Annotated in this window: 387 protein-coding genes, 2 pseudogenes and 1 riboswitch (2 of these 390 cut by a window edge); of the genes and pseudogenes, 140 read left to right on the top strand and 249 right to left on the bottom strand. The window is 71.1% G+C overall.

Going from position 1 to position 461,373, the window contains the following annotated elements; all coding sequences use genetic code 11:
* On the bottom strand, positions 1-843 hold the 5' portion of the coding sequence (locus tag LGI35_RS33485; protein ID WP_227298021.1) for an amidohydrolase. The gene continues 342 nt to the left of window position 1, outside the view; 843 of the gene's 1,185 nt are visible here — the first part of the coding sequence; the start codon lies at positions 841-843; the stop codon falls past the left edge of the window.
* Positions 840-2,291 carry an MFS transporter gene (locus tag LGI35_RS33480; RefSeq protein ID WP_227298020.1) on the bottom strand — a complete coding sequence of 484 codons (1,452 nt, stop codon included), beginning with the start codon at positions 2,289-2,291 and terminating at the stop codon, positions 840-842. Before LGI35_RS33480 ends, LGI35_RS33485 begins: the two co-directional genes overlap by 4 nt.
* Positions 2,292-2,403: 112 nt before the next feature.
* On the opposite strand from LGI35_RS33480, the gene LGI35_RS33475 reads away from it, so the two are divergent.
* A complete protein-coding gene (locus tag LGI35_RS33475; protein WP_227298019.1) occupies positions 2,404-3,420 on the top strand; it encodes an Lrp/AsnC family transcriptional regulator in 1,017 nt (338 codons plus the stop codon).
* A gap of 14 nt (positions 3,421-3,434) precedes the next feature.
* On the opposite strand, the gene LGI35_RS33470 is transcribed toward LGI35_RS33475, so the two are convergent.
* Entirely contained in the window at positions 3,435-4,127 is a 693-nt protein-coding gene (locus LGI35_RS33470) for a DUF6597 domain-containing transcriptional factor (protein WP_227300632.1), read from the bottom strand.
* A 51-nt stretch (positions 4,128-4,178) separates the two neighbouring features.
* A complete protein-coding gene (locus LGI35_RS33465) occupies positions 4,179-5,354 on the bottom strand; it encodes a YihY/virulence factor BrkB family protein (RefSeq protein ID WP_227298018.1) in 1,176 nt (391 codons plus the stop codon).
* A gap of 18 nt (positions 5,355-5,372) precedes the next feature.
* Here LGI35_RS33465 and LGI35_RS33460 point away from each other — a divergent pair, with 18 nt between their 5' ends.
* Both LGI35_RS33460 and LGI35_RS33455 read left to right on the top strand, forming a co-directional pair.
* Complete coding sequence (locus LGI35_RS33460) at positions 5,373-7,019, top strand: acyl-CoA dehydrogenase family protein (RefSeq protein WP_227298017.1); 1,647 nt, start codon at positions 5,373-5,375, stop codon at positions 7,017-7,019.
* 334 nt (positions 7,020-7,353) lie between these two features.
* Positions 7,354-8,628 (top strand): GAF domain-containing protein, encoded by a 1,275-nt coding sequence (locus tag LGI35_RS33455; protein ID WP_227300631.1) that lies wholly within the window; start codon positions 7,354-7,356, stop codon positions 8,626-8,628.
* Between the two features lie 42 nt (positions 8,629-8,670).
* Here the strand turns inward: LGI35_RS33455 and LGI35_RS33450 are convergent, their stop codons facing one another.
* Positions 8,671-9,555, bottom strand: coding sequence for an SIS domain-containing protein (locus tag LGI35_RS33450; protein WP_227298016.1), 885 nt, complete (start codon positions 9,553-9,555; stop codon positions 8,671-8,673).
* A gap of 224 nt (positions 9,556-9,779) precedes the next feature.
* On the opposite strand from LGI35_RS33450, the gene LGI35_RS33445 reads away from it, so the two are divergent.
* Complete coding sequence (locus LGI35_RS33445; RefSeq protein ID WP_227298015.1) at positions 9,780-10,907, top strand: ricin-type beta-trefoil lectin domain protein; 1,128 nt, start codon at positions 9,780-9,782, stop codon at positions 10,905-10,907.
* Positions 10,908-10,961: 54 nt separating this feature from the next.
* Here LGI35_RS33445 and LGI35_RS33440 read toward each other — a convergent pair whose 3' ends face one another.
* The 5 genes from LGI35_RS33440 to LGI35_RS33420 form a co-directional block, all read right to left on the bottom strand.
* Entirely contained in the window at positions 10,962-11,747 is a 786-nt protein-coding gene (locus LGI35_RS33440; RefSeq protein WP_227298014.1) for a DeoR/GlpR family DNA-binding transcription regulator, read from the bottom strand.
* 155 nt (positions 11,748-11,902) lie between these two features.
* A complete protein-coding gene (locus LGI35_RS33435; protein ID WP_227298013.1) occupies positions 11,903-13,090 on the bottom strand; it encodes a Gfo/Idh/MocA family protein in 1,188 nt (395 codons plus the stop codon).
* Between the two features lie 68 nt (positions 13,091-13,158).
* Positions 13,159-14,808 (bottom strand): type 2 periplasmic-binding domain-containing protein, encoded by a 1,650-nt coding sequence (locus LGI35_RS33430; protein WP_227298012.1) that lies wholly within the window; start codon positions 14,806-14,808, stop codon positions 13,159-13,161.
* A 39-nt stretch (positions 14,809-14,847) separates the two neighbouring features.
* On the bottom strand, positions 14,848-15,711 hold the full coding sequence (locus LGI35_RS33425) for a carbohydrate ABC transporter permease (protein WP_227300630.1): 864 nt from the start codon (positions 15,709-15,711) through the stop codon (positions 14,848-14,850).
* A 113-nt stretch (positions 15,712-15,824) separates the two neighbouring features.
* Positions 15,825-16,874 (bottom strand): ABC transporter permease, encoded by a 1,050-nt coding sequence (locus LGI35_RS33420; protein ID WP_227298011.1) that lies wholly within the window; start codon positions 16,872-16,874, stop codon positions 15,825-15,827.
* 306 nt (positions 16,875-17,180) lie between these two features.
* Here LGI35_RS33420 and LGI35_RS33415 point away from each other — a divergent pair, with 306 nt between their 5' ends.
* Together LGI35_RS33415 and LGI35_RS33410 are read left to right on the top strand one after the other, a co-directional pair.
* Complete coding sequence (locus tag LGI35_RS33415; RefSeq protein ID WP_227298010.1) at positions 17,181-17,762, top strand: hypothetical protein; 582 nt, start codon at positions 17,181-17,183, stop codon at positions 17,760-17,762.
* A 111-nt stretch (positions 17,763-17,873) separates the two neighbouring features.
* Entirely contained in the window at positions 17,874-19,070 is a 1,197-nt protein-coding gene (locus LGI35_RS33410) for a DUF3472 domain-containing protein (protein WP_227298009.1), read from the top strand.
* A gap of 36 nt (positions 19,071-19,106) precedes the next feature.
* On the opposite strand, the gene LGI35_RS33405 is transcribed toward LGI35_RS33410, so the two are convergent.
* Both LGI35_RS33405 and LGI35_RS33400 read right to left on the bottom strand, forming a co-directional pair.
* On the bottom strand, positions 19,107-20,663 hold the full coding sequence (locus LGI35_RS33405; protein ID WP_227298008.1) for a right-handed parallel beta-helix repeat-containing protein: 1,557 nt from the start codon (positions 20,661-20,663) through the stop codon (positions 19,107-19,109).
* A gap of 196 nt (positions 20,664-20,859) precedes the next feature.
* Positions 20,860-21,918: a M36 family metallopeptidase gene (locus tag LGI35_RS33400; RefSeq protein ID WP_227298007.1), complete on the bottom strand. Its 1,059-nt coding sequence runs from the start codon at positions 21,916-21,918 to the stop codon at positions 20,860-20,862.
* 107 nt (positions 21,919-22,025) lie between these two features.
* Between LGI35_RS33400 and LGI35_RS33395 the strand changes: the two genes are divergently transcribed.
* The 12 genes from LGI35_RS33395 (at position 22,026) to LGI35_RS33345 (ending at position 32,540) form a co-directional block, all read left to right on the top strand.
* Positions 22,026-22,592 (top strand): GNAT family N-acetyltransferase, encoded by a 567-nt coding sequence (locus LGI35_RS33395; protein WP_227298006.1) that lies wholly within the window; start codon positions 22,026-22,028, stop codon positions 22,590-22,592.
* A 199-nt stretch (positions 22,593-22,791) separates the two neighbouring features.
* Positions 22,792-22,875, top strand: a complete 84-nt coding sequence (locus LGI35_RS46405) for a putative leader peptide (protein ID WP_323136396.1) — start codon at positions 22,792-22,794, stop codon at positions 22,873-22,875.
* Between the two features lie 118 nt (positions 22,876-22,993).
* Positions 22,994-24,691: a nitrite/sulfite reductase gene (locus LGI35_RS33390; protein ID WP_227298005.1), complete on the top strand. Its 1,698-nt coding sequence runs from the start codon at positions 22,994-22,996 to the stop codon at positions 24,689-24,691.
* 145 nt (positions 24,692-24,836) lie between these two features.
* Entirely contained in the window at positions 24,837-25,016 is a 180-nt protein-coding gene (locus tag LGI35_RS33385; RefSeq protein ID WP_100591340.1) for a hypothetical protein, read from the top strand.
* Positions 25,013-25,735: a phosphoadenylyl-sulfate reductase gene (locus tag LGI35_RS33380; RefSeq protein ID WP_227298004.1), complete on the top strand. Its 723-nt coding sequence runs from the start codon at positions 25,013-25,015 to the stop codon at positions 25,733-25,735. The genes LGI35_RS33385 and LGI35_RS33380 overlap by 4 nt, the downstream gene beginning before the upstream one ends.
* Complete coding sequence (cysC, locus tag LGI35_RS33375) at positions 25,735-26,301, top strand: adenylyl-sulfate kinase (RefSeq protein WP_227298003.1); 567 nt, start codon at positions 25,735-25,737, stop codon at positions 26,299-26,301. The genes LGI35_RS33380 and cysC overlap by 1 nt, the downstream gene beginning before the upstream one ends.
* A gap of 91 nt (positions 26,302-26,392) precedes the next feature.
* Entirely contained in the window at positions 26,393-27,331 is a 939-nt protein-coding gene (gene cysD / locus LGI35_RS33370; RefSeq protein WP_227298002.1) for a sulfate adenylyltransferase subunit CysD, read from the top strand.
* Positions 27,332-28,690 (top strand): sulfate adenylyltransferase subunit 1, encoded by a 1,359-nt coding sequence (locus LGI35_RS33365; RefSeq protein ID WP_227298001.1) that lies wholly within the window; start codon positions 27,332-27,334, stop codon positions 28,688-28,690.
* A gap of 230 nt (positions 28,691-28,920) precedes the next feature.
* Entirely contained in the window at positions 28,921-30,036 is a 1,116-nt protein-coding gene (locus LGI35_RS33360; protein WP_227298000.1) for an aliphatic sulfonate ABC transporter substrate-binding protein, read from the top strand.
* A 49-nt stretch (positions 30,037-30,085) separates the two neighbouring features.
* Positions 30,086-30,874 carry an ABC transporter ATP-binding protein gene (locus LGI35_RS33355; RefSeq protein WP_227297999.1) on the top strand — a complete coding sequence of 263 codons (789 nt, stop codon included), beginning with the start codon at positions 30,086-30,088 and terminating at the stop codon, positions 30,872-30,874.
* Positions 30,861-31,784 carry an ABC transporter permease gene (locus LGI35_RS33350; RefSeq protein WP_227297998.1) on the top strand — a complete coding sequence of 308 codons (924 nt, stop codon included), beginning with the start codon at positions 30,861-30,863 and terminating at the stop codon, positions 31,782-31,784. The genes LGI35_RS33355 and LGI35_RS33350 overlap by 14 nt, the downstream gene beginning before the upstream one ends.
* A gap of 6 nt (positions 31,785-31,790) precedes the next feature.
* Positions 31,791-32,540, top strand: coding sequence for a sirohydrochlorin chelatase (locus LGI35_RS33345; RefSeq protein ID WP_227297997.1), 750 nt, complete (start codon positions 31,791-31,793; stop codon positions 32,538-32,540).
* A 104-nt stretch (positions 32,541-32,644) separates the two neighbouring features.
* Here LGI35_RS33345 and LGI35_RS33340 read toward each other — a convergent pair whose 3' ends face one another.
* Entirely contained in the window at positions 32,645-33,232 is a 588-nt protein-coding gene (locus LGI35_RS33340) for a TIGR03086 family metal-binding protein (protein ID WP_227297996.1), read from the bottom strand.
* 51 nt (positions 33,233-33,283) lie between these two features.
* Positions 33,284-34,291, bottom strand: a complete 1,008-nt coding sequence (locus LGI35_RS33335) for a ketopantoate reductase family protein (protein WP_227297995.1) — start codon at positions 34,289-34,291, stop codon at positions 33,284-33,286.
* Positions 34,292-34,383: 92 nt separating this feature from the next.
* On the opposite strand from LGI35_RS33335, the gene LGI35_RS33330 reads away from it, so the two are divergent.
* Positions 34,384-34,833 carry a hypothetical protein gene (locus LGI35_RS33330; RefSeq protein WP_227297994.1) on the top strand — a complete coding sequence of 150 codons (450 nt, stop codon included), beginning with the start codon at positions 34,384-34,386 and terminating at the stop codon, positions 34,831-34,833.
* A 16-nt stretch (positions 34,834-34,849) separates the two neighbouring features.
* Here the strand turns inward: LGI35_RS33330 and LGI35_RS33325 are convergent, their stop codons facing one another.
* The 3 genes from LGI35_RS33325 to LGI35_RS33315 form a co-directional block, all read right to left on the bottom strand.
* Positions 34,850-35,221 (bottom strand): nuclear transport factor 2 family protein, encoded by a 372-nt coding sequence (locus LGI35_RS33325; protein ID WP_227297993.1) that lies wholly within the window; start codon positions 35,219-35,221, stop codon positions 34,850-34,852.
* On the bottom strand, positions 35,214-35,765 hold the full coding sequence (locus tag LGI35_RS33320) for a DUF1697 domain-containing protein (RefSeq protein ID WP_227297992.1): 552 nt from the start codon (positions 35,763-35,765) through the stop codon (positions 35,214-35,216). Before LGI35_RS33320 ends, LGI35_RS33325 begins: the two co-directional genes overlap by 8 nt.
* A 73-nt stretch (positions 35,766-35,838) precedes the next feature.
* The gene (locus LGI35_RS33315) at positions 35,839-37,050 is read right to left on the bottom strand and encodes a S8 family peptidase (RefSeq protein ID WP_227297991.1); all 1,212 of its coding nucleotides are present in this window, start codon (positions 37,048-37,050) and stop codon (positions 35,839-35,841) included.
* Positions 37,051-37,448: 398 nt separating this feature from the next.
* On the opposite strand from LGI35_RS33315, the gene LGI35_RS33310 reads away from it, so the two are divergent.
* A complete protein-coding gene (locus LGI35_RS33310; protein ID WP_227297990.1) occupies positions 37,449-39,704 on the top strand; it encodes an MMPL family transporter in 2,256 nt (751 codons plus the stop codon).
* A 73-nt stretch (positions 39,705-39,777) separates the two neighbouring features.
* Here the strand turns inward: LGI35_RS33310 and LGI35_RS33305 are convergent, their stop codons facing one another.
* The 4 genes from LGI35_RS33305 to LGI35_RS33290 all read right to left on the bottom strand — a co-directional run bounded on the left by LGI35_RS33305 (position 39,778) and on the right by LGI35_RS33290 (position 45,344).
* Complete coding sequence (locus tag LGI35_RS33305; RefSeq protein WP_227297989.1) at positions 39,778-40,737, bottom strand: CDP-alcohol phosphatidyltransferase family protein; 960 nt, start codon at positions 40,735-40,737, stop codon at positions 39,778-39,780.
* A gap of 198 nt (positions 40,738-40,935) precedes the next feature.
* Positions 40,936-42,153: a macrolide-inactivating glycosyltransferase gene (gene mgt / locus LGI35_RS33300; RefSeq protein ID WP_227297988.1), complete on the bottom strand. Its 1,218-nt coding sequence runs from the start codon at positions 42,151-42,153 to the stop codon at positions 40,936-40,938.
* Between the two features lie 369 nt (positions 42,154-42,522).
* Positions 42,523-44,301: a cation:proton antiporter gene (locus LGI35_RS33295; protein ID WP_227297987.1), complete on the bottom strand. Its 1,779-nt coding sequence runs from the start codon at positions 44,299-44,301 to the stop codon at positions 42,523-42,525.
* A 122-nt stretch (positions 44,302-44,423) separates the two neighbouring features.
* The gene (locus LGI35_RS33290) at positions 44,424-45,344 is read right to left on the bottom strand and encodes an aldose 1-epimerase family protein (protein WP_227297986.1); all 921 of its coding nucleotides are present in this window, start codon (positions 45,342-45,344) and stop codon (positions 44,424-44,426) included.
* 393 nt (positions 45,345-45,737) lie between these two features.
* Between LGI35_RS33290 and LGI35_RS33285 the strand changes: the two genes are divergently transcribed.
* From LGI35_RS33285 to LGI35_RS33275, 3 genes are all read left to right on the top strand, one after another.
* Positions 45,738-47,558, top strand: a complete 1,821-nt coding sequence (locus LGI35_RS33285; protein ID WP_227297985.1) for a glycoside hydrolase family 15 protein — start codon at positions 45,738-45,740, stop codon at positions 47,556-47,558.
* A 3-nt stretch (positions 47,559-47,561) separates the two neighbouring features.
* On the top strand, positions 47,562-48,506 hold the full coding sequence (locus LGI35_RS33280; protein ID WP_227297984.1) for a cyclase family protein: 945 nt from the start codon (positions 47,562-47,564) through the stop codon (positions 48,504-48,506).
* 68 nt (positions 48,507-48,574) lie between these two features.
* Positions 48,575-50,155 carry a GMC oxidoreductase gene (locus LGI35_RS33275; RefSeq protein ID WP_227300629.1) on the top strand — a complete coding sequence of 527 codons (1,581 nt, stop codon included), beginning with the start codon at positions 48,575-48,577 and terminating at the stop codon, positions 50,153-50,155.
* A gap of 37 nt (positions 50,156-50,192) precedes the next feature.
* Here LGI35_RS33275 and LGI35_RS33270 read toward each other — a convergent pair whose 3' ends face one another.
* From LGI35_RS33270 to LGI35_RS33240, 7 genes are all read right to left on the bottom strand, one after another.
* Positions 50,193-51,233: a cytochrome d ubiquinol oxidase subunit II gene (locus LGI35_RS33270; protein WP_227297983.1), complete on the bottom strand. Its 1,041-nt coding sequence runs from the start codon at positions 51,231-51,233 to the stop codon at positions 50,193-50,195.
* Positions 51,233-52,717: a cytochrome ubiquinol oxidase subunit I gene (locus LGI35_RS33265; RefSeq protein WP_227297982.1), complete on the bottom strand. Its 1,485-nt coding sequence runs from the start codon at positions 52,715-52,717 to the stop codon at positions 51,233-51,235. The genes LGI35_RS33270 and LGI35_RS33265 overlap by 1 nt, the downstream gene beginning before the upstream one ends.
* 92 nt (positions 52,718-52,809) lie before the next feature.
* Positions 52,810-54,147 carry an NAD(P)/FAD-dependent oxidoreductase gene (locus tag LGI35_RS33260; RefSeq protein WP_227297981.1) on the bottom strand — a complete coding sequence of 446 codons (1,338 nt, stop codon included), beginning with the start codon at positions 54,145-54,147 and terminating at the stop codon, positions 52,810-52,812.
* A 6-nt stretch (positions 54,148-54,153) separates the two neighbouring features.
* The gene (locus LGI35_RS33255; RefSeq protein WP_227300628.1) at positions 54,154-54,993 is read right to left on the bottom strand and encodes an SDR family oxidoreductase; all 840 of its coding nucleotides are present in this window, start codon (positions 54,991-54,993) and stop codon (positions 54,154-54,156) included.
* 500 nt (positions 54,994-55,493) lie between these two features.
* A complete protein-coding gene (locus tag LGI35_RS33250) occupies positions 55,494-56,780 on the bottom strand; it encodes an ABC transporter substrate-binding protein (protein WP_227297980.1) in 1,287 nt (428 codons plus the stop codon).
* Entirely contained in the window at positions 56,777-57,610 is an 834-nt protein-coding gene (locus tag LGI35_RS33245) for a carbohydrate ABC transporter permease (protein ID WP_227300627.1), read from the bottom strand. The genes LGI35_RS33250 and LGI35_RS33245 overlap by 4 nt, the downstream gene beginning before the upstream one ends.
* Positions 57,611-57,627: 17 nt before the next feature.
* Positions 57,628-58,563 carry a carbohydrate ABC transporter permease gene (locus tag LGI35_RS33240; RefSeq protein WP_376224062.1) on the bottom strand — a complete coding sequence of 312 codons (936 nt, stop codon included), beginning with the start codon at positions 58,561-58,563 and terminating at the stop codon, positions 57,628-57,630.
* Positions 58,564-58,853: 290 nt separating this feature from the next.
* On the opposite strand from LGI35_RS33240, the gene LGI35_RS33235 reads away from it, so the two are divergent.
* Both LGI35_RS33235 and LGI35_RS33230 read left to right on the top strand, forming a co-directional pair.
* On the top strand, positions 58,854-59,726 hold the full coding sequence (locus LGI35_RS33235; RefSeq protein ID WP_227297979.1) for a phosphotransferase enzyme family protein: 873 nt from the start codon (positions 58,854-58,856) through the stop codon (positions 59,724-59,726).
* 192 nt (positions 59,727-59,918) lie between these two features.
* A complete protein-coding gene (locus LGI35_RS33230; RefSeq protein WP_341483466.1) occupies positions 59,919-62,756 on the top strand; it encodes a glycosyl hydrolase family 95 catalytic domain-containing protein in 2,838 nt (945 codons plus the stop codon).
* Positions 62,757-62,833: 77 nt separating this feature from the next.
* On the opposite strand, the gene LGI35_RS33220 is transcribed toward LGI35_RS33230, so the two are convergent.
* The 4 genes from LGI35_RS33220 to LGI35_RS33205 all read right to left on the bottom strand — a co-directional run bounded on the left by LGI35_RS33220 (position 62,834) and on the right by LGI35_RS33205 (position 67,161).
* On the bottom strand, positions 62,834-63,556 hold the full coding sequence (locus tag LGI35_RS33220) for a 3'-5' exonuclease (protein WP_227297978.1): 723 nt from the start codon (positions 63,554-63,556) through the stop codon (positions 62,834-62,836).
* 110 nt (positions 63,557-63,666) lie between these two features.
* A complete protein-coding gene (locus LGI35_RS33215) occupies positions 63,667-64,920 on the bottom strand; it encodes an SAV2148 family HEPN domain-containing protein (RefSeq protein WP_227297977.1) in 1,254 nt (417 codons plus the stop codon).
* Positions 64,921-65,020: 100 nt separating this feature from the next.
* The gene (locus tag LGI35_RS33210; protein ID WP_227297976.1) at positions 65,021-66,328 is read right to left on the bottom strand and encodes a copper amine oxidase; all 1,308 of its coding nucleotides are present in this window, start codon (positions 66,326-66,328) and stop codon (positions 65,021-65,023) included.
* A 44-nt stretch (positions 66,329-66,372) separates the two neighbouring features.
* On the bottom strand, positions 66,373-67,161 hold the full coding sequence (locus LGI35_RS33205; RefSeq protein ID WP_227297975.1) for a Tat pathway signal sequence domain protein: 789 nt from the start codon (positions 67,159-67,161) through the stop codon (positions 66,373-66,375).
* A gap of 160 nt (positions 67,162-67,321) precedes the next feature.
* Here LGI35_RS33205 and glgX point away from each other — a divergent pair, with 160 nt between their 5' ends.
* Entirely contained in the window at positions 67,322-69,436 is a 2,115-nt protein-coding gene (glgX, locus tag LGI35_RS33200; protein ID WP_227297974.1) for a glycogen debranching protein GlgX, read from the top strand.
* Here glgX and LGI35_RS33195 read toward each other — a convergent pair.
* Entirely contained in the window at positions 69,390-70,682 is a 1,293-nt protein-coding gene (locus LGI35_RS33195; RefSeq protein ID WP_227297973.1) for an MFS transporter, read from the bottom strand. The genes glgX and LGI35_RS33195 overlap by 47 nt on opposite strands.
* A 90-nt stretch (positions 70,683-70,772) precedes the next feature.
* On the opposite strand from LGI35_RS33195, the gene treY reads away from it, so the two are divergent.
* Positions 70,773-73,196 (top strand): malto-oligosyltrehalose synthase, encoded by a 2,424-nt coding sequence (treY, locus tag LGI35_RS33190; RefSeq protein WP_227300624.1) that lies wholly within the window; start codon positions 70,773-70,775, stop codon positions 73,194-73,196.
* Positions 73,197-73,609: 413 nt separating this feature from the next.
* On the opposite strand, the gene LGI35_RS33185 is transcribed toward treY, so the two are convergent.
* On the bottom strand, positions 73,610-74,863 hold the full coding sequence (locus LGI35_RS33185) for a cytochrome P450 (protein WP_227297972.1): 1,254 nt from the start codon (positions 74,861-74,863) through the stop codon (positions 73,610-73,612).
* 346 nt (positions 74,864-75,209) lie between these two features.
* On the opposite strand from LGI35_RS33185, the gene LGI35_RS33180 reads away from it, so the two are divergent.
* Positions 75,210-76,460 carry a M14 family zinc carboxypeptidase gene (locus LGI35_RS33180; RefSeq protein ID WP_227297971.1) on the top strand — a complete coding sequence of 417 codons (1,251 nt, stop codon included), beginning with the start codon at positions 75,210-75,212 and terminating at the stop codon, positions 76,458-76,460.
* A 43-nt stretch (positions 76,461-76,503) separates the two neighbouring features.
* Here the strand turns inward: LGI35_RS33180 and LGI35_RS33175 are convergent, their stop codons facing one another.
* A complete protein-coding gene (locus LGI35_RS33175) occupies positions 76,504-77,061 on the bottom strand; it encodes a DUF1707 and FHA domain-containing protein (RefSeq protein ID WP_227297970.1) in 558 nt (185 codons plus the stop codon).
* Between the two features lie 195 nt (positions 77,062-77,256).
* Here LGI35_RS33175 and LGI35_RS33170 point away from each other — a divergent pair, with 195 nt between their 5' ends.
* Both LGI35_RS33170 and treZ read left to right on the top strand, forming a co-directional pair.
* Positions 77,257-78,207, top strand: coding sequence for a GNAT family N-acetyltransferase (locus LGI35_RS33170; protein WP_227297969.1), 951 nt, complete (start codon positions 77,257-77,259; stop codon positions 78,205-78,207).
* A 136-nt stretch (positions 78,208-78,343) separates the two neighbouring features.
* On the top strand, positions 78,344-80,092 hold the full coding sequence (gene treZ / locus LGI35_RS33165; protein WP_227297968.1) for a malto-oligosyltrehalose trehalohydrolase: 1,749 nt from the start codon (positions 78,344-78,346) through the stop codon (positions 80,090-80,092).
* 6 nt (positions 80,093-80,098) lie between these two features.
* Here the strand turns inward: treZ and LGI35_RS33160 are convergent, their stop codons facing one another.
* Together LGI35_RS33160 and LGI35_RS33155 are read right to left on the bottom strand one after the other, a co-directional pair.
* On the bottom strand, positions 80,099-81,025 hold the full coding sequence (locus LGI35_RS33160; protein WP_227297967.1) for an aminoglycoside phosphotransferase family protein: 927 nt from the start codon (positions 81,023-81,025) through the stop codon (positions 80,099-80,101).
* Between the two features lie 5 nt (positions 81,026-81,030).
* Positions 81,031-82,155: an aminopeptidase P family protein gene (locus tag LGI35_RS33155; protein WP_227300623.1), complete on the bottom strand. Its 1,125-nt coding sequence runs from the start codon at positions 82,153-82,155 to the stop codon at positions 81,031-81,033.
* A gap of 215 nt (positions 82,156-82,370) precedes the next feature.
* On the opposite strand from LGI35_RS33155, the gene LGI35_RS33150 reads away from it, so the two are divergent.
* Positions 82,371-83,153: a metallophosphoesterase gene (locus LGI35_RS33150; RefSeq protein WP_227297966.1), complete on the top strand. Its 783-nt coding sequence runs from the start codon at positions 82,371-82,373 to the stop codon at positions 83,151-83,153.
* A 65-nt stretch (positions 83,154-83,218) separates the two neighbouring features.
* Here LGI35_RS33150 and LGI35_RS33145 read toward each other — a convergent pair whose 3' ends face one another.
* The 3 genes from LGI35_RS33145 to cyc2 all read right to left on the bottom strand — a co-directional run bounded on the left by LGI35_RS33145 (position 83,219) and on the right by cyc2 (position 88,065).
* The gene (locus tag LGI35_RS33145; RefSeq protein WP_227297965.1) at positions 83,219-83,815 is read right to left on the bottom strand and encodes a PDZ domain-containing protein; all 597 of its coding nucleotides are present in this window, start codon (positions 83,813-83,815) and stop codon (positions 83,219-83,221) included.
* Positions 83,816-83,905: 90 nt separating this feature from the next.
* Positions 83,906-85,801, bottom strand: a complete 1,896-nt coding sequence (gene phsA, locus LGI35_RS33140) for an O-aminophenol oxidase PhsA (protein ID WP_227297964.1) — start codon at positions 85,799-85,801, stop codon at positions 83,906-83,908.
* Positions 85,802-85,863: 62 nt separating this feature from the next.
* Positions 85,864-88,065 carry a germacradienol/geosmin synthase Cyc2 gene (gene cyc2 / locus LGI35_RS33135; protein WP_227297963.1) on the bottom strand — a complete coding sequence of 734 codons (2,202 nt, stop codon included), beginning with the start codon at positions 88,063-88,065 and terminating at the stop codon, positions 85,864-85,866.
* 144 nt (positions 88,066-88,209) lie between these two features.
* Here cyc2 and LGI35_RS33130 point away from each other — a divergent pair, with 144 nt between their 5' ends.
* Both LGI35_RS33130 and LGI35_RS33125 read left to right on the top strand, forming a co-directional pair.
* On the top strand, positions 88,210-88,683 hold the full coding sequence (locus tag LGI35_RS33130) for a universal stress protein (protein WP_227297962.1): 474 nt from the start codon (positions 88,210-88,212) through the stop codon (positions 88,681-88,683).
* Positions 88,684-88,749: 66 nt separating this feature from the next.
* Positions 88,750-90,816, top strand: a complete 2,067-nt coding sequence (locus tag LGI35_RS33125; RefSeq protein WP_227297961.1) for a prolyl oligopeptidase family serine peptidase — start codon at positions 88,750-88,752, stop codon at positions 90,814-90,816.
* 14 nt (positions 90,817-90,830) lie between these two features.
* Here the strand turns inward: LGI35_RS33125 and LGI35_RS33120 are convergent, their stop codons facing one another.
* Positions 90,831-91,616 (bottom strand): pentapeptide repeat-containing protein, encoded by a 786-nt coding sequence (locus tag LGI35_RS33120; protein WP_227300622.1) that lies wholly within the window; start codon positions 91,614-91,616, stop codon positions 90,831-90,833.
* 349 nt (positions 91,617-91,965) lie between these two features.
* Here LGI35_RS33120 and LGI35_RS33115 point away from each other — a divergent pair, with 349 nt between their 5' ends.
* From LGI35_RS33115 to LGI35_RS33105, 3 genes are all read left to right on the top strand, one after another.
* Positions 91,966-92,757, top strand: coding sequence for an alpha/beta fold hydrolase (locus tag LGI35_RS33115; protein WP_227297960.1), 792 nt, complete (start codon positions 91,966-91,968; stop codon positions 92,755-92,757).
* Positions 92,754-94,043 (top strand): cytochrome P450, encoded by a 1,290-nt coding sequence (locus LGI35_RS33110; protein WP_227297959.1) that lies wholly within the window; start codon positions 92,754-92,756, stop codon positions 94,041-94,043. The genes LGI35_RS33115 and LGI35_RS33110 overlap by 4 nt, the downstream gene beginning before the upstream one ends.
* 109 nt (positions 94,044-94,152) lie before the next feature.
* Entirely contained in the window at positions 94,153-94,614 is a 462-nt protein-coding gene (locus LGI35_RS33105; protein WP_227297958.1) for a hypothetical protein, read from the top strand.
* Between the two features lie 25 nt (positions 94,615-94,639).
* Here the strand turns inward: LGI35_RS33105 and msrB are convergent, their stop codons facing one another.
* The 4 genes from msrB to LGI35_RS33085 all read right to left on the bottom strand — a co-directional run bounded on the left by msrB (position 94,640) and on the right by LGI35_RS33085 (position 97,952).
* Positions 94,640-95,047, bottom strand: a complete 408-nt coding sequence (gene msrB / locus LGI35_RS33100; RefSeq protein WP_227297957.1) for a peptide-methionine (R)-S-oxide reductase MsrB — start codon at positions 95,045-95,047, stop codon at positions 94,640-94,642.
* Between the two features lie 13 nt (positions 95,048-95,060).
* Positions 95,061-96,455 carry a UDP-N-acetylmuramate--L-alanine ligase gene (gene murC / locus LGI35_RS33095; protein ID WP_227297956.1) on the bottom strand — a complete coding sequence of 465 codons (1,395 nt, stop codon included), beginning with the start codon at positions 96,453-96,455 and terminating at the stop codon, positions 95,061-95,063.
* Positions 96,456-96,560: 105 nt separating this feature from the next.
* The gene (locus LGI35_RS33090; RefSeq protein ID WP_227297955.1) at positions 96,561-97,034 is read right to left on the bottom strand and encodes an indole-3-glycerol phosphate synthase; all 474 of its coding nucleotides are present in this window, start codon (positions 97,032-97,034) and stop codon (positions 96,561-96,563) included.
* 144 nt (positions 97,035-97,178) lie between these two features.
* On the bottom strand, positions 97,179-97,952 hold the full coding sequence (locus tag LGI35_RS33085) for a pyrimidine reductase family protein (RefSeq protein ID WP_227297954.1): 774 nt from the start codon (positions 97,950-97,952) through the stop codon (positions 97,179-97,181).
* A gap of 37 nt (positions 97,953-97,989) precedes the next feature.
* Between LGI35_RS33085 and zapE the strand changes: the two genes are divergently transcribed.
* From zapE to LGI35_RS33045, 8 genes are all read left to right on the top strand, one after another.
* Positions 97,990-99,081, top strand: a complete 1,092-nt coding sequence (gene zapE / locus LGI35_RS33080; RefSeq protein WP_227297953.1) for a cell division protein ZapE — start codon at positions 97,990-97,992, stop codon at positions 99,079-99,081.
* Positions 99,082-99,228: 147 nt separating this feature from the next.
* Positions 99,229-100,629: an alkaline phosphatase PhoX gene (locus LGI35_RS33075; protein WP_227297952.1), complete on the top strand. Its 1,401-nt coding sequence runs from the start codon at positions 99,229-99,231 to the stop codon at positions 100,627-100,629.
* A 198-nt stretch (positions 100,630-100,827) separates the two neighbouring features.
* Positions 100,828-101,652, top strand: a complete 825-nt coding sequence (locus LGI35_RS33070) for a polyphosphate kinase 2 family protein (RefSeq protein ID WP_227300621.1) — start codon at positions 100,828-100,830, stop codon at positions 101,650-101,652.
* A gap of 149 nt (positions 101,653-101,801) precedes the next feature.
* The gene (locus LGI35_RS33065; RefSeq protein ID WP_227297951.1) at positions 101,802-102,665 is read left to right on the top strand and encodes an ABC transporter substrate-binding protein; all 864 of its coding nucleotides are present in this window, start codon (positions 101,802-101,804) and stop codon (positions 102,663-102,665) included.
* A 97-nt stretch (positions 102,666-102,762) separates the two neighbouring features.
* Positions 102,763-103,620 carry a polysaccharide deacetylase family protein gene (locus LGI35_RS33060; RefSeq protein ID WP_227297950.1) on the top strand — a complete coding sequence of 286 codons (858 nt, stop codon included), beginning with the start codon at positions 102,763-102,765 and terminating at the stop codon, positions 103,618-103,620.
* Positions 103,621-103,668: 48 nt separating this feature from the next.
* Positions 103,669-104,073 (top strand): ankyrin repeat domain-containing protein, encoded by a 405-nt coding sequence (locus LGI35_RS33055; protein WP_227297949.1) that lies wholly within the window; start codon positions 103,669-103,671, stop codon positions 104,071-104,073.
* A gap of 35 nt (positions 104,074-104,108) precedes the next feature.
* On the top strand, positions 104,109-104,303 hold the full coding sequence (locus LGI35_RS33050; protein WP_227297948.1) for a hypothetical protein: 195 nt from the start codon (positions 104,109-104,111) through the stop codon (positions 104,301-104,303).
* Positions 104,304-104,423: 120 nt separating this feature from the next.
* Complete coding sequence (locus LGI35_RS33045; RefSeq protein ID WP_227300620.1) at positions 104,424-105,146, top strand: peptidyl-tRNA hydrolase; 723 nt, start codon at positions 104,424-104,426, stop codon at positions 105,144-105,146.
* A gap of 43 nt (positions 105,147-105,189) precedes the next feature.
* On the opposite strand, the gene LGI35_RS33040 is transcribed toward LGI35_RS33045, so the two are convergent.
* The 20 genes from LGI35_RS33040 to LGI35_RS32945 form a co-directional block, all read right to left on the bottom strand.
* Positions 105,190-106,080, bottom strand: a complete 891-nt coding sequence (locus LGI35_RS33040) for a peptidoglycan-binding protein (protein ID WP_227297947.1) — start codon at positions 106,078-106,080, stop codon at positions 105,190-105,192.
* The gene (locus LGI35_RS33035) at positions 106,080-107,630 is read right to left on the bottom strand and encodes a DUF6519 domain-containing protein (RefSeq protein ID WP_227297946.1); all 1,551 of its coding nucleotides are present in this window, start codon (positions 107,628-107,630) and stop codon (positions 106,080-106,082) included. The genes LGI35_RS33040 and LGI35_RS33035 overlap by 1 nt, the downstream gene beginning before the upstream one ends.
* A gap of 54 nt (positions 107,631-107,684) precedes the next feature.
* Entirely contained in the window at positions 107,685-109,853 is a 2,169-nt protein-coding gene (locus LGI35_RS33030; RefSeq protein ID WP_227297945.1) for a hypothetical protein, read from the bottom strand.
* Complete coding sequence (locus LGI35_RS33025; protein ID WP_227297944.1) at positions 109,853-113,701, bottom strand: putative baseplate assembly protein; 3,849 nt, start codon at positions 113,699-113,701, stop codon at positions 109,853-109,855. The genes LGI35_RS33030 and LGI35_RS33025 overlap by 1 nt, the downstream gene beginning before the upstream one ends.
* Positions 113,688-116,813 carry a putative baseplate assembly protein gene (locus LGI35_RS33020; RefSeq protein WP_227297943.1) on the bottom strand — a complete coding sequence of 1,042 codons (3,126 nt, stop codon included), beginning with the start codon at positions 116,811-116,813 and terminating at the stop codon, positions 113,688-113,690. Before LGI35_RS33020 ends, LGI35_RS33025 begins: the two co-directional genes overlap by 14 nt.
* The gene (locus tag LGI35_RS33015; protein ID WP_116508651.1) at positions 116,810-117,202 is read right to left on the bottom strand and encodes a GPW/gp25 family protein; all 393 of its coding nucleotides are present in this window, start codon (positions 117,200-117,202) and stop codon (positions 116,810-116,812) included. Before LGI35_RS33015 ends, LGI35_RS33020 begins: the two co-directional genes overlap by 4 nt.
* Positions 117,199-117,534, bottom strand: coding sequence for a hypothetical protein (locus LGI35_RS33010; protein WP_227297942.1), 336 nt, complete (start codon positions 117,532-117,534; stop codon positions 117,199-117,201). Before LGI35_RS33010 ends, LGI35_RS33015 begins: the two co-directional genes overlap by 4 nt.
* A 19-nt stretch (positions 117,535-117,553) precedes the next feature.
* A complete protein-coding gene (locus LGI35_RS33005) occupies positions 117,554-118,090 on the bottom strand; it encodes a phage baseplate assembly protein V (protein WP_227297941.1) in 537 nt (178 codons plus the stop codon).
* Between the two features lie 155 nt (positions 118,091-118,245).
* Positions 118,246-119,385 (bottom strand): hypothetical protein, encoded by a 1,140-nt coding sequence (locus LGI35_RS33000; protein ID WP_227297940.1) that lies wholly within the window; start codon positions 119,383-119,385, stop codon positions 118,246-118,248.
* Complete coding sequence (locus tag LGI35_RS32995) at positions 119,378-119,743, bottom strand: LysM peptidoglycan-binding domain-containing protein (protein WP_227297939.1); 366 nt, start codon at positions 119,741-119,743, stop codon at positions 119,378-119,380. The genes LGI35_RS33000 and LGI35_RS32995 overlap by 8 nt, the downstream gene beginning before the upstream one ends.
* Before the next feature lie 11 nt (positions 119,744-119,754).
* The gene (locus LGI35_RS32990) at positions 119,755-120,441 is read right to left on the bottom strand and encodes a hypothetical protein (RefSeq protein ID WP_227297938.1); all 687 of its coding nucleotides are present in this window, start codon (positions 120,439-120,441) and stop codon (positions 119,755-119,757) included.
* Entirely contained in the window at positions 120,438-121,220 is a 783-nt protein-coding gene (locus LGI35_RS32985; RefSeq protein ID WP_227297937.1) for a hypothetical protein, read from the bottom strand. Before LGI35_RS32985 ends, LGI35_RS32990 begins: the two co-directional genes overlap by 4 nt.
* Positions 121,221-121,246: 26 nt before the next feature.
* On the bottom strand, positions 121,247-127,663 hold the full coding sequence (locus tag LGI35_RS32980) for an eCIS core domain-containing protein (RefSeq protein WP_227297936.1): 6,417 nt from the start codon (positions 127,661-127,663) through the stop codon (positions 121,247-121,249).
* Positions 127,660-127,980: a hypothetical protein gene (locus LGI35_RS32975; protein ID WP_227297935.1), complete on the bottom strand. Its 321-nt coding sequence runs from the start codon at positions 127,978-127,980 to the stop codon at positions 127,660-127,662. Before LGI35_RS32975 ends, LGI35_RS32980 begins: the two co-directional genes overlap by 4 nt.
* Positions 127,971-129,932 carry an ATP-binding protein gene (locus LGI35_RS32970; RefSeq protein WP_227300619.1) on the bottom strand — a complete coding sequence of 654 codons (1,962 nt, stop codon included), beginning with the start codon at positions 129,930-129,932 and terminating at the stop codon, positions 127,971-127,973. Before LGI35_RS32970 ends, LGI35_RS32975 begins: the two co-directional genes overlap by 10 nt.
* Positions 129,933-129,965: 33 nt before the next feature.
* The gene (locus tag LGI35_RS32965) at positions 129,966-130,796 is read right to left on the bottom strand and encodes a Pvc16 family protein (protein ID WP_227297934.1); all 831 of its coding nucleotides are present in this window, start codon (positions 130,794-130,796) and stop codon (positions 129,966-129,968) included.
* 60 nt (positions 130,797-130,856) lie between these two features.
* Positions 130,857-131,588, bottom strand: coding sequence for a hypothetical protein (locus LGI35_RS32960; protein ID WP_227297933.1), 732 nt, complete (start codon positions 131,586-131,588; stop codon positions 130,857-130,859).
* Positions 131,581-132,309, bottom strand: a complete 729-nt coding sequence (locus tag LGI35_RS32955) for a T4 family baseplate hub assembly chaperone (RefSeq protein WP_227297932.1) — start codon at positions 132,307-132,309, stop codon at positions 131,581-131,583. Before LGI35_RS32955 ends, LGI35_RS32960 begins: the two co-directional genes overlap by 8 nt.
* A gap of 134 nt (positions 132,310-132,443) precedes the next feature.
* The gene (locus LGI35_RS32950) at positions 132,444-132,968 is read right to left on the bottom strand and encodes a phage tail protein (protein WP_227297931.1); all 525 of its coding nucleotides are present in this window, start codon (positions 132,966-132,968) and stop codon (positions 132,444-132,446) included.
* A 34-nt stretch (positions 132,969-133,002) separates the two neighbouring features.
* On the bottom strand, positions 133,003-134,868 hold the full coding sequence (locus LGI35_RS32945; RefSeq protein WP_227297930.1) for a phage tail sheath subtilisin-like domain-containing protein: 1,866 nt from the start codon (positions 134,866-134,868) through the stop codon (positions 133,003-133,005).
* A 656-nt stretch (positions 134,869-135,524) separates the two neighbouring features.
* Between LGI35_RS32945 and LGI35_RS32940 the strand changes: the two genes are divergently transcribed.
* From LGI35_RS32940 to LGI35_RS32925, 4 genes are all read left to right on the top strand, one after another.
* Complete coding sequence (locus LGI35_RS32940; protein WP_227297929.1) at positions 135,525-136,868, top strand: MbnB/TglH/ChrH family RiPP precursor modification enzyme; 1,344 nt, start codon at positions 135,525-135,527, stop codon at positions 136,866-136,868.
* Positions 136,869-136,971: 103 nt separating this feature from the next.
* Entirely contained in the window at positions 136,972-137,715 is a 744-nt protein-coding gene (locus LGI35_RS32935; RefSeq protein WP_227297928.1) for a DUF4142 domain-containing protein, read from the top strand.
* A 107-nt stretch (positions 137,716-137,822) separates the two neighbouring features.
* Positions 137,823-138,593, top strand: a complete 771-nt coding sequence (locus tag LGI35_RS32930) for a TIGR04222 domain-containing membrane protein (protein ID WP_227297927.1) — start codon at positions 137,823-137,825, stop codon at positions 138,591-138,593.
* A gap of 150 nt (positions 138,594-138,743) precedes the next feature.
* Positions 138,744-140,336: an alpha/beta hydrolase gene (locus LGI35_RS32925; protein ID WP_227297926.1), complete on the top strand. Its 1,593-nt coding sequence runs from the start codon at positions 138,744-138,746 to the stop codon at positions 140,334-140,336.
* An 80-nt stretch (positions 140,337-140,416) separates the two neighbouring features.
* Here LGI35_RS32925 and hemQ read toward each other — a convergent pair whose 3' ends face one another.
* Positions 140,417-141,136 carry a hydrogen peroxide-dependent heme synthase gene (gene hemQ / locus LGI35_RS32920; protein ID WP_227297925.1) on the bottom strand — a complete coding sequence of 240 codons (720 nt, stop codon included), beginning with the start codon at positions 141,134-141,136 and terminating at the stop codon, positions 140,417-140,419.
* Positions 141,137-141,140: 4 nt separating this feature from the next.
* Positions 141,141-142,607 carry a protoporphyrinogen oxidase gene (gene hemG / locus LGI35_RS32915; protein WP_227297924.1) on the bottom strand — a complete coding sequence of 489 codons (1,467 nt, stop codon included), beginning with the start codon at positions 142,605-142,607 and terminating at the stop codon, positions 141,141-141,143.
* A 149-nt stretch (positions 142,608-142,756) separates the two neighbouring features.
* Between hemG and LGI35_RS32910 the strand changes: the two genes are divergently transcribed.
* Positions 142,757-143,746, top strand: coding sequence for a DUF4349 domain-containing protein (locus LGI35_RS32910; RefSeq protein ID WP_227297923.1), 990 nt, complete (start codon positions 142,757-142,759; stop codon positions 143,744-143,746).
* Positions 143,747-143,773: 27 nt separating this feature from the next.
* On the top strand, positions 143,774-145,153 hold the full coding sequence (locus tag LGI35_RS32905) for an FAD-dependent oxidoreductase (protein ID WP_227297922.1): 1,380 nt from the start codon (positions 143,774-143,776) through the stop codon (positions 145,151-145,153).
* Positions 145,154-145,171: 18 nt separating this feature from the next.
* Here the strand turns inward: LGI35_RS32905 and LGI35_RS32900 are convergent, their stop codons facing one another.
* On the bottom strand, positions 145,172-145,525 hold the full coding sequence (locus tag LGI35_RS32900) for a hypothetical protein (RefSeq protein ID WP_227297921.1): 354 nt from the start codon (positions 145,523-145,525) through the stop codon (positions 145,172-145,174).
* 130 nt (positions 145,526-145,655) lie between these two features.
* The gene (hemE, locus tag LGI35_RS32895; RefSeq protein ID WP_227297920.1) at positions 145,656-146,723 is read right to left on the bottom strand and encodes a uroporphyrinogen decarboxylase; all 1,068 of its coding nucleotides are present in this window, start codon (positions 146,721-146,723) and stop codon (positions 145,656-145,658) included.
* Between the two features lie 152 nt (positions 146,724-146,875).
* Here hemE and LGI35_RS32890 point away from each other — a divergent pair, with 152 nt between their 5' ends.
* From LGI35_RS32890 to LGI35_RS32860, 7 genes are all read left to right on the top strand, one after another.
* Positions 146,876-147,511: a DUF3000 domain-containing protein gene (locus tag LGI35_RS32890; protein WP_376223815.1), complete on the top strand. Its 636-nt coding sequence runs from the start codon at positions 146,876-146,878 to the stop codon at positions 147,509-147,511.
* Between the two features lie 357 nt (positions 147,512-147,868).
* Positions 147,869-148,531, top strand: a complete 663-nt coding sequence (locus tag LGI35_RS32885) for a response regulator transcription factor (RefSeq protein WP_100591261.1) — start codon at positions 147,869-147,871, stop codon at positions 148,529-148,531.
* Positions 148,532-148,615: 84 nt separating this feature from the next.
* Positions 148,616-149,899, top strand: a complete 1,284-nt coding sequence (locus LGI35_RS32880; RefSeq protein WP_227297918.1) for a ribonuclease D — start codon at positions 148,616-148,618, stop codon at positions 149,897-149,899.
* A gap of 99 nt (positions 149,900-149,998) precedes the next feature.
* Positions 149,999-150,709: a ferritin-like domain-containing protein gene (locus LGI35_RS32875; protein WP_227297917.1), complete on the top strand. Its 711-nt coding sequence runs from the start codon at positions 149,999-150,001 to the stop codon at positions 150,707-150,709.
* A 134-nt stretch (positions 150,710-150,843) separates the two neighbouring features.
* Positions 150,844-152,070, top strand: coding sequence for a thiolase family protein (locus tag LGI35_RS32870; RefSeq protein ID WP_116508707.1), 1,227 nt, complete (start codon positions 150,844-150,846; stop codon positions 152,068-152,070).
* Positions 152,067-154,199 carry a 3-hydroxyacyl-CoA dehydrogenase NAD-binding domain-containing protein gene (locus LGI35_RS32865; protein WP_227297916.1) on the top strand — a complete coding sequence of 711 codons (2,133 nt, stop codon included), beginning with the start codon at positions 152,067-152,069 and terminating at the stop codon, positions 154,197-154,199. The genes LGI35_RS32870 and LGI35_RS32865 overlap by 4 nt, the downstream gene beginning before the upstream one ends.
* 99 nt (positions 154,200-154,298) lie before the next feature.
* Positions 154,299-154,649: a PIN domain-containing protein gene (locus LGI35_RS32860; RefSeq protein ID WP_227297915.1), complete on the top strand. Its 351-nt coding sequence runs from the start codon at positions 154,299-154,301 to the stop codon at positions 154,647-154,649.
* A gap of 22 nt (positions 154,650-154,671) precedes the next feature.
* Here the strand turns inward: LGI35_RS32860 and LGI35_RS32855 are convergent, their stop codons facing one another.
* The 5 genes from LGI35_RS32855 to LGI35_RS32835 form a co-directional block, all read right to left on the bottom strand.
* Complete coding sequence (locus LGI35_RS32855; protein ID WP_227297914.1) at positions 154,672-157,419, bottom strand: bifunctional glycosyltransferase/CDP-glycerol:glycerophosphate glycerophosphotransferase; 2,748 nt, start codon at positions 157,417-157,419, stop codon at positions 154,672-154,674.
* 50 nt (positions 157,420-157,469) lie between these two features.
* On the bottom strand, positions 157,470-158,945 hold the full coding sequence (locus tag LGI35_RS32850; RefSeq protein WP_227297913.1) for a glycosyltransferase family 2 protein: 1,476 nt from the start codon (positions 158,943-158,945) through the stop codon (positions 157,470-157,472).
* 21 nt (positions 158,946-158,966) lie between these two features.
* On the bottom strand, positions 158,967-161,705 hold the full coding sequence (locus LGI35_RS32845) for a bifunctional glycosyltransferase/CDP-glycerol:glycerophosphate glycerophosphotransferase (protein WP_227297912.1): 2,739 nt from the start codon (positions 161,703-161,705) through the stop codon (positions 158,967-158,969).
* A gap of 46 nt (positions 161,706-161,751) precedes the next feature.
* On the bottom strand, positions 161,752-163,560 hold the full coding sequence (locus tag LGI35_RS32840; RefSeq protein ID WP_227297911.1) for a stealth family protein: 1,809 nt from the start codon (positions 163,558-163,560) through the stop codon (positions 161,752-161,754).
* Positions 163,561-163,782: 222 nt separating this feature from the next.
* A complete protein-coding gene (locus tag LGI35_RS32835) occupies positions 163,783-164,913 on the bottom strand; it encodes a PLL family lectin (RefSeq protein ID WP_227297910.1) in 1,131 nt (376 codons plus the stop codon).
* A gap of 331 nt (positions 164,914-165,244) precedes the next feature.
* Here LGI35_RS32835 and LGI35_RS32830 point away from each other — a divergent pair, with 331 nt between their 5' ends.
* A complete protein-coding gene (locus tag LGI35_RS32830; protein ID WP_227297909.1) occupies positions 165,245-166,333 on the top strand; it encodes an LCP family protein in 1,089 nt (362 codons plus the stop codon).
* 34 nt (positions 166,334-166,367) lie between these two features.
* Here LGI35_RS32830 and LGI35_RS32825 read toward each other — a convergent pair whose 3' ends face one another.
* The 9 genes from LGI35_RS32825 to ngcE all read right to left on the bottom strand — a co-directional run bounded on the left by LGI35_RS32825 (position 166,368) and on the right by ngcE (position 178,569).
* Positions 166,368-167,858: an amino acid permease gene (locus LGI35_RS32825; protein WP_227297908.1), complete on the bottom strand. Its 1,491-nt coding sequence runs from the start codon at positions 167,856-167,858 to the stop codon at positions 166,368-166,370.
* 147 nt (positions 167,859-168,005) lie between these two features.
* Complete coding sequence (gene dxs / locus LGI35_RS32820; protein ID WP_227297907.1) at positions 168,006-169,931, bottom strand: 1-deoxy-D-xylulose-5-phosphate synthase; 1,926 nt, start codon at positions 169,929-169,931, stop codon at positions 168,006-168,008.
* Between the two features lie 225 nt (positions 169,932-170,156).
* The gene (locus LGI35_RS32815) at positions 170,157-171,443 is read right to left on the bottom strand and encodes a sugar ABC transporter permease (protein WP_227297906.1); all 1,287 of its coding nucleotides are present in this window, start codon (positions 171,441-171,443) and stop codon (positions 170,157-170,159) included.
* Positions 171,440-172,231, bottom strand: coding sequence for an ATP-binding cassette domain-containing protein (locus LGI35_RS32810; RefSeq protein WP_227297905.1), 792 nt, complete (start codon positions 172,229-172,231; stop codon positions 171,440-171,442). Before LGI35_RS32810 ends, LGI35_RS32815 begins: the two co-directional genes overlap by 4 nt.
* Positions 172,232-172,462: 231 nt before the next feature.
* Positions 172,463-173,584 carry a sugar ABC transporter substrate-binding protein gene (locus tag LGI35_RS32805; RefSeq protein WP_227297904.1) on the bottom strand — a complete coding sequence of 374 codons (1,122 nt, stop codon included), beginning with the start codon at positions 173,582-173,584 and terminating at the stop codon, positions 172,463-172,465.
* Positions 173,585-173,705: 121 nt separating this feature from the next.
* Positions 173,706-174,905 (bottom strand): ROK family transcriptional regulator, encoded by a 1,200-nt coding sequence (locus tag LGI35_RS32800; protein ID WP_227297903.1) that lies wholly within the window; start codon positions 174,903-174,905, stop codon positions 173,706-173,708.
* A 277-nt stretch (positions 174,906-175,182) separates the two neighbouring features.
* Positions 175,183-176,091, bottom strand: a complete 909-nt coding sequence (locus LGI35_RS32795; protein ID WP_227297902.1) for a carbohydrate ABC transporter permease — start codon at positions 176,089-176,091, stop codon at positions 175,183-175,185.
* A complete protein-coding gene (locus LGI35_RS32790; protein WP_227297901.1) occupies positions 176,088-177,149 on the bottom strand; it encodes a carbohydrate ABC transporter permease in 1,062 nt (353 codons plus the stop codon). Before LGI35_RS32790 ends, LGI35_RS32795 begins: the two co-directional genes overlap by 4 nt.
* 7 nt (positions 177,150-177,156) lie before the next feature.
* Positions 177,157-178,569, bottom strand: coding sequence for an N-acetylglucosamine/diacetylchitobiose ABC transporter substrate-binding protein (gene ngcE / locus LGI35_RS32785; protein WP_227297900.1), 1,413 nt, complete (start codon positions 178,567-178,569; stop codon positions 177,157-177,159).
* An 823-nt stretch (positions 178,570-179,392) separates the two neighbouring features.
* Here ngcE and LGI35_RS32780 point away from each other — a divergent pair.
* The 3 genes from LGI35_RS32780 to infA all read left to right on the top strand — a co-directional run bounded on the left by LGI35_RS32780 (position 179,393) and on the right by infA (position 184,438).
* The gene (locus LGI35_RS32780) at positions 179,393-183,205 is read left to right on the top strand and encodes a GH92 family glycosyl hydrolase (RefSeq protein ID WP_227297899.1); all 3,813 of its coding nucleotides are present in this window, start codon (positions 179,393-179,395) and stop codon (positions 183,203-183,205) included.
* 238 nt (positions 183,206-183,443) lie between these two features.
* Positions 183,444-184,217 (top strand): GNAT family N-acetyltransferase, encoded by a 774-nt coding sequence (locus LGI35_RS32775; RefSeq protein ID WP_376221950.1) that lies wholly within the window; start codon positions 183,444-183,446, stop codon positions 184,215-184,217.
* Positions 184,214-184,438: a translation initiation factor IF-1 gene (gene infA / locus LGI35_RS32770; protein ID WP_227297897.1), complete on the top strand. Its 225-nt coding sequence runs from the start codon at positions 184,214-184,216 to the stop codon at positions 184,436-184,438. Before LGI35_RS32775 ends, infA begins: the two co-directional genes overlap by 4 nt.
* A gap of 76 nt (positions 184,439-184,514) precedes the next feature.
* Here infA and LGI35_RS32765 read toward each other — a convergent pair whose 3' ends face one another.
* Complete coding sequence (locus LGI35_RS32765; RefSeq protein ID WP_227297896.1) at positions 184,515-185,192, bottom strand: dihydrofolate reductase family protein; 678 nt, start codon at positions 185,190-185,192, stop codon at positions 184,515-184,517.
* 28 nt (positions 185,193-185,220) lie between these two features.
* On the opposite strand from LGI35_RS32765, the gene LGI35_RS32760 reads away from it, so the two are divergent.
* Positions 185,221-185,448, top strand: coding sequence for a DUF397 domain-containing protein (locus LGI35_RS32760; RefSeq protein WP_227297895.1), 228 nt, complete (start codon positions 185,221-185,223; stop codon positions 185,446-185,448).
* Positions 185,449-185,450: 2 nt separating this feature from the next.
* Here the strand turns inward: LGI35_RS32760 and LGI35_RS32755 are convergent, their stop codons facing one another.
* Positions 185,451-186,245, bottom strand: coding sequence for a hypothetical protein (locus LGI35_RS32755; protein ID WP_227297894.1), 795 nt, complete (start codon positions 186,243-186,245; stop codon positions 185,451-185,453).
* Positions 186,246-186,386: 141 nt separating this feature from the next.
* Positions 186,387-189,101 (bottom strand): aconitate hydratase AcnA, encoded by a 2,715-nt coding sequence (gene acnA / locus LGI35_RS32750; protein ID WP_279348656.1) that lies wholly within the window; start codon positions 189,099-189,101, stop codon positions 186,387-186,389.
* Between the two features lie 333 nt (positions 189,102-189,434).
* Here acnA and LGI35_RS32745 point away from each other — a divergent pair, with 333 nt between their 5' ends.
* Complete coding sequence (locus tag LGI35_RS32745) at positions 189,435-190,964, top strand: helix-turn-helix domain-containing protein (RefSeq protein ID WP_227297892.1); 1,530 nt, start codon at positions 189,435-189,437, stop codon at positions 190,962-190,964.
* 15 nt (positions 190,965-190,979) lie between these two features.
* Here the strand turns inward: LGI35_RS32745 and LGI35_RS32740 are convergent, their stop codons facing one another.
* Entirely contained in the window at positions 190,980-191,912 is a 933-nt protein-coding gene (locus LGI35_RS32740; RefSeq protein WP_227297891.1) for a 2-hydroxyacid dehydrogenase, read from the bottom strand.
* Between the two features lie 130 nt (positions 191,913-192,042).
* Between LGI35_RS32740 and LGI35_RS32735 the strand changes: the two genes are divergently transcribed.
* The 3 genes from LGI35_RS32735 (at position 192,043) to LGI35_RS32725 (ending at position 195,334) form a co-directional block, all read left to right on the top strand.
* Positions 192,043-193,371: an MFS transporter gene (locus LGI35_RS32735; RefSeq protein ID WP_227297890.1), complete on the top strand. Its 1,329-nt coding sequence runs from the start codon at positions 192,043-192,045 to the stop codon at positions 193,369-193,371.
* Between the two features lie 54 nt (positions 193,372-193,425).
* On the top strand, positions 193,426-194,187 hold the full coding sequence (locus LGI35_RS32730) for an IclR family transcriptional regulator (protein WP_227297889.1): 762 nt from the start codon (positions 193,426-193,428) through the stop codon (positions 194,185-194,187).
* A 106-nt stretch (positions 194,188-194,293) separates the two neighbouring features.
* A complete protein-coding gene (locus LGI35_RS32725) occupies positions 194,294-195,334 on the top strand; it encodes an NAD(P)-dependent alcohol dehydrogenase (protein WP_227300618.1) in 1,041 nt (346 codons plus the stop codon).
* A gap of 85 nt (positions 195,335-195,419) precedes the next feature.
* On the opposite strand, the gene LGI35_RS32720 is transcribed toward LGI35_RS32725, so the two are convergent.
* Positions 195,420-195,824 (bottom strand): RidA family protein, encoded by a 405-nt coding sequence (locus LGI35_RS32720; RefSeq protein ID WP_227297888.1) that lies wholly within the window; start codon positions 195,822-195,824, stop codon positions 195,420-195,422.
* Positions 195,821-196,951 (bottom strand): acyl-CoA dehydrogenase family protein, encoded by a 1,131-nt coding sequence (locus LGI35_RS32715; protein WP_227297887.1) that lies wholly within the window; start codon positions 196,949-196,951, stop codon positions 195,821-195,823. Before LGI35_RS32715 ends, LGI35_RS32720 begins: the two co-directional genes overlap by 4 nt.
* A 144-nt stretch (positions 196,952-197,095) precedes the next feature.
* Between LGI35_RS32715 and LGI35_RS32710 the strand changes: the two genes are divergently transcribed.
* A complete protein-coding gene (locus LGI35_RS32710) occupies positions 197,096-198,721 on the top strand; it encodes an AMP-binding protein (protein ID WP_227297886.1) in 1,626 nt (541 codons plus the stop codon).
* A gap of 4 nt (positions 198,722-198,725) precedes the next feature.
* Positions 198,726-199,547, top strand: coding sequence for a PaaX family transcriptional regulator (locus tag LGI35_RS32705; protein ID WP_227297885.1), 822 nt, complete (start codon positions 198,726-198,728; stop codon positions 199,545-199,547).
* Here the strand turns inward: LGI35_RS32705 and LGI35_RS32700 are convergent.
* On the bottom strand, positions 199,531-201,861 hold the full coding sequence (locus tag LGI35_RS32700) for a bifunctional salicylyl-CoA 5-hydroxylase/oxidoreductase (protein ID WP_227297884.1): 2,331 nt from the start codon (positions 201,859-201,861) through the stop codon (positions 199,531-199,533). The two genes, LGI35_RS32705 and LGI35_RS32700, sit on opposite strands and share 17 nt — an antisense overlap.
* 2 nt (positions 201,862-201,863) lie before the next feature.
* A complete protein-coding gene (locus LGI35_RS32695) occupies positions 201,864-202,691 on the bottom strand; it encodes an enoyl-CoA hydratase family protein (protein ID WP_227297883.1) in 828 nt (275 codons plus the stop codon).
* A gap of 226 nt (positions 202,692-202,917) precedes the next feature.
* On the opposite strand from LGI35_RS32695, the gene LGI35_RS32690 reads away from it, so the two are divergent.
* Complete coding sequence (locus tag LGI35_RS32690) at positions 202,918-203,442, top strand: ATP-binding protein (protein WP_227297882.1); 525 nt, start codon at positions 202,918-202,920, stop codon at positions 203,440-203,442.
* A gap of 27 nt (positions 203,443-203,469) precedes the next feature.
* Here the strand turns inward: LGI35_RS32690 and argF are convergent, their stop codons facing one another.
* The 4 genes from argF to LGI35_RS32670 form a co-directional block, all read right to left on the bottom strand.
* Complete coding sequence (gene argF, locus LGI35_RS32685) at positions 203,470-204,477, bottom strand: ornithine carbamoyltransferase (protein WP_227297881.1); 1,008 nt, start codon at positions 204,475-204,477, stop codon at positions 203,470-203,472.
* 145 nt (positions 204,478-204,622) lie between these two features.
* Positions 204,623-205,846, bottom strand: a complete 1,224-nt coding sequence (locus LGI35_RS32680) for an arginine deiminase (protein ID WP_227297880.1) — start codon at positions 205,844-205,846, stop codon at positions 204,623-204,625.
* Positions 205,847-205,921: 75 nt separating this feature from the next.
* Entirely contained in the window at positions 205,922-208,492 is a 2,571-nt protein-coding gene (locus tag LGI35_RS32675; protein ID WP_227297879.1) for a polynucleotide kinase-phosphatase, read from the bottom strand.
* Positions 208,489-209,973, bottom strand: a complete 1,485-nt coding sequence (locus LGI35_RS32670; protein ID WP_227297878.1) for a 3' terminal RNA ribose 2'-O-methyltransferase Hen1 — start codon at positions 209,971-209,973, stop codon at positions 208,489-208,491. Before LGI35_RS32670 ends, LGI35_RS32675 begins: the two co-directional genes overlap by 4 nt.
* A 103-nt stretch (positions 209,974-210,076) precedes the next feature.
* On the opposite strand from LGI35_RS32670, the gene LGI35_RS32665 reads away from it, so the two are divergent.
* Together LGI35_RS32665 and LGI35_RS32660 are read left to right on the top strand one after the other, a co-directional pair.
* Positions 210,077-211,000 carry an LLM class F420-dependent oxidoreductase gene (locus LGI35_RS32665; protein WP_227297877.1) on the top strand — a complete coding sequence of 308 codons (924 nt, stop codon included), beginning with the start codon at positions 210,077-210,079 and terminating at the stop codon, positions 210,998-211,000.
* Between the two features lie 329 nt (positions 211,001-211,329).
* The gene (locus tag LGI35_RS32660; RefSeq protein WP_227297876.1) at positions 211,330-211,527 is read left to right on the top strand and encodes a hypothetical protein; all 198 of its coding nucleotides are present in this window, start codon (positions 211,330-211,332) and stop codon (positions 211,525-211,527) included.
* A 68-nt stretch (positions 211,528-211,595) separates the two neighbouring features.
* On the opposite strand, the gene LGI35_RS32655 is transcribed toward LGI35_RS32660, so the two are convergent.
* The 8 genes from LGI35_RS32655 to LGI35_RS32620 all read right to left on the bottom strand — a co-directional run bounded on the left by LGI35_RS32655 (position 211,596) and on the right by LGI35_RS32620 (position 218,648).
* Complete coding sequence (locus LGI35_RS32655) at positions 211,596-212,075, bottom strand: DUF6099 family protein (protein WP_227297875.1); 480 nt, start codon at positions 212,073-212,075, stop codon at positions 211,596-211,598.
* A gap of 162 nt (positions 212,076-212,237) precedes the next feature.
* On the bottom strand, positions 212,238-212,570 hold the full coding sequence (locus LGI35_RS32650) for a nucleotide pyrophosphohydrolase (protein WP_227297874.1): 333 nt from the start codon (positions 212,568-212,570) through the stop codon (positions 212,238-212,240).
* Positions 212,567-213,721 carry an AAA family ATPase gene (locus LGI35_RS32645; RefSeq protein ID WP_227297873.1) on the bottom strand — a complete coding sequence of 385 codons (1,155 nt, stop codon included), beginning with the start codon at positions 213,719-213,721 and terminating at the stop codon, positions 212,567-212,569. Before LGI35_RS32645 ends, LGI35_RS32650 begins: the two co-directional genes overlap by 4 nt.
* A 174-nt stretch (positions 213,722-213,895) precedes the next feature.
* Entirely contained in the window at positions 213,896-214,282 is a 387-nt protein-coding gene (locus LGI35_RS32640) for a cell division protein SepF (RefSeq protein WP_116508805.1), read from the bottom strand.
* 139 nt (positions 214,283-214,421) lie between these two features.
* Positions 214,422-215,759 (bottom strand): ABC transporter permease, encoded by a 1,338-nt coding sequence (locus LGI35_RS32635; protein ID WP_227297872.1) that lies wholly within the window; start codon positions 215,757-215,759, stop codon positions 214,422-214,424.
* 3 nt (positions 215,760-215,762) lie between these two features.
* Positions 215,763-216,563, bottom strand: a complete 801-nt coding sequence (locus LGI35_RS32630) for an ABC transporter ATP-binding protein (RefSeq protein WP_227297871.1) — start codon at positions 216,561-216,563, stop codon at positions 215,763-215,765.
* A gap of 150 nt (positions 216,564-216,713) precedes the next feature.
* On the bottom strand, positions 216,714-217,109 hold the full coding sequence (locus LGI35_RS32625; RefSeq protein ID WP_227297870.1) for a TOBE domain-containing protein: 396 nt from the start codon (positions 217,107-217,109) through the stop codon (positions 216,714-216,716).
* Positions 217,110-217,436: 327 nt separating this feature from the next.
* Positions 217,437-218,648 carry an FAD-dependent monooxygenase gene (locus LGI35_RS32620; RefSeq protein ID WP_227297869.1) on the bottom strand — a complete coding sequence of 404 codons (1,212 nt, stop codon included), beginning with the start codon at positions 218,646-218,648 and terminating at the stop codon, positions 217,437-217,439.
* A gap of 288 nt (positions 218,649-218,936) precedes the next feature.
* On the opposite strand from LGI35_RS32620, the gene LGI35_RS32615 reads away from it, so the two are divergent.
* From LGI35_RS32615 to LGI35_RS32605, 3 genes are all read left to right on the top strand, one after another.
* Complete coding sequence (locus tag LGI35_RS32615) at positions 218,937-219,923, top strand: ABC transporter ATP-binding protein (protein ID WP_227297868.1); 987 nt, start codon at positions 218,937-218,939, stop codon at positions 219,921-219,923.
* Entirely contained in the window at positions 219,920-220,732 is an 813-nt protein-coding gene (locus tag LGI35_RS32610) for an ABC transporter permease (RefSeq protein ID WP_227297867.1), read from the top strand. The genes LGI35_RS32615 and LGI35_RS32610 overlap by 4 nt, the downstream gene beginning before the upstream one ends.
* Before the next feature lie 95 nt (positions 220,733-220,827).
* A complete protein-coding gene (locus tag LGI35_RS32605) occupies positions 220,828-221,355 on the top strand; it encodes a YceI family protein (RefSeq protein WP_227297866.1) in 528 nt (175 codons plus the stop codon).
* Positions 221,356-221,426: 71 nt separating this feature from the next.
* Here the strand turns inward: LGI35_RS32605 and LGI35_RS32600 are convergent, their stop codons facing one another.
* The 6 genes from LGI35_RS32600 to LGI35_RS32575 are packed head-to-tail and all read right to left on the bottom strand — an operon-like array spanning position 221,427 to position 231,134.
* Complete coding sequence (locus LGI35_RS32600) at positions 221,427-222,317, bottom strand: thiopeptide-type bacteriocin biosynthesis protein (RefSeq protein ID WP_227297865.1); 891 nt, start codon at positions 222,315-222,317, stop codon at positions 221,427-221,429.
* Between the two features lie 32 nt (positions 222,318-222,349).
* Positions 222,350-223,852 (bottom strand): nitroreductase family protein, encoded by a 1,503-nt coding sequence (locus tag LGI35_RS32595; RefSeq protein ID WP_227297864.1) that lies wholly within the window; start codon positions 223,850-223,852, stop codon positions 222,350-222,352.
* Entirely contained in the window at positions 223,849-225,777 is a 1,929-nt protein-coding gene (locus LGI35_RS32590; RefSeq protein ID WP_227297863.1) for a TOMM precursor leader peptide-binding protein, read from the bottom strand. Before LGI35_RS32590 ends, LGI35_RS32595 begins: the two co-directional genes overlap by 4 nt.
* A complete protein-coding gene (locus LGI35_RS32585) occupies positions 225,767-227,416 on the bottom strand; it encodes a hypothetical protein (RefSeq protein ID WP_227297862.1) in 1,650 nt (549 codons plus the stop codon). The genes LGI35_RS32590 and LGI35_RS32585 overlap by 11 nt, the downstream gene beginning before the upstream one ends.
* Positions 227,413-229,974 (bottom strand): lantibiotic dehydratase family protein, encoded by a 2,562-nt coding sequence (locus LGI35_RS32580; RefSeq protein ID WP_227297861.1) that lies wholly within the window; start codon positions 229,972-229,974, stop codon positions 227,413-227,415. Before LGI35_RS32580 ends, LGI35_RS32585 begins: the two co-directional genes overlap by 4 nt.
* Positions 229,971-231,134, bottom strand: coding sequence for a hypothetical protein (locus LGI35_RS32575; RefSeq protein WP_227297860.1), 1,164 nt, complete (start codon positions 231,132-231,134; stop codon positions 229,971-229,973). Before LGI35_RS32575 ends, LGI35_RS32580 begins: the two co-directional genes overlap by 4 nt.
* Before the next feature lie 205 nt (positions 231,135-231,339).
* Between LGI35_RS32575 and LGI35_RS32570 the strand changes: the two genes are divergently transcribed.
* Positions 231,340-231,894 (top strand): hypothetical protein, encoded by a 555-nt coding sequence (locus tag LGI35_RS32570; protein ID WP_227297859.1) that lies wholly within the window; start codon positions 231,340-231,342, stop codon positions 231,892-231,894.
* Between the two features lie 104 nt (positions 231,895-231,998).
* On the opposite strand, the gene LGI35_RS32565 is transcribed toward LGI35_RS32570, so the two are convergent.
* The 3 genes from LGI35_RS32565 to LGI35_RS32555 all read right to left on the bottom strand — a co-directional run bounded on the left by LGI35_RS32565 (position 231,999) and on the right by LGI35_RS32555 (position 234,094).
* Entirely contained in the window at positions 231,999-232,175 is a 177-nt protein-coding gene (locus LGI35_RS32565; RefSeq protein ID WP_100591202.1) for a thiazolylpeptide-type bacteriocin, read from the bottom strand.
* A 68-nt stretch (positions 232,176-232,243) separates the two neighbouring features.
* Complete coding sequence (locus LGI35_RS32560) at positions 232,244-232,420, bottom strand: thiazolylpeptide-type bacteriocin (protein WP_100591202.1); 177 nt, start codon at positions 232,418-232,420, stop codon at positions 232,244-232,246.
* Positions 232,421-232,537: 117 nt separating this feature from the next.
* Complete coding sequence (locus LGI35_RS32555; RefSeq protein ID WP_227297858.1) at positions 232,538-234,094, bottom strand: SagB/ThcOx family dehydrogenase; 1,557 nt, start codon at positions 234,092-234,094, stop codon at positions 232,538-232,540.
* Positions 234,095-234,357: 263 nt separating this feature from the next.
* Here LGI35_RS32555 and LGI35_RS32550 point away from each other — a divergent pair, with 263 nt between their 5' ends.
* Genes LGI35_RS32550 through LGI35_RS32535 form a run of 4 tightly spaced genes read left to right on the top strand, consistent with a single transcriptional unit; the run spans position 234,358 to position 239,542 of the window.
* Positions 234,358-235,815 (top strand): multicopper oxidase family protein, encoded by a 1,458-nt coding sequence (locus LGI35_RS32550; protein ID WP_227297857.1) that lies wholly within the window; start codon positions 234,358-234,360, stop codon positions 235,813-235,815.
* 43 nt (positions 235,816-235,858) lie between these two features.
* Entirely contained in the window at positions 235,859-237,523 is a 1,665-nt protein-coding gene (locus tag LGI35_RS32545; protein ID WP_227297856.1) for a class I adenylate-forming enzyme family protein, read from the top strand.
* Positions 237,520-238,455, top strand: coding sequence for a 2-amino-3,7-dideoxy-D-threo-hept-6-ulosonate synthase (locus LGI35_RS32540; RefSeq protein ID WP_227297855.1), 936 nt, complete (start codon positions 237,520-237,522; stop codon positions 238,453-238,455). The genes LGI35_RS32545 and LGI35_RS32540 overlap by 4 nt, the downstream gene beginning before the upstream one ends.
* Positions 238,427-239,542, top strand: a complete 1,116-nt coding sequence (locus LGI35_RS32535; protein WP_227297854.1) for a 3-dehydroquinate synthase II — start codon at positions 238,427-238,429, stop codon at positions 239,540-239,542. Before LGI35_RS32540 ends, LGI35_RS32535 begins: the two co-directional genes overlap by 29 nt.
* 110 nt (positions 239,543-239,652) lie before the next feature.
* Here the strand turns inward: LGI35_RS32535 and LGI35_RS32530 are convergent, their stop codons facing one another.
* Positions 239,653-240,258, bottom strand: a complete 606-nt coding sequence (locus tag LGI35_RS32530) for a response regulator transcription factor (RefSeq protein ID WP_227297853.1) — start codon at positions 240,256-240,258, stop codon at positions 239,653-239,655.
* 4 nt (positions 240,259-240,262) lie between these two features.
* A complete protein-coding gene (locus LGI35_RS32525) occupies positions 240,263-240,802 on the bottom strand; it encodes a hypothetical protein (protein ID WP_227297852.1) in 540 nt (179 codons plus the stop codon).
* Between the two features lie 169 nt (positions 240,803-240,971).
* On the opposite strand from LGI35_RS32525, the gene LGI35_RS32520 reads away from it, so the two are divergent.
* On the top strand, positions 240,972-241,955 hold the full coding sequence (locus LGI35_RS32520) for a helix-turn-helix transcriptional regulator (RefSeq protein WP_116508841.1): 984 nt from the start codon (positions 240,972-240,974) through the stop codon (positions 241,953-241,955).
* Positions 241,956-241,980: 25 nt separating this feature from the next.
* Here the strand turns inward: LGI35_RS32520 and LGI35_RS32515 are convergent, their stop codons facing one another.
* The 12 genes and pseudogenes from LGI35_RS32515 to LGI35_RS32460 all read right to left on the bottom strand — a co-directional run bounded on the left by LGI35_RS32515 (position 241,981) and on the right by LGI35_RS32460 (position 251,485).
* Positions 241,981-242,259 carry a hypothetical protein gene (locus LGI35_RS32515; protein ID WP_227297851.1) on the bottom strand — a complete coding sequence of 93 codons (279 nt, stop codon included), beginning with the start codon at positions 242,257-242,259 and terminating at the stop codon, positions 241,981-241,983.
* Between the two features lie 191 nt (positions 242,260-242,450).
* Complete coding sequence (locus tag LGI35_RS32510; protein ID WP_227297850.1) at positions 242,451-242,792, bottom strand: MerR family transcriptional regulator; 342 nt, start codon at positions 242,790-242,792, stop codon at positions 242,451-242,453.
* A 187-nt stretch (positions 242,793-242,979) separates the two neighbouring features.
* Positions 242,980-243,291, bottom strand: a complete 312-nt coding sequence (locus LGI35_RS32505) for an SCO5918 family protein (protein ID WP_227297849.1) — start codon at positions 243,289-243,291, stop codon at positions 242,980-242,982.
* A gap of 8 nt (positions 243,292-243,299) precedes the next feature.
* A complete protein-coding gene (locus tag LGI35_RS32500; protein WP_227297848.1) occupies positions 243,300-243,494 on the bottom strand; it encodes a CBS domain-containing protein in 195 nt (64 codons plus the stop codon).
* 143 nt (positions 243,495-243,637) lie between these two features.
* Positions 243,638-245,101, bottom strand: coding sequence for a DEAD/DEAH box helicase (locus LGI35_RS32495; protein WP_227297847.1), 1,464 nt, complete (start codon positions 245,099-245,101; stop codon positions 243,638-243,640).
* A gap of 201 nt (positions 245,102-245,302) precedes the next feature.
* Complete coding sequence (locus LGI35_RS32490; protein WP_116508854.1) at positions 245,303-245,506, bottom strand: cold-shock protein; 204 nt, start codon at positions 245,504-245,506, stop codon at positions 245,303-245,305.
* 490 nt (positions 245,507-245,996) lie between these two features.
* Entirely contained in the window at positions 245,997-246,335 is a 339-nt protein-coding gene (locus LGI35_RS32485; protein ID WP_227300617.1) for a glutamine amidotransferase-related protein, read from the bottom strand.
* A gap of 5 nt (positions 246,336-246,340) precedes the next feature.
* Positions 246,341-246,559: pseudogene (locus tag LGI35_RS32480) on the bottom strand (hypothetical protein); the annotation flags it as partial.
* A 160-nt stretch (positions 246,560-246,719) separates the two neighbouring features.
* Positions 246,720-247,574: an ABC transporter ATP-binding protein gene (locus tag LGI35_RS32475; RefSeq protein WP_227297846.1), complete on the bottom strand. Its 855-nt coding sequence runs from the start codon at positions 247,572-247,574 to the stop codon at positions 246,720-246,722.
* Positions 247,571-249,334, bottom strand: coding sequence for a dipeptide/oligopeptide/nickel ABC transporter permease/ATP-binding protein (locus LGI35_RS32470; protein WP_227300616.1), 1,764 nt, complete (start codon positions 249,332-249,334; stop codon positions 247,571-247,573). The genes LGI35_RS32475 and LGI35_RS32470 overlap by 4 nt, the downstream gene beginning before the upstream one ends.
* A 29-nt stretch (positions 249,335-249,363) precedes the next feature.
* A complete protein-coding gene (locus LGI35_RS32465; protein ID WP_227297845.1) occupies positions 249,364-250,308 on the bottom strand; it encodes an ABC transporter permease in 945 nt (314 codons plus the stop codon).
* Between the two features lie 316 nt (positions 250,309-250,624).
* Positions 250,625-251,485: an SGNH/GDSL hydrolase family protein gene (locus LGI35_RS32460; RefSeq protein WP_227297844.1), complete on the bottom strand. Its 861-nt coding sequence runs from the start codon at positions 251,483-251,485 to the stop codon at positions 250,625-250,627.
* A 343-nt stretch (positions 251,486-251,828) separates the two neighbouring features.
* Here LGI35_RS32460 and LGI35_RS32455 point away from each other — a divergent pair, with 343 nt between their 5' ends.
* Both LGI35_RS32455 and LGI35_RS32450 read left to right on the top strand, forming a co-directional pair.
* A complete protein-coding gene (locus LGI35_RS32455) occupies positions 251,829-254,156 on the top strand; it encodes a glycoside hydrolase family 3 C-terminal domain-containing protein (protein ID WP_227297843.1) in 2,328 nt (775 codons plus the stop codon).
* Between the two features lie 20 nt (positions 254,157-254,176).
* Positions 254,177-255,403 carry a serine hydrolase domain-containing protein gene (locus LGI35_RS32450; RefSeq protein ID WP_227297842.1) on the top strand — a complete coding sequence of 409 codons (1,227 nt, stop codon included), beginning with the start codon at positions 254,177-254,179 and terminating at the stop codon, positions 255,401-255,403.
* A 186-nt stretch (positions 255,404-255,589) separates the two neighbouring features.
* On the opposite strand, the gene LGI35_RS32445 is transcribed toward LGI35_RS32450, so the two are convergent.
* Positions 255,590-256,171: a TetR/AcrR family transcriptional regulator gene (locus LGI35_RS32445; protein WP_227297841.1), complete on the bottom strand. Its 582-nt coding sequence runs from the start codon at positions 256,169-256,171 to the stop codon at positions 255,590-255,592.
* Between the two features lie 10 nt (positions 256,172-256,181).
* On the bottom strand, positions 256,182-257,462 hold the full coding sequence (locus LGI35_RS32440; RefSeq protein WP_227297840.1) for a glycoside hydrolase family 1 protein: 1,281 nt from the start codon (positions 257,460-257,462) through the stop codon (positions 256,182-256,184).
* 191 nt (positions 257,463-257,653) lie between these two features.
* On the opposite strand from LGI35_RS32440, the gene LGI35_RS32435 reads away from it, so the two are divergent.
* On the top strand, positions 257,654-259,336 hold the full coding sequence (locus LGI35_RS32435) for a family 20 glycosylhydrolase (RefSeq protein WP_227297839.1): 1,683 nt from the start codon (positions 257,654-257,656) through the stop codon (positions 259,334-259,336).
* Positions 259,337-259,404: 68 nt separating this feature from the next.
* Here the strand turns inward: LGI35_RS32435 and LGI35_RS32430 are convergent, their stop codons facing one another.
* The gene (locus LGI35_RS32430; protein ID WP_227297838.1) at positions 259,405-260,943 is read right to left on the bottom strand and encodes an ABC transporter substrate-binding protein; all 1,539 of its coding nucleotides are present in this window, start codon (positions 260,941-260,943) and stop codon (positions 259,405-259,407) included.
* A gap of 282 nt (positions 260,944-261,225) precedes the next feature.
* Here LGI35_RS32430 and LGI35_RS46640 point away from each other — a divergent pair, with 282 nt between their 5' ends.
* Positions 261,226-261,612: a sulfatase-like hydrolase/transferase gene (locus LGI35_RS46640; RefSeq protein WP_361038474.1), complete on the top strand. Its 387-nt coding sequence runs from the start codon at positions 261,226-261,228 to the stop codon at positions 261,610-261,612.
* Positions 261,613-261,954: 342 nt separating this feature from the next.
* Here LGI35_RS46640 and LGI35_RS32420 read toward each other — a convergent pair whose 3' ends face one another.
* The 6 genes from LGI35_RS32420 to LGI35_RS32390 form a co-directional block, all read right to left on the bottom strand.
* A complete protein-coding gene (locus LGI35_RS32420; RefSeq protein WP_227297837.1) occupies positions 261,955-262,377 on the bottom strand; it encodes a DUF7144 family membrane protein in 423 nt (140 codons plus the stop codon).
* Positions 262,378-262,412: 35 nt separating this feature from the next.
* Positions 262,413-262,901, bottom strand: a complete 489-nt coding sequence (locus tag LGI35_RS32415; protein WP_227297836.1) for an SHOCT domain-containing protein — start codon at positions 262,899-262,901, stop codon at positions 262,413-262,415.
* Between the two features lie 112 nt (positions 262,902-263,013).
* Positions 263,014-263,676: an HdeD family acid-resistance protein gene (locus LGI35_RS32410; protein ID WP_227297835.1), complete on the bottom strand. Its 663-nt coding sequence runs from the start codon at positions 263,674-263,676 to the stop codon at positions 263,014-263,016.
* 343 nt (positions 263,677-264,019) lie between these two features.
* Entirely contained in the window at positions 264,020-264,229 is a 210-nt protein-coding gene (locus tag LGI35_RS32405; protein ID WP_227297834.1) for a hypothetical protein, read from the bottom strand.
* A 152-nt stretch (positions 264,230-264,381) separates the two neighbouring features.
* The gene (locus tag LGI35_RS32400; protein ID WP_376221358.1) at positions 264,382-264,942 is read right to left on the bottom strand and encodes a hypothetical protein; all 561 of its coding nucleotides are present in this window, start codon (positions 264,940-264,942) and stop codon (positions 264,382-264,384) included.
* A gap of 336 nt (positions 264,943-265,278) precedes the next feature.
* Positions 265,279-267,978 (bottom strand): winged helix-turn-helix domain-containing protein, encoded by a 2,700-nt coding sequence (locus LGI35_RS32390; RefSeq protein WP_423835778.1) that lies wholly within the window; start codon positions 267,976-267,978, stop codon positions 265,279-265,281.
* A 508-nt stretch (positions 267,979-268,486) separates the two neighbouring features.
* Here LGI35_RS32390 and LGI35_RS32385 point away from each other — a divergent pair.
* A complete protein-coding gene (locus LGI35_RS32385) occupies positions 268,487-270,214 on the top strand; it encodes a SulP family inorganic anion transporter (RefSeq protein WP_227300613.1) in 1,728 nt (575 codons plus the stop codon).
* A gap of 96 nt (positions 270,215-270,310) precedes the next feature.
* Here LGI35_RS32385 and LGI35_RS32380 read toward each other — a convergent pair whose 3' ends face one another.
* The 5 genes from LGI35_RS32380 to LGI35_RS32360 form a co-directional block, all read right to left on the bottom strand.
* Positions 270,311-270,457, bottom strand: coding sequence for a hypothetical protein (locus LGI35_RS32380; protein ID WP_341483465.1), 147 nt, complete (start codon positions 270,455-270,457; stop codon positions 270,311-270,313).
* Positions 270,458-270,559: 102 nt separating this feature from the next.
* The gene (locus LGI35_RS32375; protein WP_227297832.1) at positions 270,560-271,891 is read right to left on the bottom strand and encodes a class I SAM-dependent RNA methyltransferase; all 1,332 of its coding nucleotides are present in this window, start codon (positions 271,889-271,891) and stop codon (positions 270,560-270,562) included.
* A 112-nt stretch (positions 271,892-272,003) separates the two neighbouring features.
* Positions 272,004-274,052, bottom strand: coding sequence for an APC family permease (locus LGI35_RS32370; protein WP_227297831.1), 2,049 nt, complete (start codon positions 274,050-274,052; stop codon positions 272,004-272,006).
* Between the two features lie 111 nt (positions 274,053-274,163).
* A complete protein-coding gene (locus LGI35_RS32365) occupies positions 274,164-274,901 on the bottom strand; it encodes a transglycosylase SLT domain-containing protein (protein WP_227297830.1) in 738 nt (245 codons plus the stop codon).
* Positions 274,902-274,930: 29 nt separating this feature from the next.
* On the bottom strand, positions 274,931-275,302 hold the full coding sequence (locus tag LGI35_RS32360; RefSeq protein ID WP_227300612.1) for an ArsR/SmtB family transcription factor: 372 nt from the start codon (positions 275,300-275,302) through the stop codon (positions 274,931-274,933).
* 139 nt (positions 275,303-275,441) lie between these two features.
* Between LGI35_RS32360 and LGI35_RS32355 the strand changes: the two genes are divergently transcribed.
* The 3 genes from LGI35_RS32355 to LGI35_RS32345 all read left to right on the top strand — a co-directional run bounded on the left by LGI35_RS32355 (position 275,442) and on the right by LGI35_RS32345 (position 278,330).
* A complete protein-coding gene (locus tag LGI35_RS32355; protein WP_227297829.1) occupies positions 275,442-276,812 on the top strand; it encodes an acyltransferase family protein in 1,371 nt (456 codons plus the stop codon).
* Between the two features lie 169 nt (positions 276,813-276,981).
* Positions 276,982-277,653, top strand: coding sequence for a potassium channel family protein (locus LGI35_RS32350; RefSeq protein WP_116508874.1), 672 nt, complete (start codon positions 276,982-276,984; stop codon positions 277,651-277,653).
* The gene (locus LGI35_RS32345; protein ID WP_116508876.1) at positions 277,653-278,330 is read left to right on the top strand and encodes a potassium channel family protein; all 678 of its coding nucleotides are present in this window, start codon (positions 277,653-277,655) and stop codon (positions 278,328-278,330) included. Before LGI35_RS32350 ends, LGI35_RS32345 begins: the two co-directional genes overlap by 1 nt.
* 100 nt (positions 278,331-278,430) lie before the next feature.
* On the opposite strand, the gene LGI35_RS32340 is transcribed toward LGI35_RS32345, so the two are convergent.
* The 11 genes from LGI35_RS32340 to LGI35_RS32290 all read right to left on the bottom strand — a co-directional run bounded on the left by LGI35_RS32340 (position 278,431) and on the right by LGI35_RS32290 (position 288,666).
* Complete coding sequence (locus LGI35_RS32340; protein WP_227297828.1) at positions 278,431-279,174, bottom strand: DUF3159 domain-containing protein; 744 nt, start codon at positions 279,172-279,174, stop codon at positions 278,431-278,433.
* Between the two features lie 3 nt (positions 279,175-279,177).
* Entirely contained in the window at positions 279,178-279,588 is a 411-nt protein-coding gene (locus LGI35_RS32335) for an OB-fold nucleic acid binding domain-containing protein (RefSeq protein WP_227297827.1), read from the bottom strand.
* A gap of 41 nt (positions 279,589-279,629) precedes the next feature.
* Positions 279,630-280,313 carry a response regulator gene (locus LGI35_RS32330; RefSeq protein WP_227297826.1) on the bottom strand — a complete coding sequence of 228 codons (684 nt, stop codon included), beginning with the start codon at positions 280,311-280,313 and terminating at the stop codon, positions 279,630-279,632.
* Entirely contained in the window at positions 280,310-282,874 is a 2,565-nt protein-coding gene (locus LGI35_RS32325) for a sensor histidine kinase (protein ID WP_227297825.1), read from the bottom strand. Before LGI35_RS32325 ends, LGI35_RS32330 begins: the two co-directional genes overlap by 4 nt.
* A 143-nt stretch (positions 282,875-283,017) precedes the next feature.
* The gene (locus tag LGI35_RS32320) at positions 283,018-283,773 is read right to left on the bottom strand and encodes an ABC transporter ATP-binding protein (RefSeq protein ID WP_227297824.1); all 756 of its coding nucleotides are present in this window, start codon (positions 283,771-283,773) and stop codon (positions 283,018-283,020) included.
* Positions 283,774-283,846: 73 nt separating this feature from the next.
* A complete protein-coding gene (locus LGI35_RS32315) occupies positions 283,847-285,073 on the bottom strand; it encodes an alginate lyase family protein (protein WP_227297823.1) in 1,227 nt (408 codons plus the stop codon).
* 117 nt (positions 285,074-285,190) lie between these two features.
* On the bottom strand, positions 285,191-285,424 hold the full coding sequence (locus LGI35_RS32310) for a hypothetical protein (RefSeq protein WP_227297822.1): 234 nt from the start codon (positions 285,422-285,424) through the stop codon (positions 285,191-285,193).
* Between the two features lie 751 nt (positions 285,425-286,175).
* Positions 286,176-286,535, bottom strand: a complete 360-nt coding sequence (locus LGI35_RS32305) for a hypothetical protein (RefSeq protein ID WP_227297821.1) — start codon at positions 286,533-286,535, stop codon at positions 286,176-286,178.
* 253 nt (positions 286,536-286,788) lie between these two features.
* Positions 286,789-287,556, bottom strand: coding sequence for a DUF3710 domain-containing protein (locus tag LGI35_RS32300; protein WP_100591169.1), 768 nt, complete (start codon positions 287,554-287,556; stop codon positions 286,789-286,791).
* A 1-nt stretch (position 287,557) separates the two neighbouring features.
* Positions 287,558-288,085, bottom strand: a complete 528-nt coding sequence (dut, locus tag LGI35_RS32295) for a dUTP diphosphatase (protein ID WP_227297820.1) — start codon at positions 288,083-288,085, stop codon at positions 287,558-287,560.
* Positions 288,082-288,666 (bottom strand): PaaI family thioesterase, encoded by a 585-nt coding sequence (locus LGI35_RS32290; RefSeq protein ID WP_116508891.1) that lies wholly within the window; start codon positions 288,664-288,666, stop codon positions 288,082-288,084. Before LGI35_RS32290 ends, dut begins: the two co-directional genes overlap by 4 nt.
* A 58-nt stretch (positions 288,667-288,724) precedes the next feature.
* Between LGI35_RS32290 and LGI35_RS32285 the strand changes: the two genes are divergently transcribed.
* On the top strand, positions 288,725-289,171 hold the full coding sequence (locus LGI35_RS32285; protein WP_227297819.1) for a DUF3093 domain-containing protein: 447 nt from the start codon (positions 288,725-288,727) through the stop codon (positions 289,169-289,171).
* 6 nt (positions 289,172-289,177) lie between these two features.
* On the opposite strand, the gene LGI35_RS32280 is transcribed toward LGI35_RS32285, so the two are convergent.
* The 4 genes from LGI35_RS32280 to LGI35_RS32265 all read right to left on the bottom strand — a co-directional run bounded on the left by LGI35_RS32280 (position 289,178) and on the right by LGI35_RS32265 (position 292,819).
* Complete coding sequence (locus LGI35_RS32280; RefSeq protein ID WP_227297818.1) at positions 289,178-290,143, bottom strand: EcsC family protein; 966 nt, start codon at positions 290,141-290,143, stop codon at positions 289,178-289,180.
* A gap of 13 nt (positions 290,144-290,156) precedes the next feature.
* Positions 290,157-290,453, bottom strand: coding sequence for a DUF4193 domain-containing protein (locus LGI35_RS32275; RefSeq protein ID WP_030357326.1), 297 nt, complete (start codon positions 290,451-290,453; stop codon positions 290,157-290,159).
* Positions 290,454-290,914: 461 nt separating this feature from the next.
* Positions 290,915-292,159, bottom strand: a complete 1,245-nt coding sequence (locus LGI35_RS32270; RefSeq protein WP_227297817.1) for a sensor histidine kinase — start codon at positions 292,157-292,159, stop codon at positions 290,915-290,917.
* A 6-nt stretch (positions 292,160-292,165) separates the two neighbouring features.
* Positions 292,166-292,819, bottom strand: coding sequence for a response regulator transcription factor (locus LGI35_RS32265; protein ID WP_055544891.1), 654 nt, complete (start codon positions 292,817-292,819; stop codon positions 292,166-292,168).
* Positions 292,820-293,143: 324 nt separating this feature from the next.
* Here LGI35_RS32265 and LGI35_RS32260 point away from each other — a divergent pair, with 324 nt between their 5' ends.
* Positions 293,144-293,317 carry a hypothetical protein gene (locus tag LGI35_RS32260; protein ID WP_227297816.1) on the top strand — a complete coding sequence of 58 codons (174 nt, stop codon included), beginning with the start codon at positions 293,144-293,146 and terminating at the stop codon, positions 293,315-293,317.
* A 104-nt stretch (positions 293,318-293,421) separates the two neighbouring features.
* Here the strand turns inward: LGI35_RS32260 and LGI35_RS32255 are convergent, their stop codons facing one another.
* Positions 293,422-294,228 carry an inositol monophosphatase family protein gene (locus LGI35_RS32255; protein WP_227297815.1) on the bottom strand — a complete coding sequence of 269 codons (807 nt, stop codon included), beginning with the start codon at positions 294,226-294,228 and terminating at the stop codon, positions 293,422-293,424.
* 2 nt (positions 294,229-294,230) lie between these two features.
* Positions 294,231-295,367, bottom strand: coding sequence for a ferrochelatase (locus LGI35_RS32250; protein ID WP_227297814.1), 1,137 nt, complete (start codon positions 295,365-295,367; stop codon positions 294,231-294,233).
* A 106-nt stretch (positions 295,368-295,473) separates the two neighbouring features.
* Between LGI35_RS32250 and LGI35_RS32245 the strand changes: the two genes are divergently transcribed.
* Positions 295,474-296,745 carry an MFS transporter gene (locus LGI35_RS32245; protein ID WP_227297813.1) on the top strand — a complete coding sequence of 424 codons (1,272 nt, stop codon included), beginning with the start codon at positions 295,474-295,476 and terminating at the stop codon, positions 296,743-296,745.
* Positions 296,672-298,033 (top strand): D-arabinono-1,4-lactone oxidase, encoded by a 1,362-nt coding sequence (locus tag LGI35_RS32240; RefSeq protein WP_227297812.1) that lies wholly within the window; start codon positions 296,672-296,674, stop codon positions 298,031-298,033. The genes LGI35_RS32245 and LGI35_RS32240 overlap by 74 nt, the downstream gene beginning before the upstream one ends.
* 6 nt (positions 298,034-298,039) lie before the next feature.
* Here LGI35_RS32240 and LGI35_RS32235 read toward each other — a convergent pair whose 3' ends face one another.
* Positions 298,040-299,332, bottom strand: coding sequence for a hypothetical protein (locus LGI35_RS32235; RefSeq protein ID WP_227297811.1), 1,293 nt, complete (start codon positions 299,330-299,332; stop codon positions 298,040-298,042).
* A gap of 462 nt (positions 299,333-299,794) precedes the next feature.
* Between LGI35_RS32235 and sepH the strand changes: the two genes are divergently transcribed.
* Positions 299,795-300,865: a septation protein SepH gene (gene sepH, locus LGI35_RS32230; RefSeq protein WP_227297810.1), complete on the top strand. Its 1,071-nt coding sequence runs from the start codon at positions 299,795-299,797 to the stop codon at positions 300,863-300,865.
* Between the two features lie 111 nt (positions 300,866-300,976).
* On the opposite strand, the gene LGI35_RS32225 is transcribed toward sepH, so the two are convergent.
* Positions 300,977-301,831, bottom strand: a complete 855-nt coding sequence (locus LGI35_RS32225) for a sulfurtransferase (protein WP_227297809.1) — start codon at positions 301,829-301,831, stop codon at positions 300,977-300,979.
* Positions 301,832-302,082: 251 nt separating this feature from the next.
* Between LGI35_RS32225 and LGI35_RS32220 the strand changes: the two genes are divergently transcribed.
* Complete coding sequence (locus tag LGI35_RS32220) at positions 302,083-302,877, top strand: VOC family protein (protein ID WP_227297808.1); 795 nt, start codon at positions 302,083-302,085, stop codon at positions 302,875-302,877.
* Between the two features lie 24 nt (positions 302,878-302,901).
* Here the strand turns inward: LGI35_RS32220 and LGI35_RS32215 are convergent, their stop codons facing one another.
* The 4 genes from LGI35_RS32215 to LGI35_RS32200 form a co-directional block, all read right to left on the bottom strand.
* A complete protein-coding gene (locus LGI35_RS32215) occupies positions 302,902-303,552 on the bottom strand; it encodes a thymidine kinase (RefSeq protein WP_227297807.1) in 651 nt (216 codons plus the stop codon).
* Positions 303,553-303,588: 36 nt separating this feature from the next.
* Positions 303,589-304,776, bottom strand: a complete 1,188-nt coding sequence (locus tag LGI35_RS32210) for an alkaline phosphatase family protein (protein WP_227297806.1) — start codon at positions 304,774-304,776, stop codon at positions 303,589-303,591.
* On the bottom strand, positions 304,776-305,363 hold the full coding sequence (locus LGI35_RS32205; RefSeq protein WP_116513360.1) for a DUF5998 family protein: 588 nt from the start codon (positions 305,361-305,363) through the stop codon (positions 304,776-304,778). The genes LGI35_RS32210 and LGI35_RS32205 overlap by 1 nt, the downstream gene beginning before the upstream one ends.
* Before the next feature lie 268 nt (positions 305,364-305,631).
* On the bottom strand, positions 305,632-308,454 hold the full coding sequence (locus LGI35_RS32200; RefSeq protein WP_227297805.1) for a bifunctional acetate--CoA ligase family protein/GNAT family N-acetyltransferase: 2,823 nt from the start codon (positions 308,452-308,454) through the stop codon (positions 305,632-305,634).
* Between the two features lie 177 nt (positions 308,455-308,631).
* Between LGI35_RS32200 and LGI35_RS32195 the strand changes: the two genes are divergently transcribed.
* Positions 308,632-308,913: an HPr family phosphocarrier protein gene (locus LGI35_RS32195; RefSeq protein WP_227297804.1), complete on the top strand. Its 282-nt coding sequence runs from the start codon at positions 308,632-308,634 to the stop codon at positions 308,911-308,913.
* 216 nt (positions 308,914-309,129) lie between these two features.
* Here the strand turns inward: LGI35_RS32195 and LGI35_RS32190 are convergent, their stop codons facing one another.
* From LGI35_RS32190 to LGI35_RS32175, 4 genes are all read right to left on the bottom strand, one after another.
* Entirely contained in the window at positions 309,130-309,816 is a 687-nt protein-coding gene (locus tag LGI35_RS32190; protein ID WP_227297803.1) for a GntR family transcriptional regulator, read from the bottom strand.
* Between the two features lie 264 nt (positions 309,817-310,080).
* On the bottom strand, positions 310,081-310,869 hold the full coding sequence (locus tag LGI35_RS32185) for a M23 family metallopeptidase (RefSeq protein ID WP_227297802.1): 789 nt from the start codon (positions 310,867-310,869) through the stop codon (positions 310,081-310,083).
* A 13-nt stretch (positions 310,870-310,882) separates the two neighbouring features.
* A riboswitch (cyclic di-AMP (ydaO/yuaA leader) is annotated at positions 310,883-311,038 on the bottom strand.
* 196 nt (positions 311,039-311,234) lie between these two features.
* Positions 311,235-312,620: a M16 family metallopeptidase gene (locus LGI35_RS32180; protein WP_227297801.1), complete on the bottom strand. Its 1,386-nt coding sequence runs from the start codon at positions 312,618-312,620 to the stop codon at positions 311,235-311,237.
* Complete coding sequence (locus LGI35_RS32175; protein WP_227300611.1) at positions 312,617-313,981, bottom strand: M16 family metallopeptidase; 1,365 nt, start codon at positions 313,979-313,981, stop codon at positions 312,617-312,619. Before LGI35_RS32175 ends, LGI35_RS32180 begins: the two co-directional genes overlap by 4 nt.
* 241 nt (positions 313,982-314,222) lie before the next feature.
* Here LGI35_RS32175 and LGI35_RS32170 point away from each other — a divergent pair, with 241 nt between their 5' ends.
* A complete protein-coding gene (locus LGI35_RS32170; RefSeq protein WP_227297800.1) occupies positions 314,223-316,679 on the top strand; it encodes a DNA gyrase/topoisomerase IV subunit A in 2,457 nt (818 codons plus the stop codon).
* Here LGI35_RS32170 and LGI35_RS32165 read toward each other — a convergent pair.
* Positions 316,676-317,782, bottom strand: coding sequence for a CobW family GTP-binding protein (locus tag LGI35_RS32165; protein WP_227297799.1), 1,107 nt, complete (start codon positions 317,780-317,782; stop codon positions 316,676-316,678). The genes LGI35_RS32170 and LGI35_RS32165 overlap by 4 nt on opposite strands.
* Before the next feature lie 323 nt (positions 317,783-318,105).
* Here LGI35_RS32165 and LGI35_RS32160 point away from each other — a divergent pair, with 323 nt between their 5' ends.
* Positions 318,106-318,660: a DUF6082 family protein gene (locus LGI35_RS32160; protein ID WP_227297798.1), complete on the top strand. Its 555-nt coding sequence runs from the start codon at positions 318,106-318,108 to the stop codon at positions 318,658-318,660.
* Between the two features lie 145 nt (positions 318,661-318,805).
* A complete protein-coding gene (locus LGI35_RS32155; RefSeq protein WP_227297797.1) occupies positions 318,806-319,042 on the top strand; it encodes a hypothetical protein in 237 nt (78 codons plus the stop codon).
* 51 nt (positions 319,043-319,093) lie between these two features.
* Here the strand turns inward: LGI35_RS32155 and LGI35_RS32150 are convergent, their stop codons facing one another.
* On the bottom strand, positions 319,094-320,260 hold the full coding sequence (locus tag LGI35_RS32150) for a citrate synthase/methylcitrate synthase (protein WP_227297796.1): 1,167 nt from the start codon (positions 320,258-320,260) through the stop codon (positions 319,094-319,096).
* A gap of 98 nt (positions 320,261-320,358) precedes the next feature.
* Here LGI35_RS32150 and LGI35_RS32145 point away from each other — a divergent pair, with 98 nt between their 5' ends.
* From LGI35_RS32145 to LGI35_RS32130, 4 genes are all read left to right on the top strand, one after another.
* Entirely contained in the window at positions 320,359-321,639 is a 1,281-nt protein-coding gene (locus tag LGI35_RS32145; protein ID WP_227297795.1) for a citrate synthase, read from the top strand.
* 16 nt (positions 321,640-321,655) lie between these two features.
* Positions 321,656-322,606, top strand: a complete 951-nt coding sequence (locus LGI35_RS32140; RefSeq protein ID WP_227297794.1) for a sucrase ferredoxin — start codon at positions 321,656-321,658, stop codon at positions 322,604-322,606.
* A 131-nt stretch (positions 322,607-322,737) separates the two neighbouring features.
* Entirely contained in the window at positions 322,738-324,447 is a 1,710-nt protein-coding gene (locus tag LGI35_RS32135; protein ID WP_227297793.1) for a sensor histidine kinase, read from the top strand.
* A complete protein-coding gene (locus LGI35_RS32130) occupies positions 324,444-325,124 on the top strand; it encodes a response regulator (RefSeq protein WP_227297792.1) in 681 nt (226 codons plus the stop codon). Before LGI35_RS32135 ends, LGI35_RS32130 begins: the two co-directional genes overlap by 4 nt.
* Positions 325,125-325,148: 24 nt before the next feature.
* On the opposite strand, the gene LGI35_RS32125 is transcribed toward LGI35_RS32130, so the two are convergent.
* The 3 genes from LGI35_RS32125 to LGI35_RS32115 all read right to left on the bottom strand — a co-directional run bounded on the left by LGI35_RS32125 (position 325,149) and on the right by LGI35_RS32115 (position 327,971).
* Positions 325,149-326,207 carry an ABC transporter substrate-binding protein gene (locus LGI35_RS32125; protein ID WP_227297791.1) on the bottom strand — a complete coding sequence of 353 codons (1,059 nt, stop codon included), beginning with the start codon at positions 326,205-326,207 and terminating at the stop codon, positions 325,149-325,151.
* A gap of 95 nt (positions 326,208-326,302) precedes the next feature.
* Positions 326,303-327,166 (bottom strand): ABC transporter permease, encoded by an 864-nt coding sequence (locus LGI35_RS32120; RefSeq protein WP_227297790.1) that lies wholly within the window; start codon positions 327,164-327,166, stop codon positions 326,303-326,305.
* The gene (locus LGI35_RS32115) at positions 327,156-327,971 is read right to left on the bottom strand and encodes an ABC transporter ATP-binding protein (RefSeq protein ID WP_227297789.1); all 816 of its coding nucleotides are present in this window, start codon (positions 327,969-327,971) and stop codon (positions 327,156-327,158) included. Before LGI35_RS32115 ends, LGI35_RS32120 begins: the two co-directional genes overlap by 11 nt.
* Before the next feature lie 160 nt (positions 327,972-328,131).
* Here LGI35_RS32115 and LGI35_RS32110 point away from each other — a divergent pair, with 160 nt between their 5' ends.
* Positions 328,132-328,824 (top strand): response regulator, encoded by a 693-nt coding sequence (locus LGI35_RS32110; RefSeq protein WP_227297788.1) that lies wholly within the window; start codon positions 328,132-328,134, stop codon positions 328,822-328,824.
* 72 nt (positions 328,825-328,896) lie between these two features.
* Here the strand turns inward: LGI35_RS32110 and LGI35_RS32105 are convergent, their stop codons facing one another.
* The 6 genes from LGI35_RS32105 to LGI35_RS32080 all read right to left on the bottom strand — a co-directional run bounded on the left by LGI35_RS32105 (position 328,897) and on the right by LGI35_RS32080 (position 335,933).
* Positions 328,897-330,489: a solute symporter family protein gene (locus tag LGI35_RS32105; RefSeq protein WP_227297787.1), complete on the bottom strand. Its 1,593-nt coding sequence runs from the start codon at positions 330,487-330,489 to the stop codon at positions 328,897-328,899.
* Positions 330,486-330,983, bottom strand: coding sequence for a DUF485 domain-containing protein (locus LGI35_RS32100; RefSeq protein WP_227297786.1), 498 nt, complete (start codon positions 330,981-330,983; stop codon positions 330,486-330,488). The genes LGI35_RS32105 and LGI35_RS32100 overlap by 4 nt, the downstream gene beginning before the upstream one ends.
* 95 nt (positions 330,984-331,078) lie before the next feature.
* Positions 331,079-331,768, bottom strand: coding sequence for a response regulator transcription factor (locus LGI35_RS32095; protein WP_376597311.1), 690 nt, complete (start codon positions 331,766-331,768; stop codon positions 331,079-331,081).
* Between the two features lie 152 nt (positions 331,769-331,920).
* A complete protein-coding gene (locus LGI35_RS32090) occupies positions 331,921-333,075 on the bottom strand; it encodes a sensor histidine kinase (protein ID WP_227297784.1) in 1,155 nt (384 codons plus the stop codon).
* Complete coding sequence (locus tag LGI35_RS32085; RefSeq protein WP_227297783.1) at positions 333,072-333,596, bottom strand: DUF1453 domain-containing protein; 525 nt, start codon at positions 333,594-333,596, stop codon at positions 333,072-333,074. Before LGI35_RS32085 ends, LGI35_RS32090 begins: the two co-directional genes overlap by 4 nt.
* A 201-nt stretch (positions 333,597-333,797) precedes the next feature.
* Entirely contained in the window at positions 333,798-335,933 is a 2,136-nt protein-coding gene (locus LGI35_RS32080) for a DNA gyrase/topoisomerase IV subunit B (protein WP_227297782.1), read from the bottom strand.
* Between the two features lie 441 nt (positions 335,934-336,374).
* Between LGI35_RS32080 and LGI35_RS32075 the strand changes: the two genes are divergently transcribed.
* Entirely contained in the window at positions 336,375-336,605 is a 231-nt protein-coding gene (locus LGI35_RS32075) for a DUF7455 domain-containing protein (RefSeq protein ID WP_018535956.1), read from the top strand.
* A gap of 123 nt (positions 336,606-336,728) precedes the next feature.
* Here the strand turns inward: LGI35_RS32075 and LGI35_RS32070 are convergent, their stop codons facing one another.
* The 9 genes from LGI35_RS32070 to LGI35_RS32030 all read right to left on the bottom strand — a co-directional run bounded on the left by LGI35_RS32070 (position 336,729) and on the right by LGI35_RS32030 (position 350,455).
* Entirely contained in the window at positions 336,729-337,559 is an 831-nt protein-coding gene (locus LGI35_RS32070) for a serine protease (RefSeq protein WP_227297781.1), read from the bottom strand.
* 154 nt (positions 337,560-337,713) lie between these two features.
* Positions 337,714-339,252 carry an RNA polymerase sigma factor gene (locus tag LGI35_RS32065; protein WP_264484691.1) on the bottom strand — a complete coding sequence of 513 codons (1,539 nt, stop codon included), beginning with the start codon at positions 339,250-339,252 and terminating at the stop codon, positions 337,714-337,716.
* A gap of 453 nt (positions 339,253-339,705) precedes the next feature.
* On the bottom strand, positions 339,706-340,593 hold the full coding sequence (locus LGI35_RS32060; RefSeq protein WP_227297780.1) for a FadR/GntR family transcriptional regulator: 888 nt from the start codon (positions 340,591-340,593) through the stop codon (positions 339,706-339,708).
* Positions 340,594-340,755: 162 nt separating this feature from the next.
* Entirely contained in the window at positions 340,756-342,786 is a 2,031-nt protein-coding gene (locus LGI35_RS32055; protein ID WP_227297779.1) for an ABC transporter ATP-binding protein, read from the bottom strand.
* Between the two features lie 190 nt (positions 342,787-342,976).
* Positions 342,977-343,738, bottom strand: a complete 762-nt coding sequence (locus tag LGI35_RS32050) for an NUDIX hydrolase (protein ID WP_227297778.1) — start codon at positions 343,736-343,738, stop codon at positions 342,977-342,979.
* Between the two features lie 119 nt (positions 343,739-343,857).
* Entirely contained in the window at positions 343,858-345,768 is a 1,911-nt protein-coding gene (locus LGI35_RS32045) for a glycogen debranching N-terminal domain-containing protein (protein ID WP_227297777.1), read from the bottom strand.
* 470 nt (positions 345,769-346,238) lie between these two features.
* Complete coding sequence (locus tag LGI35_RS32040; RefSeq protein WP_227297776.1) at positions 346,239-346,388, bottom strand: hypothetical protein; 150 nt, start codon at positions 346,386-346,388, stop codon at positions 346,239-346,241.
* A gap of 252 nt (positions 346,389-346,640) precedes the next feature.
* Positions 346,641-348,095 (bottom strand): DUF4192 domain-containing protein, encoded by a 1,455-nt coding sequence (locus LGI35_RS32035; protein WP_227297775.1) that lies wholly within the window; start codon positions 348,093-348,095, stop codon positions 346,641-346,643.
* A gap of 200 nt (positions 348,096-348,295) precedes the next feature.
* Positions 348,296-350,455, bottom strand: coding sequence for a RecQ family ATP-dependent DNA helicase (locus tag LGI35_RS32030; RefSeq protein WP_227297774.1), 2,160 nt, complete (start codon positions 350,453-350,455; stop codon positions 348,296-348,298).
* 407 nt (positions 350,456-350,862) lie between these two features.
* On the opposite strand from LGI35_RS32030, the gene LGI35_RS32025 reads away from it, so the two are divergent.
* Positions 350,863-351,504, top strand: a complete 642-nt coding sequence (locus LGI35_RS32025; protein WP_227297773.1) for a hypothetical protein — start codon at positions 350,863-350,865, stop codon at positions 351,502-351,504.
* 149 nt (positions 351,505-351,653) lie between these two features.
* On the opposite strand, the gene LGI35_RS32020 is transcribed toward LGI35_RS32025, so the two are convergent.
* The 3 genes from LGI35_RS32020 to LGI35_RS32010 all read right to left on the bottom strand — a co-directional run bounded on the left by LGI35_RS32020 (position 351,654) and on the right by LGI35_RS32010 (position 353,889).
* Positions 351,654-352,319 (bottom strand): hypothetical protein, encoded by a 666-nt coding sequence (locus tag LGI35_RS32020; protein WP_227297772.1) that lies wholly within the window; start codon positions 352,317-352,319, stop codon positions 351,654-351,656.
* A 67-nt stretch (positions 352,320-352,386) separates the two neighbouring features.
* The gene (locus LGI35_RS32015; protein WP_227297771.1) at positions 352,387-353,088 is read right to left on the bottom strand and encodes a ribonuclease HII; all 702 of its coding nucleotides are present in this window, start codon (positions 353,086-353,088) and stop codon (positions 352,387-352,389) included.
* A 177-nt stretch (positions 353,089-353,265) separates the two neighbouring features.
* The gene (locus LGI35_RS32010) at positions 353,266-353,889 is read right to left on the bottom strand and encodes a TetR/AcrR family transcriptional regulator (protein ID WP_227297770.1); all 624 of its coding nucleotides are present in this window, start codon (positions 353,887-353,889) and stop codon (positions 353,266-353,268) included.
* Positions 353,890-354,026: 137 nt separating this feature from the next.
* Here LGI35_RS32010 and LGI35_RS32005 point away from each other — a divergent pair, with 137 nt between their 5' ends.
* Positions 354,027-355,601, top strand: a complete 1,575-nt coding sequence (locus LGI35_RS32005) for an MFS transporter (protein WP_227297769.1) — start codon at positions 354,027-354,029, stop codon at positions 355,599-355,601.
* A 103-nt stretch (positions 355,602-355,704) separates the two neighbouring features.
* On the opposite strand, the gene LGI35_RS32000 is transcribed toward LGI35_RS32005, so the two are convergent.
* The 4 genes from LGI35_RS32000 to LGI35_RS31985 all read right to left on the bottom strand — a co-directional run bounded on the left by LGI35_RS32000 (position 355,705) and on the right by LGI35_RS31985 (position 358,847).
* Positions 355,705-356,613, bottom strand: a complete 909-nt coding sequence (locus LGI35_RS32000) for an ADP-ribosylglycohydrolase family protein (RefSeq protein WP_227297768.1) — start codon at positions 356,611-356,613, stop codon at positions 355,705-355,707.
* Between the two features lie 12 nt (positions 356,614-356,625).
* Positions 356,626-357,285: a histidine phosphatase family protein gene (locus LGI35_RS31995; RefSeq protein ID WP_227297767.1), complete on the bottom strand. Its 660-nt coding sequence runs from the start codon at positions 357,283-357,285 to the stop codon at positions 356,626-356,628.
* A gap of 98 nt (positions 357,286-357,383) precedes the next feature.
* The gene (locus LGI35_RS31990) at positions 357,384-357,989 is read right to left on the bottom strand and encodes a YdbC family protein (RefSeq protein WP_116509007.1); all 606 of its coding nucleotides are present in this window, start codon (positions 357,987-357,989) and stop codon (positions 357,384-357,386) included.
* 33 nt (positions 357,990-358,022) lie between these two features.
* Positions 358,023-358,847 (bottom strand): arylamine N-acetyltransferase family protein, encoded by an 825-nt coding sequence (locus tag LGI35_RS31985; protein WP_227297766.1) that lies wholly within the window; start codon positions 358,845-358,847, stop codon positions 358,023-358,025.
* Positions 358,848-358,947: 100 nt separating this feature from the next.
* Between LGI35_RS31985 and LGI35_RS31980 the strand changes: the two genes are divergently transcribed.
* Complete coding sequence (locus LGI35_RS31980) at positions 358,948-359,475, top strand: TerD family protein (RefSeq protein WP_227297765.1); 528 nt, start codon at positions 358,948-358,950, stop codon at positions 359,473-359,475.
* 77 nt (positions 359,476-359,552) lie between these two features.
* Here LGI35_RS31980 and LGI35_RS31975 read toward each other — a convergent pair whose 3' ends face one another.
* Together LGI35_RS31975 and nrdR are read right to left on the bottom strand one after the other, a co-directional pair.
* Positions 359,553-362,453, bottom strand: coding sequence for a vitamin B12-dependent ribonucleotide reductase (locus LGI35_RS31975; RefSeq protein ID WP_227297764.1), 2,901 nt, complete (start codon positions 362,451-362,453; stop codon positions 359,553-359,555).
* A gap of 136 nt (positions 362,454-362,589) precedes the next feature.
* A complete protein-coding gene (gene nrdR, locus LGI35_RS31970; protein WP_227297763.1) occupies positions 362,590-363,135 on the bottom strand; it encodes a transcriptional regulator NrdR in 546 nt (181 codons plus the stop codon).
* A 516-nt stretch (positions 363,136-363,651) separates the two neighbouring features.
* Here nrdR and lexA point away from each other — a divergent pair.
* Entirely contained in the window at positions 363,652-364,437 is a 786-nt protein-coding gene (gene lexA, locus LGI35_RS31965; RefSeq protein WP_100591111.1) for a transcriptional repressor LexA, read from the top strand.
* A 182-nt stretch (positions 364,438-364,619) separates the two neighbouring features.
* Here lexA and LGI35_RS31960 read toward each other — a convergent pair whose 3' ends face one another.
* The 5 genes from LGI35_RS31960 to LGI35_RS31940 form a co-directional block, all read right to left on the bottom strand.
* A complete protein-coding gene (locus LGI35_RS31960) occupies positions 364,620-366,602 on the bottom strand; it encodes an ATP-dependent DNA helicase (protein ID WP_227297762.1) in 1,983 nt (660 codons plus the stop codon).
* 40 nt (positions 366,603-366,642) lie between these two features.
* Complete coding sequence (locus LGI35_RS31955) at positions 366,643-368,643, bottom strand: IucA/IucC family protein (protein WP_423835741.1); 2,001 nt, start codon at positions 368,641-368,643, stop codon at positions 366,643-366,645.
* 57 nt (positions 368,644-368,700) lie between these two features.
* Complete coding sequence (locus LGI35_RS31950) at positions 368,701-369,600, bottom strand: GNAT family N-acetyltransferase (RefSeq protein WP_227297761.1); 900 nt, start codon at positions 369,598-369,600, stop codon at positions 368,701-368,703.
* Between the two features lie 39 nt (positions 369,601-369,639).
* A complete protein-coding gene (locus LGI35_RS31945; protein WP_481007113.1) occupies positions 369,640-371,412 on the bottom strand; it encodes an IucA/IucC family protein in 1,773 nt (590 codons plus the stop codon).
* 746 nt (positions 371,413-372,158) lie between these two features.
* Positions 372,159-373,565 carry a diaminobutyrate--2-oxoglutarate transaminase family protein gene (locus LGI35_RS31940; RefSeq protein ID WP_376694178.1) on the bottom strand — a complete coding sequence of 469 codons (1,407 nt, stop codon included), beginning with the start codon at positions 373,563-373,565 and terminating at the stop codon, positions 372,159-372,161.
* A 384-nt stretch (positions 373,566-373,949) separates the two neighbouring features.
* Here LGI35_RS31940 and LGI35_RS31935 point away from each other — a divergent pair, with 384 nt between their 5' ends.
* Both LGI35_RS31935 and LGI35_RS31930 read left to right on the top strand, forming a co-directional pair.
* Complete coding sequence (locus LGI35_RS31935; protein WP_227297760.1) at positions 373,950-375,176, top strand: trypsin-like serine peptidase; 1,227 nt, start codon at positions 373,950-373,952, stop codon at positions 375,174-375,176.
* 218 nt (positions 375,177-375,394) lie between these two features.
* Positions 375,395-376,597: a trypsin-like serine peptidase gene (locus LGI35_RS31930; RefSeq protein ID WP_227297759.1), complete on the top strand. Its 1,203-nt coding sequence runs from the start codon at positions 375,395-375,397 to the stop codon at positions 376,595-376,597.
* Positions 376,598-376,689: 92 nt separating this feature from the next.
* Here LGI35_RS31930 and hflX read toward each other — a convergent pair whose 3' ends face one another.
* From hflX to miaA, 6 genes are all read right to left on the bottom strand, one after another.
* Positions 376,690-378,186, bottom strand: coding sequence for a GTPase HflX (hflX, locus tag LGI35_RS31925; protein ID WP_227297758.1), 1,497 nt, complete (start codon positions 378,184-378,186; stop codon positions 376,690-376,692).
* Positions 378,187-378,410: 224 nt separating this feature from the next.
* Positions 378,411-379,889, bottom strand: coding sequence for a M1 family metallopeptidase (locus LGI35_RS31920; RefSeq protein WP_227297757.1), 1,479 nt, complete (start codon positions 379,887-379,889; stop codon positions 378,411-378,413).
* A gap of 67 nt (positions 379,890-379,956) precedes the next feature.
* Positions 379,957-382,086, bottom strand: a complete 2,130-nt coding sequence (locus LGI35_RS31915) for a RelA/SpoT family protein (RefSeq protein ID WP_227297756.1) — start codon at positions 382,084-382,086, stop codon at positions 379,957-379,959.
* 137 nt (positions 382,087-382,223) lie between these two features.
* The gene (dapF, locus tag LGI35_RS31910) at positions 382,224-383,102 is read right to left on the bottom strand and encodes a diaminopimelate epimerase (protein WP_227297755.1); all 879 of its coding nucleotides are present in this window, start codon (positions 383,100-383,102) and stop codon (positions 382,224-382,226) included.
* Positions 383,103-383,219: 117 nt separating this feature from the next.
* The gene (locus tag LGI35_RS31905; RefSeq protein ID WP_227300606.1) at positions 383,220-383,687 is read right to left on the bottom strand and encodes a hypothetical protein; all 468 of its coding nucleotides are present in this window, start codon (positions 383,685-383,687) and stop codon (positions 383,220-383,222) included.
* A gap of 107 nt (positions 383,688-383,794) precedes the next feature.
* Positions 383,795-384,733, bottom strand: a complete 939-nt coding sequence (gene miaA / locus LGI35_RS31900) for a tRNA (adenosine(37)-N6)-dimethylallyltransferase MiaA (RefSeq protein ID WP_227297754.1) — start codon at positions 384,731-384,733, stop codon at positions 383,795-383,797.
* Positions 384,734-384,915: 182 nt separating this feature from the next.
* Here miaA and LGI35_RS31895 point away from each other — a divergent pair, with 182 nt between their 5' ends.
* Together LGI35_RS31895 and LGI35_RS31890 are read left to right on the top strand one after the other, a co-directional pair.
* Positions 384,916-385,215 (top strand): hypothetical protein, encoded by a 300-nt coding sequence (locus tag LGI35_RS31895; protein ID WP_227297753.1) that lies wholly within the window; start codon positions 384,916-384,918, stop codon positions 385,213-385,215.
* Between the two features lie 24 nt (positions 385,216-385,239).
* Positions 385,240-385,488, top strand: a complete 249-nt coding sequence (locus tag LGI35_RS31890; RefSeq protein ID WP_227297752.1) for an antitoxin — start codon at positions 385,240-385,242, stop codon at positions 385,486-385,488.
* 143 nt (positions 385,489-385,631) lie between these two features.
* Here the strand turns inward: LGI35_RS31890 and LGI35_RS31885 are convergent, their stop codons facing one another.
* The 10 genes from LGI35_RS31885 to LGI35_RS31840 form a co-directional block, all read right to left on the bottom strand.
* Complete coding sequence (locus LGI35_RS31885) at positions 385,632-386,351, bottom strand: class III extradiol dioxygenase subunit B-like domain-containing protein (RefSeq protein ID WP_227297751.1); 720 nt, start codon at positions 386,349-386,351, stop codon at positions 385,632-385,634.
* An 82-nt stretch (positions 386,352-386,433) separates the two neighbouring features.
* On the bottom strand, positions 386,434-387,954 hold the full coding sequence (miaB, locus tag LGI35_RS31880; RefSeq protein ID WP_227297750.1) for a tRNA (N6-isopentenyl adenosine(37)-C2)-methylthiotransferase MiaB: 1,521 nt from the start codon (positions 387,952-387,954) through the stop codon (positions 386,434-386,436).
* Positions 387,955-388,012: 58 nt separating this feature from the next.
* Positions 388,013-389,062: a 2-oxoacid:ferredoxin oxidoreductase subunit beta gene (locus LGI35_RS31875; RefSeq protein WP_227297749.1), complete on the bottom strand. Its 1,050-nt coding sequence runs from the start codon at positions 389,060-389,062 to the stop codon at positions 388,013-388,015.
* Positions 389,055-391,085, bottom strand: a complete 2,031-nt coding sequence (locus LGI35_RS31870; protein ID WP_227297748.1) for a 2-oxoacid:acceptor oxidoreductase subunit alpha — start codon at positions 391,083-391,085, stop codon at positions 389,055-389,057. The genes LGI35_RS31875 and LGI35_RS31870 overlap by 8 nt, the downstream gene beginning before the upstream one ends.
* A gap of 52 nt (positions 391,086-391,137) precedes the next feature.
* A complete protein-coding gene (locus tag LGI35_RS31865; RefSeq protein ID WP_227297747.1) occupies positions 391,138-392,925 on the bottom strand; it encodes an acyltransferase domain-containing protein in 1,788 nt (595 codons plus the stop codon).
* A gap of 113 nt (positions 392,926-393,038) precedes the next feature.
* Entirely contained in the window at positions 393,039-393,308 is a 270-nt protein-coding gene (locus tag LGI35_RS31860) for an acyl carrier protein (protein WP_116509045.1), read from the bottom strand.
* Positions 393,309-393,371: 63 nt separating this feature from the next.
* Entirely contained in the window at positions 393,372-394,583 is a 1,212-nt protein-coding gene (locus LGI35_RS31855; RefSeq protein WP_227297746.1) for a ketosynthase chain-length factor, read from the bottom strand.
* Positions 394,580-395,845 (bottom strand): beta-ketoacyl-[acyl-carrier-protein] synthase family protein, encoded by a 1,266-nt coding sequence (locus LGI35_RS31850; protein WP_227297745.1) that lies wholly within the window; start codon positions 395,843-395,845, stop codon positions 394,580-394,582. Before LGI35_RS31850 ends, LGI35_RS31855 begins: the two co-directional genes overlap by 4 nt.
* Positions 395,846-396,106: 261 nt before the next feature.
* Entirely contained in the window at positions 396,107-397,696 is a 1,590-nt protein-coding gene (locus tag LGI35_RS31845) for an acyl-CoA carboxylase subunit beta (RefSeq protein ID WP_227297744.1), read from the bottom strand.
* An 80-nt stretch (positions 397,697-397,776) separates the two neighbouring features.
* Positions 397,777-398,571, bottom strand: a complete 795-nt coding sequence (locus LGI35_RS31840) for an AfsR/SARP family transcriptional regulator (protein WP_227297743.1) — start codon at positions 398,569-398,571, stop codon at positions 397,777-397,779.
* A gap of 251 nt (positions 398,572-398,822) precedes the next feature.
* On the opposite strand from LGI35_RS31840, the gene LGI35_RS31835 reads away from it, so the two are divergent.
* From LGI35_RS31835 to LGI35_RS31820, 4 genes are all read left to right on the top strand, one after another.
* The gene (locus LGI35_RS31835) at positions 398,823-399,140 is read left to right on the top strand and encodes a hypothetical protein (RefSeq protein WP_227297742.1); all 318 of its coding nucleotides are present in this window, start codon (positions 398,823-398,825) and stop codon (positions 399,138-399,140) included.
* Positions 399,137-401,410, top strand: coding sequence for a TOMM precursor leader peptide-binding protein (locus tag LGI35_RS31830; protein WP_227297741.1), 2,274 nt, complete (start codon positions 399,137-399,139; stop codon positions 401,408-401,410). Before LGI35_RS31835 ends, LGI35_RS31830 begins: the two co-directional genes overlap by 4 nt.
* A 90-nt stretch (positions 401,411-401,500) precedes the next feature.
* Positions 401,501-402,712 (top strand): sensor histidine kinase, encoded by a 1,212-nt coding sequence (locus LGI35_RS31825; protein WP_227297740.1) that lies wholly within the window; start codon positions 401,501-401,503, stop codon positions 402,710-402,712.
* Positions 402,713-402,733: 21 nt separating this feature from the next.
* The gene (locus tag LGI35_RS31820; protein ID WP_227297739.1) at positions 402,734-403,348 is read left to right on the top strand and encodes a response regulator transcription factor; all 615 of its coding nucleotides are present in this window, start codon (positions 402,734-402,736) and stop codon (positions 403,346-403,348) included.
* 129 nt (positions 403,349-403,477) lie between these two features.
* Here LGI35_RS31820 and LGI35_RS31815 read toward each other — a convergent pair.
* From LGI35_RS31815 to LGI35_RS31770, 10 genes and pseudogenes are all read right to left on the bottom strand, one after another.
* Positions 403,478-403,813, bottom strand: a pseudogene (locus tag LGI35_RS31815) (4'-phosphopantetheinyl transferase family protein); the annotation flags it as partial.
* Between the two features lie 370 nt (positions 403,814-404,183).
* Positions 404,184-405,434, bottom strand: a complete 1,251-nt coding sequence (locus tag LGI35_RS31810) for an acyltransferase domain-containing protein (protein WP_227297738.1) — start codon at positions 405,432-405,434, stop codon at positions 404,184-404,186.
* A gap of 39 nt (positions 405,435-405,473) precedes the next feature.
* Positions 405,474-407,207: an acyl-CoA dehydrogenase family protein gene (locus LGI35_RS31805; protein WP_227297737.1), complete on the bottom strand. Its 1,734-nt coding sequence runs from the start codon at positions 407,205-407,207 to the stop codon at positions 405,474-405,476.
* The gene (locus LGI35_RS31800; protein ID WP_227297736.1) at positions 407,204-408,943 is read right to left on the bottom strand and encodes a fatty acyl-AMP ligase; all 1,740 of its coding nucleotides are present in this window, start codon (positions 408,941-408,943) and stop codon (positions 407,204-407,206) included. Before LGI35_RS31800 ends, LGI35_RS31805 begins: the two co-directional genes overlap by 4 nt.
* A gap of 128 nt (positions 408,944-409,071) precedes the next feature.
* The gene (locus LGI35_RS31795) at positions 409,072-409,251 is read right to left on the bottom strand and encodes an acyl-CoA carboxylase subunit epsilon (RefSeq protein WP_227297735.1); all 180 of its coding nucleotides are present in this window, start codon (positions 409,249-409,251) and stop codon (positions 409,072-409,074) included.
* A 118-nt stretch (positions 409,252-409,369) separates the two neighbouring features.
* On the bottom strand, positions 409,370-410,002 hold the full coding sequence (locus LGI35_RS31790) for an antibiotic biosynthesis monooxygenase family protein (protein WP_227297734.1): 633 nt from the start codon (positions 410,000-410,002) through the stop codon (positions 409,370-409,372).
* Positions 409,989-410,981 carry an aromatase/cyclase gene (locus tag LGI35_RS31785; RefSeq protein ID WP_227297733.1) on the bottom strand — a complete coding sequence of 331 codons (993 nt, stop codon included), beginning with the start codon at positions 410,979-410,981 and terminating at the stop codon, positions 409,989-409,991. Before LGI35_RS31785 ends, LGI35_RS31790 begins: the two co-directional genes overlap by 14 nt.
* A 139-nt stretch (positions 410,982-411,120) precedes the next feature.
* Positions 411,121-412,149 (bottom strand): ketoacyl-ACP synthase III family protein, encoded by a 1,029-nt coding sequence (locus LGI35_RS31780; RefSeq protein WP_227297732.1) that lies wholly within the window; start codon positions 412,147-412,149, stop codon positions 411,121-411,123.
* Between the two features lie 59 nt (positions 412,150-412,208).
* Positions 412,209-413,855 (bottom strand): citramalate synthase, encoded by a 1,647-nt coding sequence (gene cimA / locus LGI35_RS31775; protein ID WP_227297731.1) that lies wholly within the window; start codon positions 413,853-413,855, stop codon positions 412,209-412,211.
* 119 nt (positions 413,856-413,974) lie between these two features.
* Positions 413,975-415,021: a CaiB/BaiF CoA transferase family protein gene (locus LGI35_RS31770; RefSeq protein WP_227297730.1), complete on the bottom strand. Its 1,047-nt coding sequence runs from the start codon at positions 415,019-415,021 to the stop codon at positions 413,975-413,977.
* A 162-nt stretch (positions 415,022-415,183) separates the two neighbouring features.
* Here LGI35_RS31770 and LGI35_RS31765 point away from each other — a divergent pair, with 162 nt between their 5' ends.
* The 3 genes from LGI35_RS31765 (at position 415,184) to LGI35_RS31755 (ending at position 418,779) form a co-directional block, all read left to right on the top strand.
* Positions 415,184-416,410 carry a cytochrome P450 gene (locus LGI35_RS31765; RefSeq protein WP_227297729.1) on the top strand — a complete coding sequence of 409 codons (1,227 nt, stop codon included), beginning with the start codon at positions 415,184-415,186 and terminating at the stop codon, positions 416,408-416,410.
* Positions 416,411-416,492: 82 nt separating this feature from the next.
* Positions 416,493-417,614: an epoxide hydrolase family protein gene (locus tag LGI35_RS31760; protein ID WP_227297728.1), complete on the top strand. Its 1,122-nt coding sequence runs from the start codon at positions 416,493-416,495 to the stop codon at positions 417,612-417,614.
* A gap of 49 nt (positions 417,615-417,663) precedes the next feature.
* The gene (locus tag LGI35_RS31755) at positions 417,664-418,779 is read left to right on the top strand and encodes a winged helix DNA-binding domain-containing protein (RefSeq protein ID WP_227297727.1); all 1,116 of its coding nucleotides are present in this window, start codon (positions 417,664-417,666) and stop codon (positions 418,777-418,779) included.
* Here LGI35_RS31755 and LGI35_RS31750 read toward each other — a convergent pair.
* Positions 418,776-419,306, bottom strand: coding sequence for a mycothiol transferase (locus LGI35_RS31750; protein WP_227297726.1), 531 nt, complete (start codon positions 419,304-419,306; stop codon positions 418,776-418,778). The genes LGI35_RS31755 and LGI35_RS31750 overlap by 4 nt on opposite strands.
* Before the next feature lie 219 nt (positions 419,307-419,525).
* Here LGI35_RS31750 and LGI35_RS31745 point away from each other — a divergent pair, with 219 nt between their 5' ends.
* Positions 419,526-420,056 carry a nuclear transport factor 2 family protein gene (locus LGI35_RS31745; protein ID WP_227297725.1) on the top strand — a complete coding sequence of 177 codons (531 nt, stop codon included), beginning with the start codon at positions 419,526-419,528 and terminating at the stop codon, positions 420,054-420,056.
* Between the two features lie 87 nt (positions 420,057-420,143).
* Here LGI35_RS31745 and LGI35_RS31740 read toward each other — a convergent pair whose 3' ends face one another.
* The gene (locus tag LGI35_RS31740) at positions 420,144-420,599 is read right to left on the bottom strand and encodes a hypothetical protein (protein ID WP_227297724.1); all 456 of its coding nucleotides are present in this window, start codon (positions 420,597-420,599) and stop codon (positions 420,144-420,146) included.
* A gap of 228 nt (positions 420,600-420,827) precedes the next feature.
* Here LGI35_RS31740 and LGI35_RS31735 point away from each other — a divergent pair, with 228 nt between their 5' ends.
* Positions 420,828-421,592, top strand: a complete 765-nt coding sequence (locus LGI35_RS31735; RefSeq protein ID WP_227297723.1) for an SDR family NAD(P)-dependent oxidoreductase — start codon at positions 420,828-420,830, stop codon at positions 421,590-421,592.
* A 74-nt stretch (positions 421,593-421,666) separates the two neighbouring features.
* Here LGI35_RS31735 and LGI35_RS31730 read toward each other — a convergent pair whose 3' ends face one another.
* From LGI35_RS31730 to LGI35_RS31720, 3 genes are all read right to left on the bottom strand, one after another.
* Complete coding sequence (locus LGI35_RS31730; protein WP_227297722.1) at positions 421,667-423,094, bottom strand: alpha/beta fold hydrolase; 1,428 nt, start codon at positions 423,092-423,094, stop codon at positions 421,667-421,669.
* 101 nt (positions 423,095-423,195) lie between these two features.
* Positions 423,196-424,284: a winged helix DNA-binding domain-containing protein gene (locus LGI35_RS31725; RefSeq protein ID WP_227297721.1), complete on the bottom strand. Its 1,089-nt coding sequence runs from the start codon at positions 424,282-424,284 to the stop codon at positions 423,196-423,198.
* Positions 424,285-424,337: 53 nt separating this feature from the next.
* Positions 424,338-424,805 carry a nuclear transport factor 2 family protein gene (locus LGI35_RS31720; protein WP_227297720.1) on the bottom strand — a complete coding sequence of 156 codons (468 nt, stop codon included), beginning with the start codon at positions 424,803-424,805 and terminating at the stop codon, positions 424,338-424,340.
* A 174-nt stretch (positions 424,806-424,979) separates the two neighbouring features.
* On the opposite strand from LGI35_RS31720, the gene LGI35_RS31715 reads away from it, so the two are divergent.
* On the top strand, positions 424,980-426,149 hold the full coding sequence (locus tag LGI35_RS31715; protein ID WP_227297719.1) for a winged helix DNA-binding domain-containing protein: 1,170 nt from the start codon (positions 424,980-424,982) through the stop codon (positions 426,147-426,149).
* A gap of 22 nt (positions 426,150-426,171) precedes the next feature.
* Here the strand turns inward: LGI35_RS31715 and LGI35_RS31710 are convergent, their stop codons facing one another.
* Entirely contained in the window at positions 426,172-427,191 is a 1,020-nt protein-coding gene (locus LGI35_RS31710) for an MDR family NADP-dependent oxidoreductase (protein WP_227297718.1), read from the bottom strand.
* 212 nt (positions 427,192-427,403) lie between these two features.
* Here LGI35_RS31710 and LGI35_RS31705 point away from each other — a divergent pair, with 212 nt between their 5' ends.
* Positions 427,404-428,675, top strand: coding sequence for a nucleotide disphospho-sugar-binding domain-containing protein (locus tag LGI35_RS31705; protein WP_227297717.1), 1,272 nt, complete (start codon positions 427,404-427,406; stop codon positions 428,673-428,675).
* A gap of 220 nt (positions 428,676-428,895) precedes the next feature.
* Here the strand turns inward: LGI35_RS31705 and rfbH are convergent, their stop codons facing one another.
* From rfbH to LGI35_RS31680, 5 genes are read right to left on the bottom strand one after another with little or no spacing between them, the layout of a single operon-like run.
* Positions 428,896-430,200 carry a lipopolysaccharide biosynthesis protein RfbH gene (gene rfbH, locus LGI35_RS31700; RefSeq protein WP_227297716.1) on the bottom strand — a complete coding sequence of 435 codons (1,305 nt, stop codon included), beginning with the start codon at positions 430,198-430,200 and terminating at the stop codon, positions 428,896-428,898.
* On the bottom strand, positions 430,197-431,153 hold the full coding sequence (locus LGI35_RS31695; RefSeq protein WP_227297715.1) for an NAD-dependent epimerase/dehydratase family protein: 957 nt from the start codon (positions 431,151-431,153) through the stop codon (positions 430,197-430,199). The genes rfbH and LGI35_RS31695 overlap by 4 nt, the downstream gene beginning before the upstream one ends.
* Positions 431,150-432,130 carry a dTDP-glucose 4,6-dehydratase gene (gene rfbB, locus LGI35_RS31690; RefSeq protein WP_227297714.1) on the bottom strand — a complete coding sequence of 327 codons (981 nt, stop codon included), beginning with the start codon at positions 432,128-432,130 and terminating at the stop codon, positions 431,150-431,152. The genes LGI35_RS31695 and rfbB overlap by 4 nt, the downstream gene beginning before the upstream one ends.
* Positions 432,127-432,726, bottom strand: a complete 600-nt coding sequence (locus LGI35_RS31685; RefSeq protein ID WP_227300605.1) for a dTDP-4-dehydrorhamnose 3,5-epimerase family protein — start codon at positions 432,724-432,726, stop codon at positions 432,127-432,129. Before LGI35_RS31685 ends, rfbB begins: the two co-directional genes overlap by 4 nt.
* An 8-nt stretch (positions 432,727-432,734) precedes the next feature.
* Positions 432,735-433,208 (bottom strand): hypothetical protein, encoded by a 474-nt coding sequence (locus LGI35_RS31680; RefSeq protein ID WP_227297713.1) that lies wholly within the window; start codon positions 433,206-433,208, stop codon positions 432,735-432,737.
* A gap of 173 nt (positions 433,209-433,381) precedes the next feature.
* Here LGI35_RS31680 and LGI35_RS31675 point away from each other — a divergent pair, with 173 nt between their 5' ends.
* The gene (locus LGI35_RS31675; RefSeq protein ID WP_227297712.1) at positions 433,382-433,858 is read left to right on the top strand and encodes a hypothetical protein; all 477 of its coding nucleotides are present in this window, start codon (positions 433,382-433,384) and stop codon (positions 433,856-433,858) included.
* A gap of 142 nt (positions 433,859-434,000) precedes the next feature.
* On the opposite strand, the gene LGI35_RS31670 is transcribed toward LGI35_RS31675, so the two are convergent.
* A complete protein-coding gene (locus LGI35_RS31670; RefSeq protein WP_227297711.1) occupies positions 434,001-435,203 on the bottom strand; it encodes an acyltransferase family protein in 1,203 nt (400 codons plus the stop codon).
* Positions 435,204-435,404: 201 nt separating this feature from the next.
* Positions 435,405-436,898: an MFS transporter gene (locus tag LGI35_RS31665; RefSeq protein ID WP_227297710.1), complete on the bottom strand. Its 1,494-nt coding sequence runs from the start codon at positions 436,896-436,898 to the stop codon at positions 435,405-435,407.
* A 290-nt stretch (positions 436,899-437,188) separates the two neighbouring features.
* Between LGI35_RS31665 and LGI35_RS31660 the strand changes: the two genes are divergently transcribed.
* The gene (locus LGI35_RS31660; RefSeq protein WP_227297709.1) at positions 437,189-438,256 is read left to right on the top strand and encodes a glucose-1-phosphate thymidylyltransferase; all 1,068 of its coding nucleotides are present in this window, start codon (positions 437,189-437,191) and stop codon (positions 438,254-438,256) included.
* 77 nt (positions 438,257-438,333) lie between these two features.
* On the opposite strand, the gene LGI35_RS31655 is transcribed toward LGI35_RS31660, so the two are convergent.
* Positions 438,334-439,782: an MFS transporter gene (locus LGI35_RS31655; RefSeq protein ID WP_227297708.1), complete on the bottom strand. Its 1,449-nt coding sequence runs from the start codon at positions 439,780-439,782 to the stop codon at positions 438,334-438,336.
* Between the two features lie 164 nt (positions 439,783-439,946).
* On the opposite strand from LGI35_RS31655, the gene LGI35_RS31650 reads away from it, so the two are divergent.
* Complete coding sequence (locus tag LGI35_RS31650) at positions 439,947-440,270, top strand: 2Fe-2S iron-sulfur cluster-binding protein (protein WP_227297707.1); 324 nt, start codon at positions 439,947-439,949, stop codon at positions 440,268-440,270.
* A complete protein-coding gene (locus LGI35_RS31645; RefSeq protein WP_227297706.1) occupies positions 440,270-441,532 on the top strand; it encodes an NAD(P)/FAD-dependent oxidoreductase in 1,263 nt (420 codons plus the stop codon). Before LGI35_RS31650 ends, LGI35_RS31645 begins: the two co-directional genes overlap by 1 nt.
* Positions 441,533-441,705: 173 nt before the next feature.
* Here the strand turns inward: LGI35_RS31645 and LGI35_RS31640 are convergent, their stop codons facing one another.
* From LGI35_RS31640 to LGI35_RS31630, 3 genes are all read right to left on the bottom strand, one after another.
* Positions 441,706-442,971: a cytochrome P450 gene (locus LGI35_RS31640; RefSeq protein ID WP_227297705.1), complete on the bottom strand. Its 1,266-nt coding sequence runs from the start codon at positions 442,969-442,971 to the stop codon at positions 441,706-441,708.
* 159 nt (positions 442,972-443,130) lie between these two features.
* Positions 443,131-444,279, bottom strand: coding sequence for an acyl-CoA dehydrogenase family protein (locus tag LGI35_RS31635; protein WP_227297704.1), 1,149 nt, complete (start codon positions 444,277-444,279; stop codon positions 443,131-443,133).
* Positions 444,276-444,767: an SRPBCC family protein gene (locus tag LGI35_RS31630; protein ID WP_227297703.1), complete on the bottom strand. Its 492-nt coding sequence runs from the start codon at positions 444,765-444,767 to the stop codon at positions 444,276-444,278. Before LGI35_RS31630 ends, LGI35_RS31635 begins: the two co-directional genes overlap by 4 nt.
* Positions 444,768-444,973: 206 nt before the next feature.
* On the opposite strand from LGI35_RS31630, the gene LGI35_RS31625 reads away from it, so the two are divergent.
* The 4 genes from LGI35_RS31625 (at position 444,974) to LGI35_RS31610 (ending at position 447,540) form a co-directional block, all read left to right on the top strand.
* Entirely contained in the window at positions 444,974-445,759 is a 786-nt protein-coding gene (locus tag LGI35_RS31625; protein ID WP_227297702.1) for an SDR family NAD(P)-dependent oxidoreductase, read from the top strand.
* A gap of 71 nt (positions 445,760-445,830) precedes the next feature.
* Positions 445,831-446,385, top strand: coding sequence for a flavin reductase family protein (locus LGI35_RS31620; RefSeq protein ID WP_227297701.1), 555 nt, complete (start codon positions 445,831-445,833; stop codon positions 446,383-446,385).
* Positions 446,382-447,314, top strand: coding sequence for an MBL fold metallo-hydrolase (locus LGI35_RS31615; protein ID WP_227297700.1), 933 nt, complete (start codon positions 446,382-446,384; stop codon positions 447,312-447,314). Before LGI35_RS31620 ends, LGI35_RS31615 begins: the two co-directional genes overlap by 4 nt.
* Positions 447,315-447,390: 76 nt before the next feature.
* The gene (locus tag LGI35_RS31610; protein WP_227297699.1) at positions 447,391-447,540 is read left to right on the top strand and encodes a hypothetical protein; all 150 of its coding nucleotides are present in this window, start codon (positions 447,391-447,393) and stop codon (positions 447,538-447,540) included.
* 113 nt (positions 447,541-447,653) lie between these two features.
* Here the strand turns inward: LGI35_RS31610 and LGI35_RS31605 are convergent, their stop codons facing one another.
* Positions 447,654-448,112 carry a nuclear transport factor 2 family protein gene (locus LGI35_RS31605; protein ID WP_227297698.1) on the bottom strand — a complete coding sequence of 153 codons (459 nt, stop codon included), beginning with the start codon at positions 448,110-448,112 and terminating at the stop codon, positions 447,654-447,656.
* A 147-nt stretch (positions 448,113-448,259) separates the two neighbouring features.
* On the opposite strand from LGI35_RS31605, the gene LGI35_RS31600 reads away from it, so the two are divergent.
* The gene (locus LGI35_RS31600; protein ID WP_227297697.1) at positions 448,260-449,255 is read left to right on the top strand and encodes a TAXI family TRAP transporter solute-binding subunit; all 996 of its coding nucleotides are present in this window, start codon (positions 448,260-448,262) and stop codon (positions 449,253-449,255) included.
* 17 nt (positions 449,256-449,272) lie between these two features.
* Here the strand turns inward: LGI35_RS31600 and LGI35_RS31595 are convergent, their stop codons facing one another.
* Together LGI35_RS31595 and LGI35_RS31590 are read right to left on the bottom strand one after the other, a co-directional pair.
* Positions 449,273-450,679, bottom strand: coding sequence for a sensor histidine kinase (locus LGI35_RS31595; RefSeq protein ID WP_227297696.1), 1,407 nt, complete (start codon positions 450,677-450,679; stop codon positions 449,273-449,275).
* A gap of 9 nt (positions 450,680-450,688) precedes the next feature.
* Positions 450,689-451,375, bottom strand: coding sequence for a response regulator transcription factor (locus LGI35_RS31590; RefSeq protein WP_227297695.1), 687 nt, complete (start codon positions 451,373-451,375; stop codon positions 450,689-450,691).
* Between the two features lie 294 nt (positions 451,376-451,669).
* On the opposite strand from LGI35_RS31590, the gene LGI35_RS31585 reads away from it, so the two are divergent.
* The 8 genes from LGI35_RS31585 to LGI35_RS31555 all read left to right on the top strand — a co-directional run bounded on the left by LGI35_RS31585 (position 451,670) and on the right by LGI35_RS31555 (position 458,080).
* On the top strand, positions 451,670-452,446 hold the full coding sequence (locus LGI35_RS31585) for an amino acid ABC transporter ATP-binding protein (RefSeq protein ID WP_116509104.1): 777 nt from the start codon (positions 451,670-451,672) through the stop codon (positions 452,444-452,446).
* A gap of 62 nt (positions 452,447-452,508) precedes the next feature.
* A complete protein-coding gene (locus LGI35_RS31580) occupies positions 452,509-453,429 on the top strand; it encodes a glutamate ABC transporter substrate-binding protein (RefSeq protein WP_227297694.1) in 921 nt (306 codons plus the stop codon).
* 135 nt (positions 453,430-453,564) lie between these two features.
* Positions 453,565-454,212: an amino acid ABC transporter permease gene (locus tag LGI35_RS31575; protein ID WP_227297693.1), complete on the top strand. Its 648-nt coding sequence runs from the start codon at positions 453,565-453,567 to the stop codon at positions 454,210-454,212.
* Positions 454,209-455,096 (top strand): amino acid ABC transporter permease, encoded by an 888-nt coding sequence (locus LGI35_RS31570; RefSeq protein WP_227297692.1) that lies wholly within the window; start codon positions 454,209-454,211, stop codon positions 455,094-455,096. The genes LGI35_RS31575 and LGI35_RS31570 overlap by 4 nt, the downstream gene beginning before the upstream one ends.
* A gap of 185 nt (positions 455,097-455,281) precedes the next feature.
* On the top strand, positions 455,282-456,889 hold the full coding sequence (locus LGI35_RS31565; protein WP_227297691.1) for an FAD-dependent monooxygenase: 1,608 nt from the start codon (positions 455,282-455,284) through the stop codon (positions 456,887-456,889).
* Positions 456,890-456,921: 32 nt separating this feature from the next.
* Positions 456,922-457,008 (top strand): putative leader peptide, encoded by an 87-nt coding sequence (locus LGI35_RS46635; RefSeq protein WP_311605579.1) that lies wholly within the window; start codon positions 456,922-456,924, stop codon positions 457,006-457,008.
* Positions 457,009-457,097: 89 nt separating this feature from the next.
* Positions 457,098-457,631 carry a cupin domain-containing protein gene (locus LGI35_RS31560; protein ID WP_227297690.1) on the top strand — a complete coding sequence of 178 codons (534 nt, stop codon included), beginning with the start codon at positions 457,098-457,100 and terminating at the stop codon, positions 457,629-457,631.
* 23 nt (positions 457,632-457,654) lie between these two features.
* Positions 457,655-458,080: a rhodanese-like domain-containing protein gene (locus LGI35_RS31555; RefSeq protein WP_227297689.1), complete on the top strand. Its 426-nt coding sequence runs from the start codon at positions 457,655-457,657 to the stop codon at positions 458,078-458,080.
* Between the two features lie 76 nt (positions 458,081-458,156).
* On the opposite strand, the gene LGI35_RS31550 is transcribed toward LGI35_RS31555, so the two are convergent.
* Positions 458,157-460,697, bottom strand: a complete 2,541-nt coding sequence (locus LGI35_RS31550) for an FtsX-like permease family protein (protein ID WP_227297688.1) — start codon at positions 460,695-460,697, stop codon at positions 458,157-458,159.
* On the bottom strand, positions 460,694-461,373 hold the 3' portion of the coding sequence (locus LGI35_RS31545) for a helix-turn-helix domain-containing protein (protein ID WP_227297687.1). The gene runs 451 nt beyond the window's last position; 680 of the gene's 1,131 nt are visible here — the last part of the coding sequence; its start codon lies beyond the right edge, outside the window; the stop codon is at positions 460,694-460,696. The genes LGI35_RS31550 and LGI35_RS31545 overlap by 4 nt, the downstream gene beginning before the upstream one ends.

Here is a 461,373-nt window from a genome sequence, read left to right as displayed (position 1 = left end):
GGCGAAGTCCCTTCCGTGCGCGCTCACTTCGAGCTCGGCGCCGGTGGCGAGCGCGCCCGCCTCGAAGCACGCCCTGACCCGCTGCCAGGCCTCGGCGAGCTGCTCCACGGTGCGTGCCCTGACCTCGTAGCGGGCGGCGGTGCGGGCCGGGATGACGTTCACGGCCTGGCCGCCGTCGGTGACGATGCCGTGCACGACGACGCCGGGCGGCAGCTGCTGGCGCAGGAGGCCGACGGCGGTCTGGGCGACGGTCATGGCGTCGAGCGCGTTGACGCCCTCCCAGGGGGCGAGCGCGGCGTGCGAGGGCCTGCCGCGGTAGGCGAGGTCCCAGGCGCCGATGGCCAGTGAGGAGGCGCCGACGGTGTCGTCGGAGGCGGCGTGCACCATCATCGCGGCGGCGACGTCGTCGAAGATCCCGGCGTCCATGAGAAGCACCTTGCCGCCGATGTCCTCCTCGGCGGGCGTGCCGATCAGCTTCACCGTGACGCCGAGTTCGTCGGCGACGGCGGCGAGGCCGAGGGCGGCGCCGACGGACGCGGCGCCGTTGACGTTGTGCCCGCAGGCGTGGCCGATGCCGGGCAGGGCGTCGTACTCGGCGCAGAACGCGATGACGAGGTCGCCGATGCCGTAGGTGGCGAGCACCGCCGTGGGGAGGTCGCCGGCGCCGCGGGTGACGGTGAATCCGGCGCTCTCCATGAGGTCGGCGATCCGGGCCGCGGCGCGGTGTTCCTGCAGGGCGGTCTCGGGGTCGTCGTGCAGGGCGTGGCTGAGGGCGACGACCGGCTCGCGCCAGTTCCGTACGGCGCCGGTCACGGTCTTGTGCGCGGTCGGGGTGTCGGTCATGCGAGGTCTCCGGTCGGGGCGAGGTGCGGTACGGGGGTGGCGGCGTCGGCGCGGGGGGCGCGGTAGCGCAGGGCGAGGGCCGTGCCGACGACGGCGGCGCACGCGCACGCGCCCCAGCCCCACAGGTAGCCGGACTCCGCGATGCGCGTGGTGCCGCGCACGGCGTGGGCGGTGAAGAAGCCGCCGATCACGGCGGCGCCGATGGCCGCGCCCAGGGAGAGGGCGAGTTCGTTGAGGCCGACGGCGAGCGCGGTCTCGTGCTCCTCGACGACCTCCGCCGACAGGGTCCGCGTGATCGACTCGAAGAGCCCGGTGGCCAGGCCCACGACAAGGGCGGAGGTCACGTACTGGGCGAGGCTGTCGTGGAAGAGGGCCATGCCCAGGAAGCCGAGCGCGACGAGGACACCGCCCGTGGCGAGCACGGCGCGGTCGCCGATGCTCCGGGCGAGACGCGGCGTCAGCGTGGATCCGGCGAATCCGGCGACGACCATGGCGAGCGAGATCGTGGCGATGGCCTGCGGGCCCATGTCCATGCCGTAGCCGTTCTCGGAGCGTGAGGAGCCGAGGAAGAGGGCGTTGGCGCCGAGGAAGCCGATCGTGCCGAACGAGGCGCAGAACGTGTAGCCGCTGACCACCGCGAGCCGCGGGTTGGCCAGCATGCGGACGCTGACCAGCGGGTTCTCGGACCGGCGCTCGACAGCCACCCAGGCCGCCAGGACGGCGACGGCCACGGCGGCGAGCCCGATCGTGCGCGCCGATCCCCAGCCCCACGAGCTGCCCTGAGCGAGGACGAGGACGAGCGCGACGAGGCCCGCGGTGAGCAGCGTCGCCGCGCCGTAGTGGAAGCGGCCGCCACGCGGGATGTCGCTGTCCGGCAGGACGAGACCGGCGACGACGGCGAGCAGGGCGACGGGGACCGCGGTCCACAGGCCCGCCTCCGCGTGGCCCTCGCTGAGCGCGCCGGCCACGAGCCCGCCGACGCCGATCGCGATGAGCAGGACGCCCACGAGCAGCGAGATGCCGGTGCGGTTCTGCTCGGGGGCGCGGGAGCGGAGGATGCCCACGAGGAGCGGGAAGAAGCCGACGAGGGCGCCCTGGAGGGTGACGCCGACGGCGAGGGTCACGGCGGACGGCCACGCGGCGATCAGGAGGGAGCCGCCCGCCACCATCGCGAGCGCCACCCGCAGCAGCCTGCGGTGTCCGTGCAGGTCACCGAGCCGGGACAGCAGCGGCGTCAGTACGGCGCAGGCGAGCTGGAAGAGCAGGTAGATGTTGTTCTGCCCGACGGTGCCGATGTGCAGGCTCCGGCCGACCTCGGGGAGGAGCGGGGTCAGATAGCCCTGGACGATGCCGCTGAACAGGACGACGACGGCCATCGTCGCGACCATGGCCGGGCCGGAGCCCACCGCTCTGGGGTCGCGCCCCGTTCCCGTTGTGTGCGTGGACACAGCTTCACCTCTGCATCTTCTGGTGGCCGGAACCGAATGTGGTCGCTACTGTGCGGGCCGAGGCACGGACGGCCCCGAATATTCATGGATTCGTACGTACGGAGTGCTTGTGATGCGAGAAACGGTCACGGCCAGCGAGCTGGACCTGGCTCTGGTGAACGCCCTCCAGCTGCGGCCCAGGGCGTCCTGGTCGGAGCTCTCGCCACTGCTCGGCGTGACGGCGGGCACGCTGGCGCGGCGCTGGGACCGGCTGACGCGGGCGGGGCTCGCCTGGGTGTACGCGGCACCGGGCCGCGAGTTCAGCCGCAACCGCTGCACGGCGTTCGTGCTGCTGCGCTGCCTGCCTCAGGAGCGGTCGAGGCTGCTCGCCCGGCTGAGCGCGCTCCCGGAGGCGGTGACGATCGAGGTGACCGCCCCCGGCAGCTCCGACCTGCTCCTCGACGTGCTCTCCCCCGACCTGCCCTCGCTCAGCCGCTTCCTCACGCAGGAGCTGGACCAGCTGCCGGGGATCGTGTCGGTCAGCGCCCTGTTCGCCACGTCGCTCTACGTCGAGGGCAGTCGCTGGCGGCTGCGCTCCCTCGACCCCTCGCAGATGACGGCGCTCGGCAGCGTCACGGCGGCGCAGGAGCCGGCGCGCGGGCTCGAACTCGACCCCGTGGACCGGGCCCTGCTCGGAGAACTCGTCCGCGACGGGCGGCTCGGCCTCGCCGAACTCGCCGAGCGCACCGACACCAGCCCGCCCACCGTCCGCCGCAGGCTGCGCCGCCTCACGGACTCGGCGGTCCTGACGTTCCGCTGCGACATCGCGTCCGCGCTCGCCGGGCACCCGGTCCCGGTGTCACTGCTCGGCCGGGTCCCCGCGCGGGACATCGGCACCGTCCACCGCACGCTCGCCGCGCTCCCGGAGTGCCGGCTCGTCGCGGCCGTCACGGGGCCCGCGAACATCTTCGCCACGCTGTGGGTGCACGACCTGGGTGACATCCAGCGCCGCGAGACCGCGTTGTGCGCCCGCCTGCCCACGCTCACGGTGACGGACCGCATCGTCGGCCTGCACACCGTCAAGCGCATGGGGCATCTGCTCGACGAGGAGGGGCGCCGGGTCGGGATCGAGCCGATCTCGCCCTGGTAGGCGCGGCGGCCCCGTCAGACGAGGCGGGTCAGCGGAACGCCCGCCAACCCCCTGACGTCGCGTGCCAGATGGGCCTGGTCGGCGTACCCCGCCCGCGCGGCCGTCTCGGCGAGCGGCACTCCTGCGCGGGCCAGCGCGAGGGCGCGTTGCAGACGCAGGACGCGGGCCAGGGTCTTGGGTCCGTAGCCGAACGCGGCGAGGGAGCGCCGGTGCAGGCTGCGGGCGCCGAGCCCCGCGCTGTCGGCGGTCTCGGCGACGGTGCGGCCCGCGTCCAGCGACGCCACGATGTGCGCCAGGACGGCGTCGGGCGGCGCGGCTCCCCGTTCGAGGGCCACGGCTTCGAGGGCGGCCGCCGGGTCGGGTGCCGCGTCGACGCGTTCGGTCAGGCGCCGCACCTGGTCCGACGGCCACAGGTCGGCGAGGTCGACGCGCCGGTCGCGCAGTTCCTGGGCCGGGACGCCGAGGACGGCGGGCGCGGTGCCGGGGAAGAAGCGGATGCCGGCGAACCGGGTGGCACCGCTGATGCCGGGCCGGTACGCGCGCGTGTCGGGTCCGGCGACGAAGAGGCGCCCCTCGGTCCACAGCAGGTCCATGCAGCCGTCGGGCAGAACGTCCGGTTCGGTGCTTGGGCCGTCGACGTCCGGGGTGACGGTACGGGTCCACAGGACCGCGCCCGCCACGCTCGGCGCCGCCCGCTCCCGGTACACGTCAGCCACGTCTTCGAGGCTACGCCGCGTGCGCGGGGTGGCGTCGGCCGGTCAGTTGTGGTCGTGGTCGTCGTGGTCACGCGGGTTGGGGCCCTGCGCATGGTCGCCGTTCTTGCGCACGTGCGCGCGCAGGCGGGACGACACGTCGTCCGGGGGCAGGAACTTCGACCAGCGCTCGGGGAACTCGGACGGCATGTCGGGGTCGTCCGCGTCGTCGATGCCGCCGTGCGCCTCGCGGGCGGCGGAGCGGGCGACGTACTCCGCGGCCTGCTTGGTCCGCCACCGCTCGTTGGCGGCGCGGGCGACCGAAGTCGCGACGGACGGCCAGACCCGGTCGATCGCCGCGTTCACCGCGGCGCCGACGAGCACCGCGAACGCCGATACGCCGATCCACAGGAGCACCGCGACGGGCGCGGCCAGGGACCCGTAGATGGTGGGGCCCTCGATGGTGCTGGTGATGTAGAGGCGGAGCAGGAAGCTGCCCGGCACCCACATCGCGAGGGCCACGAGCGCACCGGGGACGTCCTCGATCCACGGCGAGCGCACCGGCACGGACACGTGGTAGAGCGTCGTCAGGAAGACCACGGACAGCAGGAGGACGACGGGCCAGTACAGGACCTGGACCACGGTCTCCGACCACGGGACCAGGGCGATCACCGCGTCCGGGCCCGCGATCATCAGCGGCAGCGCGACCGAGCCGACGATCAGCGCGACGAGGAACAGCAGGAAGGCGAGCAGCCGGGTCTTGACGATGCCGCGCACACCGTCGAGCCCGTACATGACCGTCACCGTGTCGACGAACGTGGACACCGCGCGCGAGCCCGACCACAGCGAGAACAGGAAGCCGATGGAGATGACGTCCGGACGGCCCTTCATCGCGTCGTCGAGGATGGGCCGGGCGATCTCCTTCACGCCCTCGTCGGTCAGGACGGTGCGCGACGCCTCCAGGATGTTGTCGCGCACGCCCGCGATCGTGTGGGCGCCGGTCCACGTGTCGACGTAGGCGAGCAGCCCGATCAGGGAGAGGAGCAGCGGGGGCACGGACAGGAGCGTGAAGAACGCCGCCTCGGCCGCGAGCCCCAGGATGCGGTACTCCATGCACGAGTTGACGGTGTCCTTGAGCAGCAGCCAGGCGGTCCTGCGCTTCGAGACGTTGCGATAAAGGGCGCGGGCCCGGTGGAGTCGGCCTCTGCGTGGCCGATCGGGTGTTTCTTTTGCCTGGTGCACGTCCTTACCGTATCTGTCATGGCAGCCACCACCCACGCAGTGACCAACCAGGCTCCGCCCCTGGTGGGATATGACGTTTTTGCCGCGGACAGGGTCCTCACCGAGGGGGTCGAACGGCATCTGGAGCCCTCGCTCACGGCCGAGGTCCGCGAGGAACTCGGCGGCCTCGGCCGCGCCGCCGGTTCCGCCCAGGCGCAGGAGTGGGGCGTGCTCGCGAACGAGAATCCGCCGACGCTGCACACCCACGACCGCTACGGCCACCGCGTCGACGAGGTCGCCTTCCATCCGGCCTGGCACCGGCTCATGGCCAAGGGCGTCTCGGCCGGACTCACGTCGGCCTGGTCGCGGCCCGGCGGCCATCTGCGGCGCGCGGCCGCGTTCCTGGTGTGGAGCCAGGTCGAGGCGGGCCACACCTGCCCCCTGTCGATGACGCACGCGGCGGTGCCCGCGCTGCGGGCCGACCCCGCGCTGGCCGCCGAGTGGGAGCCCCGGCTGACGTCGACGGTGTACGACGCGGGGCTGCGGCCCGCCGCCGCGAAGGCGGGCGTCGTGTTCGGGATGGGCATGACGGAGAAGCAGGGCGGCTCCGACGTCCGCGCGAACACGACGCGGGCGACGCCGCTCGCCGAGGACGGCACGTACGAACTGACCGGGCACAAGTGGTTCTGTTCGGCGCCCATGTCGGACGGGTTCCTCGTCCTGGCGCAGGCGCCCGAGGGACTCACGTGTTTCCTGCTGCCGCGCGTCCTGGAGGACGGCACGCGCAACCCGTTCGCGATCCAGCGGCTCAAGGACAAGCTGGGCAACCGCTCGAACGCGTCGGCCGAGGTCGAGTTCGACGGGACGTGGGCGCGCCGGGTCGGCGACGAGGGGCGCGGGGTGCGCACCATCATCGAGATGGTCGCCGCCACGCGCCTGGACTGTGTGCTCGGTTCGGCCGCCATCATGCGCCAGGCCGTCGCGCAGGCGATCCACCACTGCACCTACCGCGAGGCGTTCGGCGGCCGGCTCGTCGACAAGCCGCTGATGCGCAACGTGCTGGCCGACCTGGCGCTGGAGTCGGAGGCCGCGACGACGCTGGCGCTGCGGCTCGCGGCGGCCCAGGACGCCGTGCAGGACACCGGGTCGGAGCAGGAGCGGGCGTTCCTGCGGATCGCGGTGCCGGCCGCCAAGTACTGGGTGACGAAGCGGTGTACGCCCGTGGCGGCGGAGGCCCTGGAGTGCCTGGGCGGGAACGGTTACGTGGAGGAGTCCGGCATGCCGCGGCTGCTGCGCGAGTCGCCGCTCAACTCGATCTGGGAAGGGTCCGGCAATGTGCAGGCGCTCGACGTGCTGCGGGCGTTGCAGCGCGAGCCGCAGGCGCTCGACGCGTTCCTCCAGGAGGTCGGCAGGGCACGCGGCGCCGATCACCGCCTCGACGGGGCGATCAAGGACCTGCTGACCGAACTCGCCGACCTGGAAGGCATCGAGGCACGGGCGCGCCGGGTCGTGGAACGGATCGCTCTCGTGCTCCAGGGTTCGCTGCTGGTGCGTCACGCGCCGCCGGAGGTCGCGGACGCGTTCTGCGCCTCGCGGCTCGGCGGGGACTGGGGTGCGGCGTTCGGCACGCTGCCGCACAGCCTGGACCTGCGGTCGGTCGTCGAGCGGGCGCGCCCTGTGAGCTGAGCGCCCGGCCGGGCAAAGGTCAGGGGGTGACGACTGGGGTCACGGGCCTTGACCCTTGAGGTCACGGGGGTGATGCTGCGCCGACACGGCATCACCCCCGCCCTTCAGGCCCCTTGAGGAGCTCCCGCGCCGCCGGAGCGGCACCGTTTCAGCTTCGACCGACGTACGGCTGTTCGCCAGAGTTGCAGAGGGTTGCAACTGTCGCGCCCGCCTTTCCGCCCCCACAAGGGCCGGTGAAGCGGCACGATATGCACACGTCCCCACGCACTGGTCTGTTCCAGGAGGACCCGTGACGCAGAAGAACTCGACCGTCGATCTCGGCCGGCTGTCCACCATGGACTGCTCCCTGGCCGCGCGGCTCCTGAAGGGTGTCCGCGCCGCGACCCTGTCGGGGCAGCGGCCGCAGATCCTGCCGCGCCCGGTGATCGGCGAGTCCTGGAACCGCATGCTCCGCAGTGGGGTCGACCCGGACCGTGACGTGCGCTCGGGTCTGCTGAGCGTGGAGGAGGTGGAGGAGCGCCGCCAGTCCTCCGGGCTCCTGGAGGTCCTGCCGGTGCTGCGCGAGGCGCTGGTCACCGTCGCGGACGCGGCGCAGCACATCATGGTCGTGTCCGACGCCGAGGGGCGCGTCCTGTGGCGCGAGGGCAACGCGGCGGTGCTGCACAAGGCCGACCGGCTCGGCTTCGAACTGGGCGCGGACTGGGCCGAGGAGACCGTCGGGACGAACGGGGTGGGCACACCGCTCGTGACGCGGCGCCCGGTGCAGGTCTTCTCCGCCGAGCACTTCGTGGGGTCGCTGCACACCTGGACGTGCACGGGGGCACCGATCACGGACCCGCGCGACGGGCAGGTGATCGGCGTCGTCGATGTGAGCGGCCCCCTGGAGACGATGCACCCGGCGACGCTCTCGCTCGTCGGGACGGTCGCGCAGCTCGCGGAGGCGCGGCTGCGGGAGCGGCACGCGACGGCGCTCGACCGGTTGCGGGCCGTCGCGGCGCCGGTCCTCGCGCGGATCGGCGGCCGGGCGGTCGCGGTGGACGTCCAGGGCTGGACGGCGGCGGTGACCGGCATGCAGCCGGTGGACCGCATCGTGCTGCCCAAGTCGCTGTCCGAGCTTTCGGAGCTCTCGGACGGGCGGGCGTGGGTACCGACGCTGGGCATGTGCGCGGTGGCGCCGCTGCCGGGCGGCTGGCTGCTGCGGCCCGACGGCCCGGAGGGGGCGGCCGAACCGCTCGGCGGCACCCGCGTCGTCCTGGACGTGAGCAGGCCCCGGCGCTGGTCGGTGACGGTGACGGACGGCACGCGGTCCTGGACGCACGAGCTGAGCCCGCGCCACGCCGAACTCCTCTATCTGCTGGCCCTGCACCGCGGCGGGCGCAGCGCGTCGGGTCTCGCGGAGGACATGTTCGGCGACCCGACGCGCACGGTGACCGTGCGCGCCGAGATGTCGCGCGTGCGCCGCTATCTCGGCAGCCTGCTCGGGCACCGCCCGTACCGCTTCCACGAGGAGGCGGAGCTGGAGGTGGTGCTCCCGCAGAGCCCGGCGGACCTGCTGCCGCACTCGGTGGCGCCCGGCGTGCTGGGATCACGGTCGGCGCCGCCGCGCTGACCCCGCCCCACAACAGCGGTTCACCCAGGCGGAGTCGACCCCTCAGACCCGGGCGAGGATCACCGAGCGCGTGAGGTGGCGGGGCCGGTCCGGGTTGCGGCCGCCGGCCACCGCGAACGCCACCGCGAGGCGCTGTGTCCGTACCAGTTCGGCCAGCGGGTCGAGGCCGCCGGCCACCCACATGCCGCCGGTGGCGTGCACCTCGTCGGCGAGACCGGCGGGCGCCTCGCCGAGCATCCACGTGACCGTGCCGCGCGTCGAGACACTGATCGGGCCGTGCCGGTACTCCAGGGCCGGATGGGCGCTGGTCCAGGGGAGTTGGCTCTCGCGCATCTTGTGGGCCGCCTCGCCGGCGAGCCCCACGGTCCAGCCCCGGCCCAGGAACGTGAACTGTGTGCAGCCGACGAGCCACGGGGGCAGCGGCTCGGCGAGCGCGTCGTGCGCGTCGTCCACGACATCCTGCGAGTGCAGCCCGAAGTGGGTGCGCAGCAGGGTGAGGGCCGAGGTCGGGAAGCGGGTCTGCACGACGGACTTCTCGTCGGCGAAGCCGAGTGCGAGCACGTCGTCGGCGGCCGCGGCCACCGGGGTCGCGGCGTCCGTGGTGATCACGGTGGTCCTGACGTGTCCGCGCAGCCCGGCGAGGAGGCGGAGCACCTCGGTGGTGGCGCCCGAGCGGGTCAGGGCGACGACCCGGTCGTAGTGGCGTCCGGCCGGGAACTCCGAGGCCGCGTGGGCGTGGGTCTCGCCGTGGCCGGCGTCCTCGCGCAGCGCGGCGGCGGCCTGCGCCATGAAGAGCGAGGTGCCGCAGCCCACGACGGCGACCCGCTCGCCCGGCTCGGGGAGCAACGCTCCCTGACTCAGGGCCAGTTCGGCCGCCCGGTCCCAGCACTCGGGCTGGCTGTACAGCTCGTTCTCGATATGGCTCATGGCGCACCCTCACATCCCAGCGCATGCTTGGTTGTGCAAGTTATAGCGCGTTTTCGAGCATTTGAGATCAGCCAATCCCATCGAACCTCGCCGAGAGTCCATGTGCGCGCTCCAGAAGTCCATGCCCTTGCCCACCCGCCGCGGCCACTCTCTTGTCGAGCACGAGCACGAGGACAAGCGCATATCCGCAAGCACCTCCCTCCCCCACCGTTCAGGAGGAACCTGTGCGTCGCTTCAGATCGATCAGATCCGTCTGTGTGACCGCCGTCGTCGCGGTCGCCGCCACTCTGGGACTGTCCGCGCCGGCCCAGGCCGCGGGGCAGACGCCCGGCACCTACACCGACTACGGCTTCCCGTCCGGCACGACGGCCCTCACCGAGGCCACGTGGGGCACGACGGTCGAGGCGGACCCGGGCCGCGGAAACGTCTACTGGGCCCACCAGTTCGACTTCACCAACGGCGTCGGCGGCTACGTCGGCCAGCAGCGCTGGCGCACCGGCACCGGCATGTTCCTGTTCTCCCTGTGGGGCTCGACGGCGGCGAAGGCGGGCTCGGCCGGTACGTACTGCCAGACCTTCGACGAGTCGGGCACCGGGTACACCTGTCGCTACAACCAGGCGTTCACGGCGGGACACCACTACACGTACCGCGTCTCCCCCGACACGACCGACGGCTGGTACAAGGCGACGATCTCCGACGTCACGGCCGGCACGTCCTTCGTCCTGGGCAGCCTCCAGGTCGGCTCGGGCGCCCGGATCGGCGCGGGCGGCATGGTCGACTGGGTCGAGTACTTCGACTGGAACAGCAACTCGGCGACCTGCGAGGACGAGCCCTATTCACGGGCCCGCTTCGACCTCCCCAAGGGCACGTCGACGGGCGGCTCCGCCGTCACCGCCTCCGTCAGCGCGACGTCCACGAGCAGCACCTGCACCCAGTACGCCCAGGTCACCCAGGTCTCCGGCGGCAGCGTGCACGACGACGCGACCGGCAACTCCGCCTCGGGCGACATCACGGGCAACGGCGGCAAGTGCGTCGACATCACGGGTGGCAGCAGTACCGACGGCACCCCACTCGAACTGTGGACGTGCGGCGGCGGCAACCACCAGAACTGGGTCCTGTCGCACGACGGCACCGTGCGCGCGCTCTACAAGTGCATGACGGTGAGCGGGAGTTCGGTGCAGCTGTCCACGTGCAACGGCTCGGCCGCGCAGCAGTGGCAGCACTCCGGGGACACCCTCGTCAACCAGGGCAAGTGCCTGGACGCCCAGGGCGGCGCGAGCGCGGACGGTACGAAGCTGATCACCTACGCATGCTCGGGCGGTGCCAACCAGCGCTGGACGACGCCTGGTTGATGCGGACGTGAGACGTGACCGGGCGCCGCCACGACACGCGCCACAGGCGCCCGGTCACACGCAGATGACGTCGATGCCCTGTGCCGTGATGTCCTCGACGAGGGCCTCGGGGGCGTCCTTGTCCGTCACCAGGATCGACACCGCGTTCAGCGCGCACACCTGGGCGAACGCCCGGCGGCCCAGCTTCGAGGAGTCGGCCACCACGATGACCGTGCCCGCGCGTTCGGCGAGCGAGCGGTTCGCGCTGGCCTCCGACTCGTCGTGGGTGGCCGCGCCGAAGTGCGGGTGGACCGCGTCCACGCCGAGGATCGTGTAGTCGAGGGCGAGGCTCTGCAGCACGGACGTGACGAGCGGGCCGACGAGTTCGTACGAGCTCGGCCGGGCCACGCCGCCCGTGACGACGATCTTCACATGGGGGCGGATCGCCAGCTCGTTGGCGATGTTGATGGCGTTGGTGACGACGGTGAGCGCGACACCGCCGGACGTGCCGCCCGGGTCGGTGCGGACGGCCAGTTCCCTGGCCACCTCGGAGGTCGTGGTGCCGCCGTTGATGCCGACGACGGAGCCCGACGGGACGAGTTCGGCGACCGCCTTCGCGATGCGCTGCTTCTCGTCCGCCTTGCGGGCCGTCTTGTAGCGCAGCGGCAGGTCGTAGGCGACGGAGCTCACCACGGCCCCGCCGCGCGTGCGGGTCAGCAGGGACTGCCGGGCCAGTTCGTCCATGTCGCGCCGAATGGTGGCGGAGGAACAGCCCAGTCGCTCGGCCGCCTCCGTTACATCGAGATGACCCTCATTGCCGAGTATTTCCAGCAGTTGGGTCCATCGGGCATGTGCGCCCACTTGTTCCTCCTCGCAACGCGCGTAGCGTAACCCGCGCCGTTCTTCGCATCCAGACGTGATCGTCCGCGCACCTACACGTGACCGTCTGTGTGCGCACGCAGGCGTGGGCGGGTCCGCCCCCTCCGACGGGCCCGCCCACGCCTGCGCCGTGGCTGCTACTCCCCCGCTTCGCGCGGCAGTTGCCCGCCGTCGAAGTACGCGAGAAGCTCCGGCTCGAGCTCCGGGACGTCGTACGGCACGCCCCCCTCGCGCAGCGAGCGGGTGGCGAGCGCACCGGCGGCGACGCTCATCCGGGCCGCGACGGGCGACGTGTCGGTGACGCCGCCCTCGCGCACGAAGCGGCAGAACTCGCCGATGATGCGTTCGTCGGCACCGCCGTGCGAGCCCGTCGCCTCGGGCACGCGGTACACGATGTCGGCGTCCTTGCGGTAGCCGGTCGGCCCCGTGTTCCAGACCCGGACCTCGTCGCCGGGGCTGTCCCCGAAGTTCTCGAGGCGGCCCTCGGTGCCGATGACCGTGTAGTTGCGGAAGTAGTCGGGGCTGAAGTGGCACTGCTGGTAGGCGGCGATGACGCCGTTGTCCAGCTGCATGTTCATCACCGACACGTCCTCGACGTCCACGACGTGGTGCAGGTCGTGACGCGCCGTCGGCGGCCAGTCGAACTCCTTCAGCCAGCCGTCGGGGCGCGGAGTGTCCGGCTCGCGGCGCGGCAGGTCCCCGTAGACCATGAGGTCGCCCAGGGCGTTGACGCGCTTGGTGTAGCCGCCGGCCAGCCAGTGCACCACGTCGAGGTCGTGCGCGGCCTTCTGGAGAAGGAGGCCCGTGGTGCGGGTGCGGTCGGCGTGCCAGTCCTTGAAGTAGTAGTCGCCGCCGTACGAGACGAAGTGCCGTACCCACACGGTCTTCGGCTCGCCGATCTCGCCGCGCGCGATGATGTCGCGCATGAGGCGCACGACGCCCATGTGGCGCATGTTGTGGCCGACGTAGAGGCGGGTGCCGGTCTTGTACGCGGTGCGCAGGATGGTGTCGCACTGCTCGACCGAGATGCCGAGCGGCTTCTCGACGTAGGCCGGCTTGCCCGCTTCGAGCGCCTCGCAGGCGATGGCCTCATGGGTGTCGTCGGGGGTGGCGACGATGACGGCGTCGATCGAGGGGTCCTCGAGGAGCTTTCGGTAGTCGTCGACGGCGACCGCGCCCTCGTACAACTCCGGTACCTTCGCCCGGATCTGCGGGTCGAGGTCGGCCACCGCCGCCACGACCGATCCCCTGCCGGGGCGGTGCGCGGCGGTGGCCAGATTCCGTCGCAGTCCGAGCCCGATGACGGCGATGCGCAGGTCTTCCACGTGCGGGTGTCCTGTTCTGCGTGCGGGACGCATAGGGGTGCTGTGCGGTGCTTGCCGTGCCGGGCGCGCTACTTGCTGTCGGCGATGGCCTTCTCGAACTCGTCGCGTATCGCGTTGCCCGCCTCGCGCTGCCAGGTCGGCAGGATGTCCTTCTTGAAGGAGGACAGCGGGGTGCGGCCGGCGACGATGTCCTTGACGGCCTGGTACACGGTGTCCGTCGAGGAGGCGCCCTTGTTGGCGTTGGTGTCCGAGAAGAAGCCCGTGGTCGGGTTGATCTTCGCGAGCTTCATCAGCTCGACCTGGGCCCCGTGGATGCCGCGCGTGATGTCGGGCTTGCCCGGGAGGTACAGCGTCTCGGGCGCGTTGCCGAAGAAGTTGATGGCCTGGCGGGTGGTGATGACCTCGGCGTTGCCCTTCTTGTTGAGGAGCACGTCACCGTCCTTGGAGCGGGTGTGGTGCGTGCCCTCGATGCCGTTGTCGAGGAAGAGCCGCTCCTCGGTGCCGAAGGGGGCGCTGAGGTAGTTCATGACCTGGAGCAGCGTGTCGATACGGTCCTTGCTCACGGCCTTGTTGATGGCCGTGAAGCCGACCGAGCCGTAGCCGTAGCCCCAGCTGGGGGTCATCCCCTTCTCCGCGGCGAACGGGATGACGACCTTCTCCGGCCAGTCGTACTGGTTGCTGTCGCTGAGGAAACCGGGGAAGGACTGGACGTGCAGTCCGAGGAACCCGCCCTCCATCTTCTCCAGGGTCGTCGGCAGGTTCGGGTCCGGCCAGAACAGCTGCGCCTTCTGGCACTTGAGGGCGAACTCCAGGCCGGCGTGGAACTCGTCGGTCTCGAAGTAGTGGGTGAGCTTCCCGCCGTCCATGCGCCAGCCGTTGGGCGCGCCGTGCCAGTAGGCGAACTGCAGGATGTGGTTCACGTACGCCGGCTCCAGGACGTACTTCTTGCGCTTGACGTCGAGGAGTTCCTTCGCCTTGTCGAAGAAGTCCTGGGCGCTGTCGAACTGGACGCCGCCGACCGGCTTCCAGAAGTCCTCGTTCGCGACGTAGACCTGGCCCATGCGGCCGTACGGGACCGCCATGCCCCAGATCTTGCCGTTGAAGACGGCCGTCTTCCAGGCGAAACCGGGGATGTTGGCGAGGTTGGGGTACTTCTTGACCGCGTCGCCCGACAGGTACTCGGTGAGGTCGTGGAACTTCGCCTCGAGGAGGGCGGGGACGTTCTTGAGGCCCTGGTTCGGCGGGAACCACATGAGGTCGGGCATGTCGCCGCCGGCGATGGTGGCGTTGAACTTCGCGCGGTAGACGTCGTCGGCGCCGAGGCCGTTGACGATCGTCATCTTCAGGTCGGAACCCAGGCGCTTGTTGAGCTCCTGCCAGTACTGGTTGCGGTTCATCGCGGGGGCCGCGGTCGTGAAGGTCTCGGTCAGGGCCGTGACCGGCTTGCCGTCGCCCGGCTTCTTGGTGACGCTGCGGGTCAGGTTCTTGGGGTAGCGCAGGTACGCCGGGTCGAGGCCCGCCGCGTTGCCCGGCAGGTCGGGCGCGGGGACGTTCGCGGGGACGTACGTCGGCAGCTTCAGCTTGGCCGACGCCTTGGCGCCGCCACCACCCGAGGCCGCGCCGGAACCACAGGCCGTGAGGGAACCGGCACCGGCGACGGTGAGGCCGGCGACGGTCGCGGCACCGAGGAACCCGCGGCGGTTGAAGTCTCTGGACATGACTCTCCTAAGGGGCGAGGAGCGGTTGAGGGTGGTGGCTCAGGCCTTGATGGCGCCGGTGAGAACGCCCTTGACGAAGTACTTCTGGAGGAACGGGTAGACCGCGATGATCGGCAGGACCGCGAGGATGAGCACGGCCATCGACAGGGCCGTGCTGGCGGGCAGCACGCTCACGCCGAGCGCCTTCGCGTTGAAGGTGTCGCCCTGGAGGACATAGCTGCGCAGCACCACCTGGAGCGGCAGCTTGTCCGGGTCGTTGATGTAGAGCATCGCGTTGAAGAAGCTGTTCCAGTACGTCACCGCGTAGAACATGCCGACCACGGCGATGACGGCCTTCGACAGGGGAAGCACGATCCGGCACAGGATGGTGAGTTCACCGGCGCCGTCGAGGCGGGCCGCCTCGTGCAGCTCGTCGGGAATGCCCTGGAAGAACGCCCGGACCACGATGATGTTGAACGCGTTGAGCAGGATCGGCGCGATCATCGCCCCGTAGGTGTCGAGCAGTCCCAGCTCCTGCACCACCAGGTAGTTGGGGATGATGCCGGGCGTGAACAGGAACGTGCCGACGACGATCAGGAGCAGCGGCTTGCCCGCGAAGGTCCGCGGCCGGGACAGGCCGTAGGCGAGCGCGATCGTGCAGAGCAGGCTGAGCGCCGTGCCGATGACGGTGACTCCGACGCTCACTATGGCGGCGCGGGTGATGACGCCGCCGGACAGGACCACCCGGTACGCCTCGAGCGTGGGGTGCGTCGGGAACAGCACGTAGCCGCCGTTCGCGGCGAGTTCGGCCTTGGAGGAGAGGCTGGTGCCGATGGCGAGCAGGAACGGGTAGCCGACCGCCACGATCATCGCGACGATGACGATGAACTTCAGCGTCTGGGCCGCCGGGTTGGGCTGTTCCATCCAGGCGGGCCGCTCGGCGGAGCCGCGGCGCTTCCTGCTGCCGGTGCGGCCCTTTCGGAGCTCCTGGCTCTCCTGGCTCTCGGGCCGCAGGGTGGTGGATATGGGCGCGGTGCTCACTGGTAGACCCCCTGCTCGCCGAGGCGGTGCGCGAACTTGTTGGCGAGGACGATCATGACGAAGCCGATGACGCCCTTCATCAGGCCGGCGGCGGTGGACATGCCCCAGTCGCCGTCGACGACGCCGTGGAAGTAGACGTAGGTGTCGAGGACTTCGGAGGCGTCCCGGCCGACGTTGTCGCGCTGGAGGAGGATCTGCTCGAAGCCGACCGACAGGATGTCGCCGAGGCGCAGGATGAGCAGCATGATCATCACGGGCCTGATGCCGGGCAGCGTGATGTGCCACATGCGGCGCAGCCAGCCCGCTCCGTCCATCGCCGCCGACTCGTAGAGCGAGGTGTCGATGGAGGCCATCGCGGCGAGGAAGATGATCGCTCCCCAGCCGGCGTCCTTCCAGACGCTCTGGGAGGTGATCAGGTAGATGAACGTGTCGGGGTTGTTCATGATGTTGCCGACGTGCACGCCGTGGTCGTTCAGGTAGCTGGTGACCGTGCCCGCGCCGCCGAAGACCTGCTGGAACATGCCGACGACGACGACCCACGACAGGAAATGCGGCAGGTAGACGACCGTCTGCATGAGGCGGCGGGTCTTGTTGCTGATCAGCGAGTTGAGGAAGAGCGCGAGGGCGATCGGCGCGGGGAAGTAGAGGATCAGCTGGACGGCGCTGATCTTCAGCGTGTTCCAGACGGCCGTCCAGAACTCCGGCTGTTCCAGCAGGGCCTTGAAGTTGTCCCAGCCGACCAGCGGGCTGCCCTTGAAGCCGAGGTAGGGCTGGTAGTCCTGGAAGGCGATGCTGTTGCCCGCGAGCGGGAGGTAGAAGAACACCGCGAAGTAGAGGATGCCCGGCACACACAGCAGGAGCAGGGTGCGGTCCTGCCTCAGACGCTCGCGCAGGCTCCGCCGGTCGGCGGGCTTGCGCCCCTTCCTGCCCGGCGTCCCCTTCGTGCCGGACGCCTTCTTCCTGCCCGACGTTCCGGGTGCCTCGTGCGGTAGGTCGGGGGGGTTTTGCGATGTGGGCGTGGGCGATGCGGACGCAGCGGCCGACACATTCACCTCCTGCGTCGAGTGGCGAGCGAGGGTTGGTTTCACAGGGCCCTCGCGGGGGCTGCGGCCCGGCTCGCGAGGTACCGGAATCTTGCGTCAGCCTGCCGACGGATGACAAGACTTGATTGGTAACTATTTAGATCTTGCAGCTTCACGCATGAAACGCGCAGGCAACGAACACGGTCATCGCAGTCGCGCGCACCGCCCCCGACCTGGGCGAAGCTGCCCTTCTGTGTTCGGACCCACGACCGCTGGTGTTTGGACTTTGGTGGAAATTGCTCCCTAGAGCCCTGGACAGCCCACTGGACAGTGCGTGTTCGCACCGTCGCAGCAGGGAGAGACACGTCCAGATCCCCCGCCAGACGCCGCCTCTCGGGCGCCGTCGGTGTCACCCTCCCGCCGACCCTGGCGGGTGGTGCCGTCCCGGCCCTCGCCGACTCCGCGCGCACCTTCGCGGACGCGTCCTCCGCGGACACCTCTTCCACCGGAGCCGACGCGGCCGGGGACGACGTGGCGATCACGTCCGGCGCCCTTTCCGTGAGCGTCGCCGAGGACTTCCGGCGCGCCGTGCGCGGTCCAGGGCGTCGGCGCCATGTTCCGGATCGTGTTCTCGGCGGACGGCGCTCCGACCCGCCACCACCGCGATCTTTCGCCGCCGATCCGGACCGCTACGAGCGCTTCCACCACGAGCTGCTGGTGCGCGGCATCCACGTCAACGTGTGCGGCCTCGCCTGCCGGTTCGTCCCCGCCGCACTCGAGGAGGACGACATCCGGCGCACCTGCGAGGCCGTGAACGAGGCGTTCGCGGTGCTGTGGCGGACCTGCGCGCCCCCTCTTGCCCCACGCCGCCCGATGGCGCAAGATGTGCCGGCGCGCGCGATCATGCTCTAAGTCGCACGCTTTCAATCACCTTCGCGCACGATGTCGCGCAGTGCGGCCCGCCGCACTCCCTTCACGCATCCGCCTCTCACGCATCCACCTCCATCACAGGCAGGGTTTTCGATGACTGGACGCTTCACCCGTTCCCTCAAGCGGCGGTCCGTGCCGCTCCTCGCAGCGCTCGGCCTCGCCGCCGGAGCCGGCCTGGCCTCCGCCCCCGCGGCGAACGCGGACGACACCATCGGCACCACCCCGGGGACGTACACCTATTACTCGTTCCCGTCGGCGGCCGACGGGCTCAGCGAGGTCACCTGGTCCACGACGGTCGAGAAGGACCCCGGCTACAACGCGAACACCTTCTGGAGCCACCAGTTCGGCTTCAACGTCGGCAACGGCGCCTACATCGGGATGCAGCGCAACGGCGGCGACAAGCCGACGTTCCTGTTCTCGGTGTGGGACAGCTTCGAGCGCAAGCCCGGCTCGGAGGGCAGCTACTGCCTGCAGTTCGGTGGCGAGGGCGAGGGCTCCAGCTGTCGCATGAACCACGACTGGGAGGAGGGGCACACCTACACCTCCACGGTCGCCTACGAGGGCGACGGCTGGTTCGGCGCCACCATCCACGACAAGACCACGGGCGAGTCGTTCAAGCTCGGCAGCGTGCAGACGCCGGCCACCGCCATCAAGTCCACGGGCCTGATCGACTGGGTCGAGTACTTCGAGTGGAACGACCCGCGGGCCACCTGTTACGACCAGCCGTACTCGGACGCCCACTTCGGCCTGCCCACCGGCACCGCCGTCGGCGCCGGCGCGGCCGTCAGCTCGGTGACCAAGACGAAGAGCAACCCGCCGTGCGCCGCCGCCGTGGACGCGCGTCCCGACGGAAGCACCGACCAGCGTCTGGCGCTGGGCAATTCGAAGCGCGCCGAGATCTCCGCACCCGGCGACAAGTGCCTCGCCCCGAGCGGCGCCGCCGAGGACGGCGCCAAGCTCACGCTCGCCGCGTGCAAGGACAACGGCCCCGGCGCCTTCGAGCAGTCCTGGGTCCTCGCGGCCGACGGCACCGTCCGGCTGCCGTCGAACTACTGCCTGACCGCGAGCGACAAGAAGAGCGTGCGCATCACCGACTGCGCGGGCGACATCGCGATCGGCGGCAAGGTCACCGACCCGGCCAAGCTGTGGACGTACAACCTGGGCAAGAAGACCCTCGTGAACCAGGCGACCGGGCGCTACCTCGCCCGCGCCGGCTCCGGCGTGAAGCTCGCGCCGGCCGGACCGGACACGCAGGGCTGGCACGCGCCGGTGCCGGTCAGCGCCCCGTAGGGCGCCCCGACCAGGATCAGGGCGCCCCGCCGACCGTCACCGGCCGGACGAACTCCCGTTCCACGCGCCGATGTTGGGCGCCGCTCCCGGCACCACCGGGTTGCCCGCGAAGTCGCGGGTGCCCGCGTCGGCGAGCGGCGCCCCCGCGCCGAGTGCGGGCGATCCGGCACGCAGGGCGTAGGCGGCCCCGGCATCCCCGTAGCCCGTGGCGGTGCCGGGACGGGTGAGCAGCGGGTCGGCGGTGGTGCCGCCGGGGTCGGAGGGCGTCGCCCCGATCCCGTACAGGACGTTGTGGGACGCGGTGACGCCGCCGGAACGCAGAGCGAAGGTCGCCGTACCGGCGCCCTCCTTCACCACGATGTTGTCGTCGAAGGCGATCTCGTGCCGGCTGGTGGTGTTCTCGTTGACGACGGTCTGGCTGACGCCGTCACCGACGTAGACGGTGTTGTGCAGGAAGCGGACCCCGGAGAACGATCCGCGACAGGTCTCGATGCCTCTGAAATGGTCGTTCTGGCTGATGTTGAAGCGGATCACGGCGTCGCCGAGGGTTCCGTCGGCGCTGCAGACGAGGAAGAAGCCGCCCGCGTTGTCGTGGCTGTAGTTGTACTGGAAGACGGTCCCGAAGGAGCCCTCGTCGACGTCGTACGCCATGCCGTCGCGGGTCGTCTCGCCGCCGGACGTCTCGTTGTACTGGAAGACGGTGCCGTCCGCGTTCCACGGCCACATGCCCGCGTTGTATCCGGCCGAGCGCCGCTGGAAGCCGTGCAGGGTGTTGCGCTCGACCAGGGCGTTCTTGGTGGCGGTCATGACGATGCCGTCACCTCCGAGGTCGTCGAGGGTGTTGCCGCGCACGACGACGCCGGTGGACGGGACCCAGTGCGGGCCGTTCGGGTCGTAGCCGCTGATCGCGGGCCGCTGGTTCCAGCTGGAGGCGAAGAAGATGCCCTCGCGGTCGACCGTCCTGAGGGTGTTGTTCTCGACGCGTACGTCGTCGTAGCGCGTCTCCTTCGCCGACCCGGTGACGGAGAAGAGGATGCCCGCGGAGCCGTCGTTGTCCTTGGTGTCGTCGCCGCGGATGTCATGGATGTCGAGGCCGGTGAGGCGGTAGTGCCTGCCGGTGCCGTAGTCGCTGAGGACGACGCGCACGCCGCGTCGCTTGGTGCCCGGGTTCGCCGCGTTGGTGATCTCCAGGTCGGAGACCTCGATCCACTGCGTGTTGCGCAGGAGGACGGTGTCGGGGGCGCCCGCGCCGTCGATCACCGGCTTCGCCCCGCTGCCGTACGGAGCGATGCGGACGGGCCTGCCGGGGGCGCCCGCGCCGTTCGGGGCGAGGGTGCCCGTGCAGCGGGTGCCGCGCTTGAGAAGTACCTGGTCGCCGGGGCCGAGACGCTGGGCGTTGACGGCGGCGAGCGTGCGCCACGGCGCAGTCCGGGTGCCGCGTTCCGGGCCGGTGCCGGACCGGCAGTCGACGTAGTGGGCGCGGGCTCTGTGCGGGGCGGCGGCCGTGGCGGCGGGTGCGGTGGCCAGGGCCGTGACGCCGGCTGTCGCGGCGGCGCAGAAGGCGACGAGCGCGGTACCGACGCTGCGTCTCATGAGGACCTCCGTGAGTGGTGGCGGGTGCCGGAGGGACAAAGCCCTCGCGGGTGGCTCAGAGCGTGCCGCCCGGCCGCGCCCGACTCCATGGACTTACGGAGGGGGTTCCTGGACATCCGCCGCCGGCCGGTGCCCCTGGTCTCTTCTTTCGCGTGCGCGCGGGGCGGCGGATGCCCGGCCGCCGCCCCGCGCCGGCTCACACCCCGGGGATGCCGCGGGCCTGGAACGCCTCACGCACGGCGTCCGCCGCGCTCTTGCCGTACATCTTCTGCGCCGTCGCGACCGTCGTCAGCGCCGCGTCCTTGAAGCTGGTGTCGGGCGCGAAGCCGAACTGCGCGTTGACGATGACACGGTCCGCCGTCCGCGCGCCGAGCGCACCCCTGATGTCGAAGAGCGCCTGGGACCAGATCTCACCGTCCGCGTGCACCTCTCCCACCTTGTCGGCGTACGTCTTGCCGGTGTCGAGGCGGCGCAGGCAGTGCGGCGCGGTGGCCGTGTACGAGACGGAGTCCCAGTCCGCGATACAGGCGAGGTCGGTCTTGTGCGGCCAGCCGTACTTGGCGTCCGCGTAGGCGCCGACGGAGGCCGCGAGGTAGTCGCCCCACGCCTCGCCGATGGACCCGGCCTCCTCGGAGGTGCCGAACCCGGGGACCTGCGCGTTGTGCACGGCGTGCCCGTACTCGTGGACGACGACCTCGGCGTCCTCGGCGTCGTCGACGCCGCCCTTGCCGAAGCGGATCTCGGCCTTCTTGTCGGTGAAGAAGGAGTTATCGGCGCCCCACTGGTCGATGCGGACCGGCTGCGCGCGGTCGTTGGCGCCGGGCAGCTCGCTGCCGAAGCCGAGGCTCTGCAGGTACTCCTGTGCCTCGTTGACCCAGAAGTAGGCCATGACCTGCTCGAACTGGTCGTCCTGACGGTCGTACGTGCCGGCGTCGGCGACCGAGGCGGCGCCGCCGGTGTTCGATCTCACGGTGACCCACTTGCCCGAGAGGCCGCCGCTCGCGTCGAGGTTCCTCAGCGCGGCGAGGGTGTAGGCGGAGGCGGGCACCGCGGTCGGCGAGTCCTTGGTGTCGGTGAGGGTCTGGTCGCCGGACGACTGGACGGGGTTGACCATGAAGATCCGGCCCTGTGGGCCGACGGCGGCCTGCGGAGCGGTCGTGGCGGAGGCCGGGGCGGCGAGGGTCGCGAGGGCCACGGTGGTGATGGCCGTGGCGAGGAGACCGCGGGGTGTGCGGCGCGTTGTCCTGCGGGGCATGAACATCCTCCAGGTGCGTCGTGCGGGGGGTGGCATGGCGCGGGCGGATCTTCCCGTATCGCGGACGGCTTTGGCCAGGGTGCGGAGCCCGTGATTGCCTGACGCGTATGAGCAACATCGCTGTGACCACCTGGTCCCTGGAGCAGACCGCTCCCTCCGACCTCCGGCCGGCCGCCGCACCCGAGGGCGGCGACCTCCGCGTCGTCCGCGCCGAGGTGCCCTCGCCGGAGTTCAGCCGCTTCCTGTACGCCTCCGTCGGGGGCGACATCCTCTGGACCGACCGGCTGAGCTGGACATACGCGCGCTGGCAGGAAGTCCTGGGACGTCCGGGCACCGAGACATGGGTGGCGTACGAGAAGGGGACTCCGGCCGGTTACGTCGAGCTGGAGGCGCAGGACGACGGCGTCGTCGAGATCGTCTACTTCGGCCTGATCCCCGCCTTCCGGGGCCGCCGCATCGGCGGCCACCTCCTCTCTTACGGAGTGGCCCGCGCCTGGGACCTGGCCGAGCGGTGGCCGGACCGCACGCCGACGAAGCGGGTCTGGCTGCACACGTGCAGCAAGGACGGTGAGCATGCGATGGCCAACTACGAGCGGCGCGGGTTCCGCCTCTTCGACACGAAGGTCGAGGAGGAGCCCGAGGTGGCCACGCCGGGGCCGTGGCCCGGGGCGTAGCCGGGGCATAAAAGCAGGGACAAGAACCTGAGGGGCGCCGCGGGACACCGCGGCGCCCCTTCCCATACCCTCCCTTCTCTCCGGTCCATTCCCGTCCGCTCCAGTGACCCGCGACACACCTGTCCACGATGCGAGACAGTCTTGTCCATCTTGTGGACAGTGGTGGACTGGGCCGAAAGTCCCATGACACGCTTCCGTCATGGATCGAGCTGGAATTGCCTTGGTGAGTCGGCGGCACGTCGATCTCTGCCGCATGTCCAGCGCCATGTGTCCGGTGAGCTGACTCCACCAGCACCGCCGCACTTTCTCCCCGCACAGCACCCTGCGCACCGCCGCGCCCTCGCGCGAAGTGTGCCGGTCAAAGCTGTCAGAGCCTCCGCCCGCCCGAAGGACGTACACCCATGGCTGCCACCCCTGAAAAGCCCACGACCGCCGCGCCGCGCCGCAAGGTGAGCCGTCACCGCGGCGAGGGCCAGTGGGCCGTGGGTCACTTCACTCCGCTCAACGGCAACGAGCAGTTCAAGAAGGACGACGACGGTCTCAATGTGCGGACACGCATTGAGACGATCTACTCGAAGCGCGGCTTCGACTCCATCGACCCCAACGACCTCCGGGGCCGCATGCGCTGGTGGGGGCTCTACACCCAGCGCAAGCCCGGGATCGACGGCGGCAAGACCGCGATCCTGGAGCCGGAGGAGCTGGACGACGAGTACTTCATGCTCCGCGTCCGCATCGACGGCGGCCGGCTGACCACCGAGCAGCTGCGCGTCATCGGCGAGATCTCGCAGGAGTTCGCCCGCGGGACCGCCGACATCACCGACCGGCAGAACATCCAGTACCACTGGATCCGCATCGAGGACGTGCCGGAGATCTGGCGGCGCCTCGAAGCGGTCGGGCTCTCCACCACCGAGGCCTGCGGTGACACGCCCCGCGTCATCCTCGGCTCGCCCGTCGCCGGGGTCGCCGCAGACGAGATCATCGACGGCACGCCCGCCATCGACGAGATCCAGCGGCGCTTCATCGGCAACCCCGAGTTCTCGAACCTGCCGCGCAAGTTCAAGACCGCGATCTCCGGCTCCCCGCAGCTCGACGTCGCGCACGAGATCAACGACATCGCGTTCGTCGGCGTGAACCACCCCGAGCACGGCCCCGGCTTCGACCTCTGGGTCGGCGGCGGTCTGTCCACCAACCCCAAGCTGGGCCAGCGCCTCGGCGCCTGGGTGCCGCTCGACGAAGTGCCGGACGTGTACGGCGGCGTCATCGGCATCTTCCGCGACTACGGCTACCGCCGCCTGCGCACCCGCGCCCGTCTGAAGTTCCTGCTCGCCGACTGGGGCACCGAGAAGTTCCGCCAGGTCCTGGAGGACGAGTACCTGCAGCGCAAGCTGGTCGACGGCCCCGCGCCCGAGCAGCCCGCCGGCACCTGGCGCGACCACCTCGGCGTGCACCCCCAGAAGGACGGCCTCTTCTACGTCGGCTTCGCGCCCCGCGTCGGCCGTGTGGACGGCACGACCCTCACCAAGATCGCCGAGATCGCGGGCGCCCACGGCTCCGGCCGGCTGCGCACCACCGCCGAGCAGAAGATGATCGTGCTCGACGTGGCCGAGGACCAGGTCGAGTCGCTGGTGACCGCGCTGGAGGCGCTGGACCTGAAGGTCAACGCGTCCCCCTTCCGGCGCGGCACGATGGCCTGCACCGGCATCGAGTTCTGCAAGCTCGCGATCGTCGAGACGAAGGCGCGCGGCGCCTCGCTGATCGACGAACTGGAGCGCCGCGTCCCCGAGTTCGACGAGCCCCTCACGATCAACATCAACGGCTGCCCGAACGCCTGCGCCCGCATCCAGGTCGCGGACATCGGCCTCAAGGGCCAGCTGATGCTCGACCAGGACGGCAACCAGGTCGAGGGCTACCAGGTGCACCTGGGCGGCGCGCTCGGCCTGGAGGCCGGGTTCGGCCGCAAGGTCCGCGGCCTGAAGGTCACCGCGGCCGAGCTCCCCGACTACGTCGAGCGGGTCCTCAAGCGCTTCCAGGCGGAGCGCGAGGACGGCGAGCGCTTCGCGACGTGGACTTCCCGCGCTTCCGAGGAGGCCCTGTCGTGAGCTCGGCGAGTGAGCCGAAGGGGCGCGCCGGAGTCGAGATGCCGAGCGCGCGGAGGCCCGAAGGGTTGAGCACGGTCGGTATCTCGACACCGGCCACAGGCGCCCCGGAGGCGGACCGAGCCTCCGACCAGAGGGAGGCTCTGTCATGAGCGAGCGGGCCGCCCCCTTCTACTGCCCCTACTGCGGTGACGAGGATCTGCGTCCGAACGAGACCGGGCACGGTGCGTGGGAATGCGCGGCGTGCAATCGGGCCTTCCAGTTGAAGTTCCTCGGTCTGCTGACCCGGGGAGTTCAGCGCAACGACGGTGGAGGGGAAGACATATGACGACCACTCAGGCCACTGGGGCGGCCGACCGGACCGAGCCCGACCTGCGGGAGCTCGCGGAGCGGGCCGGACGCGACCTGGAGGACGCGTCCGCCCTGGAGATCCTTGACTGGGCGGTCGACACGTTCGGCAAGCGCTTCTGCGTGACCTCCTCCATGGAGGACGCGGTCGTCGCCCATCTCGCCTCGCGCGCCAGGCCCGGCGTGGACGTCGTCTTCCTCGACACCGGCTACCACTTCGAGGAGACCATCGGCACCCGGGACGCCGTCGAGGCCGTGATGGACGTGAACGTCATCACGCTCACGCCCCGGCAGACCGTCGCCGAGCAGGACGCCGAGTTCGGGCCGAAGCTGCACGACGTCGACCCCGACCTGTGCTGCGCCATGCGGAAGGTCAAGCCCCTTGAGGACGGCCTGAGTTCGTACACGGCGTGGGCCACGGGACTGCGCCGCGACGAGTCCCCGACGCGGGCGAACACCCCGGTCGTCGGCTGGGACGAGAAGCGCCGCAAGGTGAAGGTCTCGCCGATCGCCCGCTGGACGCAGGACGACGTCGAGGCGTACGTCGCCGAGCACGGCGTGCTGACCAACCCCCTGCTCATGGACGGCTACGGGTCTGTGGGCTGCGCCCCCTGCACCCGGCGCCTGCTCGAGGGCGAGGACGCGCGGGCCGGCCGCTGGGCGGGACGCAACAAGACCGAGTGCGGGATCCACGGCTGATGCCCGGAACCACAGAGACTTTGGAGAAGCAAGTGACCGGAGCCACCGTCTGGCTCACGGGTCTGCCGAGCGCGGGCAAGACCACCATCGCCAACGAGCTCGCCGAGCGGCTGCGCACCGACGGCCGCCGCGTCGAGGTGCTCGACGGCGACGAGATCCGCGAGTTCCTCTCGGCGGGCCTCGGCTTCAGCCGCGCGGACCGCGACACGAACGTGCAGCGCATCGGCTTCCTCGCCGAACTCCTCGCCCGTAACGGCGTGTTGACGCTCGTACCGGTGATCGCGCCGTTCGCGGACAGCCGCGAGGCGGTGCGCAAGCGCCACCAGGCCGGCGGCACCGGCTACCTGGAGGTGCACGTGGCCACGCCCGTCGAGGTGTGCTCCGTGCGCGATGTGAAGGGCCTGTACGCGAAGCAGGCGGCGGGCGAGATCTCCGGGCTGACCGGGGTCGACGACCCGTACGAGGCGCCCGAATCGCCCGACCTGCGCATCGAGTCGCACACCCAGACCGTGCAGGAGTCCGCGGCCGCGCTCCACGCGCTGCTCACCGAGCGGGGTGTCCTGTGAGCGACGCCTGCGCGGCCACTCCGCGACAGACGACGCCGATGCCCGCACCTCTGCGCCGCGCAGGCGGAGAAGCGAACGAAAGGGAGTCAGCATGACGACCGTCGCACCCACCACCGGCGAAGCGACCGACAGCCCGTACGCGCTCTCGCACCTGGACGCTCTCGAGTCCGAGGCCGTGCACATCTTCCGTGAGGTCGCGGGCGAGTTCGAGCGGCCGGTGATCCTCTTCTCCGGTGGCAAGGACTCCATCGTGATGCTGCACCTGGCGCTCAAGGCGTTCGCGCCGGCGCCGGTGCCGTTCACGCTGCTGCACGTCGACACCGGGCACAACTTCCCCGAGGTCCTGGAGTACCGCGACCGGGTCGTGGCCGAGCACGGCCTTCGGCTGCACGTCGCGTCCGTGCAGGAGTACATCGACCGCGGCGCACTCAAGGAGCGCCCGGACGGTACGCGCAACCCCCTGCAGACGGTGCCGCTGACGGAGAAGATCCAGGCGGAGCGGTTCGACGCCGTCTTCGGCGGCGGGCGCCGCGACGAGGAGAAGGCCCGCGCCAAGGAGCGCGTGTTCTCCCTGCGCGACGAGTTCTCCCAGTGGGACCCTCGCCGCCAGCGCCCCGAGCTGTGGCAGCTCTACAACGGCCGCCACGCCCCGGGCGAGCACGTGCGCGTCTTCCCGCTGTCCAACTGGACCGAGCTCGACGTGTGGCAGTACATAGCCCGCGAGGGCATCGAGCTGCCGCAGATCTACTTCGCGCACGAGCGGGACGTCTTCAAGCGCTCCGGCATGTGGCTGACCGCCGGTGAGTGGGGCGGCCCCAAGGAGGGCGAGACCGTCGAGAAGCGCCTCGTCCGCTACCGCACGGTCGGCGACATGTCGTGCACCGGCGCCGTCGACTCCGACGCGACGACGCTGGACGCCGTGATCACCGAGATCGCCGCCTCCCGGCTCACCGAGCGGGGCGCGACCCGTGCCGACGACAAGATGTCCGAGGCCGCGATGGAAGACCGCAAGCGCGAGGGGTATTTCTAAATGAGCACCACCACAGAGCAGTTGGCCGACCTGTCGGCCACCACCCTGCTGCGGTTCGCCACCGCCGGTTCCGTCGACGACGGCAAGTCCACCCTCGTGGGCCGCCTGCTGCACGACTCCAAGTCGGTCCTCACGGACCAGCTGGAGGCCGTCGAGCACGCGTCCCGCAACCGCGGTCAGGAGGCGCCCGACCTGGCACTGCTCACCGACGGCCTGCGCGCCGAGCGCGAGCAGGGCATCACCATCGACGTCGCCTACCGCTACTTCGCCACGCCCCGGCGCCGGTTCATCCTGGCCGACACCCCGGGCCATGTGCAGTACACCCGGAACATGGTGACCGGCGCGTCCACCGCCGACCTCGCCGTCGTCCTCGTCGACGCCCGCAACGGCGTCATCGAGCAGACCCGCCGGCACGCCGCCGTCGCCGCGCTCCTGCGCGTCCCGCACGTGGTGCTCGCGGTGAACAAGATGGACCTCGTCGACTACGCGGAGCCCGTCTTCGCGAAGATCGCCGAGGAGTTCACGGCGTACGCGTCCGACCTGGGCGTTCCCGAGATCACCGCGATCCCGATCTCCGCGCTCGCCGGTGACAACGTCGTGGAGCCGTCCGCGAACATGGACTGGTACGGCGGCCCGACCGTCCTCGAGCACCTGGAGACGGTCCCGGTCAGCCACGACCTGACGAGCTGCCACGCGCGGCTGCCCGTCCAGGTCGTCATCCGCCCGCAGACCGCCGAGCACCCCGACTACCGCGGTTACGCGGGCCAGATCGCGGCCGGCACGTTCCGCGTCGGCGAGTCCGTCACGGTGCTGCCGTCGGGCCGCACGTCGAAGGTCTCCGGGATCGACCTGCTGGGCACGTCGGTCGACGTGGCGTGGACGCCGCAGTCGGTGACCCTCCTCCTGGAGGACGACATCGACATCTCGCGCGGCGACCTGATCGTGCCGAGCGGCGACGCGCCCGCCACGTCGCAGGACGTCGAGGCGACCGTCTGCCACGTGGCCGACCAGCCTCTCGTCGTCGGCCAGCGCGTGCTGCTCAAGCACACGACGCGTACGGTCAAGGCGATCGTCAAGGAGATCCCCTCGCGGCTCACCCTGGACGACCTGTCCCAGCACCCCGAGCCGGGCCGGCTGGTCGCCAACGACATCGGCCGCGTGAAGGTCCGCACCGCCGAACCGATCGCGCTCGACGACTACGCCGACTCGCGCCGCACCGGTTCGTTCCTCCTCATCGACCCGTCCGACGGGACGACGCTCGCCGCCGGCATGGCGGGCGAGGCGTTCGGCGGCAAGCCGCAGGCGGTCCACGCGGAAGAGTCCGCGCAGGCCACCGACGACGACGGCTGGGACTTCTAGCCATGACGTCCATCGACATCTATGCGACGTTCGCGAAAGAGGGCGGCCGTGTCGGCAGCGGCGCCCTCGGCGCGGGCCAGGGCGGGGTCGGGCGATGTGCGTGATGACGTACGCGCACTGCCTGCGCGCCCACACCCCCCGCGACCTGTTCGTACGAAGACGAAACCCTGCCGACCTCCCGGCCACGCCCTGAGAGCGTGACCGCCGGGCCAACGAGAGGACCACCTCCCGTGCCTGCCAACTCCGTCTCCTGGCGCCGCGGCCTCGCCGCCGTCGCCGCTCTGCCGCTCCTCGCGCTCGCCGCGACGGCCTGCGGCTACGGCTCCTCGGCCAAGGACGACACGTCCGACAAGACGAACGTCGCCGCCAAGGGCAAGAAGCTCTCCGCCGACACCGTGAAGATCGGCTACTTCGGCAACCTCACGCACGGCACCGCCCTCGTGGGCAACCAGAAGGGCTTCTTCCAGAAGGAGCTCAAGGGCACTCAGGCCAAGTACCAGATCTTCAACGCGGGCCCGTCCGAGATCGAGGCGCTCAACGGCGGCTCCATCGACATCGGCTGGATCGGCCCCTCCCCGTCGATCAACGGCTTCACCAAGTCCCAGGGCAAGAGCCTGCGCATCATCGGCGGTTCGGCGTCCGGCGGTGTGAAGCTGGTGGTGAACCCGAAGAAGATCAAGTCCCTGGACGACGTCAAGGGCAAGAAGATCGCCACCCCGCAGCTCGGCAACACGCAGGACGTCGCGTTCCTCAACTGGATCGCCGAGAAGGGCTGGAAGGTCGACGCCAACAGCGGCAAGGGCGACGTCTCCGTGGTCCGCACGGACAACAAGATCACCCCGGACGCCTACAAGTCCGGCTCCATCGACGGCGCCTGGGTGCCGGAGCCGACCGCTTCCAAGCTCGTGGCCGAGGGCGGCAAGGTCCTCCTCGACGAGTCCGACCTGTGGCCCGACAAGAAGTTCGTGATCACGAACATCATCGTGTCGCAGAAGTTCCTCAAGGAGCACCCGGACGTCGTCGAGGCCGTGCTGCGCGGCTCGGTGAAGACGAACACGTGGATCAACGCCAACCCGGACGAGGCGAAGGCCGCGGCCAACAAGCAGCTGGCGGCCGACTCCGGCAAGGCGCTGCCCACGGACGTGCTCGACCCGGCGTGGAAGTCGATCCAGTTCACCGATGACCCGCTGGCCTCGACCCTCGACACCGAGGCGGCACACGCGGTGAAGGCGGGCCTGCTGGAGAAGCCCGACCTCAAGGGCATCTACGACCTCGCACCGCTGAACAAGGTCCTCAAGGCCGAGGGCAAGAGCGCGGTGGCCGACGCCGGCCTCGGCGTCAAGTAACCGCGTCAGGCAATCCCGTAATCGCTTGAGTTCCCAGGAGGTGACGACCATGGCAACGACCCTCGCCAAGGCCGTGGACGGCACGGAGACCACCGGCCACGCCGCGCGGATCGAGCACGTCTCGAAGTCCTTCGCCACGCCCACCGGGCAGCAGCTCGTCCTGGACGACATCACGCTCGATGTCGCTCCGGGCGAGTTCGTCACCCTCCTGGGAGCCTCGGGCTGCGGGAAGTCGACGCTGCTCAACCTGGTCGCGGGCCTCGACCGGCCCTCGTCCGGCGAGATCAGCACGCAGGGCCGGCCGGCCCTGATGTTCCAGGAGCACGCCCTCTTCCCGTGGCTGACCGCGGGCAAGAACATCGAACTGGCCCTGAAGCTGCGCGGCGTCGCGAAGGCCGACCGCCGCACGCGGGCGGAGGAGCTCCTGGAGCTCGTCCGGCTGAACGGCGCGTACAGCAAACGGGTGCACGAGCTGTCCGGCGGTATGCGCCAGCGCGTGGCGATGGCCCGGGCGCTCGCGCAGGACAGCCAACTGCTGCTGATGGACGAGCCGTTCGCCGCGCTCGACGCCATCACGCGCGACGTGCTGCACGACGAGCTGACCCGTATCTGGCGCGAGACGAACGTCTCCGTCCTGTTCGTCACGCACAACGTCCGCGAGGCGGTGCGGCTCGCCGAGCGGGTCGTGCTGCTCTCGTCGCGTCCGGGCCGGGTGGCGCACGAGTGGCGGGTCGGCATTCCGCAGCCGCGCCGCATCGAGGACACCGCCGTGGCGGAACTGTCCGTCGAGATCACCGAACAACTGCGTGGGGAGATCCGCCGCCATGGCCAGCACTGAGACGACGACCGCGCGCAAGGACACGGGCGCCGTCAAGGACACGGGCGCCGCACAGGACCTGGCCGGTCTCGAAGCGGGGCTCGACGCCCTGGAGACCGTGCAGACCGCCCGTACCCCGCTGCGCCAGACACTGGTCCAGAAGGTGCTGCCGCCGCTGACGGCGGTGCTCCTGGTCCTGGTGGTGTGGCAGGGACTGGTGTCGTTCAAGATCGTCGACGACCCGAGCAAGCTGCCCTCGCCGTCCGCGGTGTGGGGCGAGGTGTCCGACGCGTGGCTGCAGGGGACGCTTCTCGACTACATCTGGACGAGTGTGTCGCGCGGCCTGCTCGGCTTCCTGCTGGCGCTGGTGATCGGCACCCCGCTCGGCCTGGTCGTCGCCCGGGTCCGGTTCATCCGGTCCGCGATCGGCCCGATCCTGTCCGGCCTCCAGTCGCTGCCCTCGGTCGCCTGGGTCCCGCCGGCCGTGATCTGGCTGGGCCTCGACAACAAGATGATGTACGCCGTGATCCTGCTCGGCGCGGTCCCCTCGATCGCCAACGGCCTGGTGTCGGGCGTCGACCAGGTGCCGCCGCTGTTCCTGCGGGCCGGCCGCACCCTCGGCGCGACGGGCCTGCGGCACACCTGGCACATCGTGCTCCCGGCCGCGCTGCCCGGCTATCTCGCGGGCCTGAAGCAGGGCTGGGCGTTCTCGTGGCGCTCGCTGATGGCCGCGGAGATCATCGCCTCGTCGCCGGACCTGGGCATCGGCCTCGGACAGCTCCTGGAGAACGGCCGCAACGCCAGCTCCATGTCGATGGTCTTCCTCGCCATCTTCCTGATCCTGATCGTCGGTATCGCCATCGACCTGCTGATCTTCAGCCCTCTGGAGCGGCGCGTCCTGCGCAGCCGCGGCCTCCTGGTGAGGAGCTGACCCGCCATGCACCAGCTCCCCGCCCGCCCGGTCCTGCTCGTGATCGCTCACGGCAGCCGCGATCCGCGGCATGCCGCGACGGTCCACGCGCTCGTACGCGAAGTACGGGCGCTGCGGCCAGGGCTGCGTGTGGAGACGGGGTTCCTGGACTTCAACGTCCCCTCGGTGAACGGCGTCCTGGAGTCCCTGGCGGCGGAGGGCGTGCGCGACGTGGTCGCGCTCCCGCTGCTCCTGACGCGCGCGTTCCATGCGAAGGCGGACATCCCGGCGGTCCTGCGGCAGGCCCCGGCCCGTCTGCGGATCCGCCAGGCGGAGGTGCTCGGCCCCTCGCCGCTCCTGACGACGGCGCTCGAACGCCGTCTGTACGAGGCCGGGCTCACCCCGGCCGACAAGCCCACGACCGGGGTCGTCCTGGCCTCGGCGGGCTCCACCGACCCGGAGGCGATCGCAGTGATCGCTGAAATCGCGCGGGAGTGGCGGCACACCGGTTGGTGCGCCGTGCGACCTGCGTTCGCCTCCGCATCTCTGCCCCGCACGGAGGACGCCGTGGCGCAACTGCGCGCCGAGGGCGTCCGCCGGGTGGCGGTCGCTCCCTACGTCCTGGCCCCCGGCTTCCTCCCGGACCGCATCGCCCGTGGCGCCGCCGAAGCGGACGTCCTCGCGGACGTACTGGGCCCGGCCCCGGAGGTGGCACGACTGCTCGTGCGCCGCTATGAGGCGGCGACGGTAAGGGAGTTGGTGGCGGTGGGCGCCTGACGCGACGCGTCAGGAGACCGCCGTCCCCTCATCCCGTCCTCTCCGGGACCTTCAGTCCTCTGAGACATCCGGTTCCTCCGAGGCATTCGGTTTCTCTCAGCCGTTCAGCGCGGATCCCGCCCGCTCAGCGCGACCGCCCGGTGGAACAAGGGCGCGTCGGCCGGCACCGGGACCGCGTCGGCGAAGCCCTCGTAGCGGCGGTACTCCTCCGCGTTCGCCTCGACCACGTCGAGCAGGAGTCGGGCCGCGGCGTCCGGGAGCTGGAAGTTCTGGCCGGTGGCGTGGGCCACGTCCCAGCCATGGAGGGCCAGTTCGGCGACGAGCAGGCGGGCGATCTCGGGCGCCGGCGACTTCGCGAAGCCCAGGTCGATCTCGCCCTCCCAGACCCGCGGGTCGGACCAGGCGGCGACGGCCCGTTCGAGCTGTGCCGCGTAGGCCTCGGCCCAGTCGGTGTCGGCGGTGAAGTCGCGGGCCGTGAGCTCGTCGGGGAGCTGCTTGCGCAGGGCCCGGTGCTCCAGGCCGTGCGCGGAGTAGAGGACCCAGTGGTTGACGAGGGTGCGGACGTCCCAGTCGCCGCACCCGCTCGGCTCGGGCAGGCGCGCCGCGTCGACCCCGCGCGCGACCCTGGCGGCCTCCGCGGCGCATTCCTTCATCGACGTGTACTCGATCATGGACGTGTACTCGGTTTCCATGCGGAAAGCGTCTCGCGCGGGGGCCGCCGGCGGCTTGAAGAAATGCGACAGCTACCGCGTCGCCGCGTCGATCTCCGCCACGAGGTCCGTGATCGTCATGGACCCGGCCCGCCTGCGTTCGCGGGCGAAGCGGTCGGCGACCGACTGCAGGGCGTCGTTGACCGGGGTCGGCACGCCGTGCAGCCGTCCGAGCAGGCCCATCTCGCCGTTGAGGTAGTCGGACTCGATGGTGCCCGTGCCCCGGCTGAGCGACTGCCACGACGAGCCGCCGCTGCGCTCCGAGCCGTCGAAGGGCTCGAACCTGATCTTGTCGCCGCGGGACTCCTTCTCCTCCTCCTTGGAGGCGAACGCGATGCCGGCCGCGGCGAGGACGGCCTCGCCCTCCGCGCGGGCACGCCCGTGGAGGGCGAGCCCCACGTCGCTGGTGATCACCCCGGAGACTGCCTCGATCGCGTTGGCCAGGTTGCCGAGGAGCTTGGCGTACTTCCAGCGCATCGCGTCGGGCGCGACGGGTGCCTCGAAGCAGGACTTCTCCAGGTCGGCGGAGATGCGGTGGGCGGTCTCGTCGGTGCCTCCCGGGTACCGGCCGATGTGCAGGATGCCGGTGAGCGGGGTGCCCGCGGCGGACACGACGCCGGGCTCGACGAACGTGGCGGGCAGCCACACGCACATGCCGTAGACGCGCCGGAAGTGCCGCAGCGCGAGGCGCTCGCTCTCCACTCCGTTCTGTGCGCAGACCAGCGGCAGCCGCTCGGCGGCGGTGCCGCCTCCGGCGACCGGCCGCCCGGCCCACGCTTCGAGCGCCGCGACGCTGTCCTGGGTCTTCACGGCGAGCACGAGGACGTCGTCCGGGCTCAGCTCGCCGAGCTCCTCGGGCCCGGCGACGACCGGGAGGCGGTGGGTGTGCGGGCCGTCGGGGGTGACGAGGCGCAGCCCGTGGTCCCGCAGTGCCTCGTACTGCTTGCCGCGGGCGACGAGGACGACGTCGTGCCCGGCCTGTGCGAGCCGGCCGCCGATGGCGCCGCCGACCGCTCCTGCTCCGATGATGAGGTAGCGCATGTCAACGAGCCTGTCACAGAAGGCTGTAGAGGCCACTCACGATCGGGCAAACTCTCGCGCTCCGCGCACTGAGGTGTGCGAGCCTGCTCCCCGTGCGTACACGCTTGGGCCTCTGGGGGGCCGGACTCCTCTGCCTTCTCGTGGCGGTTCTCGGCGGCTGCTCGGCCTCCCGGCAGTGGTGGCAGGCGGAGCGGATCGACGCGGCTCCGGTCCGCGTCACCGGCGTCGTCACCGCCGTCGAGCACGTGCCGAAGGGCGGCTACGAGCAGGTGATCGCGTACGAGGTACGGGGTCACCGGCACACCGTCAGGAAATCGCTGGGCACGGGCCCGGGCAGTCCCGGGGCCGGTCACCGGGTGTGTCTGGAGGCCGACCGCGACCGCCCCGGCGTGGTGCGGCTCTGCGGTGAGCGGTACCCGTCGGGCGACGACATGTATCCCACGTACGTCCTGGTCGCGGTCGCCGGAGCCATCGGGGTGTGCGTCGTCGCGGGCGTCGCCGTCGGGGTCCGCCGCAGCTCCCGCCCGGAACCGGCGCGCTGACGTCACCGCGCCGCACTCAGTCCCGGGTGAACGGCGTCCCCTGGTGGAAGTACAGCAGCCAGGCGCCTTCGACGCCCTGCCGCCAGAGTGAACTGCGGTGTGCGCAGACGCCGTTGCGGTCGGTGTCGAAGGTCAGATGGACGAGGCCGGAGCCGAGTCGCACGCCTTTCATCCGCGAGACGGTGAGGGGCCGCACACCCTGCTCGCCCGTGGCGCAGAGCTCGGCGATGATCGAGGCGCGGTCCCAGCGGCGGCCCGACGCGCCGAACTCGAAGTAGTCGGGGTGCAGCAGCGCGCCGAGCAGCTCCGGGGAGCGGCGCACGGCCGGGTCGAGCAGCCGCAGTTCACCCTCGATGGCGGCCTCGACAGCGGAGTCGAGCTCAGGCACCGGTCATCTCCACGAGCTTGACGACGGTGTTCCAGTTACGGGTGGTGGCGATGAGGCCCTTGTTCAGAGCCGGCCGGGCGAGCGCGACGGCGAGCTTCGAGCTGCCGAGGCCCTCGGGGGCGCAGAGGTACAGCTCGCGCGGGCCGAGCCGGAAGTCCTCGGGGGCGAACGCGGCCGGGTCGACGGGGGCGAACCGCTCGGGGTCGACGGGCCCGGAGAAGTAGGTGACGTGCAGTTGCTTGCCTTCGAGGGAGTCGGCGTCGAAGGGGCACGCGTCCGCGACCTTCGCGAGGTAGGCGTGGTCGCGCACGATCACGTCGACGGTGAAGCCGAACTCCTTCTCGACGGCCGCGCTCAGCTCGGCCGCGAGGGCCTCCTCGTCGCCGCGGTCGCTGCTGAACGTGGCGTTGCCGCTCTGGAGATACGTCCGTACGTCGCCGTGCCCGAGCCCTTCGATCAGGGGGCGAAGCCGCACCATCGGGACCTTCTTGCTGCCGCCCACATTGATGCCGCGGAGCAGCGCCGCGTACGCCTTTGTCGCCATGGGGACACGATAGGCGGCCGCCGCGCCCCGTGGGGGAGGGCACGGCGACCGCCGGTCAGGGGTGCTGCCGGTGCTACTCGACGATCTTGAGGAGCTTGTTCGGCGTACCCTCGCTCGCGTTGGAGATCTTGTCGGGGGTGGCGCCGTCGGTCAGTGCCTTGGAGACGTCCGCGGGGGTCGCGTCCGGGTGACCGCTCAGGTAGACGGCGGCGGCGCCCACGACGTGGGGGGTCGCCATCGACGTACCGGAGATGGTGTTGGTGGCGTCGTCGCCGGTGTTCCAGTCGGAGGTGATGTCCGAGCCGGGGGCGTAGATGTCCACGGCGGAGCCGTAGTTGGAGAAGTCGGACTGCTCGTCGTCCTTGGTGGAGGAGGCGACGGTGATGGCCTCCTTGACGCGGGCCGGGGAGCCGCCGGACGCGTCGGTCGACTCGTTGCCCGCGGCGACCGCGAAGGTGACGCCGGAGGCGATGGCCTTCTGGACGGCCGCGTCGAGCGCCTCGTCGGCGCCGCCGCCCAGCGACATGTTGGCGACGGACGGGCCCTGGTGGTTCTTGGTGACCCAGTCGATGCCCGCGACGACCTGCTCGGTGGTGCCCGAGCCCTCGTTGTCGAGGACGCGGACGGCGACGATCTTCGCCTTCTTGGCGACGCCGTGCGCCTCACCGGCGATGGTCCCGGCGACGTGCGTGCCGTGGCCGTTGCCGTCGTCGGCGTTGTCGTCGTTGTCGATGGCGTCGAAGCCGGAGGTGGCGCGGCCGCCGAAGTCCTTGTGGCTGACGCGGACCCCGGTGTCGATGACGTACGCGGTCACACCCTCACCGGCGCTGTCCGGGTAGGTGTACTTCTTGTCGCCCGCGGTGTCCGCCTGGTCGATGCGGTCGAGGCCCCACGACGGCGGGTTGTCCTGGGTCGCGTCGATGTGGAATTTCTTGTTCTGGACGACCTTGGCGACCGACGAGTCGGCGGCGAGGCGCTTGGCCTCGGTCTCCGAGAGGCCGTTCGCGGAGAATCCGTTGACGGCGGAGGAGTAGGCGCGCTTCAGCTTGCCGCCGTACTCCTTGGCGAGGTCCTGCTTGGCGTCCGTGTTCGCCTTCTGGTCCAGCAGCACGATGTAGCTGCCGGAGACGGCGCCCTTCGCGTCGAGCCCGTAGACCTTGCCCTCGGCCGGGGTCGAGGCGCCGGCCAGGGAGCCCGCGAAGACGGTCACTCCGACCGCGGTGGCAGCGGTGGCTATCGCCGCGGTGAGCTTCATCGTGTTGCGGGCACGCTTGTGAGTTGCCATGAAGAGGGGTCTCCTCGTGGTTTCTGTGGGGGGTTTTGTGGGGGGTTAACTGATGGATCTCACGCATCCCCCGGCAATCTCCGGAAGATCTCCGGGGGTTGGCACGAAACCCTGTCCGATTGACGCGACCAGATCAAGACCTACATACAGCTGTGACTTGTTCAACAAGCCTTCGTAATAACAATTCGGGCTTCGGCCGACACTTCGGACTGCGGGAATTCCCTATAGATGTAGGGGCCTTGAGTCCTCCTGAGTGGGGAGCGCACCCCGCCCGCAAGGAGGAGCCGGGCCTCCGCCGGCTCACCGGGCAGCACGACGAGACGCACTTATCGGGCCCATACCTTCGATACGGAGGTGACGGCACGGTGCTGTCACCGCACACAAGGGGGCAGCCGGTCATGGGGAACCGAGACACGCGGGTACGGGGCCTGGCGGCCCGCGCCGGCGGCTGGAGCGTGCGGCACCGATGGGCCGCCGTGGGGATCTGGGTGCTGTTCGTGGTCCTGGCCATGGGGATCGGCTCGGCCGCCGGCCGCGTCGACGTGTCGGACAGCGATCAGCTCCAGGGCGAGACCACACAGGCGGCGCGCATCATCGACGACGCCGGTATCGAGGAGCCCGCGGGCGAGACCGTGCTCGTCCAGGGCAGGGACGGTGCAGCGCGGGCGACGGACGCCGACTTCCGGCGGGCCGTCGACGAGGTCGTGAAGGCGGTGCAGGGCACCGGCGCCGTCACGAACGTGAAGTCGCCCTACGACCCGCGGGCGAAGACGATCTCCAAGGACGGCCGCAGCGCGCTCGTCCAGTTCGACATGCGCGGCGACCCCGGCACGGCGAGCGACCGCGTCGAACCGGTGCTCAAGGCCGTCGAGAAGGTCCAGCGGACCCATGGCTCGCTGCGGATCGAGGAGATCGGCGGCGCGAGCATGGGCAAGACGTTCGAGGACGCCTTCGGCAACGACTTCCAGCGGGCCGAGTACTCGGCGGTCCCGGTCGCGCTCGGCATCCTCCTCATCGCGTTCGGCGCGCTGGTCGCCGCCCTCCTCCCGGTCGCCCTGGCCGTCACCGCGATCATGGCGACGATGGGCCTGATGGGCATCGTCAGCCACCTCCAGCCGATGAGCGACACCGCCAACTCCGTGATGCTGCTGGTGGGTCTCGCGGTCGGCGTCGACTACTGCCTCTTCTATCTGCGGCGCGAGCGCGAGGAGCGGATGAAGGGCCACGACCCGCAGACCGCGCTACGGGTGGCGGCGGCGACGAGCGGCCGGGCCATCATCGTCTCGGGCGTCACGGTCTGCGTGGCGATGGCGGGCATGCTGTTCACGGGGCTCGCCGAGTTCCAGGCGATGGGCCTCGCCTCGCTGATGGTCGTGGCGGTCGCCATGGTGGGCTCGGTGACGGTGCTGCCGGCGCTGCTCTCGCTGCTCGGCGAGCGCGTCGAGAAGGGGCGGCTGCCGTTCCTGAACCGCGGCAGGCGACGTAACGGGAACGGGGCGCCGGAGGGCAGCCGGTTCTGGCAGGCGGTGCTGCGCGTCGTCCTCGCCCGGCCCGCCGTGTCCGTGGTCGTCGCGATCGGCGCCCTGCTGGCGGTGACCGCCCCGGCGCTCGGCATGAAGACCCAGAACCTCACCCTGGACCAGGAGTTCGGCGACTCGCTGCCGATCGTGGCCACGTACGACCGGCTCAACGACGCGTTCCCCGGCGGCTCCGAGCCGGCCGAGGTGGTCGTCAGGGCCGCCGACATCAACGCGCCCGAGGTGCGGAGCGCGATCGCCGACTTCCGTGCGGCAGCTGTCAGTTCGGGCGCCTCGCGCGGCCCGGTCGACCTCACCGTGCACGGCCGCGAGAACGTGGCGTTCATCAGCGTCCCGCTGGTGGGCGGCTCCGACCAGGACAGGGCGGAGAAGAGCCTCGCGCTGATCAGGGACCGGGTGCGCCCGGACACGCTCGGCAAGGTCGACGGGGTCGAGGCACCCGTCACCGGTCAGGTCGCGGGATCGAAGGACTTCAACGACCAGATCGTCGGCTCGGTGGTCCCGGTGTTCGCGTTCGTCGTGATCTTCGCGTTCCTGCTGATGCTGCTGTCGTTCCGCTCACTGACGGTGGCGATCACCTCGATCGCCCTCAACCTGCTGTCGGTGGGCGCCGCCTACGGCATCCTGGTCGCCGTCTTCCAGAACGGCTGGGGCGCGTCCCTGGTCGGCGCGGAGGGCGTGGGCGCGATCATCTCCTGGCTGCCGCTGTTCCTCTTCGTGATCCTCTTCGGGCTCTCGATGGACTACCACGTGTTCGTGGTGTCGCGGATCCGGGAGGCTCGGCTTCAGGGACGTACGAACAAGGACGCCATCACCCACGGCGTGGTGACGACCGCGGGCGTGGTCACCAGCGCGGCGGTCATCATGGTGGCCGTCTTCGCGATCTTCGGGACGCTGTCCATGCAGTCGTTCAAGCAGATGGGCGTGGGCCTGGCGGCCGCGGTGCTCATCGACGCGACGGTCATCCGCGGCATCCTGCTCCCGGCCGTGATGGCGCTGCTCGGCGAGCGGAACTGGTATCTGCCGAAGTGGCTGCACCGGCTGCCCGACCTGACGCACGACGAGGTGGCAGCTCCCCCGCCGCCGGCCGTGACGGACGAGAGGGTGGGCGTGTGACGACGGCGTACGGCTGAGGTACGCGTCGGGGGTGCCCCGCGGGACCGTCGGGTCCGGCGGGGCACCCTCACGTTCAGGCCGCCGCGGTCTGACGACTGCGTTCCGCGAACGCGTCGATCGTGCGCGTGAAGTCGCGGGTCGACAGCAACAGCTTGTAGACGATGGCGAGTTCGAAGAGGAGCAGGAGCGCTCCGGAGACGACCGTCGCCCACAGGACCTGGTCGATCAGCGGGCCGATCATGAAGACGCCCATCTGGAACTCGATCCCGCTGATCAGATGGGTGCGGATGCGGTGACGGAGCAGGAACGAGCGCATCCGCAGGTACACGGGGAAGCGGCTCCTGAACTCCTGGTGCAGGTCGACCACTCGGGGCGCGGGCTGCGGGGCGGCCTGCGCGATCCCCTGGGCCGAGTGGGCCTTCTGGAGGTCCTGCTCGATGTCCGCCTCGGGGTTGTCGCGCAGAAGGTCCTCCATGAAGGCGAGCTCGGCCTCGTTCTCGGCGCGCCGCGCCTCCTTGACCCGCTCCTTGATCTGCTTGCGCATGGAGTGGCGGATCTTGAAGATCTCCAGGGAGTTGATGTACCGCAGGGTGTCGAGGCCGACGACGGCCAGGGCGAGCCAGATGTAGAGCTCGTCACCGGTGCGTTCGTACTGGCCCGCCATGAGCGCGACCCCGCAGACCATGACGCGGATGCGGTCGAAGACGAAGTCCAGCCAGGCGCCGAAGACCGACCCCTGGCCGGTGAGCCGGGCGACCTTGCCGTCCATGCAGTCGAGGATGAACGACAGGTGGTAGACGACGGCGCCGGCGACGAGCCAGCGCCAGTCGCCCAGCCAGAAGAAGAAGGCGGAGCCGAGGCCCAGGACGAAGGCGCCCCACGTGATCTGGTTCGGGGTGATCCTCGTACGCATCGCCGTCAGCCGCACCAGCGGCGTGGCGACCGGGTCGACGAGGAGCACGGTCCACCACGCGTCCCGTTTCTTCTGGGTGATGCGGCGCACCTCGTCGAGGGGCGGTATGTCTCGGCGCATGGCTGGTCAACTTCCTGGCGTTCGACGTGAGTTCATCTCACGCTAGAAAGCCCTTCACACGAGGTTCAAGTAGCGCAGCGTGCAACCTTTGGCCGGGGGTAACGGTCGAACCCCATGACCAAGTCGATGACTTCGCCAGGAGCCACCTGCGTTACCCGAGCGTTATGGAATGACCTGACCGTTACCCAAAACACGCGATCACTTCACGCCGCCCGTGGAACCAGGACGCAAGGCCCGCTCGACGAGGTCGGCCGCGCGCCGGGTACCGCCCTCGCCCGCCATCTCCGCCCCGATCTCCTGGAGGCGGCGCGCCACCTCGGGGTCGGACACCAGGGCGAGCACGGTCTCCCTCAGCTTGTCGGGCGTGGCCTCCTCCATCGGTACGTGGCGTGCGACGCCGAGCCCCTGGAGCATGTCGGCGTTGCCGAACTGGTCGACGGCCTGCGGGACCGCGACCATCGGCGTCGCGGTGGCGAGGCCCTCCTGGCTGCCGCCCGCGCCCGCGTGCGTGATGAAGGCGTCGGCCTCCCTGAGAATCGCCAGCTGCGGCACCCAGTGGTGCACCTCGACGTTCGCGGGGATCGCGCCGAGTTCCTCCTCGTCGACGAACTTGCCGATCTGGAGCACCACGTGCCAGCCGGGCAGGTCACCGAAGGCCTCGATGCAGGCACGGTAGAAGGCGGGCTGCTTGGTGAAGCTCGATCCGAGCGAGACGAGGAGGACGTTCTCCGCGCCGGCCGGGCGCTGCCACTCGCCCTGCGCCGCCCGCTCGCCCTGGCAGGCGCCGACGAAGGTGTAGCGGCTCTCGTCGACCCGGTCGGCGTTCGGCTGGAGCGCCTTGGGGATGAGGACGAGGCAGCGGTCGGGGCGGCCCATGAAGTCCTCGACGGAACGGTCGATCCCGTTCGACCGGATCCAGTCTTCGAAGTTCTCGTAGAACGCCTTGCCGCGCGGCGTCTGCTTGAGCGGTTCGAACATCGGCTTGCCGACCTCTTCGTCGTAGCCCTCCCAGGCCACGAGGTTCGGCGAGAACTGCACGATCGGGACGTTCCAGCGGTGGGCCAGGACGCGGGCGGGGTAGGCGGTGATGTCGTAGAGGACGAGATCCGGCTCGTCGCCCTCATAGAGGTCGATGAGCTGCGGCAGCGCCTGGATCGCGTCGGTGAGGAAGGGTTCGAGGTTGTCGATCAGCTCCGTGCCCCACGCGTCCGGGTCGTCGTCCGTGGGCAGCGTCGAGTGCCAGATCTTCGGCTCGGCCCCGGCCTCGGCAACCTTCTCGGCGAACTGCGGCGGGATCGCGTACGTCACGCGGTGCCCGCGGGCGACGAGCTCCCTGATCACCTCGATGCTCGGGTTCACGTGCCCGTGGGCGGCGATGGAGAACATGGCGATATGGGCGTTCCTGGGGACGGTCATGACGTCACCGTAAGTGAGACGAGACGTCTCGTGCAATCTGTTTGCGCCGCCCTGCGCCGAGACCTGTGAGCCGGGCCCACGCGCGAAGGCCTACGCGGGAGAAGGCGGCCGAGGAGACCCGATCCGCTCCGTCCGACCGGCCGACGAGAAGGGCCGTACGACCAGTCACTGTTGTCGTCCATAGTTGCCGGAAGCCTTCGAGCCCTTCATTCTGGAGCGGATCTCACGCACCCCCGTGCCCGCAGGGACGAGCACCCCGGAGCCCGACATCGCTGACGAAGAGGCGCCCTGGATGCGCGCGCCGCACGCCGACCCGGTACGGCCCCCTGGGAACGACCGGGTTCGTGCGGCCGGGAGCAGGCGGCCGGTCTACTGCGCCGGACTCTCGGAACCCCGTCGGCCCGGGGCCAGCAGGACGGCCGTGTCCCCCGGCCGGGGCAGTGGCGTGCTGCCTCCCGTGACCGGATCGAGGCGGCCGTCCCGCCGTACGAGGAACAGCAGAGCGCTGCCGGGCAGGAGGGCGTCCCCGGCGGGCTGCCCGAGAACCGATGCCCCCTCCTCGTACCTGCGCGCGAACGTCTGCCGGGTCAGATCCGGGTCGAACAGAACCTCGCCTCCGATGAACGGCGCCACCACTCCGTGGCTGTCGGCCGGTGCGTTGAGGCGGTGGACCGTACCCTCCACGCTGCCGCGCAGAAGCACCGCGGCCAGCGCGTTGAAGTCGTCCTCCGCGGTCAGGAAGTACACCGCCGTAATGCCTTCCAGCTCGGCGGCGCCCCCCGTGGCGGCGCCCAGCAGCTCACCCGGCGCAAGGTCGACCCCGGCCCGCCGGATCCGTTCGCGCTGTTCCTCTTCCCCCGCCCACATCAGCACCTCGAGCCCCGCTGCCTTCAGAGCCACCCCCAGGTCGACCACCCAGGGGTCACCGCCGACCAGCAGGGGCCGCGAGCGGGACGGGCGCACGACGCCCAGGCGCCGGGCGACGGGCGAGGCGGTCAGGCCGTAGAGCGTCACGGTCGCGACGATGACCACGAAGGTGGCCGGAAGGATCTTCGCCGCTCCGCCGATCCCCTTGGCCACCAGGCCCGCCGAGAACGTCGACGCCGTGGCGGCAGCCACGATTCCGCGCGGCGCCATCCAGCCGATGAAGGCCCGCTCGCCGCGCGTCAGGTCAGTGCCGAGGGTGGACACGACGGCGACCAGCGGCCTGACGACCAGCACCAGAAAGGCGGAGAGCCCGAGTGCCGGGAGCCACACATGGCGCAGCGAGTGCGGGGTGACGGTGGCCGAGATCGAGATGAAGAGCACGCCGAGGATCAGGCTGACCAGGGCCTCGAAGAACGGCCGACGCGCGGGTACGTCGATGCCGGGGAGGTTGGCGACGGCCAGGCCCATCACCACTGCGGCGATGAGTCCGGTGTCCTCGCGCAGGACATCGCAGAGCGCCGCCACACCGATCACCGCGGCGAGTTGTGCCGTCGTACCGAGGACCTCGCCGAGCCGCAGCACCCGGAACAGCACCCACAGCAGAGCCGCCCCGACCACTCCTCCGGCCGCTCCGATGCCCACGCTGGCCAGGAATCGCGCCGTCCCACCGACGAGGTGGTGACCCGAGCTCGCCACGACCCCGTGGTAGACCAGTGCGCCCACCACACCGCCGACCGGGTCGATGAGCGAGCCTTCCCAGATCAGGATGCGCTGGAGCCGGTCCTTCGGTCGCACGAAGCCGAGCAGAGGTCCGACGACCGTCGGCCCCGAGACCACGAGGATCGCGCCGATCATGACGGCCGCCTGTCGGGACATGCCCAACAGCGGCGCGGCGAGGAGCGTGCCGAACAGCCCGGTGACCAGGACACCGATCCAGATCAGCCGGACGACGACCCTGCGGGTGTGGCCCTTGAGCCTCGCCAGGTCCAGCCCCAGGCCCGCGTCGTAGAGGATGACGGCGACGGCCAGCGACACCAGCGGTGAGAACGCCGCCCCCAGCAGTTGCTCGGGGTCGACGTCGTCGATCAGCACGCCGGCGGCGAAGCCGACCGGGAGCAGCACGATGAGGGCGGGAATGCGCAGGCGACCGGCCAAGACCTGCGATCCGACGGCCAGGACAAGGATCAAGCCCACGCCGGCGAGCACCTGATTCGTCGTCACAAGTGGCCCTTTCGACGCGTGGTGGGACGGGTCGGTGCTCTGGCCGGCCGGCGGCGCGGCCGGCCGGGTCCGACCTGCGCCGTGGCCCGGTGAGGATCAGGTCGGGGGCCGCGACGGCGCCGTCACCGTTCCCACGGCGTGATCCCCCAGCGGACGGTGTGCTGCTCGCCGGGGCCGAGGCCGACGAGCCCGGTGCCGCTGCGGAAGGCGTCCGGGGGGCAGGTCATCGGCTCGACGGCGACCGCTCGACGGCGCTCCTGCGGCGGCAGTGTGTCGCCGGTGTAGAGCTGCACGTAATCGGCGCCCTCACCCAGCCACACGTCCGTACCGAACGCACCCGACGGATGGGCCAGGCGCACCACGGCCCGGCCGTCCGCGTCCCGGTCGAGGTCACCGAACGGGGTGTCCAGCCGGAGCGCCCCGACAGCTCGTGGCGTTCGCAGGTCGTACTCGGTCCCGGCGACCGGCTCGGCGGCCACCGGAAGTCCGCGCTCATCGGTGCGCAGCCATGTCCGTGCGGGGACGGTCAGCACCGCCTGGTCGACGAGCGCGGTGCCCGGGGTGAGGTAGGGATGCTGGCCGAAGCCGTAGGGTGCGGCGCTCGTGTCGAGGTTGCGCGCGGTGACGGCGACTTCGAGCCCGCTCTCGCCCAGGGTGTACTCGGCGCGGACGTGGAGGTGGAACGGATAGCCCGGCTGCGGCCACAGCGGAACCTCCAGGACTGCTCGGCTGCCGCTCGCCTCCACGACCTGCCACGCGACCCACCGGAGCAGCCCGTGGATGGCGTTGCCGCCGGCCGGCTCGGTGAGCGGCAGCTGCAGCTCCTGCCCGTCCCAGGGGTACCGGCCGTCGCGGATCCGGTTGGGCCACGGCACCAGGATCTGGCCGCGCCCGCCGGTGATCCCGTCCTGTTCGGCGAATCCGTCGATGACTGTGCGTCCACCGACCGCGTAGGACCGAAGGGCCGCTCCCAGCTCCACGACGACGGCCTTGTGCGTGCCGCGGCAGAGGGTCAGTTGCCGTCCAGTGCGGCTTTGCTGCACGCGTGGCCTCCTCGGTCCGCCCTGTCGGTGCCGTCGGGCGCCGACGTGGTGGTGGCCTGCGGCTCCGACCCTCCCCTCGGGAGCGTGCGGCCCCGCATCGACCCGGTCAAGCGCAACACGTTCCTGCCGGTGAAATCGCCGGGCCCGTTCGCCTGGTGGGGCCACAGGCACTACACCAGGCGGCTCACCAGCCGGACGGGGATCATTTCCATCCACCGTCTCCGTCGCCCGTCCGACGGACCCACCGAGGTGTCACGGGGCTCCAGCACCGGACCTTCTCCCCCGTGATCGACCGGCTCCGGCCCGCGACTCCCGACGGGGCTCCGACGGGCAAGCGCCACCCGAGTGGCCGATAGTGGGAGCAGGGGGCTCTGTCGAGACTTCGGAGCAGCCATGGACCGCTACCCTCCCATCGCCGAACACGGCCTGGTGGGTGACCTGCAGACTGCGGCGCTCGTCTCGTCGCAGGGCGTCGTGGACTGGTTCGCCGCTCCCCGGTTCGACTCGCCCAGCATCTTCGCCGCCCTGCTCGACCACGACGGCGGTGGGTACATGCGGCTGGCCCCCGAGCATCCCGACGCGACCTGCAAGCAGCTCTACTACCCCGACACGGCCATTCTGGTGACCCGGTTCATGTCACCGGACGGGGTGGGCGAGGTGGTCGACTTCATGCCTCCGGACCGGACCGGCACCGCCACCGACCGTCACACCCTGATACGCATCGTGCGGGCCGTGCGGGGGACCGTCGACTTCACGCTGGAGTGCCGGCCGCGCTTCGACTACGGCCGGGCCGAGCACCAGCTGGAGCTCGGCGAGAAGACCAGCCTGTTCCGGTCCCCGGGGATGGACGCGCATCTGCAGGCCTCCTTCCCGCTGGAGCGGGACGGCCAGGACGTGCGCGGCAGGGTGACGCTGAGCGCCGGCGAGTCGGGCGGCGTCGTGTTCACCGTCTGCGCGTCCGGCGGCGAGGCACCCGCGCCCCTCACGGTCGACGGGCTCGCCGCACAGGACTACGAGACCGCCCGTTTCTGGCAGGGCTGGTTGCGCCAGTCCCGCTACCGGGGCCGCTGGCCCGAACTGGTGCACCGTTCGGTCATCACCCTCAAACTCCTCACCTACGCCCCCACCGGCGCCCTCGTCGCGGCGGCCACCATGGGCCTTCCCGAGCAGGTCGGCGGAGAACGCAACTGGGACTACCGGTTCACCTGGGTACGCGACAGCTCGCTGTCCGTGCGCGCCATGCTGGACCTCGGTTTCGCCGAGGAGGCCACCGCCTTCCTCCACTGGCTGGTCGACAGACTGCAGGAGCGCGAGGGCAAGGAGGAAGAGCCGCTCCAGACGATGTACCGGGTCGACGGCAACCCCGACCTGCCCGAGGAGACACTCGAGCACTTCGAGGGCTACCGCGGCTCCTCCCCCGTCCGCATCGGCAACGGAGCCGCCGACCAGCTCCAGCTGGACATCTACGGTGAGGCCCTCTACGCGTTGTCCCAGGGCCGTGAGGTCGCGCAACAGGCCACCTACCGGGGCTGGAAGACCCTGGCCAGGACGCTGGACTGGTTCGCCGAGGCATGGGACCGGCCGGACGAGGGCATCTGGGAGACCCGCGGCGGCCGCCAGGACTTCACCTACAGCCGGGTGATGTCCTGGGCCGCCTTCGACCAAGGGCTGCGCCTGGCCGAGCACTTCCGCAGGCCCGCCGACGTGCAGAAGTGGCGCAGCGCGAGGGACACCATCCTGGAGCAGGTCATGGAACGCGGCTGGAGCGAGCAGGAGGGCGCCTTCGTCCAGCACTACGGCGGCGACGTCCTGGACGCCTCCCTGCTGCTCATGCCGAGGGTCCAGTTCATCGCCCCCCGGGACCCGACCTGGCTGGCCACCCTCGACGCGATGGACCGCAAACTCGTCTCCGACAGCCTCGTCTACCGCTACGACCCGGCGGCATCGCCGGACGGGCTGCGCGGCTCGGAGGGCACCTTCAGTCTGTGCACCTTCCTCTACGTCGACGCGCTGGCCCGGGCGGGACGGCTGCCCCAGGCCCGCTACACGTTCGAGAAGATGCAGACCCACGCCAACCACGTCGGGCTCTTCGCCGAGGAGATCGGCCCGAGCGGGGAGCAACTGGGCAACTTCCCGCAGGCGTTCACGCATCTGTCGCTCATCATGGCGGCCACCACCCTCGACGAGGCGCTCGACGCGGAGAGCGGGCGCTGACCCATGGTCACGCACGCCCGTCCGGCAGGACCGCCACGGCTGACCGACGACGAGTTCGGCGCGCTGTACCGCCAGCTGCGCTCGCGCACCGCCTGGGCCGCCGGTGACCGGGGTGCTCTGGTCGCGCTGACTCCTGCCCGGGTGCTCGCCGCGGCCCGCGAGGTGCGGACAGGCCGGACGGTCACGCTCGCCGCGCCGGTGGACACGGTGCCCGGCCCGGACAATCCGGAGCCCGCCGAGCACCGGATGATCGGGCAGCCGGAGGAAGACACCTCCCGCGGGCTCCACTTCGCGATGGACAGCTTCGCGATGAACGTGCACGGCGACGCCGACAGCCACATCGACGCCCTCTGCCACGTGATCTACGACGGCACACTGCACGGCGGCGTGCCCGCGAGCAGCATCACAGCGGGCGGGGCGACGGCGCTCTCCATCGATGCGGCGCGCGACGGGATCGTCGGACGCGGCGTGCTGTTGGACATCCCGCGGCTGCGCGGCGTGCCCTGGCTCGAACCGGGTGATCACGTGACCGCCGACGACCTCGCCGCGGCCGAGACCGCCCAGCACCTCCGCGTCACAGAAGGCGACCTGCTCTTCGTCCGCGTCGGCCACCGCCGGCGCCGCGCCGAACTCGGACCGTGGGACGCGGCACACGCGCGCGCCGGGCTCCACCCGTCCGCGCTGGAGTTCCTCGCAGACCGGAGGGTCGCCGTGCTCGGCGGCGACGGGAACAACGACACCGCCCCGAGCTCCACCGAGGGCGTCGACTTCCCCGTGCATGTGCTGGCGGTCCACGCCATGGGCCTCCAGTTGCTGGACTACCTGCAGTTCGAGGACCTGGTACCGATCTGCGAGGCCGAGGGGCGCTGGTCGTTCCTCTGCGTGATCGCCCCGCTGAGACTGCCGGACGCCACCGGCTCGCCGGTCAACCCGGTCGCCGTCCTGTGACCCCGGTGCCGGCGGCCGTGGCGGCCGACCCGCACACCATCGACGACTCCTGGAACGGGGACCCTCTCATGGCCGACGATCAGCACTACGACGTCATCGTCATCGGTACGGGAGCGGGCGGCGGTACGCTCGCCCACCGGCTGGCCCCTACCGGCAAACGGATCCTGATCCTGGAACGCGGCGGCTACCTGCCACGGGAGCGGGACAACTGGGACTCCACCGCCGTCTTCGTCCAGGGCAAGTACCGTGCCCCGGAGTTCTGGTACGACAAGCACGGCAACCGGTTCCCCCCGGAGGTCAACTACTACGTCGGCGGCAACACCAAGTTCTACGGCGCCGCGCTCTTCCGGCTCCGGCCCGAGGACTTCGGCGAACTCCGCCACCACGACGGCGTCTCTCCTGCGTGGCCGATCCGCTACGAGGACCTGGAGCCCTACTACACCCAGGCCGAACATCTCTACCTGGTGCACGGGCGGCACGGCGAGGACCCCACCGAAGGGCCGACCGGCGCGCAGTACGCCTACCCGCCGGTCGAGCACGAGGCGCGCATCCAGCAGCTCAGCGACGATCTGGGGAAGGCTGGCCTGCACCCGTTCCACCTGCCGATCGGCGTGAACCTCACCCAGGACGAGAACGGCCGGGCCACCCATGACAGCGTCTGCATCCGCTGCGACCGGGTCGACGGCTTCCCCTGCCTGATGGGCGCGAAGTCCGACGCGCAGGTGATCTGCGTCGACCCGGCACTGACGTACGACAACGTCACGATGGTGACCGGGGCCGATGTGAGGCGCCTGGAGACCGACCCGACCGGACGCACCGTCACCAGGGTCGTCGCCGAGCTCGAGAGCGGAGCGACCGAGGAATTCAGCGCCGACATCGTGGTGGTCGCCGCCGGCGCGGTCAACTCCGCCGTCCTGTTGCTGCGTTCGGCCGACGACAGGCACCCCGGCGGGCTCGCCAACAGCTCGGACGTGGTGGGACGCCACTACATGCGTCACAACAACCTGGCGCTGATGGCGGTGTCGAAGGAACCGAACCCGACCAGATTCCAGAAGACCCTGGCGCTGAACGACTGGTACCTGGGCGCGGACGACTGGGAGTATCCGCTCGGCGGCATCCAGATGCTCGGCAAGTCGGACGCCGACCAGATCCATGGTGAGGCACCACGCTGGGCCGGTGCCGTCATGCCCGACATGCCCTTCGAGGTGCTGGCGCACCATGCCGTCGACTTCTGGCTGTGCGGAGAGGACCTTCCGCTGCCCGAGAGCAGGGTCACCCTCGACCAGGACGACGCCATCCACCTGGCTCTCGACGAGAAGAACAACATCGCCGGGCTGAAGCGACTCCAGCACAAGCTGCAGGGGATGCTCGGGCACCTGGGCATGCACGAGCACCACCTGTTGGATCACAGCATCTACCTGCACAAGGGCATGCCGATCGGCGCCACCGCGCACCAGGCCGGCACCGTACGGTTCGGCGACGACCCGCAGAGTTCGGCCCTCGACGTCAACTGCAAGGCCCACGACCTCGACAACCTCTACGTCGTGGACACCAGCTTCTTCCCGAGCATCGGCGCCGTGAACCCGTCGCTGACCGCCATCGCCAACGCCCTGCGAGTCGGCGATCACATCGCCGCCCGCCTCCGCTGACGGGGGCTCCGTCGCGCCGTGAACGGGCTGAGCACCGCTACAGGTTGTCGCCGGGCGCTCTGGCGGCCCGTGTGTCGGCGTCGGTGAGCTCCTCCAGCTCACCCATCGTGTCCAGCCGGTACAGCACCACCAGCGCCGGACCGACCAGCAGGATCGCGATGACGGTGACGATCACCAGCCAGCGCAGGGTGTGATCGGCACCGGCCGCTTCGGCCACCGTCAGCGAGGTGGGCAGCACGTACGGCCGCTGCGCGAAGCCCCAGGCGCCGACGACCAGGGCGACACTCGCCACCGAGGTGTGACGGGACCAGCCGAAGGAGCGGCGCCAGACGAGCAGGACCGTGGCCAGACCACAGACCGCGGCCAGGACGATCAGGAGCAGGCCGGGCCCGCGGGTGAGGCCGTCCCAGACGTACGGAGCGTCGTCGTGGGTGACGGGCAGGCCGATGAGTGCGAGGACGACGACCGCCGCGAAGGCGATCAGCGCCCGCAGGCGGAAGTGGTCGACGAGGTCGTCGGCGCCGAACCGCAGGGCGTCGGAGCAGAGGAAGACCGCGCCGAGGAACGCGGTGGCGGCGATGGCCAGCAGTCCCACGAGGACGGAGGTTCCATTGGCCCAGGCGTCCGCGGAGGCGGGCGTGCCGACCTCGACGCGACCGGAGGCGATGCCGCCGAGCACCGCGCCGAGGAAGAACGGCGTGAGCAACGACGAGATGGCGAACGCGGCGCCGTAGATCCGCTGTCGGGACAGGCGACGGGTCGGCTTGCGCAGGGCGAACCCGGCGCCGCGGAGCACCAGACCGACAGCGGCGAGGGCGAGCGGCAGCCACATCGCGGAGAAGACGGCCTGGAACATCGTCGGGAAGCCGGTCCACATGATGACCAGAATGAAGATCAACCAGACGTTGTTGACCTCCCAGACCGGTGCCATGGCGTGGTCGATCAGCCATCGGGGCCGCTTGCCGCGCTCCGCGCCGCCGGCCAGGAGGTCCCAGAAGCCCGCGCCGTAGTCGGTACCTCCGGCGCAGGCGTAGGCGGCGATCGCGAGCACCATCACCCATGCGATGAGGTCGGCCATCACGACGCACCGCCGGAGGTGCGGTCGGAGCCGCCGGACTCGGCCCCGGTGGTGGTGGGTTCGGGCTCGCTTCTGGGCCCGTAGGGGGTGTCGGTCTCCGGCGGCTGTTCGGCGCGGGCGGTGGCGAGGCCCTCGTCGGCGATGCGCCAGCGGGTGCGCATCTTCAGGACGACCGCGAGGAACGAGCCGAAGACAGCCACGTACACGACCATGACGATGCCGAGCATCGCCCACAGCGATCCGGCACGGGTACCGGTCACCGCCTCCGAGACCCTCATGTGCTGGTAGACGATCCAGGGCTGGCGGCCGACCTCCGTGGTGATCCACCCGCACTCGACGGTGACCAGGCACGCGACTCCCGCGATCGCGGCGCAGCGGAAGAACCAGCGGCTGCGCGGGAGGTCCCGGCGCCGCAGCCAGCACCAGCCGTACCAGAGCGCGAGCAGGATCAGCACGCTGCCGATGGTGACCATGATGTCGAAGGCCCAGTGGGCGATGGTGGCCTGAGTGGCCGTCGGGCGGTCGCTCGCCGCGACCGACGACAGGCCCGTCACCTTGGTGTCCGGGCTGAATCCGGCGAGGATCGAGTCCAGCTGGGGAATCCTGATGCCGCCGGAGATCGTCCCGTCGGGATGCAGGCGCCCGAACATGTACTCCGGTACGTGGGTGTCGGTCTTCCAGACGATCTCCGTGGCGGCGAACTTGATCGGCTGCTTGTGGAAGACGGCGCGAGCGGCGGAGTCACCGAGCATGAACTGGACCGGAGTGAGGATCGCGGCAACAGTGAACGGCACGGTGAAGCCGAGCCGGTGGTAGCGGTCCCGGCGCCCGCGCAGCCAGCCGACCGCGTACACACCGGCGACCACGTAGCCGGCGGTCAGGAGCATCGCGACCACGAAGTGCCAGTACTCCGGGCCGAACATCGGCGTGAAGATCGCCTGCCGCACGTCGACGGCGACGGGACTGCCCTGGGCGTCCAGGCGGAACCCCCGCGGGGTGTTCATCCAGGAGTTGGCCGCGATGATGCCGAACGCCCCCATCAGGGCGGCCAGCGGCAGCGGTACGGCGAGCCAGAAGTGGGTCCAGGGCTTGAGCCGGCGCCAGCCGTAGAGGTAGATCGCGATCAGGACGGCCTCCAGGAAGAACGCCCACGCCTCGATGCCGAAGCCGAGGCCGAAGACGTCGCCCCAGCGACCCATCATGCCGGGCCACAGCAGACCGAACTCGAAGGACAGCACGGTGCCGGTGACCACGCCGACGGCGAACTGGACGGCCATCACCGCCGACCAGCGCCGGGCGAGCGTGAGGGCGACGGGGTCGTTGCGGCGAAGCGCCCGGTGGTGCATGAGCAACGTGATGAACGGCAGTGCCACGCCGAACGGCACCAGCAGGATGTGCGAGGCCAGGGTGAAGGCCATCAACTCTCGCGCCGGCAGGAGTTGGGCCGGTGTGCTGTTCGCCAGCAGGGCAGCGGTGCTGAGCATGTGAGCCTCGATGGTCTGCCCTGCTGCGGTGGCGGGGCTGCGGAGGGACAGGACGCGGAGGGGTGCCCGTGGAGGGTCGGCCGGGGCAGCCCTCAGGGAGGCTCAGGCGCCCTCGGCCCGGCCGCACGGGCCGCCGGCACGTCGGTGTCGGGCAGGGTGAAGGCGCGTTCGCGACGCGAGCCGGTGGCAAAGACGACGGACCAGCTGAGCACCGCTCCCAGTCTGCTGCGGAAGCCGGTGAGAAAGGCCAGGTGGATGAAGAGCCAGGCCAGCCAGCCGGTGAAGCCCGACAGGTGCAGCGGGCCGGCCTTGACGACAGCCCGGCCGCGGGCGATGTAGGCGGCGGTGCCGAGATCCACGTACGTGAAGGGCTTCGGCTCCTTCGTCCTGCCTTCGACGGCGTGGCGCACGCTCCGGCCCGCGTACGCACCCGACTGCATGGCGACCTCGGCCAGTCCCGGCAGCCGGTTCAGACCCATCACGTCGCCCGTGACGCGGATCTCCGGATGGCCGGGGACGGTGAGGTCGGGTTCGACGAGGATGCGTCCGGCCCGGTCCTGTTCGGCACCGGTCGCGCGGGCCAGCGCGGCCGCGATCGGCGGCGCCTCGACGCCCGCCGTCCACAGCACGGTGCGTGCGTCGAAACGGGTCGTCCTGCCGTCATGGTCCTGTACCGTCAGGCCGTCAGCGCCGACGTCGGTGACCCTGGTGTCCAGGTGGAGCTCCACTCCGAGACCCCGCAAAGTCCGGGCCGCACGGTGGGCCAGCTTCGGACCGAACGCACCCAGCACCGCGTCGGACCCCTCGAAAAGCAGCACCCGGGCCTTGGCGGAATCGATCTTCTGAAACTCCCGGTCGAGCGTGTGACCGGCGATCTCCCGAATCTGTCCCGCGAGTTCGACACCGGTCGGCCCGCCGCCCACCAGGGCGAAGGTGAGCCATTGCTGCCGTTCGCGGTCGTCCGCCGCCGTTTCGGCCATCTCGAACGCCCGGTAGATCCGTCGGCGGATCTCGAGCGCGTCGTTCAGGGTCTTCATGCCGGGAGCGTGCGCGGCGAACTCGTCGTGCCCGAAGTAGGACTGACGCATGCCCACCGCGACGATCAGGTCGTCGTACGGAAGCTCGACGTCTCCGCCCTCGGGCCGCCGGGCGTGGACCAGCCGGGCACCGGCATCCACGTCGGTGGCTTCGGCGAGCACACAGCGCACGTTGGGGTGGCGCCGCAGGACCCCGCGGAGCGGTTGTGCGATCTGCCCCTCGGACAGGATCCCCGAGGCGCACTGGTACAGCAGCGGCTGGAAGAGGTGGTGGGCCCGGCGGTCGACCACGGTCACCGCGACCGGTGACTTCCGCAGGGCACGGGCGGCGAACAGCCCCGCGAACCCTCCGCCGAGGATCACCACCCGGCGGGGCGTGACGTGATCCCGCATCGGAGATCAGCCTCCGGTGGCGAAGCCGGGAAAGAGCGTCATTCCGCCGTCGACGTAGAGGGTGGTGCCGACGACGTAGTCGAGCAGGTCGGACGCCACGGCGACGACGGCGTTGGCGATGTCGTCCGGGTCGCCCACGCGGCGGTACGGGATCAGGCGCAGGAGGTCGGCCTCGGCCTCGGGGGTGGACCAGGCGTCGCGGTTGATCGGCGTGCGGATGGCTCCGGGTGCGACCGCGTTGACCCTGATCCGCTTGGGCGCGAGCTCCTGGGCGAGGGTCTGCATCAGCATGCCCACACCGCCCTTGGAGGAGGCGTAGTTCACGTGCCCCGCCCACGGGACGATCTGGTGGACCGAACTCATGCAGATGATCTTTCCCGCCGAACGGGAGACCTCCTCCACCACGCCGCGCCGGATGAACTCCTTGGCGGCCTCCCGCGCGCACAGGAACTGGCCGGTCAGGTTGACGTCGATGACCTTCTCCCACTGGGCGAGTGTCATCTCCGTCACGGCCGCGTCCCGCTGGAGGCCCGCGTTGGCCACCATGATGTCGATGGTGCCGAACTCCTCGACCATCCGCGCGACCATGGCGGTCACCTGGTCCTCGTCGGACACGTCGGCCTCGTGGGCGTAGGCGCGGACACCGAAGCCCTCGATCTCCTTCACGACCTTGTCCGCCGCGTCCGCACCGACGACGTAGTTCACCACCACGTCCGCTCCGGCCCGGCCCAGGGCGATGGCGGTCGCCAGACCGATGCCCGAGTTGGCACCGGTCACGAGCGCCTTCTGGCCCTTGAGAAGCTGCGCGGACACCACCCCGCGGCTCTCGTCGGAGGTTCCTGCCACCACGTTGTCTCCTTCTGCCTTTTCGACGGACGCCCTCGATGACCGGACGACGCGAGAAGGGAAACGGAACGTCGGCCGGCCCGTCAGGCAGACACAGGAGCCGTCGCACACCCGGCCCCCAGACGAAAGCACCCAGCGCCGCGGTGGGGCAGACCGGCGCGCAAGACAGCCGTACTTCGGCCGAACGCGTCACACAGTCGGGCTACCGGCCACACCCGAACCCCGCGCAGGCCGGCGTCACCCGGGCCACCGAGGGGCCGAGGGATACGCCGAGCACCCCTCAGAACGGTCGCTCGAGCAGCATTTCGATGTGGTTCCTGGAGCCGAGCACTGCTCTGACCAGGCCCTGTACCCAGGCTCTTCCGCGAGGCGGAAGCAGCATTGCCTCTCCTTGACGCTCTCCCGGAGCGGGCGGCGGGCGAGACGCCGATGATCTGCGTCTCGCGCTGCCTGGGCCCGCGCCTCGTCCTCGACATGTGACCCCTTTGTGGCGTCCCGCCCTACCTCTGATACCTCGCGAGCACCAGATTTCCGTCCTTCACCAGGCGTTTGCGCAGTTCACCGAGGCCGATCGAGCCGCTGTAGTACTCCTGGAGGGCGGGCGTCGCGACCTTGTCCTTCCACTCCGCGTAGCCGCGCACCGACTGTGCCGGGGCCGAGCGGAGGTCACCGGCGAGGGCCGTGCCGGTCGCCCAGTCGTTCTTCTCCGTGTGCAGGGTCGGGTCCTTCAGCGCCTCGGTGCCGGTGGGCAGCATCCAGTCGCCGAGTGCCAGGCGCACCATGTTCCGGGGCCGCAGCAGGAAGTCGATGAACTGCGCCGCCTCCTTCTTGTGCGGGCTGTCCTCGGCGACGGACAGGGTCTGCGGGGAGACGCCCTGGGCGAGCCCGTCACGGCCCGCGGGCGCCGGGAGCACCTGCCAGTCGAAACCCTTGGGCGCCTGCTGGACGATCTGCTGGCGGTACGAGAAGCCGAGCGGGACCATCGCGTACTTGCCCGCGAAGAAGCCGGGAAGCGTGTCCGAGCCGCCCATGCCGAGCGTCGCGCCCGAGGCGCTGCCGTCGGTGTTGACCTGGTCGTGGACCGTGCGGGGCGCGACCTGGTCGGCGGCGTCGAAGCGGACCGTCACCTTGCCGTCGGCGCCGCGGTGGAACATGCGTCCGCCGGCCGAGAGGGAGAGGTTGAGGGTCGCCGAGACGGGCTCCTTCAGCGGCCACGCGACGCCGAACTTCTTGTCGCCGCTCAGCTTCTTCGTGACGGCCCTGAACTCCTCCCAGGACCAGGGCCTCTCGGGCGTCGGGATGCGCACACCCGCCGCTTCGAGGATCTTCGCGTTGGCGATGAGGACGCGCGGCTCCTGGAGGAAGGGGACGCCGTAGACGCCGTCGCCGAAGGTCGCGGTCTCCCAACTGTGCTGCGGGATGTCGGACTTGAGGCGGGCGGGCAGCAGGTCCCGCAGATCGGCGAGGTAGCCGCCGTAGGCGAAGTCCGCGAGGTCGTCGGAGGCGTCGTGGATGACGTCGGGCGCCTCCCCTCCCTCGAAGGAGGTGAGCAGCTGGTCGTGGACGCTGTCCCAGCTGCCCTGGACGTACTTGACCTGGATGTCGGGGTGCGCCGCGTTCCACTCCTCGACGAGCTGCTTGTTGGCGTCGACGGACTCCTTCTGCCAGGCGAGGGACTGGAACTCGAGAGTGATCCTGCCGTCGTCGGCCGTCCCGCCGGACGAACAGCCGGTGAGCAGCAGGGCCACGGCCGCGGCGACGGCGGCCAGGCGGGACACGCGCCTCATGACTTCACCGCCCCGGTCAGCATCCCGCCGGTGAGTCTGCGCTGGATGAGCGCGAAGATCACCAGTGAGGGCAGGGTCGCGAGGAACGCGGCGGCGGCCAGCGGCCCGAGGTCGGCGACGCCCTCCGCGCCGAGGAAGTGCGTCAGGATCACCGGCAGGGTCTGCCTCTCCGGGGTCTTCATCAGGACCAGCGCGAAGAAGAACTCGTTCCACGCGGTGATGAACGCGAACAGGGCCGTCGCCACCAGGCCCGGCGCGAGCAGCGGCGCCGTGACGGAGACGAGCGTGCGCAGCTTTCCGGCTCCGTCGACGGCGGCCGCCTCCTCCAGCTCGGGCGGCACTGCCCGGACGTAGCCGACCAGCATCCACAGGGCGAAGGGCAGCGACCACACGACGTAGACCATGGTCAGGCCGGGCAGCGAGTTGATCAGGTGCAGGTTCTTCAGGATCAGGAAGAGCGGGATGATCAGCAGGACGAACGGGAACGCCTGGCTGACCACCACCCAGCCCGTCGCCGCGCGGGACAGCGCGGAGCGGTGGCGGGCCATCACGTACGCCATCGGGGTCGCGATGACGACGGCGATCAGGGCCGCGCAGACCGCCACGAGCACGGAGTTGGCGGCGGCCCTCAGGAGCGGCTGCTCGTCGAAGGCCTGGCGGAAGTTGGCGAGTGTGGGGTCCTTGGGTATCCATGTGGGATGCAGGCTCGCGAGTTCGCGGGGCGGTTTGAATGCCGTGGAGATCAGCCAGAGGAACGGGAACGCGAGGAAGACGAGATAGGCGAGCAGCGCGAGGTACTGGCCCGCGCGCGCCGGCCTGCTGGGCCGGATGCCTGTCCGCGTACGGCTCACTGCTCGTCGCCTCCCTTGAGCCGGCCCACGAGGTAGAAGGCGAGGATGACCGAGATGACCGCGACCATCACGCAGCCCATCGCCGCCGCGTAGCCGAACTGGCCGTAGCGGAAGGCCTCTTCGTAGGCGAAGAGCATGGGCAGGCGGGTGCGGCCGCCCGGGCCGCCGTTGGTCAGGACGTAGACCAGGGCGAACGAGTTGAAGTTCCAGATGAAGTTGAGCGCGGTGATGGCGAGGGCGACCGGCCTGAGCGCGGGCCACGTCACCGCGCGGAAGCGGCCCCAGGCGCCGGCGCCGTCGAGCGCGGCGGCCTCGTGGAGTTCGGGCGAGGTGTTCTGGAGTCCGGCGAGCAGGGCGACGGTGGTCTGCGGCATGCCCGCCCAGATGCCGACGACGATCACGGCGGGCAGCGCGGTCGCCAGACCGGTGAGCCAGTCGCGCCCGTCACCGAGGCCGAGGTCGCGGAGGGTCTCGTTGAGGATGCCCGCGTCCGGGTTGTAGACGAGGCGCCACATGATGCCGACGACCACCTCGGGCATCGCCCAGGGAATGATCGCGAGCGCCCGCGCCAGCCAGCGGAAGCGGAGGTTCTGGTTGAGCAGGAGCGCGAGGCCGAGCGCGAGCAGGAACTGCGGGACGGTCACCCCGACCGCCCACAGCAGGCCGATCCGGAACGAGTCCCAGAACAGCGTGTCGTGCAGCAGGTCCTGGAAGTTGAGCGCCCCGACCCACTGGGTCGGCGCCGTGCGGCCGGCCTGCGAGTCGGTGAACGCCAGCGCGATGCCGTAGAGGAGGGGCCCGACGCTGAGCACGAGGATCGGGATGAGGGCGGGCAGGACCAGGAACCAGGCGCCGCGGTCCGCCGGGCGCCGCGGTCCGGGCGGCCCGGACGCACGCTTCAGCGGCCGCGTCGTCGCGGTCGTCAAGGTCACGGATTCGGCTCCTTCGGGCGGCGGGTGGGGGTCCGGCCGCCCCAGGGCCTGTCCGGCGGGTCGCGCCGGGGCCTCGGGTCCGGCACGCCGGCACTGCACGAGCGCGGCCACTCAGCTTCGGCATGTCCCGAACAAAAGGCCCTGACGGCCCCCGTCATCGTGCTGAGGGACCCGTGCCTCGTCAACCCGCTGCGCACGACGTTGTCCGTTACGGCGCCGACCGGGGCGTATGCGCACGTGAGACGGGTGCGAGACTGGGCCCGGAACAAGGGATCGGCGGGAGGCAAGTGATGGACGAGGCGCTGGCACGGAAGGTGCTCGCGGCGGCGGGGCTCCCCGGCGGGCAGCGGGGCGGCGGGCAGGAGGCCGAGCTGCTGGCGCTCGGCGAGAACGCCGTGTTCGCGCACGGTGACCTCGTGGTCAAGGTGGGCCGCGACCCCGAACTCCTGGAGCGGGCGCGGCACGAGCTCGCCGTCGCGGGCTGGCTCGCCGGCCAGGGCGTACCGGCCGTGCGCGCCGCCGAGCCGGAGCCGCTCCTCGTGGACGGCCACCCGGTGACGCTGTGGCACCGCGTTCCGGCCGCGCTGCGCCCCGCCGAGCCGCGCGACCTGGCCGAGCTGCTCCGCCTCGTGCACGCGCTGCCCACGCCGCCCTTCGCGCTGCCGCGCCGCGAGCTGCTCGGCGGCGTCGAGCGGTGGCTGCGGCTCGCGGGCGACGCGATCGACCCCGCCGACGCCGCGTATCTGCGTGAACGGCGCGACGGCTTCGCGGACGCGGCGGCAGCGCTCGTCCCGCGTCTGACGCCGGGCCCGATCCACGGGGACGCGCTGCCGCGCAACGTGCACATCGGTCCCGACGGCCCCATCCTCGTCGACCTGGAGACGTTCTCCGCCGACCTGCGCGAGCACGACCTGGTCGTCATGGCGCTCTCCCGCGACCGGTACGGCCTCGACCCCGAGGCGTACGACGCGTTCACGCGGACGTACGGCTGGGACGTGCGGGAGTGGGACGGGTGCGCCGTGCTGCGTGGCGCGCGCGAGACGGCGAGCTGCGCGTGGGTCGCCCAGCACGCGCCGGCCAACCCCAAGGCGCTCGCGGAGTTCGAGCGCAGGGTGGCGTCGTTGCGGGACGGGGATCCGGCGGTGCGCTGGTACCCGTTCTGACGGGGCCGTTCCCGGCGGGTGGCTGAACCTCCGCTCGGGCGTGGGCGGCTGAACTTCCGCTCGCGGGAGGGTGGTTGGACTCCCGCGCAGGAGTTGTTGGACTTTCGCGCTGAATTCATCCGATCTCTTTCCCGCGGTGGGGTCCTGGAGCAAGGTACGGCGGAGTTGGCCGACCCTTGCTTGGAGGACCTCATGTCCGCGCGCCCTGAACCCGGCTCCGCCGTCTCCCGCCGCTCCGTTCTCAAATACGGCTCAGCCATCGGATCTCTCCTGGCCCTGAGTCAAGTCCCCGCCTTCACGGCACAGGCGGCGCCGAGACCCGGCGGGCGCCCGGCCGCGCCACGCCTCGTCCCCGAGGCGGACGCGCTCGCCCTGCGGTACGGGTCCCCGGCCGCCGAGGACCAGCTCATGCGGGAGGGGTTGCCCATCGGCAACGGCCGCCTCGGGGCCGTCGTCTCCGGGCACCCGTCCCGCGAGGTCCTGTCCGTCTCGGACGTCACCCTGTGGACGGGCGGGGCGAACGACGCACTGGAGTCGGACGGCCAGTTCCCTTACGACACCGCCCACTTCGGCTCGTACGGCGTCCTCGTCAAGGCGTATCTGGAGGTGCCGGGGCACGACCCGTCCGCCGTGAGCGGCTACCGGCGCCGCCTCGACCTCAGCAACGGCCTGACGACGGTGGAGTACGAACTCGGTGGCACCCGCTACCGGCGGGAGACCTACTGCAGCCACCCTGACGACGTGATCGTCGTCCGGCTCACCCGCGTAGGGGGTGGCACCTGGAGCGGACGCCTCACGCTGACCGGGACACGCGGCGAGCCGATCGCCGTGGCCCCCGCCACCGCCTCGGCCGGCTTCGCCGCGAAGCTCGACAACGGCCTCGCTTACGCCGCCGTCGCGCGGGCCGCGACGCACCGCGGCGGCACGGTCGGCGCGAGCGGCTCCTCGATCACCTTCGAGGGCTGCGACGAGGTGCTCCTCGTCCTGAGCGGCGGCACCTCCTACTCCCCCGACGCCGACGGGTTCATCGACCGCGACGCCGACCCGCACGCCACCGCCGTCGCGCGGACCGCCGCCGCGGCGAAGGCCGGCGCGACCCGTCTCCTCGCCGCCCATGTCGCCGACCACCGCACCCTGTTCGACACCATGAGCGTCGACCTGGGCGCGTCCACCGACGCGCAGCGGGCCCTGGACACCGACGAGCGACTCCTGGCCCGGCAGGCTTCCGGTGGCCGCCCCGACCCCGAACTCGAGGCGTCGTACGTGCAGTTCGGCCGCTACCTCACCGTGTGCGGCTCGCGCTCCTCCCTGCCGCTCAACCTCCAGGGCCTGTGGATCGACCGGAACGACCCGGCGTGGATGGCGGACTACCACACCGACATCAACCTCCAGATGAACTACTGGCCCACCGACAGGACCGGCCTGCCCGACTGCTTCGACGCGCTCGCCGACTACTGCCTCGCCCAGGTCCCGCACTGGGAGAAGCGCACCCGCGCGCTGTTCAACGACCCGCGCAACGGCTTCCGCAACACGAGCGGCGAGATCGCCGGCTGGACCACGGCGATCTCCACCAACACCATGGGCGGCCCTGGCTGGTGGTGGCATCCGGCGGGCAACGCCTGGCTGTGCAACTCCCTCTTCGAGCACTACGAGTTCACCCTCGACCGGGGCTACCTGGCGAAGATCCTGCCGCTCCTGGAGGGGGCCTGCGCGTTCTGGGAGAAGCGGCTCGTCACGACGACGGTGAAGGACCCGGGGACCGGGGCGGACGTCGAGGTGCTCGTCGACGACCACGACTGGTCGCCGGAGCACGGCCCGACCGACGCGCGCGGCATCACGTACGCCCAGGAGCTGGTCTGGCAGCTCTTCGAGAACTTCCGCACCGCCACGGCGGCCCTCGGCAGCTCCAAGGCGTACGCCCGCCGCGTCGCCGCCCTCCAGGACAGGCTGTACCTGCCGCGCGTCAGCCCCACCACGGGCTGGCTGGAGGAGTGGATGGGCGGCGCGAACCTCGGAGAGACGCAGCACCGGCACCTCTCCCACCTCGTCGGCCTGTTCCCCGGCGACCGCGTCAGCCGCGACCGCAGCCCGCACGACGTCCTCGTCGCCGTCGACAAGGGCCTGACGGCCCGCGGCATGGACACCTACGGCTGGGGCTGCGCGTGGCGCGCCCTGTGCTGGGCGCGGATGAAGGACGCGGAGAAGGCGTACCAGCTCGTCGGCACGGTGCTGCGGCCCTCCGTGAACCACGGCAACGGCACCGCGCCGAACTTCTTCGACATGTACCAACTGGGCAGCACCAGCTCGGTGTTCCAGATCGACGCCAATTTCGGCACGACGGCCGCCGTGATCGAGATGCTCCTCTACTCCCGCCCCGGCCTCGTCGAACTCCTGCCCGCCCTGCCGGTCGCATGGGGCGCGTCGGGCAGGGTCACCGGCATCGGAGTGCGCGGCGGATTCACGGCCGATCTGGAGTGGAAGGACGGCGTGGCGACGAAGCTCCGGCTCACCTCGACCGGCGGCCGCACCACCCGCGTACGGGCCGGCTCCTGGACGAAGGACGTCAGCCTGAAGCCGGGCGCGAGCATCACCCTGGCCCCCTCGTACACGTCGCGGCGCTACATCCTCGTCAACCGGGCCGACAGCGGCATGGCGATCGAGGTGTCGGGGACCGCCGAGTCCGCGCCGCTGGTCCTGGGCGCGCGCACGGGCGGCGCGTCGCAGCAGTGGAAGTTCGCGGAGTCCCTGGACGGCGGCCACCGCCTGACCAACGTGCACTCCGGCCTGACGGCGGACGTCAGCGGCGGCCAGGCCACGGAGAACGCCCCGATCGTCCAGTACCGGGCCACCGGCGCGGACAACCAGCACTGGCGCACGGAGTCCACGGACGGCGGCCACGTCCGCCTGGTGTGCGTCCGCACGGGCAAGTCCCTCGGCACGGCCGGAGGTTCCACGGCGACGGGCACGGCGGTCGTCCAGCAGACGTACACGGGTGCGGCGTCGCAGCAGTGGAGGCGGGTGGCCGTGTAGGGCGGCCCCGTGGCGGGGGGATCTTCACGGCTTCACCGGCCCCGGCCGGTGGCTCCGTGAAGCCCCCGCCTCACCGCTCAGACCCCGGGCCCCGTCAGCTCCCGCATCGGCCACGTCCCCTCGACCACCGCCTGCGCGTCGCCCTTGCGGCGCAGGAAGGACTGGAAGTCCGCCGCCCACTGCGCGTACCACTCGATCTGGGATTCGTGGAGACGGGCCGGTCCGAGGGAGGCGACCTTCGGGTGACGGTCGGCTATCGCGGAGGCCAGGCGCGCGGCGGCGAGGGCGTCGGCGGAGGCGTCGTGCGCGGATTCGAGCGTCACGCCGTACTCCGCGCACACCGCCTCGAGGTTCCGCTTGCCCTTGCGGTAGCGGTCCACCGAGCGGTCGATCGTGTACGGGTCGATGACGGGCGCCGGGTCCACACCGCCCAGCCGCTCCCGCAGCGACGGCAGGCCGTGGCGGTGCAGCTCGGCGGAGAGCAGGGTCAGGTCGAACGCGGCGTTGTACGCGACGACGGGCACGCCCGTGCGCCAGTACCCGACGAGCGTCTCCGCTATGGAGTCCGCGACCCGGTCGGCCGGCTCACCGTCGGACGCCGCTCTCTCGTTGCTGATCCCGTGCACGGCGACCGCGTCGGCCGGGATCTCGACCCCCGGGTCCGCGAGCCACTGCCGGTGACCCAGCGGCCTCGCGTCCTTGACCTCTATCACCGCGCCCGTGACGATGCGCGCCTCGCGCGGATCCGTCCCCGTGGTCTCCAGGTCGAAGCCGACCAGCAGCTCCTGGTGCCATCCCATCGCGGCCCCCTTCTTCATGGTGCGTCCCCGTGTCTCCCCAGTGGCCACCACGATGACATGGGGCACTGACAACGGGCCGGGGGCATTCCGCTTCCCCCGACGCGGCGGGGTCAGGACACCGGCCGGGCGTCCGCCCACGCCAGCTCGAATTCTTCGCGATACGTCGGGAAAAGTCCGGCTTCCTCCCCGTCCCGGGCGTGGGCCTTCACCACGCGCCCGGGCCCGCGCAGCACGAGGACCGGCGCCTCCATACCCCTGGCCCGGCGCAGATACGACTGGACGACCCCGACCCCGTCCGACCCGTCGCCGTCGACGAGATACGCGGTGAACCGCGGCGTCTCGTCGTAGACCTGGATCTCGAAGGCGCCCGGGTCGCGCAGCCGGGCCCGCACCCGGCGCATGTGCAGGATGTTCATCTCGACGGCGCGGCTCAGCTCGCCCCGCTTGAGGCCCAGCTCGCGCTCCCTGCGCTTGACGGCGCTGGAGGCGGGGTTGAGGAAGAGCAGCCGCACCCGGCAGCCGGACTCGGCGAGCCGGACGAGGCGGCGGCCCGAGAAGTTCTGCACCAGCATGTTCAGGCCTATGCCGATGGCGTCGAGGCGGCGCGCGCCGCCGAAGATGTCCTCGGCCGGGAACTGGCGCAGGAGCCGCACCCGGTCCGGGTGCACGCCCACGACGTCGGCGTACCGGTCGCCGACGAGTTCCTCGACGGCGTCCACCGGGAGCCTGCGGGCGGACGGTACGTCCGAGCCCGCGCCGAGCATCTCCAGGAGCCGCCCGGAGGCGCGCTCGGCCTGGGCGAGGACGGCCTCGGACAGGGCGCGGTTGCGCGAGACGACGTTCCGCGTCACCTCGAGCTCGTCGAGGGCGAGCTCGACGTCACGGCGGTCGTCGAAGTACGGCTCGAAGCAGGGCCAGTGCTGCACCATCAGCTCGCGCAGCTGCGGCAGGGTGAGGAAGCTGAGGACGTTGTCGTCGGCCGGGTCGAGCAGATAGCCCTTGCGGCGGCTCACCTCGCGCACGGCGACGGCCCGCTGGACCCACTCCTGCCCGGCGGGCCCGGCCGCCGCCACGACCCAGTCGTCCCCGTGGACGGGTTCGTAGATGGGGCGCAGCACGGCGGCCACCACGGCCCGCAGCCGCTGTTCGACCAGGTTCAGCCAGATGTAGGCGCGGCCGGCCCGCTGCGCGCGCGTACGGACCTCGCTCCAGGCGTCGGCACCCCAGGCGAACTCCGACTCCGGCCCGATCTGGGATCCCATGTCCATGGGCCGCGCCAAGGACACCGCTCCGGGCGGGACGTCAGCGGAGCTCCCCTCGTGACCTGCGTCACCAGGGGGCAGCTCCAGCCCACCCGAGCTCACCCACGCACCGCCTTCCGCTCCCCCGAGCAACCCCAGCAACGATCAAGGAAGGGTACTCCGGGAGCGGTCGGCGGTGCAGCCGGATGGGCAGGGTAGTTTCTCAACTACCGTTTCTGGGCACGCCGTTCTGGTCCGCGAGGTCCGCCGGAGTGAGCGGATTCATAGCGGTCACGTCCCTGGGGGCCAGTGAGAAGCCCTGCCAGTGGACCGGCATCGGCTGCTGGTCCTCGTCCCGGGCGATGTGGTGGAACCCGATGTTGACCCAGGTGATCGGGTGCGTGAGTGTCTGCCCGCCGACCCACTTGTCGACGCTGGCGCCGCCGCAGTGCCCGGCCGGGTTGTCGCTCGCGTACTGCTCGCACTTCTTGTACTCGGTGAAGTACACGTCGTGCTTGGTGAACGAACGGCCGGGGAACTTGCTGGTGCGGCCGGGCACGAACTCGTAGGACCTGGGGTGGCCGTCCTTGTTCTTGCCCGCGGTGCTGACGACCCGCCACCAGCGCATGTCCTTCGCGTCACCGGCGAGTTCCTTGGTGACGGGGGTGCGGGTGGTCTTCGTGGTGGGGCTGCCGCCGCCGCTCGGCGCGGTGACCTTGGAGTCGTACTGCTCGACCTTGCTCTTGGGCGAGCCGTCGAGGCCGAAGTTGAGCCGCCAGAAGACGTTGTGGGCGTGGCTCTCGGCGTAGGCGCGGGCGCCCTTGCCGATGGGCCAGCCCTTGCCGTCCGTGCCGTTGTAGTCGTACGGGGAGAGGCTGCCGGTCGCTCCGACGTTCGACGTGATCGTCCCGTCGGAGGAGAACCGCCACTCGGTGATGTACTCGTACCAGGACGCCTTGTTGACCGTGTAGACGAGGAGGTCCTTGCCCTGTGCGGTGTAGACCTTGCCGCTGCCGCCGGTGCTCGCGTCGTCGTTGAGCCGGTACGCGTGCCCACGCGCGCGCGTGGTGGTGCACAGTCCCTGCACATCGCCCCGGTCGGGCACCTTGACGGTCTTGATGGTGCCGCCGGGGCACTCGCCGGGCTTCAGGTTCTGCAGGGCGTACCCGAAGTCCGTGCCGGTGATGTCGTCGTACTCGTTCTCGCCGTCGTCGTAGGGGACGTGCACCTGCGCGAGGCGGGCGCTGGTGAGGACGGCGATCGGCTCGGGCTCGTCCTTGGGCTGGTAGCTGACGTTGTCGAGGACGAGCCCGGACAGCGTGTTGTAGTGCCAGCACATGCGCCAGGTCGTGCCCCCGTCGAGGACCTGCTCGATCTTGTACGCGGTGCTGCAGGCCGGGGCCGCGGCGGCGGGCGCCTGCGGGGCGGCGGTGGCGGGGCCCGCGGCGCTGACGGCGGTGCCGAGCAGCGCGAGGGACGTGAGGGCGACGGCGGCCCGGGCGCGGGCGCGCCGAAGTCTGTTGACGTGCATACGGAATGACTCCTTCGAACAGGAGGAGAAGAGGGCGTGAGGGCTCAGCCGAGGCGGCCGACGGTGCGCGCGCTGAGGTCGACGACCAGGGCGCGGGTGTCGATCCACGGCCCGTTCCTGACCTTGGTGACGACGCGCAGGCACCGGTGCTCGCCGCAGGCGGTGAGGCCCGACGGGACGTGGGCGACGGTCTCCTTGCGGAAGACCATGCCGCTCAGTTCGAGCTGGTCCGTGCTCGTGAGTGGCTTGCCGGTGGCGTCCTTGTAGTCCTTCTTCAGGCCGGCGCCGAGCGGGTCCGCGATGAGGAGCTGGGTGGCTTCCCGCAGCTCGCCGGGGCTCGGCGGCGGCTGCACGCCGTGCGCCGTGTCGGTGTTCTCGACCTTGCCGCTGTCGAGGTTCACGGTCCTGGTCACGACCGTGTCGGCCTTGTAGTCGTAGTAGACGACCTCGGCGCGCCGTTCTGCCGCCTGCGCGCCGCTCTGCGTGGGGTCCACCTCGCTGAGGTTCGTGGACAGGTGCTGCGGCCCCCGGTCGCCCTCGACGTCCCGCGCGCTCATGCGCAGTCCGTTGCTCGCGACCGCGATCTGTTCGGCGCGCTTGATCTCGTCGTCGGTCAGCGGGTCCCTGCCGACGCCCTTGTCGCCCTCCTTCGGCGCGGCCTCCACCACGCCGTCCTTCGGGATCGCGTCCTGCTGGGCGGAACCGACCTCGGCCTGGTCACCCGCGCCCGCCTCCCCCGGCAGGGTCACGCCCAGCAGCACGGCGGTCGCCGCGGCCGCGACGGCCGCTCCCGCCATCATTTTCCCCAGATGGCGTCTTGCGAGCTCTCGCACATCTTCCCCCTGTTGTCCCCGCGGCCCCACCTGTGGGCGAACGGGTATGCGTGGTCTTCCTGTAAGAGGGGCCCAATTCCTAGGTGGTTCCGTCACTTTCGGGAAGACTCTGGCGGAAGTCGCCCGGGGCATCCGGGCCGGGAGTGGAAGAGTCGTACCCATGCAGGTCTGGCCTGGACAGGCGTATCCACTCGGTGCCACTTACGACGGCGCCGGCACCAACTTCGCGGTCTTCTCGGAGGCCGCCCGGCGCATAGAGCTGTGTCTGCTGCACGACGACGGGTCGGAGACCGCGGTGGAGCTGCGGGAGACCGACGCCTTTGTGCGGCACGCGTATCTGCCCGGCATCATGCCGGGCCAGCGGTACGGCTTCCGCGCGCACGGCCCGTACACCCCGGAGCGGGGGCAGCGGTGCAACTCGTCGAAGCTGCTCCTCGACCCGTACGCGCGTGCGATCAGCGGCCGGATCGACTGGGGCGAGGCGGTGTACGGGTATCCCTTCGGGGCGCCCGACAAGCGCAACGACCTGGACTCGGCGCCGCACACGATGACGTCGGTCGTGGTCAACCCGTACTTCGACTGGGGCGACGACCGTTCGCCGCGCACCGAGTACCACCACACGGTGATCTACGAGGCCCATGTGAAGGGCCTCACGATGACGCACCCGGCGCTCCCGGAGGAACTGCGCGGCACCTACGCGGCGCTCGCGCACCCGGCGATCCTGGAGCACCTCACGGAGCTGGGCGTGACGGCGCTCGAACTGATGCCGGTCCATCAGTTCGTCAACGACCACCGGCTGGTGGAGATGGGCCTGAACAACTACTGGGGCTACAACACCATCGGCTTCTTCGCGCCCCACAACGCCTACGCGTCCTGGGGCGACCGCGGGCAGCAGGTCCTGGAGTTCAAGTCGGCCGTACGGGCGCTGCACGAGGCCGGGATCGAGGTCATCCTCGACGTCGTCTACAACCACACGGCCGAGGGCAACCACCTGGGCCCGACGCTGTCCTTCAGGGGCCTCGACAACGCCTCGTACTACCGCCTCGCGGACGACCGCCGCTACTACATGGACACCACGGGCACCGGGAACTCGCTGCTCATGCGCTCGCCGCACGTCCTCCAGATGATCATGGACTCGCTGCGCTACTGGGTCACCGAGATGCACGTCGACGGGTTCCGCTTCGACCTGGCGGCCACACTGGCACGGCAGTTCCACGAGGTGGACCGGCTGTCGTCGTTCTTCGACCTCGTGCAGCAGGACCCGGTGGTCTCCCAGGTGAAGCTGATCGCCGAGCCGTGGGACGTCGGTGAGGGCGGCTACCAGGTGGGCAACTTCCCGCCGCTGTGGACGGAGTGGAACGGCAAGTACCGGGACACCGTCCGGGATCTGTGGCGGGGCGAGCCGCGCACCCTCGCCGAATTCGCCGGACGGCTGACCGGCTCGTCCGACCTCTACCAGGACGACGGCCGCCGCCCGCTCGCCTCCATCAACTTCGTCACGTGCCACGACGGTTTCACCCTGCGCGACCTGGTCTCGTACAACGAGAAGCACAACGAGGCGAACGGCGAGGGCAACCGCGACGGGGAGAGCCACAACCGGTCGTGGAACTGCGGCGCGGAGGGCGACAGCGACGACCCCGGGGTGCTCGAACTGCGGGACCGTCAGGTCCGCAACTTCATCGCGACGCTGATGCTCTCCCAGGGCGTGCCGATGCTCAGCCACGGGGACGAGCTGGGGCGCACGCAGAACGGCAACAACAACGCCTACTGCCTGGACAGCGAGCTGGCCTGGGTGCGCTGGCCCGAGGACGGCGAGCAGGACGCCCTGCTGGGCTTCACGCGCGCGATGGCGCGGCTCCGGCGCGACCACCCGGTGTTCCGCAGGCGCCGCTTCTTCCACGGGCGGCCGGTCGAGGGCACCCACGACGAGCTGAGCGACATCGCCTGGTTCACTCCGGAGGGCGAGGAGATGACGCGGGACGACTGGGGCGCGGCGCAGGCGCGCGCCCTGTCGGTGTTCCTCAACGGGCACGCGATCTCGGAGCCGGGCCCCCGGGGCGAGCGCATCTCGGACGACTCGTTCCTGCTGCTGTTCAACGCGTCGCCCGACGCGCTGGAGTTCCTCGTGCCGGTCAACCACGGCCGGCAGTGGGAGGTCGTCGTGGACACGGCGCTGCCCGAAGGCGTGCCCCTCGGGACCGGCGCGAAGGTGCAGGCCGGTGACCGCCTCACGCTCCTCGACCGGAGCCTGACGGTGTTGCAGCGACCGGCGTGACCCCTGGTCCCGCCGGGGCCTTGACGAGGAGTGCGACACCGAACGCGAGGGCCGCGGCCACGCTGCCGACGGTGAACGCCGCGGCGGGGCCGTGGGACTCGGCGAGGCGGCCCGCCACGGCGAGCGTGACCGCCTGCCCGCCGACGAAGGCGCTCGCGGCGAACGTCATGCCTTCGGCGAGACGTTCGCGCGGCACGGCGCGTTCGGTGAGTCCGAAGCCGGTGATCAGGTTCGGCGCGAAGACGGCGCCGAACACGGTCACCGCCCCGTAGAGGCCCGGCATGCTCTGCGTGCCGATCAGCAGGAGGGACAGGAGCGCGGCGGCGGCCGTGGCGACCCGCCAGCGCAGCGCGAGCCCGAAGCGCTCGGGCACGGCGGCCATGGACAGGCCGACGACCGCGCTCATGACGCCCATGGCGGCGTAGACGAGGCCCGCCTGGTCCTCCTGGCCGAGCTTCTGGGTCAGCGCCGTGATCCCGGCCCCGCAGCCGCCCAGGAGGACGCCGAGGAGGACGAGGCCGAGGCGCACGAGTCGGACCTCGCGCGGCATGCGGGGGCGCCGGGCCCGCGGCCCCTTGAGGGCGGGCGGCCCCTCGAGGACGGGCGCCGTCGCGGGCCGGACCGCCGTCGCCGTCGCCGTCGGGTGCAGCGCGAACGCCGTGCCGCAGCCGGCGACCAGGAGAGCGGCGGCTCCGAACGCGTACGCGGGGTGGCCGACGAAGGCCGCGACGCCGATCAGCGCGGGCCCGAGGACGAACGACAGCTCGTCCATCGTGCTCTCCAGTGACAGCACCGTGTTCACGACGCGCTCGTCCGCACCCCCGCGGCGGACGAGCGCGACGCCCCGCGCCCTGGCCAGCGGGCCGATGCCCGGCACCGTGGCCCCGGCGAGCACGCCGAGCGCCACCAGGAGCGGCGTGGGGAGTCCCGCGAGGGCGCCGAGCGTGTACCAGGCGATCGCGAGGGCGTTCAGGAGCGAGCAGCACAGGACGACGCTCCGCTGCCCGCGCCGGTCGGCGAGCCGGCCGACGACGGGCCCCATGGCCACCTGTCCGAGCGCGAGCGCGCAGGCCACGGTCCCTCCGGTCGCGAGGGAACCGCTCGTCCTGGTGATCAGCAGAACGCTGCCGAACTGGATCACCGCCACCGGCAGCCGCCCGAAGAACGAGATCACCGGGAGCAGCGCCCCGGTCGCCCCGAGCACCTCGCGGTATGTCGCCGACGTTCCCCCCGCTGCCTGTGCCATCGTTCGAAGCTATCGACGGCGCCGGTGACACATGCATGCGGCGATGACACGAAAGACTCCGGGGCGGGTACGTAGATTCGCATGACGCGCATGACACCGGACCATCAAGAGGGCGGGGTCCCCGCCCCGCCCACGGCCACGTACCGGATGCAGCTCCAGCCGGCGTTCCCGTTCGCCGCGGCCGCCGGAGCCGTCCCGTATCTGGCCTCGCTGGGTGTCTCGCACCTGCATCTGTCGCCGGTCCTGGAGGCCGTACCGGGTTCCACGCACGGGTACGACGTCGTGGACCACGCGCGCGTGCGGGACGAGCTGGGCGGTGAGGCCGGGCTGCGGGCGCTCGCGCGGACGGCGCGGAAGCACGGGCTCGGTCTGATCGCCGACATCGTGCCCAACCACATGGCGTCGGCGGCCGGGCTCAACCAGCCCCTCCAGGAGGTCCTGCGGGACGGGCCGCACTCCCCTTACGCGCACTGGTTCGACATCGACTGGGAGGCGCAGGGCGGGCGGGTCCTGCTGCCCGTGCTCGGCCACCGGCTGAGCCACGAGCTGGACCACCTGGAGGTGGACGGGCGTGTGCTGCGCTACTACGAGCACGCGTTCCCGCTGCGCGAGGGCACGGAGACGCTGCCGCTTCCCGAGCTGCTCGACGCGCAGTGGTACCGGCTCGGCTGGTGGCGCCTGGCCCGCACCGAGCTCAACTACCGGCGTTTCTTCACCATTTCGGACCTCATCGGGGTCCGCGTGGAGAACCGGGAGGTGTTCGACGCCACCCACGAGAAGATCGTCCAGCTGTTGCGCGAGGGCGTACTCGACGGGCTGCGCGTCGACCACCCCGACGGCCTCGCGGACCCCGGTGCCTATCTGAAGGACCTCGCCGACGCGGCCGCCGGGCGCTGGACCGTCGTCGAGAAGATTCTCGGCGAGGACGAACAGCTGCCCGCCGCCTGGCCGGTGGCCGGCACCACGGGATACGACGCGCTGCGCCGGATCGACGGCCTGTTCACCGATCCGTCGGGCGCGGACGAACTGCTCGGCCTGTTCCGCCGTTTCACGGCGGCCGCCGCCGACCGGGGCGGCGACTGGAACGCCACGGCGCGCCGCGCCGCGTACAAGGTCGTCACGCACGAGCTGGCGGCCGAGGTGGACCGCCTCACGCGCGACGCGGGGCGGCTGTGCGCCGCCGACGCCGCCCTGCGCGACCACGCCCCGTGGGCCCTGCGCGCCGCCGTACGGGAACTCCTGGTGCGCCTCGACGTGTACCGGCCGTACGTGACCGGGGGCGCGGACCCCGAGACCGTCCTCACGCCCGGTGACGCCGAGGACGCCAAGCGGGTGTTCACCGTCGCCGAGGAGGCCGAGGCGGTGGACACCGTGCGGGCCCTGGCGCTCGGGAAGCGCGGGTCGGGGCCCGAACACGAGGCGTTCCGGGCACGGTTCGCGCAGACGGCGTCCGCACTGCGGGCCAAGGCGGTCGAGGACACGGCGTTCTACCGGCACGCGCCCCTCCTGTCGGCGACGGAGGTCGGCGGGACGCCCCAGAGCCCGGCCGTGGACCCGGAGTCGTTCCACGCGTACTGCGCGCGCGTGCAGCGCGACTGGCCGTATACGGGAACCGTCCTTTCGACCCACGACACCAAGCGCAGCGCCGACGTGCGGGCCGGGATCTCCGTGCTCACGCAGTGTCCCGGGCGCTGGGCCGATCTGCTCGCGGACGTCACCGAGCGGACCGCGCGCGAGGGCCGCGCGAGCGCGCCCGATCCCCAACTGGCCTGGGCGGCCTGGCAGACGGCGGTCGGCTTCGGCGACCAGGACGGCGAGCGGCTCCAGGGCGCGATGCTCAAGCACGTGCGCGAGGCGGGGCTGCACACGAGCTGGACCGAACCGGACGCGGACTACGAGAAGGCGGTGCGCGACTTCGTGACGGCGGGCCCGTGCGGGCCGCCCAGGGAGGCCGTCGCCGCGTTCGCGGACTCGTTGCGGCCCCATGTCCGGGCGAACGTCCTGGGGGCCGCTCTCGCCCATCTGACAATGCCGGGGGTGCCGGACGTCTACCAGGGCACGGAGCGCGCGTACCGGGCGCTGGTGGACCCGGACAACCGTGCGCCGGCCACCTTCGACCTGGATCTGCTGGATCGGCTCGACTCCGATGAGGGGTCCGTCCCCGGCGATCTGTCCGACGAGAAGCTGGCGCTCACGGTCGCCGCGCTGCGGCTGCGCCGGGCGCATCCGGAGTGGTTCGGCGGCGGGTCGACGTACGAACCGGTCGCCGCGCGGGGGGCGGGGGCCGCGCACTGTGTGGCGTTCGCACGCTCCGGGGAGGTCGTCGCCGCCGCGACCCGCCTCTCGCTGCGCCTCGCGGAGGCGGGCGGCTGGCGCGACACCGAGCTGTCACTCCCGGAGGGCCAGTGGGTCGACCTGCTCGCCCCGGGAAACGAGTTCACCGGCCACGCGCGCGTGGAGAAACTGTTCGACCGGCATCCGGTGGCGCTCCTCGTACGCGCACCAATCAACTGACCTGCACCAGGGACGTCTTGGAGCGGCGCCACTGGATCGAACTGCACCCCCAGCACGGGAACTCACCCGCCACGCGCACGCGGAGCCTGATCGACCGGCATCCGGTTGCACTCGCCATTCGCGCGCCCGTCAACTGACCTGGACCGGGGGCTTCGAGCGGTGTCGCCGGATTGACGTCGCCGGTTCGACCTGCCCCCGACCCGCCAGTCACCGGCCACGCGCGCGGAGGACCTGATCGGCCGGCATCCGGTGGCACTCCTCGTACGACGCCGGTCAACCGGCTTCCACCGGAGGCGTCTGGAGCGGCGCCACTGGATCGAACTGCACCTCCCAGCACGGGAACTCACACGCCACGCGCGCGTGGAAGGACCTGTTCGACCAGCGTTCGGTGGCACTCCTCGTACGCGCGCCCGTCAGCCGAGGAGCACCGGAAGCGTCTTCGGGCCGCGCGTGACGAGGCCGGTGGAGGCGGGGCGGCCGCCGGGGGCCCAGCGCAGGTGCGGGAGTGCCTCCAGGAGGGCTCGCAGCGCGCACTCGGCGGTGAGGCGTGCCAGCTGCACGCCGAGGCAGCGGTGGTGGCCCGCGCCGAAGGCCAGCTGTCCGGGCGCCGGGCGGAGGATGTCGTAGCGGTCCGGGACGGCGAAGCGCGTCGGGTCGCGTCCCGCGGCTCCCACGAGACAGGCGACGTCGGCGCCCGCGGGTATCGTCCCGGCGCCGGTGACGACGGGCACGAGGGCACGGCGCAGCACGATGTGCACGGCGGGGTCGCGGCGCAGGGACTCCGCCCAGGCCGCCGGTATCAGCACGGGACGTTCCCGTACGAGCCTCAACTGGGCAGGGTGGTCGAGCAGGTTGGCGAGGAACGAGGCGAGCGCGAGATGCGTGGCCTCGCCTCCGGCGCCGAGCAGCGTCCCGGCGAGGCCGACGACGGTCTCGTCAGGGAGATGACTGCCGTCCGCCCGTGCGGCGCTGAGGACGGACAGCAGGTCGCCGCCGGGACGCGCGCGGCGGCGTGCGACATGGGGGCGCAGAAAGGCGTCCAGGTCCCGGTGGCCGTCGCCGAGGTGCGTGAGGCCCTCGCGGCACCACTGGCGCACGCGCGCGGTGTCCTCGTGCGGCAGCCCGAGCACGGTCACCGCCGCCACGGCCGGCAGCCACTGGCAGAACTCCGCCACAAGAGCGGCTTCCTGACGTTCTGACAGACGACGTGCGAGCACGTACGCGGCACGTTCCACACCGGCCCGCAGAACGGACAGGGCTCGGCCGCGCAGCGCCGGCTGGAGCAGGGCGCGGTGCGCGGCGTGGGTGCGGTCTTCCAGGTGCGCCAGGGTCCGTCCCGGCGGCGGGGCGACGAGCCGCGGATCGGCGAGCGCGGCGCGCACGTCCCCGTAGCGGCTGACGAGCCACGCCCCGAAGGCCTCGTCGTGGACGAGCGGGTACGACGTCCTGAGCGTCCGGTACAGGGGGTAGGGGTCGCGGTCGACCCCTGGTGCGCGGAGGCTGGGCGGGGGCGGGCCGTCGGGGCCGCGGTGTCCGGGTGCGGGGCGGAGCCCACCGGCGCCGGGCGCCTCCGCGACCTCGGACGGCACGAAAGGGCGCGTGGCGGGGCCTTCCGCCGATGGGCCGGTGATCCCGGCCGGGTCCTGGGCTCCCGGAACCGCGCGCATCGCCGAGCCCCCAGCCTTGTGCCGGTGCGCGCCGGGAGACGCGCGAGTCTTCTCAGCGGACCACCGAGGGCTCCTCGCCGCAGCCCTCGTACGCCCGTACGGGTGAGGCGGGCGTCCGAGCGTCTCGGGGCGCATCTCGCCGGGCCGAACGTCTCCGGGATGATCGCGGAGAGCCGGCCGGGAGCCTCCACGCCCACCCCACGCGCCCCGAGGCCGCTGGCGAGACGTTCCTCGGACTGGCACGCCGAGGGCTGCGCCAGCGGCGCGGCACCGGCATACGGCCTTCTTGACAGGTGTCGCGGAGCGTGGGGTACTGCGGGATGCGACGCGTGGAGCACCAACGGGGGTGAGTCACCTGACGGAGCACCGCTACCCGAATGTGGCCGAACTGGTCCAGTCAGCACGGGAGCTGGCGACTCACCGACCCGACCTGTGCGTTCTACGCCAGGTCGGGACCTCACGCGCGGGCCGGCCGCTGCACCTGTTGTCGGTGGGGCACGACCACCGCGCGGTGCTCGTGGTCGCGGGAGCCCACGCGAACGAGCCGGCCGGTGGCTCGACTCTCCTGCGCCTCGCCGAACGCGCCCTGCTGGAAAGGGAGTTGCGCACCGACTGCTCCTGGCACTTCTTGTTGTGCGCCGACCCGGACGGCGCGGATCTGCACCGCACCCCCGCGCCGCGCACCCTGCTCGACTACCACCGGCACTTCTTCCGCCCCGCCGGCCCCGAGCAGCCCGAGTGGTCGCCCTCCGTGCTGCCGCCGGACCGGCTGCCGCCCGAGACGCGCACGCTGACCGGGGTCATCGACGAGCTGCGCCCCTTTCTCCAGGTGTCGCTGCACGGCACCGATCTGGGCGGCAGCTGGGTGCAGTTGACGCGGGACATCCCGGGGCTCGCGGAGCCGTTCGCCAAGTCGGCGGCGGAGCTGCACATCCCGGTGGAGACGGGGGCCTCGGACGCGGCGGGCTGGCCCGCGACGGGCCCAGGCGTCCATGTGATGCCGGAGCCCGGCGCGGAGGCCGCGTTCCCGAGCCTGCCGGACGACGCCCGGCACAGCACCTGGCACCACGCCCACCGCTACGGGGGCCGCACGGCGATCGTCGAGGTCCCGATGTGGGCGAGCGACCTCGTGGACGACCCGGCGCCGCACCCCGCTCCCGACCGGGCGCTGCGGCGCCTGGCGCAGCGGCTGAGCCGGGACACGCTCCTGGTGGAGGAGATCCTCCAGTCGGCGCTGCCGCGGCTTCCCGAGGTGGACGGGCCCCTGATGCGGGCGACGCGCTGGGCCGTCGCGCTGGTGCCGGGCCTCGCGGGCGACTGGCTGCAACCTCCGCCGCAGGACGCCACGATGGCGTACGTGGGGAGCATCGACGCGTTCTCCAGACGGCTGCCGTTGCGGGCCGCCGCGATGCTCCTGCGGGTCCTGAAGGAGGCGGACGACCCGGACGCGGAGCGTCTTGAGCAGTTGGTGGCGCACTGGTGCGACGCGTTCGCCGAGCGGTTCAGGGCGCGCTGGGTGCCACTGGAGCACCAGGTCGAGCACCAGTCACGGACGACCGTCGCGGCCGTGCGGCACACGCTCGCGGCGGGCGACTGACCGCGAACGCCCCCTGGAACGAACGGTGTTACAACGCCTCGCGTCAGGCGGAGTCGGCGGAGAGCCGGAACGACATCCGTCCGAAGCCGACCTGGTCGCCGTCCTGGACGACCGCCGCGCCGACCACCCGCCGCCCGTTGACGGACGTGCCGTTGGTGGAGCCGAGGTCACGCAGCACCCACATGCCGCCCTGCCTGCTCAGTTCGGCGTGCACCCGGGAGACGGTCTCGTGGCTGAGCCGCAGTCCGTTCGCCGGGTCGCGCCCGATGCGCAGCGGGTACGGGTTGTTCGGCGACGGCAGCTGCAGCTTCGGGAGCCGCTCGCGCTGCCAGGCCCCGCGCAGCCGCACGGTGAAGCCCGAGACCGCCGCAACGGTGCCGAAGACCGCGCGGGCCAAGCGGCCCTCGGTGTGCAGATCGGCGGTGAGCGCGGCGAGTTCGTCGGACCGGCGGGCGGCGAGTGCGAGCTCCATGCGCCGTACGAACGTGTCGTGCGACAGCCTGCCGAGTGCGGCGCCCTCGCGGAGCTCCCGCAACGCCCTGTCGCGCTCGGCGTCGGACAGCCGCGCGGGGTACGTATGGTGCTCGAACGAGGAGGTCACGTACGTGATTGTCCGGCAGCGCGGCCGGGGTGTCCAGAAAACGACGAACTTCAGGCCGCCCTCGTACGCCCTTGACCAGCAAGGACAGTGGTTTGACGGAGTGTGCGGAAAACCGGGCGCGCCCGGCACGGGCCCGCTGCTACGTTCGGCAGCCCGGACCGCCATCGGGCGCGTCCGCCTGGACCAGGAGATTTCTTGACTGCTGCACCGCACGGAAGCCCGCACCCGACGCACGACGACGCCCGTCCGGTCGTCCGCGCACTGACCGAGGAAGACGTTCCGCTTTTCCGTACGTTCGATGATCCGGGCCTCGTGGGCCGCGTCATCACCGGCGTCGGATATCGCACCGTCGCCGAGGGCGGCGACTACCGCCCCGAGTGGACCTGGGTCGCCCTGCGCGAGGGACGCGTGGTCGCGCGGGCCGCCTGGTGGGGCGGCAAGGACGACACGGAACCGGTGAACCTGAACTGGTTCGACGTCCTGGAGGACGACATCGAGGCGGGCGCCGAACTGCTGCGGCAGGCCCCGTTCGACGTCGAGTACGAGCTGATCCTGCCCGCGGGCTGGAGTGAGGATCCGCGGACGCGGGCGGCCGCCGAGGCGCGGATGGAGGCGGTCACGCGGGCCGGCAAGAAGTTCCTCGTGGAGCGGCTGCGCTACCGGTGGACGCCGGACAACGGCCTGCCGGAGCGCCCCGGCCGCCTGGAGTTCCGGGCCGAACCCGACGACGAGGTGATCCTCGACGTGCTGCGCCGGGTCCACTCGGCGACGCTCGACGCGCACGCGCGGCACGCCATCGAGGAGTCGGGCCTCGACACGGCCGCGCAGGAGGAGCTGGACTTCTTCCACTGGTGTCCGTCGCCGCGCGAGTGGTGGCAGCTGGCGTACACGCCGCAGGGCGAGCTGGTCGGCCTGCACATCCCCGCCCACAACCCCGGCGGGCCGTGCATCGGGTTCATCGGCGTGGTGCCGGAGCAGCGCGGCCACGGATACGCGTACGACCTGCTGGTCGAGTCGACGCACTTCCTGGTGGAGCAGGGCGCCGAGTTCATCGCCGGGGCGACGGACGACGGGAACTTCCCGATGGCGGCGAATTTCACGAAGGCCGGGTACCCGGTCACGGAGAAGCGCATCAACTTCGTCTGAGGTTCACCGGCCGGTTCGGCCGACGGGTCCGTTCCGGCGAGGAATGCGCGGAACCCGTCGCGAATCCCAGCGGATCGATCTCCGCTGACGCAGGATGGACGGGTCGTCACTGTCGGCAGACAAGGGGGAACCGTCCGTGCAGTTCGAGGTGTGGGCACCACAGGCAGAGCGGGTCACGTTCCACTGCGAGGGCACCACGCGCGCGTTGGAGCGCGACCCGGACCGCGAGGGGTGGTGGACGGGCGAGGCGGACGCGCAGGACGGCACGCGCTACGGGTTCGCGCTCGACGACGGGCCGGTGCTGCCCGACCCCCGCTCACGCCGCCAACCGGACGGGCCCGACGGCCTGAGCGCGGTCGTCGACCACGCGCAGTACACGTGGCGCTCACCCTCGGGGCCGGAGCGCGGCCTGCCGGGCGCGGTCCTGTACGAACTGCACGTGGGGACCTTCACGCGCGAGGGCACGCTCGACGCCGCGGCCGAACAGCTGGGGCATCTCGTCGAGTTGGGCATCACCCATGTCGAGCTGATGCCGCTGTGCCCGTTTCCCGGGCGGCACGGCTGGGGCTACGAGGGCGTCAGCCCCTGGGCGGTCCACGAGCCGTACGGGGGGCCTGAGGCGCTGAAGCGTTTTGTCGACATGGCGCACGGGCTCGGGCTCGGCGTCGTCCTCGACGTGGTCCAGAACCACCTGGGCCCTTCGGGCAACCATCTGCCCGCGTTCGGGCCGTACTTCACCGACACCCACCACACGCCCTGGGGCGCCGCGGTCAACCTCGACGCCCCCGGTTCCGACGAGGTGCGCGCGTACCTCGTCGGCAGCGCGCTGGCCTGGCTGCGCGACTACCGGATCGACGGGCTGCGCCTCGACGCGGTGCACGCGCTGTGCGACACGCGCGCGATCCACTTCCTGGAGGAGCTGTCCACGGCCGTCGACGCCCTGGCCGAGGAGCAGGACAGGCCTCTGTTCCTGGTCGGCGAGTCCGACCTCGGCGACCCGCGCGTGATCACCCCGCGCCACCACGGCGGCCTCGGCCTGCAGGCGCAGTGGAGCGACGACTTCCACCACGCTCTGCACACGGCGGTGACGGGCGAGTCCCAGGGCTACTACGCGGACTTCGCGAAGGCGCCGATGGCCGCGCTCGCCAAGACCCTGACCCGGGGCTACTTCCACGACGGCACGTACTCGACGTTCCGGGGCCGGCATCACGGGCGCCCCGTCGACCGCACCCGCACCCCCGCGCACCGGCTGCTCGGCTACGCCCAGACCCACGACCAGATCGGCAACCGCGCGCAGGGCGACCGCCTCTCCGCGGGCCTGTCCCCCGGGCTCCTCGCGTGCGCGGCCACCCTCGTGCTGACCGGGCCCTTCACGCCGATGCTGTTCATGGGCGAGGAGTGGGCCGCGGGCACGCCGTGGCAGTTCTTCACCGACCACACCGACCCGGCGCTCGCGGACGCCGTACGCAAGGGCAGGCGGCGGGAGTTCGCGTCGCACGGGTGGGCCGAGGAGGACATCCCCGATCCGCAGGACCCGGCGACCCGTGAGCGTTCCTGCCTGGACTGGTCGGAGCCGGCCGGCGATCCGCACGCGCGCGTGCTGGCCTGGTACCGCGAGCTGATCGCGCTGCGCCACGCCCGGGCCGACCTGACGGACTCCGACCTCGCGGCCGTGCGGGTGGCGTACGACGAGGAGTCCCGCTGGATCGCCTACCGGCGCGGCGATCTGCGGGTGGCGGTGAACCTGTCGGACGAGCCGGTGGCGGTGCCGGTCGGGCGGAACGGTTACCGGGTGCTCGCCGCGTGGGAGCCGGTGGGCCTGCCGGGCGAGGACGGTCTGCTCACCGTCCCGCCGCAGTCGAGCGCGGTGCTCGTCAGCCCGTAGAGGGCTTCAGCCGGTCTCCGGGTCCTTGTCGGCGAGCTCCGTCACGAGTTCGAGGAGGATCGCCTCCCACGCGCGCTCCAGCTGGACGCGCAGCAGCGGCACGGGACTGTCGTCCGTGCCGTGGAGGCGCTCGCCGAGGCGTACGAGCGTGTCGCAGCGGGCCAGCCACAGGCCGCGCAGACTGGCGCGGGCGCCGTAACCGGCGAGGGTCGCCGCTCGGACGGCCGCGCGGGCGCCGACCGCGATGCACAGGCCCGCGATGTCCTCGGCCGGGTCGCCGATGTCGGCCTCGGACCAGTCGAGGACGCCGCGCACCCGGCCGTCGGGGGTCACGGTGAGGTGCTCGCCCTTGAGGTCGTGGTGGATGACGACGGCGCCGGGCTGCGGGGCGAGCTGAGCGGCGGCCTGCGCGGTCAGCTGCCCGAGCCGCGCGGGTTCGAACTCGCCGTCACCGCCGAGGAGTTCGGCGGCCCGTGCCGCCTCCCTGCGCAGCACGTCCAGGGAGCGCGGCGCCGTCCTCGCGAGTCCGAGCGCCTCGGCCCGCGCCGCCGGCACCTCCCGCAGTCCGCCGAGCAGCCCCGCGAGATCCTCCTCGCCGGCCGCGGTCACGTCGACGGCCTCGCCCGACGCGCCCTGCAGCCGCGTGTCGAGGGAGTACGTGCGCCCCGCCGCCCACTCGCCGGACGCGAGCGAGGCGGGCACGGCGATGCCGACGTGCTGGCGCACGAGGTCGCGGAGCCTGATCTCGCGGCGCTGGCGCACGGACGCCGGCGCGTCGAGGGCGAGGCGCAGCACATAGCGGGTGCCGACCCACCAGGTGGAGTGCTCATCGCCCTCGGGCACGGCACTGACGTCGAGCTGCCCGGCGTCCGGGAGGAGGGCGCCCAGCAGTCTTCGTACGGTGTCCTGGGTGGGACGCGCGGCGTCGGACATGGCGTCTAGCTCACGATCGCCATGTCCCGCGACGTGCTGTTCAGCCGTCGTACACCGTCCTCGGTGACCGTCACGATGTCCTCGATCCGCACCCCGAAGCGGCCCGGCAGGTAGATGCCCGGCTCCACGGAGAAGCACATTCCGGGGACGAGGCGCTGTTCCTCACCCTCGATCATGTAGGGCGGCTCGTGGGTGGTGACGCCGATGCCGTGGCCGGTGCGGTGGATGAAGTACTGGCCGTAGCCGAACTCGGTGATCACGGCGCGGGCGGCGCGGTCGACGTCCTGGCAGGCGGCGCCCGGCTCGACCGCCGCGCAGCCCGCCGCCTGCGCCTCACGCACGACGTCGTGGACGCGCTGCTCCTCGGCGGTCGGCTCGCCGACGTGCACGGTGCGGGAGGTGTCGGAGCCGTAGCCGTGCTTGAGGCCGCCGAAGTCGAGGACGACCATGTCGCCGTTCTCGATGACGCGCTCGCCCGCCTCGTGGTGCGGGTTGGCGCCGTTCGGACCCGATCCGACGACGGTGAAGTCCACCTGGGAGTGCCCGAACTGCCGCAGCAGATCGGCGAGATCGCCCGCGACGTCGGTCTCCCTGCGGCCCGCGAAGGGCACCTTCTTGATCTCCTCGTACGTGGCGTCGGCCGCCTCGCCGGCCGCCGTGAGCCGTTCGAGTTCGGCCGCGTCCTTGACGGCGCGCAGCATCGGCAGGGCCTCCGTGAGGGAGGCGTACGAGGTGTCGGGCAGCGCCTTCTGCAGCCCGATGAGGTGCATCGCCCAGGCGTTGTCGCTGATGCCGAAGCGCCCGGCGACGTCGAGGAGGGGCGCGGTCACCGCGTACGGGTCCTTGCCGTCGGTCCAGTCCCGCAGGGTGAGGGCGTCCGCCCCCACCGCCTTCGCGGCGTCCGGTGCCTCCAGGGTCGGCACGACGAGGACGGGATCCTGGCCCGGGGCGAGGACGAGCATCGTGAGGCGCTCGGTGTCGGCCGTGGGCGAGTAGCCGGTGAGCCAGACCATGTCGGGGCCGGGGGCGACGAGGACGCCGGCGAGCCCCGCGTCGGCCGCGGACCGGGCGGCGCGCTCCATGCGGGCCTTGTAGTCGTCGGCCGTGAACGGCGCGGGCGTGGCGGTCATCCGGTCCTCCGGGTACTCCGAGCTGAACATCGCTTCTACAAAAAGGACGTACGGGCAGCATCCTGCCCGTCCGCCGGGCCTGACGCGAGTCCGTTCCCGCATGCGCGCGCCGCCCGGCCGGACCGCCATCTAACGCCAACCCATTGTTCAACCATTAAGACTAATGGTTAGATCGAGCTCATCCGTTAAGCCCCTTCTCCGGAGGACATACGACGATGCTTGTGCTGGCCCAGATCAGTGACCTGCACCTCGACGGCACCCCGCGCGCCACGGAGCGCGCCCGGCGCGTGATCGACCACCTCCGGGCACTGCCCGGCCCGGTGGACGCCCTCCTCGTCACCGGCGACATCGCGGACCACGGCGCGGAGTCCGAGTACGAGGAGGCGGCGGAGCTTCTCGGGCTGCACAAGGACGGCCCGAACGACGCCCGCCCGCCGTCCCCCGACCTGCCCTTCCCCGTCCTGCCCTGTCCCGGCAACCACGACAGCCGGGCGCCCTACCGCAAGGCGCTGCTCCGCGAACCCGCCGCCGAGGGGCCGGTGAACCGCGCCCACCGCGTGGGCGGCGCCATGGTCCTCATGTGCGACTCCAGCATTCCCGGCGCCGACGAGGGCCGGCTCGACGAGGAGACGTACGGCTGGCTGGAGGACACCCTCGACGGGCTCGACGGCGAGACTCCCGTCCTGCTCGCGTTCCACCACCCGCCGGTGGCGCTGCACCACCCGCTGCCCGACGCGTACCAGCTGACCCAACCGCGGACGCTGGCGGCCCTGTTGGAGCGGCGGCCGGAGATCGCCGGGATCATCGCGGGGCACGCGCACACCCCGGCCGCCACGGTGTTCGCGGGCCGCCCCCTGGTGATCGGCCCGGGTGTGACGTGGACGCTGCGGCTGCCCTGGGAGGGCGAGGGCGTGGCGGACCGGGACGCTCCGGTGGGCCTGGCCTTCCACATCCTCGACGACGAGCGGCGGCTGACGACGCACTTCCGGGTCGTGTGACCTCCTTCGGAGCGAGAGCGATCCCCTGCCCCCCAGCGACCCCCTGGCGACCCGCCGCCGATCCCCTAGGTCACCACCCCAGGAGTCACCGCCAGCACCTGGCGCGCGCCCGACTCGTGCCGGACCGTCAGCGTGACCTGCTGCCCCGGGCGCGCGGCCGCCACCGCCTGCGCGAGTACGCCCGCCGAGCCGATCCGGGTCCCGCCGAAGGCGATCAGGACATCACCCCGGACGAGACCGGCCGTGTAGCCGGGACCGGGCATGTGCACACCCACGAGCAGCGCACCCGCCCCCTTGGGGGCGTCCACCGCCTCGACGCCGAGCGCCGCCCGCACGGGGCGGACGGAAGGCGACGGGGAGGTGGACGCGGTCGGCGGTCGGGACGGCGCGAGCACGGGAGGCCGCGGCGCCGCCCCCGCCTGCTGCTGCATCTCGGCCAGCTTGCTCATGCCGATGACGGCCGCGCCGACCGTCCCGAGGCCGACGCCCGACAGCACGAGCACGGCCCCGAACAGCAGGCCGAACAGCAGGGTGACGAGGCGCTTGCCGCGGCGCCGCGCCGCGTGCGGGCGGCGGCCTCCCGCACCGTTCCCCCGGGCGGCCACCCCCTCACGACGCGGAGCTCCGGGCATCGACTTGGGGCGCAACGCGGTCTGTTCCATGGCCCACCTCCGGCCAAAGCTCTACCCGTCCGCGTCCGGCGCGACGATTCCCGAACGAGTGAGACTGAACCGGGCATTTCTGGCGTCCGGTCAGCCGCCGTGCCCTCCGTGTCCCCCATGTCCGCCGTGGCCCGCGCCGTGGTCGAACTTCATCGCCTCGGCGGGCATCACCACGAACGGCCGCATCATGCCCATGTCCTCGTGCTCCAGCAGATGGCAGTGGTACATGAAGCGCCCGTAGGCGCCGTCGAACCGTCCCATGACGCGCAGCATCTGGCCTGGCAGCGCCCTGAAGACGTCCTTGTAGCCGCGCTCGTTCGGCGGGAGCGGGACCGGCGTGGCCGGGTCGGGCGCGAGCGGCGCGCGCGTGCCGCCGGCCGTCACGTCGAACCCCGACACGTCGTACGTGTCACGGCCGAGGATCTGGAAGTCGGCGAGATGGATGTGCATGGGGTGCACGACGGGCGGGTTCACGGCGAGGTTCAAGAAGCCCCACTGCTCGTAACTGCCCTCCGCGACGGTGAAGCCGAGGCCGTCGTTGAAGGTGCGTGAGGTGCGGCGGTACGTCTTCAACGCGCCGTCGGAGCTCATGAGTTGGATGACCCCGTCCGCGGGCAGCTCGACCTGTTCGGCGTCCTCGACCTCGGTCATCTCCCAGATCTCGGGGTGGCCGCCGCCGCCCTTCGTGGCCGGCGGGGTCAGCACGATGAGGCGGTGCCCGTGCTCGATGTCGTGCGTCAGCCGGCGGAAGGAGCCCGAGAGGACCTCGGGCAGCTCGAACGGGTCGTCCGTGCCGCACTCACCGATGCGGAACTCCATGACGTGCGGATAGCGCACGTTGTTCGCCGGGTCGGGCACGCCGGGCGCCTGGCCCGCGCCCTTGTTGACGAGGCGTAGGCGGCGTCCGGCGAGCGCGCGGAAGTCGATGAGCAGGTCCATGCGCTCGGCCGGGGCGACGGTCAGTGTGGGCAGCGCCTCGTCGAAGTCGACCGGCACCGGGCGCGGGAGAAGGCCGCCGTCGCTGCCGATCTGATGCAGGACGCCCGGCACCGGGTTGTCGTCCTCGTCGATCAGGACGAGGTCGTAGATCCTGGCGTTCGACGCGTTGACCAGGCGGAAGCGGTGCCAGGCCGCGTCCACCTCGGCGTAGGGCCAGATACGGCCGTTGACCGTGGTGTACGGGCCCGCGAAGGGCACGGAGACCGGCTTGCCCGTCTCCGGGTTCTTCTCCTGGACGATCACGGTCTTGTGCAGCAGCCGGCCGTTGAGCGCGCCGTCCTCGTCCGTGTCGAGGTTGCGGTCGGCGATGAGGAGCGGGATCTCCCTTTTCCCGGAGGGGAGTTGGAGCGCGTCCTCCTCGTCGTCGCGGACGAGATAGGTGCCGTAGAGGCCCGTGTGGACGTTCCACCGCGTCACGTTCATGGCATGGTCGTGGTACCACCACTGGACCGCCTGGTGGTCGTTCGGGTACTCGGAGAGCTGGGCGTCGCCGTAGCCCACCGCGTTGTCCGCCCAGCCGTCGTTGCCGCCGCCCGTCTGCGCGCCGTGCAGGTGGGTGACGGTCCAGGCGGGCAGGGCGGCGACGTCCGCGATGGGCGGGACGCCGCCGCGGCCCGGTTCGGTGCTCGGGTTGGGGTTCGCCGCCGGCACCTCGACGGCGGTGACCGGGTACTCGCTGCCCTTCGGGATGCGGTTGGTCCAGGCGATGCGGACGCGCTGCCCGCGCCGGACCTCGACGGTCGGCCCCGGCACCGATCCGCCGTACCCCCACATGAGTGTCGGCGGGAGCTGCGGGTGCAGCCGCACCCACGTCGGCCGCAGTGCGATCTCGGTCTCCCGCAGGACGTCCGTGGAGTCGGGACGCAGGACGGGAGGAACGGTCAACGGCGCCGCGTACGGCGTCAGTTCACCGTCCGCCGCGGCGGGCGCGGCATCCCGCGCCGCGCCCGCCAGGCCGTCCGTGATCCTCTCGATGATGTCGGTCATGGTGAGAACACCCCCGTGTTCCGTGTTGCGTCCCCCGTGGTGCGGCCGGTCAGTGGCCGCCTTCACCCCACAGGACTCACCACGCCCCACGCGGGTTCCACGAATCCCCTATTCCGGCTGAAAAGGTTCGGCAACTGCCCCGGCACGAAGCCATGCGCGCGCCGGGCCAGATCGGCGGCTCCGTAACGTCGGCAGTCCCGGTGCCAGTTGAGGATTCCGGCCGTCCAGTTCTGGAGCTCCACCACATAGCCGTCCATGGTCGCCCGGGCTTCCCGTGACAGCTTGAAGTCGTCGTAGAGGAAGGGGAATTCATGGGTGGCGACGTGCTCGAACTGCTGCATGCGCTGCGTCATCAGGTCGTGCACGACGCCGAGGGCGGTCGGGTAGTCGCAGCCGAAGAAGTTCTGCACGACGAGGATGCCGTTGTGGATCTCGCCCTCGTACTCGATCTCCTTCTGATACGAGAACACGTCGTTGAGGAGCATCGCGTAGTCGACGGCCGCGTTCTCCAGGGAGCGGACGGGACCGCTGCGGTAGACCTCGGGGGGCACGGCGGGGCCGTGGCCGAGGCGGCACAGGCTCATGGTGAGGTCGGCGCCGAACGTGGCGCGGCGCATCTCCAGGTAGTCGACGGGGTCCGGGATGCGGTTCTGGAGCTGGTTGGACAGCTCCCACACCCAGCTCTCCGTCATGACGTCGACGGACGCCTTCAGAGTGCGCCGCTGCGCGGCCGTCATCCCTGCGGCGGTGCGCGCCCACAGGTCGGCGAGGCCGCGCTCCATCGCGTTCACCGGCGGCGGGATCTCGCCGCCGTCGACGGGCATGCACGCGGAGAGCCGCTCGGTGCACAGCTTCGCCGCGGCGAGGTCACGCCGGCGCCCGAAGACGAGCGGGTAGTAGTCGTCCCCGTACGTCCCCCAGGCCAGCCAGTGCGCGCTCAGGTCGAGGGCGTCCTGGTCCCCGTCCGGGTCGATGCCGGCCGAGCACAGGGGCAGGTCGTAGGCGGCGAGCTTGTCCTCGTCCCAGACGCCCTCCTCCAGGATGCCCATGGCGTGCGCCCACGGCGTGATGCGCCGGCGGGCCTCCTCCAGGCCGGGATTCAGCCGGAGCCGGAACGGCATGTGGAAGTCGGGGAGCAGTGACGGGCCCACCTTCTGGTACGGCACATGCGTGTAGGCGCGCAGCCGTTCGGCGCCGGCCGCCGCGAGCAGCGCCCCGACGTCCGCACCGGACGTGCCGATCCCGGTGGGACCCGCCAGGGGGTTGCTCCCGGTCGCCCCCTCGTTCATGTACCGGCTGGAGCGCAGATGCCATTCGTGGCCGCCGGACTGCCAGTCCTGGAGGCCCCGCGTGTAGGCGGCGACCGCGGCGACCTCGGGCGGCGTGAGCCCCTTCTCGACGGCGAGGGCGGGCACTTCGGTGAGAGCGGTGTGCTCGAACTGGTGGAGGCGTGAGGTGAGGATGTCGTTGACGGTCCGCGCCGCCTCCTGCGTCGTACAGCCGAAGAAGGTCTCCAGGACGAGCACGCCGTTGCTCAGCTCACCCTCGTCCTCGACCTCCCGCTGGTACGAGAAGAGGTCGTTGCGCAGGTGCACGGCGTCGGAGAACGTCTCCATCAGCACGCGCAGCGGCCTCGACCCGGCGACGGACGCGGGCACCTCGGAGGTCGCGTACTCGACGAGCCCCGCCGACCAGGGCGCGCCGCCGACCTTGCGGCGCATCTCGATGTACTCGACGGGGTTGGAGATCCGCCCCTCGTTGATGTTGGACAGCTCCCACATCGACTCGTTGAGGAGGTGTTCGGTCGACTCGGCGAACCTTCTGCGCCAGTCCACGGACATGGCGGGCACGGTGCGCGCCCAGAGGTCGGCGAGGCCCGCCTCGACGGGGTTCCGCGGCTCGGGCACGGGGGTCGACAGGTCCATCGGCATGAACAAGGGCAGGCGGTCCAGATAGGCCTTGCCGCCCTCGCGGTCCATGGTCCGCTTGAACGTCTCCAGGAAGTGGTCGTCGAAGAAGAAGACCCACACGTACCAGTCGGTGACGAGCGACAGGGCGGGCCCGTCGCAGTCGGGGTGGGTGTACGCGCACAGCAGTCCGTAGTCGTGCGCGTCGAGGTCGCTCTGCTCCCAGATGCCGGACCCCTCCAGCATGCCCATCTCGCGGGCCCACTGTGTGGAGTGCGCCCGCGCCTCGTCGAGGTGTGGATTGAGCCGCGCCTGGTACGGCATGTAGAAGTGCGGCAGTTCGAACGGCTGCGTCATGGCCCGGCCCTACCCGTGGTCCTCGGAGGGCATCCGGACGGCGGCACATGATCGCACCATCGCGTGAACCCGCGACTGAGGGGCGCCCCGACGGGGAAAAGGGCGGTACCCAAGTCCACGCGATCCCCATTTGAGGAGTCTTCGGTGAGCCAGGCCACGGAGCCGTTGATCGTCGTAGGTGTCGACGGTTCGAAGCACTCGAAGGAAGCCCTCCGCTGGGCCGTGCGGCAGGCCACGCTCGTCGGCGGCCGGGTGCACGCCATCATGAGCTGGGAGTGGTCCACGAACCCCTTCAACCTCGGCGGGCCCGCCGACGGGACCACGGTGGTGGGCGGCCGCGAGCTGCTCTCCCCCGGGGAGACCTCGCGCGTGCAGCTCGTCGACGTCGTCACGGAGACGGTCGGCGAGAACCCGCCCGTCCCGGTGCACAGCCGCATCGTGCAGGGGCCCGCGGCGAAGGTCCTCGTCGAGGCGTCCGGAGCCGCCGACCTCCTGGTCGTGGGCACCCGCGGCTACGGCGGCTTCAAGGGGGCGCTGCTCGGCTCGGTGAGCCACCAGGTGGCGCAGCACGCACACTGTTCGGTCGTGGTGGTGCGGGAGAAGAAGTCCGACAGCTGACGCGAACAACGGCCCGCTCCGTCGCCCACCCGACGGGGCGTCAGCGGGGCATGCCAGAGTGCCCTCATGGACGATGCCCGAGAGTTCCCGCGCCAGTACGCCCGCACCCGCCGCTTCGCCCTGGGCGCCCCGAGCCGGTTCACGGTCTCGGCGGACGGCGGGCGCGTCCTGTTCCTGCGCACGGGCGGCGGCGCCGATCCCGTGAGCGCCCTGTGGCTCCACGAGGACGGCGCGGAGCGCGTCCTCGTGGACGTCTCGCGCACCCCGCGCGCGGGAGACGTGCCGGCCGCCGAGCGGGTCCGCAGGGAGCGGGCGCGCGAGAGCGCGGTGGGGCTCGTCTCGTACTCGGCCGACGCCGAGTGCCGCACCGTCGTGTACGCCCTGTCGGGAGCGCTCTGGGCCGTCCGTGTCGCGGACGGCGTCCCGTTCCCCGTGTCGGCGGCGGGCCCGGTCGTGGACCCGCGTCTGTCCCCCGACGGCCGGTTCGTCGCGTACGTCACCGGCGGCGCGTTGCACGTCGTCACACTCGACGGGGAGGACCGGCTCCTCGCGGCGCCCGAAGGCCCCGACATCACCTACGGGTTGACCGACCACGCGTCCTCGGAGTCGATGGGCCGGTCGCGCGGTCACTGGTGGGCGCCCGACGGCAGTGCGCTGCTCGCCGCGCGCGTGGACACGTCGCGCGTGCAGCGCTGGTACCTCTCCGACCCGGCCGACCCTTCGGCGCCGCCGCGTGCCGTGCGCTACCCGGCGGCGGGTACCGCCAACGCCGACGTGTCGCTCCATGTGCTGCACCTGGACGGCGCGCGGACCGAAGTGGACTGGGACCGTGGGGCGTTCGAGTACGTGCCCGTGGCCGGGTGGGACGCGCACGGCCCGTTCGCCGCGGTGCAGAGCCGCGACCAGCGGACACTGCGCACTCTGGCCGTGGACCCGGCGTCGGGCGCCACCCGCCTCCTGGACGAGCAGCGCGACGCGGCCTGGGTCGAGCTGGTCCCCGGCGCCCCGTGCCGCACGGCGCCCGGCGCGCTGGTGACGACCCGCGACGAGCAGGACACCCGCCGCCTCGTCGTGGCCGGGGAGCCGGTGACCCCGGTGGGCCTCCAGGTCCGTCAAGTACTCGGCGTCCAGGATGAGTCGGTGCTTTTCGAGGGCGGTGACGAACCCGCTGAGACCCATGTGTGGACCTGGGCGCCCGACGCGGGCTGCGTCAGGCTCACGGACGCGCCGGGCGTGCACACGGCGGTCTCCGCGGGCGGCACCACGGTGCTGGTGAGCCGCCGGGAGGACGCCGTGACCGTGGAGGTGACGAAGAAGGGCAGCCCCGACGGGGAGATCGCCTCGCTCGCCGAGCGCCCCGTCGTACCCACGCGCCCCGTCCATCTGCGGCTCGGCGAGCGGGAGTTGCGCAGCCAGCTGTTCCTGCCGTCGTGGCACACACCGGGCAGCGCCAAGCTCCCCGTCCTGGTGAACCCGTACGGGGGCCAGCACCTGCTGGTGGCCACGCGCGGCCTCGGCTGGCCCGCGCATCTGTCGCAGTGGTTCGCCGAGCAGGGCTTCGCGGTCCTGGTCACGGACGGACGCGGCTCCCCGGGGCGCGGTCCCGCGTGGGAGAAGGAGATCCGCGGCGACATCCTGACCCACGCGCTGGACGACCAGGTCGCCGCCGTGCACGCGGCCGGGGCGGAGTTCCCCGACCTCGACCTGACGCGGGTCGCGATCCGTGGCTGGTCGTTCGGCGGGTTCCTGGCCGCGGGCGCCGTGCTGCGCAGGCCCGACGTCTTCCACGCGGCGGTGGCTGGCGCGCCGCCCACCGACCAGCGGCTGTACGACACGCACTGGAAGGAGCGCTATCTCGGCCATCCCGACGAGGAGCCCGAGAACTACGAGCGCTGCTCCCTGATCGCCGACGCGCCGCTGCTGCGCCGCCCGCTCCTGCTGGTGCACGGGCTCGCCGACGACAATGTGACGGTCGCCCACACGCTGCGCCTGTCGGCGGCGCTGCTCGCGGCGGGCCGCAGCCACCAGGTGCTTCCCCTGCCGGGCGCGACGCACATGGTCACGCAGGAGGACGTCGCGGAGAACCTGCTGCTGTTCCAGCTCGACTTCCTGAAGAAGTCCCTGGGGATCTGACGGCTCGCAGGTATCTACCAGTGCGCGGGACGGCTCAAGGAGGCCGGGATCTTCGTCGAGTCGTCCCCGCGGGCCGCGTTGACCTGCGCCTGCGTGAGGAAGATGCTGCCGGTCAGATCGGCGCCCTGAAGGCGCGCGTCGCGGAGGTCGGCCCCTATGAGGTCGGCCTCACGCAGGTCGGCGCCGGTGAGGTCGGCCGCTATCAGGTAGGCGCCGCGCAGGTTGGCGCCCCGCAGGTCGGCGCCCTTGAGGCGGGCGCCCATCAGGTCGGCGCCCCGGTGGTTCTTCCTGCGGCCGGGCACGGCCGCCCGGACGAGTTCGCTGACCTTCAGGAGCGTCTCGCTGACCTCGCCGCGGAGGGTGGGGACGTCGGCCGCGGCGAGGGTGGCGGCGTCGGCGCGGGTGAGCTCCTCGATCCCGTCGAGGGCGCGCCGCACCTCCTGGTGCGCCGGGCGGGCCCGCTCCAGCTCCAGCGCCTCGGTCAAGTACCAGAGGAGTTCGTGCAGTTGGCGCATGACGGGGAAGACGTCGAACATCGCGCGCGCGGTCCCGCGCGACGTACGCCAGTCCTCACCGCCGAACGTGCCCTGTGACACCTGCTGGCCGGCGCCGAAGCAGTCGAAGACCGTGCAGCCCGAGTAGCCCTCGTCCCGGAGCGTGGCGTGGATGCCGCAGCGGAAGTCGTCCTGGAGGTTGCGGCACGGTTGGCCGGCGGGCTTGTTCGCGGCGAAGTCGGAGGACTTGGCGAAGGGCAGGGCGACACAGCACAGCCCGAAGCAGTTCCCGCAGTCGGCGCGCAGGTCGAGCCGGCGGCGGCGCCCGGCCTCCGGAACGGCGCCGGTGCCGGTGCCGGTGCCCGAGACGGTGGCGGTGCCCCGGACGGTTGCGGCGCCCGGAACGGCCCCGTCGGACGCCACGGCCTCAGGACGGTTTTCGCGCTTCTGGGACAACGGGCCCGGTCTCCTACATGGTGTCTGCTCGATACGTGATGTCTGCTCGACGGGTACGGCGTCGCCGCCCGCGCCCGGTCGAAGCCTTCATTCTCCCCGATGCCGCCGCGCGCCCTTGTGCGCCCCTGGGGTCGCGGGCCACGGTGGTGCGGCGCAGGCAGGGACCGCTCGTCCCCCTCACCGACCGTCAGGAGTCACCGTGGCCTCCTTCGTCCTCCCGCACGAGCTGCACGGCACAGGACCGCACAAAGTGGTCGCCGTGCACGGCTGGTTCGCCGACCGCGGCGCCTACGCCCCGCTGCTCGCCGACCTCGACCGCTCCGCCTTCGAGTACGCCTTTGTGGACCTGCGGGGCTACGGCGAGGCCAGGGACGCGGGCGGCTCCTACACCACGGCGGAGGCCGCCGCCGACGTGATCGAACTGGCGGACCGGCTCGGCTGGCAGCGGTTCTCGGTGATCGGCCACTCGATGGGCGGGAGCGTCGCCCAGCGGATCCTGGCCGCCGCGCCCCACCGGCTGCGCAGGATGGTCGGCGTCTCTCCCGTCCCGGCGTGCGGGCTGCCGCTGCCGCCCGAGCAGTGGGAGCTCTTCTCCGGCGCGGCCCACACCCCGCAGAACCGCCGCGCCATCCTCGACATCACGACCGGCGGCACCCGCCCCGCCGCCTGGCTCGACCGGATGGTGGAGCGGTCGCTGGAGGTCAGCGACGCAAAGGCGTTCCGGGCCTGGCTGGACTCCTGGGCCGGCGAGGACTTCCACACCCGGGTGGAGGGCACCACGGTCCCCGCGCTCGCCGTCACCGGGGCACTCGACCCGGCGCTCTCGGCCGACCTGATGCGGGCCACGTGGATGAGCTGGTACGCCCGCGCCGAACTGACCGAACTCCCCGCGTGCGGCCACTACGCGATGGACGAGACACCGCTCGCCCTGATCCGGACGGTGGAGGACTTCCTGAGGGCGGACGGCCCGGGCGACGAGGCGCACGTATGACAGATCCGAACAGCGCACCGCCCACTACGGACGCCCCGGACACCCCGGATGTCCCGGATGTCTTCGACCCGCGCCGGTACGCGCGGGGCGTCCCCCACGACAGCTACCGCACGCTCCGCGACCACCACCCCGTCGCCTGGCAGGAGGAGCCGGAGGTGCTGGGCTGGCCCGCGGGCCCCGGGTTCTGGGCGGTCACGCGCCATGCCGACGTGGTCCGCGTCCTCAAGGACGGGTCGACGTACTCGTCGTGTCTGGGTGCCACGCAGATCCGCGACCCGGACCCGGCCGACCTGCCGTTCATCCGCTCCATGATGCTCAACCAGGACCCGCCGGACCACGGCCGGCTGCGCCGCCTCGTGAGCCGCGCGTTCACCCCGCGGCGCGTGGACCGCTTCGCCGCGCTCGCCCGCGACCGGGCCCGCGCCCTGCTCACGGCGGCCGTCGCGGCCCCCGGCCCCACCACCGACCTGGTCTCGGCCGTCACGGACGACTACGCCCTCCTGAACCTCGCCGACCTCCTGGGCGTCCCGGACTCCGACCGCGGCCTTCTCCTGCACTGGACGCAGCGCGTCATCGGCTATCAGGACCCGGACGAGGCGCACGAGCCCGTCCTCGACGCCGACGGCAGACCGGTCGACCCGCGCTCCCCCGCGATGCTGCGCGACATGTTCGCCTACGCGCGCTCGCTCGCCGCGCACAAGCGGACCCACCCGGCGGACGACGTCATGACGGTCCTGGCCACCGACCCCGACCTGACCGCGGCCGAGCTCGAGATGTTCTTCTTCCTGCTCACGGTCGCCGGCAACGACACGGTGCGCAGCGCGGCTCCCGGCGGCCTGCTGGAGCTGGCCCGGGCTCCGGAGGCCTACGGTCTGCTGCGCGACGGGAAGGCCGACCCGGGGACGGCGGTCGACGAGCTCCTGCGCCGCCATCCGCCGGTCCTCACGTTCCGCCGCACCGCCGCCCGCGACACGATCCTGGCGGGCCGCCGTGTCCGCGCGGGCGACAAGGTCGTCGTCTTCCACGCCTCGGCCAACCACGACGAACGCGTCTTCACCGACCCGCACCGCCTCGACCTGTCCCGCAGCCCCAACCCGCACGTCTCGTTCGGGGACGGCCCGCACGTCTGCCTGGGCGCGCACTTCGCGCGCCTGCAGCTGCGGGTGCTGTACGAGGAGACCTGCCGGGCTCTGCCGGTGCTCCAGCCGGCGGGCCCGCCACGGCGTCTGCTGTCGAACTTCATCAACGGTGTGAAGGAGCTCCCGGTCGCCACGGCCCCCGGCTGACGCCTCCCCCGGTCTCTCGTGGCCCGGCGCACCCGCCGGGCCCGGTACCGTGGGGGAGGAACGATCTCGTGGGCCTCCTGGCGGGCTGCGTGAACCCAGGAGGAACCAGATGACGACGAACCGCGGACGCAAGCACGTGATCCGGAACCGGATGACGTCGACCGGAGAGTCGTACGTCGTCGCCGCCAAGAACCTCAAGGCGATGAAGGACATGGGCGCCACCGCGGAGGCCGTGCGCACCCAGCGCTGGCGGCCCGCGGACACCCTCGACGTCCCGTGCCCCTGCGGCGGCACGTGCGAGCCCGGCGAGAAGTGCGACCGCTGCCACGCCCGCCACCGCCACGTGGGCCGCGCCCCCGGCAGCCTCACGGACGTCGAGACGTGGAGGGACAAGTACGACTGCATGGGCTGCGCGTCGACGTACACGCTGACCGTCGTCCTGCCCGGCCGCCCGTGGGGCATCGCCGAGACGGTCGTGCGGGGCGGCTCCGCGGAGCCGGTGGTCCGGGCCCGCGTCTTCCCGGGTGTCGTCCACCCGATGATGCGCCCGGAGACGCCGGCGGAGGACTGAGCCTCCGCCGGAGCCCCGGCCCGGCTCAGCCCGCTTCCGGCGCCAGCCGCAGCGAGATCGAGTTGATGCAGTACCGCTGATCCGTCGGGGTGGGGTAGCCCTCGCCCTCGAAGACGTGGCCGAGGTGCGAGCCGCAGCGGGCACAGCGCACCTCGGTGCGGACCATGCCGTGCGAGCGGTCCGCGATCAGCTCGACGGCGTCCGTGTCCTTCGGGTCGAAGAAGGACGGCCAGCCGCAGTGCGACTCGAACTTCTCTCCCGAGGTGAAGAGCTCCGCGCCGCACGCGCGACAGGAGTAGACACCCTCGGTCTTGGTGTCCGTGTACTCACCGACGAAGGCGGGCTCGGTGCCGGCCTGGCGCAGTACCGCGTACTCCGCCGGGGTCAGCTCCGCGCGCCACTCCTCGTCCGGCTTTTCGACGTCGTACGACATTCAGCTCAGTCCTTCACTTGGCAAGGCGATCGAGGATCTGCGGGCCGAGCTCCGTGACGTCACCCGCGCCCATGGTGAGAACAAGGTCGCCGGGCTTGGCCATTCCCGCGATCACGTCGGGCACGGTCGCTTTGTCGTGGACGGCGTCCACGTCGGCGCCCGCGGCGCGGGCCGCGTCGATGATGAGGCCGCTGGTGATGCCGGGGATCGGGTCCTCGCGGGCCGGATAGATGTCCAGGACCACGGACGCGTCGGCGAGGGCGAGGGCGTCGCCCATCTCCTTGCCGAGCTCCTGGGTGCGGGAGAAGAGGTGGGGCTGGAAGACGACGAGGATCCGGGAGTCGCCCGCGGCCGAGCGCATCGCCTCGAGGTCGGCGGACATCTCGGTGGGGTGGTGCGCGTACGAGTCGATGACCTGTACGCCGTTCTCCTCGCCCTTGAGCTGGAGGCGGCGCTTGACGCCGGTGTACGACTTCAGCGCCGCGGCCAGGTTGCGGGAGGGGATGCCGAGCGCGACGCCGGCGGCGAGCGCCGCGACCGCGTTGTGCGCGTAGTGGCGGCCGGGGACCGAGACCGTGAACGTGAGCAGCTTGCCGTCGAGGAGGACGGTGACCTCGCTGGTCAGGCCGCGTGGGGTGACCTTGTGGATGCGGACGTCGGCCGCCTCCGACTCGCCGTACGTGACGACCTTCAGGGACGTCGTGTCCCGCAGCCGGCGGGTCAGCTCGACCGCGCCGGACTGGTCCGCGGCGATGACGAGCGTGCCACCGGGGACGATCCTGGAGGCGAAGGTCTCGAAGGACTCGTAGATCTCGTCCATCGACGCGTAGTTGGCGTGGTGGTCGAGCTCGACGTTGAGGACGATGGCGACCTCGGGCGCGTACTTGTGGAAGCTGCGGTCCGACTCGTCGGCCTCGGCGACGAAGATCTCGCCCGCGCCGTGCAGCGCGTTCGAGCCGGGGGCGTCGAGGTCGCCGCCGATGGCGTACGAGGGGTCGAGGCCCAGGGAGGACAGGGAGACCGCCAGCATCGACGTGGTCGTCGTCTTGCCGTGCGTGCCGGCGACCGCGATGGGGCGCAGGCCGTCCATGAGCGAGGCGAGGGCGTCGGAGCGGTGGACGACCGGGATGCCGAGCTCGGCGGCGCGGGCCAGCTCGGGGTTGTCGGCGCGGATCGCGGAGGAGACGACGACGCAGGTGGCGTCCGGCGCGAGGTGCGCGGCGTCATGGCCGATGTGGACCGTGGCGCCGAGCGAGCGCAGCGCCCCGGCCGTGGCGGACTCCCTGGAGTCGCTGCCGGCGACCTGGGCGCCGCGCTGCGCGAGGATCTTCGCGATGCCCGACATTCCGGCGCCGCCGATGCCGATGAAGTGCGGTCGGTCCATGGCGGTGGGCAGGCCGGGTGCCATTGGTTTCTCCCTGGGACGGTGTGCTGCTGCGTGCCCACTGTGCGGGCAGGCTCAGCCTACTTTCTCCGTGCACCCCGCCTGCGCAACCCCGTACCGCCCCGGCGGCTACGCCTTGCTGTACGAGAAGAGCTTCAGGACCGGAACGCCCACCTTGTGCCGCGCGCGCGAGGCCCAGTCGCGATGGAAGAACTCCTCCACGTAGTGCGGGTCGGTCAGGACGATGACCTCGTCGGCACCGATCTCGTCGACCAGGGACTTCAGTGCGTCCAGGGGGTGGTCCTCGACGAGGCGGCCCTCCGCCTCGCAGCCGGCCTGGTGGAGTGCGGTGAGGGAGACCTGGAGCGCTTGTTCGCCGGGTTCCGTGGCGTCCTGGCCCTCGGGGACGTCCTTCTCCCTCGCCGCGTCGTCGAGCTCCCCCATGGCGACGTCGTCGATGGCCCGCAGCAGGCGGTCGGCCTGGTCACCGCGGGGCTGGAGCAGCACATGGAACGCGACTTCCTCGTCACCGTGCAAGGTGGTGACGAACTCCACGTCGGCGGACGTCAGGGCCTTCTCGATCATCAATACGCTCGTGAACACGACAGGCGCCCTTCTTCTCTCCTCCGTGGGCCGTCGACTCTCGACCGGTCCCTGCGGAAACCATCCTGCCCCGTGGCCGTACGGGGTCTGCGAGATTTAGTGTGCCCAGCGGAACGTAAACGGAACGGCACATTCCGCTGATTGTCAGCTCCGACGGTATCGGGTGAACAGGAACCCGGCCTCTTCCAGCACCGAAGCCATCTCGAAACGCTCGGGGACGGTCAGGGACGGTCCCCCGGCGATGCGCTGGGCGTCTCCGGCGGTGAGCATCGGCGACAGCGTCAGACAGAGTTCGTCGAGCACCTGCGCTGCCACGAACTGACCGAGCAGGCGGGGTCCGCCCTCCGTGAGCAGCCGGGTGAGCCCGCGCTCCGCGAGCGCCCGGACCGCGCGCTCCGGCTCGACCGTGGAGCCCTCGCCGGCGATCAGCACCTCGGCGCCGGCCTTGCGGGCGGCCTCCACACGGTCGGACGGGGCCCCGGCGCCGGTGACCACGAAGGTGGGAACGAGGGGCGAGGTGAAGAGGGGCAGGGAGAAGTCGAGGTTCAGGCTCGCGGTGATCACCGCGATGGCCGGGGCGGGGCCCTGTCCGGCCGCCTGCCTGCGCGCGGCGAAGGCCTCACGCGCGCGTGCCGGGCGGTAGCCCTCAAGACGGACCGTTTCCGCGCCGACCAGGACGGCGTCCGCGAGACCGCGCAGGGTGCCGAAGATCCGCATGTCGGCGGCGCACGAGATGCCCTGCGAGCGGCCGTCGTGGTGAGCGGCACCGTCGAGCGTGGAGACCATGTTGGCCCGCAGCCATACGTCCTGCCCGGAGGGGTAGGCATAGGCGTCCGCGAGCTCGTCGAGACTCCATTCACGAGGTTCGTGGGCCGCGTGATCTGCTGTTTCGTACGTCACAGGGAACAGGCGTCGCATGTCACGCAGTCTCCCACGGCGTCTAGAGTTGGGTGCTGTGTCGTCCTCCACCACCGCCCCGGCTCAGAGTCCGATAGCCGACGCGTCCCCGCTGTCCCTGTGCGCCCGTGAGCCGCTCGTCCCCGCGGACCGCCTGGTCGCCGAGATGGTGCCCCCGCCGCGCTTCGACTCGGTCCGCTTCGAGACGTACATCCCGGACCCCGGCCAGCCCAGCCAGACCGAGGCGGTGCGGGTCCTGAGCGGCTTCGCGGCCGGGCTCGGCGGCGCCCACGCGAGCGGCGCGGGCAAGCGGCGGTGGTTCGCCAAGAAGCCCGCGGCGCCCACCGGACCCCGCGGCGTCTACCTGGACGGCGGCTACGGCGTCGGCAAGACCCACCTGCTCGCCTCGCTCTGGCACGCCACCCCGGCGGCCCCCGAGCAGAAGGCGTTCGGCACGTTCGTCGAGCTCACGAACCTGGTGGGCGCGCTCGGCTTCCAGCAGACGGTGCGCACGCTCGGCGAGCACCGGCTGCTGTGCATCGACGAGTTCGAGCTGGACGACCCGGGCGACACGGTCCTGGTGTCGACCCTGCTGGGCAAGCTCGTCGACGCGGGCGTCGCGCTCGCCGCGACCTCGAACACGCTGCCGGGCAAGCTCGGCGAGGGCCGGTTCGCCTCCGCCGACTTCCTGCGCGAGATCCAGGGCCTGTCCGCCCACTTCCACCCCCTGCGCATCGACGGCGAGGACTACCGCCACCGCGGCCTGCCCGAAGCGCCCGCCCCGTTCTCCGACGAACAGGTGACGAAGGCGGCGTACGCGATGCAGGGCGCCTCCCTCGACGACTTCCCGCATCTGCTCGACCACCTCGCGCGCGTGCACCCCAGCCGCTACGGCGCCCTCACGGACGACCTGAAGGCCGTCTGCCTCACGGACGTGCAACCCGTCCCCGACCAGTCGACGGCGCTGCGCCTCGTCGTGCTCGCCGACCGGCTCTACGACCGCGAGATCCCCGTGCTCGCCTCGGGACTCCCCTTCGACCAGCTGTTCAGCGAGGAGATGCTGAACGGCGGCTACCGCAAGAAGTACTTCCGCGCGATCTCCCGCCTGACCGCACTCGCGCGGGACGCGAAGGGGCTGGTGAGGGCGTAAGGAGCGGGGGCTCACGCGCGCGTGAAGGGTGGCGCGTGACGGCCGGGACATGAGCGACAGGCCGTCACACGCGTGGTTCCCGTGAACCATGCCGCGTGATACACACGACCGGGTCACAGTTCCTGTCCGCCAGCAGGAGGTTGCCCCATGTCTGAAGCACGTACCGCACGTACCGCTCAGTCCTCCGCAACACGACGTCAGGTCCTCGCGCGCAGCGGCGCTTCCGTCGCCGCCATCGCCTTCGCCGGAAGCCTCTCCGAGCTCTTCGCGGGCACGGCCGCCGCGCAGAGCCTCGGACAGAAGGGCTACGGCCCGCTGGTGCCCGACCCCGCCGGGCTGCTCGACCTGCCCGCGGGGTTCCGCTACAAGGTCCTCTCGCGCGAGGGCGACCCGCTGCGCTCCGGCGAGGGCAAGGTGCCCAGCAACCACGACGGCATGACGGCCCTGAAGGGCAGACACGGCCAGGTCCACCTGGTCCGCAACCACGAGAACCGCGTCACCGCGAAGATCGCCGTGCCGACCGTCGAGGGCCTCACCTACGACCCGATGGGCAAGGGCGGCTGTACGGCGCTCACGCTCGACCATCGGGGCAATGTCCTGTCGGAGCGTGTGGCCATCGCCGGCACGGCCGTCAACTGCGCGGGCGGGCACACGCCTTGGGGCACCTGGCTGACCTGCGAGGAGACCGAGGACAAGGCCGGCACGAACGGCTACACCAAGGACCACGGCTTCATCTTCGAGGTCGACCCGGGCGACCCGCACCGCTCGGGCGCCGTGCCGCTGACCGCGATGGGCCGCTTCCAGCACGAGGCGATCGCGATCGACCCGAAGCGGGGCGTCGTCTACGAGACGGAGGACGCCTTCCAGAAGCCGTTCGGCCTCTTCTACCGCTTCCTGCCCAAGAAGCCCGAGGGCGGCCTCGGTTCCCTGCGGGCGGGCGGAACGCTCCAGGCGATGCGGGTGCCCGGGGTGCCCGACCTGTCCTCGATCCAGGAGACGGGCGCGACCTTCGACGGCATCGAGTGGGTCGACGTACCCGACCCGCTGGCCGCGCAGACCCCCATCCGCCTCCAGGACTTCGGCCCGAAGGGCATCACGCACGCCCAGAAGCTGGAGGGCTGCTACTGGGGCGGCTCGTCCGTCTACTTCGTCTCCTCCTTCGCCCACAGCGCGGAGGGCTCGGCGGCCGACCACTTCGGGCAGATCTGGCGCTACGACCCGAACAAGCGCCGGCTCACGCTGGTGATCGTGTTCGGCCCGAGCACCGACGTCCAGCTGCCGGGCGAGGAGCCCGACAACATCTGCCTCGCGCCCAGCGGCGGCCTGATGGTGTGCGAGGACGGCGAGGGCGCGCAGCACGTCTTCGGTGTGACCCGCCGCGGCGACGTGTACGCGATGGCGCGCGGGCGCCAGAACATCGGCACGGCGCAGGAACCGGCGTGGGGCGAGTTCGCGGGCGTCACGTTCTCCCCGGACGGCGACACGATGTACGTCAACTGCTACACGCCCGGGACGACCTTCGCCGTGACGGGGCCCTGGCAGCGGTAGCGCAGCTGCCCGGTCCGTCGCACGATCGAGGGACCTGACGGGAAGGGGTGCGCGGTGGCCAAGGCCGACAAGGACACGAAGCGGAAGGGCAAGGGCAAGCCGGCCAAGGGCGCCGGGAAGTCCCGGGCCAGGGCCGGACAGGCCCCCGGGACGTCCGGGAAGTCTTCCGGCGCGAAAGCGCCCGCCGCGCTTCGTGAGCTGCTGCGCATCCCCGCGGGCAAGCCCGTGGATCTCGCCTCCTACGACGCGCGGGCGACGCCCGCGGGCCCCACCGGCAAGGCCGCCGGCGTGGAGGCGACCGCCCGTATGGGTGAACGCCTGGCGGACCTCCAGGAGCGCCTGTGGGCCTCCGGCACGGCAGGCGACCGGCGCCGGATCCTGCTGATCCTCCAGGGCATGGACACCAGCGGCAAGGGCGGCACGGTCAAGCACGTCATCGGCCTCTTCAACCCCTCCGGCTGCCGCATCAAGGCCTTCAAGGCGCCGACCGCCGAGGAGCGCGGCCATCCGTTCCTGTGGCGCATCATGCGAGCGCTCCCCGAGCCCGGCGAGATCGGCATCTTCGACCGCTCGCAGTACGAGGACGTCCTCGCCGCCCGGGTCCGCGGCCTCGTCCCGCACCGCCAACTGGGCGGCCGCTACGGCCAGATCAACCGCTTCGAGCAGTCGCTGGCGGAGGACGGCGTGACGGTCGTCAAGTGCTTCCTCCACATCTCGTACGAGGAACAGCGCGAGCGGCTCCTCCAACGGCTCGACAACCCGGACAAGTACTGGAAGTTCAGCATGGGCGACATCGAGGACCGCGCCCTGTGGCCCGCGTACCAGAAGGCGTACGAGATCGCGCTGGAGCGCTGTTCGACGGATGACGCGCCCTGGTACGTGGTGCCGGCCGACCGCAAGTGGTACCGGAACTGGGCCGTCAGCAAGCTGCTCCTGGAACATCTGGAGGCGCTGGACCCGAAGTTCCCGAAGGCGGACTTCGACGTGGCCGGGGCGAGGGAGCAGTTGCTCGCACAGGGGTGAGGCGGGGTGCCGGGCCCCACCGGCGCCGTCCACAAGTGCGGCTGATTCACCGAGCGTGCCGATCCCGCCCCCTGGGCAGGGTCTTAGGGGTCCTGCCGGGCCCGTAGGCCCTTCAGGACGTCGCCCCCTAGGGACAAGGACACGGACACATGGAACGACACGCAGTCTGGGAGTTCACCGACGACCGCGGGCATGTGGCGGCCGCGGGGGACGTGCCGTTACGGGTGGTGGCCTACATACAGGCCGGCGCCACCCTGTGGGACCACGGGATACGGCCGGTGGGGATCTTCGGTTCGTTCCACGACGGGGACACCGCCGACCCGGCCAAGGCGGGGACGCTGCCGCTCGGCGAGGTCCGCTACCTCGGCGCGGGCGCGGGGCTCGGCCTGGAGGCCGTGCTCGCGGCCGAGCCCGACCTCGTCGTCGCCGTCACCTACGGCGGCGGCCAGGTGTACGGCGTCGAGCCCGACGTGGCGAAGCACCTGGAGGAGCACGTCCCGGTCGTCGTGGTCGACGTCGGGCAGGGCCGCTCGCTCACCGCGGTCAGGGAGCGCTTCGCCGGGCTGGCGCGTTCGCTCGGGGCGCGGGACCGGTCCGGGACCGAACTGGAGCGCGCCATGCGGGAGTTGGAGCAGGCGGCGCAGGACAGTCGAGGGCGGGTGCTGGCTCTTTCGCCGGGCGGCCCGGACAGTGTCCATCTGGCCCGTCCCGCCAAGTGGCCCGACCTGAGCGCGCTGACGGCCCTCGGTGTACACACCGTCGAGCCCCCGCAGGGGCCGGGCGCCAACTGGAACACGGCCGGGTGGGCTCAGGCCGCCGCGCTCACGCCCGACATCGTGCTCGTCGACTCCCGCGCGAACGCGGCCGCACGCGAGCAGTACGCGGCGGACCCGCACTGGCGGCAGGTCGCGGCCGGGGCGCGTCTGCTCCCCTGGAACCCCGAGCTCCCGGCGAGCGAGTCCGCCCACGCACGGTTCTTCGACCAGGTGACCGGGGCGCTGCGGGACACCTGAGCCCCACGGCCCCACCCTTCGCCCACCTGGCCCGACGCCGCACCGCACACGCGACATGATGCGCAATTAATCCTATTAGTGCGTTTATGGTCGCCGCGTGATGACCTACGTACGGAGATTCGCGCTGGTCTGCGCCCTGGGCGCACTGGGGGTCGGAGCTGCCGCGTGCAGCGGGGGCGGCGGGTCCGCCGGGCACCCGGGGCGAGGGACGGTGAGCGCGTCCGTGTCCGCCGCGCCCTCGCGCCCGCCCACACTCGCACCGGGCCCCGCCGGTCTCACCCCCGTGTTCAAGAGCGCCCCCCACCCGCGGGACCGGACCGTCGCCCTCACCTTCGACGCCGACATGACCGCCGACCAGGGCCCCCGCGCCGCCGCCGGTGAGCACTTCGACAACCCGGCCCTGATCGCGACCCTGCGCCGGCTGAAGGTCCCCGCGACGGTGTTCATGACCGGGCGGTGGGCCGAGGAGTACCCGGCCGAGGCGAGGTCGATCGGGAGCGATCCGCTCTTCGAGGTCGCCAACCACTCGTACAGCCACCACGCCTTCACCGGCGCGTGCTACGGCCTGCCCACCATGCCGCCCGCGCAGATGCGGTCGGACGTGGAGCGCGCCTTCGCCGCGTTCCGCAAGGCCGGGGTGAAGCGCACGGTGCCGTACTTCCGCTTCCCGGGCGGGTGTTACGACAAGGAGGTGCTGCGGAAGCTGACCCCGGCGGGCGTCACGGCCGTGCAGTGGGACGTGGTGAGCGGTGACGCGTTCGCGACGGACTCGGACGCGGTGGCGCAGCAGGTGCTCGACGGGGTGCGGCCCGGTTCGGTCGTCGTCATGCACTGCACCCGCAGCGCGGCGCCCGCCACGGAAGCCGCGGTGCGCGCCGTCGTGCCGAAGCTGCGGGAGCGCGGGTACCGGTTCGTGCGGGTGTCGGAGCTGATCAGGTCGGCGGCCGGGAACTAGGAGCTGTCCGGCCGATCATGGTGGTGAGGTGTCAGGCATGATGCCGTGGTGACCAGCTTTGAGATCGAGAACCCGTGGACGCCGGCCCACCAGGCGGTGGAGTCCAGCGAGCATGCCACGCTCACACGTCTTCTCGACGAAGGAGCGAATGTCAACGAGGTCTGCTGCGGGATGACCCTGCTGATGCACGCCATCGAACTGGAAGGGGATTCGGCGCTTCAGTCGGGGCAACCGATCGACAGCGCACTGACCGCGATCGTCCTCGCCTACGGCGCCGATCCTGCCGCAGAGATCGACGGCACAACCGCCCGCGGTCTGGCCCACTTCTACGACCACAGCATGGCGATCCGGCTGCTGGGTCGGTTCACCGCCCGCCAGGATCGGACCGCGAAGCCCGATACGGAAGGTCTCTCGGCACCAGCCTCCCTGGATGATCGACCGGACAGGTCCTAGGGCCTGTCCCGGTGGCCCGGACTACGGTGGGAGTCATGGCTGACTACTGCGACGGGCCGGGGCCGCGTACGGACCCGGACGTGTCCGAACCGGCCGGTGCGACCACGGAGCCGTTCGCCGAGTGCGTGCTGTGCCGCAAGCCCACCGAGTACCCGGAGTCCCGCAAGGGCGTGACGCTGTGCCCCGTGTGCGAGTGGCAGGAGGCACAGCGCACGTCCTGCTCGGGGTGACCGCGGCCGTCGCACGACGCCGCGAAGAACCGATCTTCGGCCTGGCAGACTGGTCCGGTGAGCAGTGACGACCAGACCCTCCAGAACGACGCCACCGACGCCACCGACGCCTTTGCCGGTGTGCCGCAGGACAGCCCCTTCCGGTCCGAGCGGACCGTACGCGACGAGGCTCAGCAGTTCGTGCTGCCTCTCGTGGTGCGTATCGAGCGGGCCGCTCCCCCGGCCCGCACCGACGCCCTGGAGACGGCGGCCCGCGCGGTCCTCGTGATCCTCTCGGATCCGCGCGCGACCGGCGACGGCGAGTGGGCGCAGGTCATGCGCGACTGGCAGGACGCCCGGATCCGCAAGGTGGTGCGGCGGGCGCGCGGCGCCGAGTGGCGCAGGGCTGAGGCGCTCGACGGCATCACGGTGACGGGGAAGTCGGCCGAGGTACGGGTGTTCCCGCCGGTCCCGCTCGACGGCTGGCCCAAGGACCTGGCCCGGCTCCAGGTGTCGGGAACGGAGCTGGACGACCCGGAGCCCCCGGCGGCCCCGGACCTCACGGCACCCGTCCTGTGGCTGAGCCCCGACCTCGACATGACGGCGGGCAAGTCGATGGCCCAGGCGGGCCACGGCGCGCAGCTGGCCTGGTGGGAACTGACGGACGAGCAGCGCGCACAGTGGCGCGACGCCGGTTTCCCGCTCTCCGTACGCACCGCGGACGCGGACCGCTGGGCCGAGCTGACCACGAGCGGCCTGCCGGTGGTCCGGGACGCGGGATTCACGGAGATCGCCCCCGGGAACACGGTCGTGACCGAGGGGGGAAGCCACTTCTGCCCTCTCCCGCGCGCACGACGGCCGTAGGCGGGCTGCTCGGCGTCCGAGGCAGCCCGCCCGCTCACGGCTGTCAGGAAGCCGGGACCTTCAGCTTGTCCCAGCTGGTCTTGCCCGGAATGCCGTCCGCGTCCTTGCCCTTGAAGCCGAGCTTCTGCTGCCAGGCCTTGTAGGACTTGCGGTCGGCGTCGGTCCACTCGGGGCTGGGCCCCTCCTCGTAGTGGTCGCAGCCCTCGGCGACCAGGCGGCGCCCCATGGCCGTGATGAGTGCGGACTTCTGGCCGTTGTGGAAGAAGCCGCTGCCCGGAAACGGCGCATGAGACGGCTTGGACGGCGTGGGCGGATCGGGCTTGGGGTCGGAACCCTGGGACTTCCCGGCGAGCCGGTCGGCGATCCGCTTGCGCATGCCGTCCATCGTGAAGCCGCGCGGGTCCTGCTTGCCCGGCTGCCACTCCTTGTGGCCGATGACCGACCGCTCGCTCCAGCCGTAGTGGCGGCAGATCGCGGCGGACACCTTCTCGATGGCCTCCTTCTGCGCCTCGGGCCAGGGGTCCTTGCCGTCGCCGAGGTTGATGCACTCGAAGCCGTAGAAGTGACGGTTGCCGTCGGTGTCGGCCTCGTTGTCGTGCGGCAGCCTCGACTCGTCGACCACGGCGCGCAGGACGTCGCTGTCGCCCAGCCCCGCGTGATTGGCGCGGCCGTTGCCGACGAGGTGGATCTCGCCCTTCTTGTCGATGACGCCGTGGCACAGCGGCCCCGGCAGGCCCGAGTAGCCGTTGTAACAGATGTTCACGGAGGCGTCCGTGCCCGAGGTGACGGTGTGGTGGATCATCACGCCGTTCACCGGGCCCCAGGGACCCTTCGTATTGCGGTTGTGCGTACGCCAGTTGCGCACCTCGTGGACCGTCAGGCCCTCCTTACGCAGGATCTCCACCAGCTTGGACGCGCTCAGAGGTGTGGCCATCACTCGTCTCCTTCCACGGCGGACTCCGCTTCTGCGGTGGTCTGCGACCTCCCGTGCGAGGGACCCTCGGCCGCGAGTTCCTCACGGTGTGCCTGTTCCTCCGCCGCAAGGGTCGCCTCGTCCGCGGCCGGGATGCTGATCGCGAGCGGCCCGAAGGCGAGGCGCAGGTCGACGGCGCTCTCCTCGCCCTTGACCAGGGCCAGGGGGGCGAAGTGGCGGGCGACACCGGCGGGCCCCTGGAGCAGCGGGCGCCGCGCCGGGTCCGTCGGCCATTCGACGCTGCCGGTTGCGGTGCGGGCGGGGACGAGCCAGTGGTCGCCGGTCCGGTAGGTGCCGTCCTTGGCGAAGTACACCTCGACACCGTCCTCCAAGGGCAGCCACTCCCCCTCCGCGACGGGGACGGCGCCGCCCTTCAGGGCTGCGGTACGGCCCTTGCGCTTCGGGCCCTCGTGGTGGTCCCAGCGGCGCACGAACGGGTGCAGGTGGGGCAGCCGGCCGACGCCCGGCTCGGGCTCGGCGGACAGGCGGACTCGGCGGCCCGGCAGGTCGAGCTCCTCGACGCGCAGCAGGGGCAGGGCTTCCAGGCGGGAGGCGTAGGCGGTGTCCGTGACCTCGACGAAGTCGCCGACGTCCAGGTCGAGCTTGTCGTCGTGGCCGAGGGACGCCAGCTGCGCCCAGGTGCCGTCGAGCGCGTCGACCGGGAAGACGACCGAGCCGTTCTCGCGGGACCACTTGAAGGTGGCGTCCTTCGCCTCGCCGCCGGCATGGACCTCGACCCGGTACAGCTGGTTCTCCGGACCGCGGTAGCGGGCGTCGGGCCTGACCAGGCACGGGTCCTCGTCGGCGTGGTCGGGCCGCTCGCTGCGGGCGGCCAGCCGGGCGGTGGCCGCCCCCTGGCGCTGCGCCCACTTGTCGAAGGCCGCGCGGACGACCTCCTTCGACGGGTCGGCATCCTCGATCGCCAGGGCCGCGAGGGACAGCGGCAGGACCTGCCAGACCACCTTGACGCGGGCCGCGGTGTCCGGCATCGCCGCGCCGAGGGCGACCTCGCGCAGCGCCGGGTCCTCGGCGGCGTTCACCGACCGCTCCCACACGTTCAGGTAGACCACGAACGGCGACTGCGCGGGCGAGGGCAGCCGGTCGCCGGGCTTCTCCGGGTCGCGGAAGGCGTCGGGCTGGTCCCAGTAGGTCCAGTAGGAGGGCGGGGTGGCGCTGTCCGCCGCGTCCTCGGCGTCCTCGTCCGGCACGGGCGTGCCGGGCGCCGGGCGGTCCGCGTCGAGCAGGATGCCGTCGACGTAGTAACGGCCGCCGTGGATGTAGAGGGTGTCGATGTCGTGCGTGCCGCCCACGTACTCGATGCGGAAGCCCGCCGCGTCGCGCGGCCCGCCGTAGCGGCCGATCAGGTCCGCGGCGAGGGTGCGGGCCCGGTGGAGCTGGATCGCGGTCTGCTCGTTGGCGTCGGCGTCGAGCTGGACGCGGCCCTGCTGGGCGACGACCGCGGAGTAGTGCCGCTCCGGGTGGAAGGTGAGACGGGAGAGATCAGCGTGCATGAAGGGGGTCCCCCTGGTTCAGGAAAGTGCGGGTGGGTCGTACGGCGGCACTGCTCATGTCACGAAGAAGATTCCGGCGTCCGTGCCCGCGGGCGTGTACTCCGCGAGCCGTGCGCGCAGACCGTCCTCGCGCTGCGGCCGGTACAGGTCGTGGAAGGCGCCCGTCTCGGCGCCGTCGTCCGCGCCGCGCCGGAGCTCCTCGGGGCAGCCGTCGGCCAACTGCCCGTACCAGGGCGTCCCGTAGCGCACGGCGGCGAACAACGGCCGTACGCCGGGCGTGAGATCGGGCTGGCAGCGGTGCCGTCGTGGCGTGCGCGAGCCGGTGGGGACGTACGAGTACCGCAGGCAGCCGGTGCCGCGCCGGGCCACCTGCAGCTTGCCCGTGAAGACCGAGTTCTCGGCGATCTCCACCGCGTGCGTGTGGACTTCGCCGATGACGGTCGTGCGATGCGCGTGCAGTACGGCGTGGGCGAGGCGGCAGTCCGGGGCGGACAGTGCCTCGCGGTCGTGGCCGGTGGCGTCCAGGATGCTGTCGCGGAGGTGGATGTCGAGGGGGTCCTCGCCGACCTCGTCGCCGATGACCTCGATGGTGCCGAGGACGCTGTGCTCGACCTGGAGGCAGGCGGTGGTGCGCTCCAGGACGATGCTCGGCTCGTCGGGCGAGTGCGGCTCGCACTCGGGCTCCAGTGACCAGCCGGGTACGAGGGTGGTGTGCCGTACGACGACGGCTCCCATCGGTCCGGTCACGTTGATGCCGCGCCCGGCGACCAGCAGCCCGTCGAGGACGATGCGCGGCCGCTCGTGCGGGGCGCAGTCGTCCGCCACGGCACGGATGTTGAGGGCGTCGGGCCGGTTGCTGTACCAGTCGAGCAGGCGCATCACCGGCCGCGTGCCCTCGGCCGCCCGGAGCTCCAGACGGTCGCCGGGGTCGAGGTCGAAGTCCAGTTGCTCCTGGTAGGCGCCGCTGTGCGTGATCTCGATGATGCCGTCGGGGCCGGTGCGCTCCGCGCGGCGGTCGTGCCGCCAGGCCCGGTACGCGTCCATGATCTGCCGGTACGGCTGTCCGGGGCCGACCCGGTAGAAGGCGGCGTCGGGCCGGTCCACGCGGTCGGGTCGCTCGTACTCGCCGCCGCCCATGTCGGCGCCGGACGCGTAGTGGTAGTCCACCCACACGCCCTGCCGGGGCGCCGAGCGCGCACCGAACGCGATGCGCCCGAGTTCCGGGTCGACGGCGATCTGACCGCGCTTCGGCCGGTAGCGCCAGTCGGACAGGTCGGCGACCACGATGTCGGACGGCGGTACGGGCTTGTCCTCGCCGTCGCGCCGGATGACGAAGCTCTTGCCGGGGCCGTAGTAGTCGAGGAGACGGTCGTGGAGCAGTCGGCGGGTGATGAACGCGGGGACGTTGTCGACCGTGGCGATGTGGGTCGGCGACGGCTCCGGGACCGGCTCGGTGACCAGCGGGCTGTCGTTGCCGAGGATCGAGAACGTGTAGAGGTTGCGGGCGCGGTCGATGCAGTACGCCGGTGAGGACGTCAGCGCGTACGCCTTGAGCCGCCAGACGAAGAGGGCGACTCCCGCCGGGGTCCAACCGCCCTGCTTCCTGGACGAGTTGGCGCGGCGGATGTCGACGGTGCGGGCAGTGGTGTCGAAGGGGCCGCCGGCCAGCGCGAGCGCCGAGCCGTCCCGGAGGTCGAGGAGGCGCCCCCTCTCCGCGGCCGCGTCCCGGTACAGCTTCACCGACTGGCTGTGAGCGACCAGCCGCGACAGTTCGACAGCCCGCGCGGGCAGGCCCGCGACCTGCTCGGAGATCTCCTCCAGCAGGTGCAGCGTCCCCTTGCGGCGGCGGGCCGCGACCGTGGCCGCCACGTCCGCGCGCGGCGCGACGGCCTCGGCCAGCGCGGCACGCCCGCCCTCGTGCAGGCCCGCGGTGAGGACGCGTTCGTAGCCCGGCAGGGTGCGGTATCCGACCAGGTCACCGAGGTACGGCAGCACCCAGGGGGCCGCCGTCTCGACGAACAGGTCGTCGTAGCCCTGCTCGACGCCGTCGCGGACCCGGTCGAGCTGCTCGGCGACGACCGCGAGCAGCGCGCGCAGCGGCTCGCCCTCCTCGGCGTCGCGCAGGAGGTGCCAGCGGGGCAGCAGGGCGGCGAGGCCGTCGGGGTCCCGGTTCGTGGTGAGGGCCGTCGAGTCGTACTGGACGTCCGTCGAGTTCGCAGACATCACTTGACCTCCGTCAGAATCAGGGTGTCCGCGGCTCGTGGGGACAGCAGGGCGAGCTGCGCGGGGCGGATGCCGCGGAAGACGAACACCGACCGGCCCTTCGCCAGGCGCCGGGTGTCGGTGATGTCGGGGTTGAGGCGCAGGAGTTCGGCGAGCGGAATGCCGTGGCGCGCGCAGACCGCCGACAGGGTCTCGCCGTCGGCGTCGCGGACGGTGTGGATCTTCTCGTCGTACGTCGCCTCGTGCGCGGGAACACTCGACCTCGGTGCGCCGGGGTCGGTGAGCAGCTCGGCGAGCTCTTCCGGGGTGGCGGACGCCGGGACGCCGTTGAAGACGTCGACGTCGACGTAGTCGACCCCCGGCACGGTGTGGGCCGCCGCGAGAAGGTCGGAGAGCCGGGCCGGCTGCCCCAACTCACTTCCCTCGTAGCCGAGTCGGCGGAGCAACACCTGTCGCAGCCGCGGTTCGACGAATTCCCAGGCGTGGTCCGGTGCGACCTTCACCCTGGCGGCGACGAGCAGCAGGACCGGCTCGCGCACGTCCACGCGGACGGGCAGATCGGCGTCGCCGTACTCGGTGAGCGCCCCGCGCAGGGCGCGCAGGGTGTCCGAGTCGCCGTCCAGGGGCACGTCGTCGGTGCCCGCGACCGTCACGTGCAGCACACGCCGTCGCCCGTCGAAGAGTTCGCGTGCGGCGGCCCGGCCGATGCCTGCCCGGGAGCGGGCGAAGTCCTCGTAGTCGGCCGCCGAGACGAGCCGGTCGAGGGCGGAGACGGCCAGCGGGACCGTCCGGCGGGTCAGGCCCGGACCGTCCGCGTCGGCGCCGCCCGTCGCCGGGCGGGGGTTGGTGACGGCGGTGACGCCGAGCGGGCGGGTGAGGGGCTGGGTGAGGCGGTCGGCGGGGACGTTGGCGGCCTTGCCGGTGCCGAAGCGGTAGCGGGCGTGGACGTTCTCGTGGCCGCTGGGCAGCCGGGCCCCGTGCACCCCGTCACCGAAGGTGACCGTCGTCCGGCCGTCGGAGGCGGTGCCGGTGATGTAGATCCGCTCGCGCGGGCCGCGTCCGGCGAGACTGTCGACCTCGTGCCACAGGACGCCGTCGACCCGGATGTCGAGCACCGGTGTGGCGCCGAGGGGGTTGTCGTCGGCGAGCCAGGTGAGCGGCGACTGCCAGAGTGCAAACGTCTGGTTGACGCGGTCCGAGTCGCCGCTGCCGATGGCCTCCTCCCGGCTCTCGCCGTGGGTGGCCTCGACGACGTTTCCGAGGATGCGGACCGTCTCTCGGTGGTAGCGGTGGGCGAGGTCGGTGGTCAGGGTGAGGTGGGTGTGGACGCGGTCCCCCGGCAGTCGCGGGTCCACGGTCGCGTCGGCGGCGGCGATCGTGACGACCTCGGTGGCGGTGACGCCGGTCGTCCCGGGGATGTCGCTGCGCTCGCCGGTCACGACGAGGGCGCGTCCGGCGCCCAACCCGTCGTACAGCTCGGCGAGTTCGATCCCGTTGCCGTGGACCTCCTCGCCGAGCGGCTCGTCGGCCAGGCGCAGGGGCGCGCCCGCCGCGTGCACGGTGGTGTCGCGGATGTGCGACAGCAGGACGTCGAACTCGTCCAGCCAGGGGTCGGCCAGGGTGAGCTCGGTGCCGCGACCGGTGATCCCGTAGTTGGTGTACGCCGCCGTACGCACGGCCACGACCTGGGTGGTGACGAACGCGAGGTCGGCGTCGCCGGGTATGCCGTCCTCGGCGCCCTTGGCGGGGCGCTGGATCGCGACCCAGCTGCCGACCGTGATGCCGGTGTGCACGGTGTCGAGCTGCAGCACGCGCCGGTTGACGGGCGCGGGCTTGCCGGCGATGACGATCTCGACCTTGGGCTCGCTGCTGCCCACCCCGTAGCGCACGCTCACCTCGTACGCGCCATGGGTGAACTGCTCGGTGGCGCCCGGGCGCAGGGAGATCTCCTGCGTGGTCCCGTTGTTGATGCCGACGTGGATCAGGCCGTCCTCGTCGGGACGGGACACGAACAGGGTGCATTCGGGCAGACCGTCGCGAAGGCGCGCGGTGACGCCGGGCTCCTGGGAGTCGGTGGGTACGGGGGTCCCCCCGCTCGAACGAGTCCGGGAGTGGGGGAGGGTGAGCCAGCTCAGGTCGCGGTCCTGGGCGGAGCGCGTCGACAGGTCGACCTGGCCGGGGCCCAGCGCGAAGGTGATCTGCCCGGTGACGGGCAGCGGCACCGCCCGCTGGTCGGAGCCGTTGCCCTCGACATACTGGAACTCCGCCCGGATCGGCGCCTTGCCCGCGGTGTCGTGGACGACCCGCAGGCTGGTCAGCACGGCCCCGGTGAGCGGCCAGTCCGCACTGCGGATGACCCGGCCCTTGTCGTCCTGGACGGGCTTGAGCGGGGCCGTGGCGCCGAAGGGGGCCGCGGTGACTCGCATCGCGAGCAGGGCGCGCAGGAGCTGGGTGGTGCCTGGGGCGGCGGCCGCCGCCCTGCGCCAGGCCGGGTAGAGGCCGGGGTTGAGGGCCGCCAGGACCGCGGCGGGGTCGGTACTGGGACGTGGAGCACCTGTTTGCGGGGCCGGCCCGGCAGCACGCAGGGCCGGGAGCACGGCGGACAGCGCCTGGTAAGCGGCGGTGCGCGGGTCGCCCTTCAGAGGCGCGGGCCGTGTCGACATGCGGCTCCGCCGCACGGGCGCGGCCGGTCCAGATGGCGCCGCGGACAGGAGGCCGCCCTTCGCGGCACTCTCGTCAGTCCGAGCAGGAGCCAACTCCATTGCGCGCTCACCGAGTTCGTGCAGCACCGCCTGCAGCTGCTCGAACCAGCCCGCGACGTCCTCCCACGGAGTGGCCAGCACCTGCGCCTCACCGAGGCGGGCGACGGGCTCCGCGAGGCAGGCCGCGAAGCTCTCGGGTGTCTTCACGTCGTCCAGAGCCGCACGGAGCGGGGCCAGCACCTGGTCCTCGAAGTCCTCGATCAACCGGCTCACCGGCCGCGGGTTCGGGACCTGCGGCGTAGGCGGTTCCTCCCCCGGCTCACCGGGCGCCGCGGGCTCGGCGGTCCACCGCCGCACCTCGTCGACCAGCTCCTTCAGCGTGGGCGGTGCGGACTGCTGCAGGGAGATCGCCGTGACGTCGTCGTCCCGGTCGACGCGTACGCCCGCGACGGGCAGCAACTTGCGCTCCCCGCCCGCCGGTTCGCCGAAGACGAAGAGCAACTGGTCTCCGGTCTGGAGGGAGTTCGCGGTGCCCTCCACGAAGAGTTCGGAGCGCCGCTCCAGATCCTCCGGGGTGACCAGGGACGGCCGCCGCCTGCGCACCTTCAGCTCGTTCCAGTCCCAGCGAGCCGTGAGGTCCCGGCTGGTCTCGAAGGTCACGGACTCCTCGTCGGCGGAGGCGGGCACGCCGTGGGTGCGCGCGCCGCGCGGGATCAGTACGGGCAGCGCCTCGGCCCGCGGGTCGCGTTCGAGGGTGTACGCGAGGTGGGTGGTGGCGGCGACGCCCGGCCGCGGGCGGTGGCCGACGAGCCGGCCCAGCAGGACCAGCGACCGATGCTCCCCCGCCGTACGCAGGTAGGCCTCGTCGGCGATCCGCTCGGAGTGGAACGTGAGCAGGTCGCCGAGGACGGCGGTGGCGTCGAGGAGGCCGATCGCCGGGTCGTCGGGGGTACGGACGGTCAGGCCACCGAGTGCCGGGTACGCCGGTGAGGCGAGCCGGTCGAGCAGGGCGGCCAGGAACGAGCCGTACTCGCCGACGCGGTAGTCGAGCGCGGTGCGGCCGGGCGGGTTGTGCAGCGGCGCGGGCGCGAGACGCTCGTCGTGGCCGCCGCGGCAGCCGCAGGCGCACTCTTCAGAGGCGGTCATCGGGGGCACCTCCCAGGGATATCGCCAGGCGGCCGTTCTCCGGCCGGTCCGGGTCGTTGTCGCACGTGGCGATCTCCAGCGGGCCGAGCCGCAGCACGCCGTCCTCCTTCTCTCCTCGGTCCTGCTCGAACAGCCGCCGCAGACGGTCGACCTGGACGTTCAGCACGCCCGGTACGGCCGCGGCGACGGCGACCAGACGGCTCAGGCGGACGGGTTCGCCGAAGGTGAGCGCGTCCGGGTGGAAGAAGCCGAGCCGTCCGCCGGAGAGGCGGCCGCTGCCGAGGACTCGGTACAGCTCGGCCAGCACCTGCCCCTGCTGATGACCGGGCGCGGCGCACACGCTCAGGGCGATCTCCAGCGGCACCAGGCGGGCGGGGCCGACCACGAGGTCGTGGCCGATGCGCCGGTACGCCTCCAGGGACTGCTCGACCCGGGCGAGCAGCTCGGCCTGCGGCTGCGCGCCGCCGTACGCGTCGATCGCGACGTGGGCCTCCTGGACACTGCCGGTCCAGCGGATCTCCGCCGCGGCCCGCTGCACGCCCGGCAGGGCGCGGGCGAGGTCCGCGTAGTCCTCGGCGGTGATCGCGCGCAGGCGGGTGCGACGCAGGTCGAGCGGGGCCAACTGGCGGGCCTGATCGACGGGTTCGGGCTCAATTCCGCCGGTGGCGGGCAGCGGGTTGCGGACCACGGTGACCCGCGGCTGTTCGCAGTCGCTCTGGACGACGAGGTGGTTGATGGCTTCCGCGCCGACGTTGCCGGCGACACCGCCGCCGAGCCGGTGGTGCAGGGCGAGCCGACTGCCCGGCGTCGGCCTGGCGCCGTGCCGGCCGTCGCCGAAGCGCAGGGCGACGCGGCCGTCGTCCTCCAGCTCCCCGACGAAGTGCCGGTCGCGGGGCCCGCTGTGGAGCAGGTCACGACGGGGCACCCAGGTCAGATCGCCGTCCTGCACGCGTACGGCGGGCAGCGCCCTGCGCGGGTCCTGGCCGAGCGCGGCGGCCGCGGACCCCCGCAGCACGGGCTCGTCGGGGTGCAGTCCTGCCGCGTAGGCCGGGCCCCAGCTGTGCGCGATCTCCCAGGCGATGTGCCCGTCGAGGACCGCGCCCGCACGGGCCCGGGACGCGAGGATCTCCGTGCGGCGCAACTTCGTGGCGAGCAACTCGTCGCTTCTGTAAAGGAGTTCGCGCAGGGCGCGGACGGGATGCGTACGGAGTTCGAGCCGCTCCAGGACCTTCAGGCCGTAGATCACGGCGAGTTCTGCGATCTCCTCGTCCCCGAGCCCGTCGCGGTCACGGGCGCTGCGCCACAGCTCGACGAGCCGCTGTCGCACCCGCCCCCCGATCGCGGCGATCCGCTCGGCCTGCCCGGCGGCCACGACCTGCGTGTCCGGGAACGGCACCGCCTGTACGACCGGGAATCGGCCGAGAACGGGGCGGAAGCGTGGCACGATGCCCGGGTAGACGGATTGCGCGAGCAGGGTGCGCAGGGCAGCCGTCTGGGCGTACGCCGTGCCGGGCACCACACGCTCGTGCCGCTGCCCGGCGCGCTCCAGACCGAGTCCGGCGCGGACGGTCGCCGCCTCACCCACCACCTCGAACAGCTCACGGACGTCGTCGGGTACGAGTGCCTGCCCGTTCTCCGCCCGGTCCGTGAGGGAGTTGATGAGCCGGGCCGGTGCGTTGCCCTCGTTCCGGTCGCCGCAGCCGAAGGCGGGCGGGTCGCAGGGGGCGACGACGGCCGGACCGGGCGGCACGGTGGCCGTCTGCGGGAGTCCGGTGAGGGTTCGGCCGTGGTCGACGAGGACGACGTTGCCGCGGGCGAGGCTCACGTCCTCGACGGGCAGGCAGTCGCGGCCGCCGCGCGTGGTGAGGCAGAGCGGGAAGCGCAGGGCGTCCTCGGCGGCCCAGGTGACCTCAAGGACCGGCTGGTCCTCGATGCGGTCGACGCCCGGGGTGACGGACGTGAGGCGTACGGCCTGGCGGTGGCGGGGATCGGCGTCGCCGGGGGTGCCGGTGCGCGGGCCCTTCACCTCCTCCAGGACGAGCACGTCTCCGGGACTGAGGGCGAGCCGGCGCTCCCGGCAGGTCTCCGGGTCGTCCCATTCGTCGCGCAGGGTGGCGGAGGTGGCGCCCGTCGGCAGGGTGCACACCTCGCCGCCCCACGTCCACAGGCGGATCCTGTTGTGCGCGACCTTCAGTTCCAGCGGGTCGGCGGCGACGACCGGTTCGAAGACCTCCACCGAGCCGCGCTCGCCCAGGTCGCCGACGTCGCTCTCGTCGATCACCGGGCCCGGTTCGGGCCGGTCGTGCGGGTCGAGGGTGCGCACGTCGACGGAGGCGAAGCGGAAAGTGCCCGGAGCGAGGACGGTGTCACCGGCGCTCTGCACGGTGACGTACGCCCGTGCGGTGCAGCCGTCGTTCATGGCGTAGTCGATGAGCCGGACGTGCCGTCGCACGGAGACCCGGCGGCGCGCGGTGTCCAGGTAGGCCTCGGTGGCCACCGCGTCCTGCTGGTAGCTGATCCGGTCGCCGGTGTACGCGAGCAGCTCCACGAGCGTGACGCCCAGGTCGGCGGGGTTGCGCTCGGTCCGATCGGGGGTGGTGAGCGCGAGCCGGTCCAGGAGCAGTTTACGGATGGTGTCGTAGTCGCGGACCGTGTAGTCGACGACGGGCGCGTCCGGGAAGTCCGCCTCCTGGGGCTCGACCTCCCTGCAGTCGAAGGGGGTCGGGCAGTTCGGCCGGAAGGAGAAGGACGCGCGGTGGTAGCGCTGGTCGAAACCGCGGAAGGGCTCGGTGCCGGGCCGCCCGTACGGGTCGGTCTCGACGAGCGAGAACACGTACTCCGAGGTGTCTCCGGTCTGGTCGAGGGTGACGTGGAGCCGGTCGTCGAGCTCCGGGTCCTCCTCGCGCTCGACGCTGACGTCGACGGCGGTGACGCCGGTGATCCGGCGGCCGCCGTCGATCCGGACGTTCTCCGGTCCGAGTCCGTGCGGCGCCTTGCCGAGGAACATGACGGTGAGCAGCAGCCCGTCGTCACTGACCTCGACGGAGTCAACTCCGTTGAGCTGAGCGGCTCTTACCTTGACGCGGCGGGAGGTGGTGGTACCGGTGGTCACGCCGCCCTCCCTTCGAAGACGTCGTCCGCGCGGGTTCCGGTGGCGCGCAGGACGTACGACAGGTGGACCCGTACGGCGTCGTCGGCGCTCTCCACGTCGAGGGCCACCACGTCGATGAGGTCGCCGAGCCAGCGCTGGAGCGAGGCCTGCACGGACAGTTCGAGCGTGCTGACGAGTTCGGGGCTGTTCGGGGCGAAGACCAGGTCGAGGAGCCCGCAGCCGAAGTCGGGGCGCATCACCCGCTCGCCGGGGCTGGTGAACAGCAGTTGCTCGATCAGGTCGTGGACGTGCTCGCCGTGGGCGGCGTGCGCGGTGCGTCCCCGGCGGTCGGCGCGGAAGGGGAACGCGATGTCGCTGCGCGGGCGGGTTCCCCGGCTCGTCGGACTCATCGGACGGTCACCTTTCGCTGTGCGGCCTGGACGACGGGCGGCCCCTGCGGCACGAACGCCGCGGTGAAGCACTGGGCCGCGGAGGTGTCGAGCAGCACGGGCGCGCCGTCGACCGTGATGCCGGCGCCGTCGGCGGTCCAGCGGACCGAGACGCAGGGCTTGTGCACACCGTCCTGGGTGTGCGGGCAGCCGGTGACGACGTACGCGTGAGCGGCCGTCGCGACGGCCGCGCCCCCGATGCGTACGCCGCCGGAGGGTGTGGTGGCGGCGGTGACCCGGCCGCCGTGCGGGCAGCCGATCACGGCGCCGGCGTCGAGCAGACTCCCGGACACTTGGTGCTTCCCCCGTCTTCTATCGCTTCGAGAGCACGGTCAACTGGCCCTCGTTGATGGTTACTTCGTTGCCGCGGAGCACGACTTCGGCGCCTGCGCCGGTCGCGATGACCACGGCCTCCTTGGTGATGCGGATGTACGCGCCGCCCTGGGCCTGGAGCAGAATCCCCTGCTCGGCACCGGCGGTGTCGTTCATGACGAGCTTGTGCGCGGCCGGTGTCTGTACGACGACCGGCTTGCTGGGCGAGTTCGCCGCCAGCTCACGCCGCGCGTCGGGCGGCAGTTCCTCGGCCGCGCCGTACCAACAGCCGGTCCACACGGGGAAGCTGGGGTCCCCCTGCTCGAACTCGACCCACACGCCCGCGCCCGGCGGCGGCACCACGAACTGCCCGGCCTCGGGCCCGGTGAACGGCAGGCACGGAAGCGCCCAGGTGGACGCCTCGCCACCGAGGACGTCCGGGACCTCGACGGTGATACGGCCGATGCGCAGCGGATCGTCGTTGTCCACGACCCGGCCGCGGAACTTGCCGAGGTAGCGATTGCCGTCTGCCGCCATGCTGAACTGCTCCTGGTCTGTGCGGAGTTACGAGGTCCTGCGAGCTCTGCGAGGTGCTGTGGGCCTTGCGAGGTGCTGTGAGCTGTACGCGGTGCTGTGGGCTCTACGAGGTGCTGTGGCTGTTACGAGGCCCTGTGGCCTTTACGAGGTGGGGGTCAGGGCCGGACGTAGTCGCTGCGCGCCTCCAGTCCCTCCCTGGAGAGGGTGAAGTTCTGCTGGAAGGACCCCGGCCGCAGGTTGTGCGTGACGGACTTGACGTAGTAGTCGCCGTCGTACGCCCGCCCCGAGCCGCGCACACCGACCAGCTGGCGCGGCTGCAGGATGTACCCGTGCCGGTTCACGTCGAGCGAGCCGGACCCGGAGACGACGTCGGCGGAGACGGCGGCACGGGCGAGGAGTTCGGCCTCGGCCTGCTCGCGTTGCTGCTTGGCCGTCCCGGAGAGGGTCCTGCGCCTGAGCGCCGGGGTCGGGCGGCGGCCGAGGGGCGGGCGCAGGGGGCTGATCGGCGGCTGCGGAAGAAGAGTGGACTGCCGGGTCCCCGGATCCTGCCACCGCGCCTGCGGCTCTTCCCGCGCCGTCCCGTCGTAGGCGAACGTCAGCTGATCCACGGTCGTATTGGCGTCCATGTTGACGTTGAGTGCGTGCTGACGGATGCCGAGCCGGACCTCGGGCCCCCAACGTGCGGAGGATTGCCCGGGGTTGGGCCCGGGTTCGAGATAGAAGGTGTAGCCGTTGGCGCGCGCGAGATCGGTGACGTACTGCAGGTCCGTCCCGGTCTGGTAGTGGACGCGGAGATCCTGGTGCGGGGGCTGGGCGATCTTCTCGGCGTAGACGTCGGGCCGGATGCCGTAGTCCGAGTACCGGCGCAGGATGGCCAGCACCCGCTCGGAGGGCGGGAGATTGGGATACCGGGCCGTGCGCTCCTCCAGGTCCATCAGCAGCGTCAGGTCCTCGCCGGTGACGGTGAGCGTGGAGTGCCCGGGCTGATTGCTGGCGCCGACCTCCTGCCGCACGACGAGTCCGTCGAAGAGCACGTCGGGGGTACCCCGGACGCTGACGGTGACGATGATCCGCGTCTTGGGATCGAAGAACCCCTCGGGCAGGAGCCGCTGGTTGATGATCCCGGTCTTGGTGAGGTCGAAGGCGATCTGAAAGCCGCTGCGCTCCCCCGCGGTGGCCGTGATCTGAGCCGACAGCAACGCCTCGGTCACCTCGGCCGGCACCGGCCGGGCGAGCTTCGGCCCCATGAGGAGCGTGATGTGGACGGGGCCCTGCCCCACGGGCTGCTCAGACACGCCGGTCCCCCCGAGGCATCCCACCAGCCGACGGGATGTCGACGACGCGCCCTGCCTCGTCCGTCAACTCCTCTGGATCGAGCACGGGATTGGCGTCGGCTATGCGCCACCACTGGCCGGGGTCGCCGAAGAAGCGCTGGGCGAGCAGATCGGGGCGCTCGCCGGCGCCGACGACGTGTTCCTGCGTCTCCTGTGCGTCGAGCGGGGGCAGTAACCGGCGCTTGGTGTAGCGGACCTCGGTGCCGTCCTCCTGACGGTGAATACCGATCTCGGCGTCGTGGTACCGGCTCGTCCGCGGATACGGATGGGAGCCCGGTATCGCCCCCAGCGCACTCTCATAGGACTCGATGTCAGCCATGGCGGTGCTCCTCAGCCCCTTCCGCTCAGTACGTCTGCTCCCGGCAGCCCGAGGGCCCCGAGACTCCCGCCCCGCGCGGCCGCGGCCAGTCGCTCCTTCTGGGCGAGGTGGGCCATGTAGAGGTCGGCGCCGCGGTGCCCTGCGGGCAGGTCGCTGACGGTGAGGATCTTCATGCCGATGCCGAGGGAGGCCCGGATCGGGTTGAGGTTGACGTCGAAGGCCGACTCGTTGACGGACAGTTCGGTGAGCCGCACGGGCATGACCCGCTTGCTCCCCCAGGTGAACAGCGTCAACGGCATCTCGATCGGGCTGATCTCGATGGTGCCCCTCTGCGACAGGCGGCTTGCGGCGCGGAGCTGCGCGGTGGTGGGCTGCACCAGCATTTCCAGCGTGGCGAGCTGCGGATGAATCCCGTCGGGCGCCGCGATCTCCAGCTGATCGGTGGCATCGATCTCGGCGGTGAACTTCCAGGTCTCCTGGGCGGGCCCTTTGAGACGCAGCGCCTCGTTCCTGTCTCCCCCACCGCTGCCTCCGCCGCCACCGTCACCGCTGTCGCCGGCGGACTGAGGGGCGATGCTGCGTTCCAGGGTGTCGGGGTTGAACTGGAGCACGATGACGCGCTGGGGGGTGCCGCGGTCGGGGTCGACGACGACTATGCCGGAGCGGATGGGCTTGGGGATGTCTGCGTAGCGGGTCACTCGTTCTCCACGGAATCGTCGCTTTCAGCCAGGGCGTCTCTCACGTCGGAAGCTGGATAAGGCGCGTCCGCCGGCCACGTCGCGACCTTTTCCTCAATGAGGCTCCGGTGGGCCGCCAGGTCATGCTTGGCGATTGCACGTGCCGCAGTTGCCTGAAGTTCGAGATCGTCCAGCTCCATGGCTCTTTTGAAATCCGTGAGAGTGCGCGGCGCCGAACTCTTGGCGAGCGCCTGAAGTGCTTCAAGGCGGTCATCGATGTCCCTGCCCTCGTCGAAAACCACTCGGGCCAACGCCGTCACCAGTCTTTCGTTTGCACCGGAAGACAGTTGGAGGATTCTACCCGCCGACCTGAACGCCGCTGATTCGGAATCGTAGTTCGGCGGTGCGTCAAGTACACGGGCGATCAACTCGACGTCTTCCTCCTCCGCCCTGTTGATCATTACGAGGAGTGCGCTCGCATAATCCGCACCGTACATCCCCGCACCCGATTCCGAAGCGGGAGAAGGAGCCTCGCGAAGGATCTGCCGCGCACGCTGCATTACCTCGTGACCGTATCCCTTCAGTACGCTGCCGAATCCGTACCGCTCTGCGGAGATCGCATGGTGATAGTGGTCGAGAGCGATCCCCATTGCTGCCGTGTCTCCGCTTCGCAGGAGGTGGACGAAAGCACGCAGGGCCGCATCCTCGTCGGACGGGCTTGCGAGCTCGGACCGTGCGGCTTCGAGAGCGGGGTCGCCAAGAGTCACCCCCTGCCAGTGGTACGTCCCGAACCGACTCATCCCGGCCAGTCCTCCTTTCAGTCCTGCTAGAGCATCTTGATGGCACCTTGCGGAATGATCCCCCTGATCAGTACTTCCTGCGTTCGTATGACATCCCGCAAGGCCTGCTGCATGACGGCGGTGCCCGGTGAGTCCAGCTTCCATTCGCGCTGCCCGACAGTAGTCGTGAGGTCGAAGATGTTCTTCGGGTTGATATGGGAGAGGTCTATACGAGCCATACCGTGGAATTTCTGCCCCTTGGCCGTGCTCCAGGGCAGGCCCTGCGGATCCTGGATGGATTGGCTCTCCAGCTTGGTGGTCGAGATGAACTGGGACGCCTCCGTACCCGTCACATGTTCCCAGGCCTCGTTGTCCGCCCGCTGTTTGTCCGCCTTCATCTTCAGCTTTTCGTCCCTGTAGCCCCTCGGGACAATCCCCTGGCCACGCTTGTGGGTCACCTTGTCCTCTGCCGCTATGTTCCTGGTGACATAGCGAGGGACGTACTGATTCTTCGCGTCGCGGACGAGTTGCTTGTCGTTGACGTCCTTGTAGATCGGCTGCGCCTTCCCCATCTCGACCATTTGATACATATTGGGTTCACGGAACATACCCACGGGCTTTATTGCGGCGCCTGGGTGGTGCAGTGAAAGCAGCCAGTACGACGGCATCTGCTTCCAGTCCAGCTGCCCGCGGTTGATCCCCTTCGTCTGGTCCGCGACCCCACCACAGAGTTCCATTACGTCGGATATGGAAGCGTTGTCTTCCAGACCACGGAGGCGAGACCGCACGGCTGCGCGAAACGCCGCGACGTTCGGATCGTCCTCCTTCTTCTCCTTGTCCTTCTTGTTGGATTTCCGATGCCGGTCCTCCACGTCGAAGGCATCGAAGTAGGCGGTCTCCTCCTCCCACTCTCCCGGCAGGACCGGTTCGCTCGGATTCAGCGTGGCGAGGATTCGGAAATTGGGCCGGCCCGCCGAGCGGAGCTCGGTAAGCCGGTACCAGGTCTTCAGCCCCTGCAGCAGGGCGTAGTACACGGGGCCCTGGATCCCTCGCTTGAGCAGCGGAGTGAGTGCACGCCGGATGCGGGGCACGATCTGCCTCAGGCGAGCGTCCTTGGACTCTCTCGAGTTCTTCTTTCTCTTGTGGTCCTGGCGGTTCTTCCTCCTGTGCTCCGTCTGCCTCTTCCTGTTCTCCCACAGGCGGTCGCGCTTGTTCTTGTACGCGTTCCGCAACTTCGACGCACTGCTCTTGATGGCCTTGCCGACCCTGGACTTCTTCAGCTTCCTGCCGAGGGTCTTCGCCGCGTTGCCGACCTTCTTCAGGGCGGACTTGACCGCCCCCTTGGCCCTCGCCAACGCCTTGGCAGCAGGGGACTTGGCCTTCCTGGGCTTGGTCGGTTTGGGGCCATCGACCTCTTTCTTCCTGGTCGGCTTCTCCGGGGCGGCATCTTTCCTGGCGCTCGGAGTCCGGTCGCCGGCCCCGTCCCTGTGCGGCCTCTCCGTCTCCGGTTTCTGGCCCTTCGGCTTCTCCGGGCCGGCGTCCGCCTTGGCCGGCCCCTTGGGCGTAGCCGCATCCTTCGGTTTCACAGGTGACTTGGGATCGGGCGAAGCCTCCCCCTTCGGCCTGCGGGACACAGCCGGCTCGGCGATCCGTTGCCTGGCCCTCCGCATCGCCCCCCGAGCCGAATTGACCGCCGCCCCCGCCGCCTTCTTCGCCCCGCCCCCCACCTTCTTCAGGCCGTCCATGATCTTCTGGGCCATGCCCTTGAGCCGCTTGCCCACGCCCTTTGTCGCCGAAGACAGCTTCTGCAGAAGGAAGTTGGTGATGAAGTCGAGCAGAGCGACGACACCTGCCGCGACCGCCTCCGCGAACAGGCACGCCGCCGGGCCCGCCTTCACCGCCTTCAGGTAGGCCCAGAACTTCGAGAACGCCGACAGGATCGAGCTGACGGTCGACCACGCCGCCATCAGGCCCTGGACGATCGTCAGGATCGCCCCCGCCGCCGGCACGATCATCGAGACGACCTTCTCGATGACCAGGGTCGCGATCATCATCGGCAGGGAGGCGATGATCGCGTCCCAGGCCATCTTGCCGATCTGTTTGATCGAGACACAGCCCTTGACCAGGACGTCGATGACGGCCTTGCCCAGGCCGAGGATGCCTTCGACCTTGGTGTCGAACCATCCCTTGACCGCCACCTTGATGGCGCCCCAGAGGTGGTCGGTGATGCCGGTCTTCGCGGAGCTGCCGGCCTTCGAGATCCAGCCGCCCGGGTCCGGCGCGATGTCGGCGACCAGCGCCGCGAACTTCCCGAGCGCCTCGATCGCCGCCTGCGCGAACTTGATCGCGCCCATGATGACGGCCTGGTAGGCCTTGATGACCGCCTTGACGCCTGCTTCCAGGACGTCCAGCAACTTGTTCAAGCCGGCCGCGAGTGCGTCCAGCAGGCTGTTGACCGCCTTCTTCAGGCTGTCCGCCAGCTGGTTGACCTTCGCGATCGCCGCGTCCCGCAGGCCCTCGATCGCCTTGCGGAAGCGGTCCCGCAGCTCCGGGAAGGCCGCGAGGAGCACATCCCCGATCGCGATCAGGACGTCGGCGAGCGCGTTGATCGCGTTGATCGCCAGATCGCGTACGAAGTCGATGGCCTGGTTGGCCCACTCCTTGAACTTGTCGATGATCCCGTTGACGGCCTTGCGGGCCGCGTCGAAGACCGCGGTGACCGCCGCGAGCAGGCCCTTGAAGAAGTCGGCGACCTTGTCGGCGATCCAGCCGAACAGGCCTCCGGAGGGCTTCTTCTCCTCCTTCTTCTTCTTGGCCTCCTTCTCGGCGTTCTCGCGCTCGGTGTCGATCTGCGAGTTGTCCTTGTCCTTGCGCGCGCCGACCTCCTTGTCCTTGTCGTCGCGCGCCTTGACGATCTCCTTGTTCTTCTTGCCGTGTTCGTCGTCGGACTTCTTGTCCGCGTCCTCGACCTTCTTGTCCTGCTCGCCGCGCCAGTCCTCGCGCTGCTTCTGCGTCTCGCGCGCGACACCCCCGCGTTCGGCGGTCTGCTGCTGGGTGTTGCGGTCGACCTCTCGGTCGATCTCGGTCTGCTTGTCCTGCTTGGCCTGCTGCTCGCTCTGCTGGTGTTCCTTCTCCCTGGTGCCGAGGTCACCCTGCGCCTTGCCGGCGGCACCGGTGATCTCGGAGCCCTTCTCCTGTTTGGCCACCGCCCCTACGCCGGCCTTGGGCGCGGGTGTGGCCTCCAGGGCGCTGCCCTTGCCGCCGCCGGAGCCTCCGGACGCCTTGCCGGTCAGCTGCTCCCGCGGCGCGTTCGGGAAGATCTGGTCCTCGCCGAGCGGCTTGGCCGCGTCCTCGCGGCCGGTCGTCTGCAGGTCGGACTGCTTGTCCTTGAGCGCCTTGGCCTGGTCGTCGGTGCGCTGGGGGTCGCTGGCGCCCTCCAGACGGATCTTGGGAGCCGGTCCGACGGTCTTGTTCTCGAGTTCCGGGTCGGTGGTCGGGACGGCGTCGGCCGCGGCCTCGACGTTCTTCGCCTCGGCCTCGCTGAGCCCCTTGTCGGGCGCGGCGGGGGCCGGCGGCGGAGGCACGTTGTCCGTGGGCTGCTTGCCCTCGGCCTTCACACCGCCCTTGGCCTTCTGCTTGTCTCCCTGGTCCTCCGGGCCGACCCGATCCACCTTGCCGGTGACCTGGGCCGCCGCGGGAGCCGCCTCGGGCGGTGCCGAACGCGTCTGCGGCGCGCCCGAGGGACGTTCCCGCGTCGGCGGGGCAGCGTCGAGCCGCCTCTGCTCCTCGCCGATCTTCTTGTCCGCGGCCCTGTCGACCCCGGGCATGGCGGCGGCCGCCTGGTCGGGCGCCAGCTTGCTCACTGTCTGAACGGCGACCTTGGGGTCCTGCCCCGAGACGTCCGGCGGTTCCTCCTGCTTCTGCTCGGGCGCGGCCTCGCCACCGCCCCCTCCGCAACTGCCCTGCCCGCCGTCGTCCTTCTCGGGCGCGGGCGCGGGCGGCGCGCAGCCACCGCCGTCCTTCTCCAGGGACGCCTCGGGCCGGGGCGCGGCCGTGTCGGAAGCGGACTGGCCGGGCGCGTCGGTCTGCTCCGCCGCCGGGCTGACCGCCGCCTGAGCGACGGAGGGCGCGGCACCCGGTCCGGCGGCGACGTTCGGCCCCGTCTTCTCGGCAGCACCCACCGGTCCGCGCGGCGCGGCGCCGGGCCCGGTCTCCTTGGGCACCCGGCTCCTGGCCGCCGGCGCCTCGCGCTCGGACCGGGGCGGTTCGGCACCGCGCCGGGCGGCGGGCGAGGGGTCACGGTCCTCGACCGGGGTCTTGGGCGTCTGCGCGCCGGCGGGCCGGGACACCGCCGCCGCCACGGGACTCACCACGGTGGGGGCGGGGCCCGCGGACGACCGGGACTCCACGGTCGTACGGTCCTGCTGGTCCCTCTTCTCCTCCTGAGTGTCCTTGGCGTCCGGCTGGTCGTCGTCGCCGTCCGCCTCGGTGCCCTCGTCCTCAGGTCCCTCGGTCTGCTCCTTCTCCTGCTGCCGCTCCGGGTCGGGCTTCTCGGCCTCGGGCTCGGGCCGGTCCTTGTCCTGGGTCGCGAGATCCGGGCCGACCTCCTGGTCGAGCGGCTTGTCGGTCTCCTGAAGGTCCTTGGTGTTGCGGTCCTGGACCTGCGCGGCGGGCCCGTTCTCGGGCTGCGGGGCCTCGCCCTCGACGGGGCCCTCGTCCTGGCCGGGGGCTTTCGCCTCGGGCCCGGCGTCGTCCTCGTCCTGCTCCTGTTCGTTCTTCTCCCGCTCCTGCTCGATCTTCTCGGCCTTGGTCGGCGGCGGGGTGGGGAAGGAGGGCAGCGACGGTTCGGCGGCTCCCGGCCCGAGCTTGTCCGCGGTGGGTACGGCGGACAGGTCGAGGTCGGTCTCGGGCAGGTGGTCCTCGGGCTTGATCGCGGGCTCGCCCCGCTCGCCCTGCGCCCGGCCGCCCTCGTCCTCGCCGCCCGCGATCTCCTGGTCGGCGCCCGCTTCGAGGCCGAGCGGCCGCTCCTCCTCCCGCGGCTCGGCCTCGGCGCCGCCGTCCTCGTCCTTCTCGTTCAGGCCGTGTTCGGACAGCGCGGAGTCGGACCGCTCGGCCCGCTCGTCGACCTTCTCCGGGCGTACGGGGCCGGGCTGGGCCTTCTGCTTCGGATCCGGCTCCTCGTTCTTCGACCCGGCGCCCGGCTGGGTCTGGTCGTCGCGCTGCTTGCGCTTGTCGGCGCCCGGCGCGCTCGCCTGCTGCGGGTCGGCCTCCTCGCGTTCGCGCTGTTCCTTGCGCTGCTCCTTGGCCTGTTCGGTGCCCTCCTGCTGCCCTTGGGCGCGCTCGTCGGAGGCCTGGTCGGTGCGCTCGCGGTCGGTGGCGGCCTGCTCGCCGTCCTGCTGCTCCTCCTCGCGCGCCTGCTGCCGGGAGGCGTTGCGCTCGTCCTCCCGTTCCGTGCGCCGGGCGGCGTCCTGCTCCTCGGTGGCGGCGTCCGAGCGGGCCCGGCTGCGGTCGCTGCCGCTCTTCTGGTCACGGGCCTCGGCGTCCCGCGATTCCTCGCGGGCGTCGGCGGCGCGCTTCTCGTTCGCGCCCCGGTCGGACTCCTGCTTCTTCTGCCACTGGGTGCGTTCGACGCCGAGCTCTTCGAAGAGGTCGATCTCGGGCAACGGCGTCTCGGCGGGCTGGAGTTCGACCGGGCCGGGGCGGGCCTGGTCGGCGATCTCCAGGAGACGGTCGTACTCGGGTGTCAGCAGACGGTTCTCGAGGCGGTCGACGACCGCGTCCTCCAGCTCCTCCGACATTCGCGCCAGTTGGAGCCGTACGCGGCCGGAGGCGTCGGTCGGGTCGCCACGCAGGGAGCGCAGCACGTTGCCCGCGAGCCGGTCCACGAGGGTCGCCGGGTCGACGGCCTCGGCGCGCATCCGGTCGGCGTCGACCGTGGCGTAGCGCAGCCAGCCGGGTGTGGCCTGCCCCTCCTCGACCTGCGGAACTTCCGAAGAGACATCAGGCTGCACGAGGGCCTGGGCGGCCGCCTCCGCTTCCCGCTCGATGGCCTGCTGCGGCAGGCTCACCGCACCGAGTTCGCGGCCGGCCCGCAGCGCGCCGAGGCCGTGCGGGTTCTGCACCGTGTGCTGCAGCTCGTGGGTGAGCAGCCGGCGGCCCTCGTCGGTGCCGGGCCGGTAGGCGCCCTCGCGGAAGAAGACGTCCTGGCCGACCGCGACCGCGTCAGCCCCGAGCAGCTCGGTCAGCTGCCCGGCGTCCCGGCCGGTGTGCAGCCGTACCCGGCCCAGATCGTGACCGAGCTGCTCCTCCAACTCCCGCCGCAGCCCCGGGTCGAGGGGCTGTCCGGCGCCGCTGACGATGTTCTTCGGCTCGGGCGCACGGGACTTGGCGGCCCGCTCCTTGCGCTTGCGGCGCCGCTGCTCGGCGGACTGCTCCGCACGGGAGTCCTGGGTCTGCGAGCTCACCGGCTCACCTCCCCGTGACCGCTCAGCCCTTCGTGCACGGCACGTGCCAGCTCCTGCCCGAGGCGTCGCGCGGACAGTCCGGCGTGCAGGGGCGGCAGTCCGGACAGCGCGTCGACCGCGAGCGGACCGTCCGCGGCCAGGGGCACGCCGTGCAGCCGTACCAACCGGATCAGTTCGCTCTCGAAGGCGGCCGAGACGCGCTCCGGATCCGCCCGGAAGCCGTCGAGCACCAGCTCCCCGATCTCCACACGGATCGCCGAGGGCTCCTGGTCCCGCGACTGCTTCCGCGAGTGGTCCCGCGGGAGACTCACACCCATCCGCGCACCTCCGAGGGCGTCAGCGAGCGCTCCAGCTTCAGGTACTCGGTGCGGGCGGCGGCGAGCATGTGCCGCATCTGCAGCCGGTCGCCCTCCTCGGCGGCCAGGAAGGCCCCGGACAGGGCGATGTTGCGGATCGAGCCGCCGGCGACGGTGAGCTGGGCGAGAAGCGCCGCGTCGATGTCCTTCACCGGGGCCTGCGGCGGCAGCACGCGGCGCCAGATCTCGGCGCGCTCGTGCTCGGCCGGGAAGGGGAAGTCGACGACGAAGCGGATGCGCCGCAGGAAGGCCGTGTCGAGGGCGTTCTTCATGTTGGTGGTGAGGATCGCCAGGCCCCGGTAGGCCTCCATCCGCATCAGCAGATAGCTGACCTCGAGGTTGGCGTACCGGTCGTGGCTGTCCTTGACCTCGCTGCGCTTGCCGAACAGCGCGTCGGCCTCGTCGAACAGGAGGAGCGCGCCGCCGCGTTCGGCGGCGTCGAAGACCCGGCGGAGGTTCTTCTCGGTCTCGCCGATGTACTTGCTGACCACCTGCGACAGATCGATGACGAACAGGTCGAGGCCGAGTTCCTTCGCCATGACCTCGGCGGCCAGCGTCTTGCCGGTGCCGGAGCCGCCCGCGAACATCGCGGTCACGCCGAGGCCGCGGCGCAGGGTGGCCGCGAACCCCCACTCCTGGTGCACGGTTGCCCGCTGCCGCACGTGCGCGACGATCTCGCGCAGCACGCTCGTCTGCCGCTCGTGCAGCACCAGGTCGCCCCAGCCGGCCTGCGGCGTGATCCGCCGCCCCAGCTCGTCCATGCCGGTCCGCGCCTCGTCGAGCCCGGCGCGCCAGGCGAGTTCGGCGGCGTCCAGTTCGTCCTCGTGCGGCAGCCGGCGGTGTACGGCGGCTGCCGCGGAGCGTACGACATGCGGCGGCAGCTGGAACTGGGCCACCAGGGAGCGGAGTTCGCCCTCGTCCAGGTCCACCCCCTCGAACGCGCCGGTCCACAGTCCGAGCTGCTCCTCGTCGTCCAGCCGCGGTACGACCACCCGGGCCGCGTACGACCGTTCCGAGCGCAGCGGATCCTCGCTGGACACCAACACCGGTACAGCGGCCCCGGCCAGGAACGACTCGGTCGCCGCCCGTTGGTCGCGGTCCAGTTCGCCCACCTCGACGAGCAGCGCCGAGGGCAGCAGAACCGCCTCACGCTGCCACAGCCGGGCGAGCCGGTCGCGCTCGGCCGGGTCGGACGGCACGTCCTCGGCGCTCATCGAGTAGAGCCCGAGTCCCGAGCGTGCGGCCGCCGCGGCGGCGAGGTCGGCCCGGCTGCGCAGGTCCCCGCCGGTCACCTCGACGAGCGGCGCGTCGGAGTCCGCCGCCGTCGCCCAGCCCTCGGCGAGCCGGCTCGCGGCCAGGTCGTACGACGGCGTCAGCTCCTGAGGCGCCGGCGTGCGGCGCAACTGGCCGTGCAGCCGTGCGTCCAGGTAGGGCGAGCCCAGCAGGAAGTGCAGGATGCGCTCGTCGAGGCGCAGCCGGGAGGTCGTCAGCCGCGACTCGTCGTCCAGCTCGACGATCCGCCAGCGCCTGAGCGGAGCCACGGGCGTCAGGGCGCTCCAGTGCGGCTCGGCCAGCGCGGCCAGCGCGAGCGAGAAGGTGGGGTACGTCCGCTCGGGGTCACCGCAGGCGGCGGCGCATCGGGCGGCGGTCGTGGGCTCCAACTCGTGGGCGGCGGCGAGGAGTACGAGGTCACGCTCGAAGGGCGTGATGCTGAAGCAGGAGACGAGGGCGTCGAGCGGGGCGGTGCCGGGTCCGCCGGGCGCGGTGGCGAGGTCGGCACCGGGGGCACCGCCGCTCTCCTCCGTGACGCGTGCCGCGTGCGCGTCGACGCGGGCCAGGACGCGCCGGATCTCCGCCGTCAGCGTCGCACCGCCCGGGCCGGCGTCCGCCGTGCTCTGTTCGTACGTCCCCATGTCCTCACCTGCCCCCGTCGTCTCCATGCCGTGTCACTCCTGCGCGGGCTTGGCGGCCCGGGGCGCTGTCTTGCGCGTGCGCGCCGGGGCCTTGGCCGGGGATTTCGCGACGGCCTTCGCAGGGGCCTTGGCCGCCTTCTTGGCGCTCGGACGGGCCGGGGGCTCGGGCTCCTGCTTCACGACGTCGCCTGGAGAAGGCTCGTTCGATGTCACGTCAGGAGCGGTCTCCGCTCCAGGAGGGACCGGCGCGCCCGGCGCCCCGAACGGCAGCACTCGTACTTCCGGCCGCTTCACCGGCTTGCCCACCACCGGAGTCTCCCGGCCGTCGATGAGGACGAGGGCCGCCTGGTAGACCACCGACAGGGTGTAGGGCGTCTGGTAGAGCATCCCCCACAGCTTCGACGTCTCGTCGACGTCCATGACCGTCGGCGTGAACCGCACGCGCTGCGCCGACTCGGCGAGATCGCTGCCCGCCAAGTACGGCCGTTCTCCGGCGAGTTCGATGATGTCCTTCGGCAGGACCGGTATCTCGTGCAGCGCGCGCACCACGGAACCGATCAGCCGCTGCCCGACCAGCTCCGTCTCGTCGCCGTACGCGGTGATCAGGAAGTGCAGGTCGAGTGCCGCGACGGGCCGCTTGACCAGCGTGCCGTCGGCCGCACGCGTCGGCAGGTCGTTGTTGCGCTGCGAGGTGTCGGGCGTGACCTGGTAGAGGAACACGGAGATGGTGGGCTCGGTCGGCGGGTCGGCCGGCGGCTTGCGCGGCTCGACCTTGACGGCCATGTCGATCTCGGGACCCAGGTTGGACTCGAGCAGCAGGGCGAGGGCCTGGGTGACATGCGCGAGGGCAAGTGCGTTGCTCATGGCGTCAGTTCCTCGGTTCCTCTCGGCCTGCTGGTCGTCGTACTGATCCGTGTTCGCGGTTCACTCGCGCCCCCGCGCCAGGTATTCGGCGAGGCTCAAGGTGGCCCCGGCTCTCCCCGCGGCGGGCGTCCGGGGCCGTCCGGCGCCGGGCGCCTCGCCCGCCGTCACTTCGAGCCGTCCGATCTGCACCTGCACCACCTGCTCGGTGGCGCGTGCGGGTCGCCGGGCCGCGGCCTGCCGTACGGCGTCGCGCGTCGCCGCCGGGCCGGCGGCGCTGGGGGGCAGCGCCGCCGGCACGGCGTGGGGAGCGGCGTCCCTGCCCGGGGGGACGGGCACGGAAGCCGCGGTCTGTGCCGGTTGCCGGTCCCCGCGCACCGCCGCACGCCGCCCGGTGTCGGGCAGCGGTCGCGGCGCCGGCGCAACGGAGGTGGCGGGACGCAGCAACGGCGCCTCGGTGCGGGCCGGAGCAGCCGGACGCGGCCCTTGCGCCTCAGCCGCCCGCTCCGTGCGTTCGACGGTCCGCTCCCGTTCCGTGTGTGTCCGTGCCGCCACGACCGTCGGCGACGGCACGTCCGGCAGCGGGACGGCCGGCGGCGTGGCCGCGGGCCACAGCAGCGCGTCCCCGTCCGGTGCCGGCGCGGCGGCCCGTACCGCCTCGACCCGCTCGAACGGGCCGGGCAGCCGGGGCCGTACCCGCGCCGCGGCCGGCCGCGGGGCGGTGTGCCGCGCGAGCAGCCGATCGAAGAAGTCGGCGCAGTCCGGCGAGCCCCCAGGGGCCTCGGAGTCAGACATCCGCACACAGCTCCAGGTAGTAGCGGCGCCGCGTCGGGCTGAGCGCCAGGATCTCCGGCTCGCTCCAGCCGTAGGCGGTGGCGAGCAGATGGACGTCGAGCAGCACGTCCCGCGCCCAGGCGTCGAGTTCGGTCCACAGGTAGGAGGCGATGTCGAGCTCGGCCCGGGTGGCCCGCCCGCACTCGGGGCAGGCCACGTTGAGCGCCAGGTCGGCGCCGGGGTCGGCCGCCTCGACGGCGTCGACGATCCGGCGCTGCACCTGCGCGGGCAACTCCCCCGCCGTCACCGCCGTCCCGTCGTGCACCGCCGAGACCAGGCATCGCGCGAGCAGTGCCGTACGCGGGTCCGCCGCCCGGGCCGCCGCCGTCAGGTCGGCGACGCCGGGCAGCCTGAACTCGACGTCCCAGCCGTCCTGTTGCACCCGCACGGCCGACTCGCCGCGCCCGCCCAGTGACCCGGCGAGCTCCCCGGCGTCCAGGTCGAACTCCATGTCCTCCCCGCACGCCCCGCACGCCAGGCGCACCTGCATCCGCTCGCCGAACAGCGCCCGGCGCAACGCGAACAGGTCCGCCTCGCGCTGGCCCACCGGCAGTGCCGGCAGCCGTTCCGCCCCGACGTCCGGTCGTGCCGAGCGGTGCAGCAGCAGCGCACGCCCGACCGGAGCCTCGCCGAGGCCTGCCTCCCAGGCAGCCAGCAGTTCGGCCGCCCCGGTGTTCACCATGTCCACCCCGATTCCCTCGGCCAAGCGGGTCGCGGCGGTTCAGCGGCGCCCTCGGGGGCGCGGAGAACCGTGACGACCGGCCACGACGAAGCCGCACACGAACGACGACCCGTCGCGGCACTTCCGGCGAGCGCTCAGGCCGGGTTGAGGAACGAGGGTTCCTCCGGCTCGGGCACCTCGTAGTCCCGCTCCCAGCCCTCGCACTCGAGCTTCAGCGACTGGATGGCCACCGCGTTGGCGTTGGCGTCCAGTTCGCCGAGGACCTGGTACTCGCTGGGCCAGGTCCGGTACAGCTTGTGCGAGACGGCGACCTGGCCCGCCTCGTTGAGGACCTGGATGACGAGGTCCTTGCGGAAGTCCGCGAGGGACACCTCCGAGCCGAGGCCCGCGCCGACCTGCCAGACCTTGTTGGCCCAGCGGTCGAACTCGGGGTCGTGGGTCACCCCGCGTTCGAGGGTGATGCCCTCGAACTCCGAGCGCCCCGGCGACTTGCGCGGGGAGGAGGGGTCACCGCCGTTGCGGTGCTTGACGACCTCCGTGGTCCGCTTCAGCGGACTGATCTTGCTGATGCCGGCGACCGTACGTCCGTCCCACAGGACCAGGAACTTGAAGTTCTTGTACGGGTCGAAGCGATGGGCGTTGACCGTGAACTCAGCCATCGATTTCCTTCAGCTCTCCCTGGATCCCGGGCCGCTAGAGAGCGAACTGCCCGGACGTCTGCTGGATCTTGACGACCACGAACTCGGCCGGACGGACCGGCGCGATACCGACGAGCACGTTGACGATCCCGTTCGCCACGTCCTCGTCCGTCGTGGTCTCGCTGTCGCACTTGACGAAGTACGCCTCCCGCGGGGTGCTGCCCTTGAAGGCGCCCTGGCGGAAGAGCGTGTGCAGGTACGAGGAGGCGGACAGCCGGATCTGCTGCCACAGGCTCTCGTCGTTGGGCTCGAACACGACCCACTGCAACCCGCGTTGGAGGCTCTCCTCCACGTGCAGTGCGAGCCTGCGCACGGGCACGTACTTCCACGCGCTGTCGAGGGCGTCGGAGCCCTCCAGCGTGCGCGCGCCCCACACCAGCGGACCGGCCAGCGGGAACGTGCGCAGGCAGTTCACCCCGAGCGGGTTGAGCAGTCCTGTCTCGCGGTCCGTCAGATCGACGGTCAGGGAGCGCACTCCGACGAGCTGGGCCTCCGTACCGGCCGGAGCCTTCCAGACACCGCGCTCGGCGTCGGTGCGCGCGATGACGCCGGCGACCGCGCCGGACGGCGGGAAGGCGCGCAGCCGCCCGGTGAGCGGGTCGGTGAGCTGCAGGTGCGGGAAGTACAGGCCCGCATGGTTGCCACGCACGGCGTCGAAGGCGGACAGGCCCGCCCGCGCCGAGTCCACGCTCACCCACGTGGCGGGCGCGTCGACCAGCAGGAAGATCCGCCGCTCCTCGCACAGCCGCTGAGCGGCGGACAGGACGGTGAGCGCGTCCTCGGTCTTCTCGTACGACGCCAGCTCGGGCAGGGAGAGCAGGTTGACGTCGGCCACCCCGCGCAGCGCCTGGATGCCGGTCTTGTCGGCCTCCGAGCCGATGAGGTCGCGCGGGCCGGGGGCCTCGCCGTCCTCGCCGCCCTCCAGCGGGAACACCGGCGGGTTGACCGAGGCCTCCAGGCCCAGGTCGTTGGCGCACTCGCCCAGGAAGCGGACGACGTCCTCGGGGTCGGTGGAGCCCGCGACGACCTGGAGGCGCCGGCCGAACGCGGTGACCTCGACACCCGCGAAGGCGTGCCGGCCCGGCGCGTCGGGCAGCGCCCGCAGCTTGCGCTCCAGAAGCAGGGCCAACTCGGCCACGGAGGAAGGGGCCTCGCCGTCGCAGTCGGCGTCGTAGAGCGTGAACTCGCGCTCCACGTCACCGATCTTCACCGTCACGTCGACGGCCGGATCGGGCAGTTCGTGGCCGAACGGCTTGGAGACGGTGCCGGACGGGTCGGGGCGCCCCTCGCCCACGGCGTCGACGCGGATGAGGCGCGACCCGGCGTTGATCACGGTGGGCGCGTAGGTTCCGCTGCCGGCATCCATGGACAGGCCGGTGAAGCTCTCGCGGGCGTCGCCCCTGGCGTCGTGGACCCGCAGGTTGAAGGTCTCGTCGGGGCACGCCGTGTCGTAGTCGACGGCAACCCGCAGGCTGTTGCCCCACACGCCGGGTTCCTTGGCGTGGACCTCGAGCACCTGGCTCTCGCTGCGGCCGTCGGTGGACTCCAGGACGACGCAGGCGGTCTTGCCGCTGCCCGCCTTGGCGACCCGGACGATCACGGCGACGGAGCCGCCGTTGCCGAAGAACTGGTGCACCGCGTAGGCGAGCGGGCTCTGCGCGCTCAGCCCTCCGAAGCGCCGCTCGAACTCGGCGAATCCGCTGACGCGCACCGGCTCGTTCAGCGGGCCGCGCCGGGTGTGCCCCACGAACGCGGTCACCGAAGTGGTCACGGCGGAGATGGCGCGGGTGGTGCTGGGAAGCTCTTCGACGTAGACGCCCGGGTAAGTCGGCCTCGCGGCACTCACGGCATTCGTCGGCATTCCCCCTCCTATCCCTTCTCGGGCACCGGGTGAAAGGCACCAAGAGGCGACAGAGGGGGAGGTGTGGCAAAAGGGGGCGCGCGGCGGTCTCCGGACGCGTCATGCCGCGCCGGTCCGCACACCCCGTATCAGTTTCCCCCGTCGATGCCCCGGACGGACGGCCGCCCGGGTCAAGCACGCGTGCTTGTGACTCCTGATGCTCAAGTGCCCACCCACCTTGGGGAGTTGGGGGTGACGGGAGCAAGGCATGTTTACGCCAGCCCGAAAGTCGGTTCGATGAAGAGGGACGTGTTCTACCTGCACACGATGCGCACGTGTCGGAACAGGTAGTTCACGAATTCCACACAGTGGATGGTGCAGCGGGAGGGAACCCATGCCCTGACGTACCTCGCAATTCCGGCAGCGGCGTGGCTCCGCTCGGGCCCGCGAGGCCCTCCCGCCCTCGTGGCCTCACGGAGACACGCGAAGAGCGCCGTGGCCGATTCCACCGGGGTGAGGCGGCAAGGCCGCGGCGCCGGGCGCCCGGCCCTGCGCGCAGGCGTCGCACGGAACCTCAAATGAACCTCTGAACGTCCCCCCTCCTGGGTTCGGCGGTGTCCACCGGGGTCATGACACCGGCATCGCACGGCACACGGCCGGGGTGGAGGAGGGGAACCATGCAGCGGATCGAGCGTCTGGGTACGGGCATCGGCTGGCGTCCGGAGATCGCGGAGGCCGTGGAGGCGATGCCCGGCATCGACTGGGTCGAGGCCGTCGCGGAGAACGTGTGCCCCGGGCACGTCCCCGACTCCCTGCTGCGGCTGCGCGAGCGCGGCGTCACCGTCGTGCCGCACGGCGTCTCGCTCGGCCTCGGCGGCGCCGACCGGCCCGACGAGGGCAGGCTCGCCGACCTCGCGGCCCGCGCCGAGACCCTCGGTTCCCCGCTCGTCACCGAGCACATCGCGTTCGTACGGGCGGGCGGCGCGCTCACGGCGTCGCAGCCGCTGGAGGCCGGCCATCTGCTGCCGGTCCCGCGCACCAGGGACGCCCTCGACGTGCTCTGCGAGAACATCCGCATCGCCCAGGACGCGCTCCCCGTCCCCCTCGCCGTGGAGAACATCGCGGCCCTTTTCTCCTGGCCCGGCGAGGAGATGACGGAGGGTCAGTTCCTCTACGAGCTGGTGGAGCGCACCGGCGTGCACCTCCTGATCGACGTGGCGAACCTGCACACGAACCACGTCAACCGCGGCGAGGACCCGGCGAAGGCGCTCGGTGAACTGCCGGTCGAGGCCATCGCGTACGTGCATGTGGCGGGGGGCTTCGAGCGCGACGGCGTGTGGCACGACAGCCACGCGCACCCCGTGCCGCGCCCCGTCCTCGACATCCTCGCGGACCTGGCGTCCCGGGTCTCGCCGCCCGGAGTCCTCCTGGAGCGCGACGAGAACTTCCCGGCGCCGCAGGAGCTGGAGCGTGAACTCGACGAGATCAGGGGGACGTTGACGACCGCGCCCGCCGAGGGGCGCACCGTGCGGCCCTCCTCGGACACGGCCTCGCGGGACGCCGGCGCTCCGCAGGGCACCGACCCCGCCCGTCAGCGGCTCGCGCTCGCGCAGGCCGCGCTCCTGTCCGCCCTCGTCGCGGGGACGCCCGCACCGGAAGGGTTCGACCGGGTGCGGCTCAAGGTCCAGAGCCGGGCGCTGTGCGCCAAGCGGGCGGACGTCGTGGCGAAGGTGGCACCCGAACTGCCGGAGATCCTCGGCCCGGCCGCGTACCGCCCGGCGTTCCTGTCGTACGCGCAGTGCCGGCCCATGACGGGTGGCTACCGCCGGGACGCCCTCGACTTCGCCGAGCATCTGCTCGACTCCGGCGGGCCCGGGGACGCGGGGGCGCGGCGGGAGCTGGAGCGGTGGTGGCGGGAGCGGTCGGGGCCCACCCCGCCGGCCGCGCGCCCGGGGGCACGTCTGGCGCGCGCGGCGCGGTCCGCCCTGCACCGGGGCCGTCCGGCTCTCCGGTCGGCCTGAGCGCCACCACCTCGCGCCCGTACCGCAGTTGACGTATTCCCAGGGTTACCCGAGCCCACGTCCGTGGAGCGGACTAGCGTGCGGTGCCGCACCAGGAGGCACCATGCGCACCCGATTCGTCAACGGCACCGGACTCATCGTCGCCGGGCTCGTCACCACGCTCGCGGCTCTCGTGTTCCCGGTCTGGTCGTACGCCGACCGCTCCGGCACGGGCGTGGACCTGCTCGACGAGGGGACCGTGTCGACCAGATTCGGCCCCCTGTCGGCCCTGGACCGCGAGTTCGTCACGAAGGTGCGACTCGCGGGCCTGTGGGAGCTGCCCGCGGGCCAGCAGGCCGAGGCGAGAGGGACCGGCACGGCGGTGCGGACCGCGGGTGAGCACCTCGTCGAGGGGCACACCTTCCTGGACGCGCGCGTGCGCGAGGTCGCCGCGCGGCTCGGCCTCGAACTCCCCAACCAGCCCAACAGCCAGCAGCAGCACTGGCTGTCCGAGCTGAGCGCGGCGCACGGCGACGACTACGAGCGGAAGTTCGCCAACATCCTGCGCCGGGCCCACGGGAAGGTCTTCTCACTGGTCGCCCAGGTCCGCGCGACGACACGCAACTCGCTCGTACGGGACCTGGCGGACGACGCGAACAAGACCGTCCTCGACCACATCAAGGTCCTGGAGTCCACGGGCCTGGTCGACTTCGACGCCCTCGCGCGGGACGCCGCCGGCGCGAGTACGCCACCGGAGACCCGCTCCCCCGCCCCGCCGGGCCCGGTGGCGTCCCCGGCTCCCCCGACGCCCCTCACCCCGTCCCCCTCCTTCCCGCTGCCCCCTGCGGCCTCCCGGCCCAAGCCCTGACACGACAGGGGGAGGCGAGGGAAACGGAACGTCACATGCAGACAACGCTCTGTCCATATGGTGAACAACCCGTGGCGCCGCCCGAACAGGTGACATAGAAAAACGCCATGTTCTGGCTTCTGTTCCTGCTCATGGCCTGCGCCGCGGCCTTTCTGTCCTGCGCGCGCCTCTGCCTCGCCGCGGCACACGCCGCACACAGCGAGCCGGCCGGGGGCGGGGCGCACGAGCTGACGCTGTACGAGGCCGCGTTCCTGTCGGGCGGCCCGTTCCGGGTCGCCGATCTGACCCTCGTGTCGATGGCGCGCAGCCGGCGGCTGCTGCTCGCGCACACCGGCTGGGCCACCGTGGTCGACCCGGTCGGCGGCGACGACATCGAGCGCTCGGTGATCGGCGCCATCGGGCCGGACGGACAGTCCCGGATAGGGGCGGTGCGCCGGGCGACGGCGGCCGCGGACGCGGTACGGACGCTGGCCGACCGGCTCGTCGCGGCGGGCCTCGCCGTCCCTGACGGGGCGCGCGGCGGGGTCGCGGGCGCGGTCCGCCAGGTGCGGGCCGCCGCGCTCGCGGTCGTGGTCCTGGCCGGCGTGTCGCTCACGATGCCGGGCGGGGAACCGGGCGACGGCGTGCTGGTCGCCGCGTGGTTCGCGCTGCCCCTCATCCTCACGCTGTCCTGTCTGGCGATCGCCCGCTTCGAGGTCCACCCCTACACGCGCTGGGCCTCCCCCACGGGGCAGCGGCTGATCGGCGCCCTGCCGAGGGGCGTACGCGACGGAGTCGGTGAGGCCGCCCTGCTGACCGCCGTCGCCGTGCACGGCGTCCGCGCGGTGTCCGACCCGGCTCTGCGTGAGGCCTTCGGGACGGCGCAACGGGGTCATTGAGCCGACACCGGCGGGCCGGTGCTTTACTTCGTCAACTGCCGCACGAAGTATCCCCTTTGTTCGCGTCTGCTCCCGGCAGACGGGTGACAGCCCCGAGAGGCCGCGCGAAACGGCCGTACGAGGGCCGGACGAAAGGGACCCACAAGAGCGATGAGAGCAGCCCCCGCCGTCTACGCGGCCGCCGGATCCCTGGTCCTGACCGCCCTCGTCGCCGCCCCTGGCCGCGCCGACACCCAGGCCCCGCCCGACACGACCGAACTGCGCGGCACGGCCGTGGCCGCCGCCCGCGCCGCGGCCACCGGCATCACCTTCGGCACCTGCGCCGCCGCGGAGCACCTCCCGGCCCACATCAAGTGCGGCACCGTCTCCGTCCCCCTCGACTACGCCCACCCCGACGGCAAGCAGATCAAACTCACCGTCAGCCGGATGAAGGCCACCGGCACCACGGCGCCGAAGGGCGGCAGGGCGGTCCGCAGGCAGGGCTCCCTCGTCTTCAACCCCGGCGGACCCGGCGCGTCCGGCATGTACTTCCCGCTCGTCGCCCTGATGCCGGAGTGGAAGCGCATCGCCTCCGCGTACGACCTCGTCGGCTACGCCCCGCGCGGGGTGGGCCGCTCGGCCCCGCTGTCCTGCGAGGACCCCAAGCGGTTCACGAAGGCCCCCACCCAGGCGCCGACCCAGCCCTCCGCCTCGTACAAGCTGGAGCGGATCGCTCAGGCCAAGGCCTACGCGCGGGGCTGCGCGAAGAACGCCGGGGACGCGCTGCGGCACTACACGACGCTCAACAACGCCCGCGACCTGGACGTGCTGCGCGCCGGGCTCGGCGAGCAGAAGCTGAACTTCATGGGGTCGTCCTACGGCACCTACTTCGGGGCCGTGTACGCGACGCTCTTCCCCTCGCATGTGCGCCGCATGGTCTTCGACTCGGCGGTGAACCCCGACCCGAAGCAGATCTGGTACACCAACAACCTCGTGCAGTCGGTGGCCTTCGAGCGGCGCTGGGCGGACTTCCGCAAATGGGTGGCCAAGCACGACAAGACGTACCACCTGGGCGCGACCGCCGCCGATGTGCAGCAGAGCTACGAGAAGGTCCGGGCGCGGCTCGCGAACGAACCCGCGGGCGGCACCGTCGGCCCCGGCCAGCTCCAGGCCGCGTACCTTCAGGCCGGGTACTACGACGACTACTGGGCGATGCGGGCGAGCGCGCTGTCGGAGTATCTGAAGGGCAATCCGAAGCCGCTCGCCGAGCAGGCCGCGCCGCGGACCGCGGCGGCCGCCGAGAACGAGAACAGCACGGCCGTCTACACGGCCGTCGAGTGCAACGACGCCGCGTGGCCCACCGACTTCCGCGTCTGGGACCGCGACAACACCCAGCTGGCGCGCCGCGCCCCGTTCGAGACGTGGGACAACGCCTGGACGAACCTGCCCTGCGCGTACTGGCCCGCCCCGCGCCGGCGTCCCGTCGACGTACGGACCGCGCCCGGCGCGCTGCCCGCGACGCTGATCCTGGCCGCGGAGCGCGACGCTGCCACCCCCTACGAGGGCGCCCGTGAGCTGTGGCGCAGGCTTCCGGGGTCGGTCCTGGTCACGGAGCGCGGCGCGGGCACCCATGGCATCGCCGCCGGCCCCAACAAGTGCGTGAACAGCCACCTCGACGCGTATCTGATGGAGGGTCGGATCCCGGTGACCCGCACCGCTGCCTGCGCCCCGCGCCCCGAACCGGCGCCGCTCGCCGTGGACTGACGGCGCGCACACGCGCGAAGGGGCCGACCGGTTCGACGACCGGTCGGCCCCTTCGCGTACGGACTCGGGAACTACCTGAACTACGCGAGACCCGCGACGAGTTCGGCGACGCTCTTGCGGCGGCCCGTGTAGAACGGGACCTCCTCGCGGACGTGCATACGGGCCTCGGAGGCGCGCAGGTGACGCATCAGGTCGACGATGCGGTACAGCTCGTCGGCCTCGAAGGCGAGGAGCCACTCGTAGTCGCCCAGCGAGAACGAGGCGACCGTGTTGGCGCGGACGTCCGGGTAGCCACGGGCCATCTTGCCGTGGTCCGCGAGCATGCGGCGGCGGTCCTCGTCGGGCAGCAGGTACCAGTCGTAGGAACGCACGAACGGGTACACGCTCACGTAGTTGCGCGGCGTCTCGTCGGCGAGGAACGCCGGGATGTGCGAGCGGTTGAACTCGGCGGGCCGGTGCAGCGCCATGTTCGACCAGACCGGCTCGAGGGCGCGCCCCAGCTTCGTACGGCGGAAGAGGTTGTACGCCTCCTGGAGCTGGTCCGCGGTCTCCGCGTGCCACCAGATCATGACGTCGGCGTCGGCGCGCAGACCGGACACGTCGTACGTGCCGCGGACCGTCACGTCCTTCGCGGCGAGCTGGTCGAAGAGCTCCTGGACCTCGTCGGCGTAGCCGGCCCGGTCCTCGGGGAGGACGTCTCGGAGCTTGAAGACGGACCACAGGGTGTAGCGAATGACCTCATTGAGGTCTTTGGCCTTCTTGCCTGCGTTCGGGATCCTGGCGGGGGCGTCGTCACTCATGGGGCTATTCTCCCGCGCCGCCGTGCAGACTCTGCACCGGGTGCGCGGTGAGCTCCTCCACGCCGGTCAGGTCACCGTCCAGCTGGTCGACGGCGGCGTAGGCGCTCGCGATGCAGGCCGGGATGCCCACGCCGTCGTACGCCGCCCCGCACACGGCGAGTCCGGGGATCTTGGCGACGTGGCCGCGGATGCGGGCCACGCGCGCGTGGTGGCCGACGGGGTACTGGGGCAGGCCCTCGTGCCAGCGCGTGACGCGTGTGGCGACGGGCGTGGCGCTCAGGCCGGTGGCCTCCCGCAGGTCGTGGCGCGACACCTCGACGAGCCCGTCGTCGTCACGCGCGAGGTCCTTCTCGTCTTGGTAGCGGCCCACGGACGTGCGGACGACGACCAGGCCGGGGTCCTCGGCCGCGATCCAGCCCCACTTGTTCGAGGCGAACGTGGACGCCTTGATCGTGTGGCCGTCGACCGGCGGCACGAGGAAGCCGGAGCCCTCGGGCAGGTTCGCCTCGTCGCGCCGGAACGCGAGGGTGATCAGGGCCATCGAGGCGTACTCGACGGCGCGCAGCTCCGCGGCGGCGGCCGGCGACTCGGTGTCGAGGAGCCAGGCCGCCTTCTGCGCGGGCACGGCGAGGACGACGGCGTCGGCCTCGATGACGTGGTCGTCGACCCTGACCTCCCAGCCCTCGGGAGTGCGGCGCAGTCCGTGGGCGGGGCTGTCGAGGAGGATCTCGCCGCCCCGCGCGCGCACCGACTCGGCGACGGCGAGCGGGAGCTGTCCGATGCCGCCCTCGATGCCCATGAAGACGGGGCCCGTCTGCTGGTTCCGCGCCGCGCGCTCCTGGATGGCGCGGACGGCCTCGGTCAGGGAGCGGTGGGCGCGGGCCGCCTCGAAGAGCTGGGGGACGGCGCTGCGCATCGAGATGCGGTACGCGTCGCCCGCGTACACGCCGCCGAGCAGCGGCTCCACGAGCCGGTCGACGACCTCGCGGCCGAGGCGCTCGGCGACGTACGCGCCGACGGCGACGTCGTCGCCGAACTCGGTGGCGGGCAGGTCGCGGTCCTGCTCGATGCGGGCCAGGCCCTCGTCGGACAGGACCCCGGCGAGTGCGGCGGCCGTGCCGGGGACGCCCATCACATGGCCCTTGGGCATCGGGCGCAGCTCGCCCCTGTTCCAGAGCGAGGCCGTGGCCGTGCCGGGCGGCTGGAGCCGGTCCCCGAGCCCCACCTCACGGGCGAGGTCGACCGCCTCGGGGCGCCGGGCGAGCATCGACTCGGCGCCGAGGTCGACCCGTACACCCGCGATCTCCCCGGCGCGCAGCTTGCCTCCGAGGCGGCCCGACGCCTCCAGAACGGTGACCTGCGCGCCGACCGCGAGCAGCCGGTGGGCCGCGGCGAGCCCCGCGATGCCACCGCCGATGACGACCGCCCTGGGGGCCTGTCCCGTTCCCGTGCCTGTGTCCGCTTCGCGCATGCCCCCACTGTCTCAGACCGGCGAGTCCCGACCGTGACCGCATCGGGACCGCCCGGCAACCACCGAAAGGGGTCGCCGGACCGTCAAAGGAGGCGGCCGGGGTCGGTCCGTGGGACCGGCCGTCGCACTCAGCCTCCGGGGGTACGTCGATGCGGACATCAGGCACCACAGGAAAGCGGCCGGGGCACCGCGGCATACGGGCGGCCGGCGCCGTCCTGCTCGGGGCGGCGCTGGCGCTGACGGGGTGCAGCGCCGGTGCCTCGGACAGTGGGGACGCCTCCAAGGCCGCGGGCGGCGAGGCGGCCGCCGCGGACCGGGGCGCCGCGAAGGGGGCGGACGGGGGAGAGTCGGACGCGAAGTCGTCCCGGCGTGAGCCGCCGAAGCTGACCGGCGTCCACATCATTCGTACGGCGACGCTCACCGTGCAGGTCAAGGACGTCCCGCAGGCGCTCGACATGGCGCGCACCGCGGCCGAGGACGCGGGCGGCATCGTGGGCAACGAGTCGACCGACCGCGACGGCAGGGGGCACGAGCGTTCCCGTGTCGTCCTGCGCGTGCCGCAGGAGCGCTACGAGCAGGTCCTCGCGGACCTCGCGGGCGCGGGCCGGCTCATCGAGCGGAACGTGAAGGCGCAGGACGTCACCGATCAGGTCGTCGACGTGGAGAGCCGCGTCAAGTCGCAGCGGGCGAGCGTGGCCCGGGTCCGCGAGCTGATGGACAAGGCGACGAAGCTGAGTGATGTCGTGGCCCTGGAAGGGGAGTTGAGCACCCGCGAGTCCGATCTGGAGGCCCTGCTCGCGCAGCAGGCGTCCCTCAAGGACCGGACGAGCCTGGCGACGATCACACTGTCGCTGACCGAGACGCCGGTGAAGCCGGCCGGGCACAAGGACGAGGACCCGGGGTTCACCGACGCGGTCGCGGGCGGCTGGGGCGCGTTCGTGACGATGCTCCGCTGGATCGCGGTGGCCGTCGGCGCGGTGCTGCCGTTCGCCGTGGTGGGCGGCCTGCTGGTCTTCGTGTGGCTGCGTCTCGTGCGGCCGCGGCTGCCGCGCAGGGCCACCGCCGCACGGCCGTTGACGACGGCGCTCGGCCCGCTGCCCGCGCATCCGCCGGCCGGGGAGCGGGGCGAAGGGGAGTGACGGGGGCACGGACGTAGTTTGGTGGGCATGAGCCCTACACGTGAGCGACTGGTGGTCATCGGCGGCGACGCGGCGGGCATGTCCGCCGCGTCGCAGGCCCGCAGGATGCGCGGCCCCGACGAGCTGGAGATCGTGGCCTTCGAGCGGGGGCACTTCTCCTCCTACTCGGCGTGCGGCATCCCCTACTGGGTCGGCGGCGAGGTGACCGGGCGCGACGAACTGATCGCGCGCACGCCCGAGGAGCACCGGGAGCGGTCCATCGACCTGCGCATGCGCACGGAGGTGACCGAACTCGACGTCGAGGGCGGGCGGGTGCGCTCGCGTGAGCTGGACACGGGGACGGAGGCCTGGACCTCGTACGACAAACTCGTGATCGCCACGGGTGCCCGGCCGGTGCGGCCGCGGATTCCCGGGATCGACGCGCCGGGGGTGCACGGCGTGCAGACCCTCGACGACGGCCAGGCGCTGCTCGACTCGCTCGCCGCGACACCGGGGCGGCGGGCCGTCGTCGTCGGCGCGGGCTACATCGGCGTCGAGATGGCGGAGGCGCTGATCCGCCGCGGATACGAGGTCACGGTCGTCAACCGCGGGCCGGAGCCGATGTCGACGCTCGACCCCGACATGGGCCGCCTGGTGCACGAGGCGATGACCGGCATGGGCATCACCATGGTCGACGACGCCGAGGTCACCAAGATCCTCACGGGCGACGACGGGCGGGCGCGGGCGGTCGCGACGACGTCCGACGAGTATCCGGCGGACGTCGTCGTCCTCGGTATCGGCGTCCGCCCGGAGACCTCGCTGGCGCGCGCCGCGGGGCTCCCCCTGGGCGAGCACGGCGGACTCCTCACCGATCTCGCGATGCGGGTGCGCGGCCACGAGAACATCTGGGCGGGCGGCGACTGCGTGGAGGTCCTCGACCTGGTCTCGGGACGCGAGCGCCACATCGCGCTCGGCACGCACGCCAACAAGCACGGGCAGGTCATCGGCACGAACGCGGGCGGCGGTTACGCGACGTTCCCGGGCGTCGTCGGGACGGCCGTGAGCAAGGTGTGCGACCTGGAGATCGCGCGCACGGGCCTGCGCGAGAAGGACGCGCGGCGGGCCGGTCTGCAGTACGTGTCCGCCACGATCGAGTCGACGAGCCGTGCGGGCTACTACCCGGGCGCGGCCCCGATGACGGTGAAGATGATCGCCGAGCGCCGTACGGGCCGCCTGCTCGGCGTGCAGATCGTCGGCCGCGAGGGCGCGGCGAAGCGGGTCGACGTCGCGGCGGTCGCGCTGACCGCGGGCATGACGGTGGACCAGATGACGGCCCTCGACCTCGGCTACGCACCGCCGTTCTCACCGGTGTGGGACCCGGTCCTGGTCGCGGCCCGCAAGTCGAGCGCGGCGGTGCGCAGGGGCTAGGGGATCCGCCGGACACCCCTAGGGCGTGTCCGGGCCCGAGCGGGGTGGCATCGGGGTGGACGTGCCTTTGATCTGCTCTATGGCCTGGCGCGCCTGGTCGCCGGGCGTGCGGGACGCGGCCGCGCTCAGGGCGGAAGCGGCCGTGGGCTGCGGGGGCTTGGCGTGGGAGGCGGGCAGGCGGGTGCGCAGGCGGTGGCTGACGGCCTCGTCGAGCGTGACCGGGCGGTGCGTGCGGGCGGCGATACGGCCCGCCTCCTGACCGAGCGCGGCCAGGTCCTCCCAGGTGAGGCGCAGCACGACGGCGAGCTGGGCCTCACCGTCCGGCAGGGCGGTGAGGGGCGGGACGGGGGCACCCGGCTGATGGTCGGTCATGGGCTGGTCTCCTCGCTTGGGGCGGCGGGACACTGCTCGGCATGACGTACGCGCGGCGGGCGGCTTTCGTTCAGGCGGGCGCTGTTCGGTCAGCGGGACGGGGGCGGGCACGAGCCCGCCCCCACCACCCCTAGCGGGCGGTCTGCGTGTGGACGTACTCGACGAGACGCGTCAGGGAGTCCGGGTCGGTGGTGGGCGGCACACCGTGCCCGAGGTTGAAGACGTGGCCCTCCAGGTCGGCCGCCGCGTCGAGCACCTCGCGGGCCTTGGTCTCCACCGCCTCCGGCGTGGAGAAGAGGACCGCCGGGTCGAGGTTGCCCTGGAGCGCCTTGCCGGGGCCGACGCGGCGCGCGGCCTCGTCGAGCGGGACGCGCCAGTCGACGCCGACCACGTCGGCGCCGGCCTCGCCCATGAGACCGAGGAGCTCACCGGTGCCGACGCCGAAGTGGATGCGCGGCACGCCGTACTCCTCGACGGCCTTGAACACCTTGGACGACGCGGGCATCACGGAGCGCCGGTAGTCGGCGGGGGCGAGCGCGCCGACCCACGAGTCGAAGAGCTGGACGGCGGAGGCGCCGGCCTCGATCTGCACCTTGAGGAACGCGGAGGTGATCTCGGCGAGGCGGTCGAGGAGGTCGGCCCACAGCTGCGGGTCGCCGTACATGAGCGCCTTGGTGTGCTCGTGGCTCTTGGACGGACCGCCCTCCACGAGGTAGCTCGCGAGGGTGAAAGGCGCGCCGGCGAAACCGATGAGCGGGGTGGAGCCGAGCTCGGCCGTCAGGAGGCCGATCGCCTCGGTGACGTACCAGACGTCCTCGGGCGTGAGGTCGCGCAGCCGCGCGAGGTCGGCGCGCGAGCGGATCGGCTGCTCGACGACGGGACCGACGCCCGGCTTGATGTCCAGGTCGATGCCGATGGCCTTGAGCGGTACGACGATGTCGCTGAAGTAGATGGCCGCGTCGACGTGGTGGCGGCGCACGGGCTGCATCGTGATCTCGGCGACGAGCTCGGGCATCATGCAGGAGTCGAGCATCGGAATGCCCTCGCGCACCTTGAGGTACTCGGGCAGTGAGCGACCGGCCTGCCGCATGAACCACACCGGGGTGTGCGGCACCGGCTCACGCCGGCACGCCTTGAGGAAGGCGGATTCGTACGTCGCTGTCGGCTGCTGGCCCGTGGGGCGGAGGTTGGCACTCACGTCGGAAAGTCTCGCACGGGCGCGAACCCCGCCGGGCGCGGGGACATCGAGGTGGGGGTGCCGGGTGTCTCTCCCTGCGCGAAGGCCGCGTTCCCCTTAATCTTCCCCGCATGGCTGCGGCTGAGGGACGACTGTCGGACGGCGCTGAGGGAATGAGTGAATCGGAGCGGGAGGGGAGCAAGACGAAGGATCCGGTGGACTCGGCTCCACCGCCGTTCCGGGCGGCGGTCGAGGCCTTGCGGGGAACGCGGCTGCGCCCGGAGATCGAGGTGGACCCGACCAAGCCGCCGCAGCGCCTCGCGCCCTACGCGTACGCGCTGGAGGCCGCGGTGGTGGACGGCGACGACGACCTCGCGGACGGCCGCCTCGTCCTGCTGCACGACCCGGCGGGGCACGACGCGTGGCGCGGGACGTTCCGCCTGGTGACGCTGGTGCGGGCGGAGCTGGAGCCGGAGATGGCGGCGGACCCGCTGCTCCCCGAGGTCTGCTGGTCGTGGCTGACGGGCGCGCTCCAGGGGCGGGGCCTGTCGTTCGGGGAGGCGAGCGGCACGGTGACGCGGGCGAGTTCGCACTACTTCGGCGGGCTCGGTGAGCGTGCCCCGGCGTCGCAGATCGAGATCCGTGCCTCGTGGACACCGCGTGAGGGGCTCGGCGGGGTGCCGGACACGGCCTCCCACCTGGCGGCCTGGTGCGATCTGCTCAGCCAGATCGCGGGCCTGCCGCCGGCCGGTCCCGGGGACGCCTCCGTGGTGACGCTGCCTCAGCGCCGGGGCCCGCAGACGTCCTGACGGCGGTGCAGAAGTCCCGAACAGCGACGCGAGAGCCATGAACGGCGACGTGGAAGTCCTGACGGACGACGAGGAACAGCCATCGACAGGCGATTTTCGGCCTTCCGCCGCCGGTGACGAGGGGCAGCGACCGTACGGATCGGGACCGGACCTCGAAGAGTTCCGGTCCCGTTGTGATTCGGTTCGATCTTCGGATGATCGATCGCGTGTCCGAATTGCACGAATTGTTACTCACTAAATCGTGATCTTTCTCTAAAGGCGAGCGGGTTTACTGCCGAAGAGGTCTGTGACCTTGAAAGCACGGTTCGCCCCGGCTTCATCCCCGAGCCGGTCCCGTCCCGCACCCCAGGAGGCCTGGTGTCCGTTCTCCTCGAGCAGCCCGCAAGCCTGGTCGCCTACCGCCCGAACAAGCCGACCGCCATGGTGGTCGTGGCCGACCCCCGCGTCCGTTCCACCGTCACCCGCCACCTGTGGGCGCTCGGTGTACGTGACGTCATCGAGGCCTCGTCCGTCGCGGAGGCTCGTCCCCGCATCGGCAACCCCCGCGACATCTGCGTCGCCGACGTCCACCTTCCCGACGGCTCCGGCCTGACCCTTCTGTCCGAAACCCGTGCCGCGGGCTGGCCCAACGGGCTCGCGCTTTCCGCAGCCGACGACATCGGCGCCGTACGCAACGCCCTCGCGGGCGGTGTCAAGGGCTACGTCGTCACCGGCACCCGTACCAACGTCGGGCTCCCCTCCCGCCCCGGCGCCGCCCCCATCGGGTCCGCCGCGGCCCGTATGCACCGCCGCCCCCCGGGTGCTCCGAGCCACCCGGGCGGCTACCGCGAACTGTCAGGCCGCGAGGTCGAGGTGCTCCGGCTCGTCGCCGAGGGCCAGTCGAACAAGGCCATCGGAGTCTCGATGGGCCTGTCCGCTCTGACCGTCAAGAGCCACCTCGCCCGCATCGCGCGCAAGCTCGGCACGGGAGACCGCGCCGGAATGGTGGCCGTGGCCCTGCGCACCGGAATCATCCACTGACCCTGACTGGTTTACGTACCTTCATCGCCCGTCGACGGAACGTTCCGTCGACGGGCGCTGTACATACACAGATACCCTTGACAGGTGACCGACGCCCAAGAGACCGCAGCAGACAGTTCACTGCGAACCACCGGGGGCGCACCCCCGGACGACGGCGGCTCTGTTGCGGAGGTGCCGATCCCCCTGCTCGAGCCGCGCGAGGGCATCCCGCCGGTGATCGCCGACGAGGCCTCCCTGGCCGAGGTGGTCGCGGCCTTCGCCGCGGGCACCGGGCCCGTGGCCGTCGACGCCGAGCGCGCCTCCGGCTACCGCTACGGGCAGCGCGCCTACCTGGTGCAGCTGCGCCGCGAGGGCGCGGGCTCCGCGCTCGTCGACCCCGTCGCGTGCCCCGACCTGTCCGCCCTCGGCGACGCGATCGCCGACGCCGAGTGGGTACTGCACGCCGCGACGCAGGACCTGCCGTGCCTGCGCGAAATAGGTATGGTCCCCAGCCGCCTCTTCGACACCGAGCTCGCCGGGCGCCTGGCCGGTTTCCCGCGTGTGGGGCTCGGCGCGATGGTGGAGAACGTCCTCGGCTACGTCCTGGAGAAGGGCCACTCCGCCGTCGACTGGTCGACGCGGCCCCTGCCCGACCCGTGGCTGCGCTACGCGGCGCTGGACGTGGAGCTCCTCGTGGACCTGCGGGACGCGCTGGAGAAGGAGCTCGACCGGCAGGGCAAGCTGGACTGGGCGCACCAGGAGTTCGACGCCATCGCCTCGGCGCCGCCCGCGCCGCCCCGCAAGGACCCGTGGCGGCGCACGTCCGGAATGCACAAGGTGCGGCGGCGCCGGCAGATGGCCGTCGTACGGGAGCTGTGGACCGCGCGGGACCGGATCGCGCAGCGGCGCGACGTGTCGCCGGGCAAGGTGCTCGGGGACGGCGCGATCGTCGAGGCGGCGCTCTCGCTTCCCGCGAATGTGCACGCGCTGGCCGCGCTGCCCGGCTTCGGGCACCGTACGGGCCGGCGTCAGCTGGAGCAGTGGCAGGCGGCCGTGGACCGGGCGAAGGAGCTGCCCGACGCGGAGCTGCCGCAGCCCGGAGCCCCGCTCGCCGGGCCTCCTCCCCCGCGTGCCTGGGCCGACAAGGACCCGGTCGCCGCGGCTCGGCTCTCCGCCGCGCGGGCCGCGGTGTCGGCGCTGGCCGAGACGCTGAACATGCCACAGGAGAACCTGATCACGCCGGACACGGTCCGCCGGGTGTGCTGGGAGCCCCCGGGCGACCGCTCCGAGGCGGCGGTGGCCGAGGCGCTGCGCGGGTACGGGGCGCGGCCCTGGCAGGTCGAGCAGGTCACTCCGCTGCTCGCCGAGGCCCTGAAGCAGACCGCCTGACCCGCGGGGCGCCGCGCGGCGCCCCGCGTTCGTAGCGGTTTCGTACCGGTGGCCCCTCCTCGCTCGCCGCGGCGGGGAGGGCTGTCTACGGTCACTCCCATGATCACCAGGGGGTACGGGGCATGGGTGCGGGACTTCGAGGACGAACGGGAGCGCCGGGCCGCGTCACCCGAGCCCGCCTGGGAGCGGGGCGCGCGGGTGCATCCCGCGATCTGGCGGAGCGTGCGGCGCTTCCAGGTCGGCGAGAGCGGTGACGGGGCGAACCTGATCGCCAAGGCCGACCGGGCGGGCGACGCCGCGTACGCGCGTGCCGTGCGGCTCTTCGTGGCCGAGGAGCAGAACCACGCCCGGCTGCTCGGGCTGCTGCTCGGCGCCGGCGGGGTGCCGCCGCTCCCCTCGCACTGGAGCGACACCGTCTTCGTCCGGCTGCGCCGGCTTCTCGGGCTGCGGCTCGAACTCCTGGTCCTGATGGTCGCCGAGGTCGTGGCGCTGCGTTACTACCGCGCGCTGCGCGACGGCACCGACGACGCGCTCACGACACGGGTGGCCGGGGCGATCCTCGCCGACGAGGAGCGGCATGTGCCGTTCCACTGCGAGCGGCTGCGCGAGGCCTTCGCGCGGATGCCGCGCCCGGTGGGGCTCCTGGTACTCCTGGGGTGGCGGGCGCTGCTCCTCGCCGCGGCGCTCGTCGTCGCCTGCGACCACGGCCCGGCGCTGCGCGGACTCGGGCTGGGACGGGCGCGGTTCGTCCGTGACGTGATGGCTTCGGCGGGGCCCGTGGTGCGCTCGATCCTCGATCGCGCGGTGTGACCTTCGCCGCTCCGGCCGGGGGGACTACACGTCTTGGTTACCCGCAAGTAGCATGACGGTATTCGCAGCGCGCTTCCCGCATCCCGGGTGCGTGCCGCGCGGCAGTGCCATCCCGCATCTGGAGGAGAGCCATCGTGCCTCGTACCGTCAGGGACGTCGTCTTCGTCGACGGCGTCCGCACCCCGTTCGGCAAGGCGGGCCCGAAGGGCATCTACCACGAGACCCGCGCCGACGATCTCGTCGTGAAGGCCATCAGGGAGCTGCTGCGCCGCAACCCGGCCCTGGACCCCGCGAAGATCGACGAGGTCGCGATCGCCGCGACCACGCAGATCGGCGACCAGGGCCTGACCCTCGGCCGCACCGCCGGCATCCTCGCGGGCCTCCCGCAGTCCGTGCCCGGCTACTCCATCGACCGCATGTGCGCCGGCGCGCTGACCGCCGTCACCGCCACCGCGGGCTCCATCGCCTTCGGCGCGTACGACGCCGTCATCGCCGGCGGTGTCGAGCACATGGGCCGCCACCCGATGGGCGAGGGCGTCGACCCGAACCCGCGTTTCGTGTCGGAGAAGCTCGTCGACGAGTCCGCCCTGTTCATGGGCATGACCGCCGAGAACCTGCACGACCGCTACCCGCAGATCACCAAGCAGCGCGCCGACGAGTACGCCGTGCGCTCGCAGGAGAAGGCGGCGAAGGCGTACGCGAACGGGAAGATCCAGCAGGACCTGGTCCCGATCTCCGTGCGCAACACCAACCCGGACGTCGGCGAGACCGGCTGGGGCCTGGTCACCGCCGACGAGCCGATGCGCCCGGGCACCACGCTGGAGAACCTCTCCGGCCTCAAGACGCCGTTCCGCGTGCACGGCCGCGTCACCGCGGGCAACGCCGCCGGTCTGAACGACGGTGCGACCGCGTCGATCATCGCGTCCGAGGACTTCGCCCGCGAGCACAACCTGCCGGTCAAGATGCGCCTGGTCTCCTACGCCTTCACCGGCGTCGAGCCCGAGGTCATGGGCTACGGCCCGATCCCGGCGACGGAGAAGGCACTCGCCAAGGCCGGTCTGTCGATCGAGGACATCAACCTCTTCGAGATCAACGAGGCCTTCGCCGTCCAGGTCCTCGCCTTCCTGGACCACTACGGCATCGCCGACGACGACGCGCGCGTCAACCAGTACGGCGGCGCCATCGCGTTCGGTCACCCGCTGGCCTCCTCCGGCGTGCGCCTGATGACGCAGCTTGCCCGCCAGTTCGAGGAGCAGCCCGAGGTCCGCTACGGCCTGACGACGATGTGCGTCGGCTTCGGCATGGGCGCCACGGTCATCTGGGAGAACCCGCACCACAAGGACGCCGGAGGCGACAAGTGAGCACCACCACCGCTGAGCTCCTGAAGGGCGCCGCCGAGCTGTTCCCGGACGAGGTCGTCACGTCGGCGAACGTACGCCACCTCGACCTGCCGTTCGGCGCGGGCCGGTTCGCGCTGATCACGCTCGACAACGGCTTCGACCACACCAAGCCGACCACCTTCGGCCCGGCCTCGCTCGCGAACCTGAACGCCGCGATCGACCAGGTCGAGAAGGAGGCGGCCGAGGGCACGATCGTCGGCGCCGGCATCACCGGCAAGCCGTTCATCTTCGCCGTCGGCGCCGACCTCAAGGGCGTCGAGCTCCTCAAGAAGCACGACGACGCGCTGGCCATCGGCAAGGGCGGCCACGAGGTCTTCAAGCGCCTCTCGGGCCTCGCCGTGCCGACGTTCGCGTACTACAACGGCGCGGCCATGGGCGGCGGTGTCGAGGTCGGTCTGCACTGCACCTACCGCACCGTCTCCAAGGCGCTGCCCGCGTTCTCGCTCCCCGAGGTCTTCCTCGGTCTGGTCCCGGGCTGGGGCGGCTGCGCGCTGCTGCCGAACCTGATCGGCGCCGACAAGGCCGTCTCGGTCATCATCGAGAACTCGCTCAACCAGAACCGCCAGCTCAAGGGCAAGCAGGTCTTCGAACTCGGCATCGCCGACGCGATCTTCGAGGGCGCCGACTTCCTGGAGCAGTCGCTGATCTGGACGGCGAACGTCCTCAAGGGCGACGTGGCCGTCGAGCGTGCCGAGGTCGACCGCGGCGACGCGTGGGACGAGGCCGTCGCGCGCGGCAAGTTCATCGCCGACAGCAAGGTGCACGGGGCGGCCCCGGCCGCGTACCGCGCCCTCGACATCATCGCCGCCGCCAAGGACGGGAACCTGCAGGCCGGGTTCGACGCCGAGGACAAGGCGCTCGCCGACCTGATCATGGGTGGCGAACTGCGCGCGGGTATCTACTCGTTCAGCCTCGTCCAGAAGCGCGGCAAGCGCCCGGCGGGTGCGCCGGACAAGTCGCTCGCGCGTCCGGTCACCAAGGTCGGCGTCGTGGGTGCGGGCCTGATGGCCTCGCAGCTCGCGCTGCTCTTCCTGCGCCGCCTCGAGGTGCCGGTCGTCCTGACCGACATCGACCAGGAGCGCGTCGACAAGGGTGTGGGCTACGTCCACGCCGAGATCGAGAAGCTGCTCGGCAAGGGCCGTGTCAACCAGGACAAGGCCAACCGCCTCAAGGCGCTGGTGAGCGGCGTCCTGGACAAGGCCGAGGGCTTCTCCGACGCGGACTTCATCATCGAGGCCGTCTTCGAGGAGATCGGCGTCAAGCAGCAGGTGTTCGCGGAGGTCGAGGCGGTCGCCCCGGCGCACGCGATCCTCGCCACCAACACCTCGTCCCTCTCGGTCACCGAGATGGCGTCGAAGCTGAAGCACCCCGAGCGGGTCGTCGGCTTCCACTTCTTCAACCCGGTCGCGATCCTCCCGCTCCTGGAGATCGTCCGCGGCGAGCGGACCGACGACGCCTCGCTGGCCACCGCCTTCGGTGTCGCCAAGAAGCTGAAGAAGACCGCGGTGCTGGTGAAGGACGCCCCGGCGTTCGTCGTGAACCGCATCCTCACCCGCTTCATGGGCGAGATCCAGAACGTCATCGACGAGGGCACCCCGGTCGAGGTCGCCGAGAAGGCCGTCGAGCCGCTCGGCCTGCCGATGTCCCCGCTGGTGCTCCTGGAGCTGGTCGGTCCCGCGATCGGTCTGCACGTCTCGGAGACCCTGAACCGCGCCTTCCCGGAGCGCTTCACGGTGTCCCCGAACCTCGCGGCGGTCGTCAAGGCCGGCAAGCGCGGCTTCTACGTCTACGACTCCGGGAAGCCGGAGCTGGACCCCGAGGTCGCCGCCCTCCTCAAGCAGGGCGACGTCGTCCTGACGGAGGAGCAGGTCCGCGACCGCGTGCTCGACGCGGTGGCGCAGGAGATCGGCCTCATGCTCGACGAGGGTGTCGTCGCCGAGGCCCAGGACATCGACCTGTGCCTGATCACCGGCGCCGGCTGGCCCTTCCACCTGGGCGGCATCACGCCGTACCTGGACCGTGAGGGCGTCAGCGAGCGGGTGACCGGCAAGCGGTTCCTGGCGCAGGGCGTGGCGAGCGTTCCGGCGTAACTCCCCCGCACGAACCGGTGCCCGGCATGCCAACTGGCGTGCCGGGCACCGGTGTTTGCGCGGTCTGGGTACGCTCGTGCGGGAGAAGGGCGGGACCTCATGACCATGCTGCTGATCGTCGACGGCGCCAATGTCGTCGGTTCGGTCCCCGACGGGTGGTGGCGCGACCGGCGGGGCGCGGCCGAACGCCTGCGGGACAGCCTGGTGGCCCACGCCGAGCGCGAGGACGTCGACATCGTGCTCGTCGTCGAGGGCGCCGCACGCGGTGTGGAGTCGGTGCCGGGCGTACGGGTCGAATCGGCGACGGGAAGCGGCGACGACCACATCGTGGACCTGGTCGCCGCCGCCGAAAGGCCGTGCACCGTGGTGACCGCCGACCGTGAACTGCGCCGCCGCGTGGGCGAGTTGGGCGCCGCCTGCGTGGGACCGCGGACGGTGCGGCCCGCGTGAGGCACGCGCGCCGCGACGCGCCCTATCTGTCCGACGCCGCGAGCTCCGCGATCGCGGCCGTCGCGCGGGCGCAGTTGTCGCGGTCCTCGAAGGCGAAGAACGCCCGCGCCCTGCGGTCGTACTCCGGCTCGCGCGCGCACCCGTTGCCGAGGTAGCGGATCACTTCGGTCACGACCTCGTCGACGTTGCCGCACACCGGCCCGAACCCGTCGTGCTCCGCCTCGAAGTAGCCCTTCCTGGCGTGCTTCGCCCAGTACTCGTCGGGGTCGAACCGGGCGTAGACGAGCGGCGTGCCGAGGTAGGCCATGTCGAAGTGGACCGAGGACCAGTCGGTGATGAACAGGTCGCACTGGCGCAGGGCCGTCTGGACGCTGACCTTCGTCTGGTCCAGGCGCTGCACCCGAGGGTGGTCCGGAACGACTCCGTCGATCATGTTCCGCATCTCGTAGTGCGGCAGGAAGTCGAGCGTGTAGTCGTAGTACTCCAGCGCTTCCATGAGCTTCGGGTCGCGCAGCAGCCGTACCACGAAGTCCCGGTAGGCCGACTCACGGAAGATCTCGTTGACGGCGTCCTGGTCGGCGCCCTCCTGCTGGAGGTAGGAGGGGATCGTCAGGTACTTGCGCCAGGTGGGCATGAGGAGGACGCGGCGGCCGCCGCGGTCCGGCTGGAGCGCGTCGAAGCGCGGGAAGCCGAGCGCCTTGGCCTGCTCGCCGTAGTGCATGTGCTCGGAGAAGTACTGGGCTTCCCGGTCGCTGGTGGCGAACACCAGATCCACGCCGGTCCTGTTGCGGTGCAGGGCCTTGCTGCCGTCCTCGTCGGTGACACCGTGCTGGAGGAAGACCCGCTTGGCGCCCACACGCCAGTTGAGGTGCTTGAGGTACTGCCCGCGGTCCCAGCCGTCGGGGAGCATGTACGAGTCGATGTCATAGGCGTTGATCAGCAGGGACGCGTGCAGCATCAGCAGCTTGTGCTTCCACGAGCTGTGGGCCACCACGTTCCCCAGGCGCTTCAGCTTGGCCCGGTCCGCGCTTCCCTTGTCGATGACGTAGTACGCCTTGCGGCGGCGCTCGTGCGTACGCAGGTACCTGAACAGGTGCAGGCTGTTGTCCTGGGCGGTGTCCTTGCGCTCGGCGATCAGCCAGATCTCCTTGCGGCGGAAGAACCTGAGCGTGGCGCGCCGGATGGCGCGGGCCCGCCAGAAGGGCGCCTTGCGCTTCTTCTGGTCCTCGTCCATGCCCTGGAGGAACTCCTCCCAGTCCTTGTCAGCTCCCCTTCCCCTGCCCTGCGCCTCCCGGACGAGCAGCACGGCGTTGTCCTTGCCCTTCGACATCGGCAGGACCCAGCGGCCCCCGACGTTCATGCCGCGGGCGCTGCGCAGCATCGCGGTGGTGGTCATGCACGGGCGTGAGACGTCGCGGCCGGAGGTGCAGAACACCAGCTTCAGCGGGAACTCGCCGTCCTTGATGGCCCCTACGGGGACCACGGCCTCGAATCCGCCCCATTCGAGATCGTCACGGGTGGCCTTCAGGTCGCTGCGCCACACCTGCCGCGCGGTCACCATCTGGCCGCTCGTCTCCGGCCACAGCTGCATGGGGTTGCGCATGGGCCGGTTCATCGGCAGGCCGTTGAGCACGAAGCGGCCGGCCACGACGATCCCGTCGGACTCGGGGTCCTCCTGGATGCGTTCCACGTGCACGCTGGTGGAGGAGACCTTGGTCAGCGGGAGCAGCGCGCTCGGCACCGAGATGTCGAGGTAGAGGTCGCCGGCCCGCCCGTACACACCGGTGAGCGCCTGCTCCGGGCGCGCGAACAGCTCGAACCAGTTCATGTACATCGCGAGGAACGGAACGCGGTGGCGGGTGTCGTGGGTGGACGTCATGACCGCGTCGGGCGTCAGCTGGGTGTAGACGGCGCGGGCCCGCGTGAAGAGCTGGAACAGCTCCTGCTCCTCCATGACCTGCGGCGCACGCAGGGCGAATCCCTGGTAGCTGCGCACCAGGAACCGGTTGAGGACTTCCTGCCGGTGGCCGGAGAGGCGGGGGCGGAGCGTCATCAGGTACTCCTCCAGCAGGAGGTGGTCCCAGTAGTTCGCCTTGCGCTCCCACAGCTTGTCCATCGTGGAGTCCTCGGCGGCGCGCTTGCGGTACTGGTAGACCGTGCTGGGCACCATCGCGATGCGGTCCGCGAGCAGCATGGCGGGAACCGAGAAGAACGCGTCCTCGAAGTGCACGCCTTCGCGGAACCGGATGTTGTTCGCGCGGATGAACTCGACGTCGAAGAGTTTGTGGCAGGCGCTTCCGCCGTGAATCATCTCCGGAATGTTCTCGATCCCGGGATGCACCTGGACACCCGTCCCGAAGTAGCGGAGCCACGGCCAGTTGGTCGCCTCCGGGAACGTCTCCATGCGCCCGATGGTGAGCGGCACGCGCTCCTTCACCGCGGTCCGCCACATGACCTCGAGGGCGTCCTCGGGCAGTACGTCGTCGGAGTCGCAGAACGTGATGTACCGGGAACTGACCAGGTCCATTCCCGCGTTACGGGCGCCGCCGGCCTTCCCCGTGGGGTGGACGAAAGCCCATACGTTCTGGTGCTGGGCGGCGAATCCCGCGGCGATGGCAGGCGAGCTGTCGCTGCTGCCGTTGTCGACGAGAATCACCTGGCAGCGGTCGAATATCGTCTGGCGCGCCAGCGAGTCCAGGCACTCCTGGAGATATCTCTCCACATTGAAGATGGGGACGACGACGGCGACGTCGTAGACGGGATCGAACACTTATGACTCCTGTTTTCTGCCGAATACCCCATCTCTGGAGCGGATGTTGATCAGGCTTGCGTGGACTCGACGACGAGCCGGGCGTCCGAGCCCTCGGCGGCGATGCGCGTGAGGCCGTGGAAACCGGTCACCGGGGGCTGCTGGACGACGCCGGGGGACACACCGCACGGCCGCGAGACGTTCCTGCCCCGGGTGCACAGCACGAGCCGTACGGGGAAGGCGCCGGCCGGGAACTCCCGGGGGTCGAGGGTGACGCTGAAGGCGGCTCCGCCCTGACCCGCCTGGTCGTGGACCTGTCCGTGGTTCACCGCCGGAAGGGTCTTGCCGCTCCGCTCGAACCAGACCTGCAGTTCGATCTTCTCCAGCAGTTCGTCGGGAATACCGTTCACCGAGAACCGCCCGTGGACGACCGCGTTTCCGCCGTCAGCGGCGGAGATCCCCTCGATGCGGGCCGGAACCGACGTGACCTTCGTGAGCGGCAGCGCCCAGGACGTGCCCGGGTAGTCGACGTAAAGGTCCGCCTCACGGCCGAAGACTGCGCCGAGGACGGCGGCCGGGCGGTGGAAGAGGTCGAAGTCCCCGAAGTGCAGCGCGAGATAGGGCAGCCGGTGCCGGGTGTCGTTCGTGCTGCGGACGAAGGACTCCGAGGTGATGCCCCAGTAGAGGGCGCGGCACCGCTCGAAGAGCTGCCGGCACTCGGATTCGCTGAGCACCCGCGGGGCCCTCAGCAGGAATCCCTGCATGCTGCGGATGAGGAACCGCTCCAGCGTCTCCTGCTGGTACGGCGTCAGCTGCTCACGCATCGCCGCGAGGTACTCCAGCATCACCAGCTGGTCGGCGTAGTTCTGCGGGAGATCCCAGAGGGTGTCCATGACGGACGTGCCGTCGCCGCGCCTGCGGTACTCGTAGACGGGGGCGTCGACCAGCGAGATGCGCTCGGCCAGGAGCAGCGCGGGGATCGAGACGTAGGCGTCCTCGAAGGCCGTGGCGGTGCCGAACCGGATGCCCTGGGAGCGCAGCAGGTCGAGGTCGAAGATCTTGTTCCAGCAGGACGCCGAGTGGATCAGGTCGGGGATGTCGACGACGCTGTCCACCGTCTTGACGTTCTTGCCGAAGTACTTGTGCCACGGCGCCTTGACCGGCTTCGGGAACTGCTTCTCGCGGCCCACGACGACGGTGGCCCTGGTCTTGATGATGGTGTTCCGCAGAACTTCCAGGGACCGCTCGGGCACGATGTCGTCGGCGTCCCAGAAGACGATGTACGGTGTCGCGGCCATGTCCATACCCGTGTTCCGCGCGTCGCCGGCTCTTCCGTGCGGCTGCGAGACCAGGTCGACGTTGGGATACAGACCGGCGAACTCACTCGCGATACCCACCGAGTGATCGGTGCTGCCGTTGTCGACGAGTATCACGTGCGCACGCGAGAAAGCCGTCTGTGCCGCCACCGAGGCCAGGAATTCGGAGAAGAAATTCTGGACATCGCGGAACGGCACGACGACGGTCACGTCACGGCTGGATTGGGACATACTTCCTCCTGACACGCCACATCAATGGTTCGACCCCCGAATGAGACGTTCGATCGCTTCCGACGCCCTCACGTTGTTCTGCTGGTCATGGTGCTCGAAGAACTTCTCGACCCTGCGCAGGTATTCAGGTTCTCTTTCGCAGCCGCGCTGCACGTAGCGGATCACTTCGCCCACCACGTCCTCGACGGTTTCCCCGACCGGGCCGAAGCCGTCACGGTGGGCGTCGAAATAGCCTTTTCGGTAATGCCCGTCCCAGTACTCCTCGGCGTCGAACTGCGCGTAGACGAGGGGAGTTCCGAGGTAGGCGACGTCGAAGGCGGTGGAGGACCAGTCGGTGATGAAGAGGTCGCAGCCGCGCATCGCGTCCTGCACGCTGATCTCGTTCTGGTCGATGATGCGGACCCGCTCGTGGTCCGGCGCCATCTCGCCCACCACCGCGCGCATTTCGTAGTGCGGCAGGAAGTCCAGGGTGTAGTCGTACCGTTCCAGGGCGGCCAGGAGGCTCGGGTCGTTGAGGAATCGGGCCATGAAGTCCCGGTAGGTGGAGGCGAGGAACCGGTCCCGCATGGCTTGCTTCGCCTCGCCACCGCCGTCACGGCTGTACGAGGGGACGGTCAGGTAGGCGCGCCACGTCGGCATGAACAGGATGCGGCGCCCGCCGCGGTCGGGTACCAGCGCGTCGAAGCGCGGGAAGCCGGTGACCGCCACCTGTCCCTCGTAGCCGAGTTCGGCCGACAGGAACTCCCCCTCGTGGCGGCTCACCGCGAGGATGAGGTCGACGCCCGTGCGGTTGCGGTGCAGGCCCTTGCTCACGTCCTTGTCCGTCACACCGTGCTGGAGGAACACCCGGCGGGCGCCCACCCGCCAGTTCAGGTGCTTGAGATAGCGGGTCCGGTCCCAGCCGTCGGGGAGCATGTAGGTGTCGATGTCGTACGCGTTGATCAGCGCGGACGCGTGGAGCATCAGCAGCTTGTGCTTCCAGGAGCTGTGCGCGACGACATGCCCGAGGCCCGCCAGGTGCGTACGGTCGGGGCTGCCGGCCCGGATGACGTAGTACGCCCCGCGGCGCTTCCCGGCGGTGCGCTCATGACGGAAGAGGTGCCAGCCGTTGTCCTGCGCGGTGTCTCCGCGCTCGCCGAACAGCCGGATGTCCCTGCCGAGGAACAGGGGTTTCGTGAGCAGGCGCGCAAGGCGCTGCTTCCAGAACGGCCGTCTGCGCAGCACGTGCTTGGCGTCCTTGGCGAGCAGGCCGCCGCGGATGCGCCGGGTGAGCCCGCGCGAGGTGCCGACGACCATGAGGATCGCCCGGTTGCTCCCCCGCCAGTGCGGCACCACCCGCGTCCCCCGGTGCCGCACGACGCGTGCCCCGCGCAGGAAGCCCGCGGCGACCAGGCACGGGGTGACCGTCTGGCCGCCCTCGACGTCCAGGACGAATTCGAGATCGTGCGCGCCCGGCCGCAGGGCGTCGAGGGGCAGGTCGGCGGTGAAGCCGCCCCACTCCGTGTCGGGCCGGAGGTTCTTCATGTCGCGCCGGCGGACCTGCGTGGCGGGCGCGCTGAGGCGGCTCCCCCGCACGCGCAGGCCGAGCCGTCCGGGCAGCGGCCGGACCAACGGCATCCCGCAGACCTCGAAACGGCCGGAGATGCGCAGCATCCTGGTGCCGGGCAGACGGCGGACGTGCTCCACATGGGCGGTGAAGGGCGTTGCTTCGACCAGTGACGACAGCCCGTCCGGCGCCGCGTCGACGAAGTAGGGCCGGCCGTCGCGCACGGACAGCCGGTGCAGCCTGGCCGCCCGGTCGGCGAAGAGGCCGAAGTCCCCGGTGAGGAACGCGTGGTAGGCCACCCGGTGGCGACCGTCGGCCGTGGCCGCGACGATCACGTCGGGAGAGACGTTCCAGTAGACGGCGCGGCACCGAGCGTAGATCTCCTCCAGCTCCGCCCCCTGGAAGAGGTCGGGCGCCCGCAGCGCGAAGCCCTGATAGCTCCGTACGAGGAAGAGGTCGAGCACGGCCCGGGACGGCGCGGGGACGGACGCTCCCAGCCCGTGCAGGTACTCCACCAGCTGGAGGTGGTCCCAGTAGTTCTGCCGCCGGGTCCAGATGGCGTCCATGGTCGAGTTCCCCGCGGCGCGCTTGCGGTACTTGTAGACGCACGCGTCGACCAGGGCGAGACGGGTGGCGAGAACGAGGGCGGTGACGCCGACGTAGGCATCCTCGAAGTGGACGCCCTCCGCGAAGCGGATGCGGTGAGCACGCAGATAGGACAGGTCGAAGAGCTTGTTGCAAGCGCTCGCGCTGTGCACCAGTTCGGGCGCCTCGGCGATGCTCGCGAACGTCCGGTCGCCCTTTCCGAAGTGGTCCTTCCAGGCCCAGCGGGTCGGCTTGGGGAACGTCTCCATCGCGCCCACGACGACCTGTGCGCCGGTGGTGAGCGAGGCGTCCAGCATGCGTTCGAGGGCAGTGGGCGGCAGCACGTCGTCGGAGTCGCAGAAGGTGATGCGCGCACCGGTCGCACGGTCCATCCCGAGGTTGCGCGCCGCTCCGGCGCCGCCCCCGTGGCGCACGAGCACCGTCGCGTTGGCATGCCGCAGGGCGAAGTCCGCGCAGAGCCGGTACGAACCGTCGCTGCTGCCGTTGTCGACGAGGATGACCTCGCAGCGCTCGAAGACGGTCTGCGCCGCGATGGAGTCCAGGCACTCCTGGAGGTACTGCTCCACGTTGTAGACCGGCACGACCAGCGTGACGTCATAGGAATTCATGCGCGGCGGGACCCACTCGCGGACGGTGCGACGGGGGACGGTGATCTCATCGGTCGGCGGCCTTCACGAGTTCGTCGAGATCCGCGCTCTGTTCGAGAATGTTCACGTGTTCCGGCACTTCGTAAGGGCTGGGCACCGGGAAGTACGCGTCGAGGAAACTCGCCAGCATTTCCTTCTGCCGCTCCGGATCGGCGGATTCGACCGTGTCGTTGAGGCAGAAGGTGTCCATGTTCCGGTTGGCGAGGAGTGTGTTCAGGCGCCGCTCGGCGAGGTCGGCCGAGAGGTCGATGTACCGGTACTGGATGTCGCCCACGGTCGCCCGCGCGGAGTGGTAGGCGAAGTAGTGGTGCAGCGACGAGGCGATCGGGACGTCACCGGGAGAGCGGAAGCGCGAGTGCTGCGTCGCGGCGTGCTCCTCCGTGAAGGTCTCCTCGATCTCCTGGAGCACGCTCCCGCGCAGCGCGTGCGGTGTGTGCTTCATCTTCTGGGAAATGGCGGTGCCGAATTTCTGCGCGATGAGCCAGCGGCTGTTCTTCCCGGCGGCGTTGACGGGAAGATCGGTCGAGGCGATTCCGCCGCCGGGTATCAGTGCGGGCGACGTGAAGAACTTGGTGATGCCGTTCGGGTGGAAGAAATGTGCGGGCGTCACCGGCCGCCCGAAGAACACGTCGTCGTTCAGATAGAGGAAGCACTCCGAGAGCCCGGGGATGTGGTGCAGCTGGCTCTCGATGGCATGGGAGTTGAACGTGGGCAGGGCGGCGGGGTCGGAGAAGATCTCCCGGTGGTCCACCACCCGGAGGTTCGGGTGCCGCACGTTGAGCCAGGACGGGACCTGCCCCGCCGTCACGAGGTAGACGTTGCGCACCCAGGGCGCGTTCTGATGGAGCGACCGCAGCGAATAGCGCAGCTCGTCACGGCTGGTGTAGCGCGCGTCGTTCGCCGCCTGCTCGTGCAGCTCGTCCCCGGAGAACCCCTGGCGCATCCGGTCGCGCTGCGCCCGCCAGACGGGGTCCGAGTCGTCGACCCAGGTGTAGACGACGTCGATGGGGAACTGGTGGTCCTCGGGGAGCTGCACGGAGAACTCGGGCAGCGTGCGGGCATCGCCCGTGTGGTACGCGGGAGGTATGGGGCTGAAGAGTCGCTGGGGCGCCGACTTGCGGGGGGCGTCCACCGGGACGGCGTCGATGACCCGGTTGGCGCGGGGAGCCTTCAGCTCCCCGTCACGCTCGGCCCACACTTCGAGGTCGCAGCCGGCGGCCGCGCCGAAGACGAGCTGCTGGGTCGGGTCGCACACGTACCACGCGACCCGCAGCACCTTGTTCTTGCGCAGCGCCCGCCACGACCGCTCCTCGTCGCCGGGCTCCATCCGTGCCTCGTCGCCGCCGGCCGGACCGACATAGCCGGGTGCCTGCGCGAAGGCCAGCTGGAGCACTTCCTCGGCGGCCGGGCGGGACGTGGCGGGGATGGCCACGGCCGGCAGCCCGTTGGCCGTACCCCGCACGCAGAAGTAGTCGATGCCCGCGGCGTCCAGGACCGAGACGACGATGTTCAGGTTGCGGGCCCTGGCCGCCCAGTCCGTGGCGCCGGCGACCGTCAGCGCGCGCATGTGGCGGCGCCCGACACGGACGACGCGCTGGCTGTAGGCGGCGCTGTGGCGGGGCGCCCTGCGCTTGCCCCCCATGGCCCAGACGACTGTCGCGGAACGGACGGTGTCGGCCACGTTGAGCGAGGACTTCACGGCCTTGCGGACCGGGGTCGGTACACCGCGGACGATGCGCTGCCTGGCGCCGACCGGGACCGCGGACCGGTACGCCGAAACCAGCGCACCGGACTCAGGGTTGTCCGACCCACCCACGAGGCAACCACCGTCCCCACCTTGCAGCCCCGGGCTCGTGGCACTTGCGCCACCGCGACGACCCGCTTACCGGGCATTCACCGGACTCTCACACGACCTTTACCCAAATTACAGGTCAAGGCTTCAACTAAGCGTCACGAGGAGGGGTGAGGATCATCACTTTCGGCCAGTACAACCTTTTTTAGGTCTAGCCATGCCGTGGAGTTTGGTGTAGAGGAAGGCTCAATTGCCGGGCAGGCGGTCCCAGTCGGACAGAGTGAGCCCGGGCTCCGGACGCTGCCGGCTCACCAGAACGCTGCCGTCCGTGGCGACCGTCGCCATGACGACCCGCCCCCGCCCGTCCAATGCCAGAGCGGGAGTGCCGGCACAGGCCACCCCCGTGTCGGTCCACCACAGTCCGGCGGATTCACCACCGGTGCCGCAGACGCCCAGCACGGCCGTTCCCGTGTGCCCCTGGTGGGCCAGGACCGTGCAGTCATAACCGTCGACGAGGGCGCGCAGCGTGGAATGGGGTCCCTCCCCCGGGGCTCCGCCCACGGGGAAAGCCCATTCGCCGGGCCGCTGCGCGTAGACGCCGGTCCCGCTCTGCTCACTCCAGTACGCGGTGAAGATCCCGGGGCCGGTCTCCAGGAGCGCCGCCGAACCGGGCACCGGGGCAGGCACGAGGTCCTGCGCACGGCGCAGGTCCCCGCCCTGCTCCATCTGCACCCAGCGCATCACCGACCTGCGCCCCGGCGCGAGGAGTTCGACCGGTCCGGCAGAGGTCGCCGCGGCGGCGAGCCCGCCCACGACCTCACCACCGCGCAGGTCCTGCCACGCCTCCCACGCCCCGCTCTTGGACTCCCGGCGCACCATGACGCCGCCGGCGCCGCCCGAGACGAAGACATGGACCGTGCCCTGTCCGTCGACGGCCGCGGCCGGGTCGCCGAGCGTCGCCGCGTCCCTCGCGTCGCGGTACGGGTTGCCCAGGGAACGCCATTCCCCCAGCGTCCGTCCCGACTGGTACTGCACGGCGTAGACCAGGTCGACCTTCGCGGCGCCGCCACTCGGCCGCTTCTCCCTGCGTCCGAGGAAGTGCGCATAGCGGTTCGCGCCCTGGACGACGGTGAGGGAGGTCAGTCCTGCGACGGGGAAGAAGTCCGGCCGGGTCCAGCGCCCGCTGCCGACGGCGGTCTCCGTCCAGCGGTTGACGCCACCGTCGACGAGCGCGTACACCGTGAGGCGGTCGTCGTTCCCCCGCAGCAGCCACGACCCCGTGGCCGCCGCCGCCGCGGATGCCGCCCGGGGCCGCTCCTCGACGTCGACGCCGGATCGGGTCCGCCGGTCCACCGTCTGCGCACCTCTACCGCGCATGTGTGCCGTCCCCTCCCGCGCCGAGCCCGGCGTTCACAGATCATTCCAGAATTCGACACATCATATGCCTGTACGAACGCCCGTACCCCTGTTCCATCGGCACAGGAAAAGTCACAGGTGGCAGCCATTCCGGCGGGCTCGGGAGGGTGCCGGGACGGCCCCGCGCGGCCCCAGCTCCCCTGACCAACCGGGCACTTCACTCATAAGAGTTTTCGAGTACATGTCTATAGTTCAGTCCCAACCAAGCGTCAGCCGCGCGGCACAGACCCGGTTCTCCGCGGTCTGTCTGCTGCCCCTGCCCACCGGGCACTAGTTGCGAGGACACCCCGCGATGAGCCATGACCTGAGCACCGCTGTGCCGCCGTCCCGCCGGAGCTCGCCCGGCAAGCGCAGCCGCAAGGCTCCGAAGAAGCGCCGCACCGGCAGGATCGTGCTCCTGTCCCTGCTCGTCCTCGCGCTCGTCGTCGGCGGCACGGGTTACTGGCTCTACAGCGATCTCAACGGCAACATCAGCGGGGTCGACCTCGACAAGGCGATCGGCGACGACCGTCCCGAGAAGCTTCCGACCAGCGGTCAGAACATCCTGGTCCTCGGCTCGGACTCGCGCGCCGGGGACAACGCGGACCTGGGCACCGGCAAGGTCGCGGGCGCCCGCTCCGACACCGCGCTGGTGATGCACATACCCGAGGGCCGCACGCGGGCCACCGCCGTCAGCATCCCCCGGGACACCCTGGTGACCCGCCCCGAGTGCACCAAGTCGGACGGCTCCGAGATCCCCTCGGCGAAGCGCGTGATGTTCAACTCCGTGTACTCGCTCGCCGGTCCGGCCTGTGTGGTCAAGACCGTCGAGGCCATGTCCGGGGTGCGCATGGACCACTTCATGGAGATCGACTTCTCCGGGTTCAAGGGACTCGTCGACGCGATAGGCGGCGTCACCGTGACCGTCGACAAGCCGATCCACGACAAGTCCAGCGGCCTCGAACTGAGCGCGGGCACCCACAAGTTGAACGGCACCCAGTCGCTGGCCTTCGTGCGGACCCGGCACGGCATCGGCGACGGCAGCGACCTCGGACGCATCGGCCTCCAGCAGCAGTTCATGATCGCGCTGCTCGGCGAGGTCAAGAAGCAGGATCTGCTGGGCAGCCCGACGAAGACGTTCAAGATCGCGGACAGCCTCACCTCGTCGCTGACCACCGACTCCGACCTCGCGTCACTGAAGTCCCTGGCCGAGTTCAGCCGCAGCATGCACGGCGTCGACCCGGCCACCATGGAGACGATCATGCTGCCGGTGCGGTACGACACCGCGGACCCCAACCGCGTCGTGGCCGCCGAGCCCCAGGCCACGCAGCTGTGGAAGGCGATCCGCACGGGCGGCGAGATCCCCGAGTCCGCCAAGAAGTCCCCGGCGCAGGGCGGCTGACCCGGCGTCAGACACGACCCGGACCCGGCGGCCCCTACTGCAGGCCCGCCTCCTCCTGCCGCCCCAGCCGGCTGTGCGAGTGCCCGTACGCGAGGTACACGATGCAGCCGATCAGCATCCAGACGGCGAAGCGGATCCAGGTCTCCGCGGGCAGGTTCAGCATCAGCCACAGGGACGCGATCACCGACAGGATCGGGAGGAACGGCACCAGGGGGGTGCGGAAGGCGCGGGGCAGGTCGGGGCGGGTGCGGCGCAGGATGATGACGCCCAGCGCCACGACGACGAACGCGAAGAGCGTGCCGATGTTCACCAGTTCCGCGAGCTCGCTGAGGCTGGTGAACCCGGCCAGGATCGCGATGATCACGCCGAGCAGGATGGTCGGCCGGTACGGGGTCTTGAACTTCGGGTGGACGACCGAGAAGAAGCGCGGCAGCAGCCCGTCACGGCTCATCGCGAAGAACACCCGGGTCTGGCCGAGGAGGAGGATCAGGCAGACCGTCGTCAGGCCGACCGCGGCGCCGAAGCTGATGACACCCGCGTACCAGGGGTGCCCGGTCGCCTTGAAGGCGTCCGCGAGCGGGGCGTCGATGGACAGCTCGCTGTACCTCTGCATGCCGGTGACGACGATCGACACCGCCACGTAGAGCGTGGTGCAGATGATCAGGGAGCCGATGATGCCGCGCGGCATGTCCCGCTGCGGGTTCTTCGTCTCCTCGGCGGCGGTGGCCACGACGTCGAAGCCGATGAAGGCGAAGAAGACGACGGAGGCGGCGGTGAAGATGCCCATGACGCCGAAGTTGGTCGGCTCGTAGCCGAACATCAGCTGCACGAGCGGGGACTGGATGCTGGCACCCTCCACCTGCTTCTGCGCCTCCGGGATGAAGGGCTTGTAGTTGTCGGCCGTGACGAAGAAGGCCCCCGCGATGATCACGATGAGGACGACGGCCACCTTGATGGCGACGACGACCGAGGTGACGCGGGCGGAGAGCTTCATCCCCAGGACGAGGATGACGGTGAGCACCAGGACCAGGGCGGCGGCGAGGATGTCGAAGCCGAACCCCGTGGCCCCGTCCCGCCCGCTCAGCGACATGGGCAGATGCCAGCCGGCGTTGTCCAGCAGCGAGCGCACGTAGCCCGACCAGCCGACGGCCACCACCGCCGTGCCGAGCGCGAACTCGAGGACCAGGTCCCAGCCGATGATCCAGGCGGGGAGTTCGCCCAGTGACGCGTACGAGAAGGTGTACGCGGATCCGGCGACCGGGACAGTGGACGCGAACTCCGCGTAGCACAGCGCGGCCAGGCCGCAGACGACGCCGGCCACGATGAAGGCCAGGGCCACCGAGGGCCCCGCGTTCTCCTTGGCGACCTTGCCGGTGAGGACGAAGATGCCGGTGCCGATGATGACACCGACACCGAACACGGTGAGATCCAGAGCGGACAGCGACTTCTTGAGTGCGTGCTCCGGCTCCTCAGTGTCCAAGATCGACTGTTCGACCTTCTTCGTCCTGAAGAGGGTGCTGCTCACGGTCGTACCTCCCACGCATCGTCGTCCTCGACATGATCGAGGGGGCTATGTCTCCGTATGCCACGGCGCGGGCGCATTCACGCGAATGGGCCGGTCCCACCACCCTTGCGGGGTGGTGGGACCGGCCCATGGAGCAGTCTGTGCGGGTCAGTCGCGCGCGGGCTCCACCGCGTCGGTGGCCGTCGCGCGCTCGAAGCGGCCGTCCAGCTTGGCGACGAGACCGGTGACCTGACGCGCGATGTCGGGGGCCGTGAGGCCGATCTCGGCCATGACCTCCTTGCGCGAGGCGTGGTCGAGGAAGCGCGGCGGGATGCCGAAGTCACGCAGCGGTACGTCGACGCCCGCGTCGCGCAGGGCCTGCGCGACGGCCGAACCGACGCCTCCCACGCGGGAGTTGTCCTCGACGGTGACGACGACGCGGTGCTGCTCGGCGAGCGGCGCGAGCGCCTCGTCGACCGGCTTGACCCAGCGCGGGTCGACGACGGTCGTGGTGATGCCCTGCTTGTCGAGGAGTCCGGCGATCTCCAGGCACATCGGGGCGAGCGCCCCGACGGAGACCAGCAGCACGTCCGGCTTGGCCGCGGACGGCCTGCGCAGCACGTCCATGGCGCCGACCTTGCCGACGGCCGGGACCGCGGGTCCGACGACGCCCTTCGAGTAGCGGACGACGGTCGGCGCGTCGTCGACCTCGACGGCCTCGCGCAGCTGGGCGCGCAGCTGCTCGGCGTCGCGCGGGGCGGCCAGGCGCAGGCCGGGGACGACCTGGAGCATGGACATGTCCCACATGCCGTTGTGCGAGGCGCCGTCGTCGCCCGTGACGCCGGCCCGGTCCAGGACGAAGGTGACACCGCACTTGTGCAGCGCGACGTCCATGAGGACCTGGTCGAAGGCGCGGTTGAGGAACGTCGCGTAGACCGCGAAGACCGGGTGCACCCCGCCGGTCGCCAGACCCGCGGCCGAGGTGGCGGCGTGCTGCTCCGCGATGCCGACGTCGTAGATGCGGTCCGGGAACGCGTCGGCGAACTTCTTCAGGCCGACGGGCTGGAGCATCGCGGCGGTGATCGCGACGATGTCCTCGCGGTCGTGGCCGAGCTTGACCATCTCGTCGCCGAAGACGGACGTCCAGCTGGCGGCCGAGGCCTTGATGGGCAGGCCGGTGTCCGGGTGGATCGGGCCGATGCCGTGGAAGCGGTCGGCCTCGTCCTGCTCGGCGGGCTTGTAGCCGCGGCCCTTCTCGGTGAGGCAGTGCACGATGACCGGTCCGCCGAACCGCTTGGCGCGGGCCAGGGCCGACTCCAGGGCCTCGATGTCGTGGCCGTCGATGGGGCCGACGTACTTCAGGCCGAGGTCCTCGAACATGCCCTGCGGGGCGATGAAGTCCTTGAGGCCCTTCTTGGCGCCGTGCAGGGTCTCGTAGAGCGGCCTGCCGACGACCGGCGTGCGCTCCAGGAGGTCCTTGCCGCGGGCCAGGAAGCGCTCGTAGCCGTCCGTGGTGCGCAGGGTGGCCAGGTGGTTGGCGAGGCCGCCGATGGTGGGGGCGTACGAGCGCTCGTTGTCGTTGACGACGATCACGAGGGGGCGGTCCTTGGCGGCCGCGATGTTGTTCAGGGCCTCCCAGGCCATGCCGCCCGTGAGCGCTCCGTCGCCGATCACGGCGACGACGTGGTCGTCCTTGCCGCGCACCTCGTTCGCCTTGGCGAGGCCGTCGGCCCAGCCCAGGACCGTGGAGGCGTGCGAGTTCTCGATCACGTCGTGGTCGGACTCGGCGCGCGAGGGGTAGCCGGACAGGCCGCCCTTGGTGCGCAGCTTGCCGAAGTCCTGGCGGCCGGTGAGCAGCTTGTGCACGTAGGACTGGTGACCGGTGTCGAAGAGCACTCGGTCCTTCGGCGAGTCGAACACGCGGTGCAGCGCGATGGTGAGCTCGACGACGCCGAGGTTGGGGCCGAGGTGGCCGCCGGTCTTGGATACCGCGTCGACCAGGAAGGTCCGGATCTCGCCGGCCAGCTGGTCCAGCTGTTCCTGGCTGAGCCGGTCCAGATCGCGCGGTCCCGTGATGCGGGTCAGCAGCGGCACCCGTGCCTCCTTGCGATAGAGCTGTTCGAGCTTTTGCCGGGCCTGTCGAGTCTAATGTTCCGCCTTGGCGCGCCGCGCCCGGGCTGTGCGTTGTACATCACGCGATCGGCCGCATCCAAGGGGTACGCACGTTCGGTAACGCCCTCATGACATGACTGTGCCCGGCGTCGTCATTGGCGCCGGGCACAGGATCAGGGAGGTACGGGGCCGCAGGGGCGAAAACCCCTAGGCGCGGCCCGCCGACTTCTGCGTCTTGCGGGTGACCGAGTCGATGACGACCGTGGCGAGGAGCACGCCGCCGGTGATCATGTACTGGATCGGGGTGGCGATGCCCTGGAGGGCCAGGCCGTACTGGATCGACGTGATCACGAGGACACCGAGCAGGGCGTTCCAGGTGCGGCCCCGGCCGCCGAAGAGGCTGGTGCCGCCGATGACGGCCGCCGCGATGACGTTCATCAGGAGGTCGCCGGAACCGGCGCTCTGGTTGGCCGCCGCGATCTTGGAGGCCCAGAAGAGGCCGCCGACCGCCGCGAACAGACCCGCGACGGCGAAGACCGAGACGCGGATCGCCGTGACGTTGATACCGGCGCGGCGCGACGCCTCGACGCTGCCGCCGAGCGCGAAGATCTTGCGGCCGTACGAGGTGCGGCGCAGCACGAAGTCGCTGGCGACCAGGACGATCGCGAACAGCAGCACGGCGAGCGGCAGGCCCTTGTACTGGTTGAACATGATCGCCACGGCGAAGGCCGCGATCGCGAGGAGCACCGTGCGCAGCACGAGCTCGCTCAGCGGGCGGGACGGGATCCCGGCGGCCTCACGGCGCCGGTTGCCGAGGAAGGCCGACAGGAAGTAGCCGGCGACCGCGACGACCGCGAGCCCGTAGGCGGCGGCGACATCGGAGAAGTAGTACGTGGTGAGCTTGCCGACCACGCCGTCGCCGTCGATGTTGATCGTGCCGTTGGAGCCCAGGATCTGGAGCATGAAGCCGTTCCAGAACAGCAGGCCCGCCAGGGTCACGGCGAACGCGGGAGCGCCGATCCGGGCGAAGAAGAAGCCGTGCAGGGCGCCGATGACGGCACCGGCCGCGAGGGCGGTGAGGACCGCGACCCACTCGTTGACGCCGTGGGTGACGCTCATCACGGCCGTGATCGCCGCGGAGACACCGGAGACGGAGCCGACCGAGAGGTCGATCTCACCGAGCAGCAGCACGAAGATGATGCCGACCGACATCATGCCCGTCGCGACCATGGCGACGAAGATGTTGTTCAGGTTCTCCGCGCCCAGGAACGCCGAGTTGAGGCTCTGGAAGATCGCGCAGATGACGATCAGGCCGATGACGACCGGGGTGGCGCCGAGGTCACCGGCGCGCATCTTGCGCTTGAACTCGCTTATGTAGCCCGCGAATCCCTGCTCGCGCACGAGGAGGCGGGGGTCGATGGCGACACTCGCGTCGCCGGCGACAGCCGGGGCGTCCACGGGAGCCTGCGGCTTGTCGGTCTTTTCGATGCTCACTTCTGAGCCTCCGCGTTGGTGCGCGCCGCACGACGGGTCACGGCGTTGTCCGTGGCGCCGGTGATGGCGGAGATGATCTCTTCCTGCGAGGTGGTCTTGACCTCGAAAACGCCGTTGTTGCGGCCGAGCCGCAGGACGGCGACCTTGTCGGCGACGGCCTTCACATCGGCCATGTTGTGGCTGATGAGGATGACCGCGTGGCCGCGCTCGCGCAGCCGCTCGACGAGGTCGAGGACCTGCGCCGTCTGCTCGACACCGAGGGCGGCCGTCGGCTCGTCGAGGATGACCAGCTTGGGCTCGCCGAGCATGGAGCGGGCGATGGCCACGACCTGGCGCTGACCGCCGGAGAGCGAGGCGATCGGGATGCGCACGCTCGGGATGCGGATCGACAGCGTGTCGAGCAGCTCCCTGGAGCGGCGCTCCATCTCGACCTCGTCGAGGACACCGCGGCGCTTGAGCTCACGGCCCAGGAAGAGGTTGCCGACGACGTCGATGTTGTCGCACAGCGCGAGGTCCTGGTAGACGGTCGCGATGCCCAGGTTCTGGGCGTCGTGCGGCTTGTTGACCGCGACCGCCTTGCCGTCCCACTCGATGACACCTTCATCGATGGGGTGCACACCGGCGATCGTCTTGACAAGGGTGGACTTTCCGGCACCGTTGTCGCCGACCAGGGCGACCACCTCACCGGCGTGGACCTCAAGCTCTACATCGGTGAGCGCCTGGACGGCACCGAATCGCTTGGAGACTCCGCGCAACGCCAGCACGGGCGTAGCGGACACGTGAACCATCTCCTTCGCCGCCAAAGGCCTGACCCGGCGGGAGGTTGAACAGAAAGACTGAGAGGGGGGTGCGTACGTGCGGGGATGGTGCTGTCGTACGTCACTGCGTCCGGCGCCCCGCCGTTGAGCTTGCGGGGCTGTCGGCGGCGGGGCGCCGGACGTGCACACACGGGGCGCTCCTTCAAGGTGCGCTCGAGTCCCGTGCAGGACAAGGGAGTTGCCGAGGCGACTCCGGCCTGGTTACTTCAGGCCGATCTTGTCGCAGGCGGCCTTGTACTTGGCCGTGCAGATGTCGTCGAGGGTGTAGTAACCCTCCTTGACGACGGTGTCCTTGATGTTGTCCTGGGTCAGGGAGACCACCGGGACGATCACGGACGGGACACCCTTCTCGGTGCCGCTGTCGACCGTGCCGGTCTTGATGGAGTCGAGGCTCTCGCCCTTGGCGACGGCGACGGCCATCTTGGCGACGGTCTCGGCCTCCTGCGGGTACGACTTGAAGACGCTCATGTTCTGGTCGCCCGTGACGATCCGCTGCACACCCGCGAGCTCGGCGTCCTGGCCGGTGACCGGCGGGAGCTTGCTCAGACCCGCGCCCTTGAGCGCGGTGATGATGCCGCCCGCCATGCCGTCGTTGGCGGAGTAGACACCGGCGATCTTGTCCTTGCCGATCGCGGAGATGGCGCCTTCCATGTTCTGGTTGGCGTTCTCCGGCTTCCACTCCTTGGTGTCGTAGGACTTGGCGATGTTCACCTTGCCCTTGAGCACCGAGAGCGCGCCGTCCTTGAACTGCTTCGCGTTCGGGTCGGTGATCGCGCCGTTCATCATGACGATCTTGGAGCTGGGCTTGGCCTTGTCGCCCATGGCCTTCAGCAGCGCCTCGCCCTGCGTCTTGCCGACCTCGGTGTTGTCGAACGAGGTGTACGCCTCGATCGGGCCCTCGGCCAGGCGGTCGTACGCGACGACGGGGATGCCCGCGTCCTTGGCCTTCTTCACCCCGCCGGCGACGGCCTTGTAGTCGACCGCGTCCAGGATCAGCACGTCGACCTTCTTGGTGATCATCGTGTCGATCTGCTGCGACTGGACGGTCGCGTCCTGCTTGGCGTTCAGGTACTCGACCTTGCCCTTGCCATTGGTCAGCGTCGATATCTGCTTCTCAATGATCGGCTTGTCGAACTTCTCGTAGCGCGCGGTCTGGTTCTCCGGCAGCAGCAGGCCGACGGTGATGGCGTCGCCCTTCTTGGAGCTCGCCTTGTCGCCGCTGTCCTTGTCGCCGGACTCCTTGGCGCTGCCGCAAGCGGCGAGAGAGACGGCCATACCAGTGGCACAGAACGCAACGGCGGCACGACGCATACGCGTGTTCACTTCAGAAACCTCCCTGACGAGGCCGCGACGTTGCGGCCGAGGTAGCGGGAAGTCAACTCGGCCGCAACCCCGGCGTCAAGGAGTAAATCCTTAACGAGATGGCAACGGTGTCATGCGTTCTCTAAGTGAAGGCAGGTGCGGCCACGGACAGAGATCCGTCCAAAAGGGTCGAATCGCCCATCTCGCTGAGCGCCAGGGCCAGCGCCCCGAGCACCTCCGCGCGTCCGCCCAACGCCCCTGGGAGAACGGACAGTTGGCGGGCCGCGCTGGGGATCGCGTAGCGCCCCACGGACTCCCTGATGGGCCCCAGGACCAGCTCTCCGGCCTCCGCCAGATCACCACCGAGGACGACCCGGCTCGGGTTGAGCAGGTTGCAGAGATTCGCGACCCCACTGCCGATGTGACGGCCCACATCGGCGATCACCCGCCGGCACCCCGGGTCGCCGTCCCGCGCGAGCCGCACGACGGACTCCATGGTCAGTCCGGTGCCGTGGCTGGACTCCAGGAGCGGCAGCACGTAGCGGGCGGCGGTGAAGGTCTCCAGGCAGCCGCGGTTGCCGCAGCGGCAGACAGGGCCGGACTCGTCGAGCGTGATGTGCCCGATCTCGCCCGCGGTCCCGCCGGGCCCCCGGTAGATCTTCCCGTCGATCACGAGCCCGGCGCCGACACCGCTGGCGACCTTGATGTACGCGAGGTCCTTCACGCCGCGCCCGCTGCCCCAGACCAGCTCGCCGAGGGCGCCCAGATTGGCGTCGTTGTCGACGTGCACGGGCACGCCCAGGCGCCTGCTCATCTCCTCGGCGGGCTTGGTGCCGGTCCAGCCCGGCAGGATCGACGTGGAGCCCAGCGTGCCGCTCTCCACGTCGATGGGGCCCGGCACGCCGAGCCCGACGCCCGCGACCTTCGTGCGGTCCACGCCGGTGGCCGCCACGAGCCGCTCGACGAGCTCCTCGGCCCGGTCGAAGCCCTGCGCCGCGGAGGCGTCCACGTCGAGGGGCTCGGCCTCCTCGGCGAGCACCTGGTGGGCGAGGTTGCCGATCGCCACGCGCAGGTGGGTGTGGCCGAAGTCGACGCCGATGACGATGCCCGCGTCCCCGCTCAGCGAGACGCTGCGGGCACGCCGGCCGCCCGCCGAGGTGGGGGTGACCTCGACCGTGCCGCCGTCCTTCAGCTCACGGACGATGTTGGAGACCGTGGCCGCGGACAGGCCGGTCGTCCTCGCGATCTCCGCCTGCGTGAGCGATCCGGCGAGCCGCACGGCGCGTACGACCCGCTCGAGATTGGCCCGATGCAGCGACGACTGCGACCCCGGAGTCTCCATTGACTCATCCCACCCTTAGCCCGTTGACGGGCGGCCCCCCTGAGTGAGCCGTCCGTGGCCCGCGTCACACAGAGAGTGCCCGGGCCTTGTACAAGTTATGAACTCCAAGCTCCGCTGAAGGGGCCCATGTCGTCAAGCCCTTGACAGAAATCGGTTCCATCGGCCGCGCACAAGGGTCCGGCCCCGGAGAGACAGCTCTCCGGGGCCGGACCCCTGTGCGCAACGGGTGAAGCAGCGGTCACGTGATGGCGTCGGCCTTGCGGCGCGACGGTGGGCGTCAGCGGAAGGTGCCCTGCGACACCGAACCGGCGATCCGGCGCTGGAAGATGATGTACACGATCAGTACGGGCACCACCGTGACCACGATCGCCGCGAACAGCGCACCGTAGTCGATGCCGTAGGCCTGCGAGGACGCGTAGGCGGCCATCCCCTGGGTCAGCACCCACTTGTTCTGGTCGGTGTTGAGCGCCACCGGCAGCAGGAACTGGTTCCAAAGGCCCAGGAAGTTGAAGATCGCCACCGCCGCCATGCCCGGCCGCGCCATGGGCAGCATCACCTGGAAGAACGCCCGCCAGTCACCGGCACCGTCGATCAGCGCGGCCTCGTACACGTCATGCGGCAGAGACCGGAAGAACGCGTAGAGGAAGAACATCGTGAACGGCAGCGCGAACGCGACGTAGGTGAGGATCAGTCCAGGGCGCGTGTTGAGCAGCCCGAAGTTCTGCAGCTGGAAGAAGAGCGGCACGATCGCCAGGAAGACGGGGAAAGTCAGCCCGGCGAGCATCACGTAGTAGATCAGCCGACGTCCCGGGAACTGGAACCGGGCCAGGATGTAGGCGCACATCGCGCCCAGCAGCATCACCAGGACCAATGCGCAGACCACGACGATCACCGAGTTCAGGAAGTACTTCCCGATGCTCGCGTCGCTCCAGGCGCGTGTGTAGTTGTCGAACTGCCAGTGATCCGGCAGCGCGAACGGCGACGACAGGATCTCCTTGGTCGTCTTGAACGACGACACCAGTACCCACAGCATGGGCAGGATCACGATCACGGACCACAGGATCAGCAGGCCGTGCGCGATCACCGCGAACCTGCGGTCGCTGCCCGCGACGGCTCTCGTCAGCTTCTGGTCGCTCGCCCGCTTCTGCTCACTGGCCTGCTTCCGGTCGGCGGCTATGACGCTCACTGGGCACCTCCCATGGCTCCCGCACGCCGAGCCTTGGACCCACGCGCTTTCTTACCGCCCTCGCTCTCGCCACCGCCGGTCAGGCGGTTGATGGCGAACACCAGAGCCGCGAACACCAGAGTGACGACGGCGAGGACGACCCCCATCGCGGTGGCGAGTCCGAACTGCTGCTTCGCGAAAGCGATGTTGAACAGCCGCTGGCTGATCGTCAGGGTCGAGTTGTTCGGCCCACCGTTCGGCAGCATGGCTTGTACGTAGACGAACGCGTCGAGGGCGGCGATACCCAGATAGACGTACGCCGTCTGCACGCTGTCCCGAATCGCCGGCAGAGTGACCGAGATCGTCATCCGGAACCGGCCGGCTCCGTCGATCCTGGCCGCCTCGTACAGTTCGGCGGGAACTCCCTTGATGGCGGCGATGAAGAGCACCGCGTAGAACCCGACGAGCCCCCAGACGATGACGAACATCAGGGCCGGCATCGCGGTGGCCTGCTCGCCCAGCCAGGCGAACTCCTTGAAGTGGTCCAGGCCGAGCGACGTGAGGATGCCATTGACCAGGCCGGCGTTCGGGTCGTACATCTGCGCCCAGATCAGACCGACGATGATCGCCGGAACGACGTAGGGGAAGAACGAGACAATCCGGTAGAACGACGCGCCCTTGATCCCCCGGACGGGCCCTTTGCTCGGCCCGCCCAACGTGATGGCCACCGCGACCCCGAGGGCGAGCGTCAACGTCACCAAGGGCACGAAGGCCGCCAGCAGGGCGACGTTGCGCAGCGCCTTCAGGAAGACGTCGTCCTGGAACATCTTGGTGAAGTTGTCGAGGCCGACAAAATCGTAGTTCGGGCTGAAACCGCGCCAGTTGGTCATCGCCCAGAAGATCGCCTGACCGAAGGGGTACAGGACGAAGACCACGAAGATGGCCAGCGGGAGACCGAGGAACGCGAGGAAGAACGTCACCCGGTCGAAGGTGAGCTTGCGGCGTCGGGGCCGCCCGCCGCGAGCGGCCGGCGTGGGCCGGCTGCTCGCGGTGTCGGAGGTGGTGGTCTTGTCTTTCATCGCGCTGCTAGCTGACCTTGATCTTGTCGATGGAGTCGTCTTCCCTGACCTTGTCGGAGATCTTCTGCAGCGCCGAGGTCAGGCCCTTGGCGTCGAGGTCACCGGAGAGGAACGAGTTCCACGGCACCAGCTGGTCGGTGTTCATGCCGTAGGCCTCGACGAAGTTGTAGGTGAAGATGTTGGTGCCCGCGGCCTCCAGCATCTTCGTCTGCGAGACGAGGGCGGACGATCCGTAACCGTCGGCGGGCACGGTGCCCTTGACGATCGTCGGGGCCAGCTTCGTCTTGGAGAAGTTGGCGGCCGCGTCCTTGGACAGCATCGCCCGCAGCACTTCCTTGCCGCCGGCCGGGTTCTTGCCCTGCTTGGGCACGATGAACGGCTCGCCCGCGGCCGCGCGCAGCGACTCGTAGGGCATCTTCGGCTTGTCGGTGAGCGTCATCGACGGGAAGCCGGTCATCTGGAAGTCGGCCTTGGTGGCCTTCTTCATCTCGTTCTCGATCCAGCCACCGGACGGGTAGAGCAGCGCCTTCTGGTCGTTGCTCCAGATCGCCTGCGCCTTCTGGAACTGGGTGCCGGAGCCGCCGGGGACGAACATCTTCTCCTTGACCATGGTCTCCATGGCCTTGATCACTCCCTGGATGGCCGGGTGCGACCAGCAGCCCTTCTCCAGGTTCTCCAGCGCGAGCCGGACCTCGTCGCCGCCCTCCTTGATCGCCGAGTCGATGAGGAGCGTGCGGTAGTAGGTCGCCGCCTCCTTGCCGTGGACGAAGAGGTACTTGCCCTTCTTCTTCGCCTTCGCGCCGAGGTCGAGCGCCTCGTTCCAGGTCTTCGGCGGGGTCCAGCCGTTCGCCTCGAACAGCGTCTTGGAGTACCAGACGCCGTACACGGTCATCACGTAGTTCAGAGCGACGAACTTGTCCTTGAACGTGCCGGGGTCCTTGACGCCGGGGTAGACGGTGTCGGCGATCTTCTTGCCCTCGTAGTTGTTGGCCTCGAGGACGTCGTCGAGCTCCTCGAGCTGGTCGAGGATGCCGAGGAAGCCGATCTGGTCCTCGCCGGAGTTGTCGATGAGGTCCGGCGGGTTGCCGCCGACGAAGCGGGGCTGGAGTTCGGGGGCGATGTCGACGACCGGCTTGACGACGACTTTGGCGCCCTTGATCTGCTTGCCCAAGACCTGGTTGACGTAGTCGACATAGTCGGTGCCGTAGCCACCGTTGAAGATGGCCGCATCGACCTTGGAGTTCGCGGCGACACCGAACGGGTTCTTGGCCCCCTTCGTGCCCTTCGGGCCGCCACCGCCATCACCGTTGTCCTTGCTGGAGGGAGAGCCACACGCAACCGCGAACGAACCCATGGCTGCAGTTGCGATCGCCCCGCGCAGGAGCGTCCGCCTGTCAAGAGAGCCGGCACGAATGGTCATCTCTGCATCCTCACTGATCGATTGGATCTATACGGGTTTGCTGCGAGTTCGGCTGCCGGGCCAGGTTGGCCATGCGCTTGCCGCACTTCTCTCTCTTTAGCGCGTCCTGGTGTGGGTCTCCGCCTGAGTTGTTGGCGGAGATGCACATCGGGGCGTTTCGCCGTCGTCTCGGAGCCGCTCGGCGGCACCGATGGTGATCAGCTGAGTGATGTCGGAAAAGCAGTCGCCGGGGCCGCGGCCGGAGCGGCAGTCTCGCTCCGCTTGATCAGATCGCGATGGCCTACGCCAGGGGTGGATCCCATGCTCAAGTCCTCGCCTTCTCCAGGACTCAGGCGGTGAACCGGATCCTCCCCGGCACCGCGGTGATGTGCTGTGTTGTGCCCCTGCTGAGGGGGAACGCAGATGGAGCTGGGTGGTGCGTGAGGACCGGGGTGCGCGGGGGGAGACACGGATACGGGGACGCTTGAGCCACCCCCTGCCGTTTCCCCCCGTCCCCCCGGGCCCGGCCTCGGTCTGTGTACGGTCCGGGCCAGACGCCGACAGGTATAGTCCACTTCACGTTAACTGGGCAAGATCAAATGCAGGTTTGGAGGGCGTTCTTTCCCGAGTTGAGACCTCTCGGATATATGAGGCACCCATGAGTGGCCCATGCGCGCTCCGAACGATGGATGACCTCGCTTAATGGATGGTCGAGCCAGTCTTCTCGTCCCACCCGCCCAGCCCGTCGATCCCAACACCCTTGACACCGCAGGCGACTTACCTCCCTACTGGACCTTGCGCTGCGAATTGACAACGTTGTCTCGCTCCGGGAGGGTGCTCGCGCATGCATGGCAGATCCAGACACAGACTCACCACCACGGCCGCCCTGGGGGCGGCCTCACTCGCGCTCGTCGCCGCCGGCCAGGGAGCGTCCGCCGCGTCGCCCGGCCAACAGCCGCACGCCGACCGCGAGTTCAGCTCCTCGTTCGAAACGGGCGATCCCGCGCCGACCTGGCTGAACACCGTGGATACCACCGCAGACGGGACGAAGCGGTCGTCCGGTGTCGACGGCGGTGACAGCGGCGGGCTGCCGGGCAATGTCAACAGCCACGTCACGGACGTCCGCGCCAGCGACGAGAACGCGGGCGGCGGTGAGACCAAGGAGAACCTCCTCGACGGGGAGTCGAGCACCAAGTGGCTCTCCTTCGAGCCCACGGCCTGGGTCGAGTACGACCTGGACGCGCCGGCCAAGATCACGACGTACGCCCTGACGTCGGCCAACGACCACGCCGAGCGCGACCCGAAGGACTGGACCCTCAAGGGCTCCACCGACGGCAAGGAGTGGACGACGCTCGACACCCGCACCGGGGAGAGCTTCGCCGACCGCTTCCAGACCAAGAAGTACGACCTCCAGAATCCGGCCGAGTACCAGCACTTCCGGATCGAGTTCACCAAGAACAACGGCGCGAACGACGCCACGCAGCTCGCCGACCTGCAGCTGGCCACCGCCGACACCGGCTCGCCCACGACGCCCGACGACATGCTGTCCCTGGTCGACAAGGGTCCCAGCGGCTCCCCCACCGCCAAGGCCGGCGCGGGCTTCACCGGCAAGAAGGCCCTGCGCTACGCGGGCACGCACAAGGCCGACGCGCGCGCCTACTCGTACAACAAGGTCTTCGACGTCGACGTGGCCGTCGCCCGTGACACGGAGCTCTCGTACAAGATCTTCCCGTCGATGGCGGACGGCGACCGCGACTACGACGCCACGAACGTCTCCGTGGACCTCGCCTTCACCGACGGCACCTATCTGAGCGACCTGAAGGCCACCGACAGCAACGGCGGGCTGCTGACGCCGCAGGGCCAGGGCGCGGCCAAGCGGCTCTACGTCAACCAGTGGAACGCCGTCGCGTCCTCCATCGGCTCGGTCGCGGCCGGCAAGACCGTCGACCGGATCCTGGTGGCGTACGACTCGCCGAAGGGCCCGGCGAAGTTCCGCGGCTGGGTCGACGACATCGCGTTGAAGGCCGCGAAGCCCGAGCCGCCGAAGGCGCATCTGTCGGACTACGCGGTCACGACGCGCGGCACGAACTCCAGCGGCGGCTTCTCGCGTGGCAACACGTTCCCGGCCACCGCGGTGCCCCATGGCTTCAACTTCTGGACGCCGGTGACCAACGCCGGCTCGCTCAGCTGGCTCTACGACTACAGTCGAGACAACAACGCGGACAACCTCCCGACGATGGAGGCGTTCAGCGCCAGCCATGAGCCGAGCCCCTGGATGGGCGACCGGCAGACGTTCCAGATGATGCCGTCGGCGGCGTCCGGCACCCCGGACACCTCCCGCACCGGCCGCGCGCTGCCGTTCAAGCACGAGAACGAGACGGCCCGCCCCTATTACTACGGGGTGCGCTTCGAGAACGGCCTCAAGGCCGAGATGACGCCGACCGACCACGCGGCGATGCTGCGGTTCACCTACCCCGGTGACGACGCGAGCGTGATCTTCGACAACGTCTCCGACCAGGCGGGCCTCACGCTCGACAAGGACAAGGGCATCGTCACCGGCTACTCGGACGTGAAGTCCGGGCTCTCCGCGGGCGCGACCCGGCTCTTCGTCTACGGCGTCTTCGACACCCCGGTCACCGGCGGCGACTCCACCGGCCCCAAGGGCTACCTCCGCTTCAAGCCGGGCGCCGACAAGGCGGTCACCCTGCGCCTCGCGACGTCCCTGATCGGCATCGACCAGGCCAAGGCGAACCTCGCGCAGGAGCTGCCGTCCGGGTCGTCGTTCTCCTCCGTGCGGGACAGCGCCCGCGCGCAGTGGGACAAGCTCCTCGACAAGGTCGAGGTGGAGGGCGCCACGGCCGACCAGCGCACCACCCTCTACTCGTCCCTGTACCGGCTGTACCTGTACCCCAACTCCGGCTTCGAGAAGGTCGGTTCGAAGTACCAGTACGCCTCGCCGTTCTCGCCGATGCCGGGTCCGGACACCCCGACCCACACCGGCGCGAAGATCGTCGACGGCAAGCCGTACGTCAACAACGGCTTCTGGGACACCTACCGCACGACCTGGCCCGCGTACTCGCTCCTGACGCCGAAGAAGGCGGGCGAGCTCGTCGACGGGTTCGTGCAGCAGTACAAGGACGGCGGCTGGATCTCGCGCTGGTCCTCGCCGGGTTACGCGGACCTGATGACCGGCACGTCGTCGGACGTCGCGTTCGCCGACGCGTACGTCAAGGGCGTCAAGTTCGACGCGGAGGCCGCGTACAAGGCGGCTCTGAAGAACGCGAGCGTAGTGCCGCCCGCGGCCGGCGTGGGCCGCAAGGGAATGCAGACCTCGCCGTTCCTCGGCTACACGAGCACGGACACCCACGAGGGTCTGTCCTGGGCGCTCGAGGGCTACCTCAACGACTACGGCATCGCGCAGATGGGCCAGGCCCTCTACAAGAAGACCGGCGAGAAGCACTACAAGGAGGAGTCGGAGTACTTCCTCAACCGGGCCCGCGACTACGTGAACATGTTCGACCCGAAGGCGGGCTTCTTCCAGGGCAAGAGCGAGAAGGGCGACTGGCGCGTCGAGTCGTCGAAGTTCGACCCGCGCATCTGGGGCTACGACTACACGGAGACCAACGCCTGGGGCTACGCCTTCACCGCCCCGCAGGACTCGCGCGGGCTCGCCAACCTCTACGGCGGCCGCGACGGTCTCGCCAAGAAGCTCGACACGTTCTTCGCCACCCCGGAGACGGCGACGAACGAGGTCGCGGGCTCGTACGGCGGAGTCATCCACGAGATGACGGAGGCGCGTGACGTCCGGATGGGCATGTACGGCCACTCCAACCAGGTGGGGCACCACATCACGTACATGTACGACGCGGCGGGCCAGCCGTACAAGACGCAGGAGAAGGTCCGCGAGGTCATGTCGCGGCTCTACACGGGCAGCGAGATCGGCCAGGGCTACCACGGCGACGAGGACAACGGCGAGCAGTCGGCCTGGTACCTCTTCTCCTCGCTCGGCTTCTACCCGCTGGTCATGGGCAGCGGTGAATACGCCATCGGCTCCCCGCAGTTCACGAAGATGACGCTGCACCTGGAGAACGGCAAGGACCTCGTCGTCAAGGCTCCCAAGAACAGCGCGAAGAACATCTACGTGCAGGGGCTGAAGGTCAACGGCAAGAACTGGACGTCGACGTCGCTGCCGCACTCGGTCGTCGCGAAGGGCGGGGTCCTGGAGTTCGCGATGGGCCCGAAGCCGTCGAAGTGGGGCACCGGCAAGAACGCGGCGCCGGTCTCCATCACGCAGGACGACAAGGTGCCGTCGCCGCGCAAGGACGCCATCACGGGTTCTGGTCCGCTGTTCGACAACTCCTCGGCGACGAGCGCGAGTTCGGAGTCGGTGGAGCTGCCCGTCGGCACGGACGGCGCGAAGGCCGTGCAGTACACGCTGACGTCGGACGACAAGGCGAAGGCCCCGGCTGGCTGGAAGCTGGAGGCCTCGGCCGACGGCTCGTCGTGGAAGACGCTGGACCAGCGGTCCGGCGAGTCCTTCTCCTGGGACAAGCAGACGCGGGCGTTCTCGGTGAGCAAGCCGGGCACGTACAAGCACTACCGGCTGGTGTTCACCGGTGGGGCGGCGACGGTGGCGGAGGTGGAGCTGCTGGGCTAGCCCCGTACGCCGGGCAGCGCCGCTGAGCCTTACAGCTCAGCGGCGCTGCCGTTTTAATTCCGTGGACACCCCAACGTGAGCTCGCCTAATGTCTGGCCCGAACCGTGACGCAGCCCGAGGAGGTGAGACCCATGAACGCAGTACGTATGTGGGTGCTCCTCTCGTCCCCCACGGTCGGTCGGCTGACATAGGTCGCCCGGGAGCGCCTGGACAAGGCACTCCCGAAAGGCAGAGACCTATGGATACAACAGTGATCACACGCGTCGCCGACACGCAGTGGCACGCACTCGAGGACGACCAGGTGGTCGGTCGCGGTGAGGCCTGGCCGCGGCTCGACGGACGACTCTTCCTCAGCATCGACTCCTGGCACGACTCGGCGTTCGGCCTGCTCGCCGATGCCATGCTCGCGGACCTGCCGAGGCCCCTGTACACGATGGTCGACGAGGCCGACGTGGACCTCAGGTCCCGGTGGGAGCGCGCCGGTTTCACGATCCGGCGCCGCGAGTGGGTGTATTTCCTGCCCACCGACCCACAGGTCACCGGACTCGGCTCGGCGCAGCCGCCGTCGGGCGTGACGATCCTCCCCCTCGGCGAGGCGGAGAAGGACCCCCTGCGCGCACTCGACCGCGCGATCCGGGACGAGGTCGAGGCCTCCGTCGGATGGCAGGAGATGCCGGCGGAGGTGCTGCCACGCCTGGACGACGCGGCCGTGGTGGACCCGACGAAGTACGCGGTGGCCATGGAGGTGGAGTCCGGCGAGTACGTGGGACTGCTCCGGGTGGCGCCAGTGCCGCGTCAGCCACGGATCGGCCTCATCGCGGTCCGGGCCGACCGGCAGCGGCGCGGCATCGCGCGGGCGCTCCTCGCCGAAGTGCTCGGCTCCCTGCACCGGTCCGGGGTCCGGACGGCTTCGGCGGAAGTCGGCGAACGCAACAGGGCCGCCACGACCCTCTTCGACACGATCGGCGCCGAGCACGCCGGCAGCAATGTGGAGGTCGTACTTCACCGATGACGAAGACGAATCGCGGTATCGAGATCGAGGGCACGGTCGTCGAGTGCCTGCGCAACGCCACCTTCCAGGTGGAACTGAAGAGCGGGCACAAGGTGCTCGCGCACATCAGCGGCAAGATCCGGAAGAACTACATCAAGATCCTGCCGTTCGACCGGGTGCTCGTGGAGGTCAGCCCGTACGACCTGACGCGCGGCCGGATCATCTTCCGGTACCGGAGCTGACGCCGGGCGGCTGAACGGGTGAAATGGAAGGCGGGCGTGAGGAGTTCACGCCCGCCTGGTCCCGTATTGCTTCCCCTCATTTCCGCCAGAAAAGGTGGTGCGTCACGCTGCCGCCCGGGCTGGGCACGACGTCCACGTGGAACCGGTCACGCAGCTCGTCGGGCGATTCCCACAGCCGCGAGCCCGACCCGAGTTTCACTGGCGAGACCGCCACGTGCAGGGTGTCGACGAGGCCGGCGCCGAGGAACTGGCGGATTGCGTTCGCCCCGCCGCCGAGCCGGACGTCCTTGCCCTGGGCCACTTCCTTCGCCTGGGCGAGGACGGTGACGGGGTCGCCGTCCACGAAGTGGAACGTGGTGTCGGAGAGGCAGATCGAGGGCCGGAGGTGGTGGGTCATGACGAACACCGGCGTGTGGAACGGCGGTTCGTCGCCCCACCAGCCCTGCCACTCCAGGTTCTCCCAAGGCCCCTTCTGCGGCCCGAACTTGCCTCGGCCCATGATCTCGGCGCCGATGTTGTGATGGAAATCGCGGGTGAGGTAGTCGTCCAGGCCCCGGCTGCCGCCGGGGTCGGTGCGGTTGGGCCAACTCGCCGTGGCACCGCACCACGCGAACATCTCCCCCGGATCGGCGTGCCCGAAGGGCCGCTCCAGGCTCTGCCCCTCGCCCGCGCCGAACCCGTCACTGGAGACGTTGAAGTTCTGGACCCTCAGCAACTGCTGCGTCACGTGTTCCTCCTGCGGTTGCGGTGACATGGGTGGGACTCTCGCCGTCGCGAGAGCAATGAGCACCGCACTGAACTGGTTCAAGTCGAGCTACAGCGGCGACGAAGGCGGCCAGTGCCTCGAAGTCGCCTACGACTGGCGCAAGGCGACTTACAGCGGCAGCGAGGGCGGCGAGGTAGCCACCCACCCCGCCGCCATCCACATCCGCGACTCCAAGAACCCCGAAGACCCCCACTTCACCGTCACCCCGGACGCCTGGACCGCGTTCCTGGCCGGCGGCGCCTGAGCTCAGTCCCGGTCGAGCAGCTTGAGGCCTCCGACAGGGTAGAGCCACGGGCTACTGGCACCGGCCTCAAGCGCGTCGAGACCGATCAGCGCGTCGGACGCGTTCTTGCAGCGGGGGTGCCGCGCGGCGAACGCCTCGATGCGGGGGCGCAGGCTGGGGAGCCAGCGGGCGATGTGCTGCGGATCGCCGTCGTACCACCAGATGAAGTCCATCTCGCCCCAGAGGAGTTCGAGGGCCCAGCCCCTCGCGAGGCGCACCACTCCGGCGTCGGCTTCGGGGCCGGCGAGGCCGTGTATGTGGTCCAGCCAGGGGTCCAGGCCCCCCGTCGCATGGGCGATCCCCTCGATCAGTTCGGTGCACCAGTCATGGGGGCGGCCGCTGGTCACCGCGACGGTCAGCAGCGCCCGGAAGGCACCCTCGACCGCGGCGCGCTCGGCCACGGGCCAGTCCGCGAGGCGGGCGCCTCCGCTTCCGAGGCGTCCTATCTCGTACGACGGGTCGGCGCCGTCCCCGTCCGGGCCCCACAGGCGCAGCGCTCGGGGGATGAAGCGGCGCCACAGGACGGGGTACTGGTCCTCCGCCCAGTGGCTCGCCACCTCGCGTATGAAGTGGCCGAGGAGGTCGTCCGACACCAGGGCCGGGTCGCCTCCGAGCAGGCGCAGCTCGGACTCGGGGGTGCAGTGCGTACAGCCCCAGACGGGACGGTCGAGCGCGGGTGGCGTGGTGAAGGCGCCGTCCACTTCGGCGAGGGCGTCGCGCCACATCGCGTACGGGTCGAGCACGAGAGCTTCGGGCATGCCGTGGCCTACCAGGGAACTCCGCGCGGCCGACACCGGCGAAGAGCGTGACCTTACCGGCAGCCGCGATCAACATCAAACGCGCAAAGGGCCGCATCCCCGTCGCCGGGGATGCGGCCCTCAACTGCCCTGCCGTACCGCTTACTTGCGGATCAGGCTGCGCAGCACGTACTGCATGATGCCGCCGTTGCGGTAGTAGTCCGCCTCACCGGGGGTGTCGATGCGGACGACCGCGTCGAACTCCACACCGGTGTCGGTGGTGACCTTGACCGTGCGCGGCGTGGTGCCGTTGTTGAGCTCCTCGACGCCGGTGAAGGAGAAGGTCTCCTCGCCGGTCAGGCCGAGGGACTCGGCCGAGGCGCCCTCCGGGAACTGGAGCGGCAGGACGCCCATGCCGATGAGGTTCGAGCGGTGGATGCGCTCGTACGACTCGGCGATGACGGCCTTGACGCCGAGGAGCGCGGTGCCCTTGGCGGCCCAGTCACGGGACGAACCCGAGCCGTACTCCTTGCCGGCCAGGATGGCCAGCGGGGTGCCCTGCTCGATGTAGTTGCGCGAGGCGTCGTAGATGAACGACACGGGGCCGTCCGCCTGCGTGAAGTCGCGGGTGTAGCCGCCCTCGGTGCCCGGCGCGATCTGGTTGCGCAGGCGGATGTTGGCGAACGTGCCGCGGATCATGACCTCGTGGTTACCACGGCGCGAGCCGTAGGAGTTGAAGTCACGGCGCTGGACGCCGTGCTCCGTGAGGTACTGGCCGGCCGGGGTGTCGGCCTTGATCGCACCGGCCGGGGAGATGTGGTCGGTGGTGACCGAGTCGCCCAGCTTGGCGAGGACGCGCGCGCCCGTGATGTCGGAGACCGGGGTGGTCTCCATCGTCATGCCCTCGAAGTAAGGGGGCTTGCGGACGTAGGTGGACTCGGAGTCCCACTCGAAGGTGTTGCCGGTCGGGATCGACAGCGCCTGCCACTGGGCGTCACCCGCGAAGACGTCCTGGTAGGACTTGTTGAACATGTCCTCGCCGATGGAGTTGGCGACGACGTCGTTGACCTCGGCCTCCGTCGGCCAGATGTCCGCGAGGTAGACCGGCTTGCCGTCCTGGTCGGTGCCCAGGGCGTCCTTGGTGATGTCGACCTTCATCGAACCGGCGATGGCGTACGCGACGACCAGCGGCGGGGACGCCAGGTAGTTCATCTTGACGTCGGGGTTGATGCGGCCCTCGAAGTTGCGGTTGCCGGAGAGGACCGACGTGACCGCCAGGTCGTGCTCGTTGACCGCCTTCGAGACCTCCTCGGGCAGCGGGCCCGAGTTGCCGATGCAGGTGGTGCAGCCGTAGCCGACGAGGTTGAAGCCGACCTTGTCCAGGTACGGCGTCAGACCGGCCTTGTCGAAGTAGTCGGTGACGACCTTCGAGCCCGGGGCGAGCGTGGTCTTGACCCACGGCTTGCGGGTCAGGCCCTTCTCGACGGCCTTCTTCGCGACGAGCGCGGCGGCGACCATCACGTACGGGTTCGACGTGTTGGTGCAGGACGTGATCGCGGCGACGGTGACGGCGCCGTGGTCGATCTCGTACGTCGAGCCGTCGGGGGCCGTGACCAGGGTCGGGCGCGACGGGACACCGTTGGCGGTGGCCGGGGAGTCGGAGGCCGGGAAGGACTCCTTGCCCGCCTCGTCGTCGTCCTCGACGTAGTTGCGCACGTCGAGCGCGAACTGCTGCGCGGCGTTCGCGAGGACGATGCGGTCCTGCGGGCGCTTCGGGCCGGCGATGGAGGGGACGACCGTGGAGAGGTCGAGCTCCAGCTTCTCGGAGAAGTCGGGCTCGGCGGCCGGGTCGAGCCAGAGGCCCTGCTCCTTGGCGTACGCCTCGACGAGCGCGACCTGCTGCTCGTCACGGCCCGTCAGCTTCAGGTACTTCAGCGTCTCGTCGTCGATCGGGAAGATCGCGGCGGTGGAGCCGAACTCCGGCGACATGTTGCCGATGGTGGCGCGGTTCGCCAGGGAGGTGGCGGCGACGCCCTCACCGTAGAACTCGACGAACTTGCCGACGACGCCGTGCTTGCGCAGCATCTCGGTGATCGTGAGCACGAGGTCCGTGGCGGTGGTGCCGGGCTTGAGCTCACCGGTGAGCTTGAAGCCGACGACGCGCGGGATGAGCATGGAGACCGGCTGACCGAGCATCGCGGCCTCGGCCTCGATGCCGCCGACGCCCCAGCCCAGGACGCCCAGGCCGTTGACCATCGTGGTGTGCGAGTCGGTGCCGACGAGGGTGTCGGGGTAGGCCTGGCCGCCCCGGACCATGACCGTACGAGCGAGGTGCTCGATGTTCACCTGGTGCACGATGCCGGTGCCCGGGGGGACGACCTTGAACTCGTCGAAGGCGGTCTGGCCCCAGCGCAGGAACTGGTAGCGCTCCTTGTTGCGGCCGTACTCCAGCTCGACGTTCTGGCCGAAGGCGTCGGCGGTGCCGAACTTGTCGGCGATGACGGAGTGGTCGATGACCAGCTCGGCCGGGGCCAGCGGGTTGATCTTGGCCGGGTCGCCGCCGAGCTCCTTCACGGCCTCACGCATGGTGGCGAGGTCCACGACACAGGGCACACCGGTGAAGTCCTGCATGATCACGCGGGCGGGCGTGAACTGGATCTCCTGGGACGGCTGGGCCTGGGAGTCCCAGCTGCCGAGCGCACGGATGTGGTCGGCGGTGATGTTCGCGCCGTCCTCGGTGCGGAGCAGGTTCTCAAGGAGAACCTTCAGGCTGTAAGGGAGGCGCGCGGAGCCCTCGACCTTGTCCAGCTTGAAGATCTCGTACGACTCGTCGCCCACGCGCAGCGTGCTGCGGGCGTCGAAGCTGTTCGCCGACACGACAGTCTCCTTCATATATGTGCGCGTTCCACCGCATCCTGCCGCCACGACGGGTTCGCCGATCCGCTAAGGTAAGGCTAAGTTAGGTAACCCTTACCGAGCATGGCGGCTGCGGTGTGCCTCTGTAGATATCTCGATGTCGAGATAACTCTAGTACATGAGGCCGGACTGGTCATGCCCGGGCTTCGCCGAGCCACCCCGCCGTGCCACCGGCGGACCGTCCTCCTCATCGTCCCGCACACCCGCCGGCGCGCCACCAGGGCCGGTTGACGGCCCGTCACTCCAATGGACCCGCCGGAATGCGGCATCTCATATCTGAGATAGCCTGCGGCCATGGCAGACGACTACCTCGTACGTATCGGCAAGCTCATCCGTGACGCCCGTCAGCACCGGGGCTGGACACAGTCGCAGCTCGCCGAGGCGCTCGGTACCAGCCAGAGCGCCGTCAACCGCATCGAGCGCGGCAACCAGAACATCAGCCTTGAGATGATCGCCCGAATAGGCGAGGCGCTCGACAGTGAAATCGTCTCGCTGGGCTACTCGGGTCCGATGCACCTGCGCGTGGTCGGCGGCCGCCGCCTGTCCGGGTCGATCGACGTGAAGACGAGCAAGAACGCCTGCGTGGCGCTGCTGTGCGCCTCGCTCCTCAACAGGGGTCGCACGGTCCTGCGCCGCGTCGCCCGCATCGAGGAGGTCTACCGCCTCCTCGAGGTCCTGAACTCCATCGGTGTCCGCACCCGGTGGATCAACGACGGCGTGGACCTGGAGATCGTGCCGCCGGCCGCCCTCGACATGGACGCCATCGACGCGGTCGCCGCCCGCCGCACGCGCTCGATCATCATGTTCCTCGGCCCGCTCCTGCACCGCCTCGACCACTTCAAGCTGCCGTACGCGGGCGGCTGCGACCTCGGCACCCGCACCATCGAGCCGCACATGATCGCGCTGCGCCGGTTCGGCCTGGACATCACGGCGACCGAGGGGCTCTACCACGCGCAGGTCGAGGCGGGCGTCTCCCCCAGCCGCCCGATCGTGCTGACCGAGCGCGGCGACACCGTGACCGAGAACGCGCTGCTCGCGGCCGCCCGCCACGACGGCGTCACCGTCATCCGCAACGCGTCCTCGAACTACATGGTCCAGGACCTCTGCTTCTTCCTCGAGGCCCTGGGCATACGCGTCGAGGGCATCGGCACGACCACCCTCACCGTGCACGGCGTGCCGCAGATCGACGTCGACGTCGACTACTCGCCGTCCGAGGACCCGGTCGAGGCGATGAGCCTGCTGGCCGCCGCGGTGGTCACCGAGTCCGAACTGACGGTGAAGCGGGTGCCGATCGAGTTCCTGGAGATCGAGCTCGCGGTCCTGGAGGAGATGGGCCTCGACCACGACCGCTCGGCCGAGTACTTCGCGGACAACGGCCGTACGCGCCTGTTGGACCTCACCGTCCGGCCCTCCAAACTGGAGGCGCCGATCGACAAGATCCACCCGATGCCCTTCCCCGGCCTCAACATCGACAACGTGCCCTTCTTCGCGGCCATCGCGGCGGCGGCCCAGGGCAAGACCCTCATCCACGACTGGGTCTACGACAACCGCGCGATCTACCTCACGGACCTGAACCGGCTCGGCGGGCGCCTCCAGCTGCTCGACCCGCACCGCGTCCTCGTCGAGGGCCCGACGCGCTGGCGCGCCGCCGAGATGATGTGCCCGCCCGCACTGCGCCCCGCCGTCGTCGTGCTCCTCGCGATGATGGCCGCCGAGGGCACGTCCGTACTGCGCAACGTCTACGTGATCAACCGCGGCTACGAGGACCTGGCCGAGCGGCTCAACTCCGTTGGCGCACAGATCGAGACGTTCCGGGACATCTGACGCGATCGGCGTCGTTCAGGGCCGCGGGAAGGGGTTGAGCAGTTCCTCTTCCGCGGCCCATCGGCGTATCTGCTCCACGATCAGGCGCTCGGCGCGCGGGCGGAAGGCCGCCGAGCCGCCGGCCACGTGCGGGGTGATGAGGACGCCGGGGGCGTGACGCAGCGCGTGGTCCGCCGGGAGGGGCTCAGGGTCGGTGACGTCGAGGGCGGCGCGCAGCCGGCCCGTGACGGTCTCGGCGAGCAGAGCTTCGGTGTCGAGGGTGCGGCCGCGGCCGACGTTGACGACGAGGGCGCCGTCCGGCAGTGCGGCCATTTCCTTCGGGCCGAACAGGCCGACCGTGGCCGGGTTCTCGGGCAGGACGAGGACCACGATGTCGAGGCCGGGGAGCAGTGCGGGCAGGTCGGCGATCGCGTGGACCCGCTCGTCGGGGCGGGCGCGCCGGGCGACGCGGACGACCTCGGCCTCGCAGGCGAGGAGCCGGGTCTCCAGGGCCGAGCCGATCGAGCCGTGGCCGACGATCGCGACGCGGCTGTCGGCGAGCGAGCGCGTGAAGTGCGGGTCCCAGCGGCCGGCCACCTGGTCGGCGGCCCAGCGGGGCAGTTCGCGCTGGGCCGCGAGGATGAGGCCGAGGGCGTGCTCCGCGGTGGAGGCGTCGTGCAGGCCGCGGCCGTTGTGCAGGGTGACGTCCTCGGGCAGCCGCGGCTGGAGCTTCTCGACTCCGGCGCTGAGGCACTGGACGGCGCGCAGGCGCGGGAGCCGGGGCAGCAGCCGGTCCGCGTCGGGGACCGCGTAGGGCATGACCCAGAACTCCACGGCGTCCAGGACGTCTTGCGGGAGTTCGGACGCGGGCGTCACGCCGTCCCACACGTGGACGCGGACGCCGTCGGGCCAGGGGCCGTGGCGCTGGTCGAGCTGCGACCAGGGGACGAGCACGTCGGTATCGGTCATCGCGGATCTCTCCTTCGGCTTGCTTGCCGTCGTGGCATGCGGCGACCCATTGACCCGGCCACCGCTCCCTCGTAACGTCTTCCCGCCCAGTGAAACACTTTCCACCTCACGGAAAACAGGGGGTCAAGGGATGACAGCGCCGTCGCCCTCCCGGCCGTCCACCGGCGGCTTCTGGAGCTCGACCCGCGCCCGGCACCTGATACCGGTCGCGTTCATCACGTACTCGCTCGCCTATCTCGACAAGTCGAACTACGCGATCGCCTCCGCCGGCGGCATGGCCGACGAGCTGCATCTGTCCGCGGGCCTCGACTCGCTGATCGCCGCGTCGTTCTTCCTCGGCTACTTCTTCTTCCAGATCCCCGGCACGATCTACGCCGAGCAGCGCAGCGCGCGCCGGCTCGTCGCCTGGTCGACGGTGCTGTGGGGGCTGCTCGCCGTGGTACAGGGCCTGTTGAGCAGCCCCGGGCAGCTGATCGCCGTGCGGTTCGCGCTCGGTGTCGTCGAGGGCGCGGTGCTGCCGTCGATGGTGATGCTGCTCAGCCGCTGGTTCACGCACGGCGAGCGCGGCCGCGCCAACACCCTGCTCATCCTGGGCAATCCGGTCACCGTGATGTGGCTGTCCGCCCTGTCGGGCTGGCTGGTGTCGGTGACGGACTGGCGCGTGATGTTCATCGTCGAGGGTGTGCCCTCGGTCGTCTGGGGCCTGTTCTGTCTGCGGCTCATCAAGGACCGCCCCGAGGACGCCGGGTGGGTCGCCCCGGCCGAGCTGGAAGTCCTGCGCGAGGACCGCGCCTCCGTGCCCGCCGCCTCCGGGAACCTGCGCGAGGAGTACGGCAGGGTCCTGCGCTCGCGCCCCGTGCTGCTGATGGCCGTGCAGTACTTCTTCTGGTCGTTCGGCATGTACGGCTTCATCTTCTGGCTGCCGTCGATCGTGAAGAAGGGCTCGGGCGAGGGCATCGGCGCCACCGGTCTGCTGACCGCCGTGCCGTACGCCTTCGCGGTCGTCGCGATGCTGCTCAACTCGCGCCTGTCCGACCGCAGCGGGCGGCGCAAGGCGGCCGTGTGGCCCTGGCTCGGCGTCGGCGGCCTCGCCCTGTTCGGCTCGTACGCGGCCGGGTCCCACTTCCCCGTGGCGCTCGCGCTGCTCGTGGTGGCGGGCCTGTGTCTGTACGCGCCCTACGGCCCGTACTTCGCGCTCGTCTCCACGCTCGCCCCGGCGGGCGTCTCGGGCGCGGCGGTGGCGCTCGTCAACTCGTTCGGCGCGCTCGGCTCGTTCGCCGGGACGTATCTCGTGGGCTGGGTACGCGGCACCTCGCTCGGGGACGCGGGGGCCTTCGCGTTCATGGCGGCGGGCGCGCTGGTCTCGGCCGCGCTGATGCTGGCGGTGCGCGAGCCCCGTCCGTCCGGTCCCCGCCCGGGTACGGTGAACCGGCAGCCCACCGCTGCCACCACCGCCTGAGTGCGCCGGGGACCGGTCCCGGCGTACGGGCGCAGCACACGGGAGACGAGCAGCGTGACCACGACGTCCGGCGACGACATGCTCGGCCGGGGCCTGCGACTCCTCACCGTGCTGGCCGACCATCCCGCGGGCCTGGGGGTGAGTGCCGCGGCCCGCGCCGCGGCGCTCCCGGTCAGCAGCGCCCACCGGCTCCTCGGCCGGCTCGCCGCCGAACGGTTCGTGGCGTACGACGAGGACACCCGGCGCTACGCGCTGGGGGCCAGGGTGCTCGAACTGTCGCGGGGCTTCCAGCGCTCACCGGCCGGCTACTCCGCGGCGGCGGCGCCGATGCGCAGGCTCGCCGACCGCACGGGCCTGCCCGCCATCGCGGGCATCCTCCACGACACGGACGTGCTGCTCGTCCTCACTGCGCAGGGCACGCAGCACCTTCAGCTGCGCAGCGCGGAGGGCACCCGTAACGCCTGGCACGCGACCTCGCTCGGCAAGGTCCTCGTCGCGGGCCTGCCCGAGCGGGAGCGCGACGAGTTGCTCGCGGCCGACCTGAGCGCGGTCACCGCCCGCACGGTGACCGATCCGGCGGCGGTCCGCGAGGAGCTCGACGCCGTGCGCGAGCGCGGCTGGGCCGAGGTCGACGAGGAGAACGAGGTCGGTGTCCGGTCGATCGCCGTCGCCGTGCCCCCGCCGCACGGACAGGCGCCGCGTCTGGCCGTCTCGCTCGGCGCGGCCGTCGCCCTGACCGGCGCCGACGAGCTGCGCGCGCACGTCCCGGCCCTGCGCGCGTGCGCGGAGGACATCGCGGCGCACATGGACCACTGAGCCGGTCTGCGGGTGTGACGGCCGCCGCCCGGTGACATGGATCCCGGGGAGGGCGGCCGCCGGGCCCCCGCACCGCTCCCGGGAGGAACGCACGATGACCGAGCTGATGAAGGCCGTCCAGTACCGCACGGTGGGTGCCGCTCCCGAAGTCGTGCAGATCCCCGTACCCGCCGCCGGTCCCGGCCAGGTGCTGCTGCGGATGACTGCGGCCGGTGTCTGCCACTCCGACATCGCCGTGATGAGCTGGCCCGCCGAGCAGCTGGGCTTCCCCCTGCCGCTCACGCTGGGCCACGAGGGCGTCGGCACGGTCGCGGCGGTGGGTGACGGGGTGACGGCCGTCGAGGCCGGCGACGAGGTCGCCGTCTACGGGCCGTGGGGCTGCGGCACCTGCGCCAAGTGCGCGGAGGGCAAAGAGAATTACTGTCTGCGCGCCAAGGAACTCGGCATCTACCCGCCCGGCCTCGGCGCGCCCGGCGCCATGGCCGAGTACATGGTCGTGGACAGCCCCCGCCATCTCGTCCCGCTCGGCGGCCTCGACCCGGTGCAGGCGGTGCCGCTGACCGACGCCGGTCTGACGCCGTACCACGCGATCAAGCGGTCGCTGCCGAAGCTGGTGCCGGGGTCGGCGGCCGTCGTGATCGGCACGGGCGGGCTCGGGCACGTCGCGATCCAGCTCCTGCGCGCGCTGTCCCCGGCCTGGGTGATCGCGCTCGACGTGAACGAGGAGAAGCTGGCGCTCGCCCGTGAGGTGGGCGCCCATGAGGCGATCCTGTCGGACGCCGAGTCCGTGTCCGTCGTCAGGGAGTTGACCGGCGGCAGGGGCGCCGAGGCGGTCTTCGACTTCGTCGGGGCCGCGCCCACGGTGGCCACGGCGGGCGGCTGCGTGGCGGTCGAGGGCGATGTCACCATCGTCGGCCTCGGCGGCGGCAGCCTCGCGGTCGGCTTCGGCACCACACCGTACGAGGCGTCGGTGACCGCGCCGTACTGGGGCAGCCGCAGCGAGCTGATGGAGGTGCTCGACCTGGCGCGGGCCGGGGTCGTCTCCGTGCACGTGGAGACGTACGGCATCGACAGCGCGCCCACCGCCTACCGGCGGCTGCACGACGGGACCGTGCGTGGACGCGCGGTGATCCTGCCGCAGGAGTAGCCGGCCGGCCCCTCACATCGGGTGCGGGCGTGCTGTGTGGGCCCGACGCCGGGGTCGGTCGGCCCCCGGGCCGATGGACTCCGGCCTAGTCCGGCAGGACCGCCAGGCCGTCCAGTTCCACCAGAGCCTGCTCGTCCCACAGCCGGGTCGTGCCGATCACCGCCATCGCCGGGTAGTCGCGGCCCGCCGACTCACGCCAGATTCGGCCGAGTTCGCGGGCGTGGGTGCGGTAGTCGGCGATGTCGGTGGCGTAGACGGTGACGCGGGCGAGCGTGTCGGGGGTGCCTCCCGCGTGGCGCAGGGCGGTGAGGAGGTTGGTCAGGGCGCGCGCGAACTGCTCCGGGAGCGTGTCACCGGTGATCTTGCCGTCCGCGTCGAGGGCGGTCTGGCCGGCGAGGAAGACGAGGCGGCCGCCGGTGGCGGTGACGGCGTGCGAGAAACCGGTGGGCGGGGAGAGTTCGGGTGGGTTGATCCGCTCGATGCCGCTCACGCGTACAACTCCTTTGCGATGATGGCGCGTTGGACCTCGCTCGCCCCTTCGTAGATGCGGGGGGCCCGCACCTCGCGGTAGAGGTGTTCGAGGAGGTGGCCGCGTTGCAGGGCGCGGGCGCCGTGCAGCTGGACGGCGGTGTCGACGACGTGCTGGGCGGTCTCGGTGGCGAGGAGCTTCGCCATCGCGGCGCGCTGCGGCACGTCGGGGGCGCCCGCGTCGTACGCCGCCGCGGCCGCGTAGACCATGAGGCGGGCCGCCTCGGTGCGCAGGGCGAGATCGGCCACCTGGTGCGCGACGGTCTGGAGGTCCTTCAGCTTGCCGCCGAACGCGTCGCGCCGGGCGGTGTGGGCGAGCGTCGCGTCGAGCGCGGCCTGCGCCATGCCGACGGCGAAGGCGCCGACGCTCGGGCGGAAGAGGTTCAGGGTGGTCATGGCGACGCGGAAGCCGCGGTCCGGTTCGCCGAGCACGTCGTCGGCGGTGACCGGGACCGCGTCGAAGTCGAGGGAGCCGATGGGGTGCGGGGACAGCATGTCGAGGGGGGTGCCGGTGAGTCCGGGGCGGTCGGCGGGGACCAGGAACGCGGTGACTCCGCGCGCTCCGGCGTCCGGGGCCGTACGGGCGAAGACGGTGTAGAAGTCGGCCTCGGGGGCGTTCGAGATCCAGGTCTTCTCGCCGATGAGGCACCAGCCTCCGGTGCCGTCGGGCTCCGCGCGCAGGGCGAGGGCCGCGGCGTCGGAGCCCGCGCCCGGCTCGCTCAGCGCGAAGGCCGCGACGGCGGTGCCGTCACTGACGCGCGGCAGCCAGTGTGCGCGCTGGGCGTCGGTGCCGTAGGCGTGCACGGGGTGCGCGCCCAGCCCCTGGAGGGCGAGCGCGGTCTCGGCCTCCGTGCAGGCGCGGGCGAGGGACTCACGCATCAGGCACAGGTCGAGGGCGCCGGAGCGGAACAGCCGCTCCAGGAGGCCGAGGCGGCCGAGCTCGGCGACGAGCGGCCGGTTCACCTTCCCCGGCTCGCCCTTCTCGGCGAGGGGCGCGAGCCGTTCGGCGGCGAGCGCGCGCAGTTCGGCACACCAGGCGGTCTGCGCCGGGTCGAGCGAGAATGACGGAGCTGCGGACTTTGCGGTCATCTGTCGGCGCCTCCCGGTTCGCCGGCGGCTCGGGCCGGCTCCGTCACGGTATCGCGGACCGTTGACTGTCGTCACCATCACGATACGCTCGTTCCGCGAGCCCACCACCAAGCAGGGTCTTTCGTTCCTAGGGGGCGCACGGCCATGACAGACGCTCCGCCACAGCACACGTCGGCCCACGTCGACACCTTCGCGCGCGACCATCTCCCGCCGCCCGAACTCTGGCCCGACCTCGTCTTCGACCTCCCGGAACTGCGCTATCCGCGGCAACTGAACTGCGGGGCCGAGCTGCTCGACCGCACCGTCGAACGGTTCGGCCCCGACCGGCCCGCGTTCCGCACGGGCGACGGGGCGGTGTGGACCTACGGGGAGCTGCTGCTCCGCGTCGACCGGATCGCGCATCTGCTCAGCGGCGAGCTGGGCGTGCGGCCGGGGAACCGGGTGCTCCTGCGCGGCCCCACCACGCCCTGGCTCGCCGCCTGTTGGCTGGCCGTGATGAAGGCGGGCGCGGTCGCCGTCACCGTGCTCGCGCAGGCGCGCACGCAGGAGCTGGCGACGGTCTGCTCCATCGCCCGGGTCACGCACGCGCTGTGCGACGCCAGGGTCCTGGACGACCTGGTGAAGGCCGAGGTGCCCGGGCTGCGCGTCACGCCGTTCGGCGGCGAAGGCCCCGACGACCTCCTCGGGCGCGGCTCCGGGCTGCCCGAGACGTACGAGGCCGTGGCGACCGCCGCCGACGACGTCGCCCTGATCGCGTTCACGTCGGGCACGACCGGGCGCCCCAAGGGCTGCATGCACTTCCACCGGGACGTCCTCGCCATCGCGGACACGTTCGCGCGCCATGTCCTGCGGCCGACGCCGGACGACGTGTTCGCGGGGAGCCCGCCGCTCGGCTTCACGTTCGGGCTCGGCGGGCTCGTCGTCTTCCCGCTGCGGGCCGGCGCCTCGTCGCTGCTGCTCGAACAGGCGGGGCCGAGGCAGCTGCTGCCCGCGATCGCCGAGCACGGGGTGTCCGTCCTGTTCACCGCGCCGACCGCGTACCGAGCGCTCCTCGACGGCGCCGAGGGGCACACCCTCTCGTCGCTGCGGCGATGCGTCTCCGCGGGCGAGAACCTGCCGGCCGCGACCTGGCGGGCCTGGCACGAGGCGACGGGGATCCGCATCATCAACGGCATCGGCGCCACGGAACTCCTGCACATCTTCATCTCCGCCGCCGACGACGCGATCCGCCCCGGGACGACGGGCGTGCCCGTGCCCGGCTGGCAGGCGCGCGTGATCGACGACGCGGGGTCCGAAGTGCCGGACGGGGAACCGGGGTTGCTCGCCGTGCGCGGCCCGGTCGGCTGCCGCTATCTCGCCGACGAGCGGCAGACGACGTACGTCCGCGGCGGCTGGAACGTCACCGGGGACACGTACGTCCGCGAGCCCGACGGCTACTTCCGGTACGTCGCCCGCGCCGACGACATGATCATTTCGGCGGGGTACAACATCGCGGGCCCCGAGGTCGAGGACGCGCTGCTGCGCCACCCGGACGTCGCGGAGACCGCGGTGGTGGGCCGCCCCGACGACGAGCGCGGGCAGATAGCGGTCGCCTACGTCGTACTGCGCGAGGGCGCCCGCCGGGACCCGGACGCGCTGCGGGCGTTCGTGAAGGCCGAGCTGGTGCCGTACAAGTGCCCGCGCGAGATCGTTTTCCTGGACGCCCTGCCCCGCACGGCGACCGGGAAGCTCCAGCGGTTCCGGCTGCGCTCCGCCGGCGATCTAGAGTGACCACGTGTCCGAGCTGCACACTCCCCGGTCCCTGATCGTCACCCTCTACGGCGCCTACGGGCGCGGCTTTCCCGGCCCCGTGCCCGTCGCCGAGCTGATCCGTCTCCTCGGCACGGTCGGCGTCGACGCGCCCGCCGTGCGGTCCTGTGTGTCCCGCCTCAAGCGGCGCGGGCTGCTCCTGCCGGAGCGCACGGGGTCGGGCGCCGCCGGGTACGCGCTGTCGCCGGCCGCGCGCCAGCTCCTGGACGACGGCGACCGGCGCATCTACGGGGCACCGGCCGGCGAGACGGACGGCTGGGTGCTCGCGGTGTTCTCCGTGCCGGAGGCCGAGCGAGCCAAGCGGCACGTCCTGCGCTCACGGCTGGCCGGGCTCGGCTTCGGCTCGGCGGCGCCCGGCGTGTGGATCGCCCCGGCGGGCCTGCACGAGGAGACCCGGCACACCCTGGAACGCCTCGGGCTCTCCCCGTACGTCGATCTGTTCCGCGGCGAGCACCTGGGGTACGCGGCAACGGCCGACGCGGTGGCGCGCTGGTGGGACCTGGACCGTCTCGCCGCGCTGCACGAGGCGTTCCTCGACGAGCACGCGCCGGTGCTCGCCGCCTGGCAGGCCCGCTCCCCCGGCGACGCCGCGCCGGAGGAGGCGTACCGGGACTACCTCCTCGCCCTCGACTCCTGGCGGCATCTGCCCTACGCGGACCCGGGGCTGCCCGCCGGACTGCTGCCGGCACGGTGGCCGGGCACGCGGTCGGCGAGCGTGTTCCGGGCGCTGCACGAGCGACTGCGGGACGCGGGGGCGGCGTTCACCACCCTCAACCACCCAGCGTGAGGCGGGGCTTGGGAGCGTCGAGCCGCCCGGTCTGGGGCGGCCGGCTGCCCGCCTCGTACGGCTTCGGCCAGGCGACACCGGGACCCGCGTAGCCCTGTTCGGCCGCCGCGTGCAGGGTCCAGTGCGGGTCGTAGAGGTGGGGGCGGGCCAGGGCGCACAGGTCGGTGCGCCCGGCCAGGATCAGCGAGTTGACGTCGTCCCACGAGGAGATCGCGCCGACCGAGATCACCGGGATGCCGGTCTCGTTGCGGATCCGGTCCGCGAACGGCACTTGGTAGGAGCGTCCGTACGCGGGTTTCTCGTCGGCGACGACCTGTCCGGTCGACACGTCGATCGCGTCGGCGCCGTGCGCGGCGAACGCGCGGGCGATCTCCACGGCGTCGTGCGCGTCCGTGCCGCCGTCCGCCCAGTCGGTGGCGGAGATCCGGACGGTCATGGGGCGGTCGCCGGGCCACACGTCGCGTACGGCGTCGAAGACTTCGAGGGGGAAGCGCAGCCGGTTCGGGAGCGAGCCGCCGTACGCGTCCGTCCGGTGATTGCTCAGCGGCGAGAGGAAGCCGGACAGCAGATAGCCGTGGGCGCAGTGCAGTTCGAGGAGGTCGAAGCCGGCGTCGGCGGCGCGCAGGGCGGCGGACGTGAACTGCTCTCGGACATCGGCGAGTTCGCCGGTCGTCAGCTCGTGCGGAGTCTGACTGCCCGGCTTGTACGGGAGCGGGGAAGCGGCGACCAGCGGCCAGTTCCCCTCCGGGAGCGGGTCGTCGATGCCTTCCCACATCAGCTTCGTGGAGCCCTTGCGTCCGGAGTGCCCGAGCTGGACGCCGACCGCCGTGCCGGGGGCCTGGGTGTGCGCGAACTCGGTGATGCGGCGCCAGGCCGCGGCCTGCTCAGGCGTGTAGAGACCGGTGCAGCCCGGGGTGATGCGGCCCTCGGGGCTGACGCACACCATCTCCGTCATGACGAGTCCGGCGCCGCCGAGGGCCCGCGCGCCGAGGTGGACGAGGTGGAAGTCGCCGGGGACGCCGGACTGGGCCGAGTACATGTCCATGGGTGAGACGACGACGCGGTTGCGCAGGGTCAGATCGCGCAGGCGCAGCGGCGTGAACATGGGGGGTGTGCCGGGCGGGCAGCCGAAGTCGCGTTCGACGGCCTCGGTGAAGTGCGGGTCACGCAGGCGCAGGTTGTCGTGCGTGACGCGGCGGCTGCGGGTGAGAAGGTTGAACGCGAACTGGTGTGCCGGCTGGTCGAGATAGAGGCCGAGGTTCTCGAACCACTCCAGGCTGGCGCGGGCCGCGCGCTGGGTGGAGGCGACGACGGGCCGCCGCTCCGCCTCGTACGCCGCGAGCGCCTCGGCCGTGGTGGGCTGTTCCTGGAGGCAGGCGGCGAGCGCGAGGGCGTCCTCGACGGCGAGCTTGGTGCCGGAGCCGATGGAGAAGTGTGCGGTGTGCGCGCTGTCGCCGACGAGGACGACGTTCCCGTGCGACCACTTCTCGTTCACGACCGTGCGGAAGGCGGTCCAGGCGGAGTTGTTCGACCTGAGACCACGGCCGCCCAGGGCGTCGGCGAAGATCTTGGCGCACCTTTCGACGGACTCGCCCACGTCGAGCTCGTCGAATCCGGCCGCCCGCCACACCTCCTCGCGCATCTCGACGATGACGGTGCTGGCGCCGACGGGCAGGTGCGGCCCGGAGGGTCCCGTCGAGGGGTGGTGGTCGGGAGACGGGCGGGCGTACGGGTATCCGTGCAGCTGCATGACGCCGTGCTCGGTCTCGGCGGTCTCGAAGCGGAACGCGTCGAAGGCGAAGTCGGCGGCGAGCCAGATGTAGCGGCAGCGGTGCTGCTCGACGCGCGGCCGGAACGCGTCGGCGTGAGCCTCGCGGGTCGCGCTGTGCACTCCGTCGGCGGCGACGACCAGGTCGTGGTCGCGGGTGAGGTCCGCCGCCGATGGCGCCTCCGAACGGAAGCGGAGGTTCACGCCGAGCTGCCGGCAGCGCTCGTGGAGGATTTCGAGGAGCCTGCGGCGGCCGAGCGCGGCGAAGCCGTGGCCGCCCGAGGTGTGGCGGGTGCCGCGGTGCACGACGTCGATGTCGTCCCAGCGCACGAACTCCGCCTGGAGCGCGGCGTGGACGACGGGGTCGGCGTGCTCGATGCCGCCGAGCGTCTCGTCGGAGAGGACGACGCCGAAGCCGAAGGTGTCGTCGGGGGCGTTGCGCTCCCAGAGCGTGATGTCGCGGCGCGGGTCGAGCCGCTTGAGGAGGGCGGCGGCGTACAGGCCGCCGGGTCCGCCGCCGATGACCGCCACTCGCAGGGGTTCCATGGTCACCGCCCCTGCCACTTGGGCGCGCGCTTCTCCGTGAAGGCCGCGTGGAACTCGGCGTAGTCCTCGCCGTTCATGAGGAGGGCCTGGGTCGCGGCGTCCATTTCCACGGCGGCGGCCAGCGGCATGTCGAGTTCGGCGGTGAGCAGGGCCTTGGTCTGGGCGTACGCGAGGGCGGGCCCCTCGGCGAGGCGGCGGGCCAGGGTCTGCGCGGCCTCGTCGACCTGGCCCTCGTCGGTCAGCTCGCTGATCAGGCCGATGCGCTCGGCCTCGGGGGCGCGCACCGGATCGCCCAGCATGAGCAGGCGTGTCGCGTGGCCGAGGCCGACGACGCGGGGCAGCAGATACGCGGCGCCCATGTCGCCGCCGGACAGGCCGACGCGGGTGAACAGGAACGCGAAGCGGGCGCTCGGGTCGGCGACGCGGAAGTCGGCGGCGAGTGCGAGGACGGCGCCCGCGCCCGCGGCGACCCCGTGCACGGCGGCGATCACCGGGAAGGGGCACTCGCGCACGGCCCGTACGACCTGGCCGGTCATCCGGTTGAAGTCGAGGAGCTGGGCGGTGTCCATGGCGAGGGTGGCGCCGATGATCTCGTCCACGTCACCGCCGGAGCAGAATCCGCGGCCCTCGCCGGCCAGCACAAGGGCGCGTACGGAGCGCTCGCGGGACAGCTCGGCGAGCAGGTCGCGCAGGTCGGCGTAGGCGCCGAAGGTGAGCGCGTTGAGCTTGTCGGGGCGGGCCAGGGTGACGGTCGCGACCCCGTCGTCGACGGCGTACCTCAGATGCCGCCAGTCGTCGGTGCGGGGCGCGGAGCCGGTGAAGGGACTCATGGCGGTGCGGCCTCCTCGGGCGGGGGCGGCGGACGGTTCGGCGCACCTGCGTCAGGCACGTCGCTCCCTGAAGTTATCACCGCTTCGTGACTTCCGTCACGAGTACGCGATACGCAATCCTGGTGACAGGCGTTCAGCCCGGGTAGGGAGCGCCTATGAGACAAGTGACGAACGTCCCGCGGAAAGAGCGTCGGGCGGCTCTGTCCAGCGACGCCTTACCATTCGTATGGTTGAAAGCAGGACAGCTCCCCCGCTGTCAGCCCCTGTCACCCGCTGTCAGGACACCTGCACCCTGAACGGACCCACCGTGACCACACCGCCCGCCCCCACCTCCTGGCGTATCGCGCTGCCGCACACCGCCGCCGCGGTGCCGGTCGCGCGCGCCCTGGTGCGCACGGCCCTGGCGGAGATCGAGTCGCCCGTCGCCGACAGCGACACGGCGGAGCTGCTCACGGCCGAGCTGGTGGCGAACGCCGTCGAGCACACGGCGGGAGCCGGCCCCATCGAGCTGGTGGTGGAGCTGCTGGCGTCGGGCTGTCAGGTCGAGGTGCACGACGGCGACCCGGCGCCGCCCGGCGATCTGACCCTCCCGGGTCCGGCCGAGGAGCCGGACCCGTGGCAGGAGCACGGGCGCGGGCTGCTGCTCATCCGCACCCTGAGCTCGTCCTGCGGACATCGCCCCACCGCGTCCGGCAAGGCGGTCTGGTTCACCCTTCCCGCGGTGCCGGCGCAGCGGAGAAGCCCGGAGTAGGACGCGCCTCCCCTGCCGGGGCGGGGGTCAGGCCAGCGTGGCGACCATGATCGCCTTGATGGTGTGCAGCCGGTTCTCGGCCTCGTCAAAGACGACCGAGTGCGCCGACTCGAAGACCTCGTCCGTGACCTCCAGGGAGTCCAGGCCGTACGCCTCGTGGATCTCGCGCCCGACCTTGGTGCCCAGGTCGTGGAAGGCCGGCAGGCAGTGCAGGAACTTGACGTCCGCGTTCCCCGTGGCGCGCAGGACGTCCATGGTCACGGCGTACGGCGCCAGAGCGGCTATGCGCTCGGCCCACACCTCCTTGGGCTCCCCCATGGAGACCCAGACGTCGGTGACCACGAAGTCGGCACCCGCGACGCCCTCGGGGATGTCCTCGGTGAGCGTGATCCGGGCGCCGCTCGTCTCGGCGAGCTTGCGGGCCTGCACCACGATCTCGTCGGCCGGCCAGTACTCACGCGGCGCCACGATGCGGACGTCCATGCCGAGCAGCGCGCCGGTCACCAGGTACGAGTTGCCCATGTTGAAGCGGGCGTCACCGAGGTAGGAGAAGGCGATCCGCTCCAGCGGCCTGTCGCAGTGCTCGACCATCGTGAGCACGTCGGCGAGCATCTGCGTGGGGTGCCAGTCGTCGGTCAGGCCGTTGTAGACCGGCACGCCCGCGTACGCGGCGAGCTCCTCGACGCCGGACTGGCTGTCCCCGCGGTACTCGATGGCGTCGAACATCCGACCGAGGACGCGGGCGGTGTCCCGTACGGACTCCTTGTGGCCGATCTGCGAGCCGGACGGGTCCAGGTAGGTCGTGGAAGCACCCTGGTCGGCCGCGGCGACCTCGAAGGCGCAGCGCGTACGGGTGGAGGTCTTCTCGAAGATCAGCGCGATGTTCCGGCCCGCGAGATGGCGCGTCTCCGTCCCGGCCTTCTTGGCCGCCTTCAGCTCGGCGGCGAGGTCGATCAGGCCGCGGAACTCCTCGGCGGTGAAGTCCACCTCCTTGAGGAAGTGGCGGCCGGTGAGGTCGGGACGGACTGTCGCCATGGGGCGCTCCTGGGGTACGCGTAAAGGGCTAGGGCATCAGAGATGCTGGAAGTCTATACGATGCTCCACATTTCTATACAGTGCCAGGTTCCGGAGACCACCGCTCCAGATGTTCCGGGTACCACATGTTCCGGGGATCACCGCTCTACACAGGGTCCCTCTCGACCGGGCAGCTCATGCAGCGCGGGCCGCCCCTCCCCCGCCCCAGCTCACTGCCCAGGATCTCTATGACCTCGATGCCCTGCTTGCGCAGATAGGTGTTCGTCGTCGCGTTGCGCTCGTAGGCGACGACGACGCCCGGCTCCACCGCCAGCACGTTGCACCCGTCGTCCCACTGCTCCCGCTCGGCCGCGTGCACGTCCTGCGTGGCGGTCAGGACCCGGATCTCGCTGAGGCCGAGCGCGGCCGCGATGGCCCGGTGCATGTGCTCCGGCGGATGGTCGGTGACCTTCAAGTCCCGCTCGCCCACGCCCGGTTCGATGGTGTACGAGCGCAGCATGCCGAGCCCCGCGTACTGCGTGAACGTGTCGCCGTCGACCATCGTCATCACGGTGTCGAGGTGCATGAACGCCCGCCGCTTCGGCATGTCGAGGGCCACGATCGTCTGCGCGGAGCCCTCCGCGAACAGCTTGTGCGCCAGCATCTCGACGGCCTGCGGGGTGGTGCGCTCGCTCATGCCGATGAGTACGGCGCCCTGCCCGATCACCAGGACGTCGCCGCCCTCGATCGTGGACGGGTAGTCGGCCTGCCCCTCCGACCACAGGTGGAAGCCCGCGTCGCGGAACAGCGGATGGTGCCGGTAGATCGCCTCGAAGTGGACGGTCTCGCGCTGCCGGGCGGGCCAGCGCATCGCGTTGATGGAGACGCCGTCGTAGATCCAGGCCGAGGTGTCGCGGGTGAACAGGTGGTTGGGCAGCGGGCCGAGCAGGAAGTCGTCGAGGTCCATCGCGTGGAAGCGGACCGACGTCGGCTCGGGGTGCCGGTCGAGGAACTCCCGCTTGGTCATGCCGCCGACCAGCGCCTCGGCCAGGTCCGTGGCCGGCATCGTCTCGAAGGCGGCCCTGAGGTGGTCGGTGGCGAGCGGACCGTACTCCTTCTCGTCGAAGACCCGGTCGAGGACGAGGGATCTGGCGTCCCCGATGGCGAGCGCCTCGGTGAGCAGGTCGCCGAAGAGGTGCACGGTCACGCCGCGGTCGCGCAGCACGTCGGCGAACCCGTCGTGCTCCTGCCGCGCGCGGCGCACCCACAGCACGTCGTCGAAGAGCAACGCGTCCTTGTTGCTCGGCGTGAGCCGCTTGAGCTCCAGATCGGGGCGGTGCAGGATGACGCGGCGCAGGCGCCCGGCCTCGGAGTCGACGTGGAATCCCATGGATCCATCTTTCCCCGGCCGGACAGCCCGTGCCCGTGCAATCAAGGAGCTGGGTGGCGGCTCACATCAGCACCCTCACAGCCTCGGGTCGACCGGCTCCGACTCGAGCGCGAGGACCGCGAACACCGCCTCGTGGACCCGCCACAGCGGCTCCCCGGCCGCCAGCCGGTCCAGCGCCTCGAGACCGAGCGCGTACTCGCGGATCGCGAGCGAGCGCTTGTGCCCGAGGAAGCGGCCGCGCAGGCGCTCCAGGTGGTCGGGGCGGGTGTACTCGGGACCGTAGATGATCCGCAGGTACTCGCGGCCACGGCACTTGATGCCGGGCTGTACGAGCCGGCCCTTGCCGTCGCGCGTGAGCGCCTCGACCGGCTTGACGACCATGCCCTCGCCGCCGCGCCCGGTCATCTCCAGCCACCAGTCGACACCGGCGCTCACGGACGCCTCGTCACCGGTGTCCACGAAGAGCCGCCGGGTGGTCTGCAGGAGGCCGGACCCGTCGTGCTCGACCATGCGGTCGATGAGGGCGAGCTGCTCGTCGTGCGGCAGCGCGGCCAGCGACCTGCCCTGCACGGCCAGGATCTGGAACGGCGCGAGCCGCACCCCGTCGAGCCCGTCCGTCGTCCAGCAGTAGCGCCGGTAGGCGTCCGTGAACGCGGCCGCGTCGGCGGCCCGTTCACGCTGTCTGCCGAGCAGTTCGCCCACGTCGACGCCGCGTGCCGCCGCCGCTTCCAGACCGGCGATGACGTCCGGGAACACGGCACCCGACGCGGCGCCCACGGCGGCGTACTGCGAGCGCAGCAGGCCCGACGCCTTGAGCGACCAGGGCATCAGCTCGGTGTCGAGCAGCAGCCAGTCCGTGTCGAGCTCGTCCCACAGGCCCGCGTCGGTGGCGGCGGCGCGCACCCGGCCGAGGATCTCCTCGGTGACCTGCTCGTCGGCGAAGAAGGACCGTCCCGTACGGGTGTAGAGCGCGCCGGTGGGACCTTCCGGGACGCCGAAGCGCTCACGCGCCACCTGCGCGTCCCGGCACACCAGGGCCACGGCCCGCGAGCCCATGTGCTTCTCCTCGCACACGACGCGCCCGACTCCGTCGGCGGCGTACTGGGCGAAGGCCTCGGCGGGGTGCTCCAGGAAGTGTTCATCAGCGGCTCCGCCGCGGGCTCCCGCGCCGGCGCTCGCCGTGGGCGCCATGGTCGGCGGCAGGTACGGGACCAGGCGCGGGTCGACGGCGAAGCGGCTCATGACCTCCAGGGCCGCCGCCGCGTTCTCCTCGCGCACGGCGACGCGTCCGGCGTGGCGCGTCTCGACGGACCGCCGCCCGTGCACGTCGGCGAGGTCGAGCGGCCGCCCGTCCTGCCCGCCGGGCGCCTCGGTCCGCAGCGGCCTCGACGGCTCGTACCAGACCTTCTCGGCGGGTACGTCGACCAGTTCGCGCTCCGGCCAGCGCAGCGCGGTCAGCTTGCCGCCGAACACGGCGCCGGTGTCGAGGCAGACGGTGTTGTTGAGCCAGGTGGCCTGCGGGACCGGCGTGTGGCCGTAGACGACGGCCGCGCTGCCGCGGTACTCCTCGGCCCACGGGTAGCGCACCGGCAGGCCGAACTCGTCGGTCTCGCCGGTCGTGTCCCCGTACAGCGCGTGCGAGCGCACCCGCCCGGACGTGCGCCCGTGGTACTTCTCGGGCAGGCCCGCGTGGCACACGACGAGCTTGCCCCCGTCGAGGACGTAGTGGCTGACGAGGCCGTCGACGAACTCGGCGACCTCCTGCGTGAACTCCTCGCTCTCGCCCGCGAACTGCTCGACGGTCTCGGCGAGGCCGTGCGTGTGCTGGACCTTTCTGCCCTTGAGGTAACGGCCGAACTTGTTCTCATGGTTCCCGGGCACGCACAGCGCGTGGCCCGACTTGACCATCGCCATGACGCGGCGCAGGACGCCCGGGGAGTCGGGCCCCCGGTCGACGAGGTCACCGACGAACACCGCCGTACGGCCCTCGGGGTGCACACCGTCCACGTAGCCGAGCCGGGTGAGCAGCGTCTCCAGCTCGGAGGCGCAGCCGTGGATGTCGCCGATGATGTCGAAGGGACCCGTGAGGTGCGTGAGGTCGTTGTAGCGCTTCTCGCGTACGACCTCGGCGCTGTCGGCCTCCTCGACGCCGCGCAGGATGTGCACCTTGCGGAAGCCCTCGCGCTCCAAGTGACGCAGGGAGCGCCGCAGTTCGCGGGTGTGCCGGGTGATGACGCGGCGCGCCATGCCGGCCCGGTCGGCGCGCTCCGCGTTGCGCGCGGCGCAGACCTCCTCGGGGATGTCGAGGACGATGGCGATGGGCAGCACGTCGTACTGCCGCGCCAGGTCGACCAGCTGCTTGCGGCTCTCCTGCTGGACGTTGGTCGCGTCGACGACGGTGAGCCGTCCGGCCGCGAGGCGCTTGCCCGCGATGTAGTGGAGCACGTCGAAGGCGTCGCGGCTGGCGCTCTGGTCGTTCTCGTCGTCGGCGACGAGCCCTCGGCAGAAGTCGCTGGAGATGATCTCGGTGGGCTTGAAGTGCCGCCGCGCGAAGGTCGACTTGCCGGACCCCGAGGCGCCGACAAGGACGACGAGGGACAGGTCGGTGACGGGGAGCGTACGAGCGTGGGAACCGGTGGTGGTCATGCGGCCTTCGCCTCCTTCGGGCCCGGGTCGGTCAGGGTCTGGTCGGTGAGGGTGAAGACGGCCATCTGCGTGGGCGGGCCGACCTCCGGGTCGTCGGGTCCGACGGGCTCGAACTCCACGCCGTAGCCGTGCCGTTCGGCCACCGCGCCCGCCCAGGTACGGAACTCCTCGCGGGTCCACTCGAAGCGGTGGTCGCCGTGCCGGACGTGTCCGGCGGGCAGGGTCTCCCAGCGGACGTTGTACTCGGCGTTCGGTGTCGTCACGAGGACCGTCCTCGGCCGCGCGGAACCGAACACCGCGTACTCCAGCGCGGGCAGCCGCGGCAGGTCGAGATGCTCGATGACCTCACTGAGTACCGCCGCGTCGTATCCCTTGAGCCGCTTGTCGGTGTACGCGAGCGAGCCCTGGAGGAGCGTGACGCGGGAGGCCTGGCGCTCTCCCATCCGGTCGATCCTGAGGCGCCGGGCGGCGATCGTCAGGGCCCGCATCGACACGTCGACACCCACGACCTCGGTGAACCGGGCGTCCTTGAGCAGCTCGTGCACCAACTGGCCCTGTCCGCAGCCCAGGTCGAGCACGCGCCCGGCCCCGGCGGCCCTGAGCGCGGCGGCGATGGCTTCGCGCCGCTGAACGGCCAGCGGTACGGGCTGCTCCTCGGTGTCCGTCGCCTCGTCGACCGCGTTGTCGATGTCCTCCACGTCGGTGTCGTCCGCGTCGGCGAGCCGCACCAGCTCCAGGCGCTCCATGGCGCTGCGGGTGAGCGCCCAGCGCCGCGAGAGGTAGCGGCTGGTGATCAGCTTCTGCTCGGGGTGCGTGGGCAGCCAGCCCTCACCCGCCCGGAGCAGCTTGTCGACCTCGTCGGCCGAGACCCAGTAGTGCTTGGCGTCGTCGAGCACGGGCAGCAGCACATACAGATGCCGCAGCGCCTCGGCGAGCCGCAGCTCGCCCTCCAGGACGAGACGCACATAACGCGAGTCGCCCCACTCGGGGAACTGCTCGTCGAGCGCGACCGGGTCGGCCGTCACCGTGGCCCAGCCGAGCGGCTCGAAGAGCCGGCGCACCAGCGCCGCCCCGCCGCGCGCGGGCACCGCCGGCACCTCGATACGCAGCGGCATCGGCTGCTCGGCCCGCTCGGGCATGGCCTTGCACTGTCCGCGCAGGGCGCTGGAGAACACCGCGCCGATCGCCACGGCGAGCAGGGACGACGCGGCGTACGGCCGGTCGTTCACATACTGCGCGAGCGCCGCGTCGGGGGCGCCTCCGCGGCCTTTGCCCTTGCCGCGGCGCACGAGCGCGACCGGATCCACCTCCAGGAGCAGCGCCGCGGTGCAGCGCTCCGCGGACGCCTCCGGGTAGAGGACGTGCGCGGTTCCGTGCGAGGTGGAGAACGCCTGCGCATTGCCGGGATGCTTGTGCAGCAGAAACCCGAGGTCGGTCGCGGGGCGTTCAGGGGTGCCGGTCGTGCTGATCGTCAGGAACACGTGTCCGAGTATGGTCCGCCGGTAGCGCCCCCGACCACGCATTTCTCCCGGGGACGCTGCGGTTCTAAGAGGTCACCAGAAGTGACCGGTGCATGATGGCTGAATGGATCTTCGAGTATTCACAGAACCGCAGCAAGGCGCGACCTACGAGACGCTTCTCCGCGTGGCGAAGGCCGCCGAAGACCTCGATTACGGAGCGTTTTTCCGGTCCGACCACTACTTGCACATGGGCTCCACCGACGGGCTCCCCGGCCCCACCGATGCCTGGATCACGCTGGCCGGCCTCGCCCGCGAGACCAGGCGGATCCGCCTGGGCACACTGATGACCGCCGGCACCTTCCGCCTCCCGGGCGTCCTCGCGATCCAGGTGGCGCAGGTCGACCAGATGTCGGGCGGACGTGTGGAGTTGGGTCTCGGCTCCGGCTGGTACGGAGCCGAGCACGAGGCTTACGGCATTCCCTTCCCGAAGGAGAAGTTCGGCCGTCTTGAGGAGCAACTCGCCATCGTCACGGGCCTGTGGAGCACGCTCGTCGGCGAGCGCTTCGACTTCAACGGCACGTACTACCAGCTGAAGGACTCCCCCGCGCTTCCCAAGCCGGCACAGAACAAGGTGCCGGTCCTGATCGGCGGGCACGGCGCCAAGCGGACCCCGGCGCTCGCCGCGCAGTACGCCGACGAGTTCAACATCCCGTTCGCGTCGCTCGCCGACACGGAGCAGCAGTTCAAGCGGGTCCGTGCGGCGGCGGAGCAGCGCGGCCGCAGCGCCGACAGCCTCGTCTACTCCAACGCCCTGGTGGCGTGCGTGGGCAAGACCGACGCCGACGTCAGGCGCCGCGCCGCCACGATCGGCCGTGATGTGGACGAGCTGAAGGCGAACGGGCTCGCCGGTTCGCCGGCCGAGGTCGTGGAGCGCATCGCCGCGTACCAGTCCGTCGGCTCGCAGCGGATGTATCTCCAGATGCTCGACCTGGACGACCTGGACCACTTGGAGCTGATCGCCACCGAGGTGATGCCCCAGCTCTCCTAGACCACGGACCTCCTGGCTCCCTGGGCCGCTTCACGGCTCACCGCTGACGGCTCACCGCTGCCGGCTGACGGCTGACGGCTGACGGCTGACGGCTGACGGCTGAGCGTCAACTCCGCTGGTCACGCCGCTCCGGCCCCGCCCCCGTCGGGTGAACATCCGTCAACCGGGCACGTGGCCGGGGCGCGCGCCAGTGACCCGTCCGGCGAGTGATCGTTGGCTCGGGCGGAGCCGGACCGCCCGGCACCCGCACCGGTGGCTGCTGCCGCTGCCGGGCGACGCTTGCGTCACCTGCTCTCCCCCGCGGGAGGGCGAGGGCCGAGGAGGCCGTCATGTCCCAGGAAGCCATGTCCGAGCAGGTCGTGCACGAACCGGCCGCGCCGGATCAGAAGGGCGCGCCCAAGGGGCTGCTCCAGCAGATGGAAGAGCTGATGGCCGCGCTCAACGCGGATCTGTCGCAACTCGACGCCGACCTTCAGCAGTCCACCGGACCCGGCGCCCCGTCCGCCGACGAGGGCCACCGCCTCTGACCCCGCCGGGGGCGCGTCGCACCGATGCCGGTGCGCCCCCGAAGCCCGCTGCCACAGCCACAGGCGTCCTACGCTGCCGAGTCCGGCTCGGATTCCGACATGGTGTCGCGGCGCAGCCCGAGCCGGCGGATTATCTCGAGGACCCTGTCCCGTGATTCGTCGGCGGCGTCGATGGCGTCCATGCAGTGCCAGTAGGCCCCTTCCTCCTCTGCCTCGCTGGCTATGCCCACCAGGGCGATCCCCACTTCTCCGAGCAGCGCGGCCAGACCGATCAGCGCCTTGTGCGCCTCCGCCAGCTCCGTGAGCTGAGCCGCCCGTATGCCGCCCGACCCGATGACCGGGATCGCCGAGCCCGAGCAGCCTCTGCCTCCTGCCTCGCTCAGTCCGAGCGCCTCGCCCCTCAGCTCCGGCGGACCCTCTCTCGCCAGTCTGTTCCCCATGGCCTGTGCGAGGGCCTGGGCCTGCCATGCCTCCCGCGTGATGGCCGGCGCGTCCTGGCTCTCCGCCAGGGCCCGTCGGCTCGCCCTGATGAGTCGCACCGCGTCCATGCGCCGCCCCCGTCCCGAACTCCCTTGTCCACTACCCAGAGTGAGGGTCCGAATGGCGAAAAGCCAGAGGACGACCGAAATCTGTGGACACGGAATCGAATGTTGATAATTCCGTGACTCCATAGAGTGACAAGACCGGTCATGCGGGCCCTCCAGCCGGTCTCAGCCCTCCCCAGGAACCGGAAAACGGTCCTCGTTGCGGTCGATCTTCGCCGACAGGGCCGCCAGCGCGTCGATCCCCAGCACCTCGCACAGTTGCAGCAGATACGCGAGGACGTCCGCGACCTCGTCGCGCACGCGGTGCGCCGTGTCCGGGTCCGTCATCACGCCGGCCGACTCCTCCGGGGTCAACCACTGGAAGATCTCGACCAGTTCGGACGCCTCCACACTCAGCGCGGCCACCAGGTTCTTCGGCGTGTGGTACTGCTCCCAGTTCCTGGCCGCCGCGAATCGGGCCAGCCGGCGCTGCAGCCCCGCCACATCAAGTTCTGTCACGGCCCCAGGTCTACCACTGCGGCGCCGTGCTCCCGCGCCGCCCACGTCCCGTCGCCGACCGCCCCCGCGAGCCGGATGTGCCCGCGCCCGCACATCCGCACCGCGAGCGCCGTCAGCTCCCGCAGTTGCCGCGGGTCGAGGCTGCGGTCGAGGCCGTCGGCGAGGACGGTGAGCGTCTGGTACGCCTCGGGGACCTCCGCCGCCGGGTCGACCGCGAGCACCCTGGGGCCGGTGAGCAGGACCAGGGCGAGCGCCAAGTACCTCAACTCGCCGTCCCCGAGCCGGTCGACGGGGGTACGCAGCCCGTCGCCGCGGTCGAGCACGGCCCGTACCGTGCCGTTGCCGAGGTCCTCCGACAGGACGTCGGCGACGGGTCCCGCACAGCCGGCGCGGGCCGCGGCGACGAGCAGCGCGTGCCGGGTGCCGCACTCGGAGCGTGTGCGCCACAGGACGGCGGCGAGGTTGTCGCAGCCGCTCAGGAGACGGTCGGCGGTGGCCGGGGCGGGGCGGCGCATGCGGTCGGGCCGGGGGTCGCAGGAGAAGACGGAGCGCAGGGCGACCACGACCTGTTCCGCGGCGGCGATGACGAGCCGCTGGCCTTCCGTCTTGCCCGCGACACGCAGCGGCAGGAGCGCCGTGCCGAGCAGGTCGTCCGGCAGGGGGGCGCGGGTCACGGGAGTGGCCCCGGCCGTGTGCCAGGCGGCCTGGACGACGCGGCGTCCGGGGTCGCGCAGGGCGGTCTCCAGGAGAGTGCGTCCGTCGCGGGTCAACCGCGCGCCGACGATGCGCAGTTCGGGCTCGGCCTGGACCGCGAGGTCGAGGCGGACCGGGCCGACGGGCCCGGTGACGGTGCAGCCGATGCGGAAGCCGCGGCGTCGCTGTGCGTCGGGGCGGGCCCGGTCGGGGACATAGGCGGACGGGTCGGGGAACACCTCGTCGAGGGCCGCGCCGCCGCCGAGCCGGGCCAGGCCCTCGTAGGCCTTCAGAGCGCTGGACTTGCCGCTGCCGCTCGGTCCCGCGAAGAGGGTCAGCGGGCCGAGCGGGAAGCCGACGCCTCGGTGGGCGGCGAACGCGGAGAGCCGCAGTTCGGTGAGGCTCGGCCGGTCCTGGGGGGCCGGGGGTGCGCCGCCGTCCCGCGCGAGCAAGGTCATGTCCCGGACGGTAGGCGGCACTCCGCCCGGAGAACCGTTCTTCCGGGCGGACCTTCCTTCGATCGGGGGACCGGAGGGCCTGGGCCGGCTGACCAGGCCCTCTCGTCCGGATCATGCCGGGCTCGGCCGGGCCCGGCACCGCTCCCTGATCCGGCCTGACCCGAACGAAAAGCCCTAGACCCGGGGAACGGCCCCCGCCACGAAGTCCTGCACCTCGGTGCCGGGAGGGGCGAGGAGGAAGACATTGCGGTCGACACGGTGCATTCCGCAGCCGAGGCCGAGGACCACGCCGCTGCTGAAGTCCAGGACGCGCTTGGCGACATCGGACTCGGCGCCGCTCAGGTCGAGCAGCACGGGAATGCCCGTCATCACGGTCTCGGCGACCTCGCGGGCGTCCGCGAACACGTTGACCCGCAGCACGACGAACCGTCGCCGCGCCTCGGTCTCCGCTTCGGGAACGGCCCTGTGGTCGACCGCCGACGGCCATGCGTTACGGCCGCGCAGAGGTACGACCTGGGCGAGCCCTTCCCACTGTTCGTCAGTGACGTCGTGGCTGTTCACTGCCCCCACCCCGTCCGGGCTCGTACTTTTGTCTGCACCCGCCATTCTTACGCCAAGTCACCCGTTCAGCCCAACAGCGACACGGTCCGCATCCGCCGTGGTGGCGGGCGCGGACCGTGCCGGGCGGGCGGATCCGGGGTCAGGAGGCGATCGCGACGGCGTCCACGGCCCTGACGCGCAGGGTCCTGCGGGCCGTGCCCAGACTGGTCACGAACGTCGCCGTGGCCGCCGACGCCACGACCGCGAGCCAGATCCCGAGGCCCTGGCCGGGCAGGAGCGAGTCGCTGCGGACGGCGGTGAAGGGCACGATTCCCGCGAGGCCCGCGACCGTGCCGAAGAACACCCCCGTCACCGTGAGCACGAGGCTCTCGACCGCGACCGTCCCGAGGACCTGCCCCGGCGTGGCCCCGGCCAGACGCTGCTGCCCGAACTCGCGGACCCGGTAGGAGGTCGCCGCGTACAGGGTGTTGACGAGCATCACGCAGGCGAAGACGACGATGATGCCGACGACCACGAAGTTGAGGGTCTCCAGGTTCTTGTCCTCGACGGACTTGGCGAGACCGGACACCTTGATCGCGTCGTTCTCGACGGCCTGCATGTAGAGGGTGGCCGTGGCCATGCCGGTGAAGAGGATCAGCGGCATCAGGACGCCGGAGAGCTGCTCGGCTCGCTGTCGCATGTTCCGTACCGTCAGATGTCCGCTCGCGCCGGTGAGTGCGGTGAGCAGGGGTTCGGCGTGGCCTACGAGTGCGCGCAGCAGGGCCGGGGACAGGAGCGCGAAGCCTACGGAGAGCAGGATCGCGCCGTAGGCGGGCGCCGCCATGAGGGCCGCGTCGGTGGCCTTCATCGCGAAGGTGCTCAGGACACCGGCGGCGCCGACGGCGAGCGCGCCCCAGGCCGCGAACCTCCGTGCCCTGCCCCGCCCTTGGCGCACTCCGGCGGCGGCCCTCGTGGCGCGGCGCACCGCGAGGAAGGCGGCGCCCGCCGAGGCGAGCAGGGTGACGGCGAGGCCGGACATGAGGGCGACGGGGCCGAAGACGTGGTCGACGCCGTCGGCGACCTGGCCGCTGTCCTTGAACACGTCGAGCAGGGCGTGGCCGCCGAGCATCGCGGGCCCGACGGCGAGCACCCAGCCGGCGAGGGCGACGATCACGGACTCGCCGACGATCAGGCGCTTGATCTGGGCGGGGGTGGCTCCGGTGTGGCGCAGAAGGCCGATCTCGTCCGTGCGTTGGCGGACGTTGACGGTCAGGGTGGAGGCGACGGCGAAGAACACGAGGAGGGTTCCGTAGCCGCCGACGACACTCGCCGCGGTGGTCAGGGTCTCCGCGCTGACGTGGTCGACGCCGGGGACGCCCGCCGTGTCGTGCAGCGAGTTGAACGTCATGATGATCGCCGCGCCGAGGAAGGCGGACAGGAGCGTCGCCAGGAGGCGGCCGGGGCGCAGCCGGACGGAGCGCAGGGCGAGTGCGAACACGGCTCACACCCCCGCCGGCGTGGTGTCGCCGAGGTGCGCCAGGCGTTCGGCCACGGCGTCGGCGGTGGGTGCGGTCATCTCGCCGGCGAGGCGGCCGTCCGCGAGGAAGAGCACGGAGTCCGCGTACGCGGCGGCGACCGGGTCGTGCGTCACCATGACGACGGTCCTGCCGTGCAGGCGCACGGCTTCCTGGAGGAGGCGCAGGACGTCGCGCGCGCTGCGGGTGTCGAGGGCGCCGGTCGGTTCGTCCGCGAAGATCACGCTCGGTTCGGTGACGAGGGCGCGGGCGATGGCGACACGCTGGCGCTGGCCTCCGGAGAGCTGGTCGGGGCGATGGCCGAGGCGGTCGCCGAGCCCGACCTGGGTGAGGATCTCCTGCGCGCGGGCCCGGTTGACGCGCCGCCCGGCGAGCCGGAGCGGCAGGGTGGTGTTCTGGGCGACGGTCAGCGTCGGCAGCAGGTTGTACTGCTGGAAGACGAAGCCGATCCGGCGGCGGCGGAACCTGGTGAGGGCCGCCTCGGTGCCGCCCGTCATCTCCTCGCCGTCGACCATCACGATGCCGCTGTCGGGCCGGTCCAGTCCGGCCGCGCACTGCAGGAGCGTGGACTTGCCGGAGCCGGAGGGCCCCATCACGGCGGTGAACGTCCCGCTCCGCAGACTCAGGGTCACGTCGTCGAGTGCGGTCACGGCGTTGTCGGCGCCCTCACCGGCCCCGTACGTCTTGCTGACCTTGACGAGGCGCAGGGCCTCGCCGCCGTGCCCTGCCGGTCCGCTGCCGCCCGCCCGGCCCGTACGTCGGAACATGGTCTCTCCCCGTCCACCGTCGTCGTCACGGCGCTGTCTGCGCCATGACCACGACGTTAGGGACGGCGGCTTTCCGGCACATGGGGCGTACAGCCCGGACCTCGGGTGTTGCTACGTACACCCCGCGCATGCGGGTGCCCGGGGGCCGGGTCAGGTGAGGTCGATGTGCACGTTGGTCGACTTCACGCGGGCGATGGCCTGCATGCCCACTTCGAGGCCGAGCTCCTCGACGGCCTCGCGGGTCAGGAGCGAGACGAGCCGGTGCGGGCCCGCCTGGATCTCGACCTGGGCCGCCACGTCGCCGAGCTTCACGCCGGTGACGATGCCGGGGAAGGCGTTGCGCGCGGAGGTGTACGAGGCGTCTTCTCCGTCGGGTCCCGACTGGCCGACCTCGATGGAGAAGGCGGCCAGGTCCTGGCCGCGGATCAGGCGGCGGCCGCCCTCGTCGCGGTGGGTGGCGACGCGGCCCGCGTCGGCCCAGCGACGTGCCGTGTCGGGGCTGACGCCGAGCAGACGCGCCGCCTGACCGATGGTGTAGGACTGCATGCGCGGAACACTAGACGGCGGCCGATGCCCCGTCACATCCCTGGTCGCACCGCCGAGAGCACAGCGCGAAGTGACACCTGGGAAGCCCTCCCCGCAGACGCACCACGAAGTCCCCCCGGAAGCCCCCCTCAGACACACCACGAAGCCCTCCCGAAAGCCCCCCGCAGACGCACCACGAAGCCCTCCCGAAAGCCCCCCGCAGACACACCACGAAGCCCTCCCGAAAGCCCCCCGCAGACACACCACGAAGCCCTCCCGAAAGCCCCCCGCAGACACACCACGGACTCACCCCCGCGACGTCACGACCCCGTTGGCACGCCCCGGAGGTCACACCCCCGAAGGCACCACGCTGCGTCCCGTCTCATGGGCGTACAGCGTCGTCCGGTCGCGCAGGGCGGCGTGCACCGCCATCTGCGCGTCGCGGCGGCGCTGGGCCGGGCCGTCGGGCAGGTGCAGCACGCCGGCGTTGCCGCGGGAGCCGCGCTGGATCTCGGCCGTGCGCGGGATGCGCAGGGACTCGTAGCGGGCGAGTCGCGTGCCGGTGGGCTCGTCGGTCGGGGCGGCGAGGCAGGCCGCCAGGTCCATCGCGTCCTCGATGGCCTGATTGGCGCCCTGTGCCATGAACGGCAGCATCGGGTGCGCCGCGTCGCCGAGAAGCGTGATGTGGCGGCTCGACCACTGCCGCAGCGGCGGCCGGTCGTGGAGCGCCCACTGATGGGTCACGTCGACGGCCTCGACGATGTCGGAGACCAGGCCGGTCCAGGAGCCGAACGCGCGGCGCAGTTCCTCCGGGTCGCCGGGCGCCGACCACGACTCGGGCGGCGCGTCCGTCATGGGGACGGTCGCGGCGAAGCTGAGGTGGCGGCCGCCGGAGACCGGATAGCAGACGAAGTGCCCGCCGGGGCCGAGCCAGAGCCGCACGAGCGCGGCGCGGGCCTCGTCGGGGAGCCGGTCCACGGGGACCAGGCCCCGGTAGATGCCGAGCCCCGCGAAGACCGGCTCGTCGCGCAGGAACGTCTCACGCACGGTCGAGTGGATGCCGTCGGCGCCGACGACGACCTCCGCGTCGCGGACGGTGCCGTCCTCGAAGGTGAGCCGGGCGCCGTCGTCGCCCAACTCTGCGGCATCGCGCAGGCGTTGGCCGAGCCGGAGGCTGTCCCGGTCGACCAGAGAGAGCAGCACCTCGTGCAGATGGGCGCGGTGGATCGCGTAGTACGGCGCCCCGAACATCCGCTCGCAGTCCTCGCCGAGCGGTGTACGGGCGATGGGGCGGCCGGTCCAGCCGCGCACCTCCATCGCCTCGATGCGCACGGCGTGCTCGCGCAGCGCCGGGCCGAGGCCGAGGCGCAGCAGCGGCCTGATCGCGTTCGGCGAGAGTTGGACGCCCGCCCCCACCTCCGCGAGACGCCTGGTCTGCTCGAAGACCACGTACGGCAGGTCGTGCGCGGCCAGCGCGCCGGCCAGTGCCAGGCCTCCGATGCCCGCGCCGACCACAGTGATCCGCGGCCGTTCCCCTTCGCCCACTTCCCCGAACCGCACGTCTGGGACCGCCTTCCGCGTCGCTGTCTACCGGCCATGTGCGCGGCGGTGCGAGGAGCCCGGTGGCCCGGGGTCCCGCCCTTCGCCGCTCCCAGAGCATCGGCGGCACCCGGCCCGCGCGGCAACGGCCGTCACCCCCTGACCTGACAACTGTCGCCGCTTGCGTGACGTCCGTCATCGGAACCGGGCCACGGCGGCTCAAGGGCCCCTGGCCGGGCCTAACTTCCAGGTGACAGCGAGATCTGACGACGCCGGGAGGCACACAGTGACGGAAGCGGAGGGACCGCGGTGACCGCGGTGGCCGTGGAGGGCCTGCGCAAGCGCTACGGGGACCACGAGGCCGTACGCGGCGTCGACTTCACCGTCTCGGACGGGGAGATCTTCGCCCTGCTCGGACCGAACGGCGCGGGCAAGACCACCACACTGGAGATCCTCGAGGGCTTCCGCGGCCGGGACGGCGGGAGTGTCGAGGTGCTCGGGCGCGACCCGGGCAAGAAGGCGGACGGCAAGTGGCTGCGCGGGCAGATCGGGCTCGTGCTCCAGGACATCGCCGTCGAGCCGTATCTGTCGGTGCGCGAGACGATCGCGCGCAACGCCGGCTACTACCCCGCGCCCCGCGGCATCGACGAGGTCATCGACCTGGTCGGGCTCGACGAGAAGCGCGGCGCGAAGGTGAAGGACCTGTCCGGCGGGCAGAAGCGGCGGCTCGACCTGGCGCTCGGCGTCGTCGGCAACCCGCAGCTCCTCTTCCTCGACGAGCCGACGACGGGCTTCGACCCGAACGCGCGGCGCGGCGCCTGGGAGGTCGTCAAGAACCTGCGGGACGCGGGCACCACCATCGTCCTGACCACGCACTACATGGACGAGGCGCAGGCGCTCGCCGACTCGGTCGCCGTGATCGCGGGCGGCGAGATCGTCGCCGCGGGCACGCCCGACACGCTGGGCGGCCGGGACAGCGCGCTGGCCCGGATCCGCTTCCTGCTGCCGCACGGCGCGACCCTCACCGATGTGCCGCTGCAGGTGAGTGATGTGCAGGAGGGCCTGGTCACGGCGGAGTCGGACGAGCCGACGGCCGCGCTGCACCGGCTCACCGAGTGGGCGCTGCGGCGCGGCACCCCGCTGGAGCGCCTGACCGTGGAGCAGCCCACGCTCGAGGACATCTATCTGGGTCTGACCAGCAAGTACGCGGAACAGGAAGCATCCTCACCGTCCTCCGAACGCGGGCGCGAGCCGTCCTCGCGGCGAGGGCGCCGACCCGGACGGAGCCGCTCATGACCACCCTGACCCCGACCACGGCCGCCGCGGCCGGGCGCACCGCCCGCACCGAGCGGAGCCCGCTGGCGCTGCTCGGCCACCAGATCCGTTACGAGCAGCTGTCGTTCTGGCGCAACCCGCAGTCGATGGTGTTCACGTTCGTGCTGCCGATCGTGATCATCGCGATCTTCGGCGCGGTGTTCAGCGGCAGCGCCGACGACAAGTTCTTCTTCGGCCTGTCCGGCATGCAGTACTACACGCCGACGATCGCCGCGGTGTCCGTACTGGGCGCCTGTTACGGGCAGTTGGCGATCGTCCTCGCGATGCGCCGGCAGACCGGGGTGCTCAAGCGGCTGCACGCGACGCCGCTGCCGGCCTGGGTCTACTTCACGGGCCTGCTCGTGCACTGCATCGTCGTGAGCGTCGTCGACGTCGCGCTCGTCATCGGGATCGGCTCGCTGTACGACGTGCCGTTGCCGACGCACTGGGGCGCGATCATGCTCACCCTCGTGCTGGGCGCGGCGAGCTTCTGCGCCCTGGGCGTGGGTGTCGCCTCGCTCATCAAGAACTCGGAAGCGGCGCCCGCCGTGGTGCAGTTCATCCAGTTCCCGCTGGTGTTCATCTCGGGCAGCTACTTCCCGATCCACTCCGAGGTCCTCAACAACATCGCCGGGCTGCTCCCGGTGAAGCCGTTCAACGACGCGATGCTGGCGCCCTTCGCGCAGAACTCCGGCTACCAGTGGCGCGACCTCGCCGTCCTCGCGGCCTGGGGTGTCGTCGGCGCCCTGATCGCGGTGCGCAGCTTCCGCTGGGACCCGCGGCCGGAGTAGGCCACGCCCCTACCCCGCGTACTTCTTGGGGGCCTCCTCGGAGGCCCCCTCGGCACTCCGCCCCACCCCCCACTTCCCGAAGGGAACCCCCTCGCATGTCCCTCACCGAACCGCACACACGCCCCGGGCCCGCCGATCTCGCCGGCGCCTGGACCCTCGAACCCTCCGCCAGTTCCGTCGAGTTCACCGGCCGGCACTTTCTCCTCCTCCCGGTGACCGGGTCGATGCCGGTGCGCTCCGGCGCCGCGGAACTCGACGGGGACGGCCGGCTCGGCCACCTCGACGTCGCGCTCGACGCGGCCGGCTTCACGACCGGGAACCCGCGCCGGGACGACGCCGTCCGTGGCCCCGCCTTCCTCGACACGGAGCGCCACCCGCTCCTGCGTTTCGACGGTGAGACCCTCGCCGTGGACGAGCCCTGGACCGTCTCCGGCCTGCTGTCCGTCAAGGGCCGCGCGGTGCCGCTGGTCCTCACGGTCGACGAGGTCGTCCCGGAGGGCGCCCGCACGGTCGTCCGCGCGTCGGCGACCGTCGACCGGCACGCGTGCGGCGTGAGCGCGATGCGGGCGATGGTGGGTCCCCGGCTGCGGGTGCGGGTGACGGCGGTGTTCGTGCGCGCCTGATCCATGTGCGGCACCGCACGAAGGCCCGGCCGGTGATGCACCGGCCGGGCCTCGTCGTGCGTGCTCCCGGGTCAGGCGAGGGCACCCTCGGTGACCGGGAAGACATGCGCCAGCCAGGCGTAGTTGCGCAGCTCCTCCAGGAGGCTGAGGCCCAGGCGGTTGTGGAGCATGTGCGCGTGCGAGAAGAGGATCATGCCGGGGTGGGTCGGGGACTTCTCCCGGATGTCGCCGGTGAGGGTGGCGAGCCTGTCGTGCCAGTGGGCGAACGGGCCGTGGGCGAGCGGGTCCACGGGCTTGGCCCCGGCGTCCCGAGTGATCGTCGTCAGCGAGTCGAGGAGCTCGTCCGGGTAGCCGGCCTCCCCGGCCCAGGCCCGCCAGGCGCCCAGGCCGTGTGCGTAGAAGTAGCCGCGTTCGGCGGTGTCTCCGAGGGCCGCGGCGGCGGCCATGGTGCCGCGCAGGGCGAGCAGGGAGCGCTGTGCCTGCGCAGGAGCCTTCGGCGCGAGGCGCAGGACGAGCTCGCTGGAGAGGCGGAACAGGTCCTCGGTGGCGGGCATCAGGGCGGGTCCGCCGTAGCGGTCGAACTCGGGGTCGTAGTCGGCGCGGTGGACGCCGGGCGCCAGCATGGCCCGTACGTGCCGGTCGTCGCCCTGCTCGCCCGCGGAGGCGAGCGCTCCCGCGCCTTCGAGGTAGGCGTCGGGGTCGAGCGGCTCCTCGCCGGGCCCGAGCGTGCCGGCGTCGGCGAGCCGGACGCGCAGCGCCTCCTCGACACGGTCGTACGCGGCCGTGTCCAAGCCCTTGATCCGCAGCCGCAGATGGGGCCCGGCCTGCCAGTAGCGGATGAAGAACCAGGGGGTGCCGGGGGCGAGTTCGCCGATCGTGGGGCCGATCACGTCGGTGAGGACGCGGTCGTGCGCGGACCGGGCGGTGGTGGCGAGGTGGAGGTGCCACGAGCTCCATGTCATGAGGTCTCCCTGAGTGGTCGGGGCGTGGGCGGTCACAGCCGCAGGTCCAGGAGGGCGCCGCCCGAGTCCTGCGGGGCGCCGACGACGACGGAGAGGACGATCGTCTCGTCCGGTTCGAGGCCGAGGACGCGCTGGGTCGGGATCTCCTTGAACGCGCGGACGGGCCGGGCGAAGAGGCCGGAGGCCGCCGCCGAGAGGCACAGGCCGTGGGCGGCCCAGCCGACGGCGTGCTGTGCGGCGCCCCACCCGGCCGGGCCCGAGCGGGCGAACAGGTCGCGGGGGCGCACGGAGAAGAACACGGTCATGGGCGCGTGCCGGATGCGGCAGCCGTTGACGGGCGAGACGCCGTACCCGTAGTGCTCCTCCAGACGGGCGGGCGCTTCCGCGTCGGCGCGCAGCAGACGGGCGCCGCCCGGGACCGCGCGGTGGACCCCGTCCTCGTGGCCGTCGACGCCCTGGACGACGGCGGTGACGTTCACCGCGTCGAAGGCCGCCGCGAGGTCGGGCCCCGGGGGCGGGACGGCGAGCCACCGCAGGGCGCTGTCGAACGCCTCGGCGGGGAGCCGGGCGCGACGGCCGCTCATGCCGTGCAGGGCGCGGGGCATGCGCCCCGAGTGCCGCTGCCACAGAAGCTCCGCCCAGTTCGGGACGGTGCGCGAGAGGGGCAGGTCCCCCGGGATCGCGCGCCCGACCGGGACGGGTGAACTGTCGTACGTCTGCTGCCGGTTGACGCGCACGAGGTCGGCGAGGGACGGGTCGCGCAGGTCAGGGACGGCGGCCCGACGCCGTACGGGCAGGACCGGGGCCGGGTCGCCGACATCGAGGGTGAGAGGCAGCGACCACTGCCAGGCCGGGTCGAGCCCGAGGTCCCCGAGGAGTTCATGCCCGTCGGGCCCGGGCAGCGAAAGCCGCGCGGGTACGTCGAACAGGTCGAAGCCCACGCCCAACGCCCGCAGCACCATGCCGAGTTCGAGTGCGACCAGCGAGCCCCTGAACCACTTGTAGGCGGCGGGGATCGACGTGTAGCGGCCGGTGAGGGCGATCCGGCTCGGCGCGCCCCCGGCCGGCTCACCGGTCAGCGCGTGCCGGCCGGGATCGAGGACACGCCAGGGCGCCCCGCCACCGCCCCCGGTCACGAAGGCGTGCACGGGGAAGAGGCAGCGCGGGGAGGCGTAGGGGCGGTGGTCGTTGTACGGGTTCTCGGGCTCGCGGCGCTGCGGGCCGAACGCGGTGACCAGCGCGCGGGCCAGGCGGTCCGGCACATCGCGCGGCGGCGGGAGCGCGGGGTAGGGCATGGCCTCCAGCAGGTCGACGGTGCCGAGCGGGAGGGTCTCGCGCGGGGCGCCCGCGCGCGGAGGCTCGGGCGGGACGTGTGTGTCCGGGGGCGGTTCGGGCGTCCAGGTCCACGGGGGCGGCTCGGGCCGGTCGGCGCCGGCGCCGTACGCGTACCAGAGAGGTTCGCGCGCGATGCTGTTGTCGCCTTCGGGGCCCGGCAGTTCCACGGGGGAACGCCGGGCCGGCGCGGGCGCGGTCACGGGAACGGGTGGGGGTCGTAGGGGGACGTCCGGTGCTCCTGGGCGGTGCCGCGGAGGGCCGCCTCCAGCCGGGGCAGGCCCGCCAGGCGCTGCTGTGCGTGGCCGAAGCACATCGGCAGGATGCCGGGGACGACCGCGCGCGCGACGTGGATGCCCGCGTCGGCGTGCTCGCGGCTCGTCTGGTCGACGAGGACGATCCGGTCGAGGCCCGCGTCGGCGAACAGGGAGCGCACGAAGTCCAGGGCGCCCCGCACATCACCGCCCGACGCGTCGGCGAGGCGGCGCGGCCAGTCGGGGAACGCCTCGTCCAGGGTGACGCCCGGACCGCCGAGCGCGGCCGTGGCCCGCTCGCGCGTCTCGGGGATCGAGGAGAACCGCACGTGGTCCTCCAACTCCTGTACCAGCCAGGGGTCTTCGGCCATGGCCTCGACCTGTTCCCTGGTCCAGTCGACCGGGTTGGTGACGAGCTGGGCGACCTCGCGCAGGGCGCCTCGGATCGCGGACTGCGGGTCCGCACCGGACCCGGCCGAGGAGAACGTCGCGGGGAACGGGTTGAGCCGGTTGACGGCGAGGACCCAGACCACGGGCAGCGCGATGTCCCGGGTGGCGACCAGGAGATGGATGTCGAAGCCGCGCGCCTGGATCAGCTCGATCATGGCGCGGCTCGTCGGGTCGGTGATCGAGCTCTCCGGGATGTGCGGCAGCGGCGCGGCCCGGTACCAGGAGGTCAGGAACGCGTCGCGCTCGGCCAGCTCGAACAGCGAGTGCAGCGCCGCCTCTTCGAGGTTCGCTCCGACGGCGCAGCCGCTGGACGACTCGTAGAAGTAGTGCTTGCGCTCGTGCGGCCCGACGGCCCTCGCGGCGCGCCGGTCCCTGCGGAACGCGTACTCGTACTGGTAGAAGGCGTGGTCGGCGGGGACGAGCAGGGCCCGCCCGTCGTCGAGGTCGTGGCCCCACACCCAGTCCATCGGGGTGTCGGCCGTGTGCGGGGTCACCCGGCTCGTCGGGTGGGCCAGCTGCTCGTCCGTGTACCGGCCGAGGGTCGCCGGGTCCACGGCGTGCTCGGCGACGTCCGCGTACGCGCGGTCCGTGAGGACCGGGATGTCGTACGGGAATCCGCCGAGCCGCTCGTACGCCTCCAGGACGGCGACCGGCTCGGTCTCGGCGAACGTCCTGGCGCGGCCGTGACCCATCGCCGGCGCGTCTGGCACGACGGCCATGCTCATCGCGAACGGGGTGCGGGACTCGCGCAGGATGGCGCGGACCGGGCCGAAGCGGTCGTCGACCAGGCGCTCGCGCAGCAGGCCGCGCTCGACGAGACGGCTGTCGCCGGATCGCGTCGGGTCGCCCGGTGAGGCCGGCCGATTCCGCAGCGCGAGTGGCAACGGCTGCTCCGCGGCCGCGAGTTCACCCTTCTCAGGGCCGCACAGCGGGCAGTGGAAACTGCGAGCGACGCGGTGGCGGCGCAGGCCGCGCACCGAGACCGCGTAGAGCTCGCCGGGGCCGAGGGGCCGCCGCGCCAGATGCTCCAGGGACGCCCGGAGCAGTTCGGGCAGCAGCGCCTCGGACGGTGCGGGGCCGGCGGCGGCGTGGGTGAGGTCGCCGACCAGGGGGTGGTCGACGACGGTGCGCTCGCGCACCTCGGCGCAGCCCGCGCACCCGGCATCGGTGCCCGGCGCCCACAGCGGTCCGACCAGGACCTCGTCGCCGTGGACGCGCACGGACAGATGCGGTCGGCCCGACTCCCTGGCGGCGTCGAGGTGTTGACGTTCCCAGCCGAGGTCCCAGCCGCGCCGGACGGAGACGCTCGCGCCGCCCCCGACGAGCGGGGCGTCGAGCCCGGCACAGACGTCCCGCCAGATCCCGTCGTCGTACGCGTCGGGAGCGCGCCGCGCGGTGATGGTGTCCGCCGTGTCACTGTGCATCGTGGGTCTCCCGCGTGCGCTCTGCGGCCTCGACCGGCCCGTACCAGAAGGGGATCTCGCCGAGCACCGGGTCCGCGGTGACGGCGTGGCCGACGAAGGCGATGCCGAGGGTGTCGGCGTGGGCGATGAGCTGGGCGCGCAGGGCGCCGATGGCGGCCGGGTCGGCGAACAGCAGTGCGTCCGCGGAGAGTTGGCCGGGCCGTTCCGTCTGCGCGTGGGCGACGGCCTCGCACAGGGCGGTGCGCAGCGCCTCCTGCGGAGTGGATCCCCAGCCCGCGCCGAGGAGTTCACCGGCCGCCGTGGTGACCTCGGCGAGACGCCAGTCGACGCCGGGGACGTGACGCAGCGCGAGCAGGGGTTCGCCCTCCATGAGCTGCCGGAGGGCGGACAGGATGCGCCGTCCTTCGGCGTCGGGCGTCGCGTCGGCCCCGGCACACTCCACCGCGCGTGGGGCCAGCATCCTCAACGTGCCGTCGAGCAGCCAGTGTTCCTCGGTCAGTCCGGCGGCCGCTCCCGGGACGCGGTCCCGCAGGGCGAGCAGCGCGGCGGCGACGGTCGCGGCCTCCTGGTGCGGTCCCCAGGCGACGACCGTGCCCTCGCGCTCCCCGCGCTGCTCCACGGCGCGCAGGGCGAGCGGCATCTGCGGCAGGTCCTCGTCGGCGGTGTAGGCGAACAGGCCGGTCCAGCGTCCGGCGAGGGCCACGGCCGACTCGCGCGCGTCCTCGGGTTCGGGCATCGGCGTCGAGGGCACGTCGGCGAGGAGGGAGCCCGGCCGGCCGGTCGCGGCCGCCATGCGGGCTCCCCCGACGGTCACCCGGTCGGAGACCAGGTCCGCCCCGTGCACGACGTGGGCCTCGCCCGCGTCCGCCGTCCCGGTCAGCGTGTCGATGAGCAGCTGCCCCGCGAGGGCCCCGGCGACGGCGTCGGCCATCGGGCGCGGCACGGGTCCGTCGCCCTCGTCCGTCCAGGACAGGACCCGCTCACGGAAGGTCTCGGCGCCCTCGGGACCGCCCGCGAGAACGGGGCCCACGACATGAACCGTGTCACCGAGGAGGACGGTCAAGTGGTGCTCGACAGAGGGGAGTTCGTACCCCGCACCCTCGGCTGCGGTACGGATCTCCAGTACGGCGTCCGCGCCTTCGTCCACGTGGCCGGACGAACCGGGCGCCTCGACGACCGTCACCTCCCCCACCCCGGCCCGGCGCAGCCCGCGCGCCGCCGGCCCTGTCGCCTGGGGCGGGCCCGTGACGAGGACCCGGGCGGCACGCAGCCGGGCGAACGCGGCGTAGGGGTCGTCGAGTCGGGCTTCGAGGCGGGCGACGGACTCGGCGTGCGGCGCGCGCTCCTCGGCGGACGGCTCGGAGGCGGTGAACGCGTCGGGGTCGAGCAGGAGCCCCGCCTCGCGCAGCTTGCCGACGAGGTGGCGCACGGCGGGCCGGGAGCGCTCGGTGCCGAGTTCGGCGACGAGTTCGTCCTCGGTCGCGCCGTTCTCCAGGAGGGGGACGCAGCCCTCGGCCACGGCGTGCAGGACGTCGGAGCCGCGCAGGACGACCTGGCCGCGCGTGCCGCTGAGGTAGACGCCGCCGGGCACGGGCGCGAAGTGCAGGTCCGGGCGGGCCTTGAGCTTGGCGTTCGTCATGCCGGTCCCCCTCGGTAGGTGAAGCGGCCGCCGGCGTCGCGGCCGACCTCGACGACCCACTCGGTGGCGTGCGTGCCGTCGACGACGGACGGCAGCGCCTCTTCCAGGTAGCAGCCGTCGGCGCCGCGCCGGTCGAGCATGCGCGGCAGGACGCGGGCGCTCAGGGCGCTGGTCAGGTCGACGTACTGCGGCTTCTGCTGGAGCCGCTTGGACTGCACGTCGGGGGCGCCCACCGAGAGGGGTCCCTCGTCCTCGGGCGCGTTCTTGATGACGACCTCTTCGGCGACGCCGTGCCGGGCGCGCCACGCGTTGAGCGCGAGGAGCCGGTCGTGCTCGTCGGGTCCCGCGGAGACCGCGGTGGTGAGTTCGTCGCCGCCGTACCAGCGGCGGCGCCCGATGAGGACGTCGCCGACGGCCATGCGGGGCGCGGTCCTGGTGGTGGCGCGGTCCCACGGCGTCGCCGCGTGCCAGCTGTTGGGCAGGCTGTTGAAGAGGCGGCCGCTGATGGCGAGGCCCGAGGCGACGGACAGGGGCGGCGGGAACAGGCCGGGGTGGCCCGTGCCGAGCGGCAGGACGCGCAGGGGCGCGCCGTCGGCGTCCTCGACGCGCAGCGTGTCGGTGTCCGGGTCGTGCGCGAGGCGCAGCGTGAACCAGTCCTCGGGGGTGAGGCCGCCGGGCAGGATCGGAGCGTGGGCGTTGACGTTGAGGCGGTGCAGGCCGAGGTCCTCGGTGACGCGGGCGCCGTCGAAGCCGTACTCCCGCTGGAGGTGTCCGGCGAGGCGGGGCAGGGCGCGGCCTCCCATGCGGCGGTCGGCGTCGAGGAAGCGGGCGTAGAGCATGCCGTGGCCCGGCAGTCCGTCGTTGAGGACGAGCCTGCCGTCGCCCTCCTGGAGGAGGACGCCGTAGATGAGGGGGTCCTGGCGGAACCGGTCGGGCAGGGACGCGGTCAGGCCCGCCACGTCGTCGGGGGTGAGGACGAGGGTGTCGTCGCCGGCGTCGACGGTCTTGGACAGGCGCGCGTGGACGGCCTCGGTGAGCTCGCGGCGCAGCAGGTACATGCGCTCGAGGGAGCCGTCGGCGGGGCCGATGCCGGCGAGGGCGGACGGGTCGCCGGTGCCGTGCGGCCCGTACACGGCGTCCATGGCGGCGGCGCGCCGGGACACCTCGCCGACGACGAACGCGGCGTTCGCGGCGAGCGGGATGTTGGCCCCGGCTCCGAACCGCTCGACGAACGCGGCCGTCATCAGGACGCGTACGTCGTGCAGCCAGTCGAAGACGGACAGGAGCTCGACGGCCGGGCCGAGGTCGGCGAGCGGCTTGTGCCACTGCCGGGTCGCCACCTTCAGCGGCGGCATGACGTAGTCCTCCTCGACGGTGATCTGGGCGGGCCGCCCGGCGAGGTGGCTCAGCTTGCCCAGGTCGCCGCGCAACTCGGCCAGCACACCGCCCCGTTCGGGCGCCGGGGCGTCGGCGAGGCGAGGCAGTCCGGCGCGGATCCCGGCGGCGAGGGTGGTGGCGCGCGGGTCGTCGGGGGTGAGGAGGTCGTCGTAGTCGGCGGAGCCGTCCTCGGCCTCGTGGAAGGTGCACAGCAGGCCCTGGCCCACGGCCTGCCGTACGCGCTTGTCGGCGGCCTCGGCCGGGATGCCGGCGCGTTCGGCGACGTGGGCGACGACGGCGGGGAAGAGGCGCGGCCCCATGGACACCGCGTCGAGCAGGTCACCGACGGGCCCGTCCAGGGGTACGGCGAGGCGGCGCATCCCCGCGTCGGTGAGCCGCAGGAAGAACAGCTTGCCGGACTCGGGGTCGGGCGCCGAGGTGGGCGGGATGCCCACCCACAGGTTGGTGAGGTCGGCGGTGTCGGCGGCGGGAAGCCCTCCGAGCACGTAGCCGAGCATGACGCGGTCGAGCCCGGGGAAGGCGGTGGCGCCCTCGAACGGGACGTCGCCGGGGTCGACCCCGGCCGGGTCGGGCTCCGCGATGCCGACGGCGGTGAACCGGGACAGCGGGCTCGTGCGGACCATGGCCCGGGTGACGTACTGGATGAGGCCGCGCTCGGACTTGCGGGTGCGGGCGGAGACCTTGCCGGGGCCGAGGACGGCGGCACGGTAGCGCTCGGCCTCCTGGTGGACCTCGGGTGCCACCAGGGCGAGCGAGCGCAGCAGGTCGTCGTCACCCAACAGGGCCGCCAGGCCTGCCCGTTCGCGGTCGGCGGCCTCGGTGTAGCCCTCGACGACGGCCTCGCGCAGCCGCTCCCTGGCGTCCCGCGCGGCCAGCCACTCGGTGACGGCGGGCGTGGGGGCCGGCGGCTTCTTGGGTGCGCGGCCGTTGTGGATGGAGCGGCGCAGCGCGATGAGGTCGCGGCGCTCGGCGTCGTCGGCGGCGGCGCCGATGCGGTGGTACAGCTCGTCGGAGCACGCGTCGGCGGCGCGCCTCAACACCTCCTCCGCGGCGGCGAGTTCGGCGAGAGTGCGGCGCTGGGCCGGGTCAGCGAGGCGGGTGCGGCGCAGCGGGTTGACCCGCAGGAACCAGAGGGACTCGGGTGTGGTCGAGCCGGTCATCGCGTGACTCCCGTCGGGTCGGCCGCCGCACCGGCCATGCGGTCCCGGCGGTCGTTGAGGCGGTCCTGCCAGGACACGCCGAGGACGTCGTCGACGGTCTCGGCGATGGCGAAGCACATGTAGTAGCGCTGCATCGGCGAGACGGTCAGGAGCGGCAGCTGCTCGTAGAAGAGGTTCGTCAGGAGGCGGAAGGCGGCGAACCAGCGGGAGGGGTCGGCGACCACTCCGGACTCGCCGACGGCACGGTGGAAGTCGCTGTCGGGCTGGTCGCCCTGCGGGACGACGCGGGTCGCTCCGGGCGGGCCCATCTCGCTGCGGTCCACGCCGTCGGTGACGGAGTCGAGCAGGTCGAGGGTGAGCGTCCCGGCGGCGACGGCGCTCTCCAGGGCGCCGGAGCTGTACGCGAACGCGGTCCGCCACTCGGCGGCACCGGCCGACACCTCGCCGGACAGGCGCTGTTCGACGACGGTACGCAGCCGGGGCGCGTCCTTGGCGAGCCGTTCCTGGAAGAGGGGCCTGACGTCCTTGGTGGGCGCGGCCCAGGCCAGGAACGCCTCGACGTGGGAGCGGGGCGAGAACACCCCGTAGGCGGGGCCGAGGAAGTGGGTGTCGACGAGGGCGGCGAACGCCTCGGCGAGCCGCACGGTGGCGGTGGCGGGTTCGGCCGCGATGCCGTCGATCATGCGCAGCAGGGGCTTGTTGAGAGCGCCGAGCACGACGGCGCGGAACTGGTCGAGGCGCGGCTCGCGGGACGCCGTGTCGGCGGGGCTCACCCGTGAGACGGCGCCGTGCTCGTGCAGCGGGAGGTAGGGCGGCTGCACCGCTTCGAGCCGGCCGAACTCGCGGGCCTGCTCCAGGTAGGCCTCCTCGGTCAGGGCGCGCGGCGGGTCGAGCGGACCGGCGTCGAGGAGGTCCGCGATCTCGGTCCAGTCGGGGCCGCCCGGCACCGCGAGGGCGAGGACGTCGACGTGCGGGCCGTGCAGCCAGCCGCGCCTCAACTGGACGGCGGGAGTGCCCCGTTCGGTCAGGGCGCGGGCGACCGGCACGACGTGCCGGGCGAGCCACGCCGGTGTCACCGGCATCCGTGTGTGGAGCCGCACTCCCGTCAGGCCGGCGGAGTCCGGCTTCACGGCAGTGCGCTCCGGCGCTTCAACCCCCATGTTTTTCGCACCTTCCAGGAAATCTTCAACAGATCTTGCGGAATGTTTTGACTGGAATTCTGTGGCGGCGACTTGCGCCCGGAAAGGGAATGCGGGGCGGCCGCTTACATACGTCACCGCTTTCGTGACACGGGTGCCCGTCGAGTCACGGACGGGTTGGCCGAAAACTGCCGGGCAGGCGCCAAGATCGCTGTACCCTCCGGCCATGACTACGGACACGGAGTGCCTCGCACTCACGCAGAATCTGCGCCGCCGCGGGGCCATCGTCCTCGCGGTTTTTGCCCTGGTGTGGGCTTTTGCGGGCGGCTCCGGCATAAGTGCCGTGGGTGTTTCGGTGACGGTCGGCGTGCTCGCCGCCGCGGTGACCGTCGTGGCGGTCATCCTGGCCTTCCGCGGCGGGGCCGGTCCGGCCTCGCGCATGGTGCGGCTCCCGGAGAAGTGGAACCGCGGGGTCGGCATGGTGAACATGGCCGAGCTGGTGGCGATCTTCGTGGTGATCGCGGCGTCGAACGCGAGCGGCCACCCGGAGCTGATCCCGCCCGGCATCTGCCTGGTCGTGGGCCTGCACTTCTTCCCGCTCGCCCGCCTCTTCGACCAGTGGCAGTACAAGTGGACGGCCGTGTTCCTGACCGCGGTCGCAGTGGCCGGCCTGGTGGTTGCCGCGACCGGCACGACGATGGAGACCGTGCGTGTCGTGGTCGGCCTGGGCGCCGCGCTGGTGCTGTGGGCCTCGTCGTTCCACGTCGCCGTACGGGGCTGACGCAGGGACGCCGACGGCCCGACAAGGGGCCCGCGAAAGGGCCCCACAAAAGGATGTACCCATCCAGCTCCCGGCTGGATGGGCGCATCCTTTGGAACGGTGGATCAGCAGGCGGAGCAGGTGCTGGACGAGGACGACGAGGTGCCGATCGAACCGCTGGAGGCGCCCATCTCCGGGAGGGCCACGCCCTGGGCGACCTCAAGGGTCTCCAGCTCGTCGACGTCGAAGCTGTCGAACGCCTTCTCCGCGTCGTCACCGTTCTTGATGTCGTTGATGCTCATGTGATGAATTCCTTCCGGTGTTCCGCGAAGTGGCTTCGCGGGGTGGATGAGCGGTGGGTGAGGGGAAGTCAGCAGGCGGAGCAGGTGCTGGACGAGGACGACGAGGTGCCGATCGAACCGCTGGAGGCACCCATCTCCGGGAGGGCCACGCCCTGGGCGACCTCAAGGGTCTCCAGCTCGTCGACGTCGAAGCTGTCGAACGCCTTCTCCGCGTCGTCACCGTTCTTGATGTCGTTGATGCTCATGTGATGAATTCCTTTCAGGAGTTCCCGGGAATTTCCCGGCGTGACCTTCCCGGAGATTTCCGGGGGGTCTTTTTCTTTCCGCAACCGGTAGCTGCGCAATTAATAATGCTCGGCCGGTCATTCGGTGGCCAGCCTTTGCGCCCCCTCGCTGACATTTATCACGGGGGAATCAACCGGCAGCGACCATTCCGGGCTGTTGAGCATGGCCCAGCCCGCCTCGGGATCGCCGGCCACGGAGTCGTCGGGGCTACGGCTGCCCAGCAGGAAGTCGCCCACGGACGACTCCTTCAGATAGTCGAGGCCGAGGACACGGGCCGACATGTCGGCGTCGCCGTTGCCCAGGCCGCACGGGGCCAGGCCGAGGGCCGTCGCCACCAGGTACATGGTCTGGTAGAGCACACCGGTGTGCCGCAGCGTCGTGGCGTAGGCGATGGCGCGGTACTTCCACGCCATGCGCTGGAAGCGCGCCGTGACGGTGATGAGCACGTCCGGGCGCGTCTCCATCCCGGTGGCGCGTGACGCCACATGGAAGAGGGACTCACGGTCCGTCTCCGCGTCGTTGACGAGGACGAGGCGGTGCGCGACGGGGTCGTAGTAGTAGATGCCGGCATCGAGCCCCGCGCAGCGCCGCACGGTCACGTACAGCTCGAGTTCATAGCCCTGGCCGCCGCTGGGATAGGGCCGGGAGACGACCTCGTCGCGGTCGCTGCCGTCCTCGGGGGTGTAGTGGGCGCGGACGCGGGCCACCCGGTAGAGGAACTCGCCCAGCTGCTCGGCCGTCAACTCCCCTGCTCCGTAGGAGCGGATGGAGCGGCGCGTCTCCAGGGCGGTGGTGAGGGACGGGTCGCGCCCGGCGATCTCCTCCCGTGTGGGCCGGTACAGGTCCACGGCCGGTCCGTCCGGGGCGGGCTTCACCGCGGGCTGGGGGTCGATCTCCCCGCGGTACGGGTAGACGGCGCCGAACACGTCGTCGTAGCGCCCGGAGCGGATGCGGGAGTGGAACAGCAGGTCGTGGAAGTCCCACTGGCGCAGCGTCGGCTCCGTGTCGGAGGCGAACGTGCCGTCCTCGTCGGCGGGTTCGACGAAGCCGGCGCCCACGAGATGGGCGAGCGCGTCGAGGGCGTCGTCCTCGCGCAGGCCGGTGCCGAGCACGCCGGCCGCGACGGGTTCGCCCAGGGCGGCGACCAGTTCTCGGGCCGCGCGGTCCACGAGCACCGCGCGGAACTTCACGAGCGGCGACTCCAGAACCAGGACGCCCTCGCGGGTACGGCAGAACGCGAACCGGGACAGGCGCAGGGTCGTGCCCGGCGCCACCACGGCGATCCGGTGCTCGGCGTCACGCGCGGTGGGCTCGACGCGCAGGAGCTCCCTGCGGTCGGCGGGTCCGCCCCGGGTGAGGACGCTGCGCGCGACGAGATGGCCCGCGCGGTCGAGGAGCCGTTCCACCTGGACGGCCTCGGCGTCCCGCAGCCCTTCCAGCAACTCGCCCATGGGGCGCGGCCCTTCGGCGAGCCGGCCCAGCGCGGTGCGGATGCCGCCGCGCACCGGTCGCAGGGTGAGCGAGGTGGCGGGGCCCGCGAGGGTCGCCGACTCCCCGTCGAAGAGCACCCGGACGTCGGCGCGGAACGCGGGCGCGGTGCGCGGCGGTGATTTCGCCGTCTTCTCGGTCTGCATGCTGATCTCCGGTTCCTTTGAGGCGACTTGCCCAGTCCGCGTGCGGGCGAGGGCGTACTCCGGAAATCACTCTCACGCCGAACGGGAACCCCTCCCCCTGTCCCGCGTGAAATCGGTGACGTACACCATCGGCGGCCATGACACCCGTCACCGCGACGGGTCGATCGCTCGGAATTCCGCGCCCTTGTCCGCATGCTCGGAAGACGAATTCACCATCCGGCCGGGCAAGTCGGCCGAGCGACCTCAGTTAAGGAATCCCCGCCGTGCTTACACGTCGTCATGCAATACGCCTCGGTCTCACCACCGGTGCCGTCGGCGCAGTGGGCGCCGCGGGAGGGCTCTTCCAGACACTGACGTCGGGCGGATCCGCGAACGCGGCAACGGCGGCCGGCGCCCCGGCCGTCACGCCGTTCGCGGTCCCGCTGCCCATACCCAAGGTCCTCGCCCCGTACCGGAGAACGAGCACCGCCGACTACTACGCGGTCACCATGAGCCGCACCAGCCGCCAGATCCTGCCCGGCACCCGCACGGACGTGCTGACCTACAACGGCACGTTCCCCGGCCCCACCATCCGGGCCCGCAAGGGCCGCACCGCGGTGGTCCGGCAGATCAACGCCCTGGACATGCCGACCTCCGTCCACCTGCACGGCGGCAACAATCCCGTGGAGCACGACGGCGGCATGATGGACACGATCGCGCCGGGCCGCTCCAGGACGTACGTCTACGCCAACGACCAGGTCGGGGCCACGCTGTGGACCCACGACCACGCCCACCACATGGAGTCCGAGCACGTCTACCGGGGCCTTTCCGGTCTCTATCTGCTCGGCGACAAGGCGGAGGACGCGCTCGGCCTGCCGTCCGGCCGCTACGAGGTACCGCTCATCCTGCGCGACGCGCAGTTCGACGCGGCGGGCCAGATGGTCTACACGATGGACGACGCGGAGAACCGGACGACGATCCTGGTCAACGGCGCCCCGTGGCCGTACATGAAGGTCGAGGCGCGCAAGTACCGCTTCCGGATGCTCAATTCATGCAACCTGCGCATCTTCATCCTCTGCCTGAACGACGGCAGCCAGATCACCCAGGTCGGTTCGGACGGCGGCCTGCTCCCGGCACCCGCCCCCACCCCGGTCCTCGTCCTGTCCCCCGGTGAACGGGCGGATTTCGTCGTCGACTTCTCGAAGTACGCGCCCGGCACCCAGCTCACGCTCCAGAACATGCTGGGCCCGGGGCCGACCGAACTGGTCGGCCAGATCATGCGGTTCGACGTCGGCGAGAAGACGCCCGACACCAGCCGCGTGCCCGACGTCCTCACCACCCTGCCCGCCCTGCCGAAGCCGACCGTCGAGCGCAGCTTCGAGCTGCGGATGGACGAGCCCGGCACCGGCGACAAGGCCTACATCAACGGAAAGACCTTCGACGCCGGCCGCATCGACACGAACATCAAATGGGGCGACACCGAGGTCTGGACGGTCACGAACACCAGCACCACGATTCCGCACAACTTCCATACGCATCTCGTGCAGTTCCGCATTCTCGAACGCGACGGGCAGCCGGTCTATCCGGCGGAGGCCGGCCTCAAGGACACCGTGCTGCTCTTTCCGGGGCAGACGGCCAGACTCCAGCTCACCTTCGACACGCACAAGGGCGTGTATCCCTACCACTGCCACATGATCGACCACAGCGCCATGGGAATGATGGCGCAGATGAAGATCTCTTGAACTGCCCATTCCACACATCGAATTGCTGGAGAAAGGGGGGAACATGACCGCACGATCAAGCCCGTACGTCCGCCGTATTCTCGACGCGCTCGAACGGGATCCGTCCCGCGCGGTCCTGCACCGGCCGGACGGCACCGTCACCGCCGGTGAGCTGAGCGACTCCGTCCACGGCACCGCGGCCCTGCTGTACGACCACGGGGTCGGCCGGGGCGACACCGTGGCCGTCCTGACCGGGCCGAACCATCCGCTGATGCTCAGCGCCCGGTACGCCGTGCATCTCCTGGGGGCCACCTCCGTCTACGTACGGTCGATGAACCCGAGGACCGACACGGAGACGTTCTCGCTCGGCACACAGACCCGACTCCTGCGCGATCTGGGCGCGTTGCTCCTGCTGGTGGACGAGGAGAGTGCCGAGCGGGGGCGCTGGCTGTCCCACCGTCTGCCGGGGCTCACCGTGCTGCCGATCCCGCGCGGGGCTCCCGCCCGGGCCCTCGATCCGGGCCGGCTGCCGCCGCCGCGGGCCGACGCGCTCGCCGTCGTCGACTTCACCAGCGGCAGCACGGGCCGGCCCAAGATGGTCGCCCAGCAGTTCGGCACCCGTGAGGAGCTCGTCGATCGCCTCGCCCATGGCCTCGATCCCCGGGGACCCGCGACGCTCCTGTCCGTCACACCGATCAGCCACACGACGGCGCCGATGGCCGACGCCGTCCTGTCCAGCGGCGGAACGGTGGTCCTCCACGACGGCTTCGACCCCGACGACGTACTACGTGCCTTCGCCCAACAGCGCGTCACCGACGTGTACTTGGCGGTCCCTCACCTCTACCGGCTGCTCGACCATCCGGGCATCGACACGACCGACCTGTCCTCGCTGCGGCGCATCACCTACAGCGGCACACCTGCGGCCCCGGGCCGCGTGGAGCGGGCCGTCCGCCTCTTCGGGGACGTCCTCATCCAGGTGTACGGCACCACGGAGGCCGGCGGCATCAGCAGCCTCAACCCGCTCGACCACCGGGAGCCGGAACTGCTCGGCTCGGTCGGCCGGCCCTTCCCGTGGGTGCGGCTGGAGATCAGGGCGCCCGGCGGCGGACCGCAGGTCGAGCGGGGCGTCACGGGAGAGCTGTGGGTCAACTCCCCGACGGTGACAGCCGGTTACCTGGACGACGACGAGCTGACCGGCGCCACCCTAAGAGACGGCTGGCTGCGCACCGGTGACCTCGGGCACTGGGACCGCTACGGCTATCTGCGGCTCGACGGACGCGTCGGCGACGTGATCAAGCACGGCGGTCTGAAGCTGGACCCCACGGCGATCGAGGACGCGCTCCTCCAGCATCCGCAGGTACGTCAGGCCACGGTCTTCGGCGTGCGGGACGACGACTACGTGGAGCAGGTGCACGCTGCCGTCGAACTGCACTCGGGCGCCGCCCGCACCTCGTGCGACCTGCGTGGATACGTGGCCGCGACGCTGACTCCGGAGCACACCCCGGTCAGGATCTCCGTCTGGCCGCAGCTGCCGCTGACCCCGTCGGGCAAGCCGGACCGCGCGTATCTGCGCCGGGTGTCGTCCACACCCGAGCGCTCAGGGACGGCGCCGGCGCCCGCCACCAGCTCCCCGCGCGGAGCCACCGCGCGGGACGGCCCCGTCCGCGTACGCGGCACGGGCGCCCCGCCCGATCACGCCATCCCGCGAACCAGAAAGGGCGTCTCATGACCGCATACGGCCACTTCGCCCGGTCGCTGCGGCTGCGGCGGCTCTACCGCCACAGCACGGCCGGCCTGATGATCACCCCTCTCGACCATTCGATCAGTGACGGTCCCGTGGTGTCCAAGGGCATGTCACTCGACCATCTCGCGGGCCGCCTCGCGGCCGGCGGTTCGGACGCCGTCGTCGTGCACAAGGGCAGTGTGCGGCACATCAGTCCGGAGCGGTTCGCCGCGATGTCCCTGATCATCCACCTCAACGCGAGCACCAGCCAGGCGCTCGACCCCAACGCCAAGTACGTCGTCGCCGGCGTCGAGGAGGCCCTGCGCCTCGGCGCGGACGCCGTCAGCGTCCACGTCAACCTCGGCTCCGACGACGAGCGGCAGCAGATCGGCGACCTCGGCCGGATCGCCGACGCCTGCGACCGCTGGAACCTGCCGCTGCTCGCCATGGTGTACCCGCGCGGCCCGCGGATCACCGACCCCCGGGACCCGGAGCTCGTCGCGCACGCCGTGACGATCGCCGCCGACCTGGGCGCCGACCTGGTCAAGACCGTCTTCCTCGGCTCCACCGCGGAGATGCTCGACCTGACGGCGGCGTGCCCGGTGCCGGTGCTCGTCGCGGGCGGCCCCGCCCTCGCCGAGGAGGAGGACGTCCTCGCGTACGTGCGCGACGCCCTGGCCGGCGGCGCGGGCGGCGTGGCGATGGGCCGCAACATCTTCCAGGCCGCCGACCCCAGACGGCTCGCCGCCAAGGTCGCCCGGCTCGTCCACCACTTCCCCGAACAGCACTTCGGGCCGGGCCCCTTCACCGCGTCCGCCGACACGGACAGCGACGCCCGGCTCACCCCGGACCACCTCGACGCACCGACCACCGCCCCGCTCTCCCACGATCTGACAGGAGGTCCGCATCATGACGGACGCAAAACTGTGCTGGCTTGACATCCGCGACGCCGGCACCGCCACCGCCGCCATCCTCGAAGAGGCCGTCCACCAGCGGATCGACGGCGTCGTCGCCGCCGACCCGGCCGCCTTCACCGGCCTGCCCCCGACCATCCGCAAGATCCTCCTGTTCGAGGACGGGGCGGCCTCGGTCCCCGCCGACCTCGGCGAGGCCGACCTGGTGATCGTGCCCGGCGGCAAGGACGAGCGGGCCCCGCTCGTCGCGGCGCACCCCGACGTCGAGTTCGGCCGCTACGTCGAGATCGTCGACGCCGACACCCTGGAGGACGCCTGCCTGGCGGCGCGTCTGGAGGCGTGGAGCGTCCTCGACTTCCGCGACCCGACCAAGATCCCGCTGGAGATCGTCATCGCGGCGGCCACCGGCGCCCCGGGCTCCATCGTCACGACCGCGGCCGACAACGAGGAGGCCGAGATCGTCTACGGCGTGCTCGAACTGGGCTCGGACGGCGTCCTGATGCGCGGCCGCACCGTGGGCGACGCCACCGCCCTGCGCACGGCGGCGACCTCGCGCGGCGGGGAGATCCCGCTGGTGGAGCTGACGGTCACGGGTGCCACGCACATCGGGATGGGCGAGCGTGCCTGCGTCGACACGACGACCCACTTCCGCAAGGACGAGGGCATCCTCGTCGGCTCGCACTCCAAGGGCATGGTGCTGTGCGTCAGCGAGACCCACCCGCTGCCGTACATGCCGACGCGTCCCTTCCGGGTCAACGCCGGCGCGCTCCACTCGTACACCGTGGCGCAGCACGGACGCACCCACTACCTGAGCGAACTGCACGCCGGCAGCTCGGTGCTGGCCGTCGACGTGAAGGGCCGCACGCGTCCCGTCAGCGTCGGCCGGGTGAAGATCGAGACGCGTCCGCTGATCTCCATCGACGCGGTCGCGCCCAACGGCCAGACGGTCAACCTGATCCTCCAGGACGACTGGCACGTCCGCGTCCTCGGCCCCGGCGCCTCGGTCCTCAACAGCACCGAACTCAAGCCAGGCGACACGATCCTGGGCCACCTGCCCACGGCCGACCGCCATGTCGGCTACCCGATCAACGAGTTCTGCCTGGAGAAGTAGCAGCGCCCGTACGCGCGTGAGCAGCGCCCGTACGCCTCGCACCAGGACGCCCCGCCCCGGCACACCCCGTGCCGGGGCCGGCGCGCGTCCGGCCCCGGGCCGCCCCGGTCTCACAGCCATCCGTGCTCGCTCGCGATGCGCGCCGCGTCGAACCGGTTGCGGCCGCCGAGCTTCTTGATGGCCGCCGAGGTGAGGTTCCGTACGGTCCCCGCGGCGAGATACAGCTCGCCCGCTATCTCCTTCACCGTGGCGCCGCCGGCGGTGAGGCGCAGCACGTCCATCTCCCTTACGCTGAGCGCCGATTCACCGGCTGTGGGCGGCCGCAACAGCGCCGGGTCGACGGTGAGACAGCCGCCCGCGACGCCCATGAGGGTGGTGATCAGCTGCGGCAGGCGCGCGTTCTTGGGGACGATGCCGAGCGCGCCCGCGGCGACGGCCCGGTCGACCACCGCGGGGGTGGCCGCTCCGACCATGAGGGCGACGCCGCACTTGGGGTGCCGGGCGCGCACATCGGTCGCGGCCCGCAGCGCCTTGCCGCCCATGGTGGGCTCCCCGAGGAGCAGCACGGTCGGCCGGTGCCGTTCGACGGCGGGCAGCACGGCCTCGTAGGTCGTGGCGAGCCCCACGACGTCCAGCCCGTTGGTGCCGTTGAGCGTCTCGGCGAACGCTTCGAGGACCAGCTGGTGATCACCTGCTACGACCACGCGTACGGACATCTCTCTACCCCCGTATCGATGTACTGGACTCAGGTGCGGAATCGCGATCGGAACCGGAACCGGACGTGCCGAGCAGCCGGTCGACCACCGACCTGGCCAGTTCCTCGGCGCGGGCCTCCTGGTCGATCTCGATGTGCACGGCGTGGACGGGCAGGCCCGCCTCGACGGCGGCCGACACCGCGCGGAACGTGTCCGCGAGGCCGTACGGAGCGTCCTCGGCCGGGACGATCACGACGGCGGCCGTGGGCGGACCGATGTCGGCGGCTATCTGCGCCGGCAACGCGAGAACCGCCTCGGTGTCCTCGGCGTCCACCTGGTACGGCAGCGCCACGAGACCGATGTCGGCCAGCTCCTTGCACAGGAAGGCGGCGTTGGTGGCCGCGTCGTCCCCGCGCCCCCGATGGCCCGCGCCGACGACGGCGACGGCGGCCCCGGCGGCACAGAGCCGCGCGGTGACGACCCGTCCGGTACCGGTGGTGGCGTCGACGACGAGGACGACGCAGCCGTCGAGCGGCGGGGGTGCGTAGGACGCTGCGTGGGACACGAGGACTCCCTGTTCGCGGAATACGATGAGCAGGTAACGTGCGGAATCTGTGGACAGCTTGAAACGTGCGCGTCGCCGGGAATGCGGCGCGCCCTGATGAAGTGGAGTTCAGGCGCCTTCGCCTGGCGCTGAATAAACGTTCAACCGTGGTTCAAGGGGGAAACACCACGTGGACGAAGTCTCGTCACTGGATCAGCAGACGCTCGGCGTCTACCGCGCGATTCTGTTCCACAAGGAACACGATCCGAAGCGCCTCGCCGCTTTACTCGACTGCACACCGGAGGCGGTGGAGGCGGCCCTGGAGAGGCTGTCCGAACTCTCCCTCCTCGCACCTTCGACGGACTCACCCGGCCGGCTGCGGGCGGTGAACCCGTCGCTCGGCCTGAAGGTCCTCCTCCAGCGGGAGCAGAACGAACTGGCCTGGCGCCAGCAGCGCATCGAGCAGAACCGCGCCGCGCTGGCCGCGCTCGCCGCCGAGTACACGGCGTCCGGCTGGTCGAACACCCTGGACGGTACGGAACACCTCGACAACGTCGACGACATCCGTATCCGTCTGGAGGCGCTCGCCGAGTCCTGCGTGCGCGAGTCCCTCGCGTTCCACCCGGTCAACGCGCTGACCCAGGAGTCGATCGAGGCCGGCCGGCCCCTCAACGAGCGGGCGCTCGCGCGGGGGGTGCGCTTCCGGTCGATCTACCTCGACAGCGTCGCCAACGACCGTGTCACCAAGGCGCACGCGCAGTGGATGGCGGAGCGGCACAGCGAGATCCGGACCTCGCCCACGCTGCCGATGCGGCTGCTCATCGTCGACAACACCGCGGCGATCGTGGCCGGTCTGCCGGGTCAGGCCCAGCCGTCCGCGCTGCTGTTCAGCAGCCAGCCGGTGGTCCTCGCGATGCGGGCCCTGTTCGAGGCGTACTGGGAGCACGCCTGCCCTCTCGACCGGCCGGGCGACGCCCTGCCCGGCGGGCTGACCCCGCAGGAGCGCAAGCTCCTCCAGCTCCTCGCGACGGGTCTCACCGACGAGGCCGTGGCCCGTGCGCTCGGTATCGGGGTCCGCACCGAGCGCCGCATCATGGCCGAGCTGATGGAGCGCCTCGGTGCGTCGAGCCGCTTCGAGGCCGGCGTGCAGGCCACGCGCAGGGAGTGGATCTGACGGGGCGTCGTCGTCCGCATCGCACTCACCGCTGAGGGGTGACGGGCCAGACGAAGTCGTCGGGCGAAGAGGGTATGCCGGGCAGGCCGGGCAGGTTCTGCGGAAGGCTCGGCCACACGAAGTCGAGGGGCCGGGCCGGCGGGGTCGGCCACACGAAGTCGTCGGCGGAGGCGGGGGCCGCCTTCGGGACGCCGGCTCCGTGCCCGGTGGCCCCGGAGGGGAGGGCCTGCGCGGGCACGGCCCACAGGATCCCGCCGAGTACGGCGGCGGCGAGGACGGTACAGCGGGTGGTGGCACGGGACATGAGAGGTCTCCATTCGCGAGTACGGTGCGGCGTACGTTCGATGCGTTGACCTGCGCCGGTCCGGTCCGTCTCGGCCGTTCCGACTGCGTGCCTAGAGATAATCACCGCGCCACCCCCACTGTCCGCATCCGGCCACGCCAGGAAGCTGCATGGCAGGGAGTTGCCTGAGGGGCGGGGACTTCGGGTGGGGCCTATCGGCCCTCGGCCCCGGCGTCCGGTCCGGCCGCCGCGCGGCGGAACTCCGCGTTGATGCGCAGGGCCTCCTCGAGCTGGTCCTCGAGGATGATGATGCGGCAGGCGGCCTCGACGGGGGTGCCCCGGTCGACGAGCTCGCGGGCCCGTGCCGCGATACGCAGCTGGTAGCGGGAGTAGCGGCGGTGTCCGCCGGCCGACCGCAGCGGAGTGATCAGGCGTGCTTCTCCGATGGCCCGCAGGAACGCGGGCGTGGTGCCGATCATCTCGGCGGCCCGGCCCATCGTGAAGGCGGGGTAGTCGTCGTCGTCGAGACGGCCGAGCGGTCCTTCTGCTGTCATTTCACCTCGTCGAGGGGCGCATGGAGGGGCCCCGGCGCCGTCGCGGCGACCGCGCCCCGGGCAAATTGAACACCATGCGTCCGCGAGGCCACGCCGCCGCCGGGCCGCGCGCACGCAGAAGGGCCCCGACCGGTTCCCAGGTCGGGGCCCCTCTGTCGCCGGGCCTCGGTGGCCGGCGGCGGCGTGTCTACGCGGAGGCGGGCGAACCCATCAGAGCCGACGCGACCTGCAGCGGCGTGAGTTCAGCCCTGCCGGAGCCGCCCGCGGAGACCTCGGTGCAGGCGAAGCCGAGCGCGGTGAGCGCCCTGACCACCTCACCGGAGGTGAAGTCGCGCCGGTCCTGCCGGGTGATGACGGCCCCGACCTGCTTGACGGGGTAGCGGCGCCGCCCGATGAGCACGGAATCGCCGGTGACGGGTTCGGGTTTGACGCCCTTCATCGCCTCCAGCACGTCACTGCTGAAGAGTTCGAAGGGGAATCTGGCGATGACACAGCGCATGGAGGGCCTCACAGGGAGAGGGACGGACCGGAGCTGTGGACGATGTCCCGCAGCTGGATGCGATCGGTGTAGCGGGCGCTGTCGCGCACGGCGTCCAGCTCGGCGCGGCTGACCGTACCGGTGCAGCGGCCGTCCTCGTCGCAGAGGAGAAGCCGGCCGGCACGGGAGCTGTCGAGGACGGACAGAGCGACCTCGACGGTCATGTCGGCCCAGACGCGAGCTCCCGACGGCCTCGGGGACGCACCCTCCGCAGAGGGGCGGGCCGTCTCGCGCGGATGTGTCTCTACCAGTGTCAAAGTGCCTCCTGTGGGATGACGAATGGGGCTTCGGGTCTTGAGGGAGCAGGTCAGGACGCCGCGGCGACCGGGGACACGGACTGCCGGAAAGTTCCCGCGCCCTGCCCCGTGCGCGGCTGGTCGACGGCGCGCCTCGGATCGGCGGCGCGCCGGGCCTCGGCGGAACGGCTGCGGCGGCCACGGGTGCTCGCCCCGCTGCGCCGAGGGCGTTCCGCCACCGGCGCGGTGATGACGACCGGCACACCGGACGGCGTCCGTGCCCCGGTGATGCGGCTCAACTCGGCTTCGCCCGAACGGACTTGGGCGACCTGCGGGGTGATCCCGGCGTCGCGCATCAGCCGGCTCATGTCGCGGCGCTGGTGGGGCAGGACCAGGGTGACGACGCTGCCGGACTCCCCGGCACGGGCCGTACGGCCGCCGCGGTGCAGGTAGTCCTTGTGGTCGCTCGGCGGGTCGACGTTGACCACGAGGTCGAGGCTGTCGACGTGGATGCCGCGGGCGGCGACGTTGGTCGCGACCAGGACGGTGACGTGGCCGCTCTTGAACTGGGCGAGGGTGCGGGTGCGCTGCGGCTGGGACTTGCCACCGTGCAGGGCGGCGGCCCGCACACCGACGCCGAGCAGGTCCCGGGTCAGCCGGTCCACCGCGTGCTTGGTGTCGAGGAACATGATGACCCGGCCGTCGCGGGCGGCGATCTCGGTGGTGGCCGCGTGCTTGTCGACGGCGTGCACGTGCAGGACGTGGTGCTCCATCGTGGTCACCGCGCCGGCCGAAGGGTCGACGGAGTGGACCACGGGGTCGTGCAGGTAGCGGCGCACGAGGAGGTCGACGTTGCGGTCGAGCGTGGCGGAGAACAGCATCCGCTGCCCCTCCGGCCGCACCTGGTCGAGCAGGGCCGTGACCTGGGGCATGAAGCCCATGTCGGCCATCTGGTCGGCCTCGTCGAGCACGGTGACTGCCACCTCGTCGAGCCGGCAGTCGCCTCGGTCGATGAGGTCCTTGAGCCGCCCCGGGGTGGCGACGACGATCTCGACGCCGCCGCGCAGCGCTCCGGCCTGGCGTCCGATGGACATGCCGCCGACGACGGTGGCCAGGCGCAGCTTCAGCGACCGCGCGTACGGGGTGAGCGCCTCGGTGACCTGCTGGGCGAGCTCGCGGGTGGGGACGAGGACCAGGGCGAGCGGACTGCGGGGCTCGGCGCGCCGCCCGGCGGTACGGGCGAGGAGGGCGAGCCCGAACGCGAGGGTCTTGCCGGACCCGGTACGGCCGCGGCCGAGCACGTCACGCCCGGCGAGGGAGTTGGGCAGCGTCGCGGCCTGGATGGGGAACGGCTCGTTCATGCCGAGGCTGGTGAGCATCCGCAGGAGCTCGTCCGGCAGCGCGAGTTCCCCGAAGGAAGCGACGGCGGGGAGGCCCGGCCGAACGGTCTTCGGCAACGCGAACTCCCCGGAAACCACACTCCGGCTCGATCGCCCGGCTCGACTCTCTCGACCTGTCCCATACGTACGTTTCATGATGGGCAAAACCTTCCTGGACGCGGCGAAAATTCACGGCACGCGTCAGGGAATTCCCGCGACATTTGAACAGCAGGGAATCGCAGGACCGAGCCGAATAATGGGATGCCAAAAGGATGAACGGCACCCGGAAAAGCAACGAGCTGGGGCCCGCACCCCAAGGTGCGGGCCCCAGCTACGGTCTACGCGTCAGCGACGACGTCAGGCGGTGACGATGTTCTCCGCCGTCGGGCCCTTCTGGCCCTGACCGATGTCGAAGCTCACCTTCTGGCCTTCCTGCAGCTCACGGAAGCCCTGGGCGGCGATGTTCGAGTAGTGGGCGAAGACGTCGGGGCCGCCACCGTCCTGCTCGATGAAGCCGAAACCCTTTTCCGCGTTGAACCACTTCACGGTGCCAGTAGCCATGTCATATCTCCTTCGGGGCAGTGCCCGGAGCCCGCACTGTGCGAACTCCTGTCGCTGCGATCATCGCCCCGCCCGGAAAAGACACCGGAAACAGAGAAGCGCTCCCGCCGGAACGAATATTCCGGCGGAGGCACTCGAAGTTTTTGGGAACCACAACTGCAACTAAATCCAACAGTAGCACGCCGCCCCGAAATCACGCAGAACTCCAATTTCCCAGCCGTGCCGCCGGGAAAAACTTCAGCCTCCCGCCCGCAATTTCTGCACTCGCCGGAACAGATATCGCTCACTGTCCGGAAGCCGACCCCCAGGTCACGAGCCGTTGTTCATGACTCCCCTCCGATCGGGTGTTCCGCTCAGTTGTGCGCCTCGTCGGCGACGCGGACGGCACGGGCCAGGAAGTACTCGGACGTGTCCTCGTAGCAGACGAGCCGCCAGCCGTTGCCGTCCAGCATGGGCCGCAGATTCGGCTCGCCCAGCGGGTCGTCGGGGCTCAGGGGGCGGCCGTGGCGCCCACCTGAGAGCCGGAACCCGTACGGGCCACGCCGCCCGCCGCGACGGCGAGAAGCCGGGCCCCCAGCCCCACCCCGAGCACCGGCACCTCGGCGGCCAACGCCTCGCGCAGCAGAGCGAGTTCGGCACCACGTGTGGGAAAGCCGTCATCGCTGTACGCGGCCATGGGGCCGCCCATCACGACCAGCGCCTCGACGCCGGCCAGGCTCTCCGGCAGCGGATCCCCCGCCCACACCCGGCAGACCCGCAGCCGCAGCCCGGCCGCCACCAATGCCTCGCCGAGCGCGTAGGGCCCCTCGGCCCCCACATGCTGCACCACCAGTACAGCCGTCCGGGGGCGGCCAGCAGGTCGGCCGTGGTCGCGCCCTTGGTGCACAGCCGCCCGAAGTTGGCGGGATGGGCCTTGTCACCCGACGCCTTGAGAATCTTCCGGCGCCCGTCGGCCCCGGTGGCGACGTCGAGCACCATCCCGCAGCCCACCCCGCAGTACGAGCACACGGTCCGCACCTGCTCGGCACGGCCCCGCGGGTCCTGAGTGGCCACCGTGCGCCCTCTTTCGTACGGCCGGACGAGACCACCCGACCGTACGAAATGCCCGTTACCCCGACGTCAACCCGAGTGATCACGACCGGTTACGCCCGCCACACACCCACCGACCCGCGGCTGTGACAAGCGGGGCGCCCGCCACGCTGCCGTCCCCTGTTCAGGAAGCCTGCCTCGGCCGTTCCGGCTGCAGACGCAGCTGCCTGCGGCTGCGCTGTTCGGCGACGTCCGCCACGGGGGCCGACAGGAGCAGGGTTCGGGTGTAGGGGTGGTCGGGGGTGCGTGTGATGTGGTCGGCTTCGCCCGTTTCCACGATCTCGCCGTGATGGATCACGGCGACCCGGTGGCTCATGCAGCGGACCACCGACAGGTCGTGGGAGACGAAGAGGTACGACACCCCGGTCTCCTGCTGGATCTCCAGGAGGAGGTCGAGCACGGTCCGTTGCGTGGTGAGGTCGAGCGCGGACACCGGTTCGTCGCAGACGACGAGGCGCGGGCGGAGCGCGAGGGCGCGGGCGATGGCGACGCGCTGGCGCTGGCCGCCGGAGAACTCGCGCGGCAGGCGTCGCGCCGCGTCGGGCGGCAGGTGGACCCGGTCGAGGAGGCCGCCGACCCGGCCGCGCGCCTCGCGGGCGTCGACGCCCTGCGCGAGGAGCGGTTCGGCGAGGGTGTCGCCGATGGTGAGGGACGGGTTCAGCGATGTGTACGGGTCCTGGAAGATGACCTGGAGGTCACGGCTGAGGGCCCGGCGGCGTGCCGTGGTCGCCGTGTCGATGCGTTCGCCGTCGAGGGTGATGGCGCCCGAGGCGACCGGCACCAGACCGAGGATCGCGCGGCCGATGGTCGTCTTGCCCGAGCCCGACTCGCCGACCAGGCCGAGGGTTTCGCCGGGCCGGATGTAGAGGTCCACCCCCTTGAGCACCTCGGAGCGGGGCGCGCGCCACCCCTTGCCGGGGAACGACACCCGCACGTCCTCGACGGTCAGCAGGGCTTCGGACGCCGATGGGCTGGTCATACGGTGGTGCTCCTTGCCTCGCGGGGCTGCCAGGGCTCCCGTGCGGGGGCGGTGTCGAGAACGGCGTCGAGCAGGGTGCGGGTGTAGCCGTCCTGCGGGTCGTGGAGCACCTGCTCGGTGGTGCCGGTCTCCACGATGCGCCCCTTGTTCATGACGGCGACCCGGTCGCAGAGGTCCGCGACGACGCCGAGGTTGTGGGTGACGAGCAGGACGCCCAGGTTCCGCTCCTGCTGGAGGCGACGCAGCAGGTCGAGTACCTCGGCCTGGACGCGGACGTCGAGGGCGGTGGTGGGTTCGTCGGCGATGAGGAGTGCGGGGTCGCAGGACATGGCGCCGGCGATGAGCACGCGTTGGGCCATGCCGCCGGATATCTCGTGCGGGTAGCGGCGCATGACCTGCTCGGGGTTCGGGATCTCCACCGTGCGGAGCAGGTCGACGGCGCGCTCGGCGGCCTCCTTGCGGGACAGGCCGAGGACGTGGCGCATCGGTTCGATGAGCTGGCTGCCGATGGTGAAGGCCGGGTCGAGGTTGCTCATCGGTTCCTGCGGGATGTACGCGACGGTCGCGCCGCGCAGGGCGCGGTGGTCCCGCTCGGGCATCCCCACGACTTCCCGGCCCGCGACGAGGACGCTGCCGCGGGAGATCCGGCCGCCCTCGGGGAAGATGCCGAGCACGGAGAACGCGGTCTGCGTCTTGCCGGAGCCCGACTCGCCGACCAGGCCGACGATCTCGCCGGGCCGCACATCGAGGTCGACCTCGTGCACGACCTCCTGGTCACCGCCCTGGGCTCCGGGGTAGGCGACGGCGAGCGAGCGGATCGACAGAAGCTCGGCCCGCTCCTCGCCGGAGTCCGCGGAGGCCACGGCATCGGCCGTACGGGCGGGAGTTCGCGTACGACGGGACGCTTGTCCCGCGCGGTTCTCGAGGGAGTCCCGCAGGGCCGTGGCGATCAGGACGAGCGCGGCGTTGGTCAGGCCGAGGGCGAGCCCGGGCCACAGCAGCAGGATCGGCCGGCGCTGGATGTTCTGGAACGCCTCGTTGAGCATGGCGCCCCAGGTGGCGGAGTCGCCGCTGCCGACACCGAGGAATTCGAGGCCGGCCTGGAGGGCGATGGCGAGGCCGGACACGAGGGCGATCTGGATGATGATGGGGCCGCGGACCACGGCCAGGACGTGCCGGGCCACGATGCGGGTGTCGGAGAGCCCGGAGACGCGCGCGGCGTCGACGTACAGCTCGCCCCGGACGTTCGCGACGATGCCCCTCACCAGGCGGAAGAAGCTGGGGGACGACAGGAATCCGAGGACGACCATCAGGACCCAGACGTTGGGGCCGAGGATGGCGCGGGAGGCGAGGAGCACGACCATGGCGGGCAGCGCCATGACGAGGTTCACGAGCCAGTTGGCGACGGAGTCGAAGCGGCTTCCGTAGTAGCCGGCGTACAGGCCGGCGGGGACACCGAGCAGGAGCGCGATACCGAGGGCGATGACGGCGCCGCCGAGGGTGTTGCGCCCGCCGTACAGGATCCGCGAGAGGATGTCGCGGCCCGCCGAGTCCATGCCCAGGGGGTGGCCGGAGCTCGGACCGGCGAACGCGTCGGCGAGCGAGGCGGCCCCGGGGGCCTGGGGTGCGAGGAGCGGGGCGAGCAGCATCGCCGTGACCAGGAGCAGAAGCACCGCCAGGGCGACGGCGCCCAGCGGATTGCGGACGAGCTGCCGGAGGGTGCCGCGAGAGCGGTCGGCGTCCGCCGGTGTCTTCGCGATCGGTGCCGGATCGGCAGGGAGGTTCTCGCTCACGCGATCCTCGCCTTCGGGTTGAGCCAGCCGATCATGATGTCGACCAGGAGGTTGATCAGGACGACGCCGATGACGGTGAGCATGACGAGCGCCATGATCACGGGGATGTCGCCGCGGGTGGTGTAGGTGACGGTCATGCTGCCGAGGCCGGGCAGGCCGAAGATCTGCTCGACGAGGACGGCGCCGCCGAGCAGGCCGACGAACTGCATGCCGAGGACGGACAGGGCGGGCGCGGAGGCGTTGCGCAGGACGTGCTTGAGCACGATGCGGGACGGGGGCAGTCCGCGGGCCCGCAGCGTGCGGACGTAGTCCTGGCGCAGGACGTCGATGACGGCGCCGCGCACCTGCTGGGAGACGCCCGCCACGGAGGCGACCGACAGCGAGATCACCGGCAGCGTGACGGTGGAGAGCCAGCCGCCCGGCGACTCGGTGAACGGGGTGTATCCGATGGCGGGGAACCAGTTCAGCCGGACCGCGAAGACCAGTACGAGGATCAGCGTCACCAGGAATCCGGGGAGCGCGTAGCCGAGGACGCCGAGGATCTGGACGCCTCGGTCGACGGCGCCGCCGCGGCGCATCCCGGCCCACGCGCCGAGCAGGAACGAGACGAGGGCGGTCACGAGCGTGACACCGAGCATGAGACTCACGGTGACGGGCAGCCGGTTGGCGATGGCCTGGGAGACGTCCTCACTGGAGAACCAGGACGTGCCGAAGTCCCCGCGCACGGCGTGGGAGAGCCAGTCCGCGTACTGCGCGAGGACCGGCCGGTCGAGTCCCAGCTGGGCGTTCTTGGCGTCGACGACGTTCTGCGACGCTCCCTCGCCGAGGAGTTGGCGCCCCACGTCCATGTCCGGGATCGACAGAAGCACGTAGGAGAGGAACGAGATGACGAGCAGGAGCACCGCTCCCGCGGCGATCCTGCGGGTGATGAAGGTCAGCATGTGTCTCGGTATCCGTGACCGGCGGCCGAATCGGCCGGGCGTGAACCGCGGACGCGGTGGCCCCGCTCCGGGGCGGGGCCACGCGCGGCGCGTGGGACGTCTCGCACCGCATCGGCGGACGAGATCGTGAGGCGACCCTACCTGCGGTTTTTACCGCCGAGCAGGTGTGCCGGGAGGAGTTTGACCACCTGGTGAGTGAGGGACGGCCTGCGGAGACAGTGGCTGTTCGGGCCCGACGCGGTGCCGGTGGAAGCGCCGGTACGCGACTCCCTCGGCCGGTACGGCCCTCACGTGAGCGACTCCGCCGGGGATCCGGTCACGGGCTGACCCTCGCGAGCACCTCGGCGGCCATGCTGCGGTGGCCCGCGGCGTTGGGGTGGAAGCCGGCGGCCTCCGGTGTCTCCTTCGGCTCGATCCAGCGCACCCCCTCGGCCTTGCAGGCGTCGTGCCCCACCGACGGCGTGTAGGTGTTGACGTAGGTCGCGCCGTAGGCGGAGGCCTGCTGGGCGAGCATGGAATCGAGTTCCTTCTCCTTGTCGCGGAACCAGGCGAAGTCGCCCGCCGCGAAGGGGATGGCGTCCCGGCACGCGGAACCGTCGTCGGGCATGATCACCGGATAGCCGACCAGGAGCACCCGCGCCTGCGGTGAGCGGGCGTGGATCTCCTGGAGGATCGCGTCGATCTTGGGCGCGGTGGCATCGATGCGCGAGCGGATCTCGTCGGTGCCGAGCAGGGTGTAACTCGTCTTGCAGGGAGACCCGCTCGGGGCGAGATACGCGACCAGGACACAGCGGGTGCCGACTTCCTGGAGGCCCAGGTCGTTGCCGCCGATCCCCAGGGTGACCAGGGTCGTGTCCGGGCTCAGCGCGTCCAGTTGGGGAGGCGCCGAGTCCTGCGGCTGGGTCATGTGGCTCGTGTCGGCGCCGGCGCAGGTCACGTCGGTCACGCTGGTGGCGTGCAGGGCCCCGGCGACCAGCGAGGGGTAGTTGCTGTCGGAGCGGCCGCAGGTCGAGTCGGCCTCGTCGGGGATGCCGAGCCCGGAGCTGTACGAGTCCCCCAGCGCCACGTAACGCACCGGGGCGGCTTGCTGCCTGGCGTGCGCGGGAGGCTGCTGGTCGCTCGGGCGGGCCGCCGCGGGCTGGACGAGGGACAGACCCACCAGCCCGGCGGTGCCCACGAAGACGGCGGCGCGGAGCAGAGGGCGCCGGGCGCCTTCTGCGGATGATGGCTCAGCGGAGGAACGGTGCGAACGGTGCAGCTGCACTGCTGTACCTCTTCTCATCTGCGGCATGGGCGCACGAGGGACCTCACTCGGACGAGGACGACCGAGCTCGAAAACCGTACGGTGATCGGTTTCTGGTCGTCAAGACGTCTGCGCGCGACAACTTGGACACCCCCGCCCGGCGCGCCGCACCACTTGCCGGGACACCCCGGGAGACCTTGACAGCAAAAACCGATCACCTTACGTTTTTTGATCGGCTGAGTCTCCAGCCGTCGACATATCTCACCGGGCAGGCCGAATGACCCACCAGCACCACTCCCCCGCACCCGGCGCACCCACAGCGGGCGGCGAACTGTCACTCGCCCAGAAGGCATCGCTGACCAGCGGCGCGGGCGACTTCGTCACCCAGGCGGCAGGGGACGTCCCGGCCGTGTCGATGTCCGACGGGCCGCACGGGCTGCGGCTGCCCAAGGAGCAGGGCGACGGCGGCCAGGTCGACCTGCACAGCGCGGCGCCCGCCACCTGCTTCCCCCCGGCCGTCGCGCTCGGCAGCAGCTGGGATCCGCAGCTCGCGGGCCGGGTCGCCGCCGCCATCGCCGCCGAGGCACGGGCGCACGGCGTCCACGTCGTGCTCGGTCCCGGCATCAACATCAAGCGGTCACCGCTGTGCGGACGCAACTTCGAGTACTTCTCCGAAGACCCGCTCGTCACCGCCGAGGTGGGCGGCGCGATGGTGCGCGGGCTGCAGGAGGCGGGTGTGGGCGCCGCGCTGAAGCACTACGCGGCGAACAATCAGGAGACCGACCGCATGCGCGTCAGCGCCGACATCGACGAGCGGCCGCTCCGTGAGATCTACCTCCGCGCCTTCGAGCGCATCGTCCGCCGGGACCGCCCCTGGTCGGTGATGTCGGCCTACAACGCGGTCAACGGCGTACCCCTGAGCGAGAACCACCGCCTCCTGACCGACATCCTGCGCGCCGAGTGGGGCTTCGACGGTGTCGTGATGTCCGACTGGGGAGCGGTACGCGACCGTGTACCCGCGCTGCGCGCCGGGCTCGACCTGCAGATGCCGGGGACGGGCGGACGGACCGACGCCGAGGTCGTCGCGGCCGTCGAGAGCGGCGCGCTGGACGCCGGGGCGCTCGACCGGTCGGTCGCCCGGCTCGCGCTCTTCGCCCGTCGCGCCACCGCGGCCGACGGTGCCGGGGCCGGAGAGGTGTCGTACGAGGCACACCACGAGCTGGCCCGGACGGCCGCCGAGCGGTGCGTCGTCCTGCTCAAGAACGACGGCGAACTGCTGCCCCTGGCCCCGGACTCCGGGACCGTCGCCGTGATCGGCGAGCTGGCCCGCACCCCGCGCTTCCAGGGCGCCGGCAGTTCACAGGTCACCCCGACCCGGCTGGACGTACCGCTGGACTGCCTGAACGCGGCAGCGGACGGCGCGAGCGTCACGTTCGCGGCCGGCTACGCCCTGCCGGGCTCCGACGCGGACACGGACACGGCGGAGGATCTCGTCGAAGAGGCCGAACGGCTCGCCGCGGGCAGCGACACCGTGCTGCTTTTCCTCGGGCTGCCCGCGCAGGACGAGTCGGAGGGCTTCGACCGCGATCACATCGACCTGCCCGAAGCGCAGGTACGGCTCCTGGAACGCGTCGTCGCCGTCAACCCGCGGGTCGTCGTGGTCCTGTCCAACGGCGGTGTGGTCCGCACCGCTCCCTGGCACGACCGGGTGCCGGCGCTCGTCGAGGGCTGGCTCCTCGGCCAGGGCGGCGGCGCGGCGCTCGCCGGCGTCCTGTTCGGCTCGGTCAACCCGTCGGGCCGGCTCGCCGAGACGATCCCGCTGCGTCTGGAGGACTCCCCGTCACACCTGTCCTTCCCGGGCGAGGAGGGCCATGTCCGTTACGGGGAGGGCGTGTTCGTCGGCTACCGCGGTTACGACAGACGCCGCACCGAGGTCGCCTTCCCGTTCGGGCACGGACTGTCGTACACGACGTTCACGTACTCCGCCCTGACAGTGCTGCCGGCGGCCGACGGCGCACGTCTGGATGTGCGCGTACGGGTGGCCAACACCGGGCAGTGGGCCGGGCGCGAGGTCGTACAGATCTACAGTCGCGGACCGGCGGGCAGCCGAGTGGCCCGCCCGGAGCGCGAGTTGCGCGGGTTCGCGTCCCTGGAACTGGCGCCGGGCGAGGAGGGAGAGGTGTGCGTGAGCGTGGACCGGGCCGACCTCGCCCACTACAGCGAGCGCGAGGCGAAGTGGCGTGTGGCGGGCGGTGTCCACCACTTCGAGGCGGCGGCCTCGTCCCGGGACATCAGGCTCACCGTTCCGGTGACGCTCGACGGAGACCCGTCCGGAATTCTGCTGACAGGGCGCCACACCCTGGCGGAGTGGCTCGAACACCCCGTCGGCGGGCCGCTCCTCGCGGAGGCGTTCGCCCGCGGCCGCACGGACGAGAGCGTGGGCGCCATGGCCGATCCGGTGATGCGGCGCTTCCTCGCGGGGATTCCGCTCGACGTCATCGCCGACTTCCCGCAGAGCAGTGTCGGCCCCGAGGACGTGATCACGCTGTCGGCCAAGGTGGCGGCGGAGGCGGCCGGAGGGGAACCCCCGACCGACGACGAGTGAGGGTGCGGCGGTGACCGACGATGACGAGTGAGGGTGCCGCGGTGATCGAGGGCGAGGCCGCGGCCGGCTGGGAGCCGGTGCTCGACGCGTTCGCCGACGCCCAGGCGCGGGACCCCGGTTCGGCGCAGCTCGCGGTCTACCGGCACGGCCGTCTCGTCGTGGACGCCTGGACGGCCGCCGGACCTGCGGGCACCCGCCCTTACGGACCCGAGTCGGTGGGCGTGCTGATGTCGGTCACCAAGGGGTTGGCGGCCGTCTGCGTCCAGATGCTCACCCAGAACGGCGAGCTCGACGTGTCGGACCCGGTCGCCCGCTATTGGCCGGAGTACGCCCGCAACGGCAAGGCCGCGACGACGGTCGCCGACCTCCTCACCCACAGCGCGGGGCTGCCCGCTTTCACCCGCGACCCGGCCGATGCCGCCGCCCTCGACCTGCTCGACTGGGACGGGTGCGTGGCCCGGCTCGCGGACGCGCGGCCGATGTGGCGGCCCGGCAGCGCCGTCCACTACCACCCGCTCACCTACGGCCACTTGGTCGGTGAGGTGGTGCGCAGGGTCACCGGCACCAGCGTCGGGTCGTTCTTCGCGGCCGAGGTCGCCGGCCCTCTGGGGCTCGACCTGTGGATCGGACTGCCCCCGCACGAAGAGCACAGGTTCGTGCACCAGCACCGGCCCGGCGCGGCGCCCACGTCCGAGGAGATCACCGCGGCGCTGCACTCCGTCGGCCTCACACCGGACGACCGGCTCGCCCGCACGATCCTGGCGTCCATGGCCGAACTCGCCGCCGTCACCGACGCGTTCCGCTCCCGGCAGGGCCGCGCCGCCGAGATTCCCGCGGCGGGCGGCATCGGCAACGCCCGCGGCCTGGCACGGCTCTACGCGGCTCTCATCAGACACGTCGACGGTGTGCGGCTGCTGTCGCCGCTGACCGTGGAGCGGGCACGGGCACCCCGCACCGACCATCTGCCCGCGCCGACGCCGCTGCGCCGCCCCGCGCACACGCACCCGGCACGCTTCGGCCTCGGCTTCGAACTCCCGCGCCCCGGCCTGCCGATGCTCGGCGAGGGCTCCTTCGGCCACGCCGGGGCGGGCGGCCGCCTGGGCATGGCACATCCGGAGAGCGGGCTCGCCGTGGGCTACGCCTGCACGGAGATGACGTGGGACGCGTCCCAGGGCCCCGACCCGCGCTGGATTCCGTGGACCCGGGCCATCCACCGGGCCGCGGGGCCGGCCACCGGTTTGTGGTGAGCGACCGAGGCCACGCGGCACCGCGCAGGGGGCCGGGCACACCCATACACAGAGGGCAGGCCACTCGCCGGCACACAGAGGGCGGAGAACGCACCACCACGCAGAGCCCCGGCCACGCGTCGACGCACCGAGGGCTGGAGGCGGACACCGCCTCCAGCCCTCTTCACCTCTCTCGCGGCAGAAGCGTCACTCCTCATCCGGTTTCGCCGCCAGCAGGCTCATCACGTCCTCGATGGGCTGCTCCATGTCGGTGGACCGGTCGATCAGCCACTGCAGCTGGATTCCGTCGGCCAGCGCGATGAACAGGACCGCGAGCCGCTCCGGCGGGATGTCCGAACGCAGCGTGCCCTCGTCCATCCGCCTGCGCAAATAGTCCGCCGTGCGCTCGCGCACCGTCGGATAGCGCTCGGCGAAGTGCGCGTGCGCCGGGTGACTCGGATCGCTCGCGGCCGCCGCCATGGACACGAACAGTTCGACGAGTCCGGGCGTGCTCGTACTCTCCCGGATGAGTTCGCGATAGCTCTCCGGGTCGGTCCGCTCCGCGTGCCGGATCCTGGCCGTCTCGTCACGCATCCGCAGGACCTGCGTCAGCAGATCCTCCTTCGAGTCGAAGTAGTGCATGAGACCCGGAAGGCTCAGATTGCACTTGGCCGCCACCTTGCGCAGCGAGGTACCGCGGTACCCCTCACTCGCGAAGATCTCCAACGCCGCGCGGAGGATCTCGGCGCGCTTCGCCTCGCCCTTCTCGTACGGGCCCCGTTTCGCCATGTCAGCCAGCCTAGCGTGCGCTGAGAGCGCCGGCCGGGGCGTGCGGGATCCGGCCCGAGCGGGCGAGCGCGCCGAGTCGGCGGGCCGACTCCTTGGGGGTGCGGGCGAAGGTGTCCGGGTCGACGGCGATCAGCCCGAACGTCGGCTGGTAGGTGCCCCATTCGTAGTTGTCCAGGGCGCTCCAGTGGAGGTAGCCGCGTACGTCGATGCCGTCGGCCATGGCCGACGCGAGGCTCTCCAGGGCGCGGGTGGTGTAGTCGATGCGGCGTTCGTCGTCGCCCGTCGCGATGCCGTTCTCCGTGACCATGACGGGTACACCGGGGCCGACCACGTCGACGGTGTGCCGTACCGCCTCGCCCAGCGCCTCGGGGTAGTACTCCCAGCCGGTCAGCGTGGTCTCGGCGCCCTCGGGAACGGGCAGCGGCCCGTCCGCGCCGATGAGGTGGCGTGTGTAGGCCTGTACGCCGATCCAGTCGTCGTCACGCGCGGCCTCGAGGAACACGTCCTCACGCGGAAACGCGTACGCCGCCGCCACGTCCTCGGCGCCAAGTTCGGCCTGGTACACCTGGTTGGCGACGGTCCAGCCGACCTGGAGCCCCAGTCCGGCGTCCCGCAGGACCTCGGTCGCGGCGTGATGGGCGCGGATGAGGGCCTCGGTGACGTCCGCGGCCGGCTCGACGGAAGCGAAGCCCGCGGCGGCGCCCGTGTGGCCCGCGCCCTTCTCGTTGGCGCGGCTCTCGGTGGTACGGCTCTCGGTTGCACGGCGGTACAGGGCGGACATCAGGGCCACCATGTTGGGCTCGTTGATCGTGGCCACGTACGTCACTCCGGCCCGCAGGACCTCGAGCACCGTCCGGGTGTACCGCGCGAACACCTCGGCGGAGTCCGGCGCCGCCCAGCCTCCCCGCGCGTGGAACCACTGGGGGCAGGTGAAGTGATGCAGGGTCACGACGGGCGTGAGACCGCGCTCGATCGCCCCGCGGACCATGTCCCGGTAGTGCGCGAGGGCGGCGCGCGAGACACGTCCCTGCACCGGCTCGACACGCGCCCACTCGATACTGAACCGGTAGGAGTTGAATCCGAGTTCACGCAGGAGATCCATGTCCTCGGGCCAGCGGTGAAAACTGTCGGCGGCGTCCCCGCTCGGCTCGCTCACGAAGGTGTCGGGCCGGTTCTCGAAGGCCCACCAGTCGCTTCCCGTGTTGTTGCCCTCGACCTGGTGGGCGGAGGTGGCCGCACCCATCAGGAAGCCATCCGGGAGGACGAGTTCGGACTGCGCTGACGACGTCATACGGCCACCCCTGAAAAGCGTTCGTTGATCGGTTTTCGTGTTAGCGTACAGGTGGGGCCGGTCGGAGAGGAAGTGGCGCCGGGACGAACGCGCGGCCCGGCCGGTCCGCCAGCCCGGGGGCGCCGCAACGCCGTACCTGACGAACCGGCGGCCGGACCCCCGGGCCTTCGGACCTGCCGGTGGAGGACTTCATGAACGCCGTCATCCCCAGCCCGACCGGACAAGCCGCCCAGGGCGGCGCCGGATCCCTCGCGGCCGCAGGCCCCTGGCGCGTCCGGGCCGACCGCTCCTTGGGCGAGGTCGCCGACACCGTACGGTCCCTGCTGGCACCGCACCTCGGCGCGCGGCTGCTGCCCGACGGCGACCCGCGGGAACACAGCAGCGAGATCGTCCTGACCCTCGACACGACCGGCGTCCCGCTCGCCAGGACCGTCGGAGTCGCACCGTCCGGCACGGCGGAACCTGCCGACGAGGCCTACGCCCTCACCATCGGGGCCGACGGGATCACCTGCCGGGCGCGCACGCCCGAAGGCGTCTTCCGCGCGGCGACGAGCGCCGCCCAACTGCTCCTGACGACACCGCCCGACGGCGCGATCGAGGCCCTGCAACTGCGGGACGCGCCCCACTACGCGTGGCGCGGCCTCATGATCGACCCGGCGCGCAGCTTCGTCACGCCCGACGAGGTGCGCCGGGTCATCGACCTCGCCGCCCTCTACAAGCTGAACGTGCTACATCTGCACCTCACCGACAACGAGGGCTGGCGCCTCGCGGTGCCGTCGCTCCCCGCGCTGACGGCCGGTGCGGACGCGTCCGGTCCGGACGTGTCCGATCCAGATGCGTCCGATTCGGATGTGTCCGCACCGGGTGTGTCCGATCCGGATGCCTCCACGGCACCGGCCTTCTACTCGGCCGACGAGTACCGTGCCCTCCAGGCGTACGCGGCGCGGCGCTTCGTCACGATCGTTCCGGAGATCGACCTCCCGGGTCACTGCGCGACACTGCGGGCAGCACTGCCGGACCTCCCGCCCGCTCCCGCCCCCGAAGGGCTGGCGGACCGCTTCCCCTTCGTCCCCCCACTCGACCTCGCCGACGCGGCCACGCACTCCGCGGTCTCCGCCGTTCTCGCCGAGGTGTGCGCCCTCACGGACGGCCCGTTCGTGCACATCGGGTGCGACGAAGCCGTAGGCATCACGGCCGACGCCTTCAAGGTCGCTGTGCGCGAACTACGCGGCATCACAAGGAAGTTCGGGAAGCGTCCGGTGGCGTGGCAGGAGTCGTCGCGGGCCGGCTCCGGGCCCGAGGACATCGCGCAGTTCTGGGTCGACGTGCCGATGATGGATCTCCCGGCCTCCGCCGAGGAATTCGCCGCCCGGCCCGAACTGGCCGCGTCCGGTATGACGATGGAGATCGCCTCGGCGCTCAGGACCTTCTTCGCCCCGTCCGACCACGACGTCGAGCGCGTCCTCGCGGGCGGCGGCCGGCTGCTGCTCTCCCCGCAGTCCCACCTGTACCTCGACCGGCGCTACTCGGCCGAGGTGACGCCTCCCGGCCAGACGGAGGCGGCGGCCCGCCTCGGCTTCCCCCACTACCTCCCGCGCGATGTCCGGCACACGGCCTCCTGGGACCCGGCCTCGCACGGCATCCCCGACGAGTCCGTCGCGGGCGTCGAGGCGACCCTGTTCGGCGAGACCCTGCGGGGCATCGACGACCTCACGACGCTGCTCCTGCCGCGGCTCGGCTCGGTCGCCGAGACGGCCTGGTCGGGCCGGCCTCCCCTGTGGGCCGAGTACCGCGGGCGCATCGCGCGCCACGCGCCGTTCTGGCGCGAGCGCGGGCTCGTCCACTTCGCCGCCGAGGACGTTCCCTGGGCGTGATCGCACAGAAGAAGGGGGCGCCTCCACCGCGGTCCACGGTGGAGGCGCCCCCTTCTAGGTCGCTCGGTTCAGGACGTGGCGGGCGTGTAGTCGTAGATCGACGGCACGGCCATCCCGGACTGCGGCACGACCTTCACGTCCTTGCTCGACACGATCAGGAAGCTCGTCCGGTAGAAGGGGGCGAACCAGCCCTCCTCGACCAGGTGCTTGTTGAGCGCGCGCGAGGCGTCGTCACCGGCCTTGGTGCCACTGCCCGCCTGGACCTGCGGAAGCAGCTTCTTCACGGTCGGGTCGCTGGTGGCGAAGGGGTTGAACGCCCCCGGCACCACGAGGTCGTTCATCGTCACCCAGTCGATGGGGGACTGACCGATGTTCATGACCATGCCGGAGTAGGCCCGCTCCCGGAAGATCTTCTGCAGGGCGGTGGCGGCGTCGAGCTGGTCCCACTCGACCTTGACGCCCACGGCCTTGAAGTCGGCCTCTATCGACGACGCCAGCGCGTCGTTGACGATGGCGGAGATCCGCGGCAGCTTCAGCGTGAAGCCCTTCGCGTAACCGGCCTGCGCGAGCAGCTTCCTGGCCTTGGCCGGGTCGTGGTCGTAGTACGTGTCCAGGCTCTTGTCGTACGCCTTCGTCTCGGCACCGAAGACCTGGTCCGTGGTCTCGCCACGGCCGCCGCGGATCTTCTCGAGCATCGTCTTGCGGTCCAGGGCGTAGTTGAGCGCCTGCCGCACCCGCACATCCTTGAGCTGCGGTGTCAGCACGCCGCCACGGTCGAAGAGCAGCAGCCCCTGGAAGTCGAAGCTGGACTTGATCTTGGTGAGGTCGGTGTCGGGCTCGACGGACGTCTGCTGGTTGGCGTCCTGGAGGACGGCACTGTCGAGCTGACCCGTCTTGAGGCCGTTGACGACGGCCGTCTCGTTGTCGAAGACGCTGATCGTCAGGGTCTTGTAAGGGAGTTCGTCGCCCCAGTAGTCCTTCTTGCGGTCGAAGACGTACTTGGAGCCGATCGCCGTTCTGCCCTTGTCGAGGATGTAGGGGCCGGTCCCGACCGGCTTCGTCTTGAGGGAGCCGTCGGCCAGCTTCTTCGGGCTCGCCATCAGACCGGGCCCGTCGCTCAGATAGAAGAGCATCCCCGGCTCGGGGCTCGCCAGCTCCAGCATGAGGTGCGTCGCGTCGGTCACCTTGACGTTCTTGAGCGTGGCGAGGTACTTCGCCCCGCCGCCTCCGCCGCCCTTGAAGTGCTCCAGGTTGGCCTTGACCGCCTGCGCGTCGAAGGCGGTCCCGTCACTGAACTTCACCCCTTCCCGCAGGGTGAGGGAGAGCTTGGTCCGGCTCTTGTCGTACGACCACTTGGTGGCGAGCATCGGCTTGTACGAGCCGTCGGGCGCCCGCTTGATCAGGGTGTCGTAGACCGCCTGGAAGTACGGCAGGGCGCCGCCGAGCGCGGTGGCCGGGTCCAGGCTCTGGGCGTTCGTGAGGGTGGCGATGTCGAGTTCCGCCGTGCCGGCGGTGGCGGAACCACCGTCCGCGCCACAGCCCGTGAGTACCAGGGACAGAGCCGTGGCACCAGCCGTCAATGCCCCTATGCGGGCGGAAATCCTCATGCTGTTCTCTCCGTCTGGAGGGCCGGGCGGCAGACGTCTCCCGGCAAGGTGTCATGCGGCAGCCGGACGGCACGCTCCGCCGGCAGGCTCTTCAACGCTCGAAAACCATATTGTGATCGGTTTCTGGGCGTCAATGCGCCAACCGAAGAACGTCAATGCGCCAAGCGGCGAACCCGCGACCGTCGACGCACACCCCCTTGCGCCCAAAAACCGCTCACCGTATGGTTTTGACGGTCGGATGACGCGAAGGAGCGCGACCCATGTCCCGCAAGCGGCCGAGTTCTGTCTTCTTCATCCCGGACCAGCTGCGCGTTCATCCCGGACCAGCTGCGTGCCGACGCGCGCGGGGCCTTCGGCAACAAGCACGTCGGCACGCCCCACCTGGACGCGCCGGCCGCGCGCGGCACCCGCTGCGACAACGCCTTCGTGCAGCACCTCGTCTGCTCGCCGAGCCGCGCGTCGTTCCTCACCGGCCGGCCCGCACACGTACCGGCCAGATTGATCTGCAGCACCTGGTTGAAGTCGGCACCAACGGTCACCGCGCTGCTCTCACCCACCTGCTCAAGCCCTGGGAGCCGAACCTCCTGCGCAGCCTCAAGGAGGGCGGCTACCACGTCACTTGGCCCGGCATGCGCGGTGACACGTTCGCGCCGGGCGCCACGGAGCTGAGCGTGGACGAGTACGGATTCGGGGTGTCACCGACCACCTTCGGCTCGGGCGGCGGCGGTCTCGACGCCTGGCCCGGCGGCGAGAGCCGGGCACGCCTGTACCACCGCGGGCGCAGGCCCGAGGACAGCGAGCGGTCACGTCGACGAGGACCCCCACTACCCCAGCGTCGACCTCCCGGTCCCGGCGGGCCACCCGGGCCCCGACGGCGAGGTGGAGACCTCCTCGCAACAGCTCACGCGGGCGTTCGTGCGATGGCAGGAGTCGAGGCGCTGACCGGGCCCCGGGCAACGCCTCGACTCCTGCAGGTTTCCCTCCGCGTCACTCACACGCGTGAGGTGCGCCCTAGAACCAGTCGGACTCGTCCTTCCGGACCACACACAGCGCCCAGATGACGAAGCCCGAGATCGCGATCAGCACGACCGACCAAACCGGGTAGTACGGCAGGGAGAGGAAGTTGGCGATGATGACGAGTCCGGCGATGACCACCCCGCCGACGCGTGCCCACGTCGCGGTCCGGATCAGCCCGAAGCTGATGATCACCGCGAGTACGCCCAGGATGAGGTGGACCCAGCCCCAGCTGGTCAGGTCGAACTGGAAGACGTAGTTGCGGGTGGTGACGAAGATGTCGTCCTTGGCGATCCCCATGATGCCCCGGCAGATGCCGAGCACACCGACGAGCATGAGCATGATGCCGGCGAAGATCGTCAGGCCGCCTGCCCACGCCTGCTTCGTCGTGTCGGCCGGCTGCGAGTGTGTCGCGGTCATGGTGGTGCCTCGTTTCGTGTTCGTCCGGCACGCGCTCAGCGTGCGGAGCTGGAGGAGCCCGAGGAGCCGGAGGCGGTGTCGGTACCAGGGCCTTCGGCCGGACCGTGCCCGGCGAGCACCATTTGCTTCGCCTTGCTGAACTCCTCGTCCGTGATGTCGCCGCGGGCGCGGATCTCGGACAGCCTGGCCAGCTCGTCGACGCTGCTGGGCCGGTCCGTACCGCTCGCGGTCTTCCTGATGTAGCTGTCGAAGGCCTTCTGCTGCTCACGGGCCTGCGCGATCTCCCGGCGGCCCATATTCTTGCCACGGGCGATCATGTAGACGAAGACGCCGAGGAAGGGCAGGAAGATGGTGAACACCAGCCAGCCGGCCTTCCCCCAGCCGCTCATGTCGTCGTCGCGGAAGATGTCGCCGATGATGCGGAAGAGCAGGACGAACCACATGATCCAGAGGAAGAACCAGAGCATGCTCCAGAAGACGCTCATCAGGGGATAGTCGTACGCCAGGTACGTCTGCGCGTTCATGTCTCTTCTCCGTCCCGGGCGCTCGCCCAGCCGCCTTTGCCTGCCGTCTTCAGCGTGGGCCGACGGGGGCCGGCCGGCCTCACCCGACGGGGGTGAGCTCGGTGGGTGGGTGTCAGTCCGCCGGAGCCTGGTCGGGCGAGCCCGTGACGCCCGCTTTCCGGAGCGCGGACCGCCAGGCGAACGCGACCGCCGCCTCGGCCAGACCGAGCAGGACGAGCCACAGGCCGAGCAGCCGGGTCAGGGCCTGTGCCGACTCGGCGGGCAGGGCCAGTACGACGATCCCCGCGACGATGCCGAGCACCGCGACGCCCAGGAGCACACCGCGGTACGGCAGGTCCTTGGCGGCGATGGCGGTGTAGAGGGTGAGGACGCCGGACACGAGCCAGACGATGCCGACGATCAGGGAGAGCGCGGTGATGGTCTGCAGCGGGTTCCGCAGGCACAGCACCCCGGCCAGGAGGAACAGCACGGCCAGGAGCAGCCCCGACAGCCGCTCGCCGTGCCCCTCCCGCGCGAAGACGGCCACGAACCGGAACACCCCCATGACCAGCAGGTACAGGCCGATGAGGACCGCCAGGACGTGCAGTGTCTCCGCCGGCCAGACCAGGATCAGGATGCCGGGCACGAGTGTGACGACCGCCGAGCCCAGGATCCAGGTCCATGAGCGGCCCAGTCGCGCCAGTGCGTCGGCGGGATCGTCGGCCGGCCGGGGGGCCGCCCCGCCGGCGGGGGGTTCCGGTCCGGTCTGCGGCGCCGGACCACGCGGCATGGTCATGACTCCTCCTCGCCTGATCGAGCGGGTCGTTCCCGTACCGCCGAAGGGACCGGCGGTGCGCGGGGACCTGACCGTTTCAGCGTCCCGCGCGCCGGAGCCCGCCGGGTCACCCACGGCGGGTGATCCCTCGGCGCCGCCCGGGCGATGAGGTGAATCCGAAGGCGTTCGCACGCCCCGTGGCTGGACGTGCGGCGGACGGGAACGAAGAGCGACGAACGAGCGGTCCCACAGTCGCGCTGACCGGTGCGGACCGACCCGGGTCCTGCGCCGACCGGAACGAGCGGGACTTCGAGGCGCTGGGAGCGGCCTGCCGTGCCGGCGGATCAAGGCGGAGCGCCTCTGATCAGTCGGCCCGGCCCTCCGGCAACTGCCGCATCTCCAGCACCCGTAGTCCCAGTGACTGGAGCCGGGCGAGCAGCCCGTACAGGTGCGCATCGTCCACGACGGGGCCGAACAGAACCGTCTGGCCGGCCATCATCACGTGGCCCAGCTCCGGGAAGGCCTTGGTCAGCGTTTCCGACATGTGTCCCTCGACGCGGATCTCGTAACGCATGGGCTTTTCTCCCGCGAGCAGCGTGGGGCAGGTGGGCGACACCCTTCCCTGCGAGGGTCCGCCTCTGCGCCCGGCCGGGCCTCACCCGGTACAGGTGACCCGCTTTGCCGGGCGTACGACGATCCGGCTCGGCAGCCGAGTCAGTACCCGGCTCAGTGCTTCAGGACGATCTTGAAGGTGATGATCAGCAGGCCGAGCACCAGGTTGACCAAGGCGGTGCCGGCCATCAGGCGCCGGGGGGCACCGACCCGGCGTGCCGCGGCCACCGACCAGCCCACCTGCCCGGCCACGGCGACCGACAGCGCCAGCCAGACCGCGCCCTTCACGTCCAGCCCGAGGAGAGGGCTGAGGGCCACCGCGGCGGCGGGCGGGACGGCCGCGTTGACGATCGGCCACTCGTCGCGGCACACCCGCAGCACGGTCCCGCGGTCCAGTGCCGTCCGCCGCGCCAGCCGCGCTCCGAACAGCTGCGCGTGCACGTGCGCGATCCAGAACACCACCCCGGTGAGCAACAGCAGCAGCACCAGCTCCGCGCGGGGGAAGGAGCCCAGCGAGCCGGCGCCGACGACCACGGAGGCCGCGAGCAGGGATCCGTAGACGCCGCCGGTGTAGTCGGCATGTGCTCGGCGCCCGGCTCTGTCCGCTCGGCCCGTGACGGGTCCGGGTCCGGTGGTTCGGGACACTTGTGCCTCCTCGGGCTCGGCTCGGGCCATGACCGGCGCGTACAGCGCGATGACGGCCTGGATCGTGGTGACCTCGGTGTCGAAGTCCTCGACCGGCCGGCTGATGGAGACGTTCATGACGCAGGTGTCCGGGACCATCAGGAACCGGCCGGTCCCCACGACGATCGGAGCGCACCGGTCGCTCAAGGTGTCCACCTCGCCGAGTCTGCCCGGAGCCCACCGATTCCGCCGGGCGGCAGCCGGCGGGTGCGCGGTCGCCCTTCCCATCGCAGCCGAGGTGCTCGCACCGCGCCTCACCCGCCATGGGGGGAGGGACCGCGTGCGTGGCAGGGCCGGCGTGTTCGGTCCCGGCCGCCGTGAGCCCGTTCACACCAGTCCGAGTTCGCGCGCGCGGCGCACCGCTTCGTTGCGCCGGTTCACCCCCAGCTTCCGGTAGACGCTCTTGAGGTGGGTCTTCACCGTGTTCACCGACACGTAGAGGTCGGCGGCGATCTCCTCGGTCGACATCATCCGGGCCAGCCGCTCCAGCACGTCCCGCTCGCGTCCGCTCAGCTCCTCCGCGACGAGCGCGGCGGGCCGCGCGTCGACCGTGGCCGGGTCGCCAGGACGGGACGGAGCGGGCGTCAGCCAGTCCGCGGCCAGCTCCTGGAGCGGCGCGGTGGACAGCAGCGGCCGGATCCACGGCCGCGCGTCGAGGAAGGGCCTGCGAAGCCGCTCGCGCCGTGCGCCGAGGAGCGCCTGCTCGACGAGCCTGCGTGCGGTGGCCTCGTCTCCCGCCCCCAGAGCGGCCTGAGCCCTGACCAGCGCTGCCCGAACGGTCACCGCCGGCCCGATCCGGCCCGCCGTGTCGATGCTGTCGAGCAGACCGACGGCCTCTTCCGGGCGGCCCGCGGCGAGCAGCATCCGCGCGGCTTCCACAGCGCAGGCCGGCTGGTCGCCGGAGACGTCCTGGAGCACCTCGGCGGCCATCCGATGCCGTCCCTCGGCCAGGTGCGCGGCCGAGGCGACCAGCGCCTCCTGGCCCGCCGCCCAGGGCGAGGCCGCCACGGTGCGGACGCCTGGGTCCGCCGCCTCGACGGCGGCCCGAGCATGGCCCTGGACCAACAGGAGACGCGCCGCGGTGACGGCCCGGACCGCGGCGATCACCGGATCGTGCGTCGCGGAGGGGAGCTGGGCCGTCTCGTCGAGCAGGGACTGCGCCTGGCTCAGCTCGTCGCGGTCCACGGCCACGGCGGCCAGCACCAGCAACCCGATGCCCGTGCCCGCGCCGGAGACGCCCGGCTCGGCCACACGGAACCTCTCCGCCTCGGACGCACCCGCGAGAGCCTTCCGCTCCGCCCTGTCGATCCAGCCGTTCAGGTAGTCGATCAGCGCCAGGTGCCCCAGCGACGCCTCACGGGGCAGCACGGTGGACGGTCCGCCATGGGTGCCCGCCACGGTGGTCAGGACGGCACGCGCGTCCTCGAAGCGCCCGGCCCACAGGCGGGTGGAGCCGAGATGGGTCATGAGGAGCGCGTGGAGTTCGGGATGCCTGTCCAGGAGGTGCTCCGGAACCTCCCGCCGGAGTCGGGCGGCCGCCTGAGCGGCCTCCTCGGCCTGCTCCGGAGAACCGGTCAGCCGGGCGGCCAGCGCCTCCAGCACCGCACAGCTCAGCTGCGCGGCCGCCCCGGCGTGCGGGTCGGCACCAAGGTGCTCCTCGGCGCGGCGCAGATGGGACAGAGCGCGCTCGACGTCGCATCGGGACAGGTCGCGGGCCGCCCGGACGAGCTCCGGCCCGGGGCCGGTGGCCTCGGGGTCCATCCCGGAGAACAACTGGTCGAGGTCGCCCGATCGCAGGCCGGTGAAGAGCTGCCCGATCGCCAGGTCGTCGACGAGGGCGCCGGCGGTGAAACCCCAGTCGCCCGAGGCGGCGCCGTGAGCGAGTGTCTCCGGCAGGGATCCGGAACGGCGCAGCCACAGCGCGGCACGTCGGTGGAGCTCGGGCTCCAGCCCGGGCAGGCGGACCCGCAGGTGGGCCCGGAGTATCTCCCCGAACAGCGGGTGGAGCCGGTACCACGAGTGCCCGAGGTCCTCGACGAACGCGTTCGCGCGGTGCAGCTCGACGAGCAAGGGCTCGGCGTCGGTCCGCCCGGTCAGCGCGTTCGCCAGAGCGGGACTGAAACGCTGGAGGACGCTGACGCGCAGCAGGAGATCCTGTGTCTCCTCCGGCTGCCGCTTGAGCACCTCGGCCAGCAGGAAGTCCGCGACCGCGCTCCGGTCCGCCTCGAACTCCTTCAGATAGAGCTCCGGGGCCGTACTCTCCCGCGCGGCCAGGGCGCACAGGCACAGGCCGGCGGCCCAGCCCCGGGTGCGGTCCACCAGGCCGCGCGCGGCGTCGACCGGCAGGCACAGACCGTGCAGTTCGAGCAGCGAGACGGCCTCCTCGGGGGTGAAGGCCAGCTCGGCGCCGCGCAGCTCCGTCAGCTCGCCGGCCGCCCGGTAACGGTGCAACGGCAGCAGGGGTTCGGTGCGGGTGACGAGGACCAGGCGCATGCCCTGCCCGGCATGGTGCAGGACGAACTCCAGCTGCTCCGCGACCTCGGGGGTGGTCACGCGGTCGAACTCGTCGATCACGACGGTCACCGGCTGCTCACGTGCGTCCAGATCGGCGGCGAGCGCGGCCAGCAGCTTGCGGTCCACCCGGGCCGCCTCCGTCGGGACCCCGACCGCGCCGGACACCGGCGCACCGCACGCGCGCAGAGCCTCCAGCACGTACGCCCAGAACACGCCGGGCTGCCGGTCCTCGTCCTCGGCGGTGAGCCAGGCGACCGGCTGTGGCAGGCCGGCGGCCCAGTCGGCGGCCAGCAGGGTCTTGCCCGCGCCCGCCGCTCCGTTGATCAGGGTCAGCCGCGTCCGGAGAGCCTCGTCGAGGTGCCGGTCGAGCCGCTGCCGCCGCAGGTAGACGGCGGGGCGCGTGGGCAAGGCGATCCGCGTGCGAAGAAACGAGTCCCCCAGAGGATCCACACCCGGACCACCGGGGCCACGCGGCTCACCCGGACCGGCCGGACCAGCAGCATCCTCGTGGATCTCCGCCACAGCGCTCACCACCGCTGCCCTGTCAGGGGTCGATGCATGGGCCACGTGGGCCCTCTCACCCACAGGATCCCAGCGTTTCCGGCCGTGCGCGCGGGGACGGAGTCGCCATGGGTCAGGAGGCGATCTCGACTCGTGGGCCTGAGAATCGGGTGAGGGACCGATCCCCTACACGCGGCCGGCCACCGGATCCGCCGCCACCCGGCCCGCCGGAGCAAGTCCGCGCGGTACGGGGCACGGTGGCACGGCCGAGACGCGCACCGCCCGGGATCGCCGAGTCCGTCGCACGGCCCGGGATCGCCGAGTCCGTCGTCGAGGCCACGGTGGCGGTCCGCGTACGACTCGTTCCGCCACAGCCCGGCGTCAGGACCTACGTTCCGAGCCTGGTCGGACGCCGGGCCCGGAGGGTGCTCGGGGCGGCCGCCGCCGTCACCACCCGGCGCCGAAAGGACAGGCCGTGACCGACGAGCAGGGCCGGTACGGCCGACACGGCAGTCGCGCGGTGCTGTCCCGGCTCCGGGCGGTTCCCGGGATCGGCGCCGTGTCGTCGTACCACCGCGCGTGGCTGGTCAAGGACCTGATCGCGGGGATCGTCCTGACGACGCTGCTGGTGCCACAGGGCATGGCGTACGCCGAGTTGGCGGGTCTGCCGGCCATCACCGGCCTGTACACGACCGTCCTCTGCCTGCTCGGCTACGCCGTGTGCGGGCCTTCCCGCATTCTGGTGCTGGGCCCGGATTCCTCGCTGGGGCCGATGATCGCCGCCACCGTGCTGCCCCTCGTGGCGGCGGACGGGGATCCCGACCGGGCGGTCGCCCTGGCCTCGGTGCTCGCGCTGATGGTGGCGGCGATCATGATCCTGGCCTCGGTGGCGAAGCTCGGCTTCATCGCCGACCTGATCTCCAAACCGACGATGATCGGCTACATGAACGGCCTGGCCCTCACCATCCTGATCGGCCAGCTGCCCAAACTGCTCGGCTTCAAGGTCGACGCCGACAACCTGATCGGGGAGTGCGTCGGCCTCGTGCAGAAGGTCGCCGACGGGGCGACGGTGCCCGCTGCCGCTGCGGTCGGCATCGGCGGGATCCTGCTGATCCTGGTGCTGCAGCGGTGGCTGCCGAAGGTCCCCGCGGTGCTGGTGATGGTGGTCCTGGCGATCGCGGCGGCAGCACTGTTCGAGCTCGGCAACCATGGCGTCGACCTGGTCGGCGAACTGCCCGACGGCTTTCCGCCGTTCACCGTCCCCGACGTCCGGGTGTCCGACCTCGCGCCGCTGTTCGCGGGTGCGCTGGGCATCGCGCTGGTGTCCCTGGCCGACACGATCTCGAACGCGTCGGCGTTCGCGGCCCGTAGCGGTCAGGAGGTCCGCGGCAACCAGGAAATGGCCGCGATCGGTGCGGCGAACCTGGCCGCCGGCCTCTTCCAGGGCTTCCCGGTCAGCACGAGCGGATCCCGCACGGCGGTGGCGGAGCGGGCGGGCGCCAGGAGCCAGCTCACCGGAGTCGTCGGGGCCGCGCTCATCGTCCTCATGCTCGTCCTCGCGCCGGGCATGTTCCGCGATCTTCCCCAGCCCGCCCTGGCCGCCGTGGTCATCACCGCCTCGCTGTCCCTGGCCGACGTGCGAGGAACGGTACGGCTCTGGCAGCAACGCAGGACGGAGTGCCTGCTGGCGGTCGCCGCGTTCCTCGGGGTGGCCCTGCTCGGTGTCCTGGAGGGGATCGCCATCGCCGTGGCCCTGTCCGTCCTCAACGTCTTCCGGCGCGCCTGGTGGCCGTACAACACCGTGCTGGGACGGGTGGAGGGCCTGGAGGGTTACCACGACATCCGCTCCTACCCGCACGCCGAACAGCTGCCGGGCCTGGTGATCCTCCGGTTCGACGCCCCGCTCTTCTTCGCCAACGCCAGGGCCTTCCGTGACGAGGTCAGACGACTGGCACACACGGATCCGGGGCCGCGCTGGATCGTCATCGCGGCGGAGCCGATGACCGACGTGGACACCACCGCCGCTGACGTCCTGGAGGGTCTCGACAGGGAACTCAACGCCGAACACGTCCACCTCGTGTTCGCCGAACTCAAGGACCCCGTACGCCACAAGATCGAACGCTACGAACTCACCCGCACCATCGACCCGCGCCATTTCTTCCCCACCGTGGAGGCCGCCGTCGCCGCCTTCCGACGGACCACGGACGCGGACGGGACCGCGAATCCCCCGGGCGCCGAGGAGCAGTGAGCGCCGTCCTCACACCGGAAGCCGGTGGTGCCCCGGACGTCGTCGAGCCCGGCCTCGACGAGGTGAGCGTTCGGCGCCCGATGGACCGCCGCACCGTCAGATGCCCTGCCTGCTACGGGCGTTCGCCTGGGCGACCAGGGCGCGCGGCGACGCGTCCTGGGTCAGGAGCCGGAGGTGGCCCGGATCGTCGTCCCATTCACGCCCACCGACCGGCTGACGGATCCGGAGGTACGGCCCCCTCATGGCCCATGACCCGCCCGAACCGGTCCCGCACGGTGTCGTGGACGGCGTCCCCCACCTCCGGGAAACGAGGGTGGGGCCGCCGCACTCTCACGAGACCTCAGGTCAGGCGTCCTTCTTCACCGGCTCCAGAATCGCCACGCACTCCACGTGATGCGTCATCGGGAACAGGTCGAACGCGCGCAGCATGCGGACCTTGTAGCCGCCGTCACGGAAGTACGCCAGGTCGCGGGCCAGGGCGGCCGGGTCGCAGGCCACGTAGGCGATGCGGCGGGCGCCGAGCGACGCCAGGTGCTCCACCGTCTTCTTGCCCGCGCCCGCGCGCGGCGGGTCCAGGACGATCAGGTCGACCTCGGTGATGCCCGTGCGCGGGAGGACCGATTCGACCTTGCCCTGTTCGATGCGGACGCGGTCGAACGCGGCCAGGTTGTGGCGGGCGTCCTCGACCGCGCGCTTGCCGGACTCGATGCCGAGCACCGCGCCCTGGTCGCCGATGCGGTCCGCGATCGCGCCGGCGAAGAGGCCGACGCCGCAGTACAGGTCGAGTGCCATCTCGCCCTTGCGGGGCAGCAGGCCCTGCATGACGGCCTTGACCAGCGTGTCCGCCGCCTGCGGATGCACCTGCCAGAAGCCGCCGCTGCCGACGCGGTGCGTGCGGCCGTCGGCGCGCTCGCGGACGAACCCGCGGCCGTGGACCCGGTGGATGCCGCCGTCCTTCTCGTCGACGCGCAGCACGGAGACCGGCTTGTCGAGTTCGACCAGGGGCAGGCGCGCGCCGGGGCGCGGGGTCAGGATGACCTGGCGGTCCTGGGAGCCGGTCGCCGCGATCGCCTCGATGGACTCCATGCCCGTCCAGTCGCGCTTCTCGATGCCGAGCTCGGAGACGCCCGGCGCCGCGATCATGCAGTGCTCGACCGGCTCGACCTCGTGCGAGCGGTGGCGGCGCAGGCCGGCCTTCCCGGTGTCGGGGTCGACCGCGTACTGCACGCGCGTGCGCCACTGCGGGACCTCGCCCGACGGGAGCTTGTCGCCCTCGGCCGGCATGACCGTGCCGTCCCAGCCGGCCTCCTCGGGCGTGAGGCCCGCGAGGCGCTGGAGCTGCTCGGCGATGACCTCGCCCTTGAGGCGGCGCTGCGCGCCCGGCTTGGCGTGCTGCCAGTCGCAGCCGCCGCAGCGGCCGGGGCCGGCGTACGGGCAGGGCGCCTCGACGCGGTCCTTGGACGCCTCGATGACGGTGACCGCGTCGGCACGCAGGAAGCGGGCGCCTTCCTCGCCGTCCGTGACGCGGGCCACGACCTTCTCGCCGGGCAGCGCGTGCCGGACGAACAGGACCTGGCCCTCGTCCGTGCGGGCGATGCAGTGGCCACCGTGGGCGACGGGGCCGATCTCGACCTCGTACTCCTCCCCGACCAGCGACTTCTTCGGTTCTGCCTGCATGGCGGGGGACTCCACAACGTAAGAAAGCAAGGGACACGGCGAACGGCCGGACAACAGCCCACCAGTCTACGTGGGTGTTGTCCGGCCGCTCGCCACACGACAGCCGAGGGGGTCAGCCCTTGTTCGAGGGCTCCTTCGGGCGCTTCTCGACGGGGCCGCGGCGCACGGCACCCGGCGCGTTCCAGTCCTGGCGCCTGCGGGCCCGCTTCTTGGCGGCCTCGGAGGACTCCAGCTGGTAGGGCACCGAGGTGACCATGATGCCGGGGGTGAACAGGAGGCGGCCCTTGAGGCGCAGGGCGGACTGGTTGTGGAGCAGGTGCTCGTACCAGTGGCCGACCACGTACTCGGGGATGATCACGCTGACCGCGTCGCGGGGCGACTCGCGTCGCAGGCCCTTGACGTACTCGATGATCGGCCGGGTGATCTCGCGGTAGGGCGAGTCGAGGACCTTGAGCGGTACGTCGATGCCGCGCCGCTCCCACTCCTCGCGCAGGGCCTTCGTCTCGGCCGGGTCGACGTTCACGCTGAGCGCCTCGAGGGTGTCGCTGCGCATGAGCTTGGCGTAGGCGAGGGCGCGCAGCGTCGGGCGGTGGATCTTGGAGACGAGGACGATCGAGTGGACGCGGGACGGCCGGACGCTGTCGTCGGTCGGCGTCTCGGGGGCCTGGATCTCCTCGGCCACGCGGTCGTAGTGCTTACGGATCGCCGTCATCGTCGCGTAGAAGATGCACATGCCGAGGAGGGCGACCCAGGCGCCGTGGGTGAACTTCGTGACGAGGACCACGACGAGCACGAGGCCGGTGAAGAACGCGCCGAAGGTGTTGATGGCGCGCGAGCGGACCATGTGGCGGCGCTTGGCCTGGTCCTTCTCGGTGCGCAGATGGCGGTTCCAGTGCCGGACCATGCCGGTCTGGCTCAGCGTGAACGAGACGAACACGCCGACGATGTACAGCTGGATCAGGCGCGTCGAGTCGGCGCCGTAGATGACGACGAGGAGCGCCGCGGCGCCGGCGAGGAGCACGATGCCGTTCGAGAACGCGAGGCGGTCGCCGCGGGTGTGCAGCTGGCGCGGCAGGTAGCGGTCCTGGGCGAGGATCGAGCCGAGGAGCGGGAAGCCGTTGTACGCGGTGTTGGCCGCGAGGAAGAGGACCAGCGCGGTGGCCGCGGCCAGGATGATGAAGAGGAAGCTGCCCTTGCCGAAGACGGCCTCGGCGACCTGGGAGATCACCGGGTTCTGGACGTAGCTCTCGCCGACCGCGACGCCGTTGTGGATCAGGTCGGTCGCCGGGTTCTCGGCCATGCGGACGTTGGTCGACATGGCCAGGGCGATGATGCCGCAGAACATGGTGACGGCCAGCAGGCCCATCGCCGCGAGCGTGGTCGCCGCGTTCTTCGACTTCGGCTTGCGGAACGCCGGTACGCCGTTGCTGATCGCCTCGACACCGGTGAGCGCGGCACAGCCCGAGGAGAACGCGCGCAGCAGCAGGAAGACGAGGGCGAAGCCCGCGAGGCCCTGGTGTTCGGCCTTGATGTGGAAGTCGGCGGTGGGCGCCTCCATGGTGTCGCCGAGGACGAGCCCGCGGAACGCGCCCCACGCGATCATGATGAAGACACCGGCCACGAAGACGTAGGTCGGGATGGCGAAGAGCTTCCCGGACTCCTTCACGCCGCGCAGGTTCATCAGCGTGAGCAGGACGATGACCAGGACCGCGCACAGGACCTTGTGCTCGACGACGAACGGGATCGCCGAGCCGAGGTTCTCGATGCCGGAGGCGATCGACACGGCGACGGTCAGGACGTAGTCGACGAGGAGGGCGCTCGCCACGGTGAGGCCGGCCTTGGGGCCGAGGTTCGTGGTCGCGACCTCGTAGTCGCCGCCGCCGCTCGGGTACGCGTGGACGTTCTGACGGTAGGAGGCGACCACGGTGAACATCAGCACCACGACCGCGACGGCGATCCAGGGGCTGAAGTGGTACGCCGACACGCCCGCGATGGAGAGGACCAGCAGCACCTCTCCCGGCGCGTAGGCCACGGAGGACAGCGGGTCGGAGGCGAAAACGGGGAGGGCGATGCGCTTCGGCAGGAGCGTTTCTCCGAGCCGGTCGCTGCGCAGAGCGCGCCCGATCAAGATCCGTTTGGGCACGTCGGTCAGTTTGGACACGCAGAGGATCGTAAGCGTTCGAACGGGGGGCCGCCCACCCACCACCCCCCAAGTGCACCGGAACCTCACATCGGGCCTCACGCCGGGCGGTCCTGGCGAGGCGTTACTTCCTCAGTTGCCGCCCGCGCGGGCGACGACTTGCCCCGCCTTGCCCCAGTTCGAACGCAGCCGGGTCAGATAGTCGGCGGCCTGGCTGCCGGGCGTCGCGCCGCGTGCGAAGGCCCGCATGTTCCCCGCGCCCGTGTTGTAGCCGAGGGCCAGCAACTCGTCCCTGCCGTACGGGCCCGAGGGATGCGCGGGCAGTTGCCGCGCCAGGTCGTGGAGGTACCAGGCGGCCGCGCGCACGGCCAGGTCCCGGTCGTCGGGCAGTTCCTCCCACCGGCGCCCCGCGAAGGCCCGGCCCCGCTTGGTCTCGTCGAACGCGGCGCGGTGCATGTTGGCGATGCCGAACGCGGCGCCCGGCTTGTAGCGCTGCCAGGCGCGTTCCAGGGCGGGGTCGTGGGGTTTGTACGACTCGTTGTAGAGGATCGCCATGAGGAGCCGCGGGCTGACGCCGGCCTCGGCGGCGCGGGCGCGGACCTGCGGGGCATAGGCCGCCGGGTCGTACGTGCCCGAGGGGGTGGCGTGGGCGGAAGGGCCGCTGGGACTCGGCTTCGGCGTAGCAGTCGTGGGCGAGGGGTGGGCGGGCACATCCGGCTTCCTCGTGGACCCCGCTGCCCCCGTGGCGCCACCGGTGCCGTCTGTGTCCGTGTCCCCCGACCGCCCGCACGCCCAGGCCACCAGGAGGACGAGCAGCACCGCGCCCCAGAGCCAGGGCCTGCGCCTGGCCTGCCCGCCCCGCTCCGCCATCCCCGGCCTCCTCTGCGACCTTTCGTTCCCTAGGCCCCGGCCCCGCGGAGCCGGCGGGCCGGGTTCGGGTCGGCGCGCTCGGCGAGCCGGCCGACCAGCAGCCGCACCACGGCCACGATGTCCGGGTCGTCCACGAAGTAGACCTGGCGGCGCCCTTCGCGCCGGGACCGGACGAGCCCGGCGAGCTTCAGCTTGGTCAGGTGCTGGCTCACGGCGGGCAGCGCGCCACCGACGCGGTCGGCGAGGCCTGTGACGTCGCTCTCACCCTGCGCGAGGGCCCACACGATGTGCAGCCGGGCCGAGGAGGCGAGCAGTCCGAACGCGCCGGCCGCCTCCGCGATGACCTCGGCGGGCGGGTCGTCGAAGGCGGGCCGGTCATCGAAGTCGCGTACGCGCGTCACCACCGTCGTCGTCCTCTTCCACATCCGCTTCGGCTCACCGGGCCAAGGAGGACCCCAGTCTAGGTGGGCACTGTGACGCCCGTAACGCCGCTGTGGTCCGGGTTTACGCGGGAGTGGCGGGGTGACTACGGTGCTCGGGATGTCCCGCAGCCACCTCCCCGCGCAACGGCCGGTCGCACCTCAGGGTGATCACGCCGCACCGTTGCCGGAACCCGCGTCCGAGCCCGCTGCGACCCCGCCGGAGAAGCCGCCGGCGACGCACGGGCGGACCGCGGACAAGCCGGACGGGCAGCGCGCGGCCACGGGGAATCCGGACCGGCGGCAGGTGGCCGCGGTGAAGCCGGACGGGCCGAACGGGCAGCAGCCGGTCGCGGTGAAGCCGGACGGGCCGAACGGGCAGCAGCCGGTCGCGGGGAAGCCGGACGGGCCGGACAAGCGGCAACGGGTCGCGGGGAAGCCGGACAAGCAGCCCGCCAAGGTGCGCGACGCGTTCTTCGACAACGCCAAGTACCTGGCCATCGTCCTCGTCGCGATGGGTCACGCCTGGGAGCCCCTGCGCGGCGACAGCCGGGCGGCGGCCGCCCTCTACATCACCGTCTACACCTTCCACATGCCGGCGTTCATCGTCATCTCCGGCTACTTCTCGCGCAGCTTCGACGCGAGCCCCGGACGCCTCAAGCGCCTGGTGACCGGGGTCGCCGTGCCGTACGTGATCTTCGAGGTCACGTACACCTTCTTCAAGCGCTGGGCGAACGACGACCCGACGTACCCGATCAGCCTCCTCGATCCCTGGTACCTCACCTGGTTCCTGATCGCGCTGTTCATCTGGCGGCTCACCACCCCGCTGTGGAAGGTCGTCCGCCGGCCCGTGCCGCTCGCGCTGGCCATCGCGGTGCTCGCCTCCGTCTCCCCCGACATCGGCGACGACCTCGACCTCCAGCGCGTCCTGCAGTTCCTTCCCTTCTTCGTGTTCGGCCTCGTCCTCAAGCCGGAGCACTTCCAGCTCGTACGCCGTCGCGAGGCGCGGATCCTGGCCGTCCCCGTCTTCGCGGCCGCCCTGCTGTTCGCGTACTGGGCGGCCCCGCGCATGAACGCCGCCTGGTTCTACCGCCGTGACAGCGCCCAGGAACTCGGCGCCCCCGGCTGGTCGGGCGCCGTCATGACACTCGCCATGTTCGGCTGCTCCGTCATCCTCGTCGCGTGCTTCTTCGCCTGGGTCCCGCGCCGCAGGACGTGGTTCACGGCGCTCGGCGCAGGCACCCTGTACGGCTATCTGCTGCACGGGTTCGTCGCCAAGGGCTCCCGCTTCTGGGACTGGTACGACCTCGGGTGGCTGCACACCCCGCTCGGCGAGATCACCGTCACGCTGGCGGCCGCCGCTCTCATCACCAGCCTGTGCACCCCACCCGTGCAACGCCTCTTCCGCTTCGCGATGGAACCGGAGATGAAGTGGGCGTTCAGGCGGGACGCGGCCGAGATCGCGGGCAGGGGCGGCGCGCGGCGAAGCTGATCAAGCTTCCGGCTACGCGGATGCTGGCAACGGAGGCCATGCGGCTTAAGCTCGTCTCCTGGCAACGCGGCACGCGATTGCCTCTAGTTGCCCGGCAGACTGAGAGAGAAGAGTGAGCGAGATGTTTTCGCAGGTCATCGGGGCGACCGGGAGTGCGGGGTAGCGGCCGGTGCACATCGTCATCATGGGGTGCGGCCGGGTGGGTTCGGCCCTGGCCCAGAACCTTGAGCAACAGGGGCACACGGTAGCGGTCATCGACCAGGACCCCACGGCGTTCCGCCGCCTGGGCTCCGGCTTCGGCGGCCGCCGCGTCACCGGGGTCGGCTTCGACCAGGACACCCTGCGCGAGGCGGGGATCGAGGAGGCCGGCGCGTTCGCGGCCGTCTCCAGCGGAGACAACTCCAACATCATCGCCGCCCGCGTGGCCCGCGAGATGTTCGGCATCGAGAACGTCGCGGCCCGTATCTACGACCCGCGTCGCGCCGAGGTCTACCAGCGCCTGGGCATCCCGACCGTCGCGACCGTGCGGTGGACCGCGGACCAGATGCTCCGCAGGCTTCTGCCGTCCGGCGCCGAGCCGCTGTGGCGCGACCCCACCGGGGGCGTCCAGCTCGCCGAGGTGCACGCCTCGGTGGCGTGGGTGGGCCACAAGATCAGCCGGCTCCAGGAGGAGACCGGTGTCCGGGTCGCGTTCGTCACCCGGCTCGGCGAGGCGATCCTGCCCACGTCGCAGACGGTCCTGCAGGAGGGCGACCTGGTGCACGTGATGATGCGCACCGACGACGTCGAGAAGGTCGAAGCGGCGTTCGCCGAGGGTCCTGAAGAGGAGGGCGGTCACTGATGAGGGTCGCCATTGCCGGAGCGGGCGCGGTGGGCAGGTCCATCGCCGGTGAGCTCCTGGAGAACGGGCACGAGGTCCTTCTCATCGACAAGGCGCCGACCGCCATCTCGGTCGAGCGCGTCCCGCAGGCGGAGTGGCTGCTCGCCGACGCCTGTGAGATCACGTCCCTGGACGAGGCGGCGCTGCAGCGCTGCAACGTGGTCATCGCGGCCACCGGCGACGACAAGGTCAACCTCGTGGTCTCGCTGCTCGCGAAGACCGAGTACGGGGTCCCGCGGGTCGTCGCCCGCGTGAACAACCCGAAGAACGAGTGGCTCTTCAACGAGTCGTGGGGCGTCGACGTCGCGGTCTCCACGCCGCGTCTGATGTCCGCGCTCGTCGAGGAGGCGGTGAGCGTGGGCGACCTGGTCCGCCTGCTGCGCTTCAGCCACGGTGACGCGAACCTGGTGGAGCTGACGCTGCCGCCCGAGTCGGCACTGGCCGGCACGCGGGTGGGCGACGTCCAGTGGCCCGAGGACACGTCCCTGGTGACGATCATCCGCGGGACCCGCGTCCTGGCCCCGTCCCAGGAGGACTCGCTGGAGGCGGGCGACGAGCTGCTGTTCGTGGCGGCTCAGGCCCGCGAGGAACAGCTCGAGGACCTGCTGTCGGTGCGCCGCGAGGACGTCGCGGGCTGACGGTTCTTCCGCAGGTACGAAGAGGGGCCCCGGAGTTCGCACTCCGGGGCCCCTCTTCGTAACGTCTCAGCCGGCGGCGCTCACGCCTGCCGGCGACGCATCAGACCTCGCGGCGGTGACGCGCGGCCCCCGAGTCCTTGCGGGCGGCCTTCGCCTCCTTCTCGGCCTGCTCCTCCGCCTCCATCTCCGCGAACACGTCGATGGGCGCGGGCGCCTTCGCCAGGAAGACCCAGGTCAGCCAGACGGCGAGCAGGAACGGCGGGATCTTCAGGGCGATCAGGACCCAGCCGAACTTCGTGGTGTCGGCCCACCAGTACATCGGGAAGAGGATCGCGCACTTGGCGAGCAGGATCAGGCCCCAGGCCCAACTGGCCTTCGCGTAGGCCTTCTTGCGGCCGGGGTTGCGCGTGCGCCAGGAGAGGTTCTCCTTGAAGACCGGTCCCAGGATCAGGCCGATCAGCGGCACCCCGCACAGCGTGGTGACGATGTAGGCGACGGCCAGGCCCAGCGTGTAGAGCATGCCGGGCAGGTAGAAGTCCTTGGCGTTGCCCGTCATCATCGCGAAGACGACGCCGAAGGCCACACCGAAGACGCCGCTGAAGGCGTGCTTGACGGTGCCCTTCATGACGAGGCGGACCACGACCAGGACCAGGGACACCGCGAGGGCCGCGATGGCCGACATGTGCAGGTCCTTGTTGATCGTGAAGATGGTCACGAAGAGGAGACCGGGAACCACGGTCTCCACCAAGCCCCGCACGCCGCCGAAGGCCTCGAAGAGGGCGGCCTCGGTCACCGCCTTCGAGTCGGATTCCTGATCCGCGGTCGGCTTGTCGAGGGACGTCACCGGCTACTCCCGTCCGAGCGGTCTGAGTTCGTACTTCGGGTTGAAGAGCACCCTACGGCCCCGGCTCATCGAGACCCGTCCGGAAGCGATCAGCTTGCGGCCCGGTTCGATGCCGACGATGGACCGGCGGCCGAGCCAGACGACGTCCAGAGCCGCGGAGCCGTCGAACAGCTCCGCCTCCAGGGCCGGGACTCCGGCGCGTGGTCGGAGGGTGACCGTGCGCAAGGTACCAGTAACGGTGACTATCTGCCGGTCGTGGCAGTCCCCGATGCGGGTACAGCCCGTGGTCTGCGAGTCCTCGCGCAGCTCTTCCGACTCCAGGTCCTCCTGGGAGGAGGACAGCCGGTCGAGCATGCGCCGGAAGCGGCCTGCCGGCTTCTCGGACGGCGTATCGGAACGAGGGACAGCACTCATAAATCAAGCGTACCGGGGGGCGGGAACAACGGATGAGCGGGTCAGCGCTCGAAGCGATACCCCATGCCGGGCTCCGTGATGAAGTGCCGCGGGTGGGAGGGGTCCGACTCCAGTTTGCGGCGGAGCTGGGCCATGTAGACGCGCAGATAGTTCGTCTCGGTGCCGTAGGAGGGGCCCCAGACCTCCTGGAGGAGCTGCTTCTGGCTGACGAGACGGCCCGTGTTGCGTACCAGGACCTCCAGGAGGTGCCACTCGGTGGGGGTCAGGCGCACGTCGCGGCCGTCGCGGTTGACCTTCTTCGCGGCCAGGTCGACGGTGAAGTCGGCGGTCTCGACGATGCCCTCGTCCTCGCCGCCGCCGGTGGGCTCGGCCCGGCGGACCGCGGCGCGCAGGCGGGCCAGGAGCTCGTCCATGCCGAACGGCTTGGTGACGTAGTCGTCGGCGCCCGCGTCGAGCGCCTCGACCTTCTCGTCGGAGGAGTGCCGCGCGGACAGCACCAGGATCGGTACACGGGTCCAGCCGCGCAGGCCCTTGATCACCTCGACGCCGTCCATGTCGGGCAGACCCAGGTCGAGCACGACCACGTCGGGGTGGAACGCGGCGGCGAGCTGGAGCGCGCCCGCGCCGTCGGCCGCGGCCTCCACCTCGTACTTGCGCGCCTTCAGGTTGATGACGAGGGCGCGCACGATCTGCGGCTCGTCGTCGACCACGAGCACCCGGGTCATGCGTACCTGCCTCTCTGAGCAATGGCTGAGCTGATGGGGCCGGCCGGCGGGTGGCCGGTCGCGGCGGTGAGCGTGAGGACCATGGTCAGGCCCCCGCCGGGGGTGTCCTCGGCCGTGAGCGTGCCGTTCATCGCCTCGACGAAGCCGCGCGCGACGGCGAGGCCGAGGCCCACTCCGGAGCCGCGCGGTGCGTCACCGTAGCGCTGGAACGGGGCGAAGATGCGGTCCTTCGCGGTGTCGGGGACGCCGGGGCCGCGGTCCACGACACGCACCTCGACGCGGTCGCCCAGCGTGCTGGCGGAGACCAGCACGACGCCGTCCGTCTCGTCCTCGGGGCTGTACTTGACCGCGTTCTCGACGATATTGGCGACGGCGCGCTCCAGGAGCCCCTTGTCCACGGTGACCATGGGCAGGCTCTCCGGAATGTCGAGGTCGACGCTGCCGTCGGGGACGCCCACCAGCGCCATCGGGACCACCTCATCGAGATCGATCTCGCGCATCAGCGGGGTGACGGTGCCGGTCTGGAGGCGGGACATGTCGAGGAGGTTGCCGACGAGGTGGTCGAGGCGGTCGGCGCCCTCCTCGATGCCGGCGAGGAGTTCCGCCTGGTCCTCCTCGGACCAGGCGACGTCGTCGGAGCGCAGGGAGGAGACGGATGCCTTGATGCCGGCGAGCGGGGTCCGCAGGTCGTGGCTGACGGCGGCGAGCAGGGCGGTGCGGATGCGGTTGCCCTCGGCGAGGGTGCGGGCCTGGTCCGCCTCGGACTGAAGGCGCTGGCGGTCGAGGACGACGGCGGCCTGGGCCGCGAAGGCGGCGAGGACGCGGCGGTCCTCGGCGGGCAGCACCCGGCCGGACAGGGCGAGCGCCATGTGGTCGCCGACCGGCATGTCGACGTCCGCGTCCTCGGGGCGTTCCAGGGGGTGCGGGCCGACGCTGGCGGCGCGGGTCCACGGCTCGACGTCGCTCGCGCGTTCGAGGAGGGCGACGGAGTCCATGGCGAAGGTCTCGCGGACCCGGTCGAGCAGCGCGTCGAGGCTGTTCTCGCCGCGCAGGACGCTGCCGGCGAGGAAGGAGAGGATCTCGGACTCGGCTCGCAGCCTTGCGGCCTGGTGGGTGCGCCGGGCCGCGAGGTCGACGACGGAGGCGACCGACACCGCGACCCCTACGAAGATCACGATGGCGACGATGTTCTTGGGGTCGGCGACGGTGAACAGGTGCAGCGGCGGCGTGAAGTAGTAGTTCAGGAGGAGCGAGCCGACGGCGGCCGAGGCCAGCGCCGGCAGGAGACCGCCGACGAGGGCGGCGGCCACCGTCACGGACAGGAAGAGGAGCATGTCGTTCGCGAGGCCGAGGTCGGTGGCGACATGGGTGAGCGCGAGGGACAGCAGGGCGGGCCCGCCGACGCCGACGAGCCAGCCCCAGATGATGCGGGAGCGGCCGAGGCGCGCGCCGCGTGTGACGGGGAGGCCGCGCCCCTTGGCCACTTCCTCGTGCGTGACGATGTGCACGTCGAGGTCGGGGCCCGACTCACGGGCGACGGTCATGCCGACGCCGGGTCCGAAGATGTACTGCCACGTCTTGCGGCGCGAGGAGCCGAGCACGATCTGGGTCGCGTTGACGCCGCGCGCGAACTCGAGGAGCGCGGCCGGTATGTCGTCCCCTATGACGTGGTGGAACGTCCCGCCCAGGTCCTCGACGAGGGTGCGCTGGAGCGCGAGCTCCTTGGGGGAGGCGGCGGTGAGGCCGTCGCTGCGGGCGATGTAGACGGCGAGGATCTCGCTGCCCGAGCCCTTGGCGGCCATCCGCGCCGCGCGCCTGACGAGGGTGCGGCCCTCGGGTCCGCCGGTCAGGCCGACGACGATGCGCTCGCGGGCCTGCCAGGTGGAGCGGATGTTGTGTTCGCCGCGGTACTGCTGGAGGTACTCGTCGACACGGTCGGCCACCCACAGGAGGGCCAGTTCGCGCAGGGCGGTGAGGTTGCCGGGGCGGAAGTAGTTGGAGAGGGAGGCGTCGATGCGGTCCGGCTTGTAGATGTTGCCGTGCGCCATGCGGCGGCGCAGCGCCTCGGGCGACATGTCGACCAGTTCGATCTGGTCGGCGCGGCGCACGACCTCGTCGGGGACGGTCTCGCGCTGGCGCACGCCGGTGATCGACTCGACGACGTCGCCGAGTGACTCCAGGTGCTGGATGTTGACGGTGGACACGACGTCGATGCCGGCCGCGAGGAGTTCCTCGACGTCCTGCCAGCGCTTGGCGTTGCGCGAGCCGGGCACGTTCGTGTGGGCGAGTTCGTCCACCAGGGCGACTTCGGGGCGGCGGGTGAGCACGGCGTCGACGTCCATCTCGGTGAAGACGGCGCCGCGATAGGTGAGCTCCTTGCGGGCGATCTGTTCGAGGCCGTGGAGCATCACCTCCGTACGGGGCCTGCCGTGGTGCTCGACGAAGCCGACGGCGCAGTCCGTGCCCCGCTCGATACGGCGGTGGCCCTCGGAGAGCATCGCGTAGGTCTTGCCGACGCCCGGTGCCGCACCGAGGTAGATCCGAAGCTTGCCGCGTCCCATGGCCCCATTGTCTTCCCGCTGCACGTGTTGTACGCAGCGTCGACCCTACGGCCACCAATTGCGGCAAATGGGGCGAGCGGGCCGCGGACGTGCGTCTTTGACGCAACTCTGATGCGGGCCACGCCGCACCGGCGGCGTTTCGGTCAGCGCTGCCCCGACGTCGCCCCCGACGCCGTGATTTCCGTGATCTCGCCGTCGCGCAGTTCGAGGACCCGGTCGGCGAGGTCGAGCAGCGTCGCGTCGTGGGTGGCGACGAGCGCGGTGACGTGTTCGCTGCGGACGACGGCGCGCAGCAGCTCCATGACGGCGAGGCCGGTCTCGGCGTCGAGCTGGCCCGTGGGTTCGTCGGCGATGAGGAGGGCGGGCCGGTTGGCGAGCGCGCGGGCGATGGCGACGCGCTGCTGCTGGCCGCCGGACAGTTCGCCGGGGCGCTGCTTGGCGTGGTCGGCGAGGCCCACGAGGGCGAGGAGCAGCTCGACGCGCTCCTCGCGTTCGCGGGGGTCGGCCTTGCGCAGCCGCATCGGCACCCCGACGTTCTCGGCGGCGGACAGGATCGGGATCAGGCCGAAGGACTGGAAGATGAAGCCGATGCGGTCCCTGCGCAGTTCCAGGAGGCCGTTCTCGCCGAGCCCGGAGAGGTCCTGTCCGTCGACGGTGATGCGCCCGCCGTCGGGCTCGTCGAGCCCTCCGACGAGGTTGAGGAGTGTTGTCTTGCCTGATCCAGAGCGGCCCTTGAGGGCGACGAGTTCGCCGCGCGGCACCTCGAAGGAGACGCCGCGCAGGGCGTGCACGGCCGCGGCCCCGGTGCCGTAGGAGCGGTGCAGGTCCTCGATGACGACCATCGGGCCGCCGCCGTCCTGGTCGAGGACGGCGGTCCCCGCTTCCGTGCTCTCACTCATGTGCGCTCCCCCGTGCGTTCCCCGGCCGGGCGCCAGTATGGTCACGCGGCGCCCGGCCGGGCAATGGCCCGGATCAGTTGGGGTTCTCGGCGTGGGTCAGGGTCTCCCAGGCGACGAACAGGTTGTTGGAGCCCGCCGGGCGGTTCTGCTCGGTGAGCTTCTGGGTGTTCGTCATCGCGTTGCCGAGGCGGGTGTGCATCGCGTTGTAGCCGACCTCGGTGACGGGCCCGAGCCCGCGCGTGACGGACCCGCCGCACAGCCAGCTCGGCGGCGCCTCGCCCAGCTCGTACTTGGCCTGGAAGCCGAGGGCCTGCTGGAGGCGCTGCCCGACGTCGGTGCCGTACAGGTCCTGGCCCTGGATGCGGCTGGTCTCGGCGATGTGGGAGATGGCGGAGATGCCGTATCCGGTGTGCGTGAAGTCGCGGCAGGTCTCCTGGGTGAGGCCGGTGACGAAGGTGGACTGCCCCTGCCAGTAGCTGACGATCTTGGCCTTGGTGTCGAGGTTCTGGCTCGGCACGGTCTTCGGCAGGTCGCCGTCGGAGGCGAGGTAGACGTAGGCGGCCGTGCGCGTACGGAACTTGGCCATGGCCTTGTCGTACGACGTCTTGTCCTCCAGGAAGACGGAGATGCCGACGGCGGCCTCCATCATCGACAGCTCCCAATTGCCGTTGGAGTTGGAGCCGTTGATGACCTTGGGGAGATAGACGTCGCGCAGCATCGTCCGGAAACGGCCCTCGTTCGCCCAGCCGCCGGTGTAGGTGTACTTGATGATCTCGGCGGCCTTGGGCCAGGAGGAGCCGGCCCAGCCGGTCTGGAGCGGCGCGTTGCTGTTGGTGTGCTCCTTGATGGTGGCCGACCAGGCGTCCATCAGCTCGATGGACTTCTTCGCGTAGCGGTCGTCGCGTGTGATGTACCAGGCCAGCGCGTCGGTGTACGCGGCTATCGCGTCCTCGCGCTCGTCGGTGCAGCCGTAGTTGGGGTTGGAGTAGGAGCCGCACTCGACGGTGGCGCGGGGCTTGGCGGTGCGGGTGAGCGAGGCGTACTTGCTCGCCAGCATCTGGTCGTACGCGCCCTTCCAGGGCTGGGCGCCGGCGTTGACCTTGTCGCGGGCGAAGTCGAGCTGGCTCTTGGAGACGGTGACGCCCGGGTGGGCGAAGGTGGCGGGCGCGGCGTCGGCGCGGTCGGCGCCGGGCCAGGCGAGGAGGGTGGCGACGAGTGCGGTGGCGGTCGTCGCGAGGGTGGCGAGGAGGGCGGCGCGTCGTCTGCGCCGGTGGCGGGCGGGGGCCGGTGTGTTCGGCATGTGGGGGGCCATCCGTTCTTCTATGTGAACGTGAAGTACCTTTATGAACACGGGTGTTGGCCGCAGACCCTAGGTACGTACCAGCCCTCCGTCAAGAGGTGAAGAAAGAGCCGCAGTTCAGCCGTCGGAGCGGTCGTCGCGATCCGGCCATACGCCCACGTGGCCCGCCTCACCCGTGAGCCGAACCCGGCCGCGCGGCCCGTACCGCTCCACGTGGTCCCACGGCAGCTGGAACCTGCCCGCCCGGTCCAGAACCGTGAACTCCTCTCCCTCTCCCCCGCGTTCGCGCAAGGTCTCCGTCGACGTGCGGCCGCCACGGATACGGACCGTGCGGCGGACCTGGCCCGACACGAGCGGGGCGTGCGTGACGACGAGAACCGTCGCGCCCGAACCCGCCGAACACCGCTCCCGCGAGCGTCAGGACGAGGACGAGCAGGGCGAGCGCCCGCGCGGGTGCCTCCTTCGCGGCGCGGGTCAGCGCGATCAGGACCACGGCACCGCGCCGCCGCGCCGACCAGCGCGCGACGAGCCGCAGGGGACGCGGGTAACGGCGCACGAGAACGCCCACGGTGACGAGCCCGAGCAGCGCGAGCACCACCGCGACCAGCGGGTTCCGCGCTCGCGAGGCCCTCGGTTCCGCGCGAGCGCAACGCCGCCACTCCCGCCACTCCCGCCACGGCGCAGCAGCACGACGGCCTCGGCGGTGAGCCGGCACACCGCGCGGCGCGGGACCGGCGCATGGCCGTCGTGCGGCGCCAGGTCGCGCAGGGCCCGCCAGGTCAGCGCGGGCAGCAGCAGCCAGACGAGCAGCGCGACCAGCAGGCCCGCCCCTTACGCGGGCGAGCCCGGCGTCCGGCACCCCGAGCCACAGCTCGCTCGCACCCCGGGGAGAGCCCGGCGCTGTCCCTGATCACCTCGCGCGGGACGAGGGCGATGGTGTCGGGCGTTCCGAAAGGGGAGGCGACGCTCGTCCACAGGGCGGGGCTGCGGTCGCCGATGCGGTAGAGCCCGCCGATCCGCACGCGGAGCCGTTTCCTGTCGGCGGCGCGCACGGTGAAACTGCCACCGGCGCGGACGCCCGGTTCGGCGGCGAGCACCTCGTTCAGGGCGGGGCGCCTCCGCCACGCGGCCAGCGCCCGGACACGAGTTCGGGGTGCTGTCCAGCCCCTTCGAGGGCGACGACGGCTACGGTTGCGTCGGCGCGCGGCCACCCGGCGACCTCGACGACGGGCAGTTCGGTGAAACGGGCCGACGGCGCACGCGGCACGGACCAGATGTGGTGCGACACGCGGCCGTACGCGCGGTCGTGCGCGGACCGCACCTCGGGGTCCAACTCCCGTCCGCCTGCGGCACGGTAGCCCCCAGACACCTCGACGACGGCAGCTGGGTCGCCAGCTGGCCGGCGCTGCGCCCCGCCCTCGACGGCCTGCTCTGTGAGAGCGGCGAGCGCGGCGAGCACCATGGCCGCGAGAAGGACCGCGTGCCCGGCGGCACACAGCCAGCCGATAGTGCCCGCTCCCCCGCACCACGGGCAGGCACCCGCCGTACGCCTACGAGCCGCCCTCCCCTCTGTGGGCGGCGCATCGCGGCACATCAGGGGGTGCGCAAAGACCTCGCGATGGTCTGGGCAACCTTCAACTGCCGAGCCGCGCAACGCCGATGGGCCGCACACTCCGGTGGAGTGTGCGGCCCATCGATGGCCGTAAGAGTGCGGCTCAGCGCACCTCGGTGATCTCGGGGCCGCGCGCCAGCTGCCCCATGCCGCCGGCGAACCGGGAGCCTTCCTGCGGCTCCTGCTGCACGCCCTCGGCGACCATCTGCGCGTCGTCCGGCAGCTTCAGGACGATCGGGTCGCGCGGAGCCATCGGGCCCTCACCGCGGACCACGACGGTGTCCCGGAAGATCTGCTCGAGGAGCCCGGCGGCCTGCGGCTGCACCGCGCCCTGTCCGGAGATCACTCCGCGCAGGAACCAGCGGGGGCCGTCGACACCGATGAACCGGACGACCTGGAAGCCGCCCGTGCCGTCCGGCAGCTGCACCGGCACCTGGGCCCGCAGCTCCCAGCCGAGCGGACCCTCGACCTCGTCGATCACGCCACCCTGCTGAGTGATGCCCGAGGCGATCTCCTCGCGGACCTCGCCCCAGATGCCCTCCTTCTTGGGGGCGGCGAAGCCCTGGAGCTGCACGGCGCTGTCCTGGAGGACGACGGTGGCCGCGACGATCGCGTCGCCCGCGACCTCGACCCGCAGCTCCATGCCCTCGACTCCGGGGACGAAGAGTCCGCCCAGGTCCACGCGGCCCTCGCCGGGCTCGCGGACCTCGGAGGCGTCCCAGGGGCCGTCGGGACGCGGCTCGGGCTCGAGCCGCACGCGCTGCGGCTCGCCCTCGTCCGCGTCGCTGTCGCCGGCTACGCCGTCGACGACCTGCTCGGCCTCGCCCGCCGCGTCATCGGCGGCGCCGTTCTTCTTGCGACGTCCGAACACGTCACTGTCCTTCCCGGTCGGATACGACCGATGCGTATCGATTCCCACCCTGATGCCCACCCGGGCCCGGCCCCACGGCGGCATGACCACCGGTGGACCCGAAGCCCCCCTCGGCCCGCGCCGAGTCGGGAAGCTCCGCCACCTCCTGGAAGCGCACCTTCTCGACCTGCTGGACGACCAGTTGGGCAATCCGGTCGAAGCGCTCGAACCGCACGCTGTCGCGCGGGTCGAGATTCACCACGATCACCTTGATCTCTCCACGGTACCCGGCATCCACCGTCCCTGGGGCATTCACCAGGGCGACACCGCAACGGGCGGCGAGTCCGGATCGCGGGTGCACGAAGGCGGCGTACCCGTCGGGCAGCGCGATCGACACCCCCGTGGGAAGTACGACCCGCTCGCCCGGCGCTAGCTCGCACGCCTCGGTGGTCCGCAGGTCCGCGCCCGCGTCGCCGGGGTGCTCGTACGAGGGCAGCGGTACATCGGGGTCGACGCGCCTGATCAGCACGTCGAGAGGAGCTCGGGTCACGGGTTCACCTCGAAGGCACGGGTCCGCCGGACCTGGTCCGGGTCGCTCATGGCCGCCTGGATCTCCTCCGGGCGGCCGTTGTCGATGAAGTGGTCGACCTTGACCTCGATGAAGAGGGCGTCGGCGCGGACCGCGACGGGCCCGTCGGGGCCGCCGATCCGGCCGGTGGCGGTCGAGTAGATCTTGCGGCCGGCGACGGCGGTGACCTCGGCGTCGAGGTACAGCACGGTGTCCACGGGCACGGGCCGTACGAAGTCCGTCTCGAGCCGGCCGGTCACCGCGATGACGCGCAGCAGCCAGTTCAGCGAGCCGAGCGTCTCGTCGAGGGCGGTGGCCAGGATTCCGCCGTGCGCGAGGCCGGGGGCGCCCTGGTGGGCGGGGCGCACCGTGAACTCGGCGGTGACGCGGACGCCGTCCTGCGCGCGAGCCGCCAGATGCAGCCCGTGGGGCTGTTCGTCGCCGCATCCGAAACAGTGTCCGTAGTGCGCGCCGAGGAGCTCGCCGGGTGCGGGGGCATCGGGGTGCCGCACGGGCGCTATGGCGTCGGCGGGGGGCGTCAGAGCTGCAGAAGTACCACTCACAGGCGCAGACCTTACCCGCGCGTCCTGGGAGAAAGCGCACCGTGCCAAGCTTGACGGCATGGAGCTCTCCACCGCACCGTTCGAAGAACGCCTCACCGCCCCCCGCTCGTGGTGGCTCGTCTCACTCCTGCTCGGCATCGCGTGCGCCCTGATCATGCTGCCGTTCGGCACGCTGCCGCTGCTCGGAGGGCTGGTCGGCGGGACGGCCGCGGCCGCGGTGGTGACGAGTTCGTACGGCTCCGTGCGCATCCGCGTCGTGGCGGGCTCCCTGGTCGCCGGGGACGCGAAGATCCCTCTGTCGGCGCTGGGTGACGCGGAGATCCTCGACGCCGAGGGGGCGCGCGCCTGGCGCACGCACAAGGCCGACCCGCGCGCCTTCATGCTGCTGCGCAGCTATGTCCCGACGGCCCTGCGCGTGGACGTCATCGACCCGCAGGACCCGACCCCGTACGTGTATCTGTCGACGCGGGACCCGAAGGGGCTGGCGAAGGCGCTCGGCAAGTAGCGCCGGTCAGCTTCCGAGCTCCTCGGGCCCGGGTGCGTCGCCCGGGATCAGCGGATGCGGGTCGCTGGGGCGCTCCAGGGGCGGCAGCTCCGGCAGCGCGTCCCAGGGAACCTGGATCTTGCGCAGGTCCTTGCGGATCCGCCCCGCGAGCTTCTTGGTGTCGCGGCGGTTCATGACCGCCCCGACCGCGGCGCCGACCATGAACGGCATCAGGTTCGGCAGGTTGCGCACCATGCGCTTCATGATCTGCTGGCGCAGCTCGCGCTTCATCTGGCCGCCGAGCGCCGCGTTGATCGTCGAGGGCTTCGTCACCTCGATGCCGCGCTCCTCGGTCCACGAGGACAGATACGCAGTGCTGCGGTCCTTGAGGGTGCCGGGCGGGCGCACGCCGTAGACCTCGTGCAGTTCGGCGACGAGCTTCATCTCGATGGCCGCGACGCCGGTGATCTCGGCCGCCAGCTCGGCGGGCATCGCGGGAGGTACGGGCATCATCGCGGCGGCGCCGATCCCCGCACCCACGGTGGAGGTGGCGTTGGCGGCGCCCGCGACGAGCTTGTCGGCGAGCTGTTCGGCACTCAGGCCGGGGAACTGTTTGCGCAGGGTCGCCAGATCGCGCACCGGCACACGCGGCGCGTTCTCGATGATCCGGTCGGCGAGATAGCCGAGTCCTGCTTTGGCGGCGGTGCCGCTCTTGCGGACGCCGTCCTTGACAGCGGCCACACGTCCCCTGGCGACCTGTACACGGCCGCCGATGGGCGCTTGGTCACCCGCGGTGGAGACGGCGGGCACATCGCTGTATCCCGCCGCCGCGAGGTCGCCCGCCACCTCTTGGTCGTCCGCGTCCTCGAGCGAGGCTGCTCCTGTGGGGGAAGAGCCTCGCTCGTCGTCACGCACGCCGTCGTCGGACGGGCCACCGTCCGCTTCCCTGTCCTTCCGGGAGCGGCGCTTCCAGGGCGGGGTCGAGCCAGTCACGGCCGACCCTGCCTCAGTCGCAGTCGCGGCAGATCGGCTGGCCGTTCTTCTCGCGGGCCAGCTGGCTCCTGTGGTGCACCAGGAAGCAGCTCATGCAGGTGAACTCGTCCTGCTGCTTGGGCAGGACCCGGACGGCCAGCTCCTCGTTCGAGAGGTCGGCGCCCGGGAGCTCCAGGCCTTCGGCGGCCTCGAACTCGTCGACGTCGACCGACGAGGTCGACTTGTCGTTCCGCCGAGCCTTGAGCTCCTCGATGCTGTCCTCGTTGACGTCATCGTCGGTCTTGCGTGGGGTGTCGTAATCCGTTGCCATGTGTCGCTCTCCCCCTCTGGGTGTATGCGGTGTCTCCAGCGCACAACGCGCGGGAGGCCGGACTTTGTGCCCGACCTGAGGCGGAGATTTTGCCTCACATCAAGGTCTGTTACTCAATCGACACCCAACCGGATCTCTCACGAGTGATCGGGTTGGATGGCGATCGGGACCGTACACGGTCCGAAGGTCGCGCTTCACGGGCGCCACCCCGTGTACTTCCCGTGATCAGGACCCCTGAAAACCCGGATTTTCCAGGCTTTCCGGGGGCTTTTGCGATCACGGAGAGTAGATGGCCGGAAATTCGCTCTTGTGATCGATCACACACGGTCTTCGCGGGACCAGGTCCCGAAAATTCCGCTAAAAGCGAACTCCCCCGGCACGTCGGCGGAAGCATCTCAGATCGGTCGCCGACCCGCATCTCGGAACGCTCAGATCGGGAGGTGACACGCGTCTCGGAGGCCTCAGATCGGCAGGGTGACCCGCATGACGAGCCCACCCCCTTCACGCGGCTCCGCGATGATACGGCCCCCATGAGCGCGCGCCACCGAGCGGGCGATCGACAGACCGAGCCCCACTCCCTTGTCGCTCCCGGTGCGCTCGGTGCGCAGCCGCCGGAACGGCTCGAAGAGGTTGTCGATCTCGTACGCCGGCACCACGGGCCCCGTATTGGACACCACGAGGACCGCCTGGCCGTGCTGGGCCTCGGTGGCGACCTCGACCCAGCCGCCCTCCGGGACGTTGTACCGGACGGCGTTCTGGACGAGGTTCAGGGCGATGCGCTCCAGGAGCACGCCGTTGCCCTGGACGACGGCCTCCTTGCGCTCGCCGCGGATCTCGACGCCCTTCGCGTCGGCCTCCGAGCGGGCCTGGTCGATGGCCTGCGAGGCGACCTCGGCGAGGTCGACCGGCTTGCGCTCCACGATCTGGTTGTCGCTACGGGCGAGCAGGAGCAGTCCCTCGACGAGCTGCTCGCTGCGCTCGTTCGTCGCCAGCAGCGTCTTGCCGAGCTGCTGGAGTTCCATCGGCGCCCCGGGATCGGAGAGGTGAACCTCCAGGAGCGTGCGGTTGATCGCGAGCGGGGTGCGCAGCTCGTGCGACGCGTTGCCGACGAACCGCTGCTGCGCGGTGAAGGCTCTCTCCAGGCGGTCGAGCATGTCGTCGAAGGTGTCGGCCAGCTCCTTCAGCTCGTCGTCCGGGCCGTCCAGTTCGATGCGCCTCGACAGGTCCGTGCCGGCCACCCGGCGCGCGGTGCGCGTGATGCGGCCCAGCGGGGACAGGACGCGGCCCGCCATCGCGTACCCGAAGGCGAACGCGATCACGGCGAGGCCGAGCAGGGCGAGGAGCGAGCGGCTGAGGAGGTTGTCGAGTGCGTGCTGACGCATCTCGTTGACGCACTCGTTCAGCGCGGAGTTGAGCTGGCCCGTCGTGGGGTGGTCGGGGAGACCCGAGAAGTTACGGCAGGTACCGCTGCTCACCGAGCCGTTCGTGACGGTGAACGGCAGGTCACTGCCGACGTTCAGCGCCTGCGCGGCGAGCAGATAGATGATCGACAGCAGCACGATGCCGGCGATCAGGAACATGCCGCCGTACAGCAGGGTGAGGCGTATACGAATGGTCGGGCGCAGCCACGGGTAGGGCGGCTCGGCTTTTCTGGGGTCCCATGTGGGTTTCGGAGGCGCGGCCGGTGGCGCCGGTGTCGAGGCCACAGGGGATCAGATCCGGTATCCGGAGCCGGGCACGGTCACGATGACGGCGGGCTCTCCGAGCTTGCGGCGCAGGGTCATGACGGTGACCCGGACGACGTTCGTGAAGGGGTCCGTGTTCTCGTCCCAGGCCTTCTCCAGGAGCTGCTCGGCCGAGACGACGGCGCCCTCGCTGCGCAGCAGCACCTCGAGGACGGCGAACTCCTTGGGTGCCAGCTGGATCTCCTTGCCGTCGCGGAAGACCTCGCGGCGGTTCGGGTCGAGCTTGATGCCCGCGCGCTCCAGGACGGGCGGCAGCGGCACGCTCGTACGGCGTCCGAGCGCCCGCACGCGGGCTGTCAGCTCGCTGAACGCGAACGGCTTGGGCAGGTAGTCGTCGGCTCCGATCTCGAGGCCCTCGACGCGGTCGCTGACGTCGCCGGAGGCGGTCAGCATCAGGACGCGGGTCGGCATGCCCAGTTCGACGATCTTGCGGCAGACGTCGTCGCCGTGCACGAGCGGGAGGTCCCGGTCGAGGACGACCACGTCGTAGTCGTTCACGCCGATGCGCTCGAGGGCGGCCGCACCGTCGTACACGACGTCGACGGCCATGGCCTCCCGGCGCAGTCCGGTGGCCACCGCATCGGCGAGCAGCTGCTCGTCCTCGACGACGAGTACGCGCACGTCGCTGTCCTTCCTGTGTGACCTGCGGGCAGGTTCTGATGCACCTGTGAGCAGGTCCGGGTCGTGGAGTGTGGGCTCCATCCTGCCCCTTTCGGCCATAAACCGGCTGTAAGGCGATGGGGCGCCCCGGGAATGCGGGATTTTCTGGGCGGCCGAGGTTTCTGCGTAAGTGAGCGCGGGGAGGACGGATTTACACCCGCGATCACGCTTTGTATGTGGCGTACCACGACCCGCTTTCCGCAGGGCGGTGAGAGACGTGATCGCCCCTTCCGAGGGCACACCCCCGTGCCACCGACCCACGACCCAGGACGAGGGGGCGCAACCATGGACGCATTCACCGCAGGACTTCTGCAGCGCATCAAGGCGACCGAGTCCGATCTGAGCCGGGCTCGCGCGACGGGCGACGAATTCCTCGTCGAGATCGAGCAGGACGAGCTGGACGACCTGCATCGCCTCGCCGCCGAACATGGCGTGGAACTCGGCGTCGCGCGCGTCTGACGCAGTACGGAAGGGCCCCGGCGCCTGGTCGATCCAGGCAGGCGCCGGGGCCCTTTCTCATGCCCGTTCCCGTGCTTCCTGCGCGCTCGGGAGGCCGCTGTCCGTCAGTCGTGCCAGGCCCCGAGCTCCTCGAGGCGGTTCTGGAGCTGCTCGAAGAGTCCGGGCGGCGCCGCGATCGTCAGCTCGCCGGACGGCACCTCACCGGGGCGGCCGCCGGTGAGCGCGCCCGCCTCCCTGGCGATGAGGTCTCCGGCCGCCAGGTCCCATGGGTTCAGGCCTCGCTCGTAGTACGCGTCGAGGCGTCCGACGGCGACGTCACACAGGTCGATGGCGGCCGAACCACCACGCCGGATGTCGCGCACATGGGGCACCAACTCCCGTACGACATCGGCCTGGTGGGCTCGGCGGGCGGCGAGATAGCCGAATCCCGTGCCGACGAGCGCCTGCTCGAAGGGGGGTGCCACGCGCGCGCGTGCCGGGCGGTCGTTCACGAACGCGCCCTGGCCGAGGACCGCGCGGTAGGTCTCGCCGCGCAGGGGCGCCGCGACAACCCCGACGAGGGTCTCGTCGCCCTGGCGGGCGGCGATCGAGACCGACCATTCGGGGCGCCCGTACAGGTAGTTGACCGTGCCGTCGATGGGGTCGATCACCCAGGTGATCCCGCTGCTGCCCTCGGTGCTCGCGCCCTCCTCGCCCAGGACGCCGTCGTCCGGCCTGCGCTCGGCGAGGAAGCCGGTGATCAGCTTCTCGGAGGCGATGTCCATCTCCGTGACGACGTCCACGGCGCTGGTCTTGGTGGCGGCGACTCCGAGGTCGGCGGGGCGGCCGTCGCACAGGAAGGTCCCGGCGCGGGCGGCGGCCTCCAGGGCGACCTCGAGGAGTTCGGCCTTCAGGTCTGTCACGTCGAGCATCCTTACGCGTACGGGCTGTCGGCGCCCGCGGCCGCGGGCTTGGGAGCACGGGAGGGGCAGCAGCCCACCGGGCAGAGGTTGTGGCTCGCGCCGAGCGCGCCCAGGGCACACGGCGTGACGGCCCGGCCGCGCTCGGCGGCGGAGCGCTCGAGGACGAGGTCGCGGACCGCGGCGGCGAAGCGGGCGTCCGCGCCGACCGTGGCGGAGCGGCGCACCGGGAGGCCGAGCTCGGCGGCCTTGGCCGTGGCCTCGGTGTCGAGGTCGTAGAGGACCTCCATGTGGTCGGAGACGAACCCGATGGGCGCCATCACGACGGCCGGCACACCGGCGCCGTGCCGCTCCTCGAGGTGGTCGCAGATGTCGGGCTCCAGCCACGGGATGTGCGGGGCGCCGGACCGCGACTGGTAGACGAGCTGCCAGGGGTGGTCGACCCCGGTCTCCTCGCGGACCGCGTCGGCGATCACGCGCGCGACGTCCAGGTGCTCCTTCACGTAGGTACCGCCGTCGCCGTGGTCGTCGACCGGCCCGGAGACGTCGGCGGCCGCGGTCGGGATGGAGTGCGTCGTGAACGCGATGTGGGCGCCGTCCCGCACGTCGTCGGGGAGGTCGGCGAGGGACCTCAGGACACCGTCGATCATGGGGCGCACGAAGCCCGGGTGGTTGAAGTAGTGCCGCAGCTTGTCGACGCGCGGCACTTCCAGCCCCTCCGCTTCCAGGGCGGCGAGGGACTCCGCGAGATTCTCGCGGTACTGACGGCAGCCCGAGTACGACGCGTACGCGCTGGTCGCGAGGACGAGGATGCGCCGGTGGCCGTCCATGACCATCTCGCGGAGGGTGTCCGTCAGGTACGGCGCCCAGTTCCGGTTGCCCCAGTGGACGGGCAGGTCGAGACCGTGGTCCGCGAAGTCCTTGCGGAGCGCGTCCAGCAGGGAGCGGTTCTGCTCGTTGATGGGGCTGACCCCGCCGAACAGGAAGTAGTGCTGCCCCACCTCCTTGAGCCGCTCCTTGGGGATTCCCCGGCCACGCGTCACGTTCTCCAGGAACGGGACCACGTCGTCCGGGCCTTCGGGGCCTCCGAACGAGAGCAGCAGCAGGGCGTCGTAGCCGTCGAAGGGCGTGGGATCGAGCACATCGGACATGCCTTTGATCCTGCCACCCGTCACTGACAGGCGGAAAACGGCCATGCCAGTGAGCCCCGGGACCCGTAAGCTGTCTTGGCCACCTACGCGCCTTACCGGAGTCGACTTGCCCAGCCCCTACCGCGCCATATTCGCCCTGCCCGGCACCAAGAGCTTCTCGGTCGCCGGGTTCCTGGGCCGGATGCCCCTGTCGATGATGGGCATCGGGATCGTCACGATGGTCTCCCAGCTGACCGGCCGATACGGGCTCGCGGGTGGTCTGTCCGCCACCGTGGCGCTCTCGGCGGCGGCCATCGGCCCGCAGATCTCACGCCTCGTCGACCGGCACGGGCAGCGCCGTGTGCTGCGGCCCGCCGCCCTGGTCTCGCTCGTCGCGGTCGCCGGTCTGCTGCTGTGCGCGAAGTTCGCGGCGCCGGACTGGACACTGTTCGTCTTCGCCGCCCTGATCGGCTGTGTGCCGAGCGTCGGATCGATGGTCCGGGCGCGCTGGGCGGCCCTCTACAGGGACACCCCTCAGCTGCACACCGCGTACTCCTTCGAGTCGGTCATCGACGAGGTGTGCTTCATCTTCGGGCCGATCATCTCGATCGGTCTGTCGACCGCATGGTTCCCGGAGGCGGGGCCCCTTCTGGCGGGCTGTTTCCTCGCGGCCGGTGTCTTCTGGCTGACCGCGCAGCGCGCGACCGAGCCGGTGCCGCATCCGCGCGGACAGCACTCCGGGGGGTCCGCCCTGAGGTCGCGCGGTCTTCAGGTCCTGGTGGCCACGTTCGTGGCGACGGGCACGATCTTCGGCGCGGTGGACGTGGTGACGGTCGCGTTCGCCGAGGACGAGGGCCACAAGGCGGCGGCCAGTCTCGTGCTCGCGGTGTACGCGGCGGGTTCCTGCGCCGCGGGAGCGGTCTTCGGGCTGCTGCACTTCAAGGGGGCACCCGCACGCCGGTGGCTGGTCGGTGTCTGCACGACGGCCGTGAGTATGATCCCCCTCCTACTGGTCGGGAACCTTCCGTTTCTGGCCGTGGCGCTCTTTGTCGCGGGCCTGTCCATCGCACCGACGATGATCACGACGATGGCCCTCGTCGAGCAGCACGTACCACGCGCGAAACTGACCGAGGGCATGACCTGGGTGAGCACCGGACTCGCGGTCGGTGTCGCGCTCGGCTCCTCCGCGGCCGGCTGGGTGATCGACGCCGCCGGCGCGAAGGCCGGGTACGGGGTTCCGGCCGTGGCCGGCGCCGTCGCGGTGGCGGTCGGGTTCCTGGGGTACCGCCGGCTGAAGCAGCCGGTGCCGCAGCGGGGAGGAACCAATGAGCACGGGGAACTCGGGCAGCGAGACGACGCAAGCCCGGCAGGCCAGGACACGGAACGAACCGTGGCGTAACTGGGCGGGGAACGTCACCGTCCGGCCGGTCCGCGAGGTGACGCCCGCGTCGGTGGAGGAACTCTCGGCGGCCGTCCGCGCGGCCGCCGACGACGGCCTGAAGGTGAAGGCCGTCGGTACGGGGCACTCGTTCACCGCGGCCGCGGCGACCGACGGTGTATTGATCCGCCCTCAACTCTTGACCGGCATCCGCAACATTGACCGCGAAGCCGGCACCGTCACGGTGGAGGCCGGCACCCCGCTCAAGCGACTCAACCTCGCCCTGGCCCGCGAGGGCCTGTCGCTCACGAACATGGGCGACATCATGGAGCAGACGGTGTCGGGTGCCACCAGCACCGGCACGCACGGCACGGGCCGCGAATCGGCGTCGATATCCGCGCAGATCAAGGGCCTCGAACTGGTCACCGCCGACGGCTCGGTCCTCACGTGCTCCGAGAAGGGGACCGCAGAAGAACGCGCGGTCTTCGCAGCCGCGCGGATCGGACTCGGCGCCCTCGGCGTCATCACGGCGATCACGTTCGCCGTGGAGCCGATCTTCCTGCTCACCGCCCGCGAGGAGCCGATGACCTTCGACAGGGTCACGAGCGACTTCGATGCCCTGTACGCGGAGAACGAGCACTTCGAGTTCTACTGGTTCCCGCACACCGGAAACTGCAACACCAAGCGCAACAACCGCAGCGCCGGGCCGGAAGCCCCCGTCAGCAGGTTCAGCAGCTTCCTCGAGGACGAGCTGCTGTCGAACGGCCTCTTCCAGGCGGTCAATTCACTCGGCCGCGTGGTCCCCTCGACGATCCCGTCGATCGCGAAGATCTCCAGCCGCGCGCTCTCCGCCCGCACCTACACGGACATCCCTTACAAGGTCTTCACGTCCCCGCGCCGCGTCCGCTTCGTGGAGATGGAGTACGCCGTTCCGCGCGCGGCCCTCGTCGAGACGCTGCGCGAACTGAAGTCCATGGTCGATCGCTCGAACCTGCGCATCAGCTTCCCCGTCGAGGTCCGCACGGCCCCCGCGGACGACATCACGCTCTCCACGGCGTCCGGCCGGGAGAGCGCGTACATCGCCGTCCACATGTACAAGGGCGCCCCGTACCAGGCCTACTTCACGGCGGCCGAGCGCATCTTCACCGCGCACGAGGGCCGGCCGCACTGGGGCAAGGTGCACACGCGCGACGCGGACTACTTCTCGACGGTCTACCCGCGCTTCGGCGAGTTCACGGAGCTGCGCGACCGCCTCGACCCGGACCGCCTGTTCGCCAACGACTATCTGCGGCGGGTCATCGGCGACTGACCGCGCTCACTGCGCGGGCGTCTCGCCCTGCTGCTGCGGCACGTCGGCTCCGTCGCTGCTCTGCGAGGTGCTCGGAGTGGGCGTCGGGGTCGGCGTGGGCGTGGACTTGTCCCCGCCGGTCCCGGAACCGCTGCCCGAGCCGTTGTCGTGCCCGCTTTGCGAGTCCTCGCTCGCGCTGGGCGTGGGACTCTCGGTGCCGCCCTTAGGTGCCCCACTGCCGTCCTGCGGTGTGCCGCTCTGGGTCCCGGAGCTGCTGCTGTCCGAGGGCTCCTGCGAGGTGCTCGGCACGGGGGTGTCGTCGTTGCGGGGCGAGGGGGCGCCTCCGCCGGTGAAGGCCTCGCGGAGCGTGGTCCGCTGGCCGTCACCGCTGAAACTCTGCCCGGAGGCGAGCTCGTACGTCGTGATGCCGCCCATGGTCACTCCGAAGACCACGGCAGCGGCGACGAGGGGCCGCTTCCAGCTCCGCACGCGCGCGCGGTGCGTGGTCCCTTCGGTGAACTCGTCGGGGAGTCCGTCGATGGGCCCACCGGTGAACCAGTCGGTGGACCCGTCGCCCAAGTCGCCCGGCGGAAGCGGCAGTTCCGGACCACCGGCCCCTGCCCCAGCCCCGGCCCTGAGCAACCGGGTCTTCTCCGGATCGCCACCGCCGACGCCTGCGTTCATGAGCTGGGTCCGGTCCGGATCGCCACCGCCGGCCTTCAGGAGCTGCGTCCGTTCAGGATCACCTCGGCCTGCCGTGAGGAGCTGCGTCCGATCCGGGTCACCCCCGTCGGCCATGAGGAGCTGCGTCCGATCCGGATCGCCGCCACCCGCCTTGAGGACCCGCGTCCGCTCTGCGTCCAGCGCCGACAGGACAGTCGTCGCGTCGGCGTCCTGTGCCGGTGCGCCGCCCATCCCCCAGGTCGTCGTCCTCGGGAGCACGTCCGTCCGCATCGCCGTCGTGGCCGCGGGCGGCGTCACGGAAGCGGCGGCCACGTCGGACCGGAAGGTCTCCGGTACCGGGCGCCCGTCCTCCGTCACCGGGACCTGCCGGCCCTTCGGTATCGCCTGACCCGCGACATCACGTATCTGCTCGCCCGTGCGCCGGAAGAAGTGCTGGAAGAGCGAGCCGCCGCAGGTGGCCAGCACGCTCACCACTCCCGCGCCCACGATCGTCCCGTACACACCGAGCCCGGCGGCCAGCTTGGCCGCCACCACGGCGGCCACGGCGCTGCCCGCCACCTGGGGCAGACTCAGGTCGAGCCGCTTCCCCTTGGGCTTTTCTTGTGCATCCTGGGAGGTTTCCGGCTTCTCACCCATCTCCGGCCCTTGCCTGCCTTTCTCGACTTACTTCACGAGATAGGGACGGATGCACGAAGTGATTAGTTCCGTTTCGGGGGATTCCGTGAAACACGCCACGCTCATGAACCCCGAACGAGGGATGCCCCGTACCCAACTCCCGTCCCCCATGAGAACTTCGATGGCGTGCCGGTCCACCCGAGTGGCCCGAATGGAGTACCGTTGCGAGCCCTGGGTCCGGTCTCCCGTCAGGGTGCCCGGGGCCTTCCAGGACCGCCGGGAGGGGGTTCGTTGCACAGGGTGACGGGCTCGGTCACTTAGCGTTGCGAACAGGTAACCGTGCCATAACGGCGATCCAGGGCCAAGGCCCGACACGCCGGGCAACTCGGCAAGGTTGTGGCAGGCTGCACCCGGGCAGGCCACACTCGACTAGCGGAAGCAGCGACGCACGTGACGTCGGCAGGCACCACCCGGGAGGTCCCCATGCCCGAACTGCGTGTCGTGGCCGTCTCTAACGACGGCACACGGCTGGTGCTGAAGGCTGCGGACAGCACGGAGTACACGCTTCCGATCGATGAGCGCCTCCGGGCCGCCGTGCGCGGCGACCGTCCGCGCCTCGGCCAGATCGAGATCGAGGTGGAGAGCCATCTCCGCCCCCGTGACATCCAGGCGCGTATACGTGCCGGTGCCTCCGCCGAGGAGGTGGCCCAGCTCGCCGGCATCCCCGTCGACCGTGTGCGCCGCTTCGAGGGCCCTGTCCTCGCGGAGCGCGCCTTCATGGCCGAGCGGGCCAGGAAGACCCCCGTACGCCGCCCCGGCGAGAACGCGGGCCCCCAGCTGGGCGAGGCGGTGCAGGAGCGTCTGGTGCTGCGCGGCGCCGACAGGGAGACCATCCAGTGGGACTCCTGGCGTCGCGACGACGGCACCTGGGAAGTCCTGCTCGTCTACCTGGTCGCGGGTGAGCCGCACTCGGCGAGCTGGACGTACGACCCGCCCCGGCGGCTCGTCCAGGCCGTCGACGACGAGGCGCGCTCGCTCATCGGCGAGACCGACGACATCGCCGCGCCGGAACCCAGCTTTCCGTTCGTGCCGCGCATCGCGAGGCTGCCCCGCGACCGCCCGCTCGACCGGGCCCTCGACCGGCAGTTGGAGCGTCCCGCGCCGCCGGCCCCCGCACCGGAGATCACCGACGAGAGCCCGACGGCTGTCTCCGCCGCCGAGCGTGACTCGCTGACCAGCCTTCTGGAAGCCGTACCCAGCTACCGCGGCGACATCGTGGTCCCCGAGCGACCCGCGTTGCCCGCACCCGAGCCCGTCACGGACGAGCCGGAGCCCGTCGAGGCGGAGGAGCCCCCGGCTCCCGCCGCGTCCGCGGGAGCCGGTTCCGCCTACGCGGACGTCCTCATGCCCCGCAGCGTCGCGGGACACCGGGACCGTCTCACCGGCACCACCGACCGCCAGGCCGAGGCCGACGGGGTCCGTCCCGGGCGGCGCGCGGCCGTGCCGAGCTGGGACGAGATCGTCTTCGGCACCCGCCGCAAGAAGCAGGACTGACCAGCCGCGAGCCGTACGGAGAAGCCGAGGCTCACGCAGAACACGAGCCGTACGCAGAAGAGGCCCGCACCACATCGGCGCGGGCCTCTCGCGTCCTCAACTCCCAAGGCCCTACTGAGGATCGGGGCCGGTCGCCACGGGGCGCGACTCGTCCGAGGACCACTCGGACCACGAACCGACGTACAGCGCCGCGTCGATGCCCGCCACCGCGAGGGCGAGCACCTCGTGGGCGCCCGAGACGCCGGAGCCGCAGTACACGCCCACCTCTCCCGAATCCCCGGACGCGCCAAGGGACTTGAAGCGGGAGGCGAGGGCGTCGGCGGGCAGGAAGCGGCCGTCCTGTGCCACGTTCTCCGACGTCGGGGCGGACACCGCGCCCGGGATGTGGCCGCCGACGCGGTCGATCGGCTCCACGTCGCCCCGGTAGCGCTCGGCGGCGCGGGCGTCGAGCAGGACCCCCGAGCGGGCCAGCGCGGCCGCCCCGTCGGCGTCCAGGAGCCCCACGGCGCCCGGCGCGGGATCGAAGGTGCCCGGCACGGGCGACGGCACCGCGGTCTCCAGCGGGCCCTCCCACGCGCCGAGACCGCCGTCGAGCACTCGCACGGACGGGTGACCCGTCCAGCGCAGCATCCACCAGGTGCGCGCGGCGGCCCAGCCCTGCCCGCCGTCGTACACGACCACGTCCCGGTCGGCCGACACACCGGTACGCCGCATCACGGCGCCGAAGGACGCGACGTCCGGCAGCGGATGCCGGCCGGACGCTCCGGCCGGTCCCGCGAGGTCGGCGTCGAGATCGACGTAGACCGCGCCGGGGATGTGTCCGGCCTCGTACGCGGCCCGCCCGTCGAAGGCCGGGGCCCCCGCGGCCTTGGCCACGCTCAGCTGCCAGCGGACGTCGAGGATGACCGGCGGGTTTTCGCCCGCCGACTCGCTCGCGAGTTCGGTTGCGGAGATGATGGCATTCATGAGGGCCATCCTTGCTCATGCTCTGGCCCGAGCGCCGTCGGTCGGCTAGCGTGCACGATCGACTACCGAGCGTTGACCGACCGGACATCGCGAGGCCATGGCGCGGCATTGGATACGGACATCTCACCGGGCATCCTCGTGCGAGGAGTCCGTCCGTGGCGGCGCGGCCGACGAGCGTCGCGCGGCACGGAATGCCAGCATCAGCTCGGGCGCGTTGCGACACGTGATTTTGTTCCGAGGAGAGAGTGACGATGACCGAGGCAGCAGCCAGGCGCGCGCCGGGCACCCCCTGCTGGGTGAGTCTCATGGTGCACGGCATGGCGGCGACCCAGGAGTTCTACGCGGCTTTGTTCGGCTGGGAGTTCCGGCCGGGACCGCAGCAGCTCGGCCCCTACGTGCGGGCCCTGCTCGACGGTCATGAGGTGGCCGGGATCGGGCAGATGCCGCCCGACCGCCACCTGCCCGTCGCCTGGACCCCGTACCTCGCCTCGGACGACGTGGACGCCACGTCCGAGAGCATCCGCCACTGCGGCGGCACCGTCGGCGTCGGCCCGCTCGACGCCGGGGAGGCGGGCCGGATGGCCATCGCGTCGGACCCGGCGGGCGCGGTGTTCGGCATCTGGCAGGCGGCCGAGCATCTGGGGATGGCGCTCACCGGAGTGCCGGGGGCGCCCGCGTGGAACGAGCTGGTGACCCAGGAGACCGCCAGCGTCGCCAAGTTCTACGAGGTGACCTTCGGCTACGAGGAAGAGGCCGTCGTCTCCGCCGACTTCGACTATCTGACGCTGCATCTGAACGGCAGCCCGGTGGCGTCGGTGCACGGAGTGGGCCAGGCGCTCCCGCGCGACCGGGGCGCGCACTGGATGACGTACTTCGAGGTGGCGGACGTCGACGAGTCGGTGGCCCTGGTCGAGGAGCTCGGCGGCCACGTCCTGAAGCCCGCGCGCGACGACTCCCAGGGCCGCCTGGCGACGGTCGCGGACCCGGAGGGCGCGGTGTTCACCCTCGTACGGTCGGCGCCGCGCGAGGAGGACCAGAGGCCCTAGGGCCTGGCGGACGTCAGCGGCGAGTCAGGCCGAAGCGACCGGCAGCACTTCGGGAGACAGGGCCGCCGCGTGGGCCGTGGCGCTTGTCAGCTGCTTGCGGTGGTGGCGGCGGCACAGGACCTCGTAGCCGACCTCGTCGTCGCTGCGGTCGACGTCCCCGACGACGACCTGGGCGCCCTCGACGACCATCCGGCCGCCGACCGTGCGGGCGTTGTGCGTGGCGCGGGCGCCGCACCAGCACAGGGCCTCGACCTGGAGGACCTCTACGCGGTCGGCGAGTTCGACCAGGCGCTGGGAGCCGGGGAACAGCTTGGACCGGAAGTCGGTCGTGATGCCGAAGGCGTAGACGTCGAGGCCCAGGTCGTCGACGACGCGGGCGAGCTGGTCGATCTGGGCGGGCGCGAGGAACTGCGCCTCGTCCGCGATGACGTAGTCCACGCGGCCGCCCTGGGACAGCTGGTCGACGACGTACGCGTACACGTCGAGCTCGTCGGCGACCTCGACGGCGTCGGTGACGAGGCCGAGGCGCGAGGAGAGCTTGCCCTCACCGGCCCGGTCGTCGCGCGTGAGGATCATTCCCTTGAGGCCGCGCGACGAGCGGTTGTGCTCTATCTGGAGAGCCAAGGTGCTCTTTCCGCAGTCCATCGTTCCGGAGAAGAACACGAGCTCGGGCATGGGGAGTTGAGGACCTTTCCGCGGTGGTGGGGACGATCAGGAGCGTACTTCGAGCAGCGGTACGAGCTGCTCGGCGGGGGTCATCGAGCCGTGGTTGCCGACCATGGCCGACTCCTTGGGCTCCCGCTCCGAGGCGATGATCACCACGTCGTCGTGGGCGGCCGCGATGACGTCGCCCAGGCGCGCGTAGACCCGTTCGTCGATGTGCGGGCCGAACCAGCCGGCCTCGATCGCCTCGTCCCGGCTCGCGATCCAGAACTGCTCGCCGAGCACCTCGCGCCACACGGTCAGGACGTCGGACTCGGCACCCGGCACCGCGTAGACGTGGCGGGCGCGGCCCTCGCCGCCGAGGAGGGCCACGCCGGCGCGCAGCTCCCAGTCCTCGTCGAAGTCGATGCGCGACTCCTCGTCGAACGGGATGTCGATCATGCCGTGGTCGGCCGTGATGTAGAGGGCGCTGCGCGGCGGGAGCTGCTCGGCGAGGCGCTGGGCGAGGCGGTCCACGTACATGAGCTGGCCGCGCCACGGGTCGGAGTCGACGCCGAAGCGGTGGCCCTTGCCGTCGACCTCGCTGTAGTACGTGTACACCAACGACCGGTCACCCGCCGCCAGTTGCTCGGCGGCCAGGTCCATGCGGTCCTCGCCGGAGAGGCGCCCGCGGAAGGTGCCGCCGCTGAGGGCGATCTTCGTGAGAGGCGTCGACTCGAACGCAGGGGCGGAGACCTGTGCGGTGTGCACACCGGCCTCGTGGGCGCGCTGGAAGATCGTCGGGTAGGGCTGCCAGACGTGCGGCTGGGTCCAGGGGATCCAGCGGAGCTGGTTCATCAGCTCGCCGGTGTCCGGATTGCGGACCGTGTAGCCGGGAAGGCCGTGCGCGCCGGGCGGCAGGCCCGTGCCGACGGAGGCGAGCGAGGTCGCGGTGGTCGCCGGGTAGCCCGCGGTGATCGGGCGGCCCGTGCCGCCGCGGGAGGAGGCGAGGAGCGAGGTCAGGAACGGGGCCTCGTCCGGGTGGGCCTGGAGCTGCTGCCAGCCGAGCCCGTCGATCAGAAACACGCACGCGCGGTCGGCGGGCGCGAGCTCGGGTATCGCCGCAGCGCAGTCGGGGACGCCCAGGTGGGAGCCGAGGGTGGGCAGCAGGTCGGCGAGGGAGCCGGCGCCGTACTCGGGCACGGGGGCGGACCGGACGGCGAGAGGCTCCACGTCGTCCCAGGCGGGCGTGGCCATCAGCGCGCTGTCGCCGCGGTCGCCTCGGACAGGGACTGGGCGAAGGCGAGGGTCTGACGGACGGTGTCGGGGCCGTCCCCGGTCTCGCTGACACGCAGGCTCAGGTCGTCGGCGGTCGAGCTGCCCGTGTATCCGTGGTCCGCCTCGCAGTTGGGGTCGCCGCAGGCCGCGGGCTCCAGGTCGATGCGGGCGACGGCGCCCCAGCCGATGGTCAGGACGACCTCGCGGGGCAGGGTGCCCGGGACGTACTTCTCCGGGTTGGCGACGACGCGGCTGAGCACGACCGACGAGATCCGGCCGAGCTTCACGGATTCGGTGGACGTCGTGGCGTACGGCGTCGGCGACGTGGTGTCGGCGGCCTGCTCGTCGGTGTGGCTGACGATGAAGCGGGTGCCGGTGAGGACGAGCACGGTGACGTGCCTGCGCACCTCGTTCGAGTCGAAGGTGGTCTCCTGGTGGACCAGATACGACCCGATGGGTTCGCCGCCGACCGCGGCCTCCACCGCCTCGGCCACGAGGGCCGGGTAGTAGCCGCTGCGCTCGATCGCCGCGCGGAGCCCTTGGGTCGTCGTACTGGTCTTGGCCATGAGGTCCATCCTAGAGCCTGCCGTCACACTGGCGGCCTTCGCCCGGATGGCGGGCCGGGCCGGCTCCGGTGCGTGCGATCGCGAAGCGGAGGAGGGAATCGGCGCGGGGCGTCGGTGACCGACGACAACGCCGTGGGCGTGCGTGCCGGAGCCCGCCCGGCGGACGCCGCTGTGACGGCAGGCTCGTCAGCCCGGTGGAGGGCTCGCGGTGCGCCTGTGGAAGGGCATGGGAAACACCCGTATGTGGGGCTCGTCTCACCCGGCCCGCTCAGTACGCGGGCAGGGTGCGCGGGCCGAGGTCGTCACGGGCGGGCGGCGGGGCGAGCCGTATCGAGGCGCCGAGGACCGAGAGGCCGCTCTGGGCGACGACGACGGGCTCCAGGGAGACGGCGACGACCTCGGGATGATCGTCCACGAGCCGCGAGACCCGCTGCAGCACCTCTTCGAGCGCGGCCGTGTCGACCGGTGCGGAGCCGCGCCAGCCGAAGAGCAGGGGCGCTGTCTTGATGCCCCTGACGATCGACTGGGCGTCCCGGTCGGTGACCGGAATCAGCCGGTGCGCGGTGTCGCCGAGCAGCTCGGACGCGGCGCCCGCGAGCCCGAAGGAGAGGACCGCGCCGGCTGCCGGATCGATGACCGCGCGGACGACGGTGTCGACGCCGCGGGGTGCCATGGCCTGGACCACGGGCCGCAGCTCCTCGGGCTTGCCGAGCGTCTCGGACAGCTCTTCGTAGGCGCGGCGCAGCTCCCCCTCGTTCGCCAGGTCGAGGCGTACTCCCCCGAGGTCGGCTCGGTGGCGCAGGTGCGGGGCGGTCGTCTTGAGGGCGACGGGGTAGCCGAGGGTGCGCGCGGCGGCGGCCGCCTCGTCGGCTCCGGGGGCGGGCAGGGTCTGCCGTACGTCGATGCCGTAGCGGGCGAGGAGGGCGCGGGCGTCCTCGGGGGCGAGCTCGGCGCCGCGCGGGTCGTCGTCCTTGGCGAGGAGCGCGGTGATGACCTCGGCGGCGCCCGTCTCGTCGATGCCGTCGTACTCGGGGACCTTGCCGGGCTCCGCCGCGTCGCGCCGCCACTGGGCGTACTTGACGGCTTCGGAGAGGGCGCGGACGGCGCGCTCGGCTGCGGGGTAGGCGGGGATGAGCGCGGGCGTCGGGGCGGGCTCGTCCGTGGGCGGGCGTCCGGCCGGGGGGCCGCCGGGGGTCCTGGCGAGCGCGCGGGGGCCGGTGCTGGTGGCCGCGGAGAGCGCCTCGGCGAGGCCGCCGAGCTCCACGTGCACGACCAGGACGGGCTTGGTGGGGGTACCGGCGGCGGCCGAACTCAGGGCCTCGGCGAGCGCCGCGTCCTCGGCGGTCGACTCCCCCACCGCCGGCATCGCCGTGACGACGACCGCGTCGCACTTGTCGTCCGCGAGCGCCTCGGTCAGCGCTGCGTGGAAGTCCTCGGCGGACGCCGCGGTCGTCAGGTCCCGCGGCGGCTTCGGCCGCAGGCCCTCGGAGAGGCAGACGTCGTACGTGAGGAGGCCCAGCGACTCCGAGTTCCCGAGGATCGCCACGCGGGGGCCCGGCGGGAGGGGCTGGCGGGCCAGCAGCAGGCCGGTGTCGACGAGTTCGGTGATGGTGTCCACGCGGATGACACCCGCCTGGCGCAGCAGGGCGGAGACGGTGGCGTACGGCAGGCGCGTGGCGTTGACCGCGTGGCCGAGGGGCGCGATGCCGCTGTGCCGGGCGCCCTGCACCACGACGAGGGGCTTCGCGGCCGCCGTGCGGCGGGCGAGGCGGGTGAACTTGCGCGGGTTTCCGATGGATTCGAGGTACATCAGGGCGACGTCCGTGTCGGGGTCGTCGTACCAGTACTGGAGTACGTCGTTCCCGGACACGTCCGCGCGGTTGCCGGCGGAGACGAACGTCGACACACCCGTCACTCCGGTCACGCCGCCGCCGCGCCGCTGGAGGCGGGCGAGCAGTGCGATGCCGATGGCCCCGGACTGGGCGAACAGGCCCATGCGGCCGGCGCGCGGCATCTCGGGCGCGAGCGACGCGTTGAGCCGCACCTCGGGCGAGGTGTTGATGAGGCCGAAGGCGTTCGGCCCGATGAGGCGCATGCCGTACGAGCGGGCCTGGCGCACCAGTTCGCGCTGGCGGGCGCGGCCCTCGCTGCCGGTCTCGGCGTATCCGGCGGAGACCACGACGATCCCCTGCACGCCGCGCTCCCCGCACTCGGCGACGACTTCGGGGACGTACCGCGCGGGGACGGCGACGACGGCGAGGTCGACGGGCTCGGCGGAGTCGATGCCGTGGACGGAGCGGTGGGCGGGGACCCCGTCCAGGTCGCGCAGGTCGTCGGGGAACGCCCTGTTCACGGCGTGGAGACGGCCGGTGAAGCCGGCGTCGCGGAGGTTGTCGAGGACGCTGCGGCCCACTCCCCCGGGCGTGCGGCCCACGCCGATGACGGCGACGGATCCGGGAGCGAGGAGCCGGTGCACCGAGCGCGCCTCGGCGCGCTGCTCGCGGGCGCGCTGCACGGCGAGCGAGGCCTCGGTGGGTTCGAGGTCGAACTCCAGGCGGACGACGCCGTCCTCGAAGTGGCGCTTCTGGGTGTATCCGGCGTCCGTGAACACCTTGATCATCTTGGTGTTGGCGGGCAGGACCTCGGCGGCGAAGCGGCGGATCTCCCGCTCGCGGGCGACGGCGGCGATGTGCTCCAGGAGCGCGGACGCGACGCCTCTGCCCTGGTGGGCGTCCTGCACGAGGAAGGCGACCTCGGCCTCGTCGGCGGGGGCGGAGGCGGGCATTCCCTGGGCGTTGATGCGGTCGTAGCGGACGGTCGCGATGAACTCGCCGCCCACGGTGGCCGCGAGGCCCACCCGGTCCACGTAGTCGTGATGGGTGAAGCGGTGGACGTCCTTGGCGGACAGGCGCGGGTACGGCGCGAAGAAGCGGTAGTACTTCGACTCGTCGGAGACCTGCTCGTAGAAGTTCGTGAGCCGCTCGGCGTCGTCGGTGGTGATGGGCCTGATGCGCGCGGTGCCGCCGTCGCGCAGCACCACGTCTGCTTCCCAGTGGGCGGGGTATGCGTGCCGGTCCGACGGGGTCTGCATGGGGCAAGCGTACGGCTCGGCGGTGACAGTCGTACGGGTCGCGGCGCGAGCGGGCCGAAGGCACGCTATGAGGGCCGACGGGCGTGTGCGGACGGCACGTAGGACCCACATCGGGCACGTCCACCGATGTGGGAGACTGGTCTAGACAACCGTGAGAATCCTGAAGGGCAGCATCACATGGCTGAGCGCCGCGTCAACGTCGGCTGGGCCGAGGGCCTTCACGCCCGCCCCGCCTCCATCTTCGTCCGCGCGGCCACGGCTGCCGGCGTCCCCGTGACGATCGCCAAGATCGACGGCACCCCCGTCAACGCCGCCTCCATGCTCGCGGTGCTCGGCCTGGGTGCCGGCGGCGGCGAGGAGATCGTCCTGTCCTCCGACGCCGAGGGTGCGGACATCGCGCTCGACCGTCTGGCCAAGCTGGTCGCCGAGGGGCTCGAGGAGCTTCCCGAGACCGTCTAGTACGGGCCGGTGCGGGGTCGCTCAATGCTGACCCGTGCCGGGTCTCTGGATTCTTGGGCGCCGTTTACCGCTCGCAGGAGATCGCGCCACATAAAGGGTCTGTTCGGATTTTCCGAGCAGACCCTTTTGCTTTCCACGAACCTGTCCCCGTAATTTCGGGGCAGCGGAAATAGAGCCCCTCCAAATGGGCCGCCCTCTTTGTATACGGCGCCTCTGTTAATGCTGGAGCCCCGCCGTGTTGACGGGATGTTGCGAAGTCCTCACACGGCCACCCGTACGAGGGGCGCGCAGGCGGTGAGCGGCCATTGCGCGCTCCGTGTGCTGCGCCGTGAGCGCCCGCGCGCGCTCCACGTCACCGCGCGCCACGGCGTCCACGATCACCCCGTGCTCGGCCCAGGAGTCGGCGGGGTGCTCGGGCTGCTCGACGGTGTACATCCACGCGATCTTGTGGCGGAGCTGCGTGAGCATCGTGATCAGCCCCGGGCTGGCGGACGCCTGCGCCAGCGTCTCGTGGAACCAGCCGCCGAGCGAGCGCAGATCCTCGCTCCGACCTCGCCTGGAGCGCTCCTGGCCCAGCCTGACCAGGCCCCGCAGCACCTTCAGGTGCGCCTCGGTGCGGCGCTGCGCGGCGCGGGCCGCGGCGAGCGGTTCGAGGAGCATCCGGATCTCCAGCTGGTCCGCCGCCTCCTGCGTGGTGGGTTCGGCGACGCACGCGCCCGCGTGCCGGCGAGTGACGACGAAGCCCTCGGCCTCCAGGGTGCGCAGCGCCTCGCGCACGGGCACGCGGGAGACGCCGTAGCGGCGGGCGAGGACCTCCTCGGTGAGTCTGCCGCCGCGCTCGTAGACACCGGAGACGATGTCGTCGCGGATCGCCGTGCATACCGAGTGCGCCGGAATGCGCATGAACCGACCTCCGCCTTAATCCCCGCGAAACGCGGTAGACAGTCGCTCTACAGCGCGATTGCAATCCGTTCAGCGCGCTTGCCCAGCGACTCTATTCCAGCGGGCGCGAATTTCCGACGGCAGGCCGTAATCCATGGATATTTTTTGGACAGCGCCGCCGGGAACGAACGAGCCGGTCCGGTGACGAGCGCGGCCGGTGACGCCGAAAGCCCCGGCTCGGCGAGCCGGGGCTTTCGATGTGTTGTCGCGAGTACGCGGCGAGGGTCAGACGTTGACGCCGTGCGCGCGCAGGTACGCGACGGGGTCGATGTCCGAGCCGTACTCGGGGCTCGTGCGCGCCTCGAAGTGGAGGTGCGGGCCCGTGACGTTGCCGGTCGCCCCGGAGAGGCCTATCTGCTGGCCCGGGGTGACCGTCTGGCCGACGGAGACGCCGATGGACGACAGGTGGCCGTACTGCGTGTACGTGCCGTCGTTCATCTTGATGACGATGTTGTTGCCGTAGGCGCCGCCCCAGCCGGCCTCCACGACCGTGCCCGCGCCCACGGCGTGGACCGAGGTGCCGCTGGCGGCGTGGAAGTCGATGCCGGTGTGGCTGCCGGAGGACCACAGGCCGCTGCTGGCCTTGTACGCGGTCGACACGTACGAGCCGGTGACGGGCATGACGAAGGCGTTCAGGCGCTTGCGCTCGGCCGCACGGGCGGCGCGCTCCTTGGCCTCGCGCTCGGCCTTGGCCTTGGCGGCGGCCTCACGCCGGTCCTCCTCGGCCTTCTTCTTGGCCGCGGCCTCGGCCTTCTTCTTCGCGGCGGCCTTGTCGGCGGCCTGCTGCTGGGCGGCGGCCTGCGCGTCGATCTGCTCCGCGAGGGAGTCACCGATGGAGATGGCCTTGGTCAGGCCGGTCTGCTCGAGAGACGCGTCGTCAGCGGCGAGGGCGGGGGCGGCGAGGCCTCCGATGACACCGGTCGTGGTGAGCGCGGCGACGCCGGCGACCTGCGCGGTGGTACGCGTGAGACGGCTCGGGCGACGGTGCTTCCCGGTGGCACGGGTGAACGCCATGGAGTGGCTGATCCTTTCCTTCCTTCTCGCCTACCGGGTTAGCTGACGGGTTCGGAGCAGGAAGGTCTCCTACGGACCCCCTTCGGGGAAGGGCGTCCGATTCACCCCAGGGACGGTGGGTCCCCGGCTCCCCCGGCTCGCGCCTTGGGGGACTCGGCGATGACTGTCCGGCGCCGCGGGCGCGGCGTACATCTGGCGGACAGCCGGACCGACGCTAAGCGGGGCATCTTTCAATCAACAAACGGAACCGGGCTTTTGTAGCGCATGCCACAGGGCAGACAGGCAACCACTGGTTCAATTCGGACATAAAGGGGCCCCGGTGGTCATCTCGCCCACCGGGGCCCCTCGTTGCACACCGGTCACGGTCAGCCCGTGACGACGGTCACCTCTCCGATACCGAGCGCCCTGACGGGCTCCTCGATCTGCGCGGCGTCACCGACGAGCACCGTCACCAGACGGTCCATCGGGAAGGCGCTCACGACGGCCGCGGTGGCCTCCACGGTGCCCGTCGCGGCGAGCCGCCGGTACATCTGCGCCTGGAAGTCGTCCGGCAGGTGCTGCTCGACCTGGTCGGCGAGCGTCCCCGCGACGGCCGCGGCGGTCTCGAACTTGAGCGGGGCGACGCCCACCAAGTTCTGTACGGCCACGTCCCGTTCGGCGTCGGTGAGGCCCTCGGCGGCGAGCGTGCGCAGCACCTTCCAGAGGTCGTCCAGCGCCGGACCCGTGTTCGGCGTGTCCACGGAGCCGCTGATGGCGAGCATCGCGGCGCCCGTCCCGTCCGGCGCCGAGCGCAACACCTGGCCGAACGCCCGTACGCCGTAGGTGTATCCCTTCTCCTCTCGCAGGACGCGGTCCAGGCGGGAGGTGAGGGTGCCGCCCAGGCAGTACGTGCCGAGCACCTGCGCCGGCCACACCCGGTCGTGCTTGTCGGCGCCGACGCGACCGATCAGGATCTGCGTCTGCACCGCGCCCGGCCGGTCGACGATGACGACCCGGCCGGTGTCGTCGGCCGTCACGGGCGGTACGGGGCGCGGCTCGGCCGTGTTCCCCGTCCAGGCGCCCAGCGTGTCCGCGAGCAGCGCGTCGAGGTCGAGGCCCGCGAGGTCGCCCACCACGACCGCGGTGGCCGTGGCCGGGCGCACGTGCCGGTCGTAGAAGGCGCGTACGGCCGCCGCGTCGATGGCCGCGACGGTCTCCTCGGAGCCCTGGCGCGGGCGGGACATGCGCGCGGTGGCCGGGAAGAGCTGCTTCGAGAGCTCCTTGGCGGCGCGGCGGCCGGGGTTCGCCGTCTCGTGCGGGATCTCGTCGAGCCGGTTGCGCACGAGACGTTCGATCTCGCTGTCCGCGAAGGCGGGTGCCCTGAGGGCGTCGGCGAGCAGGCCGAGCGCCTTCGGCAGTCGGGAGACGGGGACCTCCAGGGAGACCCGTACGCCGGGGTGGTCGGCGTGCGCGTCGAGGGTGGCGCCGCAGCGCTCCAGCTCGGCGGCGAACTCCTCGGCGGCGAGCTTGTCGGTGCCCTCGGAGAAGGCCCTCGCCATGATGGTGGCGACGCCGTCGAGCCCGGCGGGCTCGGCCTCCAGGGGAGCTTCGAGGTTGATCTCGATGGCGACGACCTGCTGGCCCGGGCGGTGGCAGCGCAGCACCGTCAGGCCGTTGTCGAGGGTGCCGCGCTCGGGCGCGGGGAACGCCCACGGCCGCGCCGTGCCGGCCTGGGGCTGCGGGTGGAAGTCCATGGTCGCGAGCTCGGTCACTTGCCGGCCTCCTCGTCTGCGGTCTCGTCCGTGGTCGCTGCGGCGGTCTCGTCGGCCTCTTCGGGGGCCGTGGGCTCGTAGACGAGCACCGCGCGGTTGTCGGGGCGCAGATGGGCCTGGGCCACCTCCTGGACCTCCTCGGCGGTGATGTCGAGGACGCGCTGGACGGCGGTCAGGGCGAGCTGCGGGTCGCCGAACAGGACGGCGAACCTGCACAGTTCGTCGGCGCGGCCCGAGACCGTGCCGAGCCGGTCGAGCCACTCGCGCTCCAACTGGGCCTGCGCGCGCTCCATTTCCTCCGGAGTGGGACCGTCGGCGGCGAACCGCGCGAGCTCCTCGTCGACGGCCTCCTCGATCACCGGGACCTCGACGTCGCCGGACGTCTTCACGTCCAGCCACCCCACGGAGGGCGCCCCCGCGAGCCTCAGGAGACCGAACCCGGCGGCGACGGCGGTCTGGTCGCGGCGGACGAGACGGTTGTAGATCCGGGACGACTCGCCGCCGCCGAGGACCGTCAGGGCCAGGTCGGCCGCGTCGCACGCGCGCGAGCCGTCCTGCGGCAGCCGGTAGGCGGCCATCAGCGCGCGGGCCGGGACCTCCTCCTCGACGACCTCGCGCACGCCCTCGCCGATCCGGTCGGGCAGGGCGCCGTCGCGCGGGGGCTGCTTGCCGTCGTGGCGCGGGATGGAGCCGAAGTACTTCTCGACCCAGGCCAGCGTCTGCTCGGGGTCGATGTCCCCGACGACCGAGAGGACGGCGTTGTTCGGGGCGTAGTACGTACGGAAGAAGTTCCGCGCGTCCTCCAGGGTGGCCGCGTCCAGGTCGGCCATGGAGCCGATGGGCGTGTGGTGGTACGGGTGGCCCTCCGGGTACACGAGGGCGGTCAGCTTCTCGAACGCGGTCCCGTACGGAACGTTGTCGTAGCGCTGGCGGCGCTCGTTCTTGACGACGTCGCGCTGGTTCTCCATCGACTCCTCGTCGAGCGCGGCGAGGAGGGAGCCCATCCGGTCGGCCTCCAGCCAGAGCGCGAGCTCCAGCTGGTGGGTCGGCATGGTCTCGAAGTAGTTGGTGCGCTCGAAACTCGTCGTCCCGTTCAGCGAGCCGCCGGCGCCCTGCACCAGCTCGAAGTGCCCGTTCCCGTGGACCTGCTTCGAGCCCTGGAACATCAGGTGCTCGAAGAGGTGAGCCAGGCCCGTGCGGCCCTTGACCTCGTGGCGCGAGCCGACGTCGTACCAGAGGCAGACGGCTGCGACCGGGGTGAGGTGGTCCTCGGAGAGCACCACGCGCAGCCCGTTGTCGAGGCGGTGCTCGGTCGCTGTCAGGCCGCCGGAGCCGGCCTCGGCGGTGGCCGTGTGACCCATGGGCATGTACGTCCCTTCGATCGCGGAACTATCGCGGAAACTGCAGATGTGCTGCCAGTTCTGCCACTGTATGCAAGCGTTCTGACGCCTGGCGAAGTTCCCGCACTGGGTACGCCGAGAGCGAGCACCGAACGCCGTACGGACGGGTCGCGGTCGGCGTTGTCAGTGGGGCGGTCCACAATGGTGCGCGTCAGATTCTCGTACATGCCCCGGCAGCATCTGTGAAGGAGCCGCAGCAGCGATGGCCCGCCGCAGCACGAAGACCCCGCCTCCCGACGACTTCGAGGAGCGGATCCTCGACATTGACGTTGTCGACGAAATGCAGGGCTCCTTCCTCGAGTACGCCTACTCGGTGATCTACTCCCGGGCCCTGCCGGACGCCCGTGACGGCATGAAGCCCGTCCACCGGCGCATCGTCTACCAGATGAACGAGATGGGCCTGCGCCCCGACCGCGGCTATGTGAAGTGCGCCCGGGTCGTCGGCGAGGTCATGGGTAAGTTGCACCCGCACGGAGACGCGTCGATCTACGACGCCCTGGTGCGGCTCGCCCAGCCCTTCTCGATGCGCCTCCCCCTGGTCGACGGCCACGGGAACTTCGGCTCCCTGGGGAACGACGACCCGCCGGCCGCCATGCGGTACACCGAGTGCCGGATGGCCCCCGCGACGTCGCTGATGACGGAGTCGATCGACGAGAACACGGTCGACTTCGGGCCGAACTACGACGGCCAGGAGCAGGAGCCCGCAGTCCTGCCGGCCGCCTACCCGAACCTCCTGGTCAACGGCGCGTCCGGCATCGCCGTCGGCATGGCGACGAACATGCCGCCGCACAATCTCGGCGAGGTCATCGCCGCCGCCCGCCACCTGATCAGGCACCCGGGCGCCGACCTCGAGACGCTCATGAAGTTCGTCCCGGGACCCGACCTGCCGACCGGCGGCCGGATCGTCGGCCTGTCCGGCATCAAGGACGCCTACGAGTCGGGCCGCGGCACCTTCAAGATCCGCGCCACGGTCTCCGTGGAGGACGTGACGGCGCGCCGCAAGGGCCTCGTCGTCACCGAACTGCCCTTCGCGGTGGGCCCCGAGAAGGTCATCGCGAAGATCAAGGACCTGGTCGGCTCGAAGAAGCTCCAGGGCATCGCGGACGTCAAGGACCTCACCGACCGCCAGCACGGCCTGCGCCTGGTCATCGAGATCAAGAACGGCTTCGTGCCGGAGGCCGTCCTGGAGCAGCTCTACAAGCTGACGCCGATGGAGGAGTCCTTCGGCATCAACAACGTGGCGCTGGTCGACGGCCAGCCCCTGACGCTCGGCCTCAAGGAGCTCCTGGAGGTCTATCTCGACCACCGCTTCGAGGTCGTGCGCCGCCGCAGCGAGTTCCGCCGCACGAAGAAGCAGGACCGGCTGCATCTGGTCGAGGGCCTCCTCGTCGCGCTGGTGGACATCGACGAGGTCATCCGCCTCATCCGCTCCAGCGACAACTCCGCGCAGGCGAAGGAGCGCCTGATGGAGCGCTTCTCGCTGAGCGAGATCCAGACGCAGTACATCCTGGACACGCCGCTGCGCCGCCTCACCAGGTTCGACCGCATCGAGCTGGAGACGGAGCGCGACCGGCTCAACGGCGAGATCGACGAGCTGACCGGGATCCTCGACTCCGACGCCGAGCTGCGCAAGCTCGTTTCGGCCGAACTGGCAGCGGTCGCGAAGAAGTTCGGCACCGAGCGCCGCACCGTGCTCCTGGAGTCGGCGGGCACGGCGGTCACCGCGGTGCCGCTCCAGGTCGCCGACGACCCGTGCCGCGTACTCCTGTCGTCCACGGGCCTCCTGGCGCGCACGGCGACCGCCGACCCGTTCGGGGACGACGAGGACGCCCGGCGCACCAAGCACGATGTGATCGTCTCCGCGGTCCCGGCGACGGCGCGCGGCGAGATCGGCGCGATCACGTCCACGGGCCGCCTGTTGCGGCTCAACGTCATCGACCTGCCGCAGCTTCCGGAGACGGCCTCGGCGCCGAACCTCTCCGGAGGCGCGCCCGTCACGGAGTTCCTGTCGTCGCTGGAGGCGGACGAGAAGGTGGTCTGCCTGACCACCCTCGACGAGTCGTCCCCCGGCCTGGCGATCGGCACCGAGCAGGGCGTGGTCAAGCGCGTCGTGCCCGACTACCCGACGAACAAGGACGAGTTGGAGGTCATCGGCCTCAAGGACGGTGACCGCATCGTCGGTGCCGTGGAGCTGCGCACCGGCGAGGAGGACCTGGTCTTCATCACGGACGACGCGCAGTTGCTCCGCTACCAGGCCTCGCAGGTACGTCCGCAGGGCCGGGCCGCGGGCGGTATGGCGGGCATCAAGCTGGCCGACGGCGCCAAGGTGATCTCGTTCACCGCCGTCGATCCGGCGGTGGACGCGATCGTCTTCACGGTGGCGGGGTCGCGCGGCACGCTCGACGACTCCGTCCAGACGACGGCGAAGCTCACCCCGTTCGACCAGTACCCGCGCAAGGGCCGGGCCACGGGCGGCGTGCGCTGCCAGCGCTTCCTGAAGGGCGAGGACTGCCTGAGCCTGGGCTGGGCGGGCCCGACACCGGCCCGCGCGGCGCAGAAGAACGGCACCCCGGCCGAGCTGCCCGAGGTCGACCCGCGCCGCGACGGCTCGGGCGTCTCCCTCGCGAAGACGGTCTCGGTGGTGGCCGGGCCGGTCTAGAGCCTTTCGTTGTCCTGCGGTTCCTGTACGTATCTCAGGACGCCCCACATGCTGTGCTCGTCGGCATAGGTGTGCGGGGCGTCCTGGGCGCAGGCGGTCAGTTCCTTGCTCAGCCGCGGGGCGTCGATCCCGGCCCCGATGAGGACGAGCCCACTGAGGCGCGGCTCCCCGGGCGCCCAGGGCTCCGGCGAGAACCGCAGGAACCGACCGACGGCATGCACGGTGTACTTGTTGCGCGTGTCGGCCGCGCCGAAGTCGACGTACCCCTTGATGCGGTAGAGCCCCTCGGGCCTGCTGTCGAGGAACGCCATCAACCGGCGTGGATCGAGCGGCACTTCGGACTCGACGGAGACACTGTCGTAGGCGGAGTGCAGATGGCCGTCGTGCTCGTCATGCACGTCGTGCTCGTCTCCGCCCGCACTGTCGCCGTCGTGCCGATGGAGGTCGTCGAACGACAACTGGCCGATCCGCTCGCGCGTCGGCCGGCAGTCGAAGAGAAACTCGGGGTCCACGCGCGCGTACGTCGCGGGAACGACCGCTGCGCCTCCGGCCAGCCCGCGCACGCGCTCCAGGACACGCTGGTACTCGCTCTCCGGGACCCGGTCGGCCTTGTTGACCACCACGAGGTCGGCGATGACCAGATGCCGGTCGAGCTCGGGGTGTTGCTCCCGCGTCGTGTCGAACTCGACGGCGTCGACGACCTCGACCAGACCGCCGTACACGATCCGCGGATTCTCGCTGGCGAGCACCATGCGCACGAGCTCCTGCGGTTCGGCGAGCCCGCTCGCCTCGATCACGATCACATCGATGCCGTTGCGGGCCGACGGCCGGGTGAGCCGGTCCAGGTACTCGTCGAGCTCGCTCGCGTCGACGGCGCAGCACAGGCACCCGTTGCCGAGGGAGACGGTGGAGTCGCCGAGCTGCCCGGCGACGGCCATGGCGTCGATCTCGATGGAGCCGAAGTCATTGACGATCGCGCCGATCCGCGTGCCGCCACTGTGGTGCAGCAGATGGTTCAGCAGGGTGGTCTTGCCGGAGCCCAGGAACCCGGCGAGGACGACGACCGGGATCTGCTGCGGAAGCTCCTGCCTCGGCTGACTCAACGCGCGACCTCTCTCACACACCGACGCGTCCACGGACGCGCAGACCGGCGTTCTTACGACGAATGAATGCCGCCCCAGGATACGAGCGCGTAGAAACACCGCGAAGTGAACGATTGTTAGCGTCGCGGGCTGGGCACACGACAGGCATGGCGCCCGGACGAGCGACCCTGCTTCCCTCCGTGTGCCTCCTCTCCGCCTCCCCGCCGACCAGCGCCGCTCGGCACCCCGGGGGGGCGGCAAGCGCGCCGCCCACCGCTCGCCGGTCCTTTCCCGTCGCCCCGCACCCGACGACCGGCGGACGGTCGCCTGAACCGGGGGTTGACATGGCCACACAGAGTTTTGGGGTACGAGGGATCGGGTCCGCCGTCATTGCCGGGGCGGCTCTCATCGGAGCCGCCCTCGCACTCGCCGCGCAGCGGCGTCGCCTTGAGGAGGCGCGTCTGCGTATCGAGGAGCTGGAGCAGGAAGAGTTGTCGCAACAGCGCAGCGCTCGGGCACGTCAGCAGCGCGTGCACTGGGAACTGTCGCTCAAGGCGATCGACGACCCCTCGCTCGCAGCCGTGATCAACACGTACGACGCCGAGATCCCACCGGCGAAGGTGCGGCAGTTCTTCTTCGCGAATGCCTGGTACGTCAACCTCTTCCACTTGGACCAGGCGGGCATCATCGACCAGCAAGAGATGTACGGCCGTCTTCGCGAACTGTTCCAGAGTCCGGTCTTCCGCGAGTACTGGCGGGCCAGTCGACCTAACCGGGCGACCTTGATTCACTCCTCCGCCGAAGCTCGGCTCGGCCGCCTCGCCGACCGTCTCCTCGAGGAGCTCGAGGAAGCGGACACAGAGGAGTGGTGGGTGGTCGGCGATCCACCGACGTCCTGACTTCTCGGTCGTCAACAGGCTGACATCACTCGCACGAGCGAGTCCTCCGAGAAATTCCGCGGCGTCGTTACGCATGAGTCCCAAGGGGCGCATTAGCCTGTCGGCATCCTGCCGGAAGTAAGCCTCCTCTAAGGATCGGTACCCCTTGAAGATCGTGCGCCGCATCGGTGTGCCTCCGCACGCCCGTGGCAGTACCTCGGGCGCGAACTGCCCTGACGTGTTCGAGCTGAGTGACGGCAACTTCGCCGTCATCGGCACAGAGGCCACAGCGGAGCTAGGCAAAGAGCTCCCGGACGACGCCTCACTGGCCGACTACGAGCGCATCGTGATCGTCAGCCGTGAGACGCTCGTGCGCGCGAAGGCCGATATCCCGGACGCCTAGCCCGCCGCTTCCCGGAGCCCGGTCCCCACGAAGGACCGGGCTCCGGCGCGTTCAGGACACGACCGGTACCGGCGCCGGAGCCGTCGGGCCCACATACCGGGCCGCCGGGCGGATGATCTTCGAATCCCGGGCCTGCTCAAGGATGTTGGCACTCCACCCCACCACCCGCGCAGCGGCGAACGTCGGGGTGAACATCGCGCGCGGCAACCCGCACAGCTCCATGACCACGCCCGCGTAGAACTCCACGTTCGTGTGAAGTTCCCGGCCCGGCTTCAGCTCGGCGAGGATCGACTCCACGTGGCGCTCGACCTCGACGGCGAACTCCACCATCGGCCCGCCGAACCTCTCGGCGATGCCCCGCAGCATCCGCGAACGAGGGTCCTCCGTGCGGTAGACGGGGTGGCCGAAGCCCATGATCCGGTCGCCCGCGAGGACCCGCTCGCGGATCCACCCGTCGATCCGGTCCGGCGCGCCGATCGCGTCGAGGGTGTCGAGCGCGCGGCTCGGGGCGCCGCCGTGCAGCGGCCCGGAGAGCGCCCCCACGGCGCCGACCAGACAGGCCGCGACATCGGCACCGGTCGACGTGATGACCCTCGCCGTGAACGTTGACGCATTGAACCCGTGATCAATGGTTGAGATCAGGTACTGCTCGATGGCGCGGGCGTGAGCAGGCTCCGGCTCCGAACCCGTCAGCATGTAGAGGTAGTTCGCGGCGTACGACAGGTCGTCGCGCGGTTCGACCGGTTCGAGGCCGTCGCCGAGCCGGTGCAGCGCCGTGAGCAGCGTCGGCACGACCGCCGCGGCGGCCAGGGTGTCGTCGCGCCGCCGCTCGTCGTCGATGTCGTACACAGGGCGGAAACCCTGTGAGGCACCGAAGAGCGACAGGGCGCTGCGCAGCCCGGCGAGCGGGCCGGAGAGCGCACCGGCGCGGGCGATCACCGGCAGCGCCGCCCGCACGTCGTCGGGCAGTCGGCGCAGGGCAGCCGTGCGCGCGGCGAAGGCCGCGGACTGCTCGGCGTCCGGCAGCTCGCCGTGGATCATCAGGTGCCATACGTCCTCGAAGCTGCGGGTCTGCGCGAGCTCGACGGCCGAGTACTGGCGGTAGTGGTAGAAGCCCTCACGCCCTCTGACGTCACCCAATTCGGTGTCGGTGACGACGACGCCCGCGAGTCCCCGCGGTACGTCGACAGGGGTGGACGTGGTCCCGTTGATCGGCATGTTTCCTCCCTGGACTTGATTTGACTGTCCACGCTTGACTCAATGTCTGTCAATATTGATTGAATCAATACAAGCGATGCGGATATACGGTGGCGCGCATGACGGATCACGAACCTGCATCCGCGCAGGGAGCCCGGCGGCTCAGCACCAGGGAGACGGCCGAACTTCTGGGTGTGAAGCCCGAGACCGTGTACGCGTACGTGAGCCGCGGTCAGCTCAGCAGCCGCCGGGCGGCGCCGGGCTCGCGCGGCAGCACGTTCGACGCGGCCGAGGTGGAGGCGCTCGCGCAGCGCAACAAGCGGGAGCCCGCAGCCGGTTCGGCCCCGGGCGAGCTCTCCGTACGCACGCGCATCACGTTGATCGACAAGGACCGCTACTACTTCCGCGGGGTGGACGCCGCCGAACTCGCCGCGCGTCACTCCTACGAAGAGGTCGCCGAGTGGCTGTGGACCGGGGCGCTGCGGCCGGGGGTCAGGTTCACCGCCCCCCGGCCGTCCCTCGCCGCGGCCCGGCGCGCCGTGGGGGCCCTGCCGGAGCACAGCGGCCCCGTCGACCGTCTGCGCGTCGCCGCGGTCGCCGCCGCCGTCACCGACCCGCTGCGCTTCGACCTCTCCGAGGAGGCCGTACTCGGCACGGCCCGCACCCTCATCCCGACGCTGGTGGCCGCCCTGCCACCCGTACGGCACACGCATCGCGACGGCGGACCGCTCGCCCAGCGCCTGTGGGGCCGCCTCTCCGGACGCGAACCCGACGATCCGTCACTGCACGTCCTGGACACGGCACTTGGGCTCCTCGTCGACCACGACCTCGCCGCGTCGACGCTCGCCGTCAGGGTCGCCGCGTCGGCGCGCGCGCACGCGTACGCGGCGGTGTCAGCCGGCCTCGGCGTCCTGGAGGGACCGCTCCACGGCGCCGCCAGCGGTCTCGCGCACCGCATGCTCCTCGAAGTCCTCGACCGCGGCAGCGCGGCCCCTGTGGTGGCGGACGAACTGCGTGCCGGGCGCCGCGTCCCGGGCCTCGGCCACCGCCTGTACAAGGGCGAGGACCCACGCGCCCAGGCCCTGTTCGCCCTCCTGGAAGAGATTCCGCAGGTCCACCCGGCGCTCGCCGCGGCCCGCGACGTCGTGGCGACGACCGCCCGCCACACCGACCTGCACGCGAACGTGGACCTCGCACTCGCGGTCTTCACCGTCTCGTGCGGCATGCCCGCCGAGGCCGGCGAGACCGTCTTCGCGGTGGCCCGGACGGCGGGCTGGATCGCGCACGCCCTGGAGGAGTACGGCGAGCGCCCGCTGCGGATGCGGCCGAGCGGACAGTACGTGGGACTGCGCCCGCCTCAGCCGTTGCCCGCGCCCGACGCCCCGCTGCCGACCGAGTGAGGTTAGGCTCCCCTACGTGAGTACGTGTACGACCGCCTCGCAGGATCTGAACGAGCCCCTCGCGGGGACCGCCGCCACCGCGAGTACCTGGCTGCTGATCGAGCAGCCGGGGCCCTGGGGCGTGAAGGCGCTGACGTCCAGCCATCTGGACCCGGAGCTCGGCAGGGCCCTGGAGGCGGCCGCGGAGGGGACCGGCGTACGCGTCGCCCTCATCAGGCGCCCGGGCCGGCACGCGGACTTCCACGCCACCACCCGGCGTCATGTGTATGTGGCCCACACCATCCCGGGAAACACATGGCTGCGCGGCACCATGACCGAGTCCCCGCAGGACTTGCTCGCACTCGACTTCGCCGCCCTGGGAGCGGGTGATCACCGCGGCTTCGGCACCCCGCACGAGGGCGCGCCGCTCGCGCTCGTCTGCACCAACGGCAAGCGCGACCGCTGCTGCGCCCTCCTGGGCCGGCCGCTCGCCGCCGACCTCGCCGCGTCCGGACAGGACGGCATCTGGGAGGTCACCCACCTCGGCGGCCACCGCTTCTCCCCCACACTGCTCGTACTGCCCTACGGCTACGCGTACGGCCGTGCCGACGCCGCCCACGTCAAGGACACCCTCGACGCGGTACGGGCCGGCCGGATCGTCACCGACGGGTGCCGCGGGAACTCCGCATGGGAGCGGCCCGGCCAGGCCGCCGAGCTCGCCGTGCGCACGTCCGCCGGGATCGATGACGCCGGAGTGCTGACCGTCGTCGGCACGGAGGCAACGGCGCCGGGGCATGGGGCTCTCTGGGAGGTCACCGTCACCCACGCGGACGGCCGCCGCTGGCACGTCACGGTCGCGCAGAGCGCTTCGCTGCCGCCCCGCCCCGAGAGCTGCGGTGCCGCACTGGGGACTCCTGCGCGCATGGACGTACTCGCGGTGGACGAGATCGCGCCCGCCGTCACAGGCCCCCTCGGCGCGAGCGGCTGACCCGGCCGGCTCGCGCCCCGCACCGGCGCGCACACGGCACCCCATCACTCCTTACGAGGCGCATCCCAGCCCGCGAGATACCCGCCACATCCGCTACGGAGTACCCCGCTCGCCCCCTTACCGTTCTTCGTATGAGCCCCACTCCCCCCACACGCCGGCTGCGCTTCGGCCTGCCGCGGCGCGTCTTTGCGCAGGTGCTGCTGATGCAGGTGGCGATCGCCGCCGGGGTGGCCGTGCTCGCGACGGGGCTCTTCCTCGCGCCGCTCAGCGACCAGCTCGACGACCAGGCGATGCGCCGCGCGCTGGCGATCGCGCAGACCACCGCGGCCCAGCCGAGCATCGCCGAGGACCTGCGGCGTTCTCGTCCCACGGTCGACGGTCCCGTCCAGCGGGAGGCCGAGCGGATCCGCCGGGCCAGTGGCGCCGAGTACGTAGTGATCATGAACAAGGAAGGCGTCCGCTGGTCCCACACCGATCCGGGCGAGGTCGGCAGGATCGTCTCCACGGACCCCAGCGAGGCGCTCGCGGGCCACGAGGTCATGGAGATCGACAGCGGCACCCTGGGACGCTCGGCGCGCGGGAAGGTGCCCCTGCGCGACGCACAGGGCGACATCGTCGGGGCCGTCTCCGTGGGCATCGAGTACGACAGCGTCAGGGCGCGGCTCATCCACGCCATTCCGGGCTTGTTCGCCTACGCGGGCGGCGCCCTGGCCGTCGGTGCGTTGGCCGCCTACCTGATCTCGCGCCGGGTCCAGCGGCAGACCCGTGACCTGGCGTTCTCCGATATTTCGGGGCTGCTCTCGGAGCGCGAGGCCATGTTGCACGGCATTCGGGAAGGCGTCGTCGCGCTGGACCGGAGCGGCCGGATCCGGCTGCTCAACGACGAGGCGCACCGGCTCCTGGGCATCGGCGACGAGGTGATCGGGCAGTCGCTCGACGACGCGCTGGGCCCAGGTCGTACGACCGATGTGCTGGCGGGCCGGGCCACGGGCACGGATCTGGTGACGGTCCGCGGCCAGCGCGTCCTGATCGCCAATCGCATGCCCACGGACGACGGCGGCGCCGTCGCCACCCTCCGGGACCGCACCGAACTGGAGCAACTGGGGCGCGAGCTCGACTCGACGCGCGGCCTGATCGACGCCCTGCGCGCCCAGGACCACGAGCACGCCAACCGCATGCACACGCTGCTCGGCCTGCTCGAACTGGAGATGTTCGACGACGCCGTCGAGTTCGTCGGCGAGGTGGTGGGCGACCACAGGGCGACCGCGGAGCAGGTGACCGAGAAGGTCCACGATCCACTGCTCGCGGCTCTCCTGGTCGGCAAGGCGACGGTGGCGGCGGAGCGCGGAGTCGCCCTGTGGATCTCCGACAGGACGCTCCTCCCCGACCGGTTGATCGACCCACGGGGGCTCGTCACGATCGTCGGGAATCTGGTCGACAACGCGGTGGACGCGGTCGCGGGCACCCCCCACGCGCGCGTGGAGGTCGATGCACGGGCGGCCGACGACCGCGCGGTGGAGTTGCGGGTGCGCGACACGGGGCCCGGCATCCCCGCCGCCCGGCGGGAGTTGGTCTTCACGGAGGGGTGGTCCACCAAGAAGCCTCCCTCCCACGGGAAGCGCGGTATCGGTCTGCCCCTCGTGCGCCGGCTCGCGGAACGGCAGGGCGGCAGCGTCCACGTGGGGGAACCGGACGGCGGGGGCGCGGAGTTCACCGTCGTCCTGCCCGAGGCGCTCACGGATCCGGGCCTCGCGCAGGAGGCCACCGAGGCACCCATGACCACCACGGCCGACATCGCCGCCGATGCCATGGCCGCCCCCACAAAGGAGGACCCGCGATGATCGAAGTGCTGGTCGTGGACGACGACATCCGCGTCGCGCGCGTGAACGCGGCCTACGTGCAGAAGGTGGCGGGCTTCCGCGTGGTGGCCGAGGCACACAGTTCGGCCGAGGCCCTGCGCGAGGTGGAGTCCCAGCCGCAGATCGACCTGATCCTCATGGACCACTACCTGCCGGACGAGACGGGTCTGGCGACCGTTCAGGAGATCCGGCGCCGCGGCCACCAGACCGACGTGATCATGGTGACGGCGGCGCGTGACGTCTCCACGGTGCAGGCCGCCATGCGGCTCGGGGCGCTGCAGTACCTGGTCAAGCCGTTCGCGTTCGCGGGGCTGCGCGCCAAGCTGGAGGCGTACGCGGGACTGCGCCGCACGCTGGACGGCGGCGGCGAGGCCGAACAGGCCCAGGTCGACCGGATCTTCGGCGCCCTCTCCGCAGACACGGAGCCGGACCTTCCGAAGGGACACTCCCTCAGCACGGCGGAGCTCGTCCGCAGGGCTCTGGTGGACGCGGAGGGCCCGCTCTCGGCGCAGGAGGTCGGGGACCGTACGGGACTGAGCCGGCAGACGGCCCAGCGCTATCTGAAGCTCCTGGAACGCACCGGCCGCGCCGGCCTGACCCTCAAGTACGGCGACGCGGGCCGCCCTGAACACCGTTATGTCTGGGCGACCCGCACCTGAGCGACCTACGAGGAGTCGACGTGGTCAGCCGGCGGCCTTGTCGACGAACTCGGTGGTGTACGTCTTGCTCAGGTCGACCTTGGCGTTCTTGATGTTCGGGTTGAATGCCTTGAGCACACTTTCAACAGTCTCGGGGCCGTTCTTGGGCATCACGCCGTCCGTCGTGAACATCGGCAGTGTGGCCTTGATCGCCTCGGCGTACAGCTTCTTGTCGCCCTGGGAGTAGTCGGCCGGCATCTTGGCCGCGATCTCGTCGGCGCTGTGCGTGGACATCCACTTGAGCGTCTTCACGAAGGCGTTGGCGAGCTTCTGGACCGTCGGCTTGTGGCTGTTGACCCAGTCCGTCTGCATGTAGAGGCTCGACGACGGGTACGGGCCGCCGAGCGCCTCCTGGGAGCCCTCCGGGGTCCGCATGTCGACGAGGACCTTGCCGAGCTTCTTGTCCAGGATCGTGGCGACGGTGGGGTCCGTCGTCATGCCGCCGTCGATGGCGCCCTTCTGGAGCGCGGAGACGAACGTCGGGCCCGCGCCGACGGCCACCGGCGAGAACTGGCTCGGCTGGACGCCGTTCTTGACCGCCAGGTACTTCGTGAGGAAGTCCGTCGAGGAGCCGAGGCCCGTGATGCCGAGCTTCTTGCCCTTGAAGTCCTTGGGCGAGGAGATGTCGCCGGACGCCTTGTTGGAGACGATCTCCACCTCTCCCGGGGCCCGCGAGAACTGCACCACGGACTCCACGGCCTTGCCCTTCACCTGCAGGTCGAGCGTGTGGTCGTAGAAGCCGACGGCCCCCTGGACCTGGCCGGAGACGAGCGCCGTCTCGGCCTGGACACCCGCGGGCTCGCTCAGGAGTTGGACATTCAAACCCTCATCCTTGAAGTAGCCGAGCCGGTCCGTGAGCATCGCCGGCATGTAGATGACCTTGTCCAGGCCGCCGACCATGATCTTGACGTGCTCGCCCTTGCCGTCCGCCTTCTTGCCGGAGCCGGAACTCGTACTGGCGGCGTCGTTGGCACACGCCGTGAGCGAGGAGAGGGCGAGCAGGCCGGTCGCTGCGAGGGCACAGAGGCGCGCGGTCTTGCGCATGGTGGTTCACGTCCTTGTGAAGAGGCTGAAGAATCTGAAACGGGTGGGGAGAGCGGTGCGGGGAAGCGCTGTTGGCGCGCGCCGAAGGGCAGCCGTCAGCTGTCCGAGTCCTTCGGCTTCCAGCGGAAGATGCGGCGCTCGGCGAAGGTGAGGAGCCCCTCGGCCAGCAGGGCCACGACGGCGAGGATGACCATCGCCGCGTACACACCCGCCGCGTTGAACGTGCCCTGCGACTGCGCGACGAGCAGGCCGACGCCCTTGGTCGCGCCGATGTACTCGCCGACGATCGCGCCGATCAGCGCGAAGCCGAAGCTCACATGGAGGCTGGTGAAGATCCATGACGTGGCGGACGGGATGACGACCTGAAGCGTCACGCGGCGGTCGCTGGCGCCGAGGATGCGCGCGTTGGCGACCAGGTTCCGGTCGACCTCCCGGGCTCCCTGGAAGGCGTTGAAGAACACCGGGAAGAACACCAGGACGACGGCGGAGGCCACCTTGGAGGCCGGGCCGAGTCCGAACCAGATCACGAAGATCGGGGCGAGCACGATCCTCGGGATGGAGTTGAGGACCTTGATGTACGGGCCGAGGACGTCGGCGAGGAAGGTGATGCGCCCCAGTGCGATACCGAAGACGACACCGGCGATCACACCGATGATCCAGCCGACGAGCGCTTCGTAGAGCGTGTACCAGACCTGTTCGCCCAGGGAGCCGAGCGCCGTGCCATGGGTGGTCCAGGTCCAGATCTGGTCCCAGATCTTCGACGGCATCGAGAAGTTGAACGGGTCGATGATCGCGGCGCGCGCGAGCACCTCCCAGAGGCCGAGGACGGCGACGAGGAGCAGGACCCGGGCGCCGCCGATCAGCACCTTGCGCCGGCGGGCGGCGCGGGCCTTGGTGACGGCGCGTCCCGGCTTGGCGGTGTCGGTGGCGGGCGCGGCGGTGACGGTGTCAGGCGACATCGGCGGCACCTCTCTCGCGCGTGATGCGGACCTCTTCGCCGAGGGACTCCCAGATCTCGCGGTAGATGTCGATGAACTCGGGCAGCAGGCGCACCGATTCGACCTTGCGGGGGCGCGGCAGGTCGATGTCGAAGACCTGCTTCACGGTGGCCGGACCCGCGGTCATGACGACGACCTTGTCGGCCAGCGCGATCGACTCCTCCAGGTCGTGGGTGACGAAGACGACCGAGGCGCCCGTGCCCTCCCACAGCTCCAGGAGCTCGTCCGACATCAGGGCCCTGGTCTGCACGTCGAGCGCCGAGAACGGCTCGTCCATGAGCAGGATCTCGGGGTCGTTGACGAACGTGGCGGCGAGCGCGACGCGCTTGCGCTGGCCTCCGGAGAGCTGGTGCGGGTAGCGGTCCTCGAAGGACGCGAGGCCGACGCGGGCCAGCCATTCGCGGGCCTTGGCCTTCGCCTCGGCCTTCGGTACGCCGCGGAAGCGCGGGCCCGCCATGACGTTGGACAGCACCGTTCGCCAGGGGAACGTCGCGTCCTGCTGGAACACGAATCCGACCTTGTCGCCGACTCCCTCGACGGGTTGGCCGGCCACCAGGACCTCTCCCTCGGTGGGTTCCTCCAGGCCGCTGACGAGGGTGAGGGTGGTCGACTTGCCGCAGCCGGTGGGGCCGACGACGGCCACGAACTCGCCACGTGCGACGGTCAGATCGAGCTCCCTGACCGCGGTGTGCAGGCCGCCCGAAGGCGTCCTGAAGATTTTGCTCGCGCCCCGCAGTTCGATGGCGGGGCCGGTGTCTGTGCTCATGGCCGGAAGGTAGGTGTGACCTGGGACACCGCATCAGTCTTCTGGGCGCAAGGCGGACTTCTGCTCGCAAGAGGCTGTTGTGCTCTTTTTGCTCGCGCTACAACAGCTGAGCCGAAACACGGGCTTAACAGCTCGCCTGGGCTTGAGGGAGAGAGGCCCGATGATTGACGTCCTGGTCGTGGACGACGACTTCCGTGTCGCCGAGATCAACGCGAAGTACGTGGGAAAGGTTCCCGGCTTCCGAGTGGTGGCCCGCGCCCACAATGCCGCGCAGGCACTGGCCTTCGTGGAGCGCCAGCGCATCGACCTCGTGCTGCTCGACCACTACCTGCCCGACATGACGGGCCTCGAAATAGCCCACCGGATGCGGGAGAACGGCCACAACACCGACGTCATCATGATCACGGCGGCGAGCGACGTCCTGACGGTGCAGGCGGCGATGCGCCAGGGCGCGCTGCACTACCTGGTCAAACCGTTCACGTTCGCCGCGCTGCGCTCCAGGCTCGACTCGTACGCGGCGCTGCGGCGCACCGTGGACCGGGTCAGCGGCCGCGGCGCTGCGGGCCAGGAGCAGGTCGACCGGATCTTCGGTGCGCTACGGGCGCTGCCCATGCCCGCGTCGCCCGGCCTGCCGAGCGGGCAGTCGGAGCCGACCACGGATCTGATCTGCGGCGTGCTGCACCGCGCCGACCATCCGCTGTCCGCCCACGAGGTGGCGGCGGAGACGGGCCTGAGCCGCTCCACGGCGCAGCGGTATCTGCGGCACATGGAACAGGCTGGCCGGCTCCGCCTCACGCTCAAGTACGGGGACACCGGGCGTCCGGAGCACCGCTATGTCTGGGTGGCGCCCTGAGGGGCCGAGGTGACCTGAGCATTCCGGGGTCAGCCGCGCGAGGGCTCGGGCCGCATGTGTGGGGCGCGGCCCTCAGACGGCTCCCGCCCCGGTCAGCGCACGCACCTCCGTCTCCGCGTGCTTGGCCTCGTCCGGTGGCTCGGGCGAGGTGACCGTGCCGAGCCAGCCCGCCAGGAATCCGAGGGGAATGGAGACGAGGCCGGGGTTCTCCAGCGGGAAGAACTGGAAGTCCGCGCCGGGGAACAGCGAGGTCTCGCTGCCGGACACGACGGGTGACAGGACCACCAGGATGAGGGCGGGCACGAGCCCTCCGTAGACGGACCACACGGCGCCGCGCGTGGTGAAATTCCGCCAGAACAGCGAGTACAGCAGTACGGGCAGATTCGCGGAGGCCGCCACGGCGAAGGCGAGGCCCACGAGGAACGCCACATTGAGGTCGCGGGCGAGCAGCCCCAGAGCGATCGCGACCACGCCGATTCCGGCCGCGGCGACGCGGGCCACGGCGACCTCGCTGCGCGGCTTGGCATGGGGCCGTCGCAGGGACGCGTACAGGTCGTGGGCCACGGACGCCGAGGAGGCGAGCGTGATCCCGGCGACGACGGCGAGGATCGTGGCGAAGGCGACGGCCGCGACCACCGCGAACAGAACCGTTCCACCTGTGGAGTCCGGACCGCCGCCCAGGTCGAGGGCGAGCAGCGGAACCGCGGTGTTCCCCGCCGCGTTCGAACCGCGCACGGTGTCGGAGCCCACGATCGCCGCCGCACCGAAACCGAGCACGATGGTCATCAGGTAGAAGCTGCCGATGAGTCCGATGGACCAGATGACCGAGCGGCGCGCGGCCCGTGCCGTCGGAACGGTGTAGAAGCGCGACAGGATGTGCGGCAGCCCGGCAGTGCCGAGCACGAGCGCAAGCCCCAGGCTGATGAAGTCGAGCCGCGCGGTCCAGTCGCCGCCGTACTTGAGTCCGGGCGCGAGGAACGCGGCTCCGTGCCCGCTGCGCTGCGCCGCCGTACGCAGCAGCTGGTCGAAGTCCCCGTGGAAACGCACCAGGACGAGCACGGTCAGGGTGATCGCCCCGCCCATGAGCAGGACCGCCTTGACGATCTGGATCCAGGTGGTGGCGCGCATCCCTCCCAGCGACACATAGATGACCATGAGCCCGCCGACACCGACGACGGTCCATGCCTGTACGGCTCCGCCGGTGCTGCCGAGCAGCAGCGCGACCAGGCTGCCCGCACCCACCATCTGCGCCACCAGATAGAGAACGGACACCGTCACCGAGGAAGTTCCCGCCGCGATCCGCACGGGACGCTCCCGCATCCTGGCGGCGATGACGTCGGCGAGCGTGAACCGCCCGCAGTTGCGCACGAGTTCGGCGACCAGCAGCAGCACGACGAGCCAGGCGACGAGGAACCCGACCGAGTAGAGCAGACCGTCGTAGCCGAAGAGTGCGATCAGGCCCGAGATACCGAGGAAGGAGGCGGCCGACATGTAGTCGCCCGCGATGGCGAAACCGTTCTCCATGGGCGAGAAGAGCCGCCCGCCCGCGTAGAACTCTTCCGCCGAGCCGTGCCTGTTGCGGCTCACCCAGGTGGTGATCGCCAGGGTGACGGCGACGAACACGCTGAACAGCAGCAGCGCCAGCGTCTGATGGTTCCCGGTCACCGCTGTCCACCCTCGATCACTCGCGTCATCTCCTGGGTGTCCCAGCGCAGTTCGAGCGCCGCGCGGTCCCTTCGCAACCGTGCATGGCGCGAGTACAGCCACGTCAGAAGGAAGGTGCTCAGGAACTGCCCCAGCCCTGCCAGCATCGCCACGTTCACCGCGCCCGCGACGGGCCTGCCCATCAGACCTGGGGCCGTCGTCGCCGCCAGGATGTACGCGAGATACCAGGCGAAGAAGGCCGCGGCGGCCGGAATGACGAACCTCCGGTAGCGGCTGCGCACTTCCTGGAAGGCGGCGCTGCGCTGCACCTCCAGATAGATCGCGGCCGCGCTCCGCTCCGGGGGCGCGGCCTGGGGAGGTACGGCCGGGGCCGGGGCCCCCGTGCCGTCCAACTCGCCCCACCCGGAGGCCAGCGCGTCGTACCAGGGATCGCCGAGAACACCGCGATCACCGGCCCGGGTCTGCGCCACCTCGCGCCCGTCGTGCTTCTCCACCGAACTCTCCTTGTCCGCGGGCCACTTAGGCCGCGAGCCCAAGGATGGGCAGAACGGGAAGATCCCGGACTCTTCTCACATCCCCCTTCACCCCATTAGGTGATGGACGACCCCGGTGGCTGAACAAGGCCGTGTCGATAGGCATACCGCACCGCCTGCGCCCGGTCCTTGAGGCCGGTCTTGGCGAAGAGATTGTTGATGTGTGTCTTCACCGTCGCGGTGGAGACATGCAGGGCGCGGGCGATCTCCTGATTGGTGAGCCCCTCGGCGATGAGCCTCAGAACTTCGGCCTCGCGCGCGGTGATCCCGTCGGGCGGATCCACCGGCGCGGGGGCCGGTGCGGGTTCCGAGAGGCGCTCCAGGAGGCGGCGCTGGATCTTCGGGGAAAGGCCCGCGTCACCGGAGAGCACGTCCTCGACGGCCCGCACGATCTCGTCGCCGCCCGCGTCCTTGGTGAGATAGCCGCGGGCTCCGGCCTTGAGCGCGGGGAACAGCGACTCGTCGTCCGCGTAGGTGGTCAGGATGACGACCTGGGTCCCGGGGTACTCCGAGCGGATCCGCCGCGTCGCCTCCACCCCGTCACAGCGTGGCATGCGCAGGTCCATGAGGACGACGTCCGGAGCGAGTTGGGCGACGAGCGCGACGGCCTCGTCCCCGTCACCGGCCGCTCCGACCACCTCGATGCCCGGCAGCAGCCCGAGCAACATCACGATGCCCTCGCGCACGACGGTCTGGTCATCGGCGACCACCACTCTGGCGTCCCTGCGCGCCGCACCACTTGCCAGCGAACCGGCCGAGTCCGCGGCGCCTGCCTGCGAACCTGTCGCCGCGTCTGCCGCGCCTGCCTGTGAACCTGCCGACACATCTGCCGCGCCTGTCTGCGAACCTGCCGCGTCCGCCGCGCGATCCGCCCCGTTCGCCCCCGCGCCCGTCCCGCTCATGCGGGTACCTTCAGCTTCACTACGAAACCCTCCTCGCACGGCCCTGCCACGAGCGTGCCGCCGAGAAGCTCCGCACGCTCCCTCATCCCCAACAGACCGTAGCCGGAGCCACTGACAGTGAGCTCTCCCGCCGGCGCGGCCGAACCCGAATCCCTTACCTCAAGGGTCACTTCGGCGGCGCCGTACTCCAGTCTCACCTGCGCCTTCGCACCCGACGCGTGTTTGCGTACGTTCGTCAGGGCCTCCTGGGCGACCCTGCGTACGGTCTGTGACGCCTCCACGGACAGCGGGCGCCGCACACCCTCCACCGAGACCGTCGCACCGTCCGTGGCGACGAGCTCGCGCAGGAAGTCCTCCAGCGGGGTCATCTCACCGCGCAGCGCCGAGAGTGCCTGGCGCGTCTCCGTGAGCCCGTCACGTGCCATGCCCCGGGCGGCGACGACCCGCTCGTGGATCTGGTCGAGATCCGCGCCCCGCTCGATGAGCAGACGGGCCGCTTCGAGGTGGACGAGCTGGGCGGAGAGGCTGTGCGCCAGCACGTCATGGATCTCCCGCGCGATCCGAGCCCGCTCGGCCAGCGCGGCGGATTCCGCCTCCGCGGCCCTCGCGGCCCGCTCCTGACGGAGCAGCCGCTGGGCGCTTCCTCTCGCCTCCGCGTCGAGGCGCAGGACGTATCCCGCGAGGCAGAGCCCGATGGTGGTGACCGCCGTGGTGAACCATGCGTCGTTGTTCAGGACCGCGAACCCGGTGAGCGCGCCGGCCGTGAGAGGAATGGCCGCGACCAGGGGCAGCCGCTCCAGAGCTGTGACGGCGCAGCCGCACCACAGGACGAGCGCCGGCCCTCTGAACCCTGCCTGCTCCGCCGCGAATGCCGCGCCCAGCAGGAGGGCAAGCAGTCCCACGGAGGGCCACAGCAGGTGTTCCAGCGTGGTCCGGAAGAACCCCCAGGCCGCGGCGCCGCAAGCGATGAGCGCGACCGGCGCCAGGGCGACGGCCCAGCCGTGCACGCCACGCTCCGCTGCCGCGGTCCACACGAGAGCCGTGAGCGCGACCCCTCGCACGACGCGGGCCAGGACCCGCCGCGCCCGCGTGAGCCCTTCGCGGGAGAGCGCCTCCCGCGAGGGCCAGCTGGTCCAGGCTCCGGGCGTCACACACGGTCCTTCCACGACGGCGCGGGCACGCCGTCACCGTACGCCCCGGCCCCCTGGTGTGCAGTCTGCAGGGACTGCGCACGCCAGATGAGGACTCCGGAGCGGACGAGCAGGGTGGCGGCCAGGGCGAGCATGAGGGCGGCGCTGCCCTGCTTGATGCCGAAGGCCGCGCCTGCGGCGTAGAGACCTGCCCGTACGGCCACACCCACGATCCAGACGGCGCCGCTGGCCTTGGTGCTCCTGCTCCACACGGTGCCGTCCTGCGCGGTCCACAGACGGGTCGTCCAGGCCCAGCCGGCGCCGATGGCGAGACCGACGAGCAGCTCGACGCCCATGAGCGAGGCCGAGAGTGCCTGGTGGTGGGGGTCGAGGAGGTCCGGCTTGCGCACGGCCATGAAGACGAGCACGGCGGGCACGACCCACCAGCGCTTGTCCATGGTGATCGGCTGCGCCTTGAACTGACGGACGACCACCAGCACGACGACGGCGATGATCACCAGCACATTGGTGAGCCCGGACATGGCGGCCTCCGACTTTCCGTGACTTCGAGGATTTCGAGGATTTCGAGAACTTCGCCGGACGACGCCGAGCGGCGACGTCGAGCAACATCTTCGAAGTTACGGAAAAGCCCAGCTCACGAGATCGGAGCTGGGGTGGATCGTGGGTGGATCAGCCGGCTCCACCCGTGGGTGGAGCCGGCGTCCGGGTCGGCCCTGGGTCGGCTAGGCGTCGATGCGCGAGCGGTCGAGCGTCGCGGCCGAGCTGCTGATGAACTCCTTGCGCGGCGCCACGTCCGTGCCCATGAGCAGATCGAAGACCTGCTCCGCGGCGTCCAGCTCGCCGATGTTGATCCGGCGCAGCGTGCGGTGGCGCGGGTCCATCGTGGTCTCGGCCAGCTGGTCGGCGTCCATCTCTCCGAGACCCTTGTAACGCTGGATCGAGTCCTTGTAGCGCACGCCCTTGCGCTGGTACTCGAGGAGCGTCTCGCGCAGCTCGCGGTCCGAGTACGTGTAGACGTACTTGTCCTGGCCCTTCTTCGGCTGGACGAGCTCGATGCGGTGCAGCGGCGGCACCGCGGCGAACACGCGGCCCGCCTCGATCATCGGCCGCATGTAGCGCTGGAAGAGGGTCAGGAGCAGGGTCCGGATGTGTGCGCCGTCGACGTCGGCGTCGACGAGCAGGATGATCTTTCCGTAGCGCGCGGCGTCGATGTCGAAGGTCCGCCCCGACCCGGCTCCTATGACCTGGATGATCGCGCCGCACTCGGCGTTCTTCAGCATGTCCGACACGGACGACTTCTGAACGTTGAGGATCTTGCCGCGGATCGGCAGGAGCGCCTGGAACTCGGAGTTCCGGGCCAGCTTGGCGGTGCCGAGCGCGGAGTCACCCTCGACGATGAAGAGCTCGCTGCGCTCCACGTCGTCGCTGCGGCAGTCGGCGAGCTTGGCCGGCAGCGACGACGACTCGAGGGCCGTCTTCCTGCGCTGCGCGTCCTTGTGCTGCCGGGCCGCGATCCGCGTACGGGCGGCGGCGACGGCCTTCTCCATGACGGCGCGGGCCTGGGCCTTCGCGTCGCGCTTGGTGGAGGTCAGGAACGCCTTGAGCTCCTTGGCCACGACGTTCGCGACGATCCTGTTGGCCGCCGAGGTGCCGAGCACCTCCTTGGTCTGGCCCTCGAACTGCGGCTCGGCGAGACGCACCGTGACGACGGCCGTCAGGCCCTCGAGGGCGTCGTCCTTGACGACGTCGTCCTCGGCGACGCGCAGCAGCTTCTGGGCGCGCAGCACCTCGTTCATCGTCTTGGTGAGCGAGCGCTCGAAGCCGGTCACGTGGGTGCCGCCCTTGGGGGTGGCGATGATGTTGACGAACGACCTCAGTGTCGTGTCGTAACCGGTGCCCCAGCGCAGCGCGATGTCCACGCCGAGCTCGCGGGTGACCTCGGTCGGCGTCATCTGACCGTGGTCGTCGAGGACGGGGACGGTCTCCTTGAAGGTGCCCTGCCCGGAGAAGCGGACGACGTCGCAGACCGGCTTGTCGGCGGCGAGGTACTCGCAGAACTCGCTGATGCCGCCGTCGAAGCGGAAGGATTCCTCGCCCTTGCTGCCGCCGTCACCGAGCCCGTACTCGTCGCGCACGACGATGGTCAGGCCGGGCACGAGGAACGCGGTCTGGCGGGCGCGCTGGTGCAGGTTCTCCAGGGACAGCTTGGCGTCCTTGAGGAAGATCTGGCGGTCGGCCCAGTAGCGCACGCGCGTGCCGGTGCGATTCTTCGGCACCCGCTTGACCTTGCTGAGGCGCGCGGAGGAGTCGAAGGCCGCGTCGGGCCCCTGCTTGGCGAAGGCGCCGGGGACGCCGCGACGGAAGCTGATGGCGTGCGTGTTCCCGCCGCGGTCGACCTCGACGTCGAGCCGCGCGGAGAGCGCGTTCACCACGGATGCACCCACGCCGTGCAGGCCGCCGGAGGCCGCGTAGGACCCTCCGCCGAACTTGCCGCCCGCGTGCAGCTTGGTCATGACGACCTCGACCCCGGAGAGTCCGGTCTTGGGCTCGACGTCCACGGGGATACCGCGGCCGTTGTCCCGCACCTCTACGGAGGCGTCGTCGTGGAGGATGACCTCGATGTAGTCGCAATAACCGCCGAGGGCCTCATCGACGGAGTTGTCGATGATTTCCCAGAGGCAGTGCATCAGGCCACGGCTGTCCGTCGACCCGATGTACATGCCTGGGCGCTTGCGTACGGCCTCGAGTCCCTCAAGGACGAGCAGGTGCCGCGCGGTGTAGTTGGAACTGTCCTTGTCCACGATGCCGCCTGCTCCGGTCAGCAGCGCTGTGGACGGCACGGACGTTTCGGCGGTCACGCAGTTCGCTCCTCGCTGAATTTCAGTTGGAACCCTTTTGGGTAAGGGGTCGGCTTCGGTCGCCGCTCAGAGGGTACCGAGGCCTGGTAGAGCCGTTGTAACGCAACCCTCGCCTCTGCCCAGACTAGTCCAGCATCGTATGCGTGTTCGATCCCTCGATGGGGTGAAGCACACATCACGTTCCCTTCGGCGCATGAACCATTTAGGCTCCGGGCACGTCCTCATGAACAAACCGACAAGCCAGTCGGCGAGGACCGACCCTGACGGAACGCGCGAACCCGTAAGACACGTAAGAGACGCAATACGGCACATTCGCCGCCAACCGGCAGCAGACAGCCCCTCGGAAAGATTTTTCGAGGAAAAGCCACGAGCGGGAACGTTTTCGGCCTGGTTGGATGTTGACCCTGGTACGACAGCTCGTCGAGCTAGAGAAGAGGCGACGTGACTACTGTTCTGACCCCCGCGAGCCCACTGACGGCCGCTGACCGCTGTGACCGTTGCGGCGCCCAGGCATATCTGCGCGTCGTGCTCATCAGCGGTGGTGAACTGCTCTTCTGCGCCCACCATGGCCGCAAGTTCGAGCCGGAACTCAAGAAGATCGCCGCTGAGATACAGGACGAGACGGAGCGCCTGACCGCCGCTCCGGCAAGCGCCGAGACCGAGGAACGCTGACACCTCGCACAACGACGAGCCAGCTCCGGCCCAGGCCGGTGATCGGGCGGCCATCCCTGCACCACAGGGTGGCCGCCCGTCCTCGCATCAGCCCGGCATATGCCCGTAGGCGCCCTGAGGGCGTCAGATGGGCTCCGGCATGACACGCATGGCCTCCGACACCCGGGCGTAGACGCCAGGGCTCCCAGGGCGCCCACAGCCGTTCCCCCAGGACACGAGCCCGATCAGACGCCCGTGCGCCACGAGAGGGCCACCGCTGTCCCCCTGGCAGGCATCCCGCCCGCCCTGCGACACCCCCGCGCACAGCATCGTGCGAGCGCGGAACGTCCCCTCGGAGCTGCCCGGATAGGCCGCCTTGCACGCGGAGTCACTGAGCACCTGCACGTCCCCGGCCCGCAGCGTGTTCGCGTAATCACCGGCCCCCGTGGTGTCGCCCCAGCCGTAGACCGCGGCGGCGGTCCCGGACACGTACGCGGAGTCCCCCGCCCCCGCCATCGGGATAACGTATCCCTCGGGCAGCGGCGCCTTCAGCGTGACGACCGCCACATCTCCGGAGTTGGTTTCGGGGTCGTAGTCGGGGTTGACCCAGGTACGGCGTACCGGGATCTCAGCGCCCGAATCGGTCCGCAGGTCGTCACGCCCCGCGATGACCTTGAGATCGCCCACGGCCCGGAGCGCGGTGCCCAGGACCTCAGGACTCAGACAGTGGGCGGCAGTCATGACGGTCGACCGACCGACCACGACACCCCCGCAGAACTGACCGGATCGGGTACCCCCGAACCGGTCACGACTGGAGAGCGCCACCATCCACGGACTGTCGGCCACCCGGACCGACCGGCCCCCGATGACGACACTGTCCGCCGCCGAAGGGGCGGGGCAAGCCAGGGGCAGCAAGGCCGCCGCCGCCAGCAGGACAGGCGCCCGGAACGGCGTTCGGGCGAAGGGACGACGCATGCGGTGTCCTCACTCTGGGTTGTATCGACACACCCAGCGTGAGCGAACTTCGTGCGTCATGCATACGAGCACATCGAAGGGCCCGGCCCCCTCGGGGGGCCGGGCCCTTCGATGACGCACACACCGCCCGGATCCGGTCCGGACGGTCGCGCTTCTAGTCCAGGTAGTCGCGCAGAACCTGCGAACGCGACGGGTGGCGCAGCTTCGACATCGTCTTGGACTCGATCTGACGGATCCGCTCACGCGTGACGCCGTAGACCTTGCCGATCTCGTCGAGGGTCTTCGGCTGACCGTCGGTGAGACCGAAACGCATCGAGACGACGCCCGCCTCGCGCTCCGAAAGGGTGTCGAGGACCGAGTGCAGCTGCTCCTGGAGGAGCGTGAAGCTGACCGCGTCGGCCGGCACGACCGCCTCGGAGTCCTCGATGAGGTCACCGAACTCGCTGTCGCCGTCCTCACCCAGGGGGGTGTGGAGGGAGATCGGCTCGCGACCGTACTTCTGGACCTCGATGACCTTCTCCGGGGTCATGTCGAGTTCCTTGGCCAGCTCCTCCGGGGTGGGCTCGCGGCCCAGGTCCTGGAGCATCTGGCGCTGCACGCGCGCGAGCTTGTTGATGACCTCGACCATGTGCACCGGGATACGGATGGTGCGGGCCTGGTCGGCCATGGCGCGGGTGATGGCCTGACGGATCCACCAGGTGGCATACGTGGAGAACTTGTAGCCCTTGGTGTAGTCGAACTTCTCGACCGCGCGGATCAGACCGAGGTTGCCCTCCTGGATCAGGTCCAGGAAGAGCATGCCGCGGCCGGTGTAACGCTTGGCCAGGGAGACCACCAGACGGAGGTTGGCCTCCAGGAGGTGGTTCTTGGCGCGGCGGCCGTCCTCGGCGATGATCTCCAGCTCGCGCTTGAGCTTCGGCGCGAGCTTGTCGGCGTTGGCGAGCTTGTCCTCCGCGAACAGGCCGGCCTCGATGCGCTTGGCGAGCTCGACCTCCTGCTCGGCGTTGAGCAGCGGGACCTTACCGATCTGCTTCAGGTAGTCCTTGACGGGGTCGGCGGTGGCACCGGCCGCGGCGACCTGCTGCGCGGGCGCGTCGTCCTCGTCCTCGTCGGACAGGACGAAGCCCTGCGCGCCCTCCTCGCCGGGCTCGCCTTCGGCCTTGGCCGTACCGGGGGTCTCCTCGGTGGCCTCGTCGTCGACCTCGTCGTCCTTCTTGCCGGACGTCTTCTTCGCCGCCGCCTTCTTGGCGACGGTCTTCTTCGCGGCGGCCTTCTTGGCCGTCGTCTTCTTGGCTGCGACCTTCTTGGGTTCGGCGTCCTCAGCCTCGGCCTCGGCGGCCGGGGACTCGGGGGTGGCCGTGGCAGCGACCTTCTTCGCCGTGACCGTCTTGGCTGCGACGGTCTTGGTGGCGGTGCGCTTGACCGGGCTCTTAGCTGCGACGCTCTTGCGGGGGCGTTTCGGCTCCGCGGCACTGACCATCAGCGTCACACCCTCTTCCTCGAGGATCTGGTTGAGGCTGCGCAGAACGTTCTTCCACTGAGTGGCCGGAATCTGGTCGGCCTCGAAGGCACGGCGCACATCGTCGCCGGCGATCTGGCCATCAGCCTTTCCCCGCTCAATGAGCGCCATGACAGAGACGGACTCGGCGATCTCCGGCGGGAGCGTACGGGATGTGCTGGCCGACACGAACAACCTCTCGGAACGTTGGAAAACGGCTTCCGGCCCCGTCCTGTGAGGACCGGAGCCGACGACCGCCGACTTGGGGATGGGCCGACGGCGCGGGCGGGGCCGGGGAGATGCACAGCGCCGAACGCGGCTGCTGTATTCCCTCCTCGGCTGTCACCTCTTAGGTCATCGCGCTGTTCCGAGGAGCGTTACGCCCAATCTGCGTGGCCCGAGTCACACCCCGTAAGCGGTCAAAAAGTAATGGATACGGTCAAACATGGCCACTCTTCTGGTACCCAGCTCGAACCGACGGAACCCATGGTCCACACATATGTCGCCGGATCGCGCCGGGTCCCAGGGGGATCAGGCGCGATCCGGCGACACATGGGGAACAAATGGTGGGCGCGTCCGGACGGGGCAGTGCTCGAGCATCGAGGGCCTGCACCGAGGCGCCGGATCACCGGATCGCCGAGAGACGCGTCAGTGCTCGCGGGGCGCGGGGACCACACGTTCGACATCGGGGTGGACGGTGAGCAGCTGGCGCATGGCCGCCTCCGCGCCCGTGCCGTCGCCCGCGGCGAGGGCGTCGGCGATCCGGCCGTGGTGCGCGACGGCCGCCTCGTTCGGGCGGTCACAGCCCGTGACGGGCCCCCCGGAGACCTGGAGGGCGGCGGAGACGATGCCGGACAGGTGCTCGAGCATGCGGTTGCCCGCGAGCTGGATGAGCAGGGAGTGGAACTCGGCGTCGGCGCGGGCGAACGTGATCGGGTCGCCCTGCCCCAGGGCGTGCCCCATGATCTCGACCATGTCGGTGAGCCGCTGCTGGACGTCCTCACGGCCGTGTCCGGCCGCGAGCCGCGCGGCGAGGGGCTCGATCGTCCAGCGCAGCTCGTTCAGCTCGCGGCGCTGATCGTCGCGCTGCGGGCCGAAGGCGCGCCATTCGATGATGTCCGGGTCGAGCAGGTTCCAGTCACTGACGGGGCGGACGCGGGTGCCGACATTGGGGCGGGCGCTGACCAGGCCCTTCGCCTCGAGGACGCGGAGCGACTCGCGGACGACGGTGCGGGACACCTCGAATCGCTGGCCGATCTCCTCGGGCACGAGCGGACGGTCCGCACCGAGGTCCCCGGAAACGATCATCTGGCCCAGCTGCTGGACGAGTTGGCCGTGCAGGCCGCGTCCGCGGCTGCCGGCGGCGCGCCGCCCCATCCGGCCGAGATCCTGGTCCGCGACATCCCAAACGGGGGCGCCCACACGGTCGGCGCCATTTACCTCCCCATAGGGGTAACGGTCGAGTTCGCCCGGACCGGTCATGCCGGAGTCGGCGGAGCGGGCGGCGGTCATCATGGTGTGCGCAAGGGTACTCACGGATCTGTTGTCGGCGCCGCTCCCAAGTCCCTTGAGGTCTTTGGTGAAAAGCACACGAAAGGGTGATCGCTTACCGCGTCGCAATTGACGCCTTATCGGACGGAAATGAGCGCTCGTCGGGGAGTTGCGCGCGAGGCCGGACCAGATGGCGGCGGACGGTCGTCATCGAGCCCTGGGACGCAGCACTGTGAGCAGATAAGCGCAGAGCAGAGCGGTCAGCGACAACATCAGCGCACCGCCCACAGGTTGGACGATCATCCGTAGTCCCGCGGCCAGAAGACGCTCCGCCCCGAACGGCCAGTGCACGAGCGCCAGATCGCGAAGCCTCGACGGAAGTCCCGCCGCCGTTCGCACAGATGGCCCCTCCAAGGCCTTTTGTACGAGGGGTACGACGAGGATCGGAACGGCGAGTACGGCGGCCAGCCCGGCCGTCGTGGACCTGAAGACACCGGCAGCAAGCACCCCTGCCCAGGCGCAGCCCACGACGAGCGCCAGCCAACTCGCGCTCGCCGAAAGCCAGTCGGCGGGAACCTTGGTGAACTCTTCTCCGTATACAAGGTGGAGCAACACCGCGTCGGAGGCGACGACGAGGAAGGCCAGCGACAGGGCGATGGCCGCTGCGACAACGAGTTTCGCGCAGAGAAGCCCCAGGCGACGGGGGACGGTGCCACGGTCGGCGGCGAGCGCGGGGTGACGGAATTCGTCACCGAAGGCGAAGGCCCCGAGCAGCCCCGCACCGAGGGCAGCCGGCGGAAGCGGTAGTTCCTGGGGCCAGGCGGCCAGCAGGTGCGCCTGCGGGGTGTGCCCGGTCCGCGCGAGCAGTACGGCGACGATCGCCGAAGCGACGAGGACGGCGGCAGCGGTGAGGTAGCCGGTGGCGATACCGGTCGCCCGGCGGACCTCGTAACGCAACGGGCGGAGCGGGCTGGGTGCGGGGTGGATCGTGATGGGGGGTGGGAGGGGGGAGAGGGAGGCGGGGGGCGGGGCGGGGGCGGGGATTGAGGGAGATCTGGGCGCCTTGGGACCCCGTTGGCCGGACAGCGGCGCCGGGGCAGAGGAGGAGGCCAGGGAAGAAGCACCACCAAGGTCCGCGTCGGCGGGGAGCGGCACGAAGGTGCCCGTGGAGCGCCTGGGTTCCTGAGCGGGGGAAGCGTGTGCCTGCGCCTGCGCCGACGGTTCGGCGGTTTCCTCCGACGGCTCCGCGGCCGAAAGAGACGTGTCCGCTACGGACGACGCGTCCGCGACTGTCGTCTGGGGCGCGGTCGGCTCCGCCTCCCGGACTTCTTCAGTGCGCGCCCGCGCCGGGACGCTCACGGCAGGCCCCGCATCCCCGACCTCGTCTGCGAGTTGGTGGACCAGGATGCTGTGGCGGAACGCTGTTTCGCCGATGTCCGCGCAGTTGCTGCCGTACACGGAGAGCCGGTTGCCGTCCTCGTTCACGACCTCGACGGAACGCTGCGTCGCGCGCGCCTCCTTGGCCAACAGGACACCGAGCCGGGCCGCATGTGGGCTGCGGACGGCGACGCGGGGGCGCAGCCTCGTCCGGGAGAAGTCCGCGACGCCCTGGTCCGCGATGACACGTCCCGTCTCCAGGGTGACCACGCGGTCAGCCGTCCGTGCCGCTTCCTTGGCATCGTCGGTGGTGAAGAGCACGGTGCCGCCGAGCGACGCGTGGGCCCTCAGGATGCCGTGCAGCCACTTTCCCTCACGCGCCGAGAGGCCGTCCGCGGGCCCGTCGAGGACGAGCGTGTGCGGGTCCGCGAGTAGCGCGCAGGCGAGTCCGAGGCGCCGGTCCATGCCGCGCGAGAGTGTGCCGAGGCGTTGCTCACGGAGGCTGACGATGCCGACGACTTCGAGGACCTCGTCCGCACGTTGCACCGGCACACCTGCGGCCGCGCACAACATACGCAGCTGTCCGCGTACGGTGCGGGACGGATGACCCTGGACCTCGCCGAGCAACACGCCCACTTCTCGGGAGGGGTGGGGGATGCGGTGCAGGGGGCGGCCTCTGAAATGCGTGATTCCGCGGCCTTGTTGGAGTTCGAGCATCAGCCGGACCGCCGTCGTCTTGCCGGACGCGCGGGCGCCGAGCAGCGCCGTGACACGGCCCGTCGGCGCCTCGAAGGACACGTCGTCGACAGCGGGCGGGAGCTCCTGGCGGGGATTGCTGGTCAGTCCGAAGGCCTGGATCATCGCTTCTCTCGCAGGATGTGCGACCGCTCGGCGGCCGAGGCCCGTCCGCCGAGCGGGGACGGACGAACCCCGTGGGTACCCCAGCAAGATAACGCGACATTTCCTACTTTTCGGGCAGGGTGAGGCCTCGGGTGTCCTCTGCGCGGCGCGGGCGGGCAGGGTGCGGAGGTCAGGCCCGGTCAGCTCCGGGTCACACCTCGGGGCGCAGCATCGGCGGGTTGAGCAGGGTCGCGCCACCCGCCCGGAAGAGCTGGGCCGGCCTGCCGCCCTGACGGGTGGTCGTCCCGCCGGTGGGCACGAGGAAGCCCGGGGTACCCGTCACCTTGCGGTGGAAGTTGCGCGGGTCGAGCGCGACGGCCCAGACCGCCTCGTACACGCGCCGCAGCTCACCGACCGTGAACTCGGGCGGGCAGAAGGCCGTGGCGAGTGACGAGTACTCGATCTTCGAGCGGGCGCGCTCCACGCCGTCCGCGAGGATCTGCGCATGGTCGAAAGCCAGGGGTGCCGCCTGCTCACCCTCGCGCCCGTACCCGCCCTGATTCAGCAGGTCCTCCACAGGTGCCCAGCGCGCACTGTGCGCGTCGCCCCCCGCCCGCGGTGCCGGCAGATCGGGCGCCAAGGCCAGATGAGCGACGCTGACCACGCGCATACGAGGGTCACGCTTGGGGTCGCCGTAGGTGGCCAGCTGCTCCAGATGCGCGCCGTTGACCTGGTCCGGGTCCGCGGGATCATGGGCACAGAGCCCGGTCTCCTCGATCAATTCGCGGGCCGCGGCCGACGACAGGTCCTCATCGTCCCGGACGAAGCCGCCGGGGAGTGCCCAACGCCCCTGGAACGGCGGCTCGCCTCGCCGCACCGCGAGCGCACAGAGCGCGTGGCGGCGCACGGTCAGCACGACCAGGTCGACGGTGACTGCGAAGGGCGGGAAGGCCGACGGGTCGTAGGGCGACATGCCGCGATCATAGTCGTCTTCCTGACGATAAACACTCCCTTCGCGATCGTTGATCAAGCCCTTCTTCGAAGTCCCCGGAGTGGAACCCCGCCGATCTTCCGAGCTCACGTCCGCGCCGGTCACACCCCCAATTGCAGCCCGTCGGCCGCCTCCTCGACCATGGCGAGACCGAGCCTGCCGACCCGCACCGAGAACGGGGCGCCCGCGACCCGCAACCCGGCCAGTCCGATCTCCCCCAGAGGTGCGCTGCGCATCGGTCTCAGCGTCACCGTCCCGGCGGGCGCGTCCGGCCGGATCCCGACGAGGGCGGCGAGGAGCTGCACCCCTGACGCCGCGGCGGTGGCCGCGGGCCTGCACGCGGCCGGATGCGGAAGCGGGGCGCCCCCTTCGGAACGCTGCTCCCCCGCGTACATCTCGGGCAGCCGGAACCCGAAGGCCTCGGCCGCGGACAGGACGCCCCGCAGCAGCGAGCCCGACTCCTTCTCGTAGCCCGCTGCGGCCAGGCCGCCCACGGCCAGCGCCGTCTCCTGCACCCGCACGGCTCCGCCACGGTGCCCGAACGGGTTGTACGACGTCTCCCGCACGCCCAGACTGCGCAGACCCCATCCCGAGTCGAGCGCCGGACCGCCCAGGAGTCGCGCGAGCTGCTCGGTCTGCACCTTGTCGAGGAGGCCCGGCGCCATCAGACCGCCGCCGAGCAGCCCTGTGTCGAGGAGGTGGGCCGCGGCGCTGCCGAGGTGGGGCAGGAGCCGCCCGTCCGGCGTGCGGGCGGCGGCGGGCCGGCCGCCTCCACGGTCCTCAGCCCAGAAGTCCTCTCTGAACCTCGTTCGCAGCGCTTCAGCCCACTGACGCAGCTCCACGGCACCGGGTCGGCCATGGGCGTCGAGGAGATCCGCGCCGAGCAGGGCGGCCCGGTGGGCGTGCGCCTGGGTCTCGCAGCGCAACGGCCCTCCGGGGCCGGGGTCCGCCAGATACGCCCCGTCGCCGACTGCGGTCCGCAGCCACTGCAGGCAGCGCTCCGCCGTGGGCAGCAGCTCTGCGACCTCCTGCTCGGGCAGGCCCCAGCGTCTCGCCTCCGCGAGAAGCGCCGGAAACAGGAGCGTCGCTTCGGTTCCGGTGCAGCCGGGCGGCAGATGCGGGCCTGCGTCCCTCAGCGGGCCGGGGATCATCCCCGACTCCCGCCCGGTTCCCGGGAGTTGGGTTCGAGCGAGGGCCCTGAGCGTGCCCGCGGCCAACCGCGTCCCCAGAGGGAGCGCCATCCGCGCGGCCGCCAACGCCTCGGCCGGCGCCAGACCGCAGCGCCAGGGCGCGCCGGCGGCGAGGTAGAGGTCTGTCGGGTGCGCCGGGTCGCGCAGCAGCAGCGCGTGCAGGTCCTCTGCGCAGGTTCTCAGCAGCGGTCCCACTCGTGCGTCGTCCCCGGTCGATTCCGCCGTGGCGAGCGGGCGTACGGCGCCTTGCCCGACCGACCTGCTCGCCGCCCCGCCGTCGGCCCGTACCCGGAGTTCGACACTCCAGATGCCGCCCGGAGGCAGATCGAACTCCCAGCGCAGCAGCCCGGCGGAGGCGAGGGCGTCGCGGGGAGGCGGGTCGGCGGTGACGACGGCGTGGCCTGCCGACGACGACCACCGCATGCCGGAGTCGTGGACAGTGGCGGACACTTCACGCCCCGGCTGTCCGGCCGCCACCGCGCCCAGCTCCGCCAGATCCGTACCGAGGGCGACCTCGACCGGCAGTCGCAGCGGTCGGGTGGCAGAGCTGCGCAGCGTGATCCGCTCCGTGCCGTCGGCATGCCGGATCCGTTCGACCATGATGTCCGGGTCGGGGCCGCTGTCCACGACAGGTCTCAGCGTCGCCACGAACCGGGCCCGGTCGGCGGCGATCATGCGGGCCTGCACCGCGATCGGCTCGCGCCCCGCCACGCGGAGCAGGCAGCGCGACAACAACCGGCGCCCCGCGCGGTAGAACCCTTCCAGTCCGTCGCCCGTCAACTGCCCTTGCTGCGAGGAGATCGCGAGCGAGGGCAGCGCCACGCAGACCAGCGTCGTGTGTGCCGGCGGCAGCTCCGTGGAGCGCCGGGGAGTGGGGGTGTTCGCACGACCGGCGTGCGCAGGTGGCGGCGGAGCGTTGCGGATTGCGGGGGGAACCGGAGCTGCATCTTTGCTGCGGGCCGGGGAGATCGCCGACGTCACTGCTCGAGCGGATGGCGCCTCTGTGACGACGGTTGGCGGTCCCGCCATGACGGTTGACGGCGCTGCCACGACGGCCGACGGCACCGGAGTCTCGGATGGCGCTCCCAGCCCCAACGCCGCAGACACCGCGGACGACACTCCAACGGGCGCGGTCGATACCCCAGCCGGTGGAGGAGATGAGCCCGCCACGGCGATCCCACGGGGCTGGGCCGCGCCGCCGACGAGGCGGTCGACGAGCGAGTCCTCCAAGGGGCTCTCGAAGGAGCCCTTGAACGAGTCTTCGGGCTCCGGCGCGCGTGCGCCTGAAGGCATCACCGCCGCCTCGCCCCCGGACGACCGGCGGAACCGGTCTCGCGGGACGGACCGCCGGCACCCGGTGGGCCGTCCTCCTCCGAGGCGAGCACCACGAGTACGGCGCTGGTCAAGACGGCGGACACGGTCGACGACGCGAGGGGCGGCATGGGGTGGCTCCTTCCGTGCTGGGCGCGCGCGAGGCGCCGATGGCGCTCCGAAGGGTCGGCGGGGAGACGGCGGCTCGGCCCGGTCAGAGGCCGTGCCACAGAGGTGAACGGGCCTGCCCCACCCCAAGTCACGCCTGCGACGCAGGAAGCCGAGCAGCCGACGCCCCATGCCCGCCTCTGACTCCCCCACCCCGGTCGGTGTCCGCTCGGCCACGGAGACGGGCCCACGGGACCTGCGCCACGAGTCGGCACTCATCCGTCCCGCCTCGTCCCCTGCCTGCTCACGCGGCGACGTCCCTGCGGTCGCCGCGGTGCGTGCGCCCCAGCCTGGGAAGGTCGCTTGCCCGCACCTGCACGTCGCGATCCGCGCCGACGCAGAGCGGCCTCCAGGGCCCGCGTCACCCGATCCTCAGTCGGTTCCCGAGAGTCCTCGGCACTCGGCCGCCCAGGGGAACCTGCATCCTTACGGCCGGCGACGCCTTCGCCATTGACACCGGCATCGGCACCGGTTCCCGCACCTACCGCCACTCCTGCCCCGCCTCCGTCAAAGGCCCCCTTCGAATTCGCCTCGGACGGCGTCACGTTCCGCTCGTCCCGTGTCTTGCGCAGGCTGCGCCGCACCGGCTCCGGATCCAGGTCCGCGCTGCACGCCTCCATGAGGAGCCGGGCGAAGACGTACCGCGGATCCGCGGCCAGAGCCATGTCCAACGCCTCGCCGGCCTCCACGCGGTCGCCCAGAGACCACGCGACCCAGCCGGCGAGCGTCAGCGGCGCCGCAGCGTGCTCGCCGTACGGGCCCACGCAGCGCCGGGCCAGAGCTCGCCAAAGGCGCAGAGCCAGCGGCGCCTCGTCGCCCTCCATCCACTCGGCCGCGTGATCCCGGGTAAGCCGGTCCTGGAGGCCGAGGATCAACCTGGCCGCCTCGTCGTGCGCGAGCTGCTCGTCGTCCCTGAGATCGGTTTCCAGCGTGTCGTCACCGGTCGGCAGGTGCCCGAAACGGCTCCAGACCCGCCGAGCGAGATCGAGCGTCTCGTCCGCGACCTCGGCGCGCGGGACTCCGGCGAGAATCCTGGGGACGAGAGTCATGGCCGCGGCGTCCAGCGCGTGCTCCTGTTCTGGCGCGGCTGCCGTCTGCCTTGGCGTGAGGCGGGCCCTCATCTCCCTTAGCGAGCCCCTCACTTGGACGCCCGCATAAGTCATCGCGGCTGCCATGACGGACGTACCGGACGCGGCCAGCGGTGTGCCGTCGGGCGGGCAGCACTCCTCGATCGGGCAGCTGTACGACCAGAAGTGATCGTCGGAGATGCAGAGGGTCTCGACCACGGGCACGTCGAGGCGGCCGCACGCCAAACGCAGCATCTGTGCCAGCGGTTGGAGGCGTTCCATGATCTGCCGCCCGGTCTCGGCGGTCTTCGGATCCCGGCAGAGGAACGCGACGATGCCGTCCGGCGTCCCGTCCTTGTGCTCGCATCCGTTGATCAGGCACTTGGCCATCTCGTCCGCGACGGATGGCCAGTCACCGGGGCGCTCGGGGATTCCGAGTCGCACGCGACCGCCGAAGCGTCCGCGGTGCAGGGCGACGAGCACGATGCTGTCCTCGGGCTTGAACCCGAGCAAGTACGGGAGCGCTTCGGCCAGTTCGGACGGGTTGCGCAGGGTGATCTGTTCCGTGCCGGGTGCGCCGGCTGCTTCGCTGTGATTCGTCATGTGACGACCATGCCGCGAATCTCAAGAATCCGTTTTGGCCTGTGGATAACCCGGATCAGGGACACGACAGGAGTTGTCCACAGGCCAGGAGGACCACTCGCGCACTGCCGACCCATCAGGTCATGCTTGTCCCGGGCGAGTTGACTGTTCGCGACGGGAGGGGCCGGTGCCCGGCCCCTCAGGCCGAGTAATCAAGTGCCTCAGCCAGCCGCGGCCAGGACCAACGGCAGGACCTGCTCGCTCCCCGCCTTCCGGAGCAGCCGCGCAGCGACCGCGAGGGTCCAGCCGGAGTCCGTGTAGTCGTCCACGAGCAGGACGGGACCGGGAGCGCCGGCCAGGGCGGCGGCCAGGTCGTCTGGAACGGTGAAGGTGCCTGACAGAGCCCTGAGGCGCTGGGCGGAGTTGCTGCGGCGTACCGGGTGTACGTCCCCAGGCCCCGTGTACGACAGCGCACCCAGGAACGGGAGGCGTCCGATGGTCGCGATTCCCTGGGCGAGTGAACCGACCAGTTGCGGCCGGGTCAGGGACGGCACGGCGACGACTCCCACCGGCCGTGCAGAGGCGTCCGGAACAGTCGGCGCCCAGCCCCCGGGCGAGCGCGCCCAGTCGGCGATGACCGCCACCGCGGCCTTCAGGACGTCGTCGGGGACAGGCCCGTCGGGCGCGTTCTCGGCCAGCAGCGGGCGGAGCCGGTTGCCCCATCCGATGTCCGAGAGCCGTCCCAGGGCGCGCCCGGTGGAGCACTGTTCCTTGACCGGGATGCGCCCCTTGAGGTCGATGCCCAGTGCGGGCATCCCCGTCGGCCACATGCGGCGCGGCTCGACCTCCACCCCCGGGCGGTCGAGCTCCCTGGCCGCCCCCGTCAGCACCTCCGCCGACACCGAGGAATCGGCCCAGGCCCCCGCGCAGTTGTCGCAGCGGCCGCACGGAACCGCACCCTCGTCGTCCAACTGCTCACGCAGGAACTCCATCCGGCACTGAGACGTACTCGCGTAATCGCGCATGGCCTGCTGCTCGGTCGACCGCTGCTTGGCAACCCACGCGTAGCGCTCGGAGTCGTACACCCAGTCGGCTCCCGTGGCCGTCCAGCCGCCCTTGACGCGCTTGACCGCGCCGTCCACGTCCAGCACCTTCAACATCGACTCCAGGCGGCTGCGCCGAAGATCGACTGCCGCCTCCAGGGCGGGCACGGACAGCGGACGTCCCGCACTCTCGAGAGCCGAGAGGGTCTGCCGTACCTGCGCCTCGGGCGGGAAGGCCGTATCGGCGAAGTAGCGCCAGATGGCCTCGTCCTCCTTGCCCGGCAGCAGCAGCACATCGGCGTGGGCCACACCACGGCCCGCACGCCCCACCTGCTGGTAGTAGGCGATCGGCGAGGACGGCGAGCCGAGATGGATCACGAATCCCAGGTCCGGCTTGTCGAAGCCCATCCCCAGCGCCGAGGTCGCGACCAGCGCCTTGACCCGGTTCTCCTGAAGGTCGATCTCGGCCTGGAGCCGGTCGGCGTTCTCCGTCTTGCCCGTGTACGAGGCCACGTTGAAGCCGCGCTGGCGCAGGAAGGCGGTGGCCTCCTCGGCCGCGGCCACCGTCAGCGTGTAGATGATGCCGGAGCCCTGGAGCTCGTCCAGATGCTCGGCGAGCCAGCCCAGACGGTGCGCAGCGTCCGGCAACCGGACGACGCCCAGGCGCAGGCTCTCCCGGTCCAGGGGGCCGCGGAGCACCAGCGCCTCGCCGGCTCCCGTACCCAGCTGATCCGCGACGTCCGCCGTGACCCGCGCGTTCGCCGTCGCGGTGGTGGCCAGTACCGGCACACCGGCGGGAAGCTCGGCCAGCATGGCCCGCAGTCGGCGGTAGTCCGGCCGGAAATCATGACCCCAGTCGGAGATGCAGTGCGCCTCGTCGACGACGAGCAGTCCCGTCGTGGCCGCGAGCTTGGGCAGGACCTGATCACGGAAATCAACGGAATTGAGGCGTTCCGGACTCACGAGGAGGACGTCGGTCTCCCCGCGCTCGACCTCCTGGTAGATCGTGTCCCATTCCTCGGGGTTGGCCGAGTTGATGGTGCGCGCCTGGATGCCGGCGCGCGCCGCCGACTCGACCTGGTTACGCATGAGCGCCAGCAACGGCGAGATGATCACCGTGGGACCGGAGCCACGCCGCCGCAGCAAGGCCGTGGCCACGAAGTACACCGCCGACTTGCCCCAGCCGGTGCGCTGCACGACAAGAGCACGGCGACGCTGCTCGACCAGGGCCGCCACCGCCTGCCACTGATCCTCCCGAAGGCGTGCCGAACCCCCCGGATCGCCGACCAGCTCAGCGAGGATGGCGTCGGCTTCGGCACGCAGCTCCTGGTTACTCATGCCCCCATGCAACCCCACACCACTGACAACGGCCCAATCCCCCGCCGTGATGATCACCGCCGACCCCGCCCACCTCGCCGCCCGGAGGGTGTCCCACCAGGCGCCCAGCCCCTCTTGATTCCATTCCCGAGGCATCCGGATCAACGAGGTCGGACGGTGTTACCGCTGGTCCTGGCCGTAAAGGCGTGATCCTGGCGTCACAGGCGGCGGCGTTGGGCAGGGATATAGCCGACGCTTCCCCAGATACCGGCTCCCGGCCTCAATTGCTCGTTGCCGCAAGCCAGTGCGAAGGGAAGAATTGGAATCGCTCCCGCGCGGCTCGATCGTGGTCCGGTAGGGCTGTGCCGCGGTGCGCTCCCGCAGTCCGACCTCGCCCGCAGTGTGGGCGCGTAGCCGAAGGGAGGACCGTGACCTTCGGATTCGCTCCGTCCTCGGCGGCATCGTTGTCGACGTCATCGACGCGTGCCGACCTGTCCGCCGACTCCGCCAACCAACTCGCCAGGATGCTCGAACCCGCGGAATGGGCCGCGGCGGGGATACCGCTGCTGCGCAATCCGCGCGAGGTCGTCAGCGGCCTGCATGCCCGGCACCGCCCCAAGCCCCAGACGGCCGTCGTAGCCGTTCTCGATACGGAGGAGCGGCTCAACGCCAGCGCGTCGTTCACCCGGCGCGCGAGCGCGGCGGACGGCTGGGTCTTCCGCAACGCACTGCTCACGCACCTGCGCCGGGTGATCCCGCACGACCTCCGACGCCGTACGCCGGTGCGAACGGCCGTGCTGCTCTACTGCCGTGAAGGCGACGCGCATTGGACGGAGGAGGACGGTGCGTGGATGTGGGGGCTGCGGGATGCGTGCACACTTCACGGGCTGCGCTGCGGGGCGTACATCACCATGACGCGGGACGGCTGGCAGGTACTCGGCGAAGGGCGCGGCGGCAGGCGACCGGGCCTCGGATCGACGCCCGAGGCGTACGAGGGCAGCAGCGAGCCGCCACTGCCGCGCGCAGGAGGAGCCGCGTCGGAGGTACTGCGCCGCGCGGCTGCCCGCTGAGAGCTGCCGCGGAAACGAGCCGCCGGCACGAGCCCTGCCGACACGTGCCCGCGTCGACACGTGCCCGCGTCGACACGGGCCGCAGGCACACGGCGCCGCCGGCCGCCCGTGGAACCGTCGAGCGGTTCGGGCAGCCGGCGCGCGGCGTGTCAGACTCCGGCGCCCAGCAGGGAGTTGATCCGCTGCGGGTCGCCGCACACGATCAGCAGGGCGCCCGCCCGGCCGAGGGCGAGAGGCAGAGCGGTGGCGGCCGCCTCGTCGGCACCGCCGTTCAGCGCGACGACGACCACAGGCCGCTTCGAAGCGCGCTCGGCGGCCCCGGCGTCGGCGTAGAAGACGTCGTCACCCGCGTCGTGCTGCGCCCAGTAGGCGGTGTCGCCGAAGGACAGCTCGTGCGTGGCCCACGGGTGCGGGTCACCGGTGGTGATCACCAGCACCTCGCCGGGCGCGCGGCCCGAGTCGAGGAGCAGGTCGACGGCTTCCTCCGCGGCGTCCAGGGCACCCTCGACCGAAGCCGGGATCAGCTGGATCTGCGGCTGCGCGGTCGCGTCCGCCGAGGCGGGAGCGGTCGGCACGGCGGCGGGGGCGGCCGGAGCCGAAGGCCCCGGCTTGGCGGCGGACACCGACTCGCGCGACGTGCGCTGCGCGGGCGGCATCGGCCGTGCGGGACCCGGGCGTCCGGGTCGCGGCGGCGCCGCGGGACGCGGGCCGGGTACGGGGCGGGGGGTCGGCGCGTTGCGGCCGCTGGGGGCCGAAGTGGCGCGGGGACCCTGGGCACTCTCGTGAATCTGAGGCTCCTCGGGAAGGAGAGGCATGAGCTGATGTCTATCAAACGCCGGTGCGAGTGGCCTCGGCGGGTGGCACATGAGTGCGAACGGAAGATCAGAAGTCGAAGCCGAGCTGGCCTTCGATCTCCGGAACGTTTCCGTCCGCCCAGATGCGGGCCTTCTTGAGGTGCCGCCACTGGGGCAGCGCATCAAGATACGCCCACGTGAGCCGGTGGTACGGGGTGGGCCCCCGCTCCTCCAGCGCGGCCTTGTGGACCGGCGACGGATATCCGGCGTTGTCCGCAAAACCGAAGTCTGCATGTTCGATGCCCAGTTCGGCCATCATTTTGTCGCGGCGAACCTTGGCGATCACCGATGCCGCGGCGACGGCCACACAGGACCGGTCACCCTTGATCACCGTACGGACCTGCCAGGGAGCGCCGAGGTAGTTGTGCTTGCCGTCGAGGATGACCGCGTCCGGACGGACCGGAAGGGCCCCGAGGGCGCGCACCGCAGCGAGCCGCAGAGCTGCCGTCATCCCCAGCTCGTCGATCTCCTCGTGCGAGGCGTGTCCGAGAGCATGTGCCGTCACCCAGCTCTCCAGCGTCTCGGCGAGCACTTCGCGCCGCTTCGGGCTGATCAGCTTGGAGTCGGTGAGACCTTCGGGCGGTCGGCGCAGCCCGGTGACGGCGGCGCACACGGTGACCGGTCCCGCCCACGCACCGCGACCGACCTCGTCCACACCGGCGACGATCTTGGCTCCGGTGGTGGCGCGCAGTGAGCGCTCGACGCTGTGAGTGGGTGGTTCGTACGGCATGGCGCCAGATAGCGTACGCCGCCTCGACCCCTCAGCGACACCCCGGTACGACCAGCCCGGCCTCCGCAGGTGAGACCGGTGGGGCAGGAACCTGCGGTTCACGGCCGGCCGGACGGAGGTGCGGCCCCGACGCCGGGCCCGAATCCACATCTCGCGAGCCGCCGGCGCCGCCCCTCGTCACGCCCCCAGTGGCCGCAGCAGCGGAACCATCACCTGATCGATCATCTCCGTGAGGTCACGCTCGCCCCATTCGCTCGCGCACACCTTCGACCGGTACATCATCATCGCCGGGATCACATCGCAGACGTATGCGTCCGTGGCGCCGGGGCGCACCTCCCCCCGCTCGATCCCACGGCGTACGACCTCCTTGATCAGCTCGACGCTCGGCTGGACGACCCCCTCGAAGATCACTTCATGGAAGCGCTGAGCCGTCGCAGAGTCGCATTCGTGAAGCACCGAACGCAGAGCGAAGCCGGGGCGCGAGTACATGGCCTCACGCATCAGGCGGCACAGCTCGATCAGGTCCTCCCGGACGCTGCCGCGGTCCGGCGCTCCGTCGAGTCTGGGCAGCGCCGCCTGGAGGGCGTCCGCGACGAGATCCTCCTTCGAGGGCCAGCGGCGGTAGACGGCGGCCTTGCCCGTCTGCGCCCCGGCGGCGACGCCCTCCATCGTGAGGGCGTTCCAGCCGACCGTACTGAGCTGCTCCAGCGCGGCTTCCAGGATGGCCCGCTCCAGGACAGGGCCACGCCGGCGCAGGGTGGCCGTCCGAGCGGGGGCGGCCGTCCAGCGCGAAGTATCCATCGTCTTCTCTCCGTTGGGGATCCGGGTGTTCGAGGCAGCTTCTTCAGTGAACGGTTGCGTTCACTGATGGGGAGTCACTACCGTTCGACACGACAGTGAACGGTTGCGTTCACTAACGCACTTGTGGGGGATCCATAGTGTCAACCTCTCAGTTAACTCAAGATCAGAAGCCGGACAAGGCAAGGAAGCCGGGTACAGCACGGCGGGCGGGGCACCCCGGCATAGCCCTGGCGGTCATCGCGGCCTGCCAACTCATGGTGGTACTGGACGCGACGATTGTGAACATCGCGCTCCCGCACATTCAGGACGCGCTCAAGTTCTCCACCACGGACCTCACTTGGGTCGTCAGCGCGTACACGCTCACCTTCGGTGGCCTGCTGCTTCTCGGTGGCCGCGCGGGAGACATCCTCGGTCGCCGCCGGGTCTTCATGTCCGGCATCCTGCTCTTCACGCTGGCCTCCCTGCTCGGCGGACTCGCCCAGGAACCCTGGCAGTTGCTGGCGGCCCGGGCCCTGCAGGGCGTCGGTGGCGCGATCGCGTCGCCCACCTCGCTCGCCCTCATCACCACGACGTTCCCCGAAGGCCCTGAGCGGAACCGCGCGTTCGGCGTGTTCGCGGCCGTCTCCGCGGGCGGCGGCGCCGTCGGCCTCCTCGCCGGCGGCATGCTCACCGAATGGCTCGACTGGCGCTGGGTGCTGTTCGTGAACGTACCCATCGGCATCCTCATCGCGGTACTCGCGCCGATGTACATCAACGAATCCGAACGACACCCGGGACGCTTCGACATCGCGGGCGCGCTCACCTCCACGGCGGGCATGGCCTCGCTCGTGTACGGCTTCATCCGCGCGTCGGAGGAGGGCTGGCGGGACAGCGTCAGCGTGGGATCGTTCGTCGCCGCGGTGGTGCTGCTGCTCGCCTTCGCGTTCATCGAGAACCGGGCGAAGGAGCCCATCACTCCGCTCAGGATGTTCGCCGACCGCAACCGCTCGGGCACCTACGTGATCATGCTGAGCCTGGCCGCGGCGATGTTCGGCATGTTCTTCTTCATCGTCCTGTTCGCACAGAACGTACTCGGCTACTCGCCGATCGAGGCAGGCCTCGCCTTCCTCCCCGTGACGGCCGCGATCATCGTCGGCGCCGGCCTGTCCCAGCGACTCCTTCCGGTACTCGGCCCCAAGCCGTTCATGATGACCGGCGCGACACTCGTCCTGCTCGGCCTCGGCTGGCAGACGTTCATCTCCCCCGACAGCTCGTACGTGGGTGGGGTGCTCGGCCCGATGCTGCTGTTCGGTCTCGGCATGGGGCTCAACTTCGTGACGCTCACCCTGACCGCCGTCTCCGGAGTCGCCCAGCACGAGGCCGGCGCGGCATCCGGGCTGCTCAACGCGACGCAGCAGGTGGGAGGTTCACTCGGCCTCTCGATCCTGACCACGGTCTTCGGCACGGCCAGCCGGAACGAGGCCACGGACCAGATCCCGTCCTTCATGGCGCAGGCCACGCCCGAGCAGAAGGCGGAGTTCGCCAGGACTCATCAGCTCCCGGCTCCCTGGGGTCACCAGGTCCTGGCCGAGGGCATCTCGACCGCGTTCATCCCGGCCGCGGCGATGGCACTGCTCGCCCTCGTCGTAGCCACTGTGGTGATCCGGGTGCGCAAGAGCGACCTGGAAGCGCTCGCGGGTACCGCGGGTGCGGCCGGGCCGGCGGGTGGTTGACCGGAGGGAGCCGCCCGCCACATGAAGTGGATGCCGGGCCGTCCAGGTACCGAGGGCGGCCCGGCATCCGCCACGCCAAGTGAGGCAGTGGGCGAGCCGCAGGTCAGACCGGCAGGCCCGGCGCCCAGTCCGGCAGCGGCTCGGTCCGCTGCGCCCACTGGTCCGCCGGAGCGCCACCCGGGCCGGAAGCGACCACTCCGCCCACGATCGCGCACGTCGTGTCCATGTCGCCGCCGACCTGCGCCGTGTCCCAGAACGCGCGCTCGAAGTCGCCGAGCCCACGCGCCGCCGACCACAGGGCGAACGGCACGGTGTCGTGCGCCGTGGTGCGCCGGCCGCAGCCGAGGACCGCCGCCACCGTCCCCGCGTCGCCGTAGTCGAGCATGTCCCTGGCCCGCCGGAGCCCCGCGCCCACCGCACTGCGCGGCACGAGCGCGATCACACCGTCGAGGAGCGCCTGCGGCGTCGGAGGTCCTGCCGGATCGGCCACGATGGCGGCAGCTGCGGCCACGGCCATGGCCCCGACCACGGCCTCCCGGTGCTGATGCGTCGGGTAGGCGGAGATCTCGGCCTGATGCGTGGCCTGCTCCGGATCGTCCGCGTACCAGGCACCGAGAGGGGCGATCCGCATCGCCGCGCCGTTGCCCCAGGAGCCCTGGCCCTTGAAGAGCGCGGAGGACAGGGAGCGCCAGTCACCGCCCTCGCGGATCTGCCGGAGCAGCCGGTTCACCGCGGGGCCGTAGCCCCGGTCGAAGTCGTGGTGCTCCGCGAAGGACCGGGCGAGCACGTCCTGCTCGATCCGGTTCTCGGCGGCCAGGACCGCCACCACGGAGCACGCCATTTCGGTGTCGTCGGTCCACTGCCAGATGCCGTCGGGCAGCTCGCGGCGCTTGAGCAGCGGGTAGTTGGCGGGCACGAAGAACTGGGAGCCCAGCGCATCCCCCACAGCCAGGCCGCGCAGGCTGGACAGGGCGCGGTCGAGCCGCACATGAGGAGAGGAATCAGCGATCATCGCCCTGCCACTCTAACCGGTGACTCCGTACGGCTCGGGATCACGCCATCGTTCGAACGGCCGGTCCAAGCTGTATTTGCCGTTCTCCCCGAGAACGAGTGCCCGCGTCTCACCGTTCCCGGGATTCGACAGACATTCGAAGTCGGCGACGGACCAGTGGAACCAGCGCATGCAGAACAGCCGCATGGTGAGCCCATGGGTGACGAGGAGGACGTTCGACGGGTGGTCGTGCGCCTCGAAGCTCCGGTACAAGCTCTCCAGAAAAGCACCCACACGGTCGTACACGTCGGCCCCGGACTCGCCCTGGGCGAAGCGGTAGAAGAAGTGGCCGTACGCGTCGCGGTACGCCTTTTGAAGACGGACGTCGTCCCGGTCCTGCCAGTTTCCCCAGTCCTGCTCCCGCAGCCGAGGCTCCTCGCGCACCCGTACGAGCTCGGGGTCGAGCCGGAAGGCGCGGAACGTCTGGTGCGTGCGGCGGTAGGGCGACACGTACACGCTCACCCGCTCATCACCGAAGAGCTCGCGCAGGTACTTCCCTGTCTCGTCCGCCTGCCGGTGCCCCGCCTCCGTGAGGGCCAGGGCGTGGTCGGGCTCGCGTTCGTAGACGGTGTCGTCGGCGTTGCCCTCCGACTCGCCGTGCCTGACAAGGACAATGCGCCGCGGTCGTGCCATGCGGAAACCCTAGATCGGAAGGGCCGGGTTCGAGCACCCGTACGGGCTCCATCCGGCGTATGTCACACCGCGCGGCCCCTGCGCGTGGGCGATCCGGCTCACACCGTCCAGGAGGGTTCCAGCTGAACGATGTCTCCCGTGATCCCGGCGATGTCGGTCTCCGTCTGGGCGCGGGTCGAGAGCCGCTCCACGCGTTCGGCCTGGTACTTACCGTGCTCGGCCACGGAGTGCCACATCGAAAGGATCAGGAACTCGTTGCCCGGCGCCTCACCGAACAGTCCGCGCACCATCCCCGGGGAGCCGGCCATCGCGGGGTTCCAGACCTTCTCCTGCATGAGCGCGAAGTGCTCCTCGCGGTCCGCGTGCACCCGGCAGTGCGCGAGGCGCACCGTGTCCGCGTCCGTGAAACGCGGCTCGAAGCCCGTCTTCACGTCGAACCGGTGGTCGAAGAGCTTCACTTGGATGTCTTTGTACGTGCCCGACTGGGCGGCGGCGAGCCGGTCGTGCGAGCGCGCCATGAAGGAGTCGTAGAAGGCGCGGCTCTCCCAGAAACCGAGGACATGGGCCACCCCCGGCCGATTTCTGCTCCAGCCCCCGCCCTGTCCCCGGAACCCCGGCTCCCCCAGAAGCCCCGCCCACTTTCGCTGCGCCCGCTCGAACCCGCGTCGATCGGTCACGGTGCAGCGAATCCACTTGACCAGCACCGCGCCATCGTACGGCCCACGACGTGGGTTCGGTCACGCTCCGGCGTCGTGCATCCAGATCAGTCGTGCCGCGTCCTCGTCACTCAGTTCGATCCCGAACTCATGGGCGAGCAGATCCATCAACTCGCCTTCCCGTACGTCCCGTTCGTCCCGAGTGCCGTCAGGGAACTCGACCGACATCCGCATGTCGATGAGTGAGCGCTGGGTGTCGACGGCGGCACGCTGGACGACAGGGCGGTGGGTGAAGGCGGACCGCGGATGCGTCGACGTGTAGTGGTTCATCACCACGTAGTCGACGGGATGGCGCTCCTCCAGGGTGAAGGCGTAGATCTCCTCCCAGCCGCCCGGGCGCAGGCTCCGCAGGACCAGAACGCCGCTGTCCTCCGGCACGAGGCCGAAGGTCCACGGCCCCTGGCGTATCTCGATCCCGGCCCTCAGGGGGATCGGTTCGCGCAGCCCCTGGGCGCCGAAGCCCACGTCGCACAGCCACTCCTGACCGTCCTCCACGGTGACGCGGGTCAGCATGTGGGTGACGGCGCGAATCGACGTGGCACCCACCCGGACGCGCGCCCCAAGTCCCTTCACCGGGTAGCCGATTCGCTCCAGGACCGCCGCGAAGAGCAGGTTCTGCTCGTAGCAGTAGCCACCGCGGCGCTGCCGCACGAGCTTCGCCTGGAGGGCGGCGAGATCCAGGTCCACCGGCCGCCCGAGCATGATCTCCAGGTTCTCGAACGGAATCGACGCGATATGCGCGCGGTGCAGCGCGCGCAGCGTCTCCAGGTCCGGTTTCACGTCTCCCGTGAAGCCTGTTCTCGCCAAGTAGGCGTCGAGATCCAGCTCTTCCCCGTTCCAGTTCATGGTCGCAATCGTAGGACGTAGCGTGTCCGTAGCAGTCATGAACAGTCATGAGCGGACAGTCATCGACAGCCGTAACCAGCAGCCGAGGAGGGGGAGTTCGGTGAGCAGCTTCAACAAAGGGCTCAAGAAGGTCGAGGTCGCGCTGAAATGGGATCCGAGCCCGATCGGCACGCCGCCCCATGATCTCGACATCATCGCGGCGACCTACACGTCCGACGATCCGGGCGGGGCGCCGGCCTACGTCGTGCACTTCGACAGCCGCTCCCCCGACGGAACCATCACCCTCAATCGCGACAGCACGACCGGCCAGGGCTTCGGGTTCGACGAAGTCATGACACTGGAGCTGGAGCGCCTGTCACCCTCCTACGCGCGCGTGGTCGTCGGCATCGCCATACAACAGGGGGAACGGGCAACGGTGTTCGGAGCGGTGGCGAACACGGCGGTGCGGATCCGCGAGGGATACACCGACCTCGCGCAGAACGACTTCTCCGAGGTGGCCGATTCCACGGCGGCCGTGATCGCAGAGTTCACGAGGGACGACTCCGGAGAGTGGGTCTTCCGCGAGGTCCTCCAGGGCTTCGACAGCGACCCGACCTCGTTCGCCGCCGCGATGGGCCGCGCGCACTGAGTACCCCGGGGACGCGGAACGGGTGAGGGGCGGCGGGCCTGGTGGCCCGCCGCCCCTCACCTCACTGCGTCAGCGGATCAGCTGCAACCGCTGGTCGAGCCGCAGCCCTCGCAGATGTAGCAGGAGCCGGCGCGCTGCATCTTCGTGCCGCAGGAGAAGCACAGCGGAGCGTCCGCCTGGATGCCCAGCTGCATCTCCACGAGCTCGGCGCTGGTGTGCGCCTGCTGCGGAGCCGGCGCCACGGCCTGGGCCTTGGGGGCCTCGACGACGGCCTTCAGGGTCTCGGTCTGCAGCGGGGCGGACTGGGCCAGACCCTCGACGTCGACCTCGACCTCGTCGATGGACGGCTCGTACGAGCCCGTCTCCAAGTGACGCTGACGCTCCTCGGCCGAGTGGATGCCGAGCGCGGAGCGCGTCTCGAAGGGCAGGAAGTCGAGCGCCAGGCGGCGGAAGATGTAGTCGACGATCGACTGCGCCATCCGCACGTCCGGGTCGTCCGTCATGCCGGCCGGCTCGAAGCGCATGTTCGTGAACTTCGAGACGTACGTCTCCAGCGGGACGCCGTACTGCAGGCCCACCGAGACGGCGATCGAGAAGGCGTCCATCATGCCGGCGAGGGTGGAGCCCTGCTTCGACATCTTCAGGAAGACCTCGCCGAGACCGTCGTCCGGGTAGGAGTTGGCGGTCATGTAGCCCTCGGCACCACCGACGGTGAAGGAGGTGGTGATCCCCGGGCGGCCCTTGGGCAGACGCTTGCGGACCGGGCGGTACTCGACGACCTTCTCGACCGCGGTACGGATGGTCTCCTCGGCCTTGGCGGTGACCGCCGTCTTCTCCGTCTCCTTGGTCTTGGCGGAGAGGGGCTGGCCGACCTTGCAGTTGTCGCGGTAGATGGCGAGCGCCTTGACGCCCATCTTCCACGCCTCGAAGTAGACCTCTTCGACGTCCTCGACCGAGGCGGTCTCGGGCAGGTTGACCGTCTTGGACAGCGCGCCGGAGATCCAGGGCTGGATGGCGGCCATCATGCGTACGTGGCCCATCGCGGAGATGGAACGCTCGCCCATCGCGCAGTCGAAGACCTCGTAGTGCTCGGTCTTCAGGCCGGGGGCGTCGATCACGTTGCCGTTGTCGGCGATGTGGGCGACGATCGCCTCGATCTGCTCCTCCTGGTAACCCAGGCGGCGCAGGGCCTGCGGGACGGTGCCGTTGACGATCTGCATCGAGCCGCCGCCGACCAGCTTCTTGAACTTGACCAGGGCGAGGTCGGGCTCGAGGCCGGTGGTGTCGCAGGACATCGCGAGACCGATGGTGCCGGTCGGGGCGATGACCGAGGCCTGCGCGTTGCGGAAACCGTTCTTCTCACCGAGGCGGACGACGTCCTGCCAGGCCTCCGTGGCGGCGGCCCAGATCGGCGAGTCCAGGTCGTCCATGCGGACGGCCTTGGTGTTCGCGTCGGCGTGCTGCTTCATGACGCGCTGGTGCGGCTCGGCGTTACGGGCGTAGCCGTCGTACGGGCCGACGACCGCGGCGAGCTCGGCGGAACGCCTGTACGAGGTACCGGTCATCAGCGACGTGATGGAACCGGCCAGGGCGCGGCCGCCGTCGGAGTCGTACGCGTGACCCGTGGCCATCAGCAGGGCGCCGAGGTTGGCGTAGCCGATGCCCAGCTGACGGAAGGCGCGGGTGTTCTCGCCGATCTTCTGCGTCGGGAAGTCCGCGAAGCAGATCGAGATGTCCATCGCGGTGATGACCAGCTCGACGACCTTGGAGAAGCGGTCGACGTCGAAGGACTGGTGGCCCTTGCCGTCGTCCTTCAGGAACTTCATCAGGTTCAGCGACGCGAGGTTGCAGGACGTGTTGTCCAGGTGCATGTACTCGCTGCACGGGTTCGAGCCGTTGATCCGGCCGGACTCCGGGCAGGTGTGCCACTGGTTGATGGTGTCGTCGTACTGGATGCCGGGGTCGGCACACGCCCACGCGGCCTCTGCCATCTTGCGGAAGAGCGACTTGGCGTCGACCTCCTCGATGACGTCACCGGTCATCCGGGCGCGCAGACCGAACTTGCCGCCGGTCTCCACGGCCTTCATGAACTCGTCGTTCACGCGGACCGAGTTGTTGGCGTTCTGGTACTGGACGGACGTGATGTCGTCGCCGCCCAGGTCCATGTCGAAGCCCGCGTCACGCAGCGCGCGGATCTTCTCCTCTTCCTTCACCTTGGTCTCGATGAAGTTCTCGATGTCGGGGTGGTCGACGTCGAGGATGACCATCTTGGCCGCGCGGCGCGTGGCGCCACCCGACTTGATCGTTCCTGCGGAGGCGTCGGCACCGCGCATGAAGGAGACGGGACCCGAGGCGTTGCCGCCCGAGGACAGCAGTTCCTTGGAGGAACGGATCCGCGAGAGGTTCAGGCCGGCGCCGGAGCCGCCCTTGAAGATCATGCCCTCTTCCTTGTACCAGTCGAGGATCGACTCCATGGAGTCGTCGACGGCCAGGATGAAGCAGGCGGAGACCTGCTGGGGCTGCGGCGTACCGACGTTGAACCACACCGGAGAGTTGAAGCTGAAGATCTGGTGCAGGAGGGCGTACGCCAGCTCGTGCTCGAAGATCTCGGCGTCGGCGGGCGAGGAGAAGTACTTGTAGTCCTCTCCGGCCTTCCGGTACGTCTTCACGATCCGGTCGATGAGCTGCCTGAGGCTCACCTCGCGCTGCGGGGTGCCGACCGCGCCGCGGAAGTACTTGCTGGTGACGATGTTGACCGCGTTCACCGACCAGAAGCCGGGGAACTCGACGCCACGCTGCTCGAAGTTGATCGAGCCGTCGCGCCAATTGGTCATGACGACGTCACGGCGCTCCCACTCCACCTCGTCGTACGGATGCACGCCGGGAGTGGTGTGGATGCGCTCGATACGCAGCCCCTTGTTGGCCTTGGCTCCCTTGGCGCGGGAACCTCGTGCCGGGCCACTCGTCGTCTCTGTCATGCCGCCTCCCTATACCGGGCTAAAACGCCCCGAAGTGCCTCGATCTTCCCGTGGCACGGTGTGTGTCTTGTATTGCGGACGCCGCTCTTGCCGCCCGCAACAGGTCTGAATGGCCGCCGACCGACCCCTGGGCCGGTCAGTCGGCAGCGGTGGCGGGCACGGGGACTTCGACAGTCCCTCCGGGCCCGCAGTCACATGGTTCGCGCTCTCCGCCCGCGTCACCCCGACTCGCACCGGGCAGCTGTTCCCTCAGCTCCGCGATGGCCGAGTCGAAGTCCTCCAGCGAGTTGAACGCCCGGTACACGGACGCGAAGCGCAGGTAGGCGACGAGGTCGAGTTCCTGAAGCGGGCCGAGTATGGCCAGGCCCACGTCATGAGTGGTCAGCTCCGCGCTGCCGGTGGCACGCACCGCCTCTTCGACCCGCTGGCCGAGCTGGGCGAGGGCGTCCTCGGTGACGGGGCGACCCTGGCATGCCTTGCGGACGCCGTTGATCACCTTCGTACGACTGAAGGGTTCGGTCACCCCGCTCCGCTTGACCACCATGAGCGAGCACGTCTCCACGGTCGTGAAACGACGGGAGCAGTCGGGGCACTGGCGGCGCCTGCGGATCGACGTGCCGTCGTCGGTGGTGCGACTGTCGACGACACGGCTGTCGGGGTGCCTGCAGAAGGGGCAGTGCATGGAACTCCAACCCTCCTTCACAGCACGACTCAATGGCTTCGGGAGACCCTTCAGGCCCCTCGAAGCAGCCCCAAGCATAGGCGATGACGGAGACCTCGAAGGACCGGGGACCACAACTTCTGGGCTGCTGATGCAATCCAACCACTAGATCTGGGGTTTGGTCGCAAATTCGCCCCCAAGCGTGTCGCTTTCACCTCGCGAACACCGGGGCGGGGGCGCGCCCATGACGGATGTGCGCAGATCACTGGCGGCGGCGCACGGAGAGGGGGCCGGTTCCGGGTTGACGGACCACCGGATGGCACACTGGGAGCCCCACGGAGTGGGTCACGGCCTCGGCGGTGAAGCGTACCGTAATGAGCCGAATTGCCACTCCGGCGAAGCGCAAGGCATACACCCATGCACATGATCGCGACAAGCAATCTGCGATTTTTCACTCGAACGTGTGTTTGGCGCAACCTTTCGAAAGCAACTACCGTTGGCTAGCTAGGGAGAACTTCTCGAGAGGGGCCGACCGACGTGACCACCACCGCAGACAGCGCCACCATCACTGCCCAGGACCGTTCCCAGGGCCGACTCGAGCCGGTGCATGCCATGAATGACGCATCCATGAGCGCGGAGGGGCCAAAGCCCGCGCGCTCCCTGCCGGGCCGACCTCCCGGAATCCGGGCGGACAGCTCGGGGCTCACGGACAGGCAGCGCCGCGTCATCGAGGTGATCAGGGACTCCGTGCAGCGGCGTGGTTACCCGCCGTCGATGCGGGAGATCGGCCAGGCGGTGGGCCTGTCGAGCACGTCGTCGGTCGCACACCAGCTGATGGCCCTCGAGCGCAAGGGCTTCCTGCGCCGGGACCCGCACCGCCCCCGCGCCTACGAGGTCCGTGGCTCCGACCAGCCGAGCGCGCAGCCCACGGACACCGCGGGCAAGCCGGCCGCGTCGTACGTCCCGCTCGTCGGCCGCATCGCTGCCGGTGGCCCGATCCTCGCGGAAGAGTCCGTCGAGGACGTGTTCCCCCTCCCTCGGCAGCTGGTCGGTGACGGCGAGCTGTTCGTCCTGAAGGTCGTCGGTGACTCGATGATCGAGGCCGCGATCTGTGACGGCGACTGGGTCACGGTCCGCCGCCAGCCCGTCGCGGAGAACGGCGACATCGTCGCCGCGATGCTCGAGGGCGAGGCCACCGTCAAGCGTTTCAAGCGCGAGGACGGCCATGTGTGGCTGCTGCCGCACAACTCCGCGTACCAGCCGATCCCCGGTGACGAGGCGACGATCCTCGGCAAGGTGGTGGCCGTCCTGCGGCGGGTGTGACGCCGCGCCCCTTGACCGGGCCCCGGAACCAACTGCGCCGGTTCCGGGGCCCTGCTGTGTCCTAGGCCTGCCGAGTTCTTGTCTGCCGTGTCCTGGGCCTGCCGTTTGCAGGCCAGATGCGTGGGCGGGGCGGATCCCCGGGCGCCCGGGGATCCGCCCACGCCTCCGCGCGGCCCGCGCGGCTACGCGGTCTCCTCGGCTTCGGCCGTCGCCTTCGCGTCGATCGCGGCCAGCGAGCGCCGCACCTGGTTCTGGTCCGTCGTGTACCAGAAGTCCGGCATCGAGGCCCGCAGATAGCTGCCGTACCGGGCCGTGGCCAGCCGCGGGTCCAAGACCGCTACGACGCCGCGGTCCCCCGTCGCCCGTACGAGACGGCCCGCGCCCTGGGCCATCAGCAGGGCCGCGTGCGTCGCCGCCACGGCCATGAAGCCATTGCCGCCGGCGTCCTCCACGGCCTTCTGCCGGGCACTCATCAGCGGGTCGTCGGGCCGCGGGAACGGGATCTTGTCCATGACAACGAGCTGACAGCTGGCGCCGGGAACGTCCACTCCCTGCCACAGGGAGAGCGTGCCGAACAGACACGTCTTCGGGTCGGCCGCGAACCCCTTGATCAGCTCGCCGAGCGTCTCCTCGCCCTGGAGCAGGATCGGGTACTCGGGGAGCCGGGTCCGCAGTTCCTCCGCCGCGGCCTGGGCGGCGCGCATCGACGAGAAGAGTCCCAGCGTCCGGCCACCGGCGGCCTGCATCAGCTCGGCCAGCTCGTCCATCATGTCGCTGCGGGTGCCCTCACGCGCGGGGCGTGCCAGGTGCTTCGCGACGTAGAGAATGCCCTGCTTGCGGTACTCGAACGGCGATCCGACATCGACGCCCTTCCACTGCGGCAGGCCCTCGCCCTCCTGGCCCTCGGGGGCCAGGCCCAGAGAAGCGCCCACCCCGTTGAAATCGCCACCCAGCTTGAGTGTCGCCGAGGTCAGCACGACGGACCGCTCCGCGAAGAGCTTCTCCCGCAGCAGGCCGGACACCGACATGGGGGCCACTCTGAGGGACGCGCCGAAGCGGTCGTGGCGCTCGTACCAGACGACGTCGTACTCGGAGCCGTTCGTGATGCGCTCGGCCACGTCGTGGATGTTCTCCACGGAGGCCAGGGCCTGCTTGCGTACCGCGTCCTCGTCCTGGACGGACTTGTCGCGCGTGGTGCCCAGGGCCGAGATGACCGTCCGGGAGGCGTCCCGCAGCGCCATCAGCGCGTAGCCGAGGTCCTCCGGGACCTCCTCCAGGCGGCCGGGCAGCGCCAGCTCCATGAGCCGCTCGAAGCCCTCGGCCGCGGTCTGGAGCTGATCGGCCGCCTTCTCGTTGACGAGCTTGGCGGAACGGCGCACCGCGCGGTTCACCTGCCCCGGAGTGAGCTCGCCGGTCGCCACACCCGTGACCCGGGAGACGAGCTCGTGCGCCTCGTCCACGATCAGTACCTCGTGGGACGGCAGGACAGGCGCCCCTTCGATGGCGTCGATCGCCAGGAGCGCGTGATTCGTGACGATCACGTCGGCGAGCTTGGCCCGCTCTCGCGCCGCCTCGGCGAAGCACTCCTGCCCGTACGCGCACTTGGTGGCGCCCAGGCATTCCCTCGAGGAGACCGACACCTGCGACCAGGCACGATCGGAGACTCCAGGGGTCAGATCGTCCCGGTCGCCCGTCTCCGTCTCGTCGGCCCAGTCCCGCATCCGCAGCAGATCCTGGCCGAGCTTGCTGGTCGGAGCGGCCGCTTCGAACTGGTCGAAGAGCCCCTCCTCTTCGTCCTGCGGCGCTCCTTCATGGAGGCGGTGCAGGCACAGATAGTTCGACCGGCCCTTGAGCATGGCGAACTGGGGGCGCCGGCGCAGCAGGGGGTGCAGCGCGTCGACCGTGCGCGGCAGATCCCGCTCGACAAGCTGGCGCTGGAGGGCCAGCGTGGCCGTCGCGACCACGACCCGCTCCCCGTGCGCCAGGGCAGGGACCAGGTATCCGAGGGACTTACCGGTACCCGTGCCTGCCTGTGCGAGCAGGTGGGAACCGCCGTCGATCGCCTCGGCGACGGTCTCGGCCATGGTCACCTGGCCAGGTCGTTCCGTACCGCCGACGGCGGCGACGGCGGCGTGCAGGAGCTCGGGGAGGGAGGGCTTCGTCATAGCTCGACCACCCTACGGGGCACCACTGACAATCCCGCGATCAAGGCTGGTGCAGTGGATTGGGCACCGTGCCGTGCACGGCCGCGTGGGGGCGCTGCGACCGGTCGCGGTAACCGTCCAGATGCAGTCGGTTGCGATTGAGGCAGAGCCGCTCGATACGGGGAGTGAGGAGGTCGAACATCTCGTACCGCTCCTTGAGCTCGGGGAAGCGCGCCTGATGCCGCACGATCTCCGCGCGCACCAAGGACCAGAACTTCTCTTCAGTGACCCCCAGCTGTTTCTCGCACAGGGGCGCCAGATACCGGAAGACGCCGACGAAGAGCCCTGAGTGGATGAACTGGGTCAGGAAGGCGGGCGGCTCGGTGAGCAGGGTCTCGCGTACGTCCTGCGGCATGCGGTCATGCTCGGGCAGCGGCTCTGCGCTCACGTTCACGTCGTCGACGAAGTCCTTCACCGCGAGCCGCACCGGCACGTCGTGGTCGTCGAAGACGACGATGGCGTTCTCCCCGTGCGGGGAGAACACGGTGCCGTAACGGTAGAGGAAGTGCAGGAGCGGGGGCAGCAGGGCCGCGAAGAGCCGGCGCATCCACACCTCGGCGGTCAGCCCGGATCGGCCGACGAGCTCCGCGGTGAAGGCACGGCCGTGCGGGTCTACGTGGAGCAGAGAGGCCAGGGTGCGGGCCCGCTCGCCGGGGGCGAGATACCGGGAGACCGGTTCGCGCCAGATGGCGCCCAGCAACTCCTTGTACTGATACGGGACTTCTTCGAGGCCGTCGTATGCAGGGTGCTCGACGGCGACCGAGGCCACCTCCCCCAGGAGGATGACTCCGCAATCGTCCTTCAAGAAGGGGTCTGTTTCGCGGAGGGAGTGCATCCACGCGGTGACCGACGGTGCCGCGAGCGTGCGCTCGGTGGGCAGGCCGCGCCACACAAGGGTGTTGAGTACGGACAGCGGGAGCTTCACCGTGTGGCGGTCGGGGCGCGAGATGTTGAGGAACGTACGGATGGACTGCTGGGGCAGGCGCACGTCGCCGTCGGTGGGGAGCGGCACGATGGCGTCCGTCGCTACGGGGCCGGCGAAGAGGGGCAGCACGATATTGCTCCACTGCCACGGGTGTACCGGTAGGTACAGGTAGGCCCGCGGGTCCAGGCCGCGCTCCCGGAGGGCCTCGGCGAAGGAATCCCGCGCCGCCGGGGAGAGCTCACGGTCGTACAGCCGATCGGCTGTCGCGAGGTCCGCGACGCCTCTGTAGGCGGCGATCCTCGTGTGGACGGCGATCCACGGGAGCCTCCCGGGGATACGGGCCTCGGGGGCCCAGCGGGCGGTGTCGGAGGCCGAGAAGCCCAGGCGGCCCTTGTTGAGGACGAGCCAGGGGTGGCCGGTCTGGTGGCCTTCCAGTTCGGCGTATCCGAGCTCGGCGAGCTGGGCCGCGGTGAGCGCGGTGTGGTCGAGACGGGCGTCGGCGGCGAGGGTGACGGTGAGCTCGCGGATGAGATGCCCGAGCGTGGCGCCGTCGAGGCCGAGGACGTGCTTGGCGCGGAGGAGGAAGACGAGAGGGTCGGTGAAGCGTTCCGGCGGGTTCGTTGCGGGGGGCGAGGGCTTGGGCTCGGCGGCGTCCGCACCCTTGTCAGTCCGTGCGGCGCGGCCGGCGGTCTCGTCCGGGCTGCCGGCGATCCATTGGATGCTGCCGGGGTCCACGAGCCAGCTGCCGTAGGCGCCCCGGCGGGCCCTGAACCGGAACGCGCTGCCCGGCGGCATGTGGGCGCCCTCGACGGGGAGGATGTAGAGGTCTGTCCGCCCTGGCGCCGGACCCGGCCCGCCTTCCGCCTCCGGCCCCCGCTCCCGCTCCCGCTCCCGCTCCCGCTCCGGCTCCGGCTCCGGCTCACGTTTCGGTTCGATGATCTCCTCGTACGCGAACTCGCCGATCATCTTTGCCAGCAGCCGGGCTGCGGCGCGCTCCCAGTTCTCGGGGGTCAGCTCCGCTGGGTCGTACAGAGCGGAGGACGCTGCGGAAGTCTGGGGCTCGGACGGATTCGGCACGGGGACTCCTCGGGAGGGAACCGGATCGGGGTGAGCGGTGTACTAAGAGTGACGGGCTCACAGCAGAGCGCGCAGGGCCCGGTCTCGGATCATCAGTGCGGCCCGTTTGTCGGGAAGGTCCACCTCGGCGGAGAAGCGGAAACCAGCACTCAAGAACGCAGATACGGAGGGGGTGTTGCGGAGGTCCGGCTCTGCGACGACACGAGCGCAGGGCGGACGGTGGTCGAGTACGAGGTCGGCGACGGCCTTGAGCAGGCCCGTGCCGAGTCCTCGGCCGCGGTTGGCGACACCACCGATGAGGAGGTGAACACCGGTGTCGTGCGGGCGGGCGGGGTAGTGGCGGGCCAGTGGGTCGAGGTCGGCGCGGTAGATCTCCCAGTAGCTCATCGGGGTGCCGTCCAGTACGCCGAGGCAGGGGACGCTGCGCCCGTCGCCGTCCAGTTGGGAGCGGAGATGGTTCTCCGTGACGCTCTCCGGACCTTCAAGTTCCCAGAAGGCGGCTACGGCTGGGTCGTTCATCCAGCGGCTGATCAGCGGTAGGTCGCGTTCCATACGGACGGGAACCAGTTGGAAGACGCCGGAACGTGTGGTGACCGGTCCCCACGCTCCGACGTCGTCGAGCAGGTCGTCGTCCGCCAGGGCCGTCGAGGTGCCGCCCGGTACGTGCGCTCGCGTTCCGTCGCCCGCGCGCCCGTACCCGGAAAAGCCTGCGCCGGCCCCCTGGCCCACGCTGCCGTTGCTCTGTCCGCCGGTTCCACCCTGTCCGGCGATCAGGTCGATGAGTTCGTCGGGCAGACGCAGGTCCAGGGTGTCGGCGACGTCCGTGCCGCCGCCGGGGTCGGAACCTGTGAGCTCGTCGGCGCCGGATCCCGTGTCGGCGATCTCGTCGGTGACGGCATCGGTTTGGGCGGTGGCGGGCGTGGCTCCGCCGTCGGTGCGCGCGTCGGTGGATGACACGGCGACGTTCCTCTCAGGGGATGGGGTGGGGCATGTTCCTCAGGAATGAAGGGGGTTGGCGATGGTGACGTAGACGGACTGGGTGTCGACGGGACCGACCAGTTCGTCGAGTCCGTGCAGGCGGGTGAGGAGGTTGGCCTTGCAGCGCAGGGCCGGGGAGTCGAGGAGGTATCCGGGCAGCGGGGTGCGGAGCTTGTCCGGGCCCGACGCGACATCGGAGAGGAACCCGCGGAAGGCGGCGAGCAACAGCCCTTCGTCCGCCAGCTGTTGGGAGCCGAAGGCGCCGATGAGACCGAAGACGTTGTTGATCCCGAGGTAGTAGGCGAACCTCTCATCGGTGACGTCGTCGGAGACGAAGGTGTCACTGTGGCTGCCGATGCCGGGCAGCCGGCCGTCCAGCTCGGCGCGCCGGGACTCGCGGAAGTAGTAGCCCTGGTTGTCGCGGTAGCGTCCGCCGACGGGCCAGCCTTCGGGGTCGAGCAGCAGCAGCGTGTTCTGCTGATGGGCCTCCAGGGCCACGCCTGCGGTGCTGTCGAGCCAGAGCACGGGGCGTACGACGCGCTCGAGGTAGCGCAGGAACCACTCGGCGGCGACGGCGCCACGGGGGCGTCCGGTGCGGCCGGCGAGGCGGGTGATCGTCTCGGCGAGGCGGGAGCGCATGAGATGGCGGTCCCGTTGCCCGTGGGGCATGGCCGGGGGTCTGGGTGACACGAGGCCGGCGATGCAGGCTGCGTCGTCTCCGGGTGCGAACGGGTTGTTCCGGATCATCACGTCCAGGCCGGCCACCGGTTCGCCGTCCGGGCCGTTGACGGCGAGCCAGGCCGGGTCGCGGACGATGTCGAATCCAGGGTGGGCCGCCTGCCACTGCTCGAAGAGCCCCGTGCGCAGCAGTCGGTGGACCTCGACTCCGCGGTGGAGTTCCTTACGGAGATTCTCCCGACGGGAGTTGGTGATGCGCAGGCCGAGCGAGAGCTTCAGCATGGCCGACGCATCGGGCCGGTAGAGGGTACGAACGGAGGAGGTGGGGTACCAGGGGGCGCCGTGCGGACCGAGGTCACGAAGAAGGCCGGCGTCGAGGAGGGCCGCAGTCTGGGGGCGATGCTTGAGCTCGCGAACCTGCCAGGGGTGCAAGGGCAGGGCGGCGTGGCCGTCGGGCAGAGGCAGTTCCGTCCCGGCGAGTTGGAGGATGAGCTGGTCTGCCGGGAGCGGGCGGCCCCGCTGGGTCCAGGCCGAGTCCATCGCGAGCACCGAGCGGTTCACCGCCATCCAGTGCACGGGGAAGGATCCCTGCAACTCGGGTGAGTAGAGCCGGGATTCGGCCTCGGACAGGCCCTCGCGACTCTTCGGCGTCGGGTGCAGAGGGTGGCCGAGCAGGAGGGACTGTTCGGCGGCCAGAAAGAGGTCGGTCGTGTCGCGGGGGTTGATGCGGCGGTGGGCGATGAAGTCGGCGGTGCGGCGAATCGAGTCGGCCACGCGCCCCACTAGGTCGGCCCCGTCGCCTGAGGGGGTGGAGTGGGAGGAGTGAGGGGTGACGTGGGGAGACGGCTCGGGGCGAGCGGACTCGAGGTGGAGGGACTCGGGGCGAGCGGACTCCGAGCGGGGGACTTCGGGGCGGGGAGCCTGCGCCTCCGGGTAGGAGGACTCGCCACTGACGTCGGGCTGCGCAACGGGGTCGACGTGCGGACGCGGCGCCGCGGGTGCGGTGGTAGCGGCGGCGAACTGGGAGGTGTCCGGGACGGTCGGCGTGGGCGGCGCGAAGACGCTCGGGGTCTGCGCCGAAACGGTCTGGGCCGGTGCCGAGGCGGTCGGAATCGGCGCCCCGCCGGTCGGCGACTCCGGCCCGCCCGGAGCCCTGGGAGCGGTGTCCGGCGTGCCCCGCGACCACGGAACGGCGTCCTCCCGCCGGGGCGCGTCACCGGCGCTTCCGCCGCCGCCCCTCACTCGGACACCGACACCGTCACCCACCTCGGTCGCGCTTCCCGGGCCCGATGCCTCGCGGCTCAGGAGAGCGGCAACGGTGACCGCGTCGACGCGCGGGGCGTCGAGCGGGCCGCCCTGGAGATGGGGCATGCCGAACCGGTGCCAGCCGGTCGCGGACCAGTAATGGACAGGGATGAGGAGGGCGGTGCCACTTGCGGGCAGAGGAATTCGCAGAGTGCCGTGCGGGGGTTCGGCCAGATCGTTCTCCCGCGCCCAGCAGCGGAGCAGGTTCTCGACGGCCGCGGCCTGGGCCGCGGTGGCGGGGTCGGGATGCTCCAGCAGGTCGGCGGTGGAGCCGTGCAGATGCTCGGCCTCCTGGCTGCCGTCCTTCTGCCGGGGGACCGTCCCGCGTTCCGGGGCGAGTTGGGGCTGCGTGTCGCAGGCTCCGGTCGCCTGGGGGCTGTGTCGGTCGTCGGGGGCGGGATTGGCGTTCAACGGGGCTTCCTTGTGGGGTAGTTGACTCCGTGATGCGGTGGTCCGGACTGTCCGGTGTTCCGCTGCTGTCCGTGGTGGTCCGTGTCGTGGTGGCCCTGGCCTGGCGGGTGTGGGGCTCCAGGACGGGGCCGGTCCCGGCTCGGCTATCCGCGATGCGTGCGGGCCGCCTCGGCCAGGGCGTCCGCGAGACGCTCGACGACGGCGGCAGCCTGTTCATCGGTGATCGTGAGGGGCGGCAGAAGGCGTACGACGCTGGAGTGGCGGCCGCCGAGCTCGACGATGAGTCCACGGCGGAGGCATTCGCGCTGCACGGAGGCGGCGAGTTCGGGCGCGGGAGGATGTGGGCCCACGTCGGGTGCGGCCGGCCGGTCCGGGTCCTGGACGGCGCCTACGTCGACCAGCTCGACGCCGATCATCAGGCCGCGGCCTCGCACGTCCCCGATGCAGGGGTGTTCGGCGGCGAGGCCCTGGAGCTGGCCCACCATGCGGGCACCCAGGAGGGCGGCGCGTTCGGCGAGACGGTTCTCCCGGACATAGGCGAGGGTCGCGGCGCCGGCGGCCATGGCGAGCTGGTTCCCGCGGAACGTGCCGGCGTGGGCCCCGGGTTGCCACACGTCGAGGTCGTCGCGATAGACGACGACGGCCAGGGGAAGGCTGCCGCCGATCGCCTTGGAAAGGACCATGACGTCGGGCACCACGCCGCTGTGTTCGACCGCCCAGAAGGCGCCGGTCCTGCCCACGCCGGTCTGGACCTCGTCGGCGATCAGCGGGATGGAGCGCGCCGCCGTGAGTTCGCGCATCCGGCGCATCCAGGCGTCGGGCGCGGGAATCACCCCGCCTTCCCCCTGGACGGGTTCGAGGATCATGCCGGCGGGGTGCGGCACCCCCGACTTGGGATCGTCGATGAGGGATTCGGTCCAGCGCGCGGAGAGTTCGGCGCCGCGCTCACCGCCGACGCCGAAGGGACAGCGGTAGTCCTGCGGAAAGGGCAGCCGCGCGACCCTGACGTCCTGCGCCCCGCCGGACGCTTCGAGCGCCCCCGCGGTCATCCCGTGATAGGCGCCGGTGAAGGCGAGCATTCCGCTGCGACCGGTGGCCGTGCGGACGAGTTTCAGGGCGGCCTCCACCGCGTCGGTGCCGGCCGGTCCACAGAACTGGATCCGTGCCCGCTCGGCGAGCCCGGCGGGCAGCGTTCGGAAGAGTTCCGTCGTGAAGGCGTCCTTCACGGGGGTGGCCAGGTCGAGCACATGCAGGGGGGCGCCGGAGTCGAGTACGCGCCTGATCGCTTCGAGCACGACAGGGTGGTTGTGGCCGAGGGCCAGCGTGCCCGCGCCGGAGAGGCAGTCGAGGTACCGGCGTCCGTCGGCGCCCTCGATCGTCAGGCCGCGCGCCCGCACGGGCACGATCGGCAGGGCGCGCGCATAGGTGCGGGCCGCCGACTCCCGCGCGGACTGCCGCCGCAGGATTCCCTCTTGGGCAACGCCCTCACGGGCGGCGCCCCCCTCGTACCCCGCGGGCACCGCCGCGGGCGCAGGCTCGGTGACGGCCACTGCTGCTGGTCCTCCCCCTGGATCCCGCTGGATCCGGTCGAATTCTCGCTATGGGGGGATCAGTTGACGTACGGGTGTCCGGGGCGGAACCCCAAGGACCGAACGACGACGGCGAATCCCCCGTACGTACTAACGACGGTGACTGCGCGGGATCACGGGTCGGCGGAAAATCCTTGCCTCTTGGAAGATCCATGCCGTGACGGAACCGTTGCCGTTCCGTGGGTAGTCCCCCACAGGGCGCGCATAGGGTGGGTTGCCGTTCGACGGAGGGCGGAGGGTTCGGTCGCGGGGCGAGGCACATCAAGTGCCGAGCGTGGCGCGACGGGTTCACGACCGCCGGCGGCCGGCACTGCACAGTTCTCGAAGCCCAGGGGGATTCACGACATGCGACCCATACGTCCGCTCTTGACCGTTCAGCGCGGGAGGAGCACGCGCCGCAGAACCTCCCCCGTGGCGGCCGCTCTCGCCATGGGTGCGGCGCTCGCGCTCACCGCCACCGCGTGCGGTCCGGGCGACGACAACGCGGACGCGAAGCCGACCGCGTCCGCGGCGCAGGACGGCAACGACAAGCTCCAGATCCCGGACGACATCAAGGACCGGCTCAAGGAGCACGGTATTGATCTGGACAAGTGGAAGAACGGCGAGTGGAAGAACTGGGACAAGGACAAGTGGCTGCGTGAGGCGCAGGACTACGTCAACCCCATCATCGACGGCCTGTGGGACCGGGACCGGATGCGTGACGCCGACAAGAACCCGGACAACGAGGTCGACGACAACGACATCTCGGGCGACCAGGGCGTGACGGACCCGACGCCGCAGCCGGTGAAGGCCGCGGCCGTCGGCACGCCGTACCACGAGAGCGCGCCGTACGCCGGAAAGCTCTTCTTCGACGGCCCCGAGGGCTCGATGGTCTGCTCGGCGACGGTCGTCACGGACCCCGCGCACCCGGGCAAGTCGAACATGGTGTGGACCGCGGGCCACTGCGTGCACGCCGGCAAGAACGGCGGCTGGTACCGCAACATCGCCTTCGTGCCCTCGTACAACAACGCGGGCCTGTCGGACGAGCAGCTCAAGACCGCCACCAAGGAAGAGGTCGCTCCGTACGGCGTCTGGTGGGGCGCGTGGGCGCAGACGTCCGACCAGTGGATCGAGCAGGGCGGTCCGACGGGCGGGCAGGGCGCGCCGTACGACTTCGCGGTCATCCAGGTCACTCCGGAGAAGGGCAGCGAGGGCAAGTCCCTCGAAGAGGCGGTCGGCACGGCCGTGCCGGTCGACTTCAACGCGCCCGCGGTGCCGAAGATCGCGACGATGACGGCGAAGGGCTACCCGGCCGCGCCGCCGTACGACGGCCAGACGCTGTACCAGTGCGCCGACAAGCCGGGCCGGCTCTCGCTCGCGAAGGCCGAGCCGACGATGTACCGCATCGGGTGCACCATGACCGGCGGTTCCTCCGGTGGCGGCTGGATCGCGCAGGGCTCCAGCGGCAAGCCGTCGCTGGTGTCGAACACGTCGATCGGCCCGGTGACGGCCGGCTGGCTCGCAGGCCCGCGCCTCGGCAAGGAGGCCAAGGGGATCTACGACGCGGTCAGCAAGAAGTACGCCGACAAGTAGGTCAGTTGACTCCGGCAGTGCGGACAACGCCGGCCAGCGGGCGACGCCAGTAGGCGGGCAACGGGCGGCGGCGGGGTGACGAAACCTTCACCACCCCGCCGCTGTTCGTCCTCAACTCCACAGGCATAGTGGGGTGCTGTGTCCGCGATCTCCGCACGGGGCTCACATCGGACCTGACAAGCTCATGACATATTCGCTTCATCGGGGGTAACAGCACCATGCGTTCCACACGTCCGTCATCCACGCGGAGCCGGGGCCGTCGCAACGTCCTCGCCGCTACGGGGCTCGCCGCGGCCCTGGCGCTCACCGCCACGGCCTGCGGCCCGAGCGACGACAAGGCGAGTGACAAGTCGGGCGCCTCGGCTTCGCAGGGAGCCGACAAGGGATCCGACGGCCAGCTGCCCGGGGGCATAGCCGACCAGCTCAAGAAGCACGGCATCGACCCGGACAAGTGGAAGAACGGCGCCTGGAAGAACTGGGACAAGGACGACTGGCTGCGCGAGGCCAAGGACTTCGTCAACCCGGTCATCAAGGACCACTGGAAGCCCGAGCGGATGAAGTCCGCCAAGGACCCGGACAAGACGATCGCCGCGAAGGACGCGTCGGCCGACCAGGGCACCACGGACCCTGAGCCGCAGCCCGTCAAGGCCGTGCCCGAGAAGACCCCGTACCACGAGAACGCCGCCCCGGTCGGCAAGGTCTTCTTCGACTCGCCCGAGGGTTCGATGGTCTGCTCCGGCACCGTCGTGAAGGACCCGCGCAACCCGGGCAAGTCCAACCTCGTCTGGACCGCGGGCCACTGCGTGCACGCGGGTGCGGCGGGCGGCTGGTACCGCAACATCGCCTTCGTCCCGGCCTACAACGACCTGGGCAAGTCCGAGGCGCAGCTGCAGAACGCCGCCCAGCAGGAGGTCGCCCCGTACGGCACCTTCTGGGCCGACTGGGCCTCGACCTCCAACGAGTGGATCGACACGGGCGCCGAGTCGGGTGGTGCGGGCGCTCCGTACGACTACGCGGTGCTGCACGTGAAGCCGGAGCAGGGCTCCAAGTCCCTTGAGGAGACTGTCGGCAACGCGCTGCCCGTCGACTTCTCCGAGCCCTCCGTCCAGTCCGTGGCCAGCATGGGCGCCTGGGGCTACCCGGCCGCGCCGCCGTTCAACGGCCAGCTGATGCACAAGTGCATCGACCGTCCGGGCCGCCTGTCCCTCAGCCCCGACATGCCGACGATGTACCGCATCGGCTGCACCATGACCGGCGGTTCCTCCGGTGGCGGCTGGTTCCGGATGGTCGACGGGAAGACGGAGCTGGTGTCGAACACGTCGATCGGCCCGGCCGAGAACACCTGGCTGGCCGGACCGCAGCTGGGCAAGGGCGCCCAGCAGGTCTTCGACACGATGAGCGAGAAGTACGGCAGCCAGTAACCGCCGGCTTCACCGAACGAACGAGGGCCCGCCCCCAGGAAGTTGGGGGCGGGCCCTCGCCGTCGGCACGATGCCTGGCTGCTGCCGGAGCGTCAGCTCGCGGCCGCCGCCAGGAGGTACGGCGCGAACTCGGCGGCGAGTTCCTCGTGCACCCGCGCCTTGAGCAGGGTGCCGTCCGCGGTGTGCTCCTCGGAGATCACCTCGCCATCGGCGTGCGCACGCGCGACCAGCTGGCCGTGCGTGTACGGAACGAGCGCGTCGATCTCGACCTCGGGACGCGGCAGCTCGTCGTCGATGATCGCGAGCAGCTTGTCGAGGCCGAGCCCGGTGCGGGCCGACACCGCGATCGCGCGCTTCTCGACGCGCAGCAGCTGCTGGAGGACGAGGGGGTCGGCCGCGTCCGCCTTGTTGATCACCACGATCTCGGGCACCTGGGTGGCGCCCACGTCCCGGATGACCTCGCGCACGGCGGCCAACTGCTCCTCCGGCGCCGGGTGCGATCCGTCCACCACGTGCAGGATCAGGTCGGCGTCACCGACCTCCTCCATCGTGGAGCGGAACGCCTCGACGAGGTGGTGCGGCAGGTGCCGTACAAAACCGACCGTGTCGGCCAGTGTGTAGAGACGGCCGCTGGGCGTCTCGGCCCTGCGGACGGTCGGGTCGAGGGTGGCGAACAGGGCGTTCTCCACCAGGACACCGGCGCCCGTCAGGCGGTTGAGCAGGGAAGACTTGCCCGCGTTGGTGTATCCGGCGATGGCCACCGAAGGCACCTTGTTGCGGCGCCGCTCCTGGCGCTTGATCTCGCGGCCCGTCTTCATGTCCGCGATTTCCCGGCGCATCTTCGCCATCTTCTCGCGGATCCGTCGCCGGTCCGTCTCGATCTTGGTCTCACCGGGACCACGGGTGGCCATGCCGCCACCGCCGCCGCCACCCATCTGCCGGGAGAGCGACTGACCCCAGCCGCGCAGCCGCGGCAGCATGTACTGCATCTGCGCGAGGGCGACCTGGGCCTTGCCCTCTCGGGACTTGGCGTGCTGGGCGAAGATGTCGAGGATCAGGGCGGTCCTGTCGACCACCTTGACCTTGACGACGTCTTCGAGGTGGATGAGCTGGCCGGGGCTGAGCTCACCGTCACACACGACGGTGTCGGCTCCGGTCTCGAGGACGATGTCGCGCAGCTCCAGTGCCTTGCCCGAGCCGATGTACGTCGCGGCGTCGGGCTTGTCGCGGCGCTGGATGACGCCGTCGAGCACAAGGGCGCCGGCGGTCTCGGCGAGAGCGGCCAGCTCCGCGAGGGAGTTCTCCGCGTCATTGACCGTTCCCGAGGTCCACACGCCGACGAGCACGACCCGCTCCAGGCGGAGCTGTCGGTACTCGACTTCGGTGACGTCCTCGAGCTCGGTGGAGAGGCCCGCGACACGGCGCAGGGCCGCACGCTCGGAGCGGTCGAACTGGTCGCCGTCCCGCTCTCCGTCGATCTCGTGGCTCCAGGCGACGTCCTCTTCCATCAGGGCATCGGCCCGAAGACCTTCGGGGTTGTTCTGCGCGAAGCTCTGCGCGTCCTGGGAAGGGGAAGAAGAGGAGGTCATTGGATCCTTACGTCGAGGTGTTCGGAATGTCTGACGGCCCGCGCATGACAGCGTGGTCCTTCGACTGACACAACGTCCCGGGCCGTCCGTAGATTCCCGGGCCGGCCGCGCCGCCGACCTGAAGATGGTCGCACGGCACGGCCCGTCTCGTCACCCGACTTAATGCCCGCCGGCGCGGGCCCCGAAGCGTGTCCCGCCTGGGCTGTTCGCCGCCGGTCGACGGCCTATCCCTTGACCGGCTTCGCCTTCTCCACCGGCGCCGACTTCCAGTCCGGGTGCCCCGGCATCGGCGGCGTCTTCTTGCCGTACAGCCAGGCCCGGAAGAAGCCCTGGAGATCGCGGCCGGAGGTCTGCGAGGCGAGGCTGATGAAGTCCGCCGTGCTCGCCGTGCCGTCACGGTGTGTGCGCACCCAGTCGCGCTCCAGCCGTTCGAAGGCCGGGGTGCCGATCTCCTGGCGGAGCGCGTAGAGCACGAGGGAGCTGCCGTCGTAGACCACGGGCCGGAAGAGGCTGATCTTCTGGCCCGGCCTCGGGCCCTTGGGGGCGGCGGGCGGGCCACCCGCGGCGCGCCAGCCGTCCGAGGCCCGGTAGGCCTCGCGCATGCGCTTGGCCATGGACTGGTGCCCCTTCTCCTGGGCGTAAAGGGCCTCGTACCAGCTGGCGTGGCCCTCGTTCAGCCACAGGTCGGACCAGGTGCGCGGGCTGACGCTGTCGCCGAACCACTGGTGCGCCATCTCGTGGACCATGATCGAGTCGATGTACCAGGCGGGGTACGCGGGCTCCGTGAAGATGTCCTTCTCGAAGAGGGAGAGCGTCTGGGTCTCCAGCTCGAAGCCGGTCCGGGCCTGGGCGATCAGGAGGCCGTAGTTCTCGAAGGGGTAGCGGCCGACCTTCCCTTCCATCCAGGCGAGCTGGGCGGGTGTCTTCTTGAGCCACGGTTCGAGGACCTTGCGGTCCTTGGCGGGCACCACGTCACGGACGGGCAGCCCGTGCGGCCCCTCGCGGTGCAGCACCGTGGAGCGACCGATCGAGACCTGCGCCAGCTCGGTGGCCATGGGGTGGAGGGTGCGGTACGACCAGCTGGTATCCGCGCCGCGGCGCATCTTCAGGAAGGGCACCCCGTTGGCGACGACCGTGAGCGCCTTGGGGGCGGTGACCCGGAACGTGAACCGGGCCTTGTCCGAAGGGTGGTCGTTGCTCGGGAACACCCGGTGCGCGGCGTCGGCCTGATTGGCCATGGCGAGACCGTCCTTGGTCTGCACCCAGCCGCCCTCCTCCTTGCCGGGTACCGGGTTGCTGGTGTGCCGCACGGTGATCTCCAGCGGGGCACCTTCCGGCACGGCGCTCTCGGGCGTGACGACCAGGTCCTCGTCGCTGGTGTCGAACCGCGCGGGCCTGCCGTTGACCTCCACGGAGCGGACGGTTCCGTGCGAGAAGTCGAGATTCACCTGCTCGAGGCGGGCGGTCGCCGTGGCGTCGATCTTGGTGACGGCGTCGAGCGGCTTCTTGTTGTCGCCGTGGTACGTGAACGCGATGTCGTACGACTCCACGTCGTAGCCCGGATTGCCGAGGTGCGGGAAGAGCCGGTCGCCGATGCCCAGCGGGACGGCCGCCGGCGGAGCGCTCGCGGCGAGGAGTGCGGTGGAGGCGGCCGCGGCGACGAGCGCGGTGCCCATGCGGATGGTGCGGGGGGTGAGCAGCATGAACTACGGCTACCAGCGTCCGCGTCCGGACTCCGGCGGGACGCGCCACACCCACCCGAATGAGGCCCTACGAGGTGGTCTGGGCGGGGTGCTGTGCGCGGCTGACGTCGTACACCCCTGCGATGTTGCGCATGGCGCGCATGAGTCCGGGGAGCGTTGTCGCGTCGGGGAGTTGGAGCGTGTAGGTGTGGCGTACGCGGCCCTGGGTGGGCGGTTCCACGGTCGCCGAGATCACGGCGACGCTCTCCAGGGCGATGGCTTCGGTGAGATCGGCCAGCAGATGCGGCCGGCTGAACGATTCGGCGATCAGGGACACCCGGCACTCCGTGGTGTCGCCCCAGTGCACGCCGACCTCGGCGCGTCCCGTGCTCTTCATGCGCGCCACACCATGACACTCCGCGCGGTGCACGGTCACGACACCGCCGCGTACGGCGAAGGCGGTCACCTCGTCGGGCGGTACGGGCGTACAGCAGCCCGCGAGGCGGACTGAGGCGCCCGGCTGGTCCACGACGGCGTTCGCCTCGGCGAGGCGGCCCGCGGGCGCGCCCTGAGGCGTCCTGGGAGCCGACTCCGGGGCGCGCCTGTCCTCGGGCTCGGGCTGGGGCGTGGCCGGGTGGGTCGCGAGCCAGCGCCGGATGGCGATTTGCGCGGCGGGTGTGCGGGCGTGGTCGAGCCAGTCCCTGGAGGGCTCGGAGGCGGGGTCCTGGCCCATGAGGAGCTGGACGGTGTCCCCGTCACTCAGGACCGTGCTGAGCGTCGCCAGCCGGCCGTTGACCCGGGCTCCGATGCAGGCGTGCGCGTCCTCGCCGTACTGGGCGTACGCGGCGTCGACGCAGCTGGCGCCCGCGGGCAGGCCGAGCGTGCCGCCGTCCGGCCGGAAGACGGTGATCTCGCGGTCCTGGGCGAGGTCTTCGCGCAGCGTCGACCAGAAGGTGTCCGCGTCCGGGGCGGCCTGCTGCCAGTCGAGGAGGCGGGAGAGCCAGCCGGGCCTGGTCGGGTCGGCACGCTCCCCCATTCGGTCCGTCTGCTCGTCCGCGGGAGGAGCGTAGGGATTGCCGAGCGCGACGACTCCGGCCTCGGCGACCTTGTGCATCTGGTGGGTACGGATGAGGACTTCGGCGACTTCGCCGTCACCGCGCGACACGGCTGTGTGCAGCGACTGGTACAGGTTGAACTTCGGTACGGCGATGAAGTCCTTGAACTCCGAGACGACGGGCGTGAAGCACGTGTGCAGCTCGCCGAGCACCCCGTAGCAGTCGGCGTCCTCACCGACGAGTACCAGCAGGCGCCCGAAGTCCGCTCCGCGCAGCGTTCCCCGCTTGCGTCTCGCGCGGTGCACGGAGACGAAGTGGCGTGGCCTGATCAGCACTTCGGCCGCGATCCCGGCGTCCTTCAGGACAGCACGCGCGTCGTCGGCGATCTCCGTGAGCGGATCGGTGCCCCGCGCGTCGTTGGCCGCGATGAGCTCGCGGGTCTCCGCGTACTCGTCGGGGTGCAGGATCGCGAAGACGAGGTCCTCGAGCTCGGTCTTGAGTGCCTGGACGCCGAGGCGTTCGGCGAGCGGGATGAGGACGTCGCGGGTGACCTTGGCGATGCGCTCCTGTTTCTCGGGGCGCATCACGCCGAGGGTGCGCATGTTGTGCAGCCGGTCGGCGAGTTTGATCGACATGACGCGCACGTCGTTGCCGGTGGCGACGAGCATCTTGCGGAAGGTCTCGGGTTCGGCGGCCGCTCCGTAGTCGACCTTCTCGAGCTTGGTCACGCCGTCGACGAGATAGGCGACCTCTTCGCCGAACTCCGCACGCACCTGATCGAGCGTCACCTCGGTGTCCTCGACGGTGTCGTGGAGGAGGGACGCGGTCAGGGTCGTCGTCTCGGCGCCCAGCTCGGCGAGGATCAGCGTCACGGCGAGCGGGTGTGTGATGTAGGGCTCGCCGCTCTTGCGCATCTGTCCCCGGTGGGAGGACTCGGCCAGGACGTACGCCCGGCGCAGCGGCTCCAGGGGCGCTTCGGGGTGGTGGGCACGGTGGGCCTCGACCACGTGGCCGATCGCGTCGGGCAGCCGGTTGCCGTCGGCGGGGCCGAGGAGCGCGGCCCAGCCGATGCGGCGCAGGTCGATCCGGGGACGGCCGCGCCGACGGTGCGCGCCCGGTGTGATCGGGCCCGGCGTAGCGGGATTGGTCGCCTCCGCACTCATGAGCACCTCCGGCTGCGTCGACCGGCGGCGGTCTGCGGGGTTCCCGCCCGGGCCGGTGCTTGATGCTACCGAGCCCATCACGTGGAGCAGTCCCCCTCTCGCCCAGCGTGAAACGGATCACCCATTCGAGCGAACGTTCAGGGGTTTACGGTTTCGAGACCCGCCAGCCAGTCCGTGTCGATCTCTCCCTCGGCGACGATCACCGCGGGTCCCGTCATCTCGATCTCGCCGTCGGCACGCTCCGTGATCACGAGCTGTCCGCCGGGCAGGTCCACGGCGTACGTCACCGGCGATCCGGTGACCGCCGGGTCCAGGCCGTCCCTGCGGGCCGCCGCGACAGCCACGGCGCACGCGCCCGTGCCGCACGAGCGGGTCTCGCCCACGCCGCGCTCGTGGACCCTCATGGCGACGTGGCGGGGGCCGCGGTCGACGACGAACTCGACGTTCACCCCGTCCGGGTAGGCCGTGGCCGGGGTGAAGGGCGGGGCCGTGAAGAGGTTGCCGGCCTGGGCGAGGTCGTCCACGAAGGCGACGGCGTGGGGGTTGCCCATGTTCACGTTGCGCGCGGGCCAACTGTGGTCGGCGACACTGACGGTGACATCCCCTTCGGGGAGGAGGGCCTTGCCCATGCCGACCGTGATGTCGCCCTCCTTGTCGATGTGCACGCTCTTCACGCCTCCGCGCGTGGCCACCGCGAGGTCGCCCTCGCCGACATGGCCGGCGTGCTGGAGGTAGTGGGCGAACACCCGCACGCCGTTGCCGCACATCTCGGCGATCGAGCCGTCGCCGTTGCGGTAGTCCATGAACCACTCGGCTTCGGAAGCCAGGTGCCGCGCGTCGGGGTGGGCGGCGGAGCGCACCACGTGCAGCAGGCCGTCGCCGCCGATTCCGGCGCGACGGTCGCACAGGGCCGCGACGGCCGTCGGGGGCAGCTCCAGGGCGTTCTCCGGGTCGGGGACGATCACGAAGTCGTTCTCGGTCCCGTGACCCTTGAGGAAGGCGATCCGCGTGCTCATTCCTCGATCGTACGGGGTGGCGCCGACAGCCCGTCGGGACGGCCCGGTACGTGGACGCCGACGCCGCAGATGCGCGTGCCGGCCCCCGCGAGTCCAGCCTGATCCGAGCGAAAGGCCCTAGCGCAGGCGGGCGACGCGCCACACGGCGAGGACGGCGACGGCGGCGACCACGACCGCGTACGCGCCGACGACCCGCCAGTCCGGGCGCCGGCCCGATCCGCGGGCCGGGAAGCCGGGCCAGGTGTAGCCCACGCGGCGCGCGGCCATCATTCCCCAGCCGGCGGCGCAGGAGCTGATCAACAGCCCCAGCATGGCCACTACGGCCCCGCCGTCCCCGAATTCGAAGAAGAGCGGGAACGCGAACATCAGGGAGCCGATCGCGGAGAGGATCACGATGGGCGCGAGCTGCCACAGGCGCAGGCGGCGCTGCGGGCGCAGCTCCACCTCGACCTCGGCGCCCCCGGCCTGCGATGCGAGCTCCTCGGCCGTGGGGCCGTCGGCGATCACACCGTCCGGGGTCGCGTCCGGTCCGTCAGGGCTCAGCTGTTCCCCGCCGGGTGCGGTGTCACGAGGGCCGGCCTCCATCGCCACGCGCCCTCCCACTTCGGACTCCACTGGTCGATCGATGGTCGATGATGGCACGCTCCCAGGGGCCACGATGACGGCCGGAGCGTCCCGATGCCATCACGTGATCAGGCTGTGACCGGTCGTTCGATCAACGTCATTGCCCGGGCCGGGAGTTCCCCGCGTTCGGCCGCCGCGCCGCTGAGCCAATGGACGCGCGGATCGCGCCGGAACCAGGAGTCCTGACGGCGCGCGAAGCGCTTGGTGGCGCGGACGGTCTCGGCGCGCGCCTCGTCCTCGGTGCATTCCCCCGCCAGCGCGGCGAGCACCTGCTGGTAGCCGAGCGCACGCGACGCCGTACGCCCTTCCCGCAGGCCTCGCGCCTCCAGGGTGCGCACCTCGTCCACGAGCCCGGCGTCCCACATGCGGTCGACGCGGGTCGCGATGCGCTCGTCGAGTTCCGGGCGCGCCACGTCGACGCCGATCTGGACGGTGTCGTAGACGGACTCGTGGCCCGGCAGATTGGCCGTGAAGGGCTTGCCCGTGATCTCGATCACTTCGAGGGCGCGGACGATGCGGCGGCCGTTGCTCGGCAGGATCGCCTGGGCGGCCCCGGGGTCGGAGACGGCGAGGCGGGCGTGCAGGGCGCCGGAGCCGCGCAGGGCGAGCTCCTCCTCCAGGCGGGCGCGCACCTCGGGGTCGGTGCCCGGGAACTCCAGGTGGTCCACCGCCCCGCGGACGTAGAGGCCGGAGCCGCCGACCAGGACGGGCCAGCGCCCCTCGGCGAGCAGCCGGTCGATCTCGGCACGGGCGAGCTTCTGGTACTCCGCGACGCTGGCGGCCTCGGTGACGTCCCAGATGTCCAGGAGGTGGTGCGGGACGCCGCCGCGTTCCTCGGGCGTCAGTTTGGCGGTGCCGATGTCCATCCCCCGGTAGAGCTGCATGGAGTCGGCGTTGACGACCTCGCCGCCGAGTTCCCTGGCGAGAAAAACGCCCAGATCGGACTTTCCGGCCGCAGTGGGTCCGACGACGGCGATGACCCGCGGAGCGGGAGCTGCACTACTCACCGCCCCAGTCTCGCAAACGTCGGAACCTGTTCCCGAACGAGCTACGTGACGCCGCAGGTCCGGGGTCGTTCCCTGTTGCGAGGTTCCGACCGCCGGTTTCGAGTGCCTCAGGCCCGGGCGACGCAATCGGACGCACCGGGCGGCGCGGGATTTCGCCCGCACGAGTAACGTATGGAGTTGAAATGGGTGTTTTCGCCATGTTTCGCCGGAAGTCGAAGGGCGCGGAGAAGGCCACGGAGGAGGCCTCAGCCCCTGAGGCGCAGGCCACCGCTCTGAAGGCCGAGCCCGAGGCCGAGCACTCCTCCCCCGGGACTTCCGGGGCTGCCGACACCTCCTCGGCCTCCGATGCCGCGGCGCCGGAGGCGTCCACGGAGGCTGCCGACACCCCCGAGCCCGCCGCCGCTGAGCCCGTGGAGATTCCCAAGCAGCAGTCCGCGGAGCAGGTGGCCGACAGCGAGGCCGGTGAGGGCGCCCGCAAGTAGTCATCCGCGAGTGAAGGTGAACCCATGGGCATCCTGGACACGTTGAAATCCAAGCTCCACAAGGACAAGGCCTCTGACCTCGCGCGGCAGCACGGGGACAAGATCGACCAGGGTATGGACAAGGCCTCGAAGACGGCCGACGAGAAGACCCAGGGCAAGTACAGCGACCAGATCCAGACAGGCACCAGCAAGGCCAAGGACTCCATGGACCGCTTCGGGCAGCGGGGTCAGGACAAGGGCGGCGGCGCACCGCCGCCTCCCCCCGCCTCCTGAGGCGCGCTACCAGCACATTGCGGACGGCCGCGGAGCCTTTTGTGGCTCCGCGGCCGTCGCCGTTCGTGCGTGGTGCCGCCGTTCGCCGGCAGGCGCCGGCCCGCTTAGAGCAGGCTCTCCCCCGACTGTGTGTGCGCTCGTGTCTACGACCAGCCGGCGACGAAGTAGCCCACTCCGTAGGGGGCCTCCTCGTACAGGACCTGCCAGTTGCGGTCCTCGTCGCAGGCTGCCGTGGCTGCCGTGAGGACCTGCCACGGGGAGCGGCCGGAGACCTTGAGTTCGCGGGCGAGGTCGGCGTCGAGGCTCGCGAGGAATCCGTCGCGGTCGCCGTTGCCCAGGGCCTGGGCGATCGACGCGTCGACCCCTTCGGCACGGTCGTCCAGGTAGCCGGGGGCCTTGACGCTGCGGCAGGCCGTCCCGTCGCCCATGACCAGGAATCCCACGCGGTCGGCCCGCGCCGCGAGGTGCACGCCTTCCTCGCCGTTGGCGGGCCAGGACCTGTCGCCCTCGGCCTCGTAGCCCTCCACAGGGCCGGTCCACCCGGCGCGGTCGAGCAGCCAGGCGCCCACCGTGAGCGACAGGGGCAGCCGGTCCGCCGGCGCCTCGGAACCCTCGGGAGCCACGCCCAGACGGAATTCACGGTCCAAGCCGAACGGCTGGAAACCGCCCGTGGCGCCCTGCTCGTGCGTGCGGGTCACCGGCCCTTCGCCGACGACCACGATCAGGTCGGGCCGGGCGGCCAGGACCGCGCGGACCGCCTGGTCACAGGCCGCGCGCGCGGCGTCCAGCTCGGGGGCCGCACCCGCGGCGACCTCGGGCACGAGCAGGGGCGGGCAGGGGCAGACGGCGGCGGCGACAAGCATGATCGGCAGCCTACTGCGCCTCGTGGTGCACCCAGGGAGTGGTGCCGTCAGTTGACGGCACCACTCCCTGGGTGTGGTGCCGTCAGTTGACGGCGCAGCCGCCCGTGGCCGCCGGCAGCGGGGCCGGGACGCCCACCGAGGGCAGGCCGAGCATGACGCCCTGCTTCTGCTCGGGCTCCGCGTTCCGCTTCTCCCAGGCGTCACCCGCGCGCGTGCGGCGCACTTCGAGGACGTCGCCCTCGGCGAGCAGGTGGTGCGGGGCCGCGTAGGTGATCTCGACGGTGACCACGTCACCGGGGCGCACCTCGGTGTCCGGCTTGGTGAAGTGCACCAGGCGGTTGTCGGGGGCGCGGCCGGACAGGCGGTGCGTGGCACCGTCCTTGCGGCCCTCGCCCTCGGCGACCATCAGCTCCAGGGTGCGGCCGACCTGCTTCTTGTTCTCGTCCCAGGAGATCTCCTCCTGGAGTTCGACCAGGCGCATGTAGCGCTCCTGGACGACCTCCTTGGGGATCTGGCCCTCCATGGTCGCCGCCGGAGTCCCGGGCCGCTTGGAGTACTGGAACGTGAAGGCGTTCGCGAAGCGGGCCTCGCGGACCGCGTGCATCGTCTGCTCGAAGTCCTCCTCGGTCTCGCCGGGGAAGCCCACGATGATGTCCGTGGAGATGGCGGCGTGCGGGATCGCGGCGCGCACCTTCTCGATGATCCCGAGGTAGCGCTCCTGACGGTAGGACCGGCGCATCGCCTTCAGGACGGTGTCCGAGCCGGACTGCATCGGCATGTGCAGCTGGGGCATCACGTTCGGCGTCTCGGCCATGGCGGCGATCACGTCGTCGGTGAAGTCGCGCGGGTGCGGGGACGTGAAGCGCACCCGCTCCAGGCCCTCGATCTTCCCGCAGGCGCGCAGCAGCTTGCTGAAGGCCTCGCGGTCACCGATGTCCGAGCCGTACGCGTTCACGTTCTGGCCGAGCAGGGTGATCTCGCTGACGCCCTCGCCGACGAGCGCCTCGATCTCGGCGAGGATGTCGCCGGTCCTGCGGTCCTTCTCCTTGCCCCGCAGGGCGGGCACGATGCAGAAGGTGCAGGTGTTGTTGCAGCCGACGGAGATGGAGACCCAGGCCGCGTACGCGCTCTCGCGGCGGGTCGGCAGCGTGGAGGGGAAGGCCTCCAGGGACTCGGCGATCTCGACCTGCGCCTCCTCCTGGATGCGGGCGCGCTCCAGGAGGACGGGCAGCTTGCCGATGTTGTGCGTGCCGAAGACGACGTCCACCCACGGGGCCCGCTGCACGATGGTGTCGCGGTCCTTCTGCGCGAGGCAGCCGCCGACGGCGATCTGCATACCGGGCCGCTTCGTCTTCATCGGCGCCAGGCGGCCGAGATTGCCGTACAGCTTGTTGTCCGCGTTCTCGCGGACGGCGCACGTGTTGAAGACGACGACGTCGGCGTCACCGTCGGCGCCCTCGGGCGCACGGACGTATCCGGCGTCCTCAAGGAGGCCGGAGAGCCGCTCGGAGTCGTGGACGTTCATCTGGCACCCGTAGGTGCGCACCTCGTACGTCTTGAATTCTTGAACGTCCACTGCCTGGCTCCGGTCGCTGCTGGTCATGCACTCCAGGGTAGGCGGTGCCGGGAGCCACTTTGCTCCTGCCGCCCGACCCCGGGATTCATCCCACAACGGTCCAGGTGTCACCTCCGGCCAGCAGCTCGCTCAGCTCGCCCTTTCCGTTCTGTTCGATGGCTTCGTCGAGCTGGTCGGACATCTGGACGTCGTAGACGGGCCGCTCGGTGGAGCGGAAGACGCCGATGGGTGTGTGGTGCAGGGTGTGGGGGTCGGCCAGGCGGGACAGGGCGAACGCGGTGGTGGGCGAGGCCGCGTGTGCGTCGTGGACGAGGATCTGTGACTGGTTGTCCTCGTTCACGTCGACGACCTCCAGGTCACCGGTCAGCGGGTCCCGCACGACGCCCTTGGCGAGGTCGGTGCCGAAGCGGATCGGCTGCCCGTGTTCGAGGCGGATGACCGCCTCCTCGGCCTGCTGCTTGTCCTTGAGGACTTCGAAGGCGCCGTCGTTGAAGATGTTGCAGTTCTGGTAGATCTCCACCAGCGCCGTGCCGGGATGGGCTGCCGCCTGGCGCAGGACGTCGGTGAGGTGTCTGCGGTCGGAGTCGACGGTGCGGGCCACGAAGGAGGCCTCCGCGCCGAGTGCGAGGGACACCGGGTTGAAGGGGGCGTCGAGGGAGCCCATCGGCGTCGACTTGGTGATCTTGCCGACCTCGGAGGTGGGCGAGTACTGGCCCTTGGTGAGCCCGTAGATCCGGTTGTTGAACAGGAGGATCTTCAGGTTCACGTTGCGGCGCAGGGCGTGGATGAGGTGGTTGCCGCCGATGGACAGGGCGTCGCCGTCACCGGTGACCACCCACACCGACAGGTCCCGGCGGCTGGAGGCCAGGCCGGTCGCGATGGCCGGGGCACGGCCGTGGATGGAGTGCATCCCGTAGGTGTTCATGTAGTACGGGAAGCGGGACGAGCAGCCGATGCCCGAGACGAAGACGATGTTCTCCTTCGCCAGCCCCAGCTCCGGCATGAAGCCCTGCACGGCGGCCAGGATCGCGTAGTCACCGCAGCCCGGGCACCAGCGCACCTCCTGATCCGACTTGAAGTCCTTTGCCTCCAGGGCGACTTCGCTCTTGGGAACGAGGCTGAGCATCTCAGCCATGGATGGCCTCCTCGAGAGCCGTGGCGAGCTGCTCAGCCTTGAACGGCATGCCGTTGACCTGGTTGTAGGAGCGGGCGTCCACCAGATATGTGGCCCGGATCAACGTGGCGAGCTGACCGAGGTTCATCTCCGGGACCACCACCTTGTCGTAACGGCTCAGGACCTCGCCCAGATTGCCCGGGAACGGGTTCAGGTGCCGCAGATGCGCCTGCGCGATACGCTCACCGGCCGCACGCAGCCGGCGCACGGCGGCGGTGATGGGTCCGTATGTCGACCCCCAGCCCAACACCAGGGTGCCGGCATCACCCGACACGTCGTCGACCTCGATGTCCGCCACCTCGATACCGTCGATCTTCGCCTGACGGGTACGGACCATGAACTCGTGGTTGGCCGGATCGTAGGAGATGTTGCCCGTGCCGTCCTGCTTCTCGATCCCGCCGATACGGTGCTCAAGGCCCGGCGTGCCCGGGATCGCCCACGGACGGGCCAGCGTCTTCGCATCACGCTTGTACGGCCAGAACACCTCCGTACCGTCCGCCTCCGTGTGATTCGGACCCGACGCGAACTGCGTACGCAGATCCGGGAGTTCATCGATCTCCGGGATCCGCCACGGCTCCGACCCGTTCGCCAGATAACCGTCCGACAGCAAGAACACCGGCGTGCGGTAGGTGACCGCGATCCGGGCCGCCTCGATCGCCGCGTCGAAACAGTCGGCCGGCGTCCGCGGCGCGACCACCGGAACCGGCGCCTCACCATTGCGCCCGTACATCGCCTGCAGCAGGTCCGCCTGCTCCGTCTTCGTCGGCAGACCCGTCGAGGGACCACCACGCTGGATGTCCACCACCAGCAACGGCAGTTCGAGGGAGACCGCGAGCCCGATCGTCTCGGACTTCAGCGCCACGCCCGGGCCCGACGTCGTCGTCACCGCCAAAGAACCACCGAACGCCGCGCCCAGCGCCGCACCGATCCCCGCGATCTCGTCCTCCGCCTGGAACGTACGCACACCGAAATTCTTGTGCTTCGACAACTCGTGCAGGATGTCCGACGCCGGAGTGATCGGATACGAGCCCAGATACAACGGCAGATCCGCCTGCCTCGACGCCGCGATCAGCCCGTAGGACAGGGCCAGGTTCCCCGAAATATTGCGGTACGTACCGGTCGGGAACGCGGACGCGGCCGGCGCGACCTCGTAGGAGACCGCGAAGTCCTCCGTCGTCTCACCGAAGTTCCAGCCCGCATGAAAAGCCGCGATGTTCGCCGCGGCGATCTGCGGCCTCTTCGCGAACTTCGACCTGAGGAACCTCTCCGTGCCCTCCGTCGGCCGGTGATACATCCACGACAGCAGCCCCAGCGCGAACATGTTCTTCGAACGGCCCGCGTCCTTGCGCGACAGCTCGAACTCCTTGAGCGCCTCCACCGTCAGCGTCGTCAAAGGCACCGGATGCACATGAAAGCCGTCCAGCGAACCGTCCTCCAGCGGCGACGTGTCGTAACCGACCTTGGCCATCGCCCGCTTGGTGAACTCGTCCGTATTGACAATGATCTCCGCACCACGCGGCACATCCGCGATGTTCGCCTTCAACGCCGCCGGATTCATCGCCACCAGCACATTCGGCGCGTCACCCGGCGTGAGGATGTCATGGTCCGCGAAATGCAACTGGAACGAAGAAACGCCCGGCACAGTCCCTGCGGGCGCCCGGATCTCGGCGGGAAAGTTCGGCAGCGTCGACAGATCATTCCCGAACGACGCAGTCTCCGAAGTGAACCGGTCACCCGTCAGCTGCATACCATCGCCCGAGTCACCCGCAAACCGGATGATCACCCGGTCCAGACGCCGTACGTCCTTCACGTTCACCGCTGCTCCCTGATCGGCTCCATGAGCTGTCTCTGCAACGCCAGTTCGGTCGAAGTCAGCGCGATGTCCGGACGGAGCCGCTCGGGGTGCCCCTGGGGCGGCTCGTCCAGACCCGGCTCGGGCCCGACCGGCGGTGGGCCCAGGGTGGACATCCCCAGCCAGATCCATCCCGCGGCGGTCAGCCAGTGGTAGATCTCGCGCAGGGCCTTGGAGACGATTCTCATGCGACCAGAGCCTCTGCCGGTAGGAGCGGCGTCCTGGTGCCGGCCGCCGCCGATGCGTCGTCGTCGCTCCACGTCCACAGCCGGGCGATCGCGTTCAGGTCCAGGTCGTGGCCCTCGGTCCACAGGCGGGCGGCCGCGTTGAGCACGGACTGCCGGTCGGCCTCCTGGGTGCCCGGACGGGCCGGGAGGAGCGGGCAGACCGCGCCGGCGCCGAGGCGGACCGAGCGGTGCCTGCGGGCGAAGGCGGTGAGCGTCTGGCGCGGGCCGGCCTCGATGAGGAGGACGTCGTCGGCCGCGAGGAGCTCGTCCAGGGCGTTGCGGAAGTGGACGGTGTCGGTGATCTGGTCGGCCCAGAAGCGGGGGCTGCGCGCGGCCTCGGGGCTCATCAGGGTGCCGGTGTAGCCGGAGTAGAGGGGCAGCTTCGGCTCGCGCAGCGGGATGTCGCGGTAGTCGATCTCGATCGCGTCGGAGGCGGGTGCCATCGCCGGGGAGTGGAAGGGGCTGGTGGCGGGGACCGTGACGACCGTGAGTCCGTCCGCGCGCAGGCGGTCGGCGACCTCGCCGAGGGGCTGGTCCGCACCGGCCAGCATCACTTGCTGGTTGGCGTTGACGGCCGCGATGCCCACCCCGTCCGTCAGGTAGGGGCGCAGCCTCTCCTCGCTCGCGGCGACGGCGAGCATGCCGCCGGCCGGGATCTTCACGGCCTCCCTGACGCGGGCCTGGACCATGGCGACGGCGTCGCGCAGGGAGACCACGCCGGCGAAGGTGGCTGCCACGAGTTCGCCCGCGCTGTGGCCGAGGAACGCCGTGGGGCGTACACCCCAGCTGAGGATCATGCGGCCCAGCGCGTAGTCGATCGCGAACAGCAGCGGCTGGGCGCGGCGTACGTCGTCGATGCCGATGGCGGCGCTCTGCGGGTTCAGCCAGTCGGCGCGTACCCGGGAGCCTTCCTCGCCCATGTGGGCCAGGGCCGCGTCGACGGCCGCGGTGAAGACCGGCTCGCGGCGGTAGAGACCGGCCGCCATGCCGGCGTGCTGCGAGCCCTGGCCGGGGAAGAGCAGGACGACGGGACGGCTGCGGGACACGTCGACGGCGCGGGCCTGGTGGACGGCGCGGGCGGCGAGCGTGGACACGGCGACGGCCGCGCCGCGTATCGGGCCGGGCTGTGTGCCGCAGGGCACGGCGGTCGGCAGCGCGGGGTACGCCTCGCGGTGGATTCCGCCGAGCATCGGCAGGAGTTCGGCGCGTACCCGGACCTCGTCGTCCGCGGTCCGGCCGGACCAGAGGATCAGACGGTGGCGGTCGGGGTCGGTGCCGCGGGGGTTCTGCCGTACGGGCCGCAGGGGCGGTGCGGCCTGCGGACTGTGGGGGGCCGTCACATCGAGTACGCCGAGGACGGCGTCCCCTTCGGCCACCGCTTCCGCGGCGCGCTTCACCGCGTACACGGTGATGGTCTGGGAGTCGGGTTCGCCGAAGCCCGCGACGAGGACCAGGTCGGCGGTGCCCTCGTGGAGTTCGTGGTGGGCGCGGCGCAGGGCCAGGCCGGCGGTGGCCGCCGTCCGGACGGTGAAGCCCTCGTGCTCGGCCCCGAGTCCGGGGTCGACGGCGGAGGATCCGATGAGGACGACGGTCCGGGCCGGCAGGTCCTCGGGGGAACGGCCGAAGGCGCGCAGTACCGCCGAGACGGCGGTGGCCGAGGCCACGACCGGAGCCTGCTCCTGCGGAGCCGGGCCGGGGCTGACGATCAGCCGGCGGACCACCGCACTGTGAGACGTGAGTGACATGTTCCCTCCTCGTGGACCGTGGCTCGGCCGCATGGATGTCAAGGGATCGGGGCACGGAGCGGCCGCCCTGCCTGCCGGGGGAACGAAGGCAGGGCGGCCGCGGGGTGTCCGGCTCAGGCGGCGGGCGTCCGGCCGGAGTTGATGAGGGCGAGGAGCGCGCCCGGGGTCTCCGCGTCGACGACGGCGTCGTCGGGGATGCTGATGCCGTAGTCGCGCTGGATCTCGCCGATGACCTGGAGCAGGGCGAGGGAGTCGTAGCCGAGTTCTATGAACGGCGTGTCGATGACATCGCCGTCGAGGTCGACGCCCTCTTCCTCACCCGCGCTCTCGCGGAGCATGCGGGTCAGGTCGGCCAGGGTCACGGTGGCGGTGGAGATGGTCATGGTTGGTGCCGTCCTCTCGGTTGGGCTCGCTGATGCGGCGGGGTGTGGCGACTGCGAAACGGTTCAGGCGGTGCGGCGCACCACGAGTGCGGCGTTGAAGCCGCCGTGGCCGCGGGCGAGGACGAGTGCGGTGCGCAGATCGGCCTCGCGTGCTTCGGTGACCAGGTCGATGGTGTGCTCCGGTGCCGGAGCGGTGACGTGGACGGTGGGCGGGACGACTCCGTCGCGCAGGGCGAGCAGCGCGGTCGCCGCGTCGAGGGCGGCGCCCCCGGCGAGGAGGCGGCCGGTCATCGTCTTGGGGGCCGTGACGGGGACGCCGGCCGGCCCGAACAGCTCGGTCAGCGCCTGGGCTTCGGCCCGGTCCAGGTCCGGTACGCCGGCGGCGTCCGCGAAGACGACGTCGATGTCGCCGGGGGTGATCCCGGCGTCGGCGAGGGCGTTCTCGGCGGCCCTGCGCAGTCCGGGCGGGCGGCCGGTGCCGGGGGCCGGGTCGAGGGTCGCCGCGTATCCGGCGATCTCGCCGTAGACGTGCCCGGCGCCGCGCGCGGCGGCCGAGCCGGCCTCTTCGACGAGCAGGATGGCGCCGCCCTCTCCCGGGACGTATCCGCCGGCCTCGGCGGCGAACGGGAGGTAGGCCCGGGTGGGGTCGTCGACGGTGCTCATCAGGCCTGAGGCGATCTGCGGCACCCAGCCCCAGGGGCAGATGGCCGCGTCGACGCCGCCCGCGATGACGGCGGGGAAGCCCTTGCGGATGTGCCGCCGGGCGTGGCCGATGGCGTCGATGCCGCCGGCCTGCTCGGTGAGCAGGACGCCGCTGGGGCCGCGCAGCTTGTGCCGGATGGAGATCTGTCCGGTGTTGACCGCGTAGAACCAGGCGAAGGACTGGTAGGCGCTGACGTACTCCTTGCCCTTGCTCCACAGGTTCTGGAGTTCGCGCTGGCCGAACTCGACGGCTCCGCCGGACGCGGCCGTGACCACGCCGATGCCGTACTCGGGGAGTTCGTCGGTGTCGATCCCCGCGTCCTTCAGCGCCCAGTCCGCCGCGGTCAGCGCGAGGCGCGTCATGTGGTCGGTCTGCGGCATCAGCCGGCTGGGGATGTGCTCCTCGGCGACGTACCCGGTCACCTCGCCGGCGATGCGGGACGGGTACTGGGCGGCGTCGAAGCGGGTGACGGGTCCGAGGCCCGACTCGCCGGCCAGGGTGGCCTTCCAGAACTCCTCGGTGCCGAGGCCGTTGGGGGCGGTGATCCCCAGGCCGGTCACGACGGCGGTCATACGGTCCTCCTGTCCGGGCGGGCCAGCACCATGGCGCTCTGGAATCCGCCGAACCCGCTGCCCACGCTGAGCACCACGTCGGTCTGCTGCTCGCGGGCGACGAGCGGGATGTAGTCGAGGTCGAGCTCGGGGTCCGGCTCGTGGAGGTTCGCGGTGGGCGGCAGGACGCCGTGTTTCATCGCGAGGGCGCAGGCGGCGATCTCCAGGGAGCCGATGGCTCCGAGCGAGTGGCCGATCATCGATTTGATGGAGCTCACGGGAGTGCGGTAGGCGTGCTCGCCGAGGCTGCGCTTGAAGGCGCCGGTCTCGTGGCGGTCGTTCATCTTGGTGCCGGAGCCGTGGGCGTTGATGTAGTCGACCGAGTCCGGGGCGAGCTGCGACTCGGCCAGGGCGGCGTCGATGGCCTCCGCCATTTCGAGGCCGTCCGGCTTGAGGCCGGTCATGTGGTACGCGTTGCAGCGGGAGGCGAACCCGGAGATCTCGGCGTAGATGTGGGCACCGCGACGCTTGGCGCTCTCCAGTTCCTCCAGGACCAGGATGGCGGCGCCCTCGCCGAGGACGAGGCCGCTGCGGGTCTTGTCGAAGGGCCGGCAGGCGCTCTCCGGGGTGTCGTTGCGGGGTGTGGTGGCGAGGATGGCGTCGAAGCAGGCCGAGGTGATCGGCGAGATGGGCGCCTCGGTGGCACCGGCGATCATGACGTCGGCCGTGCCCTCGCGGATGAGTTCCACGGCGTGGCCGAGGGAGTCGAGACCGGAGGTGCATCCGGTGGACACGACCGCGGCCGGCCCCTCCGCCCCGGCGGCCCTGCCGACCTCGGCGGCCAGCGAGCTGGGCACGAAATGCCGGTACAGCTCGGGTACCGCGTACTCGTGGTCGACGTTCCACTTGCGGCCGCCGTCGCTGACGACGGCGTACTCGCGCTCCAGGCTCGTGGTGCAGCCGACCGCGCTGCCGACCGCCGTGCCGACACGGCCGGGGTCGAGGGCGGAGATCTCCAAGCCGCTGTCGGCGAGGGCCTCACGGGTGGAGACGACCGCGAACTGCGCGGCCCGGTCGAGACGGCGGGTCTCCTGCTGGGAGAGCCCGGCGGCGAAGGGGTCGAAGTCGACCTCGGCGGCTACCTGCGAGCGGAACGGTGAGGGATCGTAGAAGGAGATCCGGCGGGTGGCGGTACGGCCCGCGGTGAGCAGTTCCCAGTACTCCTTGACACCGACCCCACCCGGGGCCACGACGCCCAGGCCGGTGATGGCGACTCTGCGCATGGTCTACCTGGCCTTCGACGGGGCCTGGGGCGTCGCCGCGCACCAGCCGGTTGGCACTCTGGGGGTCACTGTCGATCCCTTCATCCGTGCTGATCATGAGTCGGAGACGGCGGCCGGAGGGGGTTCGGGGTGGGAACCCCCTCGGCCGGCCTGAGCCGGTCGGCGACTCGCTCGTAGCGTGCTGCCCTGACCGGTGAAGCCATGGAACGTCCGTGCCCTAGAACCGGACTCGTGTGCGCGTGGACCTGTCGAACTGCCCACTTATGTCGGGACATTGCCGTGCTTACGCGACGGCACTTCGGCGCGTTTCGAGCGCAGCATCGCGAGTGAGCTGATGAGGATGCGGCGGGTGTCCCCGGGATCGATGACGTCGTCCACCAGGCCGCGCTCCGCCGCGAAGTAGGGGTGCATGAGCTCGGTCCTGTACTCGTCGACGCGTCGGGCGCGTACCGCCGCGGGGTCGTCCGACGCGGCGATCTCGCGGCGGAAGATGACGTTGGCGGCGCCCTCCGCGCCCATCACGGCGATCTCGTTGGTGGGCCAGGCGAAGGCGAGATCGGCCCCGATGGAGCGGGAGTCCATGACGATGTACGCGCCGCCGTACGCCTTGCGCAGGACGAGGGAGATCCGGGGCACGGTCGCGTTGCAGTACGCGTGCAGGAGCTTGGCGCCGTGCCGGATGATGCCGTTGTGCTCCTGGTCGACGCCGGGCAGGAAGCCGGGGACGTCCACCAGGGTGACGAGCGGGATGTTGAAGGAGTCGCACGTGGAGACGAACCGCGCGGCCTTCTCGCTCGCGTGGATGTCCAGCACGCCGGCGAGAGCCGCGGGCTGGTTGGCGACGATGCCGACCGTGCGGCCGTCGAGGCGGGCCAGGGTGCACACGACGTTGGGCGCCCAGGCCTCGTGGACCTCGAAGGTCTCGCCGTCGTCGACGATCTCCTCGATCACCGCGCGGATGTCGTAGCTGCGCCCGGGGTCGGCCGGCACGAGGTCGACGAGCCGGTCGGTGCGCCGGTCGGCGGGGTCGTCGCAGGGCACCGCGGGCGGCATCTCACGGTTGTGGGACGGCAGGAGCGCGACGAGGAAGCGCACGTCCTCCAGGCAGTCGGCCTCGTCGTCGTAGGCGAAGTGGCAGACACCCGAGGTCGTGGCGTGCACGTCGGCGCCGCCGAGACCGTTGTGGGTGATCTTCTCGCCGGTCACCGCCTGCACCACGTCAGGTCCGGTGATGAACATCTGCGCGGTGTCACGGACCATGAAGACGTAGTCCGTGAGGGCCGGCGAATAGGCGGCTCCCCCGGCGCAGGGGCCGAGCATCACGCTGATCTGCGGGATGACCCCCGAGGAGGCGACGTTGCGGCGGAAGATGCCGCCGTAGCCCGCGAGCGCGGTGACGCCCTCCTGGATACGCGCTCCCGCCCCGTCGTTGAGGCTGACGAGCGGTGCGCCCGCGTCCGCCGCGAGGTCCATCACCTTGTGCACCTTCGCGGCATGCGCCTCACCGAGTGCTCCGGCGAAGATCCGGAAGTCGTGTGCGTAGGCGAAGACCGTCCGGCCGTGGACCAGACCCCAGCCGATCACGACCCCGTCGCCGTGCGGCTTGCGGTCCTCCAGGCCGAAACCGGAGGCGCGGTGCCTGCGCAGCGGCTCTATCTCGGTGAACGTGCCCTCGTCGAAGAGGAGTTCAAGGCGCTCGTGCGCGGTGAGCTTGTTCTTCTCGTGCTGCCGCAAGGTGGCCGCAGGATCGGGCCCGCGACTCACCTCCTCCTTGAGCCGCCTCAGTTCGGCGGTGGCACGGCGTAGGTCGGGGGCTGCCTGAGTGACGGTGAGGTCGTCGAGGATCGTCATCGGCCGAACGTAGGAACGCCGGCTAGAGACGTACTGGAGAGGAACGCCAGGACCGCCGGGACCGCCGACCGGTCAGCCGGTCAGCCGGTCACGGGCACCTGGGCGTCCAGGGCCGGGTCGGCGGACAGCACCGCCTGATGGAGCTGCTGCAACCGGGACGAGGGCTCGAGTCCCAGCTCGTCGACGAGGGTCACCCGCAGCCGCTGGTAGGCCTCGAGCGCACGCCAGGCGCTGCCCGACCGGTGCAGGGCGGTCATCAGCTGGGCACAGAAGTTCTCGTGCATCGGGTGCCGGGCGACCAGGACCCGGAGTTCCGGCACGATCTCGCTGTGCCGGCCGAGCTTCAGATCGGAGTCGATCCGCCGCTCCAGAGCAGCCATACGGTCCTCCTCCAGACGGAGCACCTCCAGCTCCAGCGCGGTGCCGACGCGTACGTCGACGAGGGCGGAGCCGCGCCACATCTTCAGGGCCTGGCCGAGGAGTTCGGAGGCCGCGAGGTGGTCCCCCGCCTCGTGCGCGGCCCGTCCCGACGCGGTGACGCGCAGGAACTCGTGCGCGTCGACCTGGCCCGGCTGCACCTGGAGCAGATAGCCGCCGTGCTGCGTGACGAGGACGTCCTTGGCCTGGCGGGCCGGGTCTCCGTCGAGCGCCGCGGCGATCTTGCGGCGCAGCTGGAGGATGTACGTCTGCAAGGTGGTGGCCGCGCTGCGCGGGATGTCCTCTCCCCAGATCTCCTCCATGAGCGTTGCCACGGTCACGACCCGGTCGGACTGCAGAGCGAGCAGGGACAGTATCTGGCGCGGCTTGGCGGCCGTGGGTACGACCGACACCCCGTTCTCACGGGCCGTCAACGGCCCCAGGACATTGATCTCCATGATGGCGCCCTCCCCTTCGTGCGCTGGTTCGGCAGGTCCGTCGGCGGGCCTGCACGGATTTCGCGGAGTCTGCACCGACCCTCGCACCAGCGGCATCGCGGTCCCAGTGAGGTGGTCACGTGACCGGGCATGAAAATGTCATGTCCCGATGGTGACAGTGGCACTGTGCCGTTCGACGTGGTGGGACACAGAATCCAGGCATTCGGCAAGCGAACAACGTCTCGCACGATCGACTCAGCAGGGGGCTCTCCATGGACACCGCTACGGTTCAGCTGACTTCGGATCACCAGTTCGCACTCCTCACCGCCCGGGCCGGCCTCGAGCCCGACCTGGCCCAGCGCTACACGAGCGACCCCGTCTCCGTACTCGTCGAGTTCGGCCTCCCCGCCGTGGAACCGGTGTACGGCGACGACGTCGCGGACCTCTTCGGGGAGGTGTACAAGGGCGGGAGCGCCGACCGGGGTCTGGTCATCGACCACCTGGACCGGCCCGGCACCGTCATGCTCTACGGCTGCGCCACCGGCATGGCGCCCCTGCCCGGCGAAGAGGCCGAAGCGGCGCGTGCATGAACATATCCGGGGGGGTACCCACCGAACTTCCGGTGGGGTTCAAGAGACATCTGCGGGTGGAGGCGATCGAAGGGGACGCCGTCTACCTGCTGTCGGAGCGGGAGACAACTGCCCTGCAGGGCCGTGAGGTTCAGCACCTCGCGGCCCTGCTCGACGGGACCCGCACACTGGCGGGCGTGCTGCGGGACGCGGCGGCGACCCTGCCGCCGGCGACCGCGGCCCGCATGATCGCCGAACTGGCCCGCGCCGATCTGGTCGGCTATCACGACCCGGCCACCGACGCCTCGACGGAGGCGTACTGGGAGATCGCCGGTCTGCACGGGCCCAGCGCCTCCGCCGCGTTCCGGGAGACCCGGGTGGCGCTCGTGCACCTGGGGAGGGGGGATCCCGCGGCGGTGCGGGCCGAGTGCCTGGCCGCGGGCATGCGGATGGCCGGCCCCGGCGACGAGGACGAGGCCGAACTGTCCCTCGTCCTGTGCGACGACTACCTGGACCCCCGGCTGGCCGAGGTCGACGCCCGGCACCGGACCTCGGGCCGCTCCTGGCTGCTCGCCAAGCCGAGCGGGGCGGAGCCCTGGGTGGGGCCGGTGTACGGGGGCGGGGACAGCGCGTGCTGGGAGTGTCTGGCGCACCGCCTGCGCGGGCACCGGTCGTCGACGGCCCCGGTCCGGCAGGCCCTGGGGCTGGGGGGCGTGCTGCCCGTCCCGGAGGCCTCGTTCGCCACCGTGCGCGCCCTGGGGCTGCACACCGCGGTGCTGGAGGCGACGAAGTGGGTGGCCGGCATGCGATACGAGGGCCAGGGCGCCGTCTGCACGCTGGACACCCGCACCCTCGCCACCCGCCGCCACCCGGTGATCCGTCGTCCGCAGTGCTCCACGTGCGGGGATCCGGAGCTCGTCGCACGACAGGTACGTGCGCCCTTCACTCCGCGCTCCAGCCCCAAGGCCCGTACGGTGGGCGGCAATCACCGGTCGCAGAGCGCGGAGGCGGTGCTGTCCCGCTACCGGCATCTGGCCGACCCGGTCACCGGCGTCGTGTCCGAGCTCCGTCCCGCCCCGGGGGCGCCGGACGGACTGAACCGGTACGTCGCCGGGCGCAATCTGGCACTCGGCGACAGCCGGTCCTTGGCCGGGCTGCGCGGTGGCCTGCGCGGCCAGAGCGGAGGCAAGGGAACCACTCCGCAGGAGGCCGAGGTCAGCGCGCTGTGCGAGGCGCTGGAGCGCTACTGCGGAACCCGGCAGGGCGACGAGCCCACCGTGCGGGACACCCTGGCGGGGCTTGGCGACGCCGCCCTGCACCCCAATCTCTGCCAGCTGTTCGCCGACCGGCAGTTCCGGGAGCGGGACCGGTGGAATCCGCGGCACTCCCGCTTCCAGCAGGTCCCGCCGCCGTTCGACCCGCAGGCACCGGCCGACTGGACGCCGGTGTGGTCCCTCACGTCGGGCACGCAGCGGCTGCTGCCCACGTCGATGCTGTACTTCGGCCCCGGTCCCGGCGGCGTGCAGGCCACGCCGTGGGCCGACTCCAACGGCAACGCGGCGGGCAGCAGCCCGGAGGACGCCGTCGTGCAGGGCTTCCTGGAACTGGTGGAACGGGACGCGGTGGCGCTGTGGTGGTACAACCGCACGCGCCGGCCCGCGGTGGACCTCGACGCCTTCGACGAGCCGTGGCTGGCCCGCACCCGGCAGACGTTCGAACGGCTCCATCGCCACGTCTGGGCGCTCGACCTCACATCGGACTTCGGCATTCCGGTTGTGGTGGCCATGTCCCGGCGCACCGACGGGCCGGCCCAGGCGATCTCGTTCGGGTTCGGGGCTCATTTCGATCCCCGGCTCGCTCTGCGGCGGGCCGTCACGGAAATGGCCCAACTCCTTCCTCCGGAGGGGGACTCGGTTGAATTCCGGACCGCAGACCGTGATCTTTCCGCCTGGTGGCAAGGGGCAACGGTGGAGAATCAGCCATACGTTCGCGCGGATCCAGCCGAAGCTCCACGGACCCCGGAGTCCTATTCCTTTCCGGTCCACAACGACCTGCTGGACGACATCGAGTTGGCCGAAACCCTTGTACGTGGCCGTGGCATGGAATTGTTGATCCTTGACCAAACACGCCCCGACGTGGGACTTCCTGTTGTGAAGGTGATCATTCCGGGAATGCGTCACTTCTGGGCACGGTTCGCCCCGGGCCGTCTCTTCGATATACCGGTGGAGCTCGGACACCGAACACGCCCTCTTCCATACGAGGAAATCAACCCGATTCCCCTGTTCGTCTGAGTTCGGCCGTCGGTTCGATTCGCTGGCTCGGAGCCAGCGAATCGACATAGCATGCGTCCGCCAACACTGATCCTTCGCAAGGAGGCGGCAATGCCGACGAGGGACGTCGCTCCGTTTTCACCACGGTCCCAGGCGCCGGCCCCGCGGCCGGCGCACGCGATCATCGTCGCAGCCCTGGCCTGCTACGCCACGATGACCGTACTGAACGTGGTGCGGACACGGCCGGCAATGGGAGAGCTCGTCCTGTGCGTCGTTCTCGTACTGGCGCTGTTCGGCACGCAGTTGGCGGTCTCCTCGCCGCAGGCCCGCCGGTGGCCCACCCGGCAGAAGGCGCTCGTCCTGCTTCTCCAGGCGGTGCTCACCTTCGCGCCTCTCGCCTGGTTCAGCGTCAGCTGGGGCAGCATGCAGGGCCCGTTGGCCGCCTCGCTGCTGCTGACCCTGCCGGCCCGGTTCGCCTGGCCGAGCTACGGGGTGCTGATCGCCTTCATCCCGGTCTACAACGTGCTGGCGGGGGCCTCGGTCGACCTGGTCCTCTACTTCACCATCGCCAGCACCCTCACCGGCCTCGTCATCTACGGCCTGACCCGGCTCACCGACCTGGTCAGTGAGGTGCACGAGAACCGTGAGGAACTGGCCCGGATGGCCGTCGCGCAGGAACGCCTGAGGTTCGCCCGGGATCTGCACGACCTGCTCGGTTACAGCCTGTCCGCGATCGCGCTCAAGGGGGAGCTGATCCAGCGGCTGATCAACACCCGCCCGGACAAGGCCCGTCAGGAGACCCTCTCGGTTCTCCAGGTGGCACGGCAGGCCCTGGCCGACGTACGGCTGGTGTCCAGCGGGTACCGCAACATGTCTCTGATCGAGGAGGCGGAGTCGACGGGGACGGTGCTCTCCGCCGCCGACATCCGCGCGGAGGTCGAGGTGGAGTGCGGGCGGCTGCATCCGGTGGTCGACACCGTGCTCGCCACGGCACTGCGGGAAGGGGTCACCAACATCCTCCGGCACAGTCAGGTGCGCGTGTGCACCATCAAGGCGGAGGTGGAGGAAGAAACGGTCCGGCTCGGTCTGACGAACGACAATCCGCATACTCCGAGCGACCTCGTCTCGGCCCGCTCGGGCGGCACCGGTCTGGACAATCTGCGGTGCCGGTTCGCCGCCATCGGCGGGGGGCTCTCCGCGGGGCTGCGGGAGGACGGCCGATTCCATCTCGAGGTCTGGGCACCGCTCAGACCCACAGGTCATGACGAGAACGAGCTGCTGGTGTTCGAGCCGACGCGCCCGGAGAGAACCGCCGTAGCCTGACACATCTCACCGGGGGTAAAGATGTTGTCCGTCAGGATCCTCCTCGCCGAGGATGTTCATATGATCCAGGGCGCACTCGTGGCGCTGCTCCAACTGGAGCCGGATCTGCACGTGGTGTCCACCGTCGACCGGGGCGACACGATCGTCGCGGCCGCACTCGAGTCCAAGCCCGATGTCGCCGTGATCGACATCGATCTGCCCGGCATCGACGGGCTGACCGCGGCGGCCGAGCTCCATGAACGGCTGCCCAGCTGCCGCACGCTGATCCTCACCTCGCTCGGACGTCCGGGCACCCTGCGACGCGCCCTGTCCGCCCAGGTCTCCGGCTTCCTCCTCAAGGACTCGCCACCGAGCCAACTCGCCCTCGCCGTGCGGTCGGTGGCGACGGGGCGCCGGGTCGTGGACCCCCAGCTCGCGCTGTCCGCCTGGGACTCGCCGGAGAATCCGCTGTCGCCGCGCGAGCTGGAGGTCCTGCGCCTAGCCGCCCGCGGCGCCGAGGCCGCCGAGATCGCCGGCTGCCTCTATCTCTCCAAGGGCACGGTCCGCAACTACCTCACGGCCATCGTCGGCAAGCTGGGCGCGCGCAACCGCATCGACGCCATCCGCATCGCCGAGGAGGCCGGCTGGCTGCCCTGACGGAGCCAGGCCGCGGGCCTGACCGGGCGCGCCGAGCAACGCGTCGAACATGCCGTCGTCCAGCGTCGTCCCGACCGACAGGTCGGCGAGCTCACCGAAGCCCGCGTCACACACGGCGACGCTCAGCACGTACCCCGCCCCGGCGGGGTACGTGCCGAACTGCCACTCGCCGCCGGGTACCCGGGAGCCGTCCGGTCTGGTCAGCCGGGGCTCCCCGTCGTCCAGCGCGAAGCCGAACTCGGTGAAGCGGAACCGCAGTCCCTGTCCCACCGCCTTGCTGTAGGCCTCTTTGAGCGTCCACAGCTGCACCATGGTGTCGTTGCGCACCTCGTCGCCACCCGCGTCCAGGCGCGCCTTCTCATAGGGCGTGCACGCCTGGCGTTCCGAGCCGGTGTGGGCGAGCCGGCGGTCCGCCCGTTCCACGTCCACGCCGATCCGGCCCCGCCGGGTGATCCCGACGACCATCATCTCGTCGGTGTGGCTCAGGCTCACATCGATCTGGTCGCAGCCCCGGACGTACGGGCGCCCGCCCGGCTGGTAGGCCAGGTCGACCAGGTCGGGGGCGGTGCGCAGAACTGCGGCCGCCGAATAGCGCAGCAGCAGCCTGGAGGCAACGAACCGGTCCCGGGTGCGGGGCTGGGCCAGGCTCTCGTAGCGCCGCCAGTCGCGGCCGAGGAGGCGGCGCAGCTCCCCTTCCGTCCCGTCGGCCGGCAGCCAGTCGGGCATCGCCGCGTAGAGCACGACGCTGCCGGTGCGCCGCAGTTCACCGTGGATGTCGTCCCAGGGTGCGCCGGGTCCTGGCGCGGGCAACGGGCGTCCCACCCGTTCGCCCACCTCAGGCTCCGGGCAGGGCCGCGGCCAGCGGTCCGGCGTCGAGGGCGGAGATCACACCGGCCAGGTCGACGGCGTCGCTCGCCGGCCCCTGGCACACCGGGATGCAGGCGGGCCCGCGCAGGCCGCCGCCCATCCGCCGCAGATACGGCGTGAGGACGGCCTGCGGGCCGATCTCCACGACGTGGGTGGGCGCCTGCTGGGCGAGCAGGCTCCGCGCGGCGTCGGCGAACCGGACCGGGGCGGTGATCTGTTCGGCCCAGTACGGGGCGTAGAGCGGCTCGGTGGTGAGGCGGCCGTACACCGTCGAGTAGAACGGCACCTGGGCGGTGCCGCCGGGCATCTTGCGCATCACGGCCTCGAACTTGGGGACCACCGGCGCCATCAGCGGCGAGTGGAAGGCGTGCGAGACAGCGAGGTGGCGGCAGCGGATGCCGCGTTCGGCGAGGCGGGCCTCGATGCGGTTCAGCGCGGTGCGGTCGCCGGAGAGCACGATCGCCTTGGCCGCGTTGATGGCGCTGATGCCCACGGCCGGTTCGGCACTGACCAGTTCGGCGGCCTCGTACGGGGTGATGCAGACGGCCATCATGCCGCCGCCCGGCGGCAGGTACTGCATGAAGGCGCCGCGCATGGACACCAGCTTCGCGGCGTCGGCCAGCGTCAGCGCGCCCGCGATCGTCGCGGCGGCGAACTCCCCCACTCCGTGGCCCAGGACGGCCGCCGGGCGCACCCCGGCCTCCTCCAGTGTCCGGGCCAGGGCGTATTCGACGGCGAACAGGGCGGGCTGGGTGAGCGCCGTGCGGTGGACGCGGGGGTCACCGGACAGGATCAGCTTGACCATGGACTCCTTGGTCCACGGGCGGATCGCCGCGTCGGCCTCGTCCAGGTAGGTGCGGTACCCGGTGGAGTTCAGATAGAGGCCGGAGGTCATCCCGGGATGCTGGGAGCCCTGGCCCGTGAAGACGAACGCGGCCCTGACCTGGCCGGCGCCCCGGCCTGCGTCCCGCATCGCCAGCACGTTCGCGAGCTGACGCACGGTGGGGAACGTCCAGATGTCCTCGGGTTCGATCAGCGAGCCGAACTCCTCCTCGATGTCTCCGTAGAGGCTGAGGGCCGCCACCGAGTCGAGGCCTTCCTCGGTCAGCGGCACGGTGTCCTCCACCGGGTGGCCGAGGTAGTGGGCGACCCTCTCGGTCAGCCATTCGCGGTGGGCGACAGCGAAGTCTTCCTCGGCGCCGCGGAATTGCTCCTGCATGGGTGTGCTCCCTGTCGGGCGGGGGGGGTGGGGGCGAGGTCAGGCGAGCGGCGAGGCGTAGAGGTCGTAGCTGCGGTGGTCGTGCAGCCGTGCGACGACCTCTTCGAGCACCAGCCGTTGCGATGCGACGGGCCGGTCGGGCAGCGGCAGCCCGAGCCGTGCGACCAGCCGGTAGAGGACGGCGGTGACCCAGGCGGGGGCGGCGAGGAAGGCATCCGCCCGGCCGGCGGGCGCGGAGCGTTGTTCGCGCCACACGCCGAGGCAGGCCGCCGCCGCGAGGACCAGGGTGTACCGGTCGGCGAGGCCGAAGCTCTGCGGGCTGGACAGGGCCTCGCGGTCGCCCTCCGCGACATTCTCGAACGCCTTCTTCAGCTCGGCGAGTTCACCGGTGAGGACGCGGGCCAGGAAGCGCAGGGCCGGCCCGCCCAAGCCGGTCTCGTCCGGCGGTTGCGCGGCTTCGAGGAGGTCGGTGCAGGCGACGAGGGTCGCGGCGAGCGGGTCGCCGTCACCGAGCAGCACGGGCTGGGACAGGTCCAGCGGCGGCAGCTCCCGGTCCGGCCGGAACAGGTCCGGCGGCGGCTCGGGGTCGGCGAACCAGGCGTGCCGTGCGAAGTACGGCAGTTGGGGCAGGATGCTGACCTGCCGCCCCGCGCTGCCCGCGTGCCCCAGCGAGGTGACCGGCAGGTCGCGCCGCTGCTTCTGGAACATCGCGTACGCGCCGTCCTGGGCGAACGTCTCCTCCCCGAGCACCGACGACATCTCGTCCATGCTCTCGGCCACGAGCTTCGGGGCGAGGTAGGCGGCGGCCGCCGCGTAGGCGCTCATCTGCCGGGGCAGCAGATGCAGGGCCCGGGTCGCGACCAGGGCGAGGCAGTCGATGATCAGCAGATCGAGGAAGCCGCCGGTGAGCACGTCCCGCACATGGCGCACGTCCAGCGACGAACGGCCGTCCGCCCGGCTGCGGCCCGCGAACCGGGCCACGGTGCGCAGGGCGGTGTCGGCGCCCGCGAGCACGATGGACGGGATGAGGCCCCGGATGAGCAGGGAGGAGCGCAGCGACAGCTCGTAGCCGTCGCCGACCTCCCCGAGTACGGCGCTGCGCGGGACGAGGCAGTCGGTGATCCGCAGTCCGCCGAACTCCGCGCTGCGCATGCCGGTCGTCGTGCGGCGGGCCAGGTTCTCCACGGCACCGGCCGGCAGCTCGTCACGGTCGAGCAGCAGGACGGTGTGGCTGCGCCCGCGCGCGGCTCCCTCCGTGCGGGCGAAGACGACCAGGCCGGTGGCGCGTGAGGCGTTGGCGACGGCGGACTTGCTGCCGTCGACGACGAGACCGTCCGGGACCGTCCTGGCGGTGAACTCGTCGCGGACGAAGTCGTTCCCGTGGGCGACCTCGTGGCGGGCCACGGCGAGGCGCCGGCCGCTCAGGAGCAGCCGGGCGGCGAGGCGGCGCTGCGCGTCGTCGCCCGCGGTCCACACCGGGGTGGCGGCGAAGAAGCAGTTGAGTCCGTAGCCGAAGCCGAGGGAGGCGTCCCGGCGGAAGACCGGGCGCAGGAGCCGGCCGAGCAGGTCCATCCGCTCCAGCCTGCCCCCTACGTCGGCGGGCACGAACTCGGCGTTGAGGCCGAAGTCGTCGAGGACCTTCTCGGCCTCCGGCAGCACCGTGCCTGCCGCGTCGGCGGCGAGCAGGGCAGCGGCGCCGAGCGGGTTGCCGGGATCGTCGAGGGAGCCGAACGCATGCTCCAGGGCATCGATCCGGTCCTCCGCCGTCGTCATCGCCGGCTCCCGGTCGCCATCAGCTGTTCGACCCCGGGTTCCATCCGCTGGTGCAGCGGGGTGAGCTCGCCGCGCAGGAAGAGCCGTCGCATGGCCGCCCGCTCCACCTTGCCGCTCGTGGTCCGGCGGACCGTGCCCGGCCTGACGAGCACGACACCGGCGGTCCGTACCTCGTACTGCTCGCTGATCCTCTGCTGGACGGCGGCCGCGAGCCCGGCGAGATCGATGTCGTAGCGGCTGCCGGAGCGCAGTTCCTGAATGATGACGATGCGCTCCCTGACGCCGGGCAGCGCGAAGGCGGTGGACGCGCCGAAGAGGCCGCTGACCTGCTGCGCCGTGCGCTCCAGGTCCTGCGGGTAGAGGTTGCGTCCGGCGATGACGATCATGTCCTTGAGCCGGCCGGTGACATGGAGCAGGCCGTCCTGGAGGGCGCCGAGGTCGCCGGTGCGCAGGTAGCCGCTGCCGCCGCCGCTGATCCGGCAGTCGAAGGCCGCGGCGGTCTCGGCGGGGCGGGCCCAGTAGCCGGGTCCGACGCTCTCGCCGCGGACCCAGATCTCCCCGATCCGACCGTCCGGTACCTCGGCGCACGTGTCCGGGTCGACGATGCGTACGTCGACGGAGGCGGGCGGGCCGCAGTGCGTCACGGTGCGGCCCGGGCCCACGGGGTCGGTCAGACGGCCCTTCTCCAGGGCGGCGGCGTCAACGGCGCGCCCGGCCGGGGCCGTTCGCGTGCCCGAGACGATGAGGGTCGCCTCGGCCAGGCCGTAGCAGGGCGCCAGGGCGCCGGGGCGGAGCCCCGCGGGGGCGAACCGTTCGGCGAACGCGTCCAGCGTCGCGGCGTCTATGGGCTCGCCGCCGTTGACCGCGGTCTCCCAGCCGGACAGGTCGAGTCCCGCGAGCTGCGTGTCGTTGACGCGGCGCACGCACATCTCGTACGCGAAGTCGGGGGCGGCGCTGACGGTCAGGCCGTACCGCGAGACGGTCTCCAGCCAGTTCGCCGGACGCTTGACGAACGCGGTCGGGGTGAGCAGGACGGCGGTGCCGCCGAGCCACAGCGCGTGCAGCAACTGGCCGACGAGGCCCATGTCGTGGTGCAGCGGAAGCCAGCCGCCGAGCCGCGTGCCGGGGCGGGTGCCGAGTGCCTGCTGGATGGCCCGCTGGTTGGCGAGCAGGCTGCGGTGGGTGACGATCACGCCGCGCGGGTCGCGGGTCGAGCCGGAGGTGTACTGGAGGTAGGCGACCGTGTCGGGGCCGGGCGTGAAGGGCTCCCACGGTCCGGCGTCGGTGAGCGCGGCGGGGCCGTCGGCCGGCAGACAGACGACGTCGCCGTGTCCGGTGCGGGCGAGCAGCTGGGAGACGTCGGCCGCTTCCGTGGTGGACGTGAGCACGCATGCCACGGCGGCTTCCTTGAGGATGCCGGCGAAGCGCTCGTCATGGTGGCCGTGCCCGCCGGTCGGGGCGACGGGGACAGCGATCGCTCCCGAGTACAGGCAGGCGAGGAAGCTGGTGACGAACAGCGCGCGGGAGCGGTGCGCGAGGAGCACCCGGTCCCCCGGGCCGACGTGCCGGCCGAGCACGGCCGCCAAGTGGCGTGCCTGGCTGTCCAGTTGGCCGTACGTGATCGTTTCGGGCCGCAAGGTGCCCTCGTGCTCGGTGAGGAGGATCAACGCCTCCTGGTCCGGCGTCTCGGCCGCCTGGGCCTGGATGTGCTCCGTAAAGGTCTGGTGACCGCTCACGCCTCCCCCTCCCGTGCCGTGGCACCGTCCCCGGGGACGGCCGACGGCAGGCTCTGCTGTCGGCGAGGCGGCGGTGTGCCCCTGGATGGGGTCTGCGCCTCGCCGGTGGATGTACGGCGAACTCGCGTTCACGGCGTGTCCCCGATGGCGCGGGGCGCGTGTCCGCCGCCCTTGACGGTCCAGCCCGCGTAGGCGGCCTTGGTCTCGTCGTCGGGCTCACCCGCGCGCCGCACGAGGGCGAGCAGCACAGCGGTCACGGCCGCCAGCTCGGCCTCGTCGGGCAGGCCGCGGACCACAGTGATACGCATCTGGTTCACCATGAGGACACTGTGCGCGCACGCGCTAGAAGCGGGCTCGTGCCCCGGACGCACCGGAGCCGAGGGCCATCTGGTCCTCGGCTCCGGTGCGGGTGGAACGTCGGGCGCGTCAGGCGACGACGCGCTCGTACGCCACGTGCCGGGTCCGCTCCACCTCGATGTCGGCCACCCGGCGCAGTTGTTCGGCCTGCGCACGGTGGCCCGGGTCGGCCAGGGCCCGCTCGCAGTCCGCGGTGTCCCGCCACCACTGGACACCCGTATAGGTGTCGGGTCGGAGCGTCGAGCGCAGCAGGTCACTGCCGCCGAAGCCGCCGAGCCGGCCGAAGTGCTCACTGGTCTCGGCGAAGAGCCGCTCGAACGAGGACGACGTGGCGCCGAGGGTTCTGGCCCGGGTCAGGATGACGTTCTCGGCTCCCACGACGGCGTTCTCCTTGAGTACCCGCCTGACGCTCACGGCCTGGTCCACCTCGGTGTTGACGAGCGGGCCGAGTTTCTTGACGTGGGCCTGGAAGGTGTCGTCATGGACCGTGTCGAGGAAGCCCCGCATGGTCCGCCAGTGCCCGAGGTGGATGTACACGTTGGGCCGTTCGACCAGCTGGACGGTCACCAGGAAGTCGAAGCCCTCGCGTCGGCGCAGGTACTGGGAGTGATCCCGGAACTCGCGCTCGAACCAGGCGGTGTCGCTCTTGACCTCGAACCGGTTGACCACCGTGAGCGGTGTGTCCTGACTACGACTGTGCACGTGCTTGTTCCTCCGCGAACTGCTTGGCATGGCGCAAGGTGGTGGAGCTGTTGGTCCCGAGCGCCTTGCGCACCAGGGCGCGGGCCTCGGCGAGCGTGGCCTGCGGGCCCAGCGCGGTGCGTACGCCGCCCGGGTCCAGGGTCACGGTGTGCCACGACGTGGCGCGGACGCTGCCGTCACCCAGCGATTCGATCACCCAGCGTCCGGTGTGGCCGCTCATCGCGACGGGCACCCTGAGCTGCTTGTAGACGATGACCTTGCGGTCCTCGAAGCAGACGCGGACGGAGGTGGTGTTGTGCGTCGAGCCGTCCGGGCTCGCGGTGTCCATGTCCATGTGCTGGATGCCGTCCTCGTCCTCGGTGAGGTCGAGGCGGGCCACGTGCGGCAGCCGCCGCGGCCACAGGTCGGCGCGGTCCAGGAAGGCGAAGACGTCGCCGGCCGCGCCGAAGACGGTCTCGGAGTCGCTGAAGGTGAAGTGGAGTTCCTCGCGCGCGTCACCGAGTTCGGCGGTGTTCTTCAGGGCGAGGAGCTCGGCGCGGCTGTTGCGGTCGACCGCCTGCTCGATGAGTTCCTCGGCGGCCGGGTCGCCGTTCACGGCACGGTAGTCGTGCAGGAGCGTCACGCGGGTGGTGCCGTCCTCCAGCTCCTGGACGCGCCACTCACCGCCCATCTCGGCGACGGGGTCGGCCGTCACCACCTGACGGAAGGTGATGGTGCGGGCCGCCGGGTCGAGCACGCGGCGCGAGGTCCAGGTGCGCACCTTGTCGCCGGCGACGGCCCAGATGCGCAGGAGCTGCTCGCCGCCTTCTGCGGGGGCCTCCTCGAGCACCTCGACATGCACCGTGGGGCCGAACACCTGCGGCCACTCGGCGACATCGGCCACCAGCGCGTACACGGCGGCGGGGGACGCGGCCACGGTGATGGAGTGCTCCGTGACGTGGAGCGCTGCGGTCTCGGAAGTGGAGGTGGTCGGCGCCACGGCAATTCCCTTCGGACTGTCCGCTGCAGGGCGGATCACAAGGTTGGCATGGTGTGCTCAAGCAAAACTGGAGAACCGGTGGAACGTTGGCCGATGTCCGGCGGAGGTAGGCGCAGTTGGGCGCCACTCGGGACAACTCCTAAGCCGAATAGGGGCGTTCGAGCATGTCGATCACGGCGCAGCCCCAGCTGTATCCGGCGCCGACGCTGACCAGGACGATCCGGTCGCCCGGCGCCGCGCGCCCGGAGACGGTCAGATGGTCCAGGCCGGCGAACTGGTCACCCGCGCCGAGATGCCCGACGGTGCGGCTGTAGTCCCAGGTGGTGCGCGCGGGGTCGATGCCGAACGGCTTGTAGTAGATCGACGTCAGGCGCCGTCGGCCGAAGTGCGGCAGTACCACCCAGTCGGCCTCCGCGAGTTCGGATCCGGCGTCGGCCAGGGCCTGTTTGATCACCGTCTGCTGGCCGTTGTGTGCCCGGGAGATGGCGTACGACATTCCGGCGCGGCCCACGAAGGCGCGCTTGGCCGCCTCGAAGTCGACGGGGATGCGGTGGCCGAACGGCGCCTTGGTGAAGGGGTCGTCGCCGCGGTGCAGCGGCTCGAGGTCGGGGTCCGCGTGCAGGGCGAGCGAGACGAGACGGGCGTAGCCGCCGCGCCGGGAGAGCACCAGCGAGGTGGCTCCGTCGGCGTAGGGCGTGCCGGGGTCGGTCTTCCAGCGGTCGATGCCCGGAGCGCAGAAGCGGTCGGCGGTGGTGAGGAGGGCGTCACGGTGTCCATGGCCCGCGGTGAGGTAGGCGGCCGCCAGGTCGAGCGCGGCGAGCCCTCCGTTGGACATCTGCCGTATCTCGATGGCCTGGCAGGTGTTGCCGAGCGCCTCGCGCTGGATGTACGAGGCGACCGGCCAGAGGTCCTGGCCCTGGTGATAGGTGTCGGCGTGCAGCAGCAGGTCCACGTCGCCGCCGTCGCTGCCGGCCCGGCTCAGAGCGGTCCGCGCGGCGGCCGCGGCCATTTCGGCGGCTGACTCGTCGGGCGAGAACGCCACCGACTCCATGCCGGTGGCCGCGGCCGTCCCCGGCGGGCAGGCCCCGGAGGCGACCGCGTCGGCGATCGGGAGGCGAGCGGGAAGCCGTGTGGCGGTCCCCCGTATGTAGACGTCTTCCAGACGCACTGTCTCTCCAAGTCGGGTCGGGGCTCGGCCGGTGGCTTCGCCGGGGCCTGTCCGGCGGGTCAGAGGCGGAACGTTTCGAGCGGCTCGGTGACGCCGAGTGCGGTGGGCCGCTCACGGCCGGGCGGCTCGTCGAGCAGGACGTAATGCACGGCGTCGAGCAGCGCGTGCCAGCTGGCCGCGGTGGTGTTGGCGTCGACACCGACGGTGCCCCAGCGGCGGGCGCCGTCCTGGTACGAGATGAGGACGCGGGCGCTGGCACTGCTGCCGGTCTCTCCGCTGAGCACGCGGACCCGGTAGTCGACGAGCCGGAGCCTGGCCAGGGCCGGGAAGCAGGGGTCGAGGGCGGCATGCAGCGCGGTGTCCAGGGCGTTGACCGGGCCGTTGCCGTGTCCGGTCGCGGTGATGGACCGGCCCTGGACGGACAGGCGCACGGTGGCATCGGTGCGGACCTCGCCGTCGGGTACGCCCGGGACGCTGAAGACACTGACGGACCAGGACTCGACGTCGAACGGGTGGGACCGCGGGGCCCCCGCCAGCTCTTCGCGCAGCAGCAGCTCGAAGGAGGCGTCTGCGGACTCGAAGCTGTACCCGGCGCTCTCCAGCTCCTTCACGCGGGTGGCGGCGCGGGCCACTTCGTCGGAGCCCGCTTCGACGTCGTAGCCCAGCTCGCGGGCCTTCAGCTCGATCGAGGAGCGGCCGCCCATGTCGGAGACGAGCGTACGCATCGTGTTGCCCACCAGCGCCGGGCGGGTGTGCTGGTAGAGGTCGGGGTCCACGCGCAGGGCCGAGGCGTGCAGTCCGGCCTTGTGCGTGAACGCCGACTCGCCGATGTAGGGCGCGGCGGTACTGCCGGGGAGCTGGGTCAGCTCGGCGACCGCCCGGCCGGTGTCGGCCAGGCGCGCGAGCCGTTCCAGCGGCACGACCTCGCGGCCGCGCTTGAGCACGAGGTTCGCGATGACGGTGAACAGGTCCGCGTTGCCGCACCGTTCGCCGTAGCCGTGGGCGGTGCCCTGGGCCTGGACGGCGCCGGCGTCGACAGCCGCCATGGTGTTGGCGACGGCGCAGCCGGTGTCGTTGTGACAGTGGATGCCGAGCTGTACGCCGGTCAGGGCGCGGGTCTCGGCGACGACGGCCGCGACCTCGTCGGGCAGGGAGCCGCCGTTGGTGTCGCACAGGACGACGGTCTCCGCGCCGGCCTCGGCCGCGGTGCGGACGACGGCGAGGGCGTACTCGCGGTTGAGCTGATAGCCGTCGAAGTAGTGTTCCGCGTCGACGAAGACCCGCCGCCCCGCGTGCACCAGGTGGCGCACCGTGCCGCCGATCATGGAGAGGTTCTCCGCGAGGGTGGTGCGCAGCGCGTCGCGCACATGGCCCGTGTGGCTCTTGGCGACGAGGGTCACCACGGGGGTCTCGGCCGCGAGCAGGGCCCTCACCTGCGGGTCTACGGGGGCCGGGACGCCGGGCCTGCGGGTGGCTCCGAACGCGGCGAGGACGGCGTGCTTCAGGTCGAGTTCGGTGCGGGCCCGGCGGAAGAACTCGGTGTCCCTCGGTACGGCCCCGGGCCAGCCGCCCTCGATGAAGCCGACTCCCAGTCCGTCGAGCTCACGTGCGACGGCGAGCTTGTCCTCGACCGTCAGCACCATGCCTTCCTGCTGGGCGCCGTCGCGCAGGGTCGTGTCGTAGAGCTGGAAGCTCTGCTCGGCCATCGCCCCTCCCTTGTCCTGTATGCGCCGGTGGTACCGGCCTCCGGATGCTGAACCCACCGTCAGACGGTGGCCCGGAGAACGGCTCGAGCGGTGATGGACCGGGTGGGCCGGCGCCGGGGTCAGGGCAGTTGCGCCGGAGTGCGGCCGAAGCGCGGGGCCACCGCGGCGGGTCCGCTGCCGCGTGCCTGGTGGTGCGGATGCGAGGCGGCCTCGGCGGCGCTCAGCACCGGCGTCACGCACGCCTCGGTTTCCTCGAACAGCCGTGCCCAGTGGTCCCGGCTCCGGCCGACGAAGCGGTTCGCGAACGTCCGTCGCAGAGCGGGCCAGTTCCGCGGGTCGTCACGGTCGGGCAGCGCTGCCGCGTCGAGTTCGAGGCCGTCGAGCAGCGCCGCGTAGAAGCGCGCCTCCAGGGCCCCGACCGCGACGTATCCGCCGTCGGCGCACGCGTAACAGGTGTAGAACGGGGCCCCGCCGTCGAGCAGGTTCGTGCCGCGCTCGTGCCGCCACTGTCCGGCCGACCGCATGCCGACGAGCATGCCGAGCATCGCGCCGACGCCGTCCACGATCGCCGCGTCGACGACCCGGCCGGCGCCGGTCGACCCGCGTTCGTACAGGGCCGCGAGGACACCGGCGAGCAGGAACATGGAGCCGCCCCCGAAGTCCCCCAGGAAATTGACCGGGACGACGGGCGGGCCGCCGGACTCGCCGATCGCGTCCAGGGCACCTGTCAGGGCGAGGTAGTTGATGTCGTGTCCGGGGGCCGCGGCGAGCGGCCCGTCCTGGCCCCAGCCCGTCATCCGGGCGTACACCAGCGCCGGGTTGCGCTCCAGGCACACCTCGGGCCCGATGCCGAGCCGCTCCGCCACTCCCGGCCGGAAGCCCTCGACCAGGACGTCGGAACTCTCCAGCAGACTCAGGAGTTCGGCGACGCCGTCCGGATTCTTCAGGTCCAGGGCGATGTGGCGGCGGCCCCGGTCGAGCTCGCGGTGCCACTCCTCGAAGGAGCGCCGGCCATCGGCCCGGTCCACCCGGATCACCTCGGCGCCGAGATCGGCGAGAACCATGCAGGCGAAGGGCACCGGCCCTATCGCCGCCAGTTCGACCACCCGCAGCCCGCTCAACGGTCCGGTCCCGCGGAGCCGGCTCTCTGTCGTCGCTATGCCCATCCCGCGAGGCTAGGGAGCCGCGCCAGGGCCCTGCTCGAGCGCTCCTCGACGGCGGTCGGCGGCGACTCCACCTGTGCCCGAGGGCGCGCTGGCACCGTCTTCCGGGAACTGCTGTCTGTCCGGTTCTTCATGAGGTAACTCCCCCAGGAGGAAGGATTCACTGTGACCACCAGTGCCACGGACCAGGGCGCCGCAGAGGCGGAGACAAAGACCTTTCCCTACGCCCGGCAGTGCCCGTTCACACCCCCGAAGGAGTACGGGGAGATCGTCGAGAAGGACGTCTCCCAGGTCACGCTGAAGGGATCCGGCCTGCGGATCTGGACGGTCGCCGGTTACGAGACGATCCGCCGGCTGCTCACCGACCCGCGGGTCAGCGCGTCCCGCAAGCACGACAACTTCCCCTTCTACTTCATCGCTCCGCCCGAGTACCGCACCGAGACGTCGTTCATCGGATACGACGGCAAGGAGCACAGCGACACCCGCCGCAAGGCCGCCCTGACGTTCACCAGCCGGCAGGTGCGCAGGCTGCGGCCGCGGATCGAGGAGATCGTCGACGACCACCTCGACAAGCTCCTCGCGATGACGCCCGTCGTGGACTTCCACCACGCGTTCTCCCTGCCGGTGCCGATGACGGTCATCTGCGAGCTCCTCGGGATCCCGCAGGACCGGCACGAGTTCTTCATCAAGCACGGCACCGCGCTGCTCGGCGGCCACAGCTCCACCGAGGAGCGGCAGGCCGCGATCGTCGAGGTGAACTCGTACGTCAGCGACCTCATCCAGCTGAAGAAGCGCGAGCCGGGCGAGGACCTGCTGAGCCGGGCGATGGCCGATTACGAGGCGTCCGGCGAGTCGTACACCGACCGCGATCTGTTCAACATGGTGCGGCTGCTGATGAACGGCGGCCACGAGACCACCGCCAGCCAGATCTCGCTGGGTACCGCCTGCCTCCTGGAGAACCCCGACCAGCTGCAACTCCTGCTCTCCGACCCGTCGTTGGTCAAGCCCGCCGTCGAGGAGCTGGTCCGGTTCGCGACGATCGGTGACACCGCCGTGCCGCGGGTCGCCCTGGAGGACATCGAGATCGGCGGCCAGACCATCCGCAAGGGCGACGGCATCCTCTGCCTCGGTCTCGCCGCCAACCGCGACCCGGAGGTCTTCCCCGAGCCGGAGAAGCTCGACATCACCCGCGGCAGCCGCAAGCACCTCGGCTTCGGGCACGGAGTGCACCACTGCATCGGCGCGGACCTCGCCCGCCTGGAGCTGGAGATCGTGTGGAGCAAGCTGTTCCAGCGCATTCCCACCCTCGAACTCGCCAAGCCCTTCCTGGAGATACCCCGGAAGGAGGGGGCCGTGATCTACGGGCTGTGGGAACTGCCCGTGAAGTGGTGAGGCCGACCGGCGTTCGAGCCACCGTACACAGCGTGACGCCCGACGCCGCGGTCCCGGCCTCGGCAGCCCAGGAGGAGGACGTATGAGCACCGAAGTGACACCGTTCCGCGTCGAGTTCGCCGAGACGGACCTCGCCGATCTGCGGGAGCGGCTGTCCCGGACCCGCTGGCCGGAGAAGGAGACCGTCGACGACTGGTCGCAGGGGGTGCCCGCGGGCTACCTCCAGGATCTCGCCGCGTACTGGCAGAGCACGTACGACTGGCGCGCCACCGAGGCCCGGCTGAACGCACTGCCGCAGTTCCGCACCGAGATCGACGGGCTCGGCATCCACTTCCTGCATGTCCGGTCCGTGCACCCGCAGGCCAGGCCGCTGCTGCTCAGCCACGGCTGGCCGGGCTCCGTCGTCGAGTTCCTGGACATCATCGGCCCGCTCACGGACCCCGAGGACCCCGCCGACGCCTTCCACGTGGTCTGCCCGTCGCTGCCGGGCTTCGGGTTCAGCGACAAGCCGCGGACCACCGGCTGGACCGTGGAGCGCACCGCCGCCGCCTGGTCCGAGCTGATGCGCCGGCTCGGCTACGAACGGTTCGCGGCCCACGGCACCGACTGGGGCTCCTTCCTCACCGCCATCCTGGGCGAGACCGAGGCCGAGCGGCTGATCGGCATCCATCTGGCGATGCCCTTCGCCAGGCCGCCGCAGCAGCAGGTGGAGCTCGACGAGCGGGATCTCGCCGGCCTCGCCGCGCTCAAGGACTTCCAGGCCAACGAGGGCGCGTACTCCGTTCTCCAGGCCACCCGCCCGCAGACACTCGGGTACGGTCTGGCGGACTCGCCCGTCGGACAGCTGGCCTGGATGATCGAGAAGTACTGGGCCTGGAGCGACCACGCCGGTGACGTGGAGAAGGTCATCCCCCGCGACCGACTGCTCGACGCGGTGACGCTCGCCTGGCTCGCCGGGACCGGCGCCTCGTCGGCCCGGATCTACTGGGAGAGCCACAACAAGATGGCCCTCGGACGCGTCGACGTGCCGACGGCCTGTGCCGTCTTCCCCAAGGACGCCCGGATGCCACGCGCCTGGTGCGAGCACCGCTTCACCGATCTGCGCCGCTGGACCGACCACGAGCACGGCGGTCACTTCCCCGCGCTGGAGCAGCCCGAGCTGCTCGTCGGCGAACTGCGTTCGTTCTTCGGTACCTTGCGCTGAGGGGCACACTTCGAGTCCGCGCGAGCCGATGAACAGGGAGAGCAGGAGCATGGCCGCACCGGAGCCGCAGACTCTGGACCGCAGGGCACTCAACCGCGCGCTGATTGCCCGTCAACTGCTCATGAAACGCGCGCCGTTGACGGCGGTCGAGGCGGTGGAGCATCTGGTCGGACTCCAGGCGCAGGCGCCCAATCCGCCGTACATCGGGCTGTGGACCCGCCTCGCGAGGGTCACGATCGCGGAGCTCGCGGACGCGGTGCGGACCAGGCAGGTGGTCAGGATCGTCCTCATGCGCGGCACGATCCATCTCGTGTCCGCGCGGGACTGTCTGCGGCTGCGGCCCGTGCTGCGTGAGTCGCTGGAGCGCTCGCTGATCAGCACCTTCGGGCGGAAGCTGGCGGGCGCGGACCTCGATGCGGTGACCGCGCTCGGCCGCAAGCTGGTGGAGCACGAGCCGCTGACGCTGGGCGCCCTGGGGACCGCCCTGGCCGGGCGATGGCCGGAGCACGACCCCTTCGCGCTCGCCAACGCCGTGCGCAACCGGGTGCCCCTCGTCCAGGTGCCGCCGCGTGGGCTGTGGGGCGAGAGCGGCCAGGCCCGGCACACGACGGCCGAGTCGTGGCTGGGCGCGGCGGCCGATCCTGCCGCCGACCCGGCCGCGCTGGTGGAGCGCTACCTGGCGGCGTTCGGGCCTGCCACGGTGAAGGACATGCAGACCTGGTCGGGGATGACCCGCCTCGCCGCCGTGGTCAGGCAACTCGGGCCCCGGCTCAGGGTGTTCCGGGACGAGCAGGGGCAACAGCTGTACGACCTTCCGGGCGCGCCCCGCCCCCCGGGCGACACCCCGGTGCCGGTGCGGTTCCTGCCGGAGTTCGACAACATCCTGCTCTCCCACGCCGACCGGTCCAGAATCCTCACCGAGGAGCAGCGCCGCCTCGTGTTCACCAGGAACGGGATCATCCGGTCCACGTTCCTGGTCGACGGTTTCGTCCACGGGCTGTGGCGTATCGAGCGGGAGCGGGACGCGGCCCGTCTGGTCGTCGAACCCTGGTCCCCGCTCGGCCGCACCGCACGGACGGAGCTGAAGGCGGAGGGCGCCCGGCTGCTCTCCTTCGCCGCGGCCGACTGCGCGCGGACCGAGGTGACGATCGAGGCCGTCGCCTAGGGTGTATCGCTGCCCGGGTCACCCGAGTGGCCGGCCAGTTTGGGCGCCGTCGCGCCGTCGATGGACTCACGGATGATGTCGGCGTGGCCGGCGTGCCGAGCCGCTTCCACGAGCAGGTCCAGCAGGATCGCCCGCACCGGGCGCGGGGGCGCGGTCGGCCCCCAGGGAGTCACGGGCATGGGGACCGTCCGGTCCAGGTCCGGCAGGGCCCGTACGACGTCGTCGGTGCGCGCGGCGACTTCCGCGTGGGCGCGCAGCAGCTCGTCCAGGGTTTCCTCGGGGCCGACCTCGAACTCCGCCGCGCCGTCGCGGGCGCTCCAGTCCGCCCCCTCGCCGTGCAGCACGGGGGTCCACGGGGGTTCCCCGAGGGCGGCGTGCTTGAGGAGGGACGCCAGAGACAGTTCGCTGGCGCTGGGGGTATCGCGCGCCTGTTGGTCGGTCAGGCCGTCGACCGCGCGCCGCAGCGCCTGTCGCTGGGCGCCCCACGCCGCCACCAGCAGGTCCCGTTCGTCCACTTCTCCGGCCACCGGCCTCACCACGGGTCCGCCTTTCCCTTCGCGCTCGTGCGTCGCCGTTCGACGCCGGCGAACAGAACAACGCTCCGCTCCGGAGCAAGGACACGCCGCCCGTCTCCGCGACCCGGCGGTGTAGTGCCTCTCCAGGGCACTTCCAGTCGCGTTCGGCACGCTGGCAGCGCCGCTGGCATCACCGGGCGAGGTGGTGCGTAATGACCGGAAGAGGATGAGATGTCGCAAATACTGCCGGAGGTCCGGGAAGGTGTCGGTGCGGAGCTCTACGTGGAGGTCCAGCAGTTCTACGCACGGCAGATGCCGCTCCTCGAGGAGCGCAGGCTGGAGGAGTTCCTCGAGACCATGACCGAGGACGGCTCGATCGAGCACCGTCCCAACGGCTGGAAGCTGGAGGGCCGCACACAGCTTCTGACGGAGATGCAGGCCCGCCGGGGCGATCCGGACCGGCCGCTCGCCGAGGAGACCTCCGCGCGGAACGCGCGGGAGGAGAACATTCCGTACTACGACGGACTGGTGTACCGCTACTGGTTCGACCGGATGCGCATCACGACGGCCGGCGAGGACACCCTGCACGTCAGGTACCAGGCGATCGTGAGCATGACCGACCGGCGGGGCAAGGTGAGCTTCGAGCCGACCACCGTCGTCGAGGACGTGCTCGTCCGCCGCGCCGGGCAGCTCCTCACCCGTTCCCGGGTCGTCACCCATGACGCGGCCGACTGGGCGGACAAGATTCACAACCCGTCCTGACGAAGGCCCCGCAACTGCCGCGCACACGTCGGCGGCCGTCCGCGAACCACGGTTCACGGACGGCCGCCGAGGCGCATGACGTAGGTGTCAGAGTCGGGCGCCCTTGTCCTCGGCGTGCACCACCCGGTCGAGCCTGTCGTCCGCGTCGTACTGCCTGGACTCGCCGATGCTGGTGAACGTGTCACCGGTCTGGACGGCACGCTGAGAGACGTCGACCCGGCCCAAGTAGTGGCCCTGGGAGTCCCAGATCGGCTCGGCGATCCGGAAGGTGAAGCGGTTGCCCCCGGTACGGGACCAGGTCCCCGCTCCGCCCTTGACGAGGAAGGCCCGGCCGTTCCTGGTGAACTGCACCGTGCTGTCGAACGTCTGTCCGTTGAAGCTCACCTTGAGACTCCACTTGCCGACGGGGCTCTGCGCCACCCGGTCGTGCTGAGGCCGGGCGCTCGCCGTGCCCGTCGCGGGGACGGCTGCCAGCGCGGCGGCCGCGGCGACGAGCAGCAGCCTGGCCGCCGGTCCGACGCCTTCGGTACCCGATCGGTTCATGTGTTCCTCCCGCGCATCGCGCGTCTCGCCGGGGCAACTGACGCGTACACCCTGGACGGAGGGGCTCAATGCTCGCTTGACCGCGTGTACAGCCCGCTCCCTACAGCGCGGCCCGGGACGCTCCGTGTCCACTCGACCGGGGCCCCAGCCGCTTTCGCTGTACTGGCCGCCCGGCCCCCGGGCCTGCCCCAGCCACCCCGCCTTCACCCGCCGAGAGAGGGAACTCCCATGTCGGACCAGCCTTTTGCCGATCGGACCGTCGTCGTCACCGGAGGGGGCACCGGCATCGGCCGCGCCTCCGCGCTGGCCTTCGCCCGGCTCGGCGCAGCCACCGTCGTCATCACGGGCCGCCGCAAGGAGCGGCTCGAAGAAGTCGCCACGGAACATCCGGCGATCGTCCCCGTCGCCGCCGACGTGACCACGGAGACGGGAGCGGAGACGGTCGTCTCGGCGGTGCGCGAGCACGGAGGCACCCTGGACGTCCTGGTGCACAACGCCGGCATCTTCCGTTTCAGCCCGCTCGCGTCCGTCGACACCGCCGTCGCCCGCGAGGTGCTGGAGACCAACGTCCTGGGCCCGGTCGTGCTGACCCGCCATCTGCTCCCGCTGCTTCGCACGCCCGGCGGGAACATCGTGCTGATCTCCAGCCGCGGCGGCCACAACCCCGGCCCGGAGAGTTCCCTGTACTCCGCCAGCAAGGCCGCGCTGCACAGCTTCACCCGCAGCTGGGCCGCCGAACTCGCCGCGCAGGGCATCCGGGTCAACGCCGTCGCCCCCGGTTTCGTACGGACCGAGGCCTATGTCGCCAACGGCCTGACGCCCGAGCAGGCTGAGGGCCTCTTCGCCGGGGTCGCGCAGTCGGTGCCGCTCGGCCGGATCGCGGAGGCCGGCGAAGTCGCGCGGTGGGTGACCGAGCTGACCCGGGACACCGAGTCGCTCGTCACCGGCCAGATCCTCACCCTCGACGGCGGCATGGACGTGGCCGCCCGCTGACATCCGGGCGATCACCTGCCCACGGACAACCGCCCGGCCGGAGATCTCGCCGGGCGGTTGTCGGATGTGCGGGCTCAGGCGGTGTCCGCCGCGATGTCGGGGCGGGGGGTGCGTCCCGGGACCGAGGAGCGGGCGGGCGGCAGTTCGCCGTCCACGAGATAGCGGTGGACAACGGCGTCCACATGCGGGTTGCCGCCGAGTACGTACACCTCGTGCTCGCCCGAGTCCTCCACGGTGAGCAGGTGATGGCCGAGCCGCTCGGCCATGGCCACGCCGCCCGCGTAGTGGTCCATCGGGTCGCCGTCGGCCTGCACGATCAGGCCGGCGCCGTAGCCGTCCCTGGTGAGCGCCACCGGCTTCTCCGGGGCCTCGAACGCCCGGAAGGCGCCGACCCACGGCTGCGCGCGCAGCACGCCGTAGCCGTACGGGAACCGCTTCCTGAACTCCCTCATGTCCCGGTAGTAGACCTCCAGGTCGGACGGCCAGGCGTGCTCCAGCGTGATGGCCTCCAGGACGCCGACGCGCAGATCGCCCTCGCTGTCCGCGGGCCGCCAGGTGCCCTGCGCGGCGAGCAGTTCGCGGCAGCCGTCGAGGTCGCCCGCCACGGCCTTCTCGTGCAGGCCGGCGACCACGACCGCGAGTCCGTCCCACTGGCCGCGGTCGCTCGCGCGGTTGCCGACGGCGCCGTCGAACAGGGTCCGCAGCCGTACCGCGTCCTCGGGCAGTTTCTCCAGTGCCGCGACCACTTCCTCGACGGTGGTGAGCACCGCTTCGGCGGACGCGCCGATCCCGAAGTGGCCGTGCCGCTCGCCGGCCCAACGGGCCCACAGGTCGACATTGCGCTGCACGGCGTCGCCCTGCCACAGGAACTGTTCGCGCCAGGTCCAGTCGGGACCGACGCAGGAGTCCAGTACGAGCCGGTCGAGAGCGGCCGGGAAGAGGCTGCCGTAGACGGCTCCCACGTAGGCGCCGTACGCGTACCCGACGAAGCTGATCCGGTCCTCGCCGAGAACCGCCCGGATCACGTCCAGGTCCCGGGCGGTGTTACGAGTGCTGATGTGCGGGCGCAGTTCACCGCCGCCCCGGGCGCACGCCTCCTCCCGAAGCCGCATGTCCTCGGCCAGTTCGGCGAAGGCGCCGTCCGGTGGCCGGGAGTCGAACTGCGCGGTGGGGACCGCCACTTCGGCGTACAGCCGGGTGGACTCCCCGGTGCCGCGCGGGTCGAAGCCGATGAGGTCGTACACCTCGTTCAGCGGGGTGCCGGCGAATTTCGCGGGCAGGTCGCGGCCGTGTCCCCAGTCACCGCCGGGGCCGCCGTTGACGGCCAGCAGGATGCCGCGCCGTCGCGCCGGGTCGGTGGCGCGGCGGCGGCTCAGGGCGAGCGTGATGCGTTCACCCCCGGGGTCGGCGTAGTCGCGGGGGACCTCGATCGTCGCGTACTCGGCCTGGTCGTCGCCCGGTGCGAGCGACCATGTGGGCCGCTGTGTGTGGAACTCGCTCACCACGGCGAACCTCCGTTCTCGTCAGACGGCCAGCGTCCCGCTGTCTCCTCGAGCAGCACTGGAACGTTCCCGGACCGCGGCGAGCGCCTCCTCACGAGCTCTCAGGCGAAGGCGACGTCGCCGGCCTTCCCGTCCTCGCCGACGAACGCGGCCAGCTTCCCGGCCTCCTCGACGACGTCCCGGGTGTCCTCGTCGGACAGCTGCCGGAACGGGCTCAGCAGCAGCGTCGAGCCGTTGAGCGCCCAGGTGCCCTCGACGAAGCCGTCGACCAGGAACGTGGGCTTGACCTGCGACATCCCCGGCATGACCTGCTTGCGGTCGTCGTCGTCGATCACCCGGCTGCGGTCGCTGTGTCCGAGGACGGCGTTGTCGAAGGGCGGCAGGAACCGCACCGGGGCGGGCAGGCCGGGATCGGCGAGCACCGCGTCGGGGAGGTCGAAGAGTTCCCGGCCCCGCTCGTCGCGGTAGGTCCTCAGCCGTGGCCGCATCCGGTCGAGCACCTCCCCGAGCCGGGTGAGTCCGCACCACGCCTGTACGTCCATGACCCCGGCCGGCCCGAAGGCCGCGAGATAGCGGAGCACCATGGTCTCCACCTGGGGTGACGTCGACAGGGCCTGACCGGTCCACTCGTCGGCCAGCACGCAGGGTACGGCTTTGCGGTTGCCCCACTTGCCCCAGGTGCCACTGGGCGGCGGATGGAGCAGGGCCAGCAGGAAGTGGGCCGTCCCGCCGAGAGCCTGGGGACTGCGGCCGGGAAACCGTTCCGCGAGCAACCGGCCCAACTGGGGCCGGGTGAGGGTCTGTCCGGCCAGCAGCTCCCGGCCGGCCGCGGCGAGGGCGGCGAGATCGAGTCCGGCGATCTCCTTGCCGAATCCCTGCCGCGGCGAGCGGTCGAGCACCGGCTGGACCAGGGGCCGCAGCAGCCCGAAGTCCTCGGCAGCCGTGAGGTGTTGGGTGGTGCGCAGCAGCGCTCCCCGGACCACGCTGCGATCGTGCAGCAGGGCCGTCAGGTCCTCGTGCGCGAAGCCGGCCACACGGGCCCACAGGCCCACGTACGGCGCGTTGCACTCCTGTCCCTGCATCGCGACCAGGTGCCTGATCGCTTCGAGGGCGGTGCCGTCGGTGCGGCGCAGGAGCAACTGCCGTTGCAGGAGCGTCCGGTTGAGCACCAGGTTGGAGAGCGCGGACATGCCAGCCCTTTCTCGTGTCGCGGCCGGTCGGTGTGCCTCAGTGGGCGACTCGGCTAGTCGGCGTCGGTCGGTGCGCCGTCCGGGGCCGCCACGTCCCGGCGGACCACACGCGAGCGGGTGAACAGCCGGCCGTCACGGCGGACCAGCACGTCCTCCACCGTCGAACTGGGCTCCAGGACCACGGCGCCGCTCTCGTCCGTCACGCTGACCAGCGAGCGGAAGACGACGCTGATCTCGTCCTCGGCCACCTGCTCGATCACGAACTTGTCGAACCAGTGCCGGAAGATCTTGTTGCCGTAATAGGGGATCGCCTGGGACATCGCGGCCAGCAGATTCTCCCGGCCGGCCAGCTCCCAGCCGTCCTTGACCTGAGCATAACTTCCGTCCTCGGTGAACGTGAGCACGAACTCCTCCAGCTTCCGGTCCTCCAGGAGCGGGAGCTGGAACGCGTAGAACGCCTGGACCTCCACGTGGAGTTCGGCCGAGATCCGGGCAGGAGCGGAGCTTGATCGGTGCGGCACGGTGCATCCCCTTCGTCGGTGCGCGCGTCACGAGCGCGGGCGCACCACTTTCGGCCGCGCCCCTCGACCGCGGATCGCGCACGGCTGGAACGGCACCGCGTCGTTCTCCAGCGGGAGTCGAGCACGGCACGGGACAATCCGGCAGATCATCACGACCGGACGGAGCGCATTTCCATGACCGACCGCACCACCGACGAACTACGGATGACCTGGGCCGAGGCGTGCGCCCGCCGCGTGAGCCGGCACTTCCTGGCGGGGACGGCGCCGGACGGGGGGATCACGGAGGCCGCGAGCGCCATGTGCGGCGCCCATGCACAGGTCATGTCCGGTGCCGAGATGTCGCTCGGGCTGCGTGTCCCGGGCACGACGCGCACCGATGTGCAGTCGGCGCTCTGGAAGGACCGCAGCCTCGTGAAGAGCTACGGGCCCCGCGGCACCGTGCACCTGCTCGCGGCCGAGGAGCTCCCCATGTGGGTCGGCGCCCTGTCCTGCATCCCGAAACCCCCGAGCGCCCTGCCCCACGCATTACTGACAGATCATCAGGTGGAAGAGGTGCTGGAAGCGATCGAGTCCGCCCTCGAGGACGGCGAGCTCACCGTCGAGGAACTGGGCGACGAGGTCGTCGGGCGCACCGGCCCCTGGGCGGCCGACCTGGCGCTGCCCGCCTTCTCCGGTGCCTGGCCCCGGTGGCGGGCCGCCCTGCAGACCGCCGCGAACCGGGGTGTCCTGTGCTTCGGGCCGAACCGGGGGCGCAAGGTCACGTACACCAGTCCACGCCGGTGGGTGCCGGGCTTTCGCCCGACGGACGGCGCCGCCGCCTCGGCCGAGGTCCTGCGCCGCTATCTGCACGCGTACGGACCGGCGACCTCCCAGCAGTTCGCGCAGTGGCTGGGCGCCCCGAGAAAGTGGTCGGCGGATCTCTTCGGCACGATCACGGACGAGTTGATCCCGGTCGACCTGGACGGCGCGTCGGCCTGGACGACCGAACCGGCCGCCCCCACGACACCCAGCCCCCGCAGCGGCCTGAGGCTGCTGCCGTACTTCGACCCCTACGTCATCGGCTGCCACCCGCGCGACGCGGTGTTCCCCGGCCCGGCCGCCGGCCGGGCACTCTCCGGCGGCCAGGCCGGGAACGTACCTGTGGTCCTGATCGACGGAGTGGTCGCCGGCGTGTGGCACCAACGGCGGTCCGGGCGCCGCCTCGACATCCGGGTGGAGCCCTTCGCCCCGCTCTCCGCCGCCCGGCGCTCCGAACTGACCGCCCAGGTGGACCGGATCGGCGAGATCCTGGAGGGCACCCCGACGCTCACCGTCGGCGTCGTCGACGCCGGCAAGCACCTGTAGCCGGCCGTGCGGGGGGGCGCGGTCAGCCCGAGACGGTGAGGGAGACGTTGCCCCGGTACGCGCCGTCCAGCAGGGACAGCAGCGTCTGGGGGGCCTCCTTGATGCCACCCTCGACCACGGTGTGCGGGAAGACGAAGCGCCCCTCGCCCAGCCAGGTCCCGAAGTGCTCCGCCCAGGCCCAGATCTGCTCCGGCGTGTGGTAGCAGGCGAACGGACGCAGCTCCAGGTGCTTGGTGATCGCGGTCATCAGGTCCAGCCTCGGCCGGCCGGCCTCGGTGTCACCGATCTGGCCGGACAGCGCACCGCAGAGCGCGAACCTGGCGTGCGGGGCCGCCACCTCGATGGCCGCCTCGAACTGCTCGCCGCCGACGTTGTCGAAGAAGACGTTGATGCCGTCGGGTGCCAGCTCGCGCAGGCGGTCGACGACGGGACCGTCGTGGTAGTCGAAGGCGGCGTCGAAGCCCAGCTCGTCGACCAGGTAGTCGACCTTGGCCTTGCTTCCGGCGCTGCCGATCACGCGCGCGGCACCACGGCACTTGGCGATCTGGCCGGCCAGCGCGCCCACCCCGCCCGCCGCACCGGAGACGAACACCACGTCGTCCTTGCCCGCCTTGGCGATCTCGGCCATCCCGTAGTACGCGGTCGGCCCCTGGCTGAGGAAGTACACCGGGCTCGGGAAGGCGCCGACGGGCAGCTTGAAGTAGCCCTGGGCCGGACCGACCGAGTACTCGCACCAGCCGCTCATGCCCTGGACGACGTCGCCGACGGCCAGGTCGGGGCTGTTGGAACGCACCACGGTACCGACCGCGCCGCCGCCGAGACGCTCGCCCACCTTCCACGGCGGGAGCGGCAGCTTGCAGTCGGCCTTCATCAAGTCCGCGTAGGCCGCGGCGAGGCTCAGGTGATCCGTCCTGACGACGACCTCTCCCTCGCCCGGCTCGGGCACCTCCACCTCGACGAGGTCGAAGTTGCCGAGGACCGGCCGCCCCTGCACGTGCGAGGCCATACGGACTTCCCGGGCCGTCTTCGGAATGGTGGTCATCTCTCTCCTCATGATCGTTCCTGAGCGCCGACGCGGCGGCCCCCTGTCTCCCTCATGGGTAGTGCACGCCGCTCGAGGGGCGCTGGAGCGGAAGCCACTGCTCCAGCGCGCCGACGGCCCGTGTCCAGGAGCGCTCCAGATCCGCACGAGGAACCGGCGAAAGGCTCGTGACTCTCCAGACAGCTCAGCCCTGATCCCCTGAGGAGCTCACGATGCGCGTCCTGTTCACCGTGTGGCCGATGTCGGCGCATCTGTATCCCGTCGTTCCGCTCGCCTGGGCCCTGCAGGGTGCGGGGCACGAGGTGCGCGTCGCCTCCCACCCCGCGCTGACGGAGTCGGTCACCGCCGCGGGTCTGACCGCGGTGCCGTTGTCCGACGCGGACACCATGCCTGCGCTCTCGGCGGTCGGCCGCTTCATGATCGACGACGAGGAGCGTGGCCGGCTCGCCGCGGCCCTGGCCGTCGGGCCCGGCGACCAGGACGCGTGGCAGATGTTCAGCGACTACGCCCTGGCGGCCCTACGCATCTTCCACACCCCCGAGGGTTCTTCGGCTCTCGCCCCGGGTGTGGAACATCTGGTCGACGTGGCCCGCAGCTGGCAGCCGGACCTGGTGCTCTGGGACCAGTGGCCGGCCGCGGCGGTGGCGGCCCGGCTCTGCGGCGCCGCTCAGGCCCGCACGCTCTGGGGGCCGGACTACTGCGGCTGGGCCCGTACCCGGTTCCTCGAACGCGGCGGGGCCCCCGCGCTGGGCCTGGAGGACCCGCTGGTCGACGTCGTACGGCCCGTCGCCGAGCACTACGGCCTGGACGTCGACGAGGAGTTGCTCCTCGGTCAGTGGAGCGTCGACCCCACGCCGGCGGCGATGCGGCTGCGCACCGGGACCCGCACGGTCGCGGTGCGCAGGGTGCCGTACACGGGCGTCGGTGCCGTGCCCGGGTGGCTGCACCGCGCGCCGGAGCGGCCGCGAGTGGCGCTGTCCCTGGGGATGTCCGGACGGCTGTTCCACAACAACGCGGCCATGATCTCCGACATGCTGGAGACGGTCGGCGGTCTCGACGCCGAGGTGGTGGCCACGCTGAACGAAGCGCAGCTGGCCGGTCAGCGCGTACCGGACAACGTCCGTACGGTCGACTACCTGCCGCTCAACCAGCTGTTGCCCACCTGCTCGGCGATCATCCACCACGGCGGCGGCGGCACGCTGTCGGCGGCCGTGGCCCACCGGGTGCCGCAACTCGTCCTGCGCGACGAAGGGGTGGAGGGGCCGGCCTACGCCAGGTATCTCACCGACCGCGGCGCGGGCCTGACCCTCGACCACAAGGAGCAGTCCCATCAGGAGATGCGCGCCAGGATCCAGCGGGTCCTGCGGGAGCCGCAGTTCCGGGCCGGCGCGGACACGCTGCACGCCGACTGGCTCTCCACTCCGAGCCCGCACGACATCGTCCCGGTCCTGGAGGGGCTGACGGCACGATATCGCCGCCGGTAAGGACCAGAAACCCGACGCGGCCCGTCGCCATGCACACCGGCGGCGGGCGGCGTCTTGGCCATGCCCGGGGCCATGCCCGGGGCCATGCCCGGGGCCGAATGCCGAAATCGACTGTCGGGCTTTCGGCTCCCTGCTCCCGGCAACAACGCCGGCGCCGCCCGGATGCAGGTCCGAGCGGCGCCGACAGCACTTCGGGCGGGAGCGGTCCCGCCGTCCGGCTCTAGGGCCGTGCCGCGATGAACTCCTTGACCGAGGAGATCACGTAGTCGAGCATCTCGTCGGTCAGCCCCGGGTAGACGCCGACCCAGAAGGAACCCAGGGTGACGATGTCGCTGTTGGTCAACTCCCCGACCACGCGGTGCGGTTGGTTCGCGTAGGCGGGGTGCCGGGTCAGGTTGCCGGCGAACAGCCGGCGGGTGCCGATCTTCCGTTCCTCCAGGAAGGCCACGAGCTCGGCCGCGCCGAAGGGCGCCTCGGGATCGACGGTGAGCACGAAGCCGAACCAGCTCGGGTCACTGCGCGGCGTGGCCTCGGGAAGGATCAGGTGCGGAAGCCCGTCCAGCCCTTCGCGCAGCCGTCGCCAGTTGCGCCGGCGCGCTTCCACGAAGCGGTCCAGCTTGTCGAGCTGAGTGAGCCCGAGCGCCGCCTGCAGGTCGGTGGCCTTGAGGTTGTAGCCGACGTGGGAGTAGATGTACTTGTGGTCGTAGCCGGCGGGCAGCGTGCCCAGCTGGTACTTGAATCGCTTGAGGCAGGTGTCGCTCACCCCGGGCTCGCACCAGCAGTCACGGCCCCAGTCACGCAGCGACTCCACCACCCGGGCCAGCACCAGGTTGGAGGTGAGGACGCAGCCGCCCTCCCCCATCGCGAGGTGATGCGCGGGGTAGAAGCTGACGGTGGACAGGTCACCGAAGGTGCCCGTGGGCCTTCCGTCATAGGTGGCGCCGACCGCGTCGCAGTTGTCCTCGATCAGGAACAGGTCGTGCTGGGTGGCCAGTTCGGCGAGTTCCGCGACGGCGTAGGGATTCCCCAGGGTGTGGGCGATGATGATCGCGCGGGTCCGGGGACCTATGGCCTCGGCCACCCGCTCCACTGTCGTGTTGTACGTGCCGAGCTCGATGTCGACGAAGACCGGGACCAGGCCGTTCTGCAGGATCGGGTTCACCGTGGTGGGGAAGCCCGCGGCCACGGTGATCACCTCGTCGCCGGGCCGGAGCCGGCGGTCCTCCAGGAGGTGCGAGGTCAGCGCCGAGACCGCCAGGAGATTCGCGGAGGACCCGGAGTTCACCAGGTGCGCCTTGCGGCGTTTCAGCTTCTTGGCGAACGACGACTCGAACCTGCGTGAGCTCGGGCCCGCCGCGATCCGCATCTCCAGCGCGGCCTCGACCAGCCCCAGCCGGTCCTCCTCCTCGAGCACCGCGCCGGACGGCCAGATCTCCGTCACACCGGGCGTGAACGGCTCGGCCGAGCCGGCTGCCCGGTGGTATGCCCGCACCGCGTCCAGGACCAATGCCTTGTGATCGCTCATGTCTGTGCCTCTTCCCTCTCTTCTCCACGTACTGGTACGCATGCCGTGTCGAGCAGGTCTCGCAGCGATCGGTCCAGATCACGGTGTGGGTGCCAGCCGAGCAGGCGCCGGGCCTTGGAGACATCCAGCCGCTGCCACTGCGCGTCCTCACGCAGTGAGCAGCCGTCCGCGTCCTCCACGACCTCGACGGGCAGACCGCTCAGGGCGACCATGCGAGCGACCAGGTGCCGCATCCGCACCGCCTCGTCCCGGCCGATGTTGACGATCTGTCCGTTCACCGAGGACAGCGGAGCGGCCGCCGCCGCCAGTACCGCGTCGGCCACGTCCCGGGCGTCCACGAAGTCACGCCGGACGGCCAGCGTCCGGAACCTCAGCGCCGCGGGGGTCTCCCCCCGGTCCTGTGCCCGCGCCGCCTCCACGAGGTGGTCGGCCACCTGCCGGAGCAGGCTGCCCCGGGGGGTGCCGGGCCCGGACACATTGGCGAGACGCAGCACGACCCCGTCGGCCTCGCCCGTCGCGACAGCGCGCAGAACGGAGCGGGTGCCGAGCAGCTTGGTCCGTCCGTACGGTGTGGTCGGGGCGGCCGGATACTCCTCCGCCGTGCTCGTCCCGGCGTGACCGGGCCCGTACTCGTGGACGCTGCCCAGATGGATCAGTCGCGGCCTGTGGTGCTGTGCGGCGAGCACGCCGATGAGCCGGTCGACCAGCTCGGCGTTTCCCTCCGCCATCTGCCGTTCGTCGGCCTGCCAGGCCCGTCCCGCGGCGTTGACGACCGCGTGGGGCCGGATACGCCCCAGCAGTTCGGCGAGGCTGCGCAGCCCGGAGTCCTTGGTGAGGTCGGTGTGGGTGGCGTCGGACCGCGACACCGGCACCACCCGCGCCCCGGCGTCCTGGAACGCGGCGTGGATGTGGCGGCCCAGGAAGCCGGTTCCGCCGAGGACCACCGCTTTCATCGTGCGGCCTCCGCGGACTTCGCCGCCTTCCACCAGTGCGGGTTGTCCCGGTACCAGTCGACGGTGTCGGAGAGCCCCTGTTCGAAGGGGGTCATCGGCAGGTAGCCCAACTGCTCCCTGATCTTGGTGTCGTCCAGCGAGTAGCGCCGGTCGTGCCCCTTCCGGTCGGCGACCCGGCGCAGCGCGGAGCGGTCGGCGCCGAGCAGCTCGAGGAGGCGTCCGGCGACCTCGGTGTTGGTCCGCTCGTTGCCGCCGCCCACGTTGTAGACCTCGCCGGCCCGGCCCCGGGTGAGGACCAGCTGGATCGCCCGGCAGTGATCGTCGACGTGCAGCCACTCGCGGACATGGGCGCCGTCGCCGTACAGCGGGACGGGGCGGCCCTCCAGGAGGTTGGTGACGGCGAGCGGAATGAGCTTCTCGGGGTGCTGGTGGGGGCCGTAGTTGTTGGAGCACCGGGTGATCGACACATCGAGGCCGTGCGTGCGCCAGAAGGAGCGGGCGATGAGGTCGGATCCCGCTTTGGACGCGGCGTAAGGGGTGTTGGGCTCCAGCGGCCATTCCTCCGTCCAGGAGCCCTCCTCGATGGAGCCGTACACCTCGTCCGTGGAGACGTGGACCACCCGGCCGACGCCGGTGCGCAGGCAGGCCGCGAGAAGGTTCTCGGTCCCTGCCACATTGGTCCGCACGAAGTCGGCCCCCGAGTCGATGGAACGGTCGACATGCGATTCGGCGGCGAAGTGGACCACGGCGTCGTGACCCGGCAGCAGGTCGAGGAGGAGCGGCAGGTCGCAGATGTCCCCCCGGACGAAGTCGAGGCGGGGGTGGGTACCGGGAAGGTTGTCGCGGTTTCCGGCGTAGGTGAGCTTGTCCACGACGGTGATCCGGGCGTCCTCGTACTGCGGGTACCCACCCGCCAGCATGGTGCGGACGTAGTGGGAGCCGATGAAGCCGGCGGCGCCGGTGACCAGGATCCTCATGCGCCCACCCCGGCCGGGACGCGTCCGTCGCGGTGCCACGGCGTGAGGATTCCGGCGGCGCGGACCTCGGCCAGGGTGGGCGCGCCCGCGTCCTTCGCGGACATCACCGGTGGTTCCGAGAACCCCCATGGCAGAGCCAGTTCCGGGTCGAGCGGCTGGATGTGCACCTGGGTGCCGGGCACGTAGGCGCTGGACACGACGTAGCTGATGCAGGTGTCGTCGGCGAGCGCCAGGAATCCGTGGCCGACGCCCTCGGGGACGTAGACGCACCGCCCCGACTCGGCGTCCAGTTCGACCACCGCGTGCCGGCCGAACGCCGGCGAGCCCACCCGCAGGTCCACCACGATGTCGCGCAGGGCGCCGCGCACGCAGGTGACGTACTTCGCCTGCCCGGGCGGCGTGCTCACGCTGTGGATGCCGCGCAGCGTGCCGCGGCGGGAGACCGAGTAGTTGATCTGGCGCGGCACGAACGGGTACCCCAGCACCCGTTCCAGCTCGTCCGCGCGCAGGGACTCGTAGAAGTTGCCTCGCTCGTCCCTGATCTGTTCCGGGGTGATGACGTACGCCCCGGGGACTGCTGTCTCTTCGACACGCACGGGTCCGGTCACCTGTCCTTTCCTGCTCTGTCGGTGGGCCGCGCCGGCGCACCGGTGGTCGCGTGGGCCTCGCTCATGCTGGCCGGATCCGCTGGACGCTTCCTCGAGAGACGGTGCATCCCCGGGGCGTCCGCCCGTACGGCCGAGACGTCGACCGTGGCGCTGTGCGTCCTGACGTCGTCGAGGTCGTAGACGACGGTCACGCCCGTGCTGGTGAAGGTGTCTCCCGAGCGGACGGCCTGCTGGTCGATGTCCACCCAGCCGATCCGGGCGCCGCTCCCGTCGAGCAGCAGCTCGGAGATCCGGTACGAGAACCGGTCGGGCCCGGTGGCGGTCCAGGTTCCCGCGCCGACACCGCCACAGACGAGGAAGGCCCGGCCGCCCGGGGTGAAGTGGAACGTGCTCGACGCCGTCCCGGAAGGTCGTGCGACCTGTGCCGTCCAGGCACCGGCCACCGTTTCGGACACCGGTATGTCTGCCATCCGCCGGCCCCTTCCGCTCCGCGCGTGCCCGAGTCGAGGGACTCAGGGTGCGAGGGCCGCCTCGACCGGCGCTGGAGTACGCGGTGTGTGCAGCGGGGCTCAAGAGTGCGTCTAGCCCGCTGTCGCAGGGTGCTCCCACAGAGAATCCGCACGGCACCCAACGGAGGAATTCAATGAGTCGCACAGGTATCAAGGGCAGCAGGTCCCGGGCGCTGGCTGCCGCAACCGCCGCGGCCCTGCTGGTACTCCCCCTCGTCGGCGCGACGACCGCACAGGCCCAGGGCGAGACCTCGAGATCCGCCACCACGCAGGCCGTGGCCAGCGTGGCCGGCACCTGGGCGGTGCACGTCCACATACCGGGCAGCCCGGACGTCGTGACCAACATTCACTTCACCCCGGGCGGGATCGCGTTCGCCGCCTCGTCAGGTGGTTCGGGCCCCTGGATCAAGACCAGCACCAACCACTACTCGTACCGCCTCGCGGAGCCGATGTTCGACGCGAACGGGACCTACCTCGGGCGTCTGGACGTCAAGCAGAACATCGTCGTCAGCGGCGACACCTTCACCGGTTCCGGCGAGACCAAGGTCTACGACGTGAACGACACCCTGACGGCCACGGTGCCCGTCACGGAGGACGCCACCCGGGCCTGAACCCCGGCCGGGAACGGCCCCGCCCGCGCCCCCTACGGGAGGCGCGGGCGGGGCCGTTCCGCTGTCCGCACACCCCGCGCGACATGCGGAGGACCCGGCCACGCGTCCCGAGGGACGCGCGACCGGGTCCTGGCCCGCTCGGTCAGTTGACGCTCGCCCCCTGCGGCGCGGCCTCCTGTCCCGGCGCGTCCGGCGTCACCGGCACGGCCGCCGAAGCGGCGGGGCGGCTCCACCGGCGCATGAGCGGCCGCTCGACGAGGCCGTGCAGCGCCCAGGCGAGAACCAGACTGATCGCGATCGTGAGACCGACATCCAGCAGCGCTTGTGGACCACTCCACTTCTCCATCCAGAACTCGGGATACGCGGTTCCGATCGGCCCGTAGGTGACCACCAGGAAATGAACGATGTAGAAGGCGTACGACACTTCGCCCAGCCAGACCATGACCCGGCCGCCGAACGGAGTGCGCCGGCCCCGCTGGTCCGCGGTGGCGGCGGAGGCGATCAGCAGCGCCAGCGGCAGCGCGGTCGGCGCCACCCGGCCGTACTCGCCCGGCAGTTGGGACGCGAGCGCGAACGCGGCGACGGTGAGGAGCAGCGACCAGCGGAGGCCGAGGTTGATCCAGCGTCGGGTCAGCACGACGCGGGCGATCAGCATGCCCAGCACGAACTCGAGGAGCCGGGTGAGGGGGAAGTAGTAGACGAACCAGTACTTCCACCAGGGGATGGGATCGAACTGCATGCGCGGGGCGTTGGGAAGCAGTTCGGCGAGGAACGGCACCGCGATGATCGCCAGTGTGACGGCGCCCACCCAGCGCCACAGGCGGGCCGGCTCGATGCGCCGGATGAGCAGCAGCAACCAGGGGAACGCCAGATAGAAGAGCACCTCACAGGCGAGCGACCAGCTGGGGGTGTTGGTGCCCGGGCCCTGGATGACGTCGAAGTCCGGTATCCAGCTCTGCACCAGGAACATGGTGGGTACGGTGTTGGCGACCGTGACGGCTATGCCCGCGTACAGCATCAGAAGCACCGTGGCCGTCAGCGCGACCAGGTGATTGGGGAAGATCTTCACCAGCCGGCGGCGCCAGAACCGCATGCGGGTGTCTCCGGGCCGGGCCACCCAGGTGAGCACGAAGCCACTGAGGATGAAGAAGAAGGAGACTCCCTTGTTGCCGGCGCCGAACAGGTACTGCGAATAGCTCTCCCCGGAGCCCCCCATGCGTACGAGCAGGAATCCGCCCGCGTGCGACAGCACCACCAGGAGCGCGGCGACGAAACGGAGACCGGTGAGCGAGGGGAGCCGGGACTGTTCTCCGGCCCCGGTGGACGGGACATGTGACGCTGACATGGAGCGCCTCCTTCACTGCCGAGCGTCGTTGGGTTGGCCGGCGTCCGACATGGTGGGCGGAAAGCCGGAGCCACAACGTCCCCCAGCACTGTGGATAGCTGCTCGAATATCTGTGGAGTCGCCCGGCCGGACCCCTGCGCCTCCCGGCGCACACGCCGGAGGCCGCCCACCAGGTCGGTGGGCGGCCGCGGGTCCGGCCGTTCAGACGGCGAGCTCCTCCACTCCGGCGGCCGGCGCCGTCTCTCCCCGGTTCACCGACCTGGGCAGCGCGAACATCAACGCGAAGACCAGCGCCAGGCCACCGGCCACCCACCACAGGGCGTGGGTGAAGGCGTCGGAGAAGACGTCGCCGACGGGCCGGCGGGCCTCCCGGCCGGAGTCGACGACGGAGAAGAACACCACGGCGACGAGGCCGAGGCCCAGTGCCAGTCCGAGCTGGTTGATGGTGTTGATGAGCCCGGAGGCCGAGCCCGCGTGTTCCGTGGGCACCTCCGACAGCACGGCGTCCGTGATGGGGGCGATGATCAGGCCCATGCCGAGCCCCATCACCACCAGCGGCGGCAGCATCTGCCAGGAGGTGATGGCGCTGCCGTGCTGATCGGCCGCCCAGATGTACAGCAGCACGCCGACGAGCTTGACGAGAGCTCCGGCCTGCAACACCTTCCGCCCGAACCGCGGCACGAGCATCTGCACGGACACACCCGCGGAGACCGAGGCGGCGACCGAGAAGGGCACACCGGTGAGACCGGCGTGCAGCGGGGACCAGCCGAGGCCGAGCTGCATGTACAGGGTCCAGATCAGGAAGAAGATCCCGGAGATCACCCCGTACGTGAGCTGGACGCCGATGCCGGCCGCGAAGCTCTTCACCTTGAACAGCGACAGCTCGACCAGCGGTGAGCCGTCCCGCGTCTTCTTGTCACGCTCGTACCAGACGAAGACGACGAACACGAGCACGGCGGCGCCCATCGAGAGGAAGCCCCACAGCGGCCAGCCCAGCTCCCTGCCCTGCATCAGCGGGTAGAGGAGCAGCAGCAGTCCGACGCTGGCCAGCGCCACGCCGACCAGGTCGAGGCGGAGCGCCTGCGGTGCCCGGGACTCGCTGATGTAGCGCCGTCCGAGCACGAGGCCGGCGATGCCGACCGGCAGGTTGACCAGGAAGATCGGACGCCATTCCAGGCCGAAGAGGTTCCACTCGGTGAGCAGCGCGCCGATCATGGGACCGGCGACGGCGCCGAGGCCGATCATCGCGCCGAACATGCCGAAGACCTTGCCGCGCTCCTCCGCGGGGAAGGTGACGTGAATGATCGACAGCACCTGCGGCACCATCAGGGCGGCCATCGCCCCTTGCAGGAAGCGTGCGACGACCAGGGTCTCCGGCCCGGGCGCGAGACCGCAGACGGCGGAGACGACCGTGAAGCCGGCCATCCCGATGAGGAACAGCCGCTTGCGGCCGTAGATGTCACCGAGCCTGCCGCCCGTGATCAGGCCGATGGCGAAGGCCAGGGCATACCCGGCGGTGATCCACTGGATCGAACTGAACGAGGCACCCAGGTCCTCCTCGATGCGTGGCACGGCGACGTTGACGATCGTTACGTCCACCAGGTCCAGGAAGGACGCGGTCATCACCACGGCCAGAGCCAACCACCTTCGGCGGTCGGCCACTGGGCCGACAGATTCGTCGGAAGCGGAATCCATGAGGCCTCTTCCCCTAGGAATGCAGAGACAGATATCAGGACGGAAGCGTTCCGCACTGCCCTCGACTCCGGCTCGGCGCAGCGTGGAGCAGGCCTTCGCGGGCGCCGTTCCGGCGGCGCCACCTGGTGGGGGGCCTCGGCCCATCAGGGATTGAGCGATCCGCGACCACGCCCCCACAAGCTGCGTGCGCGGTGCGGCTCCGCCCTCGCGGCAACGCCGAGCCACCGGGACGCACGGCACGGTGGTCGTCGCTCCCGCGACGGCCCCGCGAGGCTCTGAGGAGGGCTCTGATGAAAGCACTCGTGTTGGCCGGAGGCCTGGGCAGCCGGCTGCGCCCGTTCAGTCACTCCATGCCGAAGCAACTCATCCCGATCGCCAACAAACCGGTGCTCGCCCATGTGATGGACCAGCTGCGGGACATGGGCGTCACCCAGGTCGGGATCGTGGTGGGCAACCGAAGCGAGGACATCGTCTCGGCGCTCGGCGACGGCTCGGCGCTGGGCGTCCGGATCACCTACATCCCGCAGGACGAACCCCTGGGGCTGGCCCACTGCGTCCGCATCGCCCGTGGCTTCCTCGGCGAGGACGACGACTTCGTGATGGTCCTCGGCGACAACATGCTCGCCGACGGCGCGGCCGACCTGGCGGAGGACTTCCGCACCCGCCGCCCGGCGGCCCAGGTCGTGGTGCGCAAGGTCGCCGATCCGCGGGAGTTCGGCGTCGCGGAGGTCGATGAGAACGGCCGTGTACTGCGGCTCGTGGAGAAGCCCGAGTTCCCCCGGAGCGATCTGGCGGTGATCGGCCTCTACTTCTTCACCCCGGCCATCCACGAGGCGGTGGCCGCCATCGAGCCGAGCGCGCGGGGCGAACTGGAGATCACCGACGCGCTGCAGTGGCTGATCACCTCGGGGGCCGACGTCCAGGCCCGGGTCTACCCGGGTTTCTGGAAGGACACCGGCCGGGTCGAGGACGTCCTGGACTGCAACCGCAATCTCCTGGACCGCCTCGACCGGTCGGTGCTGGGCGAGGTCGACGAGAGCAGCGAACTGATCGGGGCGGTCGTGGTCGAGCCCGGCGCGCGTGTGGTGCGTTCACGCGTCGTCGGGCCGGCGATCATCGGCGCCGGTTCCGTGGTGGCGGACAGCTATGTCGGCCCGCACACCTCCATCGGCCGTGACTGCCGGCTCAGCGCGGCGGGGGTGGAGTACTCGATCATGCTGGACGGCGCCGCCGTCGACCGGGTGAGCGGCGTCAAGGGTTCCCTGATCGGCCGCGACGCCACCGTGAGCTCGGCCGTGCTCGACGACCACTACCGGCTGGTGGTCGGCGACCACTCCAGCGTGGAGGTCGCCGCCTGACGCATGCCGGACGGCCGGTCACCGCTTCGCGGCTGACCGGCCGTCCGGCATGTTCGGGTGCGGGCCGCGTGCCGTGCTCAGGCGCGCGGGCGCTCCCTGACCGGGACCCACAGGGCGGCCGCCAGGCCGGCGAGGGCGCAGAGCCCGGCGCCGGTGAGCGCGAGGCCGTAGCCGGAGGCGAGGGCGACGGCGTGCGGGGTGCCGGCGGCGGCCTCGCTGTCGATGCGGGCGGCGGAGAGCGCCGCCAGGGTCACCAGGCCTGCCGCGCTGCCGAGTTGGCGGGTGGTGTTGAGCAGCCCCGAGGCGAGGCCCGCCTGTTCCGGAGGCAGTCCGGCGGTGGCGGCGTTGGTGGTCGCGTTGAGGACCGCGCCCATACCGAGGCCGAGCAGGATCTCCGGGGCCAGTACGTCGCTCACGTAGCCGGCGCCGACGGCCAGCCGCGACAGCCAGAGCAGTCCGACGGCGGACAGGGCGAGCCCCGCGAGGAGGACCGGCCGCGGCCCGGTGCGGGGCACGAGGCGCGCGATGCCCCAGCCACCGAGCGCGATCCCGACGGACAGGGGCAGATAGCTCAGGCCGGTGCGCAACGGGCTGTAGTCGAGCACCTGTTGGAGCATCAGCGTGAAGAAGTAGAAGGTACTGAAGAGGGCCGCGATCCCGAAGAAGGCGACCAGGTTGGCGGCGGCCACCGAGCGGTTGCGGAAGACACCGAGGGGCACCAGCGGCTCGGGGGCGAACTTCGCCTGGATCACCAGGAACGTTCCGAGGAGCACGGTCCCGGCGAACATCGGGCCGAGGACGTGTCCCGAACCCCAGCCGTGCCCGGGGGACTCGGACGTCCCGTACACGACGGCCATGAGACCGAGGGTGACGGTGACGGCGCCCGGCAGGTCGAGCCGACGGCGGATTCCGGGGCGCCGGGTCTCGGGGACCGCCCAGCGGACCAGTGCGCACAGGGCCAGTCCTATGGGGACGTTGATCAGCAGGATCCAGCGCCAGGAGAACCACTGGGTGATCACTCCTCCGGCCAGCACGCCGACCGCGCCCGCCGTCCCCGAGACGGCGCTCCACCAGCCGAACGCCTTGGCCCGCGCGGCCGGTTCGGTGAAGGTCGTGCCGAGCACGGTGAGCGTGGCGGGTGCCATGACCGCGGCACCGAGCCCTTGGAGGGCGCGGGCCAGGATCAGGGTCGTCGGACTGTCGGCCGCCCCGCCGACCAGGCTGGCGAGGGTGAACAGGCCCACCCCGCCCAGAAAGATCCGGCGTTGCCCGAACAGGTCCGCGAGGCGCCCGCCGAGCAACAGGAAGCCGCAGACCACCACGGTGTAGGCGTTGTTGACGAGCTGGAGGTTGTGCGGGTCGAAGCCGAGGTCGTCGGAGATGACGGGCAGCGCCACATTCACCACCGACGCGTCGAGCACGTTCATGAACTGCCCGAGGCAGCAGGCGAACAGCACAAGTCCGAGTCGGGGAGCGGCCCTCGGCGAAGGTCCCGGTGTGCGGTGCGTGCGCGTAGTCATGGTCATACGGGCACGCTGCGCCGGTGCGGCGGACCGCGCGTCGAGGGCGCACGGAGCCCCGCTCGACCCGGGGCGTCGAGAGGCACTCCACCGCCGCTGCAGGACCTCTCGCCACAGTCCCAAGGCGTGTCTCCGCACGGCCGGCCGACATTCCCCGAGGAGAGCCCACGATGGCCAAGATCACCTACCAGCATCCGAACGGAACCGTCACCGTCGTCGACGTAGAAGCGCCCAACACGGTCATGCGCGGCGCGAAACTCAACAACGTCGACGGCATCGAGGCCCAGTGCGGCGGTTCCGCCCAGTGCGGCACCTGCCATGTCTACGTGGACGAGGCGAGCACCGTCGTACTGCCCGAGATGGACCCCGTCGAGGACGACGTCCTCTACGGCACGGCGTGCGAACGTACCGAGCACAGCAGGCTGAGCTGCCAGCTGCCGGTCACCGAGGCCCTCGACGGGCTGCTGGTGCACCTGCCCGAGGCGCAGAGCTGATGGCCGCGCCCGCCGTGGTCGTGGTCGGCGCCGGTCAGGCCGGGGTGGAGACGGCGGCCGCCCTGCGCGGCCGGGGCTTCACCGGCCGCATCACTCTGATCGGCGACGAACCCCCGTGGGCCGGCTACCGGCCACCGCTGTCGAAGGGGTACCTCGCCGGCGCGGCGCCCGCCGAGGACATGGCCCTGCGTCCCGCCTCGTTCTTCGCCGAGCGGGACATCGAGATCAGGGTCGGGGACCGCGCGACCTCCGTCGACCCGGAGCGCCGCACCGTGACGCTGAGGTCGGGACTGCGGGTGCCGTACGACCGTCTGGTCCTCGCCACCGGCTCCCGGCCCCGCCAACTCCCCGTACCAGGCGCGTCGTTGGGCGGCGTGCTCACCCTGCGCTCGCGGGCCGACGCCGACGAGCTGCGCGCGCGGCTGAGCGATCCGCCACGCCGGCTGGTGGTGGTCGGCGCCGGGTTCATCGGCCTGGAGGTCGCCGCCACCGCGCGCGGTCTCGGCCACGAGGTGACGGTGGTGGACGTCCAGCGGCGGGCCCTGGCCAGGGCCCTCACCCCGGTGCTGTCGTCGAGGGTCGTCGCCGAGCACCGCGCCCACGGGGTGCGGGTGCTGCTCGGCCGCGAGGTCACGGCCCTGCACGGCGACACCGAAGGACAGGTCCAGATCATGGAGCTGGACGGCGGTGAACGCATCGCCGCCGATCTGGCCGTGATCGGGGTCGGGGTGCTGCCCCACACCGACCTGGCCCTGACCGCCGACCTGATGGTCGGCGACGGGATCGTGGTGGACGAGCGGCTGCGCACCAGCGACCCCGACATCTACGCACTCGGCGACTGCGCCCGCTTCCCCAGCCCGCGCGCCGGGCGCCACCTGCGCATCGAGTCGGTGCAGAACGCGTCCGACCAGGCGAAGTGCGTGGCCGCCGGGATCTGCGACGAGCCGTTCGCCTACACCTCCGTGCCCTGGTTCTGGTCCGAGCAGTACGGGCTGCGGATGCAGCTGGCGGGACTCACGGCGGGCCACGACGAGGTGGTCACGAGCGGCGACGTGGAGGGCGGACGGTTCTCCGTCTTCTCCTTCCGCGCCGGCCGGCTGATCGGCGTGGAGTCGGTGAACCGGCCCGCGGACCACGGCATCTCACGTCGGCTCCTCGCCTCGGACACCACCCTGACCCCGGACGAGGTACGCGCGCCCGGATTCGACCTGAAGAAGCTCCCCCGTACGTCCCCCACGGAGAGGGTCGCCGTCCGCACCTGAGACCAGATCCGCGCCCGCGCGTGGGGAACACACCCGGGATCCCGCCGCCGCACTCACCGCCTCGCGCGGGGTGCGGCGGCTTCACTCTGCTCCCCCCCACACACACAGACCTCGGTACGCCTGCGGTCCCGTCCCCTTCCGAGAGGGGACGGGACCGCGCGGGGCCGGCGGACTCACTGCCCCCGGACGACCGGCAGGCTGGTCAGGGTGTGGTTGATCTCCCCCTTGTGCCACGGCAGTTCGCTCTCGGGGACCGCGAGCCGCAGATCCGGGAAGCGGCGCACCAGGCCCTCGATGGCGATCTCCATCTCCATCCGCCCCAGGTGCTTGCCGAGGCAGTAGTGCATCCCGTGGCCGAAGGAGATGTGCGGGTTGCGCTCCCGAGTCAGGTCGAGCCGGTCGGGGTCGGGGAAGACCTCCGCGTCCCGGTTGGCCGACGCGAGCGAGAGGAGCACGGCGTCACCCTTGGCTATCGTCACGCCGCCGACCTCGATGTCCTCGGCCGCGATACGCGGGAATCCGGAGGTGTCGGTCGCGAACAGGTTGACGTGGCGCAGGAGTTCCTCGACGGCCCTCGGGATCCGGGAGCGGTCCTCGACGAGGTGGCGCCACTGGTCCTGGTGGTCCACGAGGAGGGCCAGGACGGAGTTGGCCAGCTGGTTGGCGGTGGTGTCGAAGCCGGCGCCGATCAGCGTGAACCCGAAGGTGACCAGCTCGGGCTCGCTGAGCCGGTCGTTGTCGTCGCGGGCCGCGATCAGCTCGGACAGCATGTCGTCGGCGGGATTGGCGCGCTTGTCGGCGATGAGCCCGACGATGTACTCGCTGAGCTTGCCGAGCGCGTGCAGCGACTCCTCGCCGCCGGCCCGGTCGTCGACCGTGGCGAAGGCGCGCGCCCACTGCTCGAACTCCCGCAGGTCCTGAGCCGGTACGCCCAGGAGCTCCCCGATGACGGTCAGCGGGAGCGGCACCGCGAGCTGCTGCACGAGGTCCACGACCCCGTCCTTGGCCGCCATGTCGTCGAGGAGTTCGTCGGTGACCTTCTGGACGTTCTCCCGCATCCGCTCGACCCGCCGCATGGTGAACGCGCCGGCCACCAGTTTCCGCAGCCGGGAGTGCTCCGGCGCGTCGAGCGAGATGATCATCTCCGGCGTGGTGTGCATCGTGCCGCCCACGCGGGGGGCGCCTTCGCCACAGGCCTGCGCCCGGCTGAGCCGGGGGTCGGCGGAGAGTCGCCGCACGTCCTCGTAACGGGTGATCAGCCAGGCGTCCACACCTCCCGCGGTGGGCACCTTCACCACCGGCTGCTCGGCGCGCAGGGCGGCGTACGCCGGGGCGGGGCCACGGTAACTGGAACCGCTGAAGGGGAACACGCCCGCCACCGGGCAGCCGGCGCCCTGGGGCGCCGTCTCCTGGCTGGCTGTCTCCTGGGTGACTGTCACGATAGATCCTCCGCTTGGGACGTTACGGGTCGGAGCTCACCGTACGGAGGACCGATCGAGGCCAAGTCGCCCTGAACTAGAGCAAGTTGAGGCGCCACGCCGCACATGGCGAAGGGGGCGTCCATGGTGCCGGACGCCCCCTTCGCCGAGCGGTGCGGATCATCCCTCCGGGCCGAGCAGCACCGCGGAGTAGTTCTTGCGGGCGGCGGTGTCGTACTGCAGCGCCACATGGCTCGTCGCCGATGTGATGTCCCGCCAGAAGCGCTGGAGCGTGTGCCCCTCACCGAGGCCGCCGGTCCCGGCCGCGCCCACGAGGAGGGCCACGGCCTCGCGCAGGATCTCGGCGGCGAAGGTGGCGTTCCGTTCGTTGCGCGCCATGGGCTCGGGGGTGAAGAGGCGCTGGTCGAGGACCTGGGCGTTCTCCATGACGAGGTGGCGCGCGGCGTCGATGCGGCCGGAGGCACGTACGACGGTCAGCTCGGCGGTCTGGTTGCGCCGGCGCCCCTGGATCGATCCCGTACAGGCGGCCAGCGCGCCGGTGGCGGCGCCGACGACGGGGGCGATGAAGGTCAGTCCACCCACCGCCTGGAAGGGCACGTTGTGCGCGGACACGCGCGAGGCGCCGTTGCGGCCGGTGAGCATGTCGGTACGGTCGAAGGTCAGATGCGCCGGCACGAACACGTCGTCGACCACGACCGTGTGGCTGCCGGTGGCCCGCATCCCGATGCTGTCCCAGGTCTCGCGCACGGTGTACGTGCCCCGTGGCAGGGTGAAGAAGCGCAGTTGCGGCGGTCCCTCACCGCCCGCGACCGCCGCGCAGACCATCACCCAGTCGGCGAAGTCGACGGCGCTGACGTAGGACCACTCACCGGTGACCCGCCAGCCGCCGTCGGCCGGCCTGGCCCGCCCGGCGGGCATCAGACCGGTCGCGACGACGGTGTCGGGCCCCGCGCCCCACAGCTCCTGGTGCCCCTGCTCGGGCAGGTGCGAGGCGAAGCGGGCCGAGTACGCGGCGAGCGAGGCACACCAGGCCGAGGCGGCACAGCCCTCGCCGACGGACATGACGGCCCGGGTCAGGTCCGCGAACGAGCCCTCCGTGCCGCCGAACCGCGCGGCCACGAAATGCCGGGCGAACCCGGCCTCCCGTATCGCGTCGGTGACCTCGCGGGACAGGCTGCGGCCCGTGTCCGCGTCCGCCGCGTGGCGGGCCGCGAGCGGGCGTATTCCGTCGGCGGCGGCGACGAGCCCGGTGGCGGGGACCACCGGGGCGGCGTCGGGAGCGGCGAGGACGCCGAGGTCGACGCTCACGATCCGGAGCCGTTCGTGAGGGCGCGGGCGAAGCGCTCCAGCGTCTCGCCGGGGCTCGGCCCGTCGAGCGCCTTGAAGATGCGCTCGGCGCCGGGACCGTGCCGGTCCAGCTTGACGTGGGCGAGCGAGACACGGGTGTGTCCCGCGTCGACGGCCTCGAAGTCGACCTCGATCTCGCTGGCGCCGTCGTCGGTGGGGATGGACTGCCAGTTGGGGTCGATCCGCCAGGTCATGACGACGCGGCGGCCCGGCACCCACTCCAGTACGCGGCCCCAGGCGATCTCGGTGCCTTCCACGTCCCACTCGTAGTAGCGCCCGCCGACGCCCGCCTCGAAGGCGAGGCCGGCCCGCTCCTTGCGCACCAGGATGTGGCTCGGCGGCCACCAGTCCGCCGGGCGTTCGGTGAAGACCTTGAAGCACTCGTCGGGCGTCGCCGCCACGGTCACCGACTTCCTGACGTCGGGCAGGGTCTGCGTCTGCTCGGGCACGGGGCCTCCTCGCTCCGGCCAGGTATCCGCCCGGCCACGGCATCGAATGCACCCAAGCTGACGGCCCTCGCTAGGCCCCGTGTCGAGTACGGCTCGAACAGCCGGCCTCCACCGCGGCTCCACCCGGGGGCGAGAAACCCGCAAGGTCACGGGCCCACCGTCGAGCCGACGTGGACCGGATCGACACGAGCGATGGGGAGAGCACGATGACAGACGCGGGACGACGAGTGGCCTTCGTCACCGGGGCGACCAGCGGGATCGGCCTGGCCGTGACCGAGCTGCTGGCCCGGCAGGGCGTCGCGGTGTTCGGTGTGGCGCGGGACGCGGAGAACGTCGCCGCCATGGTCAAGGCGCAGCGCGAGCAGGGCCACGAGGTGGCCGGCACGGTGTGCGACGTGACGTCCGTGACGCAGATCCAGCAGGCCGTGGCCGCCGCGGTGGCCGAGTACGGCCGCATCGACATCCTCGTCAACAACGCGGGCCGCGGCGGCGGCGGGGTGACCGCGGAGCTGCCCGACGCGCTCTGGGACGACGTGATCGAGACCAACCTGAACGGCACCTTCCGTGTCACCCGGGAAGTGCTCAGCACGGGCCTGATGCGCGAGGGCTCCTGGGGACGGATCATCAACATCGCCTCCACCGGCGGCAAGCAGGGCGTCGAGCTCGCCGCGCCCTACTCCGCCTCCAAACACGGAGTGATCGGCTTCACCAAGGCCGTCGGCAAGGAGCTCGCCGCGACCGGCATCACCGTGAACGCCGTCTGCCCCGGATACGTCGAGACGCCCATGGCCCAGCGCGTGCGGCAGGGCTACGCGGGCCACTACGGAGTGAGCGAGCAGGAGATCCAGGAGAAGTTCAACGCCAAGATCCCGCTCGGCCGCTATTCCACACCCGAGGAGGTCGCCGGGCTCGTCGGCTACCTCGCGTCGGACCCGGCCGGATCCATCACCGCCCAGGCCATGAACGTCTGCGGTGGGCTCGGCAACTACTGATGGCCCCGGTGCCGCGGATCCCGACGACGCCCGCGACGGCCCTGACGACGAGCAGAAACGGAGTACCTGACATGACTGCTGTGACCTCCGGCGCAACTCTGGCCGAACCCGACGTGGCCGCCTTCCGGGCCGCGATGGGCCGATTCCCGACGGGCGTCACCCTGCTCACCCAGGGAAGCGGCGACGAGACCATCGTGATGACCCTGAACAGCCTCACCTCGGTCTCGCTCGACCCGCTGCTGATCCTCGTGTCCGTCAAGGCCTCCGGCCGGATGCGCCCGCGGATATCGCAGGCGGGCAGCTTCGCCGTGAACGTGCTCGCCGAGTCCCAGCTGGATCTGGCGCTGGAGTTCTGCCGGCCCGACCGGCCGGAGGGCCGCGCCGCGATGCTGCGCCTCGGTGCCGAGGAGGGCCTCACCGGCAACGCCGTGCTGCCCGCGTCGGAGACGTACGTCGAGTGCGTGCTGGACGCGGAGTACACGGCCGGCGACCACACGCTGCTGATCGGCCGGGTCGTCGCTCTGTCCGGCGGAGCGTCCGAGCCGGACCCGCTCCTGTTCCACCAGGGCAAGTTCGGCCGTCTGTCACCCGCCTCGTCCACCGAGCAGCGGGAGGCGGCCGCGTGAGTGCGACAACCGCGTCCTCGGTGGCGGCGCCGGGCACCCTGCACCAGGTCGCCGACGGGGTGTACGCGTTCGTCCAGCCTGAGGGCGGCTGGTGCCTGAACAACGCCGGCCTCGTCGCCGGCGGCGGCCAGGCGGCCCTGGTCGACACGGCGGCGACCGAATCCCGCACCCGTCGGCTGCGGGAGGAGGTGGAGCGCGTCGTGCCGGGCGGCCCGGACTATGTCGTGAACACCCACTTCCACGGCGACCACACCTTCGGCAACGGACAGTTCGCGCCGCGCGCGGCCGTTGTGGCGCACGCGGGCACGCGGTCCGACACGCAGGAGGCGGGCCTCGGCCTGCGCCACCTGTGGCCGGACGTCGAGTGGGGCGAGACCCCACTGACCCTGCCCACGCTCACCTTCCGGGACGAGCTGACCCTGCACGCGGACGGTGGTCTGCGCACCGAGCTCCTCCACGTGGGCCCCGCCCACACCGCGAACGACGTGATCGCGTGGGTGCCGGAGCGCGGCGTGCTGTTCACCGGTGACGTGGTGTGGTCGGGGGTGACCCCGTACATCCTGATGGGCTCGGTCACCGGCTCGCTGCGGGCCCTGGAGCGGATGCGGGCGCTCGGTGCCTCCGTGGTCGTCCCCGGGCACGGCCCGGTCGGCGGACCTGAGCTCCTCGACGCGACGGAGTCCTACGTCCGCCGGCTCCAGGACCTCGCGCGGGACGGCCTGCGGCGCGGCGTGGGCCCGCTCCAGGCGGCCCGGGAAGCGGACCTCGGCGCGTTCGCCGGGCTCCTGGACTCCGAGCGCCTGGTCGGAAACCTGCATCGCGCGTACGCCGAACTCGAGGGCCTGGCACCGGGCGCCCGTATCGATGTCGCGGCGTCCTTCAAGGAGATGGTCGCCTTCCACGGCGCCCTGCCCTCCTGCCACGCCTGACCCCACAGCCGCCACCTCACAGACCGGAGGCCGAGACCCCGCACCGAAGAAACCGCCGTACTGAAAGGAGTCGTCGATGGAGACGATTCTGCTGGACCGCGAGACGCACGTGACAGCCCCGACGCACCTGGAGTTCCACGGGGTGCCGTGCCGGATACCTCTGCTGCTGGCCGGGGACCTCGACGACGACGGGAGCGAACCCCACATCTTCCGGAGCATCGACTGAGCCGCCGCCCAGAACGTGTCATCGGCCGGCACATGGCCGAGGGGCCCCTCGACAGGGGCCCCTCGGCCATGTGCCGGATCTCCGTGCTCGGGCCGGTTCCGTGTACGGGCCGGTCAGGAGGCCGCGGGAGCGGCGGGGCTGTCGCGGTGGATGACGCGGGAGCGGGTCAGCAGCCCGCCGTCGCGGCGCACGAGCACGTCGTCGACGGTGAACGTCGGCTGGAAGGAGACCTTCCCTTCGCGGTCGGTCTGGGTGACCAGCGTGTAGTACGAGACCCGGATGGTGTCCTCGTCCTGGGGGTCGGCCTCTATGAGGAGGTGGCCGAACCAGTGGCGCACGGCGATGTCCTTGTAGCGCGGCAGGTTGGCGCGCATCCCGGCGATCATCTCCGCACGGCCGCTCTGGCGCTGACCGCCCGCGTGGACGACCTCCCCGTCGTCGGTGAACGTGTCGGCGAAGCCCTCGATGTCCAGGGCGTCGACCCGTCGCATCTGCTGGGCGTAGAACGTCTGCACCTCGGCGTACAGGTCACCCGTGACCTGCTGACGGAGGGTCCCGACGGACTGAGACATGGCGAACTCCCTTCGGGGCGGCCCTTCCGGCCGCCCGTCGTCGGCATCAGCCTGCCGGGCGCGGCTGCAGCGTCACTGGAGAGGCGCTCGCGGTGACCGGCCGGCGCCCCTGGCCAGCACGGTGAGTGAAATGGCAGGATCGCCCGCATGTCCAAGGCCCTCCCCCATATCAGCAGGCGCCGAGCCCTGGAGGGCTCGGCCGCCACACTCGTGGTCCTCGGGCTGCTCCTGTGGTGGCTGCTGCCGCTGGACGACGGGAGGCCAGGGGGCAGCGTGACCTTCAGTACGGGCCAGCGGACCGGGGTGTACGAGCGCTACGGCAACCTCCTCAAGACCGCGCTCGGCCACGACCTGCCGGACCTCGACGTGCGCCTGACGAACAGCGAGGGGTCCCAGGAGAACGTCGAGCGGGTCGCCACGGGGAAGGCCGATTTCACGATCGCGGCCGCCGACGCCGTGGAGAAGTACAAGCTTCAGGGCGGCGCCGGAGGGGACCGGCTGCGCGGCTGCGCCCGCCTCTACGACGACTACGTGCAGCTGGTCGTGCCCCGCTCGTCGTCGATCAGGTCGGTCGAGGACCTGCGCGGCCTCCGGGTCGCCGTGGGCGGCAGGGGCTCCGGGGTACGGCTCATCGCGGAGCGTGTGGCCGAGGCCGCCGGTCTCGACCTGGACAAGGACATGAAGCCGGTCTCCACGGGGATCGACGGCATGCCCCAGGCGCTCAAGGCCGGTGAGATCGACGCCTTCTTCTGGTCGGGCGGCCTGCCGACGACCCATGTGCGCAAGCTGTCGGAGAACTACCCCATCCGTCTCGTCGAGCTCGGCAACCTCGTCGACGCGCTGCACAAGCAGGGCGGCGCGTCCCGCTACTACCGGGCCGCAGTGATGCCCGCGGACGCCTATCCGGACGCGCAGCAGGGTGTCTCGGTGCCCACACTGGCCGTGGCGAACCTGCTGGTCACCACGGACCGTGCGGACCCCCGCCTCACGGAGGCGCTGACGCGCACGGTGATAGACAGCCGCGACCGCATCGGCACGCAGGTGCACGCGGCGCAGCTCGTGGACCTGCGGACGGCGCTCTACACGGATCCGCTGGCGCTGCACGAGGGCGCCCGCCGCTACTACCGCTCGGTGAAGCCGTAGGGCCCTGGCCCGCCGCCTCAGCCTTCCCGATGGGTCCGGGGCACCGCCACCGTCACGCGCAGCCCGTGCGGTTCGTGGAGGGCGTACGTGATGGAGCCGCCGCCCGCCGCGAGCAGCGTCCGTGAGATGGACAGGCCGAGGCCCGAGCCCTTGACGTTCTGGTGGCCGGCGCTGCGCCAGAACCGGTCGCCGATCCGGGCGAGTTCGTCCTCGCGCAGGCCCGGACCGCGGTCCGCGACCACGATCTCCGTGGACTCTCCGTTACGGGCGACGCGGACCTTCACCTCCTCGCCGGAGGGGGTGAACTTCAGAGCGTTGTCGATCACCGCGTCCAGGGCGCTCGACAGCGTCACGGGATCCGCCCAGCCGGTGACCGCGGGGCAGTCCTCGATCAGTGTGACGCCCTTCTCGTCGGCGACCGGCCGCCAGGCACCCACCCGTTCGGTCACCAGCTCGCCGATGTCCGTGAGTCGCAGGTCCGCTTCGGTGTGTTCGGCGAGGGCCAGGTCGAGGAGGTCGTCGAGGACCGAGGCGAGCCGCTTGCCCTCCGTGCGCACGGAGGCGATCTCCTCGTTCCCCTCGGGCAGTTCGAACGCCAGGAGCTCGATGCGCAGGAGCAGGGCGGCGAGCGGATTGCGCAGCTGGTGCGAGGCGTCGGCGACGAAGGCGCGCTGCTGCTCCAGGACGTCCTCGACGTTGTCGGCCATCTCGTTGAACGAGCGGGCCAGGCGCCGGAGTTCCGGCGGTCCGCCGGCCGAGGCGACGCGGGACTTCAGGCGTCCGGTGGCGATGTCGTGGGTGGTCGCGTCGAGGACGCGCACGGGCCGCAGGACCCAGCCCGTCAGCCGCAGCGCCGCGCCGACGGCCAGGAGCATCGCGGCCACCTCGCCCGCCGCGATGAGCAGCCATCCCTGGAGCGTCTGGGAGCGCATCTTGCCGGTGGGCGATTCGGTGACGACGACCGCCACGACGTCGCCGTCGCTGATGACGGGTGACGCGACGACGAGCCTGCCGCGCTGCCATGGCCACACCTGCCGGGGGTCGTGGCTGCCGCGCGAGAACAGGGCCTCGTCGAAGGCCTCGCGCACGGCTCCGTCGCGGGGCAGCTGCCAGCTGTCCGGGGCGTGCCCCATGGGATCACTGTTGCGGTAGAAGACGCCCGCGCGAATCCCGTACACCTCGTAGTAGCGGGTGAGTTCGTTCTGCAGGGTCTGCTGGCGCTCGTCCGTGACGTGTACGCGGGAACCCGTCGAGCGCTTGGTGACGAACTGGGCCAGCGCGGCAAAGCGTGCCGTGTCGTCGATGCGGTCGACGACGACCTTCTGCTGCTGGGCGGCCGCCACGCTCACGGCGAGCGGGAAGCCGAGCGCGAGCAGCACGCCCGCCATGAGGACGATGAGCAGCGGGAGGAGGCGAGCGCGCACCCGCGGCCTCTAGGCGGCCGGCGCGACGAGCCGGTACCCGACGCCGCGCACGGTCTCGATGAGGGCGGGCATGCGCAGCTTGGAGCGCAGGGACGCGACATGCACCTCCAGGGTGCGGCCCGTCCCCTCCCAACTGGTGCGCCAGACCTCGCTGATGATCTGTTCCCGGCGGAACACCACCCCGGGGCGCTGCGCGAGAAGCGCCAGGAGGTCGAACTCCTTGCGGGTCAGTTGGACAACCGAACCGTCCACGCTGACCTGGCGGGTGGGCAGTTCGATGTGCACGGACCCGAGCCGCAGACCGTCCTCGGCCGACGCGGAGGTGTCGTCCGGCACACTGCGCCGGCTGACCGCGTGGATACGGGCGAGCAGCTCCCCGGTGTCGTACGGCTTCACCACGTAGTCGTCGGCGCCGAGGTTGAGGCCGTGGATGCGGGAACGTACGTCCGCGCGCGCGGTCACCATGATCACCGGTGTCGACGTGCGCTTGCGGATCTTGCCGCACACCTCGTAGCCGTCCTGGTCGGGCAGGCCGAGATCGAGGAGTACGACTCCGAAGGCGTCCGCGTCGGGGACGAGCGCCCGGAGCGCTTCCTCGCCGCTGCGGGCGTGCCTCACGTCGAAGCCGTGCCGGGCGAGGACCGCCGACAGAGCGGCGGCGACATGGTCGTCGTCCTCGACGAGAAGCAGTCTCATCACGGCCCCCTTCGGTTCATCGGTCGTTCGGTCCCGGCACGCGGGCAGGCGCTGTCCCGTGCACGCGCGTGCGGCTCACCAGGGCATCCACTCCGAAACATAAGGACGCCGTCAAGAGCGTTCCGGTTACCGACGCCTTCCGTTATCCAGCCGGTACGCAGGGGAGCACCCTCTTCACGCATCGTGGCCGGTTGAAGCCGGATCGTTATGCTCAAGTTCCGCTCAGATGTAATGACGCTGGTTGTACGGCATTACTACTGTCCTCCCAACCGAGGAGGATGGAGCAAGACCCCGATGACCGATGTATCGGTGACCAAGGACGCCATTCCCGCGGCCGACGAGCTGGTCGTGCTGAACCAAGTCAACAAGCACTTCGGCGCGCTGCACGTGCTCCAGGACATCGACCTGACCATCGCGCGTGGTGAGGTCGTCGTCGTCATCGGACCCTCGGGCTCCGGCAAGTCGACGCTGTGCCGCACGATCAACCGCCTGGAGACCGTCGACACGGGTGCCATCACGATCGACGGCAAGCCGCTGCCCCAGGAGGGCAAGGAGCTGGCCCGCCTCCGCGCGGACGTGGGCATGGTCTTCCAGTCCTTCAACCTCTTCGCGCACAAGACCGTGCTCGAGAACGTGATGCTGGGGCAGATCAAGGTCCGCAAGGCGGACAAGAAGGCGGCCGAGGCCAAGGCTCGCACCCTGCTCGACCGGGTGGGCGTCGGCACGCAGGCGGACAAGTACCCCGCACAGCTCTCCGGCGGGCAGCAGCAACGCGTCGCGATCGCACGGGCGTTGGCGATGGACCCCAAGATCATGCTCTTCGACGAGCCGACGTCGGCCCTCGACCCGGAGATGATCAACGAGGTCCTCGAGGTCATGCAGCAGCTCGCCCGTGACGGCATGACGATGATCGTCGTGACGCACGAGATGGGCTTCGCGCGCTCGGCGGCCAACCGCGTGGTCTTCATGGCGGACGGACGGATCGTCGAAGAGGCCACCCCCGACCAGTTCTTCAGCAACCCGCGCAGCGACCGGGCCAAGGACTTCCTGTCGAAGATCCTGCACCACTGACGCAGACGCATGAGCGTCCGACTTTCCCACGGCCGAATCTGCCGACACGAAGGATATTCACCATGAAGCTCCGCAAGTCCGCCGCCGCGGCGGCCACTGTCGCCGTGCTCGCCCTCGCCGCCACCGCGTGCGGCGGAGACTCCGGCAACGCCGGTGACAAGCCCGCCGGCGGCGCCGGCGGCAAGGACCAGCCGAAGCTGCCCACGTACACGGTCGCCTCGGGCGTGAAGCTGGACTCCGCGACGCTGAAGCGCGCGCAGAAGGCCGGAAAGATCGTCATCGGCGCCAAGAACGACCAGCCGTTCCTCGGCTTCCAGGACACCGACGGCAAGCGCTCCGGCTTCGACATCGAGATCGCCAAGATGGTCGCCGCCGACCTCGGCTTCAAGCCGTCGCAGATCGAGTTCAAGACGATCGACTCGAACGTCCGTGAGACGACCATCTCCAAGGGCGAGGTCGACCTCTACGTGGGCACGTACACGATCAACGACGAGCGCAAGAAGCAGGTCGGTTTCGCCGGCCCGTACTTCATGGCCGGCGCCGACCTCCTCGTCCGCGGTGACGAGAAGGGCATCACGGGCCCCGACTCCGTCAAGGGCAAGACCGTCTGCTCCATCAAGGGCTCGACCCCGCTCCAGGAGATCAAGAAGCCCAAGTACGGCGCCAAGACCGTCGAGCTGTCCAAGTACTCCGAGTGCGTGCAGCAGCTGCTCAACAACGAGGTCGACGCCGTCACCACCGACGACGCGATCCTCAAGGGCTACGCCGCCCAGCGCCCGGGCAAGCTGAAGGTCGTCGGCAAGCCGTTCACCGAGGAGCCGTACGGCGTCGGCATGAACAAGGACGACAAGGCGCTGCGCGAGGCGGTCTCGAAGGCCCTCGAGGCGCACGAGAAGAACGGCGACTACAAGAAGGCGTACGACGCGACGCTCGGCCTGTCCAAGTCCGCGTACACCGCGCCGCCGGCGCTCGAGCGCTACTGACGCGCTGACGGTGCGGGCCCCGGCCCGCACCGTACGACCCCCCGGCAGTGACCGGCCCGCCACGGGCGCAACCGCACAGTGCGCCCGTGGCCCGGCCCTCGCTGCCTGTCCGCCGCCGCCCACGAGGACATCCCCGTGAACGTATTGCTCGACCATCTCGCGGAATTCCGCGAGGGGTTCATAGGCACCGTCCTGCTGACCCTGGCCAGCGGGCTCCTCGCGATGATCCTGGGTGTCATCATCGCCGGGTTCCGTGTCTCACCCGTGCCCCCGCTGCGCTTCTTCGGCACCGCCTGGGTCACGCTCTTCAGGAACACCCCGCTGACCCTGCTCTTCCTTGTGGCGTGGTTCGTCGTTCCGGTCATCTTCATGCCGGGCCTCAGCCCGTGGGCCAAGGCCCTCATGGCGCTGGGCTTCTACACCTCGGCGTTCGTGTGCGAGGCCGTCCGGTCCGGCATCAGCACGGTGCCGCTGGGACAGGCGGAGGCCGCCCGGTCCATCGGAATGACCTTCTTCCAGACGCTGCGCCTGATCATCCTTCCGCAGGCCACCCGCACCGTCCTGCCGCCGCTCAGCTCGATCTTCATCGCGCTGACGAAGAACTCGGCGATCGCGGGCGCGTTCAGTGTCACCGAGCTGTTCGGCGTGCAGAAGCTGCTCAGCGACCAGGGCTTCGCCATCGCCTGGATCTTCCTCTGGGTGGCCCTCGGCTACCTGGTCATCACCTTCACCATCAGCGGTCTCTTCCGGCTGCTCGAGCGGCGCATGGGGGTCGCACGATGAGTTCGAGCGTCCTGTACGACGCACCGGGCCCCAAGGCCCGGGTGCGCAACCGCATCTACACGGTCGCCGGCTCCCTGGCCGTCCTCGGCCTGATCGCGTTCACCCTCTACCGGATGAACGTCAAGGGGCAGCTGGAGCCCGAGGTCTGGAACATCTTCAACAACGCCGGTGTGCGGACCAGCATCCGCGACGGCGTGGTCACCACGCTGAAGGTGTTCGCCGTCGCCGGCGTGCTCTCCCTGGTGCTCGGCCTGCTCCTGGCCGTCGCGCGCCTGTCCGAGCACAAGACGGTCCGCTGGGCGGCCACGGGCTTCATCGAACTGTTCCGCGCGATCCCGCTGCTGATCACGATCTACGCCCTGTGGTTCCTGTTCCTGACCTACAAGAACGACCTCGGCGTCGTCGGCGACAACACCGCCTTCTGGGCGCTCGTCATCGGCCTGACCGTCTACAACGGCTGTGTGCAGGCCGAGGTGATCCGGGCGGGCGTCAACGCCGTGCCGCGCGGACAGGTGGAAGCCGCGTACGCACTGGGGCTGCGCAAGTCGCAGGTCATGACGATGCTGCTGCTGCCGCAGGCCGTGCGCGCCATGCTGCCGACGATGATCAGCCAGCTCGTGGTGACCCTCAAGGACACCTCGCTCGGCTACATCATCACGTACAGCGAACTGCTCTTCGCGGCCCGCACGATGGCCAGCAACATCATCGTCAACGGCGAGAACCCCATCACCGCGGTGGTCATCGTCGTCGGCGCGATCTACGTGGCACTGTGTCTGGCCCTGGCCGGGCTCGCCACCTGGATCGAGCGGCGCGGCCGTCGCGCGAAGACGGGCATCGCGGTGGCTGCCGCCACCGAGCCCTCCGTCGTGGACGGGACCGACTGAACCACTCTGCAGAAGAACTGACGAGATGTGAGCAAACGGAGGCAGTGGCATGATCGCCACTGCCTCCGTCACTTGACGCAAGCACCCGCAATGGGTTGCATACGTTCTGTGATCGCGCACCCCGCTCCAACTGCCCTTTCTTGTACGCCTCCCACAGCACTCCCCGGGGCAGGAGGAGCCGCGCCGTGGACCCGGTGATCGTCGTCGGAGCCGGCCCCGTCGGGCTCACGCTCTCCCTCGCTCTCGCCCGCCACGGCGTGCCCTCCGTCGTGCTCGACGAGGGTCCCGGCAAGGACGAACAGCGCCCCGCACGGACCGTGATCCTCCGCGAGGACACCGCCGCCCTCATGGAGCGGCTCGCCCGGACGTCGTTCGACGCGACGGGCGCGCGGTGGACCGGCTGGCGTTCCCTGCGGCGCAAACAGGTGATGCGGGAACTCGCCTTCGGTGAGCAGATGCCCTCGCCCCTGCATCTGGCCCAGCACGAACTGACGGGCGCCCTGCGCGAGGCCGCCGCCGGCGAGCGGCTCATCAAGGTCGCCGTGAACAGCCGCCTCGACTCGATCGAGCAGGAGAGCGGCGCACTGACCGCGCACACCCGCGGCCCGAAGGGCACCTGGTGGCGCGGGAGCTTCCTGGTGGGCTGCGACGGCCCGCGCTCCACGGTCCGCAAGCTGCTCGACATCCGCTTCCCCGGCCGCACGTCCGTCGAGCGACACGCCGTCGCCGCGCTGCGCACGGAACTTCCCTGGCCCGGCGAGGCGTTGCTTCATCGGAGCCTTCCCTGGCGGACGTCGGGCCCGACCGGCGGGGAGGTCGTCGGCCGCCCCCTCGCCGACGGCGTCTGGCGCCTCGACTGGCTGCTGCCGCCCCGCAGCGAGCTCGTCACGCCCGACATCCTGGTGACCCGCATCCGGGAGACGCTGGCCGGCTGGTGCGCCGGCTCGACACCGCCGTACGAGCTGCTGGACACAGGGGTGCACACGGTTCACCACCGCCTGGCCCGGCGGTGGCGGGTCGGCCGGGTCTTCCTCGCCGGTGACGCGGCGCACCTGCTCGGCGCGCTCGGCACCCAGGGCCTCGACGAGGGGCTGAGGGACGCGGACAACCTCGCCTGGAAGCTGGCCGTCGCCTGGCACGACGGCCCGCACGAGGCGCTCCTCGACAGCTATCAGGCCGAGCGCCGCGCCGTCGTCGCGGGGCGGCTGCGCGCCGCCGACCAGGCGCTGCCGATACTGCGGGGCGGCAAGGGACTGCGCTCGTACGTCGCCGGATCCGCGCGCGGCCATGACGTGCTGCTCACGGACGGTCACCTGGGACACGGAGCGCTGGGGGCTCCGGGGACGTACGCCGAATCACCTCTCGCGCCGGAGCCCTCCGAAGCGGCGGTCGCCGTGGGTACGGCTCCGGGCGCGCCCGTCCGGGACGTGCGGGTCACGGCCCCCGACGGGTCCTTCGTCCGGCTGCGGGACCGGCTCGGCCTCGGTCACCTGCTCGTCGTCCTGATCGCGCCCGGCACGGGTGTGTGGGAGCGGCGGCACTGGGTCTCGGCCGGTGTCATGCCACGGCTCGCGGCCGCCGTCACCGCGCTCCCGTACGAGGCGGAGCTGCTGGTCGCGGAGAGTTACCCGGGCGCCCCGGCACACTCCGTACTCCTTGTGCGCCCGGACGGCCACCTGGTCACGGCCCTGAGCGGGGTGCATCCCGCTCAGCTGCACGCGGCCGCGCAAGCCGCGCTCGGGGGGCCCGTGGAGGACGGCGCGAAGGCCGGGAGCGCCGCCCGAACAAGTTGACCGACCCCCTCCGCCATGGTGTACTCCGGAGCGTGACCGACACCGATGTGCGCCTGTGGCGGAGGGTCCATATGGACCTCGTCCGCTATGCGGGCTGCGTGTGTCGCCCGTCCTGCTGAATTCGCCTCTCCCCTCTGCGCGCCCCCTTTTCCCGGGTTCACGGGCTCTTCCGGGCCTTCTCGCGCGCTTTCCGCGAACCTTCAGGACGGTGTCCGTGTCTGCCTCAGCCTCCCCTTCCCTGGTGACCGCCGCGCCCACGCAGCGTGACCTTCTCGACTTCGTACGCCGTACCGCCGAGGACCACGAACTCATCGCCTCGCTCCCGCTGGACCCCGAGGGCCGCACATGGGTGCGGCTCGAAGGGCCCGGCGGCAGCGAGGCCTGGCTCATCGGCTGGCCGCCCGGCACCGGCACCGGCTGGCACGACCACGCCGAATCCGTCGGCGCCTTCCTCACGGCGTCGGGCGAGCTCAAGGAGAACTCACTCACGGCCCGGCTGCCCGCCGACGGCTGGAAGACGCTCGAACTGTCCGAAGGAGTCGACCGCGAACGGACGTTGACCGCGGGCAAGGGCAGGGCCTTCGGGCAGCACCACGTGCACGAGGTTCTCAACGAGTCCACGAGCGAGCACGCGGTCTCCGTGCACGCCTACTACCCGCCGCTCCCGCAGATCCGCCGCTACAGCCGCACGGGCGCGGTGCTGCGACTCGAGACGGTGGAGCGGCCGGAGGACTGGCAGTGAGCGGAGGGGGCAGGGTGGGAGACGTGACTGCTGGGGTGGGAGACGTGAGCGGCTCGGGTGGTGAACGGCCCGAGGGCATCGACGAGTTGCTCGACCGGGTGCGCCTCGGCCTGGACCGGGTCGAGGCCGACGAGGCGCATGCGGCCGCCACGGCGGGCGACGCGCTCCTCGTCGACATCCGCTACGCGGCGCTGCGCGAGCGGGACGGGCTGATCCCCGGGGCACTCGTGGTGGAGCGCAACGAACTGGAGTGGCGGCTCGATCCGCAGGGCAGCCATCGCGCGGCCGAGGCCACGAGCCACGATCTGCGTGTCGTGGTCGTCTGCAACGAGGGCTACGCGTCGAGCCTCGCCGCCGTCTCCCTGCGGCAGTTGGGGCTGCACCGGGCCACGGATCTGGTCGGGGGCTTCCAGGCGTGGAAGGCGGCAGGACTGCCGGTGTCCGAGTGACGGTCGCGCGCGGCTGCAGGAGTACGTGAGGGTGGGCGCCCCGGCGTAAGGGGCGCCCACCATTGCGTACTGCCCCTTACTCCTTGGCTGTTGCCACCTCCACCGGTCGGGGCTTCAGGGCGGCGCGGCCGGGCAGGGCGGTCGCGGTGAGCGCGAGGAGTCCGGCGGCGGCGACCACGGCCACGTAGACGAGGGGTGTGACGGCGGGGGCGGCGCTGCCGGTCATCCCGACGCTGAACGCCGTCAGGACGGCCAGTGCGATTCCGCTGCCCAGGGTCGTGCCGATGAGCAACACGGCGAGGGCCTCGGTGCGCAGCATCCTCAAGACCTGACGGCGGGTGGCGCCGGCGAGGCGGAGCATCGCGAACTCCCGGATGCGTTCGGAGACCGACATCGCGAGGGTGTTGACGACGGCGATCGCGGTGAACGCGAGGATCAGGCCCATGGCGAGGAGGTTGACCTCGGCGTTTTCCTGCTGGCGTTCGGCCTGGAGGTCGTCGGCCGCCTCGGGGGCGAGAACGCGCAGACCGGGGAACTCCCTGACGGTGCTCACGAGTTGTTCCTCCGTACGGCTGGTCCTGACGAGCACGGAGGAGGCGAGGGGATTGTCGACGTGCCGGGCCACCAGGTCATGGGCCAGGGTCAGATCGCCGAAGCCGAGACCCTTCGCGTAGACGGCCGCCACGGTGAGGGTGGCCGGTGTGCCGTCCCCGAGTGTCAGCTTGAGCCTGCTGCCGGGCTGCAAGTGGAGCTGATCTGCGGCGAGTTCGCTGACGGCGACGCCGTCCCGCCGGAAGCCCTTCAGCGATCCCGCGGTGACGTCCGGGTCCCACGTACGCGTGAGGCCTTCGCGGGTGACGCCCTGAGCCGGGTACTTGGCGAGTCCTACGCGCACGGTGGTGCGGACGACCTCGGTCGCGACGACGCCCTTGGCGGCGCGTAGCTTGCGTGCGGCCTCGGCGGGGACGCCGGGCCCCTGGGCCGCGACGATCCAGTCGGCCCGGATGCCTTCGCGCGCCTGGGCTCGTGCCGCGTCGCCCAGGGTCGGCTGGGTGAAGAGGACGGTGCAGGTCATGCCGATGAGGAGGGCGAGCGGTGTGACGGCGGCGGCCATGCGGGCTGCGTTGCCGCGGAGGTTGGCGGTGGCGAGTTTGCCGCCGGGCCCGGTGAGGCGCAGCGGTCCGGCCAGGAGGGCCGCGGCACCCTTCACGAGGAGCGGGCCGAGCAGTGCGACGGAGGAGGCGAGGACGACGACGGCCAGGAAGGTCACGGGAGTTGACGCCGGTTCGGTGCGCAGCGCGCTGAGTACGGCGACGAGGACAGCGCCGCCCGCGAGAAGCGCGATCCCGGCTGCGACGCGCCCCCAGGCCGGTCGGGCACGCTCGACCCTGGCCTCCGTGAGCGCTTCGGCCGGGCGGATACGGGCGATGCGGCGGGCCGAGATCCGGGCGGCGGCCCAGGCACCGAGGAGCGTGGCGCCGACGGCCGCGAACAACGGGAAGACGCTGACGGTCCGTTCGAGGGTCGGCGGCACCGCTCCGAGTTCGACGAAGCGGTGATACAGCCACCCTCCGAGCGGAAGCCCGGCGAGGGAGCCCAGGACGCCCGCGGCGGCGCCGACGATGAGCGCCTCACGGCCCAGGAGCTTGCGGATCTGCCGGGGCGTGGCCGCGATGGCGCGCAACAGGGCGAGTTCGCGGTGGCGTTGCTGAACGGAGAGCGCGAAGGTGCCGACGACGACAAGGACCGCGACGAGAAGGGAGGTGCCGCCCATCGCGCCACCCATGCTGACGAGCTTGATGCGGGCACCCGCCGCGTCGAGGAACTCGACGGGGCCACGGGCGTCGCCGGTGGTGACCTGGGCGGTCGTGCCGTCGAGTGCCTCGGCGACGGCACGCGCCAGCTCTGCCGGCTTCTGACCGGGGGCGGGGATGACGCCGAGGGCGGTGACCTGGCCGGGGTGGCCGGCGAGGCGGCGGGCCTCCGAGGTGGTGAAGAACAGGGAGGTCTGGTGGGTCACTGACGCATGCCCGGCGGGCGCGGCGATCCCGGTGACGCGGTAGGTGCGCGGAGCTCGGGTGGACTGGACGGTGAGGCTGTCCCCGGGTGTCAGGTGGGCGCGGTCGGCCAGGTACCGGTCCACGACGAGGTCTTGGGACTTGGCGGGTGGTGTCCCGGCTGTCAGGGCATAGGGGGTCAGCGCGGCGGAGTCCCAGGCGTGCCCGTACGCGGGCCGGTCGGGGGCGGCGGCTCCCGGCGCCAAGGGCTGTGCCAGGAAGGTGAGTTCGGGGACGACCCGCTCGACGCCCGGGAGGTCGCGGACCCGTCTCGCGGCGTCCTCGGGCAACCAGGCCCGCTCGGCGACGGGTTTGGCCTTGTGCTTGACCTTGGTCTTGCCCTTCTTGTGCTTGACCGTCGTCTTGTGGACGTTCTGGTCGGCGGAGACGACTACGGGCGCGGCCGCGTACCGCTCGGTGCGGATGGTGCCGCGCAGACCGGTCTCCAGAAGGGTGCCGCAGGCCGTGATGAGGGCGGCAGCGCACATGAGGGCGAGAAAAGCACCGAGGAACCCCCCTTTACGGTCCCGGACGGTGTGCAGTGCGTAGCGCAGCATCATGGCGTGTCCGTCTCTGTGGTGGTGTGGAGGGCCGGGATTTCGTCGACAGGGGCCTGATTTCCGTCGGCGGGGGCGTGGTGCGCATGGGCCTGGTGCGGCGGGACGCCGTCGGCGGGAGGCCGGTGCGGCGGAGCTTGGTGCACCGGGGCGCCATCGGCGGGAGCCTGGTGCGACGGGGCGCAGGCGGCGGGAGGCCGGTGCGCATGGGCCTGGTGCGCCGGGGCGCAGGCGGCGGGAGCCCGGTGCGCAGAGGCATCGTCGGCAGGAGGCCGGTGCGGCGGAGCTTGGTGCACCAGGGTGCCGTCGGCGGGAGCCGGGTGCGACGGGGCGCAGGCGGCGGGAGGCCGGTGCGCATGGGCCTGGTGCGCCGGGGCGCCGTCGGCGGGAGCCCGGTGCAGCGGGACGCCGTCGGCAGGAGCCCGGTGCGCCGGGACGCCGTCGGCAGGAGCCTGGTGTGACGGGGCGTCGTCGGCGCGGGTGTCATCGACGTGGGCGCCGTCAGGGCGTGTGCCGTCGACGCGTGTGCCATCGGGGTGGGCCGGTGCCGGGAAGGCGAGCAGGCGGGTCAGGACGGTGCGTGCGCCGTCCGGGGTCTCGCTGTCGGGGCGCTTGTAACGGTTGAGAAGAGCGATGAACTCCTCGAAGAACGAACGGAGTTCGGGCAGCGTGAGCCGGA

Origin of the sequence: Streptomyces longhuiensis (assembly GCF_020616555.1) — a bacterium.
GTDB lineage: Bacteria > Actinomycetota > Actinomycetes > Streptomycetales > Streptomycetaceae > Streptomyces > Streptomyces longhuiensis.
This window is presented reverse-complemented; position numbering and strand designations above follow the sequence as displayed.

Excerpts from the sequence above, each read along its gene's own strand:
- LGI35_RS33475 (WP_227298019.1), top strand. The coding sequence starts at position 2,404 with ATGCGAGAAACGGTCACGGCCAGCGAGCTGGACCTGGCTCTGGTGAAC.
- LGI35_RS33460 (WP_227298017.1), top strand. The coding sequence starts at position 5,373 with ATGGCAGCCACCACCCACGCAGTGACCAACCAGGCTCCGCCCCTGGTG.
- LGI35_RS33455 (WP_227300631.1), top strand. The coding sequence starts at position 7,354 with ATGGACTGCTCCCTGGCCGCGCGGCTCCTGAAGGGTGTCCGCGCCGCG.
- LGI35_RS33450 (WP_227298016.1), bottom strand. The coding sequence starts at position 9,555 with ATGAGCCATATCGAGAACGAGCTGTACAGCCAGCCCGAGTGCTGGGAC.
- LGI35_RS33430 (WP_227298012.1), bottom strand. The coding sequence starts at position 14,808 with ATGTCCAGAGACTTCAACCGCCGCGGGTTCCTCGGTGCCGCGACCGTC.
- LGI35_RS33425 (WP_227300630.1), bottom strand. The coding sequence starts at position 15,711 with ATGGAACAGCCCAACCCGGCGGCCCAGACGCTGAAGTTCATCGTCATC.
- LGI35_RS33410 (WP_227298009.1), top strand. The coding sequence starts at position 17,874 with ATGACTGGACGCTTCACCCGTTCCCTCAAGCGGCGGTCCGTGCCGCTC.
- LGI35_RS33405 (WP_227298008.1), bottom strand. The coding sequence starts at position 20,663 with ATGAGACGCAGCGTCGGTACCGCGCTCGTCGCCTTCTGCGCCGCCGCG.
- LGI35_RS33400 (WP_227298007.1), bottom strand. The coding sequence starts at position 21,918 with ATGCCCCGCAGGACAACGCGCCGCACACCCCGCGGTCTCCTCGCCACG.
- LGI35_RS33395 (WP_227298006.1), top strand. The coding sequence starts at position 22,026 with ATGAGCAACATCGCTGTGACCACCTGGTCCCTGGAGCAGACCGCTCCC.
- LGI35_RS46405 (WP_323136396.1), top strand. The coding sequence starts at position 22,792 with ATGGATCGAGCTGGAATTGCCTTGGTGAGTCGGCGGCACGTCGATCTC.
- LGI35_RS33390 (WP_227298005.1), top strand. The coding sequence starts at position 22,994 with ATGGCTGCCACCCCTGAAAAGCCCACGACCGCCGCGCCGCGCCGCAAG.
- LGI35_RS33385 (WP_100591340.1), top strand. The coding sequence starts at position 24,837 with ATGAGCGAGCGGGCCGCCCCCTTCTACTGCCCCTACTGCGGTGACGAG.
- LGI35_RS33380 (WP_227298004.1), top strand. The coding sequence starts at position 25,013 with ATGACGACCACTCAGGCCACTGGGGCGGCCGACCGGACCGAGCCCGAC.
- cysC (WP_227298003.1), top strand. The coding sequence starts at position 25,735 with ATGCCCGGAACCACAGAGACTTTGGAGAAGCAAGTGACCGGAGCCACC.
- cysD (WP_227298002.1), top strand. The coding sequence starts at position 26,393 with ATGACGACCGTCGCACCCACCACCGGCGAAGCGACCGACAGCCCGTAC.
- LGI35_RS33365 (WP_227298001.1), top strand. The coding sequence starts at position 27,332 with ATGAGCACCACCACAGAGCAGTTGGCCGACCTGTCGGCCACCACCCTG.
- LGI35_RS33355 (WP_227297999.1), top strand. The coding sequence starts at position 30,086 with ATGGCAACGACCCTCGCCAAGGCCGTGGACGGCACGGAGACCACCGGC.
- LGI35_RS33350 (WP_227297998.1), top strand. The coding sequence starts at position 30,861 with ATGGCCAGCACTGAGACGACGACCGCGCGCAAGGACACGGGCGCCGTC.
- LGI35_RS33345 (WP_227297997.1), top strand. The coding sequence starts at position 31,791 with ATGCACCAGCTCCCCGCCCGCCCGGTCCTGCTCGTGATCGCTCACGGC.
- LGI35_RS33340 (WP_227297996.1), bottom strand. The coding sequence starts at position 33,232 with ATGGAAACCGAGTACACGTCCATGATCGAGTACACGTCGATGAAGGAA.
- LGI35_RS33335 (WP_227297995.1), bottom strand. The coding sequence starts at position 34,291 with ATGCGCTACCTCATCATCGGAGCAGGAGCGGTCGGCGGCGCCATCGGC.
- LGI35_RS33320 (WP_227297992.1), bottom strand. The coding sequence starts at position 35,765 with ATGGCGACAAAGGCGTACGCGGCGCTGCTCCGCGGCATCAATGTGGGC.
- LGI35_RS33315 (WP_227297991.1), bottom strand. The coding sequence starts at position 37,050 with ATGGCAACTCACAAGCGTGCCCGCAACACGATGAAGCTCACCGCGGCG.
- LGI35_RS33310 (WP_227297990.1), top strand. The coding sequence starts at position 37,449 with ATGGGGAACCGAGACACGCGGGTACGGGGCCTGGCGGCCCGCGCCGGC.
- LGI35_RS33305 (WP_227297989.1), bottom strand. The coding sequence starts at position 40,737 with ATGCGCCGAGACATACCGCCCCTCGACGAGGTGCGCCGCATCACCCAG.
- mgt (WP_227297988.1), bottom strand. The coding sequence starts at position 42,153 with ATGACCGTCCCCAGGAACGCCCATATCGCCATGTTCTCCATCGCCGCC.
- LGI35_RS33285 (WP_227297985.1), top strand. The coding sequence starts at position 45,738 with ATGGACCGCTACCCTCCCATCGCCGAACACGGCCTGGTGGGTGACCTG.
- LGI35_RS33280 (WP_227297984.1), top strand. The coding sequence starts at position 47,562 with ATGGTCACGCACGCCCGTCCGGCAGGACCGCCACGGCTGACCGACGAC.
- LGI35_RS33275 (WP_227300629.1), top strand. The coding sequence starts at position 48,575 with ATGGCCGACGATCAGCACTACGACGTCATCGTCATCGGTACGGGAGCG.
- LGI35_RS33270 (WP_227297983.1), bottom strand. The coding sequence starts at position 51,233 with ATGGCCGACCTCATCGCATGGGTGATGGTGCTCGCGATCGCCGCCTAC.
- LGI35_RS33265 (WP_227297982.1), bottom strand. The coding sequence starts at position 52,717 with ATGCTCAGCACCGCTGCCCTGCTGGCGAACAGCACACCGGCCCAACTC.
- LGI35_RS33260 (WP_227297981.1), bottom strand. The coding sequence starts at position 54,147 with ATGCGGGATCACGTCACGCCCCGCCGGGTGGTGATCCTCGGCGGAGGG.
- LGI35_RS33250 (WP_227297980.1), bottom strand. The coding sequence starts at position 56,780 with ATGAGGCGCGTGTCCCGCCTGGCCGCCGTCGCCGCGGCCGTGGCCCTG.
- LGI35_RS33235 (WP_227297979.1), top strand. The coding sequence starts at position 58,854 with ATGGACGAGGCGCTGGCACGGAAGGTGCTCGCGGCGGCGGGGCTCCCC.
- LGI35_RS33230 (WP_341483466.1), top strand. The coding sequence starts at position 59,919 with ATGTCCGCGCGCCCTGAACCCGGCTCCGCCGTCTCCCGCCGCTCCGTT.
- LGI35_RS33220 (WP_227297978.1), bottom strand. The coding sequence starts at position 63,556 with ATGGGATGGCACCAGGAGCTGCTGGTCGGCTTCGACCTGGAGACCACG.
- LGI35_RS33210 (WP_227297976.1), bottom strand. The coding sequence starts at position 66,328 with ATGCACGTCAACAGACTTCGGCGCGCCCGCGCCCGGGCCGCCGTCGCC.
- glgX (WP_227297974.1), top strand. The coding sequence starts at position 67,322 with ATGCAGGTCTGGCCTGGACAGGCGTATCCACTCGGTGCCACTTACGAC.
- LGI35_RS33195 (WP_227297973.1), bottom strand. The coding sequence starts at position 70,682 with ATGGCACAGGCAGCGGGGGGAACGTCGGCGACATACCGCGAGGTGCTC.
- treY (WP_227300624.1), top strand. The coding sequence starts at position 70,773 with ATGACACCGGACCATCAAGAGGGCGGGGTCCCCGCCCCGCCCACGGCC.
- LGI35_RS33185 (WP_227297972.1), bottom strand. The coding sequence starts at position 74,863 with ATGCGCGCGGTTCCGGGAGCCCAGGACCCGGCCGGGATCACCGGCCCA.
- LGI35_RS33160 (WP_227297967.1), bottom strand. The coding sequence starts at position 81,025 with ATGTCCGACGCCGCGCGTCCCACCCAGGACACCGTACGAAGACTGCTG.
- LGI35_RS33155 (WP_227300623.1), bottom strand. The coding sequence starts at position 82,155 with ATGACCGCCACGCCCGCGCCGTTCACGGCCGACGACTACAAGGCCCGC.
- LGI35_RS33150 (WP_227297966.1), top strand. The coding sequence starts at position 82,371 with ATGCTTGTGCTGGCCCAGATCAGTGACCTGCACCTCGACGGCACCCCG.
- LGI35_RS33145 (WP_227297965.1), bottom strand. The coding sequence starts at position 83,815 with ATGGAACAGACCGCGTTGCGCCCCAAGTCGATGCCCGGAGCTCCGCGT.
- phsA (WP_227297964.1), bottom strand. The coding sequence starts at position 85,801 with ATGACCGACATCATCGAGAGGATCACGGACGGCCTGGCGGGCGCGGCG.
- cyc2 (WP_227297963.1), bottom strand. The coding sequence starts at position 88,065 with ATGACGCAGCCGTTCGAACTGCCGCACTTCTACATGCCGTACCAGGCG.
- LGI35_RS33125 (WP_227297961.1), top strand. The coding sequence starts at position 88,750 with ATGGACGATGCCCGAGAGTTCCCGCGCCAGTACGCCCGCACCCGCCGC.
- LGI35_RS33110 (WP_227297959.1), top strand. The coding sequence starts at position 92,754 with ATGACAGATCCGAACAGCGCACCGCCCACTACGGACGCCCCGGACACC.
- LGI35_RS33105 (WP_227297958.1), top strand. The coding sequence starts at position 94,153 with ATGACGACGAACCGCGGACGCAAGCACGTGATCCGGAACCGGATGACG.
- msrB (WP_227297957.1), bottom strand. The coding sequence starts at position 95,047 with ATGTCGTACGACGTCGAAAAGCCGGACGAGGAGTGGCGCGCGGAGCTG.
- murC (WP_227297956.1), bottom strand. The coding sequence starts at position 96,455 with ATGGCACCCGGCCTGCCCACCGCCATGGACCGACCGCACTTCATCGGC.
- LGI35_RS33085 (WP_227297954.1), bottom strand. The coding sequence starts at position 97,952 with ATGCGACGCCTGTTCCCTGTGACGTACGAAACAGCAGATCACGCGGCC.
- LGI35_RS33075 (WP_227297952.1), top strand. The coding sequence starts at position 99,229 with ATGTCTGAAGCACGTACCGCACGTACCGCTCAGTCCTCCGCAACACGA.
- LGI35_RS33065 (WP_227297951.1), top strand. The coding sequence starts at position 101,802 with ATGGAACGACACGCAGTCTGGGAGTTCACCGACGACCGCGGGCATGTG.
- LGI35_RS33050 (WP_227297948.1), top strand. The coding sequence starts at position 104,109 with ATGGCTGACTACTGCGACGGGCCGGGGCCGCGTACGGACCCGGACGTG.
- LGI35_RS33040 (WP_227297947.1), bottom strand. The coding sequence starts at position 106,080 with ATGGCCACACCTCTGAGCGCGTCCAAGCTGGTGGAGATCCTGCGTAAG.
- LGI35_RS33035 (WP_227297946.1), bottom strand. The coding sequence starts at position 107,630 with ATGCACGCTGATCTCTCCCGTCTCACCTTCCACCCGGAGCGGCACTAC.
- LGI35_RS33030 (WP_227297945.1), bottom strand. The coding sequence starts at position 109,853 with ATGTCTGCGAACTCGACGGACGTCCAGTACGACTCGACGGCCCTCACC.
- LGI35_RS33025 (WP_227297944.1), bottom strand. The coding sequence starts at position 113,701 with ATGACCGCCTCTGAAGAGTGCGCCTGCGGCTGCCGCGGCGGCCACGAC.
- LGI35_RS33015 (WP_116508651.1), bottom strand. The coding sequence starts at position 117,202 with ATGAGTCCGACGAGCCGGGGAACCCGCCCGCGCAGCGACATCGCGTTC.
- LGI35_RS33005 (WP_227297941.1), bottom strand. The coding sequence starts at position 118,090 with ATGGCGGCAGACGGCAATCGCTACCTCGGCAAGTTCCGCGGCCGGGTC.
- LGI35_RS32995 (WP_227297939.1), bottom strand. The coding sequence starts at position 119,743 with ATGGCTGACATCGAGTCCTATGAGAGTGCGCTGGGGGCGATACCGGGC.
- LGI35_RS32985 (WP_227297937.1), bottom strand. The coding sequence starts at position 121,220 with ATGAGTCGGTTCGGGACGTACCACTGGCAGGGGGTGACTCTTGGCGAC.
- LGI35_RS32975 (WP_227297935.1), bottom strand. The coding sequence starts at position 127,980 with ATGGGTGTGAGTCTCCCGCGGGACCACTCGCGGAAGCAGTCGCGGGAC.
- LGI35_RS32970 (WP_227300619.1), bottom strand. The coding sequence starts at position 129,932 with ATGGGGACGTACGAACAGAGCACGGCGGACGCCGGCCCGGGCGGTGCG.
- LGI35_RS32965 (WP_227297934.1), bottom strand. The coding sequence starts at position 130,796 with ATGAGCAACGCACTTGCCCTCGCGCATGTCACCCAGGCCCTCGCCCTG.
- LGI35_RS32960 (WP_227297933.1), bottom strand. The coding sequence starts at position 131,588 with ATGTCTGACTCCGAGGCCCCTGGGGGCTCGCCGGACTGCGCCGACTTC.
- LGI35_RS32955 (WP_227297932.1), bottom strand. The coding sequence starts at position 132,309 with ATGGTGAACACCGGGGCGGCCGAACTGCTGGCTGCCTGGGAGGCAGGC.
- LGI35_RS32950 (WP_227297931.1), bottom strand. The coding sequence starts at position 132,968 with ATGGCTGAGTTCACGGTCAACGCCCATCGCTTCGACCCGTACAAGAAC.
- LGI35_RS32945 (WP_227297930.1), bottom strand. The coding sequence starts at position 134,868 with ATGCCGACGAATGCCGTGAGTGCCGCGAGGCCGACTTACCCGGGCGTC.
- LGI35_RS32940 (WP_227297929.1), top strand. The coding sequence starts at position 135,525 with ATGCAGCGGATCGAGCGTCTGGGTACGGGCATCGGCTGGCGTCCGGAG.
- LGI35_RS32935 (WP_227297928.1), top strand. The coding sequence starts at position 136,972 with ATGCGCACCCGATTCGTCAACGGCACCGGACTCATCGTCGCCGGGCTC.
- LGI35_RS32930 (WP_227297927.1), top strand. The coding sequence starts at position 137,823 with ATGTTCTGGCTTCTGTTCCTGCTCATGGCCTGCGCCGCGGCCTTTCTG.
- LGI35_RS32925 (WP_227297926.1), top strand. The coding sequence starts at position 138,744 with ATGAGAGCAGCCCCCGCCGTCTACGCGGCCGCCGGATCCCTGGTCCTG.
- hemQ (WP_227297925.1), bottom strand. The coding sequence starts at position 141,136 with ATGAGTGACGACGCCCCCGCCAGGATCCCGAACGCAGGCAAGAAGGCC.
- hemG (WP_227297924.1), bottom strand. The coding sequence starts at position 142,607 with ATGCGCGAAGCGGACACAGGCACGGGAACGGGACAGGCCCCCAGGGCG.
- LGI35_RS32910 (WP_227297923.1), top strand. The coding sequence starts at position 142,757 with ATGCGGACATCAGGCACCACAGGAAAGCGGCCGGGGCACCGCGGCATA.
- LGI35_RS32905 (WP_227297922.1), top strand. The coding sequence starts at position 143,774 with ATGAGCCCTACACGTGAGCGACTGGTGGTCATCGGCGGCGACGCGGCG.
- LGI35_RS32900 (WP_227297921.1), bottom strand. The coding sequence starts at position 145,525 with ATGACCGACCATCAGCCGGGTGCCCCCGTCCCGCCCCTCACCGCCCTG.
- LGI35_RS32890 (WP_376223815.1), top strand. The coding sequence starts at position 146,876 with ATGAGTGAATCGGAGCGGGAGGGGAGCAAGACGAAGGATCCGGTGGAC.
- LGI35_RS32875 (WP_227297917.1), top strand. The coding sequence starts at position 149,999 with ATGATCACCAGGGGGTACGGGGCATGGGTGCGGGACTTCGAGGACGAA.
- LGI35_RS32860 (WP_227297915.1), top strand. The coding sequence starts at position 154,299 with ATGACCATGCTGCTGATCGTCGACGGCGCCAATGTCGTCGGTTCGGTC.
- LGI35_RS32850 (WP_227297913.1), bottom strand. The coding sequence starts at position 158,945 with ATGTCCCAATCCAGCCGTGACGTGACCGTCGTCGTGCCGTTCCGCGAT.
- LGI35_RS32845 (WP_227297912.1), bottom strand. The coding sequence starts at position 161,705 with ATGAATTCCTATGACGTCACGCTGGTCGTGCCGGTCTACAACGTGGAG.
- LGI35_RS32835 (WP_227297910.1), bottom strand. The coding sequence starts at position 164,913 with ATGCGCGGTAGAGGTGCGCAGACGGTGGACCGGCGGACCCGATCCGGC.
- LGI35_RS32830 (WP_227297909.1), top strand. The coding sequence starts at position 165,245 with ATGAGCCATGACCTGAGCACCGCTGTGCCGCCGTCCCGCCGGAGCTCG.
- LGI35_RS32810 (WP_227297905.1), bottom strand. The coding sequence starts at position 172,231 with ATGGTTCACGTGTCCGCTACGCCCGTGCTGGCGTTGCGCGGAGTCTCC.
- LGI35_RS32800 (WP_227297903.1), bottom strand. The coding sequence starts at position 174,905 with ATGGAGACTCCGGGGTCGCAGTCGTCGCTGCATCGGGCCAATCTCGAG.
- LGI35_RS32790 (WP_227297901.1), bottom strand. The coding sequence starts at position 177,149 with ATGAAAGACAAGACCACCACCTCCGACACCGCGAGCAGCCGGCCCACG.
- ngcE (WP_227297900.1), bottom strand. The coding sequence starts at position 178,569 with ATGACCATTCGTGCCGGCTCTCTTGACAGGCGGACGCTCCTGCGCGGG.
- LGI35_RS32780 (WP_227297899.1), top strand. The coding sequence starts at position 179,393 with ATGCATGGCAGATCCAGACACAGACTCACCACCACGGCCGCCCTGGGG.
- LGI35_RS32775 (WP_376221950.1), top strand. The coding sequence starts at position 183,444 with ATGGATACAACAGTGATCACACGCGTCGCCGACACGCAGTGGCACGCA.
- infA (WP_227297897.1), top strand. The coding sequence starts at position 184,214 with ATGACGAAGACGAATCGCGGTATCGAGATCGAGGGCACGGTCGTCGAG.
- LGI35_RS32765 (WP_227297896.1), bottom strand. The coding sequence starts at position 185,192 with ATGTCACCGCAACCGCAGGAGGAACACGTGACGCAGCAGTTGCTGAGG.
- LGI35_RS32760 (WP_227297895.1), top strand. The coding sequence starts at position 185,221 with ATGAGCACCGCACTGAACTGGTTCAAGTCGAGCTACAGCGGCGACGAA.
- LGI35_RS32755 (WP_227297894.1), bottom strand. The coding sequence starts at position 186,245 with ATGCCCGAAGCTCTCGTGCTCGACCCGTACGCGATGTGGCGCGACGCC.
- LGI35_RS32745 (WP_227297892.1), top strand. The coding sequence starts at position 189,435 with ATGGCAGACGACTACCTCGTACGTATCGGCAAGCTCATCCGTGACGCC.
- LGI35_RS32740 (WP_227297891.1), bottom strand. The coding sequence starts at position 191,912 with ATGACCGATACCGACGTGCTCGTCCCCTGGTCGCAGCTCGACCAGCGC.
- LGI35_RS32735 (WP_227297890.1), top strand. The coding sequence starts at position 192,043 with ATGACAGCGCCGTCGCCCTCCCGGCCGTCCACCGGCGGCTTCTGGAGC.
- LGI35_RS32725 (WP_227300618.1), top strand. The coding sequence starts at position 194,294 with ATGAAGGCCGTCCAGTACCGCACGGTGGGTGCCGCTCCCGAAGTCGTG.
- LGI35_RS32715 (WP_227297887.1), bottom strand. The coding sequence starts at position 196,951 with ATGACCGCAAAGTCCGCAGCTCCGTCATTCTCGCTCGACCCGGCGCAG.
- LGI35_RS32710 (WP_227297886.1), top strand. The coding sequence starts at position 197,096 with ATGACAGACGCTCCGCCACAGCACACGTCGGCCCACGTCGACACCTTC.
- LGI35_RS32700 (WP_227297884.1), bottom strand. The coding sequence starts at position 201,861 with ATGGAACCCCTGCGAGTGGCGGTCATCGGCGGCGGACCCGGCGGCCTG.
- LGI35_RS32695 (WP_227297883.1), bottom strand. The coding sequence starts at position 202,691 with ATGAGTCCCTTCACCGGCTCCGCGCCCCGCACCGACGACTGGCGGCAT.
- LGI35_RS32690 (WP_227297882.1), top strand. The coding sequence starts at position 202,918 with ATGGTTGAAAGCAGGACAGCTCCCCCGCTGTCAGCCCCTGTCACCCGC.
- argF (WP_227297881.1), bottom strand. The coding sequence starts at position 204,477 with ATGGCGACAGTCCGTCCCGACCTCACCGGCCGCCACTTCCTCAAGGAG.
- LGI35_RS32680 (WP_227297880.1), bottom strand. The coding sequence starts at position 205,846 with ATGGGATTCCACGTCGACTCCGAGGCCGGGCGCCTGCGCCGCGTCATC.
- LGI35_RS32675 (WP_227297879.1), bottom strand. The coding sequence starts at position 208,492 with ATGACCACCACCGGTTCCCACGCTCGTACGCTCCCCGTCACCGACCTG.
- LGI35_RS32665 (WP_227297877.1), top strand. The coding sequence starts at position 210,077 with ATGGATCTTCGAGTATTCACAGAACCGCAGCAAGGCGCGACCTACGAG.
- LGI35_RS32660 (WP_227297876.1), top strand. The coding sequence starts at position 211,330 with ATGTCCCAGGAAGCCATGTCCGAGCAGGTCGTGCACGAACCGGCCGCG.
- LGI35_RS32655 (WP_227297875.1), bottom strand. The coding sequence starts at position 212,075 with ATGGACGCGGTGCGACTCATCAGGGCGAGCCGACGGGCCCTGGCGGAG.
- LGI35_RS32645 (WP_227297873.1), bottom strand. The coding sequence starts at position 213,721 with ATGACCTTGCTCGCGCGGGACGGCGGCGCACCCCCGGCCCCCCAGGAC.
- LGI35_RS32630 (WP_227297871.1), bottom strand. The coding sequence starts at position 216,563 with ATGTTCCGACGTACGGGCCGGGCGGGCGGCAGCGGACCGGCAGGGCAC.
- LGI35_RS32625 (WP_227297870.1), bottom strand. The coding sequence starts at position 217,109 with ATGCAGTCCTACACCATCGGTCAGGCGGCGCGTCTGCTCGGCGTCAGC.
- LGI35_RS32610 (WP_227297867.1), top strand. The coding sequence starts at position 219,920 with ATGACCACCCTGACCCCGACCACGGCCGCCGCGGCCGGGCGCACCGCC.
- LGI35_RS32605 (WP_227297866.1), top strand. The coding sequence starts at position 220,828 with ATGTCCCTCACCGAACCGCACACACGCCCCGGGCCCGCCGATCTCGCC.
- LGI35_RS32600 (WP_227297865.1), bottom strand. The coding sequence starts at position 222,317 with ATGACATGGAGCTCGTGGCACCTCCACCTCGCCACCACCGCCCGGTCC.
- LGI35_RS32590 (WP_227297863.1), bottom strand. The coding sequence starts at position 225,777 with ATGCACAGTGACACGGCGGACACCATCACCGCGCGGCGCGCTCCCGAC.
- LGI35_RS32585 (WP_227297862.1), bottom strand. The coding sequence starts at position 227,416 with ATGACGAACGCCAAGCTCAAGGCCCGCCCGGACCTGCACTTCGCGCCC.
- LGI35_RS32580 (WP_227297861.1), bottom strand. The coding sequence starts at position 229,974 with ATGACCGGCTCGACCACACCCGAGTCCCTCTGGTTCCTGCGGGTCAAC.
- LGI35_RS32575 (WP_227297860.1), bottom strand. The coding sequence starts at position 231,134 with ATGGGGGTTGAAGCGCCGGAGCGCACTGCCGTGAAGCCGGACTCCGCC.
- LGI35_RS32570 (WP_227297859.1), top strand. The coding sequence starts at position 231,340 with ATGACTACGGACACGGAGTGCCTCGCACTCACGCAGAATCTGCGCCGC.
- LGI35_RS32565 (WP_100591202.1), bottom strand. The coding sequence starts at position 232,175 with ATGAGCATCAACGACATCAAGAACGGTGACGACGCGGAGAAGGCGTTC.
- LGI35_RS32560 (WP_100591202.1), bottom strand. The coding sequence starts at position 232,420 with ATGAGCATCAACGACATCAAGAACGGTGACGACGCGGAGAAGGCGTTC.
- LGI35_RS32555 (WP_227297858.1), bottom strand. The coding sequence starts at position 234,094 with ATGCAGACCGAGAAGACGGCGAAATCACCGCCGCGCACCGCGCCCGCG.
- LGI35_RS32545 (WP_227297856.1), top strand. The coding sequence starts at position 235,859 with ATGACCGCACGATCAAGCCCGTACGTCCGCCGTATTCTCGACGCGCTC.
- LGI35_RS32540 (WP_227297855.1), top strand. The coding sequence starts at position 237,520 with ATGACCGCATACGGCCACTTCGCCCGGTCGCTGCGGCTGCGGCGGCTC.
- LGI35_RS32535 (WP_227297854.1), top strand. The coding sequence starts at position 238,427 with ATGACGGACGCAAAACTGTGCTGGCTTGACATCCGCGACGCCGGCACC.
- LGI35_RS32530 (WP_227297853.1), bottom strand. The coding sequence starts at position 240,258 with ATGTCCGTACGCGTGGTCGTAGCAGGTGATCACCAGCTGGTCCTCGAA.
- LGI35_RS32515 (WP_227297851.1), bottom strand. The coding sequence starts at position 242,259 with ATGTCCCGTGCCACCACCCGCTGTACCGTCCTCGCCGCCGCCGTACTC.
- LGI35_RS32510 (WP_227297850.1), bottom strand. The coding sequence starts at position 242,792 with ATGACAGCAGAAGGACCGCTCGGCCGTCTCGACGACGACGACTACCCC.
- LGI35_RS32505 (WP_227297849.1), bottom strand. The coding sequence starts at position 243,291 with ATGCGCTGTGTCATCGCCAGATTCCCCTTCGAACTCTTCAGCAGTGAC.
- LGI35_RS32500 (WP_227297848.1), bottom strand. The coding sequence starts at position 243,494 with ATGACCGTCGAGGTCGCTCTGTCCGTCCTCGACAGCTCCCGTGCCGGC.
- LGI35_RS32495 (WP_227297847.1), bottom strand. The coding sequence starts at position 245,101 with ATGAAACGTACGTATGGGACAGGTCGAGAGAGTCGAGCCGGGCGATCG.
- LGI35_RS32490 (WP_116508854.1), bottom strand. The coding sequence starts at position 245,506 with ATGGCTACTGGCACCGTGAAGTGGTTCAACGCGGAAAAGGGTTTCGGC.
- LGI35_RS32475 (WP_227297846.1), bottom strand. The coding sequence starts at position 247,574 with ATGACCAGCCCATCGGCGTCCGAAGCCCTGCTGACCGTCGAGGACGTG.
- LGI35_RS32465 (WP_227297845.1), bottom strand. The coding sequence starts at position 250,308 with ATGCTGACCTTCATCACCCGCAGGATCGCCGCGGGAGCGGTGCTCCTG.
- LGI35_RS32455 (WP_227297843.1), top strand. The coding sequence starts at position 251,829 with ATGACCCACCAGCACCACTCCCCCGCACCCGGCGCACCCACAGCGGGC.
- LGI35_RS32450 (WP_227297842.1), top strand. The coding sequence starts at position 254,177 with ATGACGAGTGAGGGTGCCGCGGTGATCGAGGGCGAGGCCGCGGCCGGC.
- LGI35_RS32445 (WP_227297841.1), bottom strand. The coding sequence starts at position 256,171 with ATGGCGAAACGGGGCCCGTACGAGAAGGGCGAGGCGAAGCGCGCCGAG.
- LGI35_RS32440 (WP_227297840.1), bottom strand. The coding sequence starts at position 257,462 with ATGACGTCGTCAGCGCAGTCCGAACTCGTCCTCCCGGATGGCTTCCTG.
- LGI35_RS32435 (WP_227297839.1), top strand. The coding sequence starts at position 257,654 with ATGAACGCCGTCATCCCCAGCCCGACCGGACAAGCCGCCCAGGGCGGC.
- LGI35_RS32430 (WP_227297838.1), bottom strand. The coding sequence starts at position 260,943 with ATGAGGATTTCCGCCCGCATAGGGGCATTGACGGCTGGTGCCACGGCT.
- LGI35_RS32420 (WP_227297837.1), bottom strand. The coding sequence starts at position 262,377 with ATGACCGCGACACACTCGCAGCCGGCCGACACGACGAAGCAGGCGTGG.
- LGI35_RS32415 (WP_227297836.1), bottom strand. The coding sequence starts at position 262,901 with ATGAACGCGCAGACGTACCTGGCGTACGACTATCCCCTGATGAGCGTC.
- LGI35_RS32410 (WP_227297835.1), bottom strand. The coding sequence starts at position 263,676 with ATGACCATGCCGCGTGGTCCGGCGCCGCAGACCGGACCGGAACCCCCC.
- LGI35_RS32405 (WP_227297834.1), bottom strand. The coding sequence starts at position 264,229 with ATGCGTTACGAGATCCGCGTCGAGGGACACATGTCGGAAACGCTGACC.
- LGI35_RS32400 (WP_376221358.1), bottom strand. The coding sequence starts at position 264,942 with ATGGCCCGAGCCGAGCCCGAGGAGGCACAAGTGTCCCGAACCACCGGA.
- LGI35_RS32380 (WP_341483465.1), bottom strand. The coding sequence starts at position 270,457 with ATGAGGGGGCCGTACCTCCGGATCCGTCAGCCGGTCGGTGGGCGTGAA.
- LGI35_RS32375 (WP_227297832.1), bottom strand. The coding sequence starts at position 271,891 with ATGCAGGCAGAACCGAAGAAGTCGCTGGTCGGGGAGGAGTACGAGGTC.
- LGI35_RS32365 (WP_227297830.1), bottom strand. The coding sequence starts at position 274,901 with ATGGCGGAGCGGGGCGGGCAGGCCAGGCGCAGGCCCTGGCTCTGGGGC.
- LGI35_RS32355 (WP_227297829.1), top strand. The coding sequence starts at position 275,442 with ATGTCCCGCAGCCACCTCCCCGCGCAACGGCCGGTCGCACCTCAGGGT.
- LGI35_RS32345 (WP_116508876.1), top strand. The coding sequence starts at position 277,653 with ATGAGGGTCGCCATTGCCGGAGCGGGCGCGGTGGGCAGGTCCATCGCC.
- LGI35_RS32335 (WP_227297827.1), bottom strand. The coding sequence starts at position 279,588 with ATGAGTGCTGTCCCTCGTTCCGATACGCCGTCCGAGAAGCCGGCAGGC.
- LGI35_RS32330 (WP_227297826.1), bottom strand. The coding sequence starts at position 280,313 with ATGACCCGGGTGCTCGTGGTCGACGACGAGCCGCAGATCGTGCGCGCC.
- LGI35_RS32325 (WP_227297825.1), bottom strand. The coding sequence starts at position 282,874 with ATGGGACGCGGCAAGCTTCGGATCTACCTCGGTGCGGCACCGGGCGTC.
- LGI35_RS32320 (WP_227297824.1), bottom strand. The coding sequence starts at position 283,773 with ATGAGTGAGAGCACGGAAGCGGGGACCGCCGTCCTCGACCAGGACGGC.
- LGI35_RS32315 (WP_227297823.1), bottom strand. The coding sequence starts at position 285,073 with ATGCCGAACACACCGGCCCCCGCCCGCCACCGGCGCAGACGACGCGCC.
- LGI35_RS32305 (WP_227297821.1), bottom strand. The coding sequence starts at position 286,535 with ATGGTGCTCGCCGCGCTCGCCGCTCTCACAGAGCAGGCCGTCGAGGGC.
- LGI35_RS32285 (WP_227297819.1), top strand. The coding sequence starts at position 288,725 with ATGGAGCTCTCCACCGCACCGTTCGAAGAACGCCTCACCGCCCCCCGC.
- LGI35_RS32275 (WP_030357326.1), bottom strand. The coding sequence starts at position 290,453 with ATGGCAACGGATTACGACACCCCACGCAAGACCGACGATGACGTCAAC.
- LGI35_RS32260 (WP_227297816.1), top strand. The coding sequence starts at position 293,144 with ATGGACGCATTCACCGCAGGACTTCTGCAGCGCATCAAGGCGACCGAG.
- LGI35_RS32255 (WP_227297815.1), bottom strand. The coding sequence starts at position 294,228 with ATGCTCGACGTGACAGACCTGAAGGCCGAACTCCTCGAGGTCGCCCTG.
- LGI35_RS32250 (WP_227297814.1), bottom strand. The coding sequence starts at position 295,367 with ATGTCCGATGTGCTCGATCCCACGCCCTTCGACGGCTACGACGCCCTG.
- LGI35_RS32240 (WP_227297812.1), top strand. The coding sequence starts at position 296,672 with ATGAGCACGGGGAACTCGGGCAGCGAGACGACGCAAGCCCGGCAGGCC.
- LGI35_RS32235 (WP_227297811.1), bottom strand. The coding sequence starts at position 299,332 with ATGGGTGAGAAGCCGGAAACCTCCCAGGATGCACAAGAAAAGCCCAAG.
- sepH (WP_227297810.1), top strand. The coding sequence starts at position 299,795 with ATGCCCGAACTGCGTGTCGTGGCCGTCTCTAACGACGGCACACGGCTG.
- LGI35_RS32225 (WP_227297809.1), bottom strand. The coding sequence starts at position 301,831 with ATGAATGCCATCATCTCCGCAACCGAACTCGCGAGCGAGTCGGCGGGC.
- LGI35_RS32220 (WP_227297808.1), top strand. The coding sequence starts at position 302,083 with ATGACCGAGGCAGCAGCCAGGCGCGCGCCGGGCACCCCCTGCTGGGTG.
- LGI35_RS32215 (WP_227297807.1), bottom strand. The coding sequence starts at position 303,552 with ATGCCCGAGCTCGTGTTCTTCTCCGGAACGATGGACTGCGGAAAGAGC.
- LGI35_RS32210 (WP_227297806.1), bottom strand. The coding sequence starts at position 304,776 with ATGGCCACGCCCGCCTGGGACGACGTGGAGCCTCTCGCCGTCCGGTCC.
- LGI35_RS32205 (WP_116513360.1), bottom strand. The coding sequence starts at position 305,363 with ATGGCCAAGACCAGTACGACGACCCAAGGGCTCCGCGCGGCGATCGAG.
- LGI35_RS32200 (WP_227297805.1), bottom strand. The coding sequence starts at position 308,454 with ATGCAGACCCCGTCGGACCGGCACGCATACCCCGCCCACTGGGAAGCA.
- LGI35_RS32195 (WP_227297804.1), top strand. The coding sequence starts at position 308,632 with ATGGCTGAGCGCCGCGTCAACGTCGGCTGGGCCGAGGGCCTTCACGCC.
- LGI35_RS32190 (WP_227297803.1), bottom strand. The coding sequence starts at position 309,816 with ATGCGCATTCCGGCGCACTCGGTATGCACGGCGATCCGCGACGACATC.
- LGI35_RS32185 (WP_227297802.1), bottom strand. The coding sequence starts at position 310,869 with ATGGCGTTCACCCGTGCCACCGGGAAGCACCGTCGCCCGAGCCGTCTC.
- LGI35_RS32175 (WP_227300611.1), bottom strand. The coding sequence starts at position 313,981 with ATGGGTCACACGGCCACCGCCGAGGCCGGCTCCGGCGGCCTGACAGCG.
- LGI35_RS32170 (WP_227297800.1), top strand. The coding sequence starts at position 314,223 with ATGGCCCGCCGCAGCACGAAGACCCCGCCTCCCGACGACTTCGAGGAG.
- LGI35_RS32160 (WP_227297798.1), top strand. The coding sequence starts at position 318,106 with ATGGCCACACAGAGTTTTGGGGTACGAGGGATCGGGTCCGCCGTCATT.
- LGI35_RS32150 (WP_227297796.1), bottom strand. The coding sequence starts at position 320,260 with ATGCCGATCAACGGGACCACGTCCACCCCTGTCGACGTACCGCGGGGA.
- LGI35_RS32145 (WP_227297795.1), top strand. The coding sequence starts at position 320,359 with ATGACGGATCACGAACCTGCATCCGCGCAGGGAGCCCGGCGGCTCAGC.
- LGI35_RS32135 (WP_227297793.1), top strand. The coding sequence starts at position 322,738 with ATGAGCCCCACTCCCCCCACACGCCGGCTGCGCTTCGGCCTGCCGCGG.
- LGI35_RS32130 (WP_227297792.1), top strand. The coding sequence starts at position 324,444 with ATGATCGAAGTGCTGGTCGTGGACGACGACATCCGCGTCGCGCGCGTG.
- LGI35_RS32125 (WP_227297791.1), bottom strand. The coding sequence starts at position 326,207 with ATGCGCAAGACCGCGCGCCTCTGTGCCCTCGCAGCGACCGGCCTGCTC.
- LGI35_RS32120 (WP_227297790.1), bottom strand. The coding sequence starts at position 327,166 with ATGTCGCCTGACACCGTCACCGCCGCGCCCGCCACCGACACCGCCAAG.
- LGI35_RS32115 (WP_227297789.1), bottom strand. The coding sequence starts at position 327,971 with ATGAGCACAGACACCGGCCCCGCCATCGAACTGCGGGGCGCGAGCAAA.
- LGI35_RS32110 (WP_227297788.1), top strand. The coding sequence starts at position 328,132 with ATGATTGACGTCCTGGTCGTGGACGACGACTTCCGTGTCGCCGAGATC.
- LGI35_RS32085 (WP_227297783.1), bottom strand. The coding sequence starts at position 333,596 with ATGTCCGGGCTCACCAATGTGCTGGTGATCATCGCCGTCGTCGTGCTG.
- LGI35_RS32070 (WP_227297781.1), bottom strand. The coding sequence starts at position 337,559 with ATGCGTCGTCCCTTCGCCCGAACGCCGTTCCGGGCGCCTGTCCTGCTG.
- LGI35_RS32055 (WP_227297779.1), bottom strand. The coding sequence starts at position 342,786 with ATGATCCAGGCCTTCGGACTGACCAGCAATCCCCGCCAGGAGCTCCCG.
- LGI35_RS32050 (WP_227297778.1), bottom strand. The coding sequence starts at position 343,738 with ATGTCGCCCTACGACCCGTCGGCCTTCCCGCCCTTCGCAGTCACCGTC.
- LGI35_RS32040 (WP_227297776.1), bottom strand. The coding sequence starts at position 346,388 with ATGCCGCCCCTCGCGTCGTCGACCGTGTCCGCCGTCTTGACCAGCGCC.
- LGI35_RS32035 (WP_227297775.1), bottom strand. The coding sequence starts at position 348,095 with ATGACGAATCACAGCGAAGCAGCCGGCGCACCCGGCACGGAACAGATC.
- LGI35_RS32030 (WP_227297774.1), bottom strand. The coding sequence starts at position 350,455 with ATGAGTAACCAGGAGCTGCGTGCCGAAGCCGACGCCATCCTCGCTGAG.
- LGI35_RS32020 (WP_227297772.1), bottom strand. The coding sequence starts at position 352,319 with ATGCCTCTCCTTCCCGAGGAGCCTCAGATTCACGAGAGTGCCCAGGGT.
- LGI35_RS32015 (WP_227297771.1), bottom strand. The coding sequence starts at position 353,088 with ATGCCGTACGAACCACCCACTCACAGCGTCGAGCGCTCACTGCGCGCC.
- LGI35_RS32010 (WP_227297770.1), bottom strand. The coding sequence starts at position 353,889 with ATGGATACTTCGCGCTGGACGGCCGCCCCCGCTCGGACGGCCACCCTG.
- LGI35_RS32000 (WP_227297768.1), bottom strand. The coding sequence starts at position 356,613 with ATGATCGCTGATTCCTCTCCTCATGTGCGGCTCGACCGCGCCCTGTCC.
- LGI35_RS31995 (WP_227297767.1), bottom strand. The coding sequence starts at position 357,285 with ATGGCACGACCGCGGCGCATTGTCCTTGTCAGGCACGGCGAGTCGGAG.
- LGI35_RS31985 (WP_227297766.1), bottom strand. The coding sequence starts at position 358,847 with ATGAACTGGAACGGGGAAGAGCTGGATCTCGACGCCTACTTGGCGAGA.
- LGI35_RS31975 (WP_227297764.1), bottom strand. The coding sequence starts at position 362,453 with ATGACAGAGACGACGAGTGGCCCGGCACGAGGTTCCCGCGCCAAGGGA.
- nrdR (WP_227297763.1), bottom strand. The coding sequence starts at position 363,135 with ATGCACTGCCCCTTCTGCAGGCACCCCGACAGCCGTGTCGTCGACAGT.
- LGI35_RS31960 (WP_227297762.1), bottom strand. The coding sequence starts at position 366,602 with ATGACGAAGCCCTCCCTCCCCGAGCTCCTGCACGCCGCCGTCGCCGCC.
- LGI35_RS31935 (WP_227297760.1), top strand. The coding sequence starts at position 373,950 with ATGCGACCCATACGTCCGCTCTTGACCGTTCAGCGCGGGAGGAGCACG.
- LGI35_RS31930 (WP_227297759.1), top strand. The coding sequence starts at position 375,395 with ATGCGTTCCACACGTCCGTCATCCACGCGGAGCCGGGGCCGTCGCAAC.
- hflX (WP_227297758.1), bottom strand. The coding sequence starts at position 378,186 with ATGACCTCCTCTTCTTCCCCTTCCCAGGACGCGCAGAGCTTCGCGCAG.
- LGI35_RS31920 (WP_227297757.1), bottom strand. The coding sequence starts at position 379,889 with ATGCTGCTCACCCCCCGCACCATCCGCATGGGCACCGCGCTCGTCGCC.
- LGI35_RS31915 (WP_227297756.1), bottom strand. The coding sequence starts at position 382,086 with ATGAGTGCGGAGGCGACCAATCCCGCTACGCCGGGCCCGATCACACCG.
- dapF (WP_227297755.1), bottom strand. The coding sequence starts at position 383,102 with ATGAGCACGCGGATCGCCTTCCTCAAGGGTCACGGGACCGAGAACGAC.
- LGI35_RS31905 (WP_227300606.1), bottom strand. The coding sequence starts at position 383,687 with ATGGAGGCCGGCCCTCGTGACACCGCACCCGGCGGGGAACAGCTGAGC.
- LGI35_RS31895 (WP_227297753.1), top strand. The coding sequence starts at position 384,916 with ATGGGTGTTTTCGCCATGTTTCGCCGGAAGTCGAAGGGCGCGGAGAAG.
- LGI35_RS31890 (WP_227297752.1), top strand. The coding sequence starts at position 385,240 with ATGGGCATCCTGGACACGTTGAAATCCAAGCTCCACAAGGACAAGGCC.
- LGI35_RS31885 (WP_227297751.1), bottom strand. The coding sequence starts at position 386,351 with ATGCTTGTCGCCGCCGCCGTCTGCCCCTGCCCGCCCCTGCTCGTGCCC.
- miaB (WP_227297750.1), bottom strand. The coding sequence starts at position 387,954 with ATGACCAGCAGCGACCGGAGCCAGGCAGTGGACGTTCAAGAATTCAAG.
- LGI35_RS31875 (WP_227297749.1), bottom strand. The coding sequence starts at position 389,062 with ATGGCTGAGATGCTCAGCCTCGTTCCCAAGAGCGAAGTCGCCCTGGAG.
- LGI35_RS31870 (WP_227297748.1), bottom strand. The coding sequence starts at position 391,085 with ATGGATCTGGCTGGGGATGTCCACCCTGGGCCCACCGCCGGTCGGGCC.
- LGI35_RS31865 (WP_227297747.1), bottom strand. The coding sequence starts at position 392,925 with ATGTCACTCACGTCTCACAGTGCGGTGGTCCGCCGGCTGATCGTCAGC.
- LGI35_RS31860 (WP_116509045.1), bottom strand. The coding sequence starts at position 393,308 with ATGACCATCTCCACCGCCACCGTGACCCTGGCCGACCTGACCCGCATG.
- LGI35_RS31855 (WP_227297746.1), bottom strand. The coding sequence starts at position 394,583 with ATGACCGCCGTCGTGACCGGCCTGGGGATCACCGCCCCCAACGGCCTC.
- LGI35_RS31850 (WP_227297745.1), bottom strand. The coding sequence starts at position 395,845 with ATGCGCAGAGTCGCCATCACCGGCCTGGGCGTCGTGGCCCCGGGTGGG.
- LGI35_RS31845 (WP_227297744.1), bottom strand. The coding sequence starts at position 397,696 with ATGACGATCCTCGACGACCTCACCGTCACTCAGGCAGCCCCCGACCTA.
- LGI35_RS31840 (WP_227297743.1), bottom strand. The coding sequence starts at position 398,571 with ATGGAGATCAATGTCCTGGGGCCGTTGACGGCCCGTGAGAACGGGGTG.
- LGI35_RS31835 (WP_227297742.1), top strand. The coding sequence starts at position 398,823 with ATGGACACCGCTACGGTTCAGCTGACTTCGGATCACCAGTTCGCACTC.
- LGI35_RS31830 (WP_227297741.1), top strand. The coding sequence starts at position 399,137 with ATGAACATATCCGGGGGGGTACCCACCGAACTTCCGGTGGGGTTCAAG.
- LGI35_RS31825 (WP_227297740.1), top strand. The coding sequence starts at position 401,501 with ATGCCGACGAGGGACGTCGCTCCGTTTTCACCACGGTCCCAGGCGCCG.
- LGI35_RS31820 (WP_227297739.1), top strand. The coding sequence starts at position 402,734 with ATGTTGTCCGTCAGGATCCTCCTCGCCGAGGATGTTCATATGATCCAG.
- LGI35_RS31810 (WP_227297738.1), bottom strand. The coding sequence starts at position 405,434 with ATGCAGGAGCAATTCCGCGGCGCCGAGGAAGACTTCGCTGTCGCCCAC.
- LGI35_RS31805 (WP_227297737.1), bottom strand. The coding sequence starts at position 407,207 with ATGACGACGGCGGAGGACCGGATCGATGCCCTGGAGCATGCGTTCGGC.
- LGI35_RS31795 (WP_227297735.1), bottom strand. The coding sequence starts at position 409,251 with ATGCGTATCACTGTGGTCCGCGGCCTGCCCGACGAGGCCGAGCTGGCG.
- cimA (WP_227297731.1), bottom strand. The coding sequence starts at position 413,855 with ATGGCCGAGCAGAGCTTCCAGCTCTACGACACGACCCTGCGCGACGGC.
- LGI35_RS31770 (WP_227297730.1), bottom strand. The coding sequence starts at position 415,021 with ATGGGCATAGCGACGACAGAGAGCCGGCTCCGCGGGACCGGACCGTTG.
- LGI35_RS31760 (WP_227297728.1), top strand. The coding sequence starts at position 416,493 with ATGAGCACCGAAGTGACACCGTTCCGCGTCGAGTTCGCCGAGACGGAC.
- LGI35_RS31755 (WP_227297727.1), top strand. The coding sequence starts at position 417,664 with ATGGCCGCACCGGAGCCGCAGACTCTGGACCGCAGGGCACTCAACCGC.
- LGI35_RS31745 (WP_227297725.1), top strand. The coding sequence starts at position 419,526 with ATGTCGCAAATACTGCCGGAGGTCCGGGAAGGTGTCGGTGCGGAGCTC.
- LGI35_RS31740 (WP_227297724.1), bottom strand. The coding sequence starts at position 420,599 with ATGAACCGATCGGGTACCGAAGGCGTCGGACCGGCGGCCAGGCTGCTG.
- LGI35_RS31735 (WP_227297723.1), top strand. The coding sequence starts at position 420,828 with ATGTCGGACCAGCCTTTTGCCGATCGGACCGTCGTCGTCACCGGAGGG.
- LGI35_RS31725 (WP_227297721.1), bottom strand. The coding sequence starts at position 424,284 with ATGTCCGCGCTCTCCAACCTGGTGCTCAACCGGACGCTCCTGCAACGG.
- LGI35_RS31715 (WP_227297719.1), top strand. The coding sequence starts at position 424,980 with ATGACCGACCGCACCACCGACGAACTACGGATGACCTGGGCCGAGGCG.
- LGI35_RS31710 (WP_227297718.1), bottom strand. The coding sequence starts at position 427,191 with ATGACCACCATTCCGAAGACGGCCCGGGAAGTCCGTATGGCCTCGCAC.
- LGI35_RS31705 (WP_227297717.1), top strand. The coding sequence starts at position 427,404 with ATGCGCGTCCTGTTCACCGTGTGGCCGATGTCGGCGCATCTGTATCCC.
- rfbH (WP_227297716.1), bottom strand. The coding sequence starts at position 430,200 with ATGAGCGATCACAAGGCATTGGTCCTGGACGCGGTGCGGGCATACCAC.
- LGI35_RS31695 (WP_227297715.1), bottom strand. The coding sequence starts at position 431,153 with ATGAAAGCGGTGGTCCTCGGCGGAACCGGCTTCCTGGGCCGCCACATC.
- rfbB (WP_227297714.1), bottom strand. The coding sequence starts at position 432,130 with ATGAGGATCCTGGTCACCGGCGCCGCCGGCTTCATCGGCTCCCACTAC.
- LGI35_RS31680 (WP_227297713.1), bottom strand. The coding sequence starts at position 433,208 with ATGGCAGACATACCGGTGTCCGAAACGGTGGCCGGTGCCTGGACGGCA.
- LGI35_RS31675 (WP_227297712.1), top strand. The coding sequence starts at position 433,382 with ATGAGTCGCACAGGTATCAAGGGCAGCAGGTCCCGGGCGCTGGCTGCC.
- LGI35_RS31670 (WP_227297711.1), bottom strand. The coding sequence starts at position 435,203 with ATGTCAGCGTCACATGTCCCGTCCACCGGGGCCGGAGAACAGTCCCGG.
- LGI35_RS31665 (WP_227297710.1), bottom strand. The coding sequence starts at position 436,898 with ATGGATTCCGCTTCCGACGAATCTGTCGGCCCAGTGGCCGACCGCCGA.
- LGI35_RS31660 (WP_227297709.1), top strand. The coding sequence starts at position 437,189 with ATGAAAGCACTCGTGTTGGCCGGAGGCCTGGGCAGCCGGCTGCGCCCG.
- LGI35_RS31655 (WP_227297708.1), bottom strand. The coding sequence starts at position 439,782 with ATGACCATGACTACGCGCACGCACCGCACACCGGGACCTTCGCCGAGG.
- LGI35_RS31650 (WP_227297707.1), top strand. The coding sequence starts at position 439,947 with ATGGCCAAGATCACCTACCAGCATCCGAACGGAACCGTCACCGTCGTC.
- LGI35_RS31645 (WP_227297706.1), top strand. The coding sequence starts at position 440,270 with ATGGCCGCGCCCGCCGTGGTCGTGGTCGGCGCCGGTCAGGCCGGGGTG.
- LGI35_RS31625 (WP_227297702.1), top strand. The coding sequence starts at position 444,974 with ATGACAGACGCGGGACGACGAGTGGCCTTCGTCACCGGGGCGACCAGC.
- LGI35_RS31620 (WP_227297701.1), top strand. The coding sequence starts at position 445,831 with ATGACTGCTGTGACCTCCGGCGCAACTCTGGCCGAACCCGACGTGGCC.
- LGI35_RS31610 (WP_227297699.1), top strand. The coding sequence starts at position 447,391 with ATGGAGACGATTCTGCTGGACCGCGAGACGCACGTGACAGCCCCGACG.
- LGI35_RS31605 (WP_227297698.1), bottom strand. The coding sequence starts at position 448,112 with ATGTCTCAGTCCGTCGGGACCCTCCGTCAGCAGGTCACGGGTGACCTG.
- LGI35_RS31600 (WP_227297697.1), top strand. The coding sequence starts at position 448,260 with ATGTCCAAGGCCCTCCCCCATATCAGCAGGCGCCGAGCCCTGGAGGGC.
- LGI35_RS31590 (WP_227297695.1), bottom strand. The coding sequence starts at position 451,375 with ATGAGACTGCTTCTCGTCGAGGACGACGACCATGTCGCCGCCGCTCTG.
- LGI35_RS31585 (WP_116509104.1), top strand. The coding sequence starts at position 451,670 with ATGACCGATGTATCGGTGACCAAGGACGCCATTCCCGCGGCCGACGAG.
- LGI35_RS31580 (WP_227297694.1), top strand. The coding sequence starts at position 452,509 with ATGAAGCTCCGCAAGTCCGCCGCCGCGGCGGCCACTGTCGCCGTGCTC.
- LGI35_RS31570 (WP_227297692.1), top strand. The coding sequence starts at position 454,209 with ATGAGTTCGAGCGTCCTGTACGACGCACCGGGCCCCAAGGCCCGGGTG.
- LGI35_RS31550 (WP_227297688.1), bottom strand. The coding sequence starts at position 460,697 with ATGATGCTGCGCTACGCACTGCACACCGTCCGGGACCGTAAAGGGGGG.